This is a genomic window from Macellibacteroides fermentans (assembly GCF_013409575.1).
Classification (GTDB): domain Bacteria; phylum Bacteroidota; class Bacteroidia; order Bacteroidales; family Tannerellaceae; genus Macellibacteroides; species Macellibacteroides fermentans.
Genome location: NZ_JACCCY010000002.1, coordinates 346,029 through 807,401 on the forward strand (window position 1 = coordinate 346,029; position 461,373 = coordinate 807,401).

At 42.1% G+C, this 461,373-nt stretch carries 345 protein-coding genes, 4 tRNA genes, 8 pseudogenes, 1 CRISPR repeat array and 1 riboswitch (1 of these 359 cut by a window edge); of the genes and pseudogenes, 192 read left to right on the forward strand and 165 right to left on the reverse strand.

Annotated elements, in window-relative coordinates:
- Positions 1-594: 594 nt before the first annotated feature.
- Positions 595-852, reverse strand: coding sequence for a hypothetical protein (locus F5613_RS06545; protein WP_179399146.1), 258 nt, complete (start codon positions 850-852; stop codon positions 595-597).
- Positions 853-1,125: 273 nt separating this feature from the next.
- On the opposite strand from F5613_RS06545, the gene F5613_RS06550 reads away from it, so the two are divergent.
- The 11 genes and pseudogenes from F5613_RS06550 to F5613_RS06605 all read left to right on the forward strand — a co-directional run bounded on the left by F5613_RS06550 (position 1,126) and on the right by F5613_RS06605 (position 12,795).
- Positions 1,126-2,034, forward strand: coding sequence for a transposase (locus F5613_RS06550; protein WP_246303365.1), 909 nt, complete (start codon positions 1,126-1,128; stop codon positions 2,032-2,034).
- Positions 2,035-2,717: 683 nt separating this feature from the next.
- Positions 2,718-3,626 carry a transposase gene (locus F5613_RS06560; RefSeq protein ID WP_246303365.1) on the forward strand — a complete coding sequence of 303 codons (909 nt, stop codon included), beginning with the start codon at positions 2,718-2,720 and terminating at the stop codon, positions 3,624-3,626.
- A 56-nt stretch (positions 3,627-3,682) separates the two neighbouring features.
- Positions 3,683-4,831 carry an SPFH domain-containing protein gene (locus F5613_RS06565; RefSeq protein ID WP_179399167.1) on the forward strand — a complete coding sequence of 383 codons (1,149 nt, stop codon included), beginning with the start codon at positions 3,683-3,685 and terminating at the stop codon, positions 4,829-4,831.
- A gap of 87 nt (positions 4,832-4,918) precedes the next feature.
- Positions 4,919-6,484: a DUF1565 domain-containing protein gene (locus F5613_RS06570; protein WP_179399168.1), complete on the forward strand. Its 1,566-nt coding sequence runs from the start codon at positions 4,919-4,921 to the stop codon at positions 6,482-6,484.
- Between the two features lie 93 nt (positions 6,485-6,577).
- On the forward strand, positions 6,578-8,056 hold the full coding sequence (locus tag F5613_RS06575; RefSeq protein WP_179399169.1) for a hypothetical protein: 1,479 nt from the start codon (positions 6,578-6,580) through the stop codon (positions 8,054-8,056).
- A 62-nt stretch (positions 8,057-8,118) separates the two neighbouring features.
- On the forward strand, positions 8,119-8,658 hold the full coding sequence (locus F5613_RS06580; protein WP_179399170.1) for a hypothetical protein: 540 nt from the start codon (positions 8,119-8,121) through the stop codon (positions 8,656-8,658).
- A 74-nt stretch (positions 8,659-8,732) separates the two neighbouring features.
- On the forward strand, positions 8,733-9,833 hold the full coding sequence (locus F5613_RS06585; RefSeq protein WP_246303366.1) for a hypothetical protein: 1,101 nt from the start codon (positions 8,733-8,735) through the stop codon (positions 9,831-9,833).
- A gap of 261 nt (positions 9,834-10,094) precedes the next feature.
- A pseudogene (locus tag F5613_RS06590) lies at positions 10,095-10,583 on the forward strand (LemA family protein).
- Between the two features lie 17 nt (positions 10,584-10,600).
- Positions 10,601-11,668, forward strand: coding sequence for a TPM domain-containing protein (locus F5613_RS06595; protein WP_179399171.1), 1,068 nt, complete (start codon positions 10,601-10,603; stop codon positions 11,666-11,668).
- A 146-nt stretch (positions 11,669-11,814) separates the two neighbouring features.
- Positions 11,815-12,078 carry a DUF805 domain-containing protein gene (locus F5613_RS06600; protein WP_317171227.1) on the forward strand — a complete coding sequence of 88 codons (264 nt, stop codon included), beginning with the start codon at positions 11,815-11,817 and terminating at the stop codon, positions 12,076-12,078.
- Between the two features lie 213 nt (positions 12,079-12,291).
- Positions 12,292-12,795, forward strand: a complete 504-nt coding sequence (locus F5613_RS06605) for a leucine-rich repeat domain-containing protein (protein WP_179399173.1) — start codon at positions 12,292-12,294, stop codon at positions 12,793-12,795.
- Between the two features lie 268 nt (positions 12,796-13,063).
- Here the strand turns inward: F5613_RS06605 and F5613_RS06610 are convergent, their stop codons facing one another.
- Positions 13,064-14,032, reverse strand: coding sequence for an IS30 family transposase (locus F5613_RS06610; protein WP_179399174.1), 969 nt, complete (start codon positions 14,030-14,032; stop codon positions 13,064-13,066).
- Positions 14,033-14,221: 189 nt separating this feature from the next.
- Here F5613_RS06610 and F5613_RS06615 point away from each other — a divergent pair, with 189 nt between their 5' ends.
- Positions 14,222-17,233: a response regulator gene (locus tag F5613_RS06615; RefSeq protein WP_218858891.1), complete on the forward strand. Its 3,012-nt coding sequence runs from the start codon at positions 14,222-14,224 to the stop codon at positions 17,231-17,233.
- Between the two features lie 508 nt (positions 17,234-17,741).
- Positions 17,742-19,463 carry an ISL3 family transposase gene (locus F5613_RS06620; RefSeq protein WP_179399175.1) on the forward strand — a complete coding sequence of 574 codons (1,722 nt, stop codon included), beginning with the start codon at positions 17,742-17,744 and terminating at the stop codon, positions 19,461-19,463.
- A gap of 421 nt (positions 19,464-19,884) precedes the next feature.
- Here the strand turns inward: F5613_RS06620 and ltrA (F5613_RS06625) are convergent, their stop codons facing one another.
- The gene (gene ltrA / locus F5613_RS06625; protein ID WP_179399176.1) at positions 19,885-21,141 is read right to left on the reverse strand and encodes a group II intron reverse transcriptase/maturase; all 1,257 of its coding nucleotides are present in this window, start codon (positions 21,139-21,141) and stop codon (positions 19,885-19,887) included.
- A 221-nt stretch (positions 21,142-21,362) separates the two neighbouring features.
- A complete protein-coding gene (locus F5613_RS06630; protein ID WP_179399177.1) occupies positions 21,363-21,692 on the reverse strand; it encodes a hypothetical protein in 330 nt (109 codons plus the stop codon).
- An 859-nt stretch (positions 21,693-22,551) separates the two neighbouring features.
- On the opposite strand from F5613_RS06630, the gene cas9 (F5613_RS06635) reads away from it, so the two are divergent.
- The 6 genes and pseudogenes from cas9 (F5613_RS06635) to F5613_RS06660 all read left to right on the forward strand — a co-directional run bounded on the left by cas9 (F5613_RS06635) (position 22,552) and on the right by F5613_RS06660 (position 34,328).
- On the forward strand, positions 22,552-25,059 hold the full coding sequence (gene cas9, locus F5613_RS06635) for a type II CRISPR RNA-guided endonuclease Cas9 (protein ID WP_179399178.1): 2,508 nt from the start codon (positions 22,552-22,554) through the stop codon (positions 25,057-25,059).
- A gap of 85 nt (positions 25,060-25,144) precedes the next feature.
- Positions 25,145-26,311, forward strand: a complete 1,167-nt coding sequence (locus tag F5613_RS06640; protein WP_179398356.1) for an IS4 family transposase — start codon at positions 25,145-25,147, stop codon at positions 26,309-26,311.
- A gap of 43 nt (positions 26,312-26,354) precedes the next feature.
- Positions 26,355-28,442 (forward strand): annotated as a pseudogene (gene cas9 / locus F5613_RS06645) (type II CRISPR RNA-guided endonuclease Cas9); the annotation flags it as partial.
- A complete protein-coding gene (gene cas1, locus F5613_RS06650) occupies positions 28,439-29,374 on the forward strand; it encodes a type II CRISPR-associated endonuclease Cas1 (protein WP_179399180.1) in 936 nt (311 codons plus the stop codon). The pseudogene cas9 (F5613_RS06645) and the gene cas1, both read left to right, overlap by 4 nt.
- 18 nt (positions 29,375-29,392) lie before the next feature.
- Positions 29,393-29,725, forward strand: a complete 333-nt coding sequence (gene cas2, locus F5613_RS06655; protein ID WP_179399181.1) for a CRISPR-associated endonuclease Cas2 — start codon at positions 29,393-29,395, stop codon at positions 29,723-29,725.
- Positions 29,726-29,832: 107 nt separating this feature from the next.
- Positions 29,833-33,343: a CRISPR direct-repeat array (repeat unit 47 nt; unit sequence GTTGTTGCTAATAAGCCAAAGATACAATTTTGCAAGCTAATCACAAC).
- Between the two features lie 625 nt (positions 33,344-33,968).
- Entirely contained in the window at positions 33,969-34,328 is a 360-nt protein-coding gene (locus F5613_RS06660; RefSeq protein ID WP_179399182.1) for a DUF488 domain-containing protein, read from the forward strand.
- Positions 34,329-34,400: 72 nt separating this feature from the next.
- Here F5613_RS06660 and F5613_RS06665 read toward each other — a convergent pair whose 3' ends face one another.
- The 6 genes from F5613_RS06665 to F5613_RS06690 all read right to left on the reverse strand — a co-directional run bounded on the left by F5613_RS06665 (position 34,401) and on the right by F5613_RS06690 (position 45,543).
- Positions 34,401-35,591, reverse strand: coding sequence for an esterase (locus F5613_RS06665; protein ID WP_179399183.1), 1,191 nt, complete (start codon positions 35,589-35,591; stop codon positions 34,401-34,403).
- A gap of 32 nt (positions 35,592-35,623) precedes the next feature.
- The gene (locus F5613_RS06670; RefSeq protein WP_179399184.1) at positions 35,624-36,508 is read right to left on the reverse strand and encodes an alpha/beta hydrolase; all 885 of its coding nucleotides are present in this window, start codon (positions 36,506-36,508) and stop codon (positions 35,624-35,626) included.
- Between the two features lie 92 nt (positions 36,509-36,600).
- Positions 36,601-38,973 carry a beta-glucosidase gene (locus tag F5613_RS06675; RefSeq protein ID WP_179399185.1) on the reverse strand — a complete coding sequence of 791 codons (2,373 nt, stop codon included), beginning with the start codon at positions 38,971-38,973 and terminating at the stop codon, positions 36,601-36,603.
- Positions 38,974-39,095: 122 nt separating this feature from the next.
- A complete protein-coding gene (locus F5613_RS06680) occupies positions 39,096-40,667 on the reverse strand; it encodes a RagB/SusD family nutrient uptake outer membrane protein (protein WP_179399186.1) in 1,572 nt (523 codons plus the stop codon).
- A gap of 24 nt (positions 40,668-40,691) precedes the next feature.
- Positions 40,692-43,760, reverse strand: a complete 3,069-nt coding sequence (locus tag F5613_RS06685; RefSeq protein WP_246303367.1) for a SusC/RagA family TonB-linked outer membrane protein — start codon at positions 43,758-43,760, stop codon at positions 40,692-40,694.
- A gap of 127 nt (positions 43,761-43,887) precedes the next feature.
- Positions 43,888-45,543: a carboxylesterase/lipase family protein gene (locus F5613_RS06690; RefSeq protein WP_179399188.1), complete on the reverse strand. Its 1,656-nt coding sequence runs from the start codon at positions 45,541-45,543 to the stop codon at positions 43,888-43,890.
- 208 nt (positions 45,544-45,751) lie between these two features.
- On the opposite strand from F5613_RS06690, the gene F5613_RS06695 reads away from it, so the two are divergent.
- The 3 genes from F5613_RS06695 to F5613_RS06705 all read left to right on the forward strand — a co-directional run bounded on the left by F5613_RS06695 (position 45,752) and on the right by F5613_RS06705 (position 53,858).
- Positions 45,752-49,894 carry a hybrid sensor histidine kinase/response regulator transcription factor gene (locus F5613_RS06695; protein ID WP_179399189.1) on the forward strand — a complete coding sequence of 1,381 codons (4,143 nt, stop codon included), beginning with the start codon at positions 45,752-45,754 and terminating at the stop codon, positions 49,892-49,894.
- Between the two features lie 135 nt (positions 49,895-50,029).
- The gene (locus F5613_RS06700) at positions 50,030-52,756 is read left to right on the forward strand and encodes an alpha-L-rhamnosidase (RefSeq protein WP_179399190.1); all 2,727 of its coding nucleotides are present in this window, start codon (positions 50,030-50,032) and stop codon (positions 52,754-52,756) included.
- 166 nt (positions 52,757-52,922) lie between these two features.
- Positions 52,923-53,858, forward strand: coding sequence for a sugar phosphate isomerase/epimerase family protein (locus F5613_RS06705; protein WP_179399191.1), 936 nt, complete (start codon positions 52,923-52,925; stop codon positions 53,856-53,858).
- A gap of 31 nt (positions 53,859-53,889) precedes the next feature.
- On the opposite strand, the gene F5613_RS06710 is transcribed toward F5613_RS06705, so the two are convergent.
- A complete protein-coding gene (locus F5613_RS06710) occupies positions 53,890-54,042 on the reverse strand; it encodes an HAD family phosphatase (protein WP_179399192.1) in 153 nt (50 codons plus the stop codon).
- A gap of 1 nt (position 54,043) precedes the next feature.
- Positions 54,044-54,709 carry a DUF4844 domain-containing protein gene (locus F5613_RS06715; protein ID WP_179399193.1) on the reverse strand — a complete coding sequence of 222 codons (666 nt, stop codon included), beginning with the start codon at positions 54,707-54,709 and terminating at the stop codon, positions 54,044-54,046.
- A gap of 606 nt (positions 54,710-55,315) precedes the next feature.
- On the opposite strand from F5613_RS06715, the gene F5613_RS06720 reads away from it, so the two are divergent.
- Positions 55,316-56,347 (forward strand): TQO small subunit DoxD, encoded by a 1,032-nt coding sequence (locus F5613_RS06720; protein ID WP_394353452.1) that lies wholly within the window; start codon positions 55,316-55,318, stop codon positions 56,345-56,347.
- Between the two features lie 74 nt (positions 56,348-56,421).
- Here F5613_RS06720 and F5613_RS06725 read toward each other — a convergent pair whose 3' ends face one another.
- Positions 56,422-57,042, reverse strand: coding sequence for a class I SAM-dependent methyltransferase (locus F5613_RS06725; RefSeq protein ID WP_179399195.1), 621 nt, complete (start codon positions 57,040-57,042; stop codon positions 56,422-56,424).
- Positions 57,043-57,114: 72 nt separating this feature from the next.
- Positions 57,115-58,212, reverse strand: coding sequence for an AraC family transcriptional regulator (locus tag F5613_RS06730; RefSeq protein WP_179399196.1), 1,098 nt, complete (start codon positions 58,210-58,212; stop codon positions 57,115-57,117).
- A gap of 491 nt (positions 58,213-58,703) precedes the next feature.
- Here F5613_RS06730 and F5613_RS06735 point away from each other — a divergent pair, with 491 nt between their 5' ends.
- Both F5613_RS06735 and F5613_RS06740 read left to right on the forward strand, forming a co-directional pair.
- Positions 58,704-60,764: a glucosidase family protein gene (locus tag F5613_RS06735; protein ID WP_218858893.1), complete on the forward strand. Its 2,061-nt coding sequence runs from the start codon at positions 58,704-58,706 to the stop codon at positions 60,762-60,764.
- A 48-nt stretch (positions 60,765-60,812) separates the two neighbouring features.
- Positions 60,813-61,112 (forward strand): hypothetical protein, encoded by a 300-nt coding sequence (locus tag F5613_RS06740; RefSeq protein WP_179399197.1) that lies wholly within the window; start codon positions 60,813-60,815, stop codon positions 61,110-61,112.
- Between the two features lie 16 nt (positions 61,113-61,128).
- Here the strand turns inward: F5613_RS06740 and F5613_RS06745 are convergent, their stop codons facing one another.
- Positions 61,129-61,518 (reverse strand): VOC family protein, encoded by a 390-nt coding sequence (locus F5613_RS06745; RefSeq protein ID WP_179399198.1) that lies wholly within the window; start codon positions 61,516-61,518, stop codon positions 61,129-61,131.
- 138 nt (positions 61,519-61,656) lie between these two features.
- On the opposite strand from F5613_RS06745, the gene F5613_RS06750 reads away from it, so the two are divergent.
- On the forward strand, positions 61,657-63,075 hold the full coding sequence (locus F5613_RS06750) for an alpha-L-fucosidase (RefSeq protein ID WP_394353444.1): 1,419 nt from the start codon (positions 61,657-61,659) through the stop codon (positions 63,073-63,075).
- Between the two features lie 207 nt (positions 63,076-63,282).
- On the opposite strand, the gene F5613_RS06755 is transcribed toward F5613_RS06750, so the two are convergent.
- Positions 63,283-63,672 (reverse strand): hypothetical protein, encoded by a 390-nt coding sequence (locus F5613_RS06755; RefSeq protein ID WP_246303368.1) that lies wholly within the window; start codon positions 63,670-63,672, stop codon positions 63,283-63,285.
- Between the two features lie 233 nt (positions 63,673-63,905).
- Between F5613_RS06755 and F5613_RS06760 the strand changes: the two genes are divergently transcribed.
- Positions 63,906-65,360, forward strand: a complete 1,455-nt coding sequence (locus tag F5613_RS06760) for an ATP-binding cassette domain-containing protein (protein ID WP_179399200.1) — start codon at positions 63,906-63,908, stop codon at positions 65,358-65,360.
- A gap of 12 nt (positions 65,361-65,372) precedes the next feature.
- Here F5613_RS06760 and F5613_RS06765 read toward each other — a convergent pair whose 3' ends face one another.
- The gene (locus F5613_RS06765; RefSeq protein ID WP_179399201.1) at positions 65,373-66,539 is read right to left on the reverse strand and encodes a DUF418 domain-containing protein; all 1,167 of its coding nucleotides are present in this window, start codon (positions 66,537-66,539) and stop codon (positions 65,373-65,375) included.
- 355 nt (positions 66,540-66,894) lie between these two features.
- Positions 66,895-68,268, reverse strand: a complete 1,374-nt coding sequence (locus F5613_RS06770; RefSeq protein WP_079682799.1) for a Gfo/Idh/MocA family protein — start codon at positions 68,266-68,268, stop codon at positions 66,895-66,897.
- A 239-nt stretch (positions 68,269-68,507) separates the two neighbouring features.
- Between F5613_RS06770 and F5613_RS06775 the strand changes: the two genes are divergently transcribed.
- Positions 68,508-69,932 (forward strand): enolase C-terminal domain-like protein, encoded by a 1,425-nt coding sequence (locus F5613_RS06775; RefSeq protein ID WP_218858894.1) that lies wholly within the window; start codon positions 68,508-68,510, stop codon positions 69,930-69,932.
- A 405-nt stretch (positions 69,933-70,337) separates the two neighbouring features.
- On the opposite strand, the gene F5613_RS06780 is transcribed toward F5613_RS06775, so the two are convergent.
- From F5613_RS06780 to gltB, 11 genes are all read right to left on the reverse strand, one after another.
- On the reverse strand, positions 70,338-72,269 hold the full coding sequence (locus tag F5613_RS06780) for an NAD(+) synthase (protein ID WP_179399202.1): 1,932 nt from the start codon (positions 72,267-72,269) through the stop codon (positions 70,338-70,340).
- A 198-nt stretch (positions 72,270-72,467) separates the two neighbouring features.
- Positions 72,468-74,654, reverse strand: a complete 2,187-nt coding sequence (locus F5613_RS06785) for a glutamine synthetase III family protein (protein ID WP_179399203.1) — start codon at positions 74,652-74,654, stop codon at positions 72,468-72,470.
- 27 nt (positions 74,655-74,681) lie between these two features.
- Positions 74,682-75,716 carry an aspartate--ammonia ligase gene (gene asnA / locus F5613_RS06790; RefSeq protein ID WP_179399204.1) on the reverse strand — a complete coding sequence of 345 codons (1,035 nt, stop codon included), beginning with the start codon at positions 75,714-75,716 and terminating at the stop codon, positions 74,682-74,684.
- An 83-nt stretch (positions 75,717-75,799) separates the two neighbouring features.
- Complete coding sequence (locus F5613_RS06795; protein WP_179399205.1) at positions 75,800-77,206, reverse strand: ammonium transporter; 1,407 nt, start codon at positions 77,204-77,206, stop codon at positions 75,800-75,802.
- Positions 77,207-77,234: 28 nt separating this feature from the next.
- On the reverse strand, positions 77,235-77,582 hold the full coding sequence (locus F5613_RS06800; RefSeq protein ID WP_068185735.1) for a P-II family nitrogen regulator: 348 nt from the start codon (positions 77,580-77,582) through the stop codon (positions 77,235-77,237).
- Positions 77,583-77,733: 151 nt separating this feature from the next.
- Positions 77,734-78,444: a hypothetical protein gene (locus tag F5613_RS06805; protein ID WP_179399206.1), complete on the reverse strand. Its 711-nt coding sequence runs from the start codon at positions 78,442-78,444 to the stop codon at positions 77,734-77,736.
- A gap of 53 nt (positions 78,445-78,497) precedes the next feature.
- Positions 78,498-79,727: an LL-diaminopimelate aminotransferase gene (locus F5613_RS06810; RefSeq protein WP_068185729.1), complete on the reverse strand. Its 1,230-nt coding sequence runs from the start codon at positions 79,725-79,727 to the stop codon at positions 78,498-78,500.
- Between the two features lie 47 nt (positions 79,728-79,774).
- Positions 79,775-80,617, reverse strand: a complete 843-nt coding sequence (gene dapF, locus F5613_RS06815; protein WP_179399207.1) for a diaminopimelate epimerase — start codon at positions 80,615-80,617, stop codon at positions 79,775-79,777.
- 317 nt (positions 80,618-80,934) lie between these two features.
- On the reverse strand, positions 80,935-82,599 hold the full coding sequence (asnB, locus tag F5613_RS06820; protein WP_179399208.1) for an asparagine synthase B: 1,665 nt from the start codon (positions 82,597-82,599) through the stop codon (positions 80,935-80,937).
- Between the two features lie 13 nt (positions 82,600-82,612).
- A complete protein-coding gene (locus F5613_RS06825) occupies positions 82,613-84,022 on the reverse strand; it encodes a glutamate synthase subunit beta (RefSeq protein ID WP_179399209.1) in 1,410 nt (469 codons plus the stop codon).
- Positions 84,023-84,065: 43 nt separating this feature from the next.
- Positions 84,066-88,577, reverse strand: coding sequence for a glutamate synthase large subunit (gene gltB, locus F5613_RS06830; RefSeq protein ID WP_179399210.1), 4,512 nt, complete (start codon positions 88,575-88,577; stop codon positions 84,066-84,068).
- Between the two features lie 366 nt (positions 88,578-88,943).
- Here gltB and F5613_RS06835 point away from each other — a divergent pair, with 366 nt between their 5' ends.
- The 4 genes from F5613_RS06835 to F5613_RS06850 all read left to right on the forward strand — a co-directional run bounded on the left by F5613_RS06835 (position 88,944) and on the right by F5613_RS06850 (position 95,826).
- Complete coding sequence (locus F5613_RS06835) at positions 88,944-90,818, forward strand: amidophosphoribosyltransferase (RefSeq protein ID WP_179399211.1); 1,875 nt, start codon at positions 88,944-88,946, stop codon at positions 90,816-90,818.
- A gap of 15 nt (positions 90,819-90,833) precedes the next feature.
- Positions 90,834-91,907, forward strand: coding sequence for a glutamine-hydrolyzing carbamoyl-phosphate synthase small subunit (gene carA, locus F5613_RS06840; protein WP_068185713.1), 1,074 nt, complete (start codon positions 90,834-90,836; stop codon positions 91,905-91,907).
- Between the two features lie 29 nt (positions 91,908-91,936).
- Positions 91,937-95,158 carry a carbamoyl-phosphate synthase (glutamine-hydrolyzing) large subunit gene (gene carB, locus F5613_RS06845; RefSeq protein ID WP_179399549.1) on the forward strand — a complete coding sequence of 1,074 codons (3,222 nt, stop codon included), beginning with the start codon at positions 91,937-91,939 and terminating at the stop codon, positions 95,156-95,158.
- Between the two features lie 89 nt (positions 95,159-95,247).
- Positions 95,248-95,826 (forward strand): Crp/Fnr family transcriptional regulator, encoded by a 579-nt coding sequence (locus F5613_RS06850; protein WP_179399212.1) that lies wholly within the window; start codon positions 95,248-95,250, stop codon positions 95,824-95,826.
- Between the two features lie 2 nt (positions 95,827-95,828).
- Here F5613_RS06850 and trpA read toward each other — a convergent pair whose 3' ends face one another.
- The 7 genes and pseudogenes from trpA to trpB all read right to left on the reverse strand — a co-directional run bounded on the left by trpA (position 95,829) and on the right by trpB (position 102,240).
- Complete coding sequence (trpA, locus tag F5613_RS16515; RefSeq protein WP_246303386.1) at positions 95,829-96,602, reverse strand: tryptophan synthase subunit alpha; 774 nt, start codon at positions 96,600-96,602, stop codon at positions 95,829-95,831.
- 33 nt (positions 96,603-96,635) lie between these two features.
- Positions 96,636-97,217: pseudogene (locus F5613_RS16520) on the reverse strand (phosphoribosylanthranilate isomerase); the annotation flags it as partial.
- Entirely contained in the window at positions 97,211-98,002 is a 792-nt protein-coding gene (gene trpC / locus F5613_RS06860) for an indole-3-glycerol phosphate synthase TrpC (protein ID WP_179399214.1), read from the reverse strand. The gene trpC and the pseudogene F5613_RS16520, both read right to left, overlap by 7 nt.
- Positions 98,003-98,040: 38 nt before the next feature.
- Complete coding sequence (trpD, locus tag F5613_RS06865) at positions 98,041-99,036, reverse strand: anthranilate phosphoribosyltransferase (protein ID WP_179399215.1); 996 nt, start codon at positions 99,034-99,036, stop codon at positions 98,041-98,043.
- Between the two features lie 4 nt (positions 99,037-99,040).
- The gene (locus tag F5613_RS06870) at positions 99,041-99,610 is read right to left on the reverse strand and encodes an anthranilate synthase component II (RefSeq protein ID WP_068185706.1); all 570 of its coding nucleotides are present in this window, start codon (positions 99,608-99,610) and stop codon (positions 99,041-99,043) included.
- Between the two features lie 19 nt (positions 99,611-99,629).
- Complete coding sequence (locus tag F5613_RS06875; protein WP_179399216.1) at positions 99,630-101,033, reverse strand: anthranilate synthase component I family protein; 1,404 nt, start codon at positions 101,031-101,033, stop codon at positions 99,630-99,632.
- A 25-nt stretch (positions 101,034-101,058) separates the two neighbouring features.
- Positions 101,059-102,240 carry a tryptophan synthase subunit beta gene (gene trpB / locus F5613_RS06880; RefSeq protein ID WP_079682757.1) on the reverse strand — a complete coding sequence of 394 codons (1,182 nt, stop codon included), beginning with the start codon at positions 102,238-102,240 and terminating at the stop codon, positions 101,059-101,061.
- A gap of 354 nt (positions 102,241-102,594) precedes the next feature.
- On the opposite strand from trpB, the pseudogene F5613_RS16440 reads away from it, so the two are divergent.
- Positions 102,595-102,909, forward strand: a pseudogene (locus F5613_RS16440) (winged helix-turn-helix transcriptional regulator); the annotation flags it as partial.
- A 50-nt stretch (positions 102,910-102,959) separates the two neighbouring features.
- Here the strand turns inward: F5613_RS16440 and F5613_RS06885 are convergent.
- Positions 102,960-103,520, reverse strand: a complete 561-nt coding sequence (locus F5613_RS06885; RefSeq protein WP_179399217.1) for a hypothetical protein — start codon at positions 103,518-103,520, stop codon at positions 102,960-102,962.
- A gap of 593 nt (positions 103,521-104,113) precedes the next feature.
- Complete coding sequence (locus tag F5613_RS06890; RefSeq protein ID WP_246303365.1) at positions 104,114-105,022, reverse strand: transposase; 909 nt, start codon at positions 105,020-105,022, stop codon at positions 104,114-104,116.
- Positions 105,023-105,672: 650 nt separating this feature from the next.
- Between F5613_RS06890 and F5613_RS06895 the strand changes: the two genes are divergently transcribed.
- Positions 105,673-106,809, forward strand: coding sequence for a sialidase (locus F5613_RS06895; RefSeq protein ID WP_179399218.1), 1,137 nt, complete (start codon positions 105,673-105,675; stop codon positions 106,807-106,809).
- Between the two features lie 302 nt (positions 106,810-107,111).
- On the opposite strand, the gene F5613_RS06900 is transcribed toward F5613_RS06895, so the two are convergent.
- Positions 107,112-108,902 (reverse strand): leucine-rich repeat domain-containing protein, encoded by a 1,791-nt coding sequence (locus F5613_RS06900; RefSeq protein ID WP_218858896.1) that lies wholly within the window; start codon positions 108,900-108,902, stop codon positions 107,112-107,114.
- 224 nt (positions 108,903-109,126) lie between these two features.
- On the opposite strand from F5613_RS06900, the gene F5613_RS06905 reads away from it, so the two are divergent.
- From F5613_RS06905 to rodA, 7 genes are all read left to right on the forward strand, one after another.
- Entirely contained in the window at positions 109,127-109,531 is a 405-nt protein-coding gene (locus F5613_RS06905; RefSeq protein ID WP_179399219.1) for a hypothetical protein, read from the forward strand.
- Positions 109,532-109,709: 178 nt separating this feature from the next.
- Positions 109,710-111,233, forward strand: coding sequence for a bifunctional phosphoribosylaminoimidazolecarboxamide formyltransferase/IMP cyclohydrolase (gene purH / locus F5613_RS06910; RefSeq protein WP_068178787.1), 1,524 nt, complete (start codon positions 109,710-109,712; stop codon positions 111,231-111,233).
- Positions 111,234-111,254: 21 nt separating this feature from the next.
- Positions 111,255-112,274, forward strand: a complete 1,020-nt coding sequence (locus F5613_RS06915; protein ID WP_179399220.1) for a rod shape-determining protein — start codon at positions 111,255-111,257, stop codon at positions 112,272-112,274.
- 49 nt (positions 112,275-112,323) lie between these two features.
- On the forward strand, positions 112,324-113,178 hold the full coding sequence (mreC, locus tag F5613_RS06920) for a rod shape-determining protein MreC (RefSeq protein WP_179399221.1): 855 nt from the start codon (positions 112,324-112,326) through the stop codon (positions 113,176-113,178).
- The gene (gene mreD, locus F5613_RS06925) at positions 113,171-113,689 is read left to right on the forward strand and encodes a rod shape-determining protein MreD (protein ID WP_079682751.1); all 519 of its coding nucleotides are present in this window, start codon (positions 113,171-113,173) and stop codon (positions 113,687-113,689) included. Before mreC ends, mreD begins: the two co-directional genes overlap by 8 nt.
- Positions 113,682-115,535: a penicillin-binding protein 2 gene (mrdA, locus tag F5613_RS06930; protein WP_068178775.1), complete on the forward strand. Its 1,854-nt coding sequence runs from the start codon at positions 113,682-113,684 to the stop codon at positions 115,533-115,535. The genes mreD and mrdA overlap by 8 nt, the downstream gene beginning before the upstream one ends.
- Positions 115,525-116,973 carry a rod shape-determining protein RodA gene (gene rodA, locus F5613_RS06935; RefSeq protein ID WP_179399222.1) on the forward strand — a complete coding sequence of 483 codons (1,449 nt, stop codon included), beginning with the start codon at positions 115,525-115,527 and terminating at the stop codon, positions 116,971-116,973. Before mrdA ends, rodA begins: the two co-directional genes overlap by 11 nt.
- Here the strand turns inward: rodA and F5613_RS06940 are convergent, their stop codons facing one another.
- The 3 genes from F5613_RS06940 to spt all read right to left on the reverse strand — a co-directional run bounded on the left by F5613_RS06940 (position 116,974) and on the right by spt (position 120,373).
- Entirely contained in the window at positions 116,974-117,468 is a 495-nt protein-coding gene (locus tag F5613_RS06940) for a gliding motility lipoprotein GldH (protein ID WP_246303369.1), read from the reverse strand.
- On the reverse strand, positions 117,425-119,035 hold the full coding sequence (ricT, locus tag F5613_RS06945) for a regulatory iron-sulfur-containing complex subunit RicT (protein ID WP_179399224.1): 1,611 nt from the start codon (positions 119,033-119,035) through the stop codon (positions 117,425-117,427). The genes F5613_RS06940 and ricT overlap by 44 nt, the downstream gene beginning before the upstream one ends.
- Before the next feature lie 153 nt (positions 119,036-119,188).
- Positions 119,189-120,373: a serine palmitoyltransferase gene (gene spt, locus F5613_RS06950; protein WP_079682746.1), complete on the reverse strand. Its 1,185-nt coding sequence runs from the start codon at positions 120,371-120,373 to the stop codon at positions 119,189-119,191.
- Positions 120,374-120,563: 190 nt separating this feature from the next.
- Between spt and F5613_RS06955 the strand changes: the two genes are divergently transcribed.
- Positions 120,564-121,535: a diacylglycerol/lipid kinase family protein gene (locus tag F5613_RS06955; protein WP_179399225.1), complete on the forward strand. Its 972-nt coding sequence runs from the start codon at positions 120,564-120,566 to the stop codon at positions 121,533-121,535.
- Here the strand turns inward: F5613_RS06955 and F5613_RS06960 are convergent.
- Positions 121,520-122,233, reverse strand: coding sequence for a tRNA1(Val) (adenine(37)-N6)-methyltransferase (locus F5613_RS06960; RefSeq protein WP_179399226.1), 714 nt, complete (start codon positions 122,231-122,233; stop codon positions 121,520-121,522). The genes F5613_RS06955 and F5613_RS06960 overlap by 16 nt on opposite strands.
- Positions 122,234-122,329: 96 nt before the next feature.
- Between F5613_RS06960 and lon the strand changes: the two genes are divergently transcribed.
- On the forward strand, positions 122,330-124,789 hold the full coding sequence (lon, locus tag F5613_RS06965; protein WP_179399227.1) for an endopeptidase La: 2,460 nt from the start codon (positions 122,330-122,332) through the stop codon (positions 124,787-124,789).
- Positions 124,790-124,832: 43 nt separating this feature from the next.
- On the opposite strand, the gene F5613_RS06970 is transcribed toward lon, so the two are convergent.
- The 5 genes from F5613_RS06970 to nusB form a co-directional block, all read right to left on the reverse strand.
- On the reverse strand, positions 124,833-125,267 hold the full coding sequence (locus F5613_RS06970; RefSeq protein ID WP_079682742.1) for a DUF5606 family protein: 435 nt from the start codon (positions 125,265-125,267) through the stop codon (positions 124,833-124,835).
- Between the two features lie 140 nt (positions 125,268-125,407).
- Positions 125,408-125,992: a dephospho-CoA kinase gene (gene coaE / locus F5613_RS06975; protein WP_179399228.1), complete on the reverse strand. Its 585-nt coding sequence runs from the start codon at positions 125,990-125,992 to the stop codon at positions 125,408-125,410.
- The gene (locus F5613_RS06980) at positions 125,992-126,999 is read right to left on the reverse strand and encodes a CdaR family protein (RefSeq protein WP_079682740.1); all 1,008 of its coding nucleotides are present in this window, start codon (positions 126,997-126,999) and stop codon (positions 125,992-125,994) included. The genes coaE and F5613_RS06980 overlap by 1 nt, the downstream gene beginning before the upstream one ends.
- Positions 127,000-127,010: 11 nt before the next feature.
- Complete coding sequence (gene yajC / locus F5613_RS06985; protein ID WP_068178744.1) at positions 127,011-127,322, reverse strand: preprotein translocase subunit YajC; 312 nt, start codon at positions 127,320-127,322, stop codon at positions 127,011-127,013.
- A 63-nt stretch (positions 127,323-127,385) separates the two neighbouring features.
- Positions 127,386-128,312, reverse strand: a complete 927-nt coding sequence (gene nusB / locus F5613_RS06990; RefSeq protein WP_079682739.1) for a transcription antitermination factor NusB — start codon at positions 128,310-128,312, stop codon at positions 127,386-127,388.
- Between the two features lie 220 nt (positions 128,313-128,532).
- Here nusB and F5613_RS06995 point away from each other — a divergent pair, with 220 nt between their 5' ends.
- Positions 128,533-128,901, forward strand: a complete 369-nt coding sequence (locus tag F5613_RS06995; protein ID WP_179399229.1) for a DUF3276 family protein — start codon at positions 128,533-128,535, stop codon at positions 128,899-128,901.
- A 112-nt stretch (positions 128,902-129,013) separates the two neighbouring features.
- Here F5613_RS06995 and F5613_RS07000 read toward each other — a convergent pair whose 3' ends face one another.
- The gene (locus F5613_RS07000; protein ID WP_068178736.1) at positions 129,014-129,184 is read right to left on the reverse strand and encodes a DUF362 domain-containing protein; all 171 of its coding nucleotides are present in this window, start codon (positions 129,182-129,184) and stop codon (positions 129,014-129,016) included.
- 206 nt (positions 129,185-129,390) lie between these two features.
- On the opposite strand from F5613_RS07000, the gene porT reads away from it, so the two are divergent.
- Positions 129,391-130,110 carry a type IX secretion/gliding motility protein PorT/SprT gene (gene porT / locus F5613_RS07005; RefSeq protein ID WP_246303387.1) on the forward strand — a complete coding sequence of 240 codons (720 nt, stop codon included), beginning with the start codon at positions 129,391-129,393 and terminating at the stop codon, positions 130,108-130,110.
- On the opposite strand, the gene F5613_RS07010 is transcribed toward porT, so the two are convergent.
- From F5613_RS07010 to rsfS, 3 genes are all read right to left on the reverse strand, one after another.
- Positions 130,097-130,930 carry a phosphatidate cytidylyltransferase gene (locus tag F5613_RS07010; RefSeq protein WP_179399230.1) on the reverse strand — a complete coding sequence of 278 codons (834 nt, stop codon included), beginning with the start codon at positions 130,928-130,930 and terminating at the stop codon, positions 130,097-130,099. The genes porT and F5613_RS07010 overlap by 14 nt on opposite strands.
- 134 nt (positions 130,931-131,064) lie before the next feature.
- The gene (ftsH, locus tag F5613_RS07015; RefSeq protein ID WP_179399231.1) at positions 131,065-133,077 is read right to left on the reverse strand and encodes an ATP-dependent zinc metalloprotease FtsH; all 2,013 of its coding nucleotides are present in this window, start codon (positions 133,075-133,077) and stop codon (positions 131,065-131,067) included.
- Between the two features lie 35 nt (positions 133,078-133,112).
- Positions 133,113-133,472, reverse strand: coding sequence for a ribosome silencing factor (rsfS, locus tag F5613_RS07020; RefSeq protein ID WP_079682735.1), 360 nt, complete (start codon positions 133,470-133,472; stop codon positions 133,113-133,115).
- Positions 133,473-133,696: 224 nt separating this feature from the next.
- On the opposite strand from rsfS, the gene F5613_RS07025 reads away from it, so the two are divergent.
- From F5613_RS07025 to F5613_RS07040, 4 genes are all read left to right on the forward strand, one after another.
- Positions 133,697-133,767, forward strand: a tRNA-Gln gene (locus F5613_RS07025).
- 554 nt (positions 133,768-134,321) lie between these two features.
- Complete coding sequence (locus F5613_RS07030; protein ID WP_179399232.1) at positions 134,322-134,885, forward strand: DUF1697 domain-containing protein; 564 nt, start codon at positions 134,322-134,324, stop codon at positions 134,883-134,885.
- 286 nt (positions 134,886-135,171) lie between these two features.
- The gene (locus F5613_RS07035) at positions 135,172-135,423 is read left to right on the forward strand and encodes an RNA recognition motif domain-containing protein (RefSeq protein WP_068178708.1); all 252 of its coding nucleotides are present in this window, start codon (positions 135,172-135,174) and stop codon (positions 135,421-135,423) included.
- A gap of 226 nt (positions 135,424-135,649) precedes the next feature.
- Positions 135,650-136,645, forward strand: coding sequence for a metallophosphoesterase family protein (locus F5613_RS07040; protein WP_179399233.1), 996 nt, complete (start codon positions 135,650-135,652; stop codon positions 136,643-136,645).
- Positions 136,646-136,730: 85 nt separating this feature from the next.
- Here F5613_RS07040 and tnpC read toward each other — a convergent pair whose 3' ends face one another.
- The 4 genes from tnpC to F5613_RS07060 all read right to left on the reverse strand — a co-directional run bounded on the left by tnpC (position 136,731) and on the right by F5613_RS07060 (position 140,158).
- Entirely contained in the window at positions 136,731-138,302 is a 1,572-nt protein-coding gene (gene tnpC / locus F5613_RS07045) for an IS66 family transposase (RefSeq protein WP_179399234.1), read from the reverse strand.
- 92 nt (positions 138,303-138,394) lie between these two features.
- Positions 138,395-138,736 (reverse strand): IS66 family insertion sequence element accessory protein TnpB, encoded by a 342-nt coding sequence (gene tnpB / locus F5613_RS07050; RefSeq protein ID WP_179399235.1) that lies wholly within the window; start codon positions 138,734-138,736, stop codon positions 138,395-138,397.
- Positions 138,737-138,740: 4 nt separating this feature from the next.
- Positions 138,741-139,142 carry a hypothetical protein gene (locus F5613_RS07055; protein WP_179399236.1) on the reverse strand — a complete coding sequence of 134 codons (402 nt, stop codon included), beginning with the start codon at positions 139,140-139,142 and terminating at the stop codon, positions 138,741-138,743.
- Between the two features lie 461 nt (positions 139,143-139,603).
- Positions 139,604-140,158 carry a DUF3332 domain-containing protein gene (locus F5613_RS07060; protein ID WP_068178703.1) on the reverse strand — a complete coding sequence of 185 codons (555 nt, stop codon included), beginning with the start codon at positions 140,156-140,158 and terminating at the stop codon, positions 139,604-139,606.
- A gap of 117 nt (positions 140,159-140,275) precedes the next feature.
- Here F5613_RS07060 and F5613_RS07065 point away from each other — a divergent pair, with 117 nt between their 5' ends.
- From F5613_RS07065 to F5613_RS07075, 3 genes are all read left to right on the forward strand, one after another.
- Positions 140,276-141,250 carry an alpha/beta hydrolase gene (locus tag F5613_RS07065; RefSeq protein ID WP_179399237.1) on the forward strand — a complete coding sequence of 325 codons (975 nt, stop codon included), beginning with the start codon at positions 140,276-140,278 and terminating at the stop codon, positions 141,248-141,250.
- A gap of 34 nt (positions 141,251-141,284) precedes the next feature.
- On the forward strand, positions 141,285-143,219 hold the full coding sequence (locus tag F5613_RS07070) for an ABC-F family ATP-binding cassette domain-containing protein (protein ID WP_179399238.1): 1,935 nt from the start codon (positions 141,285-141,287) through the stop codon (positions 143,217-143,219).
- 138 nt (positions 143,220-143,357) lie between these two features.
- Entirely contained in the window at positions 143,358-145,343 is a 1,986-nt protein-coding gene (locus F5613_RS07075) for a glucosamine-6-phosphate deaminase (RefSeq protein ID WP_179399239.1), read from the forward strand.
- Here the strand turns inward: F5613_RS07075 and F5613_RS07080 are convergent.
- On the reverse strand, positions 145,335-145,679 hold the full coding sequence (locus F5613_RS07080; RefSeq protein ID WP_179399240.1) for a hypothetical protein: 345 nt from the start codon (positions 145,677-145,679) through the stop codon (positions 145,335-145,337). The genes F5613_RS07075 and F5613_RS07080 overlap by 9 nt on opposite strands.
- Positions 145,680-145,833: 154 nt before the next feature.
- On the opposite strand from F5613_RS07080, the pseudogene ltrA (F5613_RS07085) reads away from it, so the two are divergent.
- The 6 genes and pseudogenes from ltrA (F5613_RS07085) to F5613_RS07110 all read left to right on the forward strand — a co-directional run bounded on the left by ltrA (F5613_RS07085) (position 145,834) and on the right by F5613_RS07110 (position 152,576).
- A pseudogene (ltrA, locus tag F5613_RS07085) lies at positions 145,834-147,240 on the forward strand (group II intron reverse transcriptase/maturase).
- A gap of 167 nt (positions 147,241-147,407) precedes the next feature.
- The gene (locus tag F5613_RS07090; protein WP_179399241.1) at positions 147,408-148,589 is read left to right on the forward strand and encodes a DUF5009 domain-containing protein; all 1,182 of its coding nucleotides are present in this window, start codon (positions 147,408-147,410) and stop codon (positions 148,587-148,589) included.
- Between the two features lie 48 nt (positions 148,590-148,637).
- Positions 148,638-149,516 (forward strand): hydroxypyruvate isomerase family protein, encoded by an 879-nt coding sequence (locus F5613_RS07095; RefSeq protein ID WP_068178689.1) that lies wholly within the window; start codon positions 148,638-148,640, stop codon positions 149,514-149,516.
- Positions 149,517-149,682: 166 nt separating this feature from the next.
- Entirely contained in the window at positions 149,683-150,576 is an 894-nt protein-coding gene (locus tag F5613_RS07100) for a bile acid:sodium symporter family protein (RefSeq protein WP_179399242.1), read from the forward strand.
- 97 nt (positions 150,577-150,673) lie between these two features.
- The gene (locus tag F5613_RS07105) at positions 150,674-151,111 is read left to right on the forward strand and encodes a DUF695 domain-containing protein (RefSeq protein WP_068178682.1); all 438 of its coding nucleotides are present in this window, start codon (positions 150,674-150,676) and stop codon (positions 151,109-151,111) included.
- Positions 151,112-151,211: 100 nt separating this feature from the next.
- Positions 151,212-152,576 carry an alpha-L-fucosidase gene (locus F5613_RS07110; RefSeq protein ID WP_179399243.1) on the forward strand — a complete coding sequence of 455 codons (1,365 nt, stop codon included), beginning with the start codon at positions 151,212-151,214 and terminating at the stop codon, positions 152,574-152,576.
- Positions 152,577-153,012: 436 nt separating this feature from the next.
- Here the strand turns inward: F5613_RS07110 and thrC are convergent, their stop codons facing one another.
- The 6 genes from thrC to F5613_RS07140 all read right to left on the reverse strand — a co-directional run bounded on the left by thrC (position 153,013) and on the right by F5613_RS07140 (position 159,499).
- Positions 153,013-154,314 carry a threonine synthase gene (thrC, locus tag F5613_RS07115; protein WP_179399244.1) on the reverse strand — a complete coding sequence of 434 codons (1,302 nt, stop codon included), beginning with the start codon at positions 154,312-154,314 and terminating at the stop codon, positions 153,013-153,015.
- 4 nt (positions 154,315-154,318) lie between these two features.
- Positions 154,319-155,527, reverse strand: a complete 1,209-nt coding sequence (locus F5613_RS07120) for a cofactor-independent phosphoglycerate mutase (RefSeq protein ID WP_179399245.1) — start codon at positions 155,525-155,527, stop codon at positions 154,319-154,321.
- A 24-nt stretch (positions 155,528-155,551) separates the two neighbouring features.
- Positions 155,552-157,993: a bifunctional aspartate kinase/homoserine dehydrogenase I gene (gene thrA, locus F5613_RS07125; RefSeq protein WP_179399246.1), complete on the reverse strand. Its 2,442-nt coding sequence runs from the start codon at positions 157,991-157,993 to the stop codon at positions 155,552-155,554.
- A gap of 301 nt (positions 157,994-158,294) precedes the next feature.
- Positions 158,295-159,233, reverse strand: a complete 939-nt coding sequence (locus F5613_RS07130) for a DMT family transporter (RefSeq protein ID WP_179399247.1) — start codon at positions 159,231-159,233, stop codon at positions 158,295-158,297.
- A gap of 92 nt (positions 159,234-159,325) precedes the next feature.
- Positions 159,326-159,407, reverse strand: a tRNA-Tyr gene (locus tag F5613_RS07135).
- An 18-nt stretch (positions 159,408-159,425) separates the two neighbouring features.
- Positions 159,426-159,499: transfer RNA gene (locus F5613_RS07140), tRNA-Thr, on the reverse strand.
- Between the two features lie 240 nt (positions 159,500-159,739).
- Here F5613_RS07140 and F5613_RS07145 point away from each other — a divergent pair.
- From F5613_RS07145 to F5613_RS07175, 7 genes and pseudogenes are all read left to right on the forward strand, one after another.
- Positions 159,740-160,462 carry an MBL fold metallo-hydrolase gene (locus tag F5613_RS07145; RefSeq protein WP_179399248.1) on the forward strand — a complete coding sequence of 241 codons (723 nt, stop codon included), beginning with the start codon at positions 159,740-159,742 and terminating at the stop codon, positions 160,460-160,462.
- 16 nt (positions 160,463-160,478) lie between these two features.
- On the forward strand, positions 160,479-160,856 hold the full coding sequence (locus F5613_RS07150; RefSeq protein ID WP_079681816.1) for a VOC family protein: 378 nt from the start codon (positions 160,479-160,481) through the stop codon (positions 160,854-160,856).
- Positions 160,857-160,919: 63 nt separating this feature from the next.
- Positions 160,920-161,660, forward strand: coding sequence for a copper homeostasis protein CutC (locus F5613_RS07155; protein WP_179399249.1), 741 nt, complete (start codon positions 160,920-160,922; stop codon positions 161,658-161,660).
- A 796-nt stretch (positions 161,661-162,456) separates the two neighbouring features.
- Positions 162,457-164,366 (forward strand): annotated as a pseudogene (locus F5613_RS07160) (DUF5916 domain-containing protein).
- Between the two features lie 75 nt (positions 164,367-164,441).
- On the forward strand, positions 164,442-164,630 hold the full coding sequence (locus F5613_RS07165) for a PspC domain-containing protein (protein WP_079681819.1): 189 nt from the start codon (positions 164,442-164,444) through the stop codon (positions 164,628-164,630).
- Positions 164,630-166,651 (forward strand): excinuclease ABC subunit UvrB, encoded by a 2,022-nt coding sequence (uvrB, locus tag F5613_RS07170; protein WP_179399250.1) that lies wholly within the window; start codon positions 164,630-164,632, stop codon positions 166,649-166,651. The genes F5613_RS07165 and uvrB overlap by 1 nt, the downstream gene beginning before the upstream one ends.
- A gap of 22 nt (positions 166,652-166,673) precedes the next feature.
- A complete protein-coding gene (locus F5613_RS07175) occupies positions 166,674-167,522 on the forward strand; it encodes an N-acetylmuramoyl-L-alanine amidase-like domain-containing protein (protein WP_179399251.1) in 849 nt (282 codons plus the stop codon).
- On the opposite strand, the gene F5613_RS07180 is transcribed toward F5613_RS07175, so the two are convergent.
- The gene (locus F5613_RS07180; RefSeq protein WP_179399252.1) at positions 167,511-169,691 is read right to left on the reverse strand and encodes a DUF5686 family protein; all 2,181 of its coding nucleotides are present in this window, start codon (positions 169,689-169,691) and stop codon (positions 167,511-167,513) included. The two genes, F5613_RS07175 and F5613_RS07180, sit on opposite strands and share 12 nt — an antisense overlap.
- A gap of 116 nt (positions 169,692-169,807) precedes the next feature.
- On the opposite strand from F5613_RS07180, the gene F5613_RS07185 reads away from it, so the two are divergent.
- A complete protein-coding gene (locus tag F5613_RS07185) occupies positions 169,808-170,785 on the forward strand; it encodes an IS982 family transposase (protein WP_034753041.1) in 978 nt (325 codons plus the stop codon).
- 101 nt (positions 170,786-170,886) lie between these two features.
- On the forward strand, positions 170,887-171,588 hold the full coding sequence (locus tag F5613_RS07190; RefSeq protein ID WP_079681823.1) for a Crp/Fnr family transcriptional regulator: 702 nt from the start codon (positions 170,887-170,889) through the stop codon (positions 171,586-171,588).
- Positions 171,589-171,664: 76 nt separating this feature from the next.
- On the opposite strand, the gene F5613_RS07195 is transcribed toward F5613_RS07190, so the two are convergent.
- Both F5613_RS07195 and F5613_RS07200 read right to left on the reverse strand, forming a co-directional pair.
- Complete coding sequence (locus tag F5613_RS07195) at positions 171,665-173,059, reverse strand: DUF4270 domain-containing protein (protein ID WP_179399253.1); 1,395 nt, start codon at positions 173,057-173,059, stop codon at positions 171,665-171,667.
- A gap of 5 nt (positions 173,060-173,064) precedes the next feature.
- A complete protein-coding gene (locus F5613_RS07200; RefSeq protein ID WP_079681825.1) occupies positions 173,065-173,886 on the reverse strand; it encodes a glycogen/starch synthase in 822 nt (273 codons plus the stop codon).
- Between the two features lie 215 nt (positions 173,887-174,101).
- On the opposite strand from F5613_RS07200, the gene panC reads away from it, so the two are divergent.
- From panC to F5613_RS07230, 6 genes are all read left to right on the forward strand, one after another.
- Positions 174,102-174,941: a pantoate--beta-alanine ligase gene (gene panC, locus F5613_RS07205; RefSeq protein WP_079682056.1), complete on the forward strand. Its 840-nt coding sequence runs from the start codon at positions 174,102-174,104 to the stop codon at positions 174,939-174,941.
- 24 nt (positions 174,942-174,965) lie between these two features.
- Positions 174,966-175,316: an aspartate 1-decarboxylase gene (panD, locus tag F5613_RS07210; RefSeq protein ID WP_068178639.1), complete on the forward strand. Its 351-nt coding sequence runs from the start codon at positions 174,966-174,968 to the stop codon at positions 175,314-175,316.
- Between the two features lie 91 nt (positions 175,317-175,407).
- The gene (locus F5613_RS07215) at positions 175,408-176,730 is read left to right on the forward strand and encodes an MATE family efflux transporter (RefSeq protein WP_179399254.1); all 1,323 of its coding nucleotides are present in this window, start codon (positions 175,408-175,410) and stop codon (positions 176,728-176,730) included.
- Between the two features lie 66 nt (positions 176,731-176,796).
- The gene (ffh, locus tag F5613_RS07220; protein WP_079681826.1) at positions 176,797-178,122 is read left to right on the forward strand and encodes a signal recognition particle protein; all 1,326 of its coding nucleotides are present in this window, start codon (positions 176,797-176,799) and stop codon (positions 178,120-178,122) included.
- A 20-nt stretch (positions 178,123-178,142) separates the two neighbouring features.
- Positions 178,143-179,039 carry a bifunctional methylenetetrahydrofolate dehydrogenase/methenyltetrahydrofolate cyclohydrolase FolD gene (folD, locus tag F5613_RS07225; protein WP_179399255.1) on the forward strand — a complete coding sequence of 299 codons (897 nt, stop codon included), beginning with the start codon at positions 178,143-178,145 and terminating at the stop codon, positions 179,037-179,039.
- Between the two features lie 67 nt (positions 179,040-179,106).
- Positions 179,107-179,180 (forward strand) — tRNA-His (locus F5613_RS07230).
- Positions 179,181-179,951: 771 nt separating this feature from the next.
- Here F5613_RS07230 and galE read toward each other — a convergent pair.
- From galE to F5613_RS07275, 9 genes are all read right to left on the reverse strand, one after another.
- Positions 179,952-180,986 carry a UDP-glucose 4-epimerase GalE gene (gene galE, locus F5613_RS07235; RefSeq protein WP_179399256.1) on the reverse strand — a complete coding sequence of 345 codons (1,035 nt, stop codon included), beginning with the start codon at positions 180,984-180,986 and terminating at the stop codon, positions 179,952-179,954.
- Between the two features lie 39 nt (positions 180,987-181,025).
- Positions 181,026-181,598 carry an electron transport complex subunit RsxA gene (rsxA, locus tag F5613_RS07240; protein ID WP_079681828.1) on the reverse strand — a complete coding sequence of 191 codons (573 nt, stop codon included), beginning with the start codon at positions 181,596-181,598 and terminating at the stop codon, positions 181,026-181,028.
- 21 nt (positions 181,599-181,619) lie between these two features.
- On the reverse strand, positions 181,620-182,204 hold the full coding sequence (locus tag F5613_RS07245; RefSeq protein WP_179399257.1) for an RnfABCDGE type electron transport complex subunit E: 585 nt from the start codon (positions 182,202-182,204) through the stop codon (positions 181,620-181,622).
- On the reverse strand, positions 182,197-182,871 hold the full coding sequence (locus tag F5613_RS07250; RefSeq protein WP_179399258.1) for an RnfABCDGE type electron transport complex subunit G: 675 nt from the start codon (positions 182,869-182,871) through the stop codon (positions 182,197-182,199). Before F5613_RS07250 ends, F5613_RS07245 begins: the two co-directional genes overlap by 8 nt.
- 2 nt (positions 182,872-182,873) lie before the next feature.
- The gene (locus F5613_RS07255) at positions 182,874-183,833 is read right to left on the reverse strand and encodes an RnfABCDGE type electron transport complex subunit D (protein WP_179399259.1); all 960 of its coding nucleotides are present in this window, start codon (positions 183,831-183,833) and stop codon (positions 182,874-182,876) included.
- 11 nt (positions 183,834-183,844) lie between these two features.
- Positions 183,845-185,176: an electron transport complex subunit RsxC gene (rsxC, locus tag F5613_RS07260; RefSeq protein ID WP_068178613.1), complete on the reverse strand. Its 1,332-nt coding sequence runs from the start codon at positions 185,174-185,176 to the stop codon at positions 183,845-183,847.
- A 23-nt stretch (positions 185,177-185,199) separates the two neighbouring features.
- On the reverse strand, positions 185,200-186,048 hold the full coding sequence (locus F5613_RS07265; RefSeq protein ID WP_179399260.1) for a Fe-S cluster domain-containing protein: 849 nt from the start codon (positions 186,046-186,048) through the stop codon (positions 185,200-185,202).
- A gap of 9 nt (positions 186,049-186,057) precedes the next feature.
- Complete coding sequence (locus F5613_RS07270) at positions 186,058-186,474, reverse strand: SoxR reducing system RseC family protein (RefSeq protein ID WP_079681833.1); 417 nt, start codon at positions 186,472-186,474, stop codon at positions 186,058-186,060.
- Between the two features lie 99 nt (positions 186,475-186,573).
- Positions 186,574-188,094, reverse strand: a complete 1,521-nt coding sequence (locus F5613_RS07275) for a DUF3078 domain-containing protein (protein WP_068178605.1) — start codon at positions 188,092-188,094, stop codon at positions 186,574-186,576.
- A 317-nt stretch (positions 188,095-188,411) separates the two neighbouring features.
- Here F5613_RS07275 and F5613_RS07280 point away from each other — a divergent pair, with 317 nt between their 5' ends.
- The 10 genes from F5613_RS07280 (at position 188,412) to F5613_RS07325 (ending at position 205,396) form a co-directional block, all read left to right on the forward strand.
- A complete protein-coding gene (locus F5613_RS07280) occupies positions 188,412-190,016 on the forward strand; it encodes a CTP synthase (RefSeq protein WP_179399261.1) in 1,605 nt (534 codons plus the stop codon).
- 15 nt (positions 190,017-190,031) lie between these two features.
- The gene (gene yidC, locus F5613_RS07285) at positions 190,032-191,930 is read left to right on the forward strand and encodes a membrane protein insertase YidC (protein ID WP_179399262.1); all 1,899 of its coding nucleotides are present in this window, start codon (positions 190,032-190,034) and stop codon (positions 191,928-191,930) included.
- Positions 191,931-192,282: 352 nt separating this feature from the next.
- The gene (locus tag F5613_RS07290; protein ID WP_246303370.1) at positions 192,283-195,474 is read left to right on the forward strand and encodes a SusC/RagA family TonB-linked outer membrane protein; all 3,192 of its coding nucleotides are present in this window, start codon (positions 192,283-192,285) and stop codon (positions 195,472-195,474) included.
- Between the two features lie 14 nt (positions 195,475-195,488).
- A complete protein-coding gene (locus tag F5613_RS07295) occupies positions 195,489-197,264 on the forward strand; it encodes a RagB/SusD family nutrient uptake outer membrane protein (protein ID WP_179399263.1) in 1,776 nt (591 codons plus the stop codon).
- 34 nt (positions 197,265-197,298) lie between these two features.
- Positions 197,299-198,129, forward strand: a complete 831-nt coding sequence (locus F5613_RS07300; protein WP_179399264.1) for a hypothetical protein — start codon at positions 197,299-197,301, stop codon at positions 198,127-198,129.
- A gap of 90 nt (positions 198,130-198,219) precedes the next feature.
- On the forward strand, positions 198,220-198,819 hold the full coding sequence (locus F5613_RS07305) for a DUF4369 domain-containing protein (RefSeq protein WP_179399265.1): 600 nt from the start codon (positions 198,220-198,222) through the stop codon (positions 198,817-198,819).
- Positions 198,820-198,866: 47 nt separating this feature from the next.
- The gene (locus tag F5613_RS07310) at positions 198,867-200,615 is read left to right on the forward strand and encodes a DUF6057 family protein (RefSeq protein WP_179399266.1); all 1,749 of its coding nucleotides are present in this window, start codon (positions 198,867-198,869) and stop codon (positions 200,613-200,615) included.
- Positions 200,612-202,063: a TolB family protein gene (locus tag F5613_RS07315; protein WP_179399267.1), complete on the forward strand. Its 1,452-nt coding sequence runs from the start codon at positions 200,612-200,614 to the stop codon at positions 202,061-202,063. The genes F5613_RS07310 and F5613_RS07315 overlap by 4 nt, the downstream gene beginning before the upstream one ends.
- A gap of 15 nt (positions 202,064-202,078) precedes the next feature.
- Positions 202,079-203,890: a DUF6057 family protein gene (locus tag F5613_RS07320; RefSeq protein ID WP_179399268.1), complete on the forward strand. Its 1,812-nt coding sequence runs from the start codon at positions 202,079-202,081 to the stop codon at positions 203,888-203,890.
- A 45-nt stretch (positions 203,891-203,935) separates the two neighbouring features.
- Entirely contained in the window at positions 203,936-205,396 is a 1,461-nt protein-coding gene (locus F5613_RS07325; RefSeq protein ID WP_179399269.1) for a TolB family protein, read from the forward strand.
- On the opposite strand, the gene F5613_RS07330 is transcribed toward F5613_RS07325, so the two are convergent.
- On the reverse strand, positions 205,393-205,794 hold the full coding sequence (locus F5613_RS07330) for a lipocalin-like domain-containing protein (protein ID WP_079681844.1): 402 nt from the start codon (positions 205,792-205,794) through the stop codon (positions 205,393-205,395). The two genes, F5613_RS07325 and F5613_RS07330, sit on opposite strands and share 4 nt — an antisense overlap.
- Positions 205,795-205,954: 160 nt before the next feature.
- Here F5613_RS07330 and F5613_RS07335 point away from each other — a divergent pair, with 160 nt between their 5' ends.
- Positions 205,955-206,863: a transposase gene (locus tag F5613_RS07335; protein ID WP_246303365.1), complete on the forward strand. Its 909-nt coding sequence runs from the start codon at positions 205,955-205,957 to the stop codon at positions 206,861-206,863.
- Between the two features lie 197 nt (positions 206,864-207,060).
- Here the strand turns inward: F5613_RS07335 and hisB are convergent, their stop codons facing one another.
- The 4 genes from hisB to hisG form a co-directional block, all read right to left on the reverse strand.
- Complete coding sequence (gene hisB, locus F5613_RS07340) at positions 207,061-208,188, reverse strand: bifunctional histidinol-phosphatase/imidazoleglycerol-phosphate dehydratase HisB (protein WP_179399270.1); 1,128 nt, start codon at positions 208,186-208,188, stop codon at positions 207,061-207,063.
- Entirely contained in the window at positions 208,185-209,225 is a 1,041-nt protein-coding gene (gene hisC, locus F5613_RS07345) for a histidinol-phosphate transaminase (protein WP_079681846.1), read from the reverse strand. Before hisC ends, hisB begins: the two co-directional genes overlap by 4 nt.
- Positions 209,226-209,313: 88 nt before the next feature.
- Positions 209,314-210,594, reverse strand: coding sequence for a histidinol dehydrogenase (hisD, locus tag F5613_RS07350; RefSeq protein ID WP_179399271.1), 1,281 nt, complete (start codon positions 210,592-210,594; stop codon positions 209,314-209,316).
- Positions 210,595-210,605: 11 nt separating this feature from the next.
- On the reverse strand, positions 210,606-211,457 hold the full coding sequence (gene hisG, locus F5613_RS07355) for an ATP phosphoribosyltransferase (protein ID WP_179399272.1): 852 nt from the start codon (positions 211,455-211,457) through the stop codon (positions 210,606-210,608).
- An 856-nt stretch (positions 211,458-212,313) separates the two neighbouring features.
- Here hisG and F5613_RS07360 point away from each other — a divergent pair.
- On the forward strand, positions 212,314-214,137 hold the full coding sequence (locus F5613_RS07360; RefSeq protein ID WP_179399273.1) for a tetratricopeptide repeat protein: 1,824 nt from the start codon (positions 212,314-212,316) through the stop codon (positions 214,135-214,137).
- A 319-nt stretch (positions 214,138-214,456) separates the two neighbouring features.
- On the opposite strand, the gene F5613_RS07365 is transcribed toward F5613_RS07360, so the two are convergent.
- Entirely contained in the window at positions 214,457-214,912 is a 456-nt protein-coding gene (locus F5613_RS07365) for a DUF4268 domain-containing protein (protein ID WP_079681850.1), read from the reverse strand.
- 95 nt (positions 214,913-215,007) lie between these two features.
- Here F5613_RS07365 and trmD point away from each other — a divergent pair, with 95 nt between their 5' ends.
- Together trmD and xyl3A are read left to right on the forward strand one after the other, a co-directional pair.
- A complete protein-coding gene (gene trmD / locus F5613_RS07370; RefSeq protein ID WP_179399274.1) occupies positions 215,008-215,682 on the forward strand; it encodes a tRNA (guanosine(37)-N1)-methyltransferase TrmD in 675 nt (224 codons plus the stop codon).
- A gap of 373 nt (positions 215,683-216,055) precedes the next feature.
- Positions 216,056-218,662 (forward strand): xylan 1,4-beta-xylosidase, encoded by a 2,607-nt coding sequence (gene xyl3A, locus F5613_RS07375; RefSeq protein ID WP_179399275.1) that lies wholly within the window; start codon positions 216,056-216,058, stop codon positions 218,660-218,662.
- Positions 218,663-218,818: 156 nt separating this feature from the next.
- Here xyl3A and F5613_RS07380 read toward each other — a convergent pair whose 3' ends face one another.
- From F5613_RS07380 to F5613_RS07395, 4 genes are all read right to left on the reverse strand, one after another.
- Positions 218,819-220,123 (reverse strand): Na+/H+ antiporter NhaC family protein, encoded by a 1,305-nt coding sequence (locus tag F5613_RS07380; RefSeq protein WP_179399276.1) that lies wholly within the window; start codon positions 220,121-220,123, stop codon positions 218,819-218,821.
- Positions 220,124-220,133: 10 nt separating this feature from the next.
- On the reverse strand, positions 220,134-222,713 hold the full coding sequence (locus F5613_RS07385) for a DUF5686 and carboxypeptidase-like regulatory domain-containing protein (protein WP_179399277.1): 2,580 nt from the start codon (positions 222,711-222,713) through the stop codon (positions 220,134-220,136).
- Between the two features lie 232 nt (positions 222,714-222,945).
- A complete protein-coding gene (locus tag F5613_RS07390) occupies positions 222,946-225,231 on the reverse strand; it encodes an NADP-dependent malic enzyme (RefSeq protein ID WP_079681854.1) in 2,286 nt (761 codons plus the stop codon).
- A 243-nt stretch (positions 225,232-225,474) separates the two neighbouring features.
- On the reverse strand, positions 225,475-228,387 hold the full coding sequence (locus tag F5613_RS07395; protein WP_179399278.1) for a M16 family metallopeptidase: 2,913 nt from the start codon (positions 228,385-228,387) through the stop codon (positions 225,475-225,477).
- 100 nt (positions 228,388-228,487) lie between these two features.
- Between F5613_RS07395 and F5613_RS07400 the strand changes: the two genes are divergently transcribed.
- The gene (locus F5613_RS07400) at positions 228,488-228,850 is read left to right on the forward strand and encodes a hypothetical protein (RefSeq protein WP_179399279.1); all 363 of its coding nucleotides are present in this window, start codon (positions 228,488-228,490) and stop codon (positions 228,848-228,850) included.
- Between the two features lie 95 nt (positions 228,851-228,945).
- Positions 228,946-231,246 carry a TonB-dependent receptor gene (locus tag F5613_RS07405; RefSeq protein WP_179399280.1) on the forward strand — a complete coding sequence of 767 codons (2,301 nt, stop codon included), beginning with the start codon at positions 228,946-228,948 and terminating at the stop codon, positions 231,244-231,246.
- 364 nt (positions 231,247-231,610) lie between these two features.
- Here the strand turns inward: F5613_RS07405 and F5613_RS07410 are convergent, their stop codons facing one another.
- On the reverse strand, positions 231,611-233,440 hold the full coding sequence (locus F5613_RS07410; protein ID WP_179399281.1) for an LTA synthase family protein: 1,830 nt from the start codon (positions 233,438-233,440) through the stop codon (positions 231,611-231,613).
- An 18-nt stretch (positions 233,441-233,458) separates the two neighbouring features.
- Entirely contained in the window at positions 233,459-235,072 is a 1,614-nt protein-coding gene (locus F5613_RS07415; RefSeq protein WP_079681857.1) for an ABC-F family ATP-binding cassette domain-containing protein, read from the reverse strand.
- 320 nt (positions 235,073-235,392) lie between these two features.
- Between F5613_RS07415 and F5613_RS07420 the strand changes: the two genes are divergently transcribed.
- The 9 genes from F5613_RS07420 to glmM all read left to right on the forward strand — a co-directional run bounded on the left by F5613_RS07420 (position 235,393) and on the right by glmM (position 244,879).
- Positions 235,393-236,751 (forward strand): hypothetical protein, encoded by a 1,359-nt coding sequence (locus tag F5613_RS07420; RefSeq protein ID WP_179399282.1) that lies wholly within the window; start codon positions 235,393-235,395, stop codon positions 236,749-236,751.
- A gap of 62 nt (positions 236,752-236,813) precedes the next feature.
- Positions 236,814-238,403, forward strand: a complete 1,590-nt coding sequence (locus tag F5613_RS07425) for an OmpP1/FadL family transporter (RefSeq protein ID WP_179399283.1) — start codon at positions 236,814-236,816, stop codon at positions 238,401-238,403.
- 199 nt (positions 238,404-238,602) lie between these two features.
- Entirely contained in the window at positions 238,603-239,196 is a 594-nt protein-coding gene (locus tag F5613_RS07430; RefSeq protein ID WP_179399284.1) for an RNA polymerase sigma factor, read from the forward strand.
- A 79-nt stretch (positions 239,197-239,275) separates the two neighbouring features.
- On the forward strand, positions 239,276-239,455 hold the full coding sequence (locus tag F5613_RS07435; RefSeq protein ID WP_139376532.1) for a hypothetical protein: 180 nt from the start codon (positions 239,276-239,278) through the stop codon (positions 239,453-239,455).
- Positions 239,456-239,495: 40 nt separating this feature from the next.
- Positions 239,496-240,146 (forward strand): ribulose-phosphate 3-epimerase, encoded by a 651-nt coding sequence (rpe, locus tag F5613_RS07440; protein ID WP_079681861.1) that lies wholly within the window; start codon positions 239,496-239,498, stop codon positions 240,144-240,146.
- Between the two features lie 6 nt (positions 240,147-240,152).
- The gene (locus F5613_RS07445) at positions 240,153-241,745 is read left to right on the forward strand and encodes a ComEC/Rec2 family competence protein (protein ID WP_179399285.1); all 1,593 of its coding nucleotides are present in this window, start codon (positions 240,153-240,155) and stop codon (positions 241,743-241,745) included.
- Between the two features lie 37 nt (positions 241,746-241,782).
- On the forward strand, positions 241,783-242,832 hold the full coding sequence (locus F5613_RS07450) for a DHH family phosphoesterase (RefSeq protein WP_079681863.1): 1,050 nt from the start codon (positions 241,783-241,785) through the stop codon (positions 242,830-242,832).
- A gap of 79 nt (positions 242,833-242,911) precedes the next feature.
- Positions 242,912-243,481, forward strand: a complete 570-nt coding sequence (locus F5613_RS07455; protein WP_079681864.1) for a DUF4827 domain-containing protein — start codon at positions 242,912-242,914, stop codon at positions 243,479-243,481.
- Between the two features lie 9 nt (positions 243,482-243,490).
- The gene (gene glmM, locus F5613_RS07460) at positions 243,491-244,879 is read left to right on the forward strand and encodes a phosphoglucosamine mutase (RefSeq protein ID WP_079681865.1); all 1,389 of its coding nucleotides are present in this window, start codon (positions 243,491-243,493) and stop codon (positions 244,877-244,879) included.
- A gap of 72 nt (positions 244,880-244,951) precedes the next feature.
- Here glmM and F5613_RS07465 read toward each other — a convergent pair whose 3' ends face one another.
- The gene (locus F5613_RS07465) at positions 244,952-245,452 is read right to left on the reverse strand and encodes an NUDIX hydrolase (RefSeq protein ID WP_079681866.1); all 501 of its coding nucleotides are present in this window, start codon (positions 245,450-245,452) and stop codon (positions 244,952-244,954) included.
- Positions 245,453-245,671: 219 nt separating this feature from the next.
- Here F5613_RS07465 and F5613_RS07470 point away from each other — a divergent pair, with 219 nt between their 5' ends.
- The gene (locus tag F5613_RS07470) at positions 245,672-246,526 is read left to right on the forward strand and encodes a hypothetical protein (RefSeq protein ID WP_218858897.1); all 855 of its coding nucleotides are present in this window, start codon (positions 245,672-245,674) and stop codon (positions 246,524-246,526) included.
- A 68-nt stretch (positions 246,527-246,594) separates the two neighbouring features.
- Here F5613_RS07470 and fldA read toward each other — a convergent pair whose 3' ends face one another.
- The 3 genes from fldA to F5613_RS07485 form a co-directional block, all read right to left on the reverse strand.
- Positions 246,595-247,107, reverse strand: a complete 513-nt coding sequence (fldA, locus tag F5613_RS07475) for a flavodoxin FldA (protein WP_179399287.1) — start codon at positions 247,105-247,107, stop codon at positions 246,595-246,597.
- A 155-nt stretch (positions 247,108-247,262) separates the two neighbouring features.
- On the reverse strand, positions 247,263-248,087 hold the full coding sequence (locus F5613_RS07480; protein WP_179399288.1) for a LytR/AlgR family response regulator transcription factor: 825 nt from the start codon (positions 248,085-248,087) through the stop codon (positions 247,263-247,265).
- Positions 248,088-248,102: 15 nt separating this feature from the next.
- Positions 248,103-248,858, reverse strand: coding sequence for a LiaF transmembrane domain-containing protein (locus F5613_RS07485; RefSeq protein WP_079681871.1), 756 nt, complete (start codon positions 248,856-248,858; stop codon positions 248,103-248,105).
- Between the two features lie 293 nt (positions 248,859-249,151).
- Here F5613_RS07485 and F5613_RS07490 point away from each other — a divergent pair, with 293 nt between their 5' ends.
- The 6 genes from F5613_RS07490 to F5613_RS07515 all read left to right on the forward strand — a co-directional run bounded on the left by F5613_RS07490 (position 249,152) and on the right by F5613_RS07515 (position 255,499).
- Entirely contained in the window at positions 249,152-249,880 is a 729-nt protein-coding gene (locus F5613_RS07490; RefSeq protein WP_179399289.1) for an SDR family NAD(P)-dependent oxidoreductase, read from the forward strand.
- A gap of 173 nt (positions 249,881-250,053) precedes the next feature.
- Complete coding sequence (kduI, locus tag F5613_RS07495) at positions 250,054-250,896, forward strand: 5-dehydro-4-deoxy-D-glucuronate isomerase (RefSeq protein WP_079681873.1); 843 nt, start codon at positions 250,054-250,056, stop codon at positions 250,894-250,896.
- 12 nt (positions 250,897-250,908) lie between these two features.
- Positions 250,909-252,354, forward strand: a complete 1,446-nt coding sequence (locus F5613_RS07500; RefSeq protein ID WP_179399290.1) for an MFS transporter — start codon at positions 250,909-250,911, stop codon at positions 252,352-252,354.
- A 15-nt stretch (positions 252,355-252,369) separates the two neighbouring features.
- Positions 252,370-253,164, forward strand: coding sequence for a gluconate 5-dehydrogenase (locus tag F5613_RS07505; protein ID WP_179399291.1), 795 nt, complete (start codon positions 252,370-252,372; stop codon positions 253,162-253,164).
- Positions 253,165-253,171: 7 nt separating this feature from the next.
- Positions 253,172-254,314: a DUF4861 domain-containing protein gene (locus F5613_RS07510; protein WP_179399292.1), complete on the forward strand. Its 1,143-nt coding sequence runs from the start codon at positions 253,172-253,174 to the stop codon at positions 254,312-254,314.
- Positions 254,315-254,461: 147 nt separating this feature from the next.
- A complete protein-coding gene (locus F5613_RS07515) occupies positions 254,462-255,499 on the forward strand; it encodes a TraB/GumN family protein (protein ID WP_179399293.1) in 1,038 nt (345 codons plus the stop codon).
- Between the two features lie 467 nt (positions 255,500-255,966).
- On the opposite strand, the gene F5613_RS07520 is transcribed toward F5613_RS07515, so the two are convergent.
- On the reverse strand, positions 255,967-257,979 hold the full coding sequence (locus F5613_RS07520) for a beta-N-acetylhexosaminidase (protein ID WP_179399294.1): 2,013 nt from the start codon (positions 257,977-257,979) through the stop codon (positions 255,967-255,969).
- Positions 257,980-258,213: 234 nt separating this feature from the next.
- Between F5613_RS07520 and F5613_RS07525 the strand changes: the two genes are divergently transcribed.
- The 3 genes from F5613_RS07525 to F5613_RS07535 all read left to right on the forward strand — a co-directional run bounded on the left by F5613_RS07525 (position 258,214) and on the right by F5613_RS07535 (position 265,504).
- A complete protein-coding gene (locus F5613_RS07525) occupies positions 258,214-262,302 on the forward strand; it encodes a hybrid sensor histidine kinase/response regulator transcription factor (protein ID WP_179399295.1) in 4,089 nt (1,362 codons plus the stop codon).
- A gap of 139 nt (positions 262,303-262,441) precedes the next feature.
- Positions 262,442-263,446 carry a family 43 glycosylhydrolase gene (locus F5613_RS07530; protein ID WP_179399553.1) on the forward strand — a complete coding sequence of 335 codons (1,005 nt, stop codon included), beginning with the start codon at positions 262,442-262,444 and terminating at the stop codon, positions 263,444-263,446.
- 12 nt (positions 263,447-263,458) lie between these two features.
- On the forward strand, positions 263,459-265,504 hold the full coding sequence (locus F5613_RS07535) for a hypothetical protein (RefSeq protein WP_246303371.1): 2,046 nt from the start codon (positions 263,459-263,461) through the stop codon (positions 265,502-265,504).
- 93 nt (positions 265,505-265,597) lie between these two features.
- Here F5613_RS07535 and F5613_RS07540 read toward each other — a convergent pair whose 3' ends face one another.
- Positions 265,598-265,807: a hypothetical protein gene (locus F5613_RS07540; RefSeq protein WP_179399296.1), complete on the reverse strand. Its 210-nt coding sequence runs from the start codon at positions 265,805-265,807 to the stop codon at positions 265,598-265,600.
- A gap of 227 nt (positions 265,808-266,034) precedes the next feature.
- Between F5613_RS07540 and F5613_RS07545 the strand changes: the two genes are divergently transcribed.
- Complete coding sequence (locus F5613_RS07545; protein WP_246303372.1) at positions 266,035-266,694, forward strand: reverse transcriptase domain-containing protein; 660 nt, start codon at positions 266,035-266,037, stop codon at positions 266,692-266,694.
- On the opposite strand, the gene F5613_RS07550 is transcribed toward F5613_RS07545, so the two are convergent.
- Complete coding sequence (locus F5613_RS07550; protein WP_179399297.1) at positions 266,598-268,319, reverse strand: ISL3 family transposase; 1,722 nt, start codon at positions 268,317-268,319, stop codon at positions 266,598-266,600. The genes F5613_RS07545 and F5613_RS07550 overlap by 97 nt on opposite strands.
- Positions 268,320-268,482: 163 nt before the next feature.
- On the opposite strand from F5613_RS07550, the gene F5613_RS16690 reads away from it, so the two are divergent.
- From F5613_RS16690 to F5613_RS07575, 6 genes and pseudogenes are all read left to right on the forward strand, one after another.
- Entirely contained in the window at positions 268,483-268,908 is a 426-nt protein-coding gene (locus F5613_RS16690; RefSeq protein ID WP_394353454.1) for a reverse transcriptase domain-containing protein, read from the forward strand.
- Positions 268,909-268,980: 72 nt separating this feature from the next.
- The gene (locus F5613_RS16695) at positions 268,981-269,349 is read left to right on the forward strand and encodes a group II intron maturase-specific domain-containing protein (RefSeq protein ID WP_394353455.1); all 369 of its coding nucleotides are present in this window, start codon (positions 268,981-268,983) and stop codon (positions 269,347-269,349) included.
- 183 nt (positions 269,350-269,532) lie between these two features.
- Positions 269,533-270,012, forward strand: a complete 480-nt coding sequence (locus tag F5613_RS07560) for a pyridoxamine 5'-phosphate oxidase family protein (RefSeq protein ID WP_179399298.1) — start codon at positions 269,533-269,535, stop codon at positions 270,010-270,012.
- Between the two features lie 815 nt (positions 270,013-270,827).
- A complete protein-coding gene (locus tag F5613_RS07565; protein ID WP_079681885.1) occupies positions 270,828-271,190 on the forward strand; it encodes a hypothetical protein in 363 nt (120 codons plus the stop codon).
- A 27-nt stretch (positions 271,191-271,217) separates the two neighbouring features.
- Positions 271,218-272,332 (forward strand): annotated as a pseudogene (locus F5613_RS07570) (sodium ion-translocating decarboxylase subunit beta).
- 168 nt (positions 272,333-272,500) lie between these two features.
- Positions 272,501-273,025, forward strand: coding sequence for a nuclear transport factor 2 family protein (locus F5613_RS07575; protein WP_179399299.1), 525 nt, complete (start codon positions 272,501-272,503; stop codon positions 273,023-273,025).
- A 190-nt stretch (positions 273,026-273,215) separates the two neighbouring features.
- Here F5613_RS07575 and F5613_RS07580 read toward each other — a convergent pair whose 3' ends face one another.
- Positions 273,216-274,739 (reverse strand): helicase HerA-like domain-containing protein, encoded by a 1,524-nt coding sequence (locus F5613_RS07580; protein WP_179399300.1) that lies wholly within the window; start codon positions 274,737-274,739, stop codon positions 273,216-273,218.
- 81 nt (positions 274,740-274,820) lie between these two features.
- Positions 274,821-275,750 carry a DMT family transporter gene (locus F5613_RS07585; protein ID WP_179399301.1) on the reverse strand — a complete coding sequence of 310 codons (930 nt, stop codon included), beginning with the start codon at positions 275,748-275,750 and terminating at the stop codon, positions 274,821-274,823.
- 132 nt (positions 275,751-275,882) lie between these two features.
- On the opposite strand from F5613_RS07585, the gene F5613_RS07590 reads away from it, so the two are divergent.
- Complete coding sequence (locus F5613_RS07590; RefSeq protein ID WP_079681890.1) at positions 275,883-276,680, forward strand: tRNA threonylcarbamoyladenosine dehydratase; 798 nt, start codon at positions 275,883-275,885, stop codon at positions 276,678-276,680.
- On the opposite strand, the gene F5613_RS07595 is transcribed toward F5613_RS07590, so the two are convergent.
- Genes F5613_RS07595 through folB form a run of 5 tightly spaced genes read right to left on the reverse strand, consistent with a single transcriptional unit; the run spans position 276,681 to position 281,179 of the window.
- On the reverse strand, positions 276,681-277,373 hold the full coding sequence (locus F5613_RS07595; RefSeq protein WP_245832478.1) for an HAD family hydrolase: 693 nt from the start codon (positions 277,371-277,373) through the stop codon (positions 276,681-276,683).
- Between the two features lie 33 nt (positions 277,374-277,406).
- Entirely contained in the window at positions 277,407-278,054 is a 648-nt protein-coding gene (locus F5613_RS07600) for a MarC family protein (protein WP_079681891.1), read from the reverse strand.
- A 20-nt stretch (positions 278,055-278,074) separates the two neighbouring features.
- Positions 278,075-279,316: a PNGase F N-terminal domain-containing protein gene (locus F5613_RS07605; RefSeq protein WP_179399302.1), complete on the reverse strand. Its 1,242-nt coding sequence runs from the start codon at positions 279,314-279,316 to the stop codon at positions 278,075-278,077.
- 6 nt (positions 279,317-279,322) lie between these two features.
- Positions 279,323-280,765, reverse strand: coding sequence for a monomeric [FeFe] hydrogenase (locus F5613_RS07610; RefSeq protein WP_079681893.1), 1,443 nt, complete (start codon positions 280,763-280,765; stop codon positions 279,323-279,325).
- A gap of 51 nt (positions 280,766-280,816) precedes the next feature.
- Entirely contained in the window at positions 280,817-281,179 is a 363-nt protein-coding gene (gene folB, locus F5613_RS07615) for a dihydroneopterin aldolase (protein ID WP_079681894.1), read from the reverse strand.
- 91 nt (positions 281,180-281,270) lie between these two features.
- On the opposite strand from folB, the gene F5613_RS07620 reads away from it, so the two are divergent.
- A complete protein-coding gene (locus F5613_RS07620) occupies positions 281,271-281,627 on the forward strand; it encodes a bactofilin family protein (protein ID WP_079681895.1) in 357 nt (118 codons plus the stop codon).
- Between the two features lie 74 nt (positions 281,628-281,701).
- Here the strand turns inward: F5613_RS07620 and F5613_RS07625 are convergent, their stop codons facing one another.
- The 6 genes from F5613_RS07625 to F5613_RS07650 form a co-directional block, all read right to left on the reverse strand.
- Positions 281,702-284,389: a 4-alpha-glucanotransferase gene (locus tag F5613_RS07625; RefSeq protein WP_179399303.1), complete on the reverse strand. Its 2,688-nt coding sequence runs from the start codon at positions 284,387-284,389 to the stop codon at positions 281,702-281,704.
- Positions 284,390-284,477: 88 nt separating this feature from the next.
- Positions 284,478-287,018: an adenosylcobalamin-dependent ribonucleoside-diphosphate reductase gene (locus tag F5613_RS07630; RefSeq protein WP_079681897.1), complete on the reverse strand. Its 2,541-nt coding sequence runs from the start codon at positions 287,016-287,018 to the stop codon at positions 284,478-284,480.
- A gap of 255 nt (positions 287,019-287,273) precedes the next feature.
- Positions 287,274-288,671 carry a chromosomal replication initiator protein DnaA gene (gene dnaA, locus F5613_RS07635; RefSeq protein WP_079681898.1) on the reverse strand — a complete coding sequence of 466 codons (1,398 nt, stop codon included), beginning with the start codon at positions 288,669-288,671 and terminating at the stop codon, positions 287,274-287,276.
- 365 nt (positions 288,672-289,036) lie between these two features.
- A complete protein-coding gene (locus F5613_RS07640; RefSeq protein ID WP_079681899.1) occupies positions 289,037-289,921 on the reverse strand; it encodes an MlaD family protein in 885 nt (294 codons plus the stop codon).
- Between the two features lie 44 nt (positions 289,922-289,965).
- Positions 289,966-291,114 carry an N-acetylmuramoyl-L-alanine amidase family protein gene (locus tag F5613_RS07645; RefSeq protein WP_079681900.1) on the reverse strand — a complete coding sequence of 383 codons (1,149 nt, stop codon included), beginning with the start codon at positions 291,112-291,114 and terminating at the stop codon, positions 289,966-289,968.
- An 80-nt stretch (positions 291,115-291,194) separates the two neighbouring features.
- Positions 291,195-292,484 (reverse strand): M64 family metallopeptidase, encoded by a 1,290-nt coding sequence (locus F5613_RS07650; protein WP_179399304.1) that lies wholly within the window; start codon positions 292,482-292,484, stop codon positions 291,195-291,197.
- A gap of 191 nt (positions 292,485-292,675) precedes the next feature.
- Between F5613_RS07650 and F5613_RS07655 the strand changes: the two genes are divergently transcribed.
- The 4 genes from F5613_RS07655 to F5613_RS07670 all read left to right on the forward strand — a co-directional run bounded on the left by F5613_RS07655 (position 292,676) and on the right by F5613_RS07670 (position 300,436).
- On the forward strand, positions 292,676-293,071 hold the full coding sequence (locus F5613_RS07655) for an HYC_CC_PP family protein (protein ID WP_455639430.1): 396 nt from the start codon (positions 292,676-292,678) through the stop codon (positions 293,069-293,071).
- 335 nt (positions 293,072-293,406) lie between these two features.
- Positions 293,407-297,279: an efflux RND transporter permease subunit gene (locus F5613_RS07660; protein WP_179399306.1), complete on the forward strand. Its 3,873-nt coding sequence runs from the start codon at positions 293,407-293,409 to the stop codon at positions 297,277-297,279.
- A gap of 19 nt (positions 297,280-297,298) precedes the next feature.
- Positions 297,299-298,744 (forward strand): TolC family protein, encoded by a 1,446-nt coding sequence (locus F5613_RS07665; protein WP_394353456.1) that lies wholly within the window; start codon positions 297,299-297,301, stop codon positions 298,742-298,744.
- Between the two features lie 54 nt (positions 298,745-298,798).
- Positions 298,799-300,436, forward strand: a complete 1,638-nt coding sequence (locus F5613_RS07670) for an efflux RND transporter periplasmic adaptor subunit (RefSeq protein ID WP_179399308.1) — start codon at positions 298,799-298,801, stop codon at positions 300,434-300,436.
- A gap of 235 nt (positions 300,437-300,671) precedes the next feature.
- Here the strand turns inward: F5613_RS07670 and F5613_RS07675 are convergent, their stop codons facing one another.
- Together F5613_RS07675 and F5613_RS07680 are read right to left on the reverse strand one after the other, a co-directional pair.
- On the reverse strand, positions 300,672-302,120 hold the full coding sequence (locus F5613_RS07675) for an IS1182 family transposase (protein ID WP_179399309.1): 1,449 nt from the start codon (positions 302,118-302,120) through the stop codon (positions 300,672-300,674).
- Positions 302,121-302,186: 66 nt separating this feature from the next.
- Positions 302,187-302,525 carry a hypothetical protein gene (locus tag F5613_RS07680; protein WP_179399310.1) on the reverse strand — a complete coding sequence of 113 codons (339 nt, stop codon included), beginning with the start codon at positions 302,523-302,525 and terminating at the stop codon, positions 302,187-302,189.
- 156 nt (positions 302,526-302,681) lie between these two features.
- Between F5613_RS07680 and ltrA (F5613_RS07685) the strand changes: the two are divergent.
- A pseudogene (gene ltrA / locus F5613_RS07685) lies at positions 302,682-304,088 on the forward strand (group II intron reverse transcriptase/maturase).
- A gap of 121 nt (positions 304,089-304,209) precedes the next feature.
- Here the strand turns inward: ltrA (F5613_RS07685) and F5613_RS07690 are convergent.
- The 3 genes from F5613_RS07690 to F5613_RS07700 all read right to left on the reverse strand — a co-directional run bounded on the left by F5613_RS07690 (position 304,210) and on the right by F5613_RS07700 (position 308,834).
- Positions 304,210-306,537: a glycoside hydrolase family 20 protein gene (locus F5613_RS07690; RefSeq protein WP_179399311.1), complete on the reverse strand. Its 2,328-nt coding sequence runs from the start codon at positions 306,535-306,537 to the stop codon at positions 304,210-304,212.
- 143 nt (positions 306,538-306,680) lie between these two features.
- A complete protein-coding gene (locus tag F5613_RS07695; RefSeq protein WP_179399312.1) occupies positions 306,681-307,943 on the reverse strand; it encodes an OmpA family protein in 1,263 nt (420 codons plus the stop codon).
- Between the two features lie 81 nt (positions 307,944-308,024).
- Positions 308,025-308,834, reverse strand: a complete 810-nt coding sequence (locus F5613_RS07700) for an AraC family transcriptional regulator (protein ID WP_179399313.1) — start codon at positions 308,832-308,834, stop codon at positions 308,025-308,027.
- 148 nt (positions 308,835-308,982) lie between these two features.
- On the opposite strand from F5613_RS07700, the gene F5613_RS07705 reads away from it, so the two are divergent.
- A complete protein-coding gene (locus tag F5613_RS07705) occupies positions 308,983-309,309 on the forward strand; it encodes a hypothetical protein (RefSeq protein ID WP_179399314.1) in 327 nt (108 codons plus the stop codon).
- Here the strand turns inward: F5613_RS07705 and F5613_RS07710 are convergent.
- Entirely contained in the window at positions 309,300-310,079 is a 780-nt protein-coding gene (locus tag F5613_RS07710; protein ID WP_179399315.1) for a glycoside hydrolase family 16 protein, read from the reverse strand. The genes F5613_RS07705 and F5613_RS07710 overlap by 10 nt on opposite strands.
- A gap of 174 nt (positions 310,080-310,253) precedes the next feature.
- Between F5613_RS07710 and F5613_RS07715 the strand changes: the two genes are divergently transcribed.
- Positions 310,254-311,171: a hypothetical protein gene (locus F5613_RS07715; protein WP_079681911.1), complete on the forward strand. Its 918-nt coding sequence runs from the start codon at positions 310,254-310,256 to the stop codon at positions 311,169-311,171.
- Positions 311,172-311,931: 760 nt separating this feature from the next.
- Here F5613_RS07715 and F5613_RS07720 read toward each other — a convergent pair.
- From F5613_RS07720 to F5613_RS07735, 4 genes are all read right to left on the reverse strand, one after another.
- The gene (locus tag F5613_RS07720) at positions 311,932-312,933 is read right to left on the reverse strand and encodes a GGGtGRT protein (RefSeq protein WP_079681912.1); all 1,002 of its coding nucleotides are present in this window, start codon (positions 312,931-312,933) and stop codon (positions 311,932-311,934) included.
- 53 nt (positions 312,934-312,986) lie between these two features.
- The gene (locus F5613_RS07725; protein ID WP_079681913.1) at positions 312,987-313,169 is read right to left on the reverse strand and encodes a hypothetical protein; all 183 of its coding nucleotides are present in this window, start codon (positions 313,167-313,169) and stop codon (positions 312,987-312,989) included.
- Positions 313,162-313,854, reverse strand: a complete 693-nt coding sequence (locus F5613_RS07730) for an iron-sulfur cluster assembly scaffold protein (RefSeq protein ID WP_068178307.1) — start codon at positions 313,852-313,854, stop codon at positions 313,162-313,164. The genes F5613_RS07725 and F5613_RS07730 overlap by 8 nt, the downstream gene beginning before the upstream one ends.
- Before the next feature lie 132 nt (positions 313,855-313,986).
- Positions 313,987-315,123 (reverse strand): TlpA disulfide reductase family protein, encoded by a 1,137-nt coding sequence (locus F5613_RS07735; RefSeq protein WP_179399316.1) that lies wholly within the window; start codon positions 315,121-315,123, stop codon positions 313,987-313,989.
- Positions 315,124-315,382: 259 nt separating this feature from the next.
- Between F5613_RS07735 and F5613_RS07740 the strand changes: the two genes are divergently transcribed.
- On the forward strand, positions 315,383-317,029 hold the full coding sequence (locus F5613_RS07740) for a diphosphate--fructose-6-phosphate 1-phosphotransferase (protein ID WP_079681915.1): 1,647 nt from the start codon (positions 315,383-315,385) through the stop codon (positions 317,027-317,029).
- Between the two features lie 226 nt (positions 317,030-317,255).
- Here the strand turns inward: F5613_RS07740 and F5613_RS07745 are convergent, their stop codons facing one another.
- Together F5613_RS07745 and F5613_RS07750 are read right to left on the reverse strand one after the other, a co-directional pair.
- The gene (locus F5613_RS07745; protein WP_179398641.1) at positions 317,256-318,704 is read right to left on the reverse strand and encodes an IS1182 family transposase; all 1,449 of its coding nucleotides are present in this window, start codon (positions 318,702-318,704) and stop codon (positions 317,256-317,258) included.
- A gap of 149 nt (positions 318,705-318,853) precedes the next feature.
- Complete coding sequence (locus F5613_RS07750) at positions 318,854-320,728, reverse strand: glycoside hydrolase family 44 protein (protein ID WP_179399317.1); 1,875 nt, start codon at positions 320,726-320,728, stop codon at positions 318,854-318,856.
- A gap of 107 nt (positions 320,729-320,835) precedes the next feature.
- Between F5613_RS07750 and F5613_RS07755 the strand changes: the two genes are divergently transcribed.
- From F5613_RS07755 to dnaB, 3 genes are all read left to right on the forward strand, one after another.
- Positions 320,836-321,438, forward strand: coding sequence for a riboflavin synthase (locus F5613_RS07755; protein ID WP_068178297.1), 603 nt, complete (start codon positions 320,836-320,838; stop codon positions 321,436-321,438).
- A gap of 10 nt (positions 321,439-321,448) precedes the next feature.
- Complete coding sequence (locus F5613_RS07760; RefSeq protein ID WP_179399318.1) at positions 321,449-321,997, forward strand: nitroreductase family protein; 549 nt, start codon at positions 321,449-321,451, stop codon at positions 321,995-321,997.
- Between the two features lie 111 nt (positions 321,998-322,108).
- Positions 322,109-323,626 (forward strand): replicative DNA helicase, encoded by a 1,518-nt coding sequence (gene dnaB, locus F5613_RS07765; RefSeq protein ID WP_179399319.1) that lies wholly within the window; start codon positions 322,109-322,111, stop codon positions 323,624-323,626.
- Positions 323,627-323,656: 30 nt separating this feature from the next.
- Here the strand turns inward: dnaB and F5613_RS07770 are convergent, their stop codons facing one another.
- Positions 323,657-324,406, reverse strand: coding sequence for a Crp/Fnr family transcriptional regulator (locus F5613_RS07770; protein ID WP_246303373.1), 750 nt, complete (start codon positions 324,404-324,406; stop codon positions 323,657-323,659).
- 55 nt (positions 324,407-324,461) lie between these two features.
- Between F5613_RS07770 and ric the strand changes: the two genes are divergently transcribed.
- The gene (gene ric / locus F5613_RS07775; RefSeq protein ID WP_179399320.1) at positions 324,462-325,178 is read left to right on the forward strand and encodes an iron-sulfur cluster repair di-iron protein; all 717 of its coding nucleotides are present in this window, start codon (positions 324,462-324,464) and stop codon (positions 325,176-325,178) included.
- Positions 325,179-325,296: 118 nt separating this feature from the next.
- Here the strand turns inward: ric and F5613_RS07780 are convergent, their stop codons facing one another.
- The gene (locus tag F5613_RS07780) at positions 325,297-326,505 is read right to left on the reverse strand and encodes a cation:proton antiporter (RefSeq protein ID WP_179399321.1); all 1,209 of its coding nucleotides are present in this window, start codon (positions 326,503-326,505) and stop codon (positions 325,297-325,299) included.
- Positions 326,506-326,525: 20 nt separating this feature from the next.
- A riboswitch (Fluoride riboswitch) is annotated at positions 326,526-326,587 on the reverse strand.
- Between the two features lie 91 nt (positions 326,588-326,678).
- Here F5613_RS07780 and F5613_RS07785 point away from each other — a divergent pair.
- The 5 genes from F5613_RS07785 (at position 326,679) to F5613_RS07805 (ending at position 333,597) form a co-directional block, all read left to right on the forward strand.
- Complete coding sequence (locus F5613_RS07785; RefSeq protein ID WP_246303374.1) at positions 326,679-327,407, forward strand: 2-phosphosulfolactate phosphatase; 729 nt, start codon at positions 326,679-326,681, stop codon at positions 327,405-327,407.
- Between the two features lie 51 nt (positions 327,408-327,458).
- Positions 327,459-328,466 (forward strand): Gfo/Idh/MocA family protein, encoded by a 1,008-nt coding sequence (locus F5613_RS07790; protein WP_068178283.1) that lies wholly within the window; start codon positions 327,459-327,461, stop codon positions 328,464-328,466.
- A 119-nt stretch (positions 328,467-328,585) separates the two neighbouring features.
- The gene (locus F5613_RS07795) at positions 328,586-331,366 is read left to right on the forward strand and encodes a TonB-dependent receptor (RefSeq protein ID WP_179399322.1); all 2,781 of its coding nucleotides are present in this window, start codon (positions 328,586-328,588) and stop codon (positions 331,364-331,366) included.
- Between the two features lie 31 nt (positions 331,367-331,397).
- Positions 331,398-333,011 (forward strand): Ig-like domain-containing protein, encoded by a 1,614-nt coding sequence (locus F5613_RS07800; protein ID WP_246303375.1) that lies wholly within the window; start codon positions 331,398-331,400, stop codon positions 333,009-333,011.
- 112 nt (positions 333,012-333,123) lie between these two features.
- Positions 333,124-333,597: a toxin-antitoxin system YwqK family antitoxin gene (locus F5613_RS07805; protein ID WP_068178873.1), complete on the forward strand. Its 474-nt coding sequence runs from the start codon at positions 333,124-333,126 to the stop codon at positions 333,595-333,597.
- Between the two features lie 271 nt (positions 333,598-333,868).
- Here the strand turns inward: F5613_RS07805 and F5613_RS07810 are convergent, their stop codons facing one another.
- The 9 genes from F5613_RS07810 to F5613_RS07850 form a co-directional block, all read right to left on the reverse strand.
- Positions 333,869-334,294 (reverse strand): RNA-binding S4 domain-containing protein, encoded by a 426-nt coding sequence (locus tag F5613_RS07810; RefSeq protein ID WP_179399323.1) that lies wholly within the window; start codon positions 334,292-334,294, stop codon positions 333,869-333,871.
- A gap of 9 nt (positions 334,295-334,303) precedes the next feature.
- Positions 334,304-334,867 carry an aminoacyl-tRNA hydrolase gene (gene pth / locus F5613_RS07815; RefSeq protein WP_179399324.1) on the reverse strand — a complete coding sequence of 188 codons (564 nt, stop codon included), beginning with the start codon at positions 334,865-334,867 and terminating at the stop codon, positions 334,304-334,306.
- Positions 334,868-334,951: 84 nt separating this feature from the next.
- Positions 334,952-335,524 carry a 50S ribosomal protein L25/general stress protein Ctc gene (locus F5613_RS07820; RefSeq protein ID WP_179399325.1) on the reverse strand — a complete coding sequence of 191 codons (573 nt, stop codon included), beginning with the start codon at positions 335,522-335,524 and terminating at the stop codon, positions 334,952-334,954.
- A 131-nt stretch (positions 335,525-335,655) separates the two neighbouring features.
- The gene (locus tag F5613_RS07825; protein ID WP_179399326.1) at positions 335,656-336,210 is read right to left on the reverse strand and encodes an STM3941 family protein; all 555 of its coding nucleotides are present in this window, start codon (positions 336,208-336,210) and stop codon (positions 335,656-335,658) included.
- A gap of 5 nt (positions 336,211-336,215) precedes the next feature.
- Positions 336,216-336,509, reverse strand: coding sequence for a PG0541 family transporter-associated protein (locus tag F5613_RS07830; RefSeq protein WP_179399327.1), 294 nt, complete (start codon positions 336,507-336,509; stop codon positions 336,216-336,218).
- 66 nt (positions 336,510-336,575) lie between these two features.
- Positions 336,576-339,701, reverse strand: coding sequence for an efflux RND transporter permease subunit (locus tag F5613_RS07835; RefSeq protein ID WP_179399328.1), 3,126 nt, complete (start codon positions 339,699-339,701; stop codon positions 336,576-336,578).
- A gap of 21 nt (positions 339,702-339,722) precedes the next feature.
- A complete protein-coding gene (locus tag F5613_RS07840; RefSeq protein WP_179399329.1) occupies positions 339,723-340,748 on the reverse strand; it encodes an efflux RND transporter periplasmic adaptor subunit in 1,026 nt (341 codons plus the stop codon).
- 37 nt (positions 340,749-340,785) lie between these two features.
- Positions 340,786-342,177, reverse strand: coding sequence for a TolC family protein (locus tag F5613_RS07845; protein ID WP_068178259.1), 1,392 nt, complete (start codon positions 342,175-342,177; stop codon positions 340,786-340,788).
- A gap of 35 nt (positions 342,178-342,212) precedes the next feature.
- Positions 342,213-342,818 (reverse strand): TetR/AcrR family transcriptional regulator, encoded by a 606-nt coding sequence (locus tag F5613_RS07850; protein ID WP_068178256.1) that lies wholly within the window; start codon positions 342,816-342,818, stop codon positions 342,213-342,215.
- Between the two features lie 227 nt (positions 342,819-343,045).
- Here F5613_RS07850 and F5613_RS07855 point away from each other — a divergent pair, with 227 nt between their 5' ends.
- A complete protein-coding gene (locus F5613_RS07855) occupies positions 343,046-343,948 on the forward strand; it encodes a helix-turn-helix domain-containing protein (RefSeq protein WP_179399330.1) in 903 nt (300 codons plus the stop codon).
- A gap of 1 nt (position 343,949) precedes the next feature.
- Here the strand turns inward: F5613_RS07855 and F5613_RS07860 are convergent, their stop codons facing one another.
- Positions 343,950-344,468: an HdeD family acid-resistance protein gene (locus tag F5613_RS07860; protein WP_179399331.1), complete on the reverse strand. Its 519-nt coding sequence runs from the start codon at positions 344,466-344,468 to the stop codon at positions 343,950-343,952.
- A 31-nt stretch (positions 344,469-344,499) separates the two neighbouring features.
- On the reverse strand, positions 344,500-349,050 hold the full coding sequence (locus tag F5613_RS07865) for a translocation/assembly module TamB domain-containing protein (RefSeq protein WP_179399332.1): 4,551 nt from the start codon (positions 349,048-349,050) through the stop codon (positions 344,500-344,502).
- Between F5613_RS07865 and tsaD the strand changes: the two genes are divergently transcribed.
- Together tsaD and F5613_RS07875 are read left to right on the forward strand one after the other, a co-directional pair.
- Positions 349,043-350,062, forward strand: a complete 1,020-nt coding sequence (gene tsaD / locus F5613_RS07870; RefSeq protein ID WP_068178242.1) for a tRNA (adenosine(37)-N6)-threonylcarbamoyltransferase complex transferase subunit TsaD — start codon at positions 349,043-349,045, stop codon at positions 350,060-350,062. The two genes, F5613_RS07865 and tsaD, sit on opposite strands and share 8 nt — an antisense overlap.
- Positions 350,063-350,073: 11 nt before the next feature.
- Positions 350,074-351,315, forward strand: coding sequence for a competence/damage-inducible protein A (locus tag F5613_RS07875; RefSeq protein WP_079681930.1), 1,242 nt, complete (start codon positions 350,074-350,076; stop codon positions 351,313-351,315).
- 11 nt (positions 351,316-351,326) lie between these two features.
- On the opposite strand, the gene F5613_RS07880 is transcribed toward F5613_RS07875, so the two are convergent.
- The 8 genes from F5613_RS07880 to F5613_RS07915 form a co-directional block, all read right to left on the reverse strand.
- Positions 351,327-352,880 (reverse strand): carboxypeptidase-like regulatory domain-containing protein, encoded by a 1,554-nt coding sequence (locus F5613_RS07880; protein ID WP_179399333.1) that lies wholly within the window; start codon positions 352,878-352,880, stop codon positions 351,327-351,329.
- A 12-nt stretch (positions 352,881-352,892) separates the two neighbouring features.
- Positions 352,893-353,747, reverse strand: coding sequence for a FecR family protein (locus F5613_RS07885; RefSeq protein WP_079681932.1), 855 nt, complete (start codon positions 353,745-353,747; stop codon positions 352,893-352,895).
- 4 nt (positions 353,748-353,751) lie between these two features.
- Positions 353,752-354,303: an RNA polymerase sigma-70 factor gene (locus F5613_RS07890; protein WP_179399334.1), complete on the reverse strand. Its 552-nt coding sequence runs from the start codon at positions 354,301-354,303 to the stop codon at positions 353,752-353,754.
- 48 nt (positions 354,304-354,351) lie between these two features.
- Positions 354,352-355,608 (reverse strand): carboxypeptidase-like regulatory domain-containing protein, encoded by a 1,257-nt coding sequence (locus F5613_RS07895; RefSeq protein WP_179399335.1) that lies wholly within the window; start codon positions 355,606-355,608, stop codon positions 354,352-354,354.
- Between the two features lie 166 nt (positions 355,609-355,774).
- Entirely contained in the window at positions 355,775-356,248 is a 474-nt protein-coding gene (gene ybaK / locus F5613_RS07900) for a Cys-tRNA(Pro) deacylase (protein WP_068178225.1), read from the reverse strand.
- Positions 356,235-358,376 carry a Tex family protein gene (locus F5613_RS07905; protein WP_179399336.1) on the reverse strand — a complete coding sequence of 714 codons (2,142 nt, stop codon included), beginning with the start codon at positions 358,374-358,376 and terminating at the stop codon, positions 356,235-356,237. The genes ybaK and F5613_RS07905 overlap by 14 nt, the downstream gene beginning before the upstream one ends.
- 3 nt (positions 358,377-358,379) lie before the next feature.
- Complete coding sequence (locus F5613_RS07910; RefSeq protein ID WP_179399337.1) at positions 358,380-359,753, reverse strand: ATP-binding cassette domain-containing protein; 1,374 nt, start codon at positions 359,751-359,753, stop codon at positions 358,380-358,382.
- Entirely contained in the window at positions 359,741-360,643 is a 903-nt protein-coding gene (locus tag F5613_RS07915; protein ID WP_179399338.1) for a substrate-binding domain-containing protein, read from the reverse strand. The genes F5613_RS07910 and F5613_RS07915 overlap by 13 nt, the downstream gene beginning before the upstream one ends.
- Positions 360,644-360,730: 87 nt before the next feature.
- On the opposite strand from F5613_RS07915, the gene F5613_RS07920 reads away from it, so the two are divergent.
- Positions 360,731-361,315: a pentapeptide repeat-containing protein gene (locus F5613_RS07920; RefSeq protein ID WP_218858899.1), complete on the forward strand. Its 585-nt coding sequence runs from the start codon at positions 360,731-360,733 to the stop codon at positions 361,313-361,315.
- Between the two features lie 13 nt (positions 361,316-361,328).
- Here the strand turns inward: F5613_RS07920 and F5613_RS07925 are convergent, their stop codons facing one another.
- The 6 genes from F5613_RS07925 to F5613_RS07950 all read right to left on the reverse strand — a co-directional run bounded on the left by F5613_RS07925 (position 361,329) and on the right by F5613_RS07950 (position 367,926).
- Complete coding sequence (locus tag F5613_RS07925) at positions 361,329-362,996, reverse strand: alanine/glycine:cation symporter family protein (RefSeq protein ID WP_179399340.1); 1,668 nt, start codon at positions 362,994-362,996, stop codon at positions 361,329-361,331.
- Positions 362,997-363,058: 62 nt separating this feature from the next.
- Complete coding sequence (locus F5613_RS07930; protein ID WP_179399341.1) at positions 363,059-363,958, reverse strand: cation diffusion facilitator family transporter; 900 nt, start codon at positions 363,956-363,958, stop codon at positions 363,059-363,061.
- 233 nt (positions 363,959-364,191) lie between these two features.
- Complete coding sequence (locus F5613_RS07935; RefSeq protein ID WP_179399342.1) at positions 364,192-364,644, reverse strand: cupin domain-containing protein; 453 nt, start codon at positions 364,642-364,644, stop codon at positions 364,192-364,194.
- 463 nt (positions 364,645-365,107) lie between these two features.
- Complete coding sequence (locus F5613_RS07940; protein WP_394353457.1) at positions 365,108-366,478, reverse strand: MATE family efflux transporter; 1,371 nt, start codon at positions 366,476-366,478, stop codon at positions 365,108-365,110.
- Positions 366,479-366,495: 17 nt separating this feature from the next.
- Positions 366,496-367,260 carry a peptidylprolyl isomerase gene (locus tag F5613_RS07945; RefSeq protein ID WP_179399343.1) on the reverse strand — a complete coding sequence of 255 codons (765 nt, stop codon included), beginning with the start codon at positions 367,258-367,260 and terminating at the stop codon, positions 366,496-366,498.
- Between the two features lie 15 nt (positions 367,261-367,275).
- Entirely contained in the window at positions 367,276-367,926 is a 651-nt protein-coding gene (locus F5613_RS07950) for a peptidylprolyl isomerase (protein WP_246303389.1), read from the reverse strand.
- A 184-nt stretch (positions 367,927-368,110) separates the two neighbouring features.
- On the opposite strand from F5613_RS07950, the gene F5613_RS07955 reads away from it, so the two are divergent.
- From F5613_RS07955 to F5613_RS07990, 8 genes are all read left to right on the forward strand, one after another.
- Positions 368,111-369,601: an alpha-N-arabinofuranosidase gene (locus tag F5613_RS07955; protein ID WP_218858913.1), complete on the forward strand. Its 1,491-nt coding sequence runs from the start codon at positions 368,111-368,113 to the stop codon at positions 369,599-369,601.
- A 126-nt stretch (positions 369,602-369,727) separates the two neighbouring features.
- Positions 369,728-370,630, forward strand: coding sequence for a glycosyltransferase family protein (locus F5613_RS07960; protein WP_179399346.1), 903 nt, complete (start codon positions 369,728-369,730; stop codon positions 370,628-370,630).
- A gap of 102 nt (positions 370,631-370,732) precedes the next feature.
- Positions 370,733-372,766 (forward strand): M13 family metallopeptidase, encoded by a 2,034-nt coding sequence (locus tag F5613_RS07965; RefSeq protein ID WP_179399347.1) that lies wholly within the window; start codon positions 370,733-370,735, stop codon positions 372,764-372,766.
- A gap of 156 nt (positions 372,767-372,922) precedes the next feature.
- Positions 372,923-373,483 carry an L-threonylcarbamoyladenylate synthase gene (locus F5613_RS07970; protein ID WP_179399348.1) on the forward strand — a complete coding sequence of 187 codons (561 nt, stop codon included), beginning with the start codon at positions 372,923-372,925 and terminating at the stop codon, positions 373,481-373,483.
- 7 nt (positions 373,484-373,490) lie between these two features.
- Entirely contained in the window at positions 373,491-374,849 is a 1,359-nt protein-coding gene (locus F5613_RS07975) for a sugar transferase (RefSeq protein ID WP_179399349.1), read from the forward strand.
- A gap of 1 nt (position 374,850) precedes the next feature.
- Positions 374,851-376,635, forward strand: coding sequence for a chloride channel protein (locus tag F5613_RS07980; RefSeq protein ID WP_179399350.1), 1,785 nt, complete (start codon positions 374,851-374,853; stop codon positions 376,633-376,635).
- A 4-nt stretch (positions 376,636-376,639) separates the two neighbouring features.
- The gene (fmt, locus tag F5613_RS07985) at positions 376,640-377,614 is read left to right on the forward strand and encodes a methionyl-tRNA formyltransferase (protein ID WP_179399351.1); all 975 of its coding nucleotides are present in this window, start codon (positions 376,640-376,642) and stop codon (positions 377,612-377,614) included.
- Positions 377,611-377,997, forward strand: a complete 387-nt coding sequence (locus tag F5613_RS07990) for a YbaN family protein (protein ID WP_068178175.1) — start codon at positions 377,611-377,613, stop codon at positions 377,995-377,997. Before fmt ends, F5613_RS07990 begins: the two co-directional genes overlap by 4 nt.
- Positions 377,998-378,005: 8 nt before the next feature.
- Here F5613_RS07990 and F5613_RS07995 read toward each other — a convergent pair whose 3' ends face one another.
- Positions 378,006-380,177: a tetratricopeptide repeat protein gene (locus F5613_RS07995; RefSeq protein ID WP_179399352.1), complete on the reverse strand. Its 2,172-nt coding sequence runs from the start codon at positions 380,175-380,177 to the stop codon at positions 378,006-378,008.
- A gap of 84 nt (positions 380,178-380,261) precedes the next feature.
- Between F5613_RS07995 and lepA the strand changes: the two genes are divergently transcribed.
- The 5 genes from lepA (at position 380,262) to F5613_RS08020 (ending at position 387,097) form a co-directional block, all read left to right on the forward strand.
- The gene (gene lepA / locus F5613_RS08000) at positions 380,262-382,049 is read left to right on the forward strand and encodes a translation elongation factor 4 (protein ID WP_068178172.1); all 1,788 of its coding nucleotides are present in this window, start codon (positions 380,262-380,264) and stop codon (positions 382,047-382,049) included.
- 591 nt (positions 382,050-382,640) lie between these two features.
- Positions 382,641-383,333: a hypothetical protein gene (locus F5613_RS08005; protein ID WP_179399353.1), complete on the forward strand. Its 693-nt coding sequence runs from the start codon at positions 382,641-382,643 to the stop codon at positions 383,331-383,333.
- Between the two features lie 13 nt (positions 383,334-383,346).
- On the forward strand, positions 383,347-384,168 hold the full coding sequence (locus F5613_RS08010; RefSeq protein WP_179399354.1) for a hypothetical protein: 822 nt from the start codon (positions 383,347-383,349) through the stop codon (positions 384,166-384,168).
- Positions 384,169-384,185: 17 nt separating this feature from the next.
- Positions 384,186-385,106 carry a hypothetical protein gene (locus F5613_RS08015; protein WP_179399355.1) on the forward strand — a complete coding sequence of 307 codons (921 nt, stop codon included), beginning with the start codon at positions 384,186-384,188 and terminating at the stop codon, positions 385,104-385,106.
- Positions 385,107-385,360: 254 nt separating this feature from the next.
- Entirely contained in the window at positions 385,361-387,097 is a 1,737-nt protein-coding gene (locus tag F5613_RS08020; protein WP_179399356.1) for an alpha-L-fucosidase, read from the forward strand.
- A 138-nt stretch (positions 387,098-387,235) separates the two neighbouring features.
- Here F5613_RS08020 and F5613_RS08025 read toward each other — a convergent pair whose 3' ends face one another.
- A complete protein-coding gene (locus F5613_RS08025) occupies positions 387,236-388,066 on the reverse strand; it encodes a CvfB family protein (RefSeq protein WP_179399357.1) in 831 nt (276 codons plus the stop codon).
- Positions 388,067-388,251: 185 nt separating this feature from the next.
- On the opposite strand from F5613_RS08025, the gene F5613_RS08030 reads away from it, so the two are divergent.
- From F5613_RS08030 to F5613_RS08070, 9 genes are all read left to right on the forward strand, one after another.
- On the forward strand, positions 388,252-389,079 hold the full coding sequence (locus F5613_RS08030; RefSeq protein ID WP_179399358.1) for a polysaccharide biosynthesis/export family protein: 828 nt from the start codon (positions 388,252-388,254) through the stop codon (positions 389,077-389,079).
- Between the two features lie 28 nt (positions 389,080-389,107).
- Positions 389,108-390,685: a GumC family protein gene (locus F5613_RS08035; protein ID WP_179399359.1), complete on the forward strand. Its 1,578-nt coding sequence runs from the start codon at positions 389,108-389,110 to the stop codon at positions 390,683-390,685.
- A 3-nt stretch (positions 390,686-390,688) separates the two neighbouring features.
- Positions 390,689-391,621: a glycosyltransferase family 1 protein gene (locus F5613_RS08040; RefSeq protein ID WP_179399360.1), complete on the forward strand. Its 933-nt coding sequence runs from the start codon at positions 390,689-390,691 to the stop codon at positions 391,619-391,621.
- On the forward strand, positions 391,621-392,916 hold the full coding sequence (locus F5613_RS08045) for a lipopolysaccharide biosynthesis protein (protein ID WP_179399361.1): 1,296 nt from the start codon (positions 391,621-391,623) through the stop codon (positions 392,914-392,916). The genes F5613_RS08040 and F5613_RS08045 overlap by 1 nt, the downstream gene beginning before the upstream one ends.
- A gap of 18 nt (positions 392,917-392,934) precedes the next feature.
- Positions 392,935-394,218 (forward strand): hypothetical protein, encoded by a 1,284-nt coding sequence (locus tag F5613_RS08050; RefSeq protein WP_179399362.1) that lies wholly within the window; start codon positions 392,935-392,937, stop codon positions 394,216-394,218.
- A complete protein-coding gene (locus tag F5613_RS08055) occupies positions 394,157-394,933 on the forward strand; it encodes a glycosyltransferase family 2 protein (RefSeq protein WP_179399363.1) in 777 nt (258 codons plus the stop codon). Before F5613_RS08050 ends, F5613_RS08055 begins: the two co-directional genes overlap by 62 nt.
- Positions 394,930-395,997, forward strand: a complete 1,068-nt coding sequence (locus tag F5613_RS08060; protein WP_179399364.1) for a glycosyltransferase family 4 protein — start codon at positions 394,930-394,932, stop codon at positions 395,995-395,997. The genes F5613_RS08055 and F5613_RS08060 overlap by 4 nt, the downstream gene beginning before the upstream one ends.
- A 3-nt stretch (positions 395,998-396,000) precedes the next feature.
- Positions 396,001-397,107, forward strand: a complete 1,107-nt coding sequence (locus F5613_RS08065; protein ID WP_179399365.1) for a DUF1972 domain-containing protein — start codon at positions 396,001-396,003, stop codon at positions 397,105-397,107.
- A 119-nt stretch (positions 397,108-397,226) separates the two neighbouring features.
- Complete coding sequence (locus F5613_RS08070) at positions 397,227-398,540, forward strand: UDP-glucose dehydrogenase family protein (protein WP_079681966.1); 1,314 nt, start codon at positions 397,227-397,229, stop codon at positions 398,538-398,540.
- A 311-nt stretch (positions 398,541-398,851) separates the two neighbouring features.
- Here F5613_RS08070 and F5613_RS08075 read toward each other — a convergent pair whose 3' ends face one another.
- Positions 398,852-399,853, reverse strand: coding sequence for a Gfo/Idh/MocA family protein (locus tag F5613_RS08075; RefSeq protein WP_179399366.1), 1,002 nt, complete (start codon positions 399,851-399,853; stop codon positions 398,852-398,854).
- A gap of 6 nt (positions 399,854-399,859) precedes the next feature.
- Positions 399,860-402,349 carry a ferrous iron transport protein B gene (gene feoB / locus F5613_RS08080; protein WP_179399367.1) on the reverse strand — a complete coding sequence of 830 codons (2,490 nt, stop codon included), beginning with the start codon at positions 402,347-402,349 and terminating at the stop codon, positions 399,860-399,862.
- A 189-nt stretch (positions 402,350-402,538) separates the two neighbouring features.
- Here feoB and F5613_RS08085 point away from each other — a divergent pair, with 189 nt between their 5' ends.
- Genes F5613_RS08085 through F5613_RS08095 form a run of 3 tightly spaced genes read left to right on the forward strand, consistent with a single transcriptional unit; the run spans position 402,539 to position 404,632 of the window.
- Complete coding sequence (locus F5613_RS08085; RefSeq protein ID WP_179399368.1) at positions 402,539-403,288, forward strand: hypothetical protein; 750 nt, start codon at positions 402,539-402,541, stop codon at positions 403,286-403,288.
- Positions 403,263-403,640 (forward strand): GtrA family protein, encoded by a 378-nt coding sequence (locus F5613_RS08090; RefSeq protein WP_079681970.1) that lies wholly within the window; start codon positions 403,263-403,265, stop codon positions 403,638-403,640. The genes F5613_RS08085 and F5613_RS08090 overlap by 26 nt, the downstream gene beginning before the upstream one ends.
- A gap of 5 nt (positions 403,641-403,645) precedes the next feature.
- Positions 403,646-404,632 (forward strand): glycosyltransferase family 2 protein, encoded by a 987-nt coding sequence (locus F5613_RS08095; RefSeq protein ID WP_179399369.1) that lies wholly within the window; start codon positions 403,646-403,648, stop codon positions 404,630-404,632.
- Here F5613_RS08095 and corA read toward each other — a convergent pair.
- The gene (corA, locus tag F5613_RS08100) at positions 404,574-405,647 is read right to left on the reverse strand and encodes a magnesium/cobalt transporter CorA (RefSeq protein WP_179399370.1); all 1,074 of its coding nucleotides are present in this window, start codon (positions 405,645-405,647) and stop codon (positions 404,574-404,576) included. The genes F5613_RS08095 and corA overlap by 59 nt on opposite strands.
- Positions 405,648-405,659: 12 nt before the next feature.
- Positions 405,660-408,140 (reverse strand): endonuclease MutS2, encoded by a 2,481-nt coding sequence (locus tag F5613_RS08105; RefSeq protein ID WP_179399371.1) that lies wholly within the window; start codon positions 408,138-408,140, stop codon positions 405,660-405,662.
- A gap of 346 nt (positions 408,141-408,486) precedes the next feature.
- Here F5613_RS08105 and F5613_RS08110 point away from each other — a divergent pair, with 346 nt between their 5' ends.
- The 14 genes from F5613_RS08110 (at position 408,487) to F5613_RS08175 (ending at position 428,659) form a co-directional block, all read left to right on the forward strand.
- Positions 408,487-409,302 carry an IclR family transcriptional regulator gene (locus tag F5613_RS08110; protein ID WP_179399372.1) on the forward strand — a complete coding sequence of 272 codons (816 nt, stop codon included), beginning with the start codon at positions 408,487-408,489 and terminating at the stop codon, positions 409,300-409,302.
- A 44-nt stretch (positions 409,303-409,346) separates the two neighbouring features.
- On the forward strand, positions 409,347-411,077 hold the full coding sequence (locus F5613_RS08115) for a YVTN family beta-propeller repeat-containing protein (protein ID WP_394353458.1): 1,731 nt from the start codon (positions 409,347-409,349) through the stop codon (positions 411,075-411,077).
- A 9-nt stretch (positions 411,078-411,086) separates the two neighbouring features.
- Positions 411,087-412,184: a RidA family protein gene (locus F5613_RS08120; RefSeq protein ID WP_179399559.1), complete on the forward strand. Its 1,098-nt coding sequence runs from the start codon at positions 411,087-411,089 to the stop codon at positions 412,182-412,184.
- 31 nt (positions 412,185-412,215) lie between these two features.
- Positions 412,216-412,941, forward strand: a complete 726-nt coding sequence (locus tag F5613_RS08125) for a cupin domain-containing protein (protein WP_079681976.1) — start codon at positions 412,216-412,218, stop codon at positions 412,939-412,941.
- 32 nt (positions 412,942-412,973) lie between these two features.
- Positions 412,974-416,951 carry an SUMF1/EgtB/PvdO family nonheme iron enzyme gene (locus tag F5613_RS08130; protein ID WP_179399374.1) on the forward strand — a complete coding sequence of 1,326 codons (3,978 nt, stop codon included), beginning with the start codon at positions 412,974-412,976 and terminating at the stop codon, positions 416,949-416,951.
- A gap of 57 nt (positions 416,952-417,008) precedes the next feature.
- A complete protein-coding gene (gene ccsA / locus F5613_RS08135; protein WP_179399375.1) occupies positions 417,009-419,447 on the forward strand; it encodes a cytochrome c biogenesis protein CcsA in 2,439 nt (812 codons plus the stop codon).
- An 87-nt stretch (positions 419,448-419,534) separates the two neighbouring features.
- Positions 419,535-419,849 carry a hypothetical protein gene (locus F5613_RS08140; RefSeq protein ID WP_068178088.1) on the forward strand — a complete coding sequence of 105 codons (315 nt, stop codon included), beginning with the start codon at positions 419,535-419,537 and terminating at the stop codon, positions 419,847-419,849.
- Positions 419,850-419,876: 27 nt separating this feature from the next.
- Positions 419,877-420,893: a dihydroxyacetone kinase subunit DhaK gene (locus F5613_RS08145; protein WP_179399376.1), complete on the forward strand. Its 1,017-nt coding sequence runs from the start codon at positions 419,877-419,879 to the stop codon at positions 420,891-420,893.
- Between the two features lie 3 nt (positions 420,894-420,896).
- Positions 420,897-421,511, forward strand: coding sequence for a DAK2 domain-containing protein (locus F5613_RS08150; RefSeq protein WP_179399377.1), 615 nt, complete (start codon positions 420,897-420,899; stop codon positions 421,509-421,511).
- Positions 421,512-421,539: 28 nt separating this feature from the next.
- Positions 421,540-422,418 (forward strand): 3-hydroxy-5-phosphonooxypentane-2,4-dione thiolase, encoded by an 879-nt coding sequence (gene lsrF / locus F5613_RS08155; RefSeq protein ID WP_179399378.1) that lies wholly within the window; start codon positions 421,540-421,542, stop codon positions 422,416-422,418.
- A gap of 96 nt (positions 422,419-422,514) precedes the next feature.
- Positions 422,515-423,399 carry a beta-propeller domain-containing protein gene (locus F5613_RS08160; protein ID WP_179399560.1) on the forward strand — a complete coding sequence of 295 codons (885 nt, stop codon included), beginning with the start codon at positions 422,515-422,517 and terminating at the stop codon, positions 423,397-423,399.
- A 48-nt stretch (positions 423,400-423,447) separates the two neighbouring features.
- Complete coding sequence (locus tag F5613_RS08165; RefSeq protein ID WP_179399379.1) at positions 423,448-425,346, forward strand: sodium:solute symporter family protein; 1,899 nt, start codon at positions 423,448-423,450, stop codon at positions 425,344-425,346.
- Between the two features lie 15 nt (positions 425,347-425,361).
- Complete coding sequence (locus tag F5613_RS08170) at positions 425,362-426,366, forward strand: glycoside hydrolase family 130 protein (protein ID WP_179399380.1); 1,005 nt, start codon at positions 425,362-425,364, stop codon at positions 426,364-426,366.
- A gap of 1,132 nt (positions 426,367-427,498) precedes the next feature.
- On the forward strand, positions 427,499-428,659 hold the full coding sequence (locus F5613_RS08175; protein ID WP_179398492.1) for an ISAs1 family transposase: 1,161 nt from the start codon (positions 427,499-427,501) through the stop codon (positions 428,657-428,659).
- Positions 428,660-428,860: 201 nt separating this feature from the next.
- Here the strand turns inward: F5613_RS08175 and F5613_RS08180 are convergent, their stop codons facing one another.
- Entirely contained in the window at positions 428,861-430,045 is a 1,185-nt protein-coding gene (locus F5613_RS08180) for an MFS transporter (RefSeq protein ID WP_179399381.1), read from the reverse strand.
- A 159-nt stretch (positions 430,046-430,204) separates the two neighbouring features.
- On the opposite strand from F5613_RS08180, the gene F5613_RS08185 reads away from it, so the two are divergent.
- The 5 genes from F5613_RS08185 (at position 430,205) to F5613_RS08205 (ending at position 433,715) form a co-directional block, all read left to right on the forward strand.
- Positions 430,205-431,506 carry a phenylacetate--CoA ligase family protein gene (locus tag F5613_RS08185; protein ID WP_068178059.1) on the forward strand — a complete coding sequence of 434 codons (1,302 nt, stop codon included), beginning with the start codon at positions 430,205-430,207 and terminating at the stop codon, positions 431,504-431,506.
- Positions 431,507-431,524: 18 nt separating this feature from the next.
- Positions 431,525-431,950 carry an amino acid-binding protein gene (locus F5613_RS08190; RefSeq protein WP_068178054.1) on the forward strand — a complete coding sequence of 142 codons (426 nt, stop codon included), beginning with the start codon at positions 431,525-431,527 and terminating at the stop codon, positions 431,948-431,950.
- 66 nt (positions 431,951-432,016) lie between these two features.
- On the forward strand, positions 432,017-432,823 hold the full coding sequence (locus tag F5613_RS08195; RefSeq protein WP_079681983.1) for an outer membrane protein assembly factor BamD: 807 nt from the start codon (positions 432,017-432,019) through the stop codon (positions 432,821-432,823).
- Between the two features lie 24 nt (positions 432,824-432,847).
- Positions 432,848-433,180: a DNA-directed RNA polymerase subunit omega gene (locus F5613_RS08200; protein WP_179399382.1), complete on the forward strand. Its 333-nt coding sequence runs from the start codon at positions 432,848-432,850 to the stop codon at positions 433,178-433,180.
- A gap of 70 nt (positions 433,181-433,250) precedes the next feature.
- On the forward strand, positions 433,251-433,715 hold the full coding sequence (locus tag F5613_RS08205; protein WP_079681985.1) for a DUF4293 domain-containing protein: 465 nt from the start codon (positions 433,251-433,253) through the stop codon (positions 433,713-433,715).
- An 82-nt stretch (positions 433,716-433,797) separates the two neighbouring features.
- Here the strand turns inward: F5613_RS08205 and F5613_RS08210 are convergent, their stop codons facing one another.
- The 3 genes from F5613_RS08210 to F5613_RS08220 all read right to left on the reverse strand — a co-directional run bounded on the left by F5613_RS08210 (position 433,798) and on the right by F5613_RS08220 (position 438,114).
- On the reverse strand, positions 433,798-434,433 hold the full coding sequence (locus F5613_RS08210; protein WP_179399561.1) for a porin family protein: 636 nt from the start codon (positions 434,431-434,433) through the stop codon (positions 433,798-433,800).
- Positions 434,434-434,500: 67 nt separating this feature from the next.
- The gene (locus F5613_RS08215) at positions 434,501-436,309 is read right to left on the reverse strand and encodes a PBP1 and LysM peptidoglycan-binding domain-containing protein (protein ID WP_179399383.1); all 1,809 of its coding nucleotides are present in this window, start codon (positions 436,307-436,309) and stop codon (positions 434,501-434,503) included.
- Positions 436,310-436,743: 434 nt separating this feature from the next.
- Entirely contained in the window at positions 436,744-438,114 is a 1,371-nt protein-coding gene (locus F5613_RS08220; protein WP_246303377.1) for a metallophosphoesterase, read from the reverse strand.
- A 431-nt stretch (positions 438,115-438,545) separates the two neighbouring features.
- Between F5613_RS08220 and F5613_RS08225 the strand changes: the two genes are divergently transcribed.
- The 6 genes from F5613_RS08225 to F5613_RS08250 all read left to right on the forward strand — a co-directional run bounded on the left by F5613_RS08225 (position 438,546) and on the right by F5613_RS08250 (position 446,680).
- Positions 438,546-439,877: a gliding motility-associated C-terminal domain-containing protein gene (locus F5613_RS08225; protein WP_246303378.1), complete on the forward strand. Its 1,332-nt coding sequence runs from the start codon at positions 438,546-438,548 to the stop codon at positions 439,875-439,877.
- Positions 439,861-440,838, forward strand: coding sequence for a lytic transglycosylase domain-containing protein (locus F5613_RS08230; RefSeq protein WP_394353446.1), 978 nt, complete (start codon positions 439,861-439,863; stop codon positions 440,836-440,838). The genes F5613_RS08225 and F5613_RS08230 overlap by 17 nt, the downstream gene beginning before the upstream one ends.
- A 62-nt stretch (positions 440,839-440,900) precedes the next feature.
- On the forward strand, positions 440,901-443,750 hold the full coding sequence (gene uvrA / locus F5613_RS08235; RefSeq protein ID WP_179399385.1) for an excinuclease ABC subunit UvrA: 2,850 nt from the start codon (positions 440,901-440,903) through the stop codon (positions 443,748-443,750).
- A gap of 25 nt (positions 443,751-443,775) precedes the next feature.
- The gene (locus F5613_RS08240; protein WP_179399386.1) at positions 443,776-443,994 is read left to right on the forward strand and encodes a hypothetical protein; all 219 of its coding nucleotides are present in this window, start codon (positions 443,776-443,778) and stop codon (positions 443,992-443,994) included.
- Between the two features lie 2 nt (positions 443,995-443,996).
- On the forward strand, positions 443,997-444,596 hold the full coding sequence (locus F5613_RS08245) for an IMPACT family protein (protein ID WP_068178841.1): 600 nt from the start codon (positions 443,997-443,999) through the stop codon (positions 444,594-444,596).
- A gap of 419 nt (positions 444,597-445,015) precedes the next feature.
- Positions 445,016-446,680 carry a carboxylesterase/lipase family protein gene (locus F5613_RS08250; RefSeq protein WP_179399387.1) on the forward strand — a complete coding sequence of 555 codons (1,665 nt, stop codon included), beginning with the start codon at positions 445,016-445,018 and terminating at the stop codon, positions 446,678-446,680.
- Positions 446,681-446,721: 41 nt separating this feature from the next.
- On the opposite strand, the gene F5613_RS08255 is transcribed toward F5613_RS08250, so the two are convergent.
- From F5613_RS08255 to F5613_RS08280, 6 genes are read right to left on the reverse strand one after another with little or no spacing between them, the layout of a single operon-like run.
- Positions 446,722-447,075 (reverse strand): winged helix DNA-binding protein, encoded by a 354-nt coding sequence (locus tag F5613_RS08255; RefSeq protein WP_068178024.1) that lies wholly within the window; start codon positions 447,073-447,075, stop codon positions 446,722-446,724.
- A gap of 32 nt (positions 447,076-447,107) precedes the next feature.
- A complete protein-coding gene (locus tag F5613_RS08260; protein WP_079681994.1) occupies positions 447,108-447,419 on the reverse strand; it encodes a hypothetical protein in 312 nt (103 codons plus the stop codon).
- A gap of 7 nt (positions 447,420-447,426) precedes the next feature.
- Positions 447,427-450,687, reverse strand: a complete 3,261-nt coding sequence (locus F5613_RS08265) for an efflux RND transporter permease subunit (protein WP_179399388.1) — start codon at positions 450,685-450,687, stop codon at positions 447,427-447,429.
- 4 nt (positions 450,688-450,691) lie between these two features.
- On the reverse strand, positions 450,692-451,774 hold the full coding sequence (locus F5613_RS08270) for an efflux RND transporter periplasmic adaptor subunit (protein ID WP_179399389.1): 1,083 nt from the start codon (positions 451,772-451,774) through the stop codon (positions 450,692-450,694).
- Between the two features lie 17 nt (positions 451,775-451,791).
- The gene (locus F5613_RS08275) at positions 451,792-453,114 is read right to left on the reverse strand and encodes a TolC family protein (protein ID WP_179399390.1); all 1,323 of its coding nucleotides are present in this window, start codon (positions 453,112-453,114) and stop codon (positions 451,792-451,794) included.
- Complete coding sequence (locus F5613_RS08280) at positions 453,111-453,326, reverse strand: DUF6132 family protein (RefSeq protein WP_068178014.1); 216 nt, start codon at positions 453,324-453,326, stop codon at positions 453,111-453,113. Before F5613_RS08280 ends, F5613_RS08275 begins: the two co-directional genes overlap by 4 nt.
- A gap of 395 nt (positions 453,327-453,721) precedes the next feature.
- Between F5613_RS08280 and F5613_RS08285 the strand changes: the two genes are divergently transcribed.
- The 4 genes from F5613_RS08285 (at position 453,722) to F5613_RS08300 (ending at position 458,743) form a co-directional block, all read left to right on the forward strand.
- On the forward strand, positions 453,722-455,125 hold the full coding sequence (locus tag F5613_RS08285) for an amidophosphoribosyltransferase (protein ID WP_079681998.1): 1,404 nt from the start codon (positions 453,722-453,724) through the stop codon (positions 455,123-455,125).
- Between the two features lie 11 nt (positions 455,126-455,136).
- Positions 455,137-456,366 carry a peptidase T gene (pepT, locus tag F5613_RS08290; RefSeq protein ID WP_179399391.1) on the forward strand — a complete coding sequence of 410 codons (1,230 nt, stop codon included), beginning with the start codon at positions 455,137-455,139 and terminating at the stop codon, positions 456,364-456,366.
- Between the two features lie 12 nt (positions 456,367-456,378).
- Positions 456,379-457,464 carry a glycine cleavage system aminomethyltransferase GcvT gene (gcvT, locus tag F5613_RS08295; protein ID WP_068178005.1) on the forward strand — a complete coding sequence of 362 codons (1,086 nt, stop codon included), beginning with the start codon at positions 456,379-456,381 and terminating at the stop codon, positions 457,462-457,464.
- Between the two features lie 208 nt (positions 457,465-457,672).
- Entirely contained in the window at positions 457,673-458,743 is a 1,071-nt protein-coding gene (locus F5613_RS08300) for an acyltransferase family protein (protein ID WP_179399392.1), read from the forward strand.
- Positions 458,744-458,811: 68 nt separating this feature from the next.
- Here F5613_RS08300 and F5613_RS08305 read toward each other — a convergent pair whose 3' ends face one another.
- The 3 genes from F5613_RS08305 to F5613_RS08315 form a co-directional block, all read right to left on the reverse strand.
- A complete protein-coding gene (locus tag F5613_RS08305) occupies positions 458,812-459,492 on the reverse strand; it encodes an MIP family channel protein (protein WP_179399393.1) in 681 nt (226 codons plus the stop codon).
- 944 nt (positions 459,493-460,436) lie between these two features.
- Positions 460,437-460,982 carry a DJ-1 family glyoxalase III gene (locus F5613_RS08310; RefSeq protein WP_079682005.1) on the reverse strand — a complete coding sequence of 182 codons (546 nt, stop codon included), beginning with the start codon at positions 460,980-460,982 and terminating at the stop codon, positions 460,437-460,439.
- Positions 460,983-460,993: 11 nt separating this feature from the next.
- Positions 460,994-461,373, reverse strand: the 3' end of a protein-coding gene (locus tag F5613_RS08315) for an energy transducer TonB family protein (protein WP_079682006.1). 451 nt of this gene lie beyond the right edge of the window; 380 of the gene's 831 nt are visible here — the last part of the coding sequence; the start codon falls outside the window, past its right edge; the stop codon is at positions 460,994-460,996.

Consider the following 461,373-nt stretch of genomic DNA (forward strand, 5'->3'; position numbering starts at 1 on the left):
GATAAACAAGATACGCATGAAAACAAGTACCGAAAGACGCGCCATAGTGGTACTCGATGCGGGAATTGCCACGGAAGAAAATCGCAAACTGATAAAAGGAATCGGATTCGACTTCGTCTGCGTAAGTCCCACCAAAATAAAGGATTATCGGATACAGCCGAGAAAACCAGTTTGCCAGATTACTACTACTACAAACAAACAAACAAACAGAAAGTGAGTCTTCAAAGAATATTGTCTGACAAGCATACAGATTATATTGTGAAGGCTCGGAGTGAAGGCAAGATGCTGAAAGAGCAATCGATGAAAAATCAGTTTGAAGCAAGATTTTTACACGAAATAGAAAACACCTTTCGCTGTCTGAAAACAGACCTCGACTTACGTCCGATCTATCATAAGAATGATGATTCAACGATGGCGCACCTTCATTTGGGTTTGCTAGCCTACTGGGTTGTAAACACAATCCGATATCAACTGAAGGCAAAAGGAATCAACAGCGGATGGCAAGAGATACAAAGAAAAACCAACACCCAGAAGATTATAACAACAACCGGGCAAAACTCTTTTGAACAAACCATTCAAATAAGGTGAGGATAGTTAAACCATAGAGGAATAGTTGCCCTTGTGTAGTTTTTTTATCCTTCTTACACGATATCCTAAATCCATGAAAATCTCACAAAACTTATCTCTACCCATTGTTTGGGGCTTCAAGGTTTCGTACAACTTCTCAACTCCACAACCCGGATGCCCACCCCTGATAATATCTGCCTGAGATATCAACTCTTTTAATTCAGAGTCGAACAACTCTTGTCGCTTTCTGCTTTGATGCACCGATTGCTTACTTATATTCAACATATTATAAAGACTATTTAAACTATAATTCAACTTTTCTTTGTTGTCTTGGAACCACCAGAGCGTTGGATGTTTGAGTTTTTTTTTATGTCCATATCATAATGCTCTTTGGCCAAATCAATCATCTTTTCTAAATAATGCGAATCAGTAGTTGAAATCACTTGCTGATTCATTTAGTTAAAATGTTGTTATACAGTTTATTATTACATTAAAATATTTCTTAATCTCCCTGGAAATCAGTATCTTAGAAGAATAAAACCACTCATTTTTCTAATTATGATTCCCAAGGAGAAAGAACTTAAGCTTATAAAAATATATATGTATATCTGCGATATCTATGAGTCTTCACTGAAATTTTGTTGTCAGAGATTCAGTAATAATGCAACTCCTATCTTCACCGACCAGGAACTGCTTACTGTATACCTGTTCTGTGGAGCTTATCAACGCTACTTCAGTATCAAAGAGATACATACATTCACTAAAGAATATTTGCTTTCTTGGTTTCCTTGTCTACCTTCTTATCAGACGTTCAATTATCGATTGAACCTGTTAAGTGAGGCAATTAATGAACTCGTAAAGCATCTCATTACATCCTTTAAACCAGAAGATTGCGACAATATGACATCACTGATCGATTCCATGCCAATTGTTACCTGCAAAGGAAAGAATAAAACAGGAAAAGTGGCTACAGAAATTGCAACAAAAGGCTACTGCTCTACCAAAAATATGTACTACTTTGGTTTGAAACTCCACACGTTAGCTTTCAGAAGGAAAGGAACTATTCCATTCCCTGAGATGTTGATACTTTCATCTGCGGCAGAGAACGATTTGACGGTACTTAAAACAGAAGCAGCAGACAGCCTGACCAATAGAAGTATCTTTGCCGATAAAATCTACTCCGATTTCTCTTTTTGGGGAGAAAAACACAGGGAAATAGGTCTGGATATGCTAACTCCCGTAAAAGCTATTAAGGCTGAAGAGCCCGTAATTACTCAAAGAGAGAAAGCCCACAGAGACTTATTTTCGACGGCTGTTTCTAAAGTCAGACAACCCATAGAGTCTTTCTTCAACTGGTTGAATGAGAAAACAAATATTCAAAGAGCGATGAAGGTCAGATCAACATCTGGACTTCTTATACATACGATGGGGAAAATAGCCATCGCATTCATTTATCTAATTGTTTAAAACAAATGAATCAATGTCAAATACTGATTCGCATAAATAGTCAATATTCATTTCTTTTGACCTACAGCTTGTTCCAACTCTTTTATACGAGCTTCCATTTGTCTGATCTTTTCAGCGTTACTATCTTTCATCTCTACTACTTGGGCACCTTTTTTGTTATACTTAGAATACTTATAAATCCACCTATAAATAAGTGAGGTCGAAATATCGTAAATTCTCTCCATTTCTGGAACAGAATATTAACCGGATTCATAATCACGAACAATTTTCAACTTGAAATCTTCCGAAAATCTTCGATGATGTCGCACGCGTTTACCTGTTTTCAACATAATGATCTTTGTTTGAAAACGGTCAACCTATATCAGCCAATTAGCACATACAAAACACACATAATCAATATGATACCACAAACAAATGCACTAATTGTGCTAATTATTTAAACGTTAATGCGTGCTTTATGCTATTATTTGCGTGATAAGTGCAGATAATAATTATTGATATATCTCAAATTTGCAATAAAGAAATTTGAAAAATAAAATCAATAATGCGAATCAGTAGTTGAAATCACTTGCTGATTCATTTAGTTAAAATGTTGTTATACAGTTTATTATTACATTAAAATATTTCTTAATCTCCCTGGAAATCAGTATCTTAGAAGAATAAAACCACTCATTTTTCTAATTATGATTCCCAAGGAGAAAGAACTTAAGCTTATAAAAATATATATGTATATCTGCGATATCTATGAGTCTTCACTGAAATTTTGTTGTCAGAGATTCAGTAATAATGCAACTCCTATCTTCACCGACCAGGAACTGCTTACTGTATACCTGTTCTGTGGAGCTTATCAACGCTACTTCAGTATCAAAGAGATACATACATTCACTAAAGAATATTTGCTTTCTTGGTTTCCTTGTCTACCTTCTTATCAGACGTTCAATTATCGATTGAACCTGTTAAGTGAGGCAATTAATGAACTCGTAAAGCATCTCATTACATCGTTTAAACCAGAAGATTGCGACAATATGACATCACTGATCGATTCCATGCCAATTGTTACCTGCAAAGGAAAGAATAAAACAGGAAAAGTGGCTACAGAAATTGCAACAAAAGGCTACTGCTCTACCAAAAATATGTACTACTTTGGTTTGAAACTCCACACGTTAGCTTTCAGAAGGAAAGGAACTATTCCATTCCCTGAGATGTTGATACTTTCATCTGCGGCAGAGAACGATTTGACGGTACTTAAAACAGAAGCAGCAGACAGCCTGACCAATAGAAGTATCTTTGCCGATAAAATCTACTCCGATTTCTCTTTTTGGGGAGAAAAACACAGGGAAATAGGTCTGGATATGCTAACTCCCGTAAAAGCTATTAAGGCTGAAGAGCCCGTAATTACTCAAAGAGAGAAAGCCCACAGAGACTTATTTTCGACGGCTGTTTCTAAAGTCAGACAACCCATAGAGTCTTTCTTCAACTGGTTGAATGAGAAAACAAATATTCAAAGAGCGATGAAGGTCAGATCAACATCTGGACTTCTTATACATACGATGGGGAAAATAGCCATCGCATTCATTTATCTAATTGTTTAAAACAAATGAATCAATGTCAAATACTGATTCGCATCAATAATTAAAAGCAAAAAGCTATGGCACTTTTCAACAAAATCAAACAAAAAGCATTCGGTGAATTTATTGATATTATCGAATGGACAGATGACACGAGCGATACCATGATTTGGCGTTTTCCACGTTACAATTCTGAAATCAAAAATGGAGCACAGCTCACGGTACGCGAAACGCAGGTGGCGGTGTTGGTAAACGAAGGACAATTTGCGGATGTGTTTCAGCCTGGTCGCCATGAGCTAACCACCTCCAACATGCCCATCCTCACCACCATTCGTGGTTGGAAGTATGGCTTCAATTCGCCTTTCAAGGTGGATGTATATTTTGTAAACACCAAGCAGTTTTTGAATCAGCGTTGGGGAACGGCAAACCCTATTATGATGCGCGACCCTGAATTTGGTCCCATCCGCTTGCGTGCATTTGGTTCATACAACTTCCGTGTACAGGAAGATCCCATTCCATTTATAAAAAATGTGGCAGGCACAAGTGGCGAGTTCACCACTGAAGGCATAAGCGAGCAGCTTCGCAATTTTGTGATAACCAAGTTTACCGATTATTTGGGCGAATCTAAAATAGCCGCATTAGATTTGGCAGCCAATATGAATGAGTTTTCGCAAGAACTGACCATCGGTCTCAAGGATGACTTTGCTGAATATGGTATCGAGCTGACCCGTTTTTTGGTAGAGAATATTTCGTTGCCAGAGGCTGTGGAAGAGGCATTAGACCGACGCACAAGCATGGGCGTGATTGGCAATATGACCGCTTATACCCAGATGCAGTTTGCAGATTCGTTGAAAGATTCGGCAAACAATCCCGCCGGAGGTGGCAACCTTGCCGGCGATGCGATGGGTGCAGGTATTGGACTGGCTATGGCAGGACAAATGGCGGGGCAGATGATGAATCCACAAGCAGGACAGTTTCACGGAGGGCAACAGCCACCTCAACAGGCTGCACCTACTCCACCCCCAATGCCGCAACAAACGACGTATCACGTGGCAGTGGGCGGCGTGCAGCAAGGTCCGTTCCCTGTATCGCAACTTCAGCAAATGATTCAGCAAGAACAGCTTACCCGCGACACCTTGGTGTGGACAGCCGGAATGCCGGCATGGGCTGCGGCAAACTCGGTGCAGGAACTATCGCAACTATTTGGTGCGGTGCCGCCACCATTGTAAATTAAAAAGAAACCACAAAGTGTTGCTCTGACTATTTCGAAGAGAACACTAAAGAAATTACAAAACAAACATAACAAACAAATAAAAATGAAATCAACAACTTACAAAGCAATAATGGCTATAGCATTCCTACTTGCATTCAGCTTTACAATTGATGCACAAATCAACGTTAAAAAATTAGGCAGTCAGATAAAAAGGTCTGCCGAACAGCAGGTTGAACAAAAAGTAAAAGAAAAAGCAGCACGTGAAACCCGCGAAGCATTAGATCGAGGCGAAAAGAAACTCGATCAAGGCATATCAAATGCCACTTCAGGAGAAGCGTCCTCAGGCAATAAGGCTGTTAGTCAGGAAGAAATTCCTAAAGGATCAAAAACCATTTACGTGTCCTCAAACAATGGTAGCAACCGCAATGACGGCAGTCAATCATCGCCACTCAAAGACTTGCAAAAAGCCATTGATGAAGCCCCAGAAGGAGCCCTTATTTGCCTTGCCGAAGGCAATTATCTCGGTTATTTGGATCAGGGATGGGTGAAGGTGAATAAGTATGTTTCTATCGTAGGAGGCTATTCTAATGATTTTTCGCAACGCGACCCTATAAAGTTTCGTACTACAATGCAACCAGGACCAGCTCAGATAATGACTTCGGGCAATCAAGGGGTGATGGATATTCGTGTAGTCGGTAAACGGAATGGTGTAGTGTTAGTAGATGGTATCATTTTCGACCGCGGACAAATCAATGCTTATTTAGCTCCGATTTATGACAATCCGGTAGCCGCTGCTCCTGAGGGATGCGAAACAGGACGTATCCTGGTTGTTGGCGAATCGGTAGCGAGCGTGCCTACTATGAAACCCGAGGGTATGAAAAGCGCATTTCAGCTTATCAGCGGTGAGATGGAGGGAAATTTAACCGTCCGCAACTGTGTGTTTCTCAACGGATATCACTTCGCCATACAGATGGCCTGTAAAGGCGGACATTTTGATATTTACAACAATGTGTTTGTAGCAAACCGAATGGCTGCCTGTGAGGTACGTGGTGGATTAGCACAACCTAATACATCATCCATTGCATTTCACAATAATACTGTACTGTTTACATGGTGCCGCACCAAACTCATGGAAGATATGGGATATGGATTCCGCTATATGACAGGTATTGACGCCGATGTGTATAACAATATAATCGGCTGTTCCAATTATGGCGGTCTGGATCGCGCTTATGTGGATGCTGATAAATCCAAAGAAGCCAAACGGGTAACCTCGGCGTGGAACAACTTGTTTTTTGGAAACCGCAATGGCGATATGGTGCTACCATCTGGTGGCGGCGGATGGACATTTGTTTTAGCAAAGAATTTTGAGGACGTAAACCAATTGCATAAATATGAAAATAATCGTGAGATGAACGAAGCAGAGGTAAATGCCATCAGCAAAAAGATAGATGTGCCTTATTTGAAAGGATTTATAGGAATAACCGGCTCACAAACCTCTTCTTTTAATCCCAATTCATCAGTAAATCAGTTTCGTTCGGCATTGGGAATGAATATGCAAGGCACTGAAACTATACGTGTTTCCATGTATGGCAATCGTTATCCATACGAAAAGACATTTGAGCTTTTCGGAGCCGTCGATGGATATGGGGCACAGATGATTAAGTAGGGAGTTGGAAGTTGGAAGTGAGAAGCAAACCCGTAAAGCGGTTTAAAGTCACTTTACCGAATGTCCACTAATATTAACATAAAAAAAACAAAGATGAAAACAAAATCAATTTTTCTGGTGCTGCTCATCGTGGTATTTTGTATGCCTGTGCAAGCACAAATCAACGTTAAAAAATTAGGCAGTCAGATAAAAAGGTCTGCCGAACAGCAGGTTGAACAAAAAGTAAAAGAAAAAGCAGCGCGTGAAACCCGCAAAGCCCTAGACAAAGGCGAAAAGAAAATGGACCAGGGCGTTTCCAATGCTACTTCGGGCGGAAGCTCTACAGACAAGAAAGGAGTCGCAGACGATTCCCAAAAGAAATATAATCCGGGTGTCGAAGCTCCTGCTGTTGACCCAAGGGCTTCTGACGGAAACTCTAAAGACAACAAAGGAGTTGAAACCAACAACAAAGAGAAATACACCCCGAGTGCCCAAGCACTTGCTGCCGACCCAAAGGCTTCTGACCAGACTGTAGAACCCGGCTTTACAAAATCGATAAGTGAAATACACGCAGCTTATGAGCAGCTCGACCCAAAAGTATTTACTTATCAACCCTACTATGAATATAAGGACTTTTACAATGTTCATGATAAATCTACTGAAGATTTTCGTGTAAGAGAATTTAACTCCCTAATAGCTAATATCGCAAGCTTAGGACCTTTAAATTACTATCCTGTGAACTATTTAAAGATAAAAACACCTGATGGTAATTTATTGGTAACCATGGATGAACTTTTCAGAAATGCCTGGACAGCTCAGTTTGTTGCCGATCCAATGAGTTCTGAAGCATTTGATAAGTTTACAAAAGCACTTATGTTTGGAAATCAGATATTTGAGGCAAAAATATATTACGAAATGGACAATCCGGATAAAGGAGTTGTACATGCAAAAACGGGTGAATTATTAATTGCACCTTCACGTAGCATTTACGAAAGTCGTCAGGATAGACGGGAAGAAGCAGGGCTATCCTTAGCGCGTAATGTAGTATCGATGGATTATGTTCGTACTTACCTAAAAGATCTGTTTAAACAGTTTAACACAGAAACTGATGCAGTGGTGAAGTATAAATTGTACTGGCAAATTGATGCTGTTATGCTTGATATCTTTAGAAAACATAAAGATTATAATTCTTCTGATGTTGCCAATCGTCAAATTGAAGCATCCTATAGCGCCATGGAATCTCAACGTATGGATGTTGAATCAGATGCACGCTTGAGTAATGCCAAACCCGTTGAAATGCCTAAGGGGGTGAGTATAGATGCAGCCACCTCAGCAAAAGTAAATGGTATGGCGAAAGAAATGCTTGGGGCTGAATATGTAAAAACTATATTTTTAAGTAGCAAATGGTCAGAGTTTCAGGAAGACAAATATCCTTATCGGGTGATGCATTTAAGTTTACCAGCAGCAGTTATTGTGAAAAGAGCTGATAAATATTTAATGAATTACTATGACATTACCAAAAGCCCTAATGGAGGTGAGTGGAATATGATGGTAAAAATGGGCTCAAGTTTTCAGCCCGTAAATTACAAATAGTGACCATATGTTTCATACCACAAACCGTGAGTAATGAAAAAAACAATTTAAAGTTAATCAAAATGAAAAAAACAATTCTCTTTACATTCATCGTTGCAGGATTAATCCTTGGCGGATGCAGCAGCAGCAATTCACAGCCTAAATTGAAAGACATGAGCGAAATTGAAAAATTAACCAAAGAACAATTTGCCGAGGAAACAGCAGCAATCAATGTGCATGTAGTCCAGGAAATGGGAAAACTGCTTGACAAACACAGCAAAATAGATGCAAATTTCGAAAAAGACATCGATGCATTGCATAAAAGCTCGGTGAGGCAGATGGTTGAGTATGGTAAAGTACTTGATAAGAAAGATGAAAAAACACGAGTAGACTATGTAATGGCCAGTTTAACCGCCTCATGGGATGCGATGGATAAATTGGGCACCGAGGTTACAGAAGGTTTTGAGGCAAAGTTTGACGCAAGACTCCCTGAACTTGAAGCCTATGGTGTCAATAACTTAGAGCGAAAATTTGACGATTTGTTTGCTATCATGAACTTTCTGGATTTCGAAAGAATAAAAGAGGAGCGCCCCGAAAGTGCAAAGGAATTTGGGATAAAATAATACAGAGATGATATAATGCAGGGACGCAAATTTTTACGTCTCTGCATTATCAAGCATTCAAAAATCAAGAAATCATGAACGAAACCATGACTGAAACAAAACAACCTATAACCGATGCTTTGCAGACAAAATGCAAAGCGTGTGGTGGCATAATGCAGTACTCACCTGCCGATGAAGATTTGAAATGCGTTTATTGTGGATACATCTCAGGATTGGATCTTACAGCAGCCGAAATAAAGGAAAACGATTTCAACCATTGGAAAGACCGTGCCGAAGAAAATAGTGAAGGACAAACAGTAGAAGTTACCGAAATAAAGTGCCGGCAATGTGGCGCCAATACTACATTGGCTCCCAATATTTCGGCAGCAAAATGCGTGTTTTGTTCTACGCCTCTTATATTAAACGAAGCATCCATAAAGCGTTTTTGGCAACCGGAATATCTGCTTCCGTTTAAAATAACGGAAAAAGAAAGCGGTGCCAACTTCACAAAATGGCTGGGAAAGAAATGGTTTCTGCCATCGGAGCTAAAAAAAGGAGGAGTGGACAATGAGATGTTCAAAGGTGTATATCTACCATTTTGGACGTATGATGCTGAGACTTATACTGAATATAGAGGGGAACGTGGCGAAGACCGTACTGAAACTTCTCGCAACAACAAAGGAGAAGAAGTTCGTCGCACTGTTACAGATTGGTATCCTGCGCGGGGAGATGTATCAGTATCTTTTGATGATGTAGTAGTTCCCGCGGCAAAAACACTTCCACCCAAAATTATGAACCAGCTAACCAACTGGGACATGACGAACTGTGTGGCCTATCGGCAGGAGTTTATGGCGGGGTTTATCACCGAAATTTATCAAATTGATTTCAGAGAAGGAGTGAATAGAGCCAAAGAGAAAATGGATAATGTGATTGATAGTACTATCCGCTCTGACATTGGAGGCAACAAACAAAAGGTTAGCAGTAAAAACACACAATACAACGACTTGATGTTCAAACTGCTACTGTTGCCGGTCTGGATCAGTGCCTTTAAATTCAACGGTAAACTCTATCAATTTGTTGTCAACGGACGCACAGGGCAGGTTATTGGTGAATATCCAAAAGATAAAACCAAGATTATATTGTTGATAGCTGCAATAATAGCTGTTATATCAGTTTTAATAATGCTTTTAAAATAATTGTGTAGAAAGGTTTTAGGGAGCAGAAATAGGAATATTAAACAATAGTGATTTTCATGGTTTTCATCATCTTAATTTCTATAACTCTGCTTCCAACCTTCTCTATTTGTGATTGATTATTGCTAACTGCCGATGGCTAAAACTATTCAAATGGGAAAAAGATATTTCATATGGTTCTTATTCTTCTTATCAATGCTAATTATTATTCCATTCTTTTGGAGCACCAATAACAAGCTAATTAAGAAAGAAGAAAATATTATGATGGCTTGGGCGCAAGTAGAAAATCAATATCAGAGGCGTTCGGACCTGATTTTGAACCTAGCAGAAACAGTGAAAGGTTACTCTACCCATGAACAAGATGCCTTTGGGTAAATAATTGAGGCAAGAGCAAATGCTACAAAAACAAACATAAACATTGATAAGCTAAACACTGAAGGTTTACAAGAATATGATGTAAAACAATCAGAATTAACCCATGCATTTGCAAGATTAATTATGGTTGTAGAAAGCTACCCAGATCTGAAGGCTAATGAAAACTTTATTATGCTACAGGGACAAATTGAAGGGACCGAAAATAGGATTTCGTTTGAACGAAAGCGATTTAATGAATCGGTAAAAAGTTATAATACCTATCGGCGACGATTTCCAAGGAATATTGCTGCTCTTATTTTAGATTTTCGAAAATATGATTATTTCGAAGCCATTCCTGAAAGTGATACTAAGCCAAATGTAAATTTCAATAAACAATAACTAAATAATAAGCAAACATGAAACGTGTGAAAATAAAGTATTTGACAATAGGAGTTATGCTACTGCTTAATTTAGTTGCGCATGCACAAGTTCAATACACGGTGAGGGAGGTGCCAAATGTGCAAACAAGAGACGCAGAACAGTTTGTCTCTGATCCTGAGCGAGTATTAGAATATAATGACAGGGAGGCACTGAACGAAAAACTATTTGAGATAAGAGAATCATTAGATGTTCAGACGGCAATTGTCGTAATTCCTGATATTGATGAGCAATACACTTCTGCAAAAGAATTTGCAACAGAATTATTCGGCTATTGGGGGCTAGGCGTTCAAAATTCAGACAACGGATTGCTTATCTTGCTCCTGACAGCTGATGGAAAAAGAGAAATTGTATTTGAAACGGGTTACGGAATAGAAAACACATTGAGTGATGGCACATCAAAACTGATTCAAGCTCAAAAAATGATACCGTTTCTGAAGGAAGATGCCTATGGAGAAGGACTGATTGCGGGGGTGGATGAGATAGAAAAAGTTCTTAAGGGAACTTCTGAACTTATAAAAGAACCCATTGACGCAAAAAGCATGACTTTGCCAATTATCATCTGGATGGTATTAGGTGTAGGAGCATTAGCTTTTAATGAGAGCAGAAAGAAAAAGAAAGTTTCTGAAGAATCTTCACCCTATTTAGATGCCATCAAGCAGAAATCAGCTGGTGGATTGGGATGTTTGCTTGCCGTATTATTTTTTCCTGTATTTATCCTATTCAGACTTTTCAAGGGTGGTGCCAAGAATGCAAAGATTGATTGTCAGAGTTGCAAATCAACTGGCACTGTCAGCTTGAAAAAGGGAGAACCCATAATCAAGCAACAGGCAATACCTGGACAGGATGGCATGAAAGAGTATGAGTTCGTTTGTTCTAAATGTGGATTTGTGCATAAGGAGTTGGTTCCTTATAAATATGTGAAACCACAAACAGAATCTACAAACAGCGGAAATAATACCACTTACCGAAGCGGTAATTTTACTAAGGGAGGTTCGTGGGGAGGAGGAAAAAGTGGAGGCGGCGGAGCATCCACTAAGTTTTAAAATTGAACTATTTACTAATTTAAAAAACAAAAATTATGAACACAAATTCGATTATTGAAAATTTCAAAGAGATTGTAACTAACAAGTATGCACAATTTACGGGCAGAGCTAATAAAACAGAGTTTTGGTAGTATATCCTTGTTTACATTATTGTTAGTGTAGTATTATCTATGTTTATAAATATCCTGGGTGGAGTAAAACTGCTTAAGATGTTATTTATGATTATTCAGGGATTATTCGCTTTAGCTTTATTGATACCTTCAATTGCAGTTGGAGTACGCCGTATGCACGATATTGGCAAAGGTGGAGGATGGATTCTGGTAAATATGATTCCACTTATTGGATCTATATGGTTTATTCTATTGGCTATCAAAGATAGTGAGCCAGGTCCGAATAGATTTGATAAATAATATAAATTTACTTTTATGAAAAAGAAGAGTATAACTAGGTATTACATAATAGTGGCTATTCTTTCAGTGTTGGTAATGTCTTGAAGAGGTGGCACTTCATCTGAGAAATCTAAAAACCCACAAATCACCATTACAACAGAAGTAGAGGTTGGCACACTATTTTCGTTTTATTTTGAGCGGAGCGCCAATGATACCGCAGCCATTTGGGTTGATTTGAATAATGATAAAGTTCAGGATGAAGGGGAACTGATTTATCCCGATGAGCTAACAGAATTTAAAGGAATCTTAGATGCCAATACCTTCACCATTTATGGTGATGTAAGCTATATTAACTTGAATGTGAAGAAAATAACCAATTCGGATATTTCAAAATGCCCAAACCTAAAGGAGTTACAAGCAACTAGTAATAAACTTATATCCATAGACTTAACAAAGAATGTTCAGTTAACCGATTTGCAAATAGCAAATAATGAGTTGACAGAATTGGATTTGAGTAATAATGCAGAGCTAAAAGAACTTTGGATTGATAGTAATAAAATCAAAACGATTAAAGCAAAGAAATTCAATCAATTAAGAAGAATTATTTGTCAAGATAATGAAATCAGTGCAAAATCGATGATTGAACTTTTCAAAGCAGTACAACACGTTGAAAAACCCGGAGGTGCTGTAGCAGAAGTGAGTTATGACACCGAAGAAGATTTGAATGAGGTGCCGTAAGAAGCGGTGGATATTGCTAAAAGCAAAAACTGGCGACTTATAAAAACTACAAGAGAGGGTGAAATAGAGTATTAGCCATATGAAAGTCATTGTAAATAGAACAGAGGTTGAACTCTTCAGCGGCGCAAAAGTCGCTGATGCAGTTCGAGCATATTATGTTCGTCGAAAGCTCAAAATTCCAAATCCATTACCTCCTGTTGAGGATCGATACGGAAACAGTGTAGCCCACGATGGCAGGCTGTCAGAGGGGAACAGATTAAGAGTTCAATTAAAAAAATAGAAAAATGAAAAATAATTGATTAAACATAAACATTGGCGATTCGTATTTGAATCTTTTTCTGGGTCGATTATTGAGTTGATATTCCACAAAATTAATATAATCTGTAGGAATACAATCAAAATCAACTTTTTTCGGTATATATTGCCTGACGAGGCGATTAAAATTTTCGTTCGAACCTCTTTGCCAGCTTGCATATGGTTTAGCAAAGAAGAAATCGATATTTAAATGTTTGGCTACCAATTCATGAGCGGCAAACTCTTTCCCGTTGTCAGATGTGATTGTTTTAAGGAAAGGTTTCCATTCCATCAAACAATCAATGGTAGCCGTTGCAAGTTGCTGAGCATCTTTTCCATCTAATTTATGAAGTTTTCCGAATCCGGTAGCTCTGTCATTGATGGTTAAGATAGCGCCTTTGTGATTTTTACCTATAATCAGGTCAATTTCTAAATCACCAAAGCGTTCGCGCAGTTCAACTTCAGGCGGTCTTTGAGAGATGTCTGTGCGATTGGGGATTATACCCCGTTTATCGTAAATCACACTTCGCTTTTTATAGCGACGTCCTCTGTTTCTAAGATCAAGATACAGCGTTCCTTTTTTTCGCTTATCTTGCCAAATAAACTGATAGATTCGCTCGTGTGACACACATTTATCCCCGTTCTTTTTGGCAACACCTGCAATTTGTTCAGGACTGTGTTTTAGACGCAATCTATCTCTGACATATTCCTCTACTTCAGGTGTGAAGGTTCTGGTTTTAGCTTTATACTCCTGACGCTTCAGGTATTTACGATGGGCTAAATCATCTCTGTAAACGCCGGATCGGGCATCTGCATTGCGCCGGATCTCCCGACTGACAACTGATTTATCTTTTTTAATAACAAGGGCTATTTCTTTTTGATTATAGCCGTTTTGCAATATCGATGCAATAGTATATCTTTGTTCCCTGGTTAAATGACTCATAAATGTGAACTTTAGGCGGAGAACAATTATAGTCATTTTTTCCATCGGAGCAAAAGGGGGGGGGAGTCTTTCCTCCCTGGCTCTGAAAAAATAATCTATACTATCCTGCCGTCAAAGTTGCATTTACTAATTGAATTTACAAATGTAATATATGGATGGAATTTTAAATGAAAAAGTAATAATCTGTTCATGAATAGAATAAACGCGCAAGTAAACAATATCTTTGAGAAAAGGAGGAAAAACTATTTACCTGGTTTACTACTCCCTAAAATATTTCAATACAGAGAAAAAACAAGACCAAATACCTGTTTGTTTGCTATGAAAATTAGGATTAATAGATATAAAGCACCAACCTCACTTGCTATACTTGTTGTGTTGCTGATAATTGGTTTTTTCTGCGATTGCTCAGATGCTCAAAAACAGTTGCAGCAAGCGGAAGCAAATCGAAAAGAGATTTCCGCCGTTTTATACAGAAACAGATACAGTGAAGATTCTCTGAAACTTTTGCTGAAACAATATATTGATGAGGAGAACGATTTTGCTGTAATGCTGGTTTATAAGCAGTTAGGTGTATTTATGCGTGAAAACTCGCGTTTCACCGAAGCAATAAATAATCATCAGGAAGAGTTGGCACTTGCTATGAAGCTCAATGATACCATCGAAATAGTGCAGGCATACAATAATCTGGGAACAGACTTCCGACGGATCGGCTCGCATGGCGAAGCATCAGATTATCATTATCAAGCATTGGATTATGCTGAAGCATATTCACAAGCACATGTGCCGGGAGTTGGAATGAAAAACAGAGTTGTTTCTCTAAATGGAATCGGAAACGTGAGCCTGACACTTGGATATTATGACCATGCTGAAAAATATTTCAGAATGGCGTTGGAAGATGAGCTGAAGCTGAAAAGCAATATAGGTCAGGCCATTAACTATGCCAATATTGGAGCAATTTTTGAAGAGCGGGGACAGTTAGACTCAGCACATGCCTATTATAATAAATCATTGGAGCATAATCGAATAGCCAAATCGGACATGGGAATTGGACTATGCCTTATTCATTTAGGCAAGCTTTATGAAAGAGAGCAAAAATATGAAAAAGCGAAAGATGAGTATATTCAGGCATACGACCTCATGCATCAAATATCCGACAGATGGCACTGGTTGGAAGCATGTATCTCAATTGCCAGAATTAATTTGTTAGACAATAATATTTCTGAATTCGAACACTATATCAGTCTTGCAGAGCAAACAGCAAATGAAATAAAATCGCCAGAACATTTGGCCGAAATATATTTGCTTAAGCACGACTTTGATGTGAGCACACAAGATTTCAAAAAAGCTCTTGAGCACTATCAATTGCAATCACTCATGCGAGACAGCGTGCAGGGATTGCAAAAAACTAATAGGTTTATAGACGTGCGCCTAAGTTACGAGCAAAACAAAAACATTAGGAACATTCAGAGAATTGAGGCGGAGAATAAATCCAAACAACGGTCGACGCATTTGACATTATATTTCACCTTGGCTCTGTCGCTTGTAGGAATTATCATCACAGCACTACTATATTATGCATATCGACAGCGCGTCAGGAGCAACAAAGCGTTAAAACAATTGGAGCAAACCAGAAGCGTTTTTTTCACAAATATCACACACGAATTTAGAACTCCACTAACCGTTATAAAGGGTTTTAATGACCTATTAATGAGCAGCAAACACTTATCCGAAAAAGAAAAGCATGTTTATAGATCAGCCATAGACAGACAAAGTAATTATTTGCTTAATCTCGTAAACCAACTTCTTGATATTGCCAAACTTAAATCGGGAAAAGAGGCTCCCAACTGGAAACGTGGCGACATAATTTCGTATCTTAGAATGTCGGCCGAAACATTTAAGCTTTTTGCAAAAGAGAAAGATGTAAACCTTATTTTTTATTCTGTGATAGAGTCACAAGAAATGGATTTCATTCCTTTCTATATCGATAAAATTATTGGCAATCTTTTATCAAATGCTATAAAACATACAAAAGAGGGAGATAAAATAGACTTTATAGTTGTCGAAGGACAACGCTCTGGAACCATCAAAATTAAAATTATGGATACTGGTGATGGAATACCTAAAAGTGACTTGAAACGTATATTTGAAATGTTTTATCAAAGCGAAAATAGTCAAAGCGAATCAGGTAGTGGCATTGGATTGGCATTTACAAAGATGATGGTGGAAAAGATGAAAGGAGAAATTGAGGTTGACAGTGAATTGGGCATAGGCTCATCTTTTATTGTGACTTTACCTATAAAGAACAACAGACTAACAAATATTGAGCCACTTCTTGAACAAAAGAGCTCTTTTTCACTTTTAAAGCTTAAACAAAGAGTTGGAGCCATAGATACCGACTTAGAAACTGATGACAACGAAGAAGATATTACAAAAGAGCAACCCATAATCTTGATTGTTGAGGATAACAAGGATGTGAGCACATATATAAAAACTATCCTAAGCGATAAATACAGAGTCTTAGTTGCCAGAAATGGCCAAGAGGGTCTTGAGTTAGCAAAAAATCATATTCCCGACTTAGTGGTTACAGACGTGATGATGCCCGTGATGGATGGCACACAGTTGTGTTGCGAAATGAAAGATAACATTATGCTCAATCATATTCCAATAATTATGCTTACGGCAAAGAGTAGCGACGAAGACCGTATAAAGGGCTTGAGATGCGGTGCCGAGGCATATATTAAGAAACCATTTGATACAGAGGAGCTGTTCATTACTATCCATAATATACTGGAAAGTCGCAAAACGCTGATTGAAAAATTTATGGAGTCTGCCAATAACATAACAACCGACACTGTTAATAGAGCAGAGAGTGAAGCAAATCTCAAATATCTACATACCATAACAGGTATTATTCTTACTGAAATTCAAAACCCTGATCTAAACACAGCCTATCTTGCTGAGAGAATGTCGGTGAGCACATCGCAGCTCAATCGAAAAATGAATGGTATAACGGGCAAGTCAACATTGTCTTATATTTTGCATGTGAAGCTAAACAAGGCAAAGAAGATGCTTCAGGAGACTTCTCTCCCTATGTCGGAAGTTGCTCATGAATGTGGATTTTATGATGCCAATTATTTTTCACGCATATTCAAAAAAGAATTTGGAATTTCCCCATCGCAATTTCAGAAGATACATGTTTAGCAATTAGCTTTTAGCTATTAGCCAACAGCTAAAAGCCAAAAGCCAACAGCCAATTAGCACATACAAAACACACATAATCAATATGATACCACAAACAAATGCACTAATTGTGCTAATTATTTAAACGTTAATGTGTGCTTTATGCTAATTTCTGCGTGATATTTACAGACATATATAATGGATTAATCTCAATTTTGCTGTACAAAAAGATCAATTAAAACCTTATTAATATGAAAGCAAAATTAGCCCTACTCCTGATTAGATAATCCGGAGCATATGCACCCGGTCCAGAAGGAAAAGGAAAGTCAAATAGGATCAAAAAGATTTGATTTATACAGCCATTCCGGCGCATATGGGTTCTTCGTCAAATTTGGTGCAAAATAACGGTTCTTAAACAACCAGTATAATTGACTTATTGTGTTGATATACAGGCAAATAAATAACAAAAAGCTAGTATAATAGAATTATTTTTATTATCTTTAAAGGTCTGACACTAAAGGATTTAAAGATGATTGACAACACTAGCCAACCCAAAGATAATAACTTTTTTATAAACAAACATTCGCTCCAAGCTATTTTTGGAATCCCAGGTGTTGTATTCTATGATTCCGTTATAAGTGATAATTTGATTCTTCTATCTGCCCGTCTTAAAGACAAGACAGCAAAATGTATCTGTTGCGGTAAAAGGAGTAAAAGTGTCCATTCATCCTATATGCGCAAATTAACAGATCTAGCTGTAGTTGGCAGAGCTGTTAAAATTATACTGAAAGTCAGAAAGTTTAGATGCCGTTACAGTAATTGCACTCAAACAGTTTTCTCTGAGCAACATCTGCCCTTAACGCGGAAACACTCACGACTGACAGATCGCACAAGTCACTTTTTGCAAAAACTGCTCATTGAGGTCTCTTCTCGTAAAGGTGAGTATATAAGTGAGCTCCTATCAATAAAGCAGAGCAGTTCTACCTGTCTTAGAATCGTTAAGTCTATAGAAATGCCCCATTTTCAGGAACTAACTACCATAGGCATAGATGACTGGGCATACAGGAAAGGCAAATCGTATGGTACTATTATTGTAAATGCGATTAATCACCGTCCCGTAGAACTACTAAAGAGTAGAGACAAGGAGGAGGTTGCAGATTGGCTTATAAGACATAACTCCATACTGTATGTAACCAGGGATCGATCAAGCAGCTACTCTAATGCTATAAAGTCTGGGGCATCCAAGGCGTCACAAATAGCAGACAGGTTTCATTTAGTGAAAAATCTGGGAGATCACATAGCACATGAAATACGAATGGAGTATAAAACCATTAAAAATAGTTGGTTGGCTCACAGGAAGAGTCTTTATAAAAGCAAAAAAAAAAACATCTGCTTAAGTAGTGGAGATAACGAAAATACCAGCGATTCACAATATAACAAACACACCAATAGTGTTAACCATAGAAAACAGGAGTTGTTTAACAGGATTCATGAGCTTAAAAACAACAACTACTCTCAAAGAGCAATTGCCAAGGCTTTAAACATTAGCCGTAATACTGTAAGATATTATTTTGAAATGGAAGAGTTGTTGCCACGAGCAACCATCTATTATAATAATTATGGAGATTTTATGGATCTGATTAAGGAGTGTTGTAATCAGGGGTTAAATGTAAGAAATATATTTGTGTCTCTGAAAAAACAGGGATTCAAGGGTAATCAAACATCTTTTTATCAGTGGTTCAACAGGCACTTCCCGGAATATCAGAATAAGAAAAGATTACCAGTAGCATTAAATACCTCTCCGATAGTTTATGAAGAAACTCGATTTAGCGGAATGTCACCCAACAGACTTGCTATACATTTAACAAATAGTGAATGGGGTGTTTCAAAGGAAACAGGCGAGTGTAGCAAGTCTCACATACTGGCAGAGGATATTATTAACTCCTCTATGTTATTAAAAAGCATGAGAGAGGTATACAACACTTTTAGAGAGGTTTTGAACAGTAAAGATGAACTTAGATTAGACCAATGGCTCGAGAAGTATAAGTCGACCCAAATACGGAGGATTAAAAGTTTTATAAATGGCATTATTCATGATTTGGAAGCAGTAAAAAACGCCATTAAATACCCTTGGAGTAATGGAGTTGTGGAGGGTCATGTAAACAGATTAAAAAACAAGAAAAGAGAGATGTATGGCAGGGCTGGATTTGAACTGTTAAGACGAAAGGTCGTGCTTTCCAACTTAGGATAACCTGCACCAAATTTGACGAAGAACCACTTTTGAACTGTTATTTATAGAGGCCGTAATGAAGAGATGCTTTATGCAGATTATATCGATGGCAAGAGATCCTATATGGATATAATCCCGGATCCCCTATAAAGCTCCAATCCGTCATTACAAGGATTCAAATACACATATTCCTGTATTCTAATTTTTCTCAAGCGATTATTAAAAAGATTAGTCGGTACATTTTTGTGAAAAAGTATATACTTTGTGGATCATTTATTATGAGTTTTAAAGTTGAAAGTCCTCAACATTTTTCAGGACGGGTCATAAACTTAAAAAATAGCGAAAACAGTCGAGTAGGCCTGAGCATTTCAGCTCAAGCCTCTCACAGAACCGTGCGTGACAGTCTCCCGTCACACGGCTCTTCTTATTCAGTCTTATAAGATTACCATTTACTGTTAGCTGTTGGAGTCACTCCCCACTGCCAGTGGTAAAAGAGTTTAGACTCTTTCCGGGAGATGTTTCCCAGCCAGTAGTAAGCCCGATAGGGTTTCCCCTTGAAGCGCTTGAACTTGGCTGTAACCCATCTGGCCAGATGTCTGTTTACTTCATCTAACAGGATTTTGAGTCGGGTAGGATAAAATTTACCATAATAAGTAATCCATCCCCGAAGCACCGGATTGATGCTTTTCGCCAGGGTTTCCAGCGATAGAAACAGTTGTTTCCTTGTTTTCCAGCTGCGCATCTTTTCACGGATGCGGTTGCAGGCCTTGTTGCTGATTGCCGGCAGAAAGCCTGTAAAGTTGATGCCATTTCTGCCTTTTGCCTTCCGGGGTCGGAAGGTGTAGCCAAGGAAATCGAAAGAGATTGTATCAAACTCTCCCTTTCTGCGGCTGTCTTTACAGTACACAATCTTTGTTTTGTCATCGTTCAACATCAGTTTACATTGAGCAAACCGTTGTTGAACAGCTACTTTCAGTGCTTCGGCCTGGGATTGGGTGGCGCAGTGACAGATGGTGTCGTCTGCATACCTTTCGAAGGGAATGTGCGGATAATACCTGCTCATCCACTTGTCGAAGGCATAATGCAGGAACAAATTGGCCAGCACAGGTCCAATTACGGACCCTTGCGGGACCCCTTTGTCCCGGTCGATTTTACTGCCATCCTGCAGTTCGTAGGGAACTTTGAGCCACCGTTCGATGTAAAGCAGCACCCATACACAATCGGTATGAAGTTTGACTGCTTTAATCAACAGTTCATGGTCAATAGAATCGAAGAACTTGCTGATGTCCATATCCAATACCCAGTTGTACTTCCAGCACCGCTCGCGTGCTTTGGCGATGGCATCGTGAGCAGAGCGGTTGGGCCGGTAGGCATAAGAATCCTCGTGAAAACAGGGTTCAATCTGTGGCTCCAGTATCATCACTGCTGCCATTTGAGCAATCCTGTCTCCTACCGTAGGTATACCTAACGGACGTTTATCTCCATTGGGTTTAGGTATTTCTACCAGTTTGACCGATGGAGGGAAGTAGCTTCCCGAACTCATGCGGTTCCAGATTTTGTAGAGATTGTCTTTGAGATTTTTCTCAAACTGCTCAATCGATACGCCGTCAATACCCGCACTTCCATGGTTTGCCTTGACTCGTTTGAAGGCCTCCATGATTAAAAACTTAGAAATCTCATGCGACTTTGCGTCTTTCATTTGCATCCTCCTGTTTTAATAGTTGTACATTTACTACGCTTGAATAAGCTGTTCCCTTGGCTCCATTTCCATTACAGAAACTTCATCGCTACTACGGAACAGTCCGCCCCTGCCTCCGGTCCTCGGTACGCTGGTTCTTGCAGGGCTTCTGCTTGAACTTCTCCCTTCACATCCCGGCGCAGGTTCCTGCGTTCCGTGAAAAAGCCTCTGTACAAGTCATGCTATCTTTGCACCGGATGCCACCCGGACCGTAAACAGGTTCCTTCCGGATTTATCCCGGGTCTGACAGAAAAGCCCCGGTTCTGACATCGTCTGAACAGTTTTCGATGCTTCATCAATAGTTCCCTTGCGGTCATCTCTTGTACAGTTACCTGACGATTTATATCGCCTTTTGGTGTATCGCTCACCACCTTGTCTCTTAAACAAAGCAGCATACACTGGTTTGTAACCATCTCCTGTAAGACGGTTACGAGGGGCCTGCCCTCATCTCTTTCACAGTTACAAACATTGCCGCCTGCAATGTTTTCACAGCACACTCTGTCATCCATCATTTATAGAGCTTAATAATCAGTTTATCAGTGTGTTAAAAAATGACAGATGCCTAAATCATCTATCATTTTATCTTTCATCTATCATGCCGCTAAAATCGACTCTTTAAATGTTTTAAATCCATTATGGTGTTGATATACAATTGAATACAAGAATAAAGAATGAGCGTTTAAGACCAATCATTTCCTAATTAGGATGGTGTAAATTACAATTACTATAACAGCATTTATCCCCAACACAAAAGGAAAGTAATCCAAATACAGCGAAGACGTATCATTTTGACTTATAATATCTAATCGTTGGACCATGGTTCAACGATATCTCAACCATGGTCCAACAATAAGTAGACCATGGTCCAACGAAAGATTGACCCAGGTCCAACGATTAGTTATTCGTATTGTTCGTAATTAATCTTCGTTTATATAATGGTTAAAGGTAACAAGGAATATGACTATAAATTAGGTTGTTGCAATTGATCTATTACGTGAATAATGGATCAAAAGTGAAAGATAATTTGTAAAGTGAAACATAAAGTGAAGGATATTAGTAGAAAAGTGAAGGATATTTATTTTAATATTTAGGATAACTATCTGTAATCTAGTTGGATGAGTTTGCAAGTGAAGGAAGTGAAGGATATTTTCGCAAACTTATTGAGAATTTGATACACAACAAAGGCGAGTTGCCCCGCCTTAGTTGTAAACACAACGGAATAATCCTTATTGTGATTAGCTTAAATTGTATGCAGCAAAAATAATGTTTATTATTTAATTTACAAATAAATATGGAAATAATTTGTAAAATTAATTCTATTGATTAGTTTTACAATTGACACTATTATTTTGTAGAATTAAATTGAAAACCATGAATAAAATTTTAGGACTTGATTTAGGAACAAACAGTATTGGATGGGCTGTTGTGCAGAAAGATGAGCAAGGATCTTATGAAAAAATTATTAATGCTGGAAGCCGCATCATTCCTATGGATGCAGAAACCATGAAAAATTTCAATAATGGAATAACACAAACCCAAACTTCAGAAAGAACCAGGTTGCGTGGTGTAAGAAGATTGCTTGAACGTTCATTGTTGAGAAGAGAACGTATCCATCGTCTATTAAATACTATGAACTATCTTCCTCCCCATTATGCCGAAAAGATAGATTTTGTAAATAGATTAGGAAAGTTTATTGGAGAAGAGGAGCCTAAATATGCTTACATGGTAGATGAAGATGGAAAGTTCCAATTTATATTTAAAGAATCTTTTAACGAAATGCTGAAGGATTTCCAGGACAAACAACCAGAATTGGTACTCAATAATAAAAAAGTGCCTTACGATTGGACTATATACTATTTAAGGAAAAAAGCATTGGATAGAGCTATATCCAAAGAAGAGTTAGGGTGGATTATTCTCCAATTTAACAATAAAAGAGGTTACTACCAACTTAGAGGTGAAGAAGATGAAACACTCAAGGAGGGTAAAAAAGAGGAGTATTTTGCCCTAAAAGTAATTCGGGTCGAAGCAGATAGCTCATCTGCCGGGAAAAAAGGAGAAGTGTGGTATAATGTTCTATTAGAAAATGGATGGATTTACAGGCGTACAAGTAAAATACCTTTAGATTGGGAAGGTAAAACTAAGGAGTTTATTGTTACAACGGATGTAGACGAAAATGGAAATGCTTTAAAAGATAAAGAAGGCAAAGAGAAAAGAAAATTTAGGGCTCCTGCAGAAAATGACTGGACTTTACTCAAAAAGAAAACGGAGTCTGATTTAGTTAAAAGTGGAAAGACTGTTGGTACTTATATATACGATACGCTTTTGAGTAGCCCGGATCAAAAAATTAAAGGAGGATTAATCCGTACAATAGAACGTAAATTTTATAAATCAGAACTTATTGCAATTCTGAATAAGCAAAAAGAATTTCATCCGGAGTTAAAAGATAAAACTCTTTACAATAAATGCGTAGAAGAATTATATAGAAGTAATGAATCACGAAGACTCTCTTTATCAAATTATGACTTTACACGATTTATAACAGAGGATGTTATTTTTTATCAAAGGCCTCTTAAGAGCAAAAAATCACTGATTGAAAATTGTTCATTCGAAAGACGTTACTTTCTGGATCCAATTACAAAAGAATTAGCTTATGCACCTATTAAATGTATTGCTAAATCACATCCATTGTTTCAGGAATTCAGACTTTGGCAGTTTATTAAAAATCTACGAATTATCGAACGTGAAAAAATAGTAGGAGATAAGCTGATGTTTGACCAAGATGTAACTACAGAGTTTCTCCCTACCCAGAATGATTATGTTATTCTTTTTGATTGGTTAAATGAACACAAGGAGATTGATCAAAAGGCTTTGCTAAAATATCCGGCATTTGATTTAAAGAAGAATATAGATAAGTATCGCTGGAATTATGTAGAAAATAAATCATATCCTTGTAATGAGACCCGTGCTTTATTGAAGACAAAACTAAATAAAGCAGGAAATATTCCATCCGAATTTTTAGATAATGATACATTAGAATCATTATGGCATATTCTTTATTCTGTAGAAGATAAATTGGAAATAGAAAAAGCACTAACGTCTTTTGCGACAAAAAAAGAATTGAGTGAAGAGCAAACGGTAGCTTTTGTCGAACAGTTCATAAATATTCCTCCCTTCAAAAAGGAATATGGATCTTATTCTGCAAAAGCAATTAAGAAATTACTTCAACTGATGCGTATGGGAAGTCGCTGGTCAGAAAACGAAATAGCAGAATCAACAAAGGGTCGAATCCAAAAGCTGATTGACGGCGAATGCGACGAATCAATAAAAACAAGAACAAGGGATAAAGCTTTAAAGTTTAATGAAATAAATGATTTTCAGGGTTTACCTCTATGGCTTGCCAGCTATATTGTATACGATCGCCATTCGGAATCTGGTGATGTTATGAAATGGGAAACTCCTGAAGATATTGATTATTACTTAAAACATGTATTCAAACAACACGGACTTCGAAATCCGATAGTAGAGGTTGTTGTTGTTGAGACATTAAAGGTTGTAAAAGACTTGTGGAAAACCTATGGCTCTTTTAGTGAAATTCATATAGAGTTGGGAAGGGAAATGAAGAATCCTGCCGATAAACGTATCAGGATGACAAACCAAAATGTAGAAAATGAAAATACGAATTTACGAATAAAAGCACTTTTAGCAGAGCTTGCCAATCAGAAAGACATTGAAGGCGTAAGACCATATTCTCCGTCACAACATGAAATCCTTAAGATTTATGAAGAAGGAGTCTTAAATATGCTAACAAAGGAAGATCCGGATTATGACACAATAAGTAAAATCATTGCTGTCCCATTAAAATCTAAAATAGTTCTTTGAAATATTTGAAATTTAGTTAGTTATAGAGGTTTTTCGAGCGCGACGATTTCAATTGATAACTTTGCAGCCCATAATAAAGGCTGCAATGAATAAAGAGAAATATGTGTTTGCCCAGTTGATCTCATTTCTGAATGAAGATAAATTCCGACGTATTGTCAACAAGTTCCAAGGGAATCGTTACATCAAGCATTTCACTTGCTGGAATCAACTACTTTCTTTGATGTTCGGGCAACTCTCCAATCGTGAAAGTTTGAGAGATTTGATTATCGCTCTTGATGCCCATCACTCTAAATGTTATCATTTAGGAATAGGAAGGAATGTATCAAGATCATCTCTGTCAAGAGCCAATCAAGATAGAGACTATCACATCTTTGAAGAGTATGCCTACTACCTGATAAACGAAGCAAGACAAAAGCGAGCCACGGAAATCTTTAAACTTGGAGGGAACATCTATGCCTTCGATTCGACAACCATTGATTTGTGCCTGGCCGTATTCTGGTGGGCAAAATTCCGCAAGAAAAAAGGTGGTATCAAAGTACATACACTATACGATGTGGAAACACAGATACCTGCATTCATTCATATCACTGAAGCGGCAGTACACGATTCAAAGACAATGAAAGAAATCCCTTATGAATCTGGTTCTTACTACATCTTTGACCGGGCTTATAACAATTTTAAGATGTTGTATAAGGTTCATCAGATTGACGCATTCTTCGTTGTCAGGGCAAAGAAAAACCTGCAATACAAATCCATCAAATGGAAACGCAGACTCCCCAAGAATGTACTTTCAGATGTGACAATCGAATTGATTGGTTTTTATCCCAAGCAATACTATCCCGAGCAGTTCCGGCTTGTAAGATACTGGGATGAAGAACAAAAACGAGAGTTTGTATTTCTAACCAATGCGATGCACATTTCTGCTCTTCAGGTGGCTGAACTTTACAAGAACCGCTGGCAAGTAGAGTTGTTCTTCAAATGGCTGAAGCAGCACCTCAAAATCAAGAAGTTTTGGGGTACTACCGAAAACGCTGTCCGGGTTCAAATCTATTCAGCCATATGTACATACTGCCTGGTGGCAATCGTTCAACACGATATGCAACTGGATAGAAGTACATACGAAGTTCTTCAAATATTAAGCATTTCATTGACTGATAAAACTCTTCTTCGAGACCTCTTTGATAAAACTAAATTTCAAAATGACAAAGAACGATTTGGACCAAATGGGCCAAATTTATTTAATTATAAATAACGTCCTATTTTTAATGGGACACTAGTGAAGTAAAATATCAAAAATGGCGCTACCGTCATCGTCAGATCTTGTTAGATATAAATGTTGGCTTGAGCAAAAATATCGTTCACCTTATACAGGACAGGTTATTCCTTTGGCACGTCTTTTTACTTCAGAATATGAAATAGAACATATTATTCCACAATCCCGTTATTTTGATGACTCATTTTCTAATAAGGTAATTTGCGAGTCGGCAGTGAATAAAGACAAAGATAATCTGTTGGCATACGAATATATTAAGCAAAATGAAGGCAAAATAATAGAGATTGGTTTAGGGAAAAAAGTAAAGCTGTTTACTGCAGATTCATATACCGAGTTTGTCCAATCACATTATGTGGGTTCTGTAGCGAAAAAGAAAAAGCTTTTGATGGATACAATTCCAGATTCTTTCATAGAAAGGCAATTAAATGATAGTAGATATATTAGTCGTGAAATAAAGAAATTATTGTCGAGTGTGGTAAGAGAAAAAGATGAGGATGAGGCTATTTCTAAAAATGTAATTGTATGTACGGGAGCAATAACAGATAAATTAAAAAGAGATTGGGGTCTGAATGATATTTGGAATACAATTATTTACCCACGTTTTGAAAGATTAAATCAGCTAACAAACAGTGATAAATTTGGACAATGGGAAAATAAACAGGGGAAAAAAGTTTTTCAGATTGAGATGCCTTTAGAATTACAGAAAGGTTTCAACAAAAAGAGAATTGACCACAGGCATCATGCAATGGATGCGATTGTTATTGCATGTGCAACCCGGAGTCATGTAAACTATTTGAATAATGAATCTGCTCATTCAAAGTCGAAAGAAAAACGGTACGATTTAAGAAGAAAGCTAAGACGTATAGAGATTTTGGAAAAACAGGAGCTAAAGGATGGTGTTACTACTACGAATAAGATCGAGGTTGCGAAAGAGTTTTATAAGCCTTGGCCTACATTTACGCAAGACGCTCATGAAGTTCTACAATCTATTATAGTTAGTTTTAAACAAAATTTACGAGTCGTAAATAAAGCAACTAATAGGTATGAGTGTTTTGTCCATGGGAAAAAAGAAATTGTAAAACAATCAAAAGGAGAGAGCTGGGCCATAAGAAAACCAATGCATAAGGACACAGTATCGGCAGCAGTATCTTTACGTAAAATTAAAACGGTACGACTTAGCCTAGCTATTGATGATTGGGCAAATATTGTTGATAAAACATTAAGGAAAGAGATCGGCCTTCTTTATTCTAAATATGGGGAAAACGGTAGTAAAAATATTATCAAGTATTTTAAAGATAGGGATAATAAACACAACGGTTTGGATGTGTCGAAGGTTAATGTCTACTCCTTTGATAACGATTGCGCTGCTTCTCGCGTTACACTTGATGATACTTTTAATTCTACCAAAATTGAATCTATTACAGACACAGGCATTCAAAAGATTTTATTAAAACACCTGTCTTCCTATAATGAGATAAAGGAAAATAAAATTATTGAGCATCCGGAACTTGCATTTTCACCAGATGGGTTAGATATTTTAAATGCCAATATTAGAGAATTAAATAATGGCAAGTTTCATAAGCCAATCAAAAAAGTAAGAACCTACGAAACTCTTGGTAACAAATTTGCTGTGGGACAAAAAGGAAATAAAAAAAAGAAATTTGTTGAAGCAGCTAAAGGTACTAATCTCTTCTTTGCTATCTATTCATCGGAAGATGGCGTTAGAAGTTATCAAACTATACCATTATATGAAGTGGCAGAAAGACAAGAACAAGGTTTAATTCCTGTTCCTGAAAAGAATGCAAATAATGATCGCTTGTTGTTCTGGCTTTCTCCTGGAGATTTAGTATATGTACCTTCAATAGAAGAAGAGGGGCGTATTGTTGAGATTGAGAAAAATTTAAAATGTATCTTGAATATTTATAAAATAGTAAGTTTCACAGGTAACAGATTATACGCTATACAAGCATTTGTTGCAACAACTATAGTTGATAAAAAGGAGTATTCATTACTGAATAAGGTGGAATTTTCAATAAACGAAAATAGACCTATTAAACAATATTGTATTAAAATTAAAGTAGATCGATTAGGTAATATTTTAAAGATATGATTAAGAAGACATTGTACTTTGGAAATCCGGCCTATTTAAGTCTTCGTAATTCTCAGCTAGTATTACGATTGCCCGAAATAGAAAAGAATGATACGGTTTCCGATTTCTTTAAAAAGGAATCGGAACGTACCATTCCTATAGAAGATATTGGTGTAATTATATTGGACCATCAACAAATCACGATTACCCATGGACTATTAGAAATGCTTCTCGATAATAATTGTGCAATAATAACATGTGACTCTTCACATCTTCCGGTTGGACTAATGTTGCCTTTGTGTGGAAATACAACGCAAAGTGAGCGATTCAGAGAACAAATAGATGCCTCGATTCCTCTTAAAAAACAACTTTGGCAACAAACAATCAAGTCTAAAATTGAGAACCAAGCTTCTCTTTTGGAAGAAAAGAGAAAGGTGATAGTTAAAAATATGAGAATATGGGCTAATGATGTAAAAAGTGGAGATCCGGATAATTATGAAGCGAGAGCAGCGGTTTATTATTGGGCAAATCTATTTACTCATATTCCTGATTTTACTCGACATCGAGAAGGAATTGCTCCCAACTCCTTACTGAATTACGGGTATGCTATATTACGTGCCATAGTAGCCAGATCTTTAGTGAGTAGTGGCCTTTTGCCAACTCTTGGCATTCATCACCACAATAAGTACAACGCTTATTGTTTAGCCGATGATATTATGGAGCCCTATCGCCCTTTTGTTGATAAATTAATTGTTGGATTGTCAGAGAAGGATTTGAAAAGTGAAACACTTACACCCGAAATAAAAATGAAATTGCTTTCTATTCCTGTTTTAGATGTAATGATTAATGGAAAACGGAGTCCTTTAATGATCGCGATTTCCCAGACTACAGCTTCTCTTTATAAATGCTTTAGTGGAGAGGCAAGAAAGATTAGTTATCCCGAATGGGGTTAAATAATTTTTATATTGAATATGGAACGATTCAGTGAATATAGAATTATGTGGATACTCGTTTTTTTTGATCTGCCAACTGAGACAAAGAAGGAACGTAAAATCTATACCGATTTTCGCAAGAAGATTATATCTGATGGTTTCACTATGTTTCAGTTTTCTATATACGTAAGACATTGCGCGAGTAAAGAAAATGCAGATGTTCATATAACTCGTGTAAAATCAATATTGCCAGAAAAAGGGCATATAGGAATTTTATGTATTACAGATAAACAGTTTGCTGGTATGGAGATTTTTTATGGTAAAAAAGAAACGAAAGCTCAACCAGTTGGTCAACAGCTTGAATTATTTTAAAGTAATAAATCCCACTCATTGAGCAGGATTTACTAAAGAAACATCAACTTTTTTTGTTTCTAATTTATGGCTTAAATATCTATGCAACAGATAGATGTGAACATCCTGTTGTTGCTAATAAGCCAAAGATACAATTTTGCAAGCTAATCACAACACGAGGAATAATGCTACCCTCGTGGTTTTTGTTGTTGCTAATAAGCCAAAGATACAATTTTGCAAGCTAATCACAACCCCAGCCCCATGTCAAGGAATAAGCCGGGGGTTGTTGCTAATAAGCCAAAGATACAATTTTGCAAGCTAATCACAACAATGCGCCATACAAAACCCATTGGATATATGTTGTTGCTAATAAGCCAAAGATACAATTTTGCAAGCTAATCACAACCAGCCTTTCCTAACTTGTTAACACCCTCAAGTTGTTGCTAATAAGCCAAAGATACAATTTTGCAAGCTAATCACAACGATTTTGCCATTCCGAGTATCTCAAATGCCGTTGTTGCTAATAAGCCAAAGATACAATTTTGCAAGCTAATCACAACCCGTTTCCAGAGTTACCCCAAATTATCCAGGTTGTTGCTAATAAGCCAAAGATACAATTTTGCAAGCTAATCACAACCCAGACAGTAACACGCCTATATTTTTATAGTTGTTGCTAATAAGCCAAAGATACAATTTTGCAAGCTAATCACAACCATTAGGAAGGATACTTTCCGTAAGCTTCGGTTGTTGCTAATAAGCCAAAGATACAATTTTGCAAGCTAATCACAACCAGCAGCTATTGAGGATGTCAGCCGATTATGTTGTTGCTAATAAGCCAAAGATACAATTTTGCAAGCTAATCACAACGGCAGAACCGACTGCAAGCATGGCGTTCTTGTTGTTGCTAATAAGCCAAAGATACAATTTTGCAAGCTAATCACAACAAGTATCACGTAAATCGTACTGACTATCCAGTTGTTGCTAATAAGCCAAAGATACAATTTTGCAAGCTAATCACAACCGACCTTGATACAGGTGAAATCAGATACCGTTGTTGCTAATAAGCCAAAGATACAATTTTGCAAGCTAATCACAACCCACTAATCCGAGTAACCTGCTGGTCAACAGTTGTTGCTAATAAGCCAAAGATACAATTTTGCAAGCTAATCACAACATGCCAGGAGATTTTTTGATATTTAAAGAGTTGTTGCTAATAAGCCAAAGATACAATTTTGCAAGCTAATCACAACAATCAACGCGGAAGATAGGGGGTTGCCGATGTTGTTGCTAATAAGCCAAAGATACAATTTTGCAAGCTAATCACAACAGGAAGCAGTTTGGTCCCTTCCGCTTTTCAGTTGTTGCTAATAAGCCAAAGATACAATTTTGCAAGCTAATCACAACACCTCTGTAGTAACATCTTCCTGCGTTTTCGTTGTTGCTAATAAGCCAAAGATACAATTTTGCAAGCTAATCACAACAAACCACTTCGCAGGGAATGTCTGTGTCAAGTTGTTGCTAATAAGCCAAAGATACAATTTTGCAAGCTAATCACAACAAAGGTTGCTTACAACTCTCTTGAAGAGGGGTTGTTGCTAATAAGCCAAAGATACAATTTTGCAAGCTAATCACAACAATCTATCGGCATAGTATGTTCGGATTTGAGTTGTTGCTAATAAGCCAAAGATACAATTTTGCAAGCTAATCACAACATGATAGTATGTTTTACCGTTTGATCTCTTGTTGTTGCTAATAAGCCAAAGATACAATTTTGCAAGCTAATCACAACCCATTGGCTCTGTACTTTGCTTTTACGGCTTGTTGTTGCTAATAAGCCAAAGATACAATTTTGCAAGCTAATCACAACGTACTGCAAAAATCATAGATTTGCAACGGGGTTGTTGCTAATAAGCCAAAGATACAATTTTGCAAGCTAATCACAACTGTTCGGTTGTCCGAACATGGTACACAAATGTTGTTGCTAATAAGCCAAAGATACAATTTTGCAAGCTAATCACAACACGGGCGGCACGCACTTCGGTTTCGAACTGGGTTGTTGCTAATAAGCCAAAGATACAATTTTGCAAGCTAATCACAACAGATGCAGTATCCAATCAATCGATTTTGTAGTTGTTGCTAATAAGCCAAAGATACAATTTTGCAAGCTAATCACAACATGCTCAAGAATCATGATTTTAACAGAAATGTTGTTGCTAATAAGCCAAAGATACAATTTTGCAAGCTAATCACAACGGCCTGCCCATAGTCGATAAACAGGTAAGGTTGTTGCTAATAAGCCAAAGATACAATTTTGCAAGCTAATCACAACAGGCGCTCCTGTGCATCTTCAATTGCTTTTGTTGTTGCTAATAAGCCAAAGATACAATTTTGCAAGCTAATCACAACATGCTTTAATTAATCTTAATGGATACCCTCGTTGTTGCTAATAAGCCAAAGATACAATTTTGCAAGCTAATCACAACCATGGTTATGGTACAAAGAGATGCAAGCGTGTTGTTGCTAATAAGCCAAAGATACAATTTTGCAAGCTAATCACAACTTGTCCCCTAAATACCTTCCGCCTGTGTGAAGTTGTTGCTAATAAGCCAAAGATACAATTTTGCAAGCTAATCACAACATGCCAGGAGATTTTTTGATATTTAAAGAGTTGTTGCTAATAAGCCAAAGATACAATTTTGCAAGCTAATCACAACAATCAACGCGGAAGATAGGGGGTTGCCGATGTTGTTGCTAATAAGCCAAAGATACAATTTTGCAAGCTAATCACAACAGGAAGCAGTTTGGTCCCTTCCGCTTTTCAGTTGTTGCTAATAAGCCAAAGATACAATTTTGCAAGCTAATCACAACACCTCTGTAGTAACATCTTCCTGCGTTTTCGTTGTTGCTAATAAGCCAAAGATACAATTTTGCAAGCTAATCACAACAAACCACTTCGCAGGGAATGTCTGTGTCAAGTTGTTGCTAATAAGCCAAAGATACAATTTTGCAAGCTAATCACAACAAAGGTTGCTTACAACTCTCTTGAAGAGGGGTTGTTGCTAATAAGCCAAAGATACAATTTTGCAAGCTAATCACAACAATCTATCGGCATAGTATGTTCGGATTTGAGTTGTTGCTAATAAGCCAAAGATACAATTTTGCAAGCTAATCACAACTGTTGTCAGAATAGAGATACATTCAAATTTGTTGTTGCTAATAAGCCAAAGATACAATTTTGCAAGCTAATCACAACATGATAGTATGTTTTACCGTTTGATCTCTTGTTGTTGCTAATAAGCCAAAGATACAATTTTGCAAGCTAATCACAACCCATTGGCTCTGTACTTTGCTTTTACGGCTTGTTGTTGCTAATAAGCCAAAGATACAATTTTGCAAGCTAATCACAACGTACTGCAAAAATCATAGATTTGCAACGGGGTTGTTGCTAATAAGCCAAAGATACAATTTTGCAAGCTAATCACAACTGTTCGGTTGTCCGAACATGGTACACAAATGTTGTTGCTAATAAGCCAAAGATACAATTTTGCAAGCTAATCACAACACCCTACTTTACTACCTTATCATCCTTATTGTTGTTGCTAATAAGCCAAAGATACAATTTTGTAAGCTAATCACAACGATTTATTAATCCAATTAGCTATTTCGGTGATATCCGTTCACTTTTTCCTTTGTTTTGCCAGACTTCTCTGATTTGGTAGATTTCGAATTGTTTGTTAAGCCATAAAAATGCATATTTGATTTTGGATGGGTGTATATGCTTCGGATTATCTTGTTACAGTTTCCGCCACGATGTCTGGAGCTTCGTCCAAAATTTGTTCCGGAATCAATTGTAAATAATTTGTCAAATTGTTAAATATTACACTTTAATTTGTAAGTTTGTATCAGCTTATAACATCCGGTTAAGCAGAGGCAAAACCTGAGGGGCAAGGGGGCAGCGAGCGTCTGTAACAGCTACAGCGGGTGTTAAAGGCTAACCCCTATAAGCCGGGCAACCGGCTTATTTCTTTTTTACAAGTATACCATTTCAGACAGTCCTAGTATTCAGCTCTATTCGTTTTTTGATGTAAAAAGTTGAGAAAACACATAGACAATGCCTCCCAAAGTTCCCGCAAGCATAAGCAGTACGAAAGTCCAGGAAGCAATAAAGAATACTATATTTAAGATTGAATCTATCATACGTACAAATATATGAATAAATTGACATATAAAATACAGTTTGTGGATGCTTTAAAATCTGTGGCTTATGGTACGTATAGCGATTAAAAGGGTGTATGATGACTTTGATCCGGAGGATGGATACCGGGTTTTGGTAGACAGGCTTTGGCCCAGAGGGGTAAAGAAGGAGGCGTTGCTCTATAACTCATGGAATAAGGATTTGGCTCCTTCTTCTGAGCTTCGGAAATGGGTTCACCAGAATAAAGAGGAGCGGTGGGAACTCTTTGCAAGTTTGTACATCAAGCAACTGGGTAATTCTAAAGCGGTGGATGATTTCTTGTTGGCCATAAAGGACTTTGAGAGGGTTACGTTGCTGACTGCCACTAAAAGCATGGAGCAGAATCATGCGGGTATATTGAAAGAATATGTAGAGGGGTTGCTTGGGTAAAGCAGGGTACTTGCCGCGTCCATTAACGGATTAACAGCAAGTACCCTTTTTTATACATGGTCTATATGCTGCTTATTTGAACAGCTTGGGCGCGAATTCCGACAGGTAGATGCGCCAGTTCTTCCAGATATGGCCTTCGCCGGTTTCGAAATATTCGTACTTGTAGCCTTTTTCGTCCAGCATCTTGCGATAGTCTGTGTTTGCCTGATACAAAAAGTCGGTCTTGCCGATGGCAATCCAGTATAGGGCCGGCTTCTTGTCGAATTGTGTTTTCAGCTTGGCTTCCAGGTTGTCGTAGATCGGTGATTTTACATCTTTGTTGGGCATGATGGCTGCAGAGAACAAGCCTACGTAGTTGAACATGTCCGGATATTGCTTGGAGATGTGCATGGAATGAAATCCTCCCATGGATAGTCCGGCAATGGCACGGTTCTGTTTGTTCTTGAGGGTACGGTAGGTGCGGTCTATAAAGTTAACCACATCCGGGAAAGCAGCTTCGAAGGAGCCTTCCATGGTTTTAGGTAATTGCATGGATGCCGGGGCATAGCCTAAAGAGGATTCTCCGGGGGCAGCCTCTTGCGATGCATTGCCGTTGGTCATCACCACAATCATAGGTTTTGCTTTGCCTTGTGCAATCAGGTTGTCCAGAATCTGAGCGGTACGTCCCAGTTCGCTCCAGGCATTTTCGTCGCCTCCCATTCCATGCAGCAGGTAGAATACAGGATAGCGCTTGCCGCTGGTTTCGTAACCGGCCGGTGTATAAACCGTTAAACGGCGGTCCATACCCAGCGTGGGACTGTTATACCATACCTTGGCCACTGTTCCGTGGGGTACTTTGTTCACCTTGTACAGGTCGGCACGTTCGCCACCGATGATAAATACGTTCGTAACGCTTGCCACGTCGCGAATCATATACACATTGCTGGGGTCGTTAATCTTTAGTCCGTCTACCAGGAAGGTGTAGCTGTACAGTTCGGACTTGAGGGGTTGCGGGGTGGTAAATTCCCATACGCCGTCTTTCTCGGTAAGGTCGGCCACACCCGGACCGTCAAACTCTCCGTAAGGTGTCTTTATCTTCTGGGTAGGCAGAAAGTCGCCGGTTACTTGTACCCGTACGGCTTTAGGTGCCTTCAGGCGGAAGGATACCGTGTTGTTTTCGTGAATTTCGGGCGAGATAACGGCGGCACCTCCCCAAAGAGCCTGTTGTGCAAAACTTAAAACACACATCAGCAGCATGGCTGATAAAGTAATGATTTTTCTCATGATGTTTGTTAAAATAATGTGAGGTTTTTTAATTATTGATTCTTTCCAAAATTACGGGTAACAAATGGCAGGCAGGTGTACAGGGCCGAGTGCCAGTATTCCCAGGTATGCCCTCCGTCGCGAACGCGGAACTGGCAGGGAATCTTTTTCTTGCGCATCGCCTGAGTGAACTCGATGTTGCGGTCGAGCAGAAAATCGTCGTCGCCGCAATCTACAAACCAGGCCACCGTGCGTAAGTTGGCGATACGATCTTCGTCGGCATTCGCCACAAAGTCCACACAACTGTTCTCGATGACCGACTTGGTAAGGATTGCCATCTTATCGTCTGGTTTCTGCGCCGGTGCCGCTCCCATTTCGGGGATAGACATCAGGGCACTCATGGCGTAGACTGCTGCGTACATATCGCTGTGCTTCTGTCCGTAACCGGTGGCGCCGCCTCCGCCCATAGACAGTCCGGCAATGGCCCGGTGGGCTTTATCGCCTATCACACGGTAGTTCTTTTCAATGTAGGGCAGAAACTCGGTGTAGAAAAAAGTCTCGTAACTCCATCCCGGCATATCGAAATAGCCGTTCCATACGCCTTCGTAGATATTGCCTCCCGCATTGGGTGTAACAATGATCATCTCGCAGGCTTCGCCGCTTTCCATCAGCTGGTCGGCCACATCTTTAACGTGACCGCGCCCGGCCCATCCCTGGTGGGTGTCCGTCATACCATGCAGCAGATAGAGTATCGGATATTTCTTGTTTGTATCCGTCTCGTAACTTTTAGGCAGGAAAATATTGTATGCCCTGTAGGCATTCAACACCTTGCTGTGTATGGAATCTGTTACGATTTTACTCTGTGGAGGGGCGGGCGACTGTGCCAAAGCAGAGAATACAAGTGGTATAGCCAGCAAAGACAAGATTAGCTTTTTCATTACTCGTAATTTTAAAATGATGTATGGTTCTTTACAAATTAGCGACTAAAAGTACTAATTTATTTATTATCTGTTTACGGATCGATTTAAATTCATCTCTTTACCATCGGATTTACCGGGATCGCTGCCTGAGGTTTCATAACATCGAGTGTTTTAACCTTGCTGCTTTTGGCTATCTTCTGTACTACGGTGTCGCGCACGTCGGCCGACGAGGCGGCAGCCATCCATTGATATTCTCCCTTGTCGAGCTCCCACGAAGCCGACTTCTCGTTATAGGAGGCCATGTCCATTACGTGCCAGGTAAGGGTGAGTGTCTGACTTTCGCCCGGTTCCAGCAGGCGGGTCTTACCGAAGGCTTTCAGCTCTTTAGCCGGTTTGTCCAGGGCTCCTTTGGGGGCTTTCACATAGGCCTGAACGGCTTCCCGACCGGCATATTTGCCTGTGTTCTTAACGGTTACCTTTAACTGGCATTGATCTCCTTCGATTGAGGCGCTTTCTATATCGTAGCTGAAGCTGGTGTAGCTAAGTCCGTGTCCGAAGGGGTAGGATACCTCCTTGCCGAATGTGTCGAAATAGCGGTAACCCACATAGATGCCCTCCTCGTAGTTGGTATAGTCTACGTTGGCTTCCGGCACTTTAGGTTTCTCTTCTTTTTTATCTGATTTGAAGTTCATACCCGTTCCCATGGCAAAGGATGGCATCTTGAACTCGTAATCGGAAGGGAAATTGGCGTCTGAAGGGGCATCGCCGTAGTTAACAGCCAGTGTCATAGGTAACTTGCCCGAAGGGTTTACTTTGCCGGAGAGCACATCGGCGATACAGTTGCCAACCTCCTGACCCGGTTGGAAGGCACAGATTACGGCATCGGCATATCCTTTCCACGAGGCAGTTTCAACCGGACTACAGATGTTCAGGATAACTACCAGTTTCTTTCCGGCTGCACGATAGGCTTCGGACACCTGCTTGATAAGTGCCTTTTCGTTTTCTTTGAGCATGAACTCGCCGATGCGACGGTCGCAAGCCTCGCCGCTGGTACGTCCCAGGGTAAGGATGGCAATGTCATTGTCCTGCACCTGTGCGATCATCTCTTCGGCTGTAGGTAGAAACTCTTCGGCACGGGGCAGGGGAGTGAAGGAAAAGGGAGGTCTTCCCTGTGGGAAAAGTCGTTTCTGCTCGTCGAACAGATGCTTTTTGTATTGCTTAATAAGTTTACCGTCTACTGTATAGCCTGCTTTGCGCATACCTTCTACCAGAGATACCGTATAGTAACCGATTCCCGTACTGCCAAATCCCATACCTGCGGGTACCATGTCGTACGAGGTGGTTCCATACAGGGCAACCTTCTTTACGCCTTGTGCCAGCGGAAGGGCCTCTTTATTGTCCAGCAAAACAATTCCTTCGGCACCAATCTTACGGTCTACCTGTGCATGGCCTTTCAGATCTGTTTCATTGGGGTATTGATAGCCCGCATAGGTGTGACTTTTAAGAACGAACTCCAGTACGCGTTTCACGTTGCGGTTCAGGATGGCCTCGCTGAGGGTACCGTTTTTTACAGCTTCGTAAATAGCCTTGTACTGGCGGTCTTGTCCCGGTTGCATCATATCGTTACCTGCCAACATGGATGCAACGGCATCCATCCCTGCATTCCAGTCGGACATAACCACTCCTTTGTAGCCCCATTCCGAACGAAGGATATCTTCGGTAAGCTCCTTGTCTTCGCAGGTGTATTTGCCGTTCACTTTGTTGTAGGCGGTCATCACACTCCATGGCTGTGATTCCTTTATGGCTATCTCGAATCCTTTGAGATAAAGCTCGCGCAGGGGGCGGGTGGTGAGTCGGGAGTCATTGTTATTACGGTTTGTCTCCTGATTGTTTACTGCAAAGTGTTTGATACAGGTTCCGGTGCCCTGACTTTGAATTCCGTTGATGTAAGCTGCGGCAATCTTTCCCACCACCAGCGGATCTTCGGAATAGTACTCGTGGTTTCGTCCGCAAAGCACATTACGCATCAGATTCACACCCGGGGCCAGCAATACATCCAGTCCGTAGTCCTTAACCTCTCTGCCCAGCGCCTGACCAACCTGGAAAGCTGCTTCGGGATCGAAGGTGGCAGCTACCGTGGTGCTGGACGGAAACTCTGTAGCATAATAGGTGTGGCTGTCGAATTCGCGTTTGGGAGCCATTGCCAGACGGTGCGGACCGTCGGCCAGGTAGGCCGAAGGGATGCCCAGACGGGGAATGTCGTAGGTACGACCGGCTGTGCCCGGAAACTTGGCATCGTCGCTCATTGCCATGCCGCAACCGATTACCATGTGTACTTTTTCTTCCAGCGTCATCGCACGGATCACCTCGTCTACGTTTTGAGGGGTGAGCCGTAGCTGCGGCTCCGGTGAAGGCAGCTGCGCCTGTACCGTGAGCGCCAAAAAACCGGAGAAAATGGAAATAGATAGTCTTTTCAATTTCATAATTTTAAATGTAATTAAAGTATAGTATTCATTTAGTGGTAACGAAGAAATTTTCAGGTAAAGATACTACTATACCGAAAATTTCTCCATTAACCTAAATCAATTAATGCTGTAATAAATTATCACCAGTTTTCATTTTGTTTCATGTTGGGATTTAACTCCAGCTCTTTGCGGGGAATCGGCAACTGTTTATGTTTCGCCTTGAAACCGTAAGCCGAATTCTTGACCAAGAACTTAACACCTTCACTTGAGAAGGCCGGAATTTCCTTCCCTTGCTGACCCATAACTGCTTCAGCATCGTTCCAACGGGTGAGGTCCTGGAAACGTACACATTCCATGCAGAGCTCCAACCGTTTCTCCTTCTTTACATCGTCCAGGGTAACCGTTGTTAAATCGGGTAGTTTGGCCCGCGAACGAATCCGGTTGATGTAAGAAAGCGCTTTGGCCTTGTCGCCGCCCTGTACATGTGCTTCGGCAGCCAGCAGTAATACCTCTGCATAGCGCATCACCCGGAGGTTGATGTATTGCAGGGCCTGAAAGTAAGAGGCATCGTAAATACAGTCTTCTTTCAGTGCACGTGTTTTCCACATAAAGTAACCTTCGTGTCCCACCATATTGGCACCGGGCTGCAATACAACCCCGATCTTATTTAATTGCTCGTAACTGCGCAGTGTGCTGTTTAACCGGTAGCCATCGGTTCCTTCTCTTTCCACAAAAGCATCATACAACGATTTGCGTGGATTCATAAAGCCATAGGTACCCGAAGCGATGGTTTGGACAGCTTCGCCGGTAACGAACAATTTATCCGAACGCCATCCCATCATCAGGTAGGTCATCGTCAGTATGTCCCAGTTCCAGGCCTGTTCCGGGTCGTTGCGGCGCTGCACCTCCAGCATGGACTCGCAGCTTCCGTTGGCCTCTACGTGCAGCAGCTTATCGTAAGCACCCGGGTATAGATCGTATTTGCCGGATTCGATCACTTTGTCGAGAATAGAGGCCGCTTCGCTGTATTTACCCTGGAATACATACGCCTTCCCGAGCATGGCCTGTGCCACCTCTTTGGTGGTACGGATCGTTGTCTCTTTATCGTTAACGTTGTTTTTTGATGGCAGAACGTTGAGGTTGATGGCTTCTGTAAGATCCTTTTCAATAAACGCCCAGGTGTCTTGCGGACTGCTGTTGCCCTGTCTGTACTCGTCCGGGGTAAGCAGATGATCTACGATGGGAGCTGTTCCATAGAGGGTTAACAGTTCGAAATGCGCCCATGCACGGAAAAACTTAGCTTCGGCCAGGGCACGCTTTTTCACATCCGTATCCGGTTCCATCAGGTCGATAATCAGGTTTGCTTTGTAAATGATGCTGTACATGCCCGAATACAAGCTGGCTATCATGGGATGGTCCGTGTCGAAGGTATATTCGTTCAACTGTTCCATTTGGGCATTGTCGCCACGCGAACCACCACCGCTCCACACATCGTCGGCCAACGAATTTTTGGTCATGAACCAATTGTAGTAATTGCTGCTCCAGCTGAAGTATAAAGAAGCCAATGCCTGCATAGCCTCCTGATCTGTTTGGTAAAAGTCTTCCTGACTCCCCATATTACCATGTTTGGGGATGTCCAGCCGGTCTTCGCATCCTGTGTTAAGCACCGAAAGCAGTCCCAGCAGCCAAATATAGATATATCTTGTTTTCATTATTCTTACTGTAAATTGTGGTTTTTAAAATTCAATATTCAAGCCTAAAACAACCTTCTTGGAACAAGGATACGACCCTTTGTCCACACCCATTCCCGAAGTGGAATTGGCGGCCGCCTCCGGATCGAAGCCCGGGTATTTTGTGAAGGTGAAGAAATCGTCCAGCGAACCGTATACCCGGAGGTTATTCACAAAGATCTTTTTCATCCATGTTTTAGGGAGGGTATATCCCAATTGAATCTGCTTAATCTTGAAGAATGAGCCGTCGTATACCAAAGCATCGGAGGTCTGGTATTTATCCATGTTCTGGGCGCCGGCGCGTGGAACAGTCCCCGACTTATTATCGGCTGTCCAGCGATTGTCGTAAAATACCTCTTTCAGTTTATTGGATGCCGCATAATCGGGACGATTGATACAGTTGAAGATGTCGTTGCCCTGCGATCCGGTACCGAACAGCGTGAAGTCCAATCCTTTCCAACCGGCGGTTAGTGTAATTCCATAGGTGAAATCGGGAATGGCATCGCCGATGTAATCCAAATCGCCATCGTTCAGGTCGCCGCTGTTGTCCAGGTCATGGAACATGGGATTACCCGTTTCCGGATCCACCCCTTTGAATTTATAGCCGCGGAAGTAATAAACAGGGAATCCCTCTTCGAAGTAGGTGATGGTGCTGGTATGGAAGTTAACGCCGTTGATACGCGTAATGGACGGGTCAACGTAGGTTACCTCGTTCGTTAAGGTGGCAAGGTTGGCCCGCAGGCTGTAATGGAAGTCACCGATATGGTCTCTCCAGCCCAGTTCAAACTCCCAGCCCTTGTTGCTTACGTTCCCGGCATTCATAGGCGAGGTTGTTCCTCCTACAATCAATGAAGGGGTGGTGCCGTTTACCAGCAGATCTTTGGTCTTTTTGTTAAAGTAGTCCATTCCCACAGTAAGACGATCTTTCAGGAACCTGGCATCCAGACCGATGTTGATCTGTTCGGAAGTCTCCCATTTCAGTTTATCGTTACCCATGGATGAGGGAGCCACAGCATTGATATAATAATTGCCCGTCCCGAAAGGGTAGAGCCCTTTCAGAGCCATGTCCGTGCTGTATGGATAGTTGCTGAGGGCAGCCAGACTACCGTTTTGTCCCCAGCTGGCACGCAACTTCAAGCTGCTTACCTGATGCTTGAGCGGAGCGAAGAACTCTTCTTCCGACAGGGTCCATCCGGCAGATACCGCAGGAAAATATCCCCAGCGGTTGGTGGAGGGAAGCAGTGATAAGTCGGCTGCATCGGCACGAAGTGATCCCTGCAAAAGGTAACGCCCAGCAAATTCGTATCCTACACGTCCGAAGTAAGAAAGTTTGGCCGAACGTACCTTCTCGCCGGCTACCCCCTTGGTTGCCGAAGCCGAACCATAGTTGAGGTAATAGAACAACGGATCGTTTTTCTTGATGGCATCTTCGCTGTTGGCCGAAAGACTACCATATACATTGTCGTTGGTGGATTCCTGGTACGACATACCCACCATTCCGGTTACAGTATGTTGTCCGAAGCTCTTCGTGTAGTTGGCAAAGTTCTCCCATTGATAATATATACTTGTGGTAGATCTGGCATTGAGGCTCACATAATCGCGGCTCTGGGTGGAGTTTCCGTAGAAGGGAAGGTCGGTGGACGACTGACGGGTTCCCGACAACCGGTAACCGAAACGCGAGGTGAATGTGAAATCCTTGATAGGTTTGAAGTCGGAGTAGATGGATCCGTTTACGTTGAATCCACTGTTTTTACCAATATTATTGTCGCGCATGATCATAGGATGAAATTGCTCGCCGGCATAATATTTGGACACTGCATAGTAGTCGCCGTTCTCGTTTTTGAGCAGGTGTTTACCATTATTCAAAGCAGTCTGCATGTGAGCCGGCAGCTTATCCGCTGCGTAGGTATCGGGCGTAAGCGGGTCCAGTTGGAGGATAGAGGTTAGCAAGCTGCCGTATTCGTTGTTCATCGATACGCTGCGTATATTGAATTTCTCTATCTGATTGGTGGTTCCCACTTTGAGCCAGGGCTTGATTGCATATTCGGAATTGATGGTTGCCGTAAGACGTTTGTAAACATCGACATCTCCCTTTACAATCCCGTTATTATCCAGATAGGTTAGAGATAGATAGTAATTGCCGTTTTCGCTGCCGTTGGTGAAAGATACATTGTGCTTTTGCATCTGACTGTTATCAAAGGCTACGTCGGTCCAGGCAGTATTCGTTACCCCGTCCCAGCCGTTTCGAAGTTCGTTCTCTGTAAAAGTCTGCGACTCTACCATATAATCGATGTACTGCTCTGCATTCAGCATGGCCGGGATACGAGCCAGCGATTGCGACGACCATTGGAAATCGTAGGAAATCTTTCCTTGTCCCGCTTTCCCCTTCTTGGTGGAGATAAGTACAACCCCGTTGCCGGCTTCGGCACCGTAGATGGCAGCAGAGGCAGCATCTTTAAGCACCTCCATGGATGCGATGTCGTTGGGATCGATGCCGCTGATGTCGCTCAGCCGGATCCCGTCTACCACATACAGGGGATTGGAGGAAGCATTGGATGAGTAACCTCTTACACGAACGGTAGGCGAGGCTCCCGGAGCAGCAGAGGTTTGGATAACCTGTACCCCGGCTGTTTTACCTTGCAATGCCGCCGGAGCGTTACTGATGGTGCGGTTTTCCAGATCTTCGGCCTTTACCTGCGAGATGGCCCCGGTAACGGAGCTCTTTTTCTGAACACCGTATCCTACCACTACAACCTCTTCCAGCGTTTTAGTATCCTCCTTTAGCTGAATGTTCATCACTCCTGCAACGGCTTTCTTCTCCTGAGTTACAAAGCCGATATAGGAAAATACAATGGTGGCACCCTGCTGTACGGACAGACTGTAGTTGCCATTTAAGTCGCTCATCACACCGTTGGTGGTTCCTTTTTCAACGATGCTCACTCCGAGCATAGGCTCTTTCAGGTCGTCTGTAATACGCCCTGAAACTTTAACGGGTCCCTGTGCCGATAGGTAAGACACAGTGGCCAACAGAAAAAGCACCATGATAAGTAGCTTTTTCACCGATTTGCTTTTCATAATTCTTTTCATTAAGTTATTAACTAGATTGATTACTGCATGTTCCCGGTTTCTTCCCCGCCTTTGCAGGGAATAAGCCGGGAGTTTACGTTCTTTACATTAAAATGTGGTATGGTTTTACAACGGATCAGAAGCCGCGGGTTGGAAATGCTCTTACCAGCTCCATCAACTCCTTGTCGTGATTATACTTTTCTTCGCATACATTGTCGAAGCACATCGCAGCACCCTTTTGGGCTGTATAAGGATCCCATTGGGGCAGACTTTCGTGGTTGGGATTGCCTGTCCGTGCAAAATTTATCCAGGCGCTGCTCATTTTCTGTGCCAGTATTTGCGCTTTGCCGCTCCCGCCGGTCATACTGGCGTGACGTGTTACATTGTCGAAAACAAACGGAATCTCCATGCAGTGTGTGCTTCGCAGGCTGCCATTCATTACGGGTGATTCCCAGGTAAAAAGATACATATAGACAGGAGCTCCCTGTTGAGCGGCCTTCAGACGTGCCTGTTCCACTGCACCGGGACGGAAGATTACATCTACATCCAACAGATCCTTGGGTTCATAGTAGGGGTATGCCTTTTCAAATGCAGCAAGGAAATCGTTGGTCTTTTCGCCGTACTTCTGTTTAAGTATCTCCACGGCTTTTTCTTTTGTGATGGTTCTGTAGGCCGGCACATAGGTGCTCATGGTGAATTCGTGTAGTGTGGTTCCTATCATCACAGGTATGTCCTTACTCTGTGCCGGAGCTTGCGGATCGAAAGGTTGTGCGGGCAACACATCGCCGTCTACCGTTGGCGCCCATCCGAAGATAAAGGAGGAGATACCCTCTTTTTCGGCCTGTTCCTTTACTTTCTTTATAGCCGTTTCGCCGGCGGCAAGTAACTTTTCGTAGGGTATTGTTTGCAACTGGTCGAGCTGAGAGGGTTTTAATCCCAATTCCTCCACCACGGCCGTACCGATACGGCGTGAATACGTTGCTTCCATTGTTCGCAACATTGAACCGCTCTGTATAATGGCTTTGTGAAACAGCCCCTTGGCCGATGGTGTGGCAAGAAGGGTGGAGACTTTGCCTCCGCCGCCCGACTGTCCGAATATGGTTACATTCTGTGCATCGCCTCCAAAGGAAGCAATATTCTTGTTTACCCATTGAAGAGCTGCAACTAAGTCGAGTAACCCTGCATTGCCCGATTTAGCATATTTGTCTCCGAAGGCAGAGAGGTCCAGAAAGCCCAGCGCGTTGAGCCGGTGGTTAAGGGTTACAACAACTACATCTCCATTCTTTGCCAGGTTACTTCCATCATAGGATGGTAATTCCTGTCCGCTTCCGGCAGCATAACCTCCGCCGTGAAGCCATACCATGACAGGGCGTTTCTTTCCGTCTTTTAATCCGGGAGTCCATATGTTTACACGCAGACAGTCCTCGTCGGGGAACCCGTCGTTCCAGTCAAAGGCAAAAGCCGACTCGTCGTGATACCAGCCTGTACGTTTGCCCTGTGGGCAAGTAGGACCATAGGCACGGCTGCTCCGGATTCCTTCCCACTTTGCAACGGGTTGGGGAGGCATGAAGCGTTCGGCTTTGGCATACGGAATACCTTTGTATATGTACACACCGTTTTCCTGATATCCGGCCACCGTTCCGGATTCAGTTTCTGCAATTGCATTGGTGTCCGACGCGAGGACTTCGCCATCAGTCTTCGCCTCTTGCTTGTCAGCTTTTACAGTCCCTCCGCAAGAGGACAGGAGGAGGGCAGCCGTGAGTAGCGGCAATGAGAAAAATAGTTTTTTCATGGTAGCATAATTTTCTTGATTATTACGTCGGCAATATTACCCCCTTTCCTCCGGACGGATTGTCTGATGCATTCAAACGGTTTTCATTTACGTTCAAAATGATTGTTCTATGTGTTCAAATGTTTGTTCTTTTGTTCAAATGGAGTCTGCTACAAGCTGTAGCCCGATTATTATGCTTATTTTCGCATCGGAACAAACAAATCGGACTATGTTGATCGCTGATTATCCATACAGAAAAAACACCTTCGGTGCACACCTGTGGCTGCTGCTTTTTATCTGCATATTTTCTTCCTGCCGCCCTTCCGAACCGGAAACCGGACAAGGATATAGTGCCGGAGCAGAGAGCCCGGTGATCACGAACGATATTTCAAACCAACAGATCAAAGCCTTTGCCGAGGATGCGCAAGGTTACATCTGGGTGGGAACTTTCCGCGGACTGAACCGATATAACGTACACGAATACCATCAATATTTTTGTACGGACGACTCGTCGGGATTACCGGATAATCAAATAACGGACCTTTTACTTGACTCGAAAGGCAGGATGTGGGTGGCAACCGTAAACGGAGTCTGCATCTACACCGATAAGGATAATTTTCAGCGTATTCCATTCGATCATGAAAACAATAATATTCACCAACTGATGGAGAACCGCGAGGGGCATATTCTGATGGCTACCGAGCAACAACTTTTTGTTTACAATTCCGACCGAAACCGACTGGATTGTGTGTTGACGGATCTTGATCCGCAGCATACCTTCAATACGGAATGTCATATTGATAATGAAAACAACCTGTGGGTGGTAAATTACAGTTCGTTACGTAGGTACAACGCATCAACGATGGAGCTTCTGGATTCCATAGCTACAAAGAGTTACCCTTATCACTCTTTTATGCATGGCGACGAACTTTGGCTTACAGGCAACCAGACTCTTTCTATCTTCGACACACGAACCCGCCAGTACTGCCCTGTTCCGGAGGTAATTGCCAGACATCCCCAGCTGGCTTCGGCCGAAATCGATTATATTCATCCTTATGGTTCACATGCATTGTTGCTGAATACGACCAAATACGGGATGTTCTGCTATAATTATAAGGAGGGTACCGTGACTCATCAGAGTGAAGATGGCTTTCCTTTTGAGGTGCCTCGTTTTAAGATTAACCAGCTGTTTACTGATTCGCAACAGAATTTGTGGATAGGTTCTGTTGATCAGGGTTACACCGTTTGTTACAACTATAAGGAGCGTTTCAACAACAATAATTACCTGCGCTCGCGATTGGAAAATAAATCGGTTGTGTCTATAGCCGTCAGTAAGGAGCAGGATCTGTGGATTTCAACCCTGATGGACGGACTGTTCGTTTACAATATGCGGAACCAGAAGATGGAGTCGATAGATTTGGATCGCCTTTTGCCACAGGCTAGCAAGAAAGCTGTGCATGTAAATCAGTTACTAGTGGACCACAGTGATGCGATTTGGATGACTGTAACAGATAACATGGTACTAAAGTGCCGATACGTAAATGGACGGTTGGAAGTGGAGAGCAGGTTTCAGGTATTTCTGCCAATGTCAATCACCCAGGATGAACACAAAACCATCTGGATCGGCACGGCTACTCCTTATGTATATGCTCTTAAGCAAGGCGACACTCAATTTCGTACAATTCAGGCATTCGATACCCGGTTTACCTTTATACCCGGTCTATTGCCTTTACGTAACGGCAATTTGCTGGTTGCTGCTTTTTATCAACCGATGAAGCTGATTGATCGTGAAAGTGATGAGATTAGCCGGTTGGAGGTGACCGACGAGGATATGAAAGGCAGCATACAACGCTCTGTTTTTATTCCAACGGCCCTACATGAAGATAGCCGGGGTGATATATGGATAGGTACAGTAAGTAACGGTTTACTTTGTTACACACCATCAACCGGAAAAATAAGGCCTGTATTGGGTAGTCCCTGTCTGGATATTTCTAGTATTGAAGAGGATGAACAGGGGCATCTTTGGGTGAGCACGCTATATGGCCTTGGAAAATACGACCGCTCTGTTGGTACTTTTACCAACTATTTTGCTGCGGATGGAATTGGCGGGAACCAATTTTACGACCGGGCCTCTTGTCGCCTGCCCGACGGAACGATGCTTTTTGGGGGAACGCACGGACTTACTTTCTTTAATCCGCTGGATGTCCCTGCAAAACGGCATGTCCCGTTGCTGTTCGAGGATTTGAAGGTTCACAACCGGCTGATACATCCCAATGAGGCCAATTGTATTGATAAACATCTATCGTACCGGCCGGATATCAGACTGAGTCACGACCAGAACGGATTCAGTATATCATTTACCGCCCTGGATTACTGCGAATTTGAACGGGTGCACTATCACTATATGCTGGAAGGATTTGATCATTATTGGGTGGATGCCCGCAACAACCGCGAAGCCTACTATGCAAATCTGCCTGCTGGAACCTATACTTTCAGGGTGAAGATAACAAATAACGACAAGAGTATCGTAGACACCGAAAGTTCGATTCGTGTTATCGTGAAGCCCGCTCCCTGGAACACCTGGTGGGCTTACACGATCTATCTCATCTGTGCGGCGGCTGTCGTACTTCTTTTCCTGCGGGCCTTGCTGCGTATCAAAGCCGAAAGAGAGGCGGCGCATCTGGCAAAATTGGAGAAAGAGCAGGAACAGCGTGTCAACCAGATGAACATGAGCTTCTTTGCCAATGTTTCACACGAGTTCCGAACACCCCTTACTATGATTTCTGCTCCCATTATGCAGCTGTGTAATGCCCCGGACATTACAGGAGAGAATAAAAACCTTCTTTGTATCGTTCAAAGAAGTGTTACGCGTATGCTGCGTCTTGTAAACCAATTGATGGACTTCAACAAACTGGAGAATGACAGTCTGAAGCTGAAGGTTGCAAGAATGGATATCATCGCTACCCTGCAACGGCAGGTGGATGTCTTTTCACTGAGCGCACGTGATAAAGGTATAATTCTGAATACATGCGGAATGGAGGATACGTTTCTTATGTGGATGGATGAGGATAATGTGGACAAGGTTTTTGCCAACCTGATGTCTAATGCGCTGAAATTTACGCCCGAAGGTGGAAGTATACAGGTGACTTTTGATTTAATTAATCAGCAGGAAGCGGCATCTCTTTTTACTCTAAATGAGTCTGCGAAAGATATGCAATACGTAAAGATATGTGTCGCCAACACCGGGAGAAGTATTCCGGAAGATCAGCTTGAAAAGATATTTGAGCGTTATTACCAGGTGGCAAATCAAACGGAAGGTTACTACAACTGGGGAACAGGAATCGGGCTGTATTATGCCCGTTGCCTGGTTAAGCTGCATCACGGACACATTAAGGCTTCTGTTCCGGACGAGGGAGGTGGAGCTGTATTTACTTTTATCCTACCAGTAAATGATTGCGCTTATACCGAAGACGAACGAGTGTCGAGGCAGACAAGGCAGTCGGATATCTTCCCGCTGGATGACGAATACGAGTCGGACCGCTACGATAATCATAAATTATCAGATCTGCAGGAGTTGGGTTATTCTGACACTGATAAGCAACCAAAGGGTGCAGAAGAACGTAAGAATATACTTGTGGTGGACGATGATACCGAGGTGGTACATTATCTGAAAACACTTTTATCGCCACACTACCGTGTTATCTGCCGTTTCAATGTAGATAGTGCCCTGAAGGCAATGCAGGAAGAGGCGCCGGATTTAATCCTGAGCGATGTGGTTATGCCCGATAAAGATGGTTACAGCCTTTGCCGTGAGGTTAAAGATAACTTGCAGTTATGCCATATTCCCGTTATATTGGTGACAGCCAAGGCCACTTTGGCTAATCAGGTGGAGGGGCTCAATATCGGGGCTGATGCGTATGTTACCAAACCATTCGATCCCGGTTATCTGCTTGCCCTGATCAACTCTCAACTTAAAAACCGGGATAAAGTAAGGAATATTCTCAGTCGATCTACTCAAACGGATAAGATGGACGAGAACATCCTTTCACCGCAGGATAATGCCTTTATGACCGACCTGTATCACTTGATGGAAAATGAACTCTCTAATCCGGAACTGGATGTGGTTCGTATGACGGAGCTGATGCACATTTCACGTACAAAATTTTACTATAAAGTAAAAGGTTTGACTGGTGTAAACCCCAGTGTGTTTTTTAAGACTTATAAGCTTAATCGGGCGGCGGAACTTATAAACGAAGGAAAATATACGGTATCTGAAATAGCGGATATGACTGGTTTTAGTACCTTGTCTCATTTCTCAGCCAGCTTCAAGAAACATTTCGGTACGAGTCCCAGTGATTACCATAAACCTTAATTTACTAATATTCTGGCAAGAAACGAACTTGTTTTATCATTTATGAAAAGTTGAATGGGATTTAATAGATTAGTTTTGTAAAATTATTTGTTACTAATCAGATTTGTTTTACCGAGAATTAATCCTATCAGAAGTATGAGGCAATCATTGTTTTGCATTGGAATTTTAGTAGCATTCATCTTGGTCGGTTGCAGGGGCGGAGGAGTCGCTGTAACTTCCCTTAAGGTAGAAATGCAGGAAAATCCACAAGGAGTAAGTGTTTTGACCCCCCGTTTTTCGTGGCAGATAACCTCTGTCAACCCCGATTTAGTGCAACAATCCTATTGGATTCAGGTGGCTCGTTCTGCTGAAGATCTGCAGCAGGGCAAAGAGCTTGTTTTTGATTCGAAAGAGGTGCAAAGCGACCAGTCGGTTCTTGTTCCATACAGTGGAGAACCTCTGCAGTCGAAGGGTGTCTATTATAGGAGAGTAAAAGTGATTACAAATCAGGGTGCTACCGATTGGAGTGATGTGAAGCACTGGTCTATGGCTTTCCTGAATGATTCGGACTGGAAAGCTTCCTGGATTGGCGAAGATTCAATCTCGAACCCTAACGAAACAGATCAGGGCAACACACGATTGGCTGCCCGTTACTTACGTAAATCTTTCGAGAACAAGGCTTCAGTCAAACGCGCTGTGTTGTATATTTCCGGACTGGGATCGTATGAAGCTTATCTGAACGGTAAGCGTGTGGCCGAAGATGTTTTTGCCCCCATGCCTTCGTGGTATCCGAATAGGGTGTATTATAATGTGTACGATGTTACCTCGTTGTTGCAGGAAGGGACAAATACGGTAGGTGTAAAGTTGGGTAACGGACGTTATTTCGGCATGCGACAGTCCGAGACAATGATGTTTGGTCTGCCCCGTCTGCTGGCACAACTTGAAATTGAGTATACCGATGGATCTGGCGAAGTGGTGGTTAGCGATAAGTCGTGGAAGGTAACTTCGCGCGGCCCGATTGTGGCCAACAATGAATTTGATGGCGAAGAATATGATGCCCGGTTGGAACTTCCCGGTTGGGAGTCTGCCAATTACGATGATTCCAATTGGAAAGAGGCTGATATCATGACTGCATCGGCTGGAAAACTTACGGCACAGCCCAATCCAAATATACAGGTTCAGGATGAGGTGTCGCCTGTCAAAATTACCAAACGTGCCGATGGTACGTATATTCTGGACATGGGACAAAATATGGTGGGATGGCTTAAAATAAATAATCTTAGAGGAAAGAAAGACCAGCCTGTTCGCTTCCGGTTTGCAGAGATTCTGAATCCCGACAGCTCTTTGTATCTGGCAAATATCCGTTCGGCTTTGGTTACGGACGTATATACGCCTGCCAAAGACGGAGAGTTTAGCTGGGAACCCTCTTTTGTTTACCACGGATTTCGTTACGTAGAGATTTCCGGACTCGATTACCAGCCGGAACTTACCGCTTTTACGGGTAGAGTGATTTACGATAAAATGGAAACAACCGGACAGTTCGAAACGTCCAACCAGATTATAAACCAGGTATTCAAAAATGCTTTCTGGGGTATCCGTGGTAATTATCGCGGAATGCCAACCGACTGTCCCCAACGTGATGAACGTCAGGGCTGGCTGGGAGACAGGGCGACCGGTTGTTTTGGCGAAGCATTTGTGCTTGACAATGCCTCTCTGTATAGCAAATGGATGCAGGATATTGAAGATTCTCAAAGTCCGGAGGGAAGTATCTCGGATGTTTCGCCAAGGTATTGGACCATTTACAACGACGATGTGACCTGGCCGGCAGCTTATTTCTATGGAATGAAGATGTTATGGAAGCAGTACGGTGATACAAATCCGATTGTAAAGCATTATGCTTCCATGAAACGGTACCTGGAACATATCCAGCAGGTATCCATGAAGGACTATATTCTTACCAAGGATACGTACGGCGATTGGTGCATGCCGCCGGAATCGCAGCAATTAATCCACTCGCAGGATCCGGCCCGTAAGACCGATGGTGCGATTCTGAGTACAACCATGTATTACAGTTTGTTGAATCTGATGACCGAGTTCGCAGAGATTTCAGGAAACAAAGGAGATATACCAGGATATAAGGATCTTGCTTCCAAAATTAAGGAGGCCTATAATACCCGCTTCTTCAATAAAGATTCTGCATTGTACGGCAACAATACGGTTACGGCCAACATACTTTCGCTTCAATTGGGTTTAGTGCCCGAGGGATATGAAGCTAAAGTATTCGATAATATAGTAAAGAAGACTGAAGTTGATTTTGGTGGACATGTAAGCACCGGGGTATTAGGTATTCAGCAGCTCATGAGGGGACTTACCCAATATGGCAATGTGAATTTGGCTTATAAGATAGCAACGAACGAGACCTATCCCAGCTGGGGACATATGGTTAAAAATGGTGCGACCACGATTTGGGAGCTATGGAACGGAGAGACAGCTGATCCTGCCATGAATTCGGGGAATCATGTGATGCTGCTGGGTGACTTGTTAATCTGGTATTACGAAGATCTGGCAGGAATCAAATGTGCGCCGGGCTCGGTTGCTTATAAAAAGCTGTTGATGGAACCCAAATTCCCCCAAGGTTTGACTCATGTGAAAGCTGCTTATAAGTCGGCTTACGGAGAAATCCGGAGTGAATGGAGCAAAGAGGGGGATATCTTCTCATGGGATATTACCATTCCCGGCAATACTTCTGCCTTAGTCCGCCTCCCGAAAGAATTGAATCTAGCTTCTCCGAATCAGCAGGGTGTACGGAAAGTTACAGAAAATGAAACTATGATTGAAATCGAACTTGGATCAGGAACTTATCACCTCTCCAACAGTAAATAATTACCTGAAAGGAACAGCCTTTTATTTATACTTCTTCTAATTAGATCGAAAACTGAAAGAATAAGCATACGAATGGAAATTGATATGCTATATTTGCAATGCAAAATAGAGCAAAATGTTTTAAATGTGTTCAATCTCAGATTATACTATTAATTTATAAAAGGTTATGAAAAGATTCTTTAGACAATGTGGAAAATTAATGGCTGCGTTTACTTGCGTAGCTATTGCGATCGCTATGCTTGCAATTCCAGAAATGGCTTCGGCAAAGGGAAACAAGAAAGTAGGGATTCAACTTTACTCGGTAATGGATGCAGTAAGAGAAAATCCCAAAGCATCGATCGAACGTCTGGCCGGCATGGGTTACAAGGCATTCGAGTTGGTACAGTGGGGTGGTGATACGAAGGTGTTTGGACTTCCTGCAGAAGAGTTCAAAGCTCTTTGTGATCAAAACGGTGTGAAAATCATCTCTACGCATTCTAGTATTCAGGAAGATACGGCAAAGGAAGATGAGATTATGCAACGCTGGCGTCAACTTTTTGAGATTCAGAAAGCATGTGGTGGCAAATATTTTGTTATCCCTAGTTACAATGTGGACTACACCGTGAAGGATGTACAACAAATGTGTAACTATTTTAACCGTGTTGGTAAGATTGCAAAAGAGTATGGGTTGAAACTTGGATATCACAATCATGCCAACGAATACAAAAAACTTAAGGATAGCGACAAGGTTATGTGGGAATATCTTGTAGAAAATACAGATCCACGGTACGTATGTTTTGAAATGGATGTTTATTGGTGTACAAAGGGAGGCAAAGATCCTGTAGCGTATTTGAAGAAATATCCTAAACGTATCGAGATGTTACATATTAAGGATGAATTTGTGATTGGCGAAAGTGGAACAATCAATTTCGAGGCTATATTCAACCAATTCTATAAGAATGGAATGAAGAATTACGTAGTTGAAATAGAAACTCCAAAAGCATTAAGGGAGAAGACCAATGCAGACGGCAGCAAATATACGAAGGAACAGATTATGAATGAGATGTTCGTAGCGGCACAAAAGAGTGCGGCGTACCTTACCAATGCCAAGTTTGTAAAATAATCTCTATCCTGTTTTTAGATTTAAATCAGATCTATAAGTTATTGATCTGATTTAAATCTAATTCTTCGGGAGCAAGTATAATTCCATGCTTTTTTAAAAAGAGTAACCAAGCATCCTTGTGGAATGGTATGCTATCCACTAAAGTACCATCCATATCAAATATTATAGCTTTTATCATTGCCATTTTAAATATTTCTGAAATACTTTATCTGTTTAAGTCTTAATTCAGCTTGTTCCATAGTAAATTCCGCTTTGGGAAGTTGTTCAACAATTTTGTAATTTTCGAATCGGGCTTCCTTTACATTAGCCCCTGTTGATAATAGATTATATTCATTACAGTTTATACACTGTATTATTTCCCATGAATAGTCAGGTATACCTTCTTCTTTTTTTATAATGTAAGTTTTCAATTCAGTATGGCATTTTGTGCAGTTCTGAGATAAAGTCTCTATAATTCTATCATCTCGTTTGATAAATGCAGTTATTCTTAATAATGTACTTAGTATTCTTCCGTATAACCAACCGTTAAGATTGTCTTTAAAGTCTACAGAAACTATCTCGGAAAGTTGAAAGAAATAGTCACATATAAATTCACATTCTTCAGTGTCGTAATCAGACCTTTTAAAGTTTTTTAGATTGTTCTCTAATACATTTTTTAGCTGTCTAGTTGAAAAGTCTGAATTAATGGCTTCTATTAAACTGTCTGCAGACTTGTTGAATAACCGCTCTAGTCGCTCACAAATATCATTGTCTGACGGATTAAGACCTCTCTTATACCAAGCCGAATCCGAAAATTTATTAAGATTTTTGAAAGTATTGAGTTGTAGGAGAATGTTTTTTTTCTCGTCCATCGTATTTTAACTATTAATTTATAGAGTGCTTTTATGAAGATAACGGTGTATACGTGATAATAATTGTCAAATATAATATTATTTTTTATTCTATTCTGCGAACAGAGATTTGAAAAGGTTAAAACAAAATCCATGCCTCTCTGTTACTATATATGATGAGGCTTAAGTTGTATAAAATAAATAAGAATCGGTTATTGCTATTACCCCTGGCAATATTGCTTTGTTTTTCTTGTTCACTCAAACAAGAGATAAAGCAGTTCTTTGATATTCCCCTCAATTCATCAGTATACACGCCTAAACCTACTGATTCGAGGGTTTGTACAACTGCGAATTTTGTATCGGTAACCGATCATCTTTCTAAAACGAAGCCTCAGGGTGAAAGTAAATTTATTGTTAACAGTTCTGATTGTGAGACTCTTTCGCTGATTTGGATAACTAAATCTGTGATTTATGAGGGAAATAAGCTTCGAGGAGAATCCGGAGTTCCCATATTTAAACTTCAACGAAAGCTAATTATTTGATTTCTAAACAGATTTTGTGTTTTATGGATTAAATACAATTTAATCCATCCATCTTTTATTTGTTTAATTTTAAATATTTAGGAATATCATGATTCAAAATAACAAAGAGTTGCAGCAAGCATACTCACTTTCCGGAGCTTTTACTCTTGCGTTGCGTTTAGTGGTTGGTTGGACCTATTTTTCTGCATTCTGGAGAAGGTTGATCCTCGATAACAAATTAATCGCCGATGAGGCAGGATACATTGGAGAAAAATTCAATCACTTTTTGCCAAACGCGTTGGGTATAAAGCCAATTATAGAATATTTAGTTTCCAACCCGGAATCACTTTGGTGGGCTATGGTACTTTTTACAGTTGTGGAGGCGATTGTAGGGCTATTTGTTATGCTGGGTTTATTTACCCGTCTCATGAGTTTGGGAGTTTTGGCACTTGCTACCGGCATTTTACTTGGCTCAGGATGGTTGGGAACCACCTGCCTTGATGAATGGCAGATCGGAATTTTGGGTATGGCAACCGGATTCTCAATCTATTTTACAGGCGGAGGTGTATATTCGATGGATCACGTCTTATTCAGGAAGTCTGCCATGCGCCAATCCAGTTGGTTCGCATGGATCGGATCGGGTGTGTTGCCTATATCTTCTAAAGTCTTAAACCGGATTATTCTTGCTGGATCTGTAGCCATATTAGGTATGACGTTGTTTACCAATCAGTATTTCCATAATGGTGTATGGGGTGAGTTGCATAATAAGTCCGTAAAACCCGTTGTGGAGATATCTGACGCAAAATTGGATAGTAGACAACTTACGTTTACAGTTTACAGAGTGGAAGGTGCTGATGTATACGGTTCATTTCTTATCGGGATTGAATTAAAAGATAAGGATGGTAACAGTCTGATTAGAAAGGATGGGGCCGATTTATCGAAATTTCAGGAATTAGATATAAAAAACCGATACGTTGCTAAAGTTAAACCCGGAAAACACAGCTTGATTATTCCTCTGGGGAGTAAAGCCGAAATCAGTATTGCCGATGATTTATTCAACACCTTGCCAAAAGGAGAATATAGCCTGATTCTTACAGATATTAGTGGCATTACATGGACTCAAACAATACTTAATTAAGGATTGGCAAGTATAGTAAAGGATATCAGAAGCGTTTTTAAAGGCTTCTGATATCTTTTTGTTATAAATTCAGCTTATTTTATGTGTGATTTGCGTGCAATCATCCGTATGATGGCCGATTCTCCGCTATGTCCGATGCCTTCTGAAAGAGTTGTTATACATTTTTCAAGTTTGATAATTTCCATATCCTGAAATATCGTTGACAGCTCATCTTCAGAGAATAACATATCAATATCTTTGGGTCCTCCTGCCGATTCATTTTGTTTTTGATATTCACGTTGCTCCTTGCTAAAACCCTCAAACAAAACATACCCTCCTGTTTTCAAGAATGGTAGCAGCCTCCTGAAAAATTCTGTTTTGTTTTCTTTAGGTATATGGGCATATATCAAGGCTATAACATCAAATTGTGAAGGTCTGTATTCAACCGAATCAAAGCTTGCAATCTGGTAGTTTATGTTTACATTCTGTTGATTGGCTAATTTTATGGCTTTGTTCCAACCCTCTTTACTTAAATCGAATGCTTCTACTTTCCATCCGCATTGGGCGGCATATACAGCATTTCGGCCTTCTCCTTCGGCAGGTAATAAAATCGTGCCGATAGGATGTTTAATAATATACTCTTTAAAAAATGCATTCGGATTCGTTCCGTAAATATATTTTCCGTCGCGGTATCTATCATCCCAGAAATTACTCATATCCATTCAATTTAAATGATAACAATCCAAAGTTACATAATAATTTGGATTTTCTCTTTAATGGCTTTGTGCTTACTGCTGGTCTTTTTGAAAATATTCTGAAGGTGTCATTCCCGTAATCAGTCGGAAGTTACGTAAAGCCGTTGCGCGTGAACGATAACCTGCATCAAAAAATGCATCCTGAAAGTTTACCGGTTGCTTTGCTTTAATCTGGTTAAGAAAATCTTTTATACGCAGATGGTTTATGTAAGCGGTATAGCTTTCGTATCCATTGTCCTGTATTACCTGATTCAGGGTTGTACGGTTGGTACAAAGAGCCTGCGCAAGCGTATTAAGAGATAAGTCGGGATCCCGCCAGGCAAAAGTATTTTCCATATAGGCATTCAATCTGTCGATCAGAATTGTGTTCTTCACTTTGGTGAATGATTCTGTACAAGGAGCAGATGGCTCTTCCTCTTTTTGTATGACTGTCTCCGTCACAACGGGTTTTCTTATTAAGCGTACAAACAGTTCCATATAAGCTATATAAAGGCTGCATCCCACACTTACGTAATAGTAAAGTGAACGAATAATTGGATTTTCGAAAGTTAATACAAGAATGTATGCCAATGTATTAAGTGAAAGTGTAAAGACATACTTTCTTATCCATACGTAATCCGTGTTGTTATATCGACGGGTGTATGGGATAAAAAATATAAATAGAATAGGCATAAAGATTAAAAATGCAAGCGTAAAGCGGAAAAGTACATCGAAATTTCCGATATGAGAAACCATATCAAGAAGAGTGTTGTAGGGGGTATATTTTATGTTTGCCCAAAGGGAGATCTTGTATGTAACCAGTATGAAAAGACAGGGAGAATACAGTTTAAGTATCCGTCTAAAATTGAGCCATCCGGGTGAAATGACCTCAATGGGATACATAATGTAACTAATTACCATAAAGATCGCTACTACCAACATCGGGACGGATACTATTAATTGGGGTACTTCTCCGTTTATAAGATTTATGAAACGTGTTGTATAGCTGATGACCGAAAACATAATGATGCAAGAGAGAATGACTCGTGATCGTTCTCCGTCTTTACGACGAAAAAAGAGCAACAGAGAGGCAAGCAGATAGACCAATGCTGCCGAAAAAGTAAAAATTGTAGCTAAATTTATATATTGCATTATTTTTTTATAGTTTTGACGCAAATATATAAAAAAATCTCTTTTGTTAACTAAATATTTAGATTACATATCTCATGAATAAAAAAGGGGGAAATCCCTTACGAGTTTTCCCCCTTAAAATGACTAAATGTGTCCAGACCATTTATCCAAGATACTTTGGTTGCTTCGGTTTAGAGTAAAAAAATCAGTATCTAGAAATTGATGAATCATTTTTTCTGGATTCTTTTCATTGATATCGGCTTTTCATTGGGTATTCGATTCAGTTTTTTGTTATGTGTATTTGATGTGCAAATCTATGGATAACTCATTTACTGCATGTGCTATTTTTACAAATTTGATGTATCAAATTTACAATTTCTGGCATTAAGTTGTAATTTTTGGACTTTTTTATGTAATAAATAGGAACGATATCATACAAAAAGGAAATAGTACATATATTTGAAAATAATTAATAACTTTGCTCTCATCTAATACGAAATTATGAAACGATTATGAACACAAAAGTTTTAAATAGGCTTTACTTTAATAGCAGATCTATTAATTTATTTTTATTTCTCAGCATTTTTTGTTCATTGGGGTTGAATGCTTCAGATAAGTATAATGATAAAAGGGTTAATAATTGTCGTTGGAACTTAAACTCCGAAGGTGGAATTTCATGGATTGTAAACAAGGATAAGTACCCTCATACCGATCATATTGAAATGAGTGGGAAACGGGTGTCGGTTGTATTGCGCTATGGAGTGAATCAAGATCAGGAGTTTGAACTTAATAAGAGCTTGATATGGCCTCTACTTAGAACAATTCCTAATAATACGCATGCAAGTCTGATGCGAAGATTTAATTGGAATCCATTGAATATGGTTCTGGTGAATGGCAAGTCTCTGGATAATGAAAAGGTGGAACAGATTACTTTGGATGGCCTTTTGAGGGTAGAAAGTTTTTTTACTATGGGAGGAAAAGGAAACCTAAAATTAATCAGAGAATATTTTCCATCTGTAGATAAACCTGCTTTAGTTGAACTCTATCGTATCATTAATCCGGAAAAAAGCAGTGTGACTGTAGAAATTCCATCCAGTTTGTCGGTTATAGAAACACTTCGAGATGAAGGTGTAGATGGAAGTTACCGGTTGGCAACAGCAGTTAACCGAAACGGGAGCTATCATTTAGCCGGTGGAGATACATTACTTTTTACAGGATATATCGCTGCGTACAAAATGAATGATCCTATTGAAAAGATTGATGGAGAGGTGGAAAAACAAAAGAGAGTGGAATTAATTAGTTTTTTGAAGAGTAATTTAGTGTTGGAAACCCCAAATGACACCATTAACCGCATGTTTGCTTTTTCGAAAATAAGAGCTTGTGAGAGTATTTTTGAAACAAAAGGAGGACCGCTTCACGGTCCGGGTGGCGAATCATATTATGCTGCTATCTGGGCAAACGACCAGGCCGAATACGTAAATCCTTATTTCCCTTTTGTCGGTTATGCCTACGGAAACAAATCTGCACTGAATTCGTTCATGCATTTTTCCCGTTTTATGAATGAAGAATGGAAACCAATACCAAGTTCCATTATTGCAGAAGGTCTGGATATTTGGAATGGCGCCGGCGATAGGGGAGATGCTGCTATGATTGCATACGGTGCATCCCGCTATGCATTGGCAAGCGGTAAACCGGATGAAGCTGATAAACTTTGGCCATTGATTGAGTGGTGTCTTACCTATTGCAACAGGAACCTTAATAAAGAGGGGGTGGTTCTTTCTGATACGGATGAGCTGGAGAATCGTTTTCCAAGTGGTGATGCAAATTTGTGCACCTCTTCTTTATACTATGATGCTTTACTTTCGGCGGCCTATCTTTGTGATAATATGGGAAAGCCAGCGGTGAGTAAGCGTTACAGGAAACAGGCTGCAATTTTAAGGGAGTCAATTGAAGCTTATTTTGGAGCAACAGTGGAAGGCTTTGATACCTATGCATATTTTAAAGGAAACGATGTGCTCCGCTCGTGGATTTGTATCCCATTAACGGTAGGTATCAATGAACGTGCTGATGCTACGATTAAGGCCCTGTTTTCGCCGCGTTTGTGGACAGAGAATGGATTGCTTACACAAGCCGGAAGCAATACTTTTTGGGATAGGTCCACGCTTTATGCATTGAGAGGTGTTTATACGGTAGGGGCTACTAAACTGGCAACAGATTATTTAAATTATTACTCGAAAACCAGGTTGCTGGGAGAGCATGTCCCTTACGCTATTGAAGCGTGGCCCGAAGGAGGGCAGAGACACTTATCTGCAGAAAGTGGCTTGTTTGGAAGAGTTATAACCGAAGGATTGTTTGGAATCCGTCCCACAGGTTTTAAATCGTTTATAGTTACACCAAGACTGCCGGAAGAATGGGATAGAATGGCTTTAAGGCGGGTAAATGCCTTTGATACAAGCTTTGATATAGAAGTAAAACGTTTGAAAAATAAATGGTTGGAAGTTACATTTATTGAAGGAGGGAAAACCCGGATAAGCAAAATTAAGGATGGTGCATCCTTACAGTGTAAGTTTTAATTAAGGTTGTCTGATAGATTTATTGTATGATCTGTAAAAGTATATAAAATGAAAGAATGCCCAAATTGCCATGAAGAAATGGAAGACAGCTATGATCTGTGTTGGAATTGCAATTACAGTATTATTGAGAAAAAAGTTGTAAAGATTACAGAGACCGAAGAGGGAGACCGTGATATAAATTGCATTCGTTGCAATATATCCCTTAAATACGCAGGGAAATATAAGTTTCACGAAGGAGGTACACCCGGATTCTTTGGCAATTTTTTTGAATTATTTGTCAACCGTGAATCCTTCGAACTGTATGTATGTCCCCGGTGTGGTAAAGTAGAATTCTATACTTCTGTTTGAGAAATAATTAAACTGTTTAAGCCAGGATTTCAATGTAGTTGCCTTCCGGGTCAAGCACAACACTTTCGTAGTATCCATCACCTGATGTTCTGGGTTCTCCTTCAATAACGTAGCCATCCTTACGGAAACGCTCGGTAAGGGTGTTTACAGTCTCTTTGCTACCTACGCTGATGGTAAGGTGGGCAATACCCATTTTAAATCCTCTTTTTGAAAGATTATCTGCTATTTCCGGCCGATGCATTAGCTCGATGCGACATCCACTTTCGTTGAATGTAATAAAATAAGAGGTAAACTTCTTTTGCGGATTGAAGTATTTCTCTCCTGAAGTAGTATTAAAGTAGGTAAGATAAAACTGTCTCATTTTATCTATATCTTCTACCCATATTCCAATATGATCTATTTTCATGGCTTGTTTTTTTACGGATTGTGGTTATCCCTTGAACAAAGATAGGAGCAAGAGTTTGAATAAACAAAGATATTGCTTTTTATTATTTTGTACCTTTGCTTACGATAAGTAAACTATTTAATCCTAAAAAAAGAGAAAATGCAAATGAAATTTATATCACGAAAGCATGTAACCCTGCTTGTTATGAGCTTGTTACTTGTCTCGTCTTCGTATCAGGCAAAAGCACAACAAGGCTTTGTGCATGAAAGCTCTACCGAATATCAATGGCCCGAAGAAAAAGGTGTTTTAAAGAAATTGGATGCCTGGCAAGATCAGAAATTTGGTGTACTGTTTCATTGGGGGTTGTATTCCATTCCGGGTATTGTTGAATCATGGTCTATCTGTTCTGAAGATGTTGACTGGATTCCAAGAGATAGTACAATTGCATATGAAGATTACAAAAGAGATTATTATAATCTGATTCATAAATTCAACCCAACAGAGTTTAATCCGGATCAATGGGCCGAAATTGCTAAAGCGGCAGGAATGAAATATATGATTTTTACGACTAAACATCATGATGGATTTAATCTGTTTGATACAAAGCAGACAGATTTCTCTGTTATGAACAGTGCATTTAAGGATAATGCCAGAGCCAATGTTGCCAAGTATGTGTTTGATGCATTCCGAAAAAAGGATTTTATGATTGGTGCCTATTTTTCGAAACCCGACTGGCACAGTGAATATTATTGGTGGCCCAGATATGCTACTCCCAACAGAAATGTAAATTACAAAATAGAAAGACATCCTGAGCGTTGGGAGTCATTTCAGAAATTTACCTATAATCAGATTGAAGAGTTGATGAGTGGGTATGGATCTTTCGATATCCTTTGGCTAGATGGAGGTTGGGTTGCTGCTCCAAGACAGGATATTAAAATGGACTCAATTGCAAAAATGGCACGTTCGCATCAGCCGGATCTGCTCATTGTTGATCGTACCATACATGGAAAATATGAGAACTATCTTACCCCGGAGCGGGCTATTCCCGATAAACAATTACCATTTCCATGGGAAAGCTGTATTACATTAAGTTCTGATTGGGGATGGGTGCCGAATGCTAAGTTTAAATCGGCCAACGATGTAATAGCTCTTTTAGTTGAAGTAACAGCAAAAGGAGGAAGTCTATTGTTGGGCGTGGGCCCAACACCAACTGGTATTATTGAGCCAGAAGTAGAAAGAATTTTACGTGAAATCGGAGGGTGGTTAAAAGTTAATGGTGAGGGAATTTATAACACCCGTATTACCCCTGTTTACCACGCAAGTAATGTTTGGTTTAGCGCCAGTAAGGATGGATCCAAACTTTATGCACACTACATCCCATCCAAAGATACGGATATGCCGGATACAATTGAGTGGGAAAATAATATTCCTGCAAAGAATAGTTCAGTCTTATTACTTAAGACCGGCGAAAAGTTGAAATGGAGCCGTAACGGAAATAAAATAAAGGTAAATTTGTCTCGTAAAGCCAAACAACTTAATGAACCTCTGGTCTTTGTCTTTAATATAGAGAAAAAATAACCGGATATAATCTAAATGAATTAAATTGTATCCTGGTTGGAACTTGTTAGCATAAATATACTTCATCCAGAAGTATAGACTAAAAAAAAGGACAGAAGCGATGGTATGACTCATCACTTTTGTCCTTTTTATTGACTCTTATTTTTTTTATGGCGGAAAGTCCTAACTAATATAGATTAAATGAATTCAGACTATATGAGAAAACGTTTATTCCTCAGACTTAACAAGGGTATATAAGTAGGCTGTTTTTGTACAGTCTTGAATTGCAAGTGTATCTCCCTTTATATATACCGGATAGGCTGGATTTGTTTCATAGAAAGCATCCATTAGGAATGCTTCGTAGCCTGCTCCTGTGTCGGATTTACGCCAGTTCAGCTTACCTGGTTCACTTTTTCCATCTTCAATCCAGATGTAATTGTCGCCGTCAAATTCAATGTATGTGTTTTCGAATTCACATAATTGGCTGTTGTTTTTACCACTAATCAGTTCCCACTTACCCTTTACTAGATCTTTTATTTCAGGAAGAGATTTGTCTAGAAGACTCGTGTTAACAAGCTGCTTTGCCTTGTCTGAGTTTGTTTTATCTTCAGGTTTCATCTGGCAACTTACACAGGAAAAGGATAAACAGATTAATAAAGAATTTACCGCAACTTTCAGGATAGTCATACTTATTAATATTATGTTATAATTACTTCCCAAATTTATATATTTATTATTTTTTAATCAATATCCTGTGCGTATTCTTTAGGCTTATTACACAATTATGTTCCAATGCTTCTATCTTGTATATTGAATCATTACTTTTGTATCTTATTAATGAATGAACATACATGGAGCAGACATTGATTGAGATTAAGGGAGCTGTTCCCCGAATCGAATACCTCAGGTATACAGAACCGGTTTCCTGGCAGATAAATGAAGGTCATCATTGGGCTATTGTCGGGCCAAATGGAAGCGGAAAGACAGTTCTGACAGATATGCTTATCGGAAAATATGCTTTGAAGTTGGGTGAGGTGAGCTGTATTGACAGAAATGGAGCTAATTTAGCTGTCTCCGCTGTTGTTAAAAGTGTTGCCTTTAGAGATATCTATAGCTTAATTGATGCCGATACCAGTTTTTATCAGCAGCGATGGAACAAAGGGATTGAACAGGATGTGCCGATAGTGAAAGAGCTTGTTGGCAAGGCAGATCAGAAGTGGCTTGACGAATTGGTGGACTGGTTCGGGATAGAAGATCTATTGGAAAAAGAAGTAAATCTTCTTTCCAGTGGAGAGTTGAGGAAGTTTTTGATTGTTAAATCTCTGCTTACTAATCCTAGGGTGTTGATTCTTGATAATCCATTCATCGGATTAGATGTATCATCACGCAGTGTCTTAAACAAATTGTTGATTCGTTTGTCGGAATTAGACAATTTGCAAATCGTATTGGTTTTGTCTGATCCGGCCGATATCCCTGATTTCATTACGGATGTACTGCCAGTTAAAGATAAAAAGCTTTATCCCGCTTTATCGGCAACCGAATTTATTAGCTCTATTGATTTGCAAGATCATCTGTTTCCACCCCGGCACTCTGCATTGTCTCATATTCCCGGGTTAGGTTTGCGGGAGCAGGACCTTAGTTACGAAAATGTGGCGGTTTTAAATAATATAAATATTAAATATGGATCACGTTCAATCTTAAAAGATTTGAACTGGACAGTAAAAAAAGGAGATAAGTGGGCCTTATTAGGACCGAATGGTTCCGGTAAATCAACCCTGCTCAGTTTGATATGCGGCGATAATCCGCAGGCTTATGCTAATGATATAACATTGTTCGACAGGAAAAGAGGATCCGGAGAAAGCATTTGGGATATTAAAAAACGGATTGGATATGTATCGCCTGAAATGCATATTTATTATCAACAGAATACGAAATGTGTGGATGTGGTTGGTTCCGGTTTTTTTGATACAATCGGGCTATACAGAAAGTGTTCTTCTCAACAGGAAGATATGGCAATGGAGTGGATGAAGCTTCTGGATGTATCTCATCTTAGAGATATAGCCTTTCAGCATGTGTCTTCAGGAGAACAACGTTTGCTTTTATTTGCCAGAGCGATGGTTAAAAGACCTGAGTTGCTTATTCTTGACGAACCCATGCATGGACTGGATATTGTAAACAAAAGAAGGATTAAGAGATTCATCGAATCGTATTGCAGTGAGCATATTACACTCATTTATGTAACGCACTATCAGGATGAACTTCCGGATATAATTGACAAGCAGCTCGTCTTAAAAAAGCAACAGTGAGATAATTCTGCCTTATCCAATCCATGTAGCCTTGTGCCATAGCGATTCCAGGGGGCCTTGTTTATGTACATGTAGCCACCAGGTGCTGAAGATGCCTTGTAAGATTGCCAGGCATATTCCGATAATTAAACAGTGTGTTGCACCGGTAAATTGGTACATGCCTAAACCGAAACCATAGTAGATAAATGAACCAAGTATGGATTGGATAATGTAGTTAGATAGACTCATCCGGCCGATTGGGGCTAAAAGATTTAAGGCTTTATTAAACAATGAGGTCCGATACAATAATACAAAGGATGACACTAAAAAGATCATAAATGCCAGATTAGCCCAGGAAGATAGTATCACACTAAGCGGCCTGATAAGCGCTTCGCTGGTATACCAGGTGCCAACATTGGTTTTAGCTTGATAAAGAGGGATGAAAGCAACAAGGGAGATAACAAGAGCTTTTTTCCAAAAACGGATGTTGCTGTCCGATTCTTTAAATAAACCTTTGCGCCCGGCCAGCATTCCTAGCATAAACAGTGAAAGTGTCTGAAATACCCTTCCGTTTTCCCACGACCAGTTGAATACTGCCGGTCGCCCGTTGGTTAGATTGCCAACAACAGTATCTATAAAAGAGTCTTTTGGAATATATTCACCCATTTTGCCGAAATAAGCCCATGATGCCGGATTAGCCGGAGTAACTTCCGGATGCTGTAGGGCACATGCGAAGTTTATCCATTCATAGGGCTGAAGCATAAGTAAAGTGGCAATAATAAGCACCCAAGAGTCTTTTAATTTTGCAACCGGTATCAGTCCGAAACCGATTATTGCATATATGGTAAGTATATCTCCCTGATAAAAAGCGGAGTTGATAATTCCAAAACCCAGCAGGAGTATCAATCGCCAGGCAAATCTACCTCTGAAATCCTTTCCTTTTTTTGCTTGGTTATCAGACTGAATAAAGAATGTTAATCCAAACAGTAATGCAAATATAGCATAGGATTTACCGGCAAATAAGAAAAAAAGTACATCCCATACCTGTTTATCAAGTGCTTTCATCCACGGCGAAAGATTTTCAGGAAGGAAATAATAATCGAAATGCTCCAGGTTGTGAATAAGCATTATAGAAATAATAGCAAAACCGCGTAAGGCATCAACCACATACAGTCTGGACGAATTCTGATTTATCAACATGTTTTTATCTTTATACCAATGTTTTGCCGTTTACAGCTCGTTGCAAATAAATTTGACGAACAATCTGCTTTAGATAAACAGCCTGTTTTTTTGTTTTTTAAGCTGGCAAAATTAATGACAATTACATAGATGTATGCTCGTTTATGTATGTTGTTCAGCAACTTTCTGATGAATATTTAGATACGAAAACGGCATGCACGGCTCTCACGAGCCAGGCATGCCTGATTTTAACCATATTAATCCTAACCTACTTAATAAAACCAAAACCAATTATTTGTTTTGAACCATGTAAAATGTAATGTATTATCAACTATTATTAAAAATGTGTTGCCTCACGGCAAGATTGAGTTTTATTCTATTCCAGTTTCCAAGGTTTCCTGTATTCGTAATGAAGCAATTTATTGGCTGCCTCGCAATTGGTGATCCGTTCGTTTACCGGATCCCAGATAATCCGCTCTTTTACTTCCAGCGCGATATTTGCCAGCAGGGCAAATGAGGACGAGCGATAACTTTGTTCGATAGACGATACAGGTGTATTTCTAGTCTTTACGCAGTTGATGAAATCGGTTATATGATTGTATGTCCAGTCTTCTTTGGGCATATTGAATTCTTCTTTCTCGAATGTTTGTTTCCAGTCGGCGAACTGTCCCGGTGTAGCCGGATAGTATCTGTACCCGTTGTCGCTTATATACAGACTTCCCTTTGTGCCGATAATCTCGATATTGCCATATTTCAACCCAGGTACGCTGGTTGTTTCGCAAACCCGGAAGTTAAATAGTTTACCCGAGGCAAATTCGTACGTAATATCCATGTTTTCGGGTATGGTACGGTCGTCTCTGATGATATGATTCGTACCTACGGCAGTTACTGCTACCGGAGCTTGCTCCCCGATCAGCCATTGAACGATGTCGATGTAATGCGATCCGTTATTGGCTATCTGTGAAGAATAGTCTTTCCACCAACGGAACATATAGGGCGCAATATTGTATTGGAAGTCGCGGTATGCCCTCGGACCTAACCATGCATTCCAATCGAAATCCTTCGGTGGCATTTCTGGTTTCATATTGCCTATACCGTTGGGTGTCATATTGCTGTAATAGTGCGAATTGATGACCGAAATCTCGCCCAGCTTTCCGCTCTGGATCAATGCCGGTATTTTATTATAAAGAGCTGCGCAGCGACGCATGTAACCAACGCTTACTACTTTCTTAGTACGGTTTACCGCATCAACAATCTTTCTGCCCTCGTATATAGTCATGGACACAGGCTTTTCAAGATAAACATCTTTACCCGCATTTACCGAGTCTATTGCCTGCAAAGCGTGCCAATGATCAGGGGTGGCGATACATACCGCGTCCACGTTTTTATCGTCCAGCAGTTTGCGATAATCTTCGTATAAAGCTATCTCTTTGCCAAAATTCTCACCCATTACAGGAACCGGCCTTCCCTTAGGAAGAAAAAATCGAGGATCAACCAGGCTGCGGTTTCTGGAAAGATAAGGCTTATAAATATCACACAGAGCAGTAACCTTTACATCCGGGTTTTTCATAAACGAATGTAGCAGCTGGGTTCCTCTGTTGCCGATGCCGATAAAACCCATCCGGACTCTGTCGTTCGCTCCCATAATGTTTCCCTTTACGTCGATGGTAGGAAAACCTACTCCCAGAATGCCTGCTGCCGCAAGTGTTGATTTTTTTAGAAAATCGCGTCTGTTTGTTTTATTTTTCATGCGTATATCAGATTAAGCAATTACAAGTCTTTTTCGATATTGCAAATGTAGGGCCTTAAACGATTCAATATCCCTCAATTTGCGTATAATACTCCTCATATTACGTAAATGTTACAAGGCTATATCTCTATCTATTAGATTATTGACGCTAAATGAGGGCATCTGTTCGCAAATTGAGTAAACAATCCCCGGGGCAAGTGATAGTTTTGTGCAAGTTCTTTTATTACGAAATAAATACTATGTCTAAAATGAAGACCCGAAGGGAATTTTTAAAAAACAGTCTGCTTGCCGTGGGGGCGGCTTGTGCATGTAAACCCGAAATCCATTTTGCTGCCACAACCCGTTTGCCATCGCTTAAGGATATTCATATAGTAAATGTAGATGCAGATTTTGAGCGCGAACCGCTAATCAGACCTTTTGGATTTAAAGGAGGAGCCTTATCCGAACTTTGGCAGGTGGCCAGTTACCTGGAAAGTGATTCCGGCCAGCATGGCATCGGACTTTCAACTCAAAGCGTGTTATGGTCTGATGCAAAGATATTTTCCTCTCATTCCGAAAGTGGTGGCAACTCCCTGATGTATACCCTTACCGAGAAGGCCATCCAGTTGCTCCGCGGACGATCGTTTCGTACACCGATTGACCTGCTGGATGCCATTTACCCCGAAGTACTGGCATACGGAAAAACAATCACATCCAATCCGGATCTGCGTAAAACATTTGTGTTGAATGCCCTGGTGGGGATAGACAATGCCGCATGGTTATTGTACGCGCGCGAGAACGGATTCTCCACTTTTGATGAGATGATTCCGGCTATTTATAAGGATACCTTTTCCAGCAGGCACGATAAGATTGCATCCATCCCTCTTATACCTTATAATATTCCGCTTCAGGAGGTAGAGGCTACAGCCGAACAGGGCCACTTTTTTATGAAAATAAAAATCGGTCAGGCCGGATCGCAAGCCGAAATGCTGGAGAAGGACAAGATGCGTATCCGCGAGATTCATCAAACGATTGGCCACAAACGGAATCCTTATACCAAAGAGGGCAGGGTGGTGTATTACCTGGATGCCAACGGACGCTACGAGCAGAAGGATACCTTTCTTAAATTATTGGACTATACAAAGAAAATCGGGGCGTACGACCGGATAGCCATTATAGAGGAACCTTTTCCCGAAGAGATGGAATGCGATGTTACCGATATTCCGGTGAGGCTGGTGGCCGACGAAACAGCGCATACGGATCAGGACGCGCTGAAACGGATTCAGATGGGATACAGGGCCATTGCCCTGAAACCTATTGCTAAAACACTGAGCATGACGATGAAGATAGCCAAGCTGGCACAAGAACATCAGGTTCCCTGTTTCTGTGCCGACCTTACCGTAAATCCGATTCTGGTGGAATGGAATAAAAATGTGGCCGCAAGGTTGCAGCCTTTTCCCGGATTGGGTAACCTGAGTCTGCTTGAAAGCAACGGAAGCCTTAATTACCTGCAGTGGGATAAAATGATGGATTATCATCCGCAGAAAAGTAAAAAATGGGTGAATCCGATAAACGGACTCTACCATGTTGATGACGACTTTTACAAAACAAGCGGTGGTATTTTTGATAGCATACCTCATTATGAAACACTGTTTGCCGGAAAAAAGAAAATTATGTCAAAGTAACTGTCATCTGTCATTTTACCCCTCAGATCCCTTTATTGAAGGGGATTTTGGGAATGACAGATGCCGAATGACAGATCAGTTTCATTTGTCATCTGTCTCCAGCATTCCCTAGCCGCGATATGCCTGTAGCAAGCGAATTTCCCTTAAGAGATTAACTTTTCTACAGGCATATTTAGCGCCTAACTCAAAGTATATTCTTCGTCTCTCAGCTGAGGGACAATGATCACGCAGCTGTGTGACAATGATCCCTCAGATGGAGGACGATGGTCCCTCAGCTGCGAGACGAGTAAATGATATAAGGGAAATACACTATTCGCCTTATGAACGGACTTACTGTGTACAGTGCCGGAAACAAACAACAGGATACTCCGTAAGGGGTATCCTGTTGTTATAAATAGATTCTGCTTAGTTTTCGGGAATCAGCTCGATCTCGTGCAGCCAGTGTGCCGATGAGGCATCGCTGGGCATGCGCCAGTCGCCACGGGGCGAAAGACTTACAGAGCCAACCTTGGGTCCGTCGGGCAGGCAGCTGCGCTTAAACTGCTGCATAAAAAAGCGGCGGAAGAAGGTGTGCAGCCATTTTTTCAGCACTGCACGGCTGTATTTAGTTCCGAATGCATTCTCGGCCAGGTAAAAAATCTTGGAGGGAGTGGCTCCGAAACGAAGGAAATGATAAAGGAAAAAGTCGTGCAACTCGTAGGGGCCTACCAAATCTTCGGTTTTCTGTTTGATGTTACCGTTTTCATCCGCGGGAATCAGTTCCGGACTGATGGGAGTGTCGGCAATATCAAGTAAGGTACGCTTCGATTGCTCGTCAACCCGGTAGTTGGCGACCCATTCCACCAACGAACGAACCAGTGTTTTGGGGATGCTTCCATTAACCCCATACATAGACATATGGTCGCCGTTATAGGTTGCCCACCCGAGAGCCAGTTCGGACAGGTCGCCTGTGCCTATCACCAGACCGTTTTCCTTGTTGGCAATATCCATCAATAGCTGCGTACGTTCGCGGGCCTGACTGTTTTCGTAGGTTATGTCGTGTACCGAAGCATCGTGACCTATGTCCTCAAAATGTTGCAGGCAGGCAGCTTTAATGGAAACTTCGCGGGAGGTGATCCCCAGTGAATCCATCAAATCGAGAGCATTCTGATAGGTGCGGTCGGTGGTCCCGAAGCCGGGCATGGTGATACCCAGTATATTTTTGCGCGAAAGTCCCAGTACATCGAATGTTTTTACGCAGACAAGCAATGCCAGGGTGGAATCAAGTCCCCCCGAAATTCCCACAACAACCTTCTGCGTATGGGTATGCAACACCCGTTTGGCCAGTCCGGATACCTGAATGTCGAATATCTCCTCGCAACGTTCGGTCAGCGCCGCGCCTTCCGGCACAAACGGATGAGGATCTATCGTACGTGTAAGTGTACCCTCTACCGATGTCGCATCAAAGGGAATACGTACCGCTTCGGCAAAAAGCATTCTATCCAATCCCTTGCTGAAGCCGGTGTTAACCTGGCGGTCGTGCTCCAGATTGTCGATATCTATTTCTGATATTATAAGCTGTTCATCTTGTTCGAACCGTTTGGAGGCAGCCAGAAGCGATCCGTTTTCGGCAATCAGGGCGTTACCGGCAAATACCAAGTCGGTCGTAGACTCGCCGAACCCCGCGGATGCGTAAACATATCCGCTGATGCAGCGGGCCGACTGCTGACAAATAAGATTTCTCAGGTAGCTGTTCTTCCCGATCAGTTCGTTGCTGGCAGAGAGGTTCACGATAACATTGGCTCCCAACATGGCTAAAACCGAGCTTGGGGGGACAGGAACCCACAGGTCTTCGCATAGCTCGATGCCCACAGTAAGGTTACCGGTCTCGAACAACAGATTGCCGCCCATAGGGTAGGAGTCGTTGCCGATGCGTATTGTATCCAGTTTGAGCTCCGAAGCCGACGAGAACCACCGTTGTTCCTGAAATTCTTTGTAATTGGGGAGGTATGTTTTAGGTACAACACCCAGTATCTTTCCCTGCTGAAACACCACCGCAGCATTGATAAGTCTGTTTTCCGTGCGAAGCGGAATCCCTACAACGGCAAGAACCGGCAGGTCTCTTGTGGAATGAACCAGTTCGGCGAGGGCTTTTTCCGCTTGGTCGAGTAGCAGCTTTCCACTAAACAAATCCATACAGGTGTAGGCGGTTACGGATAATTCCGGGAAGGCCACAAGCTGGGCACCCGCCTCCGAAGCCTTTAGCATCAGTGCTTGTATCTGCGTTATATTGTAGTTGCAATCCGCCACACGCACACCGGGTATTGCTGCAGCCACCTTAGTAAAACCGTGTTTCATACAAATAAAATTAGTACTTATTTTATGTATCCAGATACAAATGTACGAGATAATCTTTTATTTACCACGACATACAGGTAAAATGTCTGGAGGTTACTCCGGCTGATCCGTAAAACAAAGAAAGGGAAATCTCTATCACAGAGACTTCCCTTCGACGCAAACACAAAACAATCAACAAAAAACTAACATTTAGTTGCGTTATCTAATGAATAAAAGCTCGCGATATTTTGGCAACGTCCACATCTGGTCGTCTACAACCAATTCGAGTTTATCAATATGGTAACGTATCTCTTCCAACATAGGTACGATCTGATCGTGGTAAGCAATTGCTTTAGAACGTTCGCACTCAATCTTGTTGGCTACTTTACGTGCTTCAACCATGGCATCCACCTTCTCTTTGATAAAGATCGTGCGGTTGGCAATGTCTTCAATAATCTCGATGTTCTTAGACGATAACAATTGAGCTTTGTCGCCGGGGAACAGGTCTTTCATCTTATATACATTGTCGATAAGCGAAGACTGATATTTGGTTGCCATCGGAATGATATGATTCATGGCAAGGTCGCCCAATACACGTGCCTCGATCTGAATCTTTTTTGTATACATCTCCCATTTCACTTCGTTGCGGGCGATAAGCTCTTTCTCAGTCATAACCCCGGTAGCTTCAAACATCTTGATGCTGCTTTCAGTAAGGTAAGCATCGAAGATTACCGGAACGCTGGTCTCGCAGTCCAATCCACGGGCCATAGCCTCTTTTTTCCACTCGTCGCTGTAACCGTTTCCATCAAAGATGATGGCCTTGCATGCTTGAGCATCTTTGCGGATTACCTCCAGGATGGCGGCAAATTTCTCAGTACCGGCAGCTATTTTTGCATCTACCTCTTCTTTGAATTTAGCCAGCTGATGTGCTACGGCGGCGTTAAGGGCCAACATGGCGCTTGCGCAGTTTGCCGACGAACCTACGGCGCGGAACTCAAAACGGTTACCTGTAAAGGCAAAAGGAGAGGTACGGTTACGGTCGGTGTTGTCAATCAACAGTTCGGGAATCTGACCGATATCCAGTTTCAATCCCTGTTTTCCAGCCAGGTTAAAGTCTTCCGGCTTGCTGTTGATCAGGTGATCCAATACCTGCGAAAGCTGACTTCCAAGGAAGCTGGAGATAATTGCAGGAGGTGCCTCGTTGGCTCCCAGACGGTGTGCGTTGGTTGCTGATGAGATACTTGCTTTAAGCAGGGCATTATGATCGTATACTGCTTTCAGTACGTTTACAACGAAGGTAACGAAACGTAGGTTTGCTGTTGTATTCTTACCCGGACCCATCAACAGGATGCCTGTATCTGTACCAAGTGACCAGTTGTTGTGTTTTCCGGAACCGTTAACCCCCTTGAAAGGCTTCTCGTGTAGCAATACACGGAATCCGTGTGCACGGGCGATCTTACGCATAAGCGACATAAGAAGCAGGTTATGGTCGTTGGCCAGGTTACATTCTTCGTAAATAGGAGCCAACTCAAACTGGTTGGGAGCAACCTCGTTGTGACGGGTTTTAACCGGAATACCCAGTTTCAAACTTTCTATTTCAAGATCCTGCATGAAAGCTGCCACACGGGTGGGGATAGCACCAAAGTAATGGTCTTCCAACTGCTGGTTTTTAGAGCTTTCGTGACCCATCAGGGTACGACCGGTAAGCAACAGGTCGGGACGGGCGGCATACAAGCCTTCGTCAACCAAAAAGTATTCCTGTTCCCAGCCAAGGTAAGCAACCACCTTCTTAACCTCGGGGTTGAAGTAGTTACATACTGCGGTGGCCGACTTATTAACTGCTTCCAGGGCTTTGATAAGCGGAGCCTTATAGTCTAGCGATTCGCCGGTGTATGCGATAAAGATAGTTGGGATGCACAATGTGTCGCCAACAATGAAAGCAGGCGATGAGGGATCCCATGCAGAGTAACCTCTGGCTTCAAATGTGTTACGGATTCCACCGTTGGGGAAGCTGGAAGCATCCGGTTCCTGCTGGATAAGCAGCTTGCCCGAAAACTCTTCAATCATTCCACCCTTACCGTCGTGTTCCACAAAAGCATCGTGCTTTTCGGCTGTCCCTTCTGTAAGCGGATGAAACCAGTGCGTATAGTGAGTAACACCCATTTCGAGTGCCCATTTCTTCATTCCGGCAGCAACAGCATCAGCTACTTCTCTTCCAAGAGGCGCACCGTTGTCTATGGAGTTTACCAATTGCTGATAGGTTTTCTCGGGCAGGTATTTAAACATCTTAGCCCGGTTAAAAACCAGTGAACCATAATACTCTGAAGGTCTTTCCTTCGGTAACTGTACGTTTACGGCTTTCTTCTTGAAAGCATCTTCTACTACGTGAAATCTTAATTTTGACATGATATCTAGCTGTTGATGTAATGGATGTTATAGTAAAAATATATTGTTTTTATAGCATAAGTCGAATTGCTCTTCGGGCCAAATGGAGGCTTGTACCTCGCCGATATGGGCTTTCTTAAGGAAGAACATACAAAGACGCGACTGTCCGATACCTCCGCCTATGGATAAAGGCAGTTTGCCATCCAGCAGGGCTTTGTGGAATTCCAGCTCTTTGCGCTCCGGACAACCACTTAGGTCTAGTTGTTTAATTAGGGCCTCTTTGTCTACGCGGATTCCCATGGATGAAAGCTCAAAAGCACAACCTAACACTTCGTTCCATAAAATGATGTCGCCGTTCAATCCCTGGAATCCATCGCTGTTGAGCGAGCTCCAGTCGTCGTAATCCGGTGCACGTCCGTCGTGCTTCTCGCCGTTGGTAAGCTGTGCTCCGATACCGATTACAAAGATGGCTCCAAACTTTTCGGCCGCTTTGTTCTCGCGTTCGCGGGGGGTAAGCTCCGGGTACATCAATTGAAGCTCTTCGGAGTGTATAAAGGTGATATTTTCTGGCAAAGCAGGTGTGATGTGAGGATACTGGTCGTATACCATCACTTCAATTTCTTTTAATAGTGTATAGATCTGGCGAACGGTCTTCTTCAGATAACCCAGGTTGCGGTCTTCTTCGCGGATGGTACGTTCCCAGTCCCATTGATCCACATACAGTGAATGCAGGTTATCCAGCTCTTCGTCGCTGCGGATTGCATTCATGTCTGTGTATAAGCCATATCCGGCTGGAATGCCGTAGGCTCCTAATTTCATACGTTTCCATTTGGCAAGCGAGTGTACAACTTCCGCTTTGCGGTCGCCCATACATTTGATAGGAAATGTTACGGCGCGTTCAACTCCGTTCAGGTCGTCGTTAATACCGGTTCCCGATAAAACGAACAGTGGAGCCGTGATACGGCGAAGATTGAGTGTCTTCGATAATTTTTCCTGAAAGCAAACTTTCAAAAGCTGGATAGCCTGCTCGGTAGTCTCCGGCAAAAGCTTCTGCTTGTAATTTGATGGAATGATAAGTGGCATAATTCTTTTTGTTTTTGTTTTGTTGATTATTATTGTGTATTTCCGGCTTCTGCTTCTTCAACCAGAAGCCGGAAAGTTTTGTGTTAACTGTTATAAGCTGTTTCACCATGCTCATACACATCCAGACCCTCTTCTTCGATACGGGGAGGAACGCGTAAGCCAACGGTCTTGTTTACCACCACAAACAGGATGAAGGTAAGAACGGCACTGTAAACTATGGTGGCAGCTGTTACGAACAACTGAATCCACAATTGATTCCAGTCGCCATACAAGGCACCCTGAACCCCTTCTTGTCCGGTTATTGCCTGAGTGGCAAAAATACCGGTGAGAACAGAACCTACAATACCACCGATACCGTGTACCCCGAAAGCATCCAGCGAATCGTCGTATTTAAATTTGGGCTTTACGTAAGCCACCATAAAGAAGCATAGTACAGAAGATATGGCTCCGATAAAGAATGCTCCTAATACGCCTACTGTTCCGGCTGCAGGAGTGATGGCAACGAGTCCGGCCACGGCTCCGGTACAGGTACCGATCGCAGTTGGTTTTTTATGCAACACCCAATCGATGGCCAACCATACCATGGCTGCAACCGAGGTGGCAAGGTGCGTTACCAGAAAAGCATTGGCTGCCAGTCCGTCTGCCGCCAGACCGCTTCCGGCGTTAAATCCGAACCAACCCAGCCAAAGTAAGGCTGCACCCATGAAAACGAACGTTATATTATGAGGTGTGGTTGGTCTGCCCGGCTTGTAATCTTTCCTTTTGCCCAGCATGATTGCCATAACCAAAGCCGATACGCCTGCATTGATGTGTACAACGGTACCTCCGGCAAAGTCGATGGCTCCCATCTTCTGCATCCAGCCTCCGCCCCATACCCAGTGTGCCATCGGGTTATAAACCAAAATGGCCCATAGAACGGTAAAAACAAGGAATCCGGAGAATTTTATTCTTTCTGCAAAAGCTCCGATAATAAGGGCCGGCGTAATTACGGCAAACATACATTGAAACAAGGCGAACAGGATTTCTGGAATGTTTCCTACAGTTAGTGTATCGAGGGTCATTCCGTTAAAGAACAATTTGTCCGAACCGCCTATAATTGCACCCCAGGCACTTCCTGATTCCATCAGACTGGTACCAAAAACCCAGCTGTAACCGAAGGAAACCCACAGGATGCTTATTAATCCTACGCAAAGCAGGCATTGCATAATAATGCTCAGAATATTTTTCTGACGAACCAATCCTCCATAGAAAAGGGCCAGACCCGGGATAGTCATCAGCATTACCAGTATGGTTGCTACAAGAATCCAGGCAGTGTTACCCGAGTCCAGAACAGCTGCAACCTCTTCTACTACTGCCTCGGCAGGAGCCGGAGTGGCAGCTTCAATTGCCGCAGGGGCAACGCTTAAAGAATCCTGGGCCATGACAGTGGCAGGGCCCGCCAATAAAAGAAAAGCGAAAATATAAATAGATGTTGTTATTAATCGTATCATGACGTTGTTTTTAGTTGGTTATTACAGGTTATTTTACATCGTATAATGAAATATCGCCCCGTTCTCCGGTGCGGATGCGGATGGAGTCTTCAACAGGTGTGATAAAAATACGTCCGTCACCTATCTCTCCCGTCTGCGCTTTATTGATGATCGCTTGAACGGTTCTCTCCACATTCACATCGCGAACCACCAGAATGATCATTATACGTTCAATATAACTTGTGTCGTAAACTACGCCACGATAAATTCTCTCTTCGTGTGTTTTGCCCACGCCTCGTACGTCGTAATAAGAAAACCATTCGATATCGGCTTCAAGAAGAGCCTCTTTCACATCTTCGAATTTTGTCTTACGGATAATTGCTTCAATCTTTTTCATACCTTACTTTTTTACATTGTTCTTCTTCAATAAAGGCAGTATAGAGAGGTCGGCCGCAAGGCTGGTTGCGGCATAACATTCTATAAAATCGATAAACACGGCCAACCTCCTATACATTCCTTTATTTTTTAACAGATAATTTAATCACGTATCATAAGCTTACTCCAAATGCCAGAAATACATTGTCCCTGTTGGGAGCCACGATGGCCTGGGCAAATACCGGCAGTGAAAAACTCTCACTGAACCTGATGCTTTTGGATGCCTTGACCGATAGGGTTGAAAGGGCAAAGCCATCCTTGCCTTCCTTGTGATACATTCCTGTCCAAGGTGATACGCCGATGGATGTGGTAACATCTACATCAGACACCTTAAACCCGTATCCTGCTTCTATGTAAGTGGAATATTGCTGATCTCCTTCAGCATTTTTGTCGCCATCCATACCAAACATGGTATTCCAGTTTATGTAAAGTGGCAGACTTTCGCCAAAATTGTAACCTACTGTTCCTTCAAAAAAGTGATTCGCTGAATAATTTCCGTATTGGTTTCCTTCGCCGGCCCACCAGTAATCGGTGACAGCCAGCGTGAGCCCTCCTGTTGTGTACCCCAGCGTAAGGTCGAATTCCTTGGCTGTGGTGTTAAAATCCGTCGACCCCCAGGCCGTAAGCGATAAACCGGCATAGGATGCCTTAACGCTGGGTTGAACGGATGCACTAGTCTGATAAACGCCTCTCCATACATAGCTACTTACGATATCGGCTGCTGGTGTTATCTCAAATTTGCTCTTTTCCTGAGCAAAGCATGAGCATGTCACGCAAGTTGCCGCAAACATGGTCAAGAATTGATTTAAAGTAAATGTTTCCATCTTTTTTGCTCTTTAAAACGAATAACTATCAACAGAGGGCGCCTCTCTTCAAATTATATCAGCCATTTTTTAAGCCTGGCCATAGCCTCCAGGGTATTATCCCTGTCACCGAAAGCTGTGAGACGAAGGTAACCTTCGCCACTGGGACCAAATCCAACGCCTGGTGTACCCACAATGCTCACTTCGTAAAGCATTTTTTCGAAGAATTTCCAGGAAGTGAGTCCTTTCGGAGTTTTAATCCACAGGTAAGGGGCATTATCGCCACCATACACCTTAAGTCCGCACTGCTGTAAACCCTCTTTCATGATACGGGCGTTGGTCATATAATAATTAATAATCTCTTTCACCTGCTCTTTACCTTCAGGCGAATAAACAGCCTCCGCTGCTCGTTGAGTGATGTAATTAGTTCCATTAAATTTTGTACATTGCCGGCGGTTCCATAGCTTGTTAAGCTGTACGCGCTCTCCTTCCAATGTAAATCCGTTCAGTTCTTTAGGTACAACGGTATATCCGCATCGCATTCCTGTGAAACCGGCCGTTTTTGAAAAACTTCTGAACTCGATGGCCACCTTCTTTGCCCCTTTGATCTCGTAAATAGAGTGGGGGATGTCCGGATCCTGTATATAGGCTTCGTAAGCTGCATCGAATAGAATGAGCGTATCGTTGGCCAATGCATAGTTAACCCATCTTTTCAGTTCGTCTTTGGTTAGTGTTGTTCCGGTTGGGTTATTGGGATAGCAGAGATATAAAATATCCACTCTCCTGGATGGTAACTCCGGAATAAAATCATTTTCGGCAAGGCAGGGTATATACACAATATTGCTCCATTTGCCAGATTCAAGATTGCCTGCCCTTGCACCCATCACGTTCGAGTCTATGTAAACCGGGTAAACCGGATCGGTAACTCCAACGCTGTTGTCGTGACGAAGAATATCTCCAATATTTCCAGTATCGCTTTTTGCTCCGTCGCTGATAAAGATCTCGCTTGGTTCCAGCGAGATACCTCTGCTTGCAAAATCATTTTTTAAAATGGTGTCAATCAGAAAAGAATAGCCCTGTTCGGGTCCGTATCCTCTGAAAGTCTCCTGTACAGCCATCTCATCAACCGCTTTGTGCATCGCTTCAATAATGGCTGGAGCCAGGGGCTGTGTAACGTCGCCAATTCCAAGGCGGATAATTTTTTCTTTCGGATGAGTAACCTTGTATGTATTTACCTTTTTCGCTATATCCGAAAAAAGGTAATTACCCGGTAACTTCAGAAAATGTTCATTAACAAGTGCCATACTTCTCCGTTTTTGTTGTTGTTCTTCTTGTTGTGTCATGCTTTTAATCAGAGGCTTAATTCGCCTTCATAAACTTTGACGGCGTCGCCCGTCATAAATACTTTTTGTGTTGCAGAATCCCATTTGATGGTTAATGGACCACCATCCATAACTATTTTTACTTCCCGGTCTGTCTTTTGGTTTATTACGGCGGCAACGGCGGTAGCACAGGCGCCTGTACCACAGGCGGAAGTAATACCCGAACCTCTTTCCCATACCCGCATCCGCACCTCTTTCTTGCTGATAATCTGTGCAAACTCTACATTTACCCGTTGTGGGAAGTAGGGGTGATATTCAAAGAGCGGCCCTATTTTGGCAAGATCGATCTCTTCAACCGCATCCACAAAGATTACCAAATGCGGATTTCCCATGGAAACGGCTGTACCCTTGAATGTGTAATTGCCCGCAGATACTGCCTGATATACCAGGATGTCTTTGCTGCCGTCTGCCAGTGTAACCTCTTCCAGCTTCGGGTTACCCATATCTACGGTAACTTCGGTTACTATACCATCCTGTACAGAAAGAAAGAGCTCTTTGATTCCGGAAAGTGTTTCAAGGGTGAGGACTGTTTTCTTTGTAAGCCCCTCTTCGAAGACATACTTTCCTATGCAGCGTGATGCATTTCCACACATCATGGCCTCCGAGCCATCTGCATTAAAAATGCGCATACTGAAATCGGCAACCGATGATGAACCAATTAAAACCAAACCGTCCGACCCGATGCCTGTGCGGTAGCAGCTCCACTTCTTAGCGAAACTTTCCGGATCTTCTATGGTATACTTCAACGTGTTGACGTATATATAGTCGTTACCCGCTCCATGCATCTTTGTAAACTTAACCCGGTTTGTCATATTATTCCTTATATCTTGTTTATACTTACTTTTTGTTTTGTTATAATGCAAATATACGTCGTAATGTTATATCTTCAATGTTTTTTGTTTGTTTTATGTAAAAAATATTGTTAATCTTTTGTATTGATTTTATAGGTATATCAAAACTTGCAAATTGTAAGTTATACCATGGTCTGAATTACATATTGTTATATTGTCTCTCATTCCGTTTCCCAGAGTTTATCTTTTTTTGCGGAACAAAAAAACCGGACCCGATAGATACTGTTGTTTTTACAGTATCAAATCGAATCCGGATTGAATATAAATAGAGTGTTAAATTAGTATGAGTCGGCATGAACACCTTTAACGGCACGCCCCGACGGATCATTTAGGTTGCTGAATGATGAGTCCCAAGCCAATGCCTCCGGAGTGCTACAGGCTACCGATGGAACGGAAGGAACGGAACGGGCTGCCGAAGATGATGGAAAATGCTCTTCAAAGATAGTCCGGTAATAGTATTCCTCTTTGTTCTGAGGCGTATTGATGGGGAATCGTTTCGAAGCATGAGCCATGGCCTGGTCGGTTACCGCCTGGGATGTTACTTTCTTAAGCGTATCTATCCAATTGTAACCCACTCCGTCCGAAAATTGCTCTTTCTGTCGCCAGGCGATCTCCTGCGGTAACATGTCGGAAAAGGCTTCCCGAAGAATCTTTTTCTCGATAACTTTACCGGGAGCCATTTTTGCTGCCGGGTTGATGCGCATGGCTACATCCAGAAATTCCTTATCCAGAAAAGGGACACGTCCTTCCACTCCCCAGGCACTAAGTGATTTGTTGGCACGCAGACAATCATACAGATGCAGCTTGCTCAATTTACGGATCGTCTCCTCGTGGAAGGCGGCTGCATTGGGCGCTTTATGAAAATAGAGGTAACCGCCAAACACCTCGTCGGCTCCTTCACCCGAAAGCACCATTTTGATACCCATGGACTTTATCACACGGGCAAGCAGATACATGGGAGTAGAGGCTCTTACGGTAGTAACGTCGTAGGTTTCAATATTGTAGATTACATCGCGAATTGCATCCAGACCTTCCTGTACGGTGTAATTGATTTCATGGTGTACCGTGCCGATATGATCGGCTACCTTTTTGGCAGCAGCCAGGTCGGGTGCCCCTTTCAATCCAACGGCAAAGGAGTGGAGTTGAGGCCACCAGGCATCCGATTGACTATCGGTTTCGATACGTTTGGCTGCATATTTTTTCGCTATCGCCGAAATGATAGACGAATCCAGTCCGCCGGACAGTAAAACGCCGTAAGGCACATCACTCATCAGCTGTCTTTGAACGGCAGCTTCCATAGCTTCCCGCAGCTCGTTTACATCCGCATCGTTGTTTTTAACGGTTTCATAATCCAGCCACTCACGGGTATACCAGCGTGTAGGTTCGGCATCTTCGCTGTAATAGTAATGTCCCGGCAAGAAAGGCTCATAGTGGGCACATACCCCTTCCAGCGCCTTCAGTTCCGAAGCCACCATCAAGTGCCCTTGATCGTCGTAACCCATATAAAGAGGAATTACCCCGATAGGGTCACGTGCAATAAGAAAGGTGTTTTGCCGGGCATCGTACAGAGCAAAAGCAAAAATACCGTTCAGATCTTCCAGAAAGTCGATTCCTTTCTTCTGGTACAGAGCAAGAATCACCTCACAATCGGAACCTGTCTGAAATTCATATTCGTCTTTAAGCGCCGCCCGGATCTCCCGGTGATTGTAAATCTCGCCGTTAACACAAAGGATGATATTTCCCTCCTTGTTTTTAAGCGGTTGTCCACCCGACTGCGGATCTACTATGGAGAGTCTCTCGTGGGCCAGAATAGCATGCTCTTCGGCATAAATTCCAGACCAGTCGGGTCCCCGGTGACGAATACGTTTCGACATTTTCAACGCTTGCTTACGTAAAGCTTCCGATTGAGATTCAATATTGAATATTGCTACTATACCACACATACGATTTCTTTTTTTATATTATTGACGATAGGTAAGAGTCGATCGCCTTTGCCGTATCACGGCCTGCAGCCATCGCCTTTACCACCAAACTTGCTCCGGTAGTGGCGTCTCCGCAAGCAAACACATTGGATGCACTGCTTTTGAAAGACTTATCTACGATGATATTTTTACGATTGTCGGTGGAAAGATTAGACGATTTGATAAGTCCCTCCTGTACGGGATGAACAAATCCCATGGCCAAAAATACCAGATCAGCCTCGATAATCTCTTTTTTGCCTGTCGGTTGCATCTGCACACGGCCATCTTCGCCCTTAGTCCAGATAACCTCTTCTACTTCAACCTCTTTTAATACACCTTTTTCTCCTATAAAGCGGCAGCTGGTAAGATTCCATCTCCGTTCGCATCCCTCTTCGTGCGAACTGGATGTTTTCAGTACCTGCGGATACATGGATGGCCAGGGAGTTGTTGGATTATATCCTACAGGCGGTTTATCCAGAATCTCAATCTGAGTGATTTTGACAGCCTTCTGGCGGTTGGCAGTCCCAACACAGTCCGATCCGGTATCGCCCCCTCCAATTACTAATACTTTCTTTCCTTTTGCATTTATCAGTGTTTCGGGAGCAACCGGAATACTTTCCAGCAGCCGGTTCTGTTGCGCCAGATACTCCATAGCGAAATGGATCCCTTTCAGCTTTCGACCTTCGATGGGCAGGTCTCTCGGAACCTCCGCGCCAATAGCTATACAATATGCATCAAAACCTTCGGGCAATGTATCCACCTGAACCCCGGTTTTAAAGATCACTCCCTCTTCCTTCATCAGGTCGATACGGCGTTCCACAATGTTCTTGGCAAGCTTGAAGTTCGGTATTCCGTACCGAAGCAATCCTCCGACCATTTCATTTTTCTCGAATACCGTTACCGTATACCCTTTGCGGTTCAGTCGGTTTGCTGCAGTTAATCCGGCAGGTCCGGAACCTATAACCGCTACTTTCTTGCCGTTACGTACAGGCGTATGCACTTTGATATATCCCTCCTGAAAGGCCCTTTCGGCAATGGATACTTCGTTTTCGCGGATGGTTACCGGTTCGTTGGCACTTAGTTTGAGTACACAGCTTTTCTCGCAGGGAGCCGGACATATCCTGCCGGTGAACTCCGGAAAGTCGCAAGTAGACTCAAGCACCTGATAGGCCTCTTTCCATTTGCCCGTATATATTAAATGCTGCCATTCGGGTTGTTTGTTGCCAAGGGGACAAGCCCAGTGGCAGAAAGGTACACCGCAGTCCATGCAGCGAGAGGCTTGTTTCATCCGGTCGCTTGTGTTCAGGGTCTGCTCTACCTCTCCAAAATCATTGATGCGGTCGTGTACAGGTCTGTAACCTGCCTCTTTTCTATTTATTGTAAGAAATGCTTTAGGATTTCCCATTGTCTTGATCTTTTAAACGTTACTAACTAATTGACTACACGGATTAATAATCACGTTGCATATCTGCAATTTTACGTTGCAGCTTCTTCATCTGCTCTTCCTGAAGTACCTTCTTGTATTCGATAGGCACAATCTGGATGAACTGATCCACATATTTACTCCATGAATCCAACATGGTCTTAGCCAGTTTACTGCCGGTATAGTAGTAATGCATGCGGATTAACTCGTGCAATTCCTTGCGGTAACTGTTTTCTTCAATTAAAGAAAGCTCTACCATCTCCATGTTGCAGAAGTAATCGAAATCGTTGTTCTGATTCCATACATAAGCAACACCACCACTCATCCCTGCGGCAAAGTTCCGTCCGGTGCTACCCAGTACAACTACCCGTCCACCGGTCATATATTCGCAGCAATGATCGCCTACTCCTTCTACAACGGCAATGGCTCCCGAGTTTCTTACGCAGAAACGTTCGCCTACCCGTCCATTAATAAACACTTGTCCGGATGTAGCACCATAAAGCAAGGTATTGCCTGCAATGGTGTTTTCTTCTGCAATAAAGGTTGAACGGATCGGAGGCATAACCGAAATACGGCCGCCGCTCAGACCTTTACCCAGGTAATCGTTTGCTTCGCCCTCCAGCTTGAAGTGTACACCGTGTGCCAGAAAAGCTCCGAAACTCTGTCCGGCAGATCCCTTGAACTTGATGTTCAGCGTATCTTCAGGAAGGCCATCGTTTCCGTATTTAGAAGCAATTACGCCCGATAACATGGCACCCACGCTGCGGTCTGTATTGGCAATGGTATAATCCAGCGAGATCTCTTTAAGCGACTCGATAGCCGGCATGGCATGCTGGATAATCTCCTTGTCCTTCACTGTTTCGATGTTGTGATCCTGACAGCTGCAATGGTGGATGGCTGTGGCTGATGCCTGCTCCGGCAGATGCAGCAACCTTGAGAAATTAAGGGTGTTGAATTTCTTATTAGAGTACGACGCTCTGCGTACGATCAGATCCGTGCGACCGATAATATCATCCAGTTTGGTGAATCCCATTTCGGCCAAGTGTTCGCGAACCTCTTCAGCCAGGTAGTTAAAGAAGTTAACAAGGTATTCATATTTACCCAGAAAACGTTTCCTAAGCTCGGCATCTTGGGTAGCAACACCCACCGGACAGGTGTTAAGGTGGCATTTGCGCATCATTACACATCCCAGCACAATGAGCGCTGAGGTTGCGAAGCCATACTCTTCGGCTCCCAGCATAGCCATCATTACGATGTCGCGGCCGGTTTTAATCTGACCGTCGGTCTGCAAAGTAACCTGACCTCTCAGACCGTTAATAACAAGGGTCTGCTGAGTTTCACTTAGTCCGATTTCGGGTGGTAGACCTGCGTAACGGATCGAGCTTGACGGACTGGCACCGGTTCCTCCTTCGGCTCCGGATATTACAATACGGTCGGCTTTAGCCTTGGCAACCCCCGCAGCAATGGTCCCTACACCACTTTCCGATACAAGCTTAACGCTGATTTCGGCTCTGGGGTTCACATTTTTAAGATCGAAGATAAGCTGTGCAAGATCTTCGATTGAGTAAATATCGTGGTGGGGAGGCGGAGAAATAAGGGAGATGCCCGGTATGGAGTGACGTGTACGGGCAATCACATCGTCTACCTTGTAACCCGGAAGCTGCCCTCCTTCACCGGGCTTGGCACCCTGTGCGATCTTAATCTGTATCTCGTCTGCATTAACCAGGTATTCGGTGGTAACCCCAAAACGTCCCGAAGCCACCTGCTTGATAGCCGAACGAAGGGATAGTCCGTTTTCCAGCGGAGCGAATCTGGCAGCATCTTCACCACCTTCGCCGGTGTTGCTTCTGCCCTTGATCACGTTCATGGCCAATGCCATGGTTTCGTGCGCCTCCTTACTGATTGAACCATAGCTCATGGCACCTGTAACAAACCGTTTCATGATGTTTGCAGCAGGTTCTACCTGATCGATGGAGATCGGGTTGCGTTTAAATTCGAGGAAATCGCGTACAAAGATGGGCTCTTCCTTCTCGTCCACTATCTTCGAGTATTCTTTAAATTTCTTATAACTTCCCAGGCGGGTGGCAAGCTGTAACGTCGAAATCGTTTCCGGATTCCACGCATGTTTCTCCCCGTCGGTACGGTAACTATATATACCCTTGTTAGGCAATAGCTCGTCTACTTCACCCTGGAAGGCCTCTTTATGCATGGCTGCCGTGTCTTCGGCGATCTCATCCAGTCCGATACCTCCGATGGCCGAGGTGGTACCTCCAAAGTAGGTGCGGGTAAGCTCTTCCGACAAACCTACGGCTTCAAACAATTTGGCGCCGCGGTAGCTTCGAATGGTCGAGATCCCCATTTTACTCATAATTTTGAATAATCCTTTGCAGATGGATTTAATATAGTTTTTCTCTGCTGTTTCGTAATTCAGCTGAATTTCCTGTTTCTTTACCAAATCATCCAGTACGGCAAAAGCCATGTAAGGATTGATGGCGCTTGCACCGTAACCAAGCAACAGCGCTGCATGCATTACTTCGCGCACTTCGCCGGATTCCACAATCAGGGCTGTCTGTACACGCTTCTGTACAGAAACCAGGTGATGATGAATGGCAGAAAGGGCCAGCAAAGAGGGAATAGGAGCAAATTTGGCATCCACATTCTTGTCGGATAATATAATGTAGTTCACCCCTTGTCGTACGGATTGTTCTGCCTCTTTGCAGAGTTTTGCAATAGCTTCGTGAAGGCCTTCTTTTCCTTTGGATACCTCATAAAGCATTGGTAATTTAAGGGAGTTGAACCCTTTGTAGCGGATGTTGCACAGAATATCCAGTTGGGTGTTGCTCAGTATCGGGTAATTGAGCTTCACCATCTTGCAATGCATCTCGTCGGGTACCAATATATTGTTTCCCACTGCGCCGATGTATTCATCCAAACTCATCACCAGCTCTTCACGTATCGGATCGATAGGGGGGTTGGTAACCTGAGCGAATTGTTGCCGGAAATAGTTGAAAAGCAGCTGAGGTTTGGATGAAAGCACCGCCAGCGGCGTATCGTTACCCATAGAAGATACAGGTTCCGCCCCCGAGTAAGCCATGGGGATGATGATCCGTTCGATATCTTCGCCCGAAAAGTTGAACGTGCGAAGTAAACGTTCGTAGTTGGGTACCTTGTTTTCCACCTTACGTCCCGATTTCAACTCATCCAGCTCAACGCGGTTGTTGGTAAGCCAGGTACGGTATGGTTTTGCTTCGGCCAACTGTTTTTTAAGTTCGCCGTCGTAATAGATCTCACCCTTTTGAGTGTCCACCAACAGAATCTTACCCGGCTGAAGACGACCTTTTTCCTTGATCTGATTTGCTTCAAAATCCATTACTCCCACTTCGGAAGCTACCACCATCATATCGTCTTTGGTAATCAGATAACGGGCCGGACGTAAACCGTTACGATCCAGCATTCCTCCGGCATAGCGGCCATCCGAGAAAAGCAGGGCGGCGGGACCATCCCATGGCTCCATTAAAATACTATGGTATTCGTAGAATGCTTTCAGATCTTCCGAAATCGGGTTCTTCTCGTTGAAGCTTTCGGGAACCAGCATAGACATGGCATGAGGCAGACTCATACCCGATGCAACCAAAAATTCAAGTACATTATCTAATGAAGCACTGTCGCTCATCCCTGGTTGGATAATGGGGCAGATGTCTTCTATATTGCCTAGTTCCGGCGAGTTCAACACGCTTTCGCGTGCCTCCATCCATCCCCGGTTTCCGCGTACGGTGTTGATCTCGCCGTTGTGCGCCAGCAGACGGAAAGGCTGCGCCAGACTCCAGGTTGGGAATGTATTTGTACTGAAGCGCGAATGTACCAGCGCCAGACCACTTGTAAAATAACTGTTGGTAAGGTCAGGGAAATAGTGTCGCAATTGCATGGACGACAACATACCTTTATATATGATACTACATGTAGACAGCGAAACGATGTAAAAATCTTGTCTGATTTCGGCATTGGTCTGTCTTATCTTCTTCTCCACACGCTTGCGGATCAGGTAAAGCTTCTTCTCCAGAAGAGCCTGATCGTTACAACCGGTTACAAAAATCTGACGGATGTCCGGTTCGGTAGATAGTGCATCCGTTCCCAAGATAGACGAGTTAACAGGCACTTTACGCAGATGCATCAATGTTAGACCTTCTTTTTCAATCTCTTCAATCAGGATACTCAGAATTACATCCTGTAATTTGCTTTCCTTCGGTAAGAAAAGAAGTCCTGTTCCGTACTTTCCCTTTTCGGGAACCGGAATACCTTGCAGCAAAATAAATTCATGAGGTATCTGAAGCAGGATACCAGCGCCATCACCGGTTTTGTTATCCGCCCCCTCTGCTCCGCGGTGTTGCATGTTCTCCAAAACCTTCAGCGCAGACTCAACAATTTCATGTGATTTGCCTCCGTGGATATTGACCAACATTCCTACTCCGCAAGCATCGTGTTCGTACGAGAAGTTGTATAGTCCCTTCTCATTGTTAAAAAGACTTCTTTCTTTCATTATTGTTGACCTTATGTTTGTGTTTATCTTATTTTAGTAATCATTCTGATTCGCAAATATAGAATATATATTTCATAATGTAAATAATGGAGATTGATTTGATACGGTTAAATTCACCTGTTTTTGCCTTTAAGTGATAAATGTTTGTATTTAGAGCTATATATATTACATATTTAAACTAAAAAACCACCTAAAGGTATCTATTTGAAATTATATCTAATTGTATTTAATAATAAAGATTAATTAACTATTTGCACTCAAATAAGAATAATTCGATGAAAGTGTCATTTATTTTCCTGAAAAAATTGTCATAATGTAATACAATCTAAGTATCTTTGCAGCGGGAATTAAACAAGACAAAATCAGATGGAACAACTTAAACACGAGTGTGGCGTAGCCATGGTCCGTTTATTAAAGCCTTTAGAGTATTATCACAATAAATACGGTAGCTGGATGTATGGGCTTAACAAGCTCTATTTGTTGATGGAAAAGCAGCATAACCGTGGACAGGAGGGCGCGGGACTGGCATGCGTAAAGTTAGAAGCCCACACCGGAGAAGAATATATGTTCAGGGAAAGAGCGATGGGAACCGGAGCCATTACCGAAATCTTTGATGCCGTTTACCGCAACTTTAAAGATATATCCCCGCAGGAACTCAACGATCCCCTCTACGCTAAAAGCCGGCTTCCCTTTGCCGGAGAATTATATTTAGGTCATCTTCGCTACAGTACAACCGGTAAATCCGGAATATCCTATATACATCCTTTTTTACGCCGCAACAACTGGAGAGCAAAAAATCTTGCCTTATGCGGTAACTTCAATCTTACAAACGTCGATACCATATTTGAGGAAATTACCTCGATCGGTCAGCATCCCCGTAAATACTCAGACACCTACATCATGTTGGAGCAGATGGGACATCGCCTGGACCGCGAAATAGAACGTTTGTATCAGCAATACGAGAAAGAGGGATTGAGAGGCATGGATATCACACATGCCATTGAAGAGCACGTAGATCTATCCAATATGCTCCGTAAATGCAGTCCCCAGTGGGACGGAGGTTACGTGATCTGTGGTCTTACCGGAAGCGGAGAGGCCTTCAGTGTACGCGATCCCTGGGGTATACGTCCGGCTTTCTATTATGCCGACGACGAGATTGTTGTGCTGGCATCGGAACGCCCGGTTATTCAGACCGTGATGAACGTGCAACTGGACGATGTAAAAGAGCTCGACCCAGGACAGGCACTGCTGGTAAACAAAAAGGGAGAGTGGCGCACGGCAACCATCATGGAACCCAAGGAACGCAAAGCATGCTCGTTCGAGCGGATTTACTTTTCGCGGGGTAGTGATGCCGATATCTATAAAGAAAGGAAGAGTTTGGGCCATAACCTGGTAGGATCTATTCTCAAGGCCGTAAATTACGACCTGAAGCATACCGTCTTTTCCTTTATTCCCAATACCGCCGAGGTAGCCTACTACGGCATGCTGGAAGGGGTAAACGAATACCTCAACCACCGGAAGATGGAGCGGATCTCGCAGGCACAGGAACTCTCGGCCGACGAGCTGAAGGATATCCTCTCCATGTCGGTACGAACCGAGAAAGTAGCGATCAAAGATATAAAACTACGTACCTTTATTGCTGAAGGCAACACCCGCAACGACCTTGCAGCCCACGTATACGATATAACATACGGAAGTCTGAATCCCAACGAAGATAACCTGGTGGTGATAGACGACAGTATCGTAAGGGGTACAACCCTGCGCCAAAGTATCATCGGTATACTGGACCGCCTGCATCCCAAGAAGATAGTGGTGGTGTCTTCCTCTCCGCAGGTACGTTATCCCGATTATTACGGTATCGATATGTCCAAAATGAAGGAATTCATTGCCTTCCGTGCAGCCATCGAACTGCTGCGTGAGCGAGGCATGGAAAACCTGATAATGGAAACCTACACCAAGGCAAAGGAACAACAGCAAAAAACGGACGGAGTTTTGGTAAACTACGTGAAGGATATCTATGCTCCCTTTACCAACGAAGAAATTTCGGCCAAGATTGCCGAAATTCTTACCCCAAAGGGAACCCGTGCTGCCGTAGAAATTGTTTATCAGGATATAGAAGGTCTGCATGCCTCTTGCCCCAATCACAAAGGCGACTGGTATTTTTCGGGAGATTATCCCACACCCGGCGGTACACGTCTGGTAAATCAGGCTTACATTAATTATATTGAAGGAGAAATTTGATTTATTACAACCGATATGCAACAACAAAGAACTGTACAATTGCTGCTGGACGATGGAAGTGTTTTTCACGGAAAATCATTTGGCTATGAAAAGGCTACGGCCGGCGAAGTAGTATTCAACACCGCCATGACAGGCTATCCGGAGAGTCTTACCGACCCGTCGTATTCCGGACAGCTTATGGTGCTGACCTATCCGTTGGTAGGGAATTATGGGGTTCCTCCCCGTACGTTCGAAGCAAACGGACTGGCAACCTTTATGGAAAGTGAAAAAATCCATGCGGAAGCCATTATCGTATCAGACTACTCCTTCGAATACAGTCACTGGAATGCTGTGGAAAGTCTGGGTAGCTGGCTGAAAGATGAGAAAGTAGCCGGAATCTATGGGATAGATACCCGCGAGCTGACTAAACTATTGCGCGAAAAGGGCTCAATGAAGGGGAAAATTGTGTTCGATGCTGCAGACGAAATCGATTTTGTTGACCCCAACCTTATCAACCAGGTAGACATCGTAAGCTGCAAGGAGGTGATTACCTACGGTAACGGCTCGAAAAAAGTGGTGCTGGTAGACTGCGGGGTGAAGCATAACATTATCCGTTGCTTGCTGAAGCGAGACGTAACGGTGATACGCGTACCCTGGAATTACGACTTTACCAACATGGAGTACGACGGACTATTTATCAGTAACGGTCCGGGCGACCCGGATACCTGCGAGGCTGCGGTGATAAACATACGTAAAGCCATGGAACGTAATACACCCATCTGCGGTATCTGCATGGGTAATCAACTATTGGCAAAGGCAGGAGGCGCCTCTATCTACAAATTGAAATACGGACATCGTAGTCACAACCAACCCGTTCGGATGGTAGGTACGGAGCGATGCTTTATCACCAGTCAGAATCACGGTTACGCCGTAGACAATTCCACCCTGGGAGCCGATTGGGAACCGCTGTTCATCAACATGAACGATGGCACCAACGAAGGAATCAAGCATAAGACCAAACCCTATTTCTCTGCACAGTTTCATCCCGAAGCATGCAGCGGACCTACGGATACGGAATTCCTTTTTGATAAATTTGTAGAATTGCTTTAACAGGCTTAAAAATTAGACACATGAACGAAATAAAAGACAAGATAAAGAAAGTCCTGGTTCTCGGTTCAGGCGCACTGAAGATTGGAGAAGCCGGTGAATTTGACTACTCCGGTTCACAAGCGCTGAAAGCGATTCGGGAAGAAGGCATTTATACAGTTCTTATCAATCCGAACATTGCCACAGTTCAGACATCCGAAGGGGTAGCCGATCAAATCTATTTTTTGCCGGTAACTCCTTTTTTTGTGGAAAAGGTAATCGCCAAGGAACGTCCGGATGGAATATTACTCGCTTTTGGTGGTCAGACTGCGCTTAACTGCGGGGTAGCACTTTACCAGAGCGGTGTACTGGAAAAATACAATGTACAGGTGCTGGGTACTCCGGTTCAGGCTATCATGGATACCGAAGACCGCGAACTCTTTGTACAGAAACTGAACGAGATCGATGTTAAGACCATCCAGAGCGAAGCGGTCGAAAACATGGAAGATGCCCGTCGTGCCGCACGCGAACTGGGTTATCCGGTTATCATACGTGCCGCCTATGCTTTAGGAGGATTGGGCAGCGGATTCTGCGACAACGAAGACGAGCTGGATAAGCTGGTTGAGAAAGCCTTCTCATTCTCACCCCAGGTATTGGTGGAGAAGAGTCTCAAAGGTTGGAAAGAGGTTGAATACGAAGTGGTACGCGACCGTTTCGACAACTGTATTACGGTTTGTAATATGGAAAACTTCGACCCCCTGGGAATCCATACCGGCGAAAGTATCGTTATCGCTCCTTCGCAGACACTTACCAATGCCGAATATCATAAACTGCGCGAACTGGCTATCCGTATCATCCGCCACATCGGTATCGTGGGTGAATGTAACGTACAGTACGCCTTCGACCCCTATTCGGAAGATTACCGGGTAATCGAGGTGAATGCCCGTCTGAGCCGCTCTTCGGCCCTGGCTTCCAAAGCAACCGGTTATCCTTTGGCTTTTGTGGCTGCCAAACTGGGATTGGGATACGGACTTTTCGATCTTAAGAACTCGGTAACCAAAACAACCTCGGCCTTCTTCGAACCGGCCCTCGACTATGTGGTATGTAAGATTCCGCGCTGGGACCTTGGTAAGTTCCACGGTGTTTCCCGCGAGTTGGGCAGCAGTATGAAATCGGTAGGAGAGGTGATGGCCATTGGTCGTACCTTCGAGGAGTCCCTGCAGAAGGGTCTTCGTATGATTGGTGCCGGTATGCACGGGTTTGTAGAGAACAAGGAACTTGTGATAGAGGATATAGACAAATCGCTGAACGAACCTACCGATACCCGTATCTTTGTGATAAGCAAGGCTTTCCGCAAAGGATATACCATCGATCAGATTCACGATCTTACTAAGATAGACCGCTGGTTCCTGCAGAAATTATATGGCATTATTCAGACAGCCAACGAGCTTGAGAGTTACTCCGAAATTACCGAAGTGTCTGATCAGCTGCTGCTGCACGCCAAACAACAAGGCTTCTCTGACTTTCAGCTGGCACGCGCCCTTTACAAGGATAGCATGACCGATGTGGAGAAGTCGATGCTGAAGATCCGTCAGAACCGCAAATTCCGCGGCATTGTTCCGGTGGTGAAACAGATCGATACGCTGGCAGCCGAATATCCGGCACAGACCAATTACCTGTACCTTACCTACAACGGAACAACCAACGATGTGGGCTACCTGGGCGACCACCGCTCAATCGTGGTACTGGGTTCCGGAGCCTATCGTATCGGTAGCTCGGTGGAATTCGACTGGTGTGGTGTAAACGCGCTCAATACCATCCGTAAGGAGGGCTGGCGTTCGGTTATGATCAACTACAACCCCGAAACGGTAAGTACCGACTACGATATGTGCGACCGCCTTTACTTCGACGAACTTACCTTCGAGCGGGTGATGGATATCCTCGAACTTGAAAATCCCCACGGAGTGGTGCTTTCAACAGGCGGACAGATTCCTAATAACCTGGCCATGCGCCTGGACGAACAACGGGTTAACATCCTGGGAACCTCGGCCAAGAGCATCGATAATGCAGAAGACCGTCACAAGTTCTCGGCCATGCTCGACCGTCTCGGAATCGATCAGCCACGATGGAAAGAACTTTCTTCGCTGGACGATATAGATACCTTCGTGGCCGAAGTGGGATTCCCCGTATTGGTAAGACCTTCGTACGTACTTTCGGGTGCAGCCATGAACGTATGTTCCAACGACGACGAGCTGAAGCGCTTCCTGCAGCTGGCAGCCAACGTGTCGAAGAAACATCCGGTGGTGGTAAGTCAGTTTATCGAGCACGCCAAAGAGGTGGAGCTGGATGCTGTAGCCAAAGACGGCGAGATCATGTTATATGCCATCAGCGAACATATCGAGTTTGCCGGTGTACACTCGGGCGACGCTACGATTCAGTTCCCGGCCCAGAAATTATATGCCGAAACCCTGCGACGCGTGAAACGCATCAGCAAGCAGATCGCTCACGAATTGAACATATCGGGACCCTTCAATATCCAGTTCCTTGCCAAAGGAAACGACATCAAGGTAATTGAATGTAACCTGCGTGCTTCGCGAAGCTTCCCGTTTGTAAGCAAGGTGCTTAAGATAAACTTCATCGAACTGGCAACGAAGATTATGCTGGGTATCCCCGTGCAGAAACCTTCCAAAACCGACTTCGACCTCGATTACGTAGGTATCAAGGCTTCGCAATTCTCCTTCTCGCGTTTGCAGAAGGCAGACCCGGTACTGGGTGTAGATATGGCTTCAACCGGTGAGGTGGGCTGTATAGCCGACGATTCTTCGGAAGCTATCCTCAAGTCCATGCTTTCGGTAGGATACCGCATCCCTAAAAAGAATATCCTGCTGTCTACCGGTAATGCCAAACAGAAGGTGGATATGCTGGATGCCGCCCGCTTGCTGGAGCTTAACGGCTATAACCTGTACGCTACCGGAGGTACCTACAAGATGCTTGCCGAAAACGGTATCGAGGTTTCACGGGTGTTCTGGCCAAGCGAAGAGGGAGAGCCTCAGGCACTGGATATGCTCCGTAAGAAGCAGATCGATTTCGTGGTGAACATTCCAAAGAACCTTTCACCGGGCGAGCTTACCAACGGATACAAGATTCGTCGCGCTGCCATCGACCTGAACATTCCGCTTATTACCAATGCGCGTCTGGCCTCTGCCTTCATCACCGCATTCTGTACTTTAAGCGAAGACGATATTCAGATCAAGAGCTGGAGCGAGTATAAATAATCGCTTTAACATAAAAAATAGATGCTCTGCAACAAAATTGTTTGCAGAGCATTGTTTTTTAATTACATTTGTCGAAGAAACAATTCAATATGGATACTAAACTGAATGCAGCCACAGCCATTTCTCAGCTTCTTTCACCACTTAATGAAGACCAGCTCGAAATATTCGCTTCTATCCTTATACGAACGGAGCTAAAGAAGAACGAATTACTGTTTAAGGAAGGTCAGATCAGCGATCAGATAGGGTATGTTTACAAGGGTATGGTCCGGCAGTTCTATTACAAGAACAACCGCGAACTTACGGAACACTTTGCTTGTAACGGATCCATGTTTATCTGCATCGAAAGTTTCCTCCGTCAGAAGCCCACTCCTCTGAAGGTGGAGGCCATTGAACCCTCTGTTGTGTACGGAATACCTTACCATCCGTTGGAAGAGTTGTCGAACGAATACTACGAAATCGGACTTCTATACCGTAAAATGCTGGAGGCATCGCTTATCTTATCACAGCGGAAAGCAGACTCCATCCGCTTCGAATCGGCACGCGAGCGCTACGAACGTCTGCTGAAGAACAACCCCGAAATCATTCGTCGCGCCCCTTTGTGTCAGATTGCCTCCCTGCTGGAGATGACCCCCGAAACCCTAAGCCGCGTACGGGCCGGTACCCTATAAGGTTAGCTGTTCAAGGCTTCCAATAGCTTGTCGACAGCCATTTCGGGCGAAGCCGACGATCCCAGAAGCTGTACGAACTTACTCCCAACAATTCCACCGGAGGCATTGCTGCAGGCTGCATCGAAGGTAGCCTTGTTTGAAATGCCGAATCCGATCAACCTCGGGTTACGAAGCTGCATGGAGTTGATGCGACGGAAGTAATCCTGCTTCTGTTCTGTGAAACTCTGCTGGGCACCGGTAGTGGAGGCCGACGATACCATGTAGATAAATCCGTCGGTATGGGCATCGATCAGACGGATACGTTCTTCCGATGTTTCGGGCGTAATCAGCATCACCACCTTCACGTTGTACTTTTCTGCCGTCTCCTTATAGTCCGCCAGGTAATCGGCAAAGGGCAGATCGGGAATAATCACCCCGTCTATTCCGCATTCGGCACACGAACGGCAAAAGTTTTCGAACCCGTACTGCATGATCGGGTTGAGGTACCCCATCAGTATCAGCGGTATATTTACCTCTTCACGAATATCCCGCAACTGGTCGAACAACACCCGCAGCGACATGCCGTTGCGCAGGGCACAGGTAGACGACTCCTGAATAACCGGACCGTCGGCCATGGGGTCCGAAAACGGAATCCCTATCTCCACCAGATTGATTCCCTTCTGTTGCAATGCCTTCAAGACACGGGTGGTATCGTTCAGGTTAGGATAACCTGCGGTAAAGTAAACCGACAAAATATTATTCTGTCTGGTTTTAAATAAAGTCGTTATACGATTCATACGACGTAATTTTTTTATTGATTTTACAAATTCTTTCAGCTTATCAACCTCCTTCATCCCCGGTGTCGTTTCGAAGCCACTGTTCAGGTCAACCCCCACCCAGTAGGGATGGGCAAATTCCGTAAGGTCACCCAAGCTGTCGGGATTAATCCCGCCGCTCAGCAAGAAAGGCGTCTCCCCTTTGTAGGCAGATAAAACGGACCAGTCAAAACGCTTGCCCGAACCACCATACCCGGCACATTTGGTATCAAACAGATAGTAGTTGCAGCAGCCTTCGTAGGCAACGGTAGCCTGCAGATCGGCTTCGGTTTCGATGGCGAAAGCCTTGATGACCGGTATCCCCGCCTGACGCAGTTCCCAGCACAGGGCCGGCGATTCGCTGCCATGCAGCTGCACCATATCCAACCCGTATCGCTTTACCGTATTCCACACCTCCGAACCGTCGGCATCCACAAAAACACCCACCTTCTTGATATGTCCCGGCAACGTCTCAGGCACATACTCCGTAAACCGTTTGGAAGCCCCGTAAAAGATGAACCCCATCCAATGAATATCCAGAGCAGACAACCGGCTGATATTATCCGGGTCGCGCATTCCACAAACCTTGATCAACATGGTATAGCCTCTTTAAAATGAGTGAGAGTAAGTCCCGGGTCCGCCTCCTTCATAAACGTCTCCCCAATCAGGAACCCCCGGTACCCTACCTTACGCAGGCGGGAAATCAGCTGCGGATCGGCAATGCCGCTCTCCGAAACCTTCAGCACCTCTTTGGGCAGCAATTCGGCCAGACGGAACGAATTCTCCACGTCCGTATGAAACGACCCCAGGTTCCGGTTATTCACCCCCACCATATCCACGTGCGGATTCAGGTGATCCAGCTCCTGCTGGCTGTGCACCTCCAGCAATACCTCCAGCTGAAGCGAGTGAGCCGTTTCGGCCAGGCTGAGGCACTCTGCAGGCGTAAGGCAGGCGGCAATCAGCAATATCGCATCCGCACCCATCACACGGGCCTGGTATAACTGGTAACTGTTAATAATAAAATCTTTCCGTAGCAAAGGCAGATCCACCACCTTGCGTGCCGTAGCCAGATCCCCCAGCGAACCCCCGAAAAACAGACTGTCGGTCAGCACCGAGCAAGCCGATGCCCCTGCCAGCTCGTAAGCGGGAAGTACCTCGCGCACGTTGGCTTCCGGATGCAGCCACCCCTTGGAGGGCGACTTCCGTTTAAACTCGGCAATGATACCCGCTTCAGAAGCAGCCAGAGCCGCCCGCATCGAACGAGTGGGCAAGTCAAGGCGCGTACTCCCCATGCTTACCAAAGTCTGCAACGAGATAGCCTCCTCCTGACGGGCCACCTCAATCCGTTTGTTTGCAATAATATCTTGTAAAATATCTTTCATTGTCTTATCAATTAAATACAATAAACAATCCCCTCCAATCAACTGTTCAACGCTACAAACTTTTTAAAAGTAGCCAACGTCTTACCACTCTCCAGCGATTCGCGGGCAATGGCCAGACACGATTCCACCGACCGTTCCGGCTCGATCACCCGGATGGCAAAGGCCGCGTTTATCAGCACACAATCCCGTTGTGCATCCGTACACTGGTTACGCAACACCCGGTCGAACAACAAAGCAGCCTCTTCCGGCGTTTCACCCCCGTATAACTCCGTAGGATCTATGCGTTTCAGTCCCAGCATCTCGGGTGTATACACCTTTTCGGTGGTAGCTGTAGCCACTTTGAAGGGAGCCGTAAGCGAAATCTCGTCGTACCCGTCCATACTGTGAACTACCGCAAAATTAGCCAGACTCTGCTGGTAGCTGTAACTATACAACCGCAGCAACGGCAGGTTGTACACACCCAGCAACTGATACGCCGGACGGCACGGATTGATAAGCGGTCCCAGCATATTAAAGAACGTACGCACCCCCAGACTCTTACGTATGGGCGCCACCGCCTTCATGGCCGAACTGAACAGCGGTGCATGCAGGTAAGCCATGTTGCATCCATCCATGGAAGCCCTCAGCTTATCATTATCGGCCGTAAACTTCACCCCGTGCTGCTCAATCACGTTAGACGAACCACTCACCGACGTAGCCCCGTAGTTACCCTGCTTTACCACCGGATAACCCGCACCCGCCACCACAAAACAGGCCGCAGTCGAAATGTTGAAGGTATTCTTACCATCACCACCCGTACCCACAATATCCAGCGGCTTATATTCCGCCAGATCCACCGGCACCCGCATCTCCAGCAAGGCATCGGTAAAGCCGGCCAGCTCCTCTACGGAAATGTTACGCATCAGAAACACCGTGATAAGCGAAGCAATCTGGGTGTCGGTATATTTGCCGGCCACCATATTCTGCAATATCTCGCGTGCCTCCTCCTTGCCAAGATACTGGTGTTCAAACAATCTGTATAATATCTGTTTCATACCCTTATGCATTTAACCAGTTTGCAATCAACTCAATCCCTTTAGGCGTAAGCACCGATTCCGGGTGGAACTGAATGCCCCGCACATCGTAACAGCAATGGCGCAATGCCATAATCTCGCCCGCATCATCCTGGGCTGTAATCTCCAGGCAGTCGGGAAAGTTCTCACCGCTCACCACCCACGAGTGGTAACGCCCCGCCTCGAAGCTATCGCCCAACCCGTTGAACAGGTAATCGTTTTCCACCACCCTGATTACCGAGCTGATGCCATGATGCACCTCCTTCAGGTTCTCCAGCCGGGCCCCGAAAGCCTCGCCTATGGCCTGTTCGCCCAGGCATACCCCCAGGATACTTTTGGTAGGCGCATACCTTTTAATCACATCCAGCAAAATACCCGCTTCGGATGGGATACCCGGTCCCGGAGAAAGTAAAATCTTATCAAAGCGCTCAATCTCATCCAGTCCGATGCAATCGTTGCGATGCACCTCCACATCCGTAAAACCCAGTTGTTTCACAATATGAAGCAGGTTATAGGTAAACGAATCGTAATTATCCAGTAACAATATCTTTTTCATATACAATCTGATTTTACTATTAATTCTTTAATGTGGCAGCCAGGTCGATCGCCTTTTTCAACGCCGCCAGCTTACGGTTGGTCTCCTCCAGTTCGCGGGCATCATCACTTTTAGACACAATGCCGGCCCCCGCCTGATAGTACAACTTATTGCCCCTGCTAACAAACGAACGGATGGTGATGGCCTGGTTCAGGTCGCCGTTAAACCCTATAAACCCGATACACCCCCCGTAGGCACCCCGGTTATGATGTTCAATCTCGCTGATCAGCTGCATGGCACGCACCTTGGGTGCACCACTCAACGTACCCGCCGGAAAGGTGTCAATGTAAGTCTTCACCGGATTACTCTCCGGATTCAACGCACCGCTCACCCTCGAAACCAGGTGAATCACATGCGAGTAATACTGAGGCTCCTTGTAAAAATCCACCTTCACATCGTGGGCGTTCCTGCTCAAATCATTACGAGCCAGATCCACCAGCATCACATGCTCTGCATTCTCCTTCGGATCGTTCAGCAACGCCTCCGTAAGCAACTTATCCTGCAACAGGTCGCCCGTACGGAAAGCCGTGCCCGCAATAGGATCGATGCTGGCGCGACCGTTGCTCACCTTGCAATGCGTTTCGGGCGAGGAGCCGAAGATGCGGAAACCCCCGAAGTCGAAATAAAACAGGTAAGGCGACGGATTGATACTCCGCAACGCACGGTACACCTTGAAATCGTCACCCCTGAAAGCCTGCTTGAACTGACGCGCCAGCACAATCTGGAACACATCCCCCCGCATACAATGAGCCACCCCCTTGCGCACCATGGCACGGTACTCATCGTCCGTAATGGGACTCGTCTCCTTGCCATCCGGAATAAAATTGTACGACGCATAGTTGCGGTTCTCAATCATCGTCTCGATACGCTCCATCTCGCTGGCTTCGTCCTCACGCAACAGCTCTATCAGGGTAAGCTCGTTCTTGAAATGGTTGAACACTAAAATATATTTATACAAAAGATAATACATATCCGGTGCATCGTTCTGTGCATGGTGACTCTCCATCACCTCTATCTTCTCAAAATAGCGAACCGCATCAAAGGCCGTGTAACCGAACAAACCGCAAACCTCGCTGTTGTCGCCCTCCACCTTAAACCGTTTCAGGAAATCGTTCAGCGCGTCCGCCACTGTATAGGCATCCGTAACCGGCAGCTCCTCCGTGTGATTATCCGGATAGCGCATGGTACTCATTCCGCTGTTAATGCCAATGCTGGCAATGGGACAGAGGGCGATAAACGAAAGACTGTTCTCGTTGGCATGAAAATCCGAGCTTTCCAGCAAGGCCGACTCAGGATACATATCCCTCACCTTCAGGTAAATGCTCACCGGCGTATGTAAATCGCCCAATATCCTTTTGCTGTGTGTCTTATAACTGTAGTTCATAGAAGTATGCTGTTAAGTGGGTATGTTATTTCATCGAATCAATGTAAGTATCCATATCCTTGTCGCCGCGCCCCGAAACCGTAAGCACCACCACATCGGTAGGTTTAAAAGAAAGCTTGGGCAAAGCACCCAGGGCATGAGCCGATTCCAGCGCCGGAATAATCCCTTCCAGCCGGGTAAGTTCGAAGGCCGCATCCAACGCCTCCTGGTCGTCCACCGCCAGAATAAGAGCACGTTTGGTAGCCGAAAGGTTGGCATGAAACGGACCGATACCCGGATAATCCAAACCTGCCGATATAGAGTAAGGCTCCTCGATCTGTCCGTCTTCACTCTGCATCACCAGGGTTTTCGCCCCGTGGATGATACCCATCCGTCCCAGCTGGATGGTAGCCGCCGATTCGCCGGAATCAATCCCTTTGCCACCCGCTTCGGCCAGTACGATCTGCACCTCCGGATTATCCACAAAATGATAAATGGTACCCGCCGCATTGCTTCCCCCGCCCACACAGGCAATCAGGTAATCCGGGTTCTCCCGTCCCTCTTTCTCCAGCAACTGCTTTTTAATCTCCTCGCTTATAACAGACTGCAGGCGAGCCACCATATCGGGGTAGGGGTGTGGCCCCACGGTAGAACCGATAATGTAAAACGTATCCGCCGGGTTACAGCACCAGTCGCGTATGGCCTCGTTGGTAGCATCCTTCAGCGTCATGTTGCCCGATGTAACCGGACGAACCTCGGCACCCAGCATCTTCATTTTCTGCACATTCACATGCTGGCGCTCCACATCCGTCTTCCCCATGTACACGATACACTTCATATCCATCAGGGCACAAACCGTAGCCGTGGCCACCCCGTGCTGACCGGCACCCGTCTCAGCGATGATGCGCGTTTTGCCCATGCGCCGTGCCAGCAGAATCTGTCCGATGGTATTGTTAATCTTATGTGCACCCGTATGGTTCAGATCCTCGCGCTTCAGGTAGATGCGGCAGCCGTAGCGGGCAGACAGGCGGTTGGCCAGGTAAAGCGGCGACGGCCTCCCCACGTAATCGCGCAACAAGGCATCAAACTCCTGTTTAAAGTCGGCACTCTGCAGTACCTTCAGGTAAGTATTCTTCAAGTCTTCCACACAGCGGTGTAAAATTTCCGGAATGTAAGCTCCTCCAAATTCACCGTAATAACCCTCTTCGTTAACCAGATACGTTTTCATTCTATTTTGTTTTTTATTAAATTCTGCAAATTAAAAAAGGCCTGTCGCAAGAGCGGCAGGCCTTCTAAAATATCTTATACTTTATGGATATACACAGGACTGTTCCTTACGACTTTGTGAGTTGTAAGAAGCGCCACCAATATGTATTAACCATTATAGTTCTCATTTCCTTTGTTGTTATATCGGCAGCAAATGTATATCTTTTCTGATAATCTGCAAATAATTCGTCCTTTTTTTTATATTTTTTTTCTTCGCAGCATCCGGATGTGTTCAAAAAAGTAGTCGGTCTTAAACTTAAGACAGCAGTTGTCCTAAGTTTGTCCTAAGCCAGATTATAGTCCGAATGTTTATTTGAAGTTTAGCACAACCATAAAGAAAGCCAAACTTCCTGAACCGGAGTTTCATACAGATGGTATGTTTACGGTTGTGCTCAAGCGTAAACAAAACAACTATGCCACCAATGACATAGTAAATGGCATAGTAAATGAGAATGAGCAAGCGATAACAATCCTTCTTAGAGCTAAGCCTGGATTAAATGCATCAGAAATTGCAGAAAGCATTTCTAAAAGCTGAAGAACCACTATGCGTTATCTAAAATCTTTAAACCAAAAAGGATTATTAGAATTTCGTGGTGCTCCGAAGTCAGGAGGCTACTATATCAAAGATTAATAATACGTAGAACTAATTCTTATTTAGGCATTGATTCATATAATAAACCATTATTTCTTGTCATCCAGTTTGTCCTGGAATGCTGGTATTTTGCTTAAATCAATCTCAAGTGGGGGGATGTAACAACCTTTTACGTGGTGCTCGGGGTAGTAGTTCTCTACTGAGACACCTAGTTTCGGTTTCTTGGCTTTGGGGGCTGCATCTGCAGCTTTATCACCACCGTTGGCCTGCTTGTACTGGGCACTTTTCTTACCCACAATGCAGTCGTAAGCTACTATGGAGATGCGGGATCCACCTCTTAATCGGTCAACACGGATGATGTTTTCGCTTGTAAACTCTGCCATGATGCGGTTCCATTGCCTGCGTTCGGTTTTAAAAAAAGCGGCTAGTTCTTGCTGATTCACAATCAGCTCTCCCCTGAAGCAGGTGTAGATCCGCCCGTCCAGCACTACATCGCCTTTGGCAAAGTAGGCCTTTTGGTAAAAGTAGCTGAGGATATCTGCTCTGAGGGCTATCTTTTTACAGCTGCTCTGCTGGTTATCCAATATCACCCGGGGGATGATGCAGTATCCGCTTTTCAGTAAGTTTTCTAACGCAAAAAATTTATTCATCGTATCGATTTTTAAGGTAATTAATAATTTTATAATTAAATGTCCTATCCTAATGTCGTCTACTTCCCTGTATTGATGCGGGTTTTGACTTCGAAATGTCCTATCTTATGTCCTAAGCTTCTTAAATATATAATGCATATTCAAGATAGTTTTAAAAAAAACCGGAATTCAAAGACTTTCCATTACTGACAAATGCTTCAGACAATCGCTATTGTCTTTCCGGATTTGTTCTGCCCTCCGGCCGGGCTTTGGTTAAATCGCTTCCGCAAGCGGAGGTGATTTGTTTCGTGCAATGTTTGAAATTGCTTTCGGCTGCAATGATACGACATATTTTTGGAAGGTCAAGTTATACTTTTTTGACGGTGTTATTAATCTTTAGATTATTAAGGTTTTGTATTAAATGTTTGAACTACAGTGTTATAATTCTTTATTGCTGACTTTTTTTTGACGAAAAACTATTCATTTTGTATAATATTAAAATTAAAATATTTTTTTATCAGCTTGCAGATACGCTTTATTGCACATCTTCTGGAGGTAACTCTTTTACTTTTAAGTAATAATGCGAATCAGTATTTGACATTGATTCATTTGTTTTAAACAATTAGATAAATGAATGCGATGGCTATTTTCCCCATCGTATGTATAAGAAGTCCAGATGTTGATCTGACCTTCATCGCTCTTTGAATATTTGTTTTCTCATTCAACCAGTTGAAGAAAGACTCTATGGGTTGTCTGACTTTAGAAACAGCCGTCGAAAATAAGTCTCTGTGGGCTTTCTCTCTTTGAGTAATTACGGGCTCTTCAGCCTTAATAGCTTTTACGGGAGTTAGCATATCCAGACCTATTTCCCTGTGTTTTTCTCCCCAAAAAGAGAAATCGGAGTAGATTTTATCGGCAAAGATACTTCTATTGGTCAGGCTGTCTGCTGCTTCTGTTTTAAGTACCGTCAAATCGTTCTCTGCCGCAGATGAAAGTATCAACATCTCAGGGAATGGAATAGTTCCTTTCCTTCTGAAAGCTAACGTGTGGAGTTTCAAACCAAAGTAGTACATATTTTTGGTAGAGCAGTAGCCTTTTGTTGCAATTTCTGTAGCCACTTTTCCTGTTTTATTCTTTCCTTTGCAGGTAACAATTGGCATGGAATCGATCAGTGATGTCATATTGTCGCAATCTTCTGGTTTAAAGGATGTAATGAGATGCTTTACGAGTTCATTAATTGCCTCACTTAACAGGTTCAATCGATAATTGAACGTCTGATAAGAAGGTAGACAAGGAAACCAAGAAAGCAAATATTCTTTAGTGAATGTATGTATCTCTTTGATACTGAAGTAGCGTTGATAAGCTCCACAGAACAGGTATACAGTAAGCAGTTCCTGGTCGGTGAAGATAGGAGTTGCATTATTACTGAATCTCTGACAACAAAATTTCAGTGAAGACTCATAGATATCGCAGATATACATATATATTTTTATAAGCTTAAGTTCTTTCTCCTTGGGAATCATAATTAGAAAAATGAGTGGTTTTATTCTTCTAAGATACTGATTTCCAGGGAGATTAAGAAATATTTTAATGTAATAATAAACTGTATAACAACATTTTAACTAAATGAATCAGCAAGTGATTTCAACTACTGATTCGCATTAATAATAATTACCTGTCGTCTGTTTGTTACAGGAAGGAATAAATTATCTATAATCTTAGTCTGAAGAAGATTGCGAGTACATGTTTATCTCGTCTTAGATTAATCACTGCAGATTAAGTTACATGTGTTTATCTCTACAAGCTTTCCCCGTTTTAAATCAATTGATTTCAGGACTCAGATAAGTTTATTTGAGCGTTGAAATAAGCTTATTTTGAAGAGCAAATAAGCTTATTTTGGAAAGGAAATAGTTTGTGTTCCATTTTCCGTGCTTCGATTTAGGACAAAAAACTCTAGTCAGAAATGCTGAAAGCATACGGTAAGTGTACTTATCTTTACTTAAGTGGACAAATGCGGACACAAGTGGACACAGGTGGATTTGTGTCTTTGGGCGGTGGTATATTTGCATCAACAACCAGATCTTTTTCGCAATATGAGATATTTATTTCGCAATTGTGGGAAACTGATAAATTATATATGATTATTTTTACATGCATTGAAACGATAAAGTCTATGAAACAATTTTGGTTAACCTTGTTACTCGCTATTATTACGGTCGCCCCCGATCTTTATTCGCAGGAAAGTCTCGCCGATAAGGGTAGGGCATGGAGGTATATAGAGCCCTGTTTTACACCTCCTGCCCGGTTCAGGGATAGCGTGGGTGATTATCGGTCGGCGTTACGGTTCTATAATGGAGATACGGTTGCCAACCCCACGGAATGGAAAAGCCGCAGGAATGAAATCGTAGCGAAATGGAATGCCATGCTGGGAGTGTGGCCGCCATTGATTGAAAATAACAACCTGCAGATTATCAGCAAGGTGTTACGTGAAGACTTTATACAGTATACAGTGCGCTTCCGGTGGACCCCGAATGAATATACCACAGGCTACCTGCTTGTGCCCGTTGGGGAAGGGAAAAAGCCGGCCGTGATTACTGTTTTCTATGAGCCGGAAACGGCCATCGGACTGAGCGATAAACCGAATCGTGATTTTGCTTACCAGCTTGTGAAGAGGGGATTTATCACCCTTTCCATCGGGACCAAAGAGGCCTCCGAAGCAAAAACATATGCACTGTTCTATCCTGAATTAAACCATACAACCATCCAGCCTCTGTCTGTGCTGGCCTATGCCGCTGCAAACGCATGGGATGCATTGTCACGGTTTCCCGATGTAGATTCTACACGTATCGGAATTGTTGGTCATTCCTTCGGTGGCAAATGGGCGATGTTTGCCTCTTGTCTGTTCGATAAATTTGCCTGTGCTGCCTGGTCGGATCCCGGCATTGTATTTGACGAAACAAGGGAATCTGTAAACTACTGGGAGCCTTACTATCTGGGTTACCACCCGCAGCCCTGGAGGCCGAGGGGTGTTATAAGTAAAGATAATCCGGCAAAGGGATTGTATCCCGAGTTGAGAAAAAAGGGCTTCGATCTGCACGAATTACATGCCTTGATGGCCCCAAGACCTTTCCTGGTTTCAGGAGGTTCGGAAGATCCGGTTGAACGTTGGATTCCTTTAAACAGAACGATTGAAGTATATAAATTGCTGGGCTATGAAAACAGGGTGGGTATGAGTAACAGGCCGACTCATTCTCCTACAACCGCATCAAACGAGATTATTTACTCATTTTTTGAATATTATCTGAAGTAGATTTTGGGAATTTATTTATGTATGAAAAAAGTGTAAGATGCGGATTATCGTATTTTTAAATTAGTTGAATTGTAATTGGCCTTAGGAATGGTTCCCCGTTTTAGTTACGAAGATTTAAATTCACTTATTAAAGTTGATTCTTTAAGGTTTATCACATAAACCATTAATTGAAGATTTGGAATTGTGAGCTATTGTTTAAATACCTGAATACAAGTCTGATATAGACTTTTAAGGATAAATAAAGCCAGTTAGCATTGACTAACTGGCTTTATTATTATTAAATTACCGCTTTGCATATTTTATTACATGGCAATTTTAAATGATTTATTTCCTGTTTTAACGATATAAATCTTTTGAGGAGCAACAGTAATTCGAACAATGTGGTCTGTTATTTTTATTTTCTGCAGCAAAGATCCTGAAACACTGTAAATATCAACAAGATTTCCCAATTTTCCACCCTGAACGATAATAGAACCATTTTCTGAATACACATTTAAGTTGCCAGCATCTGTATCGGAAATTGATGTGATAACTTGTTTTATAATATTAAATTTACCCCAATATGGATCATTCAGATAAGCAGAATAGGCTACTTCCGGTACATATAATTCGCAGGTATTATAGATATTGGAGAATGTTTCTGACTCAATTTGTGGAGGAGTAGTTGCTTCACAATAAATCTGTTTTAGTAGGCATTCATTAAATGCGTAATCTTCAATATCTGTTACACTATTTGGAATAGTTATAGTCGTTAATCCTGAGTTTCTAAAAGCTGCATATTCAATTGTTGTTACACTATTTGGAATAGTTACAGAAATTAGTGAAGTACAGTCATGAAAAGAGCTTTGTCCAATTAATTTTACATTATTTGGAATAGTAACAGAAGTTAATCCTGTGCATTCATTAAAAGCCCAACCTTCAATTATAGTAACACTTGTTGGAATAGTTATGGAGGTTAATCCTTTGCAATTTCTAAAAGCCGAACTTCCAATGATAGTCACACTGTTTGGAATAGTTACAGAAGTTAATCCTGAGCAATAACTAAAAGTAAAATCATTGATTTTGGTCACACTGTTTGGAATAGTTACAGAAGTTAATCCCGAGCATTGATAAAAAGCTGAATTTCCAATTGCTGTAACCCCGTTTGGGATTGTTACAGACGTTAATCCTGTGCAAAAACTAAAAGCCGAACTTCCTATGGAAGTCACACTGTTTGGGATTGTTACAGACGTTAATCCTGAACAAGAACTAAAAGCCGAACTTCCTACGGAAGTGACACTGTTAGGAATAGTGACAGATGTTAATCTTCTACAAAAACTAAAAGCCGAACTTCCTATGGAAGTAACACTCTTTGGAATAGTAACAGAAGTTAATTCTGTGCAATTACTAAAAACACCATTTCCAATTACAGTTAATCTATTGGGAACCGTTATAGAAGTTAATTTTTTACATCCAGTTAAAGCAAAGTTTCCAATTTGAGTCACACTATTTGGAATCGTTATAGAAGTTAATTCTGTACATCCTACAAAAGCATAATCCCCAATAGAAGTAACACTATTTGGAATAGTTAAAGCAATTAATCCTATGCAACAATAGAATGCGTTATTCCCAATTACAGTAATACTATTTGGAATTGTTACAGACGTTAATCCAAAGCAATTGCCAAATGCAAAATCTCCAATTTTAGTAACATTATTTGGCAAAATTACAGAAGTTAATGTATTACATCCATAAAAAATACCTTCGCCGAAGGTATTTGACCCAGAGTAAAGTTTTCTACCAGACAGATTTATATAATAGTCTCCGCCGGCTACAATTTTAATTTTAGCAAGATCCAGAACAGATAGACTTCCATAAGTAAACTGTGTATCGGCATCACTCCCAGCCATTTCGCGTATGTAGCGAATATCGGTTCCATTTAGATTGCCGGTTAAAGTTAGGTTTGTAATTTGATTCTTTTGTGATGTAGGGATCAATTCAGGCAGAGTTCCTGCTGTTTCAACATTAATTGTTAATGAAACAGTTTCTTGAGCATTGATATTGATTGATATCAATGCAATGATAAGTAACAAAAGATGTTTAGTGGATTTCATAAATGATGTATTTAGGGATAAGTGTCACAAACATATAAAAGTTTCGATAGATAAACTATAGATTGTTGATGTTTAACATATTAATTCGATTTAAATGATTTGTGTTTTTATCAACTCAAAACGGTTGATAGTATAAAATCAATCAAATATTGTTGATTTTCTCTACCCACGCATGCAGCCAATCGGGGTGTTTATGCGTCTTAATTTGTATAGAAACAGGTGGTATGAAGAGGAGATTGTTTTTGTTTTTGAATTTGACGGCCTTGCTGTTGATGGTGGGTTTTACGGGGTGCGACGACGACGATGACACCGCCCGGCAGGCCATTGTGGGGAAATGGGTGAATGTTACCGGCGACGAGGGCCATGTGCCTGTGGATACCGATTTCAGCATGGAGTTTCTTTCTGATGGTACGGTGCTGTATCACGATGATCTGATGACCCTGACTGCCAGGCCTTCGAAGTACGAGATTGCAGGGAAGTTCCTGTACCTGTACTATGCAAACGGAGCCGGTGCCGACGAGCCTGCGGATGTGTTTATCTTTCATTTCTCCGACGATTTTAACCGGTTGGAGCTTAAAAATGTGCTTTCGTCCATGCTTGAACCTATGGTGTTCAAGCGTTTGAAATAAAAATTGCGGATTTCCTGACAGAGGGTCTGTGTCTGCTTTAACGTGGATGCGGACCCTTTTTTTTGCAATCTGACAAAGATTCAGTTTTTAAAAGGAATTTTAGTAGTACGAACTGCCTTATTAGAAATAAAATAGCTATTTTTGTGCTTCAAAACAATAAAGTAAATAGTTAGGTAAGATGTCTGCAACGAAAAAAATCAAACGCGCACTGGTATCGGTATACCATAAGGAGGGATTGGATGAAATTTTAACAAAGCTTCACCGTGAGGGCGTTAGCTTTGTTTCTACGGGAGGAACGCAAACTTTTATTGAATCTTTGGGAATTCCCTGCGATGCGGTGGAAGACCTTACGGGGTATCCGTCTATTTTGGGTGGCCGTGTTAAAACATTGCACCCCAAGGTTTTTGGTGGTATCCTGACCCGCAGGGATAATCCTACGGATAACGAACAGATTGCGCAGTACGAAATACCTGAGATAGACCTGGTGATTGTTGACCTATATCCTTTCGAGGATACAGTGGCTTCGGGGGCCGAAGATCAGGCAATTATTGAAAAGATTGATATAGGTGGCATTTCGCTGATTCGCGCTGCTGCTAAAAATTATAAGGATGTGGTGATTGTGGCTTCCAAAGCGCAGTACAAACCACTTTTACAGTTACTGGACGAGCAGGGTGCGCTTACCTCCCTGGAAGACCGCCGTTGGTTTGCCAAGGAGGCCTTCATGGTTTCGTCTGGTTACGACAGTGCGATTTTCTCTTACTTCGACGGGGGCGAGGGTTCTGCCTTCCGCTGTGCAGTAAACGATGCCAAGGTGCTTCGTTATGGCGAGAATCCGCATCAGAAGGGCTTGTTCTATGGGAACTTCGAAGCGATGTTCGAACAGCTGCAGGGTAAGGAGATTTCGTATAATAACTTGTTGGATATTGATGCTGCCGTAACGCTGATCAATGAGTTTAACGAACTTACATTCGCCATCCTGAAGCACAACAACGCCTGTGGTATCGCATCGCGCAGCACTGTGCTGGAAGCCTGGAAGGATGCACTTGCCGGCGATCCGGTTTCTGCCTTTGGCGGTATCCTGATTACCAACGGCGTGATTAATAAAGAGGCTGCCGAAGAGATCAACAAGATTTTCTTCGAAGTGATTATCGCTCCGGATTACGATACGGATGCGCTTGAAGTGTTGATGCAAAAGAAAAACCGGATTATCCTGATCCGTAAAAATACGAAGACAGCCGATGTTCAGTTCCGTTCGTTGTTGAATGGTGTACTGGTGCAGGACAAGGACCTGAGCATTCAGACGGCTGCCGATCTGGAAGCGATGACAGACAAACAGCCTACATCGGCCGAAGTGGATGATTTGTTGTTTGCCAACAAGTTGGTGAAGAACAGTAAGTCTAACGCCATCACCCTGGTTAAGAACAAGCAGTTGTGCGCCAGCGGTATCGGTCAGACTTCGCGTGTGGATGCTCTGAAGCAGGCCATCGAAAAGGCGGCCAGCTTTAACTTCGACCTGAAGGGTGCTGTTATGGCTTCGGATGCTTTCTTCCCTTTCCCCGATTGCGTGGAAATTGCAGATCAGGCGGGTATTACCGCGGTAATTCAACCGGGTGGTTCAATCAATGACAAGTTGTCTGTGGCTTATTGCAACGAGCATGGATTGGCTATGGTTAAGACGGGGGTTCGTCACTTCAAACATTAATGTTTTAAATTAGCAGAAACAATGGGATTATTTTCTTTCACACAAGAGATAGCAATGGACCTTGGAACGGCCAACACGATTATTATCTGCAATGGTAAGATTGTGGTGGACGAACCTTCGGTAGTTGCCCTGGACCGCCGTACCGACAAGGTGCTGGCTGTAGGGGAAAAGGCACGTCAGATGCATGGTAAGACCCACGAGAACATCCGGACCATCCGTCCGCTTCGCGACGGGGTGATTGCCGACTTCTATGCGGCCGAGCAGATGATTCGCGGCATGATTAAGATGATAAACCCCAAAAGCCGTTGGTTTACGCCTTCGCTGCGGATGGTGGTTTGTATTCCTTCGGGTAGTACCGAAGTGGAATTGCGTGCTGTACGCGACTCTGCCGAGCATGCCGGAGGTCGAGATGTATACATGATTTACGAACCGATGGCTGCGGCAATCGGTATCGGTATCGATGTGGAAGCGCCCGAGGGTAACATGATTGTGGATATAGGTGGAGGTACTACCGAAATTGCGGTTATTTCGCTGGGCGGAATTGTTTCCAACAAGTCGATCCGTATTGCCGGAGACGACCTTACGGCCGACATCATGGAGTACATGCGCAGACAGCACAACGTGAAGGTGGGCGAACGAACGGCCGAACAGATTAAGATAAATGTAGGTTCGTCGCTTACTTCGCTGGAGAATCCTCCCCAGGACTTTATTGTGCATGGTCCCAATCAGATGACGGCTCTTCCGATGGAGGTGCCCGTATCTTACCAGGAGATTGCCCACTGTCTGGAAAAATCTTTTTCCAAGATGGAGGCGGCTATCCTGAGTGCATTGGAGCAGACTCCCCCCGAATTGTATGCCGATATTGTTCGTAACGGTATTTACCTGGCCGGTGGTGGTGCCCTGATGCGTGGATTGGATAAGCGTCTGACCGATAAGATCGGTATCGCGTTCCATGTGGCGGAAGATCCGTTGCACGCTGTCGCGAAAGGAACCGGGGTGGCTCTGAAGAATATTGATAAGTTTAATTTCCTTATCCGATAATAAGTAATCCCCCGGGCGGTTGTCCGGGGGATCCTTTTAATTAGTAGCTATGCGGAAACTGCTTGATTTCCTGATTAGAAAAAGACATTGGTTTTTATTCCTTTTGCTGGAGATTGTATCGCTGGTGCTGGTGTATCGCAGCAACGCGTATCAGCGCAACATACTCTTTAGCTCCGGTAATGTGATTACCGGGAAAATAGCTTCCGTAACAGGTGCTGTAAATACGTACCTGAGTCTGCGTGATATTAACAAAGACCTGATGGAGCGTAACGGCCTGCTGGAGATGGAGCTGCTTCGCGTACAGGACCAGATGGATGGATTGCTTGCCGATACGGTGGCTTTCCGTGGTTTCACCCCCGACTCGACGGAGGTGTTTGATTTCGACTTTATTAGTGCGGAGGTGGTGAGCAACAGCATCTCGTCGCAATTCAATTATATTACGGTAAACAAGGGTAAAGCAGATGGTATCGCACCGGATATGGGGGTGGTTTCCTCCAAAGGTGTGGTGGGCATTGTTTCGGTGGTGAGCGATCATTATGCGGTGATCCTGCCGGTGCTTAATCCTAAATTCCGACTTAGCTGCAAGGTGTTGCGCAGCAATAATTTCGGGTCGTTAACCTGGAACGGACGTGATCCGCGGATGGCCGACCTGGAGGAGCTGCCCCGTCACGTGGTATTCCAGAAAGGGGATACGGTGGTAACCAGCGGGTATTCCGCTATCTTCCCTTCGGGGATACGGGTGGGTACCATCGCGGCGCACAAGAAGCAGCGCGACGATAATTTCTATACGCTGGAAGTGTTGCTGGCAACAGATTTTACATCGTTGCAGCATGTGCGTATCATAAATAATAAAAGGCAGAAAGAACAAATAGAAGTAGAACAAGAGGCGAAACGAAATGATTAATAATATACTGAGAGGTACGTTTTATTTTGTTGTGTTTGCATTGATTCAGATTTTTGTACTGAACAACATTCACTTCCTGCGCATTGCAACGCCTTTCCTGTACCTGTATTTTATATTGAAGTTGCCGGTGGGTACCTCCCGCTCGCTGGTTGTTTTCTTTTCCTTTTTAATGGGATTGGTGATCGATCTGTTTGCCAATACGCCGGGTATGCATGCTGCGGCCTGTACCCTGGTGGGTTTCTTGCGTGCTCCGCTTATCAATGTGATGATGGGGAACGAGCTGCCCGAAGGTGTTTATCCCTCTTTCAAGGTGTTTGGCTACGGTGGTTTTTTCCGTTTTTCGTTGTTTATCACCATATTGCATCATGTGGCTCTGTTCAGTATCGAGTCGCTCACCTTTTTTGATCCGCTCTTCATGCTGCTGCGTATCGTGGCCAGTGCGGCGCTTACGGTGCTGGTGATTTTTATCGTTGAGGCGTTTAATATCGAATCGCACAGGATAGATGGCTAACAGGGTGTACAATGAGGAGAACAGGCAGTATGTGATTGGCGGGGCGGTTGTCTTGCTGGTTGTTATTTTTATTGCCCGTCTGTTCTATCTGCAGGTGCTGGATAACGATTACAAGGCGTGGGCCGATAGTAATGCGTTTCTTAAAAAGACATTGTATCCGTCTCGGGGGATGTTGTACGACCGTAACGGAAAGTTACTGGTGTATAACCAGCCTGCCTACGACGTGATGCTGATTATGCGCGAGATTCAGCCTTTTGATACAACCGACCTGTGTGATATATTGGGCATAACCAAGGCTCAGTTTATCAAACGGATGGGCGACATCAAAAACCGGAAACTTAATCCGGGTTACTCGTCGTATGTGCCTCAGGTGTTTATGAATCAGCTTTCGGCACAGGAGTACGGTGTGTTGCAGGAGAAGTTATATAAGTTTCCGGGTTTTTATATCCAGAACCGTACCATCCGCCAGTATCAGTATCCTTATGCCGCCCATGTGTTGGGTAACATAGGAGAGGTGAACCAGCGGGATATCCAGAAAGATCCCTACTATGTGCAGGGCGACTATTCGGGCCGCACGGGGGTTGAGAAGTTTTACGAAGAGATACTGCGTGGCGAGAAAGGGGTGGAGATTCTGCTCCGCGATGCCCACGGCAGGATAAAAGGCCGTTACGAAGAGGGCAAACACGATGTGGTGCCTCAATCGGGTAAAAACCTTACCTTGGCCATTGATATGGATTTACAGGCCTACGGCGAAAAGCTGATGCAGAATAAGCTGGGCGGGATCGTGGTGATCGAGCCCGAAACGGGCGAGATATTGGCCATGGTGTCGGCTCCTACGTTCGATCCTTCCATGTTGGTGGGACGTATGCGCGGTAAGAATCATCAGTTGCTGGAGAAGGATCCCAACAAACCTTTGTTCGATCGCCCTATCATGGCCTACTACCCGCCGGGTTCGACCTTTAAACCGGTACAGGGACTTGTTTTCCTGCAGGAGGGTATCATTTCGCCGCAAACCATGTACACCTGTTATCACGGATATCCGTTGCGGGGGGGCAAGCCTGCTTGTCACGGTCACGCTTCGCCTCTTAACCTGGTGTCTGCCCTGGCTACCTCGTGCAACGCCTATTTTTGCTGGGGGTTGCACGATATGCTGGACAGCCGCAAGCGTTATCCCAGCATTCAGGAGGCTTTCGAGGTTTGGAAGAACCACGTGGTTTCCATGGGATACGGGTATAAGCTGGGTATCGATTTACCGGGAGAGAAGCGGGGGTACATTCCCAATAGTCAGGTTTACGACAAGATTTACCGCAAGCGCTGGAACTCCAGCACGATTATATCTACAGCCATCGGTCAGGGTGAAATTACCTCTACTCCGTTGCAGATTGCCAATCTGGCAGCTACCATCGCCAACCGGGGGTATTTCTTTACGCCCCACGTGGTAAAGAAGATTGAAGATATGCCGCTGGATACCTTGTATACAAAGAAAAGAAAGACCTCTATCGATTCGCATTATTACGATTATATTGTCGAGGGGATGGCACAGGCGGTTTCCGGCGGAACCTGCCGGGGTACTTATATGCCTGATATCGAGGTTTGTGGTAAGACGGGTACGGCCGAGAATCCACATGGAAAGGACCACTCCATCTTTATGGGGTTTGCTCCGAAGGATAATCCGCGGATTGCCGTGGCCGTGTTTATCGAGAATGCTGGTTTTGGAGCAACTTATGCGGTTCCTATCGCGAAGTTGATGTTCGAGAAGTACCTGCGGGGAGAGATTCCGGAAGCAAGCAAGGCTACGGAAGAGTTTATTGTTAATTCAGTTATAATGCCGGGAAATGCCTTATAGAAAAATAGATACATGGAGGTCGGTCGACTGGTTTACCATCGCTTTGTATGTGATTATGATCATCATGGGGTGGATAAGTATCTGCGGTGCCAGTTACGAGTTCGATAATACGGGACTGTTCAGCCTGGACGGTCGTGCCGGGTCGCAGCTTATGTGGGCCGGGATGGCTGTGGGACTTATTTTTGTGATCCTGATGCTGGAGAGTGATTTCTACGATATTTTTGCCTATATCTTTTATATAGGTATGATTTTACTGCTTATCGCCACCATTTTTCTGGCTCCCGACATCAAGGGTTCGCGTTCCTGGCTGGTGCTGGGGCCCATCCGCTTGCAGCCGGCCGAGTTTGCCAAGTTTGCCACGGCACTGGCGGTGGCAAAGCTTATGAGTTCCTACGGGTTTACGCTTTCCAATGTCCGCAATTTTGCACTTACCCTGGGGCTGATCTTGCTGCCTATGTTGCTGATTATGATGCAGAAGGAGACGGGTTCGGCGTTGGTGTACCTGGCCTTCTTTTTGGTGTTGTATCGCGAGGGTATGTCCGGCTACATCTTGCTTACAGGTGTTTGTGCAGTGGTGTTCTTTGTTACTTCCATGAAGTTTTCGGATGTGTTGTGGGGCATTACGCCTTTGGGACAGTTTCTGGTGTTTCTGATGGTGTTGCTTATTACGCCTTTCCTGGTACAGGTTTTGCGCAGGGACGGTCTGGTGGTGAAGGTGATTCTGATAACGGTGGGGACTGCCTTTCTGATCGGTTACCTGGTTAATTTCTTTGTTCCGGTTAATTTCCTCTGGATTGCCTGGGGGCTGATGGCTGCTTTGGTGATTTACCTTGTTTATCTTTCCCTTAGGGGGTGGGTACGGCAGTATGCGATGATTGCTTTGTTTGCCGTGGGTTCTGTAGGGTTTCTTTATTCGGTGGATTATGTGTTCGACGAGATTATGGAACCGCATCAACAGATTCGTATCAAGGTGTCACTGGGTTTGGAAGACGATCCCAGTGGTGCGGGGTATAATGTGAATCAGTCCAAGATTGCCATCGGTTCCGGTGGATTTTCCGGTAAGGGATTCCTGAATGGGACGCAGACCAAATTAAAGTATGTACCCGAACAGGATACGGATTTTATTTTCTGTACGGTGGGTGAGGAGCAGGGCTTTGTAGGGGCGGCATTGGTGGTGATCTTGTTTGGGGTCTTTATCTTGCGCCTGATCACTCTGGCCGAGCGGCAACACGGCACGTTCCAGCGTATTTACGGGTATTCCGTGGCTTCCATCTTTTTCTTCCACGTGGCTATTAATATAGGAATGGTAACGGGACTTACTCCGGTTATCGGAATTCCGCTACCATTCTTTAGTTATGGAGGTTCCTCCCTGTGGGGATTTACCATCTTGCTGTTTATCTTCCTGCGTATGGATGCTGCCCGTAACGAGCGGCTCTGATTACTGCGACTGTATCACGCGCATGCCTATCTCCTGGATGCCGGGAAGCGAGTCGTTTCGCATGCCCTGGCGGATACTGAAGGTGTACTGCCCCGTATGGGAGAAGGTATACCTTTTTCGCAGGGGAAAGCTGGACTGAAACAGGGAAATTCCCTTACCATGCCATTTTCCGCGGTTATCTGCCAGCATGCATTGCAACGTATCCCGCTTTAGCGGACCGATGGGTTGTTCTTCACTATAAAATACCCATAGGTCTTGAAAGGGATACAGGTTGTTGTTCCTTATCTCGAGGGTTACATCGTATGGCACACTGATATCGCTCACCTGAAATGAGAAATAGTATTCTTTATTCTTCTCCCATACCGCATTTTCAATGGGCTGGTACTGGTCGTACAGAGCCGGTTGCGTACAGGAGAAGAACAGAGTGGCCAACAGGCAAATCAACAGGTAGTTACGCTTCGGGCGTTGGTCCGGGGTTGTTTCCGCTTTGCGCATTGTCATTGTTTCTGGACTTATCACCTTTGTTACGCTGTCTGTTTTTACGTTTGTTGCGGGGGTTGCCTCCTTCACGCGGTGCATTGTTATCACGAGGTGATGCATTGTTCTCACGCGGTTTTGCATTGTCGCGTACCGGATTTTCTTTGTTATCTTTCCCCTCGGGCTGATTGCTTTCGCGAGCTTCCCGTTGCACGTTATCGCGTGGATTGGCATCGCGGTTCCCGTTTTCGCGGTTGGGTCGGTTGGGCCTTTCGCGGTTGTCACGTGGATTGCGGTTATCGCGGTCGCGGTTTTGTTCGCGGTCGGGTTTGTTCCCTTCAGACTTGTTGCTTTCGGGTCTATTGCCTTCGTTTGGGTTGCCTGCCTTTTTGACTGGCGACTGGTTGTCGGTTACCGGTGTTACTTTCTTAACAAGCGAATCGCCTTCTGCAGAGGCTTTTACGGGCCCTTGCTCTCTGTCGCCACCTTCGTTGGGACGCTTCTTTTTCTTCTTCTTTACGGTGTTGTCGAAACGGGTTAAGCTTTCCTGTCCCAATATATCCTGTGCATCTCTCTTAGGTGCTTCGGGCTTGGTTTCGCCTTCCAGGTTTACGGGTTTATTACCCCTTTTGTTCATTCCGATGATATCAAAGGCCCTGTCGGCCGAAATCGTTACCAGGTTGGCTGCAAACGATCTGTCGGTAGAGTAGGTGATTTCTCTCTTGAATATATCGGTCTTGAAATGGTAGTAATTGCTGTCTTTTGTTTCAAGTACCACTTCGCGTGAAGGGAGTCTTTTTTGTGCTTCCACATAGGAATCCACTTCGTAGTTGATGCAGCACTTAAGCTTGGCACATTGACCGGCCAGCTTTTGCGGATTCATGGATATATCCTGATAGCGGGCCGCACCCGTGGCAACGGATACAAAGCTGGTCATCCAGCTGGAACAGCAAAGTTCGCGGCCGCAGGGACCGATTCCTCCGATTCGTCCGGCTTCCTGACGGGCACCGATCTGTTTCATCTCGATGCGTACGCGGAAGGCATCGGCCAATACTTTGATAAGCTGACGGAAGTCCACGCGCTCGTCGGCTATGTAATAGAAAATGGCCTTGTTGCCGTCTCCCTGGTATTCCACATCGCCAATCTTCATATTCAGGCCAAGCTCGGTAGCAATTTGCCGCGAACGGATCATGGTGGCATGTTCCTTGGCTTTGGCCTCTTCAAACTTCTCTATATCATTGGGTTTAGCCTTGCGGTAAACCTTCTTTACCTCGGTCCCTTCGGTACGTGCATTGTTCTTTTTCATTTGAAGCAGAACAAGTTTGCCGGTTAGGGTTACAGTGCCGATATCGTGACCGGGACTGGCTTCTACGGCTACCACATCTCCCTTTTCCAACGGGATTTTTGTGTTGTTGAGGTAGTAACCTTTACGGGTGTTCTTAAATTGAACCTCTACATAGTCGGTGGCATTGGCCGCATCGGGTACGTCGCATAGCCAGTCGTATGTATTAAGTTTGGTATCTTGTTTCTTGCTGCAGCCCTTGGAGTTCATGCAGCAACCTCCTTTATTTAGTTTAAAATCCATTTTTTTTACTGTATAATATATGTAGTTATGCAAAAATAGCTATTTATTCTTACACTTTTGTAAAAGGATAAAAAAAAGAAAGAAATGAGATAAAATAAGAAAGCCCCGAACCAAAACGGTTCAGGGCTTTCCTGTATGGATTTAGAATCAAAATTAAATGATTCCGTATTTCTTGAATACTGTCTGGATAGCATCCATTGCCTGGTTGAGCTGCTCTTGTGTGTGTGTAGCCATCAACGAGAAACGGATCAACGTGTCTTGAGGTGCTACTGCAGGAGAAACCACCGGGTTTACAAATACACCTAAGTCGAACAAATCGCGAACAACCATGAAGGTCTTATCGTTATCACGGATATACAAAGGAATGATAGGGGTCGAAGTATGACCAATCTCACATCCCATAGTACGGAATCCTTCCAACGCATAGTTGGTAAGTTTCCACAGGTGATCGATACGTTCGGGTTCGCTTAACATGATGTCCAGGGCTGCGCCTGCTGCTGCTGTAGCTGCCGGAGTGTTGCTGGCACTGAAGATGTATGAGCGCGAATTATGACGAAGGTAATTAATTGTTTCCTTGTCGGATGCGATAAAACCACCGATGGAAGCGAAAGACTTGCTGAAGGTACCCATGATCAGGTCTACATCTTCGGTAACACCGAAATGATCGCAGGTTCCGCGACCTTGTTTACCTAACACACCGATTCCGTGGGCTTCGTCAACCATTACGCTTGCATTGTATTTTTTTGCCAAAGCAATAATTTCGGGTAACTTGGCTACATCTCCTTCCATGCTGAATACACCGTCTGTCACAATTAACTTGATCTTGTCCGGTTCGCACTTCTGAAGCTGTTTTTCCAACGATTCCATGTCGTTGTGCTTGTACTTCAGTTTGGTGGAGTAAGAAAGACGATGACCTTCAATAATGGAGGCATGGTCTAATTCGTCCCAAAGAATATAATCCTCTCGTCCTGTCAGACACGACACTACGCCAAGATTAACCTGGAAGCCGGTTGAATAAATGATGGCCTCCTCTTTTCCAACAAACTCAGCCAATCTTTTTTCAAGCTGAATATGCAAATCCAATGTTCCGTTCAGGAATCTAGATCCGGCGCAACCTGTGCCATACTTCTTGATAGCATCGATGGCTGCCTCCTTTACTTTAGGATGATTTGTCAATCCTAAGTACGCATTCGACCCAAACATCAGGACTTTTTTTCCACTAATGATAACTTCAGTGTCTTGATCACTTTCAATCATTCTGAAATAGGGGTAAATTCCTGCGGCCATAGCCTTCTGCGGAATATCGTACTTTGCTAGTTTCTCTTGTAAAAGTTTCATATTGTAATAAAGAGAATGATTTATATCGCTTTAATGTTTCCGGAAAAACATAGATCTGTTACATTTATACACAAGTGCTTTTTCAAATCTAGCCGCAAAAGTAGTAAAAAATATCTTATGGTACCCCAAACACGTTAAAAGTTTTACAAAAATATTAAATTTGCAAACCAATTGTAATTAAATAAATGCAATGATTAACCAGAAGGTATCTGTACATGCGATAATTAATCCGATTTCGGGTGTGGGTTCTAAAAGAGCCATACCCCGGATGATAGAAAAGATTTGTTCCCGTAACGACCATGCTTTAACCATATCTTTCACGGAATATGCCGGACATGCCAGTGTGCTTACACAGGCTGCATTGGATGCCGGGGCAGATTATATAATTGCGGTTGGAGGCGACGGAACGGTAAACGAGATAGCCCGTGCCATGTTGCACTCAAGGGCGATATTGGGAATTGTGCCCAAAGGTTCAGGAAACGGCTTGGCAAGAGAGCTTCATATTCCCATGGATTCAAAAAAAGCGCTTGAAGTTATTTTGAAGGGAAATGTAACCACTATCGATTGCTGCAGTGCGAACCAGCGTGTCTTTTTCTGCACCTGCGGTGTAGGGTTCGACGCGGCGGTAAGTCAGAAGTTCGCTGCCGAGAAAAGACGTGGCTCCATCACCTATATAAAGAATACCATTGAGGAGTACCTTAGTTACCGGCCGCAGCCCTACGAATTGTTGGTAGACAACCAGACAATCAAGGAAAAGGCGTTTTTGGTTGCTTGTGGCAATGCTTCGCAATACGGGAACAATGCGTTTATTGCGCCCCATGCCAATATTCAGGACGGGATGATGGACCTTACCATCTTGTCTCCCTTTACTCCGCTGGATATTGCGCCTTTGGCCATTCAGCTTTTTACCAAGCAGATAGACCGTAATAGTAAGATAAAGACGTTGAAGGCTAAGCAAGTGAGGATCATCCGCCAGCAAGATGGTGTGATGCACCTGGATGGCGAGCCTGTTATGGCAGATGCTGTTATCGATATCCATGTGATACCTGCAGCCCTGAAGGTGTTTACACCGGAGGTGATCACTTTTTCCAAGGAGGTGCATAATTTCTTCGAAGAGGTTACCCGCTTCTTCGATAAACGCCTGCCTTACATATTTAAATAATACTCTTTTGTTAATTGGATATAGTCAGCAGAGTACTGGTGACGGGCCAGTTCAATGATCAGTTGACTGGTCTCGCAGGCGGTCTCTTGCGAACGTGAAAGTTCCACCAATATCCGCTTGGGTGCAGACCCGGGAGTAGGTATTACCAAAGTGCGACGTGTCGGATACAGCCGGTAACTTGTTGTTATTTCGTTTAATGCGTCTGATAACGACTCCGGAAGTATAAGCGATATCTTTCCCTCGGGGGCAAGCATCTTATTACAGGATGCGAGCAATTCTTCCAGTGGCAGGGTGTCATTGTGTCGTGCGGCGTTGCGTTGCTTGTCCGGACCTTTCAGCGAGTTAGGAAAATAGGGGGGATTGGACAGAATGTGACTGAAGGTGCGATCCGTCTTTTCGGCAAATTCCTGAACCGAGGTGCATGTTACCTGTATACGGCTCCGGTATGCAGAGTCCGCAATGTTATCTTTAGCCTGTAGGCAGGCGGCTTCGTCGATATCTATTGCATGAATGTCAGCCTCACTGCGTTGAGCAACCATGAGGGAAATCAGCCCTGTACCTGTTCCTACATCGAGAATGGAGTCACATCCGTCTACAGATGCCCACGAGCCCAGCAGTACCCCATCGGTACCTACTTTCATTGCACATTTGTCATGCCACACCGTGAAATTCTTAAATTTAAAAAAAGGATTTGCCATACTATATTAAAGAGGTTGCAAATTTATCCTATTTTGTCTTATATTCATTATCTTTGGCACGTTTATTGTCATGAATACAATAATAATGTAATAAGTATGATAAAGAATAGAATTATGCAATTAACCGACGATCTTTACGACGATTTGGACGAAGATATGGAAATGGTAGTTCCAATACTAACGGAATGCGATGTTGACGATGATTTTATGGACGGTATAGAAAATATTGGAAACGAGATACCTATTTTACCTCTGCGGAATATGGTTTTGTTTCCCGGGATAGCCATGCCTGTGATGTTAGGCAGACAGAAATCACTTCGTTTAGCCAAGGAAGTTCAGGGGAAAAAGATATTGATTGGCGTGATTTGCCAGAAAGATAGGGAAACGGATGATCCCGGGATGGATGATCTGTACAATATAGGAGTTATAGCCGAAGTGGTACGCGTACTGGATATGCCGGATGGAACAACAACAGCCATTTTGCAGGGAAAAAAGCGTTTTGAATTGAAGGAGATTACCCAGACGGAACCCTACCTGAAAGGAAAAGTGGAGCTGCTTGAAGACGTTATGCCCGACAAGAAAGATCGTGAGTTTGAGGCACTGATTTCAACCATAAAGGATTTGACGATTAAGATGCTGAAGTCGGAAGGAGATCCAAGCCGCGACATGATCTTTTCAATCAAAAATAATAACAACGTAATATATCTGATAAACTTCTCGTGTACCAACGTGGTGAGTGGTTCCGAAAAGATGGAGTTGCTACTGATTGGCGATTTGAAGGAAAGGGCCTATCGCTTGCTGTTTATCCTGAATCGCGAGTACCAGCTTTTGGAGTTGAAGAATTCCATCCAGCTGAAAACGCATGAGGATATCAACCAACAGCAAAGAGAGTATTTCCTGCAGCAACAGATCAAGACCATTCAGGAGGAGTTGGGTGGAAACATCAACGAGCAGGAGATAAAAGCGCTGAAGGCTAAAGCAGCCAAGAAGAAATGGTCGGCCGAAGTTGCCGAAACCTTCGAAAAAGAATTAAGAAAGCTGGAGCGGCTGCATCCGCAGAGTCCCGATTTCTCAATTCAGACTCAGTATGTGCAAACATTTGTAAATCTTCCGTGGAACGAATACAGCAAAGATAATTTTAATCTGAAGCATGCCGAGAAGGTATTGGACAGAGACCACTACGGACTCGAAAAGGTAAAAGAACGTATCATCGAGCACCTGGCTGTTTTGAAACTGAAGGGAGACATGAAGTCGCCCATTATCTGCCTTTACGGTCCTCCGGGGGTGGGAAAAACCTCTTTGGGTAAATCGGTGGCAGAGGCGCTGAACCGTAAATATGTTCGCATGTCGTTGGGCGGTTTGCACGACGAGGCCGAGATTCGCGGTCACCGACGCACCTATATCGGGGCGATGACGGGACGTATTATTCAGAATATCCTGAAAGCCGGTACATCCAATCCGGTGTTTATTCTGGATGAGATCGATAAGATTACATCCGATTTCAAGGGCGATCCCGCAGCAGCGCTGCTGGAAGTACTTGATCCGGAGCAGAACAATGCCTTCCACGACAATTACCTGGATGTAGATTACGATTTAAGCAAGGTGATGTTTATAGCTACAGCCAATAACATCAATTCCATCTCGCAACCATTGCTGGACCGTATGGAACTGATCGAAGTGAGCGGATACATCATTGAGGAAAAGGTTGAGATTGCTGCCAAGCATTTAGTGCCTAAACAGCTGGAAGCGCATGGTATACCAAAGAAATCGGTTAAGTTCCCCAAGAAAACCCTGCAGGTGATTGTGGAATCGTACACCCGCGAAAGTGGCGTGCGCGAACTGGATAAGATGATTGCCAAAGTATTGCGTAAAGTGGCCCGTAAAATTGCCACCAACGAGGTAGTGCCAGAATCTATCATGCCGGAAGACCTGCACGAGTATCTGGGTGCAGTTACCTACAACAGCGATAAATACCAGGGCAATGAGTATGCCGGTGTGGTGACAGGACTAGCATGGACCTCCGTAGGTGGCGAAATTCTCTTTGTAGAGTCGAGCTTAAGCAAAGGAAAAGGATCGAAGTTAACGTTGACAGGTAATCTGGGTGATGTAATGAAAGAGTCTGCCATGTTGGCACTGGAATACATCCATGCCCACGCAGGTCAGTTTGGTATTAGTGAAGACTTTTTCGAAAACTGGAACGTACACGTTCACGTGCCCGAAGGAGCCATACCCAAGGATGGTCCAAGTGCCGGGGTAACTATGGTTACATCGCTGGTATCTGCATTCACACAGCGGAAGGTAAAGCCTAACCTGGCGATGACAGGAGAAATTACCTTGCGTGGAAAAGTGTTGCCGGTAGGAGGTATCAAAGAGAAGATATTGGCAGCCAAGCGTGCCGGGATTAAGACCATTATTTTATGTTCGGAAAATAAGAAGGACATCGGAGAGATAAAGGAAGAGTATCTGAAAGGATTGGAATTCCATTATGTGGACGATATCAGTCAGGTTATCAAGCTGGCATTACTGGATGAAAAGGTGAGCAACCCGATATTCTAAGAAAAACAAAGGCGTCTGATGTAAATTCAGACGCCTTTATTTTTTAATTCTCTGTTTCCGCTTCAGCTTCAGCCTCTTCCGCATTTTCCTGCGGAGTGAAGTCTGTAATTCCTGCGTTAATCAGGATGTTATACCACGAAATAAGTTTCTTTATATCGCTTGGGTATACACGTTCGCGGTCAAAATCAGGAAGCACTTCTGCCATGAAAGCACGAAGCTCTTCCGGCTTGGCGGCTGGATTAACTGATACCAGGTTTCCGTTCTCTTTATTTTTTACAGAAGTAAGTACTTCATGCAATGGAACTTCTGTCTCATCCGTATAGATAGCGATATCTCCTAAGGAAATTACTTTATCTTTGGCATAAGCAGGGACTCTTTTCTTGTCGACCAACGATTCTACGATCAACATGTTTTTACCTTGAGAAACCAGTTTAAATAATCCGGGTTTGCCGGAAATAGACAAGATAGTCTTCAACATAATTTTCTTTTCTATAGTGTTAAACTTGAATGTGCAAATGTAACATAAGAATACCGAACTATTGACAAACGGACCCGAAAAATATATAACATCTTTTCCAAACAGCTATATATTTGTATGAATCTGTTGTTTATTTATGATTAGAGAGTCGGCCGTATTTGCTTTAAAAGAGACTCTACCTGAGGAATTAAGGCCTGAATACCGTCATTCAGGATTACAAAATCCGATTTATCTCTCTTTATTTCATCCGGCAGCTGGTTCTTAATACGGTTTGTAACATCTGTACGGCTTGAGTTATCACGGTTCATGGCACGTTGTATCCGGATCTCTTCCGGAGCATATACCATAACCGTATAGTCGGCCAGTTTGTCAAAACCCGATTCAAACAAGATGGCCGATTCAAGGGCGCACAGCTCAGTATTTTTCGATTCGGTCCATTGCAGATAGTCTTTATATACTTCCGGGTGAATAAGGCTGTTAACCGCTTTCAGCATCTGCGGATTGCCGAATATCAGAGAGGCAAGTCTTCTTTTGTCGAGGCCTTCGCCGGTGTAGATCGATTCGTCAAACAGTTCGATAAGCCCCTTGCGAATAACCGGAGACGATTGGGTAAGTCGTTTGCTCTCCTCGTCCGCTATATAAACAGGAATGCCATATAGCTCCAGCAGAGCGGAGACTACCGATTTTCCACTGCCTATACCTCCAGTAATGCCGATGGTTTTCATTAATAATTGTTTTGTTCCAGTATAAATTCAATTTTGTCCGGGTGCACCGTGGGGGATTGAATCCAGTTGGGTTTCTTTGTCAGCTTGATTGATACCGTACCCGAAATGTTCTGTTCCAGATCCGAATAGTTTATCTCGGCTGCAAAATCACTTTCCTTTAGCTGGTTGAAGCGCGAAAGAGGTACATTGCAGGTAACCTGCACCATGGATGGGAAGGTCCGCAGCGTAAGATTCTGCGGCAATGTCTTACATTGGATCGGTATATTCAATGTTTTTTCCGTATATTCTTCAATGGGGAAGGTGATGGTTACCTGTTCGGGTTCGAACCGGGCTCCTTTAACCGGCAACAGATTGAACGTGCGGGTAAATGTCTTTCTCGCTTTCTCAATCTTGGTGTTTACTGTTTGTACGGTAATCAGACTATCCAGAATTTCTTCGCCGGCATAAACCTGCACAGTGGCAGGGGTGATATTTATTTCTCCCGACAGCCCGAATCCGGGTTCTGTACGTAACGACCCGTTAAACTCCACCTGGATTCTTCGGCTCTTTAACGGAGTATAGTCGACCTCTATCTGCTGAGGCTCGAAGCTTATCAGCGTAGTGGTTGCAATCATCTGCTTAAGCAGATCCCGTTCAATTATTTTCTTGCTGATAAGAAAGGTCCCACCTTTGGCTGAAAGCGATCCAAGAGATGCTTCGATAGGTAAAAGTGTTCCACCCAGGGAGTAATTTAGCAATACACTTCCTTTGTCTCTGACTTTTACCTTGATATTGTCTGGTAACTTGTCGGAGAATGCAATATTGGCTGGAACATTCTTATATCTGACCGGTATGATAAGTTCAATTTCGTAATCTTGCTGAAGACTTTGAAGCATCCAAAAGCCCAGAGAAAGAAGTACAAAAAAGAAAAAGATTAAAACTTCTTTCCACCCTTGACGGCGTAACAGAGTTTTAATCTTTTTTGGTGCAGACTTGAATGTTAAAAATAAAGCTTCAAGTCGGGACATGTAACTATTTTTTACTTTTGTTGCGCGTCTTCTGCCGATGCAAAAATGGATGTTTTGTCTACACGGATGTTTACACCTTCCGCAATTTCGATTGACATATAGTTGTCGCTGATCTCTTTGATTTTACCATAGATACCACCGGCTGTAATCACCTTGTCACCCTTCTTCAGAGCTTCGCGTGATTTTTGAATTTCTTTCTGTTTCTTTTGCTGCGGACGGATCATGAAGAAATAAAAGATAGCTACTACCACTACCATCATTAAAATTCCTGACCACTGATTTGCGCCACCTGCTGCTTGAAGTAAAATACTTAGTAAGTTCATGCTATAAAATTTAAACGTTTTACTGGATTCTATTTGTAATTATTGCAAATATAACGAAAATTGTCAATCTTTAATCAACAAACGCTCATTTTTTAGCTCAGTTACAACAGAATCGAGAATTCCATTGATGAAATTACCGCTTTTGGGTGTACTGTAGTATTTAGCTGTGTCGATGTATTCGTTCAGGCTTACATTGATAGGTATTGTTGGGAAATTCATGATTTCAGCCAGGGCAACCTGCATGATGATCTGGTCCATATTGGCAATACGTTCGCTCTCCCAGTTTTTCATGTGCTTTTGGATACGTTCGCGGTATTCGCTTCCTTTCAATAATGACTGACGGAATAATTTGATAGCGAATTCCTGGTCGTCCTGATCTTTGAACATTGGCAACAAAGGCTGTTTGCTTCCCTCTTTTTCTGAAAACTTCTTGATGGTTTTCAACGTGAAAGTCTGAACAATCTCAATGTCGTCGTTCCAATAAATACTTTTATCTTCCAGATAGGATTCGATTTCTTCGTTACCGCAGATCAGTTTCTTGAAAACAATCCGCCAGAAGTCGCGGTCGGCTTCGTAAGAATCGTTGGCATCTGCCAGATAATCAGCATAGATATCCGAATTTAAAATGATATCCAGTACCGATTTTACAAAATCTTCTTCGTTGTTCCATGAAATACCATTGTCTTTCACATAAGCCAAAAGAGACTCGTTTGCTTCTACCTGTGCAGCAAAGCGGTTATCTACAAATCGGGTGTTGGGATTCAACTCTTCCTGGGTTGGAACATACTTGTTTTTGCGATTGTCCAGCACTCTTTTTTGAAGTCTGGTTGTTTCAACTATGAGAAGAAGGAAATAATGGTATAAGTCGTATGACTTTTGAAGACTGAAAAGCAATTCGTTTTCTGCAGTTTTGAGGTCTTTGTTTCCGTTCTGATAGTATGCGTATACTATCTGTAAAACTTTAATGCGAATTAAAATTCTGTTGATCATCGTTTGAAGGAACTACTTTGTTTAAATTGGATGCAAAGGTAGGCAATCTTTTTTGTTTTCATATTTCAATTCAATCTTTTTTATTTAATCACCCCAATCTTTTACATTATGATACAATACGTTATGATTTTTTGCGTTAAAATAGCAGTTATTTAAAAAAAAATATCCATATTTGGAAATTATTAAGATTTGAGAGTGTTTATAAACAAAATTTGCTGTTATGGAAGATGCAGGGAAAAAAATGAATGTTGAAACAGGAGATAAAGAAATTCTTTATTCCAGAGCCATTAAAGCCGGCAAGAGGATATATTACCTCGATGTGAAGAGGAATCTGAAGGATGATTTGTTTCTGGCTATAACAGAAAGCAAAAAAGTCCAATCTAAAGAGGGTGCGCAGGCAACATTCGAAAAGCACAAGATTTTTCTGTATAAGGAAGACTTTGAGAAGTTTATAGAAGGCTTATCTGATGTGATCGGGTACATACAGCAACATAACGGAGATGTTTCTACTAAGCCCGCTAACAGCAATGATCCGGAGGAAAACGACACATCAGATTCGGGCGACATTAAATTAACCATCGATTTTTAAGAGAACACAGATTAATCGAAATAAAATATAACGGGCTGTTTGTCTGGTTTCAGATTAAACAGCCCGTTATCTATATAGGCATTCATTAAAAAAGCCTACTCTTTTACTTGAATTATGCTACCGGATGGATAGCTTCTGTAGGACATACATCAGCGCAAGTACCGCAGTCTGTACACATTTCAGGATCAATCTTATAGATATCGCCTTCAGAAATTGCTCCTACCGGACACTCGTCAATGCAAGTACCGCAAGCAATGCAATCTTCACTAATTAAATAAGCCATTTTCTTAACCTTTTAAATTTGTAACTATTAGTTGCTGCAAAAATAGAGCTTTCTTTGTATTAAAAAAATAAGTTTTCGTTTTATTTGCGTACAAGCTCCCTTTTTTTTGCATATTAATGCATCAGCAATATCAGGATGTTAAACCTGCGCCTTCAGCTGTGCAATAAAAGGAGATTAAATTCGTTTTATTGAAAAATTGTAGAGAATTGAAACAGATCGTATTTCTATTTTTGTCTTGTTTCTTCTTTTGCGGACCTTTGTTGTCGCAGAAGGAGAAGGTGAAAAATCAGCCTTATGCCGACCAAAAGCTATTTCATTTGGGATTTCATGTGGGGTTGCATTCGCAGGATATGATTCTGACCAATGTGGGAGTTGCCGGCGACGACGGGAAGACGTGGTACGGCGAGATTCCTTCGTACTCACCCGGCTTTACTGTGGGTGTGATAGGAGACATGTATCTGAACCCTAATCTGAATCTGAGGTTTTCGCCCACGCTACATTTTGGTGATAAGAAGTTTGTATTCCGCTCCTTCGAAGGGGCTGATGTGGCCGACGAGCCCGAGTTTACTACCACCGTACGATCCAATTACCTGATGTTTCCGCTGGATATCAAATACAGTGCATTTCGTATCAACAACTACCGGCCGTACGTTATAGGTGGGGTGTATGGAAGTATGGATCTGGGACGAAAGAAAGGCAATCCCTTGCTTCTGAAGAGTGCGGATTACGGTGTTCAGTTTGGCCTGGGCTGCGATCTTTACCTGCCATACTTCAAGCTGTGTCCGGAACTTAAATTTTGTTTCGGATTGGCCGATCTGCTTGAAAAAGACAGAACCGACCTTCAGGATGCAGCCCTGATGAGGTACACCCAATCTTTATCCAAAGTTACTTCCAGAATGATTGTGCTTACCTTTAATTTCGAATAAAAAGTTCAATGTAGATATAGGCAGCCGGGATGGCAAGCAGTATACTGTCAAACCGGTCCAGCATTCCGCCGTGTCCGGGAAGCATCTTGCCGGAGTCTTTTACCCCAACGGTGCGTTTTATCAATGATTCGATCAGGTCGCCCCATGTGCCAAAACAAACGATTGTGGCAGCCAGTCCCAGCCAGTTATACCAGCTTATCTCCGGATTAAGGTTGGCAAAAACAAAGGAACTTGCCAGAGCAAAGACAAGGCCTCCCCAAAAGCCTTCCCACGACTTTTTAGGTGATATACGCTCAAATAACCTGTGTTTCCCAAATTGAGATCCCACCAGGTATGCTCCCGTATCGTTTATCCAGACGAATATAAAAAGAGCCATAAGCAGGAGAGGAGTGAAGATAATCGCCCCTTCTTCATTCTTTCCAAGAACGATGTAATTGGAAAGGGCAAAAGTTCCGGCACAATACACCTGCGCAAACAGGGAATAAGCCAGATTATTTAACGGATTTTGCTGCTTGTTGTAAAGTTCCGAAACAAACAGATAGATTAGAAACGCAAGATAAGGTGTAAATACGAGGCTTTCGGCAAGGCCGTTTGCATGTAAGAAGGTAGCCACGAAAAGATACATACCGCCAATTGTTCCTACAATCCGTCTTGGAACGGATGGAAAATACTCCTTTAGCAAACTATAGAATTCCCAGAGCAATAAGCCTGTGAGTATACTGAATAAAGCAAGAAACGTATAGGGATTATAGCAAATAGCTCCTGCTAATACGGCAACAAATACTGCACCGGTAAGCCCTCGTATAATTAGATTTTTCAAGATAGACTTATGTTTGTGTTTCAGGCTGCAAATATAGATAATAAATTGATAAATAGTAAAAAAGAGGCAGGATAGTAATCTTCAAAAGATACTTTCCAGCCTCATTTCCTATTATTAATTATGTATTTAACTAATTATTGCTCTGTTTCTGTAGCTTCGGGTTGAACATCCGGATTAGCTGCAGGTTCCGGCTTATCCTCTGCAGCTTTTTCCTGCAGATCCAGAATCTCCTGCGAACGCGAAATCCACGGACGCTTTCCGAAGATATGCTCAACGTCTTCGGTGTAAATCACCTCCCTTTCAAGCAATACATTGGCCAGTTGATGATGCTTTTCGGCATTTTCCTGCAGGATGCGTTTAGCTCTTGCATACTCCGTGTTGATGATGTTCTGCACCTCAGAGTCGATCAGTTTGGCTGTATCTTCACTGTATGGTTTAGTAAAGCCCCATTCCTGACCGGTTGAGTCGTAATAGTTGAGGTTAGGCAACTTGTCGCTCATACCAAAGTAGACAACCATGGCATAAGCCTGCTTGGTTACCCTTTCGAGGTCGTTGGAAGCTCCGGTGGAAATCTTTCCCAGGAACAGCTCTTCAGCAGCGCGTCCACCCAACGTAGCACACATCTCATCAAGCAGCTGCTCTTTATTTGTAATCTGACGCTCTTCCGGCAAATACCAAGCGGCACCCAGCGCCTTTCCTCGCGGAACAATGGTTACCTTCACCAATGGATTGGCATGTTCGAGCAGCCAGCTGATCGATGCATGACCTGCTTCGTGGTTGGCAATGCTGCGTCTTTCCTCGGCAGTTGTTATTTTGGATCTTTTCTCCAAACCACCCACAATGCGGTCTACCGCATTCATGAAGTCTTCCTTCTGCACAAATTTCTTCAATCCCCTAGCTGCAATAAGGGCAGCCTCGTTACAAACATTGGCAATATCAGCTCCGGAAAAACCGGGAGTCTGACGGGCAAGGAATTCGGCATCCACACTTTCGTCAATCTTAATAGGACGAAGATGCACACCAAAAATTTCTTTACGCTCGTTTAAATCGGGCAACTCAACATGTATCTGTCGGTCAAAACGTCCGGCACGAAGCAAGGCTTTGTCTAATATGTCAGCACGGTTCGTAGCAGCAAGGATGATCACCCCGCTGTTTGATCCGAAACCATCCATCTCTGTCAGCAATTGGTTAAGCGTATTTTCGCGCTCGTCGTTGCTGTTCATGTTGGCATTTTTACCACGGGCACGACCAACGGCATCAATCTCGTCAATAAATACGATACAGGGAGCCTTTTCTTTAGCCTGACGGAACAGGTCGCGTACCCTTGAGGCACCAACCCCTACGAACATTTCTACAAAGTCGGATCCGGATAAAGAGAAGAACGGAACATTTGCCTCGCCGGCCACAGCCTTTGCCAATAAAGTCTTACCGGTTCCCGGAGGGCCTACCAACAAAGCACCCTTAGGAATCTTACCTCCAAGTTCGGTATATTTTTCGGGACTGCGTAAAAACGCCACAATCTCTTCAATTTCCTGTTTTGCTTCCGATAGTCCGGCTACATCTTTAAAGGTAACCTTCTTATCGTTATCCTTGTCGAATAGCTGAGCCTTTGCCTTGCCCACGCTAAACACACCTCCGGCGCCACCACCGGCATTTCCGGACATTCTTTTCATCAGGAATATCCATACAAGTACAAGCAGGATGATAGGACCAAAGGAAATAAAGAAATTCCAGAATGTATCATCACCCTCTTCAAAGCTTACCGAAGTGTCGATATTGTTTTTTTCAACCGCTTTGTCATAAAAATCGGAAAACTTGTCAGCCGACGGGATTTTTACAAAGACCATAGGCGAATCGCCCACTAAAGCCGAATCCTCTTTAAAAACCACGCCCAGTTGTCCTTTTTTAATAGTAGCTTCCAGTGTATTCTTTTTATTGAATACGGTTATTTTTTCAAAAACGTTTTGGTTCGCCAGCTTCTGAAACTCAGTCCAACCCATCTCTTTCGTTGTAGACGAATCATTTGTCATATACAAAGCTGCAAGCAAGATGAAAATTATTCCATACATCCAATACAGATTAAAGCGGAACATCTTCGTCTTGTTGTTTTTTGGCGGCTTATTAAACGCGTTGTTGTTATTCTCCATAAATGATAGTCGATATTGTTTATGATCTCCGGTTATTAATCAAGATCCGGTATTCGAATAACCTTCGAGTCTGCCCAAAGGTTTTCCAAATTATAGAAAGTTCTTAATTCCGGCAGAAAAATATGAACAAGAACCGTGCCATAATCCATACCTATCCACTGAGCGTTTCTTTCTCCATCGATGGAGATAGGTTTTTCTCCCGCCTCTTTTCTTACATAATCCCATACGGAGTCTGAAAGAGCAGCTACCTGGGTAGGAGTGTTACCTTCACAAATAACCATATATTGACATATGGCACCTGATAATTTTGTTAAGTCTATTGTTGCGATTTTTTTGCCTTTTTTCTCTTGTAGGCCTTCTACAATCTTTTTTACCAATGATTCTGTTTGATCCATTTATTTTGTCTTAAAGTGTAATTACGAATCTGCAAATATAATCCATAAAATTAGTATCTGAGTGATGTTATCGAATTTATCTCTTTTTTTACTTTTGTAAATCAAACAAGTAGATTAATAATTTGTTCAAAGATAAAAAAATGGGCATAAAAATTTGGAGCAATCAAAAAAAGCTGTAAATTTGCACCCGTTAACGAAAGAGAGTTAACGACAAATAAGCGTATTGTTCTATGGTGTAATGGTAACACGTCAGATTCTGGTCCTGAAATTCCAGGTTCGAGCCCTGGTAGAACAACAGAAAATTAAAAAAGGTTTGGAAAATTATTTTCCAAACCTTTTTCTGTTATTATAATCTCCAATTCCCACCGAAAGCAAGATCTCCAGACTCCGGTTAATCATACTTCCCGGCCTTTTCTGTTGACTTAGTGTTATCTGACTTATATCTATTATTCCGGTTATGCTTACAAACTATTCCTAAGCCTACGAAGAACTATTATTTTCATAACGATCAACTATTCGTTTGACAGCTGTTGAATGCAATGTATACATATGTGTAACTTGCATTCAACAATTGACAAACGCAAAGTAATCAAATGGCAAACGAATAGTTCTTCGTATAGAAAAGAATAGAAGACAGTATATTCTGAACTAATTTGTGTGGAGAACATGTTTAGTATATACATAGAAAATAGGATATTAGCCGGTTATAATAATATCGTTTTTCTATAGTATGTGCCGGAAATATGTAAACGATGCCTGTTTGTTTGTGATTTGATTCACATTAAGTATGTTTGTAACAATGAAAGCAGAAAACAATGATAAAATACTAAAGAAGAAAAAAGACAAGAGATGAAGCCAACGGTCTATGTTTTGCTTTTAAGAGGAATTAATGTGGGCGGTAATCAGATTATCCGGATGGATGACTTAAAAGAGGTTTTATCCCGCACCGGATTGGTGGATGTTGAGACGTATATTCAAAGTGGTAACGTATTGTTTTCAACGACTCAATCGGATCGCAAGCTTCTGTCCGATGGAATAGCCCAGTCTTTAAAAGAGAATTTTGGATATCAATCGGGAGTTTTCTTATTTACATCCCAAGAGATTGACGCAATTATTTCTTCTGCTCCCCAAGGTTTTGGATCTTCCCCCGATCTATACAGATACGATGTGATTTATTTAGATGGATTACTTGATGCGAATGACATCGAAAAACTTATTCCAGCAAGACAAGGAGTGGACCAATTAAATTCCGGAAATAAAGCAATCTATTTTTCCCGCCTAATAAGCGAAGCCGGTAAAAGTTACCTTAGTAAGATTGTTTCTTTACCTTTTTATAAGTCGGTTACAGTACGAAATTGGAATACAACGGTAAAATTGCAGGTTTTGGCAAAAGGAAAAATTGCGCGTGATTAAACAGATTGGAAGTGACTATTGAGTCTGTTTTAGTGAACAAGCGTTAATTGCAATGCTTTAAAGTGGCCGATTTCCAATAAAATCTTATTTATTTGAAAATAAACAGGAAAGTATAGTTGGATATCGGAATTATATGTCGTTCTTTGTATCAGACAAACAAAAGAAGGTTTATATTGCTCTCTCTCTCCGACTATCTTTCTCATCCCGAGAAAATTATTGCAGAAATTGATCTTTCCCCAAACTTAATTGTTTATTTTATTAATTATTTATTTTATATCGTTTTTTTATGAACATTTACATTGGCAATCTTAGCTACACAGTTAAGGAATCGGATTTAAGACAAGTTATGGAAGACTATGGTACAGTTGATTCAGCAAAATTAATTATTGACCGTGATACTAACAGATCTAAAGGTTTTGCATTTGTAGAAATGCCAAACGAGGCTGAAGCTATCAATGCAATCAAAGAATTGGATGGAGCAGAATATCAAGGCCGTCAGATGGTTTTGAAGGAAGCTACTCCTAAGCGGTCTTATTAATATAAAGCTGAAACAAATTCTCTGTTAGCAGAGAGTTGTTACTACAGTTTTTATATATAATACACACAAAGAGGGTAAACGAGATAAATGTCTTGTTTATCCTCTTTTTTATTATTAACGTAATACGAATAGGTGGAAAATGTTTTATGTTTGTATATTATGTGTGAACAGCCGGGAAAGCAACTCCTTTCTGGCTGCATTCGCAATAACTCTAATATATAGTATCATGAATAACTTTTCAAGAAAAACCGGTTTATTTTGTGTGGCTATCCTGTCCTTGCTTACTGTGTCCGGACTACAGGCGCAACAATTGTCCTTTCGTAAGGATGGAAGTTTTAAGATCGTTCAGTTTACAGATGTGCATTATTGTGTTTCAAAACCGGAGTCTAAAGAGGCTTTGGCAGTTATAAACGAAACCCTGGATGCCGAGAAACCGGATCTGGTAATATTTACAGGTGATATAGTTACAGAGGCTCCTGCCAAAAACGGCTGGGATGTGGTTACAGAGGCAGTTAGTAAAAGAGGAATTCCTTTTGCCGTTACATTGGGTAATCACGACGACGAACAGGATCTTTCGCGTGCTCAGGTTGCCCGCTTGGTGGCTTCGTACCCTAAGAGCTTGTTTAAGGATACAACCGATAATGTATCCGGATACGGAAATTATACGTTACCAATCAAGAGTGCCACAGGAAATAAAACGTCGGCAGTGTTGTATTGCATGGACTCGCGTTCGTACAGTAAAATAAAAGCTGTAGAGGGATACGGCTGGTTCTCGCAAGACCAGGTAAATTGGTACAGAAACCAAAGTAAAGATTTTACCACACAAAACGGAGGCAAACCGTTGCCAGCCCTGGCCTTTTTCCATATTGCCCTGCCCGAATATAACAAAGCTTATAATACCCGCGCCATTGGTTTACGTTTTGAAGACGAATGCAATCCGAAAGTGAATTCGGGAATGTTCACCGCCATGCTGGAGTCGGGCGATGTAATGGGTACATTTGTTGGTCACGACCATGATAACGACTACATTGCCTGGTTGGATGGCATTGCTTTGGTGTACGGACGCTTTACCGGTGGTAAAACCACTTACATCAACATTGAAAACGGCGCACGCGTCATTACCCTGCAGGAAGGTGAAGTTGCATTTAAAAGCTGGATCCGTCTGAGAGGGAATCGTATCATTCAGCAAACAGAATTCCCCAAAACTTTCATTAAGAAGTAACTTTTAGCTTGAATATTGTGCATCCGGGCACTTTCGTGCGGTAAGCGTCTCCGCGATACCGTCTTGTAAGATTTATTAATTGTTATTAGAGTTTAGTCCACTTGTCTGGAAGTAAATCGCGATATATTTGATCGGGAGCGGTTGGACTTATGTATGCCAGTCGGTTTAGTATGTCCGTAAAGTATTCGAAGGAGTTTATATTATGAAGTTTGCAGGAGATGGATAGCGAGTAGAGCAATGCCGTTCTTTTAGCTCCGGCATGACTGCCACAAAAAAGAGAGTTTTTTCTGCTTAAAGATATGCTTCGCATACATCTTTCCACGGCATTGTTATCCAACGCATAGTCCGGACGTACAATGTAATTACACAGTGCATCGTACTCGTTGAGAGTATAATTCACGGCCTTCGAGAGGGGACTCTTGGGAAGGGTGGATGGATTGGATTGTATTTCCAACAGTTTGCTTTTTAGTTCAGCCAGTATGGGTGGGGCGTACTCTTGTCTATGTTCAAGGATTTTGTCGGGCTTCCATTTCGGGTCAATCTTATGCTCCGCCTGATAAAGCCGGTTGATTATGTTGACAATTCCGATGGCTTCTTTATCGTTTGCGAGATCCAGGAACTGACGCTTGCAGTGCTGGAAGCATGCCAGCCGGATTACATCAGGATAGGTATCGGTCTCAAGTATTTTATAGTTGATCAGCCCGTCACTCTGGATGGCTCCTTTGTAATGATTGCCGATATAGTTGGTCAGAACCTCCCGGGATCGAGACCCGTTTTCATAAAAGTACTGGACCAATTTCTTTGTATTGGCCAGCGCAGCCCAGATATACCCTTTGCGTACGCCCTTACCATCCTTGTTTTTCTCTTTGGTAAGGATGGTATGGTAACTTTCATCCATACAAAGATAGTCATCTTCAAGGATCGCTGTATGAAGAACATCATCCAGGCGGTCCATTAATCCGGCAGACTTCTTAATCAGTCCGTGGGCGGTAGCTTTGTTTAATTCAAAGCCATTTTCTGTAAAATACTTGACAATCCGCTCCACAGGCATGGAGTAAACATACCGCAGTTGAAGCATGCCGGCGATAAAGGAGGCATCATAGTTTGAGTTCTGCAGGGGAGATCTGGGGGCTTTACCCGAGTAAACCTTTTCCTGCTGTACGCAATTATATTGTCTGTATATGATTTTCTTAAAAGTAGCCTTGCTGTAGGTATACATGACGGAGTCTACAGATCCGATCACCCTGGCCTTTTCTTTGTCAAAGGCAGGATCATCGGGATATACATGCTCGACAATGGTTTCTAGAGAGAAGTATTCTTTCCGTTTGGCATTGTTGTTTCCGCGGTCTTTGGGCAAAACAGGGGGAGCGGTTTCTGTCGGTTCTTCTTTTGCGGTATCGGGCACAAGCTTTTCCGATTTATTGGAGAGAAGCTTGCTCATTCTCCGGTTTTTCCCCTCAACCTTCTGCATGTCCCCGTTCTTTTGAAGCAGGCTTTTTTCCAGCGAACGGATTGTTTCGGTTAAACTACCAACCTGGACAGAGAGTCTTTCTATTTGTTCAGATTGCCGGACGAGTTGTTCCAAATACATCTTTTCCCTTTGAGCGGAAAGTTTCAGCTGGTCTTCCTGTAGTTCAATAATCCGTTTGCTATTCATGTCATAAAGATACGGACAATACTTCGGATATCAAAGTAAATTACAATAAATAATTTAGCTATGTATTTGGTATACAATATATTAAGCCTTATCTAAAACCTTCTCCTGTACTTTGCCGAACGGACCGAGACGCCCTCCATTATCAAGACAAAGGTCTTCCATTTCATCTCAAACTCATTGTTTGAAGGGTTAAATCGGGGGACTTCAAAGGTGCCCCGTTCCAGCTTTTTCTGATACAAAACAAATCCACCGTCTTCCCAGTGAAGGATCTTAATTAACGACCGGTTCCTGCCAAGGAAGAGAAAAACCTCTCCCGACAAAGGATTCCGTTTCATGTCTGTCTTCACTAACTGGTATAGGGAATAGATGCCTTTGCGCATGTCCACGTAATGCGGACATAGATAATAGCTCATGGATTCTGTAAGTGCAAACATCGGATTATTGGTTAAAATAGGTTTGTATAAATTTATTCAGATCTTCCTGGCTAATCTCTTTAATGGTTATAATTACGCCATCGGGAAAAGTGATGTTGACGCCTTTAAGCACAGGGAAAACATTCCCTGTGAAAACCGGTTTTTCTGATGCTTCCTTTATAAAGGAGAGCGGATAGAGTTGTTGTCCTTCACAAGAGGCTTGCTCAGGAGTGGAGGCAGAAGTATCGGGTAATACGGGACGAGGCTTGAGATCTGCTACTTTGATCGAATGCCTGCTCATCCAATTCTGGATACCTCCGTAGCAGACATGACGTTCTTTGCAATAGTCCCGTAAAGTCATGCTACTTAAAATACAGATTTGCCTGTACTCTTCGATTGCCAATGCATAAAGTTCGGATGCTTTCATTTGTTTCTTTTTTGAAAACAAAGGTAAAGGGGATCAAATGTGTTCACAAGATGGCATCGCGGAGACGCTTACTTCGTGCGGATGACAGATGATAGTTGATGACAGATCAATTTTTTGATCTGTCATTTTATATCTCTTTGTAAATTAAAAGGATAGAGCCGAATAATGATAGATAACAGATTGTTTTGCAATAAATCGGTTTTATTTGGAAGATGAACCGTCTATAAACAATTAAAGGATGTCATCCCGACATCCCCTAACCAAACTTTGTTAACCTTAAATCTAATACTATTATGAAAAAACCACGATACAAAGATAGTGGAATACATTTATTTGTCAAGGGTTTTGGTCATAAAACATGTTAAACAATTTATAATAAATCTGAATAAGCAGATAATAGGACCAAAAAAAGACCTCCGTTTAAAACAGAGGTCTTAAATATACATATCCGGATGAATTTATCAGCGGGCAGCAAAGAAATTATAGTTGTCTGCGATCTGTCTGAAAGCAAGTACACCTGCCTGATTTAATTCAACATTCATCTCTTTTCCGTCGGGAAGATACATTACTACTTTGTCGTCTTCCGTAAATTTAAGAAGCTTGGCAGTTTCGCCATCGCTTTCTACACTCCAGGTTTTGTCGGCTTTGTCAAAAATAAGATCTACGGTCTTATCGTCGCCTTCTTTTTTAATCTGGTAACCATCCGCTTTTGTCTCAACTGTGTAAATGCCGTCTTTACCTTCAATGGTTTTAACCTTGCCGGTGTCGGCCACAGGATTTTCGCCCGACCAGAACTCAATTGAATTGATTACGATCAGATCCGCCATAGCAGATATAGGATATACGGGTACAATGCAAAACGCGATAAAAACCAATTCGTTTACGAATTTACTGTCGATTGTCTGGTTCCATGCCAACAACTTGTTAGTAAGGCCAAATGAACCAATACAAGACGAAAACATAACGCTGCCACCTAGCACAGTAGCAAGCAATAGAGTTGAACTTTTCCTTTTCATGACTAATAGATGTTAGTATATATGTGGCGAAGTTAAAAACATTTTGTTTGTAAAAGCTATAATGCTCAATAAAAATGATAAATTTACATCGATGTAAATCTATTTAAAACAAAAAGAATGAGAAATGTCCGTTTTGTAATAACACTTTGTCTTTTTATTCTGCTTGGCACTCATTTGGTGAAGGCACAGACTGTTACAAATCCAAACGACAGAGAGTATAGTTTGCAAACACCCCAGGGAATCATCCGGGGAATGATGATGACTCCCGGAATAGGAGAGGGGTATCCTGTTGTGTTACTGATTGCCGGATCCGGACCAACGGATATGAATGGAAACAGTATGCAGTTGGGTATACAGCCCAATACCCTGAAGCTGATAGCTGAAGGTTTGGCCCAAAAAGGGATTGCCACCGTACGTTTCGATAAAAGGGGGATTGCATCCAGTGCCGCTGCTGCTAAAGATGAGTTTTCGTTACGTTTCGACGATTACGTAAACGATGTACGTTTGTGGATAGATAAACTGGCGGGCGACCGTCGTTTTAAGGATGTATATGTGCTTGGTCATAGCGAAGGGGCGCTTATCGGGATGGTGTCATGCCGTACCAATGCAAAAGTAAAAGGGTTTGTTTCGGTAGCCGGACCCGGTAAACCGATGGACAAGCTGATTGAATCGCAACTGTCGGCTTTGCCTCAGGAGTTGAAAGACCGGGTGGTAGCTATAAACGACTCGCTTCGGAACGGGAAACTTTACCCCCAGGTTCCGTTGGGTCTACAGGCTCTGTTCAGAACATCGGTTCAGCCGTATCTTATTTCGTGTTACAAGTACAATCCTCTCGAAATAATAGGTACACTGGAGATGCCGGTGCTGATTGTTCAGGGGAAGACCGACATACAGGTTCCCTGGGCTGATGCCGAACTTTTAAAGCAGGCTGCACCCAAAGCCGGATTATTTATGATAGCTGATATGAATCATGTTCTTAAAGATTGTAGCGTTATGGAACAGCAGGCTCAGCTTGCTACCTATTCGGATCCTTCCCTTCCGTTAAACAGCGAACTGCTGTTATTGCTCGAAAAGTTTGTAAAGAACCCCTAATCTGTTGTATCTTTGCTGTCATAAATAATGAATTATGATATCGGTTGAAGGACTTACAGTAGAGTTTGGTGGTTTTACACTTTTTGATGATGTTTCGTTTGTTGTTAACAAGAAAGACAGGATTGCCTTGGTTGGTAAAAACGGAGCCGGTAAATCCACCATGCTTAAAATCTTTGCGGGATTGCAATCGCCTACTGCAGGAAACATTAGCGTTCCCAAAGAACTTACCATCGGGTACCTTCCTCAGCAAATGCAGCTTACGGATACACGTACGGTACGCGAAGAGGCAGAACAGGCCTTCGACCAGATACATCAACTTGAAAAACAACTGGAGCGGCTTACTTTAGAGTTGGCCGAACGTACCGACTACGAATCGGAGTCGTATCACGACCTGATAGACAAGGTGACGCACCTTACCGAACATTTCCAGATGATGGGGGGAAACTCTTATCAGGCCGAGCTGGAACGCACCCTGATGGGACTCGGTTTTGTACGTGAGGATTTCGAACGGCTTACCTCCGAATTCAGCGGTGGATGGCGTATGCGTATCGAGCTGGCTAAATTATTGCTTCGTCAGCCCGACGTATTATTACTGGATGAGCCTACCAATCACCTTGATATCGAATCTATCCAATGGCTCGAGAACTTTCTGGCTACCCGTGCCAATGCGGTTATATTGGTTTCGCACGACCGGGCCTTTATTGATGCCACTACTTTCCGTACAATCGAGATCTCGCTTGGTAAGATATACGACTATAAGGTAAATTACTCTCATTATGTAGTGCTGCGCGAAGAGCGGAGGGAGCAACAGATGCGGGCATTTGAGAATCAACAGAAAAAGCTTCAGGATACCGAAGCCTTTATCGAGCGGTTCCGTTACAAGGCTACCAAATCGGTTCAGGTACAATCGCGTATCAAACAACTCGAAAAAATAGATCGGATTGAGGTGGATGAAGTGGATACAGCTATGCTGAACCTTAAGTTTCCACCGGCTCCCCGATCGGGTTCGTATCCGGTTATTATGGAAGATGTAGCCAAACGATATGGCGATCACCTTATCTTCGAACATGCAACATTAACTATCAACCGGGGCGATAAGGTGGCCTTTGTGGGTAAAAACGGTGAGGGTAAGTCTACGTTGGTAAAATGTATTATGGGTGAGATTGATTTTGAAGGCAAGCTGCAGCTCGGTCACAATGTGAAGATCGGTTACTTTGCCCAGAATCAGGCTCAGTTACTGGACGACAAACTTACGGTATTCGACACCATCGATTATGTGGCCCAGGGAGATATCCGTACCAAAATAAGGGATATCTTAGGTGCTTTTATGTTTGGAGGCGAAGCGTCGGACAAGAAAGTGGAGGTATTGTCGGGGGGTGAGCGAAGCCGCCTGGCCATGATACGCCTGTTGCTGGAGCCGGTTAATTTGCTGATACTCGATGAGCCCACGAACCATTTGGACATGCGATCGAAAGATGTGCTGAAAGACGCCTTGCGCGAATTTGATGGAACGGTGATTCTGGTGTCGCACGACCGCGAATTCCTTGACGGACTGGTGGATAAAGTGTATGAGTTTGGCAACCAGCGGGTGACAGAGCATCTGGGTGGTATTTATGAATTCCTGAACCGGAAGAAGATGGATAACCTGCAGGAGCTTGAAAAAGCAACATCCGCAGTACAAAAAAATACTGAAACAGACGACCAGCCCTCGCAGAGTAAAATGTCGTACGAATCACGTAAGGAACAAAACAGGGCATTGAAAAAAGCTGAAAAGTCGGTTGCCGAAGCGGAAGCAAAAATAGAACGGCTGGAAGCCGAACAGGCCCAACTGGAATCCATGCTTGCAACGCCCGAAGGCTCTGCAGATACAGCCTTATATGCAAAATATGGTGCCATAAAAAAGGAGTTGTCCGAAACAATGGACCTTTGGAGTTGTTGTATACAAGAGCTGGAAGACCTGAAATCGTGAAAAAGATTTTAAAATAAATAAAGAATACCTTGATGTTTCATCTTTTTATTAAAAAAGTTATTTGAGGTACGTTCAGAAAAGGTTATATTTGCAGCTTAAACGTTTATGATATATATGTTGTACTAAATCAGAATAATAATGAAAACAAACCTTAGTTCTCAAATTACGTTGACCCGCATCCCTGAGCGGTTCTATCGTCCTGATAACGCCTATGAGCATTCTGTCTTGACCCGTTTCGAGAAAATTCCGACGAATATTTACGAATCGGCCGACAAAGGTGCATTAGCCATTGCTACAGAGATTGCAACGGAGATCCGTAAGAAACAAGCTGCCGGCGAAAAGCTGGTGTTGGGACTTTCAGGCGGACGTTCTCCTATCAGTGTTTATCGTAATTTGGTTCGGATGCACAAGGAAGAAGGATTGAGCTTCCGGAATGTTAAAGTGTTCAACGTGTACGAATTTTATCCGTTGACATCTGCCGCATTCAGCAATCTTTCTCAATTAAAAGAGGCTCTTCTCGACCATGTAGATATCGATCCGGCCAATATCTATTCGCCAGACGGTTTCATGGAAAAGGATAATATCTACGAATTCTGCCGTAACTATGAACGTCAGATTCAACAGGTAGGGGGAATAGACTATATGTTGTTGGGTGTAGGATATGCTTGTAATATCGGCTTTAACGGTCCGGGTTCGAGTGCCAATACCACAACTCGTCTGGTTTTTATGGACAACAATTCCCGCAAGGAGGCTTCCCGTATGTTCAACTCCATCGACAATGTGCCCACCAGCGTTATCACAATGGGTATTTCTACCATACTGAAGTCGAAGCACATTATCTTAATGGCTTGGGGTGAAGATAAAGCTGCAAACATATTCAACGCGGTTGAAGGTAAATTAAGCGATACGATTCCGGCTACTTTCTTGCAGAATCACGATAATGCGAAGGTGGTGATCGACCTGTCTGCTGCCTACAACCTCACCCGTATCAGCCATCCCTGGTTGGTTACAAATTGCGATTGGGACAATAAGCTGATAAGACGTGCCATCGTTTGGTTGTGCCAGCTTACCAAAAAACCGATCCTGAAACTTACAAATAAAGATTACAGCGAACACGGTCTGGGCGAACTGCTTGGTATTTACGGTTCGGCTTACAATGTAAACATAAAGATCTTCAATGATCTGCAGCATACTATCACCGGATGGCCGGGTGGTAAACCCAATGCAGACGACAGCAATCGTCCCGAAAGAGCCAATCCGTTTCCTAAGAAGGTGATTGTGTTTAGTCCGCATCCCGATGATGATGTAATCTCCATGGGTGGAACTTTACGCCGTCTTTGTGTGCAGAATCATGATGTGCATGTGGCATACCAGACTTCGGGTAATATTGCCGTTGGCGACGAAGAGGTAATCCGCTACGTTTCTTACCTGCACAATGTTTGCGAGAAGTATGCTTCGAAAGATGATCCTGTTCTGAAGAAAGCCGACGAGATAAAGCATTACCTGCTTCACGAGAAGGTGGAAGGCGAAAAAGAAAAACCGGATGTACTTTTCATGAAGGGTACTATTCGTCGCGAAGAGGCACGTACTGCTTGTCGTTATACGGGTGTTAAGGATGAGAATGTGCATTTCCTTGATTTGCCTTTCTACGAAACCGGTCTGGTAAAGAAGAACGACCTGGGTGAAGCCGATAAGGACATTGTAAAGGCGCTTATCGAAAAGATTCAGCCCGATCAGATGTTCGTGGCAGGTGACTTAGCCGATCCTCACGGAACACACAAGGTATGTCTGGATGCTATCCTGGCTGCCATCGATGATGTGAAAGATGAAGAATGGATGAAGAATTGCCGTGTATGGATGTACCGCGGTGCCTGGGCAGAATGGGAAATGGACCACGTTGAAATGGCCGTTCCAATCAGTCCGGAAGAATTACGCTTTAAACGTAACTCGATCCTGAAACATCAGTCGCAGATGGAAAGTGCTCCGTTCCTTGGTGACGACGAGCGTTTGTTCTGGCAACGTGCCGAAGATCGTAACCGTGCTACTGCCGAACTTTACAACGACCTCGGACTTGCATCATACGAAGCTATCGAGGCCTTTGTTCAGTATATTCCTTTACGCTGATCCGGCAGCCTTTAGGCTGTTGGTATAGATACTTAAAACACCGCACTGTAGTATAAAGTGCGGTGTTTTTTTATTGTTCGCCCAGCACGAACGTATTCTAACGGGTGTAAGTCCCCAACGCGCCCTAACAGCGGGAAGCGTCCAGCCAACGACAAGGGTGTTCATCGCGAGGTGTAATCTGAAGGAAGTCTTCGGCAAAGATCTGGCCTGACGAACAGAAACTTGATACCAAGGCTCACGAGTGTGGATTAGTTTGCAATACAAAACAAAGTCCGATAGCTGTTCGGAACACTTGGAGTAAATCAAGCAGGTATAAGATTGAAAGAATACGTCCATAACTGGGGAGATCTCACGGGCGAGGTCATCCGAGCAGTAACAACGAACCGTGAGAAGTCAGCAGAGGTCATAGTAACCGGGAAGGGAAAAAAACATCGACAACCTGGTGAAGGACTGAACTTTAATTAAACTGGAATTATTACATTATTACCAAATGGAAGAAACAATGCAGCAAACAACAGAATCTGTTGGCTGCCATCAGATGAATAGGACGGAATCCGAAGGGTATGATGGAGCGCAGACTTTTATGAGGATAATAGGTGAAAACCTAGTGGAAGTGCAGATAGGCACAACCAATTTGTTGGAACTTATCCTGAGTCCCGAAAACTTAAATCGATCTTATCGGCAAGTAATAGGGAATGACGGATCCGGAGGTGTCGATAAGATGGGAACGAGCGAACTGTTGCCATACCTAAACCTCCACAAAGACGAATTGATAGAGCAGCTACTAAAGGGTAAGTACCGGCCCAATCCGGTCCGTCGTGTCGATATCCCCAAGGACAACGGCAAGGCACGTCAACTCGGTATCCCTACGGTTGTTGACCGGTTCATCCAACAGGCTATAAGCCAAGTGTTGATACCGATATACGAACGAGAGTTCAATGACAACAGTTTTGGCTTCCGCCCAAACCGCAGCGCCCACGATGCGCTGAAGCGGGTGCAGGAATATGCAGACAATGGGTATCATTACTGCATAAACCTTGACTTGGAACGATTCTTCGATACAGTAAACCATAGCAAGCTGATAGAGGTGTTGTCACGGACAATCAAAGATGGACGGGTAATTTCACTTATCCATCACTATCTCAAAGCCGGCGTAATGGTTGCTCATAAGTATGAATCAACCGAGGAGGGAGTTCCTCAAGGGGGTCCGTTAAGCCCGATTCTAAGCAATATCTTGCTGAATGAGCTTGATAAAGAGTTGTCTCGCCGAGGTCATCCATTTGTACGCTACGCAGACGATTGTCTGATTTTGGTTAAAAGCAAGCGAGCCACAGAACGAGTACGAGACAGTATATCCACCTATTTAGAGAAGAAACTCTTCCTTAAAGTGAATATGGAAAAGACCATCATTGGAGATGTTCGAGGCATGAAATACCTTGGCTACTCATTCTACTGAAGGTCCAAAGGCAAGTGCGGTCTACGCACCCACCGTACAAGTCAAGAAAAGTTCAAACGCACGCTCAAACAAATAACCAAACGAAACAATGGAAAAGGTTATGCATGGCTAAAGCAACGATTGTCACAATACGTACGAGGCTGGCTAACTTACTACCGTTTAGCAGACATGAACCAATTTATCCAAAAGACGGATGGTTGGTATCGTCGCAGGCTAAGGACGTATATATGGAAGAGTTGGAAGAAAATCAGCACGAAGTCACATAATCTCCAGAAATGTGGTATAAACAAACATCAGGCTTGGCAATGGGCTAATACCCGTAAAGGATACTGGCACATAGCCAACAGCTGGGTGCTGCATCGGGCAATTACAGATGAGAGTCTAGACCGAGCAGGTTATCCACAAATAATGAGATTATATCGCCGTCTGCATCGTAATTAAAGAACCGCCGTATGCCGAACGGCATGTACGGTGGTGGGAGAGGTCGGAAAACAAAAGTAGGAAGAAAACTACTTTTGTTTTCCTCCTACTCGATTTATGTTTGCTTATCTGGGTAATTCATTTATCTTTGTTGCCATCTCAGTTATCCTTAAATATACGATCTGTTTATGAATAATATAAAGATGCTGCGCGTGGAGGCATTAGATATATTCCGTGCACTTACCATGTTCCTGATGCTTTTTGTAAATGATATTCCCGGGTTGAGGGATATCCCGCATTGGTTACTGCATGCTACGGAACATGAAGATATGCTGGGTTTTTCCGATACAATATTTCCGGGGTTCTTATTTGCTATGGGAATGGCTGTTCCGTTTGCCATTGAAAACCGCTTCAAGAAGGGTGATACTACGGGTCAGGTGGCTGTCCATATTTTCTGGCGTACGGTTGCATTGCTGGTGATGGGGCTTTTTACCGTTAACCGGGATACCATTGATGCCACGGCAACCGGTATATCAAAGCCCTGGTTTTCTATCCTTATGGTATTGGCGTTTTTCCTTGTCTGGAGTCTTTATCCCAAGGTATCCGGTTTAAGAAAATGGTTGTTTGCAGCAATGAAGCTGTTGGGTGTTGCCATATTAGCATACCTGTTTTATCGCTACCGCGGTGCGAATGGTTCCTCTTTTTCGCCACAGTGGTGGGGCATATTGGGTCTTATCGGGTGGACTTACCTGGTGTGTGCCTTCATATATCTTTTAATAAGGTCGAATCTGATGTTGAATCTGATCGCTTTAGGGTTGATGTTGGGTTGCTCTGTTTGTTCTGAAGCCGGTCTGTTCAGTACGGTTGGATTTATTCAAGCTGTGCCCAGTGAAGCTACTTTGCATGCCTTTGGTCTTGCTGGTGTTGTAGCATCCCTCCTGATGCAGCGATATGCAGATCCTCAACGGCCTAATTCCTTTCTGCTGCTATTCCTGCAGATTGGAATCGGGATGCTGATTGCGGGAGTGGTATCGCACAACTTCTGGATAATATCAAAATTACAGGCAACTCCCACCTGGTTTTTTTATTGCTGCTCAATCTTCTTCCCTTTATTCGCATTTATATATCTGCTAACGGACGTATTGGGTAAAAGCGGTTGGTTTAAGCTGCTCGCTCCGGCAGGCAAGGTTACGCTAACCTGTTATATTATACCCTATGTATGGTATAGTTTGCAGTCGCTGCTGCAGGTTTCGTATCCGGAGGTGCTTACCTCCGGTTTGCCGGGATTGCTTAGATCGGTTGTCTACTCTTTCCTTATTCTGGCAATTGCCTGGGGATTAATGAAGATTAATATAAAGCTTAAGGTTTAGAAAAGATAAAAATACTATATTTGATTTTTAATCATATTTACAATCTATATGAAGAACATAAACAGGCGTACAGCCATTAAAACGGTATTGGCAGGTGGTGCGGCTTTGGCAGTATCGGGTGTTTCAGCACAGTCAAAACAATCAAAAAAGAATGTCCCTGCTCCCCTGAAAGGCAATATCCGTCACTCTGTGAGCAAATGGTGTTTCGGGAATTATGATCTGGATGAATTCTGTAAAATCTGTAAACGCATAGGAATTGAATCTGTAGAGCTGCTGGATCCGAAAGATTGGCCCATCGTGCAGCAAAACGGACTCACGGTGGCTATGGCGCAGGGAGCCGGTTTAGGAATTGACCGGGCATTTAACGATCCTTCATTGCACGATGAACTGGTTAAAAGCTATGAAGAGGTTATACCGCAGGTAGCAGCAGCCGGACTAACCAACCTGATTTGTTTTGCAGGCAAAAGGAACGGGGTTACCGATCTGCAGGGGTGGGAGAATTGTGAGAAAGGATTGAAACGTATACTCCCTATAGCCGAGAAACACAATGTGGTACTTACCATGGAGCTGCTTAACAGTGTAGGGCATAAGGATTATTTGTGCGATCATACGGTATGGGGTGTTGAATTATGCCGTCGCTTGGGTTCTCCCAATTTTAAACTGTTGTATGATATTTATCATATGCAGATTATGGAGGGTAATATCATTGAGAACATAAACCGTTATCATTCTTTCTTTTCACATATACATACGGGGGGAAATCCTGGTAGAAATGAGATTGATGAAACTCAGGAGCTTTATTATCCGGCTATCATGCAGGCGATTGTGAAGACCGGTTATAAAGGTTTTGTAGGACAGGAGTTTGTCCCCAAACAGGCCGATCCTATTGCTTCCCTTGAAAAATGTATCCGCATTTGCGATGTATGATTCGAATCTGCAAATTAAGGGGTATCTGTATTGATTTTTTATAGACACTTGATAGTTCGTTGTTAACATCTTCCGGCAAAGCCGGAAGATGTTATTTTGTGGAATTTCGCTTGTTACTTTACTTTATAAACCGTTCCTTTGTACCGGTTTTTAATATATAGGTATCGTGCTTAAATTTATAAAGGACTGGATGCTTCCACTTGCCATGCTTACGGGAGCTCTTTCTTACCGGTTGGTCGGTTATATTTCTTTCCTTACACCGTATCTTATTTTTACGATGCTATTGCTTACGTTTTGTAAGTTGTCGCCCCGTGAGATGCGATTGCATCCGCTTCATAAATGGCTATTGCTTATTCAGTTGGTTGGTTGTGTCGTTGTGTATGGGTTGGTGTACCTGTATGATCCGGTGGTGGCCCAGGGCGCGCTTATCTGTGTGCTGGCTCCAACCGCCACATCGGCGGCTGTTATTACAGGTATGTTGGGTGGCAGTGTGGCATTTCTGACTAACTATGTGTTGTTATGCAACATTGGAGTGGCGATTATGGCTCCGGTTTTGTTTTCTTTTATGGGGAGCCAGAGTGAGATGCCATTCTTCGAATCTTTTCTTTTTATCTGCCGCCAGGTTGGTCCGTTGCTGATTCTTCCTTTAGTATTTGCCTGGTCTTTACGAGCATTTCTTCCTAAACTACATGCCAGGATACTTAGTGTTCATAAATTGTCTTTTTATTTGTGGGCTGTGGCGCTTACTATCGTTACGGGTAGTACTGTAAGGTTTCTGGTGGAACAGCAAGATCCCGACTATACCGTTGAGATTGGATTGGCTGTGGTTTCGCTCGTAATCTGTGTAGGTCAATTTCTATTGGGCAGGCGTTTGGGTAAAAGGTATGGAGATCCGGTGTCGTCCGGACAAGGTCTGGGACAGAAGAATACAATCCTTGCTATCTGGATGGCTCAGGTGTATTTAAATCCGATTGCGTCCATAGCTCCAGCGGCTTATGTGTTGTGGCAGAATTCCATAAATTCGTATCAGCTCTGGTTGAAGGGACGAAAAAATGAATAAGCTGTATAACACACTCTTTTTTTACGTGATAAGTACGGATAGTTCGTGTTGTAAACTATCTTTGAAGAAAAATACGAAAAATTAATACATTAAGGATATGAGACTAAGTAAGGAATGGTTTACTGCACTTTCGGAAGACGAAAAAGGGCAGCTTGTCACGGTTTGTGGTAGAGAAGAGCTGACCGAATTTGTAAAGTCGGGTAAGTTTAAGGAGAGAGTGGAAATTTCGTGGAAGTTTGAAGGCGACGAGAAAGGGATGCCTTCGGACGAATTGGCCGAGAAAATGGAAAGTGTACAAGAGGCTATGGCGAAAGCGATGGAAAAGGATAAGCTGGCAATTCTTACGGGTGTATATACGGGTGGAGGAGAGAAGACCTGGATATTCTATACCCGTACGGTGCGTGTATTTGGTGAACGTCTCAATGAAGCATTGGAATCTTTTGAATTATTACCGATCGAAATATATACGGAAGTGGATCCGGAATGGGATGAGTATCTTGATATGTATGAAATGAAACAGTGGGCGGTAGACTAAGTATTATCTGCCTTTTATTATTTATCCCGGAAAATTCGACCCGAATTTCTCCGGGATTGTTTATTTTTGTTCTTTTAGTATCCATATTATATTTTTAATCATGAAGAAAATTATTGTGACTAGCTTGACGCTTTTGGCATTGAGTGCCTCTCTATTTGCGCAGTCGCCCGTTGTTCCTCAACCTCCGGTTCAACCCTATACACCATCCGATGCGAATATGCAATCCCGCGAATGGTTCAAAAATGCTAAATTCGGTATGTTTGTTCACTGGGGACTTTTCAGTCTGCTGGGGGATGGCGAATGGGTGATGAATAATAAAAACATAAAGATCAAGGATTATTCGTTGCTTACCAAAAGTTTTAATCCGGTAGATTTTGATGCGGCCAGGTGGGTGGCGGATGCCAAACGGGCCGGGATGAAGTATATTACGTTTGTTACCCGTCATCACGATGGTTTCAGCCTTTGGGATACCCGGTATTCCGATTTTAATATAATGAATACCCATTTTAAAAGGGATGTTCTGAAAGAGTTGGCCGAGGAGTGCCGTAAACAGGATATGAAACTTTTCCTCTATTATTCTATTCTGGATTGGCGCCGCGACGATTATTCGTGGTGGACAGGCCGGACAGGTCAGGGTACGGGGCGTACAGTGAAAGGTAATTGGGAAGATTACATCCAGTTTATGAAAAACCAGTTGAGCGAGCTGCTTACCAATTATGGTCCGATTGGAGGAATATGGTTTGATGGTTATTGGGATCAGATGCCGGTAGAAAGTGAGACTCGTAAGGATTCGGATGTCTTTGTAAATTGGCACATGCGTGAGATTTACGATCACATTCATGCTTTGCAGCCGGGTTGTCTGATTGGGAACAACCATCATATGTCACCTCTTGCCGGCGAGGATTTCCAAATGTTCGAACAAGATGTGCCGGGCGAAAATACGAAGGGATTGAGTTTTCAGACCATTTCTCATCTGCCACTTGAAACTTGTGCTACCATAAACAATACCTGGGGGTATTCGATAACCGACAGCTCTTTCAAATCGAAAGCAGAAGTAGTTGGCTTGCTTGTAAAATCGGCAGGAAACGGAGGGAATCTGCTCCTGAATATCGGTCCGTTGCCTAACGGCGAAATGCAGCCCGAATTTGTCCATGTTTTCAATGAAATAGGTGACTGGATGAAAATATACGGAGAAAGTATTTACAATACCGAAGGTGGATATATTCGTCCACAGCCTTGGGGATGCCTCACCACAAAACCTGGTAAGGTATATGTGCATATATTGCAAGGTACACAACCCGAAATTGTGCTTACCGATTTTCCTTACAAGAAAATAACAAAGGCAACTTTATTAAAGGATGGTTCGCCCGTGAAGTTTAGCTTCAAAAAGAAGGTGCTTACTTTGCCGGCAATTGCTCCCACAGCAGAAGTTCCTGACCAGGTGATTGTACTGGAAGTAAAATAAAATGAAGTAATCTCTGAAGAAATGAGAGCTCTTTGGAAATGGCTTCTTAAATCAGATTGATACTAAAGTACGTAATAAAAAAGGAGTTCGGTGCAAATACCGGACTCCTTTTCCTATTTTCGATATATTCTTTTATACCGTAATTTACAGATCTCTCTACTGCATGTTCCACATACTGCTGCATGTTGTGCAATCTACTCGTTTACAAACTGCTGCATACTTTTGAAACTACTTTATGCTTTAGAAGTTACGGTATATTCTACAAAATTCTGTATTCTCTGGAAGCTACAGTATGTTCTACAAACTACAGCAGCTTCTACAAGCTGCAAGCTCTACAAACAAACTGTTGCTGGTTCTAGAAACAACTTTATGTTCTACTAAACGAATACTCATAAATCCATCGTTATATTACGTTTAGGAACCCCAGCGAGGCGGTTCAGCAATTCATCAAAAAGCTTTTGAATCCTTCAAAATCCTTCTGCAATCCGATGCTTTGTTTGGTTCCCTTCATAAACTCCTGCAACTTGCCGGGAATTTCGACAGGTTCTTCAATGATGGCTTCTACAGTATCTTTGAATTTGGCCGGATGTGCTGTTTCCAGGAAAACACCGGTTTCCCCCTCTTTTAGTTGCTCCTTCAGGGCGCGGTATCCACAAGCTCCGTGAGGATCCAGCAAATAACCGGTTTCTGTAAAGGTTGACTTTACTGTCTCGGCTATTTCTTCATCTGTATACATGCATCCGCTGATTTTTTCACAGACGGCTTCGTGTGAATTTCCGTACAGATCCAGTATGCGGGCAAAATTACTGGGGTCGCCTACATCCATGGCATTGGCTATGGTAGTCACCGAGGGACGAGGGGTATAGATACCTGTTTGCAGATACTGCAGAAATACATCGTTCCGATTGTTGGCTGCAATAAAACGTTTAACAGGTAATCCCATCCGCATTCCAAATAGTCCGGCTGTTATATTTCCAAAGTTACCACTCGGAACACAGAATACAAGGTTATCTGCCTTACCCATCTTAGCCAGTTGTGCATAGGCATAAAAGTAGTAGAATGCCTGTGGCAGGAAACGTGCCACATTAATGGAGTTAGCCGATGTCAGTTGCATGTGAGCATTCAGCTCCTTGTCCATGAAAGCCGACTTTACGAGTGCCTGGCAGTCGTCGAATGTTCCTTCAATTTCCAGGGCTGTAATATTCTGACCCAAAGTGGTGAACTGGCATTCCTGAATGGGGCTGACTTTCCCTTTGGGGTATAATACATACACATGGATACCCGGTACACCCAAAAAGCCATTGGCAACGGCACTTCCGGTATCTCCCGAGGTGGCAACCAATACGTTGACCTCTTTCTTGCCTTGTTTACGTATAAAATGACCTAACAGACGGGCCATAAATCTGCCACCTACGTCTTTAAATGCAAGCGTGGGGCCGTGATATAACTCCAGACTATAAATAGAATTGTTTACATGCACCACCGGAGCATCGAAGGGTAGGGTGTCGTAAACAATTTGTTTCAGGGTATCGGCATCTACATCTTCGCCAAAAAAGGCATCGGCAACTACGTATGAAATTTCCTGAAAAGACATATCCTTCATTTTTTCGAAGAAAGATGATGGTAATGCCTTTATCTTTTCTGGCATATACAGACCCTTGTCGCCTGCCAGTCCTTTAACTACCGCCTCTTCCAAGGTGGCAAGAGGAGCCAGTCTGTTTGTACTATAATATTTCATCTTGTTAGTCTTTAAGAAATTCACGCATAAACTCATCCTCTTTCAACTCTCCGTAATATCCTTCTTTAGCCGCATATTCATCGTAGCGTTGTACTGCATCGGGTGTTTGTCCGGGCTTGTAGATTATAAATGGAATAGGCTCGTTAGTATGCGTCCGAATTGAACATGGAGTGGGGTGATCGGGTAAAACAGCTATTGCCACCGGTTCATCCCATGTCTGCAGTGTTTCAAAGATGGGTTTGATAGCCCGCTTGTCAAGATACTCGATAGTCTTTATTTTTAGATCTACATCCCCTTCGTGACCAGCTTCGTCGCTTGCCTCCACATGCAGGTAGACAAAGTCGTTTGTCTTCAGCGCCTGCAAGGCAGCTTCTGCTTTTCCCTCGTAGTTGGTGTCGTATAGCCCTGTGGCTCCCTCGACAGTTAGAACCTCCAATCCGGCATATACGCCGATACCTCTGATGAGGTCGACTGCCGAGATAACAGCCCCTTTTTCAAAACCATACATCTGCTGCATGGTTTCCATGGCAGGACGGTATCCCGGAGACCAGGGCCAGATACTGTTGGCGGGATCTTTACCCAGAGCAATTCGTCGTTGGTTTACCGGATGATCTTTGAGTATGTCCTGAGATTTAAGTATCAGGTTGTTTAATAATTCGGCTGTATCATTTGCTTCGGGAGCTTCCGGTTTAATAAGCAATGGACGAAACGGACGTAAAGGGACATCGTGGGGAGGAGTACAATCCAAACGTTTGTCGCCACCCTTAATCACCAATAGATTGCGGTAGGATACACCGGTATAAAATACCACCTGTTCGCTTCCCAGTTCCTGATTCAGAAATTTAATCAGCTCGTCCGACTCTTCCGTAGATATGTGGCCAGCCGAATGATTCTTAAGAATCTCTCCTTCAACGCAAATTAGATTGCAACGCATGGCAAGATCGCCCGGTTGCAACTCTACACCTATGCTGGCAGCTTCAAGAACCCCTCTGCCTTCGTAAACCTTTGGCATATTATATCCTAAAACCGCCATATTGGCTACTTCACTTCCCGGATGAAAGCCATCTGGTACGGTTTTTAGTCTTCCATTTCTTCCTAATGCGGCCAATTTATCCATGTAAGGTGTATCAGCAGCTTGTAAGGGAGTAAGACCTCCCAGGGCTTCAATTGGCTCATCGGCCATTCCATCGCCTAAAATAACTATGTGTTTCATAATGTACCCTTTCCTCCTGATTTATTAACGAATGTTGGCTATGGAAATTATGTCTGCAAACACACCGGCTGCCGTAACATCGGCTCCGGCTCCGTAACCTTTAATAATCATGGGATATTCGTGATATCGCTCCGTGGAAATCATGATTATGTTATTGCTTCCTTCCAGTTCGTAGAAGGGATGATGACTGTCTACTTCCTGTAGTCCCACACGGCATTTACCCTTTTCCATGGAAGCTACAAAACGGAAACGCTTGTGTTCTTTTTCCAGATATTGTCTTTTTTCTTCAAACTCTGCGTCCAGTTCGGTAATGCTACTCCAAAAATCTTCCAATGAACCGGCAAAGAACTTCTCAGGAATAAACAGATCCTTTACAACATCGGCTTGTTCTACTTTATAACCTGCTTCGCGTGCCAGGATAACCAATTTACGTATTACATCTTTACCGCTTAAGTCAATGCGTGGGTCTGGCTCTGAATATCCTGCCTGCTTTGCCATTCGGATGGCTGTACTCAACGGAACATCTGCACTCAGGGTATTGAATATGTAATTGAGCGTTCCTGATAATACGGCCTCCAGTTTTAGAATATGATCGCCGCTGTTGATCAGGTCGTTCATCGTATTGATGATGGGAAGTCCAGCTCCAACATTGGTTTCAAAGAGAAATTTGACGCCACGGTGACGGGAAATCTCTTTAAGTTTAAAATAATTGTCGTATGATGATGATGCAGCCAGTTTATTGGCAGCAACCACAGATATATTGTTGTTTAGCAATGTTTCATAAAGCCCTGCAACATCCTGACTAGCAGTGCAATCCACAAAAACTGAATTAAATATATTCATCTGAAGAATCTCTTCACAAAGTTTTACCGGCGAACTATCCAGACCTTTCACCTTTAAATCGTCTTGCCAATTGGTAAGGTCCAGACCTTCTCTGCAGAACAATGCTTTCCGGGTGTTGGCTATCCCAACAACATTCAGTTTAAGTCCGTTTTGTTCCATCAGGTTTACCCGCTGGTTTTTTATTTGTTCAAGCAGACTGCCACCCACGATTCCAACTCCGGTTACAAACAGGTTCAGCACTTTGTATTCCGACAGAAAAAAGGAGTCGTGAATAGAGTTTAAGGCTTTCCGAAGGTATTTTGCTTTGATTACAAATGAGATATTTGTTTCGGATGCTCCTTGTGCACAAGCAATAACACTGATACCGCTGCGCCCTAACGTTCCGAACAATCTGCCGGCAATACCGGGTGTGCGTTTCATGTTTTCGCCTACAATAGCAACGGTTGCCAGATCGGTTTCTGCTTCAATATCATTGATTTCACCCTGCGAACGTTCTAATGCAAACTCTTCATTCAACACCTTTACTGCCACTTCCGCATCTGCGTTGCGAACAGCAAATGAGGTGTTGTTTTCCGAACTGGCCTGCGATACCATAAAAACACTTATGCCGCTTTTGGCAAGCGTTTTGAATATCCTGTAGTTTACTCCAATTACACCAACCATGCCCAATCCTTGTACAGTAATCAGGCAAGTGTCATTAATAGAGGAAATTCCCTTAATTGATTTTTGTTTTTCGTTGGCCGGCTTTTCTTTCGAGATATATGTGCCAGGTGCGTCCGGATTAAACGTATTCCGGATTCGGATCGGTATATTTTTATGATATACGGGGTAGATTGTTGGAGGATATATAACCTTGGCTCCAAAGTTACACAACTCCATTGCCTCAATAAAGGTTAGCTGATCAATAACATATGCCGAGCTGATAACCCTCGGATCGGCAGTCATGAAGCCATCAACGTCCGTCCAGATCTCAAGAATGGAGGCATCCAATGCTGTTGCCAGAATAGAAGCAGTATAATCCGAACCACCCCTTCCCAGGTTTGTTATCTCTCCATTTTCCTTACTAGTTGATATAAAACCAGGAACTAAGGATACTTTAGGTAAGGAGGCGAATGTCTCTTTGATAAGAGCGTTCGTAAGGTCGAAGTCAACAATGTGTTTGTTAAACTGCTTGATTGTTTTAATAAACTTTCGTGAATCGAATAACACAGCGTCATTTATCACATTTGAAACAATCAAAGACGAAAGCCGTTCTCCGTAACTTACAATTGTATCGGAAGTTTTAGCCGACAAATCATTGATTAGGTAAACCCCTCTGAAGATGTTTCCAAGTTCGTCAAGCAAGGACATAGTCTGTTTTTGAACTTCCTTGCGTATAGTTATATCTGGTATTACTCCTTCTATCACATCCAGGTGACGGGAGATAATTTCTGAAAATTCTTTTTCGTAAGCAACATCGCCTTTCGATGCCATAGCTGAGGTGGCAAGTAATTTGTCCGTTATTCCTCCTAAAGCGGAAACAACTACAATGACAGGCTCTTCAATAGCCTCTACTATCTTCTTCACACTCAAAATGCTATTCACGGAACCTACGGATGTTCCGCCGAATTTTAATACTTTCATCGGTATGACGTATTTAATTTATATTTCTAGATTGAAAGGACCGGGCATGCCGGTAAAAAGAGATGCAATACTAAGGATTGCAACATCGCAGAACGTGGTTGCTGCGTATGCTTATATGTAGATTCTTCCCCCCTAAGGGGTCATTGTCAATGCCCAGGTATGGTATGCAAAAGTTGCAATCATTATTTTCTGTTCGATTGAATTCGTTATTATTTATTCGGCAATATTAGTGATAATTTTTCAATTGAAAGCGTTTTTAGGGAAATAACTTGATGTTTTGTTTGTAAAGTTGCCTTTTTGCTTACTTTTTCCTGTTTTTTGAAGCAATACTTCTTTCTATATCATCGCGACTTTTACTTTGTGTTACCAGGTAGACGCCTGAGAAAACAAATACTGCCGCAATGAGTTTGACCAACGAAAATGTGTCTTGACCAACCATGATGGCTATGATGGATGCGCCTAAGGGCTGTATGTAATTGTACATACTCATGGTTGTGGGACGTATCCTCTTCAATGAGATGGGAATTAACAGATAAGGGATGAAGGTTGCAAAAAACAGGACATAAAGAATTGACAAAATATATTGACTGTTGATTGTTCCATGAAATGCAGGTGTTTCAATAAGGTCGTTGTAAGTAAATGGAAATATAACAAGGGTTGAAAAAAGAAACATCCACTTCATTATTGTGACAGACGAGTAGCGTTTCGTAATGGGTTTGGCGATAACCAGATATATGGAGTATGAAAAAGAGCTTAGCATACACAACATATTACCTAGCAGATTGCTTTTACCGGAAGCCACTTGTCCTGAAGCCAAGATAAGCCCGATTGCTCCTGTTGCGCCAACCAATACCCCGAAAGCTTTCATCCGTGTAATGGGTTCCTTTAGTATGATTGCTGCCAGTACCATCACAAATATGGGAGACGCAGTCGATATGATTGACGCATCTATTGGTGATGTATTTGTAAGGCCATATATGAACAATCCCTGGTTGATTGCAATCCCTGTCATCGAACAGAAAAAGAGCAGGGCCAGATCTTTTACAGGTACATGTTCCTTGGGTACAAAGAGGGATGTTATCCAAAACATTACACAGGCAAACAGCATACGCAACAAGGTTAATCCAAAAGGGGTAACATGTATGGGTAATAATGATTTGGAGATGGAGATATTTATTGCAAACAGAATATTTACTATAAAAATCAACAAATGGCCTATGTATTTATCCTTTGTCATCATTGACCGTCAATTTATTTTTACAAATGTACTATTTGGGCTGATACTATAAACAAAGAACCATGCATTAATGAATGCATGGTTCTGAAATTTTGTGGGCAGTGATGGATTCGAACCACCGAAGACGAAGTCAGCTGAGTTACAGTCAGCCCCATTTGGCCACTCTGGTAACTGCCCTACAATAAAAATTATTTGAGCCTCTTGTCGGATTCGAACCAACGACCCCGAGATTACAAATCACGTGCTCTGGCCAACTGAGCTAAAGAGGCATTGCTTTTTTTCTTAGCGAGTGCAAAGGTAGTATAATATTTTAACAATCCAAATATTCCTGCAATTTTGTTGTATAGCGTGGATTTCTGCATTAAATGCCGTATTTTTGTATGCACAACTTGTGTTATAATATGTAATAATCTGATAATAAGAGTAAATGGGGTTGATGTAATTTATGTGTATTGCGAACATAATTTGCTTGAAAGGGGTTTTATAAGCAGAAAATAAATTTAATGAAGATGAAATTAATATATATTTATCACAGTTGCTATGCGATAGAGGGCGACGATTATACAATTTTAATCGACTTTTATAAAGATCAGTCAGACGTAAAAGGTCGTAAAATTGTTCAGGATATTCTTCTGAATCGTCCGGGCGCTTTTTATGTGCTTTCAACACACGGGCATAGTGATCATTTCACGCCCGAAGTTTTATCCTGGAAAATTAACAGACCGGATATTCACTATATCTTTTCGAAGGATATTCTGGTAGATGGTAAAGCATCTGCTACGGATGCTGTATATTTAAACAAAGGAGAAACTTATCAGGATGATTTGTTGAAGATTGAGGCGTTTGGCTCCACCGATTTGGGGGTGTCGTTTTACATTGAAGTAGGAGGGAAGCGGATATTTCATGCCGGAGATTTAAATAATTGGCATTGGAATGAAGAGTCAACTCCTCAGGAGTCGGCCGAATATGAAGATTTCTACTTGAAAGAATTGTCGTATCTGGCCAAGAATGTTCCTTTAATTGATATGGCCATGTTTCCGGTTGATCCCCGGTTGGGAAAAGATTACATGCGGGGGGCGGAACAGTTGATAGATTATATATCTGTAAAGAATTTTGCACCCATGCATTTTGGACTCAAATATGATAAAGCAAATGCATTTGCTGCATACGCACGCATGAAGGATGTCCGGTTTGTAATGATTACAAAACCGGGAGAAAGTTTTGAATTTTAAACTATTAAATAGAATTATGGAGATAAAAAGCAGATTTGATCATTTCAATATCAATGTTCTTGATCTTGAGAGAAGTATTGAATTTTACCAAAAGGCTTTGGGCCTGAAAGAAAAAAAACGTAAAGTGGCATCCGACGGTTCATTTATTCTGGTCTACCTCGGCGAAGAAACAACAGGATTCCTGTTGGAACTTACCTGGTTAAGAGACAAGAAAGAACCATATGAACTTGGAGAAAATGAGAGCCATTTGTGTATGCGAGTGGAAGGCGATTACGATGAAATCCGTAAATACCATAAAGAGCTTGGATGTGTATGTTATGAAAACACATCCATGGGGCTTTACTTTATTAATGACCCGGATAATTATTGGATTGAAATTCTTCCGGTAAAATAAAATAGATTGTTTGTCCCCGTCCTCTCATAAGACGGGGATATTATTTAAATCAGATTATAGAATATGAATCAGAAAAGGATTCTTGAAATTTGTGCAAATTCTGCGGCAAGTTGCGTGGAAGCAGAAGCCGGGGGGGCGGCAAGGGTTGAACTATGTGCCGGTATTCCGGAGGGAGGTACAACTCCGAGTTATGGTGAAATCAGAATGGCTAAGGAGCTTACTTCCCATATTGATATAAATGTCATTATCAGACCCAGAGGAGGTGATTTTTTATATACTCCGGCAGAAATTCAATCCATGTTGTATGATATTGAATTGGCGAAACAGCTTGGAGTACATGGCGTTGTTTTCGGATGCCTCACAAAAGAAGGAGATGTGGATGTTCCATTACTAAATAAATTAGTGGCGGCATCCAAGCCTTTGTCGGTAACATTTCACAGGGCATTCGATGTGTGCAGGGATCCTTTTGAAGCTTTGGAGCAGATTATTACTGCAGGATGTGACAGAATACTCACTTCAGGACAGCAGCAGGATGCCGTAAAGGGAATTCCTTTATTGGCTGAGTTGGTACAAAGGGCCGGTGAACGTATAATTATTATGCCCGGTTGCGGAGTAAGGGAAAATAATATTGCACAGATCGAGCAGGAAACAGGAGCGAAAGAATTCCACACATCAGCCAGAAGTACCGTCTACAGCCAGATGGTGTACCGAAACGAAAATGTACCGATGGGGAGTGCTGCTCTGGGCTCCGAATTCGAAACGCAACAAACTGATAGAAAGAAAGTGTCTGCTTGTTTGATGTAATAATTGTTTTATGTATCTTCGTCCATTCTTTAGACGAAATCACATGAAATGCATATCTATAATTGTTAGCCTTTTTTGCTTTTTATCTGTTTATGCACAACAAGATTCTGTAGTGCCTTTTGATAAAGCATATAAACGTGTATATTACGCAACGAAAATCTCAGACAATAAACCCGTTATCGATGGGATGCTGAATGATCTTCTCTGGCAGGAGGAAGGTGTGTGGACTGAAAAGTTTGTACAGGTTTCTCCTTTCGAGAGGGTCATTTCTTTATCCCCTACAAAAGCCAAATTATTTTACGATGATAAATTTATTTATGTTGGAATTTATTGTAAAGACGCTGTTCCCGAAAAGATAAATCAATTTATTGGAAACCGAGACGATAACAGCTTGGGCGATCTGGTAAGTATTGCCTTTGATACTTACCACGACTTTCGGGCCGCTCCGGAGTTCAATATCAATGCCGGAGGAAATAAAACAGATCTTGTTGTAACCGATAAACTAAACGTTAATTTGAGTTGGAATGCTGTTTGGGAAGGGAAGACTTCGGTAAACAAAGCAGACTCCAGCTGGTCGGCCGAATTAAAAATTCCATTTAGTCAGCTTCGCTACAATCAACTGTCCGAAGAAGGGATTTGGGGATTGCACATCCGACGGATTATCCGTCGTAATAATGAAGTCCAGAATTGGAGTATGATTCCGCTAAAGAATAACGGCCATGTGTTTTCATTTGGTGAGGTACACCAGATGACAGAACTACCCAAAGCCCGTGGAATAGAATTTCTGCCTTATACGATGGGAAAGTTTACCAGCGAACCGGTAGTTCCCGGAAGTCCCTATCAAACAGGTAACCGTTGGAAAGGAAATATAGGGATGGATGCAAAGTTTGCCTTGTCCGATTTTACGCTGGATATGACAATCAATCCGGATTATGGACAGGTTGAATTGGACCCGTCTGTAATGAATCTGACTGCATACGAGACATTTTACGACGAGAAGCGCCCCTTCTTTTTGGAAGGAAAACATATTCTCGATTTTGCCAGTGGTAATGATATGATGTTCTATACACGCAGAATTGGCGGATCGCCTTCATACTCACCCTCCGGAATCGATAATGTAAATTCATTTGCCGAAACAAAAGAGAATGTACCTATTTTGGGGGCACTAAAGCTTACCGGAACAAACAGGCATGGACTAACCATGGGTGTTCTGCAAAGTATTACGGCCCGCTCATCAGCCAAAGTAAGTCGTAATGGAATGGAAACGGAAGAAGTGGTGGAACCGCTCACAAATTATTCCGTTGCCCGGGTTCAAAAAAACTGGAAGGGTAATACCTTGTTGGGAGGAATGGTAACATCGGTCAACCGTTTCATGGAAGACTCGCCTTTAAAAGAGATTCTGTTCAGCAATGCCTATTCGGCCGGGATCGATTTTGTTCAATATTTTAGTAACCGTTTGTATTACATTGACTTTAAGGGAATATACAGCTCAGTAAATGGATCTGAAAATGCCATCAGTCTGCTTCAACGGAATCCGGTACACTATTACCAAAGAGAATCAGCGCAATCTTATCTGGGAGTAGATTCCAGGCGTACTTCACTAAATGGTACGGGAGGATATCTGAAAGTAGGTCGTAAAGGAAATGCAAAATGGTTTTTTTCCGAAACCGTCGGTTGGACATCTCCTGGTTTTGATTTAAATGCCATTGGTTATCTTAAAGAAGCGGATTTTTATGAAAATGAATCGGAAATAGGGTATCGTCAAACTACCAACTGGAAGATGTTCAGATCCAATACCTTTACGCTTACTCAAAGAAACCGATGGAATTATGGGGGGAATCGGTGTTAAATACCGCATCCTTGAGATGGCAGAGTATGACAATGAAACGGTATGAAGTAGATTTTAAGGAGACCTGGGCATGGAATATGCTTGATAGCCGTATGTTGCGCGGAGGTAAGGATATGAGATTCGACCCCAGTTTCAATACCTATCTGAAAATAAATACAGATAAAGCAAAAAGGGTACTGTTTACAATGACTTACGAAGGAACACACAATACAGACGGATACAATTCGGCCAACAAGATAAGCCCTGCTTTTACATTCCGTTTAGGAAACCATGTTTATCTTTCCAGTCAGTTTGATTATGCCTGGAACAAAGATAACTTACAATACGTAAGTTCATCCGTGCCGTTGGGAAATCAGATTTTGCCCATCCGTCCTGTTGTCCCATACTATGTGATGGGGCATATGAGTCAGGAAACCTATGGTTTAACCATGAAGCTTCAGGTAAATGTTACACCTGATATATCCTTGCAGCTTAACGGATCACCATTTACCTCAACTGCAACATTCAGCGACTTCAAAGTAGCGGATAATACCACTTCATCTACCTATTCGGAACGTTACATACCTATCGATCCTGCCAGCTTAAAGCTTTCAAACAATATCTATTCGGTTGAAAAAGAGGGAGTACCTGTCTTTAATTTCCGAAAACCCGACTTTAGTTTCAATGAGTTCCGATCTAATGTCGTGGCTCGATGGGAATACCTCCCGGGATCAACGCTCTTTTTTGTATGGGAGCATAGAATGTCCGATCGGGCAAGCAGTGTAATTAATGGTTGGGGAGACAATCTGGATCGGATGTTTGGTCTGCCTGCCAGAAATACATTTATGATTAAAGTAAATTATTGGTTTTCCATATAAAAATATGGATATTGTCTACATGAATCTGAAACTAATTAATAAATTTGCAAGAATAGAATATTTAGATTTACTAAAATGGAAAAAAGAAGACTTACCCGTTCTAACAATGGTATGATTGCCGGAATATGTGCCGGTATAGCCGATTATTTTGATTGGGATCCTACGCTGGTCCGTATCGGTTATATACTGTTAAGCCTATTTACTGTGTTTGCAGGTTTCTTGATGTACATTGTTTGTTGGATTGTTATTCCTAAAGAGAATTAATGGATTTTGAACTTTCTTCAATCTTTTCGCCTACCGGAGATCAGCCTGATGCCATAGCTGCGTTATCTAACGGAGTAACAGAAGGTGTGCCTTTTCAGACCCTTTTGGGTGTAACGGGTTCGGGTAAAACTTTTACGATTGCGAATGTAATCAAGGAGGTAAAGAAACCGACCTTGATTCTAAGTCATAACAAAACCCTGGCTGCACAATTGTATAGTGAATTTAAAAGCTTCTTCCCTAATAATGCGGTGGAGTATTTTGTATCTTACTATGATTATTATCAGCCTGAAGCCTACCTTCCCACAACAGATACTTATATAGAAAAGGATCTGGCAATAAATGATGAGATTGAGAAGTTACGATTAAGAACTACCGCTTCCCTTCTTTCGGGGCGTAAAGACATCATTGTGATATCCTCTGTATCCTGTTTGTATGGTATGGCAGACCCAACAGCTTTTGCTTCTAAAGTGACACATATTTTCAGAGGTATGAAAATAGACCGTGATGCTTTGTTGCGTTGTTTTGTGGATGCGTTTTATGTAAACAACAAGGTAGAATTCAAAAGCGGCTGTTTTCGTGTTAATGGAGATATTGTGGATCTGTTCCCGGCAATTGAAACGTTCGATGGGGTTGCTTACCGTATTGAGTTTTGGGGTAATGAAATCGATCGTATCTCATCCTTCGACCCACTGTCGGGCAGAGAAATTGATGAGCAGGAAGAATTGAATGTCTACCCAACCAATCTGTTTGTAACATCCAAGGAACGAATGACTGAAGCTATCGGTCAGATTGATGTGGACCTTGGAAAACAGGTTGAATATTTTAAGGAAATCGGTAAACCCTATGAGGCAAAACGCTTATACGAGCGGGTTGTCTTTGATCTGGAAATGATTAGGGAACTGGGCCATTGTTCGGGAATTGAAAACTATTCCCGTTATTTCGATGGTCGAAATGCCGGTGAACGACCTTATTGCTTGCTGGATTATTTCCCGAAAGATTTTTTGTTGGTGATAGACGAGAGTCATGTCACCGTCCCTCAGATAAGGGCCATGTACGGCGGAGACAGATCCCGAAAACAAAATCTGGTTGAATATGGCTTTAGGTTACCGGCTGCACTGGACAACCGCCCTCTTACATTCGAAGAGTTTGAATCGCTTACTCCTCAGGCAATATATGTAAGTGCTACTCCTGCCGATTATGAATTGATAAAATCTGAGGGTGTTGTTGTAGATCAGTTGATTCGGCCTACCGGTCTGCTTGATCCCATAATTGAGGTTCGTCCCACGTTGAATCAGATTGACGATTTAATGGAAGAGATTACAAAACGATCTGCCATTGATGAGAGGGTGCTGGTTACTACACTTACCAAACGTATGGCTGAAGAGCTTACGGCTTACCTGGGTAGAATGGGTGTGAGATGTAATTATATTCATAGCGATGTAGACACGTTGGAGCGTGTTAAAATTATGGATGATCTGCGTAAAGGATTATTCGATGTGCTTATCGGTGTTAACTTGCTGAGAGAGGGTTTGGATTTACCGGAAGTATCGTTGGTGGCCATTCTCGATGCCGATAAGGAGGGCTTCTTGCGTTCCCATCGTTCCTTAACGCAGACAGCCGGTCGTGCAGCCCGTAATATAAACGGGAAAGTAATTTTCTATGCAGACCGTATTACAGACAGTATGCGTAAAACTATGGATGAGACTACCCGTCGACGCGAAAAACAATTGGCATATAACGAAAAGCATGGCATTACTCCTCAGCAGATTGTTAAGAATACAGGCTCTTTCTTAGGTGAAAAGCAGCTTCAAGGCGTGGATCCTTACGCTTACATTGAACCAGAACCAAGTCTGGCTGCAGATCCGGTAGTTCAATATATGAACAAAGCCCAGCTTGAAAAAGCGATTGAACGAACAAAGAAACAGATGATGGAAGCAGCTAAAAATCTTGATTTTCTTGAAGCTGCACAATTTCGTGATGAGCTTATAAAGCTGGAGGATTTACTTAAGGCCAAAGTCTGATTATCACTAAAAAGAGTAAGATATGAATTTGCCTAAGATTGTATTTGTACTGTTGTCCGTTACGGTTCAGGCCGCCGCTCAGGTAGTTTATTTACCTTCAGATTCTCTTATTTTTGAGAAGTGTATGCAGGCGATGGATGTAAACAAGGATCTTCCATTGCAAGATTTAGTGGTGCAGACAGCCTTATATTTTGAAGGCACCCCCTATGTTGCCTCAACCCTGGAACAGACGCCGGAACAACTGGTTGTAAATCTTCGTGAATTTGACTGTACTACCTTTGTTGAATCGGTCCTGGCTCTTTCATACACCCGAAAAGATAAAAACCCCTCTTTCCAAACGTATTGTATGAATTTGAAACGGATACGATATAGAGAAGAGATAAGAGATTACAGTTCGAGGTTGCATTATACGACAGACTGGATTCAGACAAACGAAAAACGGGGATTTGTAAAGGATATCTCACAACAACTCGGGGGGGCGATATTGCCTGTAAATTTATATTTTATGTCGACCAATGCCGATAAGTACAAACAGCTTTTAAATAATCCTCAGCTAACAGACAAGATTAGACAACAAGAACAAGCGGTAAACGCTCAGCCACATTATTATGTTCCTGTATCCGATATCGATAAAAGATCCGAGATGGTAAAAAGCGGAGATATGGTCTGCTTTGTCACAACAATTAAAGGATTGGACGTGTCTCATGTGGGTTTTGCACTTCATAAGGACGGGATGTTGACATTTATACATGCTTCGTTAACTGCCAAAAAAGTGATTGTAAATCCTATTTCCATTCAAGCCTACGTTGAGGGAATCAAACACAATAACGGAGTGTTGTTTGTAAGACCTCTTGAGCAATCATTGAAATAATTCAAAAGCAAAACGGAAACCCGCGCGTTGGTATTCTCCTTTCTCAAATCCTGCAAACACTGCAATATTGAAAAGATGATTACCAATTCCATAACCCACTTCAGTGTAGCTTGGGAGATAGGGCGTGAAAAGCTGGCTCAAATACAGCCGCTCTGTAAAGATATGCTTGGAAGCCTCTTTTTTTAACAGATGCATAAGGATAAACGGACTTTCATACATTACATGTGCCTGTACATAGGAATTGGATGCGTTGTACCATTCTCCCGGCAGTAATTGAAATACGCCTCCGATTCTGTCGTTCCATGAGTCGGGAAAGTGGTGTCTGGTAAAATAACGGAAATCGGCAAAATAAACAGACCTTTGTCTGGTAAAGAATCCGGCACTAACATAGTAATTAAAGCGCTTGAGAAGTCCCATGTTTATAACCTGCTGAATATCTGCTTCTATTCGTTCATAATCACTCAAACTTCCCAGTACGCCTCGTATACCCCGGGCATATTCGACTGAAATGGTTGGAAGACAGGATTGAACATATTCCTTTAGTCTGCCATCCATCCGGTAGTACTGATAGGGGGTGTAGGATAACCCGATATACGGAACGAAATCATTGTAATTGTCGTAAATCACATCAATAATTTCACCTTCGTTAAGTAGCTTTTTTCCATTGGTGACAGGTGTGCGATGATGGAATGTAAGTCCGCTATGCAGTTGCAATCCATTCAGTAATTCAATCTTATTTCGCAGGTCAGCATAATAGTCTCTGTAGTATTTAAGATTCAGATTGTCGAATGAAAAAGCTGAATCTTTTACCAGTTCTTTAATCTGATTTGTAATTTCCGACGAATAATTCTGGTTGCCGTTTGCAAAGGTCAGACTTAATGTTCCTGTTTTCTCAGGAGCATAAACCCAGTCGCCTGCCAACTTATAGAAAAACTCCTTTCTCTTGAATACAAACCCAATTTCAGGACGAAAGCGTATTTGCCGGTCATCCTTAAGTCTTTTACTAACCCGTAGTTGTTGTCGGAAACTTATTCCATCCAGTTTTGTATATCCAAACATAAATGGGTTGAGTATTCCGGAATACTTCATTCGGGTTGAATGTATGTCGAACCTCATCGAGTTTGTAAGAGTTTCGGTCAGTTTTAGATATTTCTGGATAGCCGTAGAGTCGGCTGTAATTTTCTTTTCGTTCAGGGGTAGTGCTAATAATATGGATTCCTCTACCGTTAATTTGCTTTTCCTATTTGCCGACCAATATAATGTATCCTTTACTACAGGAATGGTGTCGGTTTCAAAATGGTAATAGTTTGAAAGATCAAGCGTTCGTTCAGATTCTACATCTGCAATGTTTTCGATTTCGGTCCAGGAAACCGATTTAAAGTCATAATTTATTTTATAGTTGCACTCAATTGAATTGCCTAATGCCTTATAACGTAGATTAAGTGATGCTGTATTAGGCAGACACAGATGCTGATATAATTTATTAAAGTCAATAATCAAATTAAACTCTGCGAAAGAAACCCGACCGTTTATATCGAGTTTTTCGATTGAATTAAGATTGTCTCTTATATACAGATAGCCGCAAATGAGTTTCTGACTCCACTGTTTCGGCATAACACAAATCTTGAAAATCCGGCTTGAGTCTGTTTCTTCAATCCCGTCGACCCAGTAGGTGTAATATTTGGAAGCATGAGTGCCTACGGGAGTTATAATCAGTTCATCGTAAGCCGTTTCAGAATTTACGTTTAGACTTAAGAATTTAAGGACTTCACTAATTTGTTTGTTAGAAGGTATGTTATTGCCGTTTATAGCATTAAACTTGTGATAAAAATGGTTGGGAGAAACAAACCGGGTATTGGCGAGCAATTCAAAAAACGTTTCTTTGTTTTTGTTGTCAATCGGAAATAGCTTGGGAACATAGCGCATGAGCGCGTTACTTTTAAGAATCTCGGAATGACCTTTTATATATACTTCGGCCTCATAGTTGGAAAGAGCGTTTTTATGCATTTCGGCATTTAATCCAACCAGATACATTATAGAGTCGGCCATCTGTTCTTTAACCGGGTCATCACAAACTCTATAGGCAAAACCTTTTCCATAGGAATAAGTACTCCAAACTATATTCCCTGCCAGAAACAGAAATAGATAGATGTATCTATATAGATGCATAAGAGTCTGCAAAATCAAATTATAACAAACTTAATGATTTTCTTTTCTAAAGAAAAGAAAAGGTGCTATAATAATTTATTAAATAAAACCCGTTGGCGGAATTAATTCACTAAAAAATGTCAGGAAATAAGTTGTGCATATCATTGATTATTAGTATTTTAATGGTGATCAAACTATTAATATACAGCTCAATTATGCACAACTTATATGCAATATTCGCTAAATTTCTTGATATATGCAAGATGTTTTCTGCTGATTTAGTAAACGAAAAAGGGAATATACCTCGCAGAGGAGTCGTCCCGAAGTTCTCTGACTTAGAAGTGATCAGTTTAAGCCTTGCTGCCGAATCAATAGGTATAGATAGTGAAAGCTTTTTGTTTTCTAAATTAAATGAATACAAAGATGATTTTTCTTCTCTCATATCCCGTCGTCAATATAATGATCGCAGGAAGCTCACTATCGGCTTATGTAATCAGGTGCGTGAAAGAATTGCATCAAAAGTTGATGGTGGAGAAGCTATTTTCTGTATTGATTCTATGCCAATTGAAGTCTGTCGTCCCATAAGGTCAAAACGTTGTAAAATGGGAAAGAATAATTATGATAAAGCTCCCAATTATGGCTATTGTGCTTCACAGGGTAAACATTATTACGGATATAAATTACATTCTCTCTGTGGGTTGAGCGGTGTCATACACTCTTTTGACCTGACAAAGGCGAGTGTTCACGACATTCATTATTTGAAAGACGTAAAGTGTAACTTTCAGAATTGCACCATCATCGGTGATCGTGGATATATTGGAGCAGCCATACAACTTGATTTATTTGAAAAAGCTAATATCAAGTTGGAAGTTCCATATCGGTCGAATCAAAAAGATTGGAAACCTGTATTTAGTCCATTTGCTAAAGCAAGGAAAAGGGTTGAAACGCTTTTTGCACAATTATGCGATCAATTTATGATAATCAGAAATTACGCAAAACAAACAGAAGGATTGTTTACCAGAATTACGGGGAAAATTAGTGCACTTACAATCCTTCAATATATAAACAAGATTAATAACAAACCCATTGGACAAATTAAATATGCACTAATTTAATTCCGCCAACGGGTTAAATAAAATTATTTGTTGTATTTATTATTTTATTTTCAAATAAAATTCTATATTTGTGCTTCACAAGTATGTTATAAAGCAGTATCGTGGTAAAGCATCAAAAAGAAGAAGTCGATTTTTCGGCTAGTTTATCAGAGGTATGGAGAGTATTGAACGATAAGGAACGTGATATTCTCCGCAATAATGCAATCGTTCAGCATTTTAAGCGGAATGAGTTGATTTATTGTGAAGGTGATGAGCCTAAGGATATGATGTGCTTATTAAAAGGCAAAGTCAAAATCTTTAAAGAAGGAGTTGGCGGGCGAAGTCAGATTATACGGATGATTAAACCTGTGCAATACTTCGGATATCGTGCTAATTTTGCTCAGGAGCAATATCTTACCAATGCATCTGCCTTCGAAGCATCAACTGTTTGTCTCATTCCGATGACTGTGGTTACCAGCCTGATTATGGCAAATGCTGAACTGGCCATGTTTTTTATCCGTCAGCTTTCTGTAGATCTGGGTATTGCAGACGAACGAACTGTAAATCTTACACAAAAACATATTCGCGGACGTTTGGCAGAATCTTTGTTGTTTTTGCAGGATAGTTATGGATTGGAAGAAGACGGAGCTACGATTAGCATCTATCTTTCAAGAGAAGATTTGGCCAACTTGTCGAATATGACAACATCCAATGCCATTCGTACATTATCTAATTTTGTTACCGAACGGATAATCGCTTTAGACGGAAGGAAGATTAAGATTATCGATGAAGACCGCTTACGTAAGATAAGTAAACTAGGATAATTTAAACACAACATACATTATAATAAAAAGGCGTTTCTTTTATAAGAAACGCCTTTTTTGCTTATGCTGAAGTAGCTTATTTATTGTATTTGCTAGTTACAACCTGTATTTTCATACTTTCAGCATCTTTACGAAGCTTTACACCGGAGGGCGACAAGTAATGATTTAATGAGATTGTATAAAAACTGTTAGAGCCGCCGTAATAAGATCCATAGCTACCTTTTACTCTTTCTACCGGAACAACCAATAGTTGAAGATCTTTATCCGGAGCCTTTTCTATCTGATTCTTTAATATATATGAAATATTTTTAAAGTTATATTGACGACTGGTCGCATTATAATCATCGGATAGGAAGGACGTAACATTGTTTTCAATGCTTCTGTTTTCAAAGAAAGTCTTGACTGAATCTTCCGGAATTAACAATAAATTGGTAGGAGGAGCCAACGCATATTTCCAGTTCTCCTGTGGCATTGCTTTTAGTGTAAGCGGCATATTGTTAATAATACGTCCGTCTATAACCTTGATAATTTCGGAAGCAGGGATTGTAAGCTTCGTGAAAACACCGGCTGGGGTTTTCAAATACGTATATTCATTGTTTGGTTGCAGGATTGTTTCCAGTCCCGAATTCGCAATGTGATTCAATTGAATAACCTCTTTTGTTGTGTTGAAACGTTCAACACCCTGGGCAACAAAAGATGAATCCTGACCGGTGCTACCCTTTACAGTTGCAGTATATTTGTAATACATACTGAAGGTAGTATTGGATACATTCAATATATTACCGCTACCAAAAGTAGTAGTGATATATAGGCCAGGGAAAAACTTGTTGAAGTTTTCCTGATTTTTGAATGAATTCGGGTTATTCACCGTTTCATTATAGAAATTCTGTCCAACAGATTTGGTGAGTCGAACCGATACGTGAGGTACGTAGTAGTTTGCGTCGTCCGTATTGGTTATGCCACGAATCGAATCAGACACGGTTGCATCATACGCTGTATAGGTCTGCATACCCAAAGAGGTCTGCATATTCGTATAATCGGCCGGGTTCATGTTGGTATAGTAATTCTTATTCAGAGGCTTATCAACATTGTATACCTGTACACGCATGGGGGTAAGGGTATCACCGATAGAAGAATAGTAAGTTATACGTAAATCTACAGAGTCGATCACTCCATTGATAGGTGTATGTGTAAATTTAAAATTCTCCGGACAATAAAACTGGCAAATATAATCCGATTTAAGATTTCCATACAGCGGATCATAAATCTGTCCTAATAACCCGGTTACACTTTTAGCAAAGATCGAATCGACCTTTACCGTTGAAGCTGACATCGAAAAGGTATCCGTAAATACGGCAATCTTATCGCTATCCGGTTGAATCGAGGAACCCACCAGGTTCAGATCATCATCACAACCAATCATTGACAATGCGGTTGCACCAAGTCCTAGTATAAAAAGCTTGATTTTCATTATAGTTACTGATTTTTGTCCAATACTACATCATAAAACGAGTTGAATGCATCAAGATACGTTTCTGGTGACTGGTAAGGGAGAAACGGGATTTGTTTATTTGATTCTATATACTTACTGATTTCCGGGTTGATGGACTCGCTTCCCTGTATAACACCATCCGAAAAATCGATGGCCAGTTTGGCAAGCGAAACAAAACTTGCATCCTCCTTAATAGAACGCAAATCATTTTCTGCTATTCCATCCATTTGCAGTTTCTTTCCAAAATCGTTACGGAAAGGAACTTTAAAATCGTCGCCATAAATTGAATACACAATTTTTGCATTACGAAGACAAGGATCATCCGCATAGGCACGTTTGATGTAAAGTCCGGTAAGGGCAGACATCCATCCATGACAATGAATCAGGTCCGGGATCCAGCGTAATTTCTTTACAGTTTCAAGTACACCACGTACATAAAATATGGAACGGTCGTCGTTGTCTTCATATTCGTTGCCAGCCTCGTCGATTACGGTCGATTTCCGTTGAAAGAAGTCGTCGTTATCGATAAAGTAAACCTGCATTCTGGCAGACTGAATAGATGCAACCTTAATAATCAGCGGGTGATCAGTGTCATCAATTATAAGATTCATTCCAGAAAGACGTATTACTTCATGAAGCTGATTACGTCGTTCGTTAATATTTCCGAACTTAGGCATGAATGTCCTGATTTCGCGGCCTCTATCCTGAATTCCTTGCGGCAAATTTCTACAAATCGTTGCAATTTCAGATTCGGGAAGATAAGGTGTAATTTCTTGAGTAATAAACAAGATCTTTTTTGCATCCATTCTATAAACATATATTTTAAAACGGTACAAAGATAGTAAAAAAAAACGGTTAATTATCAAAGGTTTCCGATGAATGATTTTTGATGAAAATTAAAACATCCTTTAATTGTCCATCATTTAGCGAGTTATCAATAATCCTCTGTATAAAAATGCCGCTTTACTTTCATATCCGGTAATTATTTATTTGCTTTGCACCTTCATTAAGCGTCTAAATGATGAAAATAGTAAACAGTATTAATGAGTTGCGTTGTCATCTTGCAGAAGATAAGCAAAAAGGCAAAAGAATTGGTTTTGTTCCTACAATGGGAGCTTTGCATGCAGGACACCTGAGCCTGGTCAACCGCTGCGTTTCAGAAAATGATATATGCGTAGTTAGTGTGTTTGTAAATCCAACACAGTTTAATAATCCGAATGATTTACTGACTTATCCCAGAACCCTGGAAAACGATTGCCGGTTATTGGAATCATCCGGGTGTAATTATGTATTTGCACCTACGGTAGAAGAAATGTATCCGGAGCCAGACACGAGGGTTTTCGATTTTGGGAAAGTATCTCAGGTGATGGAAGGAGCCCGCAGACCGGGCCATTTTAATGGTGTGGCTCAGATTGTGAGCAAGTTATTTTACGCTGTTGAGCCGGATGTGGCCTATTTCGGGGAAAAAGACTTTCAGCAGATTGCCGTAATCCGTGCCATGGTGAAGCAGCTTGATATCCCGGTTGAAATAGTGGACTGCCCTATTCAGCGGGAAGTTGACGGACTTGCCTTAAGCAGCCGGAATACACGTCTTACACCCGAACAGCGCCAAAAAGCACCTGTTATTGCCCGTACATTGAAAGAAAGTATTACCTTTGTACCCGAAAAGAGCGTCAGGGAAGTGCTTGATTATGTGGTATCCACTATTAATGCAGTTCCTGAAATGGAAGTCGAGTATTTCGAAATAGTGGATGGAAATACGCTCGAATCAATTGAGAACTGGTCCGACACCTCTTATCCGGTAGGATGTATTACCGTTTATTGTGGAGAGGTACGTTTAATTGACAATATCAAGTACTAAGGGTTTGAACAATACATTAAAACAATGTTTATAGAGGTAGTAAAATCAAAAATTCACAGAGTAACCGTAACTGAAGCCAACCTCAATTATATAGGTAGCATCACCATTGATGAAGATCTGATGGATGCAGCCAACCTGATTGAAAATGAAAAGGTTCAGATTGTGAATAATAATAACGGCGAACGTTTTGAAACTTATATCATTAAAGGAGAGCGTGGAACAGGTGTGATCTGTTTAAATGGAGCCGCAGCCAGAAAAGTGCAGCCGGGAGATGTGGTTATTATCATGTCTTACGCCTTAATGGATTTTGAAGAGGCGAAAACATTCAGACCAGCTGTTGTTTTTCCGGACACCGCGACCAATAAGTTAGTCTGAAAAAACAGTTGATTCATATAATGAACAGATAAACAAAGAAGCTCGCCCTTACACAGCGGGCTTTTTTGTTATGATGAAACAAAAACAAATTATGTATTCTAATAAGCAAATCTGGAATGTAAGTTATCCGATATTTTTAAGTCTGCTGGCTCAGAATGTGATAAATGTAACAGACACCGCTTTCCTTGGGAGAGTAGGAGAGGTGGAGCTGGGTGCTGCAGCTATGGGCGGACTTTTCTATATCTGTATTTATACGATTGCCTTCGGATTCAGTACCGGATCACAAATAGTGATGGCCCGCAGGAATGGCGAAAAGCAATATGCGGATGTGGGGCCGGTAATGATTCAGGGAATTGTATTTCTATTCTTGTTGGCCGGGATTGTATTTACCTTATCCAAACTATATGCCGAAAACGTAATAAGTCTGCTTATCTCGTCCGAACAGGTACGAGGTGCAACCATGGAATTTCTTGATTGGCGTGTATTCGGATTCTTTTTCTCATTTGTAAACGTAATGTACCGTGCATTTTATGTGGGGATCACCCGCACAAAGGTACTTACTATGAATGCCGTTGTAATGGCTGTTACCAATGTTATTCTGGACTATGTGCTTATATTCGGTCATTTAGGATTTCCTGCCATGGGTATAAAAGGGGCGGCTATAGCTTCTGTCGTTGCCGAAGGAGGATCAATCCTTTTCTTTGTAATCTATACCCGGCTTACCGTAAACAGGAATAAGTACGGACTCAACAGGCTTACTTCATTCGATTTTGCATTGCTTGGCAGGGTGCTTAACATATCCATTTTCACCATGATGCAGTATTTCTTTTCCATGGGAAGTTGGTTTATGTTTTTTGTTGTAGTAGAACGGATCGGAGTGCGGGATCTGGCCATCGCCAATATTGTGCGAAGTATCTATGTGGTGATGGTAATTCCGGTAAGTGCCCTTTCAACAACGACCAATACATTTGTCAGCAACACGATTGGAGCCGGTAAAACAGACCAGGTTATGGGTGTAATTGCTAAAATATCCAAGCTGTCTTTTTATATAATGGCTGTATTTGCAAGTGTGGTTTGTCTTTTTCCTAAACTTATCTTGTCTGTATATACCAATGATCCGCTGCTGATAGCCGATTCTTATGCATCTATCTACGTGATATCTGCTGCGATGCTGATCAGCTCCGTCGGAAGTATCTTTTTTAGTGGTGTAACCGGAACCGGCAATACCCGTTCGGCACTTACCATGGAAACAATTACGCTGGTCTTTTACGGAGTATACATCTATCTGGTGGGGATGGTGTTTAAGCAACCGGTTGAAATCTGTTTCACTACAGAAATTGTCTATTACACAGGTTTGCTTGCATTCAGTTACTTATATTTGAAAAAAGGACGTTGGCAACATAAAAAGATATAGAGATTCCATCCCTTTTTTGTACATTTGCGCTTTAGTAAGAAAAAAATAAATAAAATATAATAGATTATGTTTGAGAATTTAAGTGAGAGACTCGACCGATCGTTTAAACTGTTGAAAGGTGAGGGTAAGATTACCGAGATCAATGTAGCCGAAACCCTGAAAGATGTTCGTAAAGCATTGTTGGATGCCGACGTAAACTACAAGGTTGCCAAGCAATTTACCGATACAGTAAAAGAGAAAGCACTTGGACAGAATGTGCTTACATCCGTAAAGCCAAGTCAGCTTATGGTGAAAATTGTTCACGACGAGCTGGCCCGTTTGATGGGTGGTACGGCAATCGACGTTGAACTTAAAAGCTCTCCGGCTGTTATCTTGATGTCTGGTTTGCAGGGTTCGGGTAAAACAACCTTTTCCGGTAAGCTGGCTAATATGCTTAAAAGCAAGAAAGGGAAAAATCCGTTATTGGTTGCTTGCGACGTATACCGTCCTGCTGCTATCGAGCAGCTGCGGGTTCTTGGTGAACAGATCGGAGTACCTGTATATTCTGAAATAGATAGTAAAAATCCGGTTCAGATTGCATTGAATGCAGTAAAAGAGGCCCGGGCTAAAGGACACGACCTTGTGATCGTGGATACCGCCGGCCGTTTAGCTATAGACGAGCAAATGATGAACGAGATTGCTGCGATCAAGAAAGCCCTTAACCCGGACGAAATCTTGTTTGTGGTAGACTCCATGACCGGTCAGGATGCAGTAAATACCGCTAAGGAATTTAACGAACGTCTCGACTTTAACGGAGTTGTTCTTACTAAGTTGGATGGTGATACACGAGGTGGTGCCGCACTTTCTATTCGTTCGGTTGTTGACAAGCCTATCAAGTTTGTTGGTACGGGCGAGAAGATGGATGCACTTGATATTTTCCACCCCGAACGTATGGCCGACCGTATCCTGGGTATGGGTGACATCGTTTCGTTGGTAGAAAGAGCTCAGGAGCAATACGATGAGGAAGAGGCTAAGCGTTTGCAGAAAAAAATTGCAAAGAACCAGTTTGACTTCAACGACTTTATTTCTCAGATTCAGCAGATCAAGAAGATGGGTAATCTGAAGGAGCTGGCATCCATGATCCCGGGTGTTGGAAAAGCATTGAAGGATATTGATATCGACGATAATGCCTTTAAGGGAATCGAAGCGATAATCTATTCGATGACTCCGGCCGAGCGTTCCAACCCTGCTATTTTAAACGGATCCCGTCGTGCCCGTATCGCTAAAGGAAGTGGTACCAGCATTCAGGAGGTAAATAAATTAATCAAGCAATTTGATGAAACCCGCAAGATGATGAAGATGATGACAGCCATGAAGCCGGGTAGCAAGAAATTGCCTTCAATGAGAAGATAACACCAAAAGGAGAATATAATATGGAAGAACAACAGATGCAATTATTGGATGGAAAGGCTGTTGCAGCCCAGATGAAACAAGAAATTGCAGCAGAAGTAGCCCAGATTAAGGCTAACGGAGGTAAAGTACCTCATTTGGCTGCCATCTTGGTGGGACATGATGGCGGAAGTGAAACGTATGTAGCCAGTAAGGTGAAAACGTGCGAAGAGGTTGGATTTAAATCTTCGCTGCTCCGCTACGAAGAAGACGTTACCGAAGAGGAATTGCTTCGTAAGGTGGACGAGTTGAATAATGATCCGGATGTAGACGGATTTATCGTTCAATTGCCGTTACCCGCACATATATCGGAACAGAAGGTTATCGAAGCAGTAGATTATCGCAAAGATGTGGATGGATTCCATCCTATCAATGTAGGGCGTATGGCAATTGGCCTTCCATGTTTTGTTTCGGCTACACCGGCCGGCATACTGGAACTATTGAAGCGATACAACATTGAAACAAAAGGCAAACACTGTGTAGTGCTTGGCCGTAGCAATATTGTAGGCAAGCCCATGGCTACGCTGATGATGCAGAAAGCATATCCGGGTGATTGTACCGTAACGGTTTGTCACAGTCGTTCGGAAAATCTGAAGGAGATGTGTCTTGCTGCAGATATCATTATCGTTGCTTTGGGAGTTCCTGAATTTCTTAAAGAAGATATGGTCAAGAAGGGGGCTGTTATTGTTGACGTGGGTACTACCCGTATGCCAAGCAGCGTAACCAAGAGCGGATACAAGCTAACAGGCGATGTTAAGTTTGATGAAGTGGCACCTAAGTGTTCGTATATCACACCAGTACCGGGTGGGGTAGGACCTATGACCATCATTTCTCTTATGAGAAATACCTTGCTTGCAGGTAAAAAAGCAATTTACAAGTAAAAAAACGAGCAAAAGCTTTGCAAGATTAGAAATAATCCCTATCTTTGCACCGTCTTAAAGAAAACATGGTGGTTGTAGTTCAGTGGTAGAGCACCTGATTGTGGTTCAGGGTGTCGCGGGTTCGAATCCCGTCTTCCACCCAGTGCAAAGTAAAGAGTCTGAAACAATGTTTCAGACTCTTTTTTGTTCGCCCGGTTCGAACTTCAAGGCGACTATTCCGGTATAAGCTTGGTCAATTCCTGTAAGGATTAAAGTAAAGGTATAGCAGGACTGACTTGGGCAGTCAACATTTTTCAGGACGGGTCATTATTTCTGATTTTCGCAAAACCATCTGTTATCCATCATTTTTAGCGCCCAACCACCTGTATGGCAGAGGTATAACCAATGACAGATGAGGTTTTTATATCTGTCAGCATCTGTCATCTATCACATCCCCCTATCAGGGTGCCAGAGCTGATTTTGAAACATAATACCACTTCTCAAACTTCTATAGTGAGCAACTAAAGATTTCACTCCTGCAATTAGCTTCTTCTATTAAGCCTTTTATTTTCTTCTCTTAGGAGAACTATTCATTCAACAATTGTGTACTTTGCGTTTGTCAGCTGTTGAACGCAAAGTACACAGCTGTTGAACTTGCGTTGAACAGCTGTCAAACGAATAAGTATTCGTTAACAAAAAATTAGATCCTCGTAGAGAAATCATTACTTCCCCTAAGAGATTTGGATAAAGCATTACTTAGTAAAGAATAAAGGGCAATTTAAATGATCTCAAATATTCTCCCAATGCGCTCCGTTTAGCTCAGGGTTATAGCAACAGACTCATTTTGATTGGTCAGATCAATAGATATAAAACGAAAACGAGCCGCATCCGGAAGTCCGGATACAGCTCGTATATAGATAAGAAATACTTTATTTATTGAATACCGCGCTCACGCAGTTTTAGTTGCCAGTTCCACGCAGTTACCAGTGTATCTTCTACAGATTCTTTGGCTGTCCAGCCCAATACCTTATTGGCATGTTCGGGATTTGCCCATACTTTCTCGATATCACCTTCGCGTCTGCCAACAATCTTGTGCGGAACTTTAACACCGGTTCCCTTTTCGAAAGCTTCGATCAGCTCGAGAACTGTAACGCCACGACCTGTACCAAGGTTGAAAATCTCCACCTTCTCTTCACTCTTGTTACCAAGCATACGATCCATTGCAATAACGTGCGCCTTGGCTAAATCTACAACATTTATATAGTCGCGGATACAAGATCCGTCGGGCGTATCGTAATCGTTGCCAAACACGCTCAACTCCTTGCGGATACCGATGGCAGTCTGAGTAAGATACGGGATAAGATTTTGAGGAACGCCGTTAGGCAATTCACCTATGATACCACTTGGATGTGCTCCGATCGGGTTGAAATAACGAAGAATGATACTCTTGAATGGGGCACCGGAATAAATGGTGTCTTTAATGATCTCTTCGTTTATCTGTTTTGTATTTCCGTAAGGAGACATAGCTGGTTTAACAGGAGCATCTTCTGTTACAGGAAGAATGTCCGGTTGACCATATACGGTGCATGAAGACGAGAACACAAGTCCTTCCACTCCGTGCTCAGGCATCAGTTCCAACAGGTTGATTAATGTTACCAGATTATTCCGGTAATACATCAACGGCTTCTGAACAGATTCACCTACCGCCTTGCTGGCAGCAAAGTGAATAATACCCTTGATACCTGCATTTTCTGTCAACACCTTCGCCAATCCGGGTTTGTCGTTACAGTCAACTTCATAAAAAGAGGGGCGTATGCCCGAAATCTTTTCAATACCATCAACCACGTCGGCATTTGAATTAGACAGGTTATCAACGATAACTACCTCATAGCCGGCACTCTGTAGCTCAACAACGGTGTGAGAACCGATGTATCCAGTGCCTCCTGTTACCAAAATCTTTGTCTTCATTTCTTAGTTTAATTAAATTCTATTGTTTTAGCTTTGACGTTATACCACTCCCGAGAAACCCATGAATGCCATTGCTAGCAAACCTGCTGTAATTAAAGCAATGGGGGTTCCTTTTAATGCGTCGGGAACACGTGTTAGCGCCAATTGCTCCCGAATGGTTGCAAAGATAATCAATGCCATCGAATATCCAATGGCTGTCGATATGGCAAATACAATAGATTGCATCAAGTTATAATCTTTCTGAATAACAAGAATGGCAACACCTAAAATCACACAGTTGGTAGTGATAAGCGGTAAGAAAACACCCAGAGCCTGATACAAAGCCGGCGAAACTTTCTTCAGTACGATCTCAACCATCTGAACCAAGGCTGCGATAATAAGGATAAAGCTGATGGTCTGCAGGTAACCAAGTCCGAAGGCATCCAATACGTACTTCTGTACCAGATAGGTTACGATAGTGGCGATGGTAAGAACAAAAGTTACAGCTGCACTCATCCCTATGGCTGTATCCACCTTTTTAGATACGCCTAGAAACGGACAGATTCCAAGAAATTGAGCCAGAACAATGTTGTTTACAAATACGGCTGTGATAAATATTAATATATATTCCATACTCTTTTACATTTAAATAATTCAGGCTTTACGCAACTTATTAACGACAGCTATCAGATAGCCCAGTACGATAAAGGCACCGGGAGCCAATACAAAGATAAGCGATCCGAATTCTTCCGGCATAAAGGCGAATCCGAAGAATTTTCCTGTTCCGAACATTTCGCGGACAGCTCCAAGGATCGTTAGCGCAAGCGTGAAGCCCAGTCCCATTCCTATACCATCAAAGATAGAAGAAAATATCCCGTTTTTTGCAGCGTAGGCTTCAGCTCGTCCCAAAACGATACAGTTTACAACAATCAACGGGATAAACAAGCCCAGACTGGCATACAACGAAGGAACAAAAGCCTCCATACACATCTGTACCACAGTTACAAAGGCCGCAATTACAACAATGTATCCCGGAATACGTACTTGATCGGGTATCAGATTCTTTAACGCCGATATTACAGTATTTGAACAGATAAGAACAAAAGTTGTGGCAAGACCCATCGCCAGACCATTCATGGCAGACGAGGTTGTTCCTAGAGTAGGACACATCCCTAATAAAAGAACAAATATGGGATTCTCTTTTAAAATACCATTTGTAAGAACTTTAAAATTATTCATGTTTGTCTCCTTCCTTTTCTGTTACGGTTTGCGAAGTTGTTTCAGTATCAGTACCTACAGATGTAGCACCCGATTCTCCATCCCACTTTTGGGTACCAGCGTAGGCACTGTAAGCTCTGTTTACAGCATCCAGAAATGCCCGGCTCGAGATGGTAGCTGCTGTAATGGCATCCACATCGCCTCCGTCTTTGCTAACAGTTAGATTGCCGTCGGCCAATGAACGTCCCAGTACGTTTTGTTTGTTCTTGTCTGTACGGAACCATTCCTGCATTTTAGATCCGAGTCCCGGAGTTTCGGCATGTTGTAAGACAGAATAATTAAACAACTTGCCTTCTACATCGAAACCTACGATGACTTTTATTTCGCCCGAAAAACCTTTTTGGGTATTGCTTTCAACAGCAACTCCAATCAATTCGCCCCCTTTTTTTGCAGGGTAGATTAATAATGAGTCGCCATCAGCACTTACAGCTTTATAGGCTTCCTGTGTAGGATTGTTATCGAAGGGAGGAGTAACCTCCTTGATTGCATTTTCGAGTGCGGCTGCTTTTGAGGCAGCGATAGGCGCTTTCGTAAAATCGTTCACGCCTGCAAGAATTGCTCCGGCACCTGCACAAATAATGGTAAGCGACAAAAGCATGTTTGGTAAGGTAGATTTTAATTTAGCCATGCTTATTTTCCTCCAAAATGTTTAGGTTTTACATAGGTGTTGATTAACGGCGTAAGCGCGTTCATGATAAGAATGGCAAACGACATTCCTTCGGGGTAGGCCCCAAACAGACGGATTACAGTAGTAATAACGCCGATTCCAACTCCGTAAATAAGCATTCCGTTTGTACTCATGGGAGAACTTACATAGTCGGTCGCCATAAAAATGGCACCCAACAGCAAACCTCCGGAAAGGGTGTGTATCAGCGGATTCGCATAAGTTCCCGGATCAATCAGATACATAATACCTGTAAAGATTGCCACGGTTCCAATGATGGAAACAGGAATGTGCCAGGTGATGATTTTACGTACCAGCATAAATACCAACCCTAAAAGCAGGGCAATGGCACCAACCTCTCCGATACTACCTCCCATATTTCCAATCAACAGATCCGCATACGACGGAAGATCGCCGGCATGCTGTTTCAATCCGGCCAATACGGTTGCTCCGGTTTCAGCATCTGTGTATGTAAGCGGAAAGTTTCCGGGAACAGGCCAGGTGGTCATCTGTGCCGGAAAGGAGATTAACAGAAATACACGACCAACCAGGGCCGGGTTAAAAATATTGTTACCTAAACCGCCAAACGACATCTTTCCGATACCGATAGCAGCAAGAGCTCCTATTACAATGATCCATACCGGAAGATTAGACGGGAGGTTGAATGCAAGCAGCAGTCCGGTAAGAATAGCCGATCCGTCGCCGATTGTAGGTTGTTTTTTATACAGAAGCTTTTGTATCAGGTATTCAAAAAGAACACAGGCTATAACCGAAGTCAACGTAACCACCAATGCTCCGACACCAAAGAAGTAAAGTGAAACCAGAAACGCCGGAATAAGAGCGATCAGTACACCGTACATGTTTTTACTTATCGAATCGCCACCATGAATGTGCGGCGAAGGAGATACTATAAATTTATTTTCCATGATAACGCTTTTTATTGCTTTCTAGCTCTTACAATTCCCATCACTTTGTTCTTTCCCAAACGGATATGATCCAACAGCGGACGATTAGCCGGACAAGTATAGCTGCAAGAACCACATTCGATGCAATCGGTTATATAGTTTTTTTCAGCCAGTCCCCATTCGGTAAACTCAGTCGCATTCATAAGCAGACTTGGGTTAAGTCCCATGGGACAAGCTTGCACGCATTTGCCACATCGGATGCAATCGTATACAGGTTTGCGTACCGATTCTTCCTTGGATAGAATCAACACACCCGAACTTCCCTTTGTTACAGGAACCTCAGCACTGATAAGAGCTTTACCCATCATGGGGCCGCCACCAATAATTTTCCCGGTATTTTCGGGGATACCTCCTGCCGCTTCGATAAGAGTCTGGATGGATGTTCCGATCCGTACCCGGAAATTAGCAGGATTTGAAACGCCTTTTCCTGTAACGGTAACAACGCGTTCAATAAGCGGCTTGTTTTTCTGTATGGCTTCATAAACCGCAAAAGCAGTTCCCACATTCTGAACAATTGCACCAACCGATATAGGAAGCGCACCACTTTTTACCTGTTTACGGATAATTGCGTCGATCAACTGTTTTTCGCCACCCTGAGGATATTGCACTTTCAGGGGTTCAATTGATATACCGTTAAACTCTTTTGCAAGTTTTTTTAGATAATCTATAGCATCCGGTTTATTATTCTCAATCCCGATAATAGCCTTCGAAACGTTGGCTGCCTTCATCAGAAGTGTCACGCCGATCAGAATCTCTTCTCCTTTTTCCAACATCAGAGAATGGTCGGATGTAAGATATGGCTCACACTCCACACCATTTATAATAAGGACTTCGGCTTTGCTGCCTGGAGGTGGAACCAGTTTTACCTGAGTAGGGAACGTTGCACCGCCTAGGCCTACGATACCTGAGGCGGCAATCTTATCTGTAATTTCTTTGGCCGATAAATTGCAGGTACGAACAATTGTTGCCGAGCGGTCAATCCCCTCTTCCCATTCGTCGCCCTCTACATCAATATATACAGCAGGCTTTCTATATCCGCTAGCATCTAGGGCACTGTCAATTTTATTAACCTTTCCAGAAACCGACGAGTGAATATTAGAAGAAACAAAACCGCCAGCTTTGGCAATCAGTGTTCCCACCTTCACCATGTCGCCTTTTTTTACCAACGCCTGTGCCGGAGCACCGATGTGTTGACTTAAAGGAATGATAACCTGTTTAGGAGCATCAAGTGCAGCAATGTGTTTCCCGGCAGACAATTTATTTTCGGGTGGATGAATACCTCCGATTCGAAATGTCTTAAGCATATGATTAGATTTTATGAATTATTTTATTCTGTTACTACAGCTTCCGCTTTTTTCTCTTTTTTAGGAGGGAAATTTAGTTCGTGTATGGCGTTTGTAGGACATACATCTACACATTTACGGCATAATCTGCATTTGTTGTGATCAATGTATGCAAGGTTGTTTTCAATTTTAATGGCATCGAAAGCACATTCTTTAAAACAAAGGGAGCAACCGATGCAGGCATTGGTACACGCTTTTTTAGCAATTACACCCTTGTCCTTATTCATACAGCTAACGAATATCCGGCGGGATTTAGGTCCTTTTTTACGGAGTTCGATCAGGTTTTTAGGGCAAGCCTTCACGCAAGCTCCGCACGATGTACATTTATCTTCGATCACTTCGGCAATCCCTGTTACAGGGTTGATGAAAATTGCATCGAAATTACAAACTGTCACACAGTCGCCGTACCCGTGGCATCCAAACGAACAACCGGTTTCCCCTCCATAAAGGCTGGAAGCAACTGCACAACTTTTAACTCCATCGTACTGATTAATTTTGGGACGAGCCTCGCAGGTTCCGTTACAACGAACAACTGCTACGGTGGCATCGGCGCTTGAAGCCTCTTTGCCTAAAATGCCGGCAACTTTTCCCATCACTTCAGATCCCCCAACCGGACAAAAGAGTCCGTCCAAAGATTCAGAGTTTACACAGGCAGTGGCAAAACCGCTGCAACCGGGATATCCGCATCCTCCGCAATTGGCTGCAGGAAGAATTTCCTGCACCTGAGCTATGCGTGGATCTTCGTATACTTCAAATTTTTTTGAAGCTAAATACAAGATAATTGCTCCAATAGCTCCGATTACACCTAGTGAAATAACAGCAATTAAAATCATGGTATATAATCAATTAAGTTTTTTCAAGGTAAAGATAAATTTCTTTTTGAGTTTATTCCGAAACAAATATAGTAATCCATAATATGGAATTACCGTCAACATTCCCAACAAGGCACTGGCTGTTTCTGATAACTGCATGCTGGTTCCAATGGCAATTGCCAAAACAATCAGCAGCAGCGGTATTACAAATGCATATAATACAGCCAAAAGTCCGAGTGAGCTTTCTCCACAAATCATCACCTGCTCGTTAACATGGAATCTCCCGGAATTATCTATAACCTCAATAATTTTCTCCTTGCTGTCTGATGCCGTACACATTGATTTGGCATGGCAACCGGCGCAAGCAGATTGTTGAATAATTCTTATTGAAATCAAGTTGTTTTCTATGCTCTCAATAATTCCGGTGTGATCAATTCTTTCGTCCATGTTTGTAAACTCGACATTACAATTCGCGGCAAAAGTAAGGAATATTTGGGAACTGCATCAAGATTAACAAATATTATATAGTATTTTTTTTGCGGAAACTTACCATTTGTAATTAAATCCGAAGCTTAAGAGCTCATTCATTTGGAAATACGTGTCAATATCCTCTTTTTTCTTCACTCCGTCGTCAAAACGTAAGTGAAGATAGATTCTGGTGGAGAAAAAGCGGCTTATAGCCAATGTTAACGTATTTTCAAATTCACCCACTACCTGATCGTAGCTGGTAAAGTAATAGAACCTGGATTGCCAGTTTACATTTCTTGAAATATTATAATTCAAATCCGTTCTTAAAGTAGAACCAAATTTGCTCAAACTCCGCTTATTGTCTCTGAATCCGTGACGGGCCAGATCAATATTATCTTTTATACTATATAAATAGGTAAAAGATGCGGGAGCCATGTTTACCGTAAGCTTCAATTTCTTATGCTTATCCTTGAAGGCTTTGTCAAGCTCATATTTCATACCGACCCCTATATTGACAGAGAAGGGCGATAGTAATGCTGCCAGCTGTTGGGTTGAGTTTTCCTTGTAATTGGTAAAAAGCTGCGTTTTAAATTCTGCATCAAATGTGTAGAACCATTTGTTGAATGCTTTGTAACCAAGGTTGCTGTGCAGACGAAATACATCGTCTCCAATTTTATAGTCGTGGATCGTATCTTTAGGTGCATTGTAGAAGCTTGCTTTCAGCTCCATCTCGTTTGTCAGCTGTACTTTATCCTTGTTATAATCATACCTGAGGTAATTTCTTGTAAACACATTAAGATTACTGCTTCCCCCTTTGTGCCAGTTGGCCGACACATGGTTCTGTGAAAACTGGATGGCGCTTTCGAAATTTGATTTCCAGTATCTTCTTTCCGGAATAAATTTACCGGGACCGCTTACATCGTTGAAATTGGCCTCGTTTGATACAGACAGCAGACTCTCCGTTGGATCCTTAATAATCTCTTTCGGTTTTATGATGTCTTTGGGAAGGTCGCTTACCGAATATCGAAAATATTCCGGATGATGTTTTTCGATATAACCGGTTGCAATCTCTTCAATTTTATTAACCCTTTCCAGATCTTTAAAAACCGAATCGGCTTTATAATACCGGCTGTACGGATCTTTTGATTTCAATGCGCTGAAATCATAGAATGTAAGGTCTTTAGGAAGAATATTCCCTTTAAACAAAAGGGGCATGAACAGGGGATTTACAATTACTGTATCCTGAAATGTCATTTTGTCGTCAAACCGCAGTGAGGCATCCCGAACAAATCGTGCCCAGTACAATGCTTCTTCCGAAAGGGCTGCGTGATCTTTTTTTACAAACCGTAACAGAGATTCTCCCGGTTTAACAGGAGCCGAATAGGTGCTGTTCTGCTTTTCGAACTGCGATCTGATATCAGAAATTTTATTTAATTCGGATGAATGGTTGACGTCCTTTATTAATGTATCTTGCGTTACTACTTCAGTTGGGATTGCAAGGGAAGATTCCTGGTCAACTGTTGTATCTTGAGCTAATAAACTATTGCATATCAATAAAAGCAGCAATACAAATGTTATTGTAAATCTTTTCATCATCATATTTTTCTTTACATTGATTCGATAAACAGGATGCGAATTTAGCTAAAAAGAATGAATTTCGCTAAAATTTTACATCCTATAACAAACAGGATGTGTTTTAGATTGTATTTTTATGGTTTTATAATCAATTGGTTTATAGGATATTGATTTCAGTAAATTTACAAAATCAAAATACCCTGTGTTGCCGGATTTAAAAGGAGGAAATCAATAATAAGGCATAAATGTAACAATTTAATGATAGATTTTCTCTGAAAATGGTTAACTTTGCCGATTGAAATATAAGTATGTATTTACTGAAAAATTAAAATATTACTATCGTGGCAGATACAAAGTACATCTTCGTTACGGGTGGGGTAGTCTCTTCTTTGGGTAAGGGTATTATTTCCGCATCATTGGGTAAGTTGCTTCAGGCAAGAGGTTATAAGGTTACTATTCAAAAATTTGATCCTTACATCAACGTTGATCCTGGTACATTAAATCCATATGAACATGGAGAGTGTTATGTAACAGTAGACGGACATGAAGCCGACCTTGATTTAGGTCATTACGAGCGTTTCTTGAATGTTCAGACAACCCGGGCGAATAATATAACTTCCGGACGTATTTATCAGAATGTAATCAGCAAAGAGCGTAAAGGAGATTATCTGGGCAAAACAGTTCAGGTGGTACCTCATATTACGGATGAGATCAAACGTAACGTAAAATTGTTGGGTACAAAATATAAATATGATTTTGTAATTACGGAAATTGGTGGTACAGTTGGTGATATCGAATCTTTACCATTTATTGAAAGCGTACGTCAGCTTAAATGGGAGCTTGGTAAAAACTGTTTGAATGTACACCTTACCTATGTACCCTATATCGCAGCTGCCAAAGAATTTAAGACCAAACCAACACAGCATTCGGTAAAACAACTGCAGGAATTGGGTATTCAGCCTGATATCCTTGTGTTGCGAACCGAACATACGCTGAAAACAGATATTCTGCGTAAAGTTGCATTGTTCTGTAATGTGGCTGAAGAGGCTGTAGTACAGTCGGTCGATGTTCCAACCATCTATGAGGTTCCGTTGGTTCTTCAAAGACAGGGTATGGATGTAACTGTGCTTAAAAAAGTAGGGCTTGAAGTAGGCGAAACTCCCGACCTGAAGCAATGGAAAGAGTTTCTTAATAAAAAGAATGCGGCAACCGAAACCGTTAAAATCGGTCTTGTTGGAAAATACGTCGAATTACAGGATGCCTATAAATCGATCGACGAATCGTTGCTTCATGCGGCAATTTATAATGATCGCAAACTAGACCTTCACCTGTTTCACTCGGAAAAGATTACAGACGAAAATGCTGCATCGCAACTGGCCGATATGGACGGAATCCTGATTGCTCCCGGATTTGGTCAGCGTGGAATAGAAGGCAAGTTCTCTGCTATTAAGTATGCAAGAGAAAACAACAAACCTTTGTTCGGTATTTGTTTGGGTATGCAGTGTATGGTTATCGAATTTGCCCGTAATGTACTAGGTTATTCGGATGCCAATTCGACAGAGATGGAACCCAATACTCCTCATAAGGTAATTGATATGATGGAGGAACAGAAAACAGTTATAAACCTGGGTGGATCAATGCGTCTGGGTGCATTTGACTGTGTGCTGAAAAAAGATTCCAAAGCTTTTCAGGCCTATGGAAAGGAACATATCCAGGAGCGTCATCGCCATCGTTTCGAATTCAACAACGAATATAAAGGAGAGTTTGAAGCTGCCGGTATGAAGTGTGTTGGTACAAATCCGGATACTAATTTAGTGGAAGTGGTTGAAATCCCCGACCTGAAATGGTTTGTTGGTGTTCAGTACCACCCCGAATATAACAGTACTGTTGTTAATCCGAATCCTCTTTTTATAAGCTTTATTAAAGCTGCTATTAATAATAAATAAGACAAGCATTGTTAAATGGATAAAAACACATTAATTGGTTTTCTGCTTATAGGGGTTGTATTATTTGCGTTCAGTTGGCTGAACCAACCCACGCCTGAGCAGGTAGAGGCGCAGCGCCGTTATCAGGATTCAATCGCACAGATTGAACATGCCAGACAGTTGGATCAGTCCCGTAATGATAAATTGCCGCTTGCAACGGCTGCAGATTCTCTGCCTGGTGAATCTGACTCTGCACGGATGCAGAGAATTCGTTCTGAATACGACGTTTTTGCTGACGCAGTAATCGGAGAGGAGCAATTTACTACCCTGGAAAATGATAAGGTGGAAATCCGCTTTACAAACAAAGGGGGACGGGTTTATTCTGCCCGTCTGAAAGACTATAAAACGCACGACTCATTGCCTCTTATTCTTTTTGAAGGCGACGAGGCCTTGTTAGATTTTACATTGGTAACAGCAACGAACCGGGTTGTTAATACAGCTGGAATGTATTTTCAGGCGATTCCCGGAAACGATCCTAATACACTTACCATGCGCCTGTCTGCCGGCGATGGCCGCCATCTTGACTTTACTTATACATTGAGTAAAGACGATTATATGGTGAAGATGGATATAAAGGGTACCGGATTGAATGGAGTTCTGTCTCCCAGCACCAATGCATTGGATATCAATTGGGAACAAAAGATCCGTCAACAGGAGAAAGGCCGGAAGTTTGAAGACCAGTATGCCGCAATCTATTACAAATTTGTGGCTGACGATGTAGAATATCTGAGTGAAACCAAAAACGATAGCAAACAACTATCAAACCGGTTGAAATGGATTGCCTATAAAGATAAATTCTTCTCTACAGTTCTTATTTCCGAAGATGGTTTCGAAGCTACCAACCTTGCCTCAAATCTTATTCCGGAAGGTAAGTTTATAAAGGAATGCAAAACAACAACATCTGTTCCTTTCGATTTACGTGGGGAGAAGACTACCTCGCTTCGCTATTTCTTTGGTCCGAATAAATACAATTTATTAGCGGCATATGATAATGATGTGGCCAGTGCCGATAAACTGGAACTAGAAAGACTGGTACCCCTGGGTGCAAGTATTTTCCGTTGGATCAATCAGTATTTCATTTTACCGTTATTCAATTTCTTCGGTAATTTTATTGGAAGCTATGGATTGATTATCTTCTTGCTTACGTTGCTTGTTAAAATAATCTTGTTCCCGCTTACTTATAAATCTTATATGTCGTCGGCCAAAATGAGGGTTCTTCGTCCGCAGGTGGAAGAAATCAATGCAAAATTCCCCGGACAGGAAAAGGCTTTGGAGCGTCAGAAAGCAACCATGGAATTATATAGCAGAGCCGGGGCAAGTCCGATGAGCGGATGTTTGCCGATGTTATTGCAGATGCCTATCCTGATTGCCATGTATATGTTTTTCCCCTCGTCGATCGAACTTCGTCACGAAAGTTTCCTCTGGGCGAAAGACCTTTCAACGTATGATGCTGTTATTAGCTGGACTACCAATATTCCGCTTATAACTCCCTATTTTGGAAATCACATCAGTTTATTCTGTTTGCTGATGACAATCACGAATATTATATACACTAAATTCAACATGGACCAGACAAATACCGGACAACAGCAGATGCCGGGTATGAAGGCTATGATGTATATGATGCCGTTGATGTTCCTGGTATTCTTTAATCAGAATGCATCAGGTCTGAGCTACTATTATTTCATCTCTACATTGATCACAATTGTTCAGACATTGATTTTCCGTTATACAATCAATGAAGACAAATTGCTGGCAAAACTGGAGGCAAATAAAAAGAAACCGGCCAAAAAATCGGGCTTCATGAAGCGTCTTGAAGATGCTCAGAGAGCACAACAGGAGCAATTGAAGAAACAACAGAAAGGAAAAAAGTAAAATAATCCGATCTTTTAATATTAAAAGGGATAAACCGCAGTCTGCGGTTTATCCCTTTTGTTTATTTGTCTGAAAATCAATAATGTAAACTTGTTTGTGAACAGTGTTCACAACGCCCATATTAAATATGAATGAATTAGATGATACAAAATTATAACGAAAAGTGACGTTTCTTTAGATTTTGAAACAAAAGGAACCCTGTTGTTTTACATTCTCTATCCTTCTTTACCAAACATCTTCTTACTTTTGCCCTATGTTTGTTGACCTGCTAATGACTCTACGTTTAGGCAGCCAGCCACTAATGATATTTACACATAACATTTAATTATTTATCAACTTAAATCAGTTCTTTATGGAAGAAAAATGCAGTACATTTTCTTTGCGTAAGTTGTCTTCTAGGCTTATGCAGATGGTAATTGTTACAGCCTTCTTGTTAGTAAATTGCCTTCCGGCAATGGCTCAATCGAACACTAAGGTAAAGGGTGTGATCACTTCTGGAGCCGACGGATTACCTTTGATAGGGGTAAACGTTGTCGAAAAGGGTACAACCAATGGAACAGTTACGGATTTTGATGGAAACTTTGAGTTAACCGTATCTTCTAACGCAGTTCTCGACATCTCTTATATTGGTTTCTTAAGCCAGGAGGTAAAGATTGTTGCAGGAAAAACTACTTACAATGTTGTATTAAAAGAAGACTCGCAAGCACTTGATGAAGTAGTGGTTGTGGGTTATGGTGTTCAGAAAAAGAAATTGGTTACCGGTGCTACAGTACAGGTAAGCGGAGACAACCTTCAGAAATTAAGCACAACCAATGTGTTGGGAGCTTTACAAAGCCAATCTCCCGGGGTAAACATTACCCAGAGTTCGGGTCAGCCGGGTGAATCATTCAAAGTGGTGATCCGTGGTTTAGGAACCGTAGGCTCTGCCGGACCTCTTTACGTAATTGACGGCGTTGCTGGTGGCGATATCAATGCACTGAACCCCTCCGATATTGAGGCAATCGACGTATTGAAGGATGCAGCATCAGCAGCTATTTATGGTGCGCGTGCAGCCAATGGTGTAATTCTTGTAACTACGAAACAGGGTAAAGCCGGTAAGCTTCAACTATCGTACGACGGATATTACGGAGCTCAGTATCTGGCTAAATTACCTCCGTTGTTGAATGCAAGAGAGTACATGTCCATGATGGACGAAACGCGTTATAATGAGGCAAGTCCGCTTCACGATTGGGCTGGTTTATTACCAACAGATCTTTATAACTCAATTATGGACGGTTCATGGCAAGGTACAAACTGGATAAAGGAGACTTACAACGAAGCGGCTCCAACCCAGAATCACTCATTTAACCTGGCAGGTGGTACAGAACAGTCTAAATTCTCCCTGGGTTTCTCATACACGTCTCAGGAAGGTATTTTGGGAAAGCCGGTTCAATCTCAATTTGACCGTTATACCGCCCGTATTAATTCGGATCACGTATTGTTAAAAGTGAAAGATTTTGATGCCATTAAGATTGGTCAGACATTGAACTTCAACTACAATACCAAATCGGGTATCGCCATTGGTAATATTTATGGAAACTCTATCCATAATATGTTGATTGGTAATCCATTGTTGCCTGCTTATGATGCTGAAGGAAACTTCTACGATTACGATGATAAAGTAGATAATGGCTGGGATTTTGATGGCAATACAGCTAACCCGCTTGCAGTAACGGCGCTTTCTAACTGGGGATTAAACTTGTCTAAAAATTATGCTTTGCAGTCGAGTGCTTATTTGGAAATCCAACCAATAAAAAACCTGGTATTCAGATCTCAGTTCGGTTACAAGATGACAGCTTCTTCTTATCGTTCGTATGATGGTATCCGTCACTTGTCAAATAATATAGATGTTGCAATGGACAATGTATATCAGAGTGCAAGCTCGGGTCATAACATTACGTTGGATAACACAATCGCCTATAAATTCAACGTAGCCGATTTGCACCAATTTGATGTTGTAGTTGGTCAGTCAGTTGAAAAATGGGGTATGGGATCAAATATTGATGCAAGTGGTAATAACTCCATTTTTGAAGGGTCCTTTGACCATGCATGGGTTGATAACACCAAACCAACTGTATTGTCTCAACGTGGTGCCGGTGGTTCTCCATGGGGCGAAGGCGCTTTAGCCTCCTTCTTCGGCCGTGCCAACTACAACTACAAAGAAACCTACATGGCTTCTTTGACAATGCGTGCCGACGGATCTTCTAACTTTGCAAAGGGAAAACGTTGGGGATACTTTCCTTCAGCTTCTGCCGGTTGGGTGATGACCAACGAAGGCTTTATGGAAGATACGAAGAGCTGGATGGATTTCATGAAACTTCGTGCAAGTTGGGGCCAGAATGGTAACGCTGCTATCGATAATTTCCAATACCAGACTACGTTTGCTTTTGATGAGAGCAATGGTTATTATTTTGATTCAGGAAAACTTACTCAGACCGTAGGAGGTTATGCAGACATTCTTGCTAATCCGGATGTAACCTGGGAAACTTCGGAGCAGCTTAACTTTGGTTTTGACTCTCGTTTCCTTAATTCACGATTGGGTTTGACCTTCGACTGGTATGTGAAAACTACTAAGGACTGGCTCGTTAGAGCACCTATCTCAGGTGTTTGGGGACTAAATCCTCCATTTGTTAATGGTGGTGATATTGAAAACCGTGGTTTTGAGATTGCCTTGAACTGGAATGACAAAGTGGGTGACTTTAATTACGGTGCAACAGTAAACTTTGCCCACAATAAGAATGAGGTAACTCGTATCGCTAATACCGAGGGTATTATTCATGGTGATGCCAATGTATTAAGTCAGGGAACAACCGAAATGTATCGTGCACAGGAAGGCTATCCAATCGGATACTTCTATGGATACAAAACAGCAGGTGTGTTCCAGAACTGGAGTCAGGTGGATGGTACTGCTGCCAAATATGCCGGAGCTCAGCCGGGTGATTTGATTTTTGTTGATACGGATAATGATGGAAAAATCACTGAAGGAGACCGTACGCAGATTGGTAATCCGCATCCGGACTTTACCATGGGTCTGAACCTTAATTTCTCTTACAAAGGTTTTGATTTGAACATTACTGGAGCAGGTGCATTTGGCCAGCAGATTGCTAAATCGTATCGTTCCTTTGCGGATTCTCCCTTACAAAATTATACGACAGATATTTTTGGTCGCTGGACTGGCGAAGGTACATCCAATAAATTGCCTCGTCTGACTTCAGGTAGCCATACAAACTGGCAGAATATTTCTGATATATATATTGAAGATGGTGATTATCTGAAAATTCAGAACCTTACAATTGGCTACGACTTTAAGAAGTTGTTCCCAACAATGCCTCTTGGACAAGCACGCTTGTATTTAACAGCTCAGAACCTGTTCACATTTACCGGTTATTCGGGTATGGATCCGGAAATTGGTTATGGCTACGATAAGAGTTGGGTTTCTGGTATTGATTTGGGTTATTACCCAAGCCCCAGAACATATATGGTAGGTGTAAATCTTAAATTTTAAATGAGAGAATAAATATGAAAAAAGTATTATATATTGCCGCTTCTGCGCTACTGTTTACAAGTTGCGAAAGTTTCTTGGATACAGAAAGTTACACAAAGAAAACAACAGCGAATTTTCCAGTAACGGAAAAAGATGCGATTCAAATGGTTACAGGCGTATATGCAACCTTGAATAAATCTATTGCCAACTGCCAGAATACCTACTTCTATTTGTCGGAACTAGCTGCCGACGACCGTTTTGGTGGTGGTGGTGAAAATGATAAGGATATGCAAGTCCTGGATCACCTGATGTATACTAACATTGATCGTTTCCAGTCTTTCTGGACTGATCGTTATTCTGGAATTAACCGCGCTAATTGGGCTATCGCGAATTTGGACAAGGTTGAGAATGAAACCATGAGAAATCAAATGATGGGAGAGGCTTTGATTCTTCGTGCATTCTTTTATAATGAATTGGCAGAAATGTTCGGTAGTGTACCTCTTATTACTACAGTACCTCAAGATGTTGCAGACGCTCAGGTTTATCCGGCACAGTCTCCAGTAGATGATGTATATGCTGCTATTGCTTCCGATTTGAAAAAAGCGATCGAAATTATGCCGAATAACAAATGGAATAATACCGTTTCTGGTAGCGGACACTTAACTAAATGGACTGCAGAGGCTCTTTTAGGGCGTGTATTCCTTTTCTATACAGGTTTTTATGGTAAGGAATCTCTTCCTTTAATGGGTGAAGATGGTGCAATTGCTGGATCAATTGCAAAAGCAGAGGTTGTTACAGCGTTGGAGGATTGTATTAATAACAGTGGCCATGAATTGGTTAGCGATTTTCGTAGTTTGTGGCCTTATACCAATACAGTTTCAAAGCCATTTTACCCTTTGGAGGGTAATCCTCAATGGGTGAAAGATGGTGAAAATCCAGAACAGGTTTTTGCAATCAAATGTTCTCATTTGGCTGACTGGAGTACTACAATTGGATATTCAAATCAGTATATGTTGCATTTTGCAATCCGTAGCCACGGTGGTGCCGATCAGTTTAAAAATCTTTTCCCATTCGGTCAGGGTTGGGGAGCTGGTCCGGTTAGCCCGAAACTTTGGAAAGAATGGCAAGCAGCAGAACCTAATGACCTACGCCGTGAAGCATCTATCCTTGATGGTTCGAAGACCAAAGATTATACATATGGCGCTGATAAACAGATGGAAGAGACTGGTTTGTGGCAGAAAAAAGTAATTGCAACAACTGCGCCAAAGTCTACGAAGGCAGTTGAGTTAGACGGCAAAATAGAAACAGTAATTAATGAGTTGTTCAACAGCTTTACATCATCTGATAAATATTATGGTGATGGTAAAGATGATGACTTCCAGTTGGGGCATGAGGTTGACTTAAATGTAATCCGTTTTGCAGATGTGCTTCTGATGCACTCAGAACTTACACAAACTGCCGATGGAATGAACAGGGTACGTGCACGTGCAAAACTTCCAGCAGTTACCTACTCTGAAACAGCTTTACGTAATGAACGTCGGTGGGAGCTTGCATTTGAAGGTACTCGCTGGGCTGATATCAGACGTTGGGGTATTGCAGAACAGGCTCTTAGCAATCAGTTAGGTTCTGATATCTGGAACCGCGGCGTAGCTACTGTGATGAAAAATCAAGGTGCCGGCTATGCAGCTCGTTACGCTGCAACCAAGGGATTCATGCCAATTCCACAAACAGAAATTGATCTATCCAATGGTGTTTTGAAACAAAATGCCGGATGGGATGCTTCTGCAGTCTTTGTAAGTTGGAATGAATAGTAAAATGTTAAATTTAAATCTTAATAAGAATCTTATGAACAAGACATTAATATATTCAATGTTAGCTGCTTCATTACTGATGGTTGCTTGTGATCCTGCGGAAGACAGAGATGTGCTTTCTGGAGCTATAACAGCCGATCAATTGAATATTACAGCTACACCTCAAGTGGTTGATGGGAAAAATTCGAACTACATCGATTTAAACAGCGATGGTGTTGGTACCTTGACCTCCTGGTTTTATGGTAACGGAACTACCACAAGCACAAAAACAACCGTTCAGGTGGTGCTTGCCGGCCAGCGGGAAATTGTTTTTACCGGATTGAATCACGATGGAACCTACATAACAAAAACATTGACTGTACAAGTTGATACATTGATTGGTGTTGCACCGGAATGGGGTATTCTGTGCGGTACCGGTGAGAAAAATTGGGTATGGGATAATACGTTAAGCGCCGTTTGGGGTAACGGAGGTTACTTAGGAAATACTTCACCGGGTTGGTGGACAGTTGCTCTGGCTGATATAGATGGTCAGGCTAAAGGTGAAGGGGCTGGAGCTAAAATGACCTTTTCAGTCAATGGATCAACTTTGACCAAAACCAAATCGGATGGTTCAACTACCAAAGGGTCATTTGCTTTTGATATGTCAGCTATAACAAATGATGATAATGGGGTTCTTTGGGCTAAAGGTAAACTGACGACTAAGAATATTACCATGCTTTGTGGTAAATCGCCCAATGAAGGTAATGCTCCGGTGTATTCGTACGACATTCTGAAACTGGATGACCAGAAAATGGTTCTTGCTTATCCTGAACCAAAATCTAAGGCTTGGGAAACTGCATGGTTCTGGATGTTTAGAGCTGAATAATAGGTTGTTTATAATTTGAAAGAGTGCAGGGGAACTCCTGCACTCTTTTTATCTCATAATAAGTTTATGTAATTAACATTAAGTAGTATTATGCCAAAAGTTTATTGCTTTATCACTCTTCTGTTTATGTTGTCCTGTGCTTCTTTCGAAAGTAAATATGTAATTGAAGGAAAACTGAAGGGAAAAACATACGATGGAGAATTTATTTATTTAGTTCCGGTTGAGGGGGCTACTGCCGAGACGGTTGATTCTGTACAGATAAGGGATGGTGTTTTTAGATTCGAAGGGGATGCTTCAGTCCCTTCAATTTGTATACTACGAACCCGACCTTTGTTACGAATGGAATTGCAGGAGTTACTTGTTGTTACTGAACCGGGAACAATCAGCGTTATACTTGATACAGAGAGCTCTGCCAAGGGAACTCCTCAGAATGAAGCCCTTCAATTGTGGAAAGAACAGAAACGAAACTCTGATTTTGCATATACGAATATAAATCAGCAATTACTTGAAGCCGACGAATCTAAAAAAGAGGAACTAAAAAAGCTTCAAATGAAGTACGATAAGGAATATTCCAATTTTAATTATAATTTTGTAAAGCAATATAAGCATACGGCTGTAGGTGAATTTGTGTATAAGATGACCGGTTTTTCCTTTACCCCAGAACAAAAAAAGGAATTAAACTCCTTGTAAATTACATGCTAAGGCCGTTGTATGTAACTTTAAAATGAAAATTATTCATGACAAAAAAGGAAGTACTTATCAAAGCTGGATCTGTAATGATGTTTGCTATACTATGTATAGCTTTCTTTCAATTTTTTTATCCGTATCATCTGTTTATTAAAGAACAGCTACAGCTTTTTTTGTTTACTTCCGAATATTTTATCTCTTATTTATCTAAACCGGCTTCACTAGCCTCTTATCTGGGCGACTTCTTTACCCAATTTTTTTATCTTCGATGGGGAGGTGCTATAGTCTTAGCCTTGCTGCTTTGTGTGGAGTGGCTGCTGATTGTTTGTTTGTTGCGAAAACTGGGGGCAGAAAAGAATGTGTTGCTTTATGCTTTCTTTCCCATTATTGGAGAATGGGTATTGCATTGTGGACTGGGGTATTCCGTGTCGTCTACTATTACTGTAATTCTTTGTATAATTATTTTTTTGCTTTACGCCACAATTAAAAAACGATTTATCGCATTTCTGGTGGCGATTCTTCTTCAACCCATTTTGTATGCATTGCTGGGAAGTGGATTGTTTACATTTAACCTATTACTCTTGCTGACAGATTCTATCAGAAAAGAGAAATTGAACTTATTAGCATACGTAATTCTTTTTACGGGTATTTTGATTCCGTTTTTATTGCGCTCTCATTATCTGTTGACTATCGAACAAGCATATATCTATCCTCATAGAGAATTTATGGCATTTGTGCCACCTCTTTTAATAATAATGCTTGCTGGTGGCATGTCTTCCCGGGAGGTTAGAATATACACTTCCGATATCAGATATACTCCTTTCCTTTTTGGATTACAACTTATATTGTTGATAGGAGGTGTACTATCCAGAGCAAATTTTCACAGAGAAAAGATCCTTTCGCTTGACAGTGAGGCGTATTTTGGGAACTGGTCGAAGGTTTTGAAACAGGCTTCTTCTTATAATCTAAATGATAATATCACAACTTATTATACAAATCTGGCATTGGCTCGCTACGGTCAGCTTCCGGACCACATCCTGGAGTTTTATCAGCCTGCAGCAGACGGACTGTTTTTACCCGTAAACCCGAATGCTTCTCCTTTAACGATCTTCTTTAGCAATGAGGTGTTCTTTTATCTTGGGGATATGAATATGGCACAACATTCTTCTATGCTGGGAATGATTTTCTCTCCAAATAACAGAAGCTCTCGTCTTATCAAACGATTGGCAGAAATCAACATGATTAACGGAGAGAAAGAGGCAGCACGTAAATATTTAAGAATGCTTGAACCTACTCTTTTCCATCGTGCATGGGCTAAGAAGCGTTTGCAGGTTCTTGATGCCGATACATTGATTGCCTCAACAGATGCCTGGCTGAAAGAGAAACGAAGCATGATTCCGAAACGCGACACGCTGCGTAGTTCGACCGATTATCTTGCATCATTAAATCTTCTGGCCTCAAGTAATCCGGCAAATAAAATGGCGGTCGACTATCTGTTATGCTATCATTTGTTATCGAAAGATATCCGGTCTTTTACCAATGCCTATAACCGCTATGTAAAAGATACTTCTCCTTTATTACCCCGGATTTATGGAGAGGCATTGCTGATAAGTCTTCTAAACTCCAAAGCAACGGATAAAGAGGTTCAATCTTACGGAATATCTCCGGATATGATTCGTGAATTTGCCGAGTATACAAGATTGTACGAGCAAAGTAACGGACGAGGGGAGTTGTTGCAGGCAAAATTTGGAAAGAGTTACTGGTTTTATTTTCACTTTGCAAAAATGGATACAAAATGAAGCAAATTATATACTACTTACTTTTGTTACTGCTTATCATTCAGTCGGGATGTAACCGTCCGTCTGAGATACAGAAGATTGATGGAATGCCACCGATCTATCCAGATTATACCAATATTACTATCCCGTATAACATAGCTCCCTTAAATTTCTTATTACGAAATAAGCCGCAATCTGTCGAAGTTTCTGTTAAGGGGAAAAATACATCCTTTGTCGTATACGGAAATGAAAAGATACAATTCCCCGAAAGGAAATGGAGATCATTATTGGAGTCCGAAAAAGGGAATGATATAACAGTTGAGGTTACAGTTGAAAAAGATGGGAAGTGGTATCGTTATGCTGCGTTTAAATGGAAAGTATCTATCCATAAAATTGATTCGTATTTGAGTTACCGAAGGATTGAACCAGGATACGAGGTGTGGAATAAAATTCAGATATGTCAGCGGAATCTGGAGAATTTTTCTGAAAAAGTATTGGCGGATAATAATCTGACCGATGGATCTTGCATGAATTGCCACATTTACAATCAACATCAGAAGGATGTTTCCCTTTTTCATTTAAGGGGGAAAATGGGAGGAACAATTCTGAATAGGAATGGGAAGCTTCGAAAATTAAATACAAAAGGAGTCAATAGCTTTGCTCCGGCGGTTTATGGGGCCTTCCATCCTTCAGGACGCTTTGGTGTCTTCTCGCAAAATACAATAATTCCGGAATTTCATGCCTATCGCTCCGAACGTCTGGAAGTATATGATACCGCATCAGATCTGGTTATTCTCGATTTTGATAAAAACAGTGTAAATACATCCTCATTGGTTTCAGGGGATCAGACATTGGAAACTTTTCCTGTGTTCTGGGCAGATGGAAAGTCGGTTTACTATTGTGCAGCTCCTCAGTTGCCTTTACCCGACAGCATCCGTTCACTTCGTTACAGCCTGATGCGAATCGACTTTGATGAGAAAAGCGGTAAATTTGGCAATAAGATTGACACCATTCTCTCTGCAAATAGTCTGCAACAATCGGTCAGCTTCCCCAAGGTTTCTCCAAACGGACGTTTTCTGCTTTTCTGTGTATCAGATTATGGCACTTTCCCGATTTGGCACAATGAAACTGACTTGCGTATGCTTGACTTGAAAACAGGATGTGTTGATTCCCTTAAACAAGTAAACGCCTGGTATTCGGATTCATATCATAGCTGGTCGTCCGAAAGCAGATGGCTTGTTTTTGCAAGCAAACGCGACAACGGAATATATGGAAAGCCCTATTTTTCATATATAGATAACAACGGAGTAGCCAGTAAACCATTTGTTCTGCCTCAGAAAGATCCGGCTTATTACGATTATACACTTATTTCATTTAATATACCCGAATTGTCGAAAGATGGTGTATCTTTCGGAGCAATGGATGTAGAAGATGCCTATTTTAATTTACCGACGGATGAGATGAAGTAAATAAAAATTATTCGAATGAAGATACTATTAAGAAATGCCAACGGGATGCTGACACTCCTACTAGGAGTTGTTGTCTTTATTTTTTATGCTTTTTTCTATGCAAATCACCTGCATTTCCAGGAGCAGCTGCAGTTATTTCAGTTTACAGTGCCCTATTTCATGGAATATATTTCTATTCCTTCCGGGTTCTCGGCCTTCCTGAGTCAGTTTATTACCCAGTTTTTCTATTTACCGTGGGTTGGACCAGTATTGATGGCGCTACTTATGGTACGCTTGCAATTAATGGTAAAATGGGTTGCTTTCCGGATAAAGAGGAATCCAGGTCTGGAACCATTTACATTGGTTCCTCCTCTTTTTTTATGGGCTCTTCTATGTGACGAAAATTATATGCTTGGGGGATTGGTTGCATTAATTCTTACGCTTCAGTTGGTTTGGGTGCTTACTAAAATCAGTTCGCCTGTAGTACGTATCGTTGCTACAATGATTTTTATCCCGATTACCTACTGGCTTGCAGGAGGTACTGCGATACTAATGCCTCTGATCATGATTGTATTTGAACTTACTCGTCCCACTGAAAATAGAGTGTCGGTCTGGTGGATTGGTGCAGGATATCTAATTTTAATGCTTATTTCGCCACTAATCGCTAAAAACTACCTGGTTCTTCTTCCATCAATGCAGGTTTTTATCGGATACGGTTATTATCGTTATCTTATTTATCTGCCTTTTGGTATCCTGCTGTTATGGGCGTTGACGTTTTTAGTAATGCTATTGTATGCTTTTTTGTCAAAAAGTGTGATGGATGGAAAGAAGAGTTTACCATTTTATATCTCTTCGCTTTTTCTTGTGTGGGGCGGAGCTGCGTATCTGGTAGCAGGCTCTTATAATCGCATCGCCGAGGAGGTTATGACTTATGATTACTTAGTCCGGACTCAACAATGGGATAAGGCAGTGGCTATGGCCGAAAAAGATGCCCCAGCTAATCCGCTTGCAGTAGCAAGTCTTAATCTGGCCCTTAGTCAGAAGGGACTATTAGGGGATAAGATGTTTCATTTTATTCAGAATGGGAGTGAGGGGTTGATTCCGCAATTTGATAGAGACTATCTCTTGCCTATGATGGTCGGGGAGGTTTATTACTATCTTGGATTGACAAATACAGCACAGCGTTTTGCATTTGAAGGAATGGAGGCTATTCCCGATTATCAAAAAAGCGCCCGCTGTTTGAAACGGTTGGCCGAAACGAATTTAATAAACGGCTCTTATGAAGTTTCCAGAAAGTACCTGCTCATACTCCAAAATACTTTTTTCTATAAAGATTGGGCTACCGAAACGCTTACCTATTTGGGAGATGAAGATCGGATCAATGCTCATCCGGAGTGGGGGAGAATTAGAAAATTCAGACCTAAAGAAGATTTCTTATTTGATGGGAATCAGCTGGATATGATATTAGGAATGCTTATTCAGCAAGAGCCGACGAACCGGATGGCATACGAATATCTGATGGCCTATTGTTTGCTAAATAAAGATTTACCACATTTTATGCAGTATGTCGACTTAGGGAAAGAGATAGGTTATAACTCGATGCCGATCAGTTATCAGGAAGCGGCTTTATATGTATGGGGATTGCAATCGACAGATCTGAGCCAGACACCTTTCCCAGTCAATAATGAGGTAAAAAAACGGATGCAGACATATGCAGGCATCTATACAACAAGAGAGGATGCCCAGATGTATCTTGAAAAGGAGTTTGCTGATACTTACTGGTATTATTTCCATTACAGATACAAAAATATTATTAAGAGAAACGAAGAATTCAGGCAAATGCATTGATGCTATATCACGCCTTTTATCTACTAATTTAAACCATAAAAGAAGATGAAAACTATATATACATGGATGATTCTATATCTGTTACTTTTTACAAGTTGTGGGGAGCAGGTAATTAATCCGGAAAAACTTAATGTTATACCACCTGTTTTTCCGGATTACGCAGGAGTGACAGTGCCTGCCAGCATTGCCCCTCTTAATTTTGTCCTCTCAATCCCGTATGATAAGATTGATGTAACTATTTCCGGAAAGAAGGGAAGCTTACATATTCAGTCGGACAAGGTTGCAGCCTTTCCCCCGTCGGACTGGAGTTCCATTGTTCAGGAGAACATAGGAGATAGTCTGCAAATTACAGTTTCGACCAAATCAGAGGGTAAATGGAGGCAGTATCTTCCTTTTGCCATCTATATTTCGCCCGATTCGATTGATTATGGCTTGGTGTACCGTCTGATTGCTCCGGGATATGAAGTCTGGAGTAAGATGGGTATCTATGAAACCTGTTTAAGTACGGCTAAACAATCTACTATTCTGGATAATAAACTGATGGCCCCTAATTGTATGAACTGCCATACATTTCCGCAGAATAATCCTCGTAAGATGAGTCTGCATATCCGGGGAGCAAATGGGGCTACAGCATTGGTGCAGGACGGATCGATTGAAATGCTTGCAACTAAAACGGATAAAATGATTGGTAATGCACAATATACATACTGGCATCCATCCGAAAAATATATTGCTTTTTCGACAAATAAAACCCAGCAAGGCTTTCATGGAAAGGATGAAAAACGTGTGGAGGTAATCGATTTGGAGTCGGATGTCTTTGTTTATGATATTGTTAACAACGAAATGGTAAGTTGTCCCCAATTAAGTAGTAAAGAGTCGTTCGAGACTTTTCCCTCTTTTTCAGCAGATGGCAAAACTCTTTTCTTCTGTACAGCAGCTGCGCGTCCGATTCCCGAAGAATACAATCAGATACGTTATAATTTGTGTAGTGTATCGTTTGATCCTGTTTCACGGACTTTCGGAAATAAAGTAGATACTCTGGTTGCTGCCGAAGCTATGGGTAAGAGCGTATCTTTTCCAAGACCATCATACGATGGAAAGTATTTAATGTTTACCATGTCTGATTATGGAAACTTTTCCATATGGCATAAGGAGGCCGATTTATGGTTGGTCGATCTAAATACAGGAATTTCACGTTCTCTAACCGAAGTTAATAGCAATGATGTGGAAAGTTATCACAACTGGAGCAGTAACTCACGCTGGTTTGTATTTAGTAGCCGACGGATTGACGGACTTTATACCCGTCCTTTTATTGCGAACATTGATTCGAATGGAAGAATTGGAAAACCATTTCTTTTACCGCAAAAGGATCCGGAAGAATATATACGCAGTTTTTATTCATATAATCTTCCGGAATTTGTAACAGGACCTGTGGACGTAAATCCCCGAGACCTGGCTGCGGCAGCAATGAAGCCTGAACGCAAACAGGTGAAACCGGCCAATTAAAACTTGCGGAAGGTGTATTTTTTATTGTCGGCTTTAAGAATTAATTGTTTGCGGTCGACTTTCTCAACACTGTAATGACGTGTAGCTTCTGTCCAATCAGTATAGGGTAAAAAACTGGCAACAGGTACAGGATTGTCGGTAAGCTCGATAACAATTGAGTTGTTGTCCGGCATGTTGTTGAATCCATACTCAGATCGGAAACTATCAGACTTGGGACTGTAAATCTGATACATAAAAAGAGTATTTTGAAAGTTGAAATAGATTGTATCTACAGTCGTTACCTGTCCATCGGATTCAACCTGTTGCATTTGCCATTTCCCTTCCAGGGGAGTATTTAATTCTTGTCCGCAAGCACTCAAAAGTAGTAAGGCTATGGCGGATAGGGCTATTTTTTTCATTAGTTTATAATTTTGTGAAGTATGCGAATCAGTAGTTGAAATCACTTGCTGATTCATTTAGTTAAAATGTTGTTATACAGTTTATTATTACATTAAAATATTTCTTAATCTCCCTGGAAATCAGTATCTTAGAAGAATAAAACCACTCATTTTTCTAATTATGATTCCCAAGGAGAAAGAACTTAAGCTTATAAAAATATATATGTATATCTGCGATATCTATGAGTCTTCACTGAAATTTTGTTGTCAGAGATTCAGTAATAATGCAACTCCTATCTTCACCGACCAGGAACTGCTTACTGTATACCTGTTCTGTGGAGCTTATCAACGCTACTTCAGTATCAAAGAGATACATACATTCACTAAAGAATATTTGCTTTCTTGGTTTCCTTGTCTACCTTCTTATCAGACGTTCAATTATCGATTGAACCTGTTAAGTGAGGCAATTAATGAACTCGTAAAGCATCTCATTACATCCTTTAAACCAGAAGATTGCGACAATATGACATCACTGATCGATTCCATGCCAATTGTTACCTGCAAAGGAAAGAATAAAACAGGAAAAGTGGCTACAGAAATTGCAACAAAAGGCTACTGCTCTACCAAAAATATGTACTACTTTGGTTTGAAACTCCACACGTTAGCTTTCAGAAGGAAAGGAACTATTCCATTCCCTGAGATGTTGATACTTTCATCTGCGGCAGAGAACGATTTGACGGTACTTAAAACAGAAGCAGCAGACAGCCTGACCAATAGAAGTATCTTTGCCGATAAAATCTACTCCGATTTCTCTTTTTGGGGAGAAAAACACAGGGAAATAGGTCTGGATATGCTAACTCCCGTAAAAGCTATTAAGGCTGAAGAGCCCGTAATTACTCAAAGAGAGAAAGCCCACAGAGACTTATTTTCGACGGCTGTTTCTAAAGTCAGACAACCCATAGAGTCTTTCTTCAACTGGTTGAATGAGAAAACAAATATTCAAAGAGCGATGAAGGTCAGATCAACATCTGGACTTCTTATACATACGATGGGGAAAATAGCCATCGCATTCATTTATCTAATTGTTTAAAACAAATGAATCAATGTCAAATACTGATTCGCATGAAGTACAAATTTAGATAAAAATAAGCATATTCTATCAAGAATATAGAAATTGAAGGGGTAATGCTGCTTAATATATAGACGATTGCACCAGATTAAGCAGAAGCAAAAATCCCGGGAAATTGTTATTTCCCCGGGATTAATCGCTTTACAGCCTACGTTCAATTAAAGAACTCCTTTGGTGGAAGGAAGTTCGTAGTTAAATATATCCCTACGGATGGCCATCTTTATTGATCTGGCCAATGCTTTGAATATCCCTTCTATTTTATGATGTTCATTCTGACCTTCGGCTTTGATTGTGAGATTCATCCGGGCTGCATCACTTAGGGATTTGAAAAAATGAAGAAACATTTCGGTTGGCATGTCTCCAATCTTTTCTCTATTGAATGTTGCATCCCATACAAGCCAGGGACGACCTCCAAAGTCTAAGGCAACCGTACAGAAACAGTCATCCATAGGCAGACAATATCCATAACGTTCTATTCCCCTTTTATCTCCAAGCGATTTTAATAAAGCTTCCCCTATTGCAATTGCCGTGTCCTCAATGGTATGGTGTTCGTCAACTTCAAGATCGCCTTTCACTTTAACAGTAAGATCTATCCCGGCATGTTTGCCGATCTGATCAAGCATATGATCAAAAAATCCCAATCCGGTAGCTATGTCTGTTTTACCTTTTCCATCCAGATTTACTTCAACATAAATATCTGTTTCGCGCGTGGTTCGCTTGATAACAGCTCTTCTTTCTCCAGCAAAAAGAAACTCAGTGATTTTATCCCAGTCACCCGTACATAAAACACAACAAGCCTCAAGATCTCTGGCTTTCAATTGCTGATCAGCATCTTCTCCATCGTATAGCCAGATTGCTTTCGCACCTAAGTTTTTAGCCAACTCCACATCGGTCAGCCTGTCTCCAATCACAAAGCTGTTAGTCAGGTCGTACGAACCATCCATGTACTTATGTAGCATTCCGGTACGAGGTTTCCGGTTGGGTGAGTTCTCTTCGGGCATTGACGGATCAAACAACAAATCATCGAATGTGATGCCTTCACCTTCCAATGCTTTCATAAGTTTGTTTTGCGCAGGCCAGAAAGTCTCTTCCGGAAAGGATGCAGTACCCAAGCCATCCTGATTGCTGACCATCACAAATTCGAAGTCCAGCTTTTTGCGGATGAAATATAGATTCCTGAAAATTTTAGGATAAAATTCCAGCTTTTCCAAGCTGTCCAGCTGATAATCGACAGGAGGCTCAACCACCAGCGTACCATCTCTATCTATAAATAGGGCTCTTTTCATATTGCGGCTTTTTTTAGCGATTCAATTAAAGTCTCATTTTCTACAGGAGTACCCACTGTAATGCGCAAACAGCCCAAACATAAGGCAATATTGGTGCGGTTTCGTACTATAACTCCTTGTTCGACAAGGTAGTTGTAGAGCTTGTTTGCATCTTCTACCTTTACTAATACAAAATTAGCATCGGTTGGGTAAATCTTCTTTACAATAGGAAGAAGACTGAGCCTGCTAATAAGTTTTTCTCTTTCCTTAAGCAATACTTCAACCCATTCGTTTACCTTGGATGGATTCTCCAACAGATCAATTGCATATTTCTGAGAAAGCTGGTTGATATTATATGGATACTTTATCTTATTTAGTACAGCTATAATTTCGGGAGAAGCAAAGGCCATCCCTAAACGTATACCGGCACTTCCCCAGGCTTTTGATAAGGTTTGCAACACCACTAAATTTGGATAAGTGCTAAGCTCACTCAAGAACGAAGGTTCCGAAGAGAAATCAATGTAGGCTTCATCCACCACTACGATACCTCCGAATCCAACGAGCACTTTGCGAATCTCCTCCCGATTCAGACTGTTCCCGGTTGGGTTGTTAGGTGAACAAAGAAATAAAAGTTTGGCAGCAGATGCCTCTTTGTGCGATAACAGATTTTCGGCCTTAAACTGAAACTGTTCATCAAGTAGTACCGGAATATAGGGTACATTATTCACATCTGCGGCAACTTTATACATCCCGTAGGTAGGATCGATGGCCAGAATACAGTCTCTGGCGGGTTCGCAGAAAGCTCTTATCAATAAATCGATGGGTTCGTCGCTGCCGTTCCCCAATAGAATGTTTTTTACATCCACCTTTTTAATTTCAGCAATGCGTTCTTTCACTTTCCACTGCATAGGATCCGGATAACGATTATAGGGGGCATTGTATGGATTTTCGTTAGCATCCAGAAAAACGGAGGCTTCACCATGGAATTCATCTCTTGCTGATGAATAAGGTTTTAAATTCCATACATTGGGGCGAACTAATTCTTTTAACTCTTTCATACATATATAATTTATAATTGAAAGGTATGAGGTGCGAAACTTATTCTATGCATGACCGTCGACTTCGTTAATGGTGCGTTTACTCTTTTCATAAACTACTAAGTCTTATAGTTACCGCATTACGGTGTGCATCCAATTGTTCTCCAGCAGCCATTACCTCAATGGTATTACCTAAATTTCTTATTCCCTCTTTTGTAATTTCCTGAAAGGTGATTTTTTTGATGAAACTATCCAGATTTACACCGCTGTAAGAACGGGCATAACCATTGGTCGGCAACGTATGATTGGTTCCCGAAGCATAGTCGCCGGCACTTTCAGGAGTATACGCACCCATAAAAACACTTCCTGCATTGGTAATCTGATCTGCTATGAAGTCATAATTATTTGTTTGTATAATCAGGTGTTCCGGAGCATACTGATTGGTGAAACGAATTACTTCGGCATCGTCTTTCAAGACGATTATACGGCTGTGCAAAAGCGCTTTCTCAGTAATCTCTTTGCGAGGTAATTTCTCCAATTGTTCCTGAACAGCTTTTACAACAGGTTCTACAATTTCTTCGGATGTGGTAACAAGTATAGCCTGACTATCGGGACCATGTTCTGCCTGCGATAGAAAATCGGCTGCAATAAACTCCGGATTGGCATTTTTATCGGCTATAACTTCAACTTCCGAAGGTCCTGCCGGCATGTCGATCGCTACTTCCTTTAGGCTAACCAGCTGTTTTGCTGCGGTAACATATTGATTTCCTGGGCCAAAAATCTTGTATACTTTAGGTACAGACTCCGTCCCATAGGCCATAGCCGCAATTGCTTGTATACCTCCGACTTTGGCAATAATACTGACTCCAGCTATTTTAGCTGCATACAATATTGCCGGATGTAGCTTTCCTTCCTTATTGGGTGGCGAGCACAATACGATCTCTTTACAACCTGCAATCTTTGCTGGAATAGCTAACATGAGAACCGTCGAAAACAGTGGTGCGCTACCTCCGGGAATATATAATCCTACTTTTTCAATGGCAACAGCCTTTTGCCAACAGGTTACTCCGGTTGTGGTTTCAATACGATTACCGTTAAATTTTTGTGCTTCATGAAACTTTTCAATGTTGTTTTTAGCAATAAGAATAGCCTCTTTTAATTCAGAATCCACCAAGGTCTCAGCTTCGTTTATCTCAGTTTCACTTACCAACAAATCTGATATTTTAACTTTATCGAATTGCTCCCCATATTTTTTTACGGCTTCGTCGCCTTGGGTACGTACTTCATCTAAAACTTTTTGAACGGTACCGAACAACGAACTTACATCCAGAGCCGGACGTTTTATAAGTTTATTCCATTCATCCGGATTGGGGTATTTTATAATTTCCATACTACCATCGTTTATAAAATCATTTTTTCAATCGGAATAACCAGTATACCTTCAGCTCCTAGAGCTTTCAGCTTGCCTATTATCTCCCAGAAGTGCTTTTCAGCAATTACAGATTGTATGGATACCCATCCCTCTTCGGCTAACGGAGTTACAGTAGGGCTCTTCATCCCGGGGAGGATTTCGATTATTTCCTTTAATTTATTTTCCGGAGCATTTAGCAGTACATATTTTTTCCCTTCAGCTGTTTGAATGGCTTCGAAACGGAAAATCAGCTCATCCAGAATTTCTTTTTTTGAATCGGTAAGTTCGCTGTTTGCGATAAGAAGGGCTTCGCTTTGCATTACTACATCTACTTCCTTTAATTGATTGCTCACCAATGTACTTCCAGAACTTACAATATCGAAAATTGCATCTGCCAAACCAATGCCAGGAGCTATTTCCACGGATCCACTGATAACATGTAATTCGGCCTTGACTTGCTTTTGTCTCAAATAGTCCTTCAGAATTTCGGGGTAGGAGGTTGCAATGGTTTTTCCATTAAACCACTCGATTCCTTTATATTCTTCATCTTTCGGTATAGCTAAAGATAATCTGCATTTGCTAAATCCCAAGCGTTTAATCAATAGAGCTTCCGCTCCTTTTTCGATGTACTCGTTCTCTCCAACGATACCAATATCCGCTACTCCGTTAGCCACCGATTGTGGTATATCATCATCGCGCAAGAAAAGTACTTCGACCGGAAATCCCTTTGCCGAAAGTAACAAGGTACGTTTCCCTTTATTCAGTTTTATACCAGCTTCTTCAAGAAGCATCATTGTTTCTTCAAACAACCTTCCTTTTGATTGTACTGCAATTCGTAACATATGTCTGTTTTTTAAATTAATACCTATATACCGACAAAAAAAGGCTTACCTTGAACGGTAAGCCTTCACTTTATTATTTTTAATGCACCTTTTAGACACCAAAACAGCCCACCGAACTATTGTCCGTTGTAATGATGGTGATGATGATGCATTGTATTCAGTTTCATATTTCTGATTGATTACGCTACAAAATTACAATAATTCTTGAATCTGCAATATTATATGATAAAATATTACAAATTATTTATAGTAGATACCATTTTATGAGTTTATAGAGAGTTTACGGGGACTTAAGGCATGCATTTATTCTTTAAAGATTAATGATTCAATCTGCCTTGAAAAATGTAGGGACATTTTTTCTAAAATGTATATACTTTTTGGCGAAAATGTTATGAGTTATACAATCAAAAGTAACTATAATTTGATGCGCATTAAATGAAGACTTTATTATTCATCTTTAGCCAGTATTTCGTAGGTATAAGAACCTTTTTTTAGTCAATAACGTATATTCAAAAAATATAAGGTTTTGTTTCCATCTTTTGTAATTTAAATCTGAATTTAGAAAATAGGATGTTCCGATAAAAGTAATTTACTTCAAATGACATTGCATATTAACAGTAGGATACGTCCCAATAAGGAAGATTATATGTTATTCAGCAGACAAAATTCATCAGGGCATTAGTAATAGGTATTATTAATAAAAAAATGTATGAATTGTTTATCTACTAGCTGATATCACTAATTTTAAATGAGTTTTCTCCGTTGTAAAGGATTTAAATGTATTTTTGATTTTTATTTCAAAAAGTTATTTAACTAAGCCTGGTTTATTTTGAATCCGGCTTTTGACTATTTACCTATGAACGCTAGAAGAATGATTCCAATTGTTGCCATCACATTTGTTTTGGTTATGTCTTTTCTATTTTCTTGTAATAAAAATTATCCTATCCCGGATGAGATAAGTAAGGCTCAGGCATTAATGCTTGAACGTCCGGATAGTGCTTTGTTAATCCTCGAAGGACTGAAAGGGGTAGAGCATCTGCCTGCCAAATTAAAAGCTACTTATAATTTATGTTTAATTGAAGCGCGAGATAAAAATTACATTGTTCATACTTCAGATTCACTGATTAATACGGTCGTAGCCTTTTTTGAAAAAGAAGATGACCCCTTGATGAAAGCTAAAGCTTACTATTATCAAGGACGAATTTATGATGATATACGTGAAGTGGAAAAGTCGGCTCTTAGCTATAAAAAAGCCGAAACAATGGCCAATAAAACAACCGAGTATAGATTGCAGGCTTTGATATATAATCATTTAGCAAAGCTTTCCTTTTACAGAGAATTATATAATGAAGCATTGGAATGGAATGTAAAAGCATATGGATCATTACTTCAGTCGAAAGACACAGCATCGGCCTATTTTATATTAAGAGATATTGCACGTTCTAATTATTTGTTGAAACGATATGATAAATCGATGCAATATTTTAATGAAGCACTTAGCATAGCTGACAGGTATCAAAATAAAAGTGTTGAATCCTTGATGTATTATGAAATATCTCTTATGTATGATGCTAGACATATGTCAGATAGCTCTCTTTACTATATCCGCAAGTCTTTGTATACTGATCCTAATATTATAAAAAATGAAGAGATTAATTTGGGTGTATCTGATGCATATAGGAAAGTTAATCAGTTGGATTCTGCAAGGCTTTATTTAAATCAATGTAAAAATAGCAGTTCATTATATACAAAAACTGGCTATTACATGATTTTGGCTAAAATAGAAGAAGATGCCGGGAATTTAAATAAATCAATAGATGCATATAAATTATCTTATACATATCAGGACTCTATTCGTAATATAAGTAGTGCTGAAGCCTTGGCGGAGGTTGTGGCTAAATATGATAATGAAAAACTGGAGAACGAGAAAAATGTAATATTATTGGAAAAGTCCAGGGCATGGAGTAATTTCTATCTTATACTATCAGGAAGCTTGCTTCTGACAATTGCATTTGTTTACATCTTCTTTACGTTTAAACGAAGAAAAGAATCTCAATTAAGAGAAAGTGTAAACAAGTTGATTGACTACGAAAAGCAGATTGCAGATAATATGAAAATGCTAAAGGCAAATGAAATCTGGATCCGGAAAACGACCAAGCAGATGGCGGATACGAGTGATGAATTAGCTAAAAAAGAATATCAATTAGCTCTTTTGCGTGCAAAAACAGAAGAGACCATCGCTCTGAAAAAAGATACTGAAAAGCTAGAACGTACATTACACGATTTAAAAGATCAAATATCCAGCTTGTCGAAGAAAAAGGTTCAGATTATTGCAATGAATGAGCAGATAATGAAGCAAACTTCTTTAATTGAAAGATTACAGGTCTGGGTGCCGGGAGATCCATTGATTGCTGAATCGGAGTGGGCTCAATTCTCCGAATTGATGAATGAACATTTTGATAATTTCAGTAAAAAACTTGAAGTTGCATTTCCAGACCTTACTACTCATGATGTACGTATCTGTAATTTAATCAGACTTGGAATTTCAAATGAAACAATCGCTAAACTTACAAATTGTAAATACGAGTCTTTGTTGACCAAAAGGACTCGGATAAAAAAACTCCGAATGCATATTGACGGAGATATAACATTGGAAGATATTCTTCAAAAAATTGAATAAAAGCGGTTTAAGCTGAACTAATATGGGTTGTTAGGGTGAATTTGTCTATATTCTGTACATATAAACCTATTGTTTAGGATGTACAAGATACGTAGCTTTGCAATGTTTTCTAACCAAACTAACCCTACTCTATATTTACTGACCTTTTCAAGTTCCTATGGATGGTACAGTAGTGTCCGTCCTTAGGTTCATTGAAATACAGCCTAAGACATTATTAAAGATGATGAGATTTAGGTTATTTTAGTGGACACTATTTGATATAATTATTATAAGGATCATGGTTCTGAAGATGGAATCATGATCCTTTGTTTTGATGATTTTATTCTCTTAGATAATCGGCAATTTCAAGAAAGTTACGTTCAAGTAAATACATCTTTTGGGCCATAAAATGAAAGAATTCCCCCCAATGCTCTCTGCGATGAATATCAATGCCGGTTTTTTCAGTATAAATTCGGGCTACTTCTTTTCCTGTTTCTCTAACAAAGCATATATCCCAGATAAGTCCGTCGTTAAAGTCTTTTTCCAATGTTTCTTTGTACCAGGAAAGTTTTTCAAACATCTCCAACCGCAGATCTTCTTGTCGGTGGTTAATTTCAAGAATAACGTAGGCACCATTCCGGGTTGCGTCAAACTTAAGCTCAACCCCTTTTATCTTTGTATCATATAGGATCCAGATTTTTTTTCGTCCTTGTAAATATGGTTGTACCTCGCAATAGGCTGCAAAACTTTCCCAAAAGGCTATCTTTAATTCCCGTAATTCGTCTTTTGTGTACATGTATTATGTTTGGATTATGACTACAAATTTACATGTTTATACCCGAATAAATGTATATTATGCCTACTTTTGCACCGAAATCAAATTGTATGACAATGAGAATTGATATTCTTACCGTATTGCCCGAAATGTTAGAAGGAACGATCAATTGTTCTATTTTAAAGAGAGCTCAGGATAATGGCTTGGCCGAAATCCATTTACATAACCTCCGCGACTATACTACTAACAAGTGGCGCCGTGTTGATGATTATCCTTTTGGAGGCGAAGCGGGCATGGTTATGCAAATAGAACCGATTGACCGGGCGATTTCTGCTTTAAAAAGTGAGCGTGATTACGATGAAGTTATATATACATCGCCGGATGGTGAAACCTTTAACCAACCCATGGCCAATAAGATGTCGATGCTAAATAATCTGATTATTCTTTGTGGCCATTACAAGGGAATTGACTATCGTATCCGTGAGCATCTTATCACAAAAGAAATTTCGGTTGGTGACTATGTTTTAACTGGTGGCGAACTTGCTGCTGCTATCATGGCAGATGCAGTAATCCGACTCCTTCCTGGGGCTATTGGTGATGAACAAAGTGCTTTATCCGATTCGTTTCAGGATAATTTATTGGCTCCGCCGGTTTATACCCGACCAGCTGATTATAATGGATGGAAAGTTCCTGAAGTTTTACTTTCTGGTCACGAACGTAAAATTGCTGAATGGAGGCTTCAGCAAGCTCATGAAAGGACTTTAAGACTACGTCCCGACTTGCTCAAATAGAACTTTACCTTATTGATTTTTGAATTAGATAGTTGTTACGAATCCTGTGATTAGGGTTTGGAAATTTTGTATTACCTTAAATCCGATTATTTGTTAACATTTACTGATTTAACTTCGATTCGATAGATGATTTGCTTTTTGCAGAAACTTGCAATGCGAATTTCAGTGAGCCAAAATAAATAAAGTAAGCCTTTATATTATATTTAGAAAGAAAGCTGATGGAAGAGATTTTCTTGTTTATTTTATCTTATTTATTTGAATATGTAAATCAAATCAATTAGCTTTGTTCCCAATAGTACCATATAACATTCTACAAACAAATGAATTACATTTTTTTAAAGTGTAATTTATACAATATCTAAATTATAAGACCATGAGAATGAAAATTATTGCGGGTGCTGCTCTTTTTTTGATCGCAGCCGCTTCGTGTGTTAGTCAGAAGTACGACTATCCTTTTCGTAATCCAGATCTTCCTATTGACGAACGTGTTGACGACCTGCTAAGCAGATTAACGCCAGAAGAGAAAGTAGGTCAGATGATGAATCAGACCCCAGCTATCGAACGTTTGGGAATTCCTCCCTATGATTGGTGGAATGAAGCATTGCATGGCGTTGCCCGTGCAGGGAAAGCCACTGTATTTCCGCAGGCAATCGGCTTAGCGGCAACTTTCGATGATGAGGCTTTATTAAAGACTTTCACAATGGTAAGCGACGAAGCGAGGGCAAAATACCATCAATATCAAAAAGATAAAGAATATGACCGATATAAAGGACTAACATTTTGGACTCCCAATATTAATATATTCAGAGATCCGCGATGGGGGCGTGGAATGGAAACTTATGGCGAAGATCCTTATTTAACAGGCCGAATGGGACTAGCTGTTGTAAAGGGGTTGCAAGGGAACGATCCCGACTATTACAAAACCCATGCTTGTGCAAAACATTATGCAGTTCATAGCGGTCCGGAGTGGAACAGGCATGAGTTTGATGTTGAAGTAACTCCTCGTGATTTATGGTTAACCTATCTGCCTGCTTTTGAGCAACTTGTTAAGGAGGGGGATGTGCAGGAAGTAATGTGTGCCTACAACCGCTATGAAGGGAAGCCTTGTTGTGGCAGTGATAAGTTATTAATTGATATTCTTCGTAACAGCTGGGGATATAAGGGAATTATTCTTTCCGATTGTGGAGCAATAGATGATTTTTGGCAAAAAGACAAGAATACGCCCCGTCATGAAACACATCCTGATGCCGAGTCTGCATCTATCGATGCCGTACGAAGTGGAACCGATTTAGAATGTGGCGGAAGCTATCGTTCATTGAAGAAAGCATTGAAAGACGGAACACTTAAAGAGAGCGATCTGGACGAGTCATTACGTCGTTTGTTTAAAGCTCGTTTCGAACTAGGCATGTTTGATCCGGATGATAAGGTGTCATACGCTAAGATACCTTATAACGTTGTAGAAAGTAAGCAACATATCCAGCAGGCATTGGAGATGGCTCGTAAGAGTATGGTGTTACTGAAAAATAAAAACAACGTTTTGCCATTGAATAAGTCCATAAAGAAGATCGCTGTTGTTGGTCCCAATGCTGCAGATAGCACCATGTTGTGGGCAAATTACAATGGATTCCCAACGAAAACTGTTACAATTTTAGAAGGAATCAGAAATAAAGTTCCCGGAGCTGAGGTAATCTATCAATTGGGATGCAATCATACTGATAACTTTGTAATGCAAGATATGGGGGATAAAATTACCTCAAATGCTGGTACCGGTTTTCTTGCTGAGTACTTTAATAATACAGAATTTAAAGGAGAACCTGTCTTTAAGGGATTGGCTCAGAGCTTACATTATACTACGGGAGGAAATACTCAGTTTGCTCCAAATGTCAATTTATCAGACTTTACCGCTCGTTTTACCGGAGTGTTTGAGGCTCCTGTAACCGGAGATATTGATTTTGAATTGTCTGGAAATGACGGAATCCGGTTGTATATTGATAACGCTGTTGTTTCTGAAATGTGGGAGAGCGAGTATACTGCATTTAGAAAATATACTCTTAAAGCAGAAAAAGGAAAGAAGTATGCTGTGAAAATAGAATACATGCAACGCTCGGGTATGGCCGATCTGAACTTCTCTGTTGGTGTTCGTAAACCGGTCGACTTTGCCGGCACTGCAGCAAACGTAAAAGATGCGGATGTAATTGTATTTGTAGGAGGTATTTCGCCACGATTAGAGGGAGAGGAAATGCCTGTGGATGCTGAAGGCTTCAGAAAAGGAGACAGAACCAATATTGAGCTTCCAAAAGTTCAGCAGGAGATGGTCAAAGCTCTTAAAGCAACCGGAAAGCCTGTAGTTTATGTTGTATGTACAGGTAGTGCATTGGCCCTTAATTGGGAGGATGCAAACGTTGATGCTATTCTGAATGCCTGGTATGGCGGTCAGGAGGGTGGTACAGCGGTTGCAGATATTCTTTTCGGCGACTATAACCCAGCCGGTAGATTGCCAATCACATTCTACAAGTCCGTTGATCAGTTGCCCGATTTTGAGGATTATAGCATGAAGGGACGTACGTATCGCTATATGACACAGGTTCCATTATATCCATTTGGTTACGGATTAAGCTATACAACATTTGCTTATCAGAATGCGAAACTTTCGGCTTCGAAGATTGGAACAAAGGATAAGGTAACCCTGACTGTGGATGTTAAAAACATAGGAAAGCGTGACGGTGATGAGGTTGTACAGATTTACATTAAGAATCCGAATGATCCCGAAGGTCCTATTAAGGCATTGAAAGGTTTTAAGCGTGTGTCTGTAAAAGCAGGAGCTTCCGAAAAGGTATCCATCGAACTAGATCAGAAGGCTTTCTATTCCTTCAGTGATGCGACGCAGACCTTAGAAGTAAAGCCCGGATCCTATAAAATATTATACGGCGGATCGTCTGCCGACAGTGCATTACAGGGAATAGATCTTAAGATAGAATAGGATAGGTAGTTTATGGTTTGAGATCACAAGTTGATACCGCGTCAAATTGATCTTAAGATAGGATAAGTTCGCTGGGTGCGACTTATTATTATACAAAGAAAGAGGATGAATCTGCTTAACAAGATTCATCCTCTTTTTTTTGTATATGAAATTGTATTATACTTTTCGTTTTCGTAGTAAGATTATCAATAATGTTGTAAATCCTAGAAGATAGGGATAATAGAGATTCTGCATTATTTCAATGGGAGATATCATAGCTAGTCCGGATGCCATCAGCAATTGAGCGCCATAAGGTATAATTCCCTGTACAAAACAAGAAAAGATATCTAAAATACTGGCCGATCTTTTAGCTGGGATATTAAAATTTGTGGCAATGTCTTTAGCTATTGGTCCAGCCATAATGAGTGCAATCGTATTGTTTGCGGTGCATAAGTTGGCAAAGCTAACCAAGCCAGCGATACTAAGTTCGGCGCCTTTGGCGGTTCTTACATGAGAAGTAAGCTTTAATATGATCCAGTCAATCCCACCATTAAAGCGTATCATTTCCAGAATACCTCCAGCAAGAAGTGTAACAATTATCAGTTCTCCCATATTATTTATACCTAATCCCATGGAGGCGGTCCATTCCCAAATGCCGAATCCACCCGTCAGTAAGCCTACAAAACCAGATAATACGATTCCAATCAATAAAACTAGAAGTACATTAACTCCGGAAATGGCAGTAATGAGAACTACAAGATAGGGGATAACCTTAATCCAATCGATTGTTACCGAACCTGCATTCGGAAGTGCAGATTGAGAAGTGATAATATAAATGAGAGTGGTAGCAACAGCTACAGGAAGAGCAATTAGTACATTCGCCTTAAATTTATCAGACATGTTACATCCCTGGGTACGCGTTGCTACGATTGTTGTATCCGAAATGAAAGAAAGATTGTCGCCAAACATAGCTCCTCCAACTACAGCACCAACCATAAGGGAAAGATCCAGTCCCGTTTTCTGAGCAATACCTGCCGCAACGGGTGTAAGGGCTACGACAGTTCCTACAGAGGTGCCTACCGATAGCGAGATAAAACACGCAGTGATAAATATTCCGGCTACCAATAGATTGTCTGGTAAAATGGACAAGGCTAGATTTACGGAAGCATCGATGGCGCCCATTGCTTTGGCTGTTTGGGCAAAAGCTCCGGCAAGAATAAAAATCAGCACCATCAATAAAATGTTTGAATTGGCTGCCCCCCTGCAAAACTGTTCAATCCTGTTATTGAGTTTTCCTCCTTTCGATTGGGCAATTGCAACAACCGATGCTATTGAAAATGCAACTGTGATAGGCATTTTATAGAAATCGCCGGCAAGAATAGATACCACCAAATATGTAAAGAGAAAAACGACCAAAGGAAATAAAGCCCATGCATTGGGTGTATGGTTGTAAGGTGTTTTCACCGTATCCTTATTATCCATTATACCGTTTTTAGAATGAAAATCTTAGAGCAATACGTACACCACTCTTTTTAATATTTGAATTGTCAAGATAACTCAATCTTCTGAAATAATCAACGCGAAGAATCTTGAAGATATTCTCCAAACCTACACTTGCTTCCATGTAAGGACGATCTCCTAACGGTTGTGTTCCTTCAGGGAACATAAAAAGATCAGGTGTCTTCATTGGGTTGTTCTTGTCAGAAAGTCCGCCGTATATGGCATTAAATGAAACAACTTCACGAAGTTTAAGCCAGTTTACTCCCGGAATTCTATTTAATATCCATCCCTTCAGGTAATAAGTTACATCCAGAGATACATACTGATCTGTTACAAATTCAAGAGCACTCATCATATGGAATGCTTCGGGTTGAATGGTGATAGACTGGTTTGTATTGGGTAAAATAAGTAATGGAAATGGAGCTTTGTCCCATACCTTACCTGCTTTTATCTTTGTGTCTATATGTCCGAACGATGAAAGCCAAATACGTTTCTCAGCAGAAGCTTCCGTATGATTATAACTATACTCACTTCCTAATACATTGTTCAGACCCATCTGATGGGAGATCTTAAACACAGGAGCATCCTTTGAAAGGTTGAATACCGACTCTTTCCCGGCTCTTCCACTGTACGGACGTTCACCAGGAGCAAAGCGGAGTTGAACACCTGCTTCACTGGTCGTAATATCATTGATCCGGTACATATTACCGTAGGCATCACGTTTCGTGTAACGGAGCGTACCTGTTGGTTCGTCATTTTGATTACGAACCCATGTCTTGAATGTGAGTCCGTTTAACCATTCTTTCTCATATGATAGCATGGTTTTACGGATGTAGCTCATTTTAGTAATGGGTTCTCCAACCTTCCAGGCAACAAATATATTATCCTTGCTGGTAAACAGGAAGTCCTGGCCAGGAGTATAAATATCGTATTCATGCATCAACGATAAATTATTTCTGGGATTTTCACCCTCGTGATACTGTTTCTTGTTGAAAGCCCAGGTCAATTTACCGTTATACTTAAGTTTACGGTCGGTTGCTCCGTAAGCCATAAATCCACTGGCAAAAAGGTGTTTATGGAAATTGGCTGTTGTCATACCCCCAACACGCATACGGAATCCTTCAATCTGATTCGCACTGAAAGTCGTATTCATCGGTCCGAAGTCAAATTTGCTTGTACTACGGTCTTTACCGGTCTGGATATATCCCGAAATAAGGATTTCGGCCGTTTTAATCATTACATTGAATGCCGGGACCTTACGTAGTTCAGCCAAAAGATCCTTAAGAGCATTTTCTTTTTCTTTTAAAGGGACGTGCCTGTTTGCTACCCAAAAGCTATCCGGTTGGTTTATGGCGCTTTCCAAAACGATGTAGCTGCCTAAAACATCAAACACAGAATCGGGTGGAGTAGAAAAGTCATAATTGTTATAACTCCTCATCTGGTGTGCATAAAGCTGTTGTGCTCCCTTTATTACATAAAAATTAATGAATGTATTTTCCTGATCAAGTACCCAGGTACTGTCTGGCATTTGTTTGAATTCCTGTGTAATTCGCAAATTATCTACGAAGTTTAGATTGATGTTGGAAGGAACATTCAACAGAAACTTCTTGATGGCAAAATGACCATCTGTTGTAACAAACAATCTTCCGGTAAAGCCATAACTCTGACTGTTAAACGGAACAAAAGCCAGGTCAATACATTCGTTATTCCCCACCATTACGGTATCCATAATGTAATATTTGTAATAGGAGGTAGCCAAGGTTGATGAGAGCGGACTCACAAACCGGTTTAGCAGAATATTAATGTTATTGTCGAAAATGTTGATTCCCTGAAAGATCTCCTGCAGGTTGGAAGTTATTCCACCTTCATCCAGCGATTTGTCAATCCCTTGCAGTTTCTGACCCTTTGTATAGATCTTTTCTGATTTGGGATCTTTTCTGTAATAAATGTCGGACAATGTTTCGCGAACAGACACCGTTAAAATAGGTTTTCCATTGAATTCGGATGTGTCCAGGTAATTCTTGATAAAACTAAATTTCTTGAGGAACTTATTCTTATCCAGGTTGGGATTAAAATTATCAAGAGCAATGCTCAGCTTCTCATACCTTTCGGATTGATAAGCGCTTTTTGCTTCAATGCGGTTGTCGTTTTTACGCTCAATAACATTGCGAATGAGTTCTACCGCGGGATTATCTTTTTTAGTGTATTTTTCTTTAGTCGGTTTAATTACAACTTCTGAAATCTGAATGGTTGTAGGACGTATTAATATTGATAAAGCTTCGTTTTTCTTTCCTGCCGATAAGTTTACACGCTTGTTTTCGTAACCAAGCGAAGAAACCAGCAATTTGGTCAGCCCCCTGTCATTTTGAAGCGTAAACAAACCATTGTCATCTGTCATCGTTCCAATGGTTGAATTCTCAAAAATTACAGAAACGTACGACATTGGCTCACCAGTAATTGAATCTTTTACAATACCTGAAGCCGATGTGATTCGTTGTGCCAGCAAGGCAGAATTGCTCGATCCGGCCAGAAGCAGGACAAACAGAAATATGTTACGGATAATTTTTGCCATTTAACGCTAATTGTTCCTTTAGGAAAATATTTGTGCAAAGGTACAAGTTTTCTTAAATAAGGAAAGGTTTTAAGCCTTTAATAATCTATAACAGACGTTAGAATACCTAATATATTATTTTGCACTAATCCTTTCACCTGATTGCAGATAGTTAACAAGCAAATAGCGTAATCTGTTCAACCCTCTTACGAGTTTTCAGATTACGCTATGTTATAATGTCCTTTAAGTCCGCTTATTTAGCTTTGTCAATCTGTTCCTGTACAATAGCATCAACAACAGCCACTGTGGTCAGATTCAAGATGTCGCGTGTAGAACTTTCAAGATCTGTGAAGTGAATCGGTTTATTTAATCCCATCTGTATCGGTCCGATGGTCTCAACAACACCCATTTCCAATAAAAGCTTGTAAGCACTGTTTGCCGAGCTAAGGTTCGGGAAAATAAGCGTGTTTACATCCTTGCCTTTTACCTTGTTGAACGGATACGTATCATCTCTTAATTTCTTGTTCAGTGCAAAGTTTACCTGCATTTCGCCGTCGATCTGAATCTCGGGATAGTTTGCGTGCAGATGAGCTATTGCATCGTGAACCTTAACCGGACTACCCTGATTGTCGGCGCCAAAGTTAGAGTAAGAGATCATAGCCATTGTAGGCTCGTTGGCAAAGAATTTAACGGCATCGTGGGTAAGGCGAGCAATGTCGATCAATACCTCGGTAGAAGGATGTCTGTTTATAAGAGTATCGGCAATAAAAAATGTTCCCTTCTTGGAGGTTACAATGTTCATGGTGCCAAAATATTTATAACTGGGACGAATACCGATAATCTGTTCGGCTAACTTGGTAGTTTCAGAATAGCGGCTATATACACCGGTAACAAAAGCATCGGCATCGCCAGAAGCAACCATCATCATTCCGAAACAGTTCCTGTCGTACATCTTTTCGCAGGCTTCGGCATAAGTCATACCTTCGCGCTGTTTCTTTTCCACAAGCATTTTGGCGTATCGGCGACAGCGTTCCAGTTCGCGATCGTGACGCAGATTCACAATCTCCATGCCTTCCATACTGATGTTCTCTTCTTTGGCTATCTTTGCCAAACGGTCTTCGTTACCAAGCAGGATGGGGAAACAGATACCTTCAGCCTTAGCTTCGGCTGCAGCTTTCAGCATATTTACATGGTTTGCTTCGGCAAAAACAACACGCTTGGGATTAGCTTTAGCCATATCCGTAAACGAGCGCATCATTTTGTTGTCGTAGCCCATCATTTCGCGCAGGTGGTTCTCGTATTTATTCCAGTCGGTAATTTCCTTCCGCGCCACTCCTGATTCTATTGCTGCCTTAGCCACAGCACTTGATACACGGGTAAGCAAACGGGGGTCAAGTGCCTTGGGTATGATATAGTCTCTTCCAAAACTCATGCGTTTTAGTTTGTAAGCAGCATTTACCACATCCGGAACAGGCTCTTTAGCCAGACTGGCGATTGCTTTTACAGCAGCAAGCTTCATCTCTTCGTTGATTGCTTTTGCTCTTACGTCCAATGCACCTCTGAAAATATAGGGGAAGCCCAGTACGTTGTTAATCTGATTCGGATAGTCGGAACGGCCGGTGGCAAAGATAATATCCTCGCGTGATGACATGGCCTCGCTGTACGAGATTTCAGGATTTGGATTAGCCAGTGCAAATACAATGGGATTGTCATTCATTGTCTGCACCATTTCCTTGGTAAGTACGTCGGCAACCGAAAGACCCAGAAATACATCAGCCCCGCTAACAGCCTCCGCAAGGGTTTTAATATCCAAAGAAGTCGCAAAGGCTTTTTTTGAAGCATTCAGATCGGTACGATGTGTGGAAATAACCCCTTTACTATCGCACATAATGATATTTTCCATCTTTGCGCCCAGCATCACATACAGCTTGGTACATGATATAGAGGCAGCTCCGGCTCCGTTTACCACAATCCGTACATCCTCAATATTTTTACCAACCAATTCGAGGGCATTGATTAATCCGGCACCGGAAATGATGGCTGTTCCATGCTGATCGTCGTGCATAACCGGGATGTCTAACTCCTCTTTCAGTCGGGTTTCAATTTCAAAACACTCGGGGGCCTTGATATCTTCCAGGTTTATACCTCCAAAAGTGGGGGCGATGGCTTTTACAGTCTGAATGAATTTTTCGGGATCCTTCTCGTCAACCTCAATATCAAATACATCTACACCTGCAAATATTTTGAATAAAAGTCCCTTTCCCTCCATAACAGGCTTTCCGGCCAGCGGACCTATATCCCCTAAACCTAAAACAGCCGTACCGTTCGAAATTACCGCAACCAGATTACCTTTGGCAGTGTATTCGTACGCATCCAGCGGATTCTTTTCAATTTCAAGACAAGGTTCAGCCACACCTGGTGAATAGGCCAGTGATAAATCTGTCTGTGTACTATATGGTTTGGTGGGAATCACCTCTATTTTCCCCGGTTTTCCTTCGGCATGATACCGAAGAGCATCTTCTTTTGTTATCTTACCCATTGACTTATATATTTTGTAACGTTAGTCGGCTTTAACTTTTAATGTGCTTGCGTTAAACCTTTGAACTTTGCAGACAAAAGTAATAAATTATTATATATAATGGCTTTTTTACTTACAAATAGTTTGGCTAACAGATATAATATCTACAAGTCGTAAATTGTATCTTTCTCTTTTACAAAGCAAAAGGAGGAGAATCCTTTGAAAATTCTCCTCCTTAAATAAGGCTAAACAGATGAAAATGAATTAATATCCGAAGATATCTTCCTGACTTAACCTCTGTATCGGTCCGTAACTTTCAAGATTTTTCAAATCAAGGTCTTTCTCGTCTCCAAGGATGCAGTAAATATATTTACGTCCTTTGATCCATTTTTCCTGGAAAGCCTTAACATCTTGTAATGTCATTTTTTGCACCTGCTCAAACAAAGCTTTTCTGGTATCCGTTTTCAGTCCGAGGTCTTCAGCCTGGATATAATTCCATAACACATTCGACTTGATGATTCGTTCGGTGCGCAGTCTGGTAATTAAACCATCTTTTGCCAGGTTGAACGCCTTTTCTGATTGGGGCATATCATCAATAATGGAATGGAACGCCTTTAAGGCATCAGCCATTTTGTCGTTCTGCGTAGCAATAAACGATTGATAAATATACGGATATTTAAGTTTGGATGGTGTATTTAAGCTGGCACCTGCCGAGTAAGCCAATCCTCTTGCTTCACGCATTTCCTGGAAAACGATGGCATTCATGCTTCCTCCAAAATATTCATTATACAACGAGAGAACCGGATCAATGGCCGGATCGAATGTTTCACCTCTGTTGGAAACCATAGACATATAAATCTGTTTGGCATCATACTTGGCCAATAAAACCTTCGGTTCGGTAATAACCTGTTGCTTGAAGTCGATTCCGGCCGGAACAGGAAGCAACTTCTCGGGAACACGATGTGATTTATTTAATTCGGCAGTAAGAGCCTCCTGCGACATCGGTCCGTAATAGAGGATTCGGTGCTGGAAAGAGGTCATCGTATGGATTTTCTTAATAAGCTCATCCGGATTAAGCTGTTTCAATTCGGATGCCGATGGTATGTTTTTATCCGGAGAAACAGGTCCCCATATAGCATACTGCATCAATTTATTAAAGTTAGCACCTTGGTTAAGCTTTGCATCAGAACGATTTTTCAATATATCGGCAGCCAGGTTGGTATAAGCCTCCTTGTTAACCTGCGCATCAGCCAGCAATTCTTCGAACAAAGCCAAAGCTTTCGGCATATTTTCGCCTAATCCGCTCAGCGCTACATAAACTCTTTCATTGCTGCTGAATACATCGAATGAACAAGCCAGTTTATAGAACTCGGATTGAATCTGTTTAGGAGTCATCTTAGAAGTACCCAGATACTTTAGATATTGGAAAGCAGTACCCAGCAATTTGTCGTTGTTATTACCCATCTCGTAAACGTACAAAATATCAAACAGGTCGTTGGTTACGTTTTGTTTGTATAGCACGGGGATATCAGACTTAGCCTTAAACTGTCCCATATCTTTCGAGTAGTCAAGAAATACAGGTTCAATAGGAGTCACCTTTGCCGCTTTGATCTCTTCAAGGAAAGCACTGCTTGTGTCGCGGTTCATCACGATAGGCGTGATAGCCGGTTTGGCAATCTTCAATTCGTTGGGGTCTTTTCCCTGTCTTTTGTATACAACAGCATAGTTGTTGCCAAAATTCTTTTTAGCAAAAGCTACCAATTCCTCTTTTGTAATCTTGCTGGTACGATCAAGTTTGGTTACAGCATTTTTCCAATCTACTCCATTAATGAATGAATTTACAAACCAATTGGCCCTTCCGGCATTGCTCTCCATGCGGTAGATCTGGTAAAGCTTAAGGTTGTTTATCGAAGCTTCGATCAGTGATTCATCGAAATCGCCTGTTTTCAGTTTCTCAATTTCGCCCAACAACAGGTCTTTTGCCTGCTCGAGAGTCTGCCCCTGCTTTGGAGTAGCCATCATAACAAAAGCAGAATAGTCGGCCATAGCATAAGTGCCTGCATTGGCTCTGAGGACTTTCTGCTGCTGAATCAGGTTCAGGTCGATCAATCCGGCCTGTCCGTTACTCATAATCTGACCGATCAAATCAAGCATACCGGTCGAATCTGCAGCAACACCCGGGAATCTCCAGCCCAGAACAAGATTTTCGGCTTCCAGTCCGAGTACTTCAGCCTGTACAGGCTCCGTAATTTCGGGTTCCTTTGCTAACGAGAGGGTGGGGATTGAGTCACTTTTAGGCATAGTACCAAAGTAGGTCTTGATAACCTGGATCATCTGATCTGGATCAAAATCGCCCGAAAGACAGATGGCCATATTATTAGGTACGTACCATGTCTTATAATATTCTTTGATTTTAGTGATAGACGGATTCTTTAAATGCTCCTGAGTACCCAATACTGTCTGGGTCCCGTAGGGATGATTTGGGAATAGAGAGGCAAGTAATTTCTCGTATACCTTTCTCGAATCACGGGTAAGCGACATGTTTTTTTCTTCGTAAACCGTTTCCAACTCCGTATGGAATCCACGTATTACGTTATTGGAAAACCGTTCGGATTGTATCTTCGCCCAGTTTTCGATCTGATTGGATGGGATATCTTCCGTATAGACAGTCATATCGAATCCTGTATAAGCATTGGTTCCGTTAGCCCCGATAGCCGACATTAATTTGTCGTATTCGTTTGGAATGGCAAATTTAGACGCTTCGTAGGACAAGCTGTCAATTTGTTTATAAATCTCTTTCCGGGCCGCATCGTCGGTCGTTTTACCATAGGTTTCGAAAAGGCCTTCGATTTGATCCAGCAAAGGTTTTTCTTTTTCATAATCCTGCGTGCCGAACTTAGGTGTTCCCTTAAACATCAGGTGCTCAAAATAGTGGGCCAGACCTGTGTTGGTTGAAGGATCGTTTTTGCCTCCAACACGAACCGCAATATAGGTCTGGATCCGGGGAGTTTCTTTGTTGACAGACATATACACCTTCATCCCGTTGTCTAAAGTGTAGATGCGGGTGTTAAGAGGATCATTGGGTACAGTTTCATACAGAGATAGTGTAGACTTGCTACACCCACTAACCAAAAGAATGATAATGGAAAGTTGAAAAAGTTGATAGATTTTTCTCATAAAATTGGGTTGTATAGATGATTCAACAAACATAGTAATTAGTTTTACATTTATCAAATAATTTTTTACTAACTTTGTACCGTAAATATAAAATAAGTTAGTGAAACAGAGACTGCGAACATTCTTTACTTATTTCCTGCCCGTTCTGTTTGTGTCGTACTACAGTGTGATTACCCTGTTTATGCACGCTCACATAGAGAATGGGGTTACCATTGTACACTCGCATCCGTTTCAAAAGCAAAGCAACGGAACCACTCACCACCACTCGTGTTCCGAAATACAGTTATTCAATGCTCTTTCGCACATTAATGTGCAGGATGGCGCTGTCCATTCGCTGGATATTCGCTTTTTTGCCATTCCCTTAGATACAATAACAACTGGTCCGGTCTGTGCCGGATATACCTCCCATCTGCCGGGCGGTAGTTTATTACGTGCCCCGCCTGCAAGTATCTTTTTTATCTGATTTCTTTATTTTCCGGACGTAGACCGGAAGCGACATCTCTTTGTCTGCCTATGACAGAGAGCAGAGTCTGTTTTTTAATCAAGTTAATAAAGCAAATGAATAAAATTGTCATACTTATGCTATGTCTGTGCTGTTCCTTGTGGACAGTCAGAGGGGCCGATGAGCCCGTATTGAATCCTTCCGATGCAAACATCGTGGGACATATCATCGACAAAAAAAGCGGGGAACACCTGCCTTATATAAATGTATTTCTGCAAGGAACTACCATTGGAACCGTTTCAGACGGTACCGGACATTTTTATCTGAAGAACCTGCCCGAGGGCAAGTTTACCATCGTGATGAAGTCGGTCGGCTATAAAACAATCGAAAAAGAGATTGTTCCCAAAAAGGGAAAAACCCTGGAGATCAACTTCGAAACAGAGGAAGATGCTGTGTCGCTGGACGGCGTTGTGGTATCTGCTAACCGGAACGAAACAACCAGACGCCTGGCTCCTTCGTTGGTGAATGTACTGGATACAAAGGTGTTCGACAGGGCCAATGCAACCAGTCTGGCCGACGGACTTAACTTTCAGCCCGGAGTAAGGGTCGAGAACAATTGTCAGAATTGCGGTTTCCAGCAGGTACGTATCAACGGTCTGGAGGGCCCTTATACGCAAATCCTGGTAGATAGCCGCTCTATCTTCAGTGCCCTAACCGGAGTATACGGACTGGAACAGATTCCTGCCAATATGATTGAGCGGGTAGAGGTGATGCGCGGTGGCGGATCTGCCCTGTTCGGCTCTTCCGCTATTGCCGGAACTATTAATATTATAACCAAAGAACCACAGCGCAACTCGGCGCAGGTTGCTCACTCACTAACGATGATCGGGGGGAGCAGACCTGATAATAATACAACGTTGAATGCGTCGATGGTTACAGACGACCAGAAAGCTGGTATTTATTTATTCGGACAAAGCCGTACCCGGTCTGCATACGATCACGACGGAGACGGCTTCACAGAGATCGGACACCTTAATGCCAAGACGGTTGGTTTCAGGTCTTATCTGAAGACAAGCACTTATTCCAAACTAACGTTCGAATATCATAACATCAGCGAATTCCGCAGAGGTGGAAACAACCTTGATTTACCTCCTCACGAAACGGATATCACGGAGCAGACGGATCATAATATTAATGGCGGGGGACTTAAATTCGATCTCTTCTCTACCGATTACAAGCATCGCTTAAACCTTTATGCATCGTCTCAGCACACCAAACGTCAGAGTTACTACGGTGCGGGTAAGGACCCGAACGCCTACGGACATACAACCGACCTTACCTTTATAGGGGGTGCGCAGTATGTATACGACTGGACGAATTGTCTTTTTATGCCGGCCGAGTTTACAGGAGGTATGGAGTACAGCCACGATAACCTGGAGGATGTGATGATAGGATACAATCGTACGATTGCCCAAAAGGTGAATATCGGGAGTCTGTTTTTGCAGAACGAATGGAAAAATGCACGCTGGAGTTTCCTGATGGGAGGTCGATTTGATAAACATAACCTGATCGATCACCTCATATTTAGTCCCCGTGCCAACCTGAGGTATAATCCTACCAAGGATATTAATCTGCGGCTTTCTTATTCAAGCGGGTTCCGCGCTCCGCAGGCGTTCGACGAAGACTTGCATATTACGGCCGTAGGAGGCGATGTGGCTATCATCAGTATCTCTCCGGATTTGAAAGAAGAAAAGTCGCAGAGTATAAGTGCTTCGGCCGACTTCTATCAGCGCTTCGGGGCGGTACAGACTAATTTTCTTGTTGAGGGCTTTTACACCGACTTAAGCGATGTATTTTTGCTGGAAGAGATTGGCCGCGACCAACAGAATAACCTGTTGCTGGAAAGAAGAAACGGAAAAGGGGCACGAGTGATGGGTATTAACCTGGAAGCCAAGCTGGCGTACGAATGGATGCAGATTCAGGCCGGTGGTACCTTACAACGCAGCCGTTATAAAGAACCTGAAAAGTGGAGTGGTGATGAAAGTCTGCAGCCGCAGAAAAAGATGTTCCGCTCGCCGGATGTATACGGGTACGTAACCTCTTCATTCAACCCGGTTAAACGGTTGGCGGTTTCCCTTACCGGAACTTATACAGGCAGTATGCTGATGCAGCATTTTGCCGGCTACATTCCGTCCGACAAGGAAGAAAAGACACCCGATTTTCTGGATATGAGCGTAAAGGTGGCCTACGATTTCCCCTTATTCAAGTCAGGTACCCTCCAGGTAAATGCAGGCGTTCAGAATATATTCGACTCTTATCAGAGTGACTTTGATAAGGGTGGCAGCCGCGATGCGGGCTATATTTACGGACCATCCCTGCCCAGAAGTGTATATGTGGGTTGCAAGATTATGTATTGATAGATAAATGAGTTGATTTGCCGGCTTCTTTAGGTTGCCGGAAGTCTTTAAGGTTGATTAGGAAGGTTGATAAGAGAGGGATCCGTCGTTTCGGATCCCTCTTCTTTTTTGTGTGGATGTAAGTATGAATAACTGGCAATCATGCTTGAATTAAGCGGGAAAGTTACCAGCTATGCACCTCGGGCCCATGGGGCCGTTCAAATGCGCCCATGGGCTCAATTAAACGGCCCCATGGGCCCGAAGTACGAATCCTGTTTGTTTGCGGCTTAAGAGGTATATCTTTGCCGCTTAAGCACTATAAGGTTGTCTCTTAACTTCCGAAGGGCAGTAGCCGATTGTTCCTTGATTGTGGAGCTGTAATTAATCAGCGGCTTCCCAAATCGTCGTACAAAGTCTGCAACAGAGCCTTCCCATTATTCAGCCGGATCTCGTTTCCTGCCTCAGGTTTTATAATCAAAGGCTTCTCGCTTTCGCAATCGTACACAGAAACCCCCGTGGTATCTATAAAACCAAAACCATTGTTGTAGCTATAGAAAGCATAGGCGGGTTGCAGACTGTCTACCATATTATTACTGAAAGTAAACTCCTTATGCGGCAGATCCAGTTGATAAAGCAGGGTTGCAGCTAAATCGGTTTGATTCCCGTAATTGGCTATTACACGCGGCTCCTTTATTGCTCCACCCAGCCATAGCATAGGGATGTGATATCTTTTGGGATCGTGCTCTTTAACAGAAGCCGGATATCTGAATCCATGGTCGGATACCAAAACAATCAGCGTATTATTCCAAAGCGGCAGTTTCTTTAATTTATCAATAAAATCACCCAGACAGCTATCCGTAAATGCTACCGAGTTAAGGTAGGGATCCTTTAACCGGTTGTATGGAACCTCGAAAGGTTCATGACTGCTTAAGGTGAGGAATGTGCTGAAGAAGGGCTCCTTGCGGGAGTTGTCGGTCATACTTTGGTAAAGATGGGCGAAGGTGATGTCGTCGTTGGCTCCCCATTTGGAAAGGCGGCTTTTAAGCGGGAAATCCCTGTCGGCCGTCACCTTGCTATACCCCGAGCTAAAGAAATAGCTCTGCATGTTTGTAAAGTTGATATCGCCACCATACAACATATCGGAAGTGTATCCTTTTTTCTGAAGCGATTTGGCAATGGATGGAAGCGTCTGGCTTTTAGCCGGATATTTCATAATCGAGGTGGTAGGCTGTGCCAGATAGCCATTCAGAACAGCAACAATACCCCGGTCTGTACGGAACGAATTGGCATACATGTTGCTGAACAGGATTCCCTCCTTACTTAACCTGTTTATATTGGGTGTAACTCCTGCTTCTCCTCCAAGAACTTCAATCGCATTGGCAGAGAAACTCTCCATCAGGATAAGAATGATGTTGGGGTTTTTGGTAGTGAGTAACTCCGGAATAGAGTCGCCCTGCGGTTGATTGGTTAGCTTTTTGAAAATCTTGCTGCGTTGCGATTCGCTGAAATAGTTGTATTGCGCTGCAAAATCCTGCTGTTTGGACAGCGAAGCCAGAAAGCTGAAGCAGGGATTGATGGCCGAATGGTTGAGGAACTGATTCTTACTGAAGTATACCATACCCACATTCGCTGTAGAAGTGGTAACACCGCCTCTGATCGGAATAAAGAGAATACCTCCCAGCAGTACCAGCTGAACCGAGTTGCTGAACATCTTTTTTACATATTGTTCCGGCATCAGGGGGAGTACAAATCTTTTGAGTGCCCAGAATATTCCGTAGGTGTATACAACGAAAACCAGGGTTTGCAGTATCAGTGTGCTGGCCGGTGCACTGGCAAGTGCATCAGAAGGTGATTGCAGGTAGAACAAGGGGGTAGCATCCAGCCGGAATCCCCAGTAAGGATACAAGGCAATGTCCACCACAAAGATGAGTGAGATGATACACGCAACGATAAAAAAGTATCCTTTAAGAATAAAAGTAATATATCTGCCGGGTATCCATACCGAAAGAAGTGTGAGTAACAAGGGTATAACTGTAAGGTAGCCGGCTACGGTGGCATCCAGCTGCAGTCCGTGAACCATTACCTGCAGATAATCCGAAATACTTAATCCCCCTCCGGAGGCATGGTTATACAACATAAATACTGGCTTTTGCAAAGCAAAGACCAGTATAAATGTTATGAAGCAGGCAAAAAGAAATAATACTCTCTTTTTCATTGCTATGTTTTTATTGAATTATCTGTACATCCTTTGTTTCATCTCTGCCACAATCGGGTCGGTGATGTAATCGTCGTAATCCATTATCTTGTCGATGATACCGTTAGGTGTAAGTTCAATTACACGATTGGCAACCGTCTGGATAAATTCGTGGTCATGACTTGAAAAGAGGATATTTCCTTTGAACGCCTTCAACGTATTGTTAAATGCCTGAATAGATTCCAAGTCAAGGTGGTTTGTAGGAGAATCCAGAATCATGGTGTTGGCGTTCTTAAGCATCATACGTGAGATCATACAACGCATCTTTTCGCCTCCCGAAAGCACGCTTGCTTTTTTAAGCACCTCTTCGCCGGAGAACAGCATCTTACCAAGGAATCCTTTCAGGTATACCTCGTTGGTGTCTTCTGCGAACTGCGAAAGCCACTCGATCAGATTCATATCCGTATTGAAGTACTGCGTGTTTTCCAGCGGAAGATAGGCTGTCGTAATGGTTTGTCCCCATTCGAAAGAGCCTTCGTAGTCATTGTCTTCGTCGTTTATGATGTTGAACAATGCCGTCATGGCACGCGGGTCGCGGCTGATAAATACTATCTTATCATCTTTTTCCACATTGAAGTTCACGTCCTTGAACAGTACAGTTCCTTCGATGGATTTAGATAATCCCTTTACCTCGAGGATACGGTTGCCCGGTTCGCGCGAAGGGGTGAAAATAATACCCGGATAACGACGTGAGGAAGCCTGAATCTCTTCGATATTCAGCTTCTCGATCATCTTCTTACGGCTGGTTGTCTGCTTTGACTTAGCCACGTTGGCACTGAAGCGGCGGATAAACTCTTCGAGTTCCTTTTTCTTTTCTTCGGCCTTCTTGTTCTGTTGCTGTTGCTGACGGAGAGCAAGCTGACTGGATTCGTACCAGAAGCTGTAGTTGCCGGCAAACTGTTTTACTTTACCAAAGTCGATATCCACCGTATGAGTACAAACCGAGTCAAGGAAGTGACGGTCGTGCGATACCACCAGCACCGTGTTTTCAAAGTCGGCAAGGTAATGTTCAAGCCAGCTTACTGTTTCGAGGTCGAGGTCGTTGGTAGGCTCATCCAGCAAGAGGTTGTCCGGTTTACCAAACAGGGCTCTGGCAAGTAATACGCGCACCTTCTGGTTACCGCTCAGGTCTCTCATCATACTGTAATGTATGTCTTCGCTGATGCCCAGTCCGCTTAATAAATTGGCTGCGTCGCTTTCTGCATTCCAACCTTCCATCTCGGCAAACTTTTCTTCAAGTTCGGAAACACGTATCCCGTCGGCATCCGAAAAATCGGGCTTTTCGTATAACGCATTCTTTTCCTTAATGATATCCCAAAGCACCGTGTGCCCCATGATAACTGTATCCAGTACTGTAAATTCGTCGAAGGCGAAGTGATCCTGACTCAGCACGGAGAGGCGTTCGCCCGGACCTAATGAGATGGATCCCCGCGTGGGGTCAAGCTGACCGCTTATAATGCGGAGAAGCGTAGATTTTCCGGCACCGTTGGCACCAATGATGCCGTAGCAGTTACCCGGTGTGAACTTTAAATTGACGTCTTGAAACAACGCACGTTTTCCGAATTGAAGATCCAGATTGTTAACCGTAATCATATCTTTGTATACCTATTAATTTGCAATTGAGACCGCAAAGGTAGTAAAAATTAGAAGCATGGACAAAAAATAGATTGCCGAACAAAAGATATGCAGCATTTATACTTGTGTTTTCGTCTTATTTGTATAAAGAGAAAAAATGATTACAACCGAGAGGAAAAGTTTTTACGTTAAATAGTATGTAATTTCTATTTTGTGTTATAATACTGATTATATTTGTATTTTAATGTAGTACATACTTTTATGAGGACTTTAAATTAAACCTTGACCGGGTAAAAGTAGTCTAAATTGTAATAATAAAATGTTGAGGAGGATAAATTATGAAACCCATTAAACTGACATCTTTGCTTCTTATGCTTCTGGTAGCTTCAACGGCTTTCGGACAGGAAGTTTTTTATGATGATGTATACTTCTCCGGTAAAAAGGAAAAAAAGGAACAAAAGGAGGAGAAAAAGGTTGTTGAACCCCAAAAACAAACTCAGCGTACTGCAACTGCAGCTCAAATGAACGCATCAACCAATGCAAAAGCAGCATCTTCTCTTTCTGATGACGAGATTGATGCCTACAACCGTCGTTATTCTAATGGAAGCGAAGAATATGCCAATGCAGAAGAGGGTGCTTATGCAGCTGAAGATTCGGTTAAAGTCAATGAACGTCGTTCGGATACAGAATATTCTGAAAGAATTATCCGTTATCATTCACCCAGCAAGGTAACAATTGCCGGTGCTGATAATGTAAATATTTTCCTTAGTGACGGATATTACGGCTACGATTACGAAACAGAATACGCCGACGGAGGTTCAAGTGTGAACTTTAATATTAATATCGGCAATTCCTGGGGATGGAGATCTCCCTGGTATAGTTGGTATTCTTCCTGGTACGATCCATGGTATTACAGCCCTTGGGGATACAGTTCATGGTATGGACCTTCTTGGGGATGGGGTGGATTCTACAGCCCGTGGTATTATAGCTCATGGTATGGCCCGTCATGGGGTTGGGGTGGTTATTACGGAGGTTATTATGGAGGCTACTACGGACACCACCATTATTGGGGAGGAAGTTACGGACATGCCTATTATTCATCTCCTTACCAGCACATGCCAAATGGCCGTTCGGCTATTGGACGCAACGTAAATGGTCGCTCAAGCAGATCTTCCGTAGGTGGAACCGATATGAGCCTGCGCAGTTCAAACCGTAGCACAAGTGTGATGCGTAGTTCAAGAAGCGGAGCTTCGTCTGTTCGCAGTTCGTCTATCATCGATCGTTCGGATGTGGTTGGCAGCAGCCGTTCAAGCCGTTCGTCTTCCGTACGTTCTTCCGAAGGAACATCAACCCGCAGCAGTATGAACTCGGGTGGCTCGGTTATCCGTCGTTCGGAAGCCCCGTCAACACGTACCCGGACTATACGCAGCGAATCTTCAGACTATAGCTCAAGCAGACAGCAGTATACTCCGTCCAGAAGCAGCAGTTCACGGTCATCTTATTCCGGTCAGCCGGCAACCCGCAGCAGCCAGAGTTATTCTTCTCCATCCGGCAGCAGCTCTCGCAGCAGCAGTTCATACAGCTCGCCTTCAAGCAGCAGTAGCAGCCGTTCCAGTGGAGTAAGCAGTGGCGGCGGAAGCAGTAGCAGCAGTAGTGGAGGTAGCAGCCGTTCAAGTGGCGGCGGTGGCAGACGCTAATATTGCAACTTGTGTTTGAAGAGAGTATATTCAAGAAAATTGTTGATATAAAACTTTACGTGATGAAAAAAATAGTTTGCTTAGTTGCATCTGTATTGTTCCTTTCTGGAGCGTCTGCATTTGCGCAGGGAGAGATGGATGCCTATAAATATTCTCTGGGAGATCTTAATGGAACCGCCCGTTACCTGGGTATGGGCGGTGCATTCGGTGCTCTGGGAGGGGATGCCTCTGCCATGAGCTCCAACCCGGCTGGTCTGGGTATATATCGTAGTTCGGAAGTTGTAGGTACACTTAGCCTCTCATCGATTGATACTAAATCGAATTGGAATGGCAATGTTTCAAAAGACGATAAGTCGAAACTTAGCTTTGATAATTTTTCGTATGTAGGTTATTTCCCTACGGCCAACGAGTCAGGGATTATGAGCTGGAACATCGGACTATCATACAACCGTTTGAAAAATTTCAATCGTAATTACCGGTTGTCCGGCTCACAGGCTTATTCTTTGGCCGATTATGCAGCTGATATTTCATATGGGATTCATGAAAATGACCTTATTTATGTAAAAGATTCGTACGATCCTTATAATAATCCTAATAATCCATGGATGTCTGTATTAGGATATGAAGCTGGTTATTTCGGATCTTTTCCTACTGACCGGAGTAATTATCATTCGGGTTTTGGAACAATGGATGCAACAGGTACTATATGGTATGCAGACAGTCCCCAGAACACGACTTTGAATGTGTCTGAAAAGGGTGCTGTAGATCAGTATAACTTTGCATTTGCAACGAATATTTCCAACAGTGTCTTTTTAGGTGCTACTTTAGCTGTTACAGACATTAATTATAGTATATCTTCTATATACGACGAGCGTTTTGAAGGAGGCGATTATCTTTATCTGGATAATGGTTTGACTACAGAAGGTACCGGATATTCTTTTAATCTGGGTGCCATTGTAAGACCGGTCGACTTCCTTCGTATGGGGGTTGCCTATAATTCTCCAACGTGGTATAAGATGACCGACTATTTCCATGCAGAAGCCGGAACGGACATTGCTCAGTATAATCCTTCCAAAATGGATGCTTCAACACCCGATAAGGTTTATGCCGACTATAAACTTCGTACTCCCGACAAATGGATTTTTAGTGCGGCTGCTGTAATTGGTCAGTACGGACTGTTAAGCGTGGATTATGAGTTGACAAACTTTAAAGGAATGCGTTTGAAGGATGTGAATGACAGAGAGATGGATGCCAACAATTTTATTAAGGAAGATTTTGGTACCAGCGGTCTGTTAAAGGTGGGGGGCGAATTTAAAGTAACTCCTCAGTTTGCTGTAAGAGCAGGTGCCGGCTGGCAATCCAGCCCGGTTAAGACTGCCCTTAAGAACGGAGATGTAGAGGTTATTACTGCAGGTACGCTTCCTCACTATACAGTGGATAAGGGATCTGATTATATTACAGTTGGTTTGGGTTATCGTTTTACTCCAAACTTCTATGCAGACCTGGCCTGTGTTTATAAGACATATAAGGAAGATGCATTTACTTTCTCAAGAACATTCCTGGATAATGGAGATATAATGGTAGATTCAGATGCAATTTCTCTTAAAACAAATACAACACGCGTAGCTCTTACACTAGGATATAAGTTCTGATAAAAAGGGTTTCGTTGTCTAATGTCCCCTATTCGTACAAGAAAGGTACGGGTAGGGGACAATTCTTTTTTTTTTACATAATAAATGTTTGTGAGTCTTAAGTAATCTTAGTTTATTTGTACTAAATAATATTGTTAAACTTTAAACCCCTACTGCCTATTGCATATCATTACTCCATAAAATTAAAAACATATAAGTAATGAACAGATTTGAATCGATGACCGACGAAATGTTGGTTATGATGTATGCACAAGGCACTAATGCTGCATTCGATACACTATTGAACCGCTACAAAAGCAGTATTCATTCGTATATTTATTTTATCGTACGTAATCGTGAACTTGCAGAGGATATCTTTCAGGAAACCTTTGTGAAGGTTATCATAACGATCAAACAGGGACGATATACCGATAACGGAAAGTTCAAGGCATGGATCACCCGCATTGCGCATAATCTGATTATAGACTATTTCCGTCAGGAGCGGGCAGAGAATACCATATCCAATGATGATGTTGAGGTAGATTTGTTTAATAACAGCAAGCTTTGCGACTGCACTATCGAAGATAAGATGATCCGGACACAGGTATTGTCGGATGTGAAAAAGCTTATTAAACATTTGCCGGATAACCAACGTGAAGTTTTGGAAATGCGCTATTATCAGGATTTAAGTTTTAAAGAAATTGCAGATCTTACCGGAGTAAGCATCAATACGGCTTTGGGACGTATGCGCTACGCAATTTTGAATATGCGCAAACTAGCCGAAGATCATAATATGGAGCTTTCGTTGGTGTAAAAAATATTAAAAAGTGTATTTCATGCAATATGTGTAAAGGCATGTCGTTATTAGTGTGAATATATTAATAATGATGCCTATGAAAATTATTTCTACACAAAGCAATCAGGAATTCACAACGATCCGTATACCGGAACTTACAACCGAGGTTGTTTCAGAGCCTTCTGTCGATACGTTGACTTTATTATGCCAGTTGGCGCGTATAATGTTTGTGGCTCCGGTCAAGACAGCAGACAAATGTGTTGTTTTTATGAATTAAATTCCTTTTTGTCTATCTTTGCAAAAAACAAAAGGAATTTATGAATCATAAAATTGCACCATCTTTACTTTCTGCCGATTTTTTGAATCTGCAGCGTGATGTGGAGATGATAAATAACAGCGACGCCGATTGGTTGCACCTGGATATTATGGACGGTGTATTCGTTCCTAATATCTCTTTTGGTTTTCCTGTATTAAATGCTCTGAAGGATGTTTGTAAAAAACCGATGGATGTGCATTTAATGATTGTTGAACCACAGAAGTTTATTAACGAGGTGGCAGCTACAGGTGCATATATGATGAATGTACATTACGAGGCCTGTACACATCTTCACCGAACCATTACTGCTATCAGGGAGGCCGGAATGAAAGCCGGAGTTACTCTTAATCCCCATACACCTGTATCCTTACTTGAAGATATAATTCAGGAACTGGATATGGTATTGCTTATGTCTGTTAATCCCGGTTATGGAGGACAGCGCTTTATTGAGCATTCGGTAGAAAAGGTGAAAGAGCTAAAAAAACTGGTTGACCGTAAAGGGTTGTCAACTTTGATTGAAGTGGACGGTGGTGTGAATGCCGAAACCGGAAAACGTCTGGTTGATGCGGGAGCCGATGTGTTGGTAGCAGGTAATTATGTTTTTAAATCGCCCGATCCGGTCGAAACTATCCGGCAACTCAAGGCAATATAAATAGCAATGATAAATGAAATCAGAAAGCGGCCTTTTACGAGGCCGCTTTTTTTATTGTTAACCGGAATCTTACTTCAAATCTATCTTCCATCCTCCATCTTTACCTGGACGTTGCTGATTGTGGGAGTGGGTGGTATGCTGGTCGCCATGCACCCCAAAGTCAAACCTTTATACAAATATAAATGGGTGTGGGGAGCTGCTTTCTCTTCACTGTTGCTTTTCCTTGCGATGCAAAACATGAAGTTTCATGAAGATAGGCTAAGATGGAATTTTCCAACAGAAAAAAGAATACAGGTGTGGGCTCAGCTTGAGGATTCTCCGGTCGAGAAGAATAAATCCATCCTGTGCGAGATGAAGTTACTCTCTTCCCCAGCCGATCAAAAGCGCATAATGGACCGGCGTGTTCAGGTTTATTTTCCGAAAGACACTCTAATATCTTCTCTTTTACCAGGCGAAAAGCTTCTTTTAAATATGCGGTTTACTCCCGTTGGTCAGCGAAACGAGCCACAGGGTTATTTGCATTACCTTCGTTCTAACGGAATTGTGGCCACCGGTTACTGTGCCGATTATGCGATTATTGGTGATTTGGAAGAGAGCTCGTTATCGCTAAAGCATAAAGCATTGCGTTTTCGGCAGCGTTTGGCCGACCAGATCAATCAGTTGTCGCTTCCTCAAACGGCAAAATCAACGTTGGCAGCACTCACTTTTGGTCACCGGGCTACCCTGGATAAAGAGATCCTGAAGGATTTTTCTACGACGGGAGTAATGCATATTATCTCGGTAAGCGGTTTCCATGTAGCAATTTTCTGTACATTTATCTCTTTTATGCTGTCAGCCTTTCCCAATACGGTCGGATTTCGTCTGATTCGGTTTCTGTTCACCATAACGTTCCTTTGGGGATTTGTATATGTGTCGGGTTTGTCGGCACCGGCAGTAAGAGCCGGACTTATGCTCACGTTCTTTCTTGTTGGCCGATTAATTTCCAGGCGTGCCGATAGTTACAATATATTGGCTGCTTCGGCTTTTCTTATGCTTGTGTACAATCCCTGGTTTCTATTTGATGCCGGATTTCAGTTAAGTTATATTGCGGTTTTCTTTATTTTGTATTTGCAGCCTAGGTTAAACAGTCTGCTCACTATCCGAAATCCCTTGCTTGCGGCTCCAAGAGACTGGACATCCGTTACATTGGCTGCTCAAGCGGGTACAACTCCGCTGTGTTTATATGTATTTGGTAAGTTTTCATTGGTATTTTTATTTACCAATCTTCCCCTTGCCGCTTTATCCACATTGTTGATCCCATTAACTGTGGCATGGTCGTTGGTTTCTGTTGGCTTGGGATATCCTGTATGGGGACAGGAAATCATCGAGCTTTTATGCAGATGGATACTTTGGATTGTAAAGTCTTTTGGCAGAATACCAGGAGCATCCGTGAGTTTTTCAATTGGATTTTGGGAGATGCTGGTCAGCTACGGCAGTATCGGTTTTTTCCTTTATTACCTGCAACGCCGTGCTCCATATGCTCTGCTGGTGGCACTTGGCTGTTTACTAATTGTATTTGTATTAATGCTAAAAGCCCGATTCGTATACGCTGGTCCATAAAAAAGTAGTACCTTTGCCCTAGTAAAAACAAAACTCTATGATTACAAAAATCATTCACGAAGACAAGATACAGAAAGCTCATAAATATATAGAAAAAGGAGAGAGCTTTGTAATAGTAACCCATGTTTCACCCGATGGAGATGCGATAGGATCTGCTCTTGGATTGTTCCATTTCCTTAATGCCTATGGGAAAGAGAATGTTTCGGTGATTGTTCCCAATGATTATCCCAATTTTTTGAAGTGGATGCCGGGAACCAAGGATGTAACAATTTACGAGAAGTATCCCGAATTTTCTGAACAGTTGATCAGTGATGCGGATGTGATATTTTGTCTCGACTTTAACGATCCCAAACGAATTGAGAAACTGGCAGACCCGGTATTGAAGTCGGAAGCCCGTAAGGTGTTGATCGACCATCACCTGCATCCGGTTGAGTTTTGTAACGTAACGATGTCTTACCCCAACATTTCATCAACCAGCGAAATGGTATTCAGGTTTATCTGCCGCATGGGCTTGTTCGACCTGATTGATAAAAACGCAGCCGAATGTATCTATACAGGGATGATGACCGATACCGGAGCATTTACCTATAATTCCAATCACCCGGAAATATATACCATAATCGGTGAGCTGATAAAATTAGGCATAGATAAGGATTTGATCTATCGACGTATTAATCAGGTTTATTCTGAAGGACGTTTACGTTTGATGGGCTATGTGCTGTATGAGAAAATGAAAGTGCACCATGATATGCAGGCCGCAATGATTGCCTTGTCGGTGGAAGAGCTAAACCGATTTAACTACCAGACTGGCGACACAGAGGGCTTTGTAAACTTACCCCTCAGTATCGAAGGTGTATCTTTTTCAGTCTTTATCCGCGAAGATTCCGACTACATTAAAATATCTCTTCGCTCGGTGGGCGATTTCCCCTGCAACGAATTTGCTGCCAAATATTTTAATGGCGGAGGGCACAAGAATGCTTCCGGTGGCGAGTTTTATGGTACTTTGGAAGATGCAATAAAAAGGTTTGAACAAGGTTTAACGGAATTTAATCCTAATAATACCGAAGATTTTATCAAACATAAGTAAGATGTTACGGTGATTATTTATCTTTGTCGTTCAATGTTAATATAAACGGGCAATCAGTCCTAACGAATTTAAATTAGAGATGAAAAAAAGTTTTAATATTCTGTTGATTCTATGTGCGGTACTGGCAGTTGTATCGTGTGGCGATAAAACCAAATCGTATACCGATATGCTGAATGCTCAGGAGAAAGCTATCGAGGCATTGATCCGCGACAGTGGAATTGTTGTATTGAAAAACTATCCTGAGAATGGCGTATTTAAGGATAAAGAATTTGTTTTGTTACCCAACGATGTTTATATGCATGTAATTGATTCCGGTAACGGAACCCGGGCCGTGCTTAGTCAAACAACTGTGCTGACAAGATTTAAAGGTCTTTTGCTGGATACTGATACCGTTATACCCTTCGAGAACTTCAGCAGCTGGAAATTTCCTGTAGAATTTAAATATGGAAATTACAGTACACAAGTAGATAATAATGCATTTAACGCTTTCCTGAGCGAAGGTTTGGGAACTCCGCTGCAATATGTGGGCGACCGTGCCAGAGTGAAACTTATCGTACCTTTCCAGGTGGGAAGTACAATCGGTACCTATTCACAGCAGAGCGCCGGTACTCCTGTCTATTATGATTTAGTGACCTATCAATTTGATTAAATATAACTTATGACACTGATTAAATCTATTTCAGGTATTCGGGGAACCATTGGAGGCAAGCCCGAAGATGGATTAAGCCCGCTGGCAATTGTTAAGTTTGTTGCGGCATACGCTACCTTTATTAGAAAAAGCACAAAATCGAACACCAACAAAATTGTGGTTGGTAGAGACGCCCGTATTTCCGGTCCGATGGTAAAACAGATTGTTCTAGGAACGCTTACCGGAATGGGATTTGATGTGGTAGACATTGATCTGGCAACTACCCCCACAACCGAGATGGCTGTTACTATGGAAAAAGCCTGCGGAGGAATCATCCTCACCGCCAGTCATAATCCAAAGCAATGGAATGCCCTCAAGTTGTTGAACGAAAGAGGTGAATTCCTGAATGCTGCCGAAGGGAATGAAGTATTGGAAATAGCTGCTTCAGAAGATTTTACCTTTGCCGATGTAGACTCGTTGGGAAAGGTTACTGTAGATACAACCTATAAACAGAAACACATCGAAAGTGTGTTGAATCTCGACCTGGTGGATGTGGAAGCGATTAAGGCTGCCAATTTCAGAGTGGCTATCGACTGCGTAAACTCTGTAGGAGGGGTTGTTTTACCCGACCTGCTTTATGCACTTGGCGTAAAGGAGATATTCAAATTACATTGTGCGCCTCATGGAAACTTTGCACACAATCCGGAGCCGCTGCCACAGCATCTTACTGAAATATCAGAGTTGATGAAACATGCAAAGGCAGATATTGGCTTTGTTGTTGATCCGGATGTGGACCGTCTGGCCCTGGTATGTGAAAACGGAGAAATGTTTGGTGAAGAATATACGCTGGTTGCTATCAGCGACTATGTACTGAGTCATACTCCCGGTAATACGGTAAGTAACCTTAGTTCAAGCCGTGCCTTGCGTGATGTAACCGAAGCACATGGTTGTACCTATCAGGCAGCAGCTGTAGGAGAAGTAAATGTGGTAGCCAAAATGAAAGAAACCAATGCCGTTATCGGAGGCGAGGGCAACGGAGGTGTTATCTATCCTGCCAGCCATTACGGACGCGATGCTTTGGTAGGGATTGCTCTTTTTCTGAGTCATCTGGCAAAGAAAAAAATGAAAGCAAGCGAGCTTCGCGCCAGCTATCCTCCTTATTTCATTTCAAAACAGAAAGTTGAGCTTACCCCCGAAATTGATGTGGATGCCATTCTAGAAAAGGTAAAGGAAAAGTTTGCAGGCAACGATATTACCGATATCGACGGTGTAAAGATAGACTTCCCGGACAAGTGGGTGCACCTTCGTAAAAGTAATACGGAACCGATTATCCGTATCTATTCGGAAGCCCATACAATGGAGGAAGCCGACGAATTAGGAGGCCAGTTAATTAGCATCATTCACGAAATGTGTAAATAACAATCCAAAATACAAATCAAAAAGGAGAGTCCTAAAGACTCTCCTTTTTTTATTTACAAAAATTACTTAGTGTTATAAGTCGGGTAACACCCTATCCAATTCTCCTTCAAAGTTGGGCGTAAAGATTCCTTTACCCATACCAGCCTTAACTTCGGCCAGCGTCCAGAAGCGTCCTTCTTCAATTTCGTCTTTGTTAGGCAAGATAACTCCATTGTAAGTAGTTTTGTAGGTATGAACCAGTTCACGCTCAATTTCCGATTCAAACTCATAGCAAGTTACAAGCTGGGGAGTAAAACCAATAATTCCAAGTTCCTCCATAGCCTCCCTTCTAAGAGCGTCTTCTACTGTTTCACCCCAATCTACATGACCACCTACAGCTGTATCCCATTTACCCGGCTGTATATCTTTGGATTCGGAGCGTTTTTGAAGGAACAGATCACCAGCATCATTAAAAACATGCAGGTGGATAACCGGATGCAGCAACTTACTTCCGCTATGACACTCTTTACGCGTTGCTTTTCCTATAACGGAACCATCGGAGTCGACCAACGGAAACCACTCTTCTTTTTGCATAGCTAATTATTATATGTATACTATACTTCCCTTACCTTCATTAGCAAGGAAACACTCATTGATAAAATGCAAAGATAATGAACTTTATCTTTTACGATAGAATGATAAATGTTATAGAAGATGTAAGAAAATAAGATTGGATATATTAATTCGTAATAATTTCCCGTTATTTAATTGGTCAGCTTGATTAAAATTGTATTTTTGTTCAAAATATAATAAATGCAAGGTAAATATCTATATATGCCATGGATATTATGTGGTCTGGTCGCTGTGCTGCTTCTGGTACTGCAGGGAATACTGCTTGGAAAGAGCTATGAAATTCTATTTAAGTATTTCTCTCACGACATGATACTCCTTTATATCTCATCGTTGGTAACATTCATGCTTTTTATTATGGGAGCTTTTATTCTTGTTTATTCTTTTAACCACCAGCGGAAGATAAACCAGATTAAAATGGATTTTTATACCAAAGTATCATCTACCTTGCATACTATATCTCAGTCGGCCGCCAATGCCAACAACCCCAAGCAAGTATTCTCCGAACTCAGAAAGGGCGAGAACCGGATCCAGGCCATGTTGTTTATCGAAAAAGAACAAGAGGGGTTCTACGTACGGAATGTTTCTGAATTTAATATTATTGAGGCTCTACAAGAATTAAAAAACACCTGCATCAACGAAAGTACGATGCCTCTTACCATCCGCATTACCGATAGAATGGATTCTCCCCTGATAAAAGCCGATAAAGAGCATCTGATACGTGCTATATATATCATTGTTGATCAGCTGGTAGCTCTCTCGCCGGGTAATACATACATTCAATTGATAACAGAAAAAAAGAATCAGGTATTTTCCCTTACAGTGGAGGGCGACGGCGTTCTTCATATCATGCAAGATAGCAGAGCTAACCACCGGATAAAAGCTGATAGTCAGGACCCGGAAAAGGAAAATGAGGGACAGGAAGAGGAGATTGACTATGTAAACTTAGTTGTTAAAGCACAAAATGGCTGGATAGAGTCGGGAAATCATTTCGGTCAAGGCAATGAAATAAGTATCTACTTACCACAGACTTCCTAATTATAAGCTGCGAGTACCTTCCTTTATTTTGCAGAACTAAACTGCAGCATAAAGGAAGGAATCAAATATCAGCTGGCAGGACAATCCTTTTTGAGTAAATCAATCCATTTATCAATTCTACCGTTGGTGAGGGTGCTTTCATTTGTTTCATCCAGAACCAGACCTACAAACTTCCCGTCCACAACCGATTCGGAATCTTCAAACTCATACTCTTCCGGATCGCTCCATCCATAAAATGTAACGCCGCTGCCCTGTAATTCGCGATAGAGTATACCCATACCACTGCAGAAAGAGTCGCTGAATGATCCCGAATCACCCAATCCGAATAAAGCTACTGCCTTGCCCGAGAGATCCAGTTTTTTTACTTTACCGATGGCATTATCCCAATCATCCTGCAGATCGCCGCTACCCCAGGTGGAAGTACCCAATATCAACAAATCGTATTGAGTCAACACATTCAGATCCACCGATGAGATATCGTATACATGCTCGCTGCCCAAACCGAGTTTCTCAGCAATTCGTTCGGCAATTTCGCCGGTTGTTCCTGTTCCGGAACCATAAAATATACCTATTTTTTTCATACGGAGTTAATTTAAAAATGTAAACATGTAAGCTTTGTAAGACTACAATCTTGTTATTTCACAAAGATAGCAGACAGGCAAAGACTATAAAATCCCTATTTATAGGTATACTTTGGTTGTAAAATCATTATATGTAGGTATGAGCTGCGGGCAAGTTAGAGCGACAACCTGTCCTTTAGCAACTTATAACCGGCACTGCTGGCTCGCAGGCATTTACCGTTTTTCAGCAAAACATGGTAGCTCTCTTTTCCATATAATTCGACCCTGAGAATCTGTTCCACATTGATAATGTACGATCTGTGGATGCGAACAAACCGATGAGGAGGTAAACACATCTCGAAATACTTCATCGTCTGCTCTTTAAGGTATTGCCCGCTTGCGGAGAAAAGCATCACATAATCACCTTCCGCCTGCAGGTATAAAAGCTCGTCCAATCGTACGATATGAATTTTTGTTCCGGATTTAACCGCAATATGATCTGTAATCTCATTCTTCTGCAGGGATTCCTTCGGTTCTTCATTATCAGGTAATCCAGACGGTTCTGTAGTTGTCTGACAATTTACTTCAATGGAATCATTTACATCCTTTAGTTTGCATAACCGGTACCACTGCAACAAGATAACCCAACATAAAATGCCCAGAAGAACCCTGATGGGTAGGGTTCGAATGAAGTAATGGTCTATTTGTCCGTCGGCATAATCAAAGAAATAGAGACTGGCAAAAGAAAGAGACAGCCAAAGTCCCAGTGTTAAAAAAGCAACCAGCGCTTCAAGTAAAGGAGCCCTTGTTACATCAACCATGTACCATAGCAGATATCCCAGACAGGCAAAAAGAAAAACAGAAAACAAACTGTCGGCCGTAATCACATTGAATGGCATATCTACATATAGATACAACAAGATCCATTGATTGGTTACGGCCAACAAAGTAAGCAGACTGATCGATACTTTTTCTTTCTTTGAAGCAAGAAATGGATGCATGGTACGAGCGTCTTATTATTTGATCTCTAAACTTCCAAACGTAACCGTACCCTTTATAACCAATGTCCGATCCGAATTAGCACTTCCGTGGTCCATCCGTTTATCATCCGAAGAACCCAGAAAAGGATGTGCTTCGTTCCGGATATTCCACTCACCCGGAATATATAATTCGATGCTTCCAAAGTAACAATTCACATCCAGCACCGTGGTGCCCAAAGGAAGAGAGGTCTTTCTGAAATCAATACGGGTGGCTCCAAAACCATTTTCAACGTATCCGCCGTTAAAAACAGGATCCAGTACAATCCGTTTTACATCGCCAAAGGTGTTCCGTGAATCCACATAACCGCCGGAATTTTCGTTGACTGTTGTGAATTTGTTCCTGTGGTAATATTCGGAATCCTTGCTGCCTCTTTTAATAAGTATGCCAACCCCTATAATCACAAATATTATCGGCCAGAAGGTGAACATGAAGCCGGATGAAAGCATTCCTATTTTTTCTGCCCAGAAGGCCGTTCCAAGAAAAAGGACTACCAATCCGCCGGGATAATTTTTATTGGCTAATAAAAATATTCCGATTACAACCATCAGCGTTTGCCACGAAATAAACATTCCGAACAGCGTATTATCAATCATATTCAGATTTCTGAAAAGAAAAAGAATACCACCTATTATAAATAAAACGGGTAGGAGAACAGATTTGGGCATTCCGGGTTTGGGCTGTTCCGAGCGCTCGGAATCTTTGCGGTCTTGAGGAGGATTAATAATTTCCATATTTTTTAGTATTAAAATGAATATACCACAAAACTATATGGTATCTTTTGCTATATCAATAGTAAATAGGTAATTAGCTGCAAAAAAGCGATGAATAGCCGAAAAAAGCCGACAAACAAAGCTCAATTGCAAAGATAATAAAATACACGAAGGTATATTATGAAGCTGCTACTAATCCATACCGATCTAATATAAATCAAAAAAGGCTTTTGCATAAAGGCTAAATTCAATTAATTTTATAACCAAAACCGGAGCAGATTTCCGGATATCATATTATTAATATAAAAGTACAAATGAAAAAAGTAATCATAATAGGGGCTACATCGGGTATTGGATACGAACTTGCCAAAGGATATGTAAAGAAGGGTTGGCGGGTAGGTGTGGCCGGGCGACGTATTGAAACGTTGGAGATCTTCAAATCTTCGGCCCCCGACCAGATTGAGATTGAACAGATAGATGTTACGGAAACAGATTCTCCGCAACAACTGCAGAGGCTTATTGATAAAGTGGGAGGGATGGATCTGTTTATCCTGAGTGCGGGGGTAGGGAACCAGAACCGGAAATTGAATCCGGATATTGAGCTTGCCACGGCCCAGACCAATGTGGTTGGCTTTATACGTATGGTAACTTTTGCATATCAGTATTTTAAAGAACAGCGCAAAGGGCACCTGGCTGTTATCAGTTCCATTGCCGGTACCAAAGGATTGGGGGTGGCCCCTGCCTATTCGGCCACTAAAGGATTTCAGAATCTGTATATAGATGCACTTGCCCAACTTGCACACATGGAAAAGCAGCCAGTCGTCTTTACGGATATCCGCCCCGGATTTGTTGAAACGGCCTTACTTAAAACGGGTACCTATCCCATGTTGATGAAACCGGACAGTGTAGCCCGCAAGATCATGAAATCGATCAAACGTAAAGAACGTGTGGTTGTAATTGATAAACGTTATGCGATAATTGTCTTTTTCTGGAGACTTATTCCCCGATGGATATGGGAGCGCATTTCTATAAGCAATAAATAGGTTACCGAAGGAAAATCCCGACACTTTTCAACAACCAACACAGACCTTCAGGAAGCGGCAGCATCCTCTAAAATATCATTTTATTATACTATTTTGATATTATTTGCATTGTATTGAGTTAATATCTACATTTGAGCAAACCATATCACGAAAACCATATTAAAATAGAACATATGAAACTAAATTATGAGGTACGCTACGCCGCGCACCCTGACGATGCCAAAAGCTACGACACAACACGGTTGAGAAAAGACTTCCTTATCAGCAATCTGATGGTTGCCGACGAAATTAATTTGGTCTACACTATGTACGACCGACTGATTGTTGGAGGTGCTGTTCCAGTATCCGAAACGATGGAATTAACAGCTATTGATCCCTTACGCGCTCCCTTCTTTTTGTGGCGCCGTGAGCTTGGTATTATCAATGTAGGAGGTTCTGGTTTTGTAGAGGTAGACGGACAAACGTTCGAACTTGATTATAAAGAGGCTTTGTATTTGGGAAAAGGCGATAGAAACGTACGATTCAGCAGCAAGGACAGTGCCAATCCGGCGCACTTTTACTTTAATTCGGCTCCGGCGCATTGTACGTATCCCGACAAGAAGATTACCAAAGCCGAAGCGAATATCCTCGAACTGGGTAGCCTGGAAGGTTCTAACCACCGTGTGATAAACCGCATGATTGTACAACAGGTTCTTCCAACCTGCCAGCTTCAGATGGGGATGACCGAACTTAAGCCAGGTAGTGTTTGGAATACAATGCCGGCACATACACACCCCCGTCGTATGGAGGCTTATTTCTACTTTGAAGTGCCTTCAAGTCAGGCTGTCTGTCATTTTATGGGCGAGACCGACGAAACACGCCATATCTGGATGAAGAATGAAGAGGCGGTGATTTCGCCTGTATGGTCGATTCACTCGGCTTGTGCAACCAGCAACTATACTTTTATCTGGGGTATGGCCGGTGAGAATCTGGATTACGGCGATATGGATGGTTGTGCTACCGAAGATCTTAAATAATCAGACTATACCATGAATACACAAAATGAAAAAATGACAAACTACCGTTGGGTGATTTGCAGCATGTTGTTTTTTGCCACAACGGTAAACTATATGGACCGACAAGTACTTTCCCTGACCTGGAAAGATTTTATCGCTCCGGAATTTCATTGGACAAATGCCGATTACGGAAATATTACGGCCACATTTTCAATTATTTATGCGCTTGCCATGCTTTTTGCCGGTAAGTTTGTGGATTGGATGGACACCAAAAAAGGATATTTATGGTCCATCGGCGTTTGGTCTTTCGGTGCCTGTTTGCATGCTCTTTGCGGCATCGGTACCGAATGGGTGGTAGGATTAGATAGTGCCGAGGCATTACGTATTGCAGAGGGAGCCGACTTAGTGGCAAAGATTGCATCCATCAGTGTTACCTTCTTTATCATCGCCCGCTTTGTTTTGGCAGTAGGTGAGGCCGGAAACTTCCCTGCAGCAATTAAGGCTACTGCCGAATTCTTTCCGAAGAAAGACCGTGCTTTCGCTACCAGCATTTTTAATGCCGGGGCAACTGTGGGAGCTTTGGCCGCACCGGTTAGTATTCCCTTCATTGCCGCAAGTTTCGGCTGGGAGCTGGCATTCCTTATCATTGGGGCTTTAGGTTTCGTATGGATGGGTTTTTGGGTATTTATTTATAAAAAACCCGAGGCTCACCCCAGAGTAAATGCTTCGGAATTAACCTATATCCGTCAGGATAACGACCACGAACCCGCAGGAACTACAGAGGCTCCGGCCAAGAAAATGCCTTTTATGCAATGCTTTACATATAAACAAACCTGGGCTTTTGCATTTGGTAAATTTATGACGGATGGCGTTTGGTGGTTTTTCCTTTTCTGGACTCCGGCTTACTTAAGCTCGGTATACGGACTGGACTCCACGCAAAGTGCACCTCAGATATTTGTTCTCTACCTCATTACCCTGCTGTCTATCGTAGGTGGATGGTTGCCAACCTACTTTGTAGAAAAGAAGGGGATGCATCCCTATGCCGGACGTATGCGTTCAATGCTCATCTTCGCCTTTTTCCCTTTATTGGCATTGCTCGCACAGCCTTTGGGGGGGATGACCGAGGAGTTTGGCGCTTTGGCAGTCTGGTTTCCTGTGGTGATTATCGGTATCGCCGGAGCGGCCCATCAGGCCTGGTCGGCCAACATATTCTCTACCGTAGGTGATATGTTTCCCCGTTCGGCTATCGCTACCGTTACCGGTATCGGAGGAATGGCCGGTGGTGTTGGAGCATTTGTCATCAACATGAGTTCGGGGGTATTATTTGACCATGCCACAAATACTCAGATGCAATTTATGGGTTTTAAAGGAATTGAAGCAGGTTACTTCATCATCTTTTCTATTTGTGCTGTATCCTATCTGATCGGATGGGTAGTAATGAAAATGCTTGTTCCAACCTATAAAAAGATTAACTTATAATTAAACGTAAAAACTATGGTAAATTTTTCATTAGAAGGTAAGGTGGCACTTGTTACAGGAGCTTCTTACGGTATAGGATTTGCATTGGCTATGGCCTATGCTCAGGCTGGCGCAACCGTTGTATTTAACGATATCAAACAGGAGTTGGTGGATAAAGGTCTTGCCGCCTACGAAGCCGAAGGAGTAAAAGCACATGGATATGTATGCGATGTAACCAACGAGGACCAGGTTAATAACATGGTTGCACAGATTGAAAAGGAGGTTGGAGTGATTGATATTCTGGTGAATAATGCCGGAATCATTAAACGTATTCCCATGCATGAGATGACTGCTGCAGAGTTTCGCCAGGTAATCGATATTGATTTGAACGGACCGTTTATCGTGGCTAAGGCTGTTATTCCTTCCATGATTAAGAAAGGACACGGTAAAATTATAAATATATGCTCGATGATGAGTGAGCTGGGCCGCGAAACGGTATCTGCCTATTCTGCAGCAAAGGGGGGACTTAAAATGCTTACCCGCAATATCGCGTCCGAATATGGCGAACACAATATACAATGTAACGGATTGGGACCGGGTTATATTGCCACTCCGCAAACTGCTCCGCTACGTGAACCGCAGGCAGATGGAAGCAGACATCCGTTCGATTCTTTTATCATCGCCAAAACTCCTGCAGCCCGTTGGGGAACACCCGAAGACCTTGCCGGTCCGGCTGTATTCCTGGCATCGGATGCTTCCAACTTCGTAAATGGTCATATTCTTTACGTAGACGGTGGAATATTGGCTTACATCGGAAAACAACCCAATTAAATTGCGTATGAAGCTTATTCTTAGTTTTTTATGTGCAGCCATTCTGTTTGGCTGCACTTCAAATAAAATAGCTACGCTTGCCGTACAGAATGTTTCTACCGAACCGCGCGAGAACGAGATGGTGGAAATTAATGTGGATCCACAGTGGACAACCGCTCCCTTTATTCTGACCGATTCAACGGGAAAGGAGATTCCTTATCAGCTTACCTATAATAATAAGCTGATATTTCAGGCCAGTGTACCAGCTTGCAGCGAGGCGCGCTACCAATTAAAAGCAGGTGTACCCCAGAAGGTGGATACCATCGTAACAGGAAATCAATATCCCGAACGGGTTGATGATATTGCCTGGGAGAATGACCGTATCGCTTTTCGTACCTACGGCCCGGCTTTGCAGGCCAGCGGCGAAAAGGCCTACGGCTATGATGTCTGGGCAAAACGTGTGTCGCATCCCGTTGTGGCCGAACGTTACCGATTGGAATTAAAAGAAGGAATAACCTATCATAAGGATAATGGCAACGGCTGCGATTTCTACAAAGTAGGTCCTACGTTAGGAGCAGGAACTGCAGCACTCATGGTTGCTGATACGTTGGTGTATCCCTATTGTTATGATACGTACGAGATACTGGATAACGGTCCGCTACGTTTTACCGTAAAACTTACCTACCATCCGCTTAAGATTAATACAGATACCGCTGTTGTTGAAACACGATTGCTATCGTTGGATGCCGGAGCACAGTTAAACAGGGTAATTGTTTCGTACCATGGTCTGTCGGCCGCCACTCCACTGGCTGCAGGTATTGTTTTACATGATACGACAACAAATTTTCAAGCTGATGCAGATAGGGGGTATATTGCCTATGCCGATCCGGTGGATCGTGATAACGGACAGCTTTATCTGGCAGCTATTTTACCGGGCGGAGAGGTTAAGTCGGCACAACCAGTCTACTTTTCTGCCCAAGAGCAAAAGACGCGGGGAGCCAACGGCCATTTGTTAGCATGTACTACTTACCAGCCAGACAGTAGCTTTACATACTATTGGGGTGCCGGATGGAGTAAATGGGGCTTTGCCACACAAGATGATTGGTTTAATTTTGTGAGAAAAGAATCCGCAAAGAAGGCCGAACCTATGATGGTGATAGTCGTAGAGTAATAAACAAATAGTTATAGTTAGAACATGTTATCTTCTGAAGCATTGCAGAGGATAACATGTTTTGTTTTTTTATTCTGTTTATTCGAATCCTATTTGCTTCGTATTATAAATTAACTAACTTTGAAGCATTAACGAAATCTACAGGTTATGAAAAACTATTTTCCCTTTCTTTTACTGATCTTCTTTACTCTCTGCGCCTTTGGTAAGGCTCCCAAAGAGGGCCTTTTATGGAAAATTTCGGGCAACGGCTTAACCCAACCCTCTTATCTATTTGGTACATGGCACGGAGATACCGAGCTCCGCAATCAGTCTTTTCTTGACAGTGTGCCCGGTTTTCATGCCTCTTTTCGCTCCGTAAAGCAGTTCATGTGCGAAAAAACATTAACTGGGGCATCAAAATCCACAAATTCTTCTCAAGATAAACTTAGGGCAGTGATGTTGTTGCCTAAGGATACCACTTATAGCGATCTGCTGGATAAGTCACAAATAAGTATACTCGATACCTTTTTAACAAAGAAATTAAAGGTAACTTCAGACAAAATGAACCTGCGTCCCAACGCCTTGTCTTATATTTTAACTCAGATGATATCTGAAGATACGGTTAGAAGCCGGATCCGGCAGAAGGTGATGATTCTTGAAAGTTCAACCCGTCTTCCTGATTCGGTTGTAATTGCCAGAAGAAAACAACTTTATAGTGAACAGGATATTATGGATTATGCCTTGCTTAAAAAAGCAGAAGCAAAGGGAATGGAAGTAGTAGGACTGGATGAGCTTATCGAATATCAGCCTATTATGCTATTTACTACTGATGCAACATTAAAACAACAAGCCGATTCCCTTGTTCGATTCATAAATCGTTCGGGCTTTGATCATTTGGTTGATTCCATGAATCTTTTAACTAGTGCTCTTCGAGACGTTTACCGAGAACAGAACATCCACAAACTAAAAGATGAAAAACAGAAACTGATGGATGGAATTGTTAAAATGGATACATGGACAAAAAATAAAATGGACGAAATGACACAATCATTGGTCTCAGATAGAAACAGAGATTGGATGAAACACATTCTAACATACATTAAGAATAAATCTACCTTTATTGCTGTGGGAGCGTTACACCTTCCCGGAGAAGACGGACTTATCCAATTACTTCGTGATGCCGGATATACGGTGGAACCCATGTAGAAGATTTATTCCTAAGCAGTGCTTTATTTAAATCCCTTAAGGGAAGTAATAGGTTTACTACGATGATCTAATCTTTTGTTAACGAATACTTATTCGTTTGACAGCTGTTAAACGCAAGTTCAACAGCTGTGTACTTTGCGTTCAACAGCTGTCAAACGCAAAGTACACAATTGTTGAACGAATAGTTCTCCTAATAGAAGAAAATAGAAGTCTTAATAGAAGGAGCTAATTGATAGGGAGAAATTTTTAGTTGCTCACTATTAAAGCTTTAAAAGTGGTGGTGTTTTGCAAAATCAGCTCTAATTCCGTGATCGGGGGGATGTGACAGATGGCACACGCTGACAGATGTAAAAATGCCATATATCATTTTATATATCTTTGTTAACCAGCTGTTTGGGTGGTAAAAATGATAGATGACAGTTTGTTTTGCAATAAATTAGTTTTGAAGCTGAGAAGTTTGTAATTTTCTATTTCTGCATCTCCGGCGAATAGATCAGCCCCTCTATGGCATCTTTACCATCGGGGGTAACAAGTGCAAACGCGAATCCCCAGCGGATTAATCTGACTTCCTGAGTTGTAAATGCTCCCACAGGGAGTTTTACGAATACGGTGTTCCATCCTTTCTTCAACGCAACGGGAATCGGTGCACGTGCGACCATGTTCTCGTTTTTAAGAGATATTTCCTGATTGCGCACGGTATGGGTGTTTTCCCAAACAGGAGGTGCAATTTCAGCATCGTTGATCCAGATTCGGCTCTCTTTATTATCCCACTTACCCTGGCGAGGTGCAAGATCGGGCTCGGAACGGCTGTAATTCTGAAATTCAATCCAGGCTCCAACCTTTTGTGCTTTGGGTGAATAGATATAGGTGTAAGCGTAGGCTGTAGAGTTGGGTTGTGGATTCTTAAACAATCCAGATACAATGGGGTCCCAAACGTGACGTAAGCAGATGCCGGATCCGTACACGGTCCGGGTGTTATAGCTTTTCCCTTCGTATGAATATGTGTCGGACAACTGATTCTCCGGAGGGAAGGAGGCCGTAAGATTGCCGGAATTTGGAAATGCGTCTGTAACTTTCCAACTGGCATCCACCTGTTTTACATAGGCAATGGGTTCGTTTTTCAGATAATTGTTCTTGTGGAAAAGAAGTCTCCGTTCAAAGTCGGGGAAATCTGATTGCGAAGGGTTCAGTTGAACGCCATTTTCCTGTATATATTTATCTCCTCCTCCTTTCCATGCACGTTCTGCAACGGCGAGCAGGGCAGGGTAGAAGTTGTTTTGTGTAAGCAGGGCATTATCATTTTCCATTATTCGATCGTTCCACATTCCCACGATCACACCCGCATATTGTTCGTTTCTTTTAGGCTGTCTTGCTATGTTGCTGTTATAGATGCCAACTAAATCGGAAAAGGTATCAAAATGGTTGATATAATGAAAACGTAAGTCGATTGCCGGTTTCCCGGGGAGTGGCCGGCCATGGTTGCTCCACATCATGATCATATCGATACCGTCGGAAGTATATTTGTATCCTGGATTCCATGAAATAACCTTTTTCCCTTTGCTGCGGATGTGGCTAACCATGTCCGGTACGAAGTTAGGCATGGTGATCTTTACCTCATCCGTGCCGATATGCATCCATTCCGAATCTTTAAATATATCGCATATTTCATTCATCAACTCTTTTAAAGTCTCCAATCCTTGCGGTGTTTGCATGGTATAGCCAAATGCCCGTGTAAAGGCCTCGCTATGCCCCGGCATATCTATTTCCGGGATTACGATAATGTTGTGTTGTTTAGCAAAGGCTACCAATTCTTTTGCCTGTTCAATGGTGTAATATTTGCCGGGATGACGCGTGTAGCTGGATGGTGCATTTAGCTGAGGAAAGCGTTTGCTTTCCAATCTCCAACCCTGGTTTTCGGTTAGATGCCAGTGAAATACGTTAACTTTATAACGGGATAAATTGACAATGTGCTTTTTTATCTCATCATAATTCATGTAGCTTCGCCCGATGTCGTGCATGTAGCCACGTATGGGAAAGGCCGGCCAGTCGGTAATGGTGCATGCCGGTATTTTCCCCTTATTACCTTCTGCCAGCTGATGGAGGGTCTGTACTGCCCAGTAAGCCCCTTGAAGCGTTGTGGCCTGAATTGTTAGTTGCGAGGGGTCAATGTTTAATGAATAAGCCTCTTCCTGAAATTCGCATCCATCCACTTTGTCGGTCAGCTTTATACGGATAACAGCTTTTGAGGGTTTTTCGGTAACATTTCCTCCATTCATGCCAATGAACCCTCCAATCTCTGATTTAATTGACGGATCACCAGATGTGGTGGGAGGAAGAATAAGTTGTATAGTGCGGTTCAGATTAAAAACACCCTTTCTCGTCACTATTTTTTGTGGTTGAGGTAACAGATTATCAATTCCCGCATATACCCCTTGCACTGTACACAATGCAATGAATAATAATATTATTAATTTTTTCATTTAAACAGTTCTTTTGTATGTTGAAGTTTATAAAATATATTTGTGTTTTACGCGTAAATTCCTGTTATGTGTGATTGAATCCGGTGGTTGATTTGAAATATTGTAAATAATAATTGCAAATATATATAATATTTATAATAACTGGAGCGGTTGGATAAAAATCGGTCTATTAGAATTTGAGCCTGAGATATAATAATTGTAGTATATTTGTACGAATATTTTACCGGATTGATAATGAATAAACAGCTCTATTTATTTATTTGCCTCCTTTTGTGCTTGTTGACGAATGCCCCTTCGGCGAGGTGTTCCGTTAATCAACAGGATACCAGGTATTATTTCCAGAGGTTGAATAGTAAAGATGGGTTGTCGCAAAATACGGTTCATGCTATTTTACAGGATAGTCAGGGTTTTATGTGGTTTGGGACCAAAGATGGTTTAAATCGGTTTGATGGTCTCACTTTTCGCGTTTTCAGAAAAGAAGGAGGTACCTTGGGGACCAACTTTATTACGACTTTGTATGAAGATACCGATGGAAATATTTGGGTGGGTACCGATATAGGGGTGTATGTCTATTCGAAAGAGACAGAGTCGTTCAGCAAATTCACAATTAATAGCAACCGGAACACGGTAATTACACAACCGGTAACTTCCATTTTGGGTGATAAAGCCGGTAATATATGGATATCCGTAGATTCGCAGGGATTGTTTAGTTTTAATAAGAAAACCCGGAAATTACAGAATTATCAGTTTAACGGCCCCGGACAAATGGTTACGGGAAATGTGACACATTTCTTGTTTGATTCAAAAGGACGGTGCTGGATCAGTTTCTATTCCGATAACTTGTATTATTCCGACGACCAGTTTAAATCTCTTCATCCATTTTCGTCGGATACGGAAGAGAAGCCTTTCCGCGACGATATTATCAATAAATTGGTGGAGGGACCGGATAATACGTTGTTCGTGGGGTCATCCAAAGGGGGACTGAAGAAGATTGACATCCAATCGAACAAGGTTCGCGATTTATTGCCGATGAAAGATGGAAAGCTACCCTATGTACGCTCCATAGCATACTACACAGACAACGAGCTTTGGATAGGTACCGAATCGGGGATTTATATATATAATTTGCTTAGCGGGAAAAGAAATCATCTTGTGCATGACGAAGCGGATTCTTATTCATTGTCTGATAATGCGATTTATTCATTATACAAAGACAAGGAAGGTGGAATGTGGATCGGATCTTATTTCGGCGGACTAAATTATTATCCCAAGGGATACTCCTACATTGAAAAATATTATCCCAAAAAGGAGGACAATTTCAGATTGGGAAAGCGGGTACGTGAATTTTGTCAGGGGAAAGATGGTACCATATGGATTGGTACGGAGGATAAGGGCTTGTTTCTTTTTGATCCTCAAAATGGAAAAATTCAGCCTTTTGTAGACAAGTTGTTGTACAACAATGTTCATGGTCTGTGCATGGATGGGAATTTTCTGTGGGTGGGCACCTTTTCCAAGGGACTCAACCGCATTGATTTACGCACCGGAAGAGTTAAGAACTATCAGAAGGGAATGAGAGAGGATGACTTGAGTTCGAATGATATTTTTTCGGTTTGTCGTTCCAGATCAGGAACATTGTGGATTGGAACAACCTATGGTTTGCATACCTACGACAGAGAGTCGGATCGCTTTAAACGGGTGGAAAAGTTGACAGGTATTTTTATTTACGATATGCTGGAAGATGATGCAGGTAACCTTTGGATTGCCACCTATGCAAACGGAATATATTGCTTTAATCCAGCTAATAATATATGGAAACACTTTGTACACGAAGAAAATAATCCATACAGCTTATCCACCGACAGGGTGCTGAGCGTTTTTCAGGATACGGCTAAGCGGTTATGGTTTACCACTCAGGGAGGTGGATTTTGTATGTATGATAAGGTACATGATAGGTTTGAACATTATAATTCCGAATCTTCTGCATTACCATCCAATGTTGTTTTTAATATGGTGGAAGATAACAGCGGAAAGCTCTGGATAACGACCAACGACGGATTATTTTGTTTTGATCCCGTAACAAAGGCAGGAAAGGTGTATACCGTTTCCAGCGGGTTGCTAAGCAATCAGTTTAACTATCAATCGGCTTTCAAAGACCGTTCCGGTAAAATATATATGGGAACAATTGAAGGTTTTATCGGTTTCGATCCGGCTAGCTTTACAGAAAACAGATATGTACCGCCGGTGGTTATTACGGATTTTCTTTTGTTCAACCGTAAGGTGCCGGTAGCGACTAAAGATTCTCCTTTACCCAAAAGTATCAGTTTGCTGGATGCCATTACCCTTAAATCTAGTCAGCATTCATTCTCATTCCGTATTGCAGCGTTAAGTTATCAGTCGCCGCGGATGAATAAGCTGATGTATAAACTGGAGGGATTCGACAAGGAATGGTTTTACGTTAGGGAAACCCCGGTAATCAATTATTCTAATCTGCCCTATGGATCCTATACTTTTCTGGTTAAAGGGTCGAACAGTGATGGATTATGGAATGCTACTCCAACAACACTCGAAATTCATATTTTACCACCCTATTATCTTACTTTCTGGGCTTTTGCCTGTTATTTCCTGGTTGTACTGGCAACGCTTTACGGAGTTTATCGTTACCTGAAAAATCGAAGTGTACAGAAGCACCGTTTGCAAATGGAAAAGTTTGAACGGGAAAAGGAGCGCGAACTTTATAATGCTAAAGTCGACTTCTTTACTCAGGTGGCGCATGAGATCAGAACTCCTCTTACACTTATAAAAAGTCCCCTTGAAAATATTTTGAAAGAAAATGAATTTCAACCCGGAGTGGAAGAGGATTTACAGATTATGAGCAGGAACGCGAACCGGTTATTGGATCTGACCAATCAGCTGCTGGATTTCAGGAAGACAGAAAATAATGCCTTCCGGCTAACTTTTGTTGAATGCGAGATAGTAGCGTTGCTGAAGGATATACATGCGCGGTTTATACCGCTGGCAAAACAGAGGTGTATTGATTTTAGAATGGATATTCCGTTGGATAGCTATGTTGTTTCATGCGACAGAGAAGCTCTGATTAAGATTGTGAGTAATCTGTTTTCCAATGCGTTGAATCATGCGGGTGGCTTTATTCATGTAAAGCTTGTGACCGAAGAACCTGCCGATTGGTTTTCTGTTGTGGTGTCTAACGACGGAGAGATTGTTCCTTCCGAAATGAGAGAGGCTATTTTTAAACCATTTGTACAATATAATGACAAAGGGAAGAAGCAGACTTCGGGTACCGGTATCGGGTTGGCTTTGGCCCGTTCGCTGGCAGAATTGCATGAGGGTACCCTGATGATGGATGAAACACTTGAACTGAACGTTTTCCGGTTAACCCTTCCGGTTCATCACAAAGAGACTATCCGGTTGCATTCTGAAGTGCCGCTTGCTATGGAAGATGTACATGCGACTTCTGAGTTTATTGCTCCGTTGTATGATATTCTCCCGGTTGATCAAAAAACGAACGACATCGAACCTGAATTGTCAAACGTGCAGACGAAATCCAACGAGAGAAAAGAAGTAGTTCTGGTTGTGGAAGATAATAAGGAGATGAGAGGTTTTCTGTGTCGTCATTTATCACCACACTACACCGTACTAGCTGCCGCTGATGGTCAGGAAGCGATAGAAATGTTAGATACAAATTATGTAAATTTGATTGTGAGTGATGTTATGATGCCGAAGATAGACGGATTGGAGCTTTGTTCCCGGATAAAATCGGATCTGTCATATAGTCACATCCCTATCATTTTACTTACAGCCAAAACCAATGTACAGGCTAAAATAGATGGAATCCGTTCGGGTGCTGATGCTTATATCGAAAAACCATTTTCCATTGAATTCTTACTTGTCAGCATTTCTGGTATGCTTGCAAACCGTGAAAAATTGCATCAGGCATTTGTAAGCTCACCTTTTATTGGAACAAGCACGATGGCGATTACAAAAGCCGACGAGTCTTTTCTGAAGATATTGAACGAAGAGGTAGAACGTAATATGTCGGATCCAGAGTTTAATCTGGATGATTTGGCGGCAAGTATGCATATGAGCCGATCCAGTCTGAACCGTAAAATAAAAGGAATACTTGATCTTACCCCTAACGACTATATTCGTCTGGAACGACTTAAAAAGGCTGCCTCTTTGTTACAGGAAGGCGAATGTAAGATAAATGAAGTATGTTACCGGGTAGGGTTTAATACACCCTCTTATTTTGCCAAATGCTTCCAGAAACAATTTGGCGTTTTACCCAAAGATTTTGTGAATCCCTGAACGTAAGAGCTTTTTCATCCTCATTTGATTCGATTGTTTTATAGATTGACCGGATTGTTTTATCTCAAATAATTCGAATAGGGTACTTTTGTGCAGAGCAAACATGCTGTTTCAATTTAAAAACTATATGAAAAGAGTCATGAGTCCGATCCTTATTCTCAGTATTCTTCTTTCTTGTGGCTCAGGTGTGACAGGCGATCCATTGCCTGATAATCCTGAGGTGCCAGATGTGAAAACTACCTATAGAAATCCTGTAGTCAATTTTAGTCTGCCCGATCCAACAATTATTCAGGCAGCTGATAGCACCTTCTATTTATATGCAACGGAAGATATCCGGAATGTACCTATCCTTCATTCGTCCGATTTGGTGAACTGGACGGAAGTCGGCACAGCTTTCACCGATCAGACCCGCCCCAATTTCGAACCTAAGGGGGGGATTTGGGCTCCGGATATTAATCGTATCGGAGATAAATATGTATTGTATTACTCAATGTCTGTCTGGGGTGGCGAGTGGACTTGCGGTATTGGTGTTGCAACCTCGGATAAGCCAGAAGGACCTTTTCAGGATCATGGAATGTTGTTCAGAAGTAATGAAATAGGCGTGCAAAATTCCATCGATCCTTTTTATATAGAAGAGGGCGGTTCCAGGTATCTGTTTTGGGGCAGTTTCAGAGGTATTTTTGCCATCGAACTGACCGACAACGGACTTTCGGTTAAACCGGGTGCTGAAAAAAAACAAATTGCAGGAACTGCCTACGAAGGGACTTATATCCATAAGAAAAATGGTTTTTATTATCTGTTTGCCTCTACAGGAACTTGCTGCGAAGGTTTGAAGAGTACATATACCACAGTGGTGGGACGTTCCAGCAACTTATTTGGCCCCTATGCCGATAAAAGTGGTCAAAGTATGCTTACCAACCATCACGAAGTCCTGATTCAGAAAAACAACTCTTTCGTGGGTACAGGTCATAATTCAGAAATAGTTACAGATAAAGCCGGCAACGACTGGATTTTTTACCATGGCGTGGATGTAAAGAATCCCCATGGCCGTGTGTTGTTGCTCGACAAGGTGCAGTGGAAGGAGGGCTGGCCACGCATCGAAACAAGTTCGCCATCAGTCCAATCACTCCTGCCTGTTTTTTAATAAAGATTAATTATGAGTATTTTATTTAGAAAATTCACATTCGGAGCATTGCTAGCCTCCACGCTTACTATTTTTGGTCTGCATGCCAACAGCTATGAACCATCGCAGACCGTTGCAAGTCTTTCGTTGAAAGTACCCGGAAACAATTCTAACACGTATCCGCTTACTTTCAACAGACTTGCCAACAGTAATTTTACGTACCAGCTTACTGCTGCAGAACCATTGCCAGTAACTATTTTTCAAAAAGTAGTGGAAAAAGGACTGAAGAGAGAATTGACCGTTTTTATTACGGCATCAGAGGATGTTTATCTTCATTACAGTCAGCTTCTCCGCACCGGTTATCGTCACGAAGATTGTTTGTTTTATCTGCCGGGGTTCTGGTATCGCCGCAATCTGCGGTCGCCAAAAGAGGCTCCTTCCTTCCACACGTCGGATAGTTGGACTGTAAGGGAAGACCGCCTTAGTGCTCCTCTTACGGGTATCTTTAACGAAAAAAACGGAGAATCTCTTACCATTTCACGTAAGGATGATTTTGCTCACGAAGCTTTAACCACTCATAAAGAGGGTGAAGTGGTGTTGTCCGGTAAAACATCACTTGGCTATACAGGGTTCGAGAATCAAGACGGTGTTGCTAATCTCTCTTTTGGATTTCCGTATCAGGAAACTCCCCGTAGTTACATACGGAAGTTGACATTGGCTCCGGCAGTTAAAGCTTTTCAATATGTAAAAAAAGGAGAGACTGTTATTCTGACATGGGAGATACAGGAGAATAGATCGGCCGACTATTCCGCTTTTGTTCAACAAATGTGGGAATATGCATACGATAGTTATCAACCTCAACCAGTACAATCTCCTTATACATCGGATCGGATGAAGGAGGTCTTGAGCAATTATTTTACAGAAAGTCTGGTAACCGATAAACCATTGGTTTACACTTCGGGTGTACACCTGCCAACCTATGACTGTACCCCCGTAGGTATTGCTGAAGTGGGTTTTGTGGGTCGCGTCCTGCTCAATGCCTATAATGCCCTGGAATATGGAGAACAACAAAAACAATCGGACTTGCCTGCTCAAAGTAAACGAGTTTTCGACAGCTATCTGGCAAATGGTTTTACTTCTGCAGGATTCTTTAAAGAGTTTGTAGATTTTAAAACAGGTTATGAAGAAAAGACTCTTAGTATTCGCCGACAATCTGAAGGTGTATATGCCATATTGCACTACTTGCAATACGAAAAAGAGCATGGACGAAAGCATCCGGAATGGGAGACTAAAATGAAACATATGTTGGACATGTTTTTACGTTTACAACAAGGTGACGGAAGTTTCCCCCGTAAGTTTAAAGATGATTTTAGTATAGCCGATAAGAGCGGAGGGAGTACCCCTTCGGCTACATTGCCTTTGGTGATGGGATACAAATATTTTAATGATAAGAGATACCTTGATGGAGCCAAACGTACTGCCGGTTATCTTGAAAAGGAACTCATATCTAAAGCTGATTACTTTTCATCTACGCTGGATGCCAACTGCGAGGACAAGGAGGCTTCATTATATGCTGCAACGGCTACATATTATCTGGCTTTGGTTTCCAAAGGAGCAGAGCGGGAGCATTATGCTTCACTTACAAAGAGAGCGTCGTATTTTGCGTTATCCTGGTATTATGTATGGGATGTGCCTTTTGCAAGGGGACAAATGTTGGGAGACCTTGGTCTCAAAACCAGGGGATGGGGTAATGTATCTGTCGAAAATAACCATATCGACGTCTTTATCTTCGAGTTTGCGTCGGTTCTTGATTGGCTGTCAGATTATTACAAAGAGCCGCGTTTTTCAGGCTTTTCCAAAGTGATAAGTAGCTCAATGAAACAGTTACTTCCTGTTGAAGGTAATCTTTGCGGCGTCGAAAAGAAAGGCTATTATCCTGAAGTAGTACAACATACTCAGTGGGATTATGGCAAAAACGGAAAGGGATTCTATAATGATATTTTCGCTCCGGGATGGACAGTTGCTTCACTTTGGGAGCTTTATAGTCCGGGGAGATCTGAAAAATTTCTTGGAAAATAAGGAATGAAGTAAATGATAAAATAGAATTTGTCAAAATTACCAACGGTTAATTTTGGATATTCAGATTTAGTACGCGAAAAACGCCGTAGAGTTTCATCCTACGGCGTTTTTATTGTTCGCCCAGCACGAACGTATTCTAACGGGTGTAAGTCCCCAACGCACCCTAACAGCGGGAAGCGTCCAGCCAACGACAAGGGTGTTCATCGCGAGGTGTAATCTGAAGGAAGTCTTCGGCAAAGATCTGGCCTGACGAACAGAAACTTGATACCAAGGCTCACGAGTGTGGATTAGTTTGCAATACAAAACAAAGTCCTATAGCTGTTCGGAACACTTGGAGTAAATCAAGCAGGTATAAGATTGAAAGAATACGTCCATAACTGGGGAGGTCTCACGGGCGAGGTCATCCGAGCAGTAACAACGAACCGTGAGAAGTCAGCAGAGGTCATAGTAGCCGGGCAAGGAAAAAAAACATCGACAACCTGGTGAAGGACTGAACTTTAATTAAACTGGAATTATTACATTATTACCAAATGGAAGAAACAATGCAGCAAACAACAGAATCTGTTGGCTGCCATCAGATGAATAGGACGGAATCCGAAGGGTATGATGGAGCGCAGACTTTTATGAGGATAATAGGTGAAAACCTAGTGGAAGTGCAGATAGGCACAACCAATTTGTTGGAACTTATCCTGAGTCCCGAAAACTTAAATCGATCTTATCGACAAGTAATAGGGAATGACGGATCCGGAGGCGTCGATAAGATGGGAACGAGCGAACTGTTGCCATACCTGAACCTCCACAAAGACGAATTGATAGAGCAGCTACAAAAGGGTAAGTACCGGCCCAATCCGGTCCGTCGTGTCGATATCCCCAAGGACAACGGCAAGGCACGTCAACTCGGTATCCCTACGGTTGTTGACCGGTTCATCCAACAGGCTATAAGCCAAATGTTGATACCGATATACGAACGAGAGTTCAATGACAACAGTTTTGGCTTCCGCCCAAACCGCAGCGCCCACGATGCGCTGAAGCGGGTGCAGGAATATGCAGACAATGGGTATCATTACTGGTTCTTCGTCAAATTTGGTGCAGGTTATCCTAAGTTGGAAAGCACGACCTTTCGTCTTAACAGTTCAAATCCAGCCCTGCCATACATCTCTCTTTTCTTGTTTTTTAATCTGTTTACATGACCCTCCACAACTCCATTACTCCAAGGGTATTTAATGGCGTTTTTTACTGCTTCCAAATCATGAATAATGCCATTTATAAAACTTTTAATCCTCCGTATTTGGGTCGACTTATACTTCTCGAGCCATTGGTCTAATCTAAGTTCATCTTTACTGTTCAAAACCTCTCTAAAAGTGTTGTATACCTCTCTCATGCTTTTTAATAACATAGAGGAGTTAATAATATCCTCTGCCAGTATGTGAGACTTGCTACACTCGCCTGTTTCCTTTGAAACACCCCATTCACTATTTGTTAAATGTATAGCAAGTCTGTTGGGTGACATTCCGCTAAATCGAGTTTCTTCATAAACTATCGGAGAGGTATTTAATGCTACTGGTAATCTTTTCTTATTCTGATATTCCGGGAAGTGCCTGTTGAACCACTGATAAAAAGATGTTTGATTACCCTTGAATCCCTGTTTTTTCAGAGACACAAATATATTTCTTACATTTAACCCCTGATTACAACACTCCTTAATCAGATCCATAAAATCTCCATAATTATTATAATAGATGGTTGCTCGTGGCAACAACTCTTCCATTTCAAAATAATATCTTACAGTATTACGGCTAATGTTTAAAGCCTTGGCAATTGCTCTTTGAGAGTAGTTGTTGTTTTTAAGCTCATGAATCCTGTTAAACAACTCCTGTTTTCTATGGTTAACACTATTGGTGTGTTTGTTATATTGTGAATCGCTGGTATTTTCGTTATCTCCACTACTTAAGCAGATGTTATTTTTTTTGCTTTTATAAAGACTCTTCCTGTGAGCCAACCAACTATTTTTAATGGTTTTATACTCCATTCGTATTTCATGTGCTATGTGATCTCCCAGATTTTTCACTAAATGAAACCTGTCTGCTATTTGTGACGCCTTGGATGCCCCAGACTTTATAGCATTAGAGTAGCTGCTTGATCGATCCCTGGTTACATACAGTATGGAGTTATGTCTTATAAGCCAATCTGCAACCTCCTCCTTGTCTCTACTCTTTAGTAGTTCTACGGGACGGTGATTAATCGCATTTACAATAATAGTACCATACGATTTGCCTTTCCTGTATGCCCAGTCATCTATGCCTATGGTAGTTAGTTCCTGAAAATGGGGCATTTCTATAGACTTAACGATTCTAAGACAGGTAGAACTGCTCTGCTTTATTGATAGGAGCTCACTTATATACTCACCTTTACGAGAAGAGACCTCAATGAGCAGTTTTTGCAAAAAGTGACTTGTGCGATCTGTCAGTCGTGAGTGTTTCCGCGTTAAGGGCAGATGTTGCTCAGAGAAAACTGTTTGAGTGCAATTACTGTAACGGCATCTAAACTTTCTGACTTTCAGTATAATTTTAACAGCTCTGCCAACTACAGCTAGATCTGTTAATTTGCGCATATAGGATGAATGGACACTTTTACTCCTTTTACCGCAACAGATACATTTTGCTGTCTTGTCTTTAAGACGGGCAGATAGAAGAATCAAATTATCACTTATAACGGAATCATAGAATACAACACCTGGGATTCCAAAAATAGCTTGGAGCGAATGTTTGTTTATAAAAAAGTTATTATCTTTGGGTTGGCTAGTGTTGTCAATCATCTTTAAATCCTTTAGTGTCAGACCTTTAAAGATAATAAAAATAATTCTATTATACTAGCTTTTTGTTATTTATTTGCCTGTATATCAACACAATAAGTCAATTATACTGGTTGTTTAAGAACCGTTATTTTGCACCAAATTTGACGAAGAACCTCATTACTGCATAAACCTAGACTTGGAGCGATTCTTCGATACAGTAAACCATAGCAAGCTTATAGAGGTGTTGTCACGTACAATCAAGGATGGACGGGTAATTTCACTTATCCATCACTATCTCAAAGCGGGCGTAATGGTTGCTCATAAGTATGAATCAACCGAGGAGGGGGTTCCTCAAGGGGGTCCGTTAAGCCCGATTCTAAGCAATATCTTGCTGAATGAGCTTGATAAAGAGTTATCTCGCCGAGGTCATCCATTTGTCCGCTACGCAGACGACTGTCTGATTTTGGTTAAAAGCAAGCGTGCCACAGAGCGAGTACGAGACAGTATATCCACCTATTTAGAGAAGAAACTCTTCCTTAAAGTGAATATGGAAAAGACCATCATTGGAGATCTTCGAGGCAAGAAATACCTCGGCTACTCATTCTACTGAAGGTCCAAAGGCAAGTGCGGTCTATGCACCCACCGTACAAGTCAAGAAAAGTTCAAACGCACGCTCAAACAAATAACCAAACGAAACAATGGAAAAGGATATGCATGGCTAAAGCAACGATTGTCACAATACATACGAGTCTGGCTAACTTACTACAGTTTAGCAGACATGAACCGATTTATCCAAAAGACGGATGGTTGGTATCGTCGCAGGCTAAGGACGTATATATGGAAGAGTTGGAAGAAAATCAGCACGAAGTCACATAATCTCCAGAAATGTGGTATAAACAAACATCAGGCTTGGCAATGGGCTAATACCCGTAAAGGATACTGGCACATAGCCAACAGCTGGGTGCTGCATCGGGCAATTACAGATGAGAGTCTAGACCGAGCAGGTTATCCACAAATAATGAGATTATATCGCCGTCTGCATCGTAATTAAAGAACCGCCGTATGCCGAACGGCATGTACGGTGGTGTGAGAGGTCGGAAAACAAAAGTAGGAAGAAAACTACTTTTGTTTTCCTCCTACTCGATTGTTAAATTTGAGATTGTAATCGATATAAATTTTTAAGGTATAAACTATCTTTGTCTCTTATTGAAAGTTATAAATAATAATATGATTCATGAACTACAGAAATGAAGATATACGTCGGCAGGATAGAACACTCTCTATAGAAGGTGTCAATAGGTTACTTTTAGATGGAGAGTACGGAGTGTTGTCTATGGCGAATGAGCATGGCGAAGGCTATGGAGTGCCACTTAATTTTGTCCTGGATGGCGAGACAATCTATTTTCATGGTGCGCCTGAAGGAGATAAACTGCGGTCACTTCGTACTTCTAAACAAGTTTCTTTTTGCATCGTTGGAAAGACAAAGCTTATACCTGAGCAATTTACAACTGCTTATGAATCTGTAATTGTAAAAGGAACTATAGCTTTGGATTTATCTTTTCAGGAGAAGATGCATGCTCTTGAGTTGATTATTCGTAAATATTCACCTGAGTATTTAGAACTTGGGATGAAAGCATCCGAAAAGTCGGCACATCGTACTTTGGTTTACCGGCTGGATATAGTTTCTGTTTCAGGAAAATGCAAGTTAGGATAATATAGTTATGTAAACTTGTTCCAGATGCAATCGAGCTTCTTTATTTTGCTGTTTGTTTTTTGTTTCGTTAACAATATATAGTAAAAATAAATAATAAATTTTGTATTAATATGAGTTAAGTCCATTTTTTATATCTACTTTCGCACATCGAAAAGTGATAAGGTTAAAAGACTGATATTCATACTATTTTTGTTTGTATCGTATCTTCATTTCAATACAAATGATGCCGGATTGTTAACCGATTCGCCTGCGTATGAGTCATGTTCGGTAAGTAGTGAAAAGGAAAGTCTTTATCATGCTGGTCAAAAACAAACGGCTGCCAGTAACCCGCTTGTAGAACTAAAATTTGAGGTAGGGCAGTTTAGAGAAGATATTACCTCCCGCAGTTACAGATCTCCAAGATATAATTTCTCTTCCGCTATCTTTTCTTTGTCGCCGGATTCATTTTTTCGAAATATCCGATTAGCTGATTTTCGCAAACCTCTTTCACTTAATTCTCAGAAGAAGGAAATCCTTCATCTCAATCACACCCTGCGTATTTAGCGGTTTCCCGTATCTTTCCTGAAGTTGCATGAATGCTAAATCTTGTACAGAAATTGTGCAGGAGTTGCAAGTGTGTTCATTTTGATCAGGAATCGTCTGTTATTTTAATCCGTATATTTTCCGGTAGTAACTGAGTATGTTTATACTTAGTGCTTCTGTTGTAGTTGCTGAAACGCAAACGACAGGTTGTGTCTGTGTGTACGGATGTCATTATTCATGTTCTTAGAAATATGATTTTATTCAAAATACTATTTTATTAATTGTAATCTAACATGTTACACATTTTGTATGTTACTATCGAAATGATGGCGCTTACTTTCGTCATCGGATTTGTGGTTGCCGCCATAATCAAATCTATTGCCTACGCAACAGATAGCATTGAGTTTTATAACGTTAACAAGGAGGAAATTGATCGCTTGGAACGTATGCGTTATAAACGATTAAAGAGAGTAAAAAGAACATTTGCGGATGAGAACAGGTCGTGGGTGGAACGCGATTACGGAATCAGTCGTGGCCGGGTTGTTCAAGAATTGAATGATGAAATGCTGAAGGGCGTTAGTAAAGGTCGTCCTGATTTTGATATCAATCAGTATTATTATGCAGCTTTTCCTGGTAAAACCAAACGGATTGCTTAAAAAAGATATTAAAAATAGAAAGTTAAAATGGAGAATATAGATTTCTTGACTCTTTTTCAGGGATTTGGCACGATGATGGCCGGAGGCTGGGTATTGGGATGGTTGCTATTAATTGCGGTACGCTTTTTATGCCGGGAGGAGGATTGAGTAATTTATTCCTTGATCCGATGTTGAGTGATACTGATGAGTTGATGAATATGATGCAGATCGATTTTCTGCAGCCGGTTTATACGCTTACTTTCAGCAATGGACTGATAGCTTGTTTTGTTTTTATGGGAATTGGTACATTGTTGGATGTAGGGTTTTTATTGCAAAAGCCTTACGTAAGTATTTTTTTAGCCCTATGCGCCGAATTAGGAACTTTTTTGGTACTTCCTATTGCTCATGCTTTTGGCCTTAGTCTGGGCGAAAGTGCTTCTGTTGCAATGGTTGGAGGGGCTGATGGTCCGATGGTTTTGTTTACATCGCTGGCATTGGCCAAAAACTTATTTGTACCTATAACAGTTGTGGCTTACCTGTATCTTGGACTTACCTACGGAGGATATCCTTATTTGGTTAAGCTCCTTGTCCCCAAAAAGTTGCGTGCTATCAAGATGGTTCAGACCCGTACACCCAAAAATTACAGCTCAAAAGTGAAATTGGCTTTTGCAGTGTTATTATGTGCTGTACTTAGTTTCTTATTTCCAGTGGCTTCGCCTCTATTTTTCTCACTGTTTTTAGGAGTTGCTGTTCGAGAGTCTGGCATGAAGCATATTCAGGATTTTGTTAGTGGTCCTTTATTATATGGATCAACGTTCATGTTGGGTGTATTGCTTGGTGTGTTATGTGACGCCAAATTGCTTTTAGATCCCAAAGTCTTAAAGTTATTGGTGTTAGGCATTGCTGCGTTGTTATTGTCCGGAATAGGAGGAATAATGGGCGGATATATCATGTATTTCATAAAGAAAGGAAATTTTAATCCTGTTATCGGTATTGCGGCTGTAAGTTGTGTACCAACCACTGCCAAGGTGGCTCAGAAGATTGTGACGAAAGACAATCCTGACTCGTTCATTATGGGCGATGCATTGGGGGCTAATATTTCGGGTGTAATTACATCGGCTATTATAACAGGTATTTACATTACAATAGTTCCCTACTTATAAGGGTTAACGGTTGGTTTAGTATTTTTGGTTGTTGTATTTTTAGGTTGCCTGATGGCGTCCGGCAGTATGTCTGCCGGACAGCCATCTTTTTTTTGTTCAAACAAACGGAGACAGTTTTTGTTTTATTTACAGTGATTTGTTAGTGTAAAACATATAAAAAAATTATGTATGAGAAACAGAACAGTTTTAGGATTGGTATTGATGCTTTTTACAGTATTTACAGGATGGGGAGCCAATGTTCCACAATCGGTCGAACCGGATAAAGAGCAAATGATAAAGGAGGTAAAGGCGCTGGTAGATAAATTGGTGCAGGGTTGTGAAACTGCTAATGCCGATGAAGTTTTAGGTGTGTTAGCTAATTCTCCTGAGTTTTCATATGTAGTGAACAGGCAGTATAGCACCTATCCCGAGTTTGAAAAGGGTCTTAAAGGATGGTTTGAAATGATAACAGGGCAAAAGTTGACAGTAGAAAATGAACGGTTTTCATTTCCATTTTTTAATTCGGTGCTTTATACGGCTGATTTGGGTATTGTTATGAGTTATAAAAACGGCCGTACAGTAATAACCGATCGAGGCCGATGGCTGCTGTTGTTTAAGAAAACTGGAACCGAATGGAAGTTGATTCATGGCTCAGAATTTTACATCTATAAAGATGCTCCAAAAGATGCTCCAGCTACGCCTCCAACACCATAAATAATGTAAGTTAATATAAATGCAAAAGGTCTGATTCTCACGAACCGGACCTTTTGCATGATTTAAAAATTATCTTATGAAAAAATTAAATAATAGATGTTGCATCTATGTATACAAATATACGTTTTTATCGCTTTTCAATTGTGATGTGTGATGTGTTATAGAGCATATGTACTATTATTTGATCTTTTTATTTCCCTTTTATAAGTGTTCCGAGTACGCTACGGACAATTTGAGTACCTAAAGTTCGTCCTACAGAAGAAAGCATATTTCCGAACATGCGTTCCGTAGGACTCTGTCTGCTGCTGTTTCTTCGTTCGTTGTTTATTCGTCTACCTTCTTCTGCTTGCCATTGTTTTTCTTGTTTTATACGTTCCTTTTCTTCCTGCTCACGTTGTTTGTTCAGAATTTCTTTTTCTTCTTCCTGTTGCTTAAGTAAAGCTTCTTCCTGTAGTATCTCGTAAGCAGAATGTCGGTCTGTTGTTTTTTCGTATATTCCATATAGCGGCGATTGTTTAATGGCTTGTGCCCGTTCTGCATCTGTAATTGGCCCGATTTGTCCTTGTGGACATAACATTTTGGCTCGTTCTACAATGCAAGGAGCACCTTTTGAATCAAGAAAGGATACAAGTGCTTCGCCAGTTGCAAGTTCGAGTATTGCGGTCTCTGTTTCGAATGCTGGATTCTGTCGGAATGTCTGTGCAGCTGTTTTTACCGCTTTTTGATCGCGTGGAGTAAAGGCACGCAAAGCGTGTTGAATGCGGTTTCCTAACTGACCAAGTATACTTTCCGGCAGATCCAATGGATTTTGAGTAATGAAGTAGACGCCTACGCCTTTGGAGCGGATGAGACGGACAATCTGCTCGATTTTATCGAGCAATACTTCTGGAGCATCATCGAACAGCAGGTGGGCTTCATCAAAAAAGAATATAAACTTGGGCCGTTCCAGGTCGCCTACTTCGGGTAGTTCTTCGTATAGAGAGTTTAACATCCATAACAGGAAGGTTGCATATAACTTAGGTGAATTAAGGAGTTTATCAGCTGCCAGAATATTTATTACACCTTTTCCCTGTTCTGTTTGCAGAAAATCATAAATGTTAAATTCGGGTTCGCCAAAAAAAAGATCACCACCCTGATCTTCCAAATTGAGTAATCCACGTTGGATAGCCCCAATACTGGCTGCCGATATATTGCCGTACTGTGTTGTGAAACTACGTGCATTTTCTCCTACATAGGAGAGCATTGCACGAAGGTCTTTTATATCAAGTAGTAGCATTTTGTTATCATCTGCAATTCGAAACACAATATTAAGTACTCCAGACTGGGTGTCGTTCAACATCAAAAGCCTCGAAAGCAATAGTGGTCCCATATCTGATATTGTAGTTCGTAGCGGATGGCCTTTTTCAGCGAATACATCAAAGAAACGGGTAGGATATCCTTGAAATTGGAATGTTACACCAAATTCTTCCTGTCGTTTGGCAATAAAACTGTTAAGTGTCCCGGCTTTGCTGATACCGGACAGATCTCCTTTCATATCAGCCATGAAGACGGGAACGCCCAATTCGCTGAAGCTTTCCGCCAGTATCTGAAGTGATACTGTTTTTCCAGTCCCTGTCGCTCCGGCAATCAACCCGTGACGGTTGGCCATTTTAGGATGTATATAGAGCGGCATACTGCCGTGAGCCACATATAATTCCTTGTTGTCTGTCAGCATAAGATAAAGGTATTAGGTTTATAATCACAATAATACAACAAATGAGTGTGAAAAACAAGTAGCCAGTCTTAAAAGAATTTGTTAAATAAAGAACAAAGAAACACCTATTACGCTGATGATTGCGCCAAATACCTCTTTCAACGTGATCTTATTTTTGAAAAGCATCCGTGAAGGCCATAGGATAAAGATAGGGGTAAGAGCCATCAGTGTTGAGGCAATACCTGCTTCTGTATACTGTACGGCCATCAATGAAAATGAAACGCCGATAAATGGACCGAAAAGTGTAGCCCCCAGTGCGGCTTTCATCCCTTTGCTATCACGTACCGATAGAGAAAGACTGGCGAATTTACGTGTATACCACATGACGGCCAAAAAACCCAGGGTACCGGTGATTGCCCGTATAAATGTAGAGGCAAAGGGAAGCATCTGTGAAGCCTCAAGCATGCCTTCGGGGATGGAGAGTGCATAATAGTTCATCCCAACCTTGCTTAAAACCAGTCCCACACCTTGTCCTATGCCAGCACCAATACCAAACATGACTCCTTTAAGAGGGAGTTTAAGACCGAATTTATGGCTTGTGCCTCTGCTCAATACAGATAGTGCGATGCCAGAGAGGGTGACCAGCATTCCGGCTATAGCTTGAATTGATAATTTTTCGCCAAGAATTAACCATCCGGAAAAAGCGGCGGCAATAGGGGCTAGAGTCATAAAGAGCTGTCCAAAACGTGACCCTATCAGAACATAAGCATTGAAAAGACAATAATCTCCTAGGACATAGCCTACAAAGCCTGATAATGATAGCCAGAACCAAGTACGTCCATCAGCATATATTGGTAGAGGCGAACCGGTAAACCACCACAATGTGATTCCTAAAAAAAGCAGGGAGAGAGACATACGGATCACGTTGAGTTGCAAAGAGCCCAGTCGTTTACTTCCCACTTCGGCAAATAGGGCTGTGGCGGTCCATGAAATGGCAACACCAACAGAAAGAATCTCACCAAAATATTGCATTTCCTAAAATTTGCGCGCAAAGGTACATTTTTTATATCTTTCGTGGTTAAAAATGGTTGTATTCTTATCCAGGTTTTTGTGTTGGTGTATTTTGTTGTATTTTTGCGGCCAAAATCAATGCAAATATATTGAATGGGGTTAGAAAAAGGTATTTTTAAACGTACGGAGTTATTGGTTGGCAATGATTGGATGACACGTATTGCATCAGCTCGTGTAATAATTTTCGGAGTAGGTGGTGTAGGTAGCTGGTGTGCTGAGAGTCTGGTTAGATCGGGAGTCAGATATCTTACAATTGTTGATTCCGACCGTATTTGTGTCACCAACATTAATCGTCAGTTGATGGCCACGACTAAGACCGTGGGCAGAGTAAAGGTGGATGTACTTAAAGAGCGTTTACTTGATATTAACCCATTGGCCGAAATAACTGCGCTGCAGCAGATTTACAGTGCTGAAACAGCCGATTCGTTTGCCTTGCATTCTTACGATTATATTATAGATGCGATTGATAGTCTGGAAAATAAAGCCGACTTGATTCGTAGGGCAACAAAAACAGACGCGGTATTCTTTTCCTCAATGGGAGCTGCCCTGAAAATGAATCCGTTAAAAATTGAAGTTGCTGAGTTCTGGAAAGTAAAGGGTTGTCCGTTAGCAGCAGCACTTCGCAGGAAAATGAAAAAAGGCGAGAAGCCTTCTAAAAAATTTAAATGCGTGTTTAGTGAGGAGTTACTCGAAAACAGAGGCGCTAATTCCTCTTGTGGTACAAGTGCTTGTCTATGTCCGAAATCTCATAATGCACCCGGAGATCCGGATCTTGCCAACCATGAATGGTGCAGTTCGAAGGCACGCATTAATGGAACACTCGCCCATACAACTGCAATGTTTGGTTTTACACTTGCAGGCTTGGTGATGCAGGATTTGTGTAAGGAATAATCATAGGAAATCGACAATATCCCATAATGTGCCAACCTCTTTGAATCTGGAATTTTGTTGAGGTGCTTCGGCTGTTTCGTGCGCCCAAGTAGTTTTATACGGAACGTGAATGGCATAACAGCCAAGACTGAGTGGGGGAAGAATATCCGATTTCATAGAATTACCAGTCATAAGAAATTCTTCTGGTTGTATGTCCAGATGATTTAACAGTTGTCGGTATGTCTGGGGTGTTTTGTCGCTTATTATTTCTACGTGATGAAACAGGTGTGCAATACCTGAACGAAGAAGTTTACGCTCCTGATCCAACAAGTCTCCCTTGGTTACAACAATGAGTTTGTATTTTCCATACAGGGCATTGAGTGTTTTGTGAACATCTGGTAATAATTCGACGGGTTGTTCGAGTTGTTCTTTTCCAAAAATAAGTATTTGATGTAAAAGAGAGGCGGTTGCCTGATCCCCTGCAAGCTTAATCGCTGTTTCCATAACAGAGAGTATATAAGCTTTAACTCCATACCCGTACAGTGGCATATTTTGCATTTCTGTTCGATACAGTTGATCGGCAACAATTTCTTTGCTTGCGTATGGGGCTAGCAATTCATATAGTTTATGCTCGGTTTCTAAAAAATAACTTTCATTAATCCAAAGGGTGTCATCTGCATCGAATCCGATTACTTTGATCTTGTCCAGTTTCATCTACACTTATGTTTAAATCTTCAATAATGTATTCTATTGTATAGGTGCTTGACGAAGGATGTCTATCAGAATAGGTTTGATTCCACTTACAAAGAATTCGATAGCGATAACCATAAGAATAAGTCCCATCAGACGCATCATCACATTATTGCCAGTCTCGCCTATGATTTTATTAATGCGGGTTGCTGCACGCAAAATGATGAATGTTAGCAGATATACGATCGCAATAGAGGCAATAAGAACTACCTGCATCCAAAAGGTATCAGCCTCTTCCATAAGTACAATTGCATTAGTAATGGATCCCGGTCCGCAAATCATAGGAATGGCAAGGGGGGTGATTGAAATATCTTTTGCATAAGTTTTGATCTCGTCTTCCTTGAGTTTTACTTTTGTTATACGAGCCTGAAGCATGTCCCAACCTATGGCAAAGAAAATAACTCCACCAACGACCCGGAAGCCGTTGGTGGAGATACCAAAAAATTTAAACAATAGCTGACCAGAAACAGCGAACATCACCAATGTGATAAAAGATACGATGGTAGCCCTCTTTACAATGGCTTTCCGCTCCATATCAGAAAACCCGTCAGTCATGGTTAGAAAGATAGGCATGATGCTGAGTGGATTGGTCAGCGTAAAAAAAGAGGTGAGGCACAGTAGTGCGAAAGGTAACAACGTATCCATGGTACAGCTTATTTAGAAATTTATTTATCCCAAACCAAATAGGCTGAAATGAGCCAGTGGTTTAGTTCGTTGTCTTTGATGTTTTGAGCTTCAGGAATGCTGAAGGTGATTGTATGACTTCCTTCACCAAGGTTAGGAAGAGCAACCTCTACCGGTTTTACATCGCTGCCCGGACACCAGTTGGAGCGTGATAAATCTGAAGAAGCCAATGGTTCTTCCACCAACTTCTTTTGGTATCCACCTTTGCCAATATAGGCTGCCAGACGTTCACGCAGCCACACACCTGTTGCAGGATTAAAACGACGGAAGGAAGCGCAATCGTCACGCCATGGTATAAAATTGAGCACCTCTTTACCATCAATCGAGATGATGTTTCTCTTTTCAACAAACTCGTCTCCTCCAGAATGACCACCGTGGCCTGTTACTATATATTTCAGCTTTACGTTGCGGGCGCCGGCAGGAATGTTGAATGTGGTGGAAACGTCCTTACGTGCAAAAATATCGGGATAGGTTTGTCCCATATAGTATACCGTATTAATAAGAGGTTCCACGTGTTTTTGCTTAATAGCATCGACTCCTATCTGCGATTCTTCAATATCAAGTACAAGGCTTGCAATATAGCCTTCAGGTGTCCAGGTGTCAATAAATATTCCCACATAGGCTTCGCGTTCAAGCATTGAATACAGATCAGTAATATCTTGCTCCCAAACTACATTTTTAGCCCATTTATCAATGTAAACAGGTTTACGGGTACTACTCAGGCTATCGTTGTCGTTACTATAAAATCCAACGCCGAAAGGAGTCATAAAGCGCAAAAGTTCAACAGTCGGTTTATAGTTCTCGCCAGCCAGTACCCCGATTAGTTTCTCAAGTTTGGTGCTGTCTACTGCAGGAAATTTCTGTTCTCCTTTGGCAATATTGAGTAAGTTTATTGCAGAAGATTTAGGAAGTACGAAGCATGAACCCGACTTATCCCAGCGGTCTCCATTAGATGCAAGAGTAACCTTCGCCTTTACCTTTACATTACGTTGATAAGGTGGTAAGGTTATTTTTTTTAGAATGATACGTCCGTTGGTAAGGTGAATCACGCTATCTGAAGCCGATTCATTAATACCATCGGGGTATTTATCCGGAGCAAAGCGTACCGGAGTCTGGTTAAATACTTGTAATGTCCTGTTTCCATAGGAGGTAAGTTCTTTACTTCCGCATGAGAATAGCATCAGGGTGCCTGTAAGGGCAGCTCCTAATAAAAATCTGTTCATATTGTGTTATCGTTTAGTAAGTTCGTTTATAAGTTGTTTCTGACCGGTTTTTTTGTCGTTGTGAGTACAAGGGCCCGTTACGCAACCACCTTCGCAAGCCATGACTTCAATGAATTGTGCAGGTGTTTTGCCAGTCTTAGCGAATGCACGCAACAGACCAATGTTCTTTTTATCAAGGTTAGCCACTTGAACGGCGCTAATACTGTCTTGTTCTTCTTTTAAGTAGACTTTAACGGCGTTTACTACTCCGCCACTCTGAGCAAATCCATGGGCTTCACGTACAGATTTGAATAGTACGGAAAATGGTCGTGCTTCGTTAATATTGATGTTTAGTCCTGTTAAAATTGAACCAACCTCTTCGAAGGTTAATGTAAAATCGACACAACCATCTCGTTTTACCTCTTGTCGCTTGGCTACACAGGGTCCCACAAATACAATTTTTGCATTAGGGTATTTCTCTTTTACGATCCTGGCTGTGTAGTACATGGGTGAACCGGTGTGAGAGATGTATTTTTTCATATCCGGAATGTGCTTGTTGGCAAGCTCAACGTATGAAGGACAGCATGAGGTAGTCATGAACGGTTGTCCTTCAGCCAGTTTTTCCTTCAGTTCTTCTGCCTCACGCCGGGTTGTTTCCATCGCACCTTGTGCAACTTCCACTACTTCGGCAAAGCCCATGGCCTTGATCGCTCCATATACATTTTCGATTGGAGCACTAAATTGAGCAAGGATGGAAGGGGCTACAATTGCAACCATTTCTTCTTTATTACGCAATCTTTGTAAAACATCAAATGCCTGGGAAATTTCAAATATGGCTCCAAAAGGACACGCATTTATACATTTACCACAGTAGATACATTTGCTTTCATCAATGTGCTCAATGCCATACTCATCTTTACTGATTGCTTTCACAGGACAAGCCTCCTCACAGGGAATCGGTACATAAACAATTGCATGATATGGACAGCTGCTATGACATTTTCCGCAGCTGATGCAGGTTTCGTGATCAATGCTGGCCTGACCGTTCTTTTGAAATACGATGGAGTCTTTGGGACAGTTCATGTAGCAGCTACGGGCTACACATCCACGGCAAAGGTTGGTGATTTCGTAATTGACTTGTACACAAGAAGAGCATGCTTCATCAATTACGCATAGCAGATTCTCTTTTTTATTTTCAGTACGCAGCAGAGCCTTTTTTGCATATTCAGACAATGGTGTTAGCTCGTCAACTTCATCGCTCATGTCAAACCCAAGTAATGGAAAGGATTTGTACTTCCAGACAGCTCGCTCTTTGTGTACACAGCAGCGACCTATTACTTTTGATTTACGGGGACTTAATTCCAAAGGAAGGCGGTCAATTTCATCCAGAAGACGGTTTTCATTCCAGAGTCTGACCAATTGCGCCAGCAATTTATGACGCACAATCATTACGTTATTGGTAAAAGCCATAGACGATGTTTGAACTTTAGGGTACAAAGATACATAAAAAGCCCTGATATATCAACGGAACTTTTCGTTAAGAATTATTGATGCGCTGTGTACCTCTCCCGAGAATGGAGGATTGAGTTTGGAAAGCTTTAGCGTTATCTCTTTTACGATTGGATATTTCTCTTTTATAGAGTGAACTATCCTGCCAGCTACATGCTCAAGGAGTTGGGAAGGTATACTCATTTCATCTTTTACCAGACCGAATAGCTGACTATAATCAATGGTATCTTCTAACCGATCACTTTGAATGGCATTGGAAAGGTCTGCTGTAAGTAATAAATTGACGACAAAAGTATTTCCAACCAGCTTTTCTTGTTGAAGAACTCCGTGATAAGCGTGGAATATCATTTCCCTTAATTCAATTTGTGTTGTCATATTGTTTTAAATTAGAGGTAAAAGTAATGAATTTAAACATATCTGACAAAAAAAGTCTATATTTGTCTCTTCACAAAAGAAATAGGATATGATGAATCTAAAACATAAGGAGGAAACTCCTGCTGGCGGACTGCATAATGTATTGTCGTCAGGTTCTGCAATAAAAGGGAATGTAATGGCTGATACTGATTTTCGTCTTGATGGTAAGGTGGAAGGTGATATTCTTTGTGGCGGGAAAATAGTGATAGGTCCTAAAGGTTCTGTTTTAGGCAATGTTACTGCCGAAAATGCGGAGATAATGGGCGAAATAGCCGGTTGTGTAAAAGTGAATGGCAAGCTGGTACTAAAATCGACTGCCCGGATAGCAGGTGATATCTGTATCCGATCAATCGAGATTGAGCCCAATGCGCGTTTTAACGGTAAATGTATTATGTCGTGCGAAGAGTAAGCTCTCCGCACGATTTATTTGCTGAATATTTTTTCTATAGAATATAGAATAGAACGTATTTAATTTTCTTCATCTCAATGCCTACCGCTTTTTCTAATCAGGAAGGATATCTTTTCATTTAAAGAATCAGCCTTTATCAATTCCTCCAGATTAATGTGCATACGATACTGCCAGTAATGTCTGGAGTTCGCTGGCACGTTAATTCGTTCGGACTCTATATCGCTTCGTTTTATGGAATCATCTATTGCAAACCAATCTTGAAGTGGCAGAATGGTGAGCATGGATTGTGTTTCAAGATGATTGGATATAATCTGTCTTGCTAAATCTTCCCTGCATTCGTCTGGAGCTACTCCAACTCTTAATAATACCTGGTTGAAATATCGCTGGGTTTTATCCGGATCTTCTTTCCACCAATTTCGGATCGGTGTCATATCGTGAGTAGATGTTGTACAAACGGAGTTATAGGGTAACGACAACAGATCTGAAAACTCTCTATGAGATGTTTTGGGCATACGTTCTATCTCCAGACTTAAAATCTGAAGCTTTTTCATCACTTCGGGTACAGAATCTGGTATCATACCCAAATCTTCTCCACAAACCAGCATGTCGGTACAGGCAACTAATGGTACTAAATGCTTATAGGCTTGTAATTTCCAATATTCAGTATGCCGGCGATAGAAGAAGTGCCAGTATAATTGATCGAATGCATACCGTTCGCTTTCCGAAAGTTCTTTATAAATGAACGAGTTCATTGCGGATATGCGGGGGTGAAACAACAGTTCGTTATGCGGATCAGGCAAGAAAAGCATCTCATTTGCTATGGCAAAAAGGCCCTCTTTAATGCGTTGAGATTTTAGATCTTCTTTGCCTTCGAACAACTTTTCGATTTTACGCTGTGTATTGCAAAATGGTTTCAGCACATAATGATTGGATGAAGATTGGGCAAGGAATGAGCCTTTTACTTCCGATGTAAGTTCATCAAATAATTCGGTTAAGAATTTTTGATGAATATGCGGTGTCGTAAAGCGGGCTTCATTGAAGGTAAGCCCATACTGCTCAATCTCGTTTCTGGAGAAGGGTAATGCTGGATTGAAATGACCGCACAATCCCTGGATAAAATCCAGTGGTATCTCCCAAATCCGAAAGAAGCCGAGGATATGATCGATACGGAAGGCATCGAAATAGTCGGACATTTTACGAAAACGTTTTTTCCACCAGGCATAGCCGTCTTTTTCCATCTCTTCCCAGTTATATGTGGGGAACATCCAGTTCTGTCCATTGGCAGAGAAGTCGTCAGGTGGTGCTCCAGCCTGTCCATTCATATTGAAATACTTCGGCTCTGTCCACGTTTCCACACTGTTTCTGTTCACTCCGATGGGAATGTCTCCTTTTAGCACAATACCGTTTTTACGGGCATATTCACTTACCGAACTAAATTGGGTATGTAGGACAAACTGCAGGAAATAGCTAAATGCTATTTCTGGATATGCTTCACTGTTTTTGGCACAAAGAGCCTGAATTGCACCTTTGTCATAATTGGCGAATTTACCCCATTGACTAAATTCGGGAGTGCCATTTTTATCCCGTAGATAGCAATAAGCTGCGTATGGGAGCAGCCAGGATTCATTTTGTGTATAGAAAGTATTGAACGCCTCGTTTTCAATACACTGAAGACCTTCTTGCTCGAAGTAGTCGCGACAATAAGCCGTTTTGTATTTTACAACCAACTCATAGTCTACAGCCTCTTTTGCATTCAGATTGTGTTGTATCTCTGCATAAAAATCGGCTTTCTTTTTATCTTTAAGCTCACCCAACCAGTTTAGACTGATATACATTGGATGAAGCGCAAATATAGATATGGCACTGTATGGATAGGAGTCCACCCAAGTATGTGTCATCGTGGTATCATTCATGGGGAGGGTCTGAATGATGCATTGTCCGGTTTTCCTTGCCCAGTCTATCAAGAGACGCAGATCAAACAAGTCGCCAGTGCCAAAACTGTTCTCTGAACGGAGAGAGAAAACGGGTATAACTGTGCCTGCTCCACGCCATAAAGGTTGTACGTCTCGATAATACAATCCGGATATAACTACCGCTTCTCCATTGGCCTGTGGTGGAAGGTCGAGTACCCTGTTTTCACCACCTTCCCAACTTACAATACTTCGTGAGTTATTATCATATAGGATAAATTTATATTCAAGCGGATTATGTAGTTCTGAAGCATCAAGGTCAATGTGCCATTCAGGAAAGGTGTCACAGCTTAGTTTGAGAGCTTTGTCGGGATTCCAATCACCTAAACAAGGTTGATTTCCGGTAATAGCGACTGATTGATGTTTTTCTATACGAGGAGCACCAACTTTGATGGAAATTTTTTTATCGCTTTTAACAATACGTTCATGAGTGTTGCAGGGATGTGCAAAAAGACTGTGAGTAAACGCAGAGGTATAAAAGGCAAGATTGGCTGGTCTTACTTGCCAGTAATCATACAAAGAGTATTTTGAAAACTCCTTGTCGAAACTGATTCTATGGTTTTTCTCCCATTCTTCAAAAATTCTCTTTTCGTTTACACTTATAAAATACCTATATTCAACATATTCGGTATCTTCTGGTAAATCAAGTGTCAATTGCCAGTTCCCACCATCAGTATAAACCATTTCTTTTGCAAACACCGGATCCCAGGATCCTAAAGCCGGTATAGATCCGACAACGTACAACTTTTGTCCCCAAACGGTGTGGAAGTTTATTATAAAGGTTACTTTCATATGTATCAAATATAGTAATGGATACGAAGGTATAAAAAATGCGGAGAAATATCCCCGCATTTTTTAGAATAATTATAGTTCGTTTTTATTATCCGCATCTTGATGCTCCGCAATTGGTACAGATAAGGCATCCTTCCTGATAGATCAAGGTTTCATGTCCGCAATTTGGACACTTCTGGCCTTTCGCTTCTGTTCCGTTAGGCAGGTATTTCTTTAACGCTCTTTCCACGCCATTTTTCCATGTATTGATTGACTCGTTGTTAAGTTCAAGTCCCTGTACCAATTTGATGGCCTGATCGATGGGCATACCATATCTTAAAACTCCGGAGATAAGTTTAGCGTAATTCCAAAATTCGGGATCAAACTTACCATCCAAACCTTCGATAGTCATTTTGTAGCCACGCTTATTCTTGAACTGGAAATCATAATGTTTATTCCCGTCTTCGTCGTAACTCTTGATTATAGTTCCCTTTGTTACGTTTTTAGGAAGCATGATTCCCTCTTCATCATCTGCTAGACCAGTGAATATTTCATAAGGTTTTCCATTAAGGAGTCCTACGAAGGCTATCCATTTTTCTTTGTTGTTCTGGAATTTAACAACATCTGCTTCCAGCTCACGAGGGCGTTTAGCTACTATCACTGGAGGCTCCATGCAGTTTGCATCTTCTTTTTTCTTGGTTTTCTGAGTTGAGACAAGTACTCCGGAACGAGAACCGTCACGGTAAACTGTACATCCCTTGCATCCGCTTTTCCAAGCTTCAATATATAGTTTATCTACCAATTCTTCATTTACATCTGCAGGGAGATTTATGGTAACGCTGATCGAGTGATCTACCCATTTCTGGATTCGTCCCTGCATTCTTACTTTTTGTAACCAGTCAACATCGTTTGATGTTGCTTTATAGTAAGGAGATTTAGCGACAAGTTCATCTATTTCTTCCGAAGAGTATCTCTTGGTTACAGAATATCCATTAGCCTGCATCCATGTAACAAAGTTATGATGGAATACAATATACTCTTCGTATGCGTCACCGGTTTCATCAACAAAGTCTACACGAGCATCGGTATCATTAGGATTTACCTTGCGTCTTCGTTTATACACAGGAAGGAACACAGGCTCAATACCTGATGTAGTTTGGGTCATCAGGCTGGTTGTTCCTGTAGGAGCTATGGTTAAACAAGCAATGTTACGACGTCCGTATTTAACCATATCTTCGTAGAGACTGGGATCTGCTTCACGCAATCTGTTGATAAACGGATTTTTTTCTTCTCTTTTGGTATCATATATTTCAAAGGCACCCCTTTCTTTTGCCATGTATACTGATGATCGATAAGCTTCAATGGCCAAGGTACGCTGGATGTTCTCAGCCATGTCTGTAGCTTCATCAGTTCCATAGCGTAATCCAAGTGCAGCAATCATATCTCCTTCGGCAGTAATACCCACACCGGTACGTCTTCCCTGCAATGTTTTTTTCTGTATCTTCTCCCACAAATGACGTTCGGTTTGTTTTACCTCATTTGTTTCTGGGTCTGAGTCTATTTTTGCAAGGATCTTTTCGATCTTTTCACTTTCAAGATCAATTATATCGTCCATGATGCGTTGGGCAAGACGTACATGCTTTACAAACAGTTCATAGTCAAAATAAGCCTCTTTAGTAAACGGTTTCACTACATAGGAGTATAAGTTCAAAGCCAGTAAACGGCAGCTATCATATGGACACAATGGAATTTCTCCACAAGGATTTGTTGAAATCGTCTGAAACCCAAGGTCAGCATACGAATCAGGTACAGATTCTCGGATAATAGTATCCCAGAAAAGTACTCCTGGTTCAGCCGATTTCCATGCATTGTGTATAATCTTTTGCCAGAGAGTGGCTGCGTCAATCTCTTTTACTGTTGTTGGATTTGCCGAATCAACGGGGTATTGTTGTTTATAGGTGGTTTTGTTAACGACAGCCTTCATGAAGTCGTCGTCCAATTTCACCGAAACATTGGCTCCGGTAACCTTTCCTTCGGTCATCTTTGCATCAATGAACGATTCTGAGTCGGGGTGTTTTATTGATACGCTAAGCATCAATGCTCCTCGGCGGCCATCTTGTGCAACTTCTCTGGTTGAATTTGAGTATCTTTCCATGAAAGGTACCAATCCGGTAGAGGTAAGTGCAGAGTTCTTTACCGGAGAACCTTTTGGCCGGATGTGAGATAGGTCATGACCTACACCACCACGTCGTTTCATTAGCTGCACTTGTTCTTCATCAATGCGGATAATAGCTCCATAGGAGTCGGCTTTCCCATCCATTCCAATTACAAAGCAGTTGGATAACGAAGCAATCTGATGATTGTTTCCAATACCAGTCATCGGACTTCCTTGTGGAACGATGTAACGGAAATGGTCAAAAAGCTCGAACAATTCCTGTTCGGAAAGAGGGTTGGGGTATTTTTTTTCAATTCTCGCAATTTCACCAGCGAGGCGATGGTGCATATCGGTCGGAGTTTTTTCGAAGATATTTCCGAAGGCATCTTTAAGGGCATATTTGTTTACCCATACCTTGGCGGCTAATTCGTCGCCTGCGAAATATTCTTTTGAAGCTTTAAATGCTTCGTCAAAGGTGTATGTTTTGTTGTCCACAGCTAATAGTTTTTATTACAGTTGCAAGTTTAATAATACTTTGCAACTTGACCAAATGTTATACGTTAAAAAACGGATGAAAATAGATAATTTCCAAAAATAAATTTTAATATCTTGATATTCATTTGTTTACAAAATTTGAGAAGATGAAAAGTTTTCCAAAAAATAAAACCTTGTTTTTTGTAGGTTTTCCAAAACAGAAAAGGATGCTTTTGTATACAAAAGCATCCTTTTCTGTTATTTAACGGAAGAAATTTAATTTTTGAGCTGTACTTCAATCTGTTCAACGGTAGAACGAAATGTCTTACAAGTTTCAATTTGGTCTTTAATTGTTTTGCATGCATGTAGTACTGTTGCATGGTCTTTTTTTCCTACAATCTTACCAATGTGGGCAAATGAGCTGTCTGTATATTTTTTAGACAGGAACATCGTAATCTGTCTGGCTTGTACAACTTCACGTTTCCGAGAACGTGTTTGTATGGCCGAGAGTTCTAGATTGAAAAATTTACAAACAGTTTCCTGTATTGTCTGAACTGATAATTGTTTTTTCTCCAGGCGAACAGCTTGACTAACCACTCTTTTAGTTAATGGGAGGTCAATTTCCTTATTATTGATAACTGCGTTAGCCATTAAAGAAACTAAAATACCTTCCAGATCACGTACATTTTCGGTTACATTGGTAGCAATGAAGTTGAATACTTCATCTGGAATAACAATACCGTCATGATTGATTTTGTTTTTCAAAATCTTTTTTCTTAAATCTAAATCCGGACGACATAATTCTGCTGTAAGACCCCACTTTAAACGTGTAATCAAACGCTCTTCCATTCCTTGTAAGTCAACCGGTGCTTTATCCGAAGTTAGAATAAGCTGTTTCCCTAACTGATGAAGGTGGTTGAAAATATGGAAAAAAGTATTCTGAGTTTTATCAAGTCCAATCATCTCCTGAATATCATCCAGAATCAACACGTCAATGTTTTGATAGAAATTCAGGAAATCATTTATTGTGTTTTTACGGATTGCATCCGTAAATTGCACTCTGAATAAGTGGGATGATACATATAGTACCTTCTTGGAAGGATGGACTTCCCGTATGCGTGTGCCGATAGCATGGCATAAATGAGTTTTTCCAACGCCAGACGGACCAAAAATAAACAACGGATTAAAAGTTGTTTTTCCGGGGTTCTGGGCAACTGCTTCACCAGCTGTACGTACCAGCTTATTACTTGTCCCTTCAAAGTAATTATCAAAGCTGTATTTTGGATTAAGCTGAGGATCTAAATCCTGAGGAGCTGTTTGCACAAAAGGATTAGGAGCTTTGTTGGCACCCTGAGGAGCTACTTTTTTTACTGCTACAGATCCCTCTTCTGCAGGATAATCAACTGTTCCCCCGGTACTCTTGTCTACCATGACACGATAGTTCAAGATTGTACCTTGCCCTATTACCCTGTATAATGTAAGTTTAAGGACATTCACATACTTCTCTTCCAGATACTCGTAAAAGAACTGGCTGGGAACCTGAATGGTGAATTTCCTATCATCATACGACAACGGGATAATTGGTCTAAACCATGTGTTAAAAGCGGCCTCGGGGACATTGTCTTTAATGACAGCAAGGCATTTATTCCACAATAATTGATGATCAGTTTGCATTTTATTTTATTCTCTCAACTATAACTTTATTCTTAATGAGTACAAAGTTTATAAAATAATTCCAATAAAAAAAGTGTGAATTTGTTTGGTTAATTTGAATATTCAATATCCCTTTTAGTTTCAGGGAGTTACTGTTATTGGGTTGATAATCTGATTTTTATAAAAAAAGGGGATTTAAATCCTTTGTTACAAAAGCATTTCAGCCCTGCGAGGTAAAAGACTCGGGAAAAGCAAAAAGCCTTAAAATAAGGAGGTAAGTCCTTTTTGTAAGGCTTTTTTTGATGCTGTATCCCAGAGAAATTAAAAAATAGTTAATTAGATGTATTCTAAATTACATTAACATAATAACTCTGAAATCGTATGTTTTAGAACACTGAAAAATGAACGTATCGTTTTGGATTTTGTTTAAGATCAATAAGTAATTTCGATGCATTGTCTGCCGTACTGTTCAGGTTTTCATACAATGCTTTGTCGTTTAATAAAAGTCCAAGGCTATTGTCTGATGAGTTTAATTTCTCTGTTGTAAGTTTTAAATTTCCAAGCGTTGCATTCATCGAATTCACAGTTGTTTCGAGATCCAGTCCCTTCATTTCTGTACTCATCTCTGCAAAATTGGATGTTATCATTTTAAGATCGGATACAATTACCGGCACGTCTTTGCTTAAAAGACTGTTAAGCTGACGTGTAGAGGCTTCCAGATTACCGGTGGTCCGTTCAATTTGATTTAAAGACTGGTTTAGTGCCGGATGATTAACAATGGTATTCAATCCAACAAGGATAGAATCGATTTTGGGAATAAGATCTACCACCTGAGGAAGTAATTTATCTTGAACGGTCCCCATAATGTCATCAGACATATGTCCCTCCAACGTATCTCCGGGAGTAAGGTAATCCGTTACATATTTATTTAAATGAATGTGTAATTCACCTCCACTCAGCATGCTTTTTACAATGGCGATATAACTGCCTTTGTTAATTCTCATTTTCTCTTCCAGACTGATCTCTACGGTTACTTTATCTGTAGTTGAATAGTCGTAGATTATGTCCCGAACCAACCCAACCTTAAAACCTTCCACATAAACAGGGCTAGAAATGGTAACATCCTTCACATTGTCGAAAGTTACATAATAATGATTAACGGGTTGGAACAGATTTATACCCTTAAGGTAATTTACTCCGAAATAGAGTAGAGCCAGACTTACAATGGTGGCTAATCCTATTTTCGCTTCTTTCGTAAATACGTTTTTCATTCTTTAATATTATGAATTATTTATATTCTCAATTATGTATCTCATTAGTATTTAACCTTTTTGCCATCTTTGAACGCGATGATAAAAGCATCCTTAAAATCCTTTGCCACTTTACGTCGCAATTTCTTTATTTCTTCAAAACTGGTTGTTTCACCATAAGTGTATTTAATCAAACCACCTTCCTTGTAAGAATCGATGTTTTTATATCCCTTAAAAAGCCTCGAAGATTCACTTAGCTTTTTGTCGGAGGTCAGTATTTGAATTTTGTAAATCAGTTTGCCGGAAGTATTTCTTTCCGATTTATCTGCTTTATTTACTGTGATATTTTCTCTTTCTGCAGGCGTCTCCTGTGGGGTTGATTCTGTAAGTTCAACCGGCCTGGCATTGGTAACAGCTCCATTAGATAAAGCACCTTGTTTACGATCGTATTCTCTTTTGTATTTTGTAAAAGCGTTATACAGAGATCTTGCCAGTTGATTCTGTCCTTCGCTGGAGCTCATATAACGTTCCTCTTCTTTATTGGAAATAAATCCTAACTCAACAAGAACACTGGGCATGCTGGTCTTCCGAAGAACCAGAAGTCCGGCTTGCCGCACGCCACGATCCACCCGATTGGCAGAAGTGAATGCTTTTTGGATCTCAGAGGCAAGGCCTATGCTCTGTTCCATATGCTTGTTTTGCATAAACTCAAAAATAATGTAAGATTCGGACGAATTAGGGTCGAATCCTTCATACTTTTGTAAATAATTATCTTCCAGTAGGATCGCGGAGTTTTCACGCATTGCCACCTGCAGATTCTCATCAGTTCGTGCCAAACCTAAAGTAAAAGTTTCTGTGCCTTTTACATAATTGCCCCGTTTTACCGCATTGGTGTGAATTGACATAAACAAATCCGCTTTTGCACGGTTGGCAATTTCTGCCCGCTCATCCAATTCAATAAAACGATCCGTTTTTCGGGTATAGATAACTTTAACATCGTTATGATTGGACTCAATCAATTCTCCAACTTTAAGAGCTACCCCCAGATTGATTTCTTTCTCGTCGATTCGAGACCCCTGGGCACCGGGATCTTTCCCTCCGTGTCCGGCGTCAATAACCAAAACAAATTTATCTTTTGCCTGTATTTCCGGTCCACAAAAAAGAAGCGCAGCAATTGCAATAAAATATAATAGAGGCTTTCTTTTCACCTTCATGTAATTCTAGTAAATTTGGTACAAATGTAGTGATTTTTGCTTATTAAAAATGCCAGTACAGCTTATTTAATAAGATATTCTTATTTAACAGGCCTGTCTGTCAGGAAATTTATCATTTGCGTGATACCTCTCTGGCATGCAGGACAAAAGGGGTGATAATTACGCATCATACAATTATTCATAGGGCGATAGATTCCTTTTGAAAGATATCCTCCACCTTCAAAAACCCCTATCTGTTCCTTGAATGTTTCATTTAAAGGAGTTGGAACAGGCGTTTTTTTAGGAAGCAGATCTTTCCATTTACTTTCAAAATTCACCAATGTGGTGATGTTTGGCTCCCAAGGCTCATACTTAAGGTTGTAGAAATCGTTGTATGCAACTTCCGAATCAAAGTACTCATCGGCTAACCCTGCAAAACTATGGCCGAATTCATGTACAAATACAACCGAGGTAAGTTCATTATGAGCCGTACTCATGGCATAAAAATTATACATGCCCCCCCCTCCATAGGTGTCGGAGTTCACAAGGATAAATATCGCGTCGCAGGGTACATTCCATACCGCATCCCTAATCGGTTTCATATCTTGCGATGTAAGATAGCGATCGATACCGAATGTGTAATAACCCGAATTCAAAGCCGTATTTTTCCAGATACTGTCGCCCGAAACATCCATGCCACTCTCCTCAGACGGAATGCAAACAGCCCATACATTAAAATCTGATTTGAATTTTCCGAAGGGTGGCGTATCAAACAGTGTTTTAGTGAAACGTCGGGCGTCGGATTCAAATTTTTCTAATTCCTCCATTGTATAACCTTCGGCAAGGAATACAAGATCTACCTTTTCTGCAGAATCACCTTTATCCTGAATTTTAACAATCTTATTCTTTTTCAGAGGACTGCGGTCGATAAATATGCTTTTGGGATCAATCGTTTGAGTCATAATCGGATGAAATTCCATATCTGACTTATCCCTGGCGCATAATTCAATTCGTACCGGCTTTTTGGGAAATGGAACCGATACACTGTTGTTCCATGATTGAGTCTCCACTTTAGCTTGGTCGGTTGTTCTCCATTCCTCAAACAACGTATTGAATCCACGTGAATATATCTTTTTCCCGGAAGCAAGATCATATACATTGATATAATATCCTCCGTAACCAAATGGGTCTTCCATATTTTTAACCGGACCGCCCCAAACAGGTTCTTCCCGCAGTTGTTGTACAGCAGCCTGCTGAATCGAGTCATTTCCCGTTAGTGAAAAATCAATACGCAGGGTTCTCTTTTCAAAATAGGATGAAAAGTCGTTTTGTGCATTGCCTACGTTTGTAGTAAACAATATTAAGAATAGAAGTAGAGCTGAATTTTTCATCTGTATATATGTTGATAAGATTCAAAAAGTACAAAAATAAAGATTATTTTCAATTCAATCGGAAGTTAGTGTCAAAACAAACGGTTTAAATAGATTGTTCTATCAATATTAACAGAAATTTGATTTCCTTAGGTTGACAATTCAAAAAATAAACTGTTAATTTGCAATTGAACAAAAATAATGATCTTTTTGTGAGAAGATTTTTAGCATTCATATTGATCCTTCTGTATATTGGTGTTTCTACTGGGGTAGCCATCAATTATCATTATTGCATGAATAAACTGGCTGAGGTCAGTTTAGTTATGACTGATCAGCATGACTCTTGCTCAAATTGCGGAACGGATGAATCCAAAGATGGTTGTTGCTCTGATGAGGTCAAAGCTATGCGTATTTCTATCGACCAGAATCTCACAGAAAGAATTTCATTGAATTCATCCTTTATGTATGTGGTGGCTGTGCTTTACGATATGCAGAGTTTACTATTAGCAAAGGAAGTATCATCGGAATCAGTTTCCCAATTCTCATTTTATCCTCCCGGCTTGGACAGGCCTCCTCTGTTCATTCGCAACTGTACATGGTTGATTTAATTCAATACTGATACTTTAAGTCTGTTTTCATTCTGATTTTAAAACAAATGTAAAGTTTTTCTTTTTCTAAAAGAAACTACTATTCCTTTGATAGCTGGTCATTACATTTATTTTGATTTTTTAGAAGCGGAAATGTAGGCTTATTTTAATAAGTACTTCAATAAGTATATCAGTAGAAGAATTCAAAATTAACATTTGTACAATGTGTATGAAAACAAACAATATAAATACATTAATGATATTCCGGAAAATATACAACTTCCGGCTTTTGAAAACAATATTGTCCGGTACAATAGATTCACAACTAGTAAATTACCCCTTAAAGTAACTGCACTATGATTAATAAAATTATTCGTTATTTTTTGGAAAACAGAGTTATCACATCATTGCTCTTGGTTGCATTGATTGGTTGGGGTATCTCAACAGCTCCTTTCAGTTGGGGTGACGGAGGTTTTTTACCTCGCGATCCTGTGCCGGTAGATGCCATTCCTGATATCGGAGACAACCAGCAGATTGTTGCTACCGAATGGATGGGGCGTTCTCCGAAAGATATCCAGGATCAGATAACCTATCCTCTTACTACGTCTTTACTGGGTATTCCCGGAGTAAAAACGATTCGAAGCACTTCCATGTTCGGGATGTCTTTTATCTACATCATATTTAATGATGATGTAGAGTTTTACTGGAGCCGTTCGAGGGTGTTGGAAAAATTGAATTCCTTACCTCCCGGAACATTACCTGCTGATGTGCAACCTGCATTAGGTCCGGATGCCACGGCCCTTGGACAGATATTTTGGTATACGTTGGAAGGGCGCGATCCTAAGACCGGTAAACCTACCGGAGGTTGGGATGCCGAAGAGCTTCGAACAATCCAGGACTTTTATGTCAAGTATTCTCTGTCGGCCGCCGAAGGTGTTTCGGAAGTCGCTTCAGCAGGAGGATTCGTAAGAGAGTATCAGGTGGAACTTAACCCCGATGCCATGCGTTCGTTCAATGTGTCCGTTATGGATGTGATGAATGCAGTACAAAAAAGCAATCTTGACATCGGAGCTGAGACTGTTGAAATAAATCAGGCTGAATACCTGATCCGTGGTCTGGGTTATATCAAAAAGGTAGCCGATCTTGAGGAGGCTGTTGTTACTGTACGAAACGGGGTGCCTGTACGCATCAAGGATGTTGCATTTGTAAATCTCGGACCTGCAACGCGTCGAGGTGGTTTAGATAAGGAGGGGGTAGAGGCAGTTGGCGGGGTAGTTGTTGCCCGTTACGGCTCTAATCCATTAAAGGTTATAGATAATGTAAAAGCAAAGATTGAAGAAATGGATGCAGGGATGCCGCAGAAAGTGCTGGAAGACGGAACCGTATCCAAAGTTACAGTTGTTCCCTTTTACGATCGTACAGGATTGATTAAAGAGACAATCGGTACGTTGGAATCGGCTCTCACAGAGGAGGTTTTGATCTGTATCATCGTTATAATCGTCCTGATTTTTAATCTACGTGCCTCTTTCATAATTGCAAGCATGCTTCCGTTGGCGGTGTTATCTACCTTTATTATCATGCGGAATGTGGGAGTAGATGCGAACATTGTAGCTTTGTCCGGAATCGCAATCGCTATTGGAGTTATGGTAGATATAGGTGTTGTGTTCGTTGAAAATGTAATCAGACATATGGAAATGCCCGAAAATAAGGGTATCAACAAAGGCAAGCCTTTTGTAAACCTTATTCATAAGGCTATCGGTGAAGTTTCCGGAGCAGTGCTTACAGGTATGCTTACAACGGTTATCAGCTTTATACCTGTATTTGCCATGGAAGCCCAGGAGGGAAAAATGTTTCATCCGTTGGCATTTACCAAGACATTTGCCCTTGCTTCTGCGTTTATACTGGGTGTAGTGGTATTGCCTACACTTACGTATTTCCTGTTTTCGATCCGTTCAAATTCTGCATTGCTGCGAAAGGGCTTAAATTACTTACTTATAACAGCAGGTGTAGTACTTCTGATCATATATGGAAGTGTGCCGGCTTTGGGACTTACAGCCGTTGGGTTCAATAATTTATTGGCTTACAGATGGAAAAATCCAAAGATTTCAACCTATATCAATATTGGTATTACATTATTGATAACCCTTTATTATTTGTCAGAGGGTTGGTTGCCCATGGGACCCGAAAATGGAATTACTCCCAATATTCTGTTTGTAGCCGGTAGTGTAGCCGTTATAATGTTCGTATTTGCTCTGCTGGTCCATTTTTATGAAAGGATATTAAGATGGTGTCTCGAAAATAGATGGAAATTCATGTCTATCCCATTGTTCACCATACTCTTCGGGCTACTAATTTGGTTGGGTTTTGATAAAACCTTTGGTTTTCTGGCAACTGGAGCAGAAGGAGTGGGGTGGAAAACTGTTCGTCAAACCTCTTTGTGGACAAGTGCTTCAGAAACATTTCCCGGAATCGGACAAGAGTTTATGCCCAGTCTGAATGAAGGATCATTTCTCCTGATGCCTACCAGCATGCCACATACGGGTGTGGAGCAAAACTTAAAATTGATTGAAACTTTAGATCGCAGGTTAGCTGCAATACCGGAAGTGGATGTCGCTGTAGGGAAATGGGGTCGTGTAAATTCAGCTCTGGATCCTGCTCCTGTGCAGATGTTCGAGAATACGATAAACTACCGTCCCGAATATATCCTGGATAGCGACGGTCATCGTATGCGTTTTAAAGTGAACAGCAAGGGAGAGTTCTTACTTAAAGGAGGAGGTGTCTATAATCCTGCCGACGGATTCAGGATAATACCTGCTGACAGCCTGATTGCCGATCGCTACGGTGATTACCTGCGCCAATGGCGTCCTGAAATTAAGAGTAGCAATGATATCTGGCAAGAGATTGTGAATGTGACCCACCTTCCCGGACTAACATCCGCACCCAAACTGCAACCTATCGAAGCACGACAGGTGATGTTGTCGACCGGAATGCGTGCGCCAATGGGTATAAAAGTATATGGTCCTGATCTTGAATCAATCGAAGAAGGAGGAAAGGCCCTTGAGCAAGCCTTGAAAGAGGTTCCTTCAGTCATCCCTTCGTCCGTATTTTATGATCGGGCGGTAGGTGCGCCTTACCTAGAAATTGAGTTGAACCGTAGCAATATGGCCAGATATGGAGTTAATGTATCTGATATGCAGGAGGTGCTGGGTGCCGCCGTTGGAGGTATGGTACTAACCTCCACTGTAGAAGGAAGGGAACGATTCCCGGTCAGACTTCGTTATGCCCGCGAATTACGAGACAGTCCGGAAGCACTTGCCAAGTTGTTGATTCCCACGGCTACGGGCGTTCAGGTTCCTTTGGAGGAGCTGGCCGATATCAGCTACGAACGTGGAGCACAAATGATTCAAAGTGAAAATACCTTTTTATTAGGATATGTAATCTTTGATAAGTTGGCAGGCAAAGCCGAAGTCGATGTAGTAAAAGAGGCATCCAGGATACTGGAAGATAAGATAGCAAACGGCGAGTTAAAACTGGCCAAAGGGGTTTCTTATAAATTTGCCGGAAATTATGAACAACAGGAGCGTGCAACTAAACGTTTAATGATTGTTATCCCTATTGCGCTTCTTTCTATCTTGATGATCCTTTATTTCCAATTCCGTACTGTAACAGCTTCTTTTATTCATTTTTCGGGAGTATTTGTAGCATTTGCCGGAGGGTTTATCTTTTTATGGCTTTACGGACAAGATTGGTTCATGAATTTCTCGTTGAATAACATAAATATGCGCGACCTCTTCCAGATGCATCCTATAAACCTAAGTGTAGCCGTATGGGTTGGATTTATAGCTCTGTTTGGTATTGCGACCGATGATGGGGTGTTGATGGGGACATACATTCATGATGTATTTGTGGAGCGAAATCCAAAAACCAGGATTGCCATTCGCGAGGCAGTAGTATTTGCAGGTAATAAAAGGGTTCGCCCTGCAGCTATGACTACGGCTTCAACACTGATTGCCCTGTTACCTGTGTTAACTTCTGCTGGCAAAGGTGCAGATATCATGGTGCCTATGTCTATCCCCACTTTCGGTGGTATGTTGATTCAATCCATGACCATGTTTGTTGTACCCGTATTACAATGTTGGTGGCGTGAGGGGGTATTGAAACGAGAACAGAGAAAGGAAAAAAAACAGAATGAATTACAAACAACGAAGGAGACAGAATATGAAGAATAAAATAATAAAATACAGTCTGATGTGGATTGCACTCTGGTTTTCTTCAATAACAATCTATGCATCCGAAACCGATAGCCTTACCTACTATTTACGTATGGCAGCACAAAACAATCCGCAGGTAAAGGCCGCGTTTGCCGGGTATAAAGCTTCGTTAGAGCGTATACCCCAAGCGGGTGCTTATGCTGATCCGGAGCTTGAGATAGGTTATTTTCTGGAACCAATGGAAACCCTTATGGGAAAACAAAAAGCCGATCTCACACTGATGCAGATGTTTCCCTGGTTCGGTACTCAAAAGGCGGCCCGTACAGAGGCGGCAGAGATGGCGCGTATGAAGTACGAGGAATTCAGAGACAGCCAGAATAATCTTTATTATAGCGTCAAAAGTCAGTGGTATCAGTTATGTAACCTGAATGAACAGTATAAAAATACGGCAGCTAACATCGAATTATTAAAGCAATTGGAGCAGTTGGCAATCCGTCGTTTCTCTGCTCCGGGAAGCTCTGCCGGAGTAACTGTACGCCAACCGGTAGTATCTGCCGGCCAGAATGTTTCGGCCGCCTCTTCAGGAATGTCGGGAATGAGTGGTATGGCCACCTCTTCAAATGTAGGTACGGTATCAACGACACAGCCTGTTTCCGGAGGTACAATGGCGCCTATGGCATCCATGGGAAGTAATGGAGCAACTGGCGGATTGTCTGATGTATTGCGTATACAACTTGAAATTTCCGAATTGGAAAATGCTTTGCAAACGATTCATTCCAATCGGATAGCAGCCGAAGCAGCTTTTAATGCATTGCTTAACCGCAATCAGCAATTGCCTGTAGCGGTACCCGATACATTGATTCAGAGGACTTATATGTATACGGACCAGGCAGTAACAGACAGTCTGTTTTCAAATCCGATGTTATCCATGATCGATGCAGAGAAAAGAGCCTATAAAGCTAAGGCGGAGATGGATAAAAAGATGAGTTATCCGATGTTTGGTATAGGCCTGCAATACTCCATACTCGGAAAAACTTCATCAGGATCGTCTGACATGAATACAGCTGTACCCATGAACAGTATGAACGGTAAAGATATGATTATGCCGATGGTCAAAATATCCATACCTATCTTCCGTAAAAAATACAACGCACAACAACGTGAAAGCGCTTATTATCGACAGGCCAGCGAATTGAAATATGCAGACATCCTGAATATAATGATGTCCGATTACAGTGCGTTAAAGCAGCAGTTGGAGGAGGCATCCCGTAAGATTACGTTATACGAAAAACAATATCAGCTTTCGTTATCAACGTATCATCTTATTACACGCGAGTTTTCGGCCGGCTCGGCTACCCTTACCGATGTAATCGGGGTGGAAAGGCAGTTGCTTGATTACCGGCTCAAGAAGAGTGAGGCGGTGGCCGATTATAACACCCGGGTGGCGGGGATAGAGAAACTTATAGCACGGTCATTGGAATAACGTATTCCAAACTATCAGGCATTTTCTGTAAAATAATAAAATAAATATATTGGAATGAAAACGATTAAAGATATTATAAAACTGAAAGCAGTTCGGTATACAGCTCTTATTCTGGGCGGTTTTTTATTGGGATGGGCATTTTTTAGCCCAAACCAGTCCAATCAGGCGTCTACACATGATCATGAACATGCTGCTGGTGAGGCAGAATCTGAAATTTGGACTTGCTCAATGCATCCTCAAATTAAACAAGACAAACCCGGAAAATGTCCGTTATGCGCCATGGATCTTATTCCTCTTCGTAAGGGGGGAGGAGAAGGGGGCGAAGCGGTCGATCCCAATGCTATTCAACTATCGGAGGAGGCTATTGCCTTAGCTAATGTGCAGACAACTCGTGTAAGCAGAGGCAATCCTGTAAAGACCATGCGTTTATATGGGAAAATAGCTCCGGACGAGCGAAGTCTGCAGTCGCAAACAGCCCATGTATCCGGACGTATTGAAACGTTGAATGTCGCTTTTACCGGACAGACTGTTCAAAAGGGACAGACGCTGGCTACACTTTATTCGCCGGAACTATTCAATGCACAGCAAGAGCTTCTTGAAGCTATCCGGATGCAACAGCCTATGCTGGTTACTGCAGCACGCGAGAAACTTGCCTATTGGAAGCTTACACCAGAACAGATTGCAGCGATAGAAAAGTCGGGTAAACCATCCTCAACGGTAGCCATCAAAGCAAATGTAAGTGGTGTGGTGATGACAAAGCGTGTAAACACCGGCGACTATGTCTCGCAGGGAGGCGTACTTTTTGATATAGCCAATTTATCCAAGGTGTGGGCATTGTTCGATGCATACGAAGCCGATCTGCCGTTTATTAAAAAAGGAGATAAGATTTCTTTTACCTTACAGGCTCTGCCGGGACGAACATTTACAGGTATTGTTGCATTTATTGATCCGATGATTGATCCAACAACGCGTACAGCACGGGTGAGGGTGGAAACCGGTAATCCGGGGATGGAGTTTAAACCCGAAATGTACGCAACAGCTCAATTGGAGGCTTCGTTGCGCGGACACGATAACCAGCTGGTGATACCCCAGTCGGCTGTGCTGTGGACCGGTAAGCGATCGGTTGTTTACGTGAAGCAACCCAACGTAAATGTTCCTGCATTCCTTTTACGTGAAATAGACCTGGGACCTTCTCTTGGAGGATCGTATGTTGTACTGGCAGGACTTAACGAAGGAGAAGAGGTTGTAACCAATGGTGTCTTCTCTATTGATGCCAGCGCACAGTTGGAAGGCAAACGCAGTATGATGAATCCGGTGGAGGCAAAACCTGTAACCGGTCACGAAGGTCATGTAATGCCGGCACAGAATACTGTACCGCAAACAAATCATTCTTCTGCGCACATGCATGGTATGTCTGAAAGCAATAAGACTAAATCCTTTACCCTGGAGGTAAAAGGCAGTTGCGGCATGTGTAAAGAACGTATTGAAACAACGGCCAAAGGAGTTGCAGGGGTTACAGAAGCTGTATGGAACCAGGAAACGAAAGTGCTCAAACTCCAGATTGATACGACTAAAACATCGTTACAAGCAGTAAGTAAAGCCATTGCGAAAGTTGGACACGATACCTCGTTGCATAAAGCCGATAAAGCCGTATACGATGCTCTGCCGGGTTGCTGTCATTATCGCGAATAAAGGTTGCATCTGATTATTCGTTTTATAAATAAAAAAGAGGAGGGACATTTCCGAGGGCACTGAAAAAGTAGCTTTTTTACGAATATCCTTTTTTATTAGGTCTAAAAAATCAAGGTTGCAAGATTCGGGTGGACAATCCGTTTTCTTGCAACCTTTTTGATGAAATAGCTTTTTATAGTGAATAGAGCCTTCAACACCTCATTTTCTCAACGATCGGAGGCATAACTGACTCCTCTTAGAGTAATTTCAATATTCTTTTCAGATTTGCGGCGAAGATAGCCATTGCCCCCTGCATCTGCATACATGACAATCCATATGACTGTGCCCTGTCATATCCGTATACTTGTTTGAGTTCTGCGTTTTTCGCTTCTATCTTATAACGCTCTTTGGCTTTCTCTTTAAATCGTTCGGTCTGCTGGAAATCTATTTGGGCTTTCTGCTCATCCGTCTTTATTGGTACGGAATAGGTTTTTGATTTTGCGCCAGGCTTATAACAACCTTCTCTTCTTGCACAGACTTTGCATTTTTCTATATCAAAATAATAAGCATAAGCTTGATTCCAGGCACCATTCTTTTTACCATGTTTAGCTCTGCGTATTGCCATATGTCCTGCGGGGCATACAAACATCCCTGCATCTTTATTATAATCAAATTTGTCCTCTTCTCTGCGGCATCCCTGACTAATAGAGGGATTCAACTTAGAGACCAGCTCAAAATGCTCGTCTTTGGCTTTTTCCAGATTATCTTTCCCTGAATAAGCCGCATCACCTATAACTGTTTCTATATTCATCCCGTTAGCACGGCTTTGTTCCACTAATGCTGGAAGCTGAAGACCATCGCTCTTTTCTCCGGAAGTTATCACTGCTGCCGTTATAATACGCTCTTCACTCATGGCAATATGGGTTTTATATCCAAAGAAAGAGCTGTCTTCTGATTTGTGACCGATACGGGCATCCTGGTCTTGAGAAACGGTATAATGATCGGCTATATCTTCCAAGGTCTCTTTAAGCAGGTTCAGTTTTTCTTTTACTTTAGGCAAGCACACCAGAGTAACCTTGTCTTTCAGACTGTCAATCAATGATTGTGTGTAGGTGAGTTCGTGTTCCAACATATCATCTTCATTCTTTGCTGGCAATGAGTTTTTAATTGTTTCATCTGTTTCATAAAGGGATTTACGTAACTGTTTAGAACGCAACTTTAATACTTCTATTGGGGAATGGGGATTGGAACGGGAACCTGTATGCGTGGCATCCACTATGATGGAGGCTGATTTTATAATACCCTTCTCAATGGCTAAGATAACCGTTTTTTCGATAAGTAGATTCAAGAGATCCATGTCCTTAAGCCGGAGTTTGCGAAATTTACATAGCGAACTGGGATCTATTACATCATCCTCTGGAACCATACCCAAAAAGTATTTGAAAGACATATCATACCGGGAACGTTCCACTACGTCAACATCAGAAAGGTCGTAGACGGTTTTTAATAAAAGATATTTGAACATACGAACTGGACTTTCCGCTGTGCGCCCATTTTCCAAACTATACTTGGACACTAATTCTTTGTAAACAAATGTAAAGTCAATCAGCATGTTGATCCGACGAAGAAGATTATCCTGAGGAATAATCAGATCGTAAAGATCTAAGTGGTTACTGAAAGCCAGACGGTCTTGTTGTGCGAGCATAGTCATTCTTCTTTTATGACTCTAAGATACAAAATAAAACGGCATAAATCCAACTTTAGGTCAGATTTATACCGTTCTGTTTTTGTTAAAAAGAGGGAAAGCTACTTTTTCAGTGCCCTCACATTTCCCCTCCTCTTTTCTATTGTTCGCCCAGCACGAACGTATTCTAACGGGTGTAAGTCCCCAACGCACCCTAACAGCGGGAAGCGTCCAGCCAACGACAAGGGTGTTCATCGCGAGGTGTAATCTGAAGGAAGTCTTCGGCAAAGATCTGGCCTGACGAACAGAAACTTGATACCAAGGCTCACGAGTGTGGATTAGTTTGCAATACAAAACAAAGTCCGATAGCTGTTCGGAACACTTGGAGTAAATCAAGCAGGTATAAGATTGAAAGAATACGTCCATAACTGGGGAGGTCTCACGGGCGAGGTCATCCGAGCAGTAACAACGAACCGTGAGAAGTCAGCAGAGGTCATAGTAGCCGGGCAAGGAAAAAAAAACATCGACAACCTGGTGAAGGACTGAACTTTAATTAAACTGGAATTATTACATTATTACCAAATGGAAGAAACAATGCAGCAAACAACAGAATCTGTTGGCTGCCATCAGATGAACAGGACGGAATCCGAAGGGTATGATGGAGCGCAGACTTTTATGAGGATAATAGGTGAAAACCTAGTGGAAGTGCAGACAGGCAAAACCAATTTGTTGGAACTTATCCTGAGTCCCGAAAACTTAAATCGATCTTATCGGCAAGTAATAGGGAATGACGGATCCGGAGGCGTCGATAAGATGGGAACGAGCGAACTGTTGCCATACCTGAACCTCCACAAAGACGAATTGATAGAGCAACTACAAAAGGGTAAGTACCGGCCCAATCCGGTCCGTCGTGTCGATATCCCCAAGGACAACGGCAAGGCACGTCAACTCGGTATCCCTACGGTTGTTGACCGGTTCATCCAACAGGCTATAAGCCAAGTGTTGATACCGATATACGAACGAGAGTTCAATGATAACAGTTTTGGCTTCCGCCCAAACCGCAGCGCCCACGATGCGCTGAAACGGGTACAGGAGTATGCTGACAATGGGTATCATTACTGCATAAACCTTGACTTGGAGCGATTCTTCGATACAGTAAACCATAGCAAGCTGATAGAGGTGTTGTCACGAACAATCAAGGATGGACGGGTAATTTCACTTATCCATCACTATCTCAAAGCGGGCGTAATGGTTGCTCATAAGTATGAATCAACCGAGGAGGGAGTTCCTCAAGGCGGTCCTTTAAGCCCGATTCTAAGCAATATCTTGCTGAATGAGCTTGATAAAGAGTTATCGCGCCGAGGTCACCCATTTGTACGCTACGCAGACGATTGTCTGATTTTGGTTAAAAGCAAGCGAGCCACAGAACGAGTACGAGACAGTATATCCACCTATTTAGAGAAGAAACTCTTCCTTAAAGTGAATATGGAAAAGACCATCATTGGAGATGTTCGAGGCATGAAATACCTTGGCTACTCATTCTACTGAAGGTCCAAAGGCAAGTGCGGTCTACGCACCCACCGTACAAGTCAAGAAAAGTTCAAACGCACGCTCAAACAAATAACCAAACGAAACAATGGAAAAGGTTATGCATGGCTAAAGCAACGATTGTCACAATACGTACGAGGCTGGCTAACTTACTACAGTTTAGCAGACATGAACCAATTTATCCAAAAGACGGATGGTTGGTATCGTCGCAGGCTAAGGACGTATATATGGAAGAGTTGGAAGAAAATCAGCACCAAATCACATAATCTCCAGAAATGTGGTATAAACAAACATCAGGCTTGGCAATGGGCTAATACCCGTAAAGGATACTGGCACATAGCCAACAGCTGGGTGCTGCATCGGGCAATTACAGATGAGAGTCTAGACCGAGCAGGTTATCCACAAATAATGAGATTATATCGCCGTCTGCATCGTAATTAAAGAACCGCCGTATGCCGAACGGCATGTACGGTGGTGGGAGAGGTCGGAAAACAAAAGTAGGAAGAAAACTACTTTTGTTTTCCTCCTACTCGATTATCAGAAACCTCCTTCAAAAGTGTTTTTAAAGAATCTCTATCTCGTCAACAAAAATAAAGGCCGGATTGCCTGCACCTCCGTGCCATGATGGTAAGTTTACCTTCTTGATTGTTACCTGTACATATTTAGCCTTAACGGAAGTGAAGTCAATTTCATGCACAAATAGTCCGTCTTTATCAGCCATCTGCATTTCGGGTAATTCCTCTTTACCCACTTCGCGGAAAGTCTTGCCATCGTCCGAAACGCTTACATAAGCCTGACGTGCATCCATAATCCAATCGCCTTTCACTACATTTGTTGCGAAGCGAATCTTGCTGATTTCGGTAGCCTCTTTCAAATCAAAAGTCGCCACGATGTCTTTTCCCTGAAAGCCCAGCCAACGCCCCGTTTTGTAGTTGCCATTTCCTTTTATTCCGTCGTTTAGTACCGGAGCTCCGTTAAAGCTGTACCCTTTGCTGGGTTCCTCAGTCAGGACAATGGGTTTCATGGTGCCTTTAGAGAAATATATTTTCTCTTCGTAAACCCGGCTTTCGCCCGACGAACGGATTACCCTGGCCTGGAAGTGTGTATCAGTCTTTATCTGAACCGGAGTTTCGTATTTGTTGCTTTTTACGCTGGGTACACTTCCATCCGTTGTATAATATATCTCGCCATCGCCTAACGTTGATAAGCTGATAATAAGACTACCGCTTTCAGTGTCTGTCTTTAATTCGGCATTCACATCAAAAAGATGTTTGGCAAAATTGTATCCGTTCAGAATGTAATGATCTATAAGCTTTACACAACGGTTCAGGAAGGATTGATAATCCTTCTTTTCCTTTGCAGACCACTGAACTTCTGCCAGAGCAGCTAAACGGGGGAGAGTCATGTATTGAGCCTGTGCATAAGTAGGGATGTATTCTGTCCACAAGTTAGCCTGGGCACCGATAATATATTTTTGTTCCTCTTCTGTAAGCACATCCGGAACAGGTTCGAAATTGTATACCTTTTCAAGCGACGAGAATCCTCCGATAGCCAAAGGTTCGTTGTCCGTGTCGGTCGATTGATAGTGGTCAAAATAGACATGAGAAGAGGGTGTCATAATCACATCGTGGTGCTGTTGTGCTGACTGGATACCACCATCCATACTACGCCAGCTCATAACCGTTGCATTGGGGGCCAGGCCTCCTTCCAGAATCTCGTCCCATCCGATAATGTGACGACCTTTACTTTCCACAAATTTTTCCATCCTTGAAATTACGTAGCTTTGAAGGTAAGCTTCGGCACTATGTAGTTTGTCGGCTTTAATATTTTCTGCTTTGATACGAGCCTGACACTTCGGACAGCTCTCCCAGCGAACTTTCGGACATTCGTCGCCACCGATGTGGATGTATTCGGAGGGAAATATATCAATAACCTCCGCCAAGACATCCTCCAGGAAGGTCAACGCCTGATCGTTACCGGCACAAATCACATTTTCAGAAACTCCCCATTGCGTCCATACTTCGTATGGGCCGCCTGAACATCCGAATTCCGGGTACGAGGCGAGTGCTGCCTGCTGATGACCTGGAAGGTCTATTTCCGGAACTATGGTGATAAAACGTTCGCCGGCATATTTAACAAGCTCTTTTAGCTGTTCCTGCGTATAATATCCCTCGTACGGTTTTCCATCGTACTCGCCTGTATTTCTGCCTATCACTGTTTCTTTTCTTTTAGAACCAATTTCAGTAAGCTTTGGGTATTTTTTAATTTCAATACGCCAGCCCTGATCGTCTGTAAGGTGCATGTGTAAGCGGTTCACATTGTGTAAGGCCAACAGGTCGATGTAGTTTTTTACAGAGTCTACCGGTTGGAAGTGACGGCTTACGTCCAGCATCATACCGCGATAAGAAAAACGTGGATAATCGCTAATCTTTACGGCTGCCAGTTCTACGTCTTTTTTACCACCTGTAGCAGGAATGGATTTGCGCAGCGTCTGTACACCATAAAAAACACCCGCTGGAGTAGAGCCGGCAATACGTACTCCATCGGCAGAAACCGTTAATTCGTACCCTTCTTTATTAGAGATACTCTCGTCTATGACTAATGAAATAGCCTGTGCAGATTCTGTACTGCTTACTTTTAGTTTATTTCCTGTGCTGGTTTCGATATATCCTGCCAGAAAATTGGCAACCTTTTCCATCTGGGCATTGTCTGCAGGGAAATGAATAGTCGTAGCAGAAGTAAGCTTGAAGGCCGACTGATTATCGGCCACTATCTCCCTGGGCATAGGGATGACTTGATAATCAGCTTTTACCACTTGTCTTTCCTGACAAGATAACAAGGTAGCGATGCTACACAAAAACAGCATACCTGTTTTAGTAAGTCTCAACATAAATTGTTTGTGTTTTTATTATTAGTAAAAAAATAGCTAATGGCTTAAAAGTTCGGGAAAGCCTTAGAACAAGAACTTTCCCGAATCTGGTGTAAAAATACTAAATAATGCCGAACCGACAAACAGGTTGGCGTAGCTTGCTATCACAGTTTTGTAATTTCCACCCTTCTGTTAGTAGCTTTATTGGCCGGAGTGTCGTTTGGCGAGATAGGAATGTTTTCGCCGGCACCGGCCGTTTGCATACGGGCGGTTTCAATACCAAAACCGGTTGATAGTTGCTTTTTAACTGCATCGGCTCTAAGTTTGGATAATTCGAGGTTGGCTGCGGCATCGCCATCACTGTCTGTGTGACCTTCAATCTTGATTTTGATATCCGGATTCTCTTTCAATACATCAGCAATACTTTTCAGCGTGCCGTAGGACTCGGGTTTTATGTCTGCTTTGTTAACATCAAAAGTGATTCCGTAGGTTACCAGTTTCCCTTCGGTTATTAGTTTACTGCGGGTATCCGAAGCAGCCGTTGTGATTTTAAGGTTACTTACATACGGGCTGCTATGTCTGTCCCATCCCGAAAAACGAAGTCTGTCGAATTTGGTTTCGGGATAAATATTTGTAGGTGCATCCAGTACTTTGGCCCCCTGATGGTATATTCTTACCCTTCGTTTCTGTATCCATACAATAACATGGTTCAGCTCTTCCTGTATAACCGGATTACGCGATGCGTTGCCTGTAAGCCAGTCTTTATCTGTATGGTATCCTTTGGTCTCCCATCCATCTTTTTTAGGAACAATTTGTATTCCTCCTATTCCGGGATAAAGGTTGTCGTTCAGCTCTTTCGGATCAGACTTATCCTCTTGGTAAAGAGTTAACTCGATGCCATAATCGAATTGATTGTCGGGTATAAGATCGAATTCTATAATGAAATTATCCGGAAATTCAATCTCCTTCATGTAACAGTATACCGCATCTTCGCCATTCAGATGCAGCCATCTGCCGGGAGCAATGTTTACGGTTTTAACTTCGCCGGATCCATTGGAGGTCCACTGTGCCGGGAAATCACCAATGGCATCTTGCGAGAAGTCTTCAAAATAGAGAATTTTGTTGCCCGGTACAAAATCATATTGAGATGTACCCTCCAGTTTTGTTTGTTTGGCACCGTTTGATGCTTTGCCTTCGTTTGTATCAGATGAATCAGAATTATCCCTGTCGTCCGACTGCTTTACAGCCTTTTCGGCTTTGTCCAACTCTTTGTCGATGGCGTTTTCTGTATTTTGCTCTATACGCTCTTCAACATTTTCTACAGTTTTCTCTTTTACTTTTTTCCCCATCTTTTCCAACCAGCCCTGGGCGTTGGCCTGTAATCCGGAAAGAATACAAATACCTGCTACTAAAATAAATCGTTTCATAAGCGTAAAATTGGGTTCAACCTTATTGTTTAGCTAAGTAAAGCACTTAATCTAATCTAAAATTGTAAAAAAACGACAAAATCAGGAATTCCCGTCGCCCTTGCCACTGATAATCTGCAGGTGTTGTAAATTACGCTTAAAGAAGTAAGAGGGTGTTTCGCCAATGATATCCTTGAAGTCTTTAATAAAATGACTCTGGTCAAAAAAATGGCCGTCAAATACAAGGTCTTGGTAGTCTAGTACATGTTCTGTACGTATTTTATCCCAAAGGTAATTGAAACGAACAATGCGCATCAGTGTTTTGGGTGATACGCCCAGCCGGTGTATAAAATTACGCTCGATGGTACGTGGACTTCCTCCGCATGTTTCGATAAGATATTTCAGCGGTGTATTGATTGCATGGTTTACAATCTCTTCATATAACTTGTCTATGGCATCTGGAATATAGGGAGCCGGAAATGAATGGTTTATGTACGATTGAAAAAGAGCAACTCTTTGGGTGAAGGTTGAACAATTTTTTAACTGTTCCCAAATAGGATATTGCTGGTTGTTAGGTAAGCTGATGCTGTGTTTTGAAACCGGATCCATATCGAGATTGTATAACCTGGAAAGTACGGTTGGCTTGCAAATAACAATAAAACTATCCAGATTGCCCTGAATGCACATTTGTAATGCCCGGCGTTGAATGGAGGCTATAAAGAACGGTTCAAGCACGTAGTTGCTGCCATCACGTAGTATCGGCCTGTCACCAAAATGAAATACAAAGGCTGCATCGTGCCGGGGTGCAAATTTTTCTTCTATAGCAGTTGCTCCCCCAAATTGAAGATGCAAATATTTTTGTATCATCCAGCGATCATTCTTGTCAACTATGTATTCTTCAGAATGAAACATGGCAGACCTGGTTTTTATTAGTACAGGTAAAGATAAACAAAAAATAATACTAAAATTACTATTTACTTCTTTTATTGATGTAAATTATATAGTTTTGTAAACTAATAATTATAACCACTTTAAGACAATGAGATTTGTACGAGTTATTATGAGTAAAACCTTTATGTTGCCCGACGACATAATTGGAATAACGTTTTTCCCATTTATCATCATGCGGAAATCCTATTTTGACGAAATGCCCGAAGGTGTAAAGACGATGATGATAAATCACGAAAAGATTCATGTTGCCCAACAAAAAGAGATGCTGGTTGTGTTTTTCTATCTATGGTATTTTATTGAATGGGCCATCCGGCTGTTGAATAGGCAGCCCCATGCTTACCGTAATATATCGTTCGAAGCCGAATGTTATGCCCACCAGAAAAATCCTGAATATCTAAAGACCCGTAAACGTTGGGCCTTTATGGATTATCTGTAATACCTTACCCAGTCTATTTTCATTTCGACAGGAAGCTGTTTCGGATCTACTTCTCCAACCCACGTACCTCCTAATTGCATGTCAAGCAGCAAATAGAAAGGTTTCCCAAAGGGATACTGACCCTCTTTGTCGTTGTTCAGATTGGGATACGAAAATGTATGTATATCGTTTATGGAGAAGATCAGACTGTCCGGGGTGATCTCTACGGCATATGTGTTGTATCCGTTTGGATCGATTTTTCCGGTACTTCCGTTTTTAGGTTCTTTTATACCTAATACATACGTGTAGTTTGTATGAATGGTCTGGTATGCTATTTCGTCGTGATTCAGTCGTTCCATAATATCTATCTCGCCACCAAAAGGCCATTTACCATCTTGCGGTAACATCCAAAAGGCAGGCCAGGCACCTTTTGCTCCTTGTAGTTTGGCGCGTATTTCTACTTTGCCATAGGTAAAGGTTACTTTATCTTTGGTATATAAACCTCCTGTCAGGTATGGAGCCGTATCGTTTGGTAGGGTGTAGTTGTTGATTCCCCTAAGAATCAGGTTGCCATCGGATACCTGGTAGAGAGAGTCGAAATCAGACATGTAATTGTTCCAGTCGGATGTGCCTCGGGGGATCTTGCTCCAGCTTTTTGTGTCAAACCCATTGGTTTGGTCAAAATTTTCTTCCCAAACTAATTTTAGTACGCGGGTTTCGTCATCTTTGTCGCACGAAATTCCAGGAATTGCACACAGCAAAAGGAATAACCAAATTAAGTTCTTTTTCATGTTTTTGTGTTTTATAATGTTAGATCGTTGTTTCGGATTCATGGGGCAAACTCCGAATTGCGGTAAATATACAGTTTATTTTAGATTTATGGAATCTTGTAGGGGATAAATTGGGTTAGTAAGTTATTTGTGCTTATCTTTGATCAGTTATTATTAATCAAAACTTTAATAGAAATGTTTCAGGATTTAAAGAATTATGTAAATGAGTACCTCTATAATAAAGAGGTGTTGGGTGTTTCTCCTTCGCTGGAAGAGTTTAAACGTTTGCTGACTATGTCAATTATTAAGGAGTGTAATTCTGGAATTGAAGTATATGAGGGTTACTCTCCCAGGGAAATTACACTGATGTTATACTCACCTTTCGAGTCCGATTGTCCGGTTCAGTTAAATAAACTTTCGTCGGAAGAATATGCAATGATTCCAATTTTTAGGCAGGTTAAGCGACTTATGGAAGTTATTGAAGAAAAAAAAGAATTAAAACTCACTGCCAAAGGAAATTTACCGGTTAAAATTGTAAAAGAATTGTATTCTCTAGGTATATCTGATGATTTTATAGAAGCAGGTATATACAAATTGGCTAAAGAGCAAGATTCGAAGAGGGTTCGAATTGTGAGAATCCTGGCCCATTCAGCAGGCTTAATCAAGAAAAGGAAAGGGGTACTTTCTCTTACTGTTGAAGGAGTTCGCAACTTAAAAGACGATTCCTTGTTATTAAAGACCTTAATTGGAGCTTTCTGTAGAAAGATTGACTGGGAGATCTTAGATTTTATGAACATATATGGCGATATTATTCGAATTGAGGTTGCGTTTTCAATTGTTTTACTGGCTCGTTATGGAACGGAAAAGCGTATTGAACAATTTTATGCGGTGAAAAATTACAATGCTTTTCCTCTTTATTTTGAATCACCAGTTAGTGAAGATACATTATGTTGGGATTATAACAATTCTTATAGAGAACGAATAATAAAAGGTTTTATGAAACACTTTGGATTAATAGAATTTGAACCGAGAGAAAAGATGTGTGACTCTATTTATTTACAAAAAACAGCGATTTTTGATAAATTATTCCGAATCATTCCTCCAAAGCAGTAATTGAATTATATCCGAAAAGATACTTCCTTGCGAATAAACTGAGTTTTCGCAAAATGATCTGTCATCCATCATTTTTAGGCCCGGATCCCTTTATTGAAGCGGCTTCTGATGATGACAGATGCCGTGTGACAGATCCCTAGCATCTGTTATCTGTCATCTCTGTTTAAATAGATATATGAACTGATTTCAATCCTATATGATTGGAAATCAGTTCATATATCTTTGAAAAACAGATCCTATATCTTTGAGAAACAATTCATATATCTATGAACAGCAAAAGTCATAATAAACAACACAAAATGTATATACATTTTGAATAAAAAGTACCTGCAAATGAGAACACAAGTACCGAAAAAACTTCCCTTAAGGGAAAAATATTTTTTACTTAAGGGAAGTTTTTTTTATACTTAAGGGAAAATTTTCGTAGATGGGGTATTTGTTTTTAGCTAATACAGTGTAACTTATAAAAAATTGAGTAGACACTTTTTTAAGCGTTAAACTGAAAACATAGTCACCTGCCGGGTTGTATTATTGGTCTTTCTTTAGCCATCTCTTACCGGCAGGAGTATATAAAAATATCAAAAATATTAAAGCGGGAATCCCGATCATTAATAGTACACCAGTAGCAGCATCCATATTTCTTTTTTTATCAATTATTGGTATTCGTAAATGCCAAAAGTATTAATATTTCTGCATATTAAAACAAAAAACTCCTGCAGTCACAATGATTGCAGGAGTTTTTGTATTGTAATTATTCAAATTACTTGTTCATAGCTTGTTCGATGGCTACGGCAACAGCAACGGTAGCACCTACCATTGGGTTGTTACCCATACCAAGGAATCCCATCATTTCTACGTGAGCAGGAACTGATGAAGATCCAGCGAACTGAGCGTCGCCGTGCATACGACCCATAGTATCTGTCATACCGTAAGAAGCAGGACCGGCAGCCATGTTGTCCGGGTGAAGAGTACGACCTGTACCACCACCAGAAGCAACAGAGAAATACTTATGTCCGTTTTCCATACATTCTTTCTTGTATGTTCCTGCAACCGGGTGCTGGAAGCGGGTAGGGTTGGTTGAGTTACCTGTGATAGATACATCAACACCTTCTGCACGCATGATGGCAACACCTTCACGTACATCGTCTGCACCGTAGCATTTTACTTTTGCACGAAGACCTGTAGAATAAGGAGTTTCCTTAACTACGTTCAGGTCGCCTGTGTTATAGTCGAACTGAGTCTGTACATAGGTAAAACCATTGATACGAGAGATAATCATAGCAGCGTCTTTTCCTAAACCGTTCAGGATAACGCGCAATGGTTCTTTACGTACCTTATTTGCCATTTCGGCGATTTTGATTGCACCTTCGGCAGCTGCGAATGATTCGTGACCGGCAAGGAATGCAAAACATTTTGTTTCTTCGCGAAGCAAACGTGCACCCAGGTTACCGTGACCGATACCTACTTTGCGGTCGTCGGCAACAGAACCTTTGATACAGAATGACTGCAGACCGATACCGATAGCTTCTGCTGCGTCGGCTGCATTTTTACAACCTTTCTTGATTGCGATTGCTGCACCTACAACGTAAGCCCATGCTGCATTTTCAAAACAGATTGGTTGTGTTTCCTTACACATGGTATAAGGATCGATACCGGCAGCATCGCAGATAGCTTTTGCTTCGTCGATGTCTTTGATATCGTATTGGTTTAATACCGCGTTGATGTTATCGATACGACGGTCATAACTTTCAAATAAAGCCATAATGATATTGTCTTTAAATTTTTTTACCTTGTTGTTGTTTAGCTATTTGTAAGCTACTTTTTAAAGTTTTTGCTTACAAAGAATAAGGATAGAAGAAGGTTGATAATAATCACGCCTCCACAGCACGCCAGATAAAATGCTTTCCAGGGTGGTAACACCATGTAGCAGATTACAGAAGCAATCACAATGATTACAATAAGCCCGATGAGGACACGCTGTATTATCTTCTTATTCATTACGAGGATCGATGTATTTTACAGCTTCTTTAAAACGACCGTAAGAGCCTTTCGCTTTTTCTAGCGCTTCATTGGCTTCAACACCTTTCTTCACCATTTCCATAAACTTGCCAAGGTGAACAAATTCGTAACCGATAACTTCGTCATTTGCATCAAGGGCCATGCGGGTGCAATAACCTTCAGCCATTTCAAGGTAACGGGTTCCTTTCGCCAAAGTTCCGTACATAGTACCAACCTGGCTACGCAGACCTTTACCTAAGTCTTCAAGACCTGCTCCGATAGGAAGACCGTCTTCAGAGAAAGCCGACTGAGTACGTCCGTAAACGATCTGCAGGAACAATTCGCGCATGGCGGTATTGATCGCATCGCAAACTAAGTCTGTGTTCAGGGCTTCAAGGATTGTTTTACCCGGAAGAATTTCAGATGCCATAGCAGCAGAGTGAGTCATACCCGAACAACCGATCGTTTCGATTAGGGCTTCCTGGATGATTCCTTCTTTTACATTCAGCGTAAGCTTACAGCTACCCTGTTGAGGTGCACACCAGCCAACACCGTGTGTTAAACCTGAAATGTCACTGATTTCTTTGGATCTAACCCATTTTCCTTCTTCAGGAATTGGAGCAGACGGATGGTTAGCTCCCTTTTTTACAACACACATGTGTTGTACTTCATGTGAATAAATCATAATCGCTAATTTATTATAATATAAGATAATTATAAATACCTTACGTAAGTGTTTTTAAGTTAGACGTTGCAAAAGTAGTTGTTTTTTCGACATCATGCAATAAAAAAGGGAGGCTGCCCTCCCTTTTTTTAATTACTTTATCAGCTCTGCCAATTTAGTGTTAAGTTCTTCGCCATGCAAGTTCTTTGCGAGTATAGTTCCGTCTTTATCAACCAATACGGTATGAGGAATACTGTTTACGCCATAAAGGGCGGCTCCTTCTGATTCCCAGAATTTAAGATCGGATAATTGCTTCCATTCCATATGCATGTTTTTTACTCCTTCCACCCAGGCGTCTTTATCTTTATCCAATGAAACACCTACAATTTCGAAGCCTTTTTTGTTATACTTTTTATAAAGTTCAACCAATGCAGGCATCTCTTTGCGGCAGGGAGGGCACCAAGATGCCCAGAAGTCGATCAACACGATTTTACCCTGACCAACATACTCGGACAGCTTGTGCATGTTGCCTTCCATATCGGCCATTTCGAAGTCGGTGAATTTCTGGCCTACGGCAACCTTGCCTAATACCTCAAGTCTGGCTATTACGCGGTCGATACCCGGCACGGCTTTAAAGGTGGAATCGGCTTTAGCAATAATTTCCTGTTGTACGGCTTCGTCCAGATAAGAGCTGAACGAACGGAATACGTATGCTCCGGATAGTTTGGTTGGGTTCTCACTGGCATATTTTCCAGCAAAATCAAGTCGGCGATTGAAAAGGGCTTCCGATTTCTTTTCTACTTCAGCTTTGGCTTCAGCAGTAAGGCTGTCGAAGTTACCGATGCTGCTTGCGAAAGCAACCTCTTCAGCATTTATTTTTTCCATTTCAGTTGTAAATGCCTGAATGGCTTCGTTTTCAATAGTTCCGGCAACCACAGATACGGTGTCGAGAGTAACAAGAATAGGAGCATTCTCAAGAACAATAGTTGCAGAATAAGGACGGTTTTGTCCCGGTCCGGTCTGACGTGGAGAGATGCTTTCCATATCGGCCTGACTGAAACGGATCACACGAAGGGCAGGAGAGGCCTGATCACCTTTAAAAAGAAATGCACCCTCTTGAACAAGAGCACTATCCAATGGTGCGGCATCACGTACTCCAAACTCATACATATACACATACTTTCCGTTAAAGTCGGCGCCGGCTACCTTACCGGTAAGCTGATAAGAGGGTTTGGTACTGCAGCTGATCAGTGCAATTGCAGAAGCTGCCAGGAAAAGGAATTTTTTCATATACTGTGTTTTTTTAATAAATAAAGCGAATCCATATACATAAGATGCGAAGATAATGGATTTGCCGGTTACTTCCCTTTGTTTTACCTTAAAAAGATTTAAGAACTGAATAATTGTGCAGTATGGATTGGCATGTGCTTTCGTATTTCAATAAATAATGCGATATTTGCATCGTATTACTACTTAGGCAGTGTAAAATGAAAAATGCTGCCTTATGAGCGACTCAAATGATAAGTTTCTATATAAATCAGATTAAGAAATGACAAAAAGTGCATTACAAATTGCAAGAGCAGCTTACCAGCCAAAGGTGCCTGCTGCTTTGAAAGGTGCTGTTAAGGCCGTAGAAGGTGCTTACACACAATCAGTTGCCGATCAGGATGAGGTGAAAAAATTATTCCCCAATACCTATGGTATGCCTGTGGTTACTTTCGAAAAGACAAGTAGTCCAAAAGCGATGCCTGCCATCAACGCAGGTGTAATTCTTTCTGGTGGTCAGGCTCCGGGCGGACACAACGTAATAGCTGGTATCTTCGACGGATTGAAGTCGTTGAACAAGGATTCACGTTTGTTCGGTTTCATTTTGGGTCCCGGTGGATTGGTTGACCACAATTACATGGAACTTACTGCCGATATCATTGACGAATACCGTAACACCGGTGGTTTTGATATGATCGGTTCTGGTCGTACCAAACTGGAAGCAAAAGAGCAGTTTGATAAAGGTCTTGAAATTCTGAAGGAGCTTGACATCAAAGCGCTGGTAATTATTGGTGGCGACGATTCTAATACAAATGCTTGTGTATTGGCCGAATATTATAAGGCTATCGGTGCAGGTGTACAGGTAATCGGTTGTCCTAAAACGATCGACGGCGACCTTAAGAACGAGCAGATCGAGACCTCTTTTGGTTTTGATACAGCTTGTAAAGTATATTCTGAGGTAATCGGTAATATTCAACGCGACTGTAATTCAGCACGTAAATACTGGCACTTCATTAAATTGATGGGGCGTTCGGCTTCACACATTGCTTTAGAATGTGCTTTGCAGACACAGCCTAACGTATGTATCGTTTCTGAAGAGGTTGAAGCAAAGAATATGTCATTGGACGATGTAATCACACAGGTTGCCGAAGTGGTTGCTAAACGTGCTGCCAACGGAGACAACTTCGGTACAGTGCTGATTCCTGAAGGTTTGGTAGAATTCATTCCTGCCATGAAGCGCCTGATTGCCGAGCTGAGTGACTTCCTTGCTCACCACGAAGATGAGTTCAAATTGATCAAACGTTCTGAACAACGTAACTATATCATCAGCAAGCTGACAAAAGAAAATTCTGAAATCTATGCAAGTCTGCCCGAAGGTGTTGCCCGTCAGCTTACATTGGATCGCGACCCGCACGGAAACGTACAGGTTTCATTGATCGAAACAGAAAAATTGCTGGCCGAAATGGTTGGTACACGTCTTGCTGAATGGAAGAAAGAAGGTAAATATGTTGGTAAGTTTGCTGCACAGGTACACTTCTTCGGTTACGAAGGACGTTGTGCTGCTCCTTCTAACTACGATGCCGACTACTGCTATTCTTTGGGTTATACAGCTTCTTGCCTGATCGCTTCGGGTAAGACTGGTTACATGTCGTCTGTACGTAACACAACTGCTCCGGCCGACCAATGGATTGCCGGTGGTGTGCCCATCACAATGATGATGAACATGGAAAAACGTCACGGAGAAATGAAGCCGGTTATCCAGAAGGCTCTTGTAAAACTTGACGGTGCTCCTTTCAAGACTTTTGCTGCAAAACGCGAAGGTTGGGCACTTACAACCGACTATGTATATCCGGGTCCTATCCAGTACTTTGGTCCAACTGAAGTATGCGACGAGCCTACAAAAACATTGCAATTGGAATTGGCAAAGTAATTTGTATACGGTGCAAATAAAATAGAAAGGGCTTCCTGTAAAGGAGGGCACTGAAAAAGTAGCTTTTTTACGAATATCCTTTTTTATTAGGTCTAAAAAATCAAGGTTGCAAGATTCGGGTGGACAATCCGTTTTCTTGCAACCTTTTTGATGAAATAGCTTTTTATAGTGAATAGAGCCTTCAACACCTCATTTTCTCAACGATCGGAGGCATAACTGACTCCTCTTAGAGTAATTTCAATATTCTTTTCAGATTTGCGGCGAAGATAGCCATTGCCCCCTGCATCTGCATACATGACAATCCATATGACTGTGCCCTGTCATATCCGTATACTTGTTTGAGTTCTGCGTTTTTCGCTTCTATCTTATAACGCTCTTTGGCTTTCTCTTTAAATCGTTCGGTCTGCTGGAAATCTATTTGGGCTTTCTGCTCATCCGTCTTTATTGGTACGGAATAGGTTTTTGATTTTGCGCCAGGCTTATAACAACCTTCTCTTCTTGCACAGACTTTGCATTTTTCTATATCAAAATAATAAGCATAAGCTTGATTCCAGGCACCATTCTTTTTACCATGTTTAGCTCTGCGTATTGCCATATGTCCTGCGGGGCATACAAACATCCCTGCATCTTTATTATAATCAAATTTGTCCTCTTCTCTGCGGCATCCCTGACTAATAGAGGGATTCAACTTAGAGACCAGCTCAAAATGCTCGTCTTTGGCTTTTTCCAGATTATCTTTCCCTGAATAAGCCGCATCACCTATAACTGTTTCTATATTCATCCCGTTAGCACGGCTTTGTTCCACTAATGCTGGAAGCTGAAGACCATCGCCCTTTTCTCCGGAAGTTATCACTGCTGCCGTTATAATACGCTCTTCACTCATGGCAATATGGGTTTTATATCCAAAGAAAGAGCTGTCTTCTGATTTGTGACCGATACGGGCATCCTGGTCTTGAGAAACGGTATAATGATCGGCTATATCTTCCAAGGTCTCTTTAAGCAGGTTCAGTTTTTCTTTTACTTTAGGCAAGCACACCAGAGTAACCTTGTCTTTCAGACTGTCAATCAATGATTGTGTGTAGGTGAGTTCGTGTTCCAACATATCATCTTCATTCTTTGCTGGCAATGAGTTTTTGATTGTTTCATCTGTTTCATAAAGGGATTTACGTAACTGTTTAGAACGCAACTTTAATACTTCTATTGGGGAATGGGGATTGGAACGGGAACCTGTATGCGTGGCATCCACTATGATGGAGGCTGATTTTATAATACCCTTCTCAATGGCTAAGATAACCGTTTTTTCGATAAGTAGATTCAAGAGATCCATGTCCTTAAGCCGGAGTTTGCGAAATTTACATAGCGAACTGGGATCTATTACATCATCCTCTGGAACCATACCCAAAAAGTATTTGAAAGACATATCATACCGGGAACGTTCCACTACGTCAACATCAGAAAGGTCGTAGACGGTTTTTAATAAAAGATATTTGAACATACGAACTGGACTTTCCGCTGTGCGCCCATTTTCCAAACTATACTTGGACACTAATTCTTTGTAAACAAATGTAAAGTCAATCAGCATGTTGATCCGACGAAGAAGATTATCCTGAGGAATAATCAGATCGTAAAGATCTAAGTGGTTACTGAAAGCCAGACGGTCTTGTTGTGCGAGCATAGTCATTCTTCTTTTATGACTCTAAGATACAAAATAAAACGGCATAAATCCAACTTTAGGTCAGATTTATACCGTTCTGTTTTTGTTAAAAAGAGGGAAAGCTACTTTTTCAGTGCCCTCCTGTAAAGGAGGCCCTTTTTTGATTCTACCTATTTGATAATGAACTTCTTTGTTGTTTGATTACCCCATCGGTCCAGAGCCGATAGGATATAAGTTCCTTTTGGATAGTCTGCAACGGAAAAGGTGTGGTTGCCTGGTTCATCTATATTTTGTGTGGCCAGACAGTTCCCTTGCATAGTGAGTATTCGCAGCAAGACGGGTTTTTTGCTCTGCACATGTAATACGTCATTTGCCGGATTAGGGAAAATATAAAAATCGGAATCAGTGTGAGACTCAACATTAATCCCAGTCTGTAATGCTCCTTCAAGTACAAGCGCGTTTACGGAAAGAGGAAGAAGTGACAGGATGTATTCACCCTCTTGTGTGGTTGCAGCAGATTCTTTAACCGCATTCATTTCCCTCGACACGAAGGTTTCGGTCAGCCGGGGCAGATTGCTTAACGTATAAAGCGGTTGTGAACTTCCGGAAGGGATGAAGCTGCCGAATCGTACCCTAACTTTCAGGGTCTCTGTTTCGGAACGGTTTACCAGCTGAACGGAGAGAGAATCGCCACCGGAATTAATGGTGGCATAGGCCGATACCAACTCTTCCCGACTTGATTCGGCCGGGATGGATAGTTTTTTATTGTACCGGGTGTTCAAATGTAGTACCTCATACATGCCTGGTTTCCAGTCCCACGGGGTAAACAGAGTAACACCGTGTTTCATAAATTCGCCTAAATGGGAAGCATACCAGACTGCGGTAACGTTGGCATTGGATGACTGGATGCCTGTTTCGCATAAACCCAGACCGATTCCATGATTTTCTCCAAAATAGGTGGTAAGCCATTGGTTGCAACGGGCAAAGATATATTCTCGTGTGAGGCTGTTGTCCCATCCTCCTTTCAAGGTTTTAATACCGTTGGCTCCGGGATAAACATAGGTTTCGTCAAAGAAGATACGATGCAGCTGCAGAATCTGCCCGGCCTCTGTTTCGGAGGGATAAAAGTGAATGCTAAGAACATCAAGCAACCGGAGCCCTGTCTTCTTCTCTTCTTCAGCACATCTTTTGATGAAATATTCAAGCCAACAATAATGTACTCCGTCAATTTTTGTATCCTGAGCATACTTGAACCATTGCCATTCATTGGCCGTAACCGGACCAACCAACCGGATATCCGGGTCGGCGAGCCGGGCTTTCTTGGCAACTTCAAAATAACGCTGCATAAACTCGTCGGCACTACATTGAACCGGCATGATATCGTCGTGGGTACCATTCCAGATTTCGGGTTCGTTGTCCATACTCCAGAAGCGGGTCTGTTCCTTGCTGATTCCTTTGGTTTTGTACCAGTAATCCAGTATGGCAACCGTAGAATCGGCGTTCCACTGCTGAAGATATAGATCGGGATTACCCTCTTTGGCGGCTTTATTACCTCCTCCGGCATCAGGTATTCCTCCTCCGGCAAGGTTCTGACTTACTCCGCTCCACCAGGCTGAACGGTTATAATCCCAGTCGTTAAAATTAGAGGTGGAGGCAGAGGCCGATTTGCCGATGAGTTGAAAGCCCCACATACTTTGCACCTGTGGTAACCGCCGGGTGAGCGACTCCATTGCATAATCCCAGTCGGCTGTATATACATTGTTATACCAGTCCGGGTGGCTGGTTATCTTCTTACGCCAGTTGTACTTGGTAAGATTATTGCCTCCGCATGAGCGGATCAGGGTGACTCCCGCATCTTCCGTCTGTTTCCAAACAGCCTCGCTAACGGGTTGGGTGGGGTTTGTAGACAGCACATTGTTCATGCCATAGATATAAGGGGAAACAGGCGTGGGTGGTGCACCGGCACGGATATTGATAAGCACCTCTTCTTGTGCCCACGCGAACGAAAAGGGCAATAACAACATTGCCCAAATGGATTTTCTCATTTGATAATACAAATCTGGTTTTTACTCATTTTACTCGCAACAAATGTAGGATTATTCTTCAAATAATTCCGTATCTTTGACTCGATAAACAAAATAAAACCATTGCTATGTTTTCAGGAATTATTGAAGAAGCAGCACAGGTTGTTGCCTTGCAAACAGACAAAGGAAACCTGCACCTTACATTGAAGTGCTCGTTTGTGAACGAATTGAAAATTGACCAGAGTGTGGCGCACAACGGCGTTTGCCTTACAGTGGTGAGCCTTACGGACGACACCTATACGGTTACTGCTATAAAAGAGACGCTTGAACGCTCCAACCTGGGGAAACTTGCCGTTGGAGATAAGGTGAACCTGGAACGCAGTATGATTATGAACGGCCGGTTGGATGGTCATATCGTTCAGGGACATGTGGATCAGACGGCTGTGTGTACCGATGTGAAGGAGGCAGATGGAAGCTGGTACTATACCTTCGAATATGCTTTCGACAAGGAGATGGCACAACAGGGATATATGACGGTTGAGAAAGGATCGGTTTGTGTGAATGGTGTAAGTCTTACGGTTTGCAATTCGCAGGCTAACAGTTTTCAGGTGGCTATCATTCCTTATACACACGACTTTACAAACTTCGGTCAGATCGAGAAGGGGACGGTTGTGAATCTGGAATTCGATATCGTTGGCAAGTACATCAGTAAGATGATGCAATTTAAATAAAGACGGGCTGATGAGAGACTTTCTTTCTTTGGCTTTGCAACGTCAGAGCGACCGGGCTTTTGATTCCTCACGTCCTGTGGAAAAAGAAAAGCTGGAACGCATCCTGGAAGCTGCCCGCATGGCACCTTCGGCGTGCAATGCCCAGCCCTGGCATTTTATTGTGGTAGATGATCCGGAACTGAAAAACCAGGTGGCCGATGCTACTTCAAGTAAGTTGATAGGTATCAACCATTTTACCAAGCAGGCTCCGGTACATATTGTAGTGGTAGAGGAAAGTGTAAATCTTTCATCGGGTTTCGGTAGTCTGGTCAAGGATAAGAAGTTTGCCCATGTGGATATTGGTATCACAGCTGCCCACCTTTGCCTGGCGGCCGAAGATGAAGGATTAGGAACCTGCATAATCGGTTGGTTTAACGAATCCAAGGTGCGTAAACTGCTGAATATTCCTTCGGGTAAACGTGTTTTACTCGATATCGTGGTAGGATATTCGCTACAGCCCGACAGACCTAAAAAACGCAAAGAGAAGGATAAAGTAATCTCATTCAACTCATACGAATAAGAAGGGCGGGCGGATTTATACTCCGCCCTTTCTTTTTATCAGTTAAATGTTACATCGCCCTTTTAATAAAGAAATAAAAAGAGTAATTTTGATCCCCCAAAAGATTTAGAAATGGCAGATAGCAATAAGAATACAGGAAGAGGAAGACAAAAAGCAGCCCCGATACCCGATATGGGACGTTTACAACCCCAGGCAAAAGAGCTTGAAGAGGCTGTTTTGGGTGCGTTGATGCTGGAAAAGGATGCCTATTCCATCATCAGTGAAATATTGAAACCCGAGTGCTTTTATGAAAAGTCGCACGAGATGATTTTTTCAGCGATAGTAGACTTAGTTGCCAGTCAGCGGCCGGTCGACATGCTTACAGTAACGGAACAGCTTAAAAAACGGGGAGAGCTGGATCTTGTAGGCGGACCTTTTTATATTTCGCAGCTTACCAGCAAAGTGGCAAGTAGTGCACATATCGAATACCATGCACGTATCATTGCACAGAAATACCTGGCTCGCGAACTGATCAGCTTTACGGCCCAGGTGCAAGGCAAAGCCTTTGATGAGACGATAGACGTGGAAGATCTGATGCAGGAAGCCGAAGGAAAGCTTTTCGAAATATCTCAGCGTAACGTAAAGAAGGATGTTACCCAAATCAATCCCGTGATAAAGGATGCGTTGGACATGCTTCAGAAAGCAGCCAACCAGAAAGAGGGTCTGAGTGGTCTGCGTACCGGATTCAGTGCCTTGGATAAGATTACTTCCGGTTGGCAGAATTCCGACCTTGTTATTATCGCCGCCCGTCCTGCGATGGGTAAAACAGCCTTTGTCCTTTCTATGGCAAAGAATATGGCTGTAAACTTCAATATTCCTGTTGCCTTGTTTTCGCTTGAAATGAGCAACGTTCAGCTGGTGAATCGTATGATTGTGAACGTTTGTGAGATACCGGGTGAAAAGATCAAAAGCGGACGTCTGGAAAGTTACGAGTGGGAGCAGCTCGACTTTAAAATCAAGGAATTGTATGATGCTCCGGTGTATGTGGATGATACGCCCAGTTTGTCGGTCTTCGAACTCCGTACCAAAGCCCGTCGCCTGGTTCGCGAACATGGAATAAAGATTCTGATTATTGACTACCTTCAGCTGATGAATGCAAGCGGTATGAACTTTGGAAGCCGCGAGCAGGAGGTGAGTATGATCTCACGTTCGCTTAAAGGATTGGCCAAGGAGTTGAATATCCCCATTATTGCCCTTTCTCAGTTGAACCGTGGTGTGGAAAACCGTCAGGGTGCAGAAGGTAAACGTCCGCAGTTGGCCGACTTACGTGAGTCCGGTGCCATCGAGCAGGATGCGGATATGGTTTGCTTTATTCACCGTCCCGAATATTATAAAATTACGGAAGATGAACGGGGTAACTCTTTGATCGGTCTGGCCGAGATTATTGTGGCCAAGCATCGTAACGGTGCCACAGGAGATGTTCGCCTGCGTTTCAAAAGCGAGTTTGCCAAGTTTATGAATGTAGATGAAGACGTGTCGATCCGCGAATTCAGCTCCGGTATGAATGGCGATATGAACGGAATTCCTCCTATTCCTCCTGCCGGAAACGATTTCTTATCAGCCGGAGTAAACAACGAAATGCCTTTCTAAAGGTATTTCGTTCCTAAAAAATGGGAGAGGCTATTCGCAATTTCTCAATTTGTTTTTATCCAGAATGGTTATGGTCCGGGCACTTGCAGTAAGGATGCCCTCATCCTCCAGTTCCGAAATGGAGCGGGCCAGTGATTGTCTGCTTACACCAAACTTCTCCGACAATTCCTGACGCGATTCCTTTATGCGTACTTTCAGTGTATTGTCTTGTGCCATAGAGGCGGAAAGCAGATAGGCGGCTATTTTGCCGCGTAAGGTCTTCAGCGACAGGAACCGTATCTTTTCACTTAAAAAGCGGTTGATGTCTGATATGGAGCGGATAAAATTTAATAAAAGCTTCTCGTTGCTTTGCATGGCTTTTAGAAAGGTGGAACGGCTGACGGAGAATAGTACAACCTCCTTTTCAATAAGAACGTTTACCGGATACACGTTGTGCGTAGCAAACAGGATAGCCGGAGCAACCACCCGCCCGGGACCAATTTTATCGATCTGAACAAATTTACCGGATGATGCAACCATACGGGCAATCAGGTTACCGCTGATCACCACCATCAGATCTTTACATCGGTCGCCGCTAAGAGCCAGAATGTCATCCTTGTTATACCGGTTTATCTTGTAATAAAGATTGTCCAGCAGTCCGGTCAGCTCCTGAGTTGTAAAGCCTGCAAAAAGATCTGACTGCAATAATGTATTTATTTCTTTCTCGTCCATTTTGTTGATTCCTGTTAAAAACCAAAATAATTTCATCAATGTAACATATGTTACTGTTTCAGGGTTCATAATAATCGAACTTTGTATCAACAAAATAGAATTCGTACCCATAAAATTCATACATATGAAAGAGTATAAAAGCATGTCGGTAGGACAGATCGTGGCAGATCGTTTCGATAACGCCACTGTGTTTAAAAAATATGGAATTGATTTTTGCTGCGGAGGCGAGATCTCATTCGCCAAAGCCTGCGAAAAGGCGGGTGTAAGCATGGATGTTTTAATTCAGGAGATGGAACAAACAGGAGCTACGACATCCGAAAGCATCGATTTTAAGAGCTGGCCTCTGGATTTGTTGGTCGACTATGTATTGAAAATCCATCACCGTGGAATTCGCGAGAAAGGTCCCCGGATATCCGAGTTACTCAATAAGGTAGCCAATGTACACGGCGACAATCATCCCGAACTGTTGGAAGTGAAGCATCATTTCTACGAATCGCTGGTTGATTTAAACCAACACCTCGAAAAAGAGGAACAGGTATTGTTCCCTTATATTTATGAGATGGCCGAGGCTAAATTAAACAACCAGCCTCAGGTTGATTTTCATTGTGGCAGTGTGGAATATCCTATATCAGCCATGATGGGAGAGCACGATGCAGAGGGAGAGAGATACCGTCTGATCGCCTCGCTTACCAACAACTATACAGCTCCTGCCGATGCATGCGGCAGTTACCGTCTGCTATTGCAGATGCTGCAACAATTTGAAACAGATTTACATACGCATATACACGTGGAAAATAATATTATTTTTCCACGGGCAATTGAACTTGAGAAGGGTTTTTGATTTTGGTTTTTTGAGTATTAAAGGGTGGTTAGAAGACAGATAATGAAATTCATTATCTGGGGTATCTGTAGTCAGACCGGTTAACCGGTTCACTACAGATACTTTATTTTATGCAGGTTTATACATTGGTTTTATCCCTTTCGTCGCTTTCGGTTCCTAAAAGTAACTTCTTATAGCTTACATCTACGCCAAAAGCTCCCAGAGGTGCGGTAATCAGGATGGCAAGCACTGCCACAGTGAGCACAATCTTCCCGCACGATAGTCCCAAGGCAAGCGGAATGGAGCCAATCGCCGCCTGTACGGTGGCCTTTGGCATATAGGCAATCATACAGAAGATACGTTCTTTGGTGGTGAGAGACGTTTTCAGTAAACTTACATACACTCCGGCAAGGCGGAAAATCAGCACACCAAAGATAAGCAGTACGGCTGCAAAGCCTGCCGCAACTGCATATTTAATATCTACTGTGGCACCTACAAGTACGAAAAGTAAAATCTCCGCACCTACCCATAATTTATTGAACTTGGCCGATAAACGCTGGGCTAAGATTCGATAGGTCTTTAACAATGTGGCACTCATGCCCATAACGGCCAACAACCCCGACAGAGGTACAATTCCTTTCAGCTGTTTTTCGAGAGCTACAAATAGAAAGGATATACTTAACAGAATAAGAACTTTGATAGAGTCTCTTAAATGAAACCGTTTGAAATAGACACTCAGCAACAGCCCGAACAATACACCTGTTGCCAGACCGGTACTAATGGCGACGGGAATTTCGATGAAGCTGGTTGCAGATACTTCTCCTCCCGATAGCAAACCGGTAAAGGCTGTGAATAAAACAATTACAAAAACATCATCCACCGAAGCGCCAGCCATGATAAGTTGCGGTATGCTTTTCTTCGTGCCTATTTTGTTTTCCATCAGGAACAGCATTTTAGGTACGATAACAGCTGGCGATACGGCTGCAATAACTGTTCCCAGCAATGCTGCTTCCAATACAGATATTCCCAGAAGGGTAGGAGCCAGCAATATCATTCCGGCAATCTCGAAACAGGCAGGAACAAAACACATCAGGAATGCCGGTCGGCCTACCTTTTTCAAATCATCCAGATCCAATGCCAGTCCGGCGCGGGTAAGAATAATAACAAGTGCAAGCTGGCGTAAATCGGCTGAGATGGAAAGAATGGACGGACTAAGTAGATTAAGTACATACGGTCCGAGTATAATTCCGGTAAACAACATACCCAGTAAAGCCGGAAGTTTTAATTTGGAAAAAATGTAGCCCAGAGACAGGCCCAATAAAAAGATGTAAGCTAAACTTGTCAACATAGCAAATGCTCTCTATTTAGAGTTAGGTAGGTATCATCAGCCTTTTGGGCGGTTTCGGGCAGATTCCATTGCCAAATTTTCTGCAAAAGTAGTCGTATTTTTTAATGTAGCCAACAGGTTCGGAAAATTAAAACACTATCTTTGCAAAATAACGTTGCAATTGAAATTATACAATGATGAAGATTGATGTGTGTTTTACACCCGCCTTGTATCCCTTCTACCATACTGCCGACGCGGTTGTGGTGGTGGTCGATATTTTCAGGGCAACAACCACCATGTGTGCCGCCTTCGAGAATGGCGTGCAAAGCATGCGTCCGGTGGCAACACTTGGCGAAGCACGTGCCTATAAATGGCAAGGCTGGCTGGTAGGTGCGGAACGTAATGTAAAGCGTTGCGAGTTTGCCGATTTTGGAAATTCTCCTTTCGATTACCCTACCGATAAGGTCCTGGATAAAAAAATTATTTTTACAACTACCAACGGTACCCGAGCCATAACAACAGCCTCCGAAGCCTACCGGGTGGCTGTTGGCGCATTTAGCAACCTGACTGCGGTAACAAAATATTGTCTGCACCATAAACACAATGTGATTGTACTCTGTGCAGGATACAATGATCGGTTTAACATAGAAGACTCTTTGTTTGGAGGAGCCCTGGTTTCGTCGCTGTTGGAAACTGGCGAATTTGAAACCGGATCGGATGCTGCCGTGGTTGCATACGAAATGTGGCAGAGTCAGAAAGACGATATGATCGGCTTTATCAACCGTTCGGAGCATATCTGGCGATTGAGGGCAAACGGACTGGAAGATTCGGTTCCCTTCTGCCTTACGCTCAACACTACTCAGAAAGTTCCCGAGCTGGTGATGCTGGGTGGTGTACTGGAGCTTTTTCCGGCCTCTTTTTAATGCTGTTTTTTCTTTTTTACTAAAATACTAACAACCAAATTCTTTATAAGGATGAACACAACTACAGATAAAATTCGTTTTGGAGTAGTCGGTACCAATTTTATTACTGACTGGGTGATTGCCGGAGCACGACAAGACAGTCGGTTCGAGCTGGTGGCCATATGTTCCCGTAAAGAAGAAACCGGACTTGCTTTTGCAAAAAAACATGGGATTCCCTATACATTTACTTCCCTCGAAGAGATGGTGACGGGGTCGTTGGTGGATGCAGTCTACATAGCATCGCCCAATTATAAACATGCGGAGCAGGCCATGTTGTGTATGCGACATGGTAAACATGTACTCTGCGAGAAAGCATTTGCTTCCAATGCTCACGAAGTGAGACAGATGATTGCGGCTGCAAAAAGTAACCATGTCGTATTGATGGAGGCAATGAAGCCCACGCTTACACCTAATTTCCTGGCTGTAAAGGACAATCTTGAAAAGATTGGGAAGGTGAGGCGTTATTTTTCATGCTATTGCCAGTATTCGTCAAGATACGATAAATTTAAAGAGGGTATTGTACTGAATGCCTTCAAACCCGATATGTCTAATGGAGCCCTGGTGGATATTGGTGTATATACGATTTATCCCATGGTTGTATTGTTTGGCAGACCTAAATCAATTACGGCAAACGGGATAAAGTTGTCGTCGGGTGTGGACGGACAAGGAGTGGTTTCCTTCGAATACGATGGTATGAATGCCACGGTGCTCTATTCCAAAATAGCTAATTCGTCTCTACCTACCGAAATTCAGGGAGAAGAGGGGAATATTACCCTGGATAGGATAAACATTATAGGAGATGTAACGTTATCGTATCGTTCCGGTAATAAGGAGGTACTTACCCAACCCGATCTGAAAGACGATTATTACTATGAAATATGCGAATTTATCAATGTGATCTGTTCCGGGAAGATGGAATCGGACGTAAATAGCCATTCGCATTCGCTTATCACCATGGAGATTATGGACGAAATCCGTCGTCAGCTTGGGGTGGTTTATCCGGCCGACCGGATTAAGTAGCTGTTGCACCTGTAATGTAATCGTCATATTTGTTGCATGGAATGTGACAACTTGTACACATAATTGAAATATCGGGCCTCTACTTTTGCATCGTAATCAAATTGGATGATGTTAAAAGTATGAAGACGATACGTAACAGGCTACTATTACTCCTTGCCGGAGTGTTTCTTTCTCTCACAATCAATGCGCAGACGGGTGTTATTTGCGGAAATGTTTCGGATGCAAAATTAAACGAACCTCTTATTGGTGCTTCTGTTGTTATCAGCGGAACAACAACGGGGGTGGTTACGGATTTGGATGGAAATTTCCGTATCGAAAATGTTACTCCCGGAACGTATGCTGTTTCTGTTTCTTATGTGTCGTACCAGACACAGGTTATTCCTTCCGTGAAAGTGGTTGCCCGTCAGGAGGCGGTTGTGAATGTAAAATTGTCGGATGCCGACTTACAATTACAAAATGTGGTGGTGGTTGCCCAACGTAAGCTGGGGACTGAAATGGCAGTGCTTAATACGGTGCGGAACAGTCTGCCGGTTATGAACGGAATCTCCTCGCAGCAGATTGCAAAGACACAAGACAGCGATGCAGCCGAGGTGTTGAGACGTATACCAGGTATCACCATTATTGACGACCGGTTTATTGTTGTCCGAGGGTTGGCCCAAAGGTATAACAGCGTATGGCTGAACAATGCGACCACTCCTTCCAGTGAAACAGACAGCAGGGCCTTTTCTTTTGATGTGCTGCCCTCGTCACTTATTGATAACATGATGGTGTATAAATCGCCTTCTCCCGAATTACCGGCCGATTTTGCCGGTGGATTTGTGAGGGTGATGACCAAAAATATTCCGGATGGAAACAGTTACTCGTTTCAATATCAGGCCGGATTCAATACCAATGCTTCTTTTAAAACGTTTAAGCTGACCAACCGGTTGGGCGCCGATTTCTTTGGGTTCGGTGCAGGAGGACGTATGCTTCCCGGAAATGCTCCGGCGCATCTTAACGATGTCTCTCCGGAAACGGCTGCAGCTTTCACCAAACAAATCAACCAACGTTGGGGGGTGAAGACTTTCACCGCACTGCCCGAACAGAAGCTGTCGTTTACCATGAACCGTAGTTTCAATATGGGCGATATGCGTATCGGGAATGTTACCTCCGTAAACTACAGTACGGGATACGATTACTATGAGATGGAGAATAACCGTTATCAGTCGTACGACATGGTTAATAACACTTCTCGTTACGACAACCATTACTTCGACGAAGCATATAAAAATACAACCAAGCTGGGAGCCTTGTTCAACTGGTCGCTGCTGGCGGGTAATTCAAAATATGAATTCAGGAATTTCTTTAACCAACGAGGGACCTCTTCTTTAATTCAGCGCGAGGGTACCGATTATTATTCTGATTTGGATGTTCGCTACTGGGAGTCGTTATACACGGGCAGAACTACCTACAGCGGTCAGCTTAGCGGCGAACACCGGTTTGCCGAGGATGTAAATAAACTGGACTGGACAGTCGGTTACAGTTACGCCAATTACAATGAACCCGACAGAAAGGATGTGTATTCGAAACGTAACCCGGATGGAAGCGCGATGCCTTATCGGGTGGACGAGGCCAAGCGTTATTACCAGGAACTGAACGACAACGGTTTTTCTGCCGGTACGAATTACGAACACAAACTGAAGGTGAACGATCTGTTCTCGCCGGTTATTTACGGTGGACTGTACGGCGAATACAAAACACGTGATTTCGAAGCTCGCAGATTCGGATACAATATGTTGGGTAACGGATACGACCGGAACGCCGACTGGGAGTACAGTCATCTGTTTACAAGTGCCAACATGGGGGCAGATAAGATTTATCTGATTGAGAATACCAATAAGAGTGACTCTTATACTTCTGATAATTTTCTTGGCGCAGGTTATGTGTCAGCCCGACTTAACTATGGAGAGAAGCTGAATGCCAATGTGGGTGTGCGGGTGGAATATTATAACCTGAAACTGGATGGCTACGAGCCCGACGGTGTTAAGCCTGTAAATCTGGATCAGAGTACAACCGACCTTTTCCCTTCAGTAAACGTGAGCTATAACTTTAACGAAAAGCATCAATTGCGTCTGGCTTACGGACGTTCGGTCAACCGTGCCGAATTTCGCGAGATCGTTCCCTATGTTTATTACGATTTTGAACGTTTTGCCAATATCTCGGGAAATGCCCAACTGAAAAATGCCTATGCAAATAATTTGGATATCCGTTACGAGTTTTATCCTTCGGCCGGCGAAACGGTCAGTCTGGGTGGTTTCTATAAAGGGTTTAATGATCCTATCGAACAGACTTATCACGAAGCTGGATCGGGTGTACAGTATACATTCATGAATGCCGACCGCTCCGAGGCACTGGGATTGGAGCTGGATGTAAAGAAGCAGCTTGATTTTATCGGGTTGAAAGACCTTAGCTTTGTCTTCAACGGTGCTATCATCCATAGCAAGGTCTATTTCGAGGAGGGCTCTTTCGAGCGCAACCGACCCATGCAGGGACAGTCTCCTTACCTTATCAACACCGGTCTTTTCTATCAGAACGACAACAACGGACTATCGGCATCGGTATTGTTCAACCGTATCGGTAAACGAATCGAAACGGTGGGTATACCTAAGCAAAATCCTAACGACGATATTCCGGATGTTTACGAGATGCCCCGCAACTCACTGGACCTTAGCTTTTCAAAGAAGATTGGCAAGATGGTTGAGATTAAGGGTGGTGTAAAGGATCTGCTTAATGCAAAGATCACCTATAATCAATTTTTAGATATAACCGACCCTGCAGGAAATACGCAGACTGTTAATCAGCTTATTCGCTCATACAGACCGGGTGTTACACTGAATGTGGGTGTTTCTGTAAAATTTTAAAATGAATTTCCTATACAAATTTAATTAGTTTATGAGTATGAACAGATTGTTATTAAAAGGAATGGCTTCAATATTTATGATGGCCACTTTATTTGGGAATGTTTCGTGTAGTGATTCGGACGAAGAACCAATCGCTGTTGCCGTAACGGGCGTTAAGGTAGATAAGGAATCGGTTGCTATTAAACCGGATGCCGAAGTAACCCTGGTTGCTACGATCACTCCGTCGGATGCTGCCAATAAGGAGGTTAGCTGGACATCTTCAAATACCGGTGTGGTGTTGGTCGATAATACAGGTAAAGTGAAAGGTGTGGCCGAGGGTGAAGCTACGGTAACCGTAAAAACAGCTGATGGCTCTTTCGCAGCTTCAACAAAGGTTACAGTTGATATAAATGCAGGTGAAACTGGTAAGGCTGTGGTTCTTAGCGGCGAAATTAAGGAAAATATTACCCTCCGCAGTATAGACCAGAACTTATTGAGAGGTTTTGTATACGTTACCAATGGTGCTACCATTACCATACAGCCGGGTACGGTGGTGAAGGGTGAAAAGAGCAGCAAGGGTACCTTGATTGTAGAGCCGGGTGGAAAGATTATTGCCGAAGGGAAAGCCAATGCTCCGATTGTATTTACTTCAGATCAGCCTAAGGGTTCTCGTAACTATGGCGACTGGGGTGGTATTGTTCTGGCTGGTAAAGCTCCGGTAAACACAGGTACCAATCCGCAGATTGAAGGTGGTCCGCGTACTACTTACGGGGGTACAGTGGCCGACGATAATTCGGGTATTCTTAAGTATGTGCGTATTGAGTTCCCTGGTTTTCCATTGGAACCTAACAAAGAGTTGAACGGTCTTACCATGGGTGGGGTTGGTAGTGGTACTACCATCGAATATGTACAGGTATCTTATTGTGGCGACGATTCATTCGAATGGTTTGGCGGTAAGGTGAATGCCAAGCACCTGATTGCCTATAAGGGTTGGGATGATGAGTTTGATACGGATTATGGTTACCAGGGCAAGCTTCAGTTCTTGTTAGGTGTTCGCGACCGTGACCGTGCAGATACTTCTAAGTCCAACGGTTTTGAATCTGATAACGATGCTTCCGGTTCAGGTAACTCACCGCTTACAACTCCCGTGTTCTCTAACGTAACCTTGATTGGTCCGTTGTATGGCAACTCAGTTGGTAAAGCTGATGCCGAAATTCTATACAATACAACCGATGCAGCTAACGGAGCAAAGGGTGGTCAGTATCAATGCGCAATGCATATCCGCCGTAATTCGGCTCTGCAGGTTCACAATTCCGTATTTATCGGATGGCCTTATGGCTTGTTCCTTGATAAAGCCAACAGTGCGGCTGCTGTGAAAAACGTAGTATTTGCCGGTATGTGGAAAGAGGCTAAGGATGATGCCAGTGCTTCTTATTTCTTAACTGCAGGCTTGGGTAACAGCTCTTTTGCTTCTACAAATGATGTGATTAAGACAAACGGTCTTTATTCGTCGGTAGATGCAGCCAAAGTTGCAGGAGCAAGCTTTACGGATGCTGCCATCAGCGATTCATTCTTCACCAAAGTTAATTACAAAGGTGCGTTCGACGGCACAAACGATTGGACTGCAGGTTGGGCCAACTGGGATCCACAGAATACAGATTATTAATTGAGATACAGAAGAAGGCAGTTGGTTGCAGTGTCTTTTATACGAGACCTGAGGCCTGCTGCCTTTTCCCGCAGATAAAAATAAAGGTTCGTTTTACCTTACGCATACAGATATGATAAAGAATTTAATGATAACATCGGCCTTATTGATGGGAGGGAGTACTTATGCTTTTGCACAGGACTTGTTTCTGAATGAAGGTCAGTATTATACCGACGAGACGCAGACTACCTTGTACACAGGAAGATATACCGAGTTTTACGAAGATGGCATGCTTAAGATGGAGCTGCAGCTGGAAGACGGTCGCCCGCAAGGTACATACGTGGTTTACTATCCTGATGGTAAGATTGCCGAAGTGCGGGCATATTACAAGGGGCAGTTTCATGGAACATGGCGTACCTATAATGAGGCTGGCGATTTGGTGGCCGAGGCTAATTACCGCGACGGACTAAAAGACGGTCCCTGGAAGGTATGGAATGATCATGGAGTGTTGCGCTTTGAAATGTTTTACGACAAAGGTCGCAAGTCAGGTATCTGGCGTACCTGGGATGATGATGGTAAGTTGCTGACCGAACAAAAGCAGGATTAAGGAATTGTTCCTTAATCTTTAGCCGTAACCCGGTTATGAATAAAGATTAAAGATACCGGATACATAGCTTGCGCCCATGGGGCCGATAAATTAGGCCCATGGGCACATTTTATCGCCTCCATGGGCGCAATATTTTAACCAAGGTACTTTTCAGCTTAATATCCCCAACTTTCAGGCTTAATAGTGGATACTTCCGGATTTAAAAAAAGGTATCTCATTTGTTGAGACACCTTCTGTATGTTTATTTGTTATGGTAATCTTACGGATAATCTTATTCATTGTCGGTATCGAAGTCGAAATCGAAATCAAAATCGTCCATAGCATCGGGTCCGGCAAACTGTTCCAGCTCCCTGCGGTCCTTTTTGGTTGGGCGACCCATGCCTTTAGCACGATCTACAAACCCGGAAATTTTGTTCAGTTCCAGAATCTCGTACTGATCGGCGGTGGTTACATTTTCCAGATACTGGGGAACCATTTTGGCACCCATCCGTCTTTCTGTTACCTCAAGCACTTTAAACGAGTAGGTGATAGGGGGCTTGCGTACCTGAATTACATCTCCCACTTTAATCATTCGGGAAGCCTTTACATTTACTCCCTGAATCATTACTCTGTTCTTTTTACATGCTTCTGCAGCGATGGTACGTGTTTTGAAGATACGGGTGGCCCACATCCATTTATCAATCCTTACCTCTGCCATATCCTCTGTTTATTTATTGTTGTACTGATTCATTGTTGTCTGCACACCAGCCAAACAAAAACTTTTGATAATCTCGACCGCCCTCTTCATCTTCTCAGGCATCTCAGCCAGCTCATTGGGAGGAAACTGTCCCAGAACGTAATCGATCTGTCTGCCCCGGTGGAAGTCGCTTCCGATACCAAACCGCAGTCGGCAGTACTCCTGGGTGCCTAACATTTCCTGAATATTTTTTAATCCGTTGTGCCCGGCATCGCTTCCTTTGGGTTTCAGTCGAAGTGTGCCGAAGGGTAAAGCCAGATCGTCTACCACAACAAGCAGGTTTTCAACCGGAATATTCTCTTTCTGTAACCAGTAACGCACGGCGTTACCGCTCAGGTTCATAAAGGTGTTGGGCTTCAGAACTATCAATTCACTGTTTTTAATCCTGAACTGGGCAGTTGCTCCGTACCTGTTTTCGGTAAAAGATACACCGGCGTCTTCGGCCAGGGCATTAGCAACCCTGAATCCAACGTTATGGCGCGTACCCAAATACTCCGAACCAATGTTTCCCAATCCTACAATTAAATATTTCATGCGTATACTTTTTAAAAAGGAAAAAGGGAAGAATATCTCTTATTCAGAAACACCCTTCCCTTTGTATTATAAAACTTTTCCGAATTAGTTACCCTTAGCTGCGGCACCTCTTGCGGCACGAGTCAGCTTAACAGCACATACAACGGCATTCTTTGCGTTCATAAGTTCAAGACCTTCGAAGTGAAGAGCACCTACCTGCATGGTCTTACCCAAACCAAGTTTGTCGATATTGATGTTAAGTTTTTCAGGAATTGCAGTGTAAACAGCTTTTACCTTCAACTTTCTCATTTCAAGGCTCAATTTACCCCCTGCCTTAACACCTTCTGCAAAACCATCTAGAACAACAGGTACTTCCATTACGATAGGCTTGTTGTCAAATACTTCAAGGAAGTCGATGTGCAGAACAGCATCAGTTACCGGGTGGAACTGAAGGTCTTTGATGATTGCTTTTGTCTTTTTATCTCCGATAGTCAAATCAACAATGAAAATCTCTGGAGTGTAAATCAATTTACGAACAGCATCTTTAGTTACATTGAAGTGAATAGTGCTTTCTCCACCATAGAGAACAGCAGGAATCATTTCTTCTTTACGAATAGCTTTAGCAGCCTTTTTTCCGATTTCAGTTCTCGGAGTTCCTTCTAATTGGAATGTTTTCATTTTACAATTTGTTTTTTTGTGTTACTCAAAATTAGCTTTCTTCCTAATTTCCCATTACACGAGAGGTAAAAAGCGGTGCAAAGATACAAAATAAAATTGATTTACAAAATAGATGTCACTATTTCAGTTATCTACACTATTTCAGGTCGCTTATATACTGAATAATACTTACAAATAGTATCATACAGAATGTCAAAGGGTTCATCCAGTAATCTGGTAGAAATACAAATGGGTGAACCGTAGAAATCGTTTTTCAGCTTTAAAGTTCTTTTTTTACTGTTTGTTTTCTCTTTATGTATATATTCTTCTGGATTACGAAGAACTAAAACAACATACTTAAGTTCTAGGTTGCTGATGTCGTTCATTACCTTGATCTTAGTAACATCATCCCAACGGATAATACCTACCTGGCTACCTGTAGCCAGGTCTTCAATTCCCTCACTTGTTAAACGTACTCCAATATACTTGGATTTATGTAATTTATATAATGAGTAAACAGTAAAAACAAAAAGACCGCAAGAAACAGCTCCTACTAATAAAATGGCCATTTTGCCTTTGCCAAATTCAAGATTGTCGGCCCATAAAACAGGAATTAGTCCTAATAATAAGGATGATACCAGCCCAAATAGAAGCTTTAGTCTTGTTCTTTTATGGATTTTGAATTTAACTTCCTTGTTTGTTTCCATTTATATTAAATACTTTTTTCTATATTCCAGACAAAGGCTCTAAGGCCTTGAGCCTCTGTTTGTTTATCTATTTTGTGAAGCAAGTTTAAGAAGTTGTCTACTTTTTCATCTTCCACCATTGTTAGAATGGCCGAATTAAGTGTAGGCCATGCATGGTTACCATAATGGGGATTTCCGGTTTTACTACCTCTACCTTGAAGTTCTTCCCAATAGGTAAAACCGCGCAGATTGTTTCTGTCCATTATGCTTAGTATCATTTCATAATAAGCCTGATTAAACGATATAAATATTGCTTTCATTTTATACTTATTTATTGGTTTATAATTACAGGGATAGATGTTTTATCTATCCCTGTAGTCGTATAGTTATAATTGATCGAGTTGTATAAGTTTAGCATGTTTTCTGCGTTTACGCTTTACTCCATTGGCTGCAAAAACAGAATAAACAACTGGAACAATAATTAGTGTAATCACTGTTGATACAGCAAGTCCCCAAGCTACAGTCATACCCATGGGTCTCCACATTTCAGCACCTTCACCTGTTCCAACAGCCATTGGAATCATACCTAATACGGTAGTCATTGTAGTCATAAGAACCGGACGTAAACGCGATTTCCCTGCAGTTACTGCAGCACCAATAATACCCATTCCTCTTTCTCTACAAAGAATCATATAGTCTATAAGAACAATTCCATTTTTAACTACGATTCCCAAAAGCATGATAACTCCAATTAAAGCCATTACACTTAATGGGGTATTTGTTATAGCTAGTCCCATAAATACACCTGTGAATGCAAAGGGAATGGAGAACATAATGACAAATGGATCAATGAGTGACTCAAACTGAGATGCCATAACAATGAAGATAAGAATAACAATCAAAGCCATTAGCAATCCCAGATCTGCAAATGTTTCTTGCTGATCTTCGTAAGCTCCACCAATTACATGTGATATTTCACTCGGAATACTCATCTTTTTAATCTCAGCACGAGTCTGGGAAACGAGTTCGCTCAGAGCAGCTCCTTTTCCAACATATCCCGAAATTGTTACAATACGCTCCCGGTCTTTTCGCTCGATAGTTGGAGGTGTCATCCTTTCAACAACTTTACCTAATTCTCTTATTCGTATGCCTTTTCCCTGATTATTGTAGATCAGAATATTCTCTATGTCTTCGATCGATTGTCTGAATTCGGGTGCATATCTAACGCGTATGTCGTATTCTTCACCTTCCTCTCGATAATAAGAAGCGGTTATCCCATTAATTCTGCTTCGAAGGGACTGAGACGCAGAAGAGACATTAAGCCCATTTAAAGCAAGTTTTTCTCTATCGAAGTCAATCTGGTATTCCGGAATATAATCACCTCGGCTAACAGTTACCTGACTACAGCCTTTTAGTTTCTGCATCCGGGCTGATAACTCTCTGGCAACTGAGTCGGTAAGCGCAAAATCATAACCATATATTTCAACATCAACGGTGCTTTGTCCTCCCATAGATCCATTACTGCCTCCTGCTATTACTTCAAAGGTTTTAATTTCTGTATACTTGTTTAGATCTTCGCGCATTAAGTCACAGATTTCTGTTAACCCCCGTTCTCGTTCGGCAATACTTGAAAGGCTAATATTGAAGTTCATGATGTGTGTACCATTGTCGCTCATCGAAGCCCATGCATTATCGGTATCGGCTTGTCCGGAACTGAAGTTACAGGTTTCAATTTCAGGATATTTATTCATAAATTCCTTGTTGATCTTTAATGCAAATTCTCTGGAAATTTCTTGACGTGTACCCACTGGTAATTCAATCTTGATACCTATTCGTGCATTATCTTGAGTAGGAAAGAATTCAGTCTTGATTATTGGCAGAAGCATTAAACTAGCTGCAAATATGAGTGTTATTAAACCAATAACAGTTTTTCTGTGTCGTACCGACCAGTTTAACAACCGTGCATAGGCTACATCCAATGCATCCAATGCTTTTTCGATTGGCGAATAGAATAAGATAAAGAGTCGTCCCTTCTTAGGGTCTAAACGCATCATCTTAGATGCAAGCATTGGGGTAAGGGTTAATGCTGCGGTTGTAGATATTATCATGATAATACTTACAATCCATCCAAGTTGACGGAATAATACGCCTGCCATCCCTGTCACCATAGTAAGAGGTAGAAATACTGCTAACATGGTAAGAGTAGAAGCAATAACTGAAATTGCCACCTCGTTTGTTGCATGAACAGCTGCTTGCTTTGGCTTACTTCCTCTCTCAATGTGGGTTGTTATATTTTCTAGAACAACAATCGCATCATCTACCACCATCCCTATTGCAATAGAAAGCGAGCTGAGTGATATAATGTTTAGTGAATTGCCTGATGCAAGCAGGTATATGAATGCTCCAACCAGAGATATGGGGATGGTGAGAATAATAATGAATGTTGCCCTCCATCTTCCAAGGAATATAAATACAACCAACATAACCAGAATAAAGGTTATCAGGATTGTTTCTGTTAAACTTGAAATAGTGTTTCTGATATTCTTTGACGTATCAACAATTACACCAAGTTTAACATCCGAAGGTAATCCTGCCTGAATCTCAGGAAGCTTTTCAAGTACTGCATTTGATATTGCTACTGAGTTAGCTCCCGATTGTTTTTGAACAATGATCATTCCTCCACGTGATCCGTTATTATAAACTTCCTGTGAACGCTCAGCAATTGTATCTTCTATACGAGCTACATCCTTTAAATAAATATTCTTTCCATTTGAATTTCCAATTACAGTGTTCAGAAGCTCATTCGCATCCGTAAATTCTCCCTGCACTCTTAATGAATAGGTGTTGGAGCCAATATCAATGCTACCACCGGGTGTATTGAGATTTTCCTGTCCTATGATTGAAGAAATAGACTGTATTGAAAATCCATAAGCTTCAAGTTTAAAGGGATCGCAATATACCTGAATCTCTCTTTCGGGGGCTCCGGCTATAGAAACAGAACCAACTCCACTAATTCTGTTCAGAGGATTGACCACTTTATCGTCCAAAATCTTATAGAGAGCGTTTGTACTTTCGCCTGCTTGAACACTTAATAAAAGAATAGGAATATCATCCATTCCGAACTTGAAAATAGTAGAGTTGCTTACATTCTCTGGCAGTGCTGACTCAACAATGTCTAATTTATCTCGTACATCGTTGGTTGCAACATCAATGTCAACACCATACTCAAATTCAAGGGTGATAACCGAAATATTCTCTTTTGATTGTGATGTAAGATGTTTTAAATCACTTACACTATTTAAAACGTTTTCCAAAGGACGGGTTACATTGGTCTCAATGTCCGATGCACTTGCTCCATTATAGGCTGTCATAACCATGATTGTGGTTTCATCTATTTGTGGAAGCAAGTCGATGGAAAGTCTGTTTAGGGAAAAAAGACCGAATATAGCTATTGCCACAAATACAAGGGCTGTAGTTATCGGTTTTTTTACCGCTGTTCCATATATACTCATAGTAATAAATTTCTTTTAGGTTTATTTTACGATTTCAACTTCCATGCCATCGTTTAGTCGGCTCTGTCCGGTAACAACAACCTGGTCTCCGTTTTCTACACCCGAAATAAGTTCGTATTTGTCTCCCATACGGCGACCTAATTCAACTTTATTGTATGATACCTTGCCGTCTTTGTACACATAAATGTAACGATCTCCCGAACCGGACTGCTTAACAATGGCTAAGTCGGGAACAACAACGTTTTGCTTCACTCCGAAGTTGATTGTGATCCGGGCAAACATTCCCGGACGAACACGCTCGTCATTATTTGCTACCGTTATTTCAACCGGAAAAGTCCGGGTTTGAGAATCTATAGATGGGTAGACAAGACTTACTTTTCCAGCAAATGTTTCGTCGTCGTATACATCTAGTTTTACATCTACGGGCATTCCTTTCTTCACTTGAGTAAAAAGCGTTTCCGAAATATTTACCAGAAGTTTAACCGGACGGATTTCTTCAACTACAAAAATGGGAGTACCCATAGAAAACATATCCCCGCTATCGTAGTTGCGTGCAGTTACAACTCCGTTAATCGGACTTAATAACTGTGTATTCTCCGACAGATTGCGGTAGCTTGTCTTCGCAATCTCAAGAGAAGTCTTTTGAGCTTCCCATTGCGATTTAGACACACCTCCTATTTTATATAATTCATCCAGACGTTTGAATTCGGCTTCGATGTTTTCCATCTGAACTTTAGACTGCATCAGGTTGGACTGATCCATTTGGGCCAGTTTCTGACCTTTTCTGACTTTATCGCCCACCTCTGCAAACACCTTATCTATTCGAACGGCCATTTGAGGAGCTATCTTATTTGTAACACTCGCTTCAACGGTAGCGGTAAATTCGCTTGTCTGTTCCACGTCTTGCGAAGTAACTGTTTCAACTTTTACCTGTACTTTTTGATCTTGTGTGGTGGTTTGATCCTTTTTTTCGCTGTTGCAAGACACTAATAATAGTGCAGCCATGGTTATGACGGGTATTCTGTACAACATTTTACTTGTCTTCATTGTATTTATCCTATTGAATTTGTTGTTTGTATTCATTTTATTTTTGTTCTCCCAGAGTTTTCTCCAAGTCTGATTTAGCTATCATATAATCATAAATAGCCTGATTGTAATTTAATCTCGATTGAGTAAGAGCTAATTCTGCATCATTTAATTCAAGCAACGTGCCTGATCCGGTTTCGTATCTCTTTTGCGCGATCTGATATCCTTTCTCCGACTGACTAACACCTTTTTGTGCTGCATTGAATTTCTTGATACAGGTATTCATATTGTCCAGATACTGCTTAAGAGCCAATTGGAGGTTTCGCTTGGCATCTTCACGTTGTAAGCTGAGTTGTTCGAGAGTTACCTGCGATTGTTTGATTTTGTGGTATTTGCCTCCTCCGGAAAATATTGGAATCGACAGCGACACTCCTACAACCGAATAGGGATTCCATCTGTATTCGCTGAATTTAAAATTATTGTTCATAGCCGACCATTGATACATTCCAGACAAGGATAGGGTAGGCAGGTATTCAAATTTTTGCATTTTGATGGTTTCTTTGAGCTGATTGCTTTGAATATCAAGCTGTTTAAGATCCGAATTGTTGACCAACGAAGTGTCGGTACTTAGGTAATCTGCGTATAACTCGTTTTCAAATTCTGTAAGTTTGCCTTCGCAATCTATGGCAAGATCCAGGTCCATACCTAAAAGGGCTTTAAGCTGCCATTTGGCAAGTGTCAGCGCGTTTTCGGCTTGAAGCATATTTGGAATGGCATTCTTTACACTTACATCTGCTCTAATCAAATCATATTCGGCAACCAGTCCCTGATCAAACTTCTTTTTAATATCCTGGTAGTTTTCCATGGAATTGTCGTAGCTGCTTTTAAAAACCCGGTAAGAGTCGTTTGCCAGCAGCACTCCATAGAAGCTTTTCTTTACCTGATTTACCATGGCTATTTTTGATGAACGGGCCTTTTCAACTGCAAGTTCCACATCAATGGCCGATATAGTAAGGCTTTTCCAAAGTGTTGGTGCAACAAGTGGCATGGACGCATTAAAGCCATAGCTCCAGTTATTATCACGACCTACTTCAATTCCTTTACTTATATCCATAGTTTCTGTTCCTTCGGTGGGTGTTGTTGTTTCAGATCCTCCTCCCATGGCTCCGAATCCATCAAGATACATAACCTGCTTTTTCAAAGTCCGGTTATAATCGGCCGAAAAATTAATTTGAGGAAACAGTGGGGCATAGGCACCTTTTTGGGCATACTTTTTCTTTTCAATTTCTTTATTCGCAACCTTTACGGTGGGATTTTCACTTAAGGCGATCTCTAAGGCTTTACTCAGATCCAGTTTCAATGTATCCTGGGCGCTCAAAGTAAAATCCGTTGAGGGCAATAGTATAAGTATTGCCAGCAGCATCTTCTTACTTATCGATAATTTTTTCATTTACAGATTATTTTGATTGTTACTTTATTTTATGTTTATGAATGGAATACTTTGGATGTCAATGCATAATGTCTTATAATTTCTTGTCCTTTATCAGTACTGATACCTCTCAAAAAAAGATAAACAACAGTACTATATATCTCTACCAGAGAGTGACTGGAAAAAGCTTTCGATGGTTCCAGCATATTGATGTGCTTGTTGGCTATCAATGTTACCAATTCAAAGTTTATCTCAGACAAAAAAACGCCCTCTTTAACTCCTCTGTCGAATAACCTCCTGCATGTTTCAGAGAACTCACTTTTGTAAAGTGATTCTATTTCCATCGCCCTTGGATAGCGCTTCAAATCCGCATAAAACTTTTTGTTGTAGCATTTGGGATGTTTAATCAGCTCGTGATAAAATCCGAGAATAGCTTCAATTACAGTTTCAGATTCTAATTCATATGTGCTCAATAGCTTTTTAAACCGGTTGTAAGTATATACAATCCCTCTACACAATAAATCTTCTTTATCAGTGTAAAATTCGTAAATGGTTCTTTTTGAAATCCCCATCGACCGTGCTATATCATCCATGCTAACACTCTTTATGCCATTTTGAGCGAAGAGGTCGTAAGCTGTTATCATTATCTGATCCTTTATCATTCTTACTGAGTCTGAAATTTGAATTTAGTTGAATGTGCAAATTTCTTTTATATTAAGAAAACTGGAAAGGTTTATTCCGTTACAGAGTTAGTCAAAATCGAATTTCTTTATGTTTTATATCTTAATTATATGTCAAAATTAAAGCAACTTTGGTGAAAAATGAAACATGATAAAATGGATGTTGTATTTTATTATTGTTTATATTTGCAAATATATAATTAACTTTTATGATACATTTGCCATCTTTTGAAATCATAGAATTAAATAAAGAAATTCTAAGCAGTGATAATTTCAATAACGATGTAATTGTTGCAAGTGCTGAAGGATCTCATTTCCCGTCGGAGAATCCGGACGATCTTTATACATCTCCTTTGCGAATAAATGCTGTAATGTTTATCCTGGTACTTCAGGGTACGGCGAAAGTTGGGATTGACTTTACATTATATACTCTGATGAATCCTAGTTTATTGATGATAATGCCGACACATACAATTCAGGTATATTCGAGAAGCGAAGATTTTAAAGCAAAACTTCTTATTCTGTCGCAGAATTTTCTGGATGAATGCAGTTCTATTAAAACCCCTCCTTCGGCAACCTTGTATATGCAGCTTCGAAAAAATCCGTATGTATTACTTGAACCTGAAGAAGCCGTCTTGTTAAATGATTATATGAAGCTGTTCATAAATAAGATCAGATTAAAAAATCATCACTTTCAGCTCGAAGTGCTACGTAATACATTTATCGGGTTTACATTGGAATTGGGTAATATATTTGTAGATAAGGAGAGTATTCACAAACAACCTGTCTTAACCAGAAAAGAAGAGATGTTTCAACATTTTCTGGAGTTACTGTTAACGCACAGTAAAAGCGAGCATGGCGTAAATTTTTATGCCGAAAAATTGTGCATCACTCCACAATATCTATCTCTTATACTTAAAGAACTTACCGGAAAATCTGCCAGTAAGTGGATTGACGAAGCTCTTTTGATGGAGGCTAAAGTATTGCTTAAAACCCCCAACTCCACCATTCAGCAGGTTGCCGATATGTTAAACTTTTCGGATCAGTCTACTTTTGGTAAATTCTTTAAGAAATATATGGGAATATCGCCAATGGAGTACAGGAAGTCCTGATTTACCTTTTTCTGAATCTGAGCCAGCTAATAGCTTCACATAGTCCGTAAAAGATTGAGGTCGCACCAAATAGAATGAAGGTGTTTGTTATTACCGCAAACGGATAAACAATGATTATAATTCCGATTGCTAAGGTGATTGTTGGCATAATGTAAAATGGCCATGGGATAATATTCCATTTCCGAGCTAAAATCAGGGTTATCAGCTGATGGATACCTGCGATTAGAAGCAATCCCCCAAATATGTACATCAGAATGTTAACAAAGAATTCAGGCATAATAAGTAGCCAGGCTCCAAACAGTATACTTCCGGCACTTTCAATCGGGAATATTGCTTTACTTGCAGATTGCAGCTTTCTTTGTGTAAAATAGGATAGTAGCGATATGATCCCGGGGAATATAAATAATACACCGATTGTCATTACTAAATAAAGAATGGCCAGCTCTGTCCACAGGATCAACATTAATCCTAATAATATGGCAAAAATGCTTCTTAAAAGCGTGTTGTTAATCTGTTTCATTTTAGTACTTGTTTTTTTAGTTTATTATAAGTCAGTTGGAAGTGTTTTGGGTTGAGTCGGCTGGGATAAGCTGGTATCTTCTGCGCTTACGGAAAATATCACCCAGGCGATCAAAGTCCTTTTTAAACATGATGCCAACTCCTTGAGTTGTGAGAGCTGATTTAAGATATTTGTACATGTCATTGGAGTGGTTGTAGGCTTTTAACCTGATTTCTCCACTTTTGTTTAGTTTATATTCCAAATCGAATTCTCCGACAAATGTTCTGGGTTGTGTTGGGTTATTCTTATACCCGAAATTCCCGTTAAATAGGAGTCTGTTATCCAAAAGCTGACTCGAAAGCATCATTTCAACTTCTGTATCCGTAAAGGATGACTCACTGGCCCGTATGTTTGTTCCAATCTGCACTTTGTCTGTTATGCTGCTTAGAATGTTGGATAGTTGCGATGATATGGCCGAAGAAGCTACCGATGCAAAGCCAGATGTAGTGGAGCTGACCATGGCATAATCGGGCGTATAGAATTTGTTCAAAACCAATAGGTAGACAACCTGGCGGGTCATCATTTCTTCGGTGTCGACCAAGCTACGCATTTTTCTTTCAAGCTCTTCATTCGAATTAGGGAGTTCCAAATCAAAAGAAATAGTCGGACTCCTTAATACTCCATTTAAATTCAATACACAGTTTACAGGCACATTGGTCCGGGCACTTTCCTGTGCCAAAGATTCATCCAAATCCCCTAAATTGGCAGTCAAACTGTAAATTGCATTGATATCCAGATTGGTATCAAACGGATCGCCTCGGAAAGATACTGTACTTCCTTCCCTTAATTTAAAGTCTTTCTGGATAACCTGCTGGAGACTGAAATTATAACTTCCGCTTTCTATGCTGTATGCTCCATACATTCGTAAATCAGTTTTTGTACCGTACTGGATTTGCATATTGCCATTCCCATACCCCTTAATCTTATCTCCGGATACAGGATCCATTACAAGTTCAATTTGTGCATCGGGTGTTAGATCCAGTAAAAAGTTCATTCGGTATTCTGCACCTCCAGATGAATTTTGTTTCTTTTCTGAGGAAAGACTACTTCCTTTACTATCAGTGGCAATTGTGTCTTTTTCAACAAAGTTGATAAAGTCGTATTCCATGGCTTTAGAACCCTCCATAAAATTCAATGCAATGGAAGTGCCGGGATTACTTCTCATATTTATATCAAAGTTAATGAGTTGTTCATTCCCTTGTATCGTAGCCGAACCACTTCCGTAGGCTGTTCCCGAAATCTGGGGATTCTGACGTGGAGTGGCATTGTATAATAGCATATTGTCTGCTTGTACAGTCGCTTTGAAATTGAAGTCTCTGAAAAATTGATGATTTACCTCTCCGTTTACCTTCCCTTTATTTCCGTCTTTATCGTACAGAGTAAGATCTTTTACCCGGATTGTTTCCGGCGTAAGATGTATTGAATCTGTAAAAGTATAATAGGTATTCAGATAATCGATACCGAGACCTCCGTCTTTAATCAATGCTTCACCTTCTACTGTAAGCTTACTGAACGGACCGAACAAATGAACATTACCAAATCCACTTCCTTTGATGTTCTTCGCAATGTTCTGCATAAAAGGTTGCAAAAAAGAAATATCAATATCATTCGCATCAAAGTAAAGCGATAGTCCGGATTTTTCACCAACCGGGTAAATAAACCCGTTAATATCAGTCCATGTACTGTCATTTTTATAAATGCTGCCAAGCATCATGATTCCTTGCTGCTGATCGTCCCACTCACTGTATAGATTTAATTTACCAAAGGGAACTTTGTTGAATGAAAAGTTTTCTATTTCCAGATCCGTATTTAACACACGGCTACCATAAAGATCATTCAGATTAAAGGTCCCTGTCGCCTTTCCGCCGAATTGTAGTACCGGAATGTTTACTATGTCGAAAATATAGCTGAGTTCTACATCTTTTAAGTCAAGCTTGAGGGTGTCTGTGGGTGTTTTGGAAACATCTCCATCCAATCGAATAAACTGATCATCGTGATAAGCGTAAAAATTATCAATCATAATTCTCCCGTTTTCAATGAAGATATTGGATGGCTCTATTTGCCAAGGAGAATCATTGACAATAATCGGACTTTGATTCAGTTCTATTTCAGTCCTTAATTTGGCAGGTCCAGCTTCTTGTTCCTGCATTACAAAGTGGGTAGACGAAGATAAATCTGCTTTGAAAGTTTTTGATTTATTGTTTGCCCAACTGATTAGGGAATTGATTCTATCGTTTTTTGCATTTAAAGAAAGATCAAGGTAGTTTTTAAGTCCCTTGTTGTTAAAGTTAGTTGCTTTAACATGAAGAACGATTTCATCAGTGGGATTATCGCATACCATATATCCCGATTCGAAGGCCGAAGCACCAACCTTAAATCCCGGAAGGAATGCTTCAACTCTGAATTTATTGTATTTGTTATTGTAGTGTCCCACAATACGAGATTGGTTTACAATCGTTACAGGAAGTTTAAGCGTTTTGGAAATACTATCGGTATTTTCTATCGTAAGCAGTAATGAGAAGTTATTCTCTTTGGTTTTCTTTTCTTTCTGAGTTGCCTTGATTAATGCCGGAAGATATCCTTTAAAGGTATTCATCAGGCTGGGAATTATAGTTTCAAATGAATATGATCCGTTAATTTCTCCGTTAATAACGTCGGATGTGATGGTTAGCCTTCTGTCTAAAGAATGCCCTGAAGCAGCGATTTGAAATTTATTGATGAAAAATTCGCTGGGAGCTGTTTTGAATAACAGGCTGTCAATGCGGATATTACCTTCAACATTATCAATCGTATTCCCTGTAAAATCGGCTTTTAACGTACCTGATATCTCAGGAGAATCATATGCATTGGTAAGATGAAGCTTATCAGGCCGAAAGCTCTTTAAGTCTGCAACAAAATTAAAAACAGAATTTTTACCACGGTGTTCAAATAGGCCCTCGGCATATAATGTTCCATTCGGATCATCAACTTTAATCATCCCATTAAAACCGTTCTTCATGAAATTCCCGGTAAGATTTACATTCTTATAAGTGTAGCCTTTAAAATCGACTTCGGTTACGAGCGCTTTCACATTTCCTGAAAAATTACCGTTTACCGGACGTTGGGAGTCAAGTGTTATATCAAAGGCAACATTTCCATAAGGATTTCCGGCATCAAAAAGTTCATTAATTTTAAGATCGGAAGTCGCCATATGCCCCTTTAGATAAGTGTCAATTCCCTTTGATTTATTTCTTCCAAAAATTAAGTCGGTTTGAATTGCACCGATAGCAGATGATAATCTGCCGAATGCTACCAGATTATCAAAAAAACCAGAAATTTCTCCTGTAAAGTTGATTGTTCCCAATTTGACAATCTCTCGTGGTAAAACCACTGGCTTACTGCTGAAGTTATTCGCCAGGCCTTGAATACCTCCGGTAGTCAGGTACATTTTGTTAACCTGACCAAACACATAGGCTTCTTCCGGATGGGTGATACCTTTCAGTTCCATCTTGCCTAAGAATAACATTTTGTCGCTGTACTTTACAGTAAGCCTTTTCAGATCAATATTGTCAACACTACCTGAAACTTCGGCCGACATTTCGATTATGTCGGCAAAATTCTGAAAAGCAGGAACAAATGAGGCAAGATCTTTCAAGCATACTTCCGATGGAGCTATCCGTAAGGTTAACTTGGCATTATCAACCAGCTGTCCTATACTGTCTACTTGTGTCAGGTCCACATTTGCCCTATCGATCTTTAAAGCGGTTTGAGGTAATTTAACCTCAAAATTTTGAATAGAAGCACTATCTTTATTTGCAGTAAGATTGAGCGTTAGCTTGTTTAATTCGAATCCAGATTTCTCAGTAAAGCTAAGTTTCTTGATAGAGGCATTAATACTGTCCTTATTGAAAGCCTTGATGGATATCTTGGCGCTTATATTCTTTATAGCTACATGTTTTCCGTTAAATTTACCAGGAGTTTCGGGAGTACTGCTCACATCGAATGACACATTCCCTTTACGAACTAGTACTGAGTTAAACTTTAAATCAACGTTGGTCTCTTTTTTTACGGAATCCTTGCTTGCAAAGGCATCAATAATAAATTGAAGATTTAACTTTTCCTGGGGAGTTGCTTTTTTTAGATGCAAATCGAATCCAAACAATCTTACTGTTGTGAAAACAAATTTACCCTTCAATGCTGGTAGTAACTCAAATCCCGCAGAAACATGGTTCGCTTTGAAAAGTACGGATTTATGCTGATCCTCCAAATACAAATCTTCAAGCACAATACTGTGAAACCATTCAAAATCAACTTTCCCAACTTTTACGGGTACACGCAAGTACTCGGATAATTCTTTAGACGCAGTATGTGCGATTTTCTGTTGCACATAGGGTATATGTAACAGAATTACCGGTACGGCATAGAATATCCAGAATATAAAAAGAAGAAAAATTATTATGTATTTAAGACCTCTGATACCTTTACTATATTTTAAGTACAAAACTACAATAATATCGCGATAGATTTTGTTAATTTGCAGAAAAAAAGAATATAGTATGTCCATAACAATCCTTGGAATCGAATCATCTTGTGATGACACTTCGGCATCTGTAATCAGAGATGGCGTATTGTTGTCCAACATCATAGCCGGCCAGGCTGTACATCAGTCCTACGGAGGCGTTGTCCCCGAGCTTGCATCGCGTGCCCACCAGCAAAATATTATTCCTGTGGTAGCAGAAGCTATTAAACGTGCAGGAATTGATAAATCAGAATTAAGTGCTGTTGCTTTTACCCGAGGTCCCGGATTAATGGGCTCGTTGCTTGTAGGAACTTCTTTTGCCAAAGGTTTCTCAGCATCACTAGGTATACCTATGATAGAAATCAATCACCTTCAAGCGCATGTATTGGCTCATTTTATAAAAGAAACACCCGATGATACAGATCAGCCAACCTATCCATTCCTTTGCCTGCTGGTATCTGGGGGAAATTCTCAGATAATAAAGGTGAATGCCTATAATGATATGGAAGTAATAGGACAGACGATTGATGATGCAGCAGGAGAAGCTTTTGATAAGTGTGCAAAAGTTATGGGATTAGGTTATCCTGGCGGACCTGTTGTGAATCGTTTGGCTAATGAAGGTAATCCGAAAGCTTTTGAGTTTAATAAACCACATATTCAGGGGTATGACTATAGTTTCAGTGGATTGAAGACCTCTTTCCTTTATACTTTACGTGACCGGTTGAAGGAGGATCCGGATTTTATTGAAAATAATAAAGCAGATTTATGTGCTTCGCTTCAGTCTACCGTGATTGATATTCTGATGACAAAGTTGCGTAAAGCAGCAAAAGATTTAAATATCAAAGAGGTTGCTGTGGCTGGAGGGGTTTCTGCCAATACGGGACTTAGGGATGCGTTTCATGATCATGCCGCCCGTTATGGATGGAAAATTCATATCCCTAAATTCGCATTTACTACTGATAATGCAGCAATGGTAGCCATTACCGGGTACTATAAATACATGGATAAAGATTTTTGTGCAATGGATGCGGCACCATTCTCAAGAGTGGTTTTATAAATTATCGTGTTATGAATGTAGAGATTATCACCATTGGAGACGAGCTTTTGATTGGTCAGGTTGTAGATACCAATTCGGCCTGGATTGGTCAGGCGCTCGGAAATGAAGGATTTCGTGTTGTGTGGCGTACTACGGTGGGCGACAACGAACAGGATATGCTTGATGCGTTTGATGCCGCAATGAACCGGGCTCAGATTGTATTGGTTACCGGAGGTATCGGGCCGACAAAAGACGATATTACAAAGCAGACTCTGTGTAAATATTTTCATACCCGCTTACGTTTTTCTCAAGAAGTCTATGAAAATATAGAAACAATCTTCTCTCGTGGAGGTAGAGTAATGAATGAACTTACCCGCAATCAGGCTTTGGTGCCTGAAGATTGCACCGTTATTCAGAATACCGCCGGAACAGCTCCTGTAACCTGGTTTGAAAGAAATGGTAAGATTCTGGTTTCCATGCCCGGAGTCCCGTACGAAATGAAATGGATAATGAGCAACGAGATAATTCCACGACTCAAAAAAAAGTTTCTTCAGGACGTATACATTAAACATCATACTTGTTGGGTAAAGGGCCACACTGAATCTTTGTTGGCTATTAAGCTAACGGAATTTGAAGAAGCCCTGCCCGAATACATTAAATTAGCTTATCTGCCTCAGCCTGGGATTATTCGATTAAGATTATCTGCCTATTGTGATACAGAATCGGAAGCATTACGAATTATAACCGAGCAAGCGTTAAAGTTGCGTGAAATCTTAGGTGAAAATATTATAGTTGAGGAAGATAAACCCGTACATGAGATGATTGGCGAGCTGCTGATAAAAATGAATCTCACTCTTGGTACAGCCGAAAGTTGTACAGGGGGCCGTATTGCAGCCCAACTAACTTCCATCCCCGGAAGCTCAGCTTATTTTGTTGGCAGTATAGTCTGTTATGCTAATCGTGTAAAGGAACAACTGTTGGGAGTATCACCACTTGACCTTTCAGAAAAGGGGGCAGTCAGCAAAGAAGTAGTAGAACAAATGGCCAAGGGCACCTTGCTTACGCTTGGTTGCGATTGCTCTGTGGCTACATCCGGCATTGCCGGTCCTAGTGGAGGAACCCCCGAGAAACCTGTAGGAACTGTCTGGATTGCTGCAGCCTGCCGCGATAAGGTAAGGTCTGAATTATTCCACTTCGGTACCAACCGTGAACAGAATATGCTACGAGCAAGTAATATGGCTTTATTAATGTTGCTGGATATGCTTCAATCATAATTAATAATGAATCAATACCCTGTTTCTTCTATTTTGGAAGAAATACGGGTAATTGCTTCATTCAACTTTTCTTCCGGTAGAATAACATTAAAACCTTCCCAGAAGTCTTCATCGTAAGTAAAATTGGTTTCAGCAAAAACAGTTCTTGTCGGGAGCACTTCATTTCTGGTGAAACGCGTTACATCAGCAGTGTCTATTTTACATGTAACCATTTCAAACCAAGTATGCAGTGTTGAATTTCCAAAAAATGCTTTCTTTCTTTTTACCTTAAAATCCAGATCTCCACGAATGTGATTTATGTAGTATTTACTGTTAAGTTGTTTGTAGGAAACGGTGTAACGAACCGCTTGGGGCTCTAGATCATAAAGCTTACTTTTTTTCACAATTAACATGTCAGTTGCTTTGCGGATGTAGGAGGGGTTGATCTCGAAATTAACCCGAAGTAAGGCTTTATTGGCGGCATCAATGTAGAGTTCTCCTTTGTAAAGCGGACTATTTTCATTCTTGTTTTGCACGAAAGAGATAACATGTGCCAATTTGTCGTCAATAACAGTCAGGTCCGACTGACTGAAATTATACCTGTCCAATCCTTCCAAAGATAGAAAATCAGGAATGTTCTTAATCAGATCCAGCATCAGAGACGCATTGATTCCCGATTTCATTTTTAATATAATGGTATCTTTTACTGCTTCATTGGTGATTTTCCTCATCTTAAGCAGTTTTACCTGATCGGCAGACAACGAATGATAGCTGGCTTTATACACTTTGAAAACAGCCTCAGACAAGCTGACGAATTTTTTCTTATACTCTATTCCTTCGCGGTAAAAAGAGGTGAGGTAAGAGGGTTTATCCGGATAATTCTCCCTAATACCTGCCAGCATATCATTAATAATTTTGATTGGATTATCCAGGCTCACAATAATCTCCTGAATGGAAACTACACGTGGATCCAGATAAATCTGACTGTTGCTGTTGCTCAACAAATCAATGTTCAGGTCAACCGGTTGATATCCCACATGCGAGATATGGATAGTCTTATTTGGTATTGAATCTGGAACCTTCAATCTAAAGGCTCCGTTTTGATTGGTGATAGTGCCGATCGAAGAATGAAGCACATTAACAGATGCAAAAGGAATTATCTCTTCATTCAACCGGTCGTGAACAGACCCTTCTATCAAGGTGTAACTTACAGAATCGGATTGGATTGGTTTTACTCGAGGAACTTTAACAGTATCAGTTGGAATGTAAAGCAGGATATGTCTGCCTATTACACGCATTCCCAATTTGCTGTTTCCTGTAATTTCGTGAATAGCTTCCCTCACCGTGTAAGTCCCTTTTGCAATTTTTCCTTTCTGTTCGTTATTTACTACCTTGCTATCGTAAATAAACAGGTGATCGGAGCGGTCGGTTACTAAATTAAGCAGCTGATAAATAGATCCTTTACTTTTGGGTAACCGGATGCGCTTATCCAACACATTGCTTTCCTGTGCAAGGAGGGGTAATACTATAAAGCATAGTATCAATCCATGCAACATACGAAGACAAAGGTTGGCTTTAGTTTTCATTCCATTATTTGTTTAAGGAGCCGATATAACCAACGTATCTTCCTTCTGTTCACTTGTCAGTCCCAGCGCAAGACAAATAAGCTCAGTCATAGCAGCCGGGGAATTGTCGTAAAAGCTAACTGTAAGCCGTCTGTTTTCGAGTTCGGAAGAAGATAGCTGTACGGGCTGCGAAGACATTCGGTTGATAACCCTTACAATATTAGCGAGGGTCTCATCCTTAAACTGAATCCGTTCTGTGTACCGGGCAAACTGATCCATATCGCTTGTCGGACTTTTCAAAAATAAGTTCTTGTTCAATATTACGGTTTCTCCGGCCTTAACAAACGAACTTTCACCGTTATCAAGACGGGTTACTTTAACCAATCCCCGCTGAACCGATAATTCAAAATCATTTTTACCATTGTTTTTTACATTGAAAGCTGTACCAACCACCTCAATAGTGGTATATTTTGTTTCAATAAGGAAAGGTCTCTGTTTATTGCCACTTACATCAAACAATGCATTACCATCCAGCTTAACCAACCGCTTGTCGGCTTCAAAATGTTCTGGGTAGCTTAAAGTCGCATCCTGAGCTAAATAGATGATTGATCCATCTTCAAGAGTCGTTACCAGCGTATTGTCTTCGGGACCGTTTTTAAGAGAGAGAAGACGCTCATCTGTTCCCCAGTCGTTTAACAACCAGATCCCCAGTGCACCGCAAAGGCAAAGCACCGCAATAGCAGCAGCCATACCCGCAAATACGGGACGCATCAAACGCTTTTGTCCACGAGCCGGAATCAAATTATCTTGTTCCAGCCGCGAATACAATTCATTCCATGCCTGATCTGTATGTACTGTCTGATCTGTATGTAAATTTCTATCTTTCATTTTTTTACCTTGTATGTATGTATAAATCGATCTCCTTTCTCAATGTCTGGAGAGCTTTGGTCATTTCAGCCTCAATTGTTTTAACAGAGAGTGCAAGCTCGGCCGAAATCTCCGTATATTTTTTTCCTTCAAAATGGTGCATGCGAAAAATCCGTTGTCTGCGTTCAGGGAAGTTCTGTATTGTCTTCTCAACCCGTTCCTGAAGCTCTTTATATTCCAAAGACTCAAGGGGTGTTTGAAAATCGTTGTCCGTATCTTCGTTCAACCGCTCTTCACGGTATTTGTCTTGTACCAGCAAATGTTCGATGTGTTGCAACGACCGATTGCGTACCGCACCGTAAAGATACGCTTTTACAGATTGAAATACAGGTAGTTTACTTCTTTCTTTCCAGAAAATATAGAACAGGTCCTGTACAATCTCTTCAGCAATTTCCATCCGGTTCACGTAGGTAACGGCATAGCGGCATAAAGGCTCGTAATAGAGCCTGAACAGCCCCTCGTACGCCTTTATGTCGCCCTCCTTTATTTTCCCAATCAGTATCAGATCATTCAGCATGCCGCGATATTATTTGAAATGAATTTCAAATATAGGAAAAGTTAGCAATCACTCCTGTTGTTTTCTCAATTTATTTGCTGCTTTTTCCAAAGATTCGGTCGGCTCGATAATGTTATAGGATCCCCAGAAGTTTTCGTCTCTGAAGTCGCTGACCTTATCAGATAAAGACTGGCTTGATTTGAATGACATTTTGTATGGAATAGCATTTACAGCCTGATCTTTGCTATCGGTAACCACCATTTCGGAAACCATGGCATAGTTTGTAGAGAATAGCCTGCGTTTCCAGTCACATTTAAATCGTACCTCATTGCGTATGTAATTCAGATAGCTTTTACCATTCACCTGCTTGTAAGTAACCAGGAAGGAAACTTCGACAGGGCGAAAGCGAAGTCCGGCTGGTTTTTTCTTTAAGATGGCACCGGTAGCTTTGTCCCGGTCTTCCATATTGAGGTTAAACTCAGCTCTTGTAAAGGCCAGACTTTCTTTATCGATATACAATTTTCCATAGTGCAGTGCGTAGGGTAGGATAGCCTGCGGCTGGAAGCTGATTACATACTGCGGGCGGTTGTCCATCACTACAGACTCTTCCATACGGAAGCTAAAGTAGCCAAGAGTTGTCTTATCCAGTAAAATATCCGGATTCTTTACTATATCCACGTAAAGTGAAAGATTCGGGCCACCCAAAAGTTTTACAATCAGGGTATCACTGGCTTTCTGACTTAACAAAGCACGTCCTTTAAAAATCTGAACACGGTCTCGGGAAGCATCCTCATCGTACGGAGTTTTATAAACATCGATAATTGCTTCTGAGATATTGATGTAACGTTTGCCTTTCTGAGCCGTTTCACGGTAGAAACCAGTTAGCAATGTAGGCTTTTCACTGTAGTTCTTACCAATCCTGTTCATAGCCTCCTCAACAAGCATTCTCGGATCGTGGGCTCTTACAACCACCTCTTCCAGCACATTCGCATTCTGAGTAAGCATTACGTTTTCATCTACCATATCATTACCAGTCAACGCGATCCGGTAATTGTAGTAACCTATATGGGAAATTTCTACCACCTTGGCCTGCAGGGAGTCCTGCACCTTGATGGTGAATTCACCGTCGGAGTTGGTAATGGTACCAACGTTGGTTCCCGGAACAGAGATATTTACATACTCAAGTTTTTTCTTTGTCTGTTTGTCTTTAACTGTTCCGCTTACAATAAAATAGTTGCCCTCTTCCTGAGCCTGCAACGGGTAACTGCTGAGAAGCAAAAGTGCCGTCATCAGATAACCAAATAAAAAATACATCCTGGTTTTCATATTTGTACGTTTTTAGTGTGGATACTTCCAATTCTTGTTTGTACTTCTAAGATCGCCCACCCATCAAATACCCTATGAAAAAATACAAAAAAATAAAGCGGAGATGCATTTTTTTGCATCCCCGCCCTATATAGTCTAAAAAGTGTCTCGTTATTCTGCTAAATATCTATAGTAATACACAAACCGTAGCCCTAACTTCTCTTATAAGATCAGAGGGAGAAAGTCTGATTTGTAGTCCCCGTTGTCCCGCACTCACATAAATCTGCTGGTAATTCAGACAAGTTTCATGAATAAAAGTGGGAAACTGTTTTTTCATGCCAACGGGAGAACAAGCCCCCCGGATGTATCCGGTAGTAGGAAGCAACTCCTTCATGGGAATCATATCACAATTCTTGTTGCCCGAAACTTTGGCGGCTAACTTAAGATCCACCTCCTCCTGTCCCGGAATCACACATACAAAGAAACCCGTTTTATCGCCTTTCAGTACCAGCGTTTTAAAAACCTGATTCACATCTTCTCCCAATTGCTCAGCTACGTGTATGGCACTCAGATCACTTTCGTCCACCTCATAAGGAATCAGTTCGTAGGCCACTTTGGCTTTGTCCAGTAACCTGGCAACATTCGTCTTATTTACTTTCATTTGCTAACCCTTTCATCGATAGTTGAACGCGCTTACGTACTAAATCAACGCTTTGAACCCGTACTTGCACATGCTGGTGCATGCTCACCACCTGGGTGGGATCGGTGATAAACCTGTCGGCCATTTCCGAAATATGTACCAATCCGTTTTCCTTGATACCCACATCCACAAAACAGCCGAAGGCCGTGATGTTGGTAACAATACCCGGTAAAACCATCCCCTCTTTCAGGTCTTCCAGTTTCTTTACGTTCGGATCAAACTCGAACACCTTGATGGTCTGGCGCGGATCCCTGCCGGGTTTATCCAACTCTTCCATGATATCTGTCAGTGTAGGCATCCCTATCGTAGCACTTACATACTTCTGCAGATTCAATTTCTTTTTAAGCTCCTTATTGGCGATCAGTTCCGAAACAGTACAATTCAGATCCTTAGCCATCTGTTCCACAATGGAGTAACTTTCGGGATGCACTGCCGAATTATCCAACGGATTTTTGCCGCTGGTGATGCGAAGGAAGCCTGCCGACTGCTCGAAAGCTTTTTCTCCCATCCGAGGAACCTTCAGAAGCTCTCTTCGTGAAGCAAACGGGCCATGTTCTGCACGGTAGTTAACGATGTTCTGCGCCAGCGTCGGTCCAAGTCCCGAAATATACGTAAGCAGGTGTTTGCTGGCTGTATTTACATCCACACCCACCAGATTCACGCAACTCTCCACAGTCTGATCCAGACTTTTCTTCAGTGCTCCCTGTTCCACATCGTGCTGGTATTGTCCCACACCAATGCTTTTGGGATCAATCTTTACCAGTTCGGCCAACGGATCCATCAACCTTCTGCCTATGCTCACGGCACCACGTACGGTTACGTCGTATTCAGGAAACTCCTCGCGGGCAATTTTAGAGGCCGAATAGACTGACGCACCGTTCTCACTCACCACAAATACCTGTACCTTGCGATCGTATCGGATACCGGTGATAAACTGCTCTGTTTCCCTGCTGGCCGTTCCGTTTCCTATGGCAATGGCATCAATGGCATAGGTGCTAACCAGCTGCGCTACTTTTGAAGCAGCCTTTCCCTTCTCGTTCTGGGGTGGGTGAGGGTAGATGGCTTCGTTATGGACCAGATTACCCTGGGCATCCAGACACACCACCTTACATCCCGTGCGATAACCCGGATCCACGCCCAATACCCTTTTCTGACCAAGGGGAGGCGACAGTAACAGCTGGCGAAGGTTTTCGGAGAATACCCGGATTGCCTCCTCATCAGCCTTCATTTTGCTGAGGTTGGCAAATTCGGTTTCGATAGACGGTTTCAATAACCTTTTGAAGGAATCACCAACCGCCTCTTCCACCTGTGCAGACGCGTCAGAACGCCCCTTAACGAACCGTCGGTTCAGTCTCTCGATACACCCTTCGGCATCCGGCGAGATAGACACCCTCAAAAAACCTTCAGCCTCACCACGGCGCAGAGCAAGCAACCGGTGAGACGAACAGCGGTTCAACGGTTCGCTGAAGTCGAAATAGTCGCGATACTTGCTACCTTCCTCTTCCTTGCCCTTAACCACTTTGGATGAAATAACAGCCGTCCGCGAAAACGAATTACGTACTGTATTACGAGCCTGCTCGTCTTCGTTCACCCATTCGGCAATAATATCCCGGGCACCCTGAAGCGCCTCACGTACATCCTTAACCTCACCTTTCACGTAAGGCGATGCGGCTTTGGTACTATCCTGAGCTGTTTGAAGCATAAGTAAGGTAGCCAGAGGCTCCAACCCCTTTTTGCGGGCAATCTCCGCTTTGGTCTGCCGTTTCGGCTTGTAAGGCAGGTAAATATCTTCCAGCTCCGTGCTATCCCACGAGGTCTCAATGCGTTTTTTAAGTTCGGGAGTAAGCTTACCCTGTTCATCAATAGAAGCCAGTATCGTCTCTTTACGCTTACTTACCTCCTTTAATTTGCCGTAATGATCGTTAATATCCCCAATCTGCACCTCATCCAGGCCACCGGTCACCTCTTTGCGGTACCGGCTAATAAAAGGAATGGTAGCCCCTTCGTCCAGCAGCCCCATTGTTTTTTCAACCTGACGCGCCGGAATGCCCAACGCCTTGGAGATAAGTGAATAAAATATTTCAGTCATTTGTTATAGTTTTATTGTTTCGTCTGCCAGCAAGGACAACGAGTCCGGCTGATGCGATACAAAGATAATAGTCTGTTTATTGATTTTGTGCAATGCTTTGATCTGATTGATGATCCGAGCGGTAAGCGCCTCGTCGAGCCCTTTGAACGGTTCGTCCATCAGCAGTAAAGACGAAGGGAAAGCCAGTGCCCTGGCAATGGCCACACGTTGTTGCTGACCGTAACTTAATGCCTCCGGCCGATGTTCTGCCACCTCATCCAGCTCCATGAGCGAACAAAAATGTCTGGCAAGTTGCATACTCTTTTCTTTTGTATAGAAAGAGGCGAGGGGAAGAGCAATGTTATCGGTAGCCGATAGATGATTCAGCAGGGCAGGTTCCTGAAACACAGCTGCAATAGCCTGTATATTTCCTTTCCCTATTTTCCCCGAAGCCGGCTTCAGCGAACCGTCAATCAAACGGAGCAAGGTAGTCTTTCCTCGGCCAGACGGAGCCGACAGTCCGTATACCCGTCCTCCCTCAAACCGGAGGGAGAGATTGTCTAATATCATACGATGCCCATAACCAACGGAAACTTGCTCGAGTATCACCTCCGGTCCACCGCAAGTAGCCGGAGCGCAATCGGTTTTCCTGTAACGCACCGGAATATCCAACCTGCTCAACCTATCCAAACCCCTGTCGAATGCAAAGCTTAAAGCCACCGCTATGACAGTCCACGCCAACAATTCGGGGACCTCTATGAAAGTCTGCGCCCTTTTCATTTCACTGCCAATTCCAAAAGCACATTGCGAAAGAACCTCTCCCATGATAATGGCCCGCCATCCAAAGCCAGCCGCCGATGCCAAACCACTGAAAAGAAAAGGCTTAATCTGCGGATATACAATCTGCGTGAACCGGTTGGTACGGTTCATATGGAACACCATACCCATCACCGACAGCGGAGCACGCAAGTGCAGCAATCCCTTGGTAAGATTCTCGCTCAGCAACGGAAACATGGTAAGGAAGGCAATCATAAAAGGAATCTGCTCCGGCTGCAGAAACAGCAAGGCAAGCAAAATAAAAGAGATAACAGGAACCGACCGCATCAGGGTGAGCAACGGTTTAAACAACCCGTATACCTGTTCATGCCGGGCAAACAACAAAGCAAACAACAGGGCAAGTACCCCCGAAACCAGTAATCCTGCAACTCCTCTACCCAAGGTAGCCAGTACAGACAGGTAAAACTCCGGAGTTACCCACAGCTTACCCAAGGCAACAAACAACTCCGGCAACCCCGGCACCAAAGCCGGATTGTTGGCCGTTATCGCCAGCACCTCCCATACCAGACATAAAATGCCGATGGAAAGCAAGGAACGTATGCTCTTCTTCAGTGTACGCATAAAAAGAATGTATCATCGGGCAGCTTGCCGCCCAAAGCCTTTGGTTCGTAAGCCAATATAATTGTAAGCAGATTCTGTACCGCCTCTTTGGCCCGGCAGGCAGGCACATAGTCGATGCGGCAACGGTGAATACTGCTTTCGGTAAGCATACCCTTGGCGAAAATACCCTTCTCCTCAAGGATACGTATCGCCTGATAGGGTTGTTCTACGGCAAAGCGACACGAAGCACGAAGCAACGAATCAAGCGCCGGCTGCATTTGCATACCTCTTTCGCTAAGCACGATAGCTGTTTGTGCAAATCCCTGTGCATCCGGATCCGGACGGTTCAGGTCGGCCACAAGCCGTACAGTGCTGTCCTTCTTTAATGCCATGCTCACAAACGGCTCGCTGAGCACCGCCGTCTGGACCGTTCCGGACAGTAACCCCGTAAAAAGGTCCCTTGCAGAGCCGAAGGTATAATTGAGCTCCGGTTTCCATTCCGGGTGATTGTTCAGGTAATAGCGTGTCAGAATATCGGGAGAGGTCCCACTCCCGAAGAGGTGAAGCTCTCCGGAGGTGGAATCTCTGCCCACCACATACAATGTACCCCATAGCGGACAACCAAGTAATGGATAGTTCACCCCTTTGTTGTATAGATTTACTGCGCTTAACATGGGCAGCACAGCCAGCTCCGCTTCTCCTTTGATAAGATGCGCCTGAATCAGCTCGGGCGAGTCGACCACCTCGATCTGCAGCAACTTGCCGTTAACCGTTACCGAAGTATCCATCAGTTGGGCGAAAGCAATGGCCGATGGACCCCTTAATAGTTTAACGCGTACTATATTATCCTCTTTTCGTGCAGGATTACAGGCGCACAGAAGGCAAAGTAAAAGACATACCGGAATCTTCATAACTGCAGAAGTTTACTGCAAATGTATAAATAATTGTTGTATGCTAAGAATTATCTCCTAAATTTGCCCACCTAACAGATGGCAAAGATGACCGATTTATTTAATGAAACGAGGTATGCCGACGAGGTATACGATAAGCTTCTCTTTACCGACAGCCGCCTGAGTGGAAAGGAGTTTCAGGATTGTACCTTTCTGGCGTGCGACTTCAGCAACTCCAGTCTGCTGGACTGCAATTTTATTGATTGCCGCTTTGAGGCGTGCAACCTAAGCAACATTAAGCTGGGTAACACCGCCCTGAAGGGAGTGTGCTTCGAAAACAGTAAATTGCTGGGAACCGACTTTACCGACTGCTCCGACTTTCTCTTTGCCGTCCGCTTCGGGCAGTGTGTCCTTGATTATGCCTTCTTTATACGTAAAAACCTCAAAAAGACGGTGTTCGACCAATGCTCCGTTCGCGAAGCCAACTTTAGCGAATCAAACCTTGCCGAGGCCAGCTTCCTGCAATGCGACCTGCAACAGACCGTTTTCGAACGGACCGATCTGCGAGGAGCCGACTTTCTTACGGCGTTCAATTATTCCATCAATCCCACGACAAACAACCTCCGTAAAGCCCGTTTCAGCTATCCTTCCGTATTGGGACTGTTGGACAGCTTTGGCGTAAAAGTAAGCTAACGAAGAGCTTGAGTTACTTCTCCGTCTGTTGTTTCTTCCAGTATTCATTAACAGACTGTTTCACCTCTTTATGAAGCAACAAAATACCCAGTAAGTTGGGTAACGTCATCAAGGCGATGGTTACTCCGGAGAATATCCAGATAAGAGTGGTGTCTGTAAACGAGGCCAAAAAGAAACCCAGCACATAAATAACGTGGTATACAGGCACGTAACGGCTTCCCCACAAAAAAGTGACTGCCCTGTCGCCATAATAAGACCAGGCAATGGCTGTGGAAAAGGCAAACATAAGCAATGAAAAAGGAATGATAAACTGTCCCCATTCTCCAAAGAACCCCCGCTTAAAGGCTTCAGTAGAAAGCGGGGCAGAGTGCAGAAGCGACTTTCCGTACACCGTGATAGGGTAGCTTTTCAGGACCGGAAGTTCAATCTTGCCTTTCTTTACAGTAAGTTCGCCGGTAAAAAGTGCCTTACCCTGCATAAAACGAACCCCTTCGGCAAACGAACGTGCATGTATCAGAGTGGCAGGTGTGGTAAGCTTTCCCTCTTTTACGACAATCTTACCATCGTACAAAGGCAACAGCTTTTCGCCTTTGATGTGTTGCCCTACGGCTAATTTCTGGGCAGGGTCAGCCTCGTTGTAGGTACCGGCAAGCAACACCATGTCGGCCTGCTGAAACTTATTCTCGTACTTCTCCATCCAGGTGCCGGAAGTAAGCAATACCATTCCTGTGAGCATACAAATAATAATGGTGTCGATAAAAGGTTCGAGTAAAGCAACCATTCCTTCGGAAACCGGCTCTTTGGTCTTCGCCGCTGCATGGGCAATAGCAGCCGATCCCTGTCCCGCTTCATTGGAGAAAAGTCCCCGGTTTACACCCCGGTTAAAGGCAAGCGCCACTCCGGCACCCAAAAAACCACCGGCAGCCGCAGAGCCGTTCAACACGTTATCGAACAACATCACCAGCGATGGAATAATATTTTCGTAATTGTAAATGACCACGCTAAGTGCTCCCAGAAAATAAAAGACAGCCATAAAGGGTACCAGCTTCTCCGTAACTTTGGCAATGCGGGTGATACCTCCAATGATAATCAGTCCCAGCAACACAGAAAGCAAAGCCCCTGTAACGTACAGCGGAATATCAAAAGCGGCAAACATGGCATTGGAAATACTGTTAATCTGAGGCAGACATCCTGTACCGAAAGACGAGCAAATGGTGGCCAGTGCAAAAATGGCCGCTAACCAGCGCATGTGCAAACGGTTTTTCATGTAGTACATAGGTCCCCCGGAAATGTATCCCTTCTCGGTCGTTTCGCGATACTTATGCGAAAGCGTAACCTCCACCATCTTGGTAGTCATCCCCAGAAAGGCCGAAACAAACATCCAGAACAAAGCAGCCGGTCCCCCTAAATGAATAGCCAGTGCCACCCCGGCGATATTGCCGGTACCCACCGTACCGGACAAGGCCGTGGCCAACGATTGAAAATGCGACGTATCCCCTTTGTCCAGGTGATGGTCATACTTGCCCGACACCACTTTGATGGCATGACCAAAAAACCGCACCTGCGGAAACTTAAGATACAAAGTAAAGAAAAAACCGGTTCCCAGCAACAACAAAACGAACCATTGCGAACCCCCGATGTAAGAATCTATAAGAGATAGAAAGCTGCCTATTTCTTGCATAAGTCAATCGTTTTTGTTTAAAAACTTTCGCAATATACAAAAAAATGTGGAAATCGTGTTAATTAGTAAAAAGTTCCGCAATTGGTCTGCATACAAGCCTCTTCCTCCGTTTCGAACTCAACGGTGGCATGGTCAATTCCATGCGAAGCGCAGACCGATTTAATCTGTGTTTTGATCGTATATTGCTCATCCAGTGTAGTTTCCGGAGCAATAACGGCATGCAGAGACATAATATTCTCCTCGCCGTCCAACGTCCACAGATGCACATCATGAATAGACAACACCCGGTCGGTATTCCTTATTTCCTCTTCCAGGCGCGCTATGTCCACGTCGGAAGGAACCTTTTGAAGCAATATACGGAAGGTAGCCTTCAGGTTTCGGTACACATTGGTAAGAATCCATATACTTATTCCGATAGAAAGCAGCGGATCCAGAATAGGCCATTCCACAAAATGCATCACGATACTTACGATAAGCACGGCAACCCAACCCAGCACATCCTCCATCATGTGGAGAGAAACCGCCCGTTCGTTAAGCGACGATCCCCTTTTTAACCGAATCACAGCCGCACCGTTTACAATAATTCCCAGAATAGCCAGCACAAACATACCGGCAGCATCGGGCATTTGCGGTTCAATAATACGACCAATACACTCTTTGATCACTACTACGGAACCAGCCAGCAGAACAACCGATATAAAAATAGCCCCAATCAGTGAGAACCTTTTGTAGCCGTAAGAGTAAAACCTGTCGCTTCGCCGTGCAGACACCTTCTGCAGATACCAGGCAACCCCCAGCGAAATGGAATCGCCAAAGTCGTGCAACGCATCAGACAGAATAGAAACACTGTTGGTGTAAATACCCCCAATAAGTTCGATAATCGCAAAAATGAAATTCAAGAAAAAGGCAACCCGTATATTCCCGGTCGATGTATCGTGTGTATGATGATGATCGTGTCCCATGATCGTTATATTCTTTAGTCTATAAAACACCCTTCCCCAACATTTTGTTACGAAGGGAGAGGGATAAGCTTCGTTATTTTTCTTAAACAACCTGCTTGCAAAGATGGAATATTTAATCGGTTTAGCCTATATTCTGATATAAATAATGCGTCAGGAAAAAAACGGTTTATATAAATACTACAGAACCCTAAAAGTTATATAGATCTTTTAGGGTTCTTATTAGTACTGTAGGATTATTCCCACTTTACGGGAGTATTTAGAATGACTCCGTCCAATGTGTCTTGGGTGGAGAATGAATCGGCAAGGTATTGTACGCAAAGCATGATTAATGGTGTGTCGCCGTTGTTGCGTACGGCACGTATCCCCTCGGGGGCAACGCGTACCACAGTGCCTTCCTTTACTGGAATTATCGCTCCGTCTACCTGAAACTCGCCATTACCTGCAAGAAAGAAATAAAGTTCTTCGTGTTTTTTGTGTGAGTGCAGAAATCCGGTTTCGGTGCCCGGCTGAAAAAGCTGGAAGGAGAATTCACCTCCTGTGGTTTGCAGGGCAGTTCCTCCAAATATTTTGCCCGGAATCTTGATTTCGGGACCAAATTGCAGTATATATTCGCCCAATTCGCTCAAGTTGCCAATATTCACCGCGGTGAAATTTTCGGCTGTTGCAATCTTTTCAATCTGTTTCATAATTCTGTTCATTAAATGATTCTGAAAACTCAAATCGGTAGAAAGTCACCTCCCGTGACAGGTTTTTCCGTATATGCAAATGTATTGTTTGAGAATCTAAAAAACAAGAACTTCAGGCTATTAAAGAAATAAAAAAAATGCCCCATTCTCACGAGTGGGGCATCTTGTTTTCTAACCACCGCTAAATGCGGATTTAAAAATTAATCAAAATTATTACTTAACAAAACCGTTTTTATACAATAGCATTCATCCTAATAGATTATCAAAGTTTTGTAATCAAAAAATATTATATTTCAATTACCACATTAATCATAAAATATATTCTACAAACTACATATTGTTTATTAAACCCTACATTTAACAAACTTTTGCAAAGGTATAATAAATTCTTTTACCTGCAAGTTATCCATTCATGTTGTGAAACATATTTCGTATATTAATAATTATCTTAAGGCTCGACAGGCTAAAGTCTTGCATGTACAGAACGCTCCGCTCTGCCTTTGGTTCGTTTGTTGAAATGGATCCAAAGAAGGATGCCTAACAGTGAGAGGCTTATGGGGAATCCGCTCCAAACTCCCAAGGCTCCGAAGCCGAGTACAAATCCACAGAAGTACCCCAGAGGCAGCGAGATGCACACATGGCAAATAAAAGCCATCCACGCCATATATTTTACATCTGCAATTCCACGCAAGGCGTTGGCAAATAAAATTTGCAGTCCGTCGCCCAGCTGATAGAGGATAACCGGATACATTAAAAGGGCGGTAAGTTGCGCAACCTCTGCTTCTGGAGTAAAGAGGTAGCCTATCACATTGCGTACGGCGTAAAGGAATATCACGACCAACAGGGCGGTAAAGAGTATCAGATGCAGACCGGCAAACGAGGCTAGCCGCACGCTCTTCCAGTCGTCTTGTCCCCTGAAGTTACTTACCCGTATCGTTACGGCAGCGCCTATACCGTAATAGATCATAAAGCCAAGTGTGGTTACCACACCCACCACCTGATGGGCAGCCAGGGCAGTCTTACCCAACCAGCCCATCATGATTACACTGAGGCTGAAGGAGGCAGCTTCTACGCCCAGTTGCAGAGCCACGGGAAATCCGAGGTGATACAGCCGGCTGATGCTTGTCTTGTTTATTATCCCGGATTTAAATCCATTCCTGAATTTGGCAAAACGCGGATGTCTGGCAAAGATGTATACAAAAACAAGAATAGCTGCGATACGGCTTATCAGGGTAGACAGACCGGCTCCGGTTAGTCCCATTTCGGGTGCTCCGAAGTGTCCGTATATCAGGATGTAGTTTCCTATTATATTAAGCACGTTGCTGCCCAGCATAATCCACATGGGGGTCATCGTATCGGTTACTCCGTCGCAAAACTGTTTGAATGAATTGAACAGCATCACGAACAGAACGGATACAAGCTGCAATATATAATAGGGAATGATGTAGGGCATCAGCTCCTCCGGCTGACCCAGCAGGTCGATGTTTAGGAGTAATACCAACATACAGAGACCTATCAGTAATCCAACAACGAGGTTTACAAGGAGGCTGTTCTTGAATGTTTCGGCAGCCTTGTCGTGTGCCCCTTTGGAAAACAGTTCGCCTATGATGGGGGTAAGTCCGTAGGCAAATCCCATGCCGAAGATAAAGGCCAGGTTAAAGAAATTGTTCACAAAGGAGGCCGCTGCAAGCTCGTCGGCACTGTGCTGCCCAACCATGATGTTATCGGCAAAGCCTACAAGAATAATCCCCAACTGACCAAGCATGATGGGGATTCCTAATTTAATGGTATGTAAGTAATGCTGCCTGTAGTTAGCAGGCAGCCTGTTTGTAATGTTCAAGATTGTCTGTTTTATATGATTTGCATAGATTCGATTACGATATTCTCCAGGGGACGGTCCGACGAATTTGTCTTCACTTTCTGAATTTTATCCACAATTTCAATTCCTTCGGTCACCTCGCCGTATACAGTGTATTCGTTGTCCAGAAAGGGCACGCCGCCAACGGTGGTATAGGCCTCACGCTGCTGGGCGGTAAGCTTGGTCTCCTCCTTGCGCTTCTCTGTCTCAATCTCAGTTTTACCGATCAGTGTATCGCGCATGATGGCCAGACTGTCTTTGTCGCCCGACTTATAATACTGCATGATAGTAGTCTTATTTTCGTTCTGCAGACGGTTGAAAATAGCCTGTTTCAGGCGGCTTTCCTTTTGCTTTTCCAGCTGTTTGATCTCACCTTCCGAATATACCTTTCCGGTAACGATGTAGAATTGCGATGCCGAAGAGGCCTTCTCCGGATTGCTGTCGTCGCCGGTACGGGCAGCACATAATGCTCCACGTTTATGGAAATAGCGGGGGTATACAAATTCGGCCGGAACGGTATAGCCCAAATCTCCGGCTCCCAGCTGTTTGTTTAACGGTGCGTTTTTAGACGTAACATCACCTCCCTGAATCATAAATTCGTTGATTACCCGGTGGAAAAGCAGCCCTTCATACTGTCCGTCTTTTACCAGTTTGATGAAATTATCGCGGTGAAGAGGCGTTTCGTTGTATAATTTGAGTGTAATCGTACCCAGATTCGTTTGCATCCGAACCTGTGTCTCGGTTGTTTTTTGTTCCATTGTCTGTTCGTATATTTATTTAGTTACAACTTTCATCGATTTGATTTTGATATTTTTCAACGGACGATCTTTATCGTTGGTGGCAACCAGGTGCATCTTGTCCACCACATCCTGTCCCTTCACCACCTCGCCGAAGACCGTGTATTTGTTATCCAGATGAGGCGCACCTCCCTGAATTTTATAGGCTTCACGCTGTTCGGGGGTGTATTTTATTCCCTCTTCGACCTCTTTTTTGTCCAGTTCCATGTCTGTAAAGAATTTTCCGGTCACGATATAGAACTGGGTAGCCGACGAGGCACGTTCCGGATTGGTATCGTCGCCGGTACGTGCGGCACATAAAGCACCTCTTTTATGGAAATATTTAGGATAAACGATTTCTGCCGGAACGGTATAACCCAGGTCACCATCACCTAAGGGTTTGTCGATAGGAGCGTCTTTCGAGGTTACATCACCTCCCTGAACCATGAATTGTTTGATGATACGGTGAAATATAAGTCCGTCGTAACGTCCTTCATTTATCAGTTTAACGAAATTATCCCGATGCTGAGGTGTTTCATTATACAGTTTCACTTTTATTTTACCCATATCGGTATCAATCAGCACCAAGGTCTCTTTTTCTTGTCCCCAAAGCGTGTAAACACTTAACAAAGAAAAACATAAAAACATAGCAGCTACTATCCTATTCATCGTTTTGCGTATTTTTGCTAACAAAGATAATTATTTGTATTCGATTACACCGAATGAATAAAATATATTAACTATGTTTGTGACTGAAACCACTAAAAAAAGAATTATTTGTTTTATGAGAAAACTATTTACCGCGTTGTTTATAGCAGCAACGCTCCCTTTGATGGCTCAACACCAATCGGCCATCCGTATTTATCCCGCACAGGGAAAACAAACCATCAGTAAACATATTTACGGCCAGTTTGCCGAACATCTGGGTTCATGCATCTACGGAGGTTTGTGGGTTGGCAAGAATTCGGATATACCTAATACCGACGGATACCGTACCGATGTGCTCAACGCACTGAAGCAACTCCAGATTCCTAACCTGCGCTGGCCCGGCGGATGCTTTGCCGACGAGTATCACTGGATGGATGGTATCGGTCCGCAGCAAAACAGGCCCAAGATGGTCAATAACAATTGGGGCGGAACAGTGGAAGACAACAGCTTCGGGACACATGAATTTCTCAATCTGTGCGAATTACTGGGATGCGAACCCTATGTAAGTGCCAATGTAGGTAGTGGAAGCGTTGAGGAGATGGCCAAGTGGGTGGAATATATCACTTCGGAAGGCGACAGCCCTATGGCCAACCTGCGCAGGAAGAACGGTAGGGACAAGGCATGGAAAGTGAAGTTCTGGGGAGTAGGGAACGAAAGCTGGGGATGTGGCGGTAGCATGCGTCCGGAATATTACTCCGATCTGTACCGCCGTTTTGCAACCTATTGCCGCAATTACGACGGAAACCAGCTGTTCAAGATTGCCAGCGGAGCCAGCGATTACGATTATAACTGGACGGAAACATTGATGAAACAGGTGGGAGGCCGTATGGATGGTCTGTCGCTTCATTATTATACGGTAACCGGATGGGACGGAAGCAAAGGTTCTGCCACAGGTTTCGATACCGACGATTTTTACTGGACCATGGGCAAATGCCTCGAGATAGAAGAGGTGATGCGTAAACATATCTCCATCATGGATAAATACGATCCACAGAAGAAGGTGGCGCTGATGGTGGATGAGTGGGGTACCTGGTGGGACGAAGAGCCGGGAACTACCAGAGGACATCTTTTCCAGCAAAACACCCTGCGTGATGCCATGGTTGCAGCACTTACGCTGAATGTGTTCCATAAATATACCGATCGGGTGAAGATGACCAACATTGCACAGATTGTGAATGTTTTACAGTCCATGATCCTTACCAAAGGAAAACAGATGGTGCTTACGCCAACCTACTACGTGTTTGAAATGTACCGGGTGCACCAGGAATCTACTTTCCTGCCGATGGATCTGATGTGCGAGAAGATGCCGGTGCGCGACAACCGCGAGGTACCTTTATTAAGTGCAACGGCATCGAGGGATAAGTCGGGAAAGATCCATATCTCCATCGCCAACATAGATGCGGCCCAATCGCATCAGGTGAGCGTAAATCTGCAGAACACCCCGCTCAAGGCAGTGAGCGGCCGTATTCTTTCTGCAAGCAGCATCACCGCCTGCAATACATTTGAACAGCCGGACAATGTGCAGCTGAAGGATTTTAACGGAGCCAAAATACAGAACGGCGCGCTGAACGTGGTAATTCCGGCTGCTTCCATAATAACACTGGAAGTTAAGTAGACACACGGGTTTTGTAAGGATACGGCAGAGGTTTCTAATAAAAAGCATGTTAAAAGGTATAAAAACTAATTTTTGTTTACCTTTGTAGCGGGAATCTTAAACGTAACATTATTTAAAAATATTTCAATGAAACCTACTTTATTTGTACTTGCTGCCGGAATGGGTAGCCGCTACGGCGGATTAAAACAGTTGGACGGACTGGGTCCTAATGGTGAAACAATCATGGATTACTCAATTTATGATGCAATTCGCGGAGGATTCGGAAAGTTGGTGTTCGTAATCCGTAAAACATTTGAAAAGGATTTTCGTGAGAAAATTATTTCAAAATACGAAAATCATATTCCTGTTGAAGTGGTATTTCAGGAACTGGATAACCTGCCTGCAGGTTTTACTTGTCCCGAAGGCCGCGAAAAACCATGGGGTACCAATCATGCCGTACTGATGGGCAAGGATGTGATTAAAGAACCTTTTGCTGTAATCAATGCCGACGATTTCTACGGTCGCGACAGTTTTGCCGTGCTTGGAAAAGAGCTTACCGCTATGTACGGAAAACAGAACGAGTATTGCATGGTGGGTTACCGTGTTGGTAATACCTTAAGCGAGAGTGGATCTGTGGCACGCGGTGTTTGCGGAACCAATGCCGAAGGTTTCCTTACCACTGTGGTAGAACGTACAGCCATCGAACGTATCGATGGTAAGGTTCAGTTTAAGGATGAGAACAATCAGGTGGTGACTATCGATGATAACACGCCAGTGTCTATGAATATGTGGGGCTTCACACCCGATTATTTTAAATATTCTGAAGATTACTTTGCAGAATTCCTTACTAAAAACATGAGCAACCTCAAGAGTGAGTACTTTATTCCATTGATGGTTAATGAGCTTGTTAACAATGGTACTGCTACTGTAAAGGTACTTGATACTACATCAAAGTGGTTTGGTGTAACTTACGCGGAGGACCGTCAGAGTGTGGTCGATAAAATCGCAGCTTTGGTAGAAGCCGGCGAATATCCAGCCAAGTTATTCTGATAAGGAGGATGACATACAAGGTCCTGCTGCTTTCTTTTTGGAAAGAGCAGGACCTTTTTTAGCTGTTTCTATTGCAACTATCCATAAAATCTTACGAACAAAATGAAAAAAATGATTGCTTTTTCTCTGATCGCAGGACTGGTGGCTTCTACAGGGTGTACAACCAAGCCAGTCCAGGATGCTTCTAAAACTCCGGCCATTAACCTGGCCAACCTGGATACTACGGTATCTCCGGGGAGTGATTTTTACCAATATGCTTGCGGAGGATGGATCAAACAAAACCCGCTTAAACCAGAGTATGCCCGCTACGGCTCTTTCGACAAGTTGCGGGAAGATAACCAAAAACAGTTGAAAGATCTGATTGAATCGCTGCAAGCCAATAAATCGGAAGCTGGCAGCGTTGCCTGGAAGATCGGTACGTTCTATGCCATGGGACTTGACAGTGCCAAATTGAATGCCGATGGCATCAATCCGGTAAAGGATCAGTTGGCAGCCATCGAAGCCGTTACAGGTAAAAAAGAGGTTTCGGCTATGATCGCTACGATGCACAAGGAGGGAATGTCTCCCTATTTTCAGTTGTACGTAGGTGCCGACGAGAAGAACAGTTCAATGAATATCGTTCAGCTATATCAGTCGGGTTTGTCCATGGGCGATCGCGATTATTACCTGCTTGAAGAGACAAAAACCATCCGCGAAGCTTTTAAAAGTTATGTAAGCCAACTCTTTACTTTAGCTGGATATTCTGCCGATCAGAGTAAACTTGCTACAGAGGCGGTAATGAAAATTGAGACAGGCATTGCCAATGTATCTTTCACCCGCGAAGATTTACGTGATTCACAGAAAAACTATAACAAGATGAGTCTGGCCGCATTTAAGTCGGCTTACGATGTCCTTGACTGGGATATTTACTTCGGTGGATTAGGTTTAAAAGACATTCCTGAAATTGATGCCAAGCAGGCCTCTTTTTACAAAGGCTTGAGCGACCTGATGAAGAAAACATCGGTGGATGAACAAAAGTATTACCTGGCATTCAACCTGCTTAACGAAGCCGCCTCTTACCTGAACGACGACTTCTATGCAGCCAAGTTCAACTTCTACGGTAAAACCATGTCCGGAAAGCAAGAGCAGCAGCCACGTTGGAAACGTGCACTTGAAACAACCAACAGCGCTCTTTCTGAAGCAGTGGGACAGCTTTATGTAGAGAAATATTTCCCTCCTGTAGCTAAAGAAAAAATGCTTACACTGGTGGGTAACCTGCAAAAGGCATTGGGTCAAAGAATCAATGGCCTGCAATGGATGAGTGATGCTACCAAGGTGAAGGCTCAGGAAAAACTGGCTGCCTTTACCGTAAAGATTGGTTATCCCGACAAATGGCGTGATTACAGCAAGCTGGAAATCAAGGAAGATTCCTATTGGGCCAATGTAGTACGTTCCAACATTTTCGATACGGAATATTACCTTGCCGATGCAGGTAAACCGGTCGATAAGGCACGCTGGCATATGAGTCCGCAGACCGTTAACGCTTACTACAACCCTACAACCAACGAAATCTGTTTCCCGGCAGCAATCCTGCAGCCTCCTTTCTTCAACCTTGATGCAGATGATGCCGTTAACTACGGAGCCATCGGGGTGGTGATCGGTCACGAGATGACACACGGATTCGACGACCAGGGACGTAACTACGACAAAGACGGAAACTTGCAGGACTGGTGGACAGCCGAAGATTCAAAACGTTTTACCGAACGGGCGGATGTGCTTGTAAAGCAATACGACAACATCCTTGTACTCGATTCAGTACATGCCAACGGTCGTTTCACATTGGGTGAAAACATAGCCGACCAGGGAGGATTGCTTGTTTCATACGAAGCATTAAAAAGCAGTTTCCAGGGAAAAGAGCCTGCTGCTATCGACGGTTTTACTGCCACGCAGCGTTTCTACCTTGGTTATGCCGCATTATGGGGACAAAATATACGTAATGAAGAGATTTTACGTTTAACAAAAATAGATCCGCATAGTTTGGGTAAATGGAGGGTTAATGCAGCATTGCGTAACGTGGATGATTTTTACAAAGCATTCAACATTACAGAAAACGATGCGATGTACATGAAACCAGAAGAACGTGTAGTTATCTGGTAAACACCAGCTTCTTCATTAAAACCTCCACTTGTGGTACTAAATAATCACAAATGGAGGTTTTTTAATTTATAGAGTGGTTATTCGTTCATTATCTTCAGTTTTTTACTTTGAAGTATAAGAATGATTTGTATTTTTGTAATATTATTAGGTAATACAATGATAGAGGAAATTAAAAAGACCTGCGAGGTATTGCAGGCAGGTGGCATTATCCTGTATCCCACCGATACGGTGTGGGGTATTGGTTGCGATGCGACCAACGAAGAGGCAGTAAAAAAAGTGTATGAACTGAAGCGGCGTGTCGACAACAAAGCCATGCTTGTGCTTACCGACAATCCCGCCAAGCTTAATATGTATGTGAGCCGGATACCCGATATCGCCTGGGATCTGATAGATGTGGCTGATAAGCCGCTTACCATTATTTATCCGAAAGCAAAGAACCTGGCAGCGAATCTGTTGGCAGACGATCAGAGTGTAGGTATCCGTATTACGAACGAAACCTTCTCGAAAACATTATGCGAGCGTTTCCGGAAACCGATTGTATCTACATCAGCCAATATAAGCGGTCAGCCTTCTCCCTCTAATTTCAATGAAATTTCGGAAGAGATCAAGGCGGGTGTCGACTATGTGGTTAACTTCAGGCAAGAAGAGATAATAAAAGCCAACCCCTCGGGTATCATAAAGCTTGGTGAGGGCGGCGTTGTGCAGGTAATCAGGTAACCCAGACATGGACAAAGGCCGGCAGACACTAAAATACATCGTTTCGGACTTTCTGTCTGCTTTGCTGGCGTGGTTTTTATTTAATCTGCTGCGATACGATGAGGTTGGAATCTATCAGGGATATACTTCCCTCGAAAGGTTTTTGCTGGATCCGCATGTGTTGCAGGGGTGGTTGCTTATCCCATTTGGTTGGATTGCCCTTTTTTATTTGTCGGGCTACTATAACAAGCCTTTCGGTAAATCGAGGGTGACCGAGTTTTTCTCCACCCTGCTGTCCGTGATGATCGGTGCTGTCGTGGTTTTCTTTCTGGTTTTATTGAACGACCTGCCTCATTCTTTTGGCATATACTACCGGCTTTTCTTCGGATTGCTGGGTATCCAGTTTATATGTACCTATATACCCCGCTTGCTGATTACGCTTTCCGGAATCCGGAAAATCAATAAAAGAGAGTGGGCGCAGCGGGTGTTGATTATCGGTGCCGGATCCAAGGCAAAGAAGGTGGCCAACAGCTTGTATTCGTTGGGATACGATATCGTAGAGATGGTGGACGAAGACGAGCTTGCACATGTGCAGTCTGTCATGGAGACCGAAACAGTAGACGAGTTGGTGGTGGCTATCGAGTCGCACAACAATGAAAAGAGAATGCATGTACTCTATTCGTTGTATCAATACAACCGGCCAATCAAAGTGTTGGTGGATAAAGCATCCATGGTTTCGGGGGTAAAGGTAAAAACGTTGCTGGGTATTCCGCTGGTAAACATTACCGACAATAACTTCTCGGAGGCTGAAAAGAATATTAAGAAGGTACTTGATTATGTAGTGGCTTCATTGGCCGTTGTGCTGCTTGCTCCGGTGTATTTGTATGTTGCCTGCAGGGTGAGGCGGGATTCGCCGGGACCTATCATTTTTAGTCAGGAACGTATCGGATACATGGGTAAGCCTTTTCGGATTTATAAGTTCAGAACCATGTACGAAGGAGCCGAAACCAACGGTCCGCTACTGTCTACCGACGATGATCCGCGTATTACTCCTTTCGGAAAGATTATGCGTAAATATCGTTTGGACGAGCTTCCCCAGTTCTGGAATGTGCTGAAAGGAGATATGTCTATTGTTGGGCCGCGTCCGGAACGGAAGTATTACATAGACAAGATTGTAAAAAAAGCACCCTTTTATTATCTGCTTCACAACGTGAAACCCGGAATTACCTCCTGGGGAATGGTGAAGTACGGATATGCAAGTGATGTCGACAAGATGATTGAGCGTTTGCAATACGACATATTGTATTACGAGAATATGTCGCTGGTTTTAGATTTAACAATATTAATTTATACAATAAGGACGGTTTTTACCGGCAAAGGAATTTAACATGGCTGAAGATGGTTTTTTTTACAAGATTTTATTGTGGCGCGAAAGACGAATTAAAGAGAAGAATTTTATACTGATTGTAAGTTTTCTTGTAGGTATTTGTACGGCTGCGTCTGCAATAATACTTAAACAACTTATTCATTTTATTCAACAATTACTTACCGGCGGCAACCATGCCGGCGAGGTAAACTATATGTTGCTTATCTATCCGGTGGTGGGTATCCTGCTGGCCGGTCTATTTGTTAAGTATATTGTAAGAGACGATATAAGTCACGGGGTAACTAAAATACTTTACGCCATATCGCAGCGTAAGAGTCGTATAAAACCCCATAATTCGTGGACCTCCCTGGTGGCGAGTTCCGTTACCATCGGCTTCGGGGGATCGGTAGGGGCCGAGGCACCTATTGTACTTACCGGTGCTGCCATCGGATCAAATCTGGGCAGACTGTTCAGATTGGAGCAAAAAACGCTTATGTTGCTGGTAGGTTGCGGTGCTGCCGGAGCTATTGCCGGTATTTTCAAGGCGCCGATAGCCGGATTGGTCTTTGTGATCGAGGTATTGATGCTGGATCTTACGATGACTTCCGTATTGCCGCTGCTTATCTCGTCTGTTACCGCAGCCACGGTGTCGTATGTGGTAACCGGACCCGAAGCGATGTTTAAGTTCTCTCAGACCGAAGTGTTTGAGATCGGACGTATACCGTATGTATTGCTGTTGGGTATTTTCTGCGGACTGGTTTCATTGTACGTTACGCGGGTGATGAACAATATTGAGGGTAAATACCGTAAATTGGGTACCTTCTGGAAGAAGTTCCTTTTGGGAGCAATGATGTTAAGTATCCTTATCTTCCTTTTTCCGCCTCTCTACGGCGAAGGATACGAAACAATCGGGATGTTGCTGAACGGTCAGTTTCTAACGATGATGGATAATACGCTGTTTTCCGGACTGTCGGATTCCTATTGGGGCATCATCATCTTCCTCTCCCTGATTCTTTTGTTTAAAGTTTTTGCCTCCAGTGCAACCAACGGGGGAGGAGGTACAGGGGGAATCTTTGCTCCCAGTTTGTATATGGGATGTATCGCCGGATTTATATTTTCGCATACATCCAACTACCTGCCGTTTACGATGTATCTGTCCGAAAAGAACTTTGCCTTGCTGGGTATGGCCGGCGTAATGTCTGCCATTATGCATGCTCCGCTTACCGGAGTGTTCCTTATTGCCGAGCTAACCGGAGGCTACGATCTGTTTTTGCCGCTGATGATTGTTTCCATCAGTGCCTATTTAACTATTCTGATGTTCGAACCCCATAGTATTTATTCCATGCGTTTGGCTCAGAAGGGCGAATTGATGACACACCACAAAGACAAGGCGGTACTTACCCTTCTGAAGATGGATGATGTGATCGAGAAAGATTTTGAAGTGGTAAACCCACACATGAGTCTGGGCGACCTGGTGAAGGTCATAGCCCGAAGCAGCCGCAACGCCTTCCCGGTGGTAGACGATAAAGGCGTGTTGTTGGGTATCGTACAGTTGGATAATATCCGTAATATCATGTTCCGTCCCGAACTTTATGAGCGTTTTCATGTTTCTAAATTTATGGTGTCGGCTGCTTCAAAGATTGAAATCGACAAGTCAATGGAGCAGATAATGCGAACTTTTGACGACACAAAGGCATGGAACCTGCCCGTGGTAGATATGCAGGGGCGGTATATTGGATTTGTATCTAAATCGAAAATTTTTAATTCTTACCGCGAAGTGCTGGTAGAAAACTTTTCAGGAGATTAAAAGAATGAATAAAGAGTCATTACGTATTGTATATATGGGCACTCCGGATTTTGCCGTAGAGAGCCTCAGGTTACTGGTTGAAGGCGGATATAATGTAGTTGGGGTGATTACCATGCCCGATAAACCCATAGGTCGCCATGGCAGCACCTTGCAACCGAGTCCGGTCAAGCAATATGCCGTATCGAAGGGACTGCCTGTTTTACAGCCCGAAAAACTGAAAGATGAAACCTTTATACAGGAGCTCAGGGCTTTGGAAGCCGATCTGCAGATTGTAGTAGCCTTCCGTATGCTTCCCGAGATAGTTTGGGATATGCCCCGTCTGGGTACCTTTAACCTGCATGCTTCACTGCTTCCGCAATACCGTGGTGCAGCACCCATCAACTGGGCGGTGATAAACGGCGATACAGAAACCGGAGCAACCACCTTTTTCCTTACCCACGAGATAGACACCGGAAAGATCATTCTGCAGGAACGTCTGCCTATTGCCGATACCGACGATGTGGAAAAGGTACACGATTCATTGATGGTAATGGGAGCAAAGCTGGTTTTGCGTACAGTCGACCTTATTCTGGAAGGTAAGGCCGATGCAACACCGCAGGAGGCATTCTATTCCGATGCAAAAGAGCTTCGTGCAGCCCCTAAAATTTTTAAGGAAACCTGCCGGATCAGCTGGGACAGTTCTGTAAAGCGTGTGTATGATTTTGTGAGGGGATTATCGCCCTATCCCGGTTCGTGGACAGAACTGGTGGCACCTGCCGGCGAAAGAATGGTGTTAAAAGTCTTTTCAACTCAAAAAATAGAAGAGGCGCACGATCTACCTGTAGGGAATATCCGTACAGATGGAAAATCGCACGTGGATATAGCTGTACCCGATGGATTTGTTCGTCTGCTCAATGTGCAGCTGGCAGGCAAGAAACGCATGGCGGTAACCGATTTCCTGAACGGCTTTAAGCTAACAGAATATTTTATTGTTGAGTGAGTCCGGAAAAACTAAAAAAGACAATTTACATAGCAGCAGGAACACTATGCCTTATTCTGGGTGGAATCGGCATAGTGCTTCCGCTATTGCCAACCACTCCCTTCTGGCTGCTTACCTGTTGGTTTTACCTGCGTAGTTCGCAAACGTTGTATAACCGGGTGATGCAGAATAAAAGATTCGGATCCTACGTAAGGGGATTTCTGGTGGATAAATCCATATCATTAAGGGCTAAGGTCCTCTCTATCGGTACCATCTGGGTATCTGCCATCTTTACCTTTGCCCTGTTACAGGTGGCACTATGGCTTAAGATGTTGTTGTTTGTAATCTTCCTTTCAGTAAGCTGGTATATTCTTTCGTTCCCCACAAAAAAGAAAAACGGATAGATCTCTTGTTACAGAGATCCATCCATGCTATATCTTAGTTCGTCCAGCAACAGCGGAATATCCTGCTCTTCGATGCCGGCTGACAATAAGTCAGGTATATCCTGGGTAAACTGCTCCATAAATTTATGGAAATCGCCTCCATCAGCCTCTACAGCCATTTTGTAAAAGTGGATAGCCTCCTTCACATTCTGTAAAGCCCATTCCGTATGTCCGGCATTGAGCATATCCTGCAGAGAAGGCGCATTTCCCATAATCTTACCATAGTAGTTGCGGGCCTGTTCAAATTTGCCTGTCAGGAACGAGCACCATGCTATGGGGCGCCATGCCTTGTGACTTTCCGGATCGAGGTATTCTACCTTGAAATAGCACTTAAGCGCCTCGCTGAAGTTTTTAAGCTCAAGGTGGCAGTGACCGATACTGATTGTAACCGAAAGATTGTCAGGACTCAATGCTTCGTATCGCTGATAGTAACCCAATGCCTTTTCCGGTTGCTTCAAGGCTCGGTAACAGCCGGCAATCCGCCTTATAACCCATTTACTGTCGCTATTCAGCAGATCGGCATGCAGGTAAGCCTCCAGAGCTCCTTGCACATCCTCCTTCATCTGCTTGCAGTAGCCTATTTTCTGATACAGCTCTTCGTTATCCGGACTACTCAGCGCAAGGCGTTCGTACACCACAAGGGCATCATCGATGTACCCTTTACGCAGGTAATATTCGGCAATGATGGTGAGGCTTTCGTTGTCGGACAACAAAGCCTTGACCTGCGGCAGGTTATGGAAGTCCAGCTTCAGCGCAAACAGATCCAGAAAATCCAGGTGTCGCGGATGTATTTTAAAGAAACGATACAAATCCTGCACATACTGCCCCACAATATATTCGAACCGCTTGTCTTCCGGCATAAACTCCTCTTTACGGTCCTGAATCATTTCCATCGCCTGACTGTCAAACTGGGCCATCATCATCTTGCGGTGCTGTTCCGGCAATTGCATGATGCTGAAGTACAGCGAATACTTGTCGGAATTGCACATAAAAGACGAAAGCGCCATTGTTTCAAGCACATTATCAAACTCAGAACCTTTGCCGAAGGCCGAACCGAAAGCCGAATGATGGGGATCGAAAGGTAAAAACCAATTGCCCATTTCGCTGAAGAACGGAAAGCTTTTAAGGTGAATGAATGACGAGTGCATCACATCCGCCCCCTCCATCTGCAGTTCGGAAAACTCCTTCATTTTATTGCCGAACTCGCTGTTCTCAATCATATTCTGCCAATCGGGATTCATTTCGTCGCCCAACTGATCGATGGAAAAGTCCTGCATGTTTATTTTTTTATTCAGCTTGGGACTCATCTTCATCATTTCGGGAATAATCTCGTTCTGAATTTTCTGAGTAATCTTTTCGGTCTCCCTAGATAAGATAAAGCGCAGAATGATGGTGCGCAGTTCCTTAACAAAGCCACCCCGTTCGGCAAGAGCCTCCAAACGGTTGGATATGGCCGGATAAAATCCGATACGTTTGTGATATAAATAGAGCGTGATCAGAATCGCAATAAGCGCTCTGGCACGTACTTCATCCTTTCCGGACATGGCAGCATCGCAAAGCAGCAACACCTTCTCGTCATCAAAACAGGTCTGCAAACCCAATAAAAGGGCAGACACAATCTGGCAGCTGGCAGAAAAAGGAATCGTGTCGTCGGCAAAAATATCCCGTATATCACTTAACTCCTCTCTTGTAAACCGCCCCGAAAGCCACACCTGGTTAAATAAATTCAGCTGCAGTCCATCCACCTGCTTATAGTCGCTCACTTCCACAGCCGTTGTAAGCTCGTCGTGCAGCACACGATACGATTGAAGCGGCTGATAGGCAGCAATCCGTTTGCGGTCGAAGTAGATAACAGACGAGATCCTTAGTAGGAGCCTCATCTTTAAATCGTCCGCCAACTCGTAGGTAGATGCCATCAGATCGTTGTAAATCTTACTCTGCATCGGGTCTCGCATTCCTTCTACCCGGTAGCGAAGCATGTATTTATATGTATCGTGTAATTCAGTAAGTTTATCCTGCAGCGAATATTCTTTACTCTCGTAAATCAGCTTCTGCAAAAAATCAAAGGCATTTTTTAGTTCTTTGCTGTTCAGAGAACCCTCAATGCGGTTGTAGGCTTTATTTATTTCTTGTACTGTCATAGATTGTATTGTACAAATGGTATGCCAAATGTATGAAAATTTAGGTAATTTCTCTATCTTTGCAAACGTAAAAAATATTGGCAGATGAAAAATATCCGCAATTTCTGTATTATTGCTCATATAGACCATGGCAAGAGCACCTTGGCCGATCGTTTGCTTGAGTATACCAAGACCGTTGAGGGCAAAGATATGCAAGCCCAGGTTCTTGATAACATGGATTTGGAACGTGAGCGTGGCATAACTATCAAAAGTCATGCTATCCAGATGAAGTACGTTTATAAGGAGGAAGAATATATTCTGAATCTGATTGACACCCCGGGACACGTGGATTTCTCTTACGAAGTATCACGCTCCATTGCTGCGTGCGAAGGCGCTTTGCTTATTGTAGACGCGGCTCAGGGAATTCAGGCGCAGACAATCTCCAATTTATATATGGCTATTGAACACGACCTCGAAATAATTCCGGTTCTTAATAAGATTGACCTTCCCAGCGCGATGCCGGATGAGGTTGAAGATCAGATTATCGAATTATTGGGTTGCAAAAGAGACGAGATTATCCGTTCCAGCGGTAAAACCGGCGAAGGGGTGTACACCATCCTCGAACAAATAGTAGAACGGGTACCCTGTCCGAAAGGAGATCCGGAAGCCCCGTTGCAGTGTCTTATCTTCGACTCTGTATTTAATTCATTCCGTGGTATCATTGCCTATTTCAAGGTTGTAAACGGTGTGATACGTAAAGGCGATCTTGTTAAGTTTATTGCTACCGAAAAGGAGTATAATGCAGACGAGATCGGTGTATTGAAGTTAACGCCATCACCCCGCGACGAAATCAGAACGGGCGATGTGGGCTACATTATATCGGGCATTAAAACATCCAAAGAGGTGAAGGTAGGAGATACCATCACCCATGTTAAACGTCCGGCCAAAGAAGGAATTGCCGGTTTCGAAGAGGTTAAACCAATGGTATTTGCCGGTGTTTATCCTATCGACAGCGAAGATTTTGAAAACCTGCGTGCTTCGTTGGAAAAGCTTCAGCTAAACGATGCCTCCTTAACCTTCCAGCCGGAAAGTTCGGCAGCATTGGGATTCGGTTTCCGTTGCGGCTTCCTGGGACTTCTACACATGGAAATAATACAGGAGCGACTGGACCGCGAGTTTAATATGGACGTAATCACCACGGTTCCCAACGTATCGTACAAGGTGTTCGATAAAAAAGGTGTTTGTACCGAGGTGCATAACCCCGGCGGATTGCCCGATCCTACACAGATAGATCATATTGAAGAACCCTATATCCGGGCCTCTGTAATTACCAATACGGCTTACATCGGTCCGATTATGACACTTTGTCTGGGTAAACGAGGTATCTTGCTGAGACAGGAATACATCTCGGGCGACCGTATCGAAATCCATTACGACCTGCCATTGGGCGAAATTGTGATCGACTTCTACGATAAACTGAAAAGTATCTCGAAAGGATATGCCTCTTTCGATTACCATATCCACGATTTCAGAGAGTCTAAGCTTGCCAAGCTGGATATTCTGTTGAATGGTGAGCCGGTGGATGCCTTATCAACGCTTACGCACGTGGACAACAGCGTTACCTTTGGTCGCAGAATGTGCGAGAAGCTGAAAGAGCTTATTCCCAGACAGCAGTTCGATATTGCTATTCAGGCAGCGGTGGGAGCAAAGATTATTGCCCGCGAAACCATCAAGGCTGTACGTAAAGACGTAACCGCTAAGTGTTACGGAGGTGATATCTCACGTAAACGTAAACTGTTGGAAAAGCAGAAAGAGGGTAAGAAGCGAATGAAGCAGATCGGAACGGTGGAAGTTCCGCAAAAAGCATTCCTGGCCGTACTGAAGCTGGATTAATAATAAAAGAAAAGGATGTCATATGGCATCCTTTTTTTAGTTCGAATAATTTCGAAAAACATCTGTCATCTCTCATTTTTTGTCTCTAAACCCTCTGCCGAAGCGGAGTTTGCCCAATGATAGATGGTTGTGACGGATCCATTTCATTTGTCATCTGTCATCCCCAACCGCCTCCAAGAGATAAGTTCCTCCGCGATATTATCTTGTAATTTCATGCGAGAGTCTTAACCATTATAAAGGCAGATTAGGCTTTTTCTCTTAAGTCATTAACGCTTTTCATAACGATGATTAGTCGTTAACTCAAAGTATATTCTTCGTCTCTCAACTGAGTGATCATTGTCCTCCATCTGTGTGACTAATGTCCCTCAGTTGAGTGACAATGGTCACACAGATGGAAGACGAGTAAATGCAGGAATGAAAACAATTAATCTATCCCATGAACGGAGCTAATTATATAATAGAAAGTCAGTAAACCCCTAATACCTGTTTCATCATTAAGTATTTATTATAACTATTGCCACATCCATGAGAATAATATAAATTTGCAAAGAGACAGGTGGATGAATCGAGTTTTAAACTGTAAACAAGTATATGAAAAACATAATCCTGATTATTAATATAATGATATCCACTATTGGTTTTGATCAAAATGAAATATCGGGTTTTTATTCTATCGGTAGAGTTGCAAGAGGTATTGATTGTAACCTTTATTTGTATAATAATGGCAATTACTATATTGAGCTTTCTGAGTTTCTTTCAAATGATATTGTTTTCGCTGTAGTTTTATCGTATGGTAAATTTTCATTAGTTAATAAAGAAGTAATGCTTGTCGATGAAATTCATAACTTTAAAATTCGCTTGGTCGTAGACAATAAAGCCCTTATCGCAAAACAAGCTTTTAGCTTTTTAGTAAACAAGCGGTTTATTCGTAACGATTACGTTTATATGGAGGATTATGGGTCATATCGTTCCGATATAAATCCGCTACTGGTACAAAAGGAACATAAAAGCTATAACATATCTCATAATAAACTAATTCCTTTGTATCTGGGTGTATATGAGGATGGGCAAGGTTATAAGCTCTCCATACAACAAAACAACAAATATAAATTGGAATTCAAAGATATTGTTCTTTCCGAAGGAAAGTGGTGTAGAAATACTAACGAGCTGGAACTAAAAGACATAAATTTAAGATGCTCTTTTTACCTTCTAATAGACAATAAAAAGCTAGTTAGTAATTTGTTGCTTGGAGATTATAAAAGCTTTTTACTTATTTATAAATGAACGGTTAAACAAGATGAATAATGGAGATGTTATTTTAGTTATGAAAAAATACATTATCTTTTTACTGGCAACTCTTTGGGGATTTGAAACCCATGGGCAACAATTATCAATAGAATTGTCTGTGGAATGGAAAAAAGAAGAAACAGAGATCTATCATAGGTTGAATAGTCCCAGCACTCCATTTCTGAAAATTGTGTTTAATAATTTATCTAATGATTCAATATATATACCAAAGATATATAAAAATAAATATTATATACCTCAGCTTTCAATAGGTGGTATACTAGGAATAAAAAGTTCTGGAGATAGAATAGTTAATTTAATAAGGTCCATTTCTCTTGATACAAAATGCAATGTCTTTATTGGGGGTACGGGTTTTAATACTGTAGAATGGGAGGTTTTGCCTGATTCCGTAGATTACTATTCAGAACATGGATATGATGTAATTAATGAAATATTAGCTGATGTTTACAAGTATGTTTATCAACCGAAGGGAAATTTGACAGATATAAATGATTTAAGTCATATTATAACGGAAAAAAATATTATAAATGTATTGAAAGATAATTTTGTATTTTTACCTCCTAATTCTAAATATGTTGAATCTTATTCATTGGCAGGGTTTAAAATATTGGGGGGATGTTATACTTTTTTGTTAACAGGGAGTGAAATAAAAGACTTTGTACATTTCGGTCCAACTCGAGACCCTCAGTTGCAAGATTGGGTATATTATGACGTTATATTTCCGGATAAGATTAATAATTATCGTTTGTATAGAGGTGAATTTTATACCAATAAGGTGGATGTAACATTTAAAAAATCCCCGGATCTGTAGTCGATAAATAAAGTTTTATGAGAAAAGTTCTTTTAATCAATTTGCTTTTGTGGTTGTTTATAACAATTCATTCGCAGACTAAAATTGAGTTATGGGGGAAGTTCCTTCAGAATGGATTGCAAACTGAAGATTGGGTGTATGATGATTATGCTTGTTTCTTTTTGCGTGATTCTGTTTTATATACTTCATTGCTTCAGAAAGGTTTTTTATCGCAGATTGATCTGGGGAAAAAACATATTCAAAACAAATTAGGACCCATGCCAGCTATAAAAAAAGAGGGTGTCAGCGTTTATCCAATTTCTTTTATTCCTTATAGGGATGGTTTCCTGACTGTATATTTTAATATGGTTTATTTTATTGATAGTAACGGAAAAAAACTGTTTTTTAGGACTGCAGATCAAGAGACGATTGAGCAAATATTACCAGCAAAGTCGGGTAACATAATACTGCATTGTTCCACTTTAAGTGGATCAAAAATGGTTCTTATAGAGGGCTCTGGAGCAATTTTATACCAGTTGCCACTTGATCTTTATTATATACCAGGTTTTAGTTGGTGGCCCGAAGGTGATACTCTAAAAACAGAATATTTTGACATAAAAATAGAAGAGAAGAGGTTGCTTAAATTGAATGAAAAGGAACATGCTATTTTAGATAAATCCGGCGAACATGTAATCGGATACTATAATAATTTCTTTTTCCTCTTTTCTAAACACAGATCTAATAAATTAATTCTTAGAAACAGTGATACATTATCACAGATTAAGGAAATAACTCTTCCGGAAGAGGTGGCCCACTTGATTAAAAGGACAAGATCCTATAAAGAAGAAATGGAGTATACTCCAATGATGAGAATTATTTCTCTCAATAACAGCCGACACTTTATCGTTTTTTCGTGTGATGGCTTTTTGTATATGTATGCGTTAACTATAAATTGGTAATATCTCTTTTTTATTTGGCAGAGAGGAGGGCACAAATATACAAATTAGTACCTCGTAAATTTAGTCAGTGTACATCTATCAATAGAAAACCTGGAGTTGTAAGTGTTTCACCATTTGCCAATACTTAATTTACTAAAATCCTTTTAAAAGTAATAAATATTAGATTATTTCGTTAGTGTTATTATAGTAAGTGATTGTCAATCAGAAATAATCTATCAATATAAAAATGTGTATTTAACTTTATACTATAACGAATGAAAAAGTTTTTTGATATAATTGTATTGTGCGTTATTGTTATATTTATCTTTCCATCGTGTTCCAAAAATCAAGATTTTGATTTAGAGATTGAAACTGATAAACAAAAATGGTGGGATGAAGCTAAGTTTGGAATGTTTATACATTTTGGGGTGTATTCAGTTCCAGCAGGTCGATTTGTTGGTACAGATTTAGATGGGGTTACATATACCTCCAATGAATCTAGTACAGCAAATGGAGTTGGTGCTGAATGGCTTATGTTTACTTCAAGAATTCCAAGAGAAACATATAAACTATACGCAAATAGCTTTACTTGTAGTAATTTCAATGCTGATGAAATCGCAATGTTGGCTAAGTCTGCAGGAATGAAATATTTGGTTATTACAATTAAGCACCACGATGGATTTGTTATGTATCCAACAAAATTTACCGAATGGAATATAGCAAATAGTGCAGCTAAGGGGAAAGATATAATTAATGAAATTCAAAATGCATGTGTGAGAAATGGACTCAAATTTGGAGTTTATTTTTCTCAAAACATAGATTGGATGGCTGAAGGTTCTTATGGTGAAGTCCCGGAAATTAATGGATACTATGATGATCACTCAAAATATGATTTGTATACTGAGAATTTAATAAATGAATTTGTTAACAGATATCCTAACATTGATTTGATTTGGTGGGATGGATATCATGCAAATAGTAATGAGGTTGTTGCTAATTTATTTAAGAATGCAGCCCTTTCTGTTAGACCGAATATTATTTTTAATGATAGACTATACAGTAAACATGAAGGAGACTATATTACCCCAGAAATGAACCTCAATTTACCTATTCAAAAATTTCAAAGATTTGAATTATGCAACTCTATAAATAAAAAAAGCTGGGGATATAGCGAATCTGTTCATCAGCAGTATTATATGTCTGCTAAAGAAATTATAGTTAATTTATTGAGATGTATTCAATATGGTGGGAATATGTTGCTGAATGTTGGTCCAAAAGCAGATGGGAGCATTCCCCATTCGCAAACGGCTCCACTTAGAGAAGCTGGAGAAATAATTCATAAAATGGGGGGAGTATATAAGTCAAATAGTTTAAAACAATTGTATGGACAACATAATTGCATTTGCCGATATACGGAAGAAAACGGTCAAACTATCTTATATGTGACAAAAATGCCGGGTGTTGATGTTACTGAAATTAACGTGACCGGAATTAATAACAGTATTTCATCAGTAAAGACAAACCACACAGTGACTAAAGTTGGTAATACAATTACGATAAAGGGGCTTAAAGGTGATTTTGATACGGCTCGTATTCAACTGGTTGGTGAAATTGATTGCTATGATGCTGGGATTAACTTGCCTTGTGTTGGCGTGATTTCACCATTATCAGCCTATGCAAACGGAGAGTTAGGAGTAGGACTAGGGGATGAAGATCAATTTATGTATACAAATTGGCGTGGAAATTATTCAGGATCAATTGAATATATGTTTAATGTTATAGAGGAAAAATCCTATAAAATATCTGTTTATACTGCAGAAATGAGTAATTATGAAATTACAATTGAAATTGATGGAGTGAAATATCCTAAAAATATTTCTTTAGGATATCAACGTCATAAATCCACGATAATAGATGCTATAAGCTTATCAAAAGGAAGCCATGTAATCAAGTTAACAATATCTTCTGATGAAGAAAAGTGGGCTAATTTTTATGGAATTGAATTTGAATAAATAACAAGCTCTTATTATTGTAATGGATAAGAGTAAATTAGAATTAAAATTATTATAAACCTAACATACCGGTAATATTACCGGTATGTAGAAGTTTAAAATTTGAAATAACTATTATTTTGCAGAAGTATCTTCTGTCTATATAAGTCGTATACCTGTGGGTTCAATGGAGATAAGCTTCTTTTTGTACAATGCACCGATGGCTTGTTTGAAGCTCTTTTTGCTGCATCCAAACAGACTGTATATTTCTTCAGCAGGTGATTTATCGTGAACCGGCAGAAACCCGTTCTGAACTTTAAGTGCATCCAGAATAATACCGGCAATGCCTTCCACCTTTTCGTATCCAAGACGGGTAAGACTCACATCGATCTTCTCGTCTTCGCGTACCTCTTTTATATATCCTTTAAGATGTTCGCCTCTTTCCAGACGGCGGTAGATTTCGTTATGATATACGAGTCCCCAGTGCAGATTATTGATAATTACCTTGTATCCAATCTCAGTCTCGTCGGCCACCAACAGATCCACCTCCTGATTAAATTCATAAACGGGAGGTACATTATCCAGAAATTTATCCACACGGGCAGAAGCAACGATACGCTTGGTAACATGATCCAGATGTACATACACCAAATACCATTTCCCTTCACGCATGGGCATTTTTTGTTCGCGGAAAGGAACCAGCAGATCCTTCATAAGTCCCCATTCCAAAAAAGCCCCCATATCATTTACCGATTTACATTCCATCCACTGGAACTCACCAACAACAGCAAGCGGCTTTGCCGTTGTGGCAATAATCCGACCCTCGTTATCGTGATAAATAAAAACCTCTACCTCGTCGCCCGGCTTTACATTTCGCGGAACGTAACGAGCCGGAAGCAGAATTTCCAAATCGTCTCCGCCATCCAGATAAACTCCAAAATCGAGGTCTTTTACTATTTTCAGTGTGTTATATTTGCCTATTTCAACCATATACGAATTCTTTTGTACAAATGTACGTATTAATTCACGATTCCTCCTCTGGATTAGTGCTAAAATTAGTTTTAACTGCGGCAATATATCAAAAATTGCATCGTTATATAGGTTGTAAAACGGTTAACGATGTTTAAAAACCGTTTATAGAAATCAATATATCCGACTTAATTAAATGAACTGATATGAATTTGAAATTAGCACCGTTCGCTTTGTGCCTTTATGTGCTTTGCGCGTGTTCGACACCGAAAAACATTACCTATTTTCAGGATTTGAATAATCCGGATAAACAATCCATCACGCAACAAAACAATCAGTTTGTACCCCGAATTTGTGTAGGTGATTTACTTACGATAACCGTTTCGGCCCTCGATCCGGCAGCTGTAGCACCCTTTAACCTGCCTGTAGTATCTTATCCAAAGCAGACCGAACAGATGTTTAACGGAACCAAGGAGATAGGAACATCGCAGGCCATGCAAACCTATACGGTAGATTCGGAAGGAAATATTAATTTTCCCGTAGTTGGAAAATTGAAGTTGGCCGACAAAACGAAACAGGAGGCTGTGGATTTGTTGGAAAATAAAATCTCCGAACTGGTAAAGGATCCTATTGTTAATATCCAGATTATCAACTTTAAAGTAACCGTATTGGGCGAAGTTTTAAAGCCTGGAACCTATCCGGTTAATTCGGACCGGGTAACAGTTCTTGATGCTCTGGGATTAGCCAGCGACCTTACGATTCACGGCAATCGTACCAATGTAAAGGTTATTCGCGATAATAATGGAAAACAGGAGGTGGTTACTTTCGATTTAACAAAATCTGATTTCTTTTCGTCTCCCTATTTTTACCTGCAACAGAATGATATCGTATATGTAGAACCTAATGATAAACGAAAAACACAGGCACGCTATAGCCAGACAGACCAAGTGGATCTTTCCGTAATAACGGCAATAACCTCTTCTATCTCTGTGATAGCCAGTGTGATTGTCTCCATTATCGCAGTAAATAAATAAAAGATATCAAATTTAAAATATATTAAAGATGGGAAATTTTTCCTCCGACAAGATAGGACAGCTCTTCGCTTCTCTTACGAAGAAGGATGTAAGAATGTACAAGTATGGCTTCTTTTTACTGCTGGTTGTAATTTTTGCCTTGTCTGTAGTTTACATAATGATTACAACTCCGGTATACCAAATACAGGCCAATGTGCTTATTAAGGATGAAGCCGAGAAAAGCAGTGCGGGTATGTCGTCCATGCTTAAAGGCTTTTCGTTTGGCGGGTTTCTGAGTGCTGGTGGCGGCAGTGTGGATGATGAGTTGTTGCTGATGAATTCTTATTCGCTGGTAAAAGATGTGGTAAAAGAGTTGCAGTTGAATGTGTCTTATACTTCGACCGATTTTGTTAAGAAGACAGATTACTATGGAAAGACCCCTATCCAGCTTGTTTTTTCTGATAGCCTGGCATCTTCTTTTCTTAAAAACAAAATTTCCTTTAAACTGACGTCTGCAGGTACAGGTAAGATCAAAATTATTGCCAAACAGGGATGGTCTAAACTTCGTGAAGTTACCGTATCTCAATTTCCATATGAACTGAAGCTGGATGAGGGTACTTTCCGATTCGAAACAACCCCTCATTTCTCGTTCAATACGTTTAAGAACCTGCGGATCAACTTTAGTGGATACGACTGGACCACCGAATCCTTCCTGAAAAGCCTGGTTATTAAGATTGCAGAGAAAAAATCCAACGGTATCTACCTGGCTATTCAAGAAACCAATGTGCAACGAGGTAAGCATTTTCTGAATAAAATAATCGCATTGTATAATGACAGAGGTATCGACCAGAAGAATATATCGGCTCAGCGCACCGCCTCATTTCTTGAGGAACGTATTGCTTTGAATTCGAAAGAACTGTCGGATGTGGAACATTATATTGAAAAGTTTAAAAAAGAAAACAATATCACTGATATTGAGGTTGAGGCTAAAATCCTGATAGAAAAGAATGGCGATTTTAAGGAGAAGTTAATCGACTCAGAGATTCAGTATGCTACAGTTCAGCTGATAGAAGACTTCCTCAAAGCTCCGGAAAACAGATATGCCATGGCTCCGCTGAACCTTGGTATTACAGAGAAGACAGCTGCCGAAGGACTTCAGCAGTATAATAACTTCTTGCTTGAAAGAGAAAAGTTGCTTCAAACAACCAAGGGTGACAACCCGGCTGTATTGATGCTTAACAAGCAGATCGATCTGTTACGCGAGAATGTGCTTGAAACATTTAAAAGCATCAAAGCGGGTTTCGATGTGGCTAGAAACGACCTTAAAAAACAGGAAAGGGAATTTATCTCACGTATTGGCGATATGCCAACCCAGGAACGTTTGTATCTGGACATAAAACGTCAGCAGGTAATTAAATCGGAACTTTACCTGTTCTTACTGCAACAAAAAGAAGAAAACGCGATGACAATGGCACGGTCTATGCCACGGGCTCAGATTATCGATGCAGCTTACAGTCTGCTTGACCCGGTAAAGCCCAATCCTCTGTTTGTGTTTTCAATTGCCCTGATCATTGCCTTCTTTATTCCGGTAATAGTTATTGCCTATAAAGTGTTGGTGAAAAATTAAGATATGAGGCTTATTATACCAAAGATAAGTAATTTTCATCATGTTTCACTGTATGTGTGCGACGAGTTTATCAGTACTATAGACGCATTACAGGTTGGTGAAATCTGCTCTACCCATAGGGTATTGGACAAGCTGTTGCTAAAATATCTGCAATATGGTTCGATGCCCTCATGGAACAAGAACGGTTCGGCATGTTTTTCTATTGCAATGGGGATTGATTCCATCCCGGGAGTGAATACCCTATTGCAATCAAATCTCCGTATTTTGTATTTGTTTGATGCCTGGCCGGACAAACATACACGTATCGAAAAAATAGTTAAGCATTTGAAGATCGATTTGCTGTTGGTAAGTTCGTCGCAATCGGCTTCCATGTTACAAGTACGTCTGCCCCGCACCAAAGTATTGTTTTGTCCGGAGGCATGTAAAGTTGAGGAGTATAAATGCAAGCCGCTTATTGATAGAAAAATTGACCTGTTGCAGTTGGGTAGGCGTTACGAACCTGTGCATAAAGCTTTGATAACAGATTCGGGTCTTAATTATTTGTATCAAAAAGAATCAGGATCACTTACTTTCGCCTCGCAGGATTTATTGAAGCAAGGATTTGCCGATTCGAAGCTATCCCTTTGTTTTCCTAAAACGATGACCCATCCAGTCGAATCCGGTGGCGTAGAAACGGTTACAAACCGATATTTCCAATCTATGGCATCTAAATGTCTGGTTATTGGTAAGGCTCCACAGGAGTTGATGCAGATATTCGGCTATAATCCGGTAGTAGAACTTGATTTGAAAGATCCGTTGGGGCATGTAAAGAAGATCCTTGACAATATGACTGATTACGAGTCGTTTATAGAACATAATTATACCATATTAAAGAGAGATCATACCTGGTTGAACAGATGGTTGTTTATCCGGAATGAAATAAATAAATTATCCTGATGCAAAAGATACAAACGGACATACTTTGGTTATTTGGCGCAAAAGGAACACTTTTGTTGGCTAATTTTGTCGTAATTTCGATTACACTGGATTTGCTTTCAACAAAAATCTACGGAGTATGGATAACATTATATACTACAATTTCCTGGCTTAGTTTTTTTGATTTAGGTTTGGGTAACGGCATGCGAAATCTTTTTGCCGTAAACAGAGCCATAGGTAATCAGGAAAAAAACAAACAGCTTGTAAGTACTTCCTATATTATCGTTCTGGGTATAGCCCTTATTTTGCTGATAGTGGGATTGCCGTTTGTATACTATGCAGATATTGCCCGATTTTTTAATATAAGTGATATCGCAATTCCTGATTTAAGATGTGTTTTGTCTTTATTAGTAGTTGTAACGTCCTTGCAGTTAATTACTAAATTGATAAATTCAATTTTTCTTGCCGATCAGAAACCGGCGCTCTCGTCACTTATCGATTGTTCGGGAGTTGTTTGCTCGCTTCTGCTTTTATTTATTTTAAAAGACAGGCTGGTTGGGAGTTTATTTAACCTGGCACTGATTATTACACTTCCAACATTCATTATCTCTTTTATTGTTACGCTTTTTGCCTTTAATAAGAATTATAGAAAGTTAAAGCCTTCAATGAAGTATTTCAATTTAAAGATCAGCAATAAATTAATAAATCTGGGACTTCGGTTTTTTCTGATTCAACTGTCTGCATTGATTATATTGCAGGGAAGCAATATAATTATTTTAAAATTTATCGGGGCTGAAGAGGTATCGGTCTTCAGTCTTGTTTACAAGTATTTTAATGTTATTGTAACTGTATTTACCCTTGTTCTTACTCCCTATTGGAGTTTCTTTACCGATTCGTACGCAAAAAATAATTATAACCAGCTTAAACAAGGATTCAAACAACTGCTTATTTCATGGCTGGCAATCAGTATGGTTGGGGTTGTGATGTGGATTGCATTGCCCTTTAGTTTCAAGATATGGTTAAATCAGGAACTGGATATTCCGGCCTATTTACCAGTTTCGCTGCTATTGTTTTCTATTTTCAGCAACTTGGGATCTGTGTTTATCTATTTTTTAAACGGAACAAGTAGTTATTTGAATTTTCAGTTGGTGATTGTTCTGGCTTTTGCGGCTCTGCTATATCCGTTAAGTGCCTATCTGTTGCCTACTTATGGTGTGTTAGGTGTTGTATTTACGATGTTTTTTGCAAATTCTTACGGCGTTCTGTTTGCTCCTTATCTTTCTTATAAGGTGTTGAAGAGAATGAAGTCTAATTAATGTTGTAACAGCCAATATATGATAAAGATCTTAGATATAGAGAAAGCGATATTAATGTTAATTCTGTTCTCAATTGCGATTTTGGGATATGAGGTTCAATTTATGTCTTATGTTCTGTCGGCAATCGTAGTTGGATACTTTATGTTAAAAGGTGAATTGCAGTTAAGTCGGTATGGGGTATTGATTCCATTGATTTTATTATTGATACTAGGGACGAGGATAGGTACCGGATTCCGGCTTGTTGATATTGTGAGAGATTATATCTATTTCTCGTCGCCAATGTTATCTTTCTTATTGGGAGTGATTCTGTATAAACGAATTTCGTTGCAAAAGCTCATGATTCTTTTTGTTGCTTTCGGTACAATTTATTCTCTTTATTACTTATTACAATCAACGCTTCAGTTTGGAAGTATATTCATTTCAGACACTTACGATACCCGTTATTCCATTGGTACGGGAACCCCTCTGCCAATGATGGCTCTTTTCTTCACTATCTTTTTTTACAAGGATATAAATACAGTATTTCGAAATCATTATCTGCTTTTGGGTATTATCCTGTTTAATGCAATTGTAATGTATTATTTTGCTTCGAGGGTTTATTACTTTTCATTTTTAATATTCATTTTACTGTATCTGTTTTATGCTTTCGTTGCAAAGTATAAAAAAATCGGGCTTATTCTTTTCTCCGGAGTCTTTGTTATATTGCTTCTCCTTATCTATCAAATGATAAATGGTGAAGGTTTTGTAGCCGAAAAGATGCGGAACTCGTTGGACGAAATGTTTATTCAGGAATTCGATGGATACGATTCTGTAATAAATAATTGGCGTGCCTATGAATTATTTGAGGCATTTAACACAATGATGCAAGGCTCTACTCTTAATAAAATACTGGGTTTTGGATTTGGAAAATTAGTGCATTTGGAAATGGAGTTATTGTTGCCGGGCATTGAACTGGATTACATTCCAATATTACACAATGGATTCGCTTATGTAATGGTTAAGACGGGAGCAGTGGGTATTTTTATCTATGTTCTATTTGCCATAAATTTACTGTTAAAATCAAGTAAACGAATCCATATCAGCCCGGAAAATAAAACGGCCTTCATCTTATTATTGGCCACTATCATCGCTGTTTACTTTACAACCTTGGTCGTTAATGGATTTTTCTCCGGTGAATCATTTTTCATGCTCCTTTTTATAGGATATTTATACGAATTCCTGTTCAATAATACTAAATCTGATGAAAATAAGCATAATAATAGCAACGTTCAATGCGGAATTGAGATTAAGCAGGTGCCTTGATAGTATCATTTCTCAAAAAACGGAGGAGATAGAACTGCTGATTATAGATGGTGGTTCGGTGGATGGAACTCTCAAATTGATAGATTCCTATAAAGACTTTATTGATTTCGTTTTAACAGAGAAAGATAACGGAATCTACGATGCTTGGAATAAAGGTATCAGGCAGGCAAAAGGAGAGTGGATTATGTTTTTGGGAGCAGACGACCAGTTAATGCCGGGCGCATTGGGCAAGTATCTGCAATTTATCCGAAGTATGGAGGGAAAGATATGCGATTATATCTCTGCGTGTATTAATTATTGCAATGCCGACGGGCGATTGATTAAAGTGATCGGCAAGGCTTGGAAGTGGAATGAGTTTAAGGACAAAATGACTGTGGCTCATGTTGCCTCATTGCATAATCGTTCTTTATTCAATCAGGTGGGATTATTTGATACTAGCTATAGAATATGCGCCGATTACGAGTTGTTAATGCGAAAGAGAGATAAGTTGGCTGCAACTTTTTTCAGTGAGATTGTTGCAAGCATGGAGTCGGGCGGGGTTAGCTTTAGCACTGCTGCAATAAAAGAAACCTGCCGTATCTGTAATTATCACAACGAGAATAGCTTCTTGAAGAGATGCTATCTGTTTATGCGTAAACATACCGAATTTTATTTTTTTATCTTAAAAATGAAGCTTCGTAAGCTATTGCATTTTAATTTATATGCTGGGTTATGAAAAAAATTATCTTTTTTCACCTCTATAACGATATCAGTGGAAGTCCCCAGGTTTTATCCTCTGTAATTCGGGGAATTAAATCAAAGGGGTTTGATGTTGAGTTATATACTTCCCATACGGATGGGTTTCTGTCTGGTATTGAAGGTGTAAAATACCATACATTTTCCTATAAATGGACGACTAACCGCTTCCTGACTTTTTTACGTCTCATATATGCTCAACTTTATATGTTTATTGCCGCCTGCCGGTATAACCGCGACGAGGTTGTTTTTTATATTAACACAATTTGTCCGTTTGCTCCTGCTTTAGCCGGTCGTCTTAAAAATATACCGGTTGTTTATCATGTTCACGAAGTGTATGTTAAACCGAACCTATTGCATAAAGTCTATTTTTGGATGTGGAAACGACTTTCTTACTATACATTTTTTGTGTCGAAATATGTTCAAAATCAGTATGACAGAGAATCTTTACAAACTAAAGTGATTTATAATGCCTTATCTAAAGATTTTTTGGATAAGATGATTCCTAAAAAAGAGGCGACTGAGAAAAGGAATATACTTATGATCTCGTCTTTAAAGGAGTACAAAGGATTAAAACAGCTGGTTAAATTGGCCGAAATAATGCCTGAATACAGGTTTCGCCTTATTGTGAATAGCGACAGCCGATCTATTGAATCTTTTTTTGAGACTATTCCCGGCAACCTCATCATTTTGCCGGCACAGAAGAATGTTCATCGTTATCTGAGTGAAGCCGACGTGTTACTTAATCTTACTATTCCATCGTTGTGTATTGAAACCTTTGGATTAACAATCCTGGAGGCTATGGCATATGGAATTCCTGTAATTTGTCCTCCGGTAGGCGGACCGTTGGAATTAGTTGACAACGGACAGAATGGATTTCAAATAGATTCACGCAACTTAGACGAAATGAGTAATAAAATACGTTATATAACTAACTCGAATGATTACAATAGGTTTTCTAATAATGCCAAGAGAAAATCGGAATGTTTTAATGAGGAGGCGATGATTACTTCAATAGAAGAACAATTAAAAAAACTAAGCTGACATATGAAGATAGCCATTTTAGGAACCAGGGGTATCCCGAATAACTATGGAGGATTTGAGCAATTTGCCGAATATTTATCGGTTGGATTGGTTGAAAAAGGACATGAGGTTACTGTGTATAATCCTCATTTTCATCGTTGTCCTGAAGAAATGTTTCATGGTGTAGCTGTCAGATATATATATAATCCCGAATTGTGGATGGGTGCTTCAGCACATTTTATCTATGATTTTCTTTGTCTTAAGGATGCTTTGAAAGAAGGTTTCGATGTTATTCTTGAGTGCGGATATCATAGTAATGCACCATCTTATTATTTAATGAGAGGAAGAATAAAGCCGTTGTTGGTAACCAATATGGATGGTCTGGAGTGGATGCGCAGTAAATGGAACCGGCCTACCAGGTGGTTGATCAGGCAATTGGAAAAATTAGCCGTCAATAAATCGCACCTTCTTGTTTCCGACAACAAAGGAATCCAAAATTATTACAAGAATATTTTTAACAAGGAGTCGGCTTTTATTCCTTATGGGGCTGAACCTGTATTAAACTTCGATAAATCTCATCTTCAGCCATTTTCGTTGAAAGAACAAGCCTATTATTTGCTTATTGCCCGCATGGAGCCTGAAAACAATATCGAAACAATTTTAGATGGCTATTTAATTTCTAAACAAACTGATATTCCATTTATTGTTGTTGGAAATGTTGAGAATAAGTTTGGTAACTATCTGAAACAGAAATATGCCGACACATCAATTCGATTTGTTGGTAGTATTTATGATAAGCATGCATTAGATTCGTTAAGGCATTATGCATCGATCTATTTTCATGGTCATTCTGTTGGAGGAACAAATCCTTCATTGTTGGAGGCAATGGCCAGCCAGGCGTTTATTATTGCACATGATAACGAATTCAACGGATCAGTCTGCGGAGAAAATGCCTATTACTTTACCTCGAAAGAAGATGTTTCTTCTTTAATATTAGCCAATAGAGATGGTGATGATATGGAGAGAAAAAAAATGATTCAACAAAATTTTCGCACTGTGTATCAGGATTATTCATGGAATCATATTGTGGAGAGTTATGAGAATTTATTTATGTGCGGAATGCAATTTTAATTCTGATGAAATAATTAAAAAATGCATGAGAATTTTATGTAAGATTCTTTTTCTGAAAATACGGTTGAGTAATTAATTTATATTACTTTCGCATTGACTTATTTAATTTGAATAAACCTATGAAGATTGCGATTGTTGGTACCGGATATGTAGGCCTAGTTACTGGAACATGTTTTGCCGAAATGGGAACGGATGTTTATTGTGTTGATGTGGATACTCAAAAGATTGAGAATCTGAAAAAAGGTATCATTCCCATCTATGAACCCGGTCTGGAGGAGATGGTTAAACGCAACTATCAGGCCGACCGACTTCATTTTACAACCGAACTTAAAGATTGTTTGAATGAAGTGGAAGTCTTGTTTAGTGCAGTAGGTACTCCTCCGGATGAAGATGGAAGCGCGGATCTTAAATATGTGTTGGATGTAGCCCGTACCATCGGACGCTACATGACCAAATACTTACTGGTGGTTACGAAAAGTACGGTACCTGTGGGAACAGCACAGATTATAAAGCAAACCATTCAGCATGAGCTTGATCTTCGTGAAATGGATATTCCGTTTGACATTGCCTCTAATCCAGAGTTCTTAAAGGAAGGAACTGCTATCAGCGACTTTATGAGTCCCGATCGCGTGGTTGTTGGGGTTGAGACAGAAAGGGCGGAAGCACTGATGACCAAATTGTACAGACCTTTTCTTCTGAATAATTTCCGTGTTATATATATGGATGTGCCCTCTGCTGAGATGACAAAGTATGCTGCCAATGCCATGCTTGCAACTCGTATCAGTTTTATGAATGATATTGCAAACCTTTGCGAAATCATTGGCGCGGATGTGAATATGGTTCGTAAAGGCATCGGTACGGATGCACGTATCGGCAGCCGATTCTTATATCCCGGATGTGGATATGGAGGGTCTTGTTTTCCTAAAGATGTTAAAGCTTTGGTGAAAACCGGGTTGGTAAACGGATATCCAATGCGAATTCTGCAGGCGGTTGAAGATGTAAATGAGTCGCAGAAAACAATTTTATTCGATAAATTGTATAAGCACTATAACGGAGATTTGAAAGGAAAGAAAATAGCTTTGTGGGGACTTGCATTTAAACCCGAAACCGATGATATGAGAGAGGCGCCTTCGTTGGTGCTGATAGATAAGATGGTAGATGCAGGATGCCAGGTTACTGCTTATGACCCGATAGCGATGACTGAGGCAAAGCGCAGAATTGGCGATAAGGTGGATTATGCTAAGGATATTTATGATTCTGTTGTTGATGCCGATGCGCTTGTATTGGTTACTGAATGGAAAGAGTTCAGAATGCCTTCATGGAATGCCATCAGGAAGTTAATGTCTGTTCCTCTCGTTATTGACGGAAGAAATATCTACGACAAGACCGAACTTGCCGAAAATGGATTTATATATTATTGTATCGGCAGATAAATAGTACGGTATATTGAAATAAAAAAAGGTTTATAATACAATCATGTAATTATAAACCTTTTTTATTATAATGCTGAACTGCACTGGCTTTTTGTCTTTATCTGATTCTTCAGTGCGCATCCGCTACATCCTGAACAGGGATTTTCAGGATCCCGGGGCGTAGTTATTGTTTTATATAATTTCCATCCTACATATGCCACAGTAAGGATTCCTATGATTAATATGCCGATTTCTTGCCACATATCGTTTAATTTTTTAATATAACATCTTATAAATTCTCAATGTTCTCTGTTTTAACAATCTTGCTCTTTTTACAATGTCGCTTTGTTATAATAGGGGGATAGAATTTCTTCTATCAGCCGTGTTACCTCTGCGGCATCGTGTAAAGCTTCGGCAGTATACTGCCCTTTAAGAAGCTCTTCACTAACTTTTTCAATCATCGGAGCTTCCACAATGGCTGGTTTTCCAATGTCGTAGACTTGCTCTTCCGTTTTTGTTTTCACCACGATGGGGGTCATGTCAAAAATGGAAAACTTCAGCGTACCTTTTGTGCCGATAATTTCAATGCAATCTTCCGATGCCGGCGAAGGGGCGGCAAAGTACCAGATGGCTTGGGCCGTTACACCCGATTCAAATTGAAATATGGCATTTACGTAATCTTCCGGATCATACAATCCTCCTTTATTAAGAACTATGGATCGGTGACTGCTTATCGGACCGAATAGAAACAGCAGCATGTCCAGCTGGTGTGATCCCATATCGGCAAAGTAGCCTCCTCCGGCTTTGTTTACATCTAATCTCCAGGGCTTTTCCTTGTTGTAATCATCAGGAAGAGGGGTTCTGATCAGACTGAGCGATACATGCTTTACCTGTCCGATTGCCTGGTTTTGCAATAAATCTTTCACCTTGAGGAAGTAGGGTTGTTCCCTTCTGTAATAGGCTACATATAACGGTGTATTGTATAGGGCAGAAGCTTCTATCATTTTTATACACTGGCCGTAATTTAGCGCCATCGGTTTTTCAACGTATACGGGCTTACCCTTCTTGAGGGCTTCGATGGTGAGTTGAGCATGACTGTCGGGCGGGGTTGCAATGTAAACAGCTTCCACTTCCGGATCATTAATCAGACTGGATGCGTTATCGTACCATTTCTGAACATGGTGTCTCTTTGCATAATCGGCGGCCTTGACTCCGTCTCGTCTCATCACGGCGGTAAGTGCTGTGTTAGGTAATGTGTAAAAAGCCGGACCGCTTTTCTTTTCGGTAACGTCGCCACATCCGATAATTCCCCAATGTATACGTTTATTCTCCATCTTTATTTAATTAATCAGGTTCAAAAGGATTGAGCCAAGTTGATATACTGTAAAGGATACTACCCAAGCTAAGGTACATGTATAAACTATTACAAATACTCCCCATTTCCATGATTTGGATTCGTTTACAATGGCAATTACCGTTGCAACGCAGGGGAAGTAAATGAGAACAAACAACATCATGCTGAGTGCTACAAGAGGGGTGAAGACTGGATTTCCCTCTTTGTCTTTATCCGCCTGAAGTCTCTCGGGAAGAGTCTGACTGTCTTCCGAATCGCCTGTATATAAAACACTTAATGTGCTTACCACCACCTCTTTGGCTGCCATGCCGGAAAGCAGACTCACGCTTATTTTCCAGTCGAAGCCCAAAGGGGCAAGAGCGGGTTGTATAGCTTGTCCGATACGTCCGATATAGGAGTTTTGCTGGTGTTCCATATTTTTGAGACGATTAAGCTCGGTAACAGTCTCCGTCTTTTCTTTTTCAGAAAGCGTATTGCTGCTGTTTACATGCTCAATCTGGGATTCATAGATCTTACCTTGTTCTGTTTCGCGTGGGAAATATCCCAGAAACCAGATTAGAATCGAGGCGATCAGAATAATTCCTCCCATCTTGTGAAGGTATTGTTTGGCCTTTTCCCACATGTGTATCAAAATTGACTTACTGGTGGGCATTCGATAGGGGGGGAGTTCCATTACAAAAGGAACATCTTCCTTGCTGAACAGGAATCGCTTGAATAACTTAGCCACAATAACCGCCAAAAGGATACCCGACGAATACATCAGAAGCAATACAGTGCTGGCATTTTCTGCAAAGAATGCTCCGGTAAGTAGTACATAAACTGGTAGGCGGGCACTGCAGCTCATCAGCGGGTTAATCAACATGGTTATCATCCGGCTGTTTCTGCTCTCGATGGTGCGGGTTGCCATAATTGCGGGCACATTGCACCCGAATCCCATAACAAGGGGGATAAAAGACTTTCCGTGGAGGCCCATCTTGTGCATAATCTTATCCATGATAAAGGCGGCTCGTGCCATATAGCCCGAATCTTCCATGAAGGATATAAACAGATACAGGATGAGGATGTTGGGCAGGAATACAATCACGCCACCTACACCTCCGATTATTCCATCTACCAGAAGGTCTTTCAATGGACCTTCGGGCATGAAATTGCGAACAAAGTTTCCGATTTGCTCCACTCCCCATTCAATCCATTGCATGGGGTATTCGCCAAGCTTGAATGTAGCTTCAAACATGAACCACATGAAAAAGATAAATATGGGGAACCCTAGTACTTTATGGGTTACAAAAAGGTCGATAATTTGTGTACTGCTTACCTCTTTTATTTTGTTCGCTACGAATGTTTCGCGTAGTGCACCTGAAATAAAACCGTATCGGGCATTGGTAAGAGCCGTCTCCGTATCTTCCTTTAACATCTCTTCCAGCTGCTGGGAGTATTGGTTGCAGGTTTCCAGAATGGGTTTCGTTTCGGGTAATGATTGTACGTATTGTTTTACCTCCTTGTCGTTTTCAAGTAATTTGATGGCAAGGTAACGTTTGGAATAGGTTTTGTCGACCGTACCATTCCGCTTTAACATTTTACGCAGGGCATTGATATACTTTTCGAGGGTGTCACCGTAATTTACATGTACATGCCTTAAAATCGGATCCGTCTCTTCGTAAACAGAAATAACCCGGTTAAACAGAGCTTCGATACCGAAACCCGTTTTACTGATGGTTGGAATAATAGGCACGCCAATCATACCCGCCAACGATTCGTGATCAAACTTGTTGCCGCTTTTCTCCAGGTCGTCGTACATATTCAGTGCAATCACCATCCGTACATCCATGTCGATCAACTGGGTGGTGAGGTAAAGGTTTCGTTCCAGATTGGAAGCATCAACCACATTGATCACTACATCGGGTTGTTCCTGAACAAGATGTCTGCGTACATAGAGTTCTTCGGGCGTATAGGCCGATAAAGAGTAGGTTCCAGGAAGGTCTACAATCCGGAAGGTATATCCGTTTTGAGTGAAAACCCCTTCTTTGGCATCTACAGTCACACCGCTGTAATTCCCTACGTGTTCATGTGCACCCGAGGCAAAATTAAAGAGGGATGTTTTTCCGCAGTTCGGATTTCCAATCAGGGCGACATTGATTATTTTGCCTTTGTTCAACGCAAGAGCTTCAAGTTCGTTATCCTGATAAAAGCCGGAGTCGGCATCCGGACTTTCCGTATATTGCTGTGCTGTATTTGTTAAATGTGCGAATTCTGTTTCACTAACCACTTCAATCAGGGCGGCATCGCTTCGTCTGAGTGATACGTCGTATCCCATCACCTTATAGTGAATCGGATCTTTAAGTGGGGCATTTTGTATTACATCCACCATTTTACCGCGGATGAATCCCATTTCTATGATGCGTTTACGGAATGCTCCGCGCCCCATCACTTTTACAATAACCCCTTTTTCGCCTGTTCGTAGTTCTGATAGTCTCATGTCTGTTATATCTTTCGCAAAGGTAAATGTAAATATAGTTCCTATCAATACCGATTAGTAGGTATTTTAACCGGTAATATCACTCAATTCGTTCTGCAAAGGGCGTCTGCGACTTGTTTTTGTGCAAATAAAATATAACTTTGCATAAGTTTGGTTTGTTTTCTAAATGAATACTAAATAGACAGGCGTATGAATGAGAAGGATGATATGTTTAAAAAGTTTCACGATTCTTTTAAGGAAATGCAAGGTCACTTTCATATTTTGGAGGAGCGTGTACCTGTTGAACGCCAGGTAGAATACTTTAAGTATTCTGACAGATTGAAACAGAATGCCCGCCCGATAGAAGAAGATGAATTTGAGTTGCTTGACGGATGGCTTACTGAGCCCGAACTTACTGATGAGAATAGAAAGTTTGCTCTTACCAGACTGGCCATCTCCCATAACATTAAAGCTTACCGTGCTTTGGAGAAATATGTTCAGTCGCCCGACTCGAAACTTAAAGATTGGGCCCATCTGGCATTGATGGAGAGTAGAATTACCCTCGAATCTGAACTTTCTGAAGAAAAGCAGATATATATTTCGACCGGTTTGGGCGGAAAAAACGAAAAACTTCGTTTCTTTGTACTCTTGCAGGCAGCAGATAAAAAACCTTTTGAAGCTTACCAGCGCCAGGTTATTGAGCGGGAGTTTGCCTTTTATCTTGAAAAGGCGGATTGCGAGATAGAACAGCTGGATATAAAGGATAGATACGGAATTTTACTGTTTCTGTTACCCATCCGAACGGATATTAAAGCTTTGTTGGATGCAACTATTGCAGAGTGTAACCAGTTTGGTAATTTTTTATCTGAAGTGTATACGGTGACAAACGTAAAGGAGCTGTCTGAAGAAGAGATAATCGCTATTATAGATAGGAATGGAAACGTTAAAGCAAGCCATTAGATATGGAGTTGTGGGGTTGAGTAATACCCTGATTACTGCCGTAGTAATATGGGTAATGATGAAAATGGCAGGTTGTTCGGATGTAGTATCCAACATCATCGGGTACACTGCCGGTGTTTTGAATAGTTTTGTATGGAATAAACGGTGGACTTTTAAAAGTTCGGTGGGTTGGACTCAGGGCGCAATTAAGTTTGGCGTTGTATTTGGTGTATGTTACCTTATGCAGCTGGGTTTGCTGCTTTATCTGAATAAGCATCTTACCATCGATTCCTATTATAACCAGTTGCTGGCGATGGCGTTTTATACGGTGATAAATTTTATCATGAATAAATACTATACATTCAAAGCATAGCACGAATGAAGAAACTCTCGATTATTGTTCCTTGTTACAATGAAGAGGCTGTTCTGGCTGAATCTTACAGGCGCACCAAAGAGGTGCTTAAGCAACTTACATGTCCCAGTGAAATCATTTATGTGAATGATGGAAGCAGGGATGCCACCCGATCCATTCTCGATGCTATTTCTGTGTCTGATCCGGATGTGAAAGTGATTCACTTTTCACGTAATTTTGGTCACCAACCTGCAGTTACTGCGGGTATACATCATTGTGATGCTGATCTGGCTGTTATTCTGGATGCAGATATGCAGGATCCTCCCGAGCTTATTCCGGATATCCTGGCCTTACAGGAAAAGGAAGAGGCCAATGTCGTTTTTTGTGTTCGTAAAAGTCGTGAAGGGGAAAGTAATTTTAAATTAATCACCTCCCGCCTTTTCTACCGTTTTATGAATCATATGAGTGAGGTTGCATTTCCTGTGGATACAGGCGACTTCCGGTTAATAGACCGTAAGGTGATGAATGAATTCAACCGGATGAAGGAACATGGAAAATATATCCGCGGATTAATCAGTTGGGTTGGATTTAAACAGATTCCTTTCTTTTATGAACGGGAGGCCCGGATTGCCGGAGAAACAAAATATCCTCTCAGCAAGATGTTGAAATTTGCCTCTAATGCGCTGCTCTATTTTTCCAAGAAGCCTTTGAAAATGGCTACGGGACTTGGATTTGCCGCCGTTTTAGTTGGTATAATCCTGGCTGTCTGGGTAACCGTAGGGAAAATAATAGGATATAGCAATGCCGAAACGGGGTGGACATCCATAATGACTGCCGTGGTGTTTTTTGGAGGCGTTCAACTACTTACCGTTGGAGTGCTGGGCCAATATATCGGCATATTATTTGACGAAATAAAGGCGCGTCCGGAATATATTGTAGATAATACAAAGAATTTCAATACCAATCCTTCCGTTTCATGTAAAGCCAGGTCAGAATCCCCGAAAGAAGCATAAGACCCCAGGCAATTAAATAACCGTATTGCCAGTTCAGCTCTGGCATCCATTTAAAATTCATTCCCCAAATTCCTGCCAGAAAGGTGAGGGGGATGAATATAGTGGAAACAACGGTGAGCCGCTTCATTATTGCATTCATACGCAGGTCGTTGTTGGAAATGTAAAGATCGACCAGTGAGGATATGATTTCCCTGCAACCCTCCATACTTTGTGTAACATATTGCAGTTGATCGTTTGCATCCCTGAATAATGGCAACGTGTCTTTGTTGATAAGCGGATTGTTTATAATCAATAATTTCCCGAATTGTTCTTTCAAGGGCAAGACGCTCTTTTTTATTGTCATATATTCCCGCCTTTTTCCCTGAATGATCTCTCCAAAGTTTAACTGGTTCTTTTTGATGTCCAGTAATTGTTCTTCCAGATCTTCCAGCATATCTTCGATACGCGAAGCTGAATCAACCAGACTTACCGTTACATGATTGAGCAGGAAGGCAAGCAAGGTATCAGCTTTTCTGTCGCATATGCCTAACAAGTTGTTTTGAAGTGCGCTTAATGTAGCGTCAAAAAGCGGACTGTTACTTTCGGTAAATGAGATTACGGCGTTCTTTGTAAGTATCAGGCTTAAATGTTCTTTGTGGAACTCACCGTTTGTATCGTAAAAGCAATCATTCAATATAATTAGCATATGATTGTCAAACACCTCTACCTTTACAATATGTTCGGGTGTAAGAATATCTTTGGCATCGAGATTATGCAATCCAAATTCCTTTACCATCGAGGTGATAAGTGAAGCCTCTGTTAAACCAGAAACGTGAATCCAACTCACGTATTTGCTATTTACCAAAGGAGCAAACAGGGTAAGGTCGGTGATGTCCTTAACTTCAAGCATTTCAGAATTGTATTGAACAAGTCTGATTCCTGTTTTTGTCTCCAACTCACCTGTATACGTATAACTGTCAGACAACCGGCGGTTGCTTCCCTTCTTTTTGCTATGTACTCTGCCTCGGTTTTTCATACTTTGATTGATTTAATCCAATTCAACTACGGTGATTCCCGCTCCTCCAAACTGAACATGCTCGTCCTGAAAATGATGAACACCGGGAACCGTTTTAAGATAGTCCCTGATAATTTGTCGCAAGGCTCCGGTCCCTGTTCCATGTAATATTCTTACTCTGCCGGCACCTACCTGAATGGCGTCGTCTATAAAATAGATTACGCTTTGTAATGCCTCGTCTCCGCGCATACCTCTGACATCAATCTCTTGTCTGAAATTCAATTTCTTTTCATGCATGTCATCGGTAGTCTGCGTACTTATGAAGGTACTTTTCTGTATCTCTTTTTTTATCTGGTTCTTGCTTACCTTCTCAAGAAGTTCAATCTTTACGGTACTTTTAATCATTCCAAAGGCTACAGAGGCCTGTTTGCCGTTAATCTCCAGTACGGTTCCATGTGTAGTCTGACCTTTCAGTCGTACACTGTCGCCGGTTTCGATCACTTCCCTGTTAAATTGCGGTTTGGCAAGCGGCTGACCAGTTTGCTTCTGTTTTTTCTTTTCCTGACGCTCTTTCAGCTTGGCCATTTTGATGGCTATGCTATCGTTGGCATCTTCTTGCGATAAAACGGACTCTTTAAACTCATCAAGGGCCTTACGTGCCATCCGGGTACGTTCTTTTTCGGCCTGTGCCTCTTTGATTTCCCGAATGGTGTTCTCAATTTTGGCATTAGCCTCGGCCATTATACGTTGTGCCTCTGCTTTGGCTGTCCGCATAATCTCTTTACGCTGCTTATTTACCTCTTCAAGATCCTGCTGGTAACGGGCTGTAATTTCTTCCAGTTTTTTTTCCTGCTGACGGATGTTCTGCCGTTTTCCTTCCCAATAACGTTTGTCTCGCACAATATCCTGCAAATATTTGTCCATATCAATGTATTCCGAACCAACTTTGGACGAGGCTTCGGCAATCACATCTTCCGGTAATCCTATCTTTCGGGCTATTTCAATGGCAAAGGAGCTTCCCGGATTGCCAATGGAAAGTTTGAAAAGAGGCTGCATCAGATGTCGGTCGTACAGCATGGCTCCATTAACGATTCCCGGTGTATCTTCGGCAAAGTGTTTCAAGTTTTGATAGTGGGTGGTGATAACTCCGTAACTACCGTTGCGGTTAAAACGATCCAGCAATGCTTCTGCAATAGCTCCACCGATCTGAGGTTCGGTTCCACTTCCGAACTCATCAATCAGAATGATAGTCTTTTCATCGCAATTCCGTACGAAGTGTTTCATATTGGTTAGGTGCGAGCTGTAGGTACTAAGATCGTTCTCGATGGATTGCTCGTCGCCGATATCGATGAATATGCTTTTAAATATTCCGGTACGCGAACTTTCGTGAATCGGAATAAGTAATCCGCATTGCAACATATATTGAAGAAGTCCCACTGTTTTCAGACAGACAGATTTTCCTCCTGCATTGGGCCCGGATATGATGAGTATTCTTTTATCTGTATTTAATTCGATGTCCAGAGGGATTACCTCTTTGTGTTGTTTTTGCAGAGACAGATATAACAACGGGTGAATGGCACGTGCCCAATCCACTTGTTGTTTGTCTTCAACGATGGGTCTGATACCTTTTATCTGATCTGCAAAAAGGGCTTTGGCTCGTATAAAATCGATTTCCGCCATAAATTCGTACGAATATAGAATATCCGGAACCATGGGTCTAACCAGATTAGTAAATTCAGTCAGTATACGGATTATTTCACGACGCTCGTCACCTTCAAGCTCGCGGATGCGGTTGTTGGCTTCCACCACTTCGGCAGGTTCAATAAATACGGTTCGGCCACTTGCGGACTCATCATGCACAATACCTCTGATCTTTCTTTTAAAGGCAGGAGCGACGGGAATAACCAATCGGCCGTCTCGCATGGTAGGAGTTACATCTTTGTCAACAACCCCTTCTGATTGTGCGGCGCGGAGAATGGACTGCAGACTTTTTGAAATACCGCTCATTGTGACGGTTATCTCTCTCCGGATCTGCATGAGAACAGGAGATGCATTGTCTTTCACCCTGCCATATTTATCAAGGATACTATCAATTTTTCCTACTAACTGAGGAAACACCAGCACATCGCCAGCCAGCCGGGTGAGTGCGGGGTAAAGGATCTCGTCGGATTCGCTGTTTCCAGGATGGAAAAAACGGACAATATCATTGATGGTCTGTAATGATCGCTTTAAGTCGTATAACTCTTTTTCGTCCAGATAGGTTCCTTCCGGTCGGATCCGTTTGAGTGAATAACGTACATCAAAGAAATAACTGGATGGAAATTCTTTATCACCATGTAAGATTCTCACAAATTCTTCGGTTTGGGCAAGACGGTTACTTACAGTGTCCATTTCGGATTCAAATCCCATATCAATAACCCTTTCCTGTCCAAGAGGGCTCAGACACTTGTCACTAATAAGCTGACGAACTTTGTCGAAGCCTGTTTTCTGCTCAAAATTTTGAGGATATATCACCTTGTATACTAGTTATATTATGCTTAATCTTTTTTGCCGAAACAAAACAACTGATATTGATTTTGTAAAGTTTCGGGAACCTGCTTAGGTAGGGCAAAATTACATAAAATAATCGGATTCGTGATTAACATACTATTTATTGCTGCGGCGTGTTTTCTTTCCGTCCTGAATTAATATCTTTGCATACGCAGATTATTCTACAACAGTTTATGAATGGGCGTCTGACTTGATTCTATCTTATTAATGTTATGTTACATAACATACTTAACGAAATTTTACAAATAACGTATATAATTATTAAAAGACACGTTTATATTTGATTCAAATCTGAAACATTATTTCAAATATGGAAAGTGTCAATCCAAATATGGAAAAAGCAGAAGAAAATTACAAGGTGCCGAATCTCGAAAAGGGGATTGCGGTTATGGAGTATCTTTCGCTTCGTTCTCAGGGAGATACCCTGCAGGCTATTAAGGATACACTTGATATTTCGCAGACTACCGCTTATCGTATATTAAATACGCTTGTGCGGCTGGATTATCTTACCTACAACGAGGATACGAAGCGCTATAAGTTATCGCGTAAATTGCTTACACTTGGTTTTAGAGCGTTGAATGAGCATAATCTGCTCGAAACGGTTTTGCCCCGCTTAAGGGATTTGCGTGATTTGGTAAGTGAAACAGCTTGTTTCGGCGTTTTAGGCAACGAAAAGGGAATTTTTATCGAACAGGCTCAGGGACATCATACATTCAGATTTATGTTATCGCCTGGTAAACCGTTCGAATTGCATTGTTCCGCCCCGGGCAAAGCCATTATGGCTTATTTGCCTAACACAGTGCGCGACCGTTATTTGACTTACATGGCTTTCGAACGTTTTAATAACAGAACTATAATATCGAAAGATGAATACCTGGCAGAGCTTGATACAGTACGCAAAACAGGTATTGCTATGGATAATGAAGAGGAAATGACCGGCGTAATTTGTATTGGAGCTCCTATATTTAACTACACCGGATATCCTTGCGGAGCCATCTGGATATCGGGCCCCAAAGACAGACTGACGAAAGACGTTATACGTTCCTCTTCCGGCCATATAAAAAGAATTGCTCAACTTATTTCGTTCGAACTTGGCTATAGCCGATTGTTAACAGAAAACAGATAAACATGAAATACACACACATATACAAGAGGATTATAGGATTGACAATGGCCTGCTTTGTTTCAATGATGGCAGCGGCTGGTAATCCTCCATTATTTTCAACCGGTATTGCTCAAACGGATAAAGGTGAATTGCTTTTTACGCAGAAGAATCTTAAAAGATTGGATGTGTTTTCCCGGGACGGTTCCAGCTTATTACGTTCAATCAGTTTAGATGATGAGCCGACCGGGCTGACTGTTGATGATGCTAAAGCGTATGTAACTACATTTAAAAAGGCCGGTAAGCTTCAGATTGTTTCATTGGAATCAGCTAAAGTCGAAGCAACGGTTCCTGTAGGCTCAGGTGCATGTTATCCTTTACTTAGTGCTGATAAAAAGAAGTTGTATGTATGCAATCAATTCTCTAACATCGTTTCTGAAATTGACTTACTTACAAGAAAAGTTGTCCGCACAGCCAATGTGTTGCGAGAACCTAAATCGGCCGTAATAAGCAAGGATGGCCGGTATATGTTCGTTGCTAATTTCCTTCCCCAACAACGTGCCGACGTAGATATAGTAGCTGCTTGCGTGTCTGTAATCGATATGAAGAAATTCACTAAGATTAAAGATATAAAATTGGCAAGCGGAAGCAATGCCCTGCATTCCATATGTATAACTCCCGATGGAAAGTATGTGTATGTATCGCATAACCTGGGACGGTTTACTGTTCCGACATCGCAGCTTCAGCAGGGATGGATGAATACGAGTGCTTTCAGTGTAATCGATGTAGCCGCACTTTCTTATGTAGGTTCTGTAGTTGTAGACGAGCCCGAAAAAGGGGCCGGAGGTATCTGGAATCTTGCATGTACGGAAAAAAATTTATTTGTGATTCATTCAGGGACACATGAGGTGAGTGTGATTGACCATCCGGCTTTGCGAAAGAAGCTTGAAAGTTATCCACAAAAAGAAAACCTGAGTTACGACCTGCATTTTTTATATGGCATACGTAAACGTGTGCAGCTGGAAGGAAACGGTCCCCGACTTCTTTATTTAAGAGGAAATGAGTTGCTTGTTCCTACCTATTTTGCCGATGTTCTCAATAAAGTTGATATTAATACCTTGTCGGTGACTTCCGTAAATATGAATCCCGGCAGAGTGGAGTCAAAAGAGAATGCGGGTGAACGTTTTTTTAACGATGCAACCCAATGTTTCCAGGGTTGGCAATCTTGTAACGGATGTCATCCGGGAGATGCAAGAACCGATGGGATGAATTGGGATCTTATGAATGATGGAGTAGGAAATGCTAAGAATTGCAAAAGTATGCTGTATTCGCATGTAACGGCTCCAAGCATGATTTCAGGTATTCGGGAAACAGCCGAATGGGCTGTAAGGGCTGGTTTCAAGTTTATTCAGTTTTACGATGTTCAGGAAGAGAATGCACAATGTGTGGATGCGTACCTGAAATCGCTCCGACCGGTTCCGAGTCCCCTGCTTGTCAATGGAGGATTAAGTGAGAAAGCCAAAGAAGGACTTAAAGTCTTTGAGAAACTTCAGTGCGGAGAATGTCATAGCGGTCCATACTTCACAGACCAGAAAATGCATCGCATTGGCGAAAATGTAGAATTTGAAAAAGGCTGGGATACCCCGACACTTATTGAAGTATGGCGTACAGCCCCCTATTTGTTTGATGGAAGAGCCGCAACAATGCAAGAAGTATTTGAGGTTCACAAACATGGTATTGATAAAAAAATATCAAAAAAGGAAATTGAAGCATTAACGGAGTATGTAAACTCCTTATAATCTGTTATGATGAATTATTGCGATAAAATACAATATAGAATACTTTCTGCCGAATGTGCCGGATTTGAAGAGATGGTAGATACCCTGTTATCCGGACTTCCTGCAGATGAGAAGATACTCCGGTTGGTGTTTATTGGTATGCCACAATCCAACGAAATATACGATCTGAGAAGAAAGATTATTTATGAAAAAGTTAAAGCATATTTCGGCGAGCATTGTCCGTCTTTAAGTTATGTGGCTCAACCTCCTTTGCGTGGGGCGCTGCTGCTTGAGATTCATAGTTATAAAAGCGACGCTAAAGATGCTGTTTATTATAGGTCAGTTGATGGAATGCCTTATGTAATTGTAGATAATGAGGAGGGACGTTTTCTTTTTGGAGGTGGTTTTCAGGCTGATTTTTTAAATGAGAGTATTGAAGAACAATCTGAAGCTGTATTCCATCAGATAGATCGTTTACTTATAAAGGAAGGTTTTCCGATAAACAGTATTGTACGTCAGTGGAATTACATTGAAAGAATAACCGAAAGTAAAGACGATTATCAGAACTATCAGGCATTTAACGATGCCAGAGCTGCTTTTTACGAAAAGACAACCTGGCCAGAGGGTTATCCGGCAGCAACAGGGATAGGTACTGATTGGGGGGGGATTGTCGTAGATCTGGATGCAGTAATCTTAAAAAAGGAAAATTGCTCGGTCTTGCCCATAGACAATAAATTGCAGGTCGCTGCCCATGCATATTCGGAGCGGGTGCTTGCTGTAAGCCACAAACAAAAGGCAACGCCAAAATTTGAAAGGGCAAAACTGCTCTCGATTGAAGATAAAGGGTTGATTTATATATCTGGCACGGCAGCTATCCGTGGAGAGGAGAGCCTGAAGGAGGTCGGATTATCCCGGCAACTGGAGATCACCATGGAAAATATAGCCGAATTAATTGGAAATAAAGGGATCGTGTCTATGTTGCGTGTTTACCTAAAAGATAAATCTTTTGTACAAGAAGCAGAACAGTTGATGGATGCGTACAAGTTATCAGTTCCTGTATCGTATATGTGGGCCGATGTGTGCCGCGACGAGCTATTGATTGAAATAGAAGGAATTGCCAAGTGTTGATTTTATTATTTACAAATACATTTATAAGAAAATGAGAACAGAATTTAAATTAAAAACACTTGCCGTGGGACTTTTAGTCAGCTCCATGGTTGCTTGTACAGGAAAAACATCGGAAGACAACACGTCTTGTGCCGGAGATACTACATGTTGTAGTAAAGATTCAGTTTGTAATAAGAATAAAGAAATGACTTACACAAAAAAGTACACCAACGCCGATTTCTATAAAGACGGCAAGTTTGATCAGGAAGTTGCCATGAAGGCATTTAAAGACATGTTCGAGTTTTACGGAGTTCCATTCACCCCGCTGATGGAAAAAGATATGTGGGTGACCGACTTTGGTTTGGGCGATTTCGAGAATGTGGGTATGGGAGGTATATTCTGGGTGAATGATCAGGAACATGGCTATTTTGCTCACGAGATTTACCTGCTTCCAAGTCAGATGATTCCGGAACATGCACACATGAAAACCAAATTCCCCGCTAAATTTGAGTCATGGATGGTACAAAAAGGTATGTGCTATAACTTCTCTGCAGTAGGTGAAGAAACTCCCAATCCTCCTGCTTTGCCAGAAAGCCAGAAAGGATTTATTACCAGCAAGAATTTCGTAGTTCAACAAGCTGGTGAAATTGTTCACCTGAAGAAAATTGAAACGTTCCATTTCCTTATTGCCGGACCTGGCGGAGCTGTAGTTTCAGAATGGGCTTCTTACCACGACAATGCCGGATTACGTTTTACTAACACGAAGGCTTCATTATAATCCGGATATTCTAATACCATATTAATAAACGCATGGCTAACTTTAATAAATTAATAACACTTTTTCTGTCAGCATCATTTATAGTATCGGCTGCTCCTAAAAAAACGGAGTCCGATAACTGGATAGACGCCGCAGTAAAACAAAAAGCAGCCATCCGATCGCAACTGAACAGTGCAAAAATGCCTGTTCAGTCGGTCTGGATGAAAGCAGATATGAAGTCCGCACCAATTACGGCTTCTCTTGCCGGTCAGGACAAGCTGGTTCTGGTAACCACTGCCGGTCCCGACGGAAACGACTGGGATTGGGGAGTATGGGCGAATGCTAGTCTTGTAAAGAAAGACGGTTCGCGGGTGTGGCTGGACGAACTGGATCCTTCGTATGCCGTATCAGGATCTGGTCCGGTTGTTAAGAACAAGAACCTTTATAATGCTCCTCTTTCAATAGGAGGAGAAAAGTACGAACACGGGGTTTTGTGTCATGCCAATGGTGTGATGGTGTTCGACCTAAATAAAGAATTTGTACGTTTTGAAGCCGAAGTTGGTATCGACGACCAATCTGCGGTAGGTAGTGTCTATTTTAGAGTACTCAACGTATTTCCAAAAGAAGAAGCCAGACAATTGATGTCTCGCTTTCCCAACGATCTTCAACCTTTTGCGTCCTACGTGGACGGAACCGAAAACTGGCTTTCGGCAACCGATGCCTCTTTCGAGAAAGATGTAGTATTAAAATTGGCCGGCGAGCTGAAGAATAGTGCTTATTTTCTGCAAAAGGCAAAGCAAATAGAATCAGGTAAGAGCGTGGATGTTCAGATTAAGGAATATCTCCTTTTGTATGAACAAATGCATAAGATTCTTAAAATTCAGGCGGAGTTATCCTGGTTGAATATGGAAGCGGTTCGTCTGGCTTTCAATGACATGAAGAAAAGAAAAGGTTTCGATACAGCTAAATATCAGCCAATGATGAATGAACTTGAATCTTTGACTAAAAAAGGATTCGGAGGAATTTACATGGGCAATGAGTTGGCTGTGAACGAAGCAGAAAAAGCAATTTCTCTAAAAAGAGCTATTCTGCTTGGCAATCCGTTGCTGGATGCCGATAAAGTAATTGCTACCCGCTTCAAATTGGGATTAGGTGCACGTAAAGCCATGGCTCCCGGCTTAGGTACGCAGGCTAATAACTGGAGTAACCAGCAGTCTACCAGAAGAATGGGCTTTGATGCCGAAATTGTCGAAATTACCAATTTAAGAGGAGATCTGAAGCTTAAGACAGTCTACAAGCCTACTACTACGGCTTCCATCGCCGACCTAAAATTACACTGGGATGGAAAAAGAGTGATGTTCACTTCAATCATGCCCGATAAAAGATGGAATGTTTTCGAAGTAAAGCTGGATGGAACCGGTTGTAAGCCTTTGGTTGAGACTGTTGAACCTGATCTGGAATTTTACGACGGAACCTATCTTCCCGACGGTAGGATTATTGCTAATTCAAATATCGGTTATCAGGGAGTTCCATGTGTAAGCGGTGCCGATCCGGTAGGTAATATGGTTTTGTACACACCTAAGGATAAAGGATTGCGCAGACTTACCTTCGATCAGGATGCGAACTGGAATCCAGTAATCATGCACAACGGACGTGTAATGTATACCCGATGGGAATATACGGATCTTACGCACTACTTCTCGCGTATCATCATGCATATGAATCCGGATGGTACCGAAAACAAGGCTTTGTTTGGCAGTGGAGCAATGTTCCCGAACAGTACATTCGATATTCAACCCCTGCCCGGACATTCATCCGCTTTTGTAGGAATTATTTCCGGTCACCATGGAGTAGCCCGCTCGGGCAGGATCATTTTGTTTGATCCTTCGAAAGCAAGAAAAGGTGTAGAAGGTATGCTGCAGGAGATACCTTACCGGAACCGTCAGATTATCCCTGAAATTAAAGACGAACTGGTAAATGGCGTATGGCCTCAGTTTGTTAAGCCGATGCCTTTGGACGATTCTTATTATTTAGTGGCTGCAAAGTTGGATCCCAATGCTTTATGGGGTATTTACCTGGTCGACGTTTTCGATAATGTAACCTGTTTGGCACAATTTGAAGGTGAAGGATTTATTAGTCCGATGTTGGTACGTGAAACCGTGACGCCTCCTGCTATTCCAGATAGAGTGAAACTGAATGAAAAGGAATCTACCGTATTTATTCAGGATATCTATGAAGGCGAAGGACTGCGTGGTGTGCCCAGAGGTACGGTTAAATCCTTGCGACTTCACGGATACGAATATGCTTACCTGCAAACACAATCAGACCACGTAGCTCAGGGAATCCAGAGCGGATGGGATATTAAGCGTTTGTTGGGTACGGTTCCTGTAGAAGAAGATGGGTCTGTAATGTTTAAAATTCCGGCAAATACACCTGTTTCAATTCAACCCCTGGATGCCGAAGGGCGTGCCGTTCAATGGATGCGCAGCTGGTTTACCGGAATGCCCGGTGAAGTTGTTTCGTGTGTAGGATGTCACGAAGATCAGAATAAGATCCCGATGCCTAAAAAGGTGATGGCCTCTTCAAAAGCTCCGGCTAAGCTGAAGTTGCCCGAAGGCGGAGTACGTTCGTTCACATTTGATCTGGAAGTACAACCTGTGTTAGACAGAGCTTGTATCGCCTGTCATAATGGTGAGAAAAAGGCATTCGATTTACGCGGTGGTAAAAAAGATAAGCGTGGTTACGGTACATCGTATCTGAATTTACATCCCTACGTTCACCGTCAGGGTCCCGAGGCGGATATGATTGTTTTACAGCCTTACGAATATCATGCCAATACCAGCGAATTGATCCGTATCCTGAAAAAAGGACATTATAACGTTAAACTTACGGATGCGGAATGGAAATCACTGTATAACTGGATCGATTACAATGCTCCGGATAAAGGTTCGTTTGACGCTACCCGTCAGAATGGATTCGACCAGATTGCCCGTAGAATTGAGTTGGCCGACAAATACAATAACGCCGGTGTAGACTGGAAGTCAGAAATCGCCTCTTATGCTGAATACCTGAAAGGTAAAGGTGAAATCAAACCTGTAATGCCAGAGAAGGTTGCTCCGGCTAAAACAAAGGAGGTTAAGGTTAAAGGCTGGCCATTCGGTATGGATCAGATCAAAGCGATGCTTGCCAACGAAAAGCAACTGAAGAAAGAGGTTGTATTGGCTCCGGGAATTAAAATGACTTTTGTCCGTATTCCGGCGGGTCAGTTTGTAATGGGAGGCAATAAAGGTACGGCAGACCATCGCCCGGCTTCTAAAGTGAATATCGGAAAATCGTTCTGGATGGCTGAGGTTGAAGTTACCAATGCGCAATACAACGTAATTTTCCCGGAACATGATAGCCGTTATGTGGATCAGTTCTGGAAAGACCATACTCGTCCCGGATATGACGCAAACTTGCCCTATCAACCTGTAATCAGGGTAAGCTACGAGGATGCGATGTCTTATTGCAAGCAATTGAGTGAAAAGACCGGTCTTGCCATCACCCTGCCGACAGAGGCTCAATGGGAATGGGCATGTCGTGCCGGAAGCGAAAGCGATTTCTGGTTTGGTAATCTGAATTCAGATTTCAGTAAAAAAGAAAATATGGCCGATGCACAGCTTAATAAAATGGCCGTGAGTGGAATTGATCCGCAGCCTATGAGCAAGGAGAATCCCTGGTATAAGTACTATAGCTTCTTGCCTAAGGAGGAAAGTGTGGATGATGGAAACATGATTCAGACAGATTCCAAAAATTACGAAGCCAATCCTTTTGGATTGTTCAGTATGCATGGTAATATTGCGGAATGGACCAGATCATCCTATGTTCCCTATCCTTACAAGGATAAATCAAAAGTTTCTTCCGAATACAAAGTAGTAAGAGGAGGTTCATACATCGACCGTCCCAAATTCTCAACTTCTTACGAACGTAAAGCCTATTATCCGTGGCAACGCGTTCATAACGTAGGTTTCAGAGTAATTATTGAAGATTAAATAAACAACCGGGTGGCGGTATAACTGCTGCCATCCGGTTTTATATTCGCATAACAAATGAAAGTATCATTCAGTGGGTTTTTCAATTCTGCAGTCACAACGATTGTCTTAATGGTGATATATGCCGGAGGGTTGGCTTTGGCCACATTTATTGAAAAGTATCATGGAACATTGGCAGCCAAAGCCATGATATATTATTCTCCATTGTTCTTTTTATTGCAATTTTTACTTGTTGTAAATTTTATAGCGCTGGCTATAAAGAAAGGGTTGTATAAAAAGAAGAAATGGGCCGGACTGATCACCCATCTGGCATTTATTGTCATCCTGTTTGGTGCACTTGTTTCACATTTGTTTGGCGAAGAGGGCATTGTCCACATTCGGGAGGGCGAAAGCACCAACGTAATGGCTGTCCGTACTTCGCAATCTACCTCTTTTCATACCCTTCCCTTTACGCTTGAACTAGTGAAGTTTAACTTACACCGCTATCCCGGTTCATCCAGCCCCTCGTCTTACGAGAGCGAGTTGCTTGTTCATGTGGATGGTAAGACCCGTCACGAACGGATTTATATGAATAATGTGTTGGACCTGAAGGGCTATCGCTTCTTTCAGGCCTCTTTTGATGCCGATGAACAGGGTACCGTTCTATCGGTAAACCGAGATGTTGCCGGACGAAATATAACCTATACCGGTTACATCTTTTTGTTGATAGGCCTTGTTTTAAGCCTGGTTACCAGAAATTCCCGTTTTATGAAATTAAACCGCCGTTTAAGAGAATTGATTGATTCCAATAAAAAAGAACTCACGCTTTTAGTTTTACTATGCTTCTCCCTTACCACAAACGCCCAAAGTAAAGAGAATCCCATGATCGAAGCCGTTCAGAAGTTTGCAGTTAGTACGGAGCATGCAGACAAGTTCGGAGCTTTACCTGTTCAATCATCCAATGGAAGAATGATTCCTGTCAATACCTTCTCTTCAGAGATATTACGCAAATTACACAAGTCGGATAAGATAGGCTCTCTTAATTCCGATCAGTTTCTGCTTAGTTTGTTAGCCATGCCCGATATGTGGATGCGGGTTCCCCTGATAGCTATATCTAATAGTGAATTAGCAGGGTTCTATAATCTGACAGAAGGTCAGAGTGCCTATATTGAAATGTTTGATTCCAATGGAAATTACAAACTGCAGGAAGGCGTAGAAGGAGCTTACAATAAAATGCCCAACGAACGATCCCGCTTTGATAAAGATTTACTAAAACTGGATGAACAGGTCAACATCATGCATCAGCTGATTAACGGGCAAATGTTGAATCTGTTTCCTAAGGAAGATGACCCCAACCATACATGGTATGCATCGGGAGACGATCTGTCGGTTTTTGCCGGTAAGGATTCCATGTTTGTGTCGCGTGTGATGGACTGGTATATAAGCGAAGTACAAACTGCGCTTAAGTCGGCCGACTGGACCAAAGCCAACGAAGTATTAGGTATGATTGCGACTTATCAGGATGCAAAATCGGGAACCCTGATTATTGATCATGAAAAGCTGGCATCCGAAATTAAATATAACAAGCAACAGGTTTTTCGCTTTACAAAAATATTCTACCTTATTTTAGGAGGATTACTCCTTGTCTTTTCTTTCGTAACACTGTTTAAACAGCGTAAATGGCTGCAATACACCCTGAAAGGTTTGATGCTTCTGGTGCTTGCTGCCTTTGTCTACCATATGTACGGAATGGGGCTCAGATGGTATATCGGAGGATATGCGCCGTGGTCAAACTCCTACGAAACCATGGTGTATGTAGCCTGGGCTACGGTGCTGGCAGGAATTCTGTTCGGCAGACGAAGTTCACTCACGTTTGCATTGGCTACTCTTTTTGGTGGAATAATATTATTTGTGTCCAGCCTTAACTGGATGGATCCGGAGATAAATCCGCTTGTTCCTGTACTCAAATCACCCTGGCTTATGATTCATGTGGCTGTTATAGTGGCAGCATACGGATTCTTCGGTATCAGTTTCCTTATCGGGCTGACTAATCTGGTACTTATGAACTTTGGAAAAGGCAAACCTGCCAAAGTGATCAAGGCAAGAGTGGGGGAATTATCCCTTGTTAATGAAATGTCTCTTTGGATTGGTTTAACCTTAATGACTATAGGTACATTCCTGGGAGCTGTGTGGGCGAACGAATCGTGGGGCCGTTATTGGGGATGGGATCCTAAAGAAACCTGGGCATTAATTACAGTGGTGATCTATGCGATCGTCTTGCACATGCGGATGTTAAAGGCATGTAAGAATGCATGGGCGCTTAACATGGGTTCCGTTATAGCCTTTGCATCTGTGATGATGACCTTTTTCGGGGTGAATTACCTGCTTAGCGGTATGCATTCTTATGGTCAGAATGATAATATTCATGGTATTTTCATATACCTGTATATTATTTTGGCTGTAGTTGTTCTGCTTGGAATACGGTCCTATATATGCTTCAGAAAGTATAGATTTTAATCCGGAAATTAGTACTACAAAAGTCCATATTGTATCCTGTCGAATATAAATTCTAATTATCATAATACGTATTTAAACCTTATTATCATGAGAACATTGCATCATTTTGGCGTTCCTGTAAATTACATCAGAGAAGACGCAACATTAAACGAAGGACTGAAGGTGTGGCTGACCGATATCAGCAACAGTGAGAACAAGATTGAGTTCCTGAAATTCGAAGAAGGTTCGTGCCTTCCCGAACTGGTACAGACAACGGCTCATATTGCCTATACGGTACCTTGTCTGACTACAGCACTGGAAGGACAAAAAGTAATATTTGGTCCGGCCGTATGCGACGAACACCTTACCATTGCTTTTATTGAAGAAGAGGGTGTTGCTATCGAATTAATGGAAATTAAATAAACAAGAAACAAAAAGGAGAATAGTAAAATGTCAGCAACTAAAATAAAATTCATAAATAATCCGGAACAGATTACCTCGGAATTGTTGGAAGGATATGTAATGGCTTATAAAGATAAAGTAGCTTTAGCCGGCGAGAACATTGTAGTACGCGCAACACCTAAAAGCGAAGATAAGGTGGCGATTGTAACCTTGGGAGGTTCCGGACACGAACCGGCTTTAAGCGGATTCGTAGGCGAAGGTATGTTAGATTGCTCTGTAGTAGGCGATATCTTTGCCGCTCCGGGTGCACAGCGACTTTTTCAGGCATTGCAGCTGTTTAAAAGAGAGGCCGGAATATTGTTGGTAGTGTTGAACCACTCCGGCGATGTGATGAGTGCCAACATGGCTTGCCAGCTGGCCGAACGGATGGGTATCAAAGTTAAGAAACTGCTTACACACGATGATATAAGTGCCGGTATCGGTGCTCCGGATGAAGATCGTCGCGGTCTGGCTGGTTGCGTTCCTTTGTTTAAGATTATAGGTGCTGCTGCCGAGGAAGGCAAATCATTGGATGAATTGCTTGAGATCGGTGAGCGTTTCTCTCAGAATGTAGCCACCCTTGCAGTTGCTATGCGCTCGTGTACGCACCCTCAAAACAATGGAATTATTACCGACCTGCCCGAAGGTATCATGGAAATCGGTATGGGTCAGCATGGCGAAGGCGGCGGCGGACGTCAGCCTTTGGTTTCGGCAGATGAAACAGCAGCACAGATGGTAGATCTTTTACTGCAACAGTTGAAACCTGCAGCAGGAGATAAGATGCTGCTTATTATAAACGGTGTAGGTGCTACCACTCACATGGAATTAAGCATCGTTTACCGCAAAGCTTGTATGGTTCTTGAAGAAAAGGGCTTTGAAGTATGCGAAGGTCGCATTCAGGAAATCCTTACGGTACAGGAACAGGCAGGTTTCCAGATGATCATCGCCAAACTGGATGCAGATCATATCGATTACTTAAAAAACAAACGTGCAGATGCACCTTACTGGGTTACAATAGGCAAATAAACCATGGACGTATTATCAATAGATATTTTTAAAGCAATGATGCGCAATGCGCTAATGCATGTAAAGCTCAGGGAAGATGAGTTTTCAAAGCTCGATGCGGTTATTGGCGATGGCGATCATGGTACCGCAATTGTTACAGCTCTCTCTTGTGTGATGGATCCGCTTGAAAAGGGAACCGAATTCAAATCGATGCTGAACGATATGGGCTTTGCCGTAATGTTACAAACAAGCGGTTCTACCAGCACCCTGCTTGGTGCTTTCTTTCTGGGAATGAGCGATTATTCTGCCGGAACTTCTCTGGATGCCGGCGCTATGAAAGCTATGTTTGCCGGAGGACTGGAAAATGTACGGAAGCAGACGAAAGCTCAGAAGGGTGACAAGACGATGATGGATGCATTGATCCCGGCGGTCGAAGCCATGCAGGCATCAACATCTCAGGATATAAAAGAATTGCTTGTTGCAGCAGCTGAGGCGGCTTTGCAAGGAGCCCAATCTACAGTTCAGATGAAGGCAAACTTTGGCAGAGCACGCAATTACGGCGAACAATCCATCGGGTATGCCGATTCGGGCGCAACTTCGTGGTCTAGTATGTTTGCTTCGTTTGCAGAGGCAGTGTGAGTTCAACTATTATTATAAAGAAAAGAAAATGGCAGATTTAGATGGCATCATTGCCAACAAAGACAAAGATTATGGAATTGGAATTCCTGTGCAAAAGCAATCCTTCTTTTTAAAAGGACTGGATCATTGTGACTGGGGAATTAAAGACAGAATGAGCCGGATATTTAATCCCGAAACGGGCCGCACGGTGATGTTGGCTTTTGATCACGGATACATCATGGGCCCTACATCAGGACTCGAAAGACTTGATTTGTCGATCGTTCCGCTTATCGAATATGCCGATTCACTGATGTGTTCCAGAGGTGCATTGCGGTCGGTTGTTCCTCCTGTATGCAACAAACCGGTTTGTTTGCGCTATTCTGCAGGCACTTCCGTGCTTACCGAATTAAACAATGAATGTATACTCGATATCAAGGATGCAATCCGCCTGAATGCTTCGGCACTGGCAGTAATGGTTTCCATTGGCGATACCTACGAGGCTAAAACCATCGAAAATCTGGTTCGTACGGCCGACTACGGTTATACATACGGTATCCCTACCATGGGGGTTACGGCTGTTGGTAAGCAGATGACCCGCGATGCCCGCTATTTTGCGACTGCAGCGCGTATCTGTGCCGAAAACGGGGCGACTTTTGTAAAGACTTACTATACCGAGCAGGACTTTGCGAAGGTTATTAATGCCTGTCCGGTTCCCATCGTGATAGCCGGAGGAAAGAAGTTACCCGAAAAAGAGGCCCTGGATTTATGTTACCGGGCTATCAATGAAGGTGCTGCCGGAGTAGATATGGGTAGGAATGTTTTCCAAAGCGAAAAGCCGATAGCCATGATTCGCGCGGTACGAGGCGTGGTTCATGAAGGACTTACTACCGAACAAGCTTTTGAAATGTTTAATGATCTTGCCGACTAATTAACTTTGGAGGGTGCCACCGTATGTTGGCACCCTTCTTATTTTATGCCACTTGCTTACTTATTATTCTATACCATATTAATACCATTTAAAATGATGAACCGAATTTATATGCTGACCGTCCTGGCAGCCTTGTCCGTATTGTTTTTTTCGTTCAAAAATAAGAGTCCCAAGTTGCTGATCGGTGGATCGGGTTGGAACAAAATCGCCATACTAGACAAAGAAACTAAAAAAATAGAGTGGGAGTATCCTTTGGAAAAGGGCTGGGAATGTAATTCCGTCGCCGTAACAAAGCAAGGCGATGTGCTGTTTTCCTACAGTAAAGGAGCCAAGCTTATTACCCGCGATAAGAAAGAAATCTGGAATGTAACAGCTCCCGAAGGGGCCGAGATGCAGACTGCCAAGGTGTTGCCCAACGGGAATTATCTGTTGGCATGGTGCGGCCGACCGGCTACGATTCTTGAGGTGGACAAGAAAGGGAAGACAATACGGAAGACCGAATATGAAACAGGTGTGGAACAGGTGCATGCCCAGTTCCGTCAGGTAAGCAAAAATAAAAAAGGGAATTACCTGATTCCGGTATTTGCTACATCCGACGTCCGTGAGGTATCACCTCAGGGTAAACTGATTAAAACAGTTAAGGTGCCCGGAAACCCTTTCTCGACGGTTACTCTTCGTAACGGAAATTTATTGGTTGCCTGTGGTGATGCGCATCAGTACATCGAACTTGATTACGAAAAAGAAAAGATTGTGCGTGTGGTTGAGGAGAAACAGATTGAAGGTGCACCGCTTTCGTTTGTAGCCGAACTCTTCCCTGTTGATGGGGGCGGACTATTTATCTGTAACTGGCAGGGACACAACCGCGAGCAGGCAGAAGGTACTCCCAAATTGATTGAGGTGGATAAGAATGGAAAGATGATCTGGTCGCTTACCGGTTATCAGGAGACAGGGATGATCTCTGCTATCTATCCTTTTAATTGATATTTTTTCTATCTTTGAACGTTTTTACGTTAACAAATTGAGTATACCATGAAATTACAGTTAGTGGACGTGCTTATCATCGCAGCTTATCTGGTGATTATGATTGTCATCGGACTTCTGCTGAAGAAGAAAGCTTCCAAAAATCTCGATTCTTACTTTCTGGGAGGTAAGACTCTTCCGTTTTATATGTTAGGTCTCTCCAATGCTTCCGGTATGTTTGACATCTCCGGAACCATGTGGATGGTGTATCTGGCCTTTGTGTATGGTCTTAAGAGCCTTTGGATTCCCTGGCTCTGGCCGGTGTTTAATCAGATATTTTTAATGATCTATCTGTCTATCTGGCTTCGCCGTTCCAATGTGCTCACCGGAGCCGAGTGGATCCGTACGCGCTTTGGTTATGGAAGGGGCGCCAATCTCTCGCATACCATTGTAGTTCTTTATGCTGTAATAGGTGTACTGGGCTTTTTAAGTTACGGGTTTATCGGGATAGGTAAGTTTATGGAGATATTCTTCCCGTGGGAAGTGGTGTCGCAGTATGTGCCTTTCGACGTGGCTCCGCAGTATGTGCCCCACGTTTACGGTATCTTCTTCACTACTATTGCTACACTTTATGTAATGTTGGGGGGGATGTTGAGTATTGTATGGACAGACGTGGTGCAATTTGGTATAATGACGGTTGCCGGTGTGGTGATTGCTGTTATCGCAATGACGAACGTTACGCCTGAGATGCTTGCCGCCCATGTTCCGGCTGGATGGGATTCTCCTTTCTTTGGCTGGACGCTGGATCTGGACTGGAGCAACCTGCTGCCTGTAGCAATGGATAAAATTGCTGCTGATCAATACAGCTTGTTTACAATATTTGTGATGATGATGCTTTTCAAAGGCGTCTTCCTAAGTATGGCTGGTCCTGCACCCAATTACGACATGCAAAAGATTCTGGCTTGTAAGTCTCCGAAAGAGGCGGCTCTTATGAGCGGTTCTGTACCGGTAATTCTGTTGATTCCACGGTACCTGATGATTATGGGTTTTGCCGTGCTTGCCATTGTATTCTTTAGCGAAGACTTCAGGGCTATGGGATCGGCAGTCGATTTCGAGACGATTCTTCCACGTGCAATCGGACAATTTGTTCCGGTAGGCTTGGCCGGACTGTTGTTGGCTGGCTTGCTGGCTGCATTCATGTCTACTTTCGCCTCTACGGTTAATGCGGCTCCGGCTTATCTGGTTAATGATGTATACCTTAAATATATCAATCCCAAGGCATCAGCCCAGACGCAGATACGCGCAAGTTACCTCATTTCGGCTCTGGTTGTTGTAATCAGCACCGTTATCGGTTTCTTTGTGCTGAATATAAATTCGGTACTTCAGTGGATTGTTTCGGCATTGTATGGTGGATATATCGCAGCCAATTTCCTGAAATGGCATTGGTGGCGCTTTAACGGTACAGGTTACTTCTGGGGAATGCTTGCCGGTATTCTGGCAGCGATGGTTGTTCCCTTGTTTTTCCCCAATACGTTACCCTTGTATTATTTCCCGGTACTGATGGTTATTTCCTTTGTAGGGTGTATAATAGGTACGTTATTGTCGGCTCCAACCGACGAGAAGACGCTGATAAATTTCTATATCCGCGTACGTCCGTGGGGATTTTGGGGACCGGTTGCCCGTAAGGCTATGGAAAAATACCCGCAGGTTACCAGAAACCGGAACTTCAAACGGGATATGTTTAATGTGGCCGTTGGTATTATCTGGCAAAGTTGTCTTACCATTATACCGATGTATATTGTTATAAAAGAGGGATTCCCCTTGTTTACATCTATTGTGATACTTGTTATCACCACCCTGATTCTGAAAAAGAATTGGTATGATAAGATGGATCGTGAAGAAAAAGAATACAATGCGCTTATGAGCACGTTGGACTTAGATAAAGAGGACTCTGAATTAGTTAAATAAAAAGCAAAAAGAAGTATGAGCAAGTCAGATTTAATCATCAAAGGAGATTCGTTGCCCGGAATGCCCTGGGAGGATCGTCCCCAGGGATGCAAGGAGGTGATGTGGCGTTTTTCTAAAAACCCGGTGATCCCCCGCAATATCATACCTACCTCCAACAGCGTTTTCAATAGCGCCGTTGTTCCTTTTAAAGATGGATATGCCGGCGTGTTTCGTTGCGACGACACCAACCGCCGTATGCGTCTGCATGTAGGTTTCAGTAAAGATGCCATTCATTGGGATATCAAAGAGACCAAACTTGAATTTGTTTGCGACGACCAGGAGATCGGTAATTTTGTATATGCCTACGATCCACGCGTGTGTTTCATAGAAGACCGCTATTATGTTACCTGGTGTAACGGATATCATGGTCCCACGATAGGGGTGGCTTATACCTTCGATTTCGAAACGTTCCACCAGCTTGAAAATGCATACCTGCCTTTTAACCGTAACGGTGTAATGTTTCCCCGCAAGATAAACGGAAATTATGCCATGCTTAGCAGACCCAGCGATAACGGTCATACTCCTTTCGGCGATATTTTTTACAGTGAATCGCCGGATATGTGCTTCTGGGGTAAACACCGTCATGTAATGTCTCCTGCTCCATTCGAAGACAGTGCCTGGCAATGTACCAAGATTGGTGCGGGACCAATACCCATCGAGACCTCCGAAGGGTGGTTGCTAATCTATCACGGAGTGTTGCATTCATGTAACGGCTTTGTTTATAGTTTCGGTTCTGCATTGTTGGATCTTGATCAGCCCTGGAAAGTGAAATTCCGTTCCGGACCTTACCTGTTGTCTCCGCAGAAGGATTACGAATGTATGGGTGATGTTCCTAACGTTGTATTCCCTTGTGCTGCACTGCACGATCCCGAATCAAAACGTATTGCCGTATATTATGGCTGTGCGGATACTGTAACGGGACTGGCATTCGGTTATATAGACGAAATAATAGAATTTACAAAAAAACATTCCATAATATAGTTTTGTAATTTTTTATTAATATCGTTAATTTGGACCTGATTTAGTTAAACAAAAAGGATGAAGTGTTAAAATAATACAGGAGCTGTAAATAAATTAAGATTTTCTTAAAAATATGTTTTATAATATCCTTTTTTATTTGTTTAGTCTCTAATTATGCTTCATCTTTGTGTCCAGATAACCTAAACAATCTTTTTGCCTTAAAGACTAATACCTATTAAAAACCTATAGAGAGGGCCTTTGCGAAGAGGCCCTCTCTATGTATTAAGATTTCCTATCTCGCTTTTTAGTTCAAAAAACTAGTATATACGTTTCTGCTACATTTCAGGGTTCACGCTGGCCCCCTTCCATGTAATGCGCCTTTACTATGTATTTTCCTTATTATCATTTGTTTATATAAGTATTTCTCCTTTGTGCTTTTTGCTGTTGCTTCGTGTGCGGCACGACCTACTCTGTAAACGTTTACTCCAGCCGTGCCTCTTTGTAGAACCCTCCAACGATTCATTAGAACCTTTCAAACGGAGGCTAACAGATAAGAGTACGATAATCTATTTTTTTTATAACGAACAACTAATCGTTGGACCTAGGTCCAACGATATCTTAACCATGGTCCAACGATATGTTGACCATGGTCCAACAATAAGTAGACCATGGTCCAACGATTAGTTTCTCGTATTGAACAGGGCAGACGCATATTATTTTAGAGCTAAAAGAGTAAGGATTATTACTTAATGTGTATATATATAATGCAGATATTCAATATATTAAACATAGCATATCTGACGTTCATAATTTATTGTATCAAAACATCGTCAATTTAAAATAAGATTAAAATAGCCATATTTAATATTAATCGTACATATTGTATGTGATAAAATTTGCTTTAAAAATAATAACCGTCTCTAAAAATTGGATGTATCTTTTTGCTACGACAACTTTGTTAAGTTAAAACTTTAATCAGAATATTTAAGTTCAGTTTGAAGTCATATTGACATTACTAAAAAGAGCCCAAAAACGGTAATTACAACTACGAAAAGAAAGATAATAAATCTTCAAAATAATCACTTAAACTCATTGATATCTCAGTAAAAAATCGTATATTTACCTTATTATCAATAGTTTAAATACATAAAATATGACATTGCTTGCTTTTGCTTCAAGTATCGAAGATTATCGTTTTGACAGAAATAAGGTTCACTCTGCAGAAACTATTATTTATATTACGTTAGCTGCCGTTATTTGCGGGGCCGAGACATGGAATGAAATAGAAGACTTTGGTCATTGTAAAATTGATTTCTTCTCTCGTACGATCCCTTCTTTTAATGGAATACCCTCACATGATACATTTAACCGATTTTTCACAGTCTTGGATACCTCATATTTTGAAAATCAATTCAGAGAATGGGTTAAATCCATATGTGGCAAGTATAAAGGCGTGGTTGCTATCGACGGCAAAACAATATGCGGAGCATATGAGTCTGAAGAGGCTAAATTATTCAGAGGTACCTACTTAAAACCATCGAGTCCCAAATATAAACTTCACATGGTAAGTGCCTGGGCCGCAGACAATGGAATAAGCCTTGGACAAATCAAGACAGAAGAAAAATCCAATGAAATTACCGCTATCCCCGAACTATTGGAAGCATTAGATATTAAAGAGTGTATAATCACTATTGATGCTATGGGATGTCAAAAGACAATAGCATCTAAAATAATAGACAAAGAAGCTGATTACGTTTTGGCTGTGAAAAACAACCATATGCATTTATACAAAGAAATAGAACATTTTTTCACCATTTGGAGTGCTGAGAAGCCCAACCGGGTAAGCGTTTACGAGAAGAGCGAGACTGGACATGGTCGTTTGGAAAAAAGAACTTGCATAGCCTGTGACAACCTATACTGGTTAAATACTAAAGACTTCACTCAATGGGCTGGTTTGAAAACATTTGCCTGTGTCATTACAGAGCGTACCGTTCCAGGCGAAAAAGGCCCTCGTAAACAAAAAGAAACCAGATACTATATTTCTTCATTAGCTTTAGATGCTGAATTAATCGCTAGTTCTGTCAGAAAACACTGGTCTGTGGAAAATAATTTACACTGGCAATTGGATGTCTCGTTTAATGAAGATTACGGAAGAAAGAAGAACAATGCTGCCGTCAACTTTTCGCTTGTCTCTAAAACAGCTTTATCTATGTTAAAGCACTATGAAAGTAAAAGTAGCATTGCTCGCAAAAGAAAATCAGCAGGATGGTCTGACGACGTTCTCCAAAGCATACTTTCTGTGGAGAAATTTTAATGCGTCTGCCCTGTCGTATTGAAAATTGTTAGAGTATACGGGCAAAGATGTAGTTTGTGGGATACCTATCTGTAATTCATAAGCATTAATTTGTACTTGTCAGTATCTGATAAAATTAAGTGGATTAATTCATGGGAAGTATCTATGGAGATTGCAAAAATCCTCAGCGAAGAGAAAACAAAAAAAGGTAGTTGAACGGCTTTATTCGGAGGGAGATTGAACTGGGGGATTTGCCCTGAACTGAAGCACGAGAAACAGCAATCCGGGTATAAAGATAATGGCCGCCGATGTAAGCAAGGCGATTTGAAGCGAGTACACATCATTCATCCATCCTATAAATGGGGCGATAGCCGCAAACATAAGTCGGATTACGAAGTTGCGGATGGAAAGAACCGTGGCGCGCATTTCCGAAAGTGTCATCTGATTGATATAGCCTTTCAGGATCGGGGTAGCGAATCCACGGAAGATATAAAAGATAAAAAGAACAAAAAGTCCGACGTAAGAAAGATTGAATGCCAGCGCAATGTAGCCTCCGGCAATAAAGAATAGAATAATGATTCCCATTTTGCGCACACCGAAGAACCGGTCAACTTTATCGGAATACAGTGCCGCAATGCCCACGGTGAGGTTCAAGACAGTCCAGATTATTCCATACAGCGAAGTGGGAGTCTTCAGGTGTATAAGCAATGGTTGTACAAACCAGGCCATGGTGAGGGTAGCCGCCCCGATGATACCGGAGTACATAATGTTGTAGCAAAGCTGCTTGTTGGTGAACAGCGAGTATCTTATTATTTTGACTATTTCTTGAAGAGGGCTCTTAATCACGTTTCTTTGTTTTGCTTCCTTCAGGGCAATGGCTGCGGGAATACCGATGAAGGCGATGGCGGTCTGAAAGAAAAATGGTAAACGAAGGGAATACACAGCCAGCAGTCCGCCTAAAATACCGGCAAAGGCTTCGGCAAAATTGCCAATCATCGTGATGCGTCCTTCGTACCGGAGGTAGAGAGGTTCCTTGTTATGCTCTACCGTTGTATCGTATAATAGGGCCGAGTCTGCCCCGTTAACCAATGTTTGTCCCACTCCGAGCAAGATCTCTGCAAATAAGAACGCAGTAAATGTGTCAGTAAAAGAGTAGCTCAGGTATCCGCCAAAGTAGAGAATACAACCCAGAATCAGACATTTACGCCGTCCCCATACGTCGGCCAGATAACCCGATGGAATTTCCAGAATAACCGCAGCCATGGAATAGACGCTTTTCAGAATAAAAACATCCTTCAGTCCCAGACCGTTCGATTCGTAAAAAAGAACGATGACGGGCATTACAAGGGTGAACCATTTGGAGATTTTTATGAGATAAAGCAGGCTTATGTTCTTCCGGAAAGACATTGGCAGAGAAGCGTTTGTTTTATTGTTTAATTTGAATACAAATATACGAATTTTTGCAAGGTAAAGGGAATTAATCAGTAACAGAATGGGATTAAAATAAAAAAAGTTGTTACTTTGCGTTGCTAATTTGTTTCTAATTATCAAAAACACTATACGATCATGATTTGGAATGAGACAATCGAATGCATGGGTAGGGAAGACATGCGTAAACTTCAGGGCATACGTTTAAAGCGTGTCGTTGAACATGCTTACCATAACACTCCCTTCTATCGCAAGAAGATGCAGGAAATAGGAATTACTCCCGGAGATATCAACTCTATCGATGATATCGTTAAGCTACCCTTTACCGTAAAACAGGATTTACGCGATAATTACCCCTTTGGATTAATGGCTGTGCCCATGTCGGAAATTGTCCGTCTGCATGCCTCGTCCGGAACAACCGGTAAACCTATCGTGGTAGGATATACCCGCAAGGATCTTTCGGTGTGGGGAGAAGTGGTGGCCCGCTGTCTGAGTGCTTACGGTTTAACGCGCAACGACTCGGTGCAGGTTTCCTACGGCTACGGACTGTTTACAGGGGGACTCGGATTACACTACGGAGTAGAAACACTGGGTGGTACCGTTATCCCCATCAGTAGTGGAAATACACAGAAGCAAATTCAGCTGATGCACGACTTCGGAGCAAAGGCTTTGGCTTGTACTCCCTCGTATGCGCTTTTTTTAGCAGAGGCAATTAAAGATTCTGGTATCAAAAGAGAGGAATTTCAATTAAAAACAGGTATCTTTGGAGCTGAGCCGTGGACAGAGAATATGCGGAAGGAGCTCGAAGAGAAGCTAGGCATTAAGGCCTACGATATTTATGGGCTTACCGAAATTATCGGTCCGGGTGTGGGATGCGAATGTCAAAGCCAGAACGGAACCCACTTATGGGAAGATCATTTCTTTCCCGAGATTGTGGATCCCGTAACGCTTGAACCCGTAGAGCCGGGGCAGCCGGGCGAACTGGTATTCACTACGCTTACCAAAGAGGGGATGCCTATGTTGCGTTACCGTACCAGAGACCTTACTTCATTGAATTATGAAGTTTGCGAATGTGGACGTACCGCGGTTCGTATGAGCCGGATTCTGGGCAGAAGCGACGATATGCTGATCATCAGAGGTGTGAATGTATTTCCTTCTCAGGTCGAATCTGTTATATTGGAGCTTGAAGAATTTGAACCTCATTACCTGTTGGTGGTGGATCGGGTTAACAATACCGATTCGTTGCAGGTTCAGGTGGAGGTTAGGCAGGAGTTTTATTCGGACGAGATGAATAAAATGCTTGCTTTAAAGAAAAAGATAACACATCGTTTGCAGAGTGTACTCGGGTTGACTCCCGATGTACGTATTGTTGAGCCCCGTAGTATTGAACGCAGCCAGGGAAAAGCAAAACGTGTTATCGACAACCGGAAGTTGCTATAATCTAAATGATAAAGAACTATGTTAATTAAGCAGTTGTCTATTTTTTTGGAAAATAAAAAAGGCCGTTTTACCGAAGTAGCCAAGTTGCTTGGCGAAGCTGGTGTTAACATGTCTGCCTTTACTGTGGCTGAAAATTCGGATTTTGGTATTCTTCGTCTGATTGTTTCGGATACGGACAAAGCGATTAAAGTACTTCGTGATAAACTCTATGCGGTAAGCGTGGCCAATGTGGTGTGCCTTCATTGCCCCAATCAGCCCGGAGCATTGGCTAAAGCCATGGATATTATCACCTCCGAAGGTATCTTTATCGAGTACATGTATGCCTTTTCGCAAGGTGAGGCAGCCAATGTGATTATTCGTCCGGATAACGTAGAAAAGTGTGCTGAAGTGCTGAAAGCGAACAAATTGGAGCTTTTAGCGGCAAGTGATTTATATAAGTTGTAATTATTAACGTTTTGTGTTTCGTAAATTAACTCTTTTGAGTTAACTTTGCGCGCTAAAAGTATGTGAATGAAAAAGGTTCTATTTATAATGATGATTGCAGTCTTGTTTTCTTCCTGCGGGGAGTATAACAAGATATTGAAGAGTACTGATTACGAGCTTAAGTATTCGTATGCTAAGAAATACTTCAATATGAAGGAATTTACCAAGTCGGCAACCCTGTTGGAAGAACTGGTACCCATTTACAAGGGAACAGCTTCTGCGGAAGAGTCGCTTTATCTGCTGGCGCAAAGTTATTACGGTCAGAAGGATTATTTAACGGCATCGCAGTATTTCAATACGTATTATACAACGTATCCAAAGGGTGAGTACACGGAGTTGGCCCGTTATTATTCGGGTTATGGTCTTTACCTGGATTCGCCGGATCCCAGACTGGATCAGACCCAGACTTACAAGGCAATTGCCGAGTTACAGCTTTATCTGGAGTACTATCCGCAAAGTGAACGGGCTAAGGAGGCACAGAACATTATGTTCGAGTTGCAGGAAAAGCTGGCATTTAAGGAATTACTTGCCACCCGTTTGTATTATAACTTAGGAACTTATATGGGTAATAATTTTCAATCGTCGGTAATTACCGCTCAGAATGCGTTGAAGAATTATCCATACTCCAAATACAGAGAAGAGTTTATGTATTATGTGATACAGTCTAAATACGAACTGGCAATGGTTAGTGTGGAAGAAAAGCTGCAGGGCCGTTACCGCGATGTGGTGGACGAGTATTATAACTACATGAATGAATATCCCGAAGGTAAGTACGTAAAACAGGTTAAGAAGTTTTACGACTATGCCAGCAAGAGAATTAATGATGCGTATTAACGATTATAATCAATAAATAGAAAGATGGATTACAGAAAGTCTAACGCTCCAACAAACACGATCACCCGCGACATGATGAGATTGTCGGAGGATACAGGTAATGTATACGAAACTGTGATGGTAATTGGTAAGAGAGCCAATCAGATTAGTGTTGAAATGAAGCAGGATTTGGAGAAGAAACTTCAGGAATTTGCTTCTTACAACGATAATCTTGAAGAGGTTTTTGAAAACAGAGAGCAAATTGAAATTTCGCGTTACTATGAAAAGCTGCCTAAACCTACGTTGATTGCAGCTCAGGAATATGAAGACGGGAAAGTTTATCACAAAAATCCGCTCAAAGAAAAAAGTAATTTCTAAGAAATACGAAACGTTCAACATAAAGGCTGATTCTTTGCGGATCGGCCTTTGTGTTTAAAATAATACGATTATGTTACAAAGAATTCAAACCGTTTATTTATTTATTGTTACAGCGCTTGGTCTTGCTTTGTTCTTTCTGCCGTTGGCCAATATGCAAGCCGGAGCCGACTTGTTCACATTCGACATATTCGGGTTAAATGCCGGAGTAAATGCTCAAAGTGAGCAGGTATACCGTACCTGGAGCCTGGCTGTACTTACCGGAATCAGTACGTTGTTACCTTTTATTACCATTTTCTTGTACAAGAAAAGAATGTTGCAGATCCGTTTTTGCATATTCAATGCTATTCTATTGATCTGTTTTTATCTGTTATTTGGCTTTTTTGTATGGATCACCTATGGCAAGTATTCGGCAACCCATTTCGGAATTGAGATTGCCCTTGCATTTCCATTGGTTAATCTGATTCTTACTTATCTGGCTATCCGTAACATCGGTGCCGACGAGGCTTTAGTAAGATCATTGGAAAGATTAAGATAATAGCGAGCGCTATCATAAAATAGAAAGGGACCGATTTATTCAGAATCGGTCCCTTTCTATTTTATGGTTTGTTTATTGATGCTTATTTGAATAAAGGAAGCAGGTAAGTAAGTTTTACTGAAAGCACCTGTGCCGACGATTTAGGAAAAATATCTGCCTTCTTGCTGTTGTACATGTCTCCTAAAGCATAATAATACCTGCCTTCCAACAGAAAATAACCTACACCCGTCCGTATTTCCAGTCCCGGACCTCCACAAAGTCCCCAGTCAAATTTCTTATCGATGGGCATATCATGTTGGTCGTTTGTCGTATTCGGAGTTGCGTCACCCAAATTGCTTTCGGTCTTTTCGTTGAGGGCGTAGCCTATCTTCGGACCAAGATTAATATAGAATTTGGCATTCTTCCCCCCGAAATAGATATGGGTGAACACAGGTAACTCTAAGTAGTTGATTGTACGGCTATAGGTAAACTCCGGATTCAGATCAAACTGTTCTTTCCATCCTTGTTGCACATAGTTCAGTTCTGCCTGCAATCCTACATTCTTTTCAGTATTGTATCGTGCCGTAACTCCGGCAGTGTATCCCATAAGCATCCCTTGTTGAACCTTCGGGGTAAAGCTGACGGACGAGAATGTTGTACCGAACGAAGCGCCTACAGCCAGCTCCGGTTTGAATGTTTCCTGCGAAAACAATGTGGCAGTCAGCAGTATCCCCGCCATAGATCCGTAAAATCTTCTTTTCAAGCTAATCGTATTCATTACCTGTATATACGTTGTATAGGGACGTTTATAATTCGTTTAATTGTATGCGCGAGATGGTAAAGTCTTTATTGTAACGGACAATAAACAGGTTGGTATTGATAAATCCACCCCAGTTGTTTACCCTCTCAAAGTTGAATCCGGTCTGAATACTGTTATGTCCTGTTCTCTTCAGGTTATTCTCCATATTCGAGCCATAGGTCCACACCCCTTTGAAGAAATACATTCCGGTATCAAATCCAAGCATACCGTATTTAGGGAATGTATTGATCGGGTTCTTGCTGAACCATGTTTTATACTTCTGATAAAAGTTCTTTACTCCGTCGCTTAGATTGTCTGCATAGAAGTTGCTGTATATATAGGTATTCAATGCATAAAACTCTTCCAGGCAATCGCGTGTGTAGGTCTGCCATTCCGGATATCCGAACAAGGTGAGCTGGTAATCGGGCCTGTTGGAGGAAATGGTAACCAAGGGAGTCTTAATCTTATTCAATGCGTTGAGTGTTCCCGATGTAGGAATAATCACATTGGGTTTGTCCGTCACAAACTGCGATTCAATCTCTGTAGCAAATGTCTCCGCATTGTATGTGTATTCCTTGTAGCTAACCTTCTTCTGTTTCAGTTCGGTTTTTAATTCCTGTATAAACTCTTTCTTATCGTCCTGCGGATCATTAACCTTCAGAATAATGATATTGTAATTCTTAAACAGCTCGCATCCAGCCTGTGCAGCTTTCGAATACAGATAGGATTGAGGGGTGTTTACCTGAAACACATAGGGGTTGGATAGCACATCGTCGTTTTTGGAGGTGAATGGAATGACATATCTTATTTTGTTCTTTTCCGCAAACTTAGCCACAGGATGTATTTGTTCGTTCTGAACAGCACCGATCAGAAGGTCGGCCTCCTTCACCGCCGGATTCTTTAATATATCATTAATCTTCTCTGTACCGTTTCCAGTATCGAAAACCGACAGGTTGATAGAGCAGCCCTGGTTTCGCATACTGTCAACCGCCAGCAGGAATCCTTCATAATATTCTATAAACCTTGATGTGTTTGACGAAGGATAAGCCTCTTCTGTCATAAACGGCAACAACAGGGATACATTCACCACCGGAAGTTTCTTAGAATCTTTTTTACGAGATAGCAATGCGTTTACCTCTTTTTCGTCCGTAATTTCGGTCGACACAAGTACCTTTTGCTCCTCCTTTACCGGGATATAGATTACAGCCCCTGCCTTTACTCCATCTTTCAGCGATGGATTACGCTTGATAAGTTCGGTAGAGGATACATCGAACTTTTTGCTTATCCTAAACAAAGTTTCCTTTTTCTGGATAGTATAAGGTACATCCTTTGTAACAGTCTGCACCTGTTCCACCGAAGGTTCTTCGTGCGGATTGCGTGGAATACGTATGGTTTTACCGATTGAGAAGGTTTCGGCAGATAAGCCGGGGTTGGCATCTGCAATCTGATCGGCAGGAACCGTGTATAACCTCGATACCGAATAAAGGGTCTCTTTCGCTTTTATCGTATGAAACAAGTAATTGGCTGCGCCGTTGGATTTACCCGTAGCGTCAGGTGTAAGTTGCGGAATCATTAATTTGAATCCCACCTTAATTCCTTCCTTACTCTCCGGATTCAGTTTATAGATGTCGTTTACCTTTACACCATACATTGTAGCAATGGAGTAAACCGTTTCCCCCCGCTGGATAGTATGGTAAAATAGGTTGCTGTCTCTTTCGTGGGTTATGATAGCTGTTGTTTTGTTGTTTTGAGCCTGAACAGCTGAGCAGCCGATTGCCAGGATTAAAGCGATGATATATGTGCTAATCTTATTCATATACTGATTGGATTATTTGATGCAAAGATAAAAAGAAAAATGGAAGGAGCGGAATAATGGAGAGTCATAGTTGAAATTAACCAATTTGTGCAATCACAAATTAATAGCCCTGAACCCATATTCCTGCCATTGGTAATATTGATTCAAACTACTTATTGGATATAGATGAAGTTTCTGTAATTGAGGATGAGATACCAGCAGGCAGAAAAGAAAGGGCTTCTATGATAGGATTGCATTCATATAAAAGAAATCACTGCCGGCAATGCGTAAGAATACATTAGCCAGATATTCGTTCCGATATAATGGATGAAGGTCCGGTATTTAATATTAAAGACTGACTATCCCTCCCGAAGCAGATACTCATACATATAGTAAGAGCTCCGGGGTGGATAGTCTTGTTTCAAACATGGATTGTCGTGTGACGGCAGTTGATATTACAGATCCAATGATTTGCTATCTACCGGTACATGTTTTCCCCCATGGTATTTAAGCAGTGATACCTGAAGTTTCTTGCTATCCGACTTAACTGGTGAAATTACAACAAAGTCCATCTTCAGGTTATCCTGATCAATCGCTGCATTCTTGTCGCGTGTCTTCTGATCTTCCCAGGTTCCGGAATTGGCATAGATACACTCTTGCCCCAACACGTTCGTGAAAGTTTTAATCATGGGTTTGTGCGTGTGACCGAAAACCACGATACGGGTATTGGATGTTGGGTTCTTAAAGTACTGTACATCTGATTGATCATCGAGAAATTCTGTATTCAAACTACCAGCTATCGCCGTATTGATGTTTGTTGGAAAAGGTACATTGTTGTACTTAGTACGCGCATCCCAATTGGCTTGAGTGAATAAATTATTGTACAGTTTCATTTGGATGCTGCCATCTGCCGGATTGTTTGTTGGCAAAATATCATTAATCGAATAGGTTTTTGTGAAATTACCCACATTGGTTTTTATGATTGGTTCGCTGAAATTATCTTTTACGAAGATAAGCTCTCCCAAAACATACTGCCATAATGTGTAATAAACATTTTTACTATACTGTTCCGGATTGCTTGGGTCTTGAAGTTTTACCTCCGGCACTTTAGTTGCAGCTTCCTTGGTAGTTGGGTCTGTAAAGGAGTTGGCAGCGATACGGGCGAAGAAGTAGCCGGGAGGCAAAGTGGCACCTGGTGCTTCCGCTTCATTAGCTTTGGGAGCTATAGCGTTGAAGAAATCGTACCGGTGTCCATGTTCGATGGCGATTTGCGGATAGTCGTCGGGACGATATGTACCAATGCCAAACTTATCTTTTGGGTCGCGCGCCTGATTCACTCCGGGTAACGCCAGGTTAACATTTTCGGGAGTAAAACCCATGTCGTGATTCCCCGGAACGTACGTCAGCTTTATCTTTCCATCCTTGATGATACCATTCAGCAGGTCGAATACCCCCTGGTTAGCCTTGACAGATTTTTTGATAAAGTCGGCCTGCGAACCATTGGGATAAGAATCTAATCTGGTTGGGATGTACCATTCGTCGAACATATCACCACCAATTACAAGCTCTTTGACTGTGCCGGACGATCGTACCTCACCCAGAAATTCCTCTAACCGTTTCAGGTGTTTTACGTTCTCAGAGTATGTTAAATCGTTGCCCAGATGCAAATCGCTGATAATAACAATCTTATCCCGTTCTTTGTTGCTACTCTCAGTGATGTTGTCGAAGGGATTAGTTGAAACAGGGTCATCGTTGTTTGAAGAGCACGATCCCAAAGTATAGACCGATGCAAGCATCAAAAGCATAAAATTAAATTTTCTCATCATATAAAAGATATTAAATTAGTGAAAAATTATTGCCATCCCATAGTGTCGTTAATTCATTTCCAATGTTGCAAATAAAGGTACGTGTGGTTGTTTCTTTTAGCAGGATACCTTCAACTTCTGCGTACGAATATGTAAAGCAAAAATAGCTTCAATTTAATTAATAAACGTTTCATAATTACAAAATCAATGTATTATATATACAATATTTGATGTTTTGGAATCAGAAATTGGATCAAATTCCGTTTCTATGTTAAGAATAGTTTATCTAAGGCCGAATCCACCGGGATATTATGGGATAAGAATTTCAGATTTATCCCTTTCGGGCAGGCTTCTGATATAAAGTCGGCGCCATATAATTTTTCGGATTATTCGGTGCAATGGTAGCGTATGTCGGTATAAAATACTAATTTTGGATGCTAATTAGGAGGAGTATGATTCAGAGAATGTGCATAAAAGTTCATTTTATTTGCTGCTTGCTGTTGCTGGGATTTGGTTTGCAGGCACAATATAGTGTGTCTGGCGGTCGCGGAGTTCCGCTGTTGGCCAAGGATGATACCTATAACAGACTTCAGGTGTATCTGCTCAACGGAATGGGGCAGTCGGAAATCCGTTATACCTCCACCTCTTCGCTTCCCCACAAATGGTACAGGTATAAGAACAGCGCATTGAATGCCGAGCCTGTGGCAGCTACACAGCAAGGGAATGTATCAGTCGTTTCCAACCCGGAAGAGGGATACGGTTACTTTGCAGAAGTAGCCGGCGAGTTAGCCCGGTATGTATGGGTAATAGATTACAGCCGGTATCCGGTGGAACTACGGAGTCTTGATTTATCAGAACAACCCGATCCCTGTGCTTATCTGAAACTCTCGGGCGATATGGCCATGGAGAAGTTGATGTATCATACCCCCAATGGAATACTGACCGAATTGAAACGGCAGTTTGAGGTAACCTATAAGACCCTGGAATGGACCGAATCTACGGCATTATTCTCTCAAAAAGAGATAAAAAAGGTGGTTGATGGCAATCCTTCGGGACAAACCCTGGATGCACCCCTGTGCGATACCGATGTCCGCATTGCGGGGGACTTGTTTGCCCGCCATTTTGGGATAGAAAAAAGTATTGCTTCGTCCCTTTATCAGGCAGTGGCAATAGAAGTTCACGGCTTCGCCGATAAATTGAACAGTGACGCCCCGAACGTTGTTAGTTATGAAGCGGCCGACTTAGGTGGCTCTGCTCCGGTGGATATCAGATTTAAAGCCGTTGCCAACGACCCGGTGGCAGCTCAATATATATGGAAAATATACAGGAAAGAGGATGGTCCGGAAAAGTTGCTGGTCCGATTTACCGGTGAAGAACTGGTTTACACCTTCGATAAATTTGGCGAATACGTTGCCGAACTGGAGGTAAGTAACCGCAGCTTATCCTGTACAGATCAATCTTTCTCGCGGGATATTAAAATAGTTGAGTCGTCGCTGGAGATACCCAACGCCTTTTCTCCCGGTACATCTCCGGGTGTAAACGACGAGTTCAGGGTGGCGTACAAATCGCTTGTCCGCTTTAAGGGAACGATTTTCAACCGTTGGGGGGTGGAATTATTTACATGGACCGATCCATCACAGGGATGGGACGGCAAAAAGGGAGGAAAATATGTCCCTCCCGGAGTTTACTTTTATATTATAGAGGCCGAAGGATCTGATGGTGTGTCATACAAACGGAAAGGCGACATCAACATCCTTCGTTCAAAAAATGTGCAGAATGAATAGATTACAAAAGATTGTTGGTTTGGTTGTGAGCGGAATTATATGTCTTACAGCTTGTTTATCGTTAGGTTCGTCTGATTCGGAAAAGGCAAAAAAAGAGAAACCCTTGGTGGCGTCGATGACTTCGTCGCCCGAGATTCCCGACGAAGTCATGTTTTGTGGTGAAAAGATTGATCTTACCCGATACAATATGCATGAGGGATTTGACCGGGAGCTGACCAGTTTCATCTACTTTCACTCTACAACCATGTTGCATTTTAAAAGAGCCAACCGCTATTTCCCGGTTATCGAGCCCATTTTAAAGGCAAATGGAGTGCCGGACGACTTTAAGTATCTGGCGGTTATAGAGAGTAACCTGGATATTAGAGCTCTTTCCGGAGCTAATGCCGCAGGCTTCTGGCAGCTTTTGCCGGGAACGGCCAAGCAATACGGGTTAACGGTAGAGAAGGAGGTGGACGAACGTTATCATATTGAAAAGGCTACGGAGGTGGCCTGTAAGTATATAAAGTCGGCTTACAAAAAGTATGGTAGCTGGGCTGCGGTGGCGGCTTCCTATAATGGGGGCATGGGTCGTATATCCGGCGAATTGTCTAAGCAGAATGCCGAGTCAACCTTCGACCTGTGGTTGGTGGAGGAGACATCGCGCTACGTTTACCGCATAATGGCTATCAAGCAGATATTTGAGAATCCATACAAGTACGGATTTGTGTTGAAGGCCGAAAACCTGTACAAACCCATCGAATGCAAAGAGGTGGAGGTTTCGTCAAACATAGAGGATCTGGCTGCTTTTGCTGCAGAGCATAATGTAACCTATGCCGATTTGAAACAGTTCAACTTATGGTTGAGAGACCGTAAACTTACTACCGCAGGAAAGACATACAAGATTCTGATTCCTAAAGAGAGCGAACTGTATTACAAGAAGCCCAATACAAAGGTGCACGACTCCCGTTGGGTGATTGATTAAAGCAGCGTACAAATCTGATTGTATTGGCTTAGCTGGATTTACAAGCATTGAATTGACAGAAAATGAGTGACAAGAAACATGTAGAGACTGGCCTGATATCCGTTTTAGGAGCCCGGGTGCACAACTTAAAGAATATAGATGTTGATATTCCGCGCAACAAACTTACGGTAATAACCGGTATGAGCGGTAGCGGGAAATCATCCCTGGCGTTTGATACGATCTTTGCAGAAGGTCAACGCCGGTATGTGGAGACCTTTTCGGCCTATGCCCGAAACTTTCTGGGCAACATGGAACGTCCGGATGTGGATAAGATTTCCGGATTGAGTCCGGTTATCTCCATCGAGCAGAAAACAACCAACAAGAATCCGCGCTCTACGGTGGGTACCACTACCGAGATATACGACTTTTTCCGTCTGCTTTATGCCCGCGCGGGCGAAGCCTATTCCTACTTATCGGGCGAGAAGATGGTCAAGTTCACCGAAGAGCAGATTCTGGATCTGATCCTGACCCGCTATGCCGGAAAGAAAACCTACCTGCTTGCACCGGTTGTACGCAGCCGTAAAGGACACTACAAGGAACTTTTCGAGCAAATACGCAAGAAGGGCTACCTTAATGTGCGTGTGGACGGCGAGCTGAGGGAGATATTTCACGGAATGAAACTGGACCGCTACAAGAACCATAACATCGAAGTGGTGATTGATAAGCTGGTAGTTTCGGCAACCGACGAGCGGCGGTTGAAGGAAAGTCTCCGTATAGCCATGAAACAGGGCGACGGATTGGTGGTGGTGCTGGATGCCGAAACCAACGAAGCCCGCCATTTCAGTAAAAGGCTGATGTGTCCTGTTACAGGATTATCTTACGGCGAACCCGCACCCCATAATTTTTCTTTTAACTCGCCCCACGGTGCTTGTCACAAGTGCAAAGGGTTGGGCGAGGTAAACCTGCTGGATATGGAAAAGATTGTTCCGGACAGCAGTCAGACTATCTACCAGGGCGGTATCGCTCCCTTGGGTAAATACAAGAATGCGTTGATATTCTGGCAGATCGAAGCTATATGCGACAAATACGGGGTGACCGTAAAGACGCCGATCCGCGACATTCCCGAAGAGGCGATGGACGAAATACTGAACGGAACCGACGAACGGCTGCAGATCAAGAACGAGTCGCTGGGTAACTCCAACTATTTCCTTACCTACGAAGGCGTATCCAAATATATCTTGATGCAGCAAGAATCCGAAGCCTCTGCTTCCGCCCAGAAGTGGGCCGGACAATTCATCAAGATGTCTGCCTGTCCCGAGTGTAACGGTCAGCGGTTAAACAAAGAAGCCCTGCATTATAAGATAGCAGGTAAAAACATAGCCGATATATCCGGACTGGATATATCCGAATTAAGCGAGTGGGTGGATTCTCTGCACAACAAGCTCTCTTCCAAGCAACAACAGATAGCTACCGAGATTTTGAAAGAGATCCGTTCACGCCTCAACTTCATGCTGGATGTGGGATTGGATTACCTGTCCATGAACAGGGCATCCGCTTCGCTGTCGGGAGGCGAGAGTCAGCGTATCCGTCTGGCAACCCAGATCGGGAGTCAGCTTGTAAACGTACTCTATATCCTCGACGAGCCCAGTATCGGACTACATCAGCGCGATAACGTGCGCCTGATCAACTCGCTCAAGCAACTGCGGGATACGGGCAACTCGGTAGTAGTGGTAGAGCACGATAAAGACATGATGCTGGAAGCCGACTATGTTATCGATATGGGTCCCAAGGCCGGACGCCTGGGTGGCGAGGTAGTATTTGCAGGAACTCCCGCCGAGATGCTGCAAGCCAACACCCTAACGGCGGCATACCTTAACGGACTGCAGGAGATAGCCGTTCCGGTTGAGCGGCGCAAAGGTAACGGTAAGTTTATCACCATACACGGAGCTCGCGGAAATAACCTGAAAAAGGTGGATGCAACCTTCCCGCTGGGCACCATGATCTGCGTGACCGGCGTATCCGGTAGCGGTAAGTCGTCGCTGATAAACCGCACACTGCAACCCATACTTAGTCAGCATTTCTATCGTTCGCTGGAAGATCCGTTGCCCTACGATTCCATCGACGGTATCGAGCATGTAGATAAAGTGGTAAACGTAGACCAGTCGCCCATCGGCAGATCACCCCGAAGCAATCCGGCAACCTATACGGGTGTCTTTTCGGACATCCGCAGTTTGTTTGTGGATCTGCCCGAAGCCAAGATAAGGGGATACAAACCCGGCCGCTTCTCCTTCAACGTATCGGGAGGCCGGTGCGAGACCTGTAAAGGGAACGGTTACAAGACCATCGAGATGAACTTCCTGCCGGATGTGCTCGTTCCCTGCGAGGAGTGCCACGGCAAACGCTACAACCGCGAAACACTGGAGGTGCGTTTCAGGGGGAAATCCATAGCCGATATATTGGATATGACTATCAATATGGCGGTTGAATTCTTCGAAAACATTCCTTCCATATTGTACAAGATCAAGGTTCTGCAGGATGTGGGATTGGGATACATCAAGCTGGGACAGCCCTCCACCACCTTGTCGGGAGGCGAGAGTCAGCGTGTGAAGCTGGCCACCGAACTTGCCAAGCGGGATACGGGCAAAACCCTGTACGTACTGGACGAACCTACAACCGGTCTGCATTTTGAAGACATCCGGGTGTTGCTGGGAGTACTTAATAAGTTGGTAGACAAAGGCAACACGATCATTGTAATCGAACATAACCTGGATGTGATCAAGAGCGCCGACTATATCATAGACATGGGGCCCGAAGGGGGAAGGCGAGGGGGACAGCTTCTTTTTGCCGGAACTCCCGAAGCTATGATTCAGCCGGAAATCAACAGCTTTACGGCTCCCTTCCTGAAAGAAGAGCTTAAAAGTAAATTAAAGTAACGAAACATTCCGAAATATACAGAAGATGAAGAATCCCATTGTAATGATTAAGCAATGTGTGGAGAAGGACGAACCCTACTTCGTACTTCGAGGTCAGGATGTTTGTGCCCTGGCTGCCATCGAGGCGTATTATGAAGCCGTAAAAGATAAGGTGAAAGACCCCTATTTTATTGAAGAGGTACAAGAGATCAAGAATGATTTCCACGCATTTTTGAAGGAACAGCAGACTAAAATACCCGATTGATGATGGCAGACGATACCTATAAAACGATTACCGGAGTGGTGGATAGCTGCTATACCGAGAAGCGAAGCCGCTTTATAGCCTATGCTGTTCCGGTTCGCACCGTAGAGGAGGTAAAAGAACAGGTTGATAAGTTTAGAAAACAATATTACGACGCCCGCCATGTTTGCTGGGCTTACATGCTGGGACCGGATCGCTCCACCTTTCGTGCCAATGACGACGGAGAACCTTCGGGCACTGCCGGCAAACCTATCCTGGGACAAATTAATTCGCTGGAACTTACCGATATTCTGGTGGTGGTGATCCGCTACTTCGGAGGAATCAAGCTGGGTACCGGGGGACTGATTGTCGCTTACCGCGCAGCGGCGGCTGAGGCGCTTTCGCTTGCCGAGATAGAAGAGCGTACAGTAGACGAAGAGATTACCGTGCAGTTTGAATATCCCTTTATGAACGGAATCATGCGTATCATAAAGGAAGACAACCCCGAGGTGCTGTCGCAGTCGTTCGACATGAACTGCGAGATGACCCTCCGCATCCGCAAAAGCGAAGCCGATAAATTGCGTAACCGCCTGTTGAAGGTGGAGACAGCCTACCTGAAAGAATAGAAGATAGGCTGATTATAACTCCCATTCAGATGAAGACTAAGGTTTAATCCCGTTTAATTTAATCTTATTTATAGCAGGTTTCCTCAAATGCCTCCATGGGCCCGTTCAAACGCGCCCATGGAGGCATTTGATCGGGCCCATGGGCGCAAGCCGCCAACCCGGTATCTTTCAGACTTAATTGTATATACTTTCCGCTTTATAATCCCTTTAATATTGCTTTATTTACTGTAGATCCGTGCCGGAATACCCGTATACCTTTGAGTGAGGTGACTTGATTTTAATCAAATAGATAGCTGTTTTAGGAAGTTTCTTTAAACTAATAGGCTAAGAATAAACCCTATATGTCTAAAATTGCTATTTTTATCCTGTTTATTTGTGATCCTTTAATTTAATACCCTCCTTATCTAATATTTATTGGTATGAAAATAGACAGACGAAAATTCTTTAAGACTGTTGGAGCCGGTACTGCTGCGCTGGGATTAGGTTCCGTTCCTTTTGTTTCTCAAGCCTCCTCTTTATCTTCCCAGCAGAAGGAAGACGACGAACAGGTATTGTTTATAGGCGACAATATAGCCATTGCCGATACGGTGTACGGAAAGGTGAAGGGCTATATACTGCGGGATGTATATACTTTTCTGGGTATGCCTTACGGCGCGGATACGTCGGGCAAGAACCGCTTTATGCCCCCTGCAGAGCCGGAACCCTGGGAGGGGATCAAGCCGGCCGTATACTATGGCAACTCTGCTCCGCAGATTATGGACAACAGGTTCCCCAACAGTTACAGCACCTTTGCCGATCACTGGAATTACGACGATGTAAGCGAGAACTGTCTCACTATCAATGTGTGGACGCCCGGTATAAACGATGCCGGCAAGCGCCCGGTTCTGGTATGGTTGCACGGTGGAGGTTATACCAACGGTAACGGTATCGAACAAGACGGATACCATGGCGGGAATATAAGCAAGTACGGTAACATTGTTTTCTGCTCCATCAATCACCGGCTGGGACCTATCGGGTTCTCCGATTTATCTGCTGTTGGTGGCGAGAAATACAAGGATTCGGGCAATGTAGGTATGCTCGATATCATAGCATCCCTCAAATGGATCAATAAAAACATAGCCAACTTTGGCGGCGATCCCGGCAATGTAACCATAATCGGTCAGTCGGGCGGCGGAGCTAAAGTATGCACCGTTCTGGCCATGCCCGAGGCACAGGGACTGGTACATAAGGGCGTTGCCCTCAGCGGAAGTACAACCAAGGCCTTAAGTCAGGATTACTCCCGCAAACTGGGCGAATATATCCTGCAGGAAGCCGGTGTAACACGGGCGGAGATAGACGAACTTCAAAACATTCCGTGGCGCGAGTACCTCTCCATCGCCAATGCTGCAATGACACGCCTGAATAAGGAGACCGGTGTATCCGGTATGATGCGCGGCGGATTTGCTCCCGTGGCCGATGGATTCCACCTGCCAGCAGATATTTTTTATTCGGATCCCACCAGCTTCTCATCTTCTATCCCGTTGATGATATGCACTACCTTCCACGAATGGTCGCCAAGCCGTACCGATCCGGAGATAGAAAAGATGACGATGGACGGACTGCTGGAACGGATTAAAGCCATGAAAGGGGATAAAGCTCCGGTTATTGTAGATGCGTATGCAAAAGCATTTCCCAAGGCAAAACCCATCGAACTCTTTGCTTTGATCATCTCTTCCCGTCAGGGTGCGGTATCTACGGCCGAAGCCAAGCTTAAGCAGAATGCACCGGTATATATGGCCTGGTTCGGATGGGAGCCCCCGTTGTTCGACAACCGTATGCGCGCCTTCCACTGTCTGGATATCTGCTTCTGGTTCAAGAATACAGACTTGATGCTTACCCATACAGGCGGCGGTGCCCGTCCCCGTAAATTATCTGTAAAGATGGCGGATGCTCTGCTGAATTTTATGAAGAAGGGAGACCCCAACGGAGGAGCTTTGCCACAATGGCCCCGGTTTACGTCGGAAAAGGGTGAAGTGATGGTGCTGAACGATGTGTGTGAAGTGAAAAACGATCCCGATCGCCAGGCAAGGGCTACGTTGGTATAGCATAAAAAAAGAGGGTGATTTTCACCCTCTTTTTATTCTGTTTATTCCTTGGGAAGGACATTCTTAAGCAGTTCCGGAATTTCCACCCGGTCGCATTTAATAGACGAAAGCCGTTTTTTTCCCTCTTCCGAAAGAGAGAAATACATCTGTCGTTTATCCTTATCACCCAGTACACGGTCTACCAACCCCTTATCTTCTACCGATTTAATTACCTTAGAGGCATTGGAATGGGTGAGTCCGAGGGCTGCGGCAATCTCGCCGGAAGAGAGCTTGCCTTTCTGCAACGTACACAACAGCATCCCTTCGTTTAGACAAAGGTCGTGTGTCTGCTGAAAATTAGCTTCAAAATCTCCGATGGATCGGTATATATCTCGTATTAAGCACAATGTATCCATATCAATTCGTTTTGTTTACAAAATTAATACATTTATTTTAAAGATGAATTCTCCACAGGCAATACAAATGCATGAGCCGGAAAAATACATTTTTCCTGGTTGTTGTATTCATCGATAAGAGAGACAACCCGGTTGGCCTTCTCTTCGTCGGTAAACGAAAAGTAAAGCAGCGAATTGTAGATCTGTTTTTCTTTTCCAAGCCAGCTGGCGGCAAAGGCAAGCGATACGGCAGGCTTCATGCCTTTGGTGTCGACCATGCTTAATACCGGCACGGAAGCTTTCTGAAGAATGGCGAGGATGGAATCTTTCACATCCTCGACCGACATAACCACGATTAGTTTCATATGCAGTTTATTTTTTTTCGTTATCGGCGTACTTGTTACGTACCAGTTTATAATATAACAAAGGAACAACCACAAGCGTTAGAAGCGTAGAGGTGATGGTTCCTCCCATCAGCGAGATAGCCAGTCCCTGGAACAAGGGGTCGAACAGTATCACAATCGCACCGATAACCACCGTACCGGCCGTAAGGATAATGGGTATGCTGCGTACAGCCCCCGATTCGATGATGGCCTGCTTGATAGGAACACCTTCCTTCAATCGAATGTTTATAAAGTCGATCAGCAGCAGCGAATTACGTACCATCACACCGGCCAGAGCAATAAACCCGATCATGGAGGTGGCGCTGAAGTATGCTCCCATAATCCAGTGACCCAATATGATACCGATCAGCGAGAGGGGAATGGCTGCAAGCATCACGATGGGAGAGGAGAAGCTTTGGAACCAGCCCACTATCAGCATGTAGATAATGATGATGGCCACCAGGAAGGCTATACCCAGGTCGCGGAACACTTCGTAGGTAATCTGCCATTCGCCGTCCCATTTCAGGGAGTAATCCGTTTCGTTTTCAGGCTGTTCGCTGTTCAGTACAGTCAGACTGTATCCTTCGGGCAATTGCACCTTTTCCAGTTCCTTGTTCATATTCATCAGGGCATAAACCGGACTTTCCAATGCTCCGGCCATATCTCCGGTAACGTACACCACCCGCTTCTGGTTTTTACGGGCAATGCTCTTTTCTTTCAACTCCTTCTTTACCACGGCAATGTCGCCAATGGCAACCGGTTGGCCCATCTGGTTGATCACCTTGATATTCTTTATCTCCTCAATGCTGGCTTTATCCATATCCGAAAGCTGCAGTACGATGTTAACCGGGTTCTCTGCCTGTGCATCGTGCATTATACCTACGGGCATACCGGACAATGCTGCGCGGATATTGGCAGTAACCATAGCGGGTACTACACCTCTTTGCATAGCCTTTTCCTTATCAACCTCAAAGCGGTAACGGTCGTGATCGTCTTCCATCATCCAGTCTACATCCACCACATCGGTGGTTTTGGCAAAGATGTCTTTTACCTGTCGGGCCAGCTGGATTTGTGTTTCGTAATCCGGACCGTAAATCTCGGCTACCAGGGTAGATAATACCGGGGGACCGGGAGGAACTTCCACCACTTTGGCATTGGCATTGTACTTGCGGGCGATGTCCTGGATAGGTTTACGCATCTTCTTGGCTATGTCGTGACTCTGGATAGAACGCTCTCCTTTATCGGTGAGGTTTACCTGGATGTCTGCCACATTATCTCCCTTACGCAAGTCGTAGTGACGCATCAACCCGTTGAAGCTGATGGGTGCCGATGTACCCACATAGGTCTGGTAATCTGTTACATTCTCCTGATTTGCTATAAAGGCTGCTATTTCCTTGGTTACCGCTGCAGTCTGCTCCAGCGATGTTCCTTCGGGCATATCGATCACCACCTGAAACTCATTCTTATTGTCGAAAGGCAACATCTTTACAGGTACCAGCTTGAAGTAGAAGAACGACATGGATATCAATAGCAACACAGTTGTGCCGATCATAAATCCCCAGCGCAGTTTTCTGGATTCCAGCATGGGTGATACCAACTTCTCATAGAGGCGGTATACTTTGCCTTGTTGTACTTCGGTCTGCTCCTTGTTTTCTTCCACCACTACGCCGGAACCTACTTTATCTTCGTTAGACAAGGAGCTCTTTTTATCCTTCTCACGTAAGAACAGGTAACCCAGGTAAGGGGTGATGGTTAAGGCAACCAGTAGCGAGAATGCCATGGCGATGGAGGCACCGATGGGCATCGGACTCATATACGGTCCCATTAAACCCGACACGAATGCCATGGGCAGAACGGCGGCAATAACGGTAAAGGTTGCTAAAATGGTTGGGTTACCCACTTCGTTTATGGCAAACAGAGCAGCCTGACGGAAGGGCAACAGCTTCATCTTGAAGTGCCTGTGCATGTTTTCGGCAATAATGATGGAGTCGTCCACCACAATCCCGGTTACAAACACGAGGGCGAATAACGTGATTCGGTTGAGGGTATAATCCATCGCGTAGTAGGCAAACAGTGTAAGAGCAAAGGTTACCGGTACGGATAGAAATACCACCAGTCCCCCGCGCCATCCCATGGCGGTCATTACAAACAATGTAACCGCAATAATTGCGCCGAACAGGTGCAACAACAGCTCGTCAACTTTATGTGAGGCTGTATTGCCGTAGTTGCGCGTTACGCTAACTTGTACGTCGGATGGAATCAGCTCCGTTTTAAGATGATCTACCTTTTCCAGGATCTTTTCCGACAACTTCATGGCGTCTGTTCCCTGTCTTTTGGAGATGGCAAGGGTTACCGCTTCGTAATCCGAAGGGAATTGCTCCGATTTACCGGATTCAATCTTGCCGTATCCAAAGGAGACGTATTGCGAAGGATTCTCCGGACCTTCCTCTACGGTGGCAATCTGGTGCATGTAGACTGGTTGATTGTTGTTCATCCCAACAATGAGGTTTGCCACATCGTCGGCCGAATGCAGGAAGTTTCCCGTCTCTACCGTAAACATCTCGTTGTTGGCATACAACTTACCTGCCTGCATCTGTATGTTGGATCCCTTGATGTAATTGGCAACCGATGTGAAATCTAGGTTATTGCCGGCCATCTTGTCTTTATCCACCGTAACCTTCACCTGACGGCTTCGTCCGCCCAGAATGTCTACATACGATACGTCCGGTATCTTTTTAAGTTCGCTGCGCAGTACTTCGGCCTGTTGCTTCAGACTATAGTCGCTGTAGTTTTCGCTCCACAACGTGAGAGAAAGAGCCGGCACATCGTCGATCGAACGGGTTTTAATAAGGGGCATGGTGGCACCTTCGGGCATTTTGTCCATACCCTTCATCAGTTCGTTGTATAGCAACACCAGTGAGTTTTCCAGGTTGTCGCCTACGTAAAACTGTACGGTAAGCATGGCCTGGTCGTGCATGGCATTGGAGTATACATATTCGACCCCTTTTATGTTGGATATTATCTTTTCAAGTGGAGCAACCACGCGCGAATCCATCTCCTGGGGAGTAGCACCGGGCATGCCGATAAATATATCTGCTACCGGAACTTCAATCTGAGGTTCTTCTTCCCGGGGAATCAGCATGGTGCTGAATATCCCAACAAGCAGGAAGGCTACCATAAGCAGAATAGACAATTTACTTTGTAAAAAAGCTCCTGCTATCGATCCTGATAATCCTTGTCTGTTACTCATATCCTTATTCTGCTATTAAACAACTGTTATACAATCTACCCTGGGAAGAGGTAACTACTTTGTCCTGAGGACTCAGACCCGAAAGAACTTCCACCTGGTCGCCCCATTGTTTTCCCAAACGTACCCAGCGGAGCAGTGCCTTATTGTCGGTTGTAACGATATAAACTCCTTTCAACTGGTCTTTTTCAATAAGGGCCGATTGCGGAATAAGCAATCCTTTGGAAGCTGTTTCTTTCTTTGCCACCGGAATAAACACATGAACATACATCCCGGTATATACACCTGTCTTCACCGAATCGGGAAGGGATAGCTTGATTATATACTGACCGCCGGTAGTGGTGGACGAGGGACTCTTCTCGCGAACGGTGGTTGCAAAGGTTTTGTTCATTGATTTGACAGTGATATGTGCCTGCATCCCTTCAGAGATATATGGGATATCACTTTCGGTAACACTGGCGATGACTTCCAGCGTTCCGGGTTTCTCAATAACTACAAGAGGCATACCCGGACTGGCAAGCATGCCATTGTCGGCGCTGACCTGTGTAACTACGCCATCGAAGGGGGCTCTGAGCTGAGTGTATCCCCTGTGGGCGGCAACCTCTTTCTGCATATTCAGCGCTGCATTGTATTTGGCCTGTATAGATTGGTAATTGAGGGTTACGTTTTCCAGCTCCTTGCGAGATACGCTTTTCTTTTCAAACAAGGTTTGATAGCGTTTGTAATCTTTTTCGGCAATCTCCAAAGCAGCCTTGGCTTCGGCAATCATAGCGCTGGTCTGACCTTCTTTAGCTGCCAGTTCGTCGTCCTGAATGGATACCAGCGGGGCGCCTTTAGCCACCTTTTGTCCCACACGTACATGTACTTTGTTTACCGTTCCCATAATACGTGTGCCGATATTGGCTACATCAAGCGAACGAATTTGTCCGTTGGCTACGATTCCGTCGTTCTGTTGCACGGTGGGGTTGACCGTAGTTACCTTTACGGCTGTGGAAGTTTGCTTCCGTTCTGCATCCGACGAACAGGAGGTTGCAATACCTAATGCGGCTATTCCTGCAATGATTGATAGGATTGATCTCATCTTTTTCATACGATATATGGCTTTATTTATTTACGATTTGTTTCTGTTAATAATTCGATATAGGCTTTCGTGACGTTTCTTTTGAATACAGATTGCGCTAATGCCAGCTCAGTCTGCGCCAATTGAGTTTGCGAACGGAGCAGATCTGTTGTAGATACCAGTCCCTCTTCATATCTGTCTTGCAGGATACGTAAGGCTTCTTTTGCCTGTTCTGCCATCTGCTCGTTTTTAGTTGTCTCCAGTCTGAGGGTCTCCAGGGCACGGGTACTTTTCATAAGTTCTGCCTTTGCCTCGTCTTTTTGCTGTTCAAGCTGATTTGTCAGCTTTTGTATCTCGTAATTGGCAATATGGATGGTCCGCTTATCGCGCATTCCGTTAAAAATATTCCATGATAACTTAACACCTACCAGATAGCTGCCTTTGTCGAATTCGGCAAACCGGGAGTCATTGTACTGATAACTTCCAAAAGCGTTCAGCTTAGGAAGAAAATTCATTTTTGCCGATTGCCTCATGAATGTCTGCGCTTCGATGGCTTTACTCATGGCAATAAAGTCGGTTCTGTGATCGTTATATGCATACTCGGAAGCAGCCGTTTCGGTAATTTTATCCACAGAATATTGTACACCTGTCTCCGTTCCCATAATCAGGCTCAGCTTATCAGAGATATCCTTGATAGAGTTTGTTGCCTGCGATAAATCGGTTTCCAACTTGCTGTTAAATACTTGTGCATCTAATAAATCGGTGCGCTGAATCAACCCTTCGTCATAAAAAGCCTGTGCTCTTTTCAATCCTTCGGCAGAGGTTGCCAACGCCCGGCTTATCACCTCCCTGGCTTCGTATGCCAAAGCAAGTTCCATGTAAGCTTGCTTTACCTGAAAGGTTACATATTCGGTGGTTCGCACCTGCTTTAATCCGGCGATTTCTTTCCCTTTTTTAGCCGCCTTACGCTGATAGATAAGATCCGGATTAACCAGAGGCATCATCATTTCAACTTTCGGACTAAAGTCTTTGGTCATATTCGGATTATTAAGAGTGGCCGGATTAAAGTCGGCTGCTGTTACGATTCCCTGTTGCAGATTGAATCCGAATGCATTCAAGGGGTTGTCTGTAAACAAGGCTGTATAGGATAAATCTACCTGAGGCATAAAAATGGCAGCCGACTGATTATATTTTTCGGAGGCAATGTTCTTGTTCAACTCCGACTCTTTCAATGTCTTGTTATTTTCTTCTGCCAGTTGAATGGCTTCATTCAATAGAAGTTTGCGAACTTCGGTCTGCGCACTTAATGTATATGATAACATTATCGCTGCTGCAAACAGACCAGCCTTACGTAATTTGGATAGTCTCATTTTGATTCCTTTTTATCTTTTTTGAACATGCTTAACAGTAAACCACCCAGTAAAGCTCCCCAGATTGTGCTCATTATGGGCGAAGAGGTAATGGGACACGTCCCGCTAACACATCCGATGTAATGCCAGTAAAGGTATCCGCCTATGGCTCCAAGTATTATTCCGATGATGGCTAATACCTGTTCTTTTAGTATTTCTCCTGCTCGTTTCATTGTTTGATATTCAATTATTGTTTATTTCCTTATTAAAATTTCTTTAGATAATATTATCCACTAGAAATATGTTGCAAAGATATATATTATTTTAATACAAACAAATTTCCAAAAGAAAATAAATGTAATAAAAATAGTTTGAACTATATTTTCTTCAAAACAGGATATAATAAGTAGCGTGGGTATTTACTTATAAAACATACTTTGGGCTTTGGAAGTTTAGTGTATCAGCTCTGACTGGGAAAGAAAAGAGTGGGGATTATGATTGCTATTTTAGAAATGATAAGAGAACGTTTTTGTTGAAAAAAGAATTGTATTATTCATTCGATTTACATTTGCTCTAAACCGATTTTAATTACCTTTGTGACCTATATAATCGTAAACAACAAAAGACAATGGGTGGTTTTTTTGGAACAATTTCTAATTCGGCTTGTGCTACAGACCTTTTTTACGGCACAGACTATAATTCTCACTTAGGAACTCGCAGAGGCGGGATGGTTACAAATAATAACGGTGTTTTTATCCGGTCGATTCATAACTTGGAAAACTCTTACTTCAGAACCCGGTTTGAAAGTGAATTGAATAAGTTTGAAGGTAATTCCGGAATCGGGATTATAAGCGACACGGATGCGCAACCTATCTTTGTTAATTCTCATTTGGGTAAATACGCTCTGGTTACCGTAGCCAAAGTTAATAATATGAAGGAGCTTGAAACCGAGCTTCTGTTAAAGGGATGCCACTTTTCCGAATTGAGTTCGGGTATGACCAATCAGACGGAGTTGATTTCTTTATTGATATCCCAGGGAAAAACTTTTGTTGAGGGAATAGAACTGGTGTACGAGAAAATAAAAGGTTCTTGTACGATGCTGATTCTTACGGAAGAGGGTTTGATTGCTGCCCGGGATAAATGGGGGCGTACACCTTTGCTTATTGGGAAAAAAGAGGGGGCATATGCGGCTACAAGCGAGCCTTGCAGTTTTCCGAATCTTGATTTTGAACTCGAATATAATGTAGGTCCCGGTGAGGTTGTTTTTCTTACCCCCGACACAATGACGCAGCTTCGTAAACCAAATGAAAAGATGCAGGTTTGTTCCTTCCTATGGGTCTATTATGGTTATCCGGTTTCCGATTACGAAGGAGTGAACGTTGATCATGTTCGCTTTGCAAGCGGAAGGGCCATGGCAAAGAAAGACAATGTGGAGGCCGATTATGTTTCCGGTATTCCTGATTCAGGTATCGGAATGGCTTTGGGATATGCCGAAGGAAAGCAGATTCCTTACCGTCGTGCCATCGTAAAATATACACCTACATGGCCAAGAAGTTTTACTCCATCCAATCAGATGGTACGAAATCTGGTGGCTAGAATGAAACTGATCCCTAACCGCCAGCTTCTTAAAGATAAAAGAGTTGTTTTTTGTGATGATTCGATTGTTCGGGGTACTCAGTTACGCGACAACGTAAATATTCTTTATGGTTACGGAGCTAAAGAGGTCCACATGCGTATCGGATGTCCTCCTATTATGTATTCGTGTCCCTTCCTCGGATTCTCTGCTTCTAAATCGGATCTCGAACTTATTGCCCGCCGAATTGTTAAAGAACTGGAGGGTGATGAAAACAAAGACCTGGATAAATATTCGACTACAGGCAGCGAACAGTATAACAAACTGGTGGAATGTATCCGGGAGAAGCTTAATATAACCACTCTTAAATTCAATACAGTTGAAGATTTAATTGAATCCATCGGCTTGCCTAAAGAGTGCGTTTGTACGCATTGTTACGACGGCTCAAGCTGTTTTTAAATACATATATTATGGGACTAACAGTAACAGACAGATTTTTGAAATACGTAACGTTCGATACAAAATCGAGCGAAGAGACAGGAACAACTCCCAGTACGCCGGGGCAACGGGTTTTTGCCGAAGCATTGGTAAATGAGCTTGAGGCTTTGGGATTGGAAGATATCTCAATTGATGAACATTCGTACGTAATGGCCACATTGCCGTCTAATACGGATAGTGAAGAAACTCCTGTCATCGGTTTTATCGCTCACCTGGATACAAGTCCGGATATGTCCGGCAAAGACGTGAATCCACGTATCGTTTCGTATCAGGGAGGAGATATTATCTTGAATAAAGAGGATAATGTTGTCCTTTCGCCGGCTATGTTTCCGGAGTTGAACGACTACGTAGGACAGGAACTGATTGTTACTGATGGGAAAACATTGCTTGGAGCCGACGATAAAGCCGGAGTGGCAGCCATTATGGGGGCAATGCAATATCTTAAGGAACATCCGGAAATAAAGCACGGAAAGATTCGTATCGGCTTTACTCCGGATGAAGAGATTGGTCAGGGTGCCGATCATTTTGATGTGGCAAAATTTGGTTGCCAATGGGGGTATACCATTGACGGCGGACAAATAGGAGAGCTGGAGTTTGAAAACTTTAATGCTGCCGGAGCTAAAATAATCTTTAAAGGTCTTAATGTTCATCCCGGATATGCGAAGGATAAAATGGTGAATGCCTCTTTGTTGGCTCTTGATTTTGCTTCATGGCTTCCTTCTGCTCAAAGACCTGAGAATACAACCGGTTATGAAGGATTTTTCCATCTCACAAATATGACCGGCTCGGTAGAGGAAGCTACGCTTTCTTACATTGTACGCGATCATGAGAGGAACTTGTTCGAACAGAAGAAGCAGCTCCTACAATTGTTGGTGGACCGTATGAATGGAATGCATCCCGAAAGTACCCGCCTGGAAATACGGGATCAGTATTATAATATGCGTGAAGTAGTGGAGCCTCAAAAGCACATTATCGATATAGCCTTTGAGGCGATGACTGCCGTAGGTGTTAAGCCTTTAGTGAAACCTATACGCGGAGGAACGGATGGAGCTCGTTTATCCTTTATGGGATTACCATGCCCTAACATCTTTGCCGGGGGACTTAACTTCCATGGCAGATATGAATTCCTGCCTGTAAAATCGTTGGAGAAAAGTATGGAAACTATCATTAAAATAACTGAGTTAACCGCTCAGAAATCTTAAATTACATATAACATGAAAACAACGCCATTTACCGATGTGCACATTGCTCTTGGAGCCAAGATGCATGAGTTTGCCGGTTTTAACATGCCTATCGAGTATACCGGAATTATCGACGAACACCTTACCGTTTGTAACGGGGTAGGAGTTTTTGATGTGTCTCACATGGGTGAGTTTTGGGTGAAAGGACCGAAAGCTCTCGAATTTATTCAGGGTATCACATCCAATGATGCTTCCGTTTTGCCCTTGGGCAAAGCACAGTATACCTGTTTCCCAAATGAAACGGGTGGTATAGTAGATGACTTGCTGGTATATCATTATGAGCCCGAAAAATATCTGCTGGTTGTTAATGCCGGAAATATAGCTAAGGATTGGGAGTGGTGTGTATCTCATAATAGCGTGGGAGCAGAATTGGAAAACTCTTCTGATCGTACTGCCCAGCTTGCTATACAGGGACCAAAGGCTACGGAAGTGCTGCAACGGCTTACTTCGGTCGATCTTTCGGCAATTCCTTATTATAGCTTTACAACTGGTGAATTTGCCGGATGTAAGAATGTGATTATTTCGAATACAGGCTATACCGGTGCCGGCGGTTTTGAGCTTTACTTTTACAATGAGGATGGCATGAAGATTTGGAATGCCATATTTGAAGCAGGCAAACCGGAAGGCATTAAACCTATTGGTCTGGGTGCAAGAGATACACTTCGCTTGGAAATGGGATTCTGCCTGTATGGTAACGATCTGGACGATACTACTTCTCCTATTGAAGCTGGACTGGGTTGGATTACCAAGTTTGCAGAAGGTAAAGATTTTACGAACCGGGCTTATCTTGAAAAGCAAAAAACTGAAGGAGTAACCCGCAAGTTGTGTGCTTTTGAATTGTCCGACAAAGGTGTTCCTCGTCACGGATATGAAATAGCTGATGCAAACGATCAGATTATCGGCGTTGTAACATCAGGAACAATGTCGCCTGTTCTTAAATCTGGAATTGGTATGGGATATGTCAAACCTGAGTTCGCTAAAGTGGGTACCGAAATCTTTATTAAAGTTAGAAACAGAAGTCTGAAAGCAACTGTGGTGAAGACTCCGTTCAGAAAGTAATTGAAAGGAATTTGTGAAATTCTTTTATTGTACTTATATATGATTTAATCCTGTATGTTATAGTCAAAGGCGATTCTCTTTGTGGAATCGCCTTTTTGCGTTTTATGCTTTCTCTATATACACATCTTTATTCCTTTTTATTGGAATAAGACTAAAACAGCGTAATCTGCGTTATATCAATTACCATCAACGAATAAATAACAGAGGAATGTCACATTCGGATTTGCAATCGGATACCATCCATTTTCTTAGATTCCCATTGATAGTAGGCGTTGTCTTTATTCACGCCCACCTGTCTTCCGATTTTGTTAATATAACGGCCTCAGATTATCCGGTTTTCTATGTCGTGAATGAATTCGTTTCTAATATTCTAGTCAGAGTATCTGTTCCTCTTTTTTTCTTCTTTTCCGGTTTTCTGTTTTATTATAAAACTGATTTCAATGGCATTACCTATGCTAAAAAGGTAAAGAGCCGGATACAGTCCCTTCTTATACCTTATCTGATATGGAATATATTCCTGTTAGCGCTATACTACTTTGCTCAGAAAATACCAGACATCAATGCCCTGTTTTCTGGAGAAAAAGAACGGATTGCCGATTTCTCTGTGGTTGATTATTTACATGCATTTGGGATTGGCAGCGATTTTCCAATCAATTACCAATTTTGGTTCTTAAGAGATCTTATTATTCTGGTGGTGGCTGCTCTTTTGATTTTCTATTTTATAAGGAGCACTAAAGGTTACGGAATTCTTCTTTTAGGGGTTCTTTGGCTATTTGAAGATAGATTGCCCTATAATCTGTTTCTATTGAGTTCGTTGTTCTTTTTTGGATCAGGAGCTTTTTTTAGCATAAGCAAGACTGATTTTACGCAGGTTTTCGGTAAGATATATTATCCGGTAGTTCTATTATATCCGTTAATGGCAATCTGTGATCTCTTACTGATGGATCAACCATATGCTGTCTACTTACATAAAGCGACTGTTGTTGTTGGAGGAATTTGTTTGATATCGGTTGTATCCATCTGGTTAAAAAGAGGGATGAAAGTAAATAATACACTTTCTTCGGCCAGTTTTTTCGTTTTTGCAATGCATGAGCCCGGCTTAAAACTAATAAAGAAACTTGCTGTTTTACAGCTCCCACATTCGGAGTTGGTGCTATTGTTAATTTATTGGGGTGCTCCTGTTCTTATGATTCTTATTTGTATTGCATTGTACAAAATTTTAAACACCCGATTTCCCGCATGCATGAAAGTCGTGACAGGAAATAGGTCGGGTGTTTAAGATAGCGCTCTTACTTCATTCATTGCCACATATTCTCTTATTAAGAATATCGCTAATTGAAGTAGTCATTATTTTACCGCTTTTTCATTGCTTTCGAAGTATTTCCAGACAATGGCGGAGATGGCTGCTCCTATAAAAGGTGCAACAATGAAAAGCCATAACTGCGTTAATGCGATTCCTCCTCCAACTAAAGCCGGACCTATACTTCGTGCCGGATTTACTGAAGTTCCGGTTATTGGAATACACACAATGTGGATTAAAACCAAAGTAAGTCCGATTGCCAGTCCACCAAATCCTTCGGGGGATTTTTTGCTTGTGGCTCCAAGAACCACTAAAACAAAGATAAAGGTGAATACGGTTTCAGTAATAAAGGCCGGAATGAGATTCCCTTCGGCAAAGCTGTTTGCTCCATAGCCACTTAAGCCCATTCCGGATGAGATTGATAATAGGATAAACGATCCCAATAGTGCTCCGATCACCTGAAAAAGCATGTATAAGACAGCTTCGTTAACTTTTATCCTTCCGGCCAGTAAAACCCCTAAAGTAATGGCTGGATTGATATGACAACCAGATATTCCGCCAATGGCATAAGCCATAGCTACAACAGAGAGCCCGAAGGCAATTGCGACACCAAGTGTTCCAACGCCGCTTCCAACAGCTTCAGCTGCCCCTCCGGCAATTACTGCACTCCCGCATCCCATAAGGACGAGGACCATCGTACCAATCATTTCTGCGATGTACTTTTTCATGTCTTTTTATTTAAAGGTAAAACAAAGAGAAAAAAATAGGATAGAAAAGAAATAGTGTAAAATAGATATGCCCTTCCGGATTATTGGAAGGGCATAAAGTGTGTTGTTACTGAGTCACAGCAAATATACAGCTAGATTTCTTTAGTTGTATTCCCGAAGATAAGATTGTCTTTTTTTTGTATTTGTTTTGTCTAAGAATTAATAGTTGGAGTATTCAGAATGCATAACATTCTGAAGTGGTAAAACTCATCCACGCATGCATCTCTGATTTTGGTTGGGTGCTTATCATCGAAAAAGCTATTCAGTACGAGTCATTCTTTATTAGATTGGATGAAAAAAGATATATCTTTCGAGGCAAAAAGTATATACTTTTTGAACAATTAGTACTAACAAATTGTGCAATATGTTTTACTTGCACCATTTCTAATTTTATTTTGCAAAAAAATCCTTCACATCCTTCACTATTTGATGTAGTGTGCACTTTATCAGATAGATACCGGAGTTGCGGAGGCGAATATCCTTCACTTTTTATCAGATATCTTTCACTTTTTGTTTCACCTGGTAGGATTATCCTTCACCCACGATGCTTTTGGGGATTCATATCTTGTATAAAGAATCGGATAAACTATCCGGATTGTGTATTGCACAATGTTTTTCCGAAAGGACTATTTCATTTAGTTTTGAAACTTCTTTAGCGGACAGCTTAGTCAACAACACCAAAGGTTGTAACAAAATTACATCGGCAAAAATCTTAGACAACTCAGCCTTCTACTTACTTTTAACAATTCTGATACCCAATATCTCAGCCATTCGAATCAGATCTTCTTTGGTGTTTATGAGAAGCATCTGGCTCAATGGTCGTTCTTTGTATATCATATTTATACTTCTAATAATGTGGATGAGTTGCCAAAAAAAGAAAATCAATTATTTAATTATTTTCTGTATTACAGCAGTAAACCGGATGCAACTTCTTCTGCAACAGCATCTCCCTTAAGAGCTTTAAGTATGGATAGTGCAAAATGAAATACAAGTCCGGGACCTTTGCCTGTAATTACATTGCCATCCACTTCAACCGGACCTCCGGACGGAGTGGCTTCAATAAGTTTAGGCTCAAATCCGGGATAACAGGTAACCGATTTGCCCCGTAATAAACCTAAACCGCCTAAAACCAAAGGAGCAGCGCATATGGCCGCGATAACTTTACCCTCTTTGTATTGGTTTATAAGTAATTCTTTCAGTGGAACATGAGCATTCAGGTTTGTCGCTCCGGGCATTCCTCCGGGTAAAATAAATGCATCAAAATCGTTGTAATCCATTTCATTGAATAGAACATCCGATTTCATAGAGATCCCGTGGGCACCTGTAATTGTTTTAGATCCTGTGATAGAAGAAATAGTAACATCAATACCACCCCTGCGTAATACGTCGATCGTACCGATTGCTTCAATCTCCTCAAAGCCTGTGGCTATAAAAACAACTGCTTTTTTCATATTAAATCAAATTATCTAAGTGAATATCGGTAAGTGATACTTCCACTTTGGTTATTACTTCCGGAAATACTATTAAATTTAGCTCTTCTGGCTGCTTCCAGAGCACTTTTTCTCATAGAAGCATTATCAATATTTGTCCCTTTGCCAATTTCTGCAAAAATCACATTTCCTTTCGGGTCTACTGTTATGTTTATAACAATACGGCCTTCTTCTTGTATTGTGTAAGCTGGACGGGGTAAACCACCGGCGCCGATCGAACGGCCATTCAGTGAAAACGAACCATAACCTCCTACACCATCGTTTGCTCCGTGGTCTGAGTTTCCAAAAGGACTTCCCTGATTTCCAGATCCGGTTTCTCCTGAACCCTGACTACTACCAGCGGCACTCCCGG

Coding starts and splice junctions, on each gene's coding strand:
- F5613_RS07795 (WP_179399322.1), top strand. CDS start 328,586: ATGAAGACGATACGTAACAGGCTACTATTACTCCTTGCCGGAGTGTTT.
- mreD (WP_079682751.1), top strand. CDS start 113,171: ATGATTAATAATATACTGAGAGGTACGTTTTATTTTGTTGTGTTTGCA.
- F5613_RS07550 (WP_179399297.1), bottom strand. CDS start 268,319: ATGATTGACAACACTAGCCAACCCAAAGATAATAACTTTTTTATAAAC.
- dnaB (WP_179399319.1), top strand. CDS start 322,109: ATGGCAGATAGCAATAAGAATACAGGAAGAGGAAGACAAAAAGCAGCC.
- F5613_RS06630 (WP_179399177.1), bottom strand. CDS start 21,692: ATGATGGATGACAGAGTGTGCTGTGAAAACATTGCAGGCGGCAATGTT.
- F5613_RS07750 (WP_179399317.1), bottom strand. CDS start 320,728: ATGAGAAAATCCATTTGGGCAATGTTGTTATTGCCCTTTTCGTTCGCG.
- F5613_RS06580 (WP_179399170.1), top strand. CDS start 8,119: ATGAAAAAAACAATTCTCTTTACATTCATCGTTGCAGGATTAATCCTT.
- F5613_RS08160 (WP_179399560.1), top strand. CDS start 422,515: ATGAACCGAATTTATATGCTGACCGTCCTGGCAGCCTTGTCCGTATTG.
- F5613_RS07935 (WP_179399342.1), bottom strand. CDS start 364,644: ATGAAACAGATTGAAAAGATTGCAACAGCCGAAAATTTCACCGCGGTG.
- F5613_RS07605 (WP_179399302.1), bottom strand. CDS start 279,316: ATGAACAGATTTTTATTAGGAGCTGCCCTTACAGGCACCCTGATGCTA.
- F5613_RS06745 (WP_179399198.1), bottom strand. CDS start 61,518: ATGAAAATAGATCATATTGGAATATGGGTAGAAGATATAGATAAAATG.
- F5613_RS07520 (WP_179399294.1), bottom strand. CDS start 257,979: ATGAAAAAATTAATAATATTATTATTCATTGCATTGTGTACAGTGCAA.
- F5613_RS07910 (WP_179399337.1), bottom strand. CDS start 359,753: ATGCGTACACTGAAGAAGAGCATACGTTCCTTGCTTTCCATCGGCATT.
- F5613_RS07055 (WP_179399236.1), bottom strand. CDS start 139,142: ATGAAAGCATCCGAACTTTATGCATTGGCAATCGAAGAGTACAGGCAA.
- F5613_RS07830 (WP_179399327.1), bottom strand. CDS start 336,509: ATGAAAGCAATATTTATATCGTTTAATCAGGCTTATTATGAAATGATA.
- F5613_RS07995 (WP_179399352.1), bottom strand. CDS start 380,177: ATGACAGTACAAGAAATAAATAAAGCCTACAACCGCATTGAGGGTTCT.
- F5613_RS07955 (WP_218858913.1), top strand. CDS start 368,111: ATGGCTCAACACCAATCGGCCATCCGTATTTATCCCGCACAGGGAAAA.
- F5613_RS07945 (WP_179399343.1), bottom strand. CDS start 367,260: ATGGAACAAAAAACAACCGAGACACAGGTTCGGATGCAAACGAATCTG.
- F5613_RS08230 (WP_394353446.1), top strand. CDS start 439,861: ATGTGCAGAATGAATAGATTACAAAAGATTGTTGGTTTGGTTGTGAGC.
- lsrF (WP_179399378.1), top strand. CDS start 421,540: ATGGCAGATTTAGATGGCATCATTGCCAACAAAGACAAAGATTATGGA.
- F5613_RS07700 (WP_179399313.1), bottom strand. CDS start 308,834: ATGTTTCATTCTGAAGAATACATAGTTGACAAGAATGATCGCTGGATG.
- F5613_RS07960 (WP_179399346.1), top strand. CDS start 369,728: ATGAAACCTACTTTATTTGTACTTGCTGCCGGAATGGGTAGCCGCTAC.
- hisG (WP_179399272.1), bottom strand. CDS start 211,457: ATGTTACGAATTGCAGTACAATCAAAAGGAAGGTTGTTTGAAGAAACA.
- F5613_RS06755 (WP_246303368.1), bottom strand. CDS start 63,672: ATGAAACCTGAAGATAAAACAAACTCAGACAAGGCAAAGCAGCTTGTT.
- F5613_RS08015 (WP_179399355.1), top strand. CDS start 384,186: ATGAGAAAAGTTCTTTTAATCAATTTGCTTTTGTGGTTGTTTATAACA.
- F5613_RS08040 (WP_179399360.1), top strand. CDS start 390,689: ATGAGGCTTATTATACCAAAGATAAGTAATTTTCATCATGTTTCACTG.
- F5613_RS07150 (WP_079681816.1), top strand. CDS start 160,479: ATGGAGATAAAAAGCAGATTTGATCATTTCAATATCAATGTTCTTGAT.
- trpD (WP_179399215.1), bottom strand. CDS start 99,036: ATGAAACAGATATTATACAGATTGTTTGAACACCAGTATCTTGGCAAG.
- F5613_RS06560 (WP_246303365.1), top strand. CDS start 2,718: ATGATTCCCAAGGAGAAAGAACTTAAGCTTATAAAAATATATATGTAT.
- F5613_RS08195 (WP_079681983.1), top strand. CDS start 432,017: ATGAAAAAGGTTCTATTTATAATGATGATTGCAGTCTTGTTTTCTTCC.
- F5613_RS06970 (WP_079682742.1), bottom strand. CDS start 125,267: ATGTTGAAGACTATCTTGTCTATTTCCGGCAAACCCGGATTATTTAAA.
- F5613_RS08090 (WP_079681970.1), top strand. CDS start 403,263: ATGGAAACGTTAAAGCAAGCCATTAGATATGGAGTTGTGGGGTTGAGT.
- uvrB (WP_179399250.1), top strand. CDS start 164,630: ATGGATTTTGAACTTTCTTCAATCTTTTCGCCTACCGGAGATCAGCCT.
- F5613_RS07390 (WP_079681854.1), bottom strand. CDS start 225,231: ATGGGTAAGATAACAAAAGAAGATGCTCTTCGGTATCATGCCGAAGGA.
- tsaD (WP_068178242.1), top strand. CDS start 349,043: ATGTCCATAACAATCCTTGGAATCGAATCATCTTGTGATGACACTTCG.
- F5613_RS07110 (WP_179399243.1), top strand. CDS start 151,212: ATGAAGAAAATTATTGTGACTAGCTTGACGCTTTTGGCATTGAGTGCC.
- F5613_RS08310 (WP_079682005.1), bottom strand. CDS start 460,982: ATGAAAAAAGCAGTTGTTTTTATAGCCACAGGCTTTGAGGAGATTGAA.
- F5613_RS08020 (WP_179399356.1), top strand. CDS start 385,361: ATGAAAAAGTTTTTTGATATAATTGTATTGTGCGTTATTGTTATATTT.
- F5613_RS07670 (WP_179399308.1), top strand. CDS start 298,799: ATGAAAACGATTAAAGATATTATAAAACTGAAAGCAGTTCGGTATACA.
- F5613_RS06885 (WP_179399217.1), bottom strand. CDS start 103,520: ATGAATAAATTTTTTGCGTTAGAAAACTTACTGAAAAGCGGATACTGC.
- F5613_RS06875 (WP_179399216.1), bottom strand. CDS start 101,033: ATGAACTACAGTTATAAGACACACAGCAAAAGGATATTGGGCGATTTA.
- F5613_RS06850 (WP_179399212.1), top strand. CDS start 95,248: ATGGATACTAAACTGAATGCAGCCACAGCCATTTCTCAGCTTCTTTCA.
- F5613_RS08110 (WP_179399372.1), top strand. CDS start 408,487: ATGGAAAGTGTCAATCCAAATATGGAAAAAGCAGAAGAAAATTACAAG.
- F5613_RS07455 (WP_079681864.1), top strand. CDS start 242,912: ATGAAAAAAAGTTTTAATATTCTGTTGATTCTATGTGCGGTACTGGCA.
- trmD (WP_179399274.1), top strand. CDS start 215,008: ATGAGAATTGATATTCTTACCGTATTGCCCGAAATGTTAGAAGGAACG.
- F5613_RS07865 (WP_179399332.1), bottom strand. CDS start 349,050: ATGGACATACTATATTCTTTTTTTCTGCAAATTAACAAAATCTATCGC.
- F5613_RS07525 (WP_179399295.1), top strand. CDS start 258,214: ATGAATAAACAGCTCTATTTATTTATTTGCCTCCTTTTGTGCTTGTTG.
- F5613_RS07200 (WP_079681825.1), bottom strand. CDS start 173,886: ATGGATGCAAAAAAGATCTTGTTTATTACTCAAGAAATTACACCTTAT.
- F5613_RS07915 (WP_179399338.1), bottom strand. CDS start 360,643: ATGAAGATTCCGGTATGTCTTTTACTTTGCCTTCTGTGCGCCTGTAAT.
- F5613_RS07705 (WP_179399314.1), top strand. CDS start 308,983: ATGAGTAAAACCTTTATGTTGCCCGACGACATAATTGGAATAACGTTT.
- F5613_RS07075 (WP_179399239.1), top strand. CDS start 143,358: ATGAAAACAAACCTTAGTTCTCAAATTACGTTGACCCGCATCCCTGAG.
- F5613_RS06810 (WP_068185729.1), bottom strand. CDS start 79,727: ATGGCACTTGTTAATGAACATTTTCTGAAGTTACCGGGTAATTACCTT.
- F5613_RS08060 (WP_179399364.1), top strand. CDS start 394,930: ATGAAAAAAATTATCTTTTTTCACCTCTATAACGATATCAGTGGAAGT.
- F5613_RS07595 (WP_245832478.1), bottom strand. CDS start 277,373: ATGAAACTGGACAAGATCAAAGTAATCGGATTCGATGCAGATGACACC.
- F5613_RS07845 (WP_068178259.1), bottom strand. CDS start 342,177: ATGAAAAAATTATCGATAAGTAAGAAGATGCTGCTGGCAATACTTATA.
- F5613_RS06640 (WP_179398356.1), top strand. CDS start 25,145: ATGAATAAAGAGAAATATGTGTTTGCCCAGTTGATCTCATTTCTGAAT.
- F5613_RS07925 (WP_179399340.1), bottom strand. CDS start 362,996: ATGCAAGAAATAGGCAGCTTTCTATCTCTTATAGATTCTTACATCGGG.
- F5613_RS08145 (WP_179399376.1), top strand. CDS start 419,877: ATGTCAGCAACTAAAATAAAATTCATAAATAATCCGGAACAGATTACC.
- F5613_RS06890 (WP_246303365.1), bottom strand. CDS start 105,022: ATGATTCCCAAGGAGAAAGAACTTAAGCTTATAAAAATATATATGTAT.
- F5613_RS08120 (WP_179399559.1), top strand. CDS start 411,087: ATGAATTATTGCGATAAAATACAATATAGAATACTTTCTGCCGAATGT.
- F5613_RS07105 (WP_068178682.1), top strand. CDS start 150,674: ATGAGACTAAGTAAGGAATGGTTTACTGCACTTTCGGAAGACGAAAAA.
- spt (WP_079682746.1), bottom strand. CDS start 120,373: ATGAAACTTTTACAAGAGAAACTAGCAAAGTACGATATTCCGCAGAAG.
- F5613_RS07195 (WP_179399253.1), bottom strand. CDS start 173,059: ATGAAAATCAAGCTTTTTATACTAGGACTTGGTGCAACCGCATTGTCA.
- F5613_RS08070 (WP_079681966.1), top strand. CDS start 397,227: ATGAAGATTGCGATTGTTGGTACCGGATATGTAGGCCTAGTTACTGGA.
- F5613_RS06690 (WP_179399188.1), bottom strand. CDS start 45,543: ATGAAAAAACTATTTTTCTCATTGCCGCTACTCACGGCTGCCCTCCTC.
- nusB (WP_079682739.1), bottom strand. CDS start 128,312: ATGATCAACAGAATTTTAATTCGCATTAAAGTTTTACAGATAGTATAC.
- F5613_RS07890 (WP_179399334.1), bottom strand. CDS start 354,303: ATGCTGAATGATCTGATACTGATTGGGAAAATAAAGGAGGGCGACATA.
- F5613_RS08075 (WP_179399366.1), bottom strand. CDS start 399,853: ATGGAGAATAAACGTATACATTGGGGAATTATCGGATGTGGCGACGTT.
- F5613_RS07625 (WP_179399303.1), bottom strand. CDS start 284,389: ATGAAAGTAACCTTTATAATAAACTTCCACACCGTTTGGGGACAAAAG.
- F5613_RS06700 (WP_179399190.1), top strand. CDS start 50,030: ATGAGGCAATCATTGTTTTGCATTGGAATTTTAGTAGCATTCATCTTG.
- F5613_RS07145 (WP_179399248.1), top strand. CDS start 159,740: ATGAAATTAATATATATTTATCACAGTTGCTATGCGATAGAGGGCGAC.
- F5613_RS06565 (WP_179399167.1), top strand. CDS start 3,683: ATGGCACTTTTCAACAAAATCAAACAAAAAGCATTCGGTGAATTTATT.
- F5613_RS07740 (WP_079681915.1), top strand. CDS start 315,383: ATGACAAAAAGTGCATTACAAATTGCAAGAGCAGCTTACCAGCCAAAG.
- F5613_RS07165 (WP_079681819.1), top strand. CDS start 164,442: ATGGAAAAAAGAAGACTTACCCGTTCTAACAATGGTATGATTGCCGGA.
- F5613_RS07330 (WP_079681844.1), bottom strand. CDS start 205,794: ATGAAAAAAATAGCCCTATCCGCCATAGCCTTACTACTTTTGAGTGCT.
- F5613_RS06775 (WP_218858894.1), top strand. CDS start 68,508: ATGTCTAAAATGAAGACCCGAAGGGAATTTTTAAAAAACAGTCTGCTT.
- F5613_RS08170 (WP_179399380.1), top strand. CDS start 425,362: ATGAGCAAGTCAGATTTAATCATCAAAGGAGATTCGTTGCCCGGAATG.
- F5613_RS07590 (WP_079681890.1), top strand. CDS start 275,883: ATGGGGTTAGAAAAAGGTATTTTTAAACGTACGGAGTTATTGGTTGGC.
- F5613_RS07620 (WP_079681895.1), top strand. CDS start 281,271: ATGAATCTAAAACATAAGGAGGAAACTCCTGCTGGCGGACTGCATAAT.
- F5613_RS07585 (WP_179399301.1), bottom strand. CDS start 275,750: ATGCAATATTTTGGTGAGATTCTTTCTGTTGGTGTTGCCATTTCATGG.
- F5613_RS08270 (WP_179399389.1), bottom strand. CDS start 451,774: ATGAAAAAGATGAGATCAATCCTATCAATCATTGCAGGAATAGCCGCA.
- gltB (WP_179399210.1), bottom strand. CDS start 88,577: ATGAAAGAAAGAAGTCTTTTTAACAATGAGAAGGGACTATACAACTTC.
- xyl3A (WP_179399275.1), top strand. CDS start 216,056: ATGAGAATGAAAATTATTGCGGGTGCTGCTCTTTTTTTGATCGCAGCC.
- trpA (WP_246303386.1), bottom strand. CDS start 96,602: ATGAATCGTATAACGACTTTATTTAAAACCAGACAGAATAATATTTTG.
- F5613_RS06685 (WP_246303367.1), bottom strand. CDS start 43,760: ATGAAAAGCAAATCGGTGAAAAAGCTACTTATCATGGTGCTTTTTCTG.
- F5613_RS08275 (WP_179399390.1), bottom strand. CDS start 453,114: ATGAGACTATCCAAATTACGTAAGGCTGGTCTGTTTGCAGCAGCGATA.
- F5613_RS07505 (WP_179399291.1), top strand. CDS start 252,370: ATGGTAAATTTTTCATTAGAAGGTAAGGTGGCACTTGTTACAGGAGCT.
- F5613_RS07030 (WP_179399232.1), top strand. CDS start 134,322: ATGAAGCCAACGGTCTATGTTTTGCTTTTAAGAGGAATTAATGTGGGC.
- F5613_RS06835 (WP_179399211.1), top strand. CDS start 88,944: ATGGAACAACTTAAACACGAGTGTGGCGTAGCCATGGTCCGTTTATTA.
- F5613_RS06770 (WP_079682799.1), bottom strand. CDS start 68,268: ATGAAAAATAAAACAAACAGACGCGATTTTCTAAAAAAATCAACACTT.
- F5613_RS07840 (WP_179399329.1), bottom strand. CDS start 340,748: ATGAAGACAAGTAAAATGTTGTACAGAATACCCGTCATAACCATGGCT.
- tnpC (WP_179399234.1), bottom strand. CDS start 138,302: ATGAATAGCAAACGGATTATTGAACTACAGGAAGACCAGCTGAAACTT.
- lepA (WP_068178172.1), top strand. CDS start 380,262: ATGAAAAATATCCGCAATTTCTGTATTATTGCTCATATAGACCATGGC.
- F5613_RS07365 (WP_079681850.1), bottom strand. CDS start 214,912: ATGTACACAAAAGACGAATTACGGGAATTAAAGATAGCCTTTTGGGAA.
- F5613_RS07720 (WP_079681912.1), bottom strand. CDS start 312,933: ATGGCTTTATTTGAAAGTTATGACCGTCGTATCGATAACATCAACGCG.
- F5613_RS08205 (WP_079681985.1), top strand. CDS start 433,251: ATGTTACAAAGAATTCAAACCGTTTATTTATTTATTGTTACAGCGCTT.
- mreC (WP_179399221.1), top strand. CDS start 112,324: ATGCGGAAACTGCTTGATTTCCTGATTAGAAAAAGACATTGGTTTTTA.
- rsxA (WP_079681828.1), bottom strand. CDS start 181,598: ATGGAATATATATTAATATTTATCACAGCCGTATTTGTAAACAACATT.
- F5613_RS07660 (WP_179399306.1), top strand. CDS start 293,407: ATGATTAATAAAATTATTCGTTATTTTTTGGAAAACAGAGTTATCACA.
- hisC (WP_079681846.1), bottom strand. CDS start 209,225: ATGAAAGAGTTAAAAGAATTAGTTCGCCCCAATGTATGGAATTTAAAA.
- F5613_RS08245 (WP_068178841.1), top strand. CDS start 443,997: ATGGCAGACGATACCTATAAAACGATTACCGGAGTGGTGGATAGCTGC.
- dnaA (WP_079681898.1), bottom strand. CDS start 288,671: ATGCAAACTGATCATCAATTATTGTGGAATAAATGCCTTGCTGTCATT.
- F5613_RS06575 (WP_179399169.1), top strand. CDS start 6,578: ATGAAAACAAAATCAATTTTTCTGGTGCTGCTCATCGTGGTATTTTGT.
- ricT (WP_179399224.1), bottom strand. CDS start 119,035: ATGGATTTTAAACTAAATAAAGGAGGTTGCTGCATGAACTCCAAGGGC.
- F5613_RS06980 (WP_079682740.1), bottom strand. CDS start 126,999: ATGTCCCGACTTGAAGCTTTATTTTTAACATTCAAGTCTGCACCAAAA.
- F5613_RS07395 (WP_179399278.1), bottom strand. CDS start 228,387: ATGAGAAAAATCTATCAACTTTTTCAACTTTCCATTATCATTCTTTTG.
- F5613_RS07275 (WP_068178605.1), bottom strand. CDS start 188,094: ATGATGATGAAAAGATTTACAATAACATTTGTATTGCTGCTTTTATTG.
- F5613_RS06665 (WP_179399183.1), bottom strand. CDS start 35,591: ATGAGAAAAATCATTACTTTATCAGCCATGCTGCTGATGTGTGTTTTA.
- ybaK (WP_068178225.1), bottom strand. CDS start 356,248: ATGAAAGTAAATAAGACGAATGTTGCCAGGTTACTGGACAAAGCCAAA.
- F5613_RS07710 (WP_179399315.1), bottom strand. CDS start 310,079: ATGAAAAAGAACTTAATTTGGTTATTCCTTTTGCTGTGTGCAATTCCT.
- F5613_RS07445 (WP_179399285.1), top strand. CDS start 240,153: ATGATAAATGAAATCAGAAAGCGGCCTTTTACGAGGCCGCTTTTTTTA.
- F5613_RS07835 (WP_179399328.1), bottom strand. CDS start 339,701: ATGAGTATATATGGAACAGCGGTAAAAAAACCGATAACTACAGCCCTT.
- F5613_RS06585 (WP_246303366.1), top strand. CDS start 8,733: ATGAACGAAACCATGACTGAAACAAAACAACCTATAACCGATGCTTTG.
- F5613_RS07875 (WP_079681930.1), top strand. CDS start 350,074: ATGAATGTAGAGATTATCACCATTGGAGACGAGCTTTTGATTGGTCAG.
- F5613_RS07980 (WP_179399350.1), top strand. CDS start 374,851: ATGGCTGAAGATGGTTTTTTTTACAAGATTTTATTGTGGCGCGAAAGA.
- F5613_RS06905 (WP_179399219.1), top strand. CDS start 109,127: ATGAAGAGGAGATTGTTTTTGTTTTTGAATTTGACGGCCTTGCTGTTG.
- F5613_RS07665 (WP_394353456.1), top strand. CDS start 297,299: ATGTGGATTGCACTCTGGTTTTCTTCAATAACAATCTATGCATCCGAA.
- F5613_RS07920 (WP_218858899.1), top strand. CDS start 360,731: ATGACCGATTTATTTAATGAAACGAGGTATGCCGACGAGGTATACGAT.
- feoB (WP_179399367.1), bottom strand. CDS start 402,349: ATGAGACTATCAGAACTACGAACAGGCGAAAAAGGGGTTATTGTAAAA.
- F5613_RS07610 (WP_079681893.1), bottom strand. CDS start 280,765: ATGGCTTTTACCAATAACGTAATGATTGTGCGTCATAAATTGCTGGCG.
- F5613_RS08280 (WP_068178014.1), bottom strand. CDS start 453,326: ATGAAACGAGCAGGAGAAATACTAAAAGAACAGGTATTAGCCATCATC.
- F5613_RS08300 (WP_179399392.1), top strand. CDS start 457,673: ATGTCACATTCGGATTTGCAATCGGATACCATCCATTTTCTTAGATTC.
- F5613_RS07480 (WP_179399288.1), bottom strand. CDS start 248,087: ATGCATCCATTTCTTGCTTCAAAGAAAGAAAAAGTATCGATCAGTCTG.
- F5613_RS07415 (WP_079681857.1), bottom strand. CDS start 235,072: ATGATTACGGTTAACAATCTGGATCTTCAATTCGGAAAACGTGCGTTG.
- F5613_RS08220 (WP_246303377.1), bottom strand. CDS start 438,114: ATGATGAGAAAATTTAATTTTATGCTTTTGATGCTTGCATCGGTCTAT.
- F5613_RS07185 (WP_034753041.1), top strand. CDS start 169,808: ATGTCAGGAAATAAGTTGTGCATATCATTGATTATTAGTATTTTAATG.
- F5613_RS08215 (WP_179399383.1), bottom strand. CDS start 436,309: ATGAATAAGATTAGCACATATATCATCGCTTTAATCCTGGCAATCGGC.
- F5613_RS07810 (WP_179399323.1), bottom strand. CDS start 334,294: ATGGCAGAGGTAAGGATTGATAAATGGATGTGGGCCACCCGTATCTTC.
- F5613_RS08065 (WP_179399365.1), top strand. CDS start 396,001: ATGAAGATAGCCATTTTAGGAACCAGGGGTATCCCGAATAACTATGGA.
- F5613_RS07575 (WP_179399299.1), top strand. CDS start 272,501: ATGAGAAACAGAACAGTTTTAGGATTGGTATTGATGCTTTTTACAGTA.
- F5613_RS07680 (WP_179399310.1), bottom strand. CDS start 302,525: ATGGACGTATTCTTTCAATCTTATACCTGCTTGATTTACTCCAAGTGT.
- F5613_RS08185 (WP_068178059.1), top strand. CDS start 430,205: ATGATTTGGAATGAGACAATCGAATGCATGGGTAGGGAAGACATGCGT.
- F5613_RS07715 (WP_079681911.1), top strand. CDS start 310,254: ATGTTTCAGGATTTAAAGAATTATGTAAATGAGTACCTCTATAATAAA.
- F5613_RS07895 (WP_179399335.1), bottom strand. CDS start 355,608: ATGAAAACCAGGATGTATTTTTTATTTGGTTATCTGATGACGGCACTT.
- ric (WP_179399320.1), top strand. CDS start 324,462: ATGAAAGAGTATAAAAGCATGTCGGTAGGACAGATCGTGGCAGATCGT.
- F5613_RS06825 (WP_179399209.1), bottom strand. CDS start 84,022: ATGGGAAATCCTAAAGCATTTCTTACAATAAATAGAAAAGAGGCAGGT.
- coaE (WP_179399228.1), bottom strand. CDS start 125,992: ATGAAAACCATCGGCATTACTGGAGGTATAGGCAGTGGAAAATCGGTA.
- F5613_RS08180 (WP_179399381.1), bottom strand. CDS start 430,045: ATGTCTTTCCGGAAGAACATAAGCCTGCTTTATCTCATAAAAATCTCC.
- hisB (WP_179399270.1), bottom strand. CDS start 208,188: ATGAAAAGAGCCCTATTTATAGATAGAGATGGTACGCTGGTGGTTGAG.
- F5613_RS07095 (WP_068178689.1), top strand. CDS start 148,638: ATGAAGAACATAAACAGGCGTACAGCCATTAAAACGGTATTGGCAGGT.
- F5613_RS06545 (WP_179399146.1), bottom strand. CDS start 852: ATGTTGAATATAAGTAAGCAATCGGTGCATCAAAGCAGAAAGCGACAA.
- folB (WP_079681894.1), bottom strand. CDS start 281,179: ATGACAACACAAATTGAATTAAGGGAAATGATATTCCACGCTTATCAC.
- F5613_RS07060 (WP_068178703.1), bottom strand. CDS start 140,158: ATGAAAAGGAAAAGTTCAACTCTATTGCTTGCTACTGTGCTAGGTGGC.
- F5613_RS06550 (WP_246303365.1), top strand. CDS start 1,126: ATGATTCCCAAGGAGAAAGAACTTAAGCTTATAAAAATATATATGTAT.
- ftsH (WP_179399231.1), bottom strand. CDS start 133,077: ATGGAGAATAACAACAACGCGTTTAATAAGCCGCCAAAAAACAACAAG.
- folD (WP_179399255.1), top strand. CDS start 178,143: ATGGAAGAACAACAGATGCAATTATTGGATGGAAAGGCTGTTGCAGCC.
- F5613_RS06955 (WP_179399225.1), top strand. CDS start 120,564: ATGATTAACCAGAAGGTATCTGTACATGCGATAATTAATCCGATTTCG.
- F5613_RS07735 (WP_179399316.1), bottom strand. CDS start 315,123: ATGAAAAAATTCCTTTTCCTGGCAGCTTCTGCAATTGCACTGATCAGC.
- F5613_RS07130 (WP_179399247.1), bottom strand. CDS start 159,233: ATGATGACAAAGGATAAATACATAGGCCATTTGTTGATTTTTATAGTA.
- F5613_RS07805 (WP_068178873.1), top strand. CDS start 333,124: ATGATAAAGAATTTAATGATAACATCGGCCTTATTGATGGGAGGGAGT.
- F5613_RS07320 (WP_179399268.1), top strand. CDS start 202,079: ATGAAGATACTATTAAGAAATGCCAACGGGATGCTGACACTCCTACTA.
- thrA (WP_179399246.1), bottom strand. CDS start 157,993: ATGAAAGTATTAAAATTCGGCGGAACATCCGTAGGTTCCGTGAATAGC.
- F5613_RS07000 (WP_068178736.1), bottom strand. CDS start 129,184: ATGGCTTATTTAATTAGTGAAGATTGCATTGCTTGCGGTACTTGCATT.
- F5613_RS06705 (WP_179399191.1), top strand. CDS start 52,923: ATGAAAAGATTCTTTAGACAATGTGGAAAATTAATGGCTGCGTTTACT.
- F5613_RS07785 (WP_246303374.1), top strand. CDS start 326,679: ATGATGAAGATTGATGTGTGTTTTACACCCGCCTTGTATCCCTTCTAC.
- F5613_RS06895 (WP_179399218.1), top strand. CDS start 105,673: ATGAAACAATTTTGGTTAACCTTGTTACTCGCTATTATTACGGTCGCC.
- F5613_RS08305 (WP_179399393.1), bottom strand. CDS start 459,492: ATGAAAAAGTACATCGCAGAAATGATTGGTACGATGGTCCTCGTCCTT.
- F5613_RS07360 (WP_179399273.1), top strand. CDS start 212,314: ATGAACGCTAGAAGAATGATTCCAATTGTTGCCATCACATTTGTTTTG.
- F5613_RS07790 (WP_068178283.1), top strand. CDS start 327,459: ATGAACACAACTACAGATAAAATTCGTTTTGGAGTAGTCGGTACCAAT.
- F5613_RS07120 (WP_179399245.1), bottom strand. CDS start 155,527: ATGAAACACATAGTTATTTTAGGCGATGGAATGGCCGATGAGCCAATT.
- F5613_RS07515 (WP_179399293.1), top strand. CDS start 254,462: ATGAAAAACTATTTTCCCTTTCTTTTACTGATCTTCTTTACTCTCTGC.
- F5613_RS07640 (WP_079681899.1), bottom strand. CDS start 289,921: ATGAAAAACGTATTTACGAAAGAAGCGAAAATAGGATTAGCCACCATT.
- yajC (WP_068178744.1), bottom strand. CDS start 127,322: ATGAACTTACTAAGTATTTTACTTCAAGCAGCAGGTGGCGCAAATCAG.
- F5613_RS06595 (WP_179399171.1), top strand. CDS start 10,601: ATGAAACGTGTGAAAATAAAGTATTTGACAATAGGAGTTATGCTACTG.
- F5613_RS06660 (WP_179399182.1), top strand. CDS start 33,969: ATGGTACGTATAGCGATTAAAAGGGTGTATGATGACTTTGATCCGGAG.
- F5613_RS07080 (WP_179399240.1), bottom strand. CDS start 145,679: ATGGACGTATTCTTTCAATCTTATACCTGCTTGATTTACTCCAAGTGT.
- F5613_RS07425 (WP_179399283.1), top strand. CDS start 236,814: ATGAAAAAAATAGTTTGCTTAGTTGCATCTGTATTGTTCCTTTCTGGA.
- F5613_RS06670 (WP_179399184.1), bottom strand. CDS start 36,508: ATGAAAAAGCTAATCTTGTCTTTGCTGGCTATACCACTTGTATTCTCT.
- F5613_RS06710 (WP_179399192.1), bottom strand. CDS start 54,042: ATGGCAATGATAAAAGCTATAATATTTGATATGGATGGTACTTTAGTG.
- F5613_RS07250 (WP_179399258.1), bottom strand. CDS start 182,871: ATGGCTAAATTAAAATCTACCTTACCAAACATGCTTTTGTCGCTTACC.
- F5613_RS07510 (WP_179399292.1), top strand. CDS start 253,172: ATGAAGCTTATTCTTAGTTTTTTATGTGCAGCCATTCTGTTTGGCTGC.
- F5613_RS07255 (WP_179399259.1), bottom strand. CDS start 183,833: ATGGAAAATAAATTTATAGTATCTCCTTCGCCGCACATTCATGGTGGC.
- F5613_RS08210 (WP_179399561.1), bottom strand. CDS start 434,433: ATGGCGGGGATACTGCTGACTGCCACATTGTTTTCGCAGGAAACATTC.
- cas2 (WP_179399181.1), top strand. CDS start 29,393: ATGGAACGATTCAGTGAATATAGAATTATGTGGATACTCGTTTTTTTT.
- F5613_RS07600 (WP_079681891.1), bottom strand. CDS start 278,054: ATGGATACGTTGTTACCTTTCGCACTACTGTGCCTCACCTCTTTTTTT.
- F5613_RS07310 (WP_179399266.1), top strand. CDS start 198,867: ATGACAAAAAAGGAAGTACTTATCAAAGCTGGATCTGTAATGATGTTT.
- F5613_RS06940 (WP_246303369.1), bottom strand. CDS start 117,468: ATGCGCAAAGCGGAAACAACCCCGGACCAACGCCCGAAGCGTAACTAC.
- F5613_RS07760 (WP_179399318.1), top strand. CDS start 321,449: ATGAGAGACTTTCTTTCTTTGGCTTTGCAACGTCAGAGCGACCGGGCT.
- F5613_RS07975 (WP_179399349.1), top strand. CDS start 373,491: ATGGACAAAGGCCGGCAGACACTAAAATACATCGTTTCGGACTTTCTG.
- F5613_RS06735 (WP_218858893.1), top strand. CDS start 58,704: ATGAACACAAAAGTTTTAAATAGGCTTTACTTTAATAGCAGATCTATT.
- F5613_RS08240 (WP_179399386.1), top strand. CDS start 443,776: ATGAAGAATCCCATTGTAATGATTAAGCAATGTGTGGAGAAGGACGAA.
- F5613_RS06765 (WP_179399201.1), bottom strand. CDS start 66,539: ATGTTGATAAATCAGAATTCGTCCAGACTGTATGTGGTTGATGCCTTA.
- yidC (WP_179399262.1), top strand. CDS start 190,032: ATGGATAAAAACACATTAATTGGTTTTCTGCTTATAGGGGTTGTATTA.
- F5613_RS07490 (WP_179399289.1), top strand. CDS start 249,152: ATGAAAAAAGTAATCATAATAGGGGCTACATCGGGTATTGGATACGAA.
- F5613_RS08085 (WP_179399368.1), top strand. CDS start 402,539: ATGAATGAGAAGGATGATATGTTTAAAAAGTTTCACGATTCTTTTAAG.
- F5613_RS08125 (WP_079681976.1), top strand. CDS start 412,216: ATGAGAACAGAATTTAAATTAAAAACACTTGCCGTGGGACTTTTAGTC.
- F5613_RS06805 (WP_179399206.1), bottom strand. CDS start 78,444: ATGGAAACATTTACTTTAAATCAATTCTTGACCATGTTTGCGGCAACT.
- kduI (WP_079681873.1), top strand. CDS start 250,054: ATGAAACTAAATTATGAGGTACGCTACGCCGCGCACCCTGACGATGCC.
- thrC (WP_179399244.1), bottom strand. CDS start 154,314: ATGAAATATTATAGTACAAACAGACTGGCTCCTCTTGCCACCTTGGAA.
- fmt (WP_179399351.1), top strand. CDS start 376,640: ATGAATAAAGAGTCATTACGTATTGTATATATGGGCACTCCGGATTTT.
- F5613_RS07950 (WP_246303389.1), bottom strand. CDS start 367,926: ATGTTTTTATGTTTTTCTTTGTTAAGTGTTTACACGCTTTGGGGACAA.
- F5613_RS07675 (WP_179399309.1), bottom strand. CDS start 302,120: ATGCTCGCACAACAAGACCGTCTGGCTTTCAGTAACCACTTAGATCTT.
- tnpB (WP_179399235.1), bottom strand. CDS start 138,736: ATGTTTGCACTTACAGAATCCATGAGCTATTATCTATGTCCGCATTAC.
- F5613_RS07745 (WP_179398641.1), bottom strand. CDS start 318,704: ATGCTCGCACAACAAGACCGTCTGGCTTTCAGTAACCACTTAGATCTT.
- F5613_RS06785 (WP_179399203.1), bottom strand. CDS start 74,654: ATGTCAAAATTAAGATTTCACGTAGTAGAAGATGCTTTCAAGAAGAAA.
- F5613_RS06900 (WP_218858896.1), bottom strand. CDS start 108,902: ATGAAATCCACTAAACATCTTTTGTTACTTATCATTGCATTGATATCA.
- F5613_RS07315 (WP_179399267.1), top strand. CDS start 200,612: ATGAAGCAAATTATATACTACTTACTTTTGTTACTGCTTATCATTCAG.
- purH (WP_068178787.1), top strand. CDS start 109,710: ATGTCTGCAACGAAAAAAATCAAACGCGCACTGGTATCGGTATACCAT.
- lon (WP_179399227.1), top strand. CDS start 122,330: ATGATAAAGAATAGAATTATGCAATTAACCGACGATCTTTACGACGAT.
- uvrA (WP_179399385.1), top strand. CDS start 440,901: ATGAGTGACAAGAAACATGTAGAGACTGGCCTGATATCCGTTTTAGGA.
- ltrA (WP_179399176.1), bottom strand. CDS start 21,141: ATGAAAGACGCAAAGTCGCATGAGATTTCTAAGTTTTTAATCATGGAG.
- asnB (WP_179399208.1), bottom strand. CDS start 82,599: ATGTGTGGTATAGTAGCAATATTCAATATTGAATCTCAATCGGAAGCT.
- F5613_RS07725 (WP_079681913.1), bottom strand. CDS start 313,169: ATGAATAAGAAGATAATACAGCGTGTCCTCATCGGGCTTATTGTAATC.
- F5613_RS07545 (WP_246303372.1), top strand. CDS start 266,035: ATGGAAGAAACAATGCAGCAAACAACAGAATCTGTTGGCTGCCATCAG.
- ccsA (WP_179399375.1), top strand. CDS start 417,009: ATGAAAGTATCATTCAGTGGGTTTTTCAATTCTGCAGTCACAACGATT.
- F5613_RS08130 (WP_179399374.1), top strand. CDS start 412,974: ATGGCTAACTTTAATAAATTAATAACACTTTTTCTGTCAGCATCATTT.
- glmM (WP_079681865.1), top strand. CDS start 243,491: ATGACACTGATTAAATCTATTTCAGGTATTCGGGGAACCATTGGAGGC.
- F5613_RS07175 (WP_179399251.1), top strand. CDS start 166,674: ATGAATTTGCCTAAGATTGTATTTGTACTGTTGTCCGTTACGGTTCAG.
- F5613_RS08005 (WP_179399353.1), top strand. CDS start 382,641: ATGAAAAACATAATCCTGATTATTAATATAATGATATCCACTATTGGT.
- F5613_RS06730 (WP_179399196.1), bottom strand. CDS start 58,212: ATGCAATATATAAATTTAGCTACAATTTTTACTTTTTCGGCAGCATTG.
- F5613_RS06995 (WP_179399229.1), top strand. CDS start 128,533: ATGGAAGATGCAGGGAAAAAAATGAATGTTGAAACAGGAGATAAAGAA.
- F5613_RS07825 (WP_179399326.1), bottom strand. CDS start 336,210: ATGGAAACAAACAAGGAAGTTAAATTCAAAATCCATAAAAGAACAAGA.
- F5613_RS08115 (WP_394353458.1), top strand. CDS start 409,347: ATGGCCTGCTTTGTTTCAATGATGGCAGCGGCTGGTAATCCTCCATTA.
- F5613_RS08260 (WP_079681994.1), bottom strand. CDS start 447,419: ATGAAACTAATCGTGGTTATGTCGGTCGAGGATGTGAAAGATTCCATC.
- trpB (WP_079682757.1), bottom strand. CDS start 102,240: ATGAAAACGTATCTGGTTAACGAAGAGGGTTATTACGGTGAATTTGGA.
- F5613_RS07450 (WP_079681863.1), top strand. CDS start 241,783: ATGATTACAAAAATCATTCACGAAGACAAGATACAGAAAGCTCATAAA.
- F5613_RS07420 (WP_179399282.1), top strand. CDS start 235,393: ATGAAACCCATTAAACTGACATCTTTGCTTCTTATGCTTCTGGTAGCT.
- F5613_RS06615 (WP_218858891.1), top strand. CDS start 14,222: ATGAATAGAATAAACGCGCAAGTAAACAATATCTTTGAGAAAAGGAGG.
- F5613_RS07435 (WP_139376532.1), top strand. CDS start 239,276: ATGAAAATTATTTCTACACAAAGCAATCAGGAATTCACAACGATCCGT.
- F5613_RS06740 (WP_179399197.1), top strand. CDS start 60,813: ATGAAAGAATGCCCAAATTGCCATGAAGAAATGGAAGACAGCTATGAT.
- F5613_RS07410 (WP_179399281.1), bottom strand. CDS start 233,440: ATGAAAAAGAGAGTATTATTTCTTTTTGCCTGCTTCATAACATTTATA.
- F5613_RS07780 (WP_179399321.1), bottom strand. CDS start 326,505: ATGTTGACAAGTTTAGCTTACATCTTTTTATTGGGCCTGTCTCTGGGC.
- panC (WP_079682056.1), top strand. CDS start 174,102: ATGAAAATAGTAAACAGTATTAATGAGTTGCGTTGTCATCTTGCAGAA.
- F5613_RS06760 (WP_179399200.1), top strand. CDS start 63,906: ATGGAGCAGACATTGATTGAGATTAAGGGAGCTGTTCCCCGAATCGAA.
- rpe (WP_079681861.1), top strand. CDS start 239,496: ATGAATCATAAAATTGCACCATCTTTACTTTCTGCCGATTTTTTGAAT.
- F5613_RS08055 (WP_179399363.1), top strand. CDS start 394,157: ATGAAAATAAGCATAATAATAGCAACGTTCAATGCGGAATTGAGATTA.
- F5613_RS07295 (WP_179399263.1), top strand. CDS start 195,489: ATGAAAAAAGTATTATATATTGCCGCTTCTGCGCTACTGTTTACAAGT.
- F5613_RS08250 (WP_179399387.1), top strand. CDS start 445,016: ATGAAAATAGACAGACGAAAATTCTTTAAGACTGTTGGAGCCGGTACT.
- F5613_RS07530 (WP_179399553.1), top strand. CDS start 262,442: ATGAGTCCGATCCTTATTCTCAGTATTCTTCTTTCTTGTGGCTCAGGT.
- F5613_RS07385 (WP_179399277.1), bottom strand. CDS start 222,713: ATGGCAAAAATTATCCGTAACATATTTCTGTTTGTCCTGCTTCTGGCC.
- F5613_RS06870 (WP_068185706.1), bottom strand. CDS start 99,610: ATGAAAAAGATATTGTTACTGGATAATTACGATTCGTTTACCTATAAC.
- F5613_RS08095 (WP_179399369.1), top strand. CDS start 403,646: ATGAAGAAACTCTCGATTATTGTTCCTTGTTACAATGAAGAGGCTGTT.
- F5613_RS06795 (WP_179399205.1), bottom strand. CDS start 77,206: ATGATACGATTAATAACAACATCTATTTATATTTTCGCTTTTCTTTTA.
- F5613_RS07405 (WP_179399280.1), top strand. CDS start 228,946: ATGAATAAAATTGTCATACTTATGCTATGTCTGTGCTGTTCCTTGTGG.
- F5613_RS07690 (WP_179399311.1), bottom strand. CDS start 306,537: ATGTTGAGACTTACTAAAACAGGTATGCTGTTTTTGTGTAGCATCGCT.
- F5613_RS07245 (WP_179399257.1), bottom strand. CDS start 182,204: ATGAATAATTTTAAAGTTCTTACAAATGGTATTTTAAAAGAGAATCCC.
- pepT (WP_179399391.1), top strand. CDS start 455,137: ATGGGACTAACAGTAACAGACAGATTTTTGAAATACGTAACGTTCGAT.
- F5613_RS07180 (WP_179399252.1), bottom strand. CDS start 169,691: ATGCATCTATATAGATACATCTATCTATTTCTGTTTCTGGCAGGGAAT.
- asnA (WP_179399204.1), bottom strand. CDS start 75,716: ATGCCACTTATCATTCCATCAAATTACAAGCAGAAGCTTTTGCCGGAG.
- F5613_RS07335 (WP_246303365.1), top strand. CDS start 205,955: ATGATTCCCAAGGAGAAAGAACTTAAGCTTATAAAAATATATATGTAT.
- F5613_RS06750 (WP_394353444.1), top strand. CDS start 61,657: ATGCAAATGAAATTTATATCACGAAAGCATGTAACCCTGCTTGTTATG.
- F5613_RS06620 (WP_179399175.1), top strand. CDS start 17,742: ATGATTGACAACACTAGCCAACCCAAAGATAATAACTTTTTTATAAAC.
- F5613_RS08190 (WP_068178054.1), top strand. CDS start 431,525: ATGTTAATTAAGCAGTTGTCTATTTTTTTGGAAAATAAAAAAGGCCGT.
- F5613_RS06725 (WP_179399195.1), bottom strand. CDS start 57,042: ATGAGTAATTTCTGGGATGATAGATACCGCGACGGAAAATATATTTAC.
- F5613_RS07905 (WP_179399336.1), bottom strand. CDS start 358,376: ATGACTGAAATATTTTATTCACTTATCTCCAAGGCGTTGGGCATTCCG.
- F5613_RS07465 (WP_079681866.1), bottom strand. CDS start 245,452: ATGCAAAAAGAAGAGTGGTTTCCGTTGGTCGACTCCGATGGTTCCGTT.
- F5613_RS07820 (WP_179399325.1), bottom strand. CDS start 335,524: ATGAAAACATTCCAATTAGAAGGAACTCCGAGAACTGAAATCGGAAAA.
- F5613_RS08165 (WP_179399379.1), top strand. CDS start 423,448: ATGAAATTACAGTTAGTGGACGTGCTTATCATCGCAGCTTATCTGGTG.
- F5613_RS07730 (WP_068178307.1), bottom strand. CDS start 313,854: ATGATTTATTCACATGAAGTACAACACATGTGTGTTGTAAAAAAGGGA.
- rsfS (WP_079682735.1), bottom strand. CDS start 133,472: ATGGATCAAACAGAATCATTGGTAAAAAAGATTGTAGAAGGCCTACAA.
- F5613_RS07325 (WP_179399269.1), top strand. CDS start 203,936: ATGAAAACTATATATACATGGATGATTCTATATCTGTTACTTTTTACA.
- F5613_RS08285 (WP_079681998.1), top strand. CDS start 453,722: ATGGGTGGTTTTTTTGGAACAATTTCTAATTCGGCTTGTGCTACAGAC.
- F5613_RS07770 (WP_246303373.1), bottom strand. CDS start 324,406: ATGAACCCTGAAACAGTAACATATGTTACATTGATGAAATTATTTTGG.
- F5613_RS07215 (WP_179399254.1), top strand. CDS start 175,408: ATGTATTCTAATAAGCAAATCTGGAATGTAAGTTATCCGATATTTTTA.
- rsxC (WP_068178613.1), bottom strand. CDS start 185,176: ATGCTTAAGACATTTCGAATCGGAGGTATTCATCCACCCGAAAATAAA.
- cas1 (WP_179399180.1), top strand. CDS start 28,439: ATGATTAAGAAGACATTGTACTTTGGAAATCCGGCCTATTTAAGTCTT.
- F5613_RS07580 (WP_179399300.1), bottom strand. CDS start 274,739: ATGCTGACAGACAACAAGGAATTATATGTGGCTCACGGCAGTATGCCG.
- F5613_RS08045 (WP_179399361.1), top strand. CDS start 391,621: ATGCAAAAGATACAAACGGACATACTTTGGTTATTTGGCGCAAAAGGA.
- F5613_RS07965 (WP_179399347.1), top strand. CDS start 370,733: ATGAAAAAAATGATTGCTTTTTCTCTGATCGCAGGACTGGTGGCTTCT.
- F5613_RS06915 (WP_179399220.1), top strand. CDS start 111,255: ATGGGATTATTTTCTTTCACACAAGAGATAGCAATGGACCTTGGAACG.
- F5613_RS08265 (WP_179399388.1), bottom strand. CDS start 450,687: ATGAGTAACAGACAAGGATTATCAGGATCGATAGCAGGAGCTTTTTTA.
- F5613_RS07035 (WP_068178708.1), top strand. CDS start 135,172: ATGAACATTTACATTGGCAATCTTAGCTACACAGTTAAGGAATCGGAT.
- F5613_RS07065 (WP_179399237.1), top strand. CDS start 140,276: ATGAGAAATGTCCGTTTTGTAATAACACTTTGTCTTTTTATTCTGCTT.
- F5613_RS07430 (WP_179399284.1), top strand. CDS start 238,603: ATGAACAGATTTGAATCGATGACCGACGAAATGTTGGTTATGATGTAT.
- F5613_RS06780 (WP_179399202.1), bottom strand. CDS start 72,269: ATGAAACACGGTTTTACTAAGGTGGCTGCAGCAATACCCGGTGTGCGT.
- F5613_RS08150 (WP_179399377.1), top strand. CDS start 420,897: ATGGACGTATTATCAATAGATATTTTTAAAGCAATGATGCGCAATGCG.
- fldA (WP_179399287.1), bottom strand. CDS start 247,107: ATGAAAAAAATAGGTATATTTTATGGTTCCGGAACAGGAACAACCGGC.
- F5613_RS06695 (WP_179399189.1), top strand. CDS start 45,752: ATGTTGATCGCTGATTATCCATACAGAAAAAACACCTTCGGTGCACAC.
- F5613_RS07885 (WP_079681932.1), bottom strand. CDS start 353,747: ATGAAAGATAGAAATTTACATACAGATCAGACAGTACATACAGATCAG.
- F5613_RS07560 (WP_179399298.1), top strand. CDS start 269,533: ATGAACTACAGAAATGAAGATATACGTCGGCAGGATAGAACACTCTCT.
- pth (WP_179399324.1), bottom strand. CDS start 334,867: ATGAAATATTTAATTGTAGGATTGGGAAACATTGGTTCGGAGTATTTG.
- F5613_RS08030 (WP_179399358.1), top strand. CDS start 388,252: ATGAATTTGAAATTAGCACCGTTCGCTTTGTGCCTTTATGTGCTTTGC.
- F5613_RS07270 (WP_079681833.1), bottom strand. CDS start 186,474: ATGGACGAAAGAATTGATCACACCGGAATTATTGAGAGCATAGAAAAC.
- F5613_RS08225 (WP_246303378.1), top strand. CDS start 438,546: ATGATTCAGAGAATGTGCATAAAAGTTCATTTTATTTGCTGCTTGCTG.
- F5613_RS08255 (WP_068178024.1), bottom strand. CDS start 447,075: ATGGATACATTGTGCTTAATACGAGATATATACCGATCCATCGGAGAT.
- F5613_RS07380 (WP_179399276.1), bottom strand. CDS start 220,123: ATGGATAATAAGGATACGGTGAAAACACCTTACAACCATACACCCAAT.
- ffh (WP_079681826.1), top strand. CDS start 176,797: ATGTTTGAGAATTTAAGTGAGAGACTCGACCGATCGTTTAAACTGTTG.
- galE (WP_179399256.1), bottom strand. CDS start 180,986: ATGAAGACAAAGATTTTGGTAACAGGAGGCACTGGATACATCGGTTCT.
- F5613_RS07755 (WP_068178297.1), top strand. CDS start 320,836: ATGTTTTCAGGAATTATTGAAGAAGCAGCACAGGTTGTTGCCTTGCAA.
- F5613_RS07040 (WP_179399233.1), top strand. CDS start 135,650: ATGAATAACTTTTCAAGAAAAACCGGTTTATTTTGTGTGGCTATCCTG.
- F5613_RS07850 (WP_068178256.1), bottom strand. CDS start 342,818: ATGATAAAGGATCAGATAATGATAACAGCTTACGACCTCTTCGCTCAA.
- F5613_RS07485 (WP_079681871.1), bottom strand. CDS start 248,858: ATGGAAATTATTAATCCTCCTCAAGACCGCAAAGATTCCGAGCGCTCG.
- F5613_RS07650 (WP_179399304.1), bottom strand. CDS start 292,484: ATGAAAAATTCAGCTCTACTTCTATTCTTAATATTGTTTACTACAAAC.
- F5613_RS07970 (WP_179399348.1), top strand. CDS start 372,923: ATGATAGAGGAAATTAAAAAGACCTGCGAGGTATTGCAGGCAGGTGGC.
- F5613_RS08140 (WP_068178088.1), top strand. CDS start 419,535: ATGAGAACATTGCATCATTTTGGCGTTCCTGTAAATTACATCAGAGAA.
- F5613_RS07695 (WP_179399312.1), bottom strand. CDS start 307,943: ATGAAACGATTTATTTTAGTAGCAGGTATTTGTATTCTTTCCGGATTA.
- F5613_RS07290 (WP_246303370.1), top strand. CDS start 192,283: ATGGAAGAAAAATGCAGTACATTTTCTTTGCGTAAGTTGTCTTCTAGG.
- F5613_RS07930 (WP_179399341.1), bottom strand. CDS start 363,958: ATGGGACACGATCATCATCATACACACGATACATCGACCGGGAATATA.
- F5613_RS07070 (WP_179399238.1), top strand. CDS start 141,285: ATGATATCGGTTGAAGGACTTACAGTAGAGTTTGGTGGTTTTACACTT.
- hisD (WP_179399271.1), bottom strand. CDS start 210,594: ATGGAAATTATAAAATACCCCAATCCGGATGAATGGAATAAACTTATA.
- F5613_RS08175 (WP_179398492.1), top strand. CDS start 427,499: ATGACATTGCTTGCTTTTGCTTCAAGTATCGAAGATTATCGTTTTGAC.
- F5613_RS07535 (WP_246303371.1), top strand. CDS start 263,459: ATGAGTATTTTATTTAGAAAATTCACATTCGGAGCATTGCTAGCCTCC.
- F5613_RS07300 (WP_179399264.1), top strand. CDS start 197,299: ATGAACAAGACATTAATATATTCAATGTTAGCTGCTTCATTACTGATG.
- cas9 (WP_179399178.1), top strand. CDS start 22,552: ATGAATAAAATTTTAGGACTTGATTTAGGAACAAACAGTATTGGATGG.
- F5613_RS06960 (WP_179399226.1), bottom strand. CDS start 122,233: ATGGCAAATCCTTTTTTTAAATTTAAGAATTTCACGGTGTGGCATGAC.
- F5613_RS07500 (WP_179399290.1), top strand. CDS start 250,909: ATGAATACACAAAATGAAAAAATGACAAACTACCGTTGGGTGATTTGC.
- F5613_RS07645 (WP_079681900.1), bottom strand. CDS start 291,114: ATGAAGGTGAAAAGAAAGCCTCTATTATATTTTATTGCAATTGCTGCG.
- rodA (WP_179399222.1), top strand. CDS start 115,525: ATGCCTTATAGAAAAATAGATACATGGAGGTCGGTCGACTGGTTTACC.
- F5613_RS08050 (WP_179399362.1), top strand. CDS start 392,935: ATGATAAAGATCTTAGATATAGAGAAAGCGATATTAATGTTAATTCTG.
- mrdA (WP_068178775.1), top strand. CDS start 113,682: ATGGCTAACAGGGTGTACAATGAGGAGAACAGGCAGTATGTGATTGGC.
- F5613_RS07265 (WP_179399260.1), bottom strand. CDS start 186,048: ATGATTTTAATTGCTGTTATTTCACTAGGTGTAATCGGAGCTATTGGA.
- F5613_RS06675 (WP_179399185.1), bottom strand. CDS start 38,973: ATGAAATTGAAAAGACTATCTATTTCCATTTTCTCCGGTTTTTTGGCG.
- F5613_RS06800 (WP_068185735.1), bottom strand. CDS start 77,582: ATGAAAAAGATTGAAGCAATTATCCGTAAGACAAAATTCGAAGATGTG.
- trpC (WP_179399214.1), bottom strand. CDS start 98,002: ATGAAAGATATTTTACAAGATATTATTGCAAACAAACGGATTGAGGTG.
- F5613_RS08200 (WP_179399382.1), top strand. CDS start 432,848: ATGGATTACAGAAAGTCTAACGCTCCAACAAACACGATCACCCGCGAC.
- F5613_RS08035 (WP_179399359.1), top strand. CDS start 389,108: ATGGGAAATTTTTCCTCCGACAAGATAGGACAGCTCTTCGCTTCTCTT.
- F5613_RS08010 (WP_179399354.1), top strand. CDS start 383,347: ATGAATAATGGAGATGTTATTTTAGTTATGAAAAAATACATTATCTTT.
- F5613_RS07470 (WP_218858897.1), top strand. CDS start 245,672: ATGCAAGGTAAATATCTATATATGCCATGGATATTATGTGGTCTGGTC.
- F5613_RS07880 (WP_179399333.1), bottom strand. CDS start 352,880: ATGAAAACTAAAGCCAACCTTTGTCTTCGTATGTTGCATGGATTGATA.
- F5613_RS08025 (WP_179399357.1), bottom strand. CDS start 388,066: ATGGTTGAAATAGGCAAATATAACACACTGAAAATAGTAAAAGACCTC.
- panD (WP_068178639.1), top strand. CDS start 174,966: ATGTTTATAGAGGTAGTAAAATCAAAAATTCACAGAGTAACCGTAACT.
- F5613_RS07305 (WP_179399265.1), top strand. CDS start 198,220: ATGCCAAAAGTTTATTGCTTTATCACTCTTCTGTTTATGTTGTCCTGT.
- F5613_RS07800 (WP_246303375.1), top strand. CDS start 331,398: ATGAGTATGAACAGATTGTTATTAAAAGGAATGGCTTCAATATTTATG.
- F5613_RS07855 (WP_179399330.1), top strand. CDS start 343,046: ATGATACATTTGCCATCTTTTGAAATCATAGAATTAAATAAAGAAATT.
- gcvT (WP_068178005.1), top strand. CDS start 456,379: ATGAAAACAACGCCATTTACCGATGTGCACATTGCTCTTGGAGCCAAG.
- F5613_RS07090 (WP_179399241.1), top strand. CDS start 147,408: ATGAATAATATAAAGATGCTGCGCGTGGAGGCATTAGATATATTCCGT.
- dapF (WP_179399207.1), bottom strand. CDS start 80,617: ATGACAAACCGGGTTAAGTTTACAAAGATGCATGGAGCGGGTAACGAC.
- F5613_RS07860 (WP_179399331.1), bottom strand. CDS start 344,468: ATGAAACAGATTAACAACACGCTTTTAAGAAGCATTTTTGCCATATTA.
- carA (WP_068185713.1), top strand. CDS start 90,834: ATGCAACAACAAAGAACTGTACAATTGCTGCTGGACGATGGAAGTGTT.
- corA (WP_179399370.1), bottom strand. CDS start 405,647: ATGAAAAACCGAGGCAGAGTACATAGCAAAAAGAAGGGAAGCAACCGC.
- F5613_RS06680 (WP_179399186.1), bottom strand. CDS start 40,667: ATGAAAACAAGATATATCTATATTTGGCTGCTGGGACTGCTTTCGGTG.
- F5613_RS07155 (WP_179399249.1), top strand. CDS start 160,920: ATGAATCAGAAAAGGATTCTTGAAATTTGTGCAAATTCTGCGGCAAGT.
- F5613_RS07565 (WP_079681885.1), top strand. CDS start 270,828: ATGTTACACATTTTGTATGTTACTATCGAAATGATGGCGCTTACTTTC.
- F5613_RS06570 (WP_179399168.1), top strand. CDS start 4,919: ATGAAATCAACAACTTACAAAGCAATAATGGCTATAGCATTCCTACTT.
- F5613_RS06715 (WP_179399193.1), bottom strand. CDS start 54,709: ATGGACGAGAAAAAAAACATTCTCCTACAACTCAATACTTTCAAAAAT.
- F5613_RS06610 (WP_179399174.1), bottom strand. CDS start 14,032: ATGAGTCATTTAACCAGGGAACAAAGATATACTATTGCATCGATATTG.